At 67.2% G+C, this 422114-nt stretch carries 403 protein-coding genes, 2 tRNA genes, 1 other RNA gene, 20 pseudogenes and 2 riboswitches (1 of these 428 running past the window's edge); of the genes and pseudogenes, 255 read left to right on the top strand and 171 right to left on the bottom strand.

The window, feature by feature from the left end; translation table 11 throughout:
- Nucleotides 1-80: 80 nt before the first annotated feature.
- Genes ACFQDH_RS23590 through ACFQDH_RS23575 form a run of 4 tightly spaced genes read right to left on the bottom strand, consistent with a single transcriptional unit; the run spans nt 81 to nt 3279 of the window.
- On the bottom strand, nt 81-398 hold the full coding sequence (locus ACFQDH_RS23590; RefSeq protein ID WP_382404777.1) for a hypothetical protein: 318 nt from the start codon (nt 396-398) through the stop codon (nt 81-83).
- A 47-nt stretch (nt 399-445) separates the two neighbouring features.
- Entirely contained in the window at nt 446-2056 is a 1611-nt protein-coding gene (locus ACFQDH_RS23585) for a thioredoxin domain-containing protein (RefSeq protein ID WP_382404776.1), read from the bottom strand.
- Nucleotides 2057-2103: 47 nt separating this feature from the next.
- Nucleotides 2104-2520 (bottom strand): hypothetical protein, encoded by a 417-nt coding sequence (locus ACFQDH_RS23580; RefSeq protein WP_382397342.1) that lies wholly within the window; start codon nt 2518-2520, stop codon nt 2104-2106.
- Between the two features lie 33 nt (nt 2521-2553).
- Nucleotides 2554-3279 (bottom strand): transporter substrate-binding domain-containing protein, encoded by a 726-nt coding sequence (locus ACFQDH_RS23575; RefSeq protein WP_382397340.1) that lies wholly within the window; start codon nt 3277-3279, stop codon nt 2554-2556.
- A 108-nt stretch (nt 3280-3387) separates the two neighbouring features.
- Here ACFQDH_RS23575 and ACFQDH_RS23570 point away from each other — a divergent pair.
- Nucleotides 3388-3995 (top strand): annotated as a pseudogene (locus tag ACFQDH_RS23570) (ClpP family protease).
- 141 nt (nt 3996-4136) lie between these two features.
- Nucleotides 4137-4727 (top strand): ClpP family protease, encoded by a 591-nt coding sequence (locus tag ACFQDH_RS23565; protein ID WP_382397338.1) that lies wholly within the window; start codon nt 4137-4139, stop codon nt 4725-4727.
- A gap of 10 nt (nt 4728-4737) precedes the next feature.
- On the opposite strand, the gene ACFQDH_RS23560 is transcribed toward ACFQDH_RS23565, so the two are convergent.
- Together ACFQDH_RS23560 and ACFQDH_RS23555 are read right to left on the bottom strand one after the other, a co-directional pair.
- Nucleotides 4738-5073, bottom strand: coding sequence for a helix-turn-helix domain-containing protein (locus ACFQDH_RS23560; RefSeq protein WP_382397336.1), 336 nt, complete (start codon nt 5071-5073; stop codon nt 4738-4740).
- 63 nt (nt 5074-5136) lie between these two features.
- Nucleotides 5137-6432: an MFS transporter gene (locus ACFQDH_RS23555; protein WP_382404775.1), complete on the bottom strand. Its 1296-nt coding sequence runs from the start codon at nt 6430-6432 to the stop codon at nt 5137-5139.
- A 71-nt stretch (nt 6433-6503) separates the two neighbouring features.
- Between ACFQDH_RS23555 and ACFQDH_RS23550 the strand changes: the two genes are divergently transcribed.
- The 4 genes from ACFQDH_RS23550 to ACFQDH_RS23535 all read left to right on the top strand — a co-directional run bounded on the left by ACFQDH_RS23550 (nt 6504) and on the right by ACFQDH_RS23535 (nt 9944).
- Nucleotides 6504-7586, top strand: a complete 1083-nt coding sequence (locus ACFQDH_RS23550; RefSeq protein WP_382404774.1) for a LacI family DNA-binding transcriptional regulator — start codon at nt 6504-6506, stop codon at nt 7584-7586.
- A gap of 101 nt (nt 7587-7687) precedes the next feature.
- On the top strand, nt 7688-8143 hold the full coding sequence (locus ACFQDH_RS23545) for an HIT family protein (RefSeq protein ID WP_382397330.1): 456 nt from the start codon (nt 7688-7690) through the stop codon (nt 8141-8143).
- A gap of 1 nt (nt 8144) precedes the next feature.
- Nucleotides 8145-8223, top strand: a riboswitch (ZMP/ZTP riboswitch).
- Between the two features lie 24 nt (nt 8224-8247).
- Complete coding sequence (locus ACFQDH_RS23540; RefSeq protein WP_382397328.1) at nt 8248-9093, top strand: bifunctional 5,10-methylenetetrahydrofolate dehydrogenase/5,10-methenyltetrahydrofolate cyclohydrolase; 846 nt, start codon at nt 8248-8250, stop codon at nt 9091-9093.
- 122 nt (nt 9094-9215) lie between these two features.
- Nucleotides 9216-9944 carry a class I SAM-dependent methyltransferase gene (locus ACFQDH_RS23535; RefSeq protein ID WP_382397326.1) on the top strand — a complete coding sequence of 243 codons (729 nt, stop codon included), beginning with the start codon at nt 9216-9218 and terminating at the stop codon, nt 9942-9944.
- Nucleotides 9945-10017: 73 nt separating this feature from the next.
- Here the strand turns inward: ACFQDH_RS23535 and ACFQDH_RS23530 are convergent.
- From ACFQDH_RS23530 to ACFQDH_RS23520, 3 genes and pseudogenes are all read right to left on the bottom strand, one after another.
- A pseudogene (locus ACFQDH_RS23530) lies at nt 10018-13429 on the bottom strand (error-prone DNA polymerase).
- Nucleotides 13430-13500: 71 nt separating this feature from the next.
- Nucleotides 13501-15084, bottom strand: a complete 1584-nt coding sequence (locus ACFQDH_RS23525) for a DNA polymerase Y family protein (protein WP_382397324.1) — start codon at nt 15082-15084, stop codon at nt 13501-13503.
- Between the two features lie 64 nt (nt 15085-15148).
- Nucleotides 15149-15757 (bottom strand): hypothetical protein, encoded by a 609-nt coding sequence (locus ACFQDH_RS23520; RefSeq protein WP_382397322.1) that lies wholly within the window; start codon nt 15755-15757, stop codon nt 15149-15151.
- Nucleotides 15758-15854: 97 nt separating this feature from the next.
- On the opposite strand from ACFQDH_RS23520, the gene ACFQDH_RS23515 reads away from it, so the two are divergent.
- Nucleotides 15855-16709: an alpha/beta fold hydrolase gene (locus ACFQDH_RS23515; RefSeq protein ID WP_382397320.1), complete on the top strand. Its 855-nt coding sequence runs from the start codon at nt 15855-15857 to the stop codon at nt 16707-16709.
- Between the two features lie 27 nt (nt 16710-16736).
- Here ACFQDH_RS23515 and ACFQDH_RS23510 read toward each other — a convergent pair whose 3' ends face one another.
- Nucleotides 16737-17255, bottom strand: a complete 519-nt coding sequence (locus tag ACFQDH_RS23510; protein WP_382397318.1) for a ferritin — start codon at nt 17253-17255, stop codon at nt 16737-16739.
- 122 nt (nt 17256-17377) lie between these two features.
- Nucleotides 17378-17671 carry a GNAT family N-acetyltransferase gene (locus ACFQDH_RS23505; RefSeq protein ID WP_382397316.1) on the bottom strand — a complete coding sequence of 98 codons (294 nt, stop codon included), beginning with the start codon at nt 17669-17671 and terminating at the stop codon, nt 17378-17380.
- 112 nt (nt 17672-17783) lie between these two features.
- Here ACFQDH_RS23505 and ACFQDH_RS23500 point away from each other — a divergent pair, with 112 nt between their 5' ends.
- From ACFQDH_RS23500 to ACFQDH_RS23485, 4 genes and pseudogenes are all read left to right on the top strand, one after another.
- Complete coding sequence (locus tag ACFQDH_RS23500; protein WP_382397314.1) at nt 17784-18743, top strand: prenyltransferase/squalene oxidase repeat-containing protein; 960 nt, start codon at nt 17784-17786, stop codon at nt 18741-18743.
- Between the two features lie 118 nt (nt 18744-18861).
- Nucleotides 18862-21327 (top strand): annotated as a pseudogene (gene uvrA, locus ACFQDH_RS23495) (excinuclease ABC subunit UvrA).
- A gap of 267 nt (nt 21328-21594) precedes the next feature.
- Nucleotides 21595-23532, top strand: a complete 1938-nt coding sequence (locus tag ACFQDH_RS23490) for a C1 family peptidase (protein ID WP_382397312.1) — start codon at nt 21595-21597, stop codon at nt 23530-23532.
- A gap of 3 nt (nt 23533-23535) precedes the next feature.
- Nucleotides 23536-23868, top strand: coding sequence for a protease inhibitor I42 family protein (locus tag ACFQDH_RS23485; protein ID WP_382397310.1), 333 nt, complete (start codon nt 23536-23538; stop codon nt 23866-23868).
- A 6-nt stretch (nt 23869-23874) separates the two neighbouring features.
- On the opposite strand, the gene msrA is transcribed toward ACFQDH_RS23485, so the two are convergent.
- From msrA to ACFQDH_RS23460, 5 genes are all read right to left on the bottom strand, one after another.
- Entirely contained in the window at nt 23875-24582 is a 708-nt protein-coding gene (gene msrA / locus ACFQDH_RS23480) for a peptide-methionine (S)-S-oxide reductase MsrA (protein WP_382404773.1), read from the bottom strand.
- A 39-nt stretch (nt 24583-24621) separates the two neighbouring features.
- Nucleotides 24622-25095 (bottom strand): lamin tail domain-containing protein, encoded by a 474-nt coding sequence (locus tag ACFQDH_RS23475; RefSeq protein WP_382397306.1) that lies wholly within the window; start codon nt 25093-25095, stop codon nt 24622-24624.
- Nucleotides 25096-25176: 81 nt separating this feature from the next.
- On the bottom strand, nt 25177-26412 hold the full coding sequence (locus tag ACFQDH_RS23470; protein WP_382397304.1) for an NAD(P)/FAD-dependent oxidoreductase: 1236 nt from the start codon (nt 26410-26412) through the stop codon (nt 25177-25179).
- Nucleotides 26405-27553, bottom strand: coding sequence for a transaldolase (gene tal, locus ACFQDH_RS23465; protein WP_382404772.1), 1149 nt, complete (start codon nt 27551-27553; stop codon nt 26405-26407). The genes ACFQDH_RS23470 and tal overlap by 8 nt, the downstream gene beginning before the upstream one ends.
- Entirely contained in the window at nt 27550-28038 is a 489-nt protein-coding gene (locus ACFQDH_RS23460) for a hypothetical protein (RefSeq protein WP_382397302.1), read from the bottom strand. The genes tal and ACFQDH_RS23460 overlap by 4 nt, the downstream gene beginning before the upstream one ends.
- 195 nt (nt 28039-28233) lie before the next feature.
- Here ACFQDH_RS23460 and glyS point away from each other — a divergent pair.
- Nucleotides 28234-30734, top strand: a pseudogene (gene glyS / locus ACFQDH_RS23455) (glycine--tRNA ligase subunit beta); the annotation flags it as partial.
- Nucleotides 30735-31209: 475 nt separating this feature from the next.
- On the opposite strand, the gene ACFQDH_RS23450 reads toward glyS, so the two are convergent.
- Nucleotides 31210-32979, bottom strand: a complete 1770-nt coding sequence (locus tag ACFQDH_RS23450) for an alpha-amylase family glycosyl hydrolase (RefSeq protein WP_382397298.1) — start codon at nt 32977-32979, stop codon at nt 31210-31212.
- 42 nt (nt 32980-33021) lie between these two features.
- On the opposite strand from ACFQDH_RS23450, the gene ACFQDH_RS23445 reads away from it, so the two are divergent.
- From ACFQDH_RS23445 to ACFQDH_RS23435, 3 genes are all read left to right on the top strand, one after another.
- On the top strand, nt 33022-34197 hold the full coding sequence (locus tag ACFQDH_RS23445) for a cystathionine gamma-synthase (RefSeq protein WP_382397296.1): 1176 nt from the start codon (nt 33022-33024) through the stop codon (nt 34195-34197).
- A 235-nt stretch (nt 34198-34432) separates the two neighbouring features.
- Nucleotides 34433-35416 carry an ATP-binding cassette domain-containing protein gene (locus ACFQDH_RS23440; RefSeq protein WP_382397294.1) on the top strand — a complete coding sequence of 328 codons (984 nt, stop codon included), beginning with the start codon at nt 34433-34435 and terminating at the stop codon, nt 35414-35416.
- Nucleotides 35417-35554: 138 nt separating this feature from the next.
- Nucleotides 35555-36457, top strand: coding sequence for an ABC transporter permease (locus ACFQDH_RS23435; RefSeq protein ID WP_382397292.1), 903 nt, complete (start codon nt 35555-35557; stop codon nt 36455-36457).
- Nucleotides 36458-36538: 81 nt separating this feature from the next.
- On the opposite strand, the gene greA is transcribed toward ACFQDH_RS23435, so the two are convergent.
- Both greA and ACFQDH_RS23425 read right to left on the bottom strand, forming a co-directional pair.
- Nucleotides 36539-37030, bottom strand: coding sequence for a transcription elongation factor GreA (gene greA / locus ACFQDH_RS23430; protein ID WP_382397290.1), 492 nt, complete (start codon nt 37028-37030; stop codon nt 36539-36541).
- A 150-nt stretch (nt 37031-37180) separates the two neighbouring features.
- Nucleotides 37181-37543: a DUF4307 domain-containing protein gene (locus tag ACFQDH_RS23425; RefSeq protein WP_382404771.1), complete on the bottom strand. Its 363-nt coding sequence runs from the start codon at nt 37541-37543 to the stop codon at nt 37181-37183.
- A gap of 100 nt (nt 37544-37643) precedes the next feature.
- On the opposite strand from ACFQDH_RS23425, the gene mca reads away from it, so the two are divergent.
- Together mca and ACFQDH_RS23415 are read left to right on the top strand one after the other, a co-directional pair.
- Complete coding sequence (mca, locus tag ACFQDH_RS23420) at nt 37644-38603, top strand: mycothiol conjugate amidase Mca (RefSeq protein ID WP_382404770.1); 960 nt, start codon at nt 37644-37646, stop codon at nt 38601-38603.
- Complete coding sequence (locus tag ACFQDH_RS23415) at nt 38596-38877, top strand: hypothetical protein (RefSeq protein WP_382404769.1); 282 nt, start codon at nt 38596-38598, stop codon at nt 38875-38877. The genes mca and ACFQDH_RS23415 overlap by 8 nt, the downstream gene beginning before the upstream one ends.
- A 26-nt stretch (nt 38878-38903) precedes the next feature.
- On the opposite strand, the gene trhA is transcribed toward ACFQDH_RS23415, so the two are convergent.
- Nucleotides 38904-39605, bottom strand: a complete 702-nt coding sequence (gene trhA / locus ACFQDH_RS23410) for a PAQR family membrane homeostasis protein TrhA (RefSeq protein ID WP_382404768.1) — start codon at nt 39603-39605, stop codon at nt 38904-38906.
- Between the two features lie 118 nt (nt 39606-39723).
- Between trhA and ACFQDH_RS23405 the strand changes: the two genes are divergently transcribed.
- Complete coding sequence (locus ACFQDH_RS23405; protein WP_382404767.1) at nt 39724-40485, top strand: isoprenyl transferase; 762 nt, start codon at nt 39724-39726, stop codon at nt 40483-40485.
- A gap of 56 nt (nt 40486-40541) precedes the next feature.
- Here ACFQDH_RS23405 and ACFQDH_RS23400 read toward each other — a convergent pair whose 3' ends face one another.
- Complete coding sequence (locus ACFQDH_RS23400; RefSeq protein ID WP_382404766.1) at nt 40542-41612, bottom strand: S66 peptidase family protein; 1071 nt, start codon at nt 41610-41612, stop codon at nt 40542-40544.
- Nucleotides 41613-41953: 341 nt separating this feature from the next.
- Here ACFQDH_RS23400 and ACFQDH_RS23395 point away from each other — a divergent pair, with 341 nt between their 5' ends.
- From ACFQDH_RS23395 to ACFQDH_RS23385, 3 genes are all read left to right on the top strand, one after another.
- Nucleotides 41954-43297 carry a PhoH family protein gene (locus tag ACFQDH_RS23395; RefSeq protein ID WP_382404765.1) on the top strand — a complete coding sequence of 448 codons (1344 nt, stop codon included), beginning with the start codon at nt 41954-41956 and terminating at the stop codon, nt 43295-43297.
- Between the two features lie 256 nt (nt 43298-43553).
- Entirely contained in the window at nt 43554-44354 is an 801-nt protein-coding gene (locus tag ACFQDH_RS23390; RefSeq protein ID WP_382404764.1) for an aggregation-promoting factor C-terminal-like domain-containing protein, read from the top strand.
- Nucleotides 44355-44473: 119 nt separating this feature from the next.
- Nucleotides 44474-44860 (top strand): hypothetical protein, encoded by a 387-nt coding sequence (locus tag ACFQDH_RS23385; protein ID WP_382404763.1) that lies wholly within the window; start codon nt 44474-44476, stop codon nt 44858-44860.
- 28 nt (nt 44861-44888) lie between these two features.
- On the opposite strand, the gene coaA is transcribed toward ACFQDH_RS23385, so the two are convergent.
- Nucleotides 44889-45851: a type I pantothenate kinase gene (coaA, locus tag ACFQDH_RS23380; protein ID WP_382404762.1), complete on the bottom strand. Its 963-nt coding sequence runs from the start codon at nt 45849-45851 to the stop codon at nt 44889-44891.
- Nucleotides 45852-45956: 105 nt separating this feature from the next.
- Between coaA and glmS the strand changes: the two genes are divergently transcribed.
- The 10 genes from glmS to tsaD are packed head-to-tail and all read left to right on the top strand — an operon-like array spanning nt 45957 to nt 54607.
- Nucleotides 45957-47810, top strand: coding sequence for a glutamine--fructose-6-phosphate transaminase (isomerizing) (glmS, locus tag ACFQDH_RS23375; protein ID WP_382404761.1), 1854 nt, complete (start codon nt 45957-45959; stop codon nt 47808-47810).
- Nucleotides 47811-47812: 2 nt separating this feature from the next.
- Nucleotides 47813-48163: a holo-ACP synthase gene (locus ACFQDH_RS23370; protein WP_382404760.1), complete on the top strand. Its 351-nt coding sequence runs from the start codon at nt 47813-47815 to the stop codon at nt 48161-48163.
- Nucleotides 48164-48174: 11 nt separating this feature from the next.
- Entirely contained in the window at nt 48175-49653 is a 1479-nt protein-coding gene (locus ACFQDH_RS23365) for an NAD(P)H-hydrate epimerase (RefSeq protein ID WP_382404759.1), read from the top strand.
- Nucleotides 49654-49709: 56 nt separating this feature from the next.
- Nucleotides 49710-50873 carry an alanine racemase gene (alr, locus tag ACFQDH_RS23360; RefSeq protein WP_382404758.1) on the top strand — a complete coding sequence of 388 codons (1164 nt, stop codon included), beginning with the start codon at nt 49710-49712 and terminating at the stop codon, nt 50871-50873.
- A gap of 28 nt (nt 50874-50901) precedes the next feature.
- Nucleotides 50902-51948, top strand: a complete 1047-nt coding sequence (locus tag ACFQDH_RS23355) for an alpha/beta fold hydrolase (protein WP_382404757.1) — start codon at nt 50902-50904, stop codon at nt 51946-51948.
- A 40-nt stretch (nt 51949-51988) separates the two neighbouring features.
- Complete coding sequence (tsaE, locus tag ACFQDH_RS23350; protein WP_382404756.1) at nt 51989-52405, top strand: tRNA (adenosine(37)-N6)-threonylcarbamoyltransferase complex ATPase subunit type 1 TsaE; 417 nt, start codon at nt 51989-51991, stop codon at nt 52403-52405.
- Nucleotides 52406-52433: 28 nt separating this feature from the next.
- Entirely contained in the window at nt 52434-52823 is a 390-nt protein-coding gene (gene tsaB, locus ACFQDH_RS23345) for a tRNA (adenosine(37)-N6)-threonylcarbamoyltransferase complex dimerization subunit type 1 TsaB (protein ID WP_382404755.1), read from the top strand.
- Nucleotides 52820-53107 (top strand): hypothetical protein, encoded by a 288-nt coding sequence (locus tag ACFQDH_RS23340; RefSeq protein WP_382404754.1) that lies wholly within the window; start codon nt 52820-52822, stop codon nt 53105-53107. The genes tsaB and ACFQDH_RS23340 overlap by 4 nt, the downstream gene beginning before the upstream one ends.
- Entirely contained in the window at nt 53104-53568 is a 465-nt protein-coding gene (gene rimI, locus ACFQDH_RS23335; protein ID WP_382404753.1) for a ribosomal protein S18-alanine N-acetyltransferase, read from the top strand. Before ACFQDH_RS23340 ends, rimI begins: the two co-directional genes overlap by 4 nt.
- A complete protein-coding gene (gene tsaD / locus ACFQDH_RS23330; protein WP_382404751.1) occupies nt 53561-54607 on the top strand; it encodes a tRNA (adenosine(37)-N6)-threonylcarbamoyltransferase complex transferase subunit TsaD in 1047 nt (348 codons plus the stop codon). Before rimI ends, tsaD begins: the two co-directional genes overlap by 8 nt.
- A 139-nt stretch (nt 54608-54746) precedes the next feature.
- On the opposite strand, the gene ACFQDH_RS23325 is transcribed toward tsaD, so the two are convergent.
- Nucleotides 54747-55784 carry a glycoside hydrolase family 3 N-terminal domain-containing protein gene (locus tag ACFQDH_RS23325; protein ID WP_382404750.1) on the bottom strand — a complete coding sequence of 346 codons (1038 nt, stop codon included), beginning with the start codon at nt 55782-55784 and terminating at the stop codon, nt 54747-54749.
- A gap of 43 nt (nt 55785-55827) precedes the next feature.
- Here ACFQDH_RS23325 and ACFQDH_RS23320 point away from each other — a divergent pair, with 43 nt between their 5' ends.
- Entirely contained in the window at nt 55828-56049 is a 222-nt protein-coding gene (locus ACFQDH_RS23320) for a hypothetical protein (protein WP_382404749.1), read from the top strand.
- Between the two features lies 1 nt (nt 56050).
- Here the strand turns inward: ACFQDH_RS23320 and ACFQDH_RS23315 are convergent, their stop codons facing one another.
- On the bottom strand, nt 56051-57277 hold the full coding sequence (locus ACFQDH_RS23315) for a class I SAM-dependent methyltransferase (protein ID WP_382404748.1): 1227 nt from the start codon (nt 57275-57277) through the stop codon (nt 56051-56053).
- Nucleotides 57278-57339: 62 nt separating this feature from the next.
- On the opposite strand from ACFQDH_RS23315, the gene ACFQDH_RS23310 reads away from it, so the two are divergent.
- The 6 genes from ACFQDH_RS23310 to shbA all read left to right on the top strand — a co-directional run bounded on the left by ACFQDH_RS23310 (nt 57340) and on the right by shbA (nt 63498).
- Nucleotides 57340-58668 (top strand): TrkH family potassium uptake protein, encoded by a 1329-nt coding sequence (locus tag ACFQDH_RS23310; RefSeq protein WP_382404746.1) that lies wholly within the window; start codon nt 57340-57342, stop codon nt 58666-58668.
- Nucleotides 58658-59335 carry a potassium channel family protein gene (locus ACFQDH_RS23305; protein WP_382404745.1) on the top strand — a complete coding sequence of 226 codons (678 nt, stop codon included), beginning with the start codon at nt 58658-58660 and terminating at the stop codon, nt 59333-59335. Before ACFQDH_RS23310 ends, ACFQDH_RS23305 begins: the two co-directional genes overlap by 11 nt.
- Nucleotides 59336-59435: 100 nt before the next feature.
- Nucleotides 59436-60419: a ribose-phosphate diphosphokinase gene (locus tag ACFQDH_RS23300; protein ID WP_382404744.1), complete on the top strand. Its 984-nt coding sequence runs from the start codon at nt 59436-59438 to the stop codon at nt 60417-60419.
- Nucleotides 60420-60626: 207 nt separating this feature from the next.
- Nucleotides 60627-60923, top strand: coding sequence for a co-chaperone GroES (gene groES, locus ACFQDH_RS23295; RefSeq protein ID WP_188839111.1), 297 nt, complete (start codon nt 60627-60629; stop codon nt 60921-60923).
- A 96-nt stretch (nt 60924-61019) separates the two neighbouring features.
- Nucleotides 61020-62627 (top strand): chaperonin GroEL, encoded by a 1608-nt coding sequence (gene groL / locus ACFQDH_RS23290; protein ID WP_382404743.1) that lies wholly within the window; start codon nt 61020-61022, stop codon nt 62625-62627.
- Between the two features lie 292 nt (nt 62628-62919).
- Nucleotides 62920-63498 (top strand): RNA polymerase sigma factor ShbA, encoded by a 579-nt coding sequence (gene shbA, locus ACFQDH_RS23285; protein ID WP_382404742.1) that lies wholly within the window; start codon nt 62920-62922, stop codon nt 63496-63498.
- A 151-nt stretch (nt 63499-63649) separates the two neighbouring features.
- Here the strand turns inward: shbA and ACFQDH_RS23280 are convergent, their stop codons facing one another.
- Nucleotides 63650-63907: a hypothetical protein gene (locus ACFQDH_RS23280; protein ID WP_382404741.1), complete on the bottom strand. Its 258-nt coding sequence runs from the start codon at nt 63905-63907 to the stop codon at nt 63650-63652.
- Nucleotides 63908-64114: 207 nt separating this feature from the next.
- Nucleotides 64115-64339, bottom strand: a complete 225-nt coding sequence (locus ACFQDH_RS23275; protein ID WP_382404740.1) for a hypothetical protein — start codon at nt 64337-64339, stop codon at nt 64115-64117.
- Between the two features lie 49 nt (nt 64340-64388).
- Between ACFQDH_RS23275 and guaB the strand changes: the two genes are divergently transcribed.
- Nucleotides 64389-65936, top strand: a complete 1548-nt coding sequence (gene guaB, locus ACFQDH_RS23270; RefSeq protein ID WP_382404739.1) for an IMP dehydrogenase — start codon at nt 64389-64391, stop codon at nt 65934-65936.
- Nucleotides 65937-65954: 18 nt separating this feature from the next.
- On the opposite strand, the gene ACFQDH_RS23265 is transcribed toward guaB, so the two are convergent.
- Nucleotides 65955-67130, bottom strand: a complete 1176-nt coding sequence (locus ACFQDH_RS23265) for a N(5)-(carboxyethyl)ornithine synthase (protein WP_382404738.1) — start codon at nt 67128-67130, stop codon at nt 65955-65957.
- Between the two features lie 218 nt (nt 67131-67348).
- A complete protein-coding gene (locus ACFQDH_RS23260; protein WP_382404737.1) occupies nt 67349-68875 on the bottom strand; it encodes a fatty acyl-CoA synthetase in 1527 nt (508 codons plus the stop codon).
- Nucleotides 68876-69014: 139 nt separating this feature from the next.
- Here ACFQDH_RS23260 and ACFQDH_RS23255 point away from each other — a divergent pair, with 139 nt between their 5' ends.
- Both ACFQDH_RS23255 and ACFQDH_RS23250 read left to right on the top strand, forming a co-directional pair.
- Nucleotides 69015-70409 carry an MFS transporter gene (locus ACFQDH_RS23255; RefSeq protein ID WP_382404736.1) on the top strand — a complete coding sequence of 465 codons (1395 nt, stop codon included), beginning with the start codon at nt 69015-69017 and terminating at the stop codon, nt 70407-70409.
- A gap of 118 nt (nt 70410-70527) precedes the next feature.
- A complete protein-coding gene (locus ACFQDH_RS23250; RefSeq protein WP_382404735.1) occupies nt 70528-71649 on the top strand; it encodes a GuaB3 family IMP dehydrogenase-related protein in 1122 nt (373 codons plus the stop codon).
- On the opposite strand, the gene ACFQDH_RS23245 is transcribed toward ACFQDH_RS23250, so the two are convergent.
- A complete protein-coding gene (locus tag ACFQDH_RS23245) occupies nt 71637-73016 on the bottom strand; it encodes a GH1 family beta-glucosidase (protein ID WP_382404734.1) in 1380 nt (459 codons plus the stop codon). The two genes, ACFQDH_RS23250 and ACFQDH_RS23245, sit on opposite strands and share 13 nt — an antisense overlap.
- Nucleotides 73017-73099: 83 nt before the next feature.
- Here ACFQDH_RS23245 and ACFQDH_RS23240 point away from each other — a divergent pair, with 83 nt between their 5' ends.
- The 6 genes from ACFQDH_RS23240 (at nt 73100) to ACFQDH_RS23215 (ending at nt 80203) form a co-directional block, all read left to right on the top strand.
- Complete coding sequence (locus ACFQDH_RS23240) at nt 73100-74698, top strand: succinic semialdehyde dehydrogenase (protein ID WP_382404733.1); 1599 nt, start codon at nt 73100-73102, stop codon at nt 74696-74698.
- Nucleotides 74699-74717: 19 nt separating this feature from the next.
- Nucleotides 74718-76451 carry a GMC oxidoreductase gene (locus tag ACFQDH_RS23235; protein ID WP_382404732.1) on the top strand — a complete coding sequence of 578 codons (1734 nt, stop codon included), beginning with the start codon at nt 74718-74720 and terminating at the stop codon, nt 76449-76451.
- 32 nt (nt 76452-76483) lie between these two features.
- On the top strand, nt 76484-77281 hold the full coding sequence (locus ACFQDH_RS23230) for an SURF1 family protein (RefSeq protein ID WP_382404731.1): 798 nt from the start codon (nt 76484-76486) through the stop codon (nt 77279-77281).
- Nucleotides 77274-77654, top strand: a complete 381-nt coding sequence (locus tag ACFQDH_RS23225; protein WP_382404730.1) for a DUF3817 domain-containing protein — start codon at nt 77274-77276, stop codon at nt 77652-77654. Before ACFQDH_RS23230 ends, ACFQDH_RS23225 begins: the two co-directional genes overlap by 8 nt.
- A gap of 10 nt (nt 77655-77664) precedes the next feature.
- Nucleotides 77665-79242 carry a glutamine-hydrolyzing GMP synthase gene (gene guaA, locus ACFQDH_RS23220; RefSeq protein ID WP_382404729.1) on the top strand — a complete coding sequence of 526 codons (1578 nt, stop codon included), beginning with the start codon at nt 77665-77667 and terminating at the stop codon, nt 79240-79242.
- 91 nt (nt 79243-79333) lie between these two features.
- Nucleotides 79334-80203, top strand: coding sequence for a phosphatase PAP2 family protein (locus ACFQDH_RS23215; RefSeq protein ID WP_382404728.1), 870 nt, complete (start codon nt 79334-79336; stop codon nt 80201-80203).
- Between the two features lie 5 nt (nt 80204-80208).
- Here ACFQDH_RS23215 and ACFQDH_RS23210 read toward each other — a convergent pair whose 3' ends face one another.
- Both ACFQDH_RS23210 and ACFQDH_RS23205 read right to left on the bottom strand, forming a co-directional pair.
- Nucleotides 80209-81366, bottom strand: coding sequence for a lysylphosphatidylglycerol synthase transmembrane domain-containing protein (locus ACFQDH_RS23210; protein ID WP_382404727.1), 1158 nt, complete (start codon nt 81364-81366; stop codon nt 80209-80211).
- Entirely contained in the window at nt 81363-82166 is an 804-nt protein-coding gene (locus ACFQDH_RS23205) for a PIG-L deacetylase family protein (protein ID WP_382404726.1), read from the bottom strand. Before ACFQDH_RS23205 ends, ACFQDH_RS23210 begins: the two co-directional genes overlap by 4 nt.
- A gap of 36 nt (nt 82167-82202) precedes the next feature.
- Here ACFQDH_RS23205 and ACFQDH_RS23200 point away from each other — a divergent pair, with 36 nt between their 5' ends.
- Nucleotides 82203-82400 carry a hypothetical protein gene (locus tag ACFQDH_RS23200; RefSeq protein WP_382404952.1) on the top strand — a complete coding sequence of 66 codons (198 nt, stop codon included), beginning with the start codon at nt 82203-82205 and terminating at the stop codon, nt 82398-82400.
- A complete protein-coding gene (locus tag ACFQDH_RS23195) occupies nt 82394-83290 on the top strand; it encodes a glycosyltransferase family 4 protein (protein WP_382404936.1) in 897 nt (298 codons plus the stop codon). The genes ACFQDH_RS23200 and ACFQDH_RS23195 overlap by 7 nt, the downstream gene beginning before the upstream one ends.
- A 4-nt stretch (nt 83291-83294) precedes the next feature.
- Here ACFQDH_RS23195 and ACFQDH_RS23190 read toward each other — a convergent pair whose 3' ends face one another.
- From ACFQDH_RS23190 to ACFQDH_RS23180, 3 genes are read right to left on the bottom strand one after another with little or no spacing between them, the layout of a single operon-like run.
- Nucleotides 83295-83483: a hypothetical protein gene (locus ACFQDH_RS23190; RefSeq protein ID WP_382404725.1), complete on the bottom strand. Its 189-nt coding sequence runs from the start codon at nt 83481-83483 to the stop codon at nt 83295-83297.
- Entirely contained in the window at nt 83477-83749 is a 273-nt protein-coding gene (locus ACFQDH_RS23185; protein ID WP_382404724.1) for a hypothetical protein, read from the bottom strand. The genes ACFQDH_RS23190 and ACFQDH_RS23185 overlap by 7 nt, the downstream gene beginning before the upstream one ends.
- A complete protein-coding gene (locus tag ACFQDH_RS23180) occupies nt 83746-85104 on the bottom strand; it encodes a PspC domain-containing protein (RefSeq protein ID WP_382404723.1) in 1359 nt (452 codons plus the stop codon). Before ACFQDH_RS23180 ends, ACFQDH_RS23185 begins: the two co-directional genes overlap by 4 nt.
- Nucleotides 85105-85227: 123 nt before the next feature.
- Between ACFQDH_RS23180 and ACFQDH_RS23175 the strand changes: the two genes are divergently transcribed.
- Entirely contained in the window at nt 85228-86517 is a 1290-nt protein-coding gene (locus ACFQDH_RS23175) for an ATP-binding protein (protein WP_382404722.1), read from the top strand.
- Entirely contained in the window at nt 86514-87176 is a 663-nt protein-coding gene (locus ACFQDH_RS23170; RefSeq protein WP_382404721.1) for a LuxR C-terminal-related transcriptional regulator, read from the top strand. The genes ACFQDH_RS23175 and ACFQDH_RS23170 overlap by 4 nt, the downstream gene beginning before the upstream one ends.
- 57 nt (nt 87177-87233) lie before the next feature.
- Here the strand turns inward: ACFQDH_RS23170 and ACFQDH_RS23165 are convergent, their stop codons facing one another.
- Genes ACFQDH_RS23165 through ACFQDH_RS23160 form a run of 3 tightly spaced genes read right to left on the bottom strand, consistent with a single transcriptional unit; the run spans nt 87234 to nt 89257 of the window.
- A complete protein-coding gene (locus ACFQDH_RS23165) occupies nt 87234-87893 on the bottom strand; it encodes a DedA family protein (RefSeq protein WP_382404720.1) in 660 nt (219 codons plus the stop codon).
- 18 nt (nt 87894-87911) lie between these two features.
- Entirely contained in the window at nt 87912-88136 is a 225-nt protein-coding gene (locus ACFQDH_RS23975) for a DUF7586 domain-containing protein (RefSeq protein ID WP_465253887.1), read from the bottom strand.
- Nucleotides 88034-89257, bottom strand: coding sequence for a serine hydrolase domain-containing protein (locus tag ACFQDH_RS23160; protein WP_382404719.1), 1224 nt, complete (start codon nt 89255-89257; stop codon nt 88034-88036). The genes ACFQDH_RS23975 and ACFQDH_RS23160 overlap by 103 nt, the downstream gene beginning before the upstream one ends.
- Nucleotides 89258-89662: 405 nt before the next feature.
- Here ACFQDH_RS23160 and ACFQDH_RS23155 point away from each other — a divergent pair, with 405 nt between their 5' ends.
- Nucleotides 89663-91057, top strand: coding sequence for an HNH endonuclease signature motif containing protein (locus ACFQDH_RS23155; RefSeq protein WP_382404718.1), 1395 nt, complete (start codon nt 89663-89665; stop codon nt 91055-91057).
- Nucleotides 91058-91117: 60 nt separating this feature from the next.
- Complete coding sequence (locus tag ACFQDH_RS23150; protein ID WP_382404717.1) at nt 91118-91900, top strand: exodeoxyribonuclease III; 783 nt, start codon at nt 91118-91120, stop codon at nt 91898-91900.
- On the opposite strand, the gene ACFQDH_RS23145 is transcribed toward ACFQDH_RS23150, so the two are convergent.
- From ACFQDH_RS23145 to ACFQDH_RS23135, 3 genes are read right to left on the bottom strand one after another with little or no spacing between them, the layout of a single operon-like run.
- On the bottom strand, nt 91891-92463 hold the full coding sequence (locus ACFQDH_RS23145; RefSeq protein WP_382404716.1) for a GNAT family N-acetyltransferase: 573 nt from the start codon (nt 92461-92463) through the stop codon (nt 91891-91893). The genes ACFQDH_RS23150 and ACFQDH_RS23145 overlap by 10 nt on opposite strands.
- A gap of 42 nt (nt 92464-92505) precedes the next feature.
- On the bottom strand, nt 92506-92865 hold the full coding sequence (locus ACFQDH_RS23140) for an MmcQ/YjbR family DNA-binding protein (RefSeq protein ID WP_382404715.1): 360 nt from the start codon (nt 92863-92865) through the stop codon (nt 92506-92508).
- Between the two features lie 13 nt (nt 92866-92878).
- Nucleotides 92879-93460 carry a TetR-like C-terminal domain-containing protein gene (locus tag ACFQDH_RS23135; RefSeq protein WP_382404714.1) on the bottom strand — a complete coding sequence of 194 codons (582 nt, stop codon included), beginning with the start codon at nt 93458-93460 and terminating at the stop codon, nt 92879-92881.
- Nucleotides 93461-93552: 92 nt separating this feature from the next.
- Here ACFQDH_RS23135 and ACFQDH_RS23130 point away from each other — a divergent pair, with 92 nt between their 5' ends.
- The 3 genes from ACFQDH_RS23130 to pcrA are packed head-to-tail and all read left to right on the top strand — an operon-like array spanning nt 93553 to nt 97619.
- On the top strand, nt 93553-94794 hold the full coding sequence (locus ACFQDH_RS23130) for an MFS transporter (protein ID WP_382404713.1): 1242 nt from the start codon (nt 93553-93555) through the stop codon (nt 94792-94794).
- A 39-nt stretch (nt 94795-94833) separates the two neighbouring features.
- Nucleotides 94834-95172, top strand: a complete 339-nt coding sequence (locus ACFQDH_RS23125) for a TfoX/Sxy family protein (protein WP_382404712.1) — start codon at nt 94834-94836, stop codon at nt 95170-95172.
- 41 nt (nt 95173-95213) lie between these two features.
- A complete protein-coding gene (gene pcrA, locus ACFQDH_RS23120) occupies nt 95214-97619 on the top strand; it encodes a DNA helicase PcrA (protein ID WP_382404711.1) in 2406 nt (801 codons plus the stop codon).
- Nucleotides 97620-97647: 28 nt separating this feature from the next.
- Here the strand turns inward: pcrA and ACFQDH_RS23115 are convergent, their stop codons facing one another.
- Entirely contained in the window at nt 97648-98442 is a 795-nt protein-coding gene (locus ACFQDH_RS23115; protein ID WP_382404710.1) for a M23 family metallopeptidase, read from the bottom strand.
- A gap of 542 nt (nt 98443-98984) precedes the next feature.
- Between ACFQDH_RS23115 and sucC the strand changes: the two genes are divergently transcribed.
- From sucC to ACFQDH_RS23075, 8 genes are all read left to right on the top strand, one after another.
- A complete protein-coding gene (gene sucC, locus ACFQDH_RS23110; RefSeq protein WP_382404935.1) occupies nt 98985-100157 on the top strand; it encodes an ADP-forming succinate--CoA ligase subunit beta in 1173 nt (390 codons plus the stop codon).
- A 36-nt stretch (nt 100158-100193) separates the two neighbouring features.
- Nucleotides 100194-101078 carry a succinate--CoA ligase subunit alpha gene (gene sucD / locus ACFQDH_RS23105; protein WP_382404709.1) on the top strand — a complete coding sequence of 295 codons (885 nt, stop codon included), beginning with the start codon at nt 100194-100196 and terminating at the stop codon, nt 101076-101078.
- Between the two features lie 210 nt (nt 101079-101288).
- Nucleotides 101289-101471: a hypothetical protein gene (locus tag ACFQDH_RS23100; protein ID WP_382404708.1), complete on the top strand. Its 183-nt coding sequence runs from the start codon at nt 101289-101291 to the stop codon at nt 101469-101471.
- 57 nt (nt 101472-101528) lie between these two features.
- A complete protein-coding gene (locus ACFQDH_RS23095) occupies nt 101529-102200 on the top strand; it encodes a pilus assembly protein TadG-related protein (RefSeq protein ID WP_382404707.1) in 672 nt (223 codons plus the stop codon).
- Nucleotides 102201-102251: 51 nt separating this feature from the next.
- Nucleotides 102252-102560: a hypothetical protein gene (locus tag ACFQDH_RS23090; RefSeq protein ID WP_382404706.1), complete on the top strand. Its 309-nt coding sequence runs from the start codon at nt 102252-102254 to the stop codon at nt 102558-102560.
- On the top strand, nt 102506-103372 hold the full coding sequence (locus ACFQDH_RS23085; RefSeq protein ID WP_382404705.1) for an OmpA family protein: 867 nt from the start codon (nt 102506-102508) through the stop codon (nt 103370-103372). The genes ACFQDH_RS23090 and ACFQDH_RS23085 overlap by 55 nt, the downstream gene beginning before the upstream one ends.
- Nucleotides 103317-103937 carry a hypothetical protein gene (locus tag ACFQDH_RS23080; RefSeq protein WP_382404704.1) on the top strand — a complete coding sequence of 207 codons (621 nt, stop codon included), beginning with the start codon at nt 103317-103319 and terminating at the stop codon, nt 103935-103937. Before ACFQDH_RS23085 ends, ACFQDH_RS23080 begins: the two co-directional genes overlap by 56 nt.
- A complete protein-coding gene (locus tag ACFQDH_RS23075; protein ID WP_382404703.1) occupies nt 103934-104557 on the top strand; it encodes a hypothetical protein in 624 nt (207 codons plus the stop codon). Before ACFQDH_RS23080 ends, ACFQDH_RS23075 begins: the two co-directional genes overlap by 4 nt.
- 104 nt (nt 104558-104661) lie before the next feature.
- Here the strand turns inward: ACFQDH_RS23075 and ACFQDH_RS23070 are convergent, their stop codons facing one another.
- The 11 genes from ACFQDH_RS23070 to ACFQDH_RS23020 form a co-directional block, all read right to left on the bottom strand.
- Nucleotides 104662-104865 (bottom strand): hypothetical protein, encoded by a 204-nt coding sequence (locus ACFQDH_RS23070; protein ID WP_382404702.1) that lies wholly within the window; start codon nt 104863-104865, stop codon nt 104662-104664.
- Between the two features lie 182 nt (nt 104866-105047).
- A complete protein-coding gene (locus ACFQDH_RS23065) occupies nt 105048-105725 on the bottom strand; it encodes a response regulator (RefSeq protein ID WP_382404701.1) in 678 nt (225 codons plus the stop codon).
- Nucleotides 105726-105739: 14 nt separating this feature from the next.
- Complete coding sequence (locus ACFQDH_RS23060) at nt 105740-106906, bottom strand: sensor histidine kinase (RefSeq protein ID WP_382404700.1); 1167 nt, start codon at nt 106904-106906, stop codon at nt 105740-105742.
- On the bottom strand, nt 106899-107801 hold the full coding sequence (locus ACFQDH_RS23055) for a type II secretion system F family protein (RefSeq protein WP_382404699.1): 903 nt from the start codon (nt 107799-107801) through the stop codon (nt 106899-106901). Before ACFQDH_RS23055 ends, ACFQDH_RS23060 begins: the two co-directional genes overlap by 8 nt.
- Nucleotides 107801-108727 carry a type II secretion system F family protein gene (locus ACFQDH_RS23050; protein ID WP_382404698.1) on the bottom strand — a complete coding sequence of 309 codons (927 nt, stop codon included), beginning with the start codon at nt 108725-108727 and terminating at the stop codon, nt 107801-107803. Before ACFQDH_RS23050 ends, ACFQDH_RS23055 begins: the two co-directional genes overlap by 1 nt.
- On the bottom strand, nt 108724-109521 hold the full coding sequence (locus ACFQDH_RS23045) for a CpaF family protein (RefSeq protein WP_382404697.1): 798 nt from the start codon (nt 109519-109521) through the stop codon (nt 108724-108726). Before ACFQDH_RS23045 ends, ACFQDH_RS23050 begins: the two co-directional genes overlap by 4 nt.
- Complete coding sequence (locus ACFQDH_RS23040; protein ID WP_382404696.1) at nt 109500-110063, bottom strand: ATPase, T2SS/T4P/T4SS family; 564 nt, start codon at nt 110061-110063, stop codon at nt 109500-109502. The genes ACFQDH_RS23045 and ACFQDH_RS23040 overlap by 22 nt, the downstream gene beginning before the upstream one ends.
- Entirely contained in the window at nt 110060-110389 is a 330-nt protein-coding gene (locus ACFQDH_RS23035; protein ID WP_382404695.1) for a TadE/TadG family type IV pilus assembly protein, read from the bottom strand. The genes ACFQDH_RS23040 and ACFQDH_RS23035 overlap by 4 nt, the downstream gene beginning before the upstream one ends.
- Nucleotides 110386-111999 carry an AAA family ATPase gene (locus ACFQDH_RS23030; RefSeq protein WP_382404694.1) on the bottom strand — a complete coding sequence of 538 codons (1614 nt, stop codon included), beginning with the start codon at nt 111997-111999 and terminating at the stop codon, nt 110386-110388. Before ACFQDH_RS23030 ends, ACFQDH_RS23035 begins: the two co-directional genes overlap by 4 nt.
- Nucleotides 111996-112169: a hypothetical protein gene (locus tag ACFQDH_RS23025; RefSeq protein WP_382404693.1), complete on the bottom strand. Its 174-nt coding sequence runs from the start codon at nt 112167-112169 to the stop codon at nt 111996-111998. The genes ACFQDH_RS23030 and ACFQDH_RS23025 overlap by 4 nt, the downstream gene beginning before the upstream one ends.
- A gap of 67 nt (nt 112170-112236) precedes the next feature.
- Nucleotides 112237-112701, bottom strand: a complete 465-nt coding sequence (locus tag ACFQDH_RS23020; RefSeq protein ID WP_382404692.1) for a CpaB family protein — start codon at nt 112699-112701, stop codon at nt 112237-112239.
- A 312-nt stretch (nt 112702-113013) separates the two neighbouring features.
- On the opposite strand from ACFQDH_RS23020, the gene ACFQDH_RS23015 reads away from it, so the two are divergent.
- The 3 genes from ACFQDH_RS23015 to ACFQDH_RS23005 all read left to right on the top strand — a co-directional run bounded on the left by ACFQDH_RS23015 (nt 113014) and on the right by ACFQDH_RS23005 (nt 115476).
- Entirely contained in the window at nt 113014-113505 is a 492-nt protein-coding gene (locus ACFQDH_RS23015; RefSeq protein ID WP_382404691.1) for a hypothetical protein, read from the top strand.
- Nucleotides 113502-114869 (top strand): hypothetical protein, encoded by a 1368-nt coding sequence (locus tag ACFQDH_RS23010; protein WP_382404690.1) that lies wholly within the window; start codon nt 113502-113504, stop codon nt 114867-114869. The genes ACFQDH_RS23015 and ACFQDH_RS23010 overlap by 4 nt, the downstream gene beginning before the upstream one ends.
- Nucleotides 114870-114954: 85 nt before the next feature.
- Nucleotides 114955-115476 (top strand): hypothetical protein, encoded by a 522-nt coding sequence (locus ACFQDH_RS23005; RefSeq protein ID WP_382404689.1) that lies wholly within the window; start codon nt 114955-114957, stop codon nt 115474-115476.
- Here the strand turns inward: ACFQDH_RS23005 and ACFQDH_RS23000 are convergent.
- The 3 genes from ACFQDH_RS23000 to ACFQDH_RS22990 are packed head-to-tail and all read right to left on the bottom strand — an operon-like array spanning nt 115427 to nt 117350.
- A complete protein-coding gene (locus ACFQDH_RS23000; protein ID WP_382404688.1) occupies nt 115427-116326 on the bottom strand; it encodes a hypothetical protein in 900 nt (299 codons plus the stop codon). The genes ACFQDH_RS23005 and ACFQDH_RS23000 overlap by 50 nt on opposite strands.
- A gap of 5 nt (nt 116327-116331) precedes the next feature.
- A complete protein-coding gene (locus ACFQDH_RS22995) occupies nt 116332-116991 on the bottom strand; it encodes a prepilin peptidase (protein ID WP_382404687.1) in 660 nt (219 codons plus the stop codon).
- The gene (locus tag ACFQDH_RS22990) at nt 116988-117350 is read right to left on the bottom strand and encodes a DUF192 domain-containing protein (RefSeq protein ID WP_382404686.1); all 363 of its coding nucleotides are present in this window, start codon (nt 117348-117350) and stop codon (nt 116988-116990) included. The genes ACFQDH_RS22995 and ACFQDH_RS22990 overlap by 4 nt, the downstream gene beginning before the upstream one ends.
- A gap of 185 nt (nt 117351-117535) precedes the next feature.
- Here ACFQDH_RS22990 and ACFQDH_RS22985 point away from each other — a divergent pair, with 185 nt between their 5' ends.
- The 3 genes from ACFQDH_RS22985 (at nt 117536) to purH (ending at nt 121116) form a co-directional block, all read left to right on the top strand.
- The gene (locus tag ACFQDH_RS22985; RefSeq protein WP_382404685.1) at nt 117536-118756 is read left to right on the top strand and encodes a cell division protein PerM; all 1221 of its coding nucleotides are present in this window, start codon (nt 117536-117538) and stop codon (nt 118754-118756) included.
- 27 nt (nt 118757-118783) lie between these two features.
- Nucleotides 118784-119401: a phosphoribosylglycinamide formyltransferase gene (purN, locus tag ACFQDH_RS22980; RefSeq protein ID WP_382404684.1), complete on the top strand. Its 618-nt coding sequence runs from the start codon at nt 118784-118786 to the stop codon at nt 119399-119401.
- Nucleotides 119402-119508: 107 nt separating this feature from the next.
- A complete protein-coding gene (purH, locus tag ACFQDH_RS22975; RefSeq protein WP_382404683.1) occupies nt 119509-121116 on the top strand; it encodes a bifunctional phosphoribosylaminoimidazolecarboxamide formyltransferase/IMP cyclohydrolase in 1608 nt (535 codons plus the stop codon).
- Between the two features lie 91 nt (nt 121117-121207).
- Here the strand turns inward: purH and ACFQDH_RS22970 are convergent, their stop codons facing one another.
- Nucleotides 121208-121636: a cyclic nucleotide-binding domain-containing protein gene (locus tag ACFQDH_RS22970; protein ID WP_382404682.1), complete on the bottom strand. Its 429-nt coding sequence runs from the start codon at nt 121634-121636 to the stop codon at nt 121208-121210.
- A 140-nt stretch (nt 121637-121776) separates the two neighbouring features.
- On the opposite strand from ACFQDH_RS22970, the gene ACFQDH_RS22965 reads away from it, so the two are divergent.
- The 8 genes and pseudogenes from ACFQDH_RS22965 to ACFQDH_RS22930 all read left to right on the top strand — a co-directional run bounded on the left by ACFQDH_RS22965 (nt 121777) and on the right by ACFQDH_RS22930 (nt 132888).
- A complete protein-coding gene (locus ACFQDH_RS22965; protein ID WP_382404681.1) occupies nt 121777-122535 on the top strand; it encodes an adenylate/guanylate cyclase domain-containing protein in 759 nt (252 codons plus the stop codon).
- Nucleotides 122430-122837, top strand: a pseudogene (locus ACFQDH_RS22960) (ATP-binding protein); the annotation flags it as partial. The gene ACFQDH_RS22965 and the pseudogene ACFQDH_RS22960, both read left to right, overlap by 106 nt.
- A gap of 23 nt (nt 122838-122860) precedes the next feature.
- Nucleotides 122861-124852, top strand: a complete 1992-nt coding sequence (locus ACFQDH_RS22955) for a hypothetical protein (protein WP_382404951.1) — start codon at nt 122861-122863, stop codon at nt 124850-124852.
- Nucleotides 124853-124891: 39 nt separating this feature from the next.
- A complete protein-coding gene (locus ACFQDH_RS22950; protein WP_382404680.1) occupies nt 124892-127957 on the top strand; it encodes an adenylate/guanylate cyclase domain-containing protein in 3066 nt (1021 codons plus the stop codon).
- 108 nt (nt 127958-128065) lie between these two features.
- A complete protein-coding gene (locus tag ACFQDH_RS22945; RefSeq protein WP_382404679.1) occupies nt 128066-131176 on the top strand; it encodes an adenylate/guanylate cyclase domain-containing protein in 3111 nt (1036 codons plus the stop codon).
- 127 nt (nt 131177-131303) lie between these two features.
- Nucleotides 131304-131708, top strand: a complete 405-nt coding sequence (locus tag ACFQDH_RS22940) for a secondary thiamine-phosphate synthase enzyme YjbQ (protein WP_382404678.1) — start codon at nt 131304-131306, stop codon at nt 131706-131708.
- 47 nt (nt 131709-131755) lie between these two features.
- Entirely contained in the window at nt 131756-132616 is an 861-nt protein-coding gene (locus ACFQDH_RS22935; RefSeq protein ID WP_382404677.1) for a bifunctional methylenetetrahydrofolate dehydrogenase/methenyltetrahydrofolate cyclohydrolase, read from the top strand.
- Nucleotides 132613-132888 (top strand): DUF3017 domain-containing protein, encoded by a 276-nt coding sequence (locus tag ACFQDH_RS22930; protein ID WP_382404676.1) that lies wholly within the window; start codon nt 132613-132615, stop codon nt 132886-132888. Before ACFQDH_RS22935 ends, ACFQDH_RS22930 begins: the two co-directional genes overlap by 4 nt.
- A gap of 142 nt (nt 132889-133030) precedes the next feature.
- Here the strand turns inward: ACFQDH_RS22930 and ACFQDH_RS22925 are convergent, their stop codons facing one another.
- Both ACFQDH_RS22925 and ACFQDH_RS22920 read right to left on the bottom strand, forming a co-directional pair.
- Complete coding sequence (locus ACFQDH_RS22925) at nt 133031-133525, bottom strand: hypothetical protein (protein ID WP_382404675.1); 495 nt, start codon at nt 133523-133525, stop codon at nt 133031-133033.
- Between the two features lie 861 nt (nt 133526-134386).
- On the bottom strand, nt 134387-135373 hold the full coding sequence (locus ACFQDH_RS22920) for a malate dehydrogenase (protein ID WP_382404674.1): 987 nt from the start codon (nt 135371-135373) through the stop codon (nt 134387-134389).
- Between the two features lie 173 nt (nt 135374-135546).
- Between ACFQDH_RS22920 and ACFQDH_RS22915 the strand changes: the two genes are divergently transcribed.
- Nucleotides 135547-136764, top strand: coding sequence for an NADP-dependent isocitrate dehydrogenase (locus ACFQDH_RS22915; protein WP_382404673.1), 1218 nt, complete (start codon nt 135547-135549; stop codon nt 136762-136764).
- Nucleotides 136765-136952: 188 nt separating this feature from the next.
- Nucleotides 136953-137753 (top strand): HAD-IIA family hydrolase, encoded by an 801-nt coding sequence (locus ACFQDH_RS22910; protein ID WP_382404672.1) that lies wholly within the window; start codon nt 136953-136955, stop codon nt 137751-137753.
- A 4-nt stretch (nt 137754-137757) separates the two neighbouring features.
- Here the strand turns inward: ACFQDH_RS22910 and ACFQDH_RS22905 are convergent, their stop codons facing one another.
- Together ACFQDH_RS22905 and ACFQDH_RS22900 are read right to left on the bottom strand one after the other, a co-directional pair.
- Nucleotides 137758-138702, bottom strand: a complete 945-nt coding sequence (locus tag ACFQDH_RS22905) for a UDP-glucuronic acid decarboxylase family protein (protein WP_382404671.1) — start codon at nt 138700-138702, stop codon at nt 137758-137760.
- Between the two features lie 68 nt (nt 138703-138770).
- On the bottom strand, nt 138771-140255 hold the full coding sequence (locus ACFQDH_RS22900) for a S10 family peptidase (RefSeq protein ID WP_382404670.1): 1485 nt from the start codon (nt 140253-140255) through the stop codon (nt 138771-138773).
- A gap of 95 nt (nt 140256-140350) precedes the next feature.
- On the opposite strand from ACFQDH_RS22900, the pseudogene ACFQDH_RS22895 reads away from it, so the two are divergent.
- From ACFQDH_RS22895 to ACFQDH_RS22885, 3 genes and pseudogenes are all read left to right on the top strand, one after another.
- Nucleotides 140351-141367, top strand: a pseudogene (locus tag ACFQDH_RS22895) (peptidoglycan DD-metalloendopeptidase family protein); the annotation flags it as partial.
- A 98-nt stretch (nt 141368-141465) separates the two neighbouring features.
- Entirely contained in the window at nt 141466-141864 is a 399-nt protein-coding gene (locus ACFQDH_RS22890; RefSeq protein WP_382404668.1) for a C40 family peptidase, read from the top strand.
- Nucleotides 141865-142002: 138 nt separating this feature from the next.
- Nucleotides 142003-143085: a right-handed parallel beta-helix repeat-containing protein gene (locus ACFQDH_RS22885; protein ID WP_382404667.1), complete on the top strand. Its 1083-nt coding sequence runs from the start codon at nt 142003-142005 to the stop codon at nt 143083-143085.
- A gap of 28 nt (nt 143086-143113) precedes the next feature.
- Here the strand turns inward: ACFQDH_RS22885 and ACFQDH_RS22880 are convergent, their stop codons facing one another.
- Nucleotides 143114-143908, bottom strand: coding sequence for a DeoR/GlpR family DNA-binding transcription regulator (locus ACFQDH_RS22880; protein WP_382404666.1), 795 nt, complete (start codon nt 143906-143908; stop codon nt 143114-143116).
- 255 nt (nt 143909-144163) lie between these two features.
- Here ACFQDH_RS22880 and trpS point away from each other — a divergent pair, with 255 nt between their 5' ends.
- The 9 genes from trpS to ACFQDH_RS22835 all read left to right on the top strand — a co-directional run bounded on the left by trpS (nt 144164) and on the right by ACFQDH_RS22835 (nt 152936).
- Nucleotides 144164-145201 carry a tryptophan--tRNA ligase gene (gene trpS / locus ACFQDH_RS22875; protein ID WP_382404665.1) on the top strand — a complete coding sequence of 346 codons (1038 nt, stop codon included), beginning with the start codon at nt 144164-144166 and terminating at the stop codon, nt 145199-145201.
- The gene (locus ACFQDH_RS22870) at nt 145201-145716 is read left to right on the top strand and encodes a 2'-5' RNA ligase family protein (RefSeq protein WP_382404664.1); all 516 of its coding nucleotides are present in this window, start codon (nt 145201-145203) and stop codon (nt 145714-145716) included. Before trpS ends, ACFQDH_RS22870 begins: the two co-directional genes overlap by 1 nt.
- 101 nt (nt 145717-145817) lie before the next feature.
- Nucleotides 145818-146624, top strand: coding sequence for a hypothetical protein (locus tag ACFQDH_RS22865; RefSeq protein WP_382404663.1), 807 nt, complete (start codon nt 145818-145820; stop codon nt 146622-146624).
- Between the two features lie 25 nt (nt 146625-146649).
- A complete protein-coding gene (locus ACFQDH_RS22860; protein ID WP_382404662.1) occupies nt 146650-148167 on the top strand; it encodes a fumarate reductase/succinate dehydrogenase flavoprotein subunit in 1518 nt (505 codons plus the stop codon).
- Nucleotides 148167-148529 carry a hypothetical protein gene (locus tag ACFQDH_RS22855; RefSeq protein ID WP_382404661.1) on the top strand — a complete coding sequence of 121 codons (363 nt, stop codon included), beginning with the start codon at nt 148167-148169 and terminating at the stop codon, nt 148527-148529. The genes ACFQDH_RS22860 and ACFQDH_RS22855 overlap by 1 nt, the downstream gene beginning before the upstream one ends.
- A 46-nt stretch (nt 148530-148575) precedes the next feature.
- Nucleotides 148576-149385 carry a succinate dehydrogenase/fumarate reductase iron-sulfur subunit gene (locus ACFQDH_RS22850; protein WP_382404660.1) on the top strand — a complete coding sequence of 270 codons (810 nt, stop codon included), beginning with the start codon at nt 148576-148578 and terminating at the stop codon, nt 149383-149385.
- Between the two features lie 96 nt (nt 149386-149481).
- Nucleotides 149482-150210 (top strand): succinate dehydrogenase cytochrome b subunit, encoded by a 729-nt coding sequence (locus tag ACFQDH_RS22845; protein ID WP_382404659.1) that lies wholly within the window; start codon nt 149482-149484, stop codon nt 150208-150210.
- Between the two features lie 10 nt (nt 150211-150220).
- Entirely contained in the window at nt 150221-152200 is a 1980-nt protein-coding gene (locus ACFQDH_RS22840; RefSeq protein WP_382404658.1) for a fumarate reductase/succinate dehydrogenase flavoprotein subunit, read from the top strand.
- A gap of 1 nt (nt 152201) precedes the next feature.
- Nucleotides 152202-152936: a succinate dehydrogenase/fumarate reductase iron-sulfur subunit gene (locus ACFQDH_RS22835; RefSeq protein ID WP_382404657.1), complete on the top strand. Its 735-nt coding sequence runs from the start codon at nt 152202-152204 to the stop codon at nt 152934-152936.
- Between the two features lie 385 nt (nt 152937-153321).
- On the opposite strand, the gene ACFQDH_RS22830 is transcribed toward ACFQDH_RS22835, so the two are convergent.
- The 4 genes from ACFQDH_RS22830 to ACFQDH_RS22815 all read right to left on the bottom strand — a co-directional run bounded on the left by ACFQDH_RS22830 (nt 153322) and on the right by ACFQDH_RS22815 (nt 159393).
- The gene (locus tag ACFQDH_RS22830) at nt 153322-154143 is read right to left on the bottom strand and encodes a hypothetical protein (RefSeq protein ID WP_382404655.1); all 822 of its coding nucleotides are present in this window, start codon (nt 154141-154143) and stop codon (nt 153322-153324) included.
- 592 nt (nt 154144-154735) lie between these two features.
- Complete coding sequence (locus tag ACFQDH_RS22825; RefSeq protein WP_382404654.1) at nt 154736-157444, bottom strand: beta-N-acetylglucosaminidase domain-containing protein; 2709 nt, start codon at nt 157442-157444, stop codon at nt 154736-154738.
- 106 nt (nt 157445-157550) lie between these two features.
- The gene (locus tag ACFQDH_RS22820; protein WP_382404653.1) at nt 157551-158252 is read right to left on the bottom strand and encodes a GntR family transcriptional regulator; all 702 of its coding nucleotides are present in this window, start codon (nt 158250-158252) and stop codon (nt 157551-157553) included.
- Between the two features lie 49 nt (nt 158253-158301).
- Nucleotides 158302-159393, bottom strand: coding sequence for a glycosyltransferase family 4 protein (locus tag ACFQDH_RS22815; protein WP_382404652.1), 1092 nt, complete (start codon nt 159391-159393; stop codon nt 158302-158304).
- 96 nt (nt 159394-159489) lie between these two features.
- Here ACFQDH_RS22815 and ACFQDH_RS22810 point away from each other — a divergent pair, with 96 nt between their 5' ends.
- Together ACFQDH_RS22810 and ACFQDH_RS22805 are read left to right on the top strand one after the other, a co-directional pair.
- Nucleotides 159490-160590 (top strand): mannose-1-phosphate guanylyltransferase, encoded by a 1101-nt coding sequence (locus tag ACFQDH_RS22810; RefSeq protein ID WP_382404651.1) that lies wholly within the window; start codon nt 159490-159492, stop codon nt 160588-160590.
- 1 nt (nt 160591) lies between these two features.
- Nucleotides 160592-161641: a quinone-dependent dihydroorotate dehydrogenase gene (locus ACFQDH_RS22805; protein ID WP_382404650.1), complete on the top strand. Its 1050-nt coding sequence runs from the start codon at nt 160592-160594 to the stop codon at nt 161639-161641.
- Between the two features lie 123 nt (nt 161642-161764).
- On the opposite strand, the gene ACFQDH_RS22800 is transcribed toward ACFQDH_RS22805, so the two are convergent.
- Nucleotides 161765-162931 carry a hypothetical protein gene (locus ACFQDH_RS22800; protein WP_382404649.1) on the bottom strand — a complete coding sequence of 389 codons (1167 nt, stop codon included), beginning with the start codon at nt 162929-162931 and terminating at the stop codon, nt 161765-161767.
- Between the two features lie 96 nt (nt 162932-163027).
- Between ACFQDH_RS22800 and ACFQDH_RS22795 the strand changes: the two genes are divergently transcribed.
- The 8 genes from ACFQDH_RS22795 (at nt 163028) to ACFQDH_RS22760 (ending at nt 171188) form a co-directional block, all read left to right on the top strand.
- On the top strand, nt 163028-163483 hold the full coding sequence (locus ACFQDH_RS22795; protein ID WP_382404648.1) for a guanyl-specific ribonuclease: 456 nt from the start codon (nt 163028-163030) through the stop codon (nt 163481-163483).
- On the top strand, nt 163480-163893 hold the full coding sequence (locus ACFQDH_RS22790) for a barstar family protein (protein WP_382404647.1): 414 nt from the start codon (nt 163480-163482) through the stop codon (nt 163891-163893). Before ACFQDH_RS22795 ends, ACFQDH_RS22790 begins: the two co-directional genes overlap by 4 nt.
- On the top strand, nt 163890-165098 hold the full coding sequence (locus ACFQDH_RS22785) for an amidohydrolase (RefSeq protein ID WP_382404646.1): 1209 nt from the start codon (nt 163890-163892) through the stop codon (nt 165096-165098). Before ACFQDH_RS22790 ends, ACFQDH_RS22785 begins: the two co-directional genes overlap by 4 nt.
- 185 nt (nt 165099-165283) lie before the next feature.
- Nucleotides 165284-166405: a BMP family lipoprotein gene (locus ACFQDH_RS22780; RefSeq protein ID WP_382404645.1), complete on the top strand. Its 1122-nt coding sequence runs from the start codon at nt 165284-165286 to the stop codon at nt 166403-166405.
- Nucleotides 166406-166566: 161 nt separating this feature from the next.
- Entirely contained in the window at nt 166567-168084 is a 1518-nt protein-coding gene (locus ACFQDH_RS22775; RefSeq protein ID WP_382404644.1) for an ABC transporter ATP-binding protein, read from the top strand.
- Nucleotides 168081-169388, top strand: a complete 1308-nt coding sequence (locus ACFQDH_RS22770; RefSeq protein ID WP_382404643.1) for an ABC transporter permease — start codon at nt 168081-168083, stop codon at nt 169386-169388. Before ACFQDH_RS22775 ends, ACFQDH_RS22770 begins: the two co-directional genes overlap by 4 nt.
- Nucleotides 169385-170737, top strand: a complete 1353-nt coding sequence (locus tag ACFQDH_RS22765) for an ABC transporter permease (protein ID WP_382404642.1) — start codon at nt 169385-169387, stop codon at nt 170735-170737. Before ACFQDH_RS22770 ends, ACFQDH_RS22765 begins: the two co-directional genes overlap by 4 nt.
- A gap of 4 nt (nt 170738-170741) precedes the next feature.
- Nucleotides 170742-171188 carry a cytidine deaminase gene (locus ACFQDH_RS22760; RefSeq protein WP_382404641.1) on the top strand — a complete coding sequence of 149 codons (447 nt, stop codon included), beginning with the start codon at nt 170742-170744 and terminating at the stop codon, nt 171186-171188.
- Here the strand turns inward: ACFQDH_RS22760 and ACFQDH_RS22755 are convergent.
- Together ACFQDH_RS22755 and ACFQDH_RS22750 are read right to left on the bottom strand one after the other, a co-directional pair.
- The gene (locus tag ACFQDH_RS22755; protein WP_382404640.1) at nt 171165-171611 is read right to left on the bottom strand and encodes a hypothetical protein; all 447 of its coding nucleotides are present in this window, start codon (nt 171609-171611) and stop codon (nt 171165-171167) included. The two genes, ACFQDH_RS22760 and ACFQDH_RS22755, sit on opposite strands and share 24 nt — an antisense overlap.
- 101 nt (nt 171612-171712) lie before the next feature.
- A complete protein-coding gene (locus ACFQDH_RS22750; RefSeq protein WP_382404639.1) occupies nt 171713-172072 on the bottom strand; it encodes a hypothetical protein in 360 nt (119 codons plus the stop codon).
- A 237-nt stretch (nt 172073-172309) separates the two neighbouring features.
- Here ACFQDH_RS22750 and ACFQDH_RS22745 point away from each other — a divergent pair, with 237 nt between their 5' ends.
- The 3 genes from ACFQDH_RS22745 to ACFQDH_RS22735 are packed head-to-tail and all read left to right on the top strand — an operon-like array spanning nt 172310 to nt 175069.
- Nucleotides 172310-173593: a thymidine phosphorylase gene (locus tag ACFQDH_RS22745; RefSeq protein ID WP_382404638.1), complete on the top strand. Its 1284-nt coding sequence runs from the start codon at nt 172310-172312 to the stop codon at nt 173591-173593.
- Nucleotides 173594-173640: 47 nt separating this feature from the next.
- Nucleotides 173641-173997, top strand: coding sequence for a cupin domain-containing protein (locus ACFQDH_RS22740; protein WP_382404637.1), 357 nt, complete (start codon nt 173641-173643; stop codon nt 173995-173997).
- Nucleotides 173990-175069 carry an adenosine deaminase gene (locus ACFQDH_RS22735; protein WP_382404636.1) on the top strand — a complete coding sequence of 360 codons (1080 nt, stop codon included), beginning with the start codon at nt 173990-173992 and terminating at the stop codon, nt 175067-175069. The genes ACFQDH_RS22740 and ACFQDH_RS22735 overlap by 8 nt, the downstream gene beginning before the upstream one ends.
- Here the strand turns inward: ACFQDH_RS22735 and ACFQDH_RS22730 are convergent.
- Nucleotides 175045-175974 carry an RDD family protein gene (locus ACFQDH_RS22730; RefSeq protein WP_382404635.1) on the bottom strand — a complete coding sequence of 310 codons (930 nt, stop codon included), beginning with the start codon at nt 175972-175974 and terminating at the stop codon, nt 175045-175047. The two genes, ACFQDH_RS22735 and ACFQDH_RS22730, sit on opposite strands and share 25 nt — an antisense overlap.
- 23 nt (nt 175975-175997) lie before the next feature.
- Between ACFQDH_RS22730 and ACFQDH_RS22725 the strand changes: the two genes are divergently transcribed.
- Nucleotides 175998-176993 carry a stage II sporulation protein M gene (locus tag ACFQDH_RS22725; RefSeq protein WP_382404633.1) on the top strand — a complete coding sequence of 332 codons (996 nt, stop codon included), beginning with the start codon at nt 175998-176000 and terminating at the stop codon, nt 176991-176993.
- A 3-nt stretch (nt 176994-176996) separates the two neighbouring features.
- Here the strand turns inward: ACFQDH_RS22725 and ACFQDH_RS22720 are convergent, their stop codons facing one another.
- The 11 genes and pseudogenes from ACFQDH_RS22720 to deoC all read right to left on the bottom strand — a co-directional run bounded on the left by ACFQDH_RS22720 (nt 176997) and on the right by deoC (nt 186237).
- Nucleotides 176997-177158, bottom strand: coding sequence for a hypothetical protein (locus ACFQDH_RS22720; protein ID WP_382404632.1), 162 nt, complete (start codon nt 177156-177158; stop codon nt 176997-176999).
- Entirely contained in the window at nt 177151-177690 is a 540-nt protein-coding gene (locus ACFQDH_RS22715) for a DUF58 domain-containing protein (protein WP_382404631.1), read from the bottom strand. The genes ACFQDH_RS22720 and ACFQDH_RS22715 overlap by 8 nt, the downstream gene beginning before the upstream one ends.
- On the bottom strand, nt 177603-178289 hold the full coding sequence (locus ACFQDH_RS22710; protein WP_382404630.1) for a DUF58 domain-containing protein: 687 nt from the start codon (nt 178287-178289) through the stop codon (nt 177603-177605). The genes ACFQDH_RS22715 and ACFQDH_RS22710 overlap by 88 nt, the downstream gene beginning before the upstream one ends.
- A 10-nt stretch (nt 178290-178299) precedes the next feature.
- The gene (locus ACFQDH_RS22705) at nt 178300-179283 is read right to left on the bottom strand and encodes an AAA family ATPase (protein ID WP_382404629.1); all 984 of its coding nucleotides are present in this window, start codon (nt 179281-179283) and stop codon (nt 178300-178302) included.
- Nucleotides 179280-180386, bottom strand: coding sequence for a DUF4350 domain-containing protein (locus ACFQDH_RS22700; protein ID WP_382404628.1), 1107 nt, complete (start codon nt 180384-180386; stop codon nt 179280-179282). The genes ACFQDH_RS22705 and ACFQDH_RS22700 overlap by 4 nt, the downstream gene beginning before the upstream one ends.
- Entirely contained in the window at nt 180383-181024 is a 642-nt protein-coding gene (locus ACFQDH_RS22695; RefSeq protein ID WP_382404627.1) for a DUF4129 domain-containing protein, read from the bottom strand. The genes ACFQDH_RS22700 and ACFQDH_RS22695 overlap by 4 nt, the downstream gene beginning before the upstream one ends.
- Nucleotides 181014-182192, bottom strand: a complete 1179-nt coding sequence (locus ACFQDH_RS22690; RefSeq protein ID WP_382404626.1) for a DUF7847 domain-containing protein — start codon at nt 182190-182192, stop codon at nt 181014-181016. Before ACFQDH_RS22690 ends, ACFQDH_RS22695 begins: the two co-directional genes overlap by 11 nt.
- A gap of 117 nt (nt 182193-182309) precedes the next feature.
- On the bottom strand, nt 182310-182924 hold the full coding sequence (locus tag ACFQDH_RS22685; protein ID WP_382404625.1) for an AAA family ATPase: 615 nt from the start codon (nt 182922-182924) through the stop codon (nt 182310-182312).
- A 23-nt stretch (nt 182925-182947) separates the two neighbouring features.
- Nucleotides 182948-183832 (bottom strand): aldehyde dehydrogenase family protein, encoded by an 885-nt coding sequence (locus tag ACFQDH_RS22680; protein WP_382404624.1) that lies wholly within the window; start codon nt 183830-183832, stop codon nt 182948-182950.
- Nucleotides 183832-185279: pseudogene (locus ACFQDH_RS22675) on the bottom strand (aldehyde dehydrogenase family protein). Before ACFQDH_RS22675 ends, ACFQDH_RS22680 begins: the two are co-directional and overlap by 1 nt.
- A gap of 10 nt (nt 185280-185289) precedes the next feature.
- Nucleotides 185290-186237 carry a deoxyribose-phosphate aldolase gene (gene deoC, locus ACFQDH_RS22670; protein WP_382404934.1) on the bottom strand — a complete coding sequence of 316 codons (948 nt, stop codon included), beginning with the start codon at nt 186235-186237 and terminating at the stop codon, nt 185290-185292.
- 54 nt (nt 186238-186291) lie between these two features.
- Here deoC and ACFQDH_RS22665 point away from each other — a divergent pair, with 54 nt between their 5' ends.
- Nucleotides 186292-186945 carry a hypothetical protein gene (locus tag ACFQDH_RS22665; RefSeq protein ID WP_382404622.1) on the top strand — a complete coding sequence of 218 codons (654 nt, stop codon included), beginning with the start codon at nt 186292-186294 and terminating at the stop codon, nt 186943-186945.
- A gap of 3 nt (nt 186946-186948) precedes the next feature.
- On the opposite strand, the gene ACFQDH_RS22660 is transcribed toward ACFQDH_RS22665, so the two are convergent.
- The gene (locus ACFQDH_RS22660) at nt 186949-188583 is read right to left on the bottom strand and encodes a phospho-sugar mutase (protein WP_382404621.1); all 1635 of its coding nucleotides are present in this window, start codon (nt 188581-188583) and stop codon (nt 186949-186951) included.
- Nucleotides 188580-189431: a purine-nucleoside phosphorylase gene (locus tag ACFQDH_RS22655; protein ID WP_382404620.1), complete on the bottom strand. Its 852-nt coding sequence runs from the start codon at nt 189429-189431 to the stop codon at nt 188580-188582. Before ACFQDH_RS22655 ends, ACFQDH_RS22660 begins: the two co-directional genes overlap by 4 nt.
- A 70-nt stretch (nt 189432-189501) precedes the next feature.
- Here ACFQDH_RS22655 and ACFQDH_RS22650 point away from each other — a divergent pair, with 70 nt between their 5' ends.
- Nucleotides 189502-190917 (top strand): NAD(P)H-quinone dehydrogenase, encoded by a 1416-nt coding sequence (locus ACFQDH_RS22650; RefSeq protein WP_382404619.1) that lies wholly within the window; start codon nt 189502-189504, stop codon nt 190915-190917.
- 12 nt (nt 190918-190929) lie between these two features.
- On the opposite strand, the gene ACFQDH_RS22645 is transcribed toward ACFQDH_RS22650, so the two are convergent.
- Nucleotides 190930-191118 (bottom strand): hypothetical protein, encoded by a 189-nt coding sequence (locus tag ACFQDH_RS22645; RefSeq protein ID WP_382404618.1) that lies wholly within the window; start codon nt 191116-191118, stop codon nt 190930-190932.
- A 147-nt stretch (nt 191119-191265) separates the two neighbouring features.
- Nucleotides 191266-191445 carry a hypothetical protein gene (locus ACFQDH_RS22640; RefSeq protein ID WP_382404617.1) on the bottom strand — a complete coding sequence of 60 codons (180 nt, stop codon included), beginning with the start codon at nt 191443-191445 and terminating at the stop codon, nt 191266-191268.
- Nucleotides 191446-191572: 127 nt separating this feature from the next.
- On the opposite strand from ACFQDH_RS22640, the gene ACFQDH_RS22635 reads away from it, so the two are divergent.
- Genes ACFQDH_RS22635 through ACFQDH_RS22620 form a run of 4 tightly spaced genes read left to right on the top strand, consistent with a single transcriptional unit; the run spans nt 191573 to nt 193741 of the window.
- Nucleotides 191573-192229 (top strand): TetR/AcrR family transcriptional regulator, encoded by a 657-nt coding sequence (locus ACFQDH_RS22635; protein WP_382404616.1) that lies wholly within the window; start codon nt 191573-191575, stop codon nt 192227-192229.
- 31 nt (nt 192230-192260) lie between these two features.
- Complete coding sequence (locus ACFQDH_RS22630; RefSeq protein ID WP_382404615.1) at nt 192261-192452, top strand: hypothetical protein; 192 nt, start codon at nt 192261-192263, stop codon at nt 192450-192452.
- Complete coding sequence (locus tag ACFQDH_RS22625) at nt 192436-193122, top strand: molybdopterin-dependent oxidoreductase (protein ID WP_382404614.1); 687 nt, start codon at nt 192436-192438, stop codon at nt 193120-193122. Before ACFQDH_RS22630 ends, ACFQDH_RS22625 begins: the two co-directional genes overlap by 17 nt.
- Complete coding sequence (locus ACFQDH_RS22620) at nt 193115-193741, top strand: cytochrome b/b6 domain-containing protein (protein ID WP_382404613.1); 627 nt, start codon at nt 193115-193117, stop codon at nt 193739-193741. Before ACFQDH_RS22625 ends, ACFQDH_RS22620 begins: the two co-directional genes overlap by 8 nt.
- On the opposite strand, the pseudogene ACFQDH_RS22615 reads toward ACFQDH_RS22620, so the two are convergent.
- A pseudogene (locus ACFQDH_RS22615) lies at nt 193733-195582 on the bottom strand (acetyl/propionyl/methylcrotonyl-CoA carboxylase subunit alpha). The gene ACFQDH_RS22620 and the pseudogene ACFQDH_RS22615 overlap by 9 nt on opposite strands.
- A 101-nt stretch (nt 195583-195683) precedes the next feature.
- Between ACFQDH_RS22615 and ACFQDH_RS22610 the strand changes: the two are divergent.
- On the top strand, nt 195684-196532 hold the full coding sequence (locus ACFQDH_RS22610) for an aldo/keto reductase (RefSeq protein WP_382404612.1): 849 nt from the start codon (nt 195684-195686) through the stop codon (nt 196530-196532).
- Nucleotides 196533-196559: 27 nt separating this feature from the next.
- Nucleotides 196560-197639, top strand: coding sequence for a serine/threonine-protein kinase (locus tag ACFQDH_RS22605; RefSeq protein WP_382404611.1), 1080 nt, complete (start codon nt 196560-196562; stop codon nt 197637-197639).
- Nucleotides 197640-197785: 146 nt separating this feature from the next.
- On the opposite strand, the gene ACFQDH_RS22600 is transcribed toward ACFQDH_RS22605, so the two are convergent.
- From ACFQDH_RS22600 to ACFQDH_RS22585, 4 genes are all read right to left on the bottom strand, one after another.
- Entirely contained in the window at nt 197786-199021 is a 1236-nt protein-coding gene (locus tag ACFQDH_RS22600; protein WP_382404610.1) for a hypothetical protein, read from the bottom strand.
- Nucleotides 199022-199152: 131 nt separating this feature from the next.
- Nucleotides 199153-200643, bottom strand: coding sequence for a VWA domain-containing protein (locus ACFQDH_RS22595; RefSeq protein ID WP_382404609.1), 1491 nt, complete (start codon nt 200641-200643; stop codon nt 199153-199155).
- A complete protein-coding gene (locus ACFQDH_RS22590; protein ID WP_382404608.1) occupies nt 200627-201517 on the bottom strand; it encodes an AAA family ATPase in 891 nt (296 codons plus the stop codon). The genes ACFQDH_RS22595 and ACFQDH_RS22590 overlap by 17 nt, the downstream gene beginning before the upstream one ends.
- A gap of 33 nt (nt 201518-201550) precedes the next feature.
- Nucleotides 201551-201949, bottom strand: coding sequence for a MerR family transcriptional regulator (locus ACFQDH_RS22585; protein WP_382404607.1), 399 nt, complete (start codon nt 201947-201949; stop codon nt 201551-201553).
- Nucleotides 201950-202027: 78 nt separating this feature from the next.
- On the opposite strand from ACFQDH_RS22585, the gene ACFQDH_RS22580 reads away from it, so the two are divergent.
- The 3 genes from ACFQDH_RS22580 to ACFQDH_RS22570 all read left to right on the top strand — a co-directional run bounded on the left by ACFQDH_RS22580 (nt 202028) and on the right by ACFQDH_RS22570 (nt 206051).
- Nucleotides 202028-203209, top strand: a complete 1182-nt coding sequence (locus ACFQDH_RS22580) for an acyl-CoA dehydrogenase family protein (protein ID WP_382404606.1) — start codon at nt 202028-202030, stop codon at nt 203207-203209.
- Nucleotides 203206-204768 (top strand): acyl-CoA carboxylase subunit beta, encoded by a 1563-nt coding sequence (locus ACFQDH_RS22575; RefSeq protein WP_382404605.1) that lies wholly within the window; start codon nt 203206-203208, stop codon nt 204766-204768. The genes ACFQDH_RS22580 and ACFQDH_RS22575 overlap by 4 nt, the downstream gene beginning before the upstream one ends.
- 71 nt (nt 204769-204839) lie before the next feature.
- Nucleotides 204840-206051, top strand: a complete 1212-nt coding sequence (locus tag ACFQDH_RS22570) for a YhjD/YihY/BrkB family envelope integrity protein (RefSeq protein WP_382404603.1) — start codon at nt 204840-204842, stop codon at nt 206049-206051.
- A gap of 25 nt (nt 206052-206076) precedes the next feature.
- On the opposite strand, the gene metE is transcribed toward ACFQDH_RS22570, so the two are convergent.
- Both metE and ACFQDH_RS22560 read right to left on the bottom strand, forming a co-directional pair.
- Nucleotides 206077-208356, bottom strand: a complete 2280-nt coding sequence (gene metE / locus ACFQDH_RS22565; protein ID WP_382404602.1) for a 5-methyltetrahydropteroyltriglutamate--homocysteine S-methyltransferase — start codon at nt 208354-208356, stop codon at nt 206077-206079.
- A gap of 53 nt (nt 208357-208409) precedes the next feature.
- A riboswitch (cobalamin riboswitch) is annotated at nt 208410-208609 on the bottom strand.
- A 13-nt stretch (nt 208610-208622) separates the two neighbouring features.
- Complete coding sequence (locus ACFQDH_RS22560; protein ID WP_382404601.1) at nt 208623-209279, bottom strand: ArsR/SmtB family transcription factor; 657 nt, start codon at nt 209277-209279, stop codon at nt 208623-208625.
- Nucleotides 209280-209370: 91 nt separating this feature from the next.
- Here ACFQDH_RS22560 and ACFQDH_RS22555 point away from each other — a divergent pair, with 91 nt between their 5' ends.
- Nucleotides 209371-210630, top strand: coding sequence for an MFS transporter (locus tag ACFQDH_RS22555; protein ID WP_382404600.1), 1260 nt, complete (start codon nt 209371-209373; stop codon nt 210628-210630).
- Between the two features lie 4 nt (nt 210631-210634).
- Here the strand turns inward: ACFQDH_RS22555 and ACFQDH_RS22550 are convergent, their stop codons facing one another.
- Nucleotides 210635-211444, bottom strand: a complete 810-nt coding sequence (locus ACFQDH_RS22550; protein ID WP_382404599.1) for an MBL fold metallo-hydrolase — start codon at nt 211442-211444, stop codon at nt 210635-210637.
- A gap of 34 nt (nt 211445-211478) precedes the next feature.
- Nucleotides 211479-212753, bottom strand: a complete 1275-nt coding sequence (locus ACFQDH_RS22545; RefSeq protein ID WP_382404598.1) for an MFS transporter — start codon at nt 212751-212753, stop codon at nt 211479-211481.
- A 162-nt stretch (nt 212754-212915) separates the two neighbouring features.
- Between ACFQDH_RS22545 and ACFQDH_RS22540 the strand changes: the two genes are divergently transcribed.
- The gene (locus ACFQDH_RS22540; protein ID WP_382404597.1) at nt 212916-214190 is read left to right on the top strand and encodes an MFS transporter; all 1275 of its coding nucleotides are present in this window, start codon (nt 212916-212918) and stop codon (nt 214188-214190) included.
- A gap of 9 nt (nt 214191-214199) precedes the next feature.
- Here the strand turns inward: ACFQDH_RS22540 and ACFQDH_RS22535 are convergent, their stop codons facing one another.
- From ACFQDH_RS22535 to ACFQDH_RS22525, 3 genes and pseudogenes are all read right to left on the bottom strand, one after another.
- A complete protein-coding gene (locus tag ACFQDH_RS22535; RefSeq protein WP_382404596.1) occupies nt 214200-214829 on the bottom strand; it encodes a Maf family protein in 630 nt (209 codons plus the stop codon).
- A gap of 25 nt (nt 214830-214854) precedes the next feature.
- Entirely contained in the window at nt 214855-216741 is a 1887-nt protein-coding gene (locus ACFQDH_RS22530; RefSeq protein WP_382404595.1) for a Na+/H+ antiporter, read from the bottom strand.
- A gap of 27 nt (nt 216742-216768) precedes the next feature.
- A pseudogene (locus tag ACFQDH_RS22525) lies at nt 216769-218420 on the bottom strand (DUF885 domain-containing protein).
- A gap of 249 nt (nt 218421-218669) precedes the next feature.
- On the opposite strand from ACFQDH_RS22525, the gene ACFQDH_RS22520 reads away from it, so the two are divergent.
- Together ACFQDH_RS22520 and ACFQDH_RS22515 are read left to right on the top strand one after the other, a co-directional pair.
- Nucleotides 218670-219236: an MOSC domain-containing protein gene (locus ACFQDH_RS22520; protein WP_382404594.1), complete on the top strand. Its 567-nt coding sequence runs from the start codon at nt 218670-218672 to the stop codon at nt 219234-219236.
- Between the two features lie 59 nt (nt 219237-219295).
- Nucleotides 219296-219988 carry an HNH endonuclease family protein gene (locus tag ACFQDH_RS22515; protein WP_382404593.1) on the top strand — a complete coding sequence of 231 codons (693 nt, stop codon included), beginning with the start codon at nt 219296-219298 and terminating at the stop codon, nt 219986-219988.
- A gap of 40 nt (nt 219989-220028) precedes the next feature.
- Here ACFQDH_RS22515 and ACFQDH_RS22510 read toward each other — a convergent pair whose 3' ends face one another.
- Nucleotides 220029-220580, bottom strand: a complete 552-nt coding sequence (locus tag ACFQDH_RS22510) for a P-loop NTPase family protein (protein WP_382404592.1) — start codon at nt 220578-220580, stop codon at nt 220029-220031.
- 601 nt (nt 220581-221181) lie between these two features.
- Here ACFQDH_RS22510 and ACFQDH_RS22505 point away from each other — a divergent pair.
- Together ACFQDH_RS22505 and ACFQDH_RS22500 are read left to right on the top strand one after the other, a co-directional pair.
- Entirely contained in the window at nt 221182-221688 is a 507-nt protein-coding gene (locus tag ACFQDH_RS22505; RefSeq protein ID WP_382404591.1) for a GNAT family N-acetyltransferase, read from the top strand.
- 128 nt (nt 221689-221816) lie between these two features.
- Entirely contained in the window at nt 221817-223562 is a 1746-nt protein-coding gene (locus tag ACFQDH_RS22500; RefSeq protein WP_382404590.1) for a hypothetical protein, read from the top strand.
- Nucleotides 223563-223595: 33 nt separating this feature from the next.
- Here the strand turns inward: ACFQDH_RS22500 and ACFQDH_RS22495 are convergent, their stop codons facing one another.
- Nucleotides 223596-224345: a serine/threonine-protein kinase gene (locus ACFQDH_RS22495; protein ID WP_382404589.1), complete on the bottom strand. Its 750-nt coding sequence runs from the start codon at nt 224343-224345 to the stop codon at nt 223596-223598.
- Between the two features lie 111 nt (nt 224346-224456).
- Here ACFQDH_RS22495 and ACFQDH_RS22490 point away from each other — a divergent pair, with 111 nt between their 5' ends.
- Together ACFQDH_RS22490 and ACFQDH_RS22485 are read left to right on the top strand one after the other, a co-directional pair.
- A complete protein-coding gene (locus tag ACFQDH_RS22490; RefSeq protein ID WP_382404588.1) occupies nt 224457-225287 on the top strand; it encodes a phosphotransferase family protein in 831 nt (276 codons plus the stop codon).
- Nucleotides 225288-225341: 54 nt separating this feature from the next.
- Nucleotides 225342-225683: a hypothetical protein gene (locus tag ACFQDH_RS22485; protein ID WP_382404587.1), complete on the top strand. Its 342-nt coding sequence runs from the start codon at nt 225342-225344 to the stop codon at nt 225681-225683.
- A gap of 11 nt (nt 225684-225694) precedes the next feature.
- Here ACFQDH_RS22485 and ACFQDH_RS22480 read toward each other — a convergent pair whose 3' ends face one another.
- Nucleotides 225695-226303: a TMEM165/GDT1 family protein gene (locus tag ACFQDH_RS22480; protein WP_382404586.1), complete on the bottom strand. Its 609-nt coding sequence runs from the start codon at nt 226301-226303 to the stop codon at nt 225695-225697.
- Between the two features lie 285 nt (nt 226304-226588).
- On the opposite strand from ACFQDH_RS22480, the gene ACFQDH_RS22475 reads away from it, so the two are divergent.
- The 4 genes from ACFQDH_RS22475 to ACFQDH_RS22460 are packed head-to-tail and all read left to right on the top strand — an operon-like array spanning nt 226589 to nt 230060.
- Complete coding sequence (locus ACFQDH_RS22475) at nt 226589-227488, top strand: biotin--[acetyl-CoA-carboxylase] ligase (RefSeq protein WP_382404585.1); 900 nt, start codon at nt 226589-226591, stop codon at nt 227486-227488.
- On the top strand, nt 227485-228393 hold the full coding sequence (locus tag ACFQDH_RS22470) for an adenylate/guanylate cyclase domain-containing protein (RefSeq protein ID WP_382404584.1): 909 nt from the start codon (nt 227485-227487) through the stop codon (nt 228391-228393). Before ACFQDH_RS22475 ends, ACFQDH_RS22470 begins: the two co-directional genes overlap by 4 nt.
- Complete coding sequence (locus ACFQDH_RS22465) at nt 228390-229067, top strand: response regulator transcription factor (protein WP_382404583.1); 678 nt, start codon at nt 228390-228392, stop codon at nt 229065-229067. Before ACFQDH_RS22470 ends, ACFQDH_RS22465 begins: the two co-directional genes overlap by 4 nt.
- A 6-nt stretch (nt 229068-229073) precedes the next feature.
- On the top strand, nt 229074-230060 hold the full coding sequence (locus ACFQDH_RS22460; RefSeq protein ID WP_382404582.1) for a sensor histidine kinase: 987 nt from the start codon (nt 229074-229076) through the stop codon (nt 230058-230060).
- Nucleotides 230061-230070: 10 nt separating this feature from the next.
- Here ACFQDH_RS22460 and ACFQDH_RS22455 read toward each other — a convergent pair whose 3' ends face one another.
- Entirely contained in the window at nt 230071-230583 is a 513-nt protein-coding gene (locus ACFQDH_RS22455) for a GtrA family protein (RefSeq protein ID WP_382404581.1), read from the bottom strand.
- A gap of 61 nt (nt 230584-230644) precedes the next feature.
- Here ACFQDH_RS22455 and ACFQDH_RS22450 point away from each other — a divergent pair, with 61 nt between their 5' ends.
- Nucleotides 230645-231820, top strand: a complete 1176-nt coding sequence (locus ACFQDH_RS22450; protein WP_382404580.1) for a 5-(carboxyamino)imidazole ribonucleotide synthase — start codon at nt 230645-230647, stop codon at nt 231818-231820.
- Nucleotides 231817-232344 carry a 5-(carboxyamino)imidazole ribonucleotide mutase gene (gene purE / locus ACFQDH_RS22445; protein WP_382404579.1) on the top strand — a complete coding sequence of 176 codons (528 nt, stop codon included), beginning with the start codon at nt 231817-231819 and terminating at the stop codon, nt 232342-232344. The genes ACFQDH_RS22450 and purE overlap by 4 nt, the downstream gene beginning before the upstream one ends.
- On the opposite strand, the gene ACFQDH_RS22440 is transcribed toward purE, so the two are convergent.
- Nucleotides 232341-233522: a nucleotide sugar dehydrogenase gene (locus ACFQDH_RS22440; protein WP_382404578.1), complete on the bottom strand. Its 1182-nt coding sequence runs from the start codon at nt 233520-233522 to the stop codon at nt 232341-232343. The genes purE and ACFQDH_RS22440 overlap by 4 nt on opposite strands.
- A gap of 55 nt (nt 233523-233577) precedes the next feature.
- Between ACFQDH_RS22440 and ACFQDH_RS22435 the strand changes: the two genes are divergently transcribed.
- The 5 genes from ACFQDH_RS22435 to ACFQDH_RS22415 all read left to right on the top strand — a co-directional run bounded on the left by ACFQDH_RS22435 (nt 233578) and on the right by ACFQDH_RS22415 (nt 237019).
- Nucleotides 233578-234588, top strand: a complete 1011-nt coding sequence (locus tag ACFQDH_RS22435) for a TIGR03560 family F420-dependent LLM class oxidoreductase (RefSeq protein ID WP_382404577.1) — start codon at nt 233578-233580, stop codon at nt 234586-234588.
- A gap of 41 nt (nt 234589-234629) precedes the next feature.
- Nucleotides 234630-235793: an acyl-CoA dehydrogenase family protein gene (locus ACFQDH_RS22430; RefSeq protein ID WP_465253899.1), complete on the top strand. Its 1164-nt coding sequence runs from the start codon at nt 234630-234632 to the stop codon at nt 235791-235793.
- Nucleotides 235794-236096: 303 nt separating this feature from the next.
- Nucleotides 236097-236339 carry a DUF2695 domain-containing protein gene (locus tag ACFQDH_RS22425; RefSeq protein ID WP_382404575.1) on the top strand — a complete coding sequence of 81 codons (243 nt, stop codon included), beginning with the start codon at nt 236097-236099 and terminating at the stop codon, nt 236337-236339.
- Nucleotides 236340-236384: 45 nt separating this feature from the next.
- Nucleotides 236385-236615 carry a hypothetical protein gene (locus ACFQDH_RS22420; RefSeq protein WP_382404574.1) on the top strand — a complete coding sequence of 77 codons (231 nt, stop codon included), beginning with the start codon at nt 236385-236387 and terminating at the stop codon, nt 236613-236615.
- Nucleotides 236612-237019 (top strand): type II toxin-antitoxin system VapC family toxin, encoded by a 408-nt coding sequence (locus tag ACFQDH_RS22415; protein WP_382404573.1) that lies wholly within the window; start codon nt 236612-236614, stop codon nt 237017-237019. Before ACFQDH_RS22420 ends, ACFQDH_RS22415 begins: the two co-directional genes overlap by 4 nt.
- A gap of 25 nt (nt 237020-237044) precedes the next feature.
- Here ACFQDH_RS22415 and ACFQDH_RS22410 read toward each other — a convergent pair whose 3' ends face one another.
- Nucleotides 237045-238373: an LCP family protein gene (locus ACFQDH_RS22410; RefSeq protein WP_382404572.1), complete on the bottom strand. Its 1329-nt coding sequence runs from the start codon at nt 238371-238373 to the stop codon at nt 237045-237047.
- A gap of 49 nt (nt 238374-238422) precedes the next feature.
- Between ACFQDH_RS22410 and ACFQDH_RS22405 the strand changes: the two genes are divergently transcribed.
- Nucleotides 238423-239409, top strand: coding sequence for a glycosyltransferase family 2 protein (locus ACFQDH_RS22405; RefSeq protein WP_382404571.1), 987 nt, complete (start codon nt 238423-238425; stop codon nt 239407-239409).
- A gap of 3 nt (nt 239410-239412) precedes the next feature.
- Here the strand turns inward: ACFQDH_RS22405 and ACFQDH_RS22400 are convergent, their stop codons facing one another.
- From ACFQDH_RS22400 to ACFQDH_RS22390, 3 genes are read right to left on the bottom strand one after another with little or no spacing between them, the layout of a single operon-like run.
- A complete protein-coding gene (locus ACFQDH_RS22400; protein ID WP_382404570.1) occupies nt 239413-240039 on the bottom strand; it encodes a CoA transferase subunit B in 627 nt (208 codons plus the stop codon).
- Nucleotides 240039-240812, bottom strand: coding sequence for a CoA transferase subunit A (locus ACFQDH_RS22395; RefSeq protein ID WP_382404569.1), 774 nt, complete (start codon nt 240810-240812; stop codon nt 240039-240041). The genes ACFQDH_RS22400 and ACFQDH_RS22395 overlap by 1 nt, the downstream gene beginning before the upstream one ends.
- Before the next feature lie 10 nt (nt 240813-240822).
- On the bottom strand, nt 240823-241413 hold the full coding sequence (locus tag ACFQDH_RS22390; protein WP_382404568.1) for a TIGR03089 family protein: 591 nt from the start codon (nt 241411-241413) through the stop codon (nt 240823-240825).
- A gap of 45 nt (nt 241414-241458) precedes the next feature.
- Here ACFQDH_RS22390 and ACFQDH_RS22385 point away from each other — a divergent pair, with 45 nt between their 5' ends.
- Together ACFQDH_RS22385 and ACFQDH_RS22380 are read left to right on the top strand one after the other, a co-directional pair.
- Nucleotides 241459-242484 carry a cytidylyltransferase domain-containing protein gene (locus tag ACFQDH_RS22385; RefSeq protein WP_382404567.1) on the top strand — a complete coding sequence of 342 codons (1026 nt, stop codon included), beginning with the start codon at nt 241459-241461 and terminating at the stop codon, nt 242482-242484.
- A gap of 11 nt (nt 242485-242495) precedes the next feature.
- Complete coding sequence (locus ACFQDH_RS22380; protein WP_382404566.1) at nt 242496-242738, top strand: hypothetical protein; 243 nt, start codon at nt 242496-242498, stop codon at nt 242736-242738.
- Here ACFQDH_RS22380 and ACFQDH_RS22375 read toward each other — a convergent pair.
- Together ACFQDH_RS22375 and ACFQDH_RS22370 are read right to left on the bottom strand one after the other, a co-directional pair.
- On the bottom strand, nt 242704-243435 hold the full coding sequence (locus ACFQDH_RS22375) for a hypothetical protein (RefSeq protein WP_382404565.1): 732 nt from the start codon (nt 243433-243435) through the stop codon (nt 242704-242706). The genes ACFQDH_RS22380 and ACFQDH_RS22375 overlap by 35 nt on opposite strands.
- Nucleotides 243413-243760 carry a hypothetical protein gene (locus tag ACFQDH_RS22370; RefSeq protein ID WP_382404564.1) on the bottom strand — a complete coding sequence of 116 codons (348 nt, stop codon included), beginning with the start codon at nt 243758-243760 and terminating at the stop codon, nt 243413-243415. Before ACFQDH_RS22370 ends, ACFQDH_RS22375 begins: the two co-directional genes overlap by 23 nt.
- An 83-nt stretch (nt 243761-243843) precedes the next feature.
- On the opposite strand from ACFQDH_RS22370, the gene pseB reads away from it, so the two are divergent.
- From pseB to ACFQDH_RS22310, 12 genes and pseudogenes are all read left to right on the top strand, one after another.
- Complete coding sequence (gene pseB / locus ACFQDH_RS22365) at nt 243844-244857, top strand: UDP-N-acetylglucosamine 4,6-dehydratase (inverting) (RefSeq protein ID WP_382404563.1); 1014 nt, start codon at nt 243844-243846, stop codon at nt 244855-244857.
- A gap of 10 nt (nt 244858-244867) precedes the next feature.
- On the top strand, nt 244868-245998 hold the full coding sequence (locus ACFQDH_RS22360) for a DegT/DnrJ/EryC1/StrS family aminotransferase (protein WP_382404562.1): 1131 nt from the start codon (nt 244868-244870) through the stop codon (nt 245996-245998).
- 5 nt (nt 245999-246003) lie between these two features.
- The gene (locus ACFQDH_RS22355; RefSeq protein WP_382404561.1) at nt 246004-246933 is read left to right on the top strand and encodes a hypothetical protein; all 930 of its coding nucleotides are present in this window, start codon (nt 246004-246006) and stop codon (nt 246931-246933) included.
- Nucleotides 246881-247666: a hypothetical protein gene (locus ACFQDH_RS22350; protein ID WP_382404560.1), complete on the top strand. Its 786-nt coding sequence runs from the start codon at nt 246881-246883 to the stop codon at nt 247664-247666. Before ACFQDH_RS22355 ends, ACFQDH_RS22350 begins: the two co-directional genes overlap by 53 nt.
- Nucleotides 247667-247737: 71 nt before the next feature.
- Complete coding sequence (locus ACFQDH_RS22345) at nt 247738-248622, top strand: hypothetical protein (RefSeq protein ID WP_382404559.1); 885 nt, start codon at nt 247738-247740, stop codon at nt 248620-248622.
- Complete coding sequence (locus ACFQDH_RS22340; protein ID WP_382404558.1) at nt 248619-249695, top strand: hypothetical protein; 1077 nt, start codon at nt 248619-248621, stop codon at nt 249693-249695. Before ACFQDH_RS22345 ends, ACFQDH_RS22340 begins: the two co-directional genes overlap by 4 nt.
- Before the next feature lie 97 nt (nt 249696-249792).
- On the top strand, nt 249793-250188 hold the full coding sequence (locus ACFQDH_RS22335; protein ID WP_382404557.1) for a hypothetical protein: 396 nt from the start codon (nt 249793-249795) through the stop codon (nt 250186-250188).
- A complete protein-coding gene (locus tag ACFQDH_RS22330; RefSeq protein WP_382404933.1) occupies nt 250148-251038 on the top strand; it encodes an HNH endonuclease signature motif containing protein in 891 nt (296 codons plus the stop codon). Before ACFQDH_RS22335 ends, ACFQDH_RS22330 begins: the two co-directional genes overlap by 41 nt.
- 813 nt (nt 251039-251851) lie before the next feature.
- Nucleotides 251852-252061: pseudogene (locus tag ACFQDH_RS22325) on the top strand (FitA-like ribbon-helix-helix domain-containing protein); the annotation flags it as partial.
- Nucleotides 252062-252205, top strand: coding sequence for a hypothetical protein (locus ACFQDH_RS22320; protein WP_382404950.1), 144 nt, complete (start codon nt 252062-252064; stop codon nt 252203-252205).
- The gene (locus ACFQDH_RS22315; RefSeq protein ID WP_382404556.1) at nt 252202-252603 is read left to right on the top strand and encodes a type II toxin-antitoxin system VapC family toxin; all 402 of its coding nucleotides are present in this window, start codon (nt 252202-252204) and stop codon (nt 252601-252603) included. The genes ACFQDH_RS22320 and ACFQDH_RS22315 overlap by 4 nt, the downstream gene beginning before the upstream one ends.
- Nucleotides 252604-252720: 117 nt before the next feature.
- Complete coding sequence (locus ACFQDH_RS22310) at nt 252721-253203, top strand: P-loop nucleotide/nucleoside kinase family protein (protein ID WP_382404555.1); 483 nt, start codon at nt 252721-252723, stop codon at nt 253201-253203.
- A gap of 47 nt (nt 253204-253250) precedes the next feature.
- On the opposite strand, the gene ACFQDH_RS22305 is transcribed toward ACFQDH_RS22310, so the two are convergent.
- Entirely contained in the window at nt 253251-253514 is a 264-nt protein-coding gene (locus ACFQDH_RS22305; RefSeq protein WP_382404554.1) for a hypothetical protein, read from the bottom strand.
- A 143-nt stretch (nt 253515-253657) separates the two neighbouring features.
- Here ACFQDH_RS22305 and ACFQDH_RS22300 point away from each other — a divergent pair, with 143 nt between their 5' ends.
- Both ACFQDH_RS22300 and ACFQDH_RS22295 read left to right on the top strand, forming a co-directional pair.
- A complete protein-coding gene (locus tag ACFQDH_RS22300; protein WP_382404553.1) occupies nt 253658-253888 on the top strand; it encodes a ribbon-helix-helix domain-containing protein in 231 nt (76 codons plus the stop codon).
- Nucleotides 253836-254222 carry a type II toxin-antitoxin system PemK/MazF family toxin gene (locus tag ACFQDH_RS22295; RefSeq protein WP_382404552.1) on the top strand — a complete coding sequence of 129 codons (387 nt, stop codon included), beginning with the start codon at nt 253836-253838 and terminating at the stop codon, nt 254220-254222. The genes ACFQDH_RS22300 and ACFQDH_RS22295 overlap by 53 nt, the downstream gene beginning before the upstream one ends.
- A 370-nt stretch (nt 254223-254592) precedes the next feature.
- Here ACFQDH_RS22295 and ACFQDH_RS22290 read toward each other — a convergent pair whose 3' ends face one another.
- Genes ACFQDH_RS22290 through pseH form a run of 3 tightly spaced genes read right to left on the bottom strand, consistent with a single transcriptional unit; the run spans nt 254593 to nt 258027 of the window.
- Nucleotides 254593-256473: a hypothetical protein gene (locus ACFQDH_RS22290; protein WP_382404551.1), complete on the bottom strand. Its 1881-nt coding sequence runs from the start codon at nt 256471-256473 to the stop codon at nt 254593-254595.
- A 2-nt stretch (nt 256474-256475) separates the two neighbouring features.
- Nucleotides 256476-257534: a pseudaminic acid synthase gene (gene pseI / locus ACFQDH_RS22285; protein ID WP_382404550.1), complete on the bottom strand. Its 1059-nt coding sequence runs from the start codon at nt 257532-257534 to the stop codon at nt 256476-256478.
- Nucleotides 257527-258027 carry a UDP-4-amino-4,6-dideoxy-N-acetyl-beta-L-altrosamine N-acetyltransferase gene (gene pseH, locus ACFQDH_RS22280; protein WP_382404549.1) on the bottom strand — a complete coding sequence of 167 codons (501 nt, stop codon included), beginning with the start codon at nt 258025-258027 and terminating at the stop codon, nt 257527-257529. The genes pseI and pseH overlap by 8 nt, the downstream gene beginning before the upstream one ends.
- A 105-nt stretch (nt 258028-258132) precedes the next feature.
- Here pseH and ACFQDH_RS22275 point away from each other — a divergent pair, with 105 nt between their 5' ends.
- The 5 genes from ACFQDH_RS22275 to ACFQDH_RS22255 are packed head-to-tail and all read left to right on the top strand — an operon-like array spanning nt 258133 to nt 262101.
- On the top strand, nt 258133-258384 hold the full coding sequence (locus ACFQDH_RS22275; protein WP_382404547.1) for a phosphopantetheine-binding protein: 252 nt from the start codon (nt 258133-258135) through the stop codon (nt 258382-258384).
- A 58-nt stretch (nt 258385-258442) separates the two neighbouring features.
- Nucleotides 258443-259660, top strand: coding sequence for an AMP-binding protein (locus tag ACFQDH_RS22270; RefSeq protein ID WP_382404546.1), 1218 nt, complete (start codon nt 258443-258445; stop codon nt 259658-259660).
- Nucleotides 259653-260405 (top strand): SDR family NAD(P)-dependent oxidoreductase, encoded by a 753-nt coding sequence (locus ACFQDH_RS22265; protein ID WP_382404545.1) that lies wholly within the window; start codon nt 259653-259655, stop codon nt 260403-260405. The genes ACFQDH_RS22270 and ACFQDH_RS22265 overlap by 8 nt, the downstream gene beginning before the upstream one ends.
- Nucleotides 260406-260412: 7 nt before the next feature.
- Nucleotides 260413-260850, top strand: a complete 438-nt coding sequence (locus ACFQDH_RS22260) for a hypothetical protein (RefSeq protein WP_382404544.1) — start codon at nt 260413-260415, stop codon at nt 260848-260850.
- A gap of 51 nt (nt 260851-260901) precedes the next feature.
- Complete coding sequence (locus ACFQDH_RS22255; RefSeq protein ID WP_382404542.1) at nt 260902-262101, top strand: MFS transporter; 1200 nt, start codon at nt 260902-260904, stop codon at nt 262099-262101.
- Here the strand turns inward: ACFQDH_RS22255 and ACFQDH_RS22250 are convergent.
- A complete protein-coding gene (locus ACFQDH_RS22250; RefSeq protein WP_382404541.1) occupies nt 262002-262952 on the bottom strand; it encodes a helix-turn-helix domain-containing protein in 951 nt (316 codons plus the stop codon). The genes ACFQDH_RS22255 and ACFQDH_RS22250 overlap by 100 nt on opposite strands.
- 78 nt (nt 262953-263030) lie before the next feature.
- Between ACFQDH_RS22250 and ACFQDH_RS22245 the strand changes: the two genes are divergently transcribed.
- Genes ACFQDH_RS22245 through ACFQDH_RS22230 form a run of 4 tightly spaced genes read left to right on the top strand, consistent with a single transcriptional unit; the run spans nt 263031 to nt 266574 of the window.
- Complete coding sequence (locus ACFQDH_RS22245; RefSeq protein WP_382404540.1) at nt 263031-263930, top strand: glycosyltransferase family 2 protein; 900 nt, start codon at nt 263031-263033, stop codon at nt 263928-263930.
- Nucleotides 263931-263932: 2 nt separating this feature from the next.
- Nucleotides 263933-264883 (top strand): hypothetical protein, encoded by a 951-nt coding sequence (locus tag ACFQDH_RS22240; RefSeq protein ID WP_382404539.1) that lies wholly within the window; start codon nt 263933-263935, stop codon nt 264881-264883.
- A 9-nt stretch (nt 264884-264892) separates the two neighbouring features.
- Entirely contained in the window at nt 264893-265639 is a 747-nt protein-coding gene (locus tag ACFQDH_RS22235; protein ID WP_382404538.1) for a hypothetical protein, read from the top strand.
- Nucleotides 265636-266574: a DNA-3-methyladenine glycosylase family protein gene (locus tag ACFQDH_RS22230; protein WP_382404537.1), complete on the top strand. Its 939-nt coding sequence runs from the start codon at nt 265636-265638 to the stop codon at nt 266572-266574. Before ACFQDH_RS22235 ends, ACFQDH_RS22230 begins: the two co-directional genes overlap by 4 nt.
- A 184-nt stretch (nt 266575-266758) precedes the next feature.
- On the opposite strand, the pseudogene ACFQDH_RS22225 reads toward ACFQDH_RS22230, so the two are convergent.
- A pseudogene (locus ACFQDH_RS22225) lies at nt 266759-267259 on the bottom strand (MFS transporter); the annotation flags it as partial.
- Between the two features lie 47 nt (nt 267260-267306).
- Nucleotides 267307-268035 (bottom strand): MFS transporter, encoded by a 729-nt coding sequence (locus ACFQDH_RS22220; protein WP_382404536.1) that lies wholly within the window; start codon nt 268033-268035, stop codon nt 267307-267309.
- Between the two features lie 113 nt (nt 268036-268148).
- On the opposite strand from ACFQDH_RS22220, the gene ACFQDH_RS22215 reads away from it, so the two are divergent.
- Nucleotides 268149-268847: a TetR/AcrR family transcriptional regulator gene (locus tag ACFQDH_RS22215; protein WP_382404535.1), complete on the top strand. Its 699-nt coding sequence runs from the start codon at nt 268149-268151 to the stop codon at nt 268845-268847.
- A 5-nt stretch (nt 268848-268852) separates the two neighbouring features.
- Here ACFQDH_RS22215 and ACFQDH_RS22210 read toward each other — a convergent pair whose 3' ends face one another.
- Nucleotides 268853-269899 (bottom strand): coenzyme F420-0:L-glutamate ligase, encoded by a 1047-nt coding sequence (locus ACFQDH_RS22210; RefSeq protein WP_382404534.1) that lies wholly within the window; start codon nt 269897-269899, stop codon nt 268853-268855.
- A gap of 10 nt (nt 269900-269909) precedes the next feature.
- The gene (gene cofD / locus ACFQDH_RS22205) at nt 269910-270881 is read right to left on the bottom strand and encodes a 2-phospho-L-lactate transferase (protein WP_382404533.1); all 972 of its coding nucleotides are present in this window, start codon (nt 270879-270881) and stop codon (nt 269910-269912) included.
- A 171-nt stretch (nt 270882-271052) separates the two neighbouring features.
- Here cofD and ACFQDH_RS22200 point away from each other — a divergent pair, with 171 nt between their 5' ends.
- Genes ACFQDH_RS22200 through ACFQDH_RS22185 form a run of 4 tightly spaced genes read left to right on the top strand, consistent with a single transcriptional unit; the run spans nt 271053 to nt 275993 of the window.
- Nucleotides 271053-271334 (top strand): WhiB family transcriptional regulator, encoded by a 282-nt coding sequence (locus tag ACFQDH_RS22200; RefSeq protein WP_382404532.1) that lies wholly within the window; start codon nt 271053-271055, stop codon nt 271332-271334.
- Between the two features lie 56 nt (nt 271335-271390).
- Nucleotides 271391-273865, top strand: a complete 2475-nt coding sequence (locus ACFQDH_RS22195) for a glycosyltransferase (protein WP_382404531.1) — start codon at nt 271391-271393, stop codon at nt 273863-273865.
- Nucleotides 273850-274584 carry a hypothetical protein gene (locus ACFQDH_RS22190; RefSeq protein WP_382404530.1) on the top strand — a complete coding sequence of 245 codons (735 nt, stop codon included), beginning with the start codon at nt 273850-273852 and terminating at the stop codon, nt 274582-274584. The genes ACFQDH_RS22195 and ACFQDH_RS22190 overlap by 16 nt, the downstream gene beginning before the upstream one ends.
- Nucleotides 274581-275993, top strand: coding sequence for a DUF5719 family protein (locus ACFQDH_RS22185; RefSeq protein ID WP_382404529.1), 1413 nt, complete (start codon nt 274581-274583; stop codon nt 275991-275993). The genes ACFQDH_RS22190 and ACFQDH_RS22185 overlap by 4 nt, the downstream gene beginning before the upstream one ends.
- An 11-nt stretch (nt 275994-276004) precedes the next feature.
- On the opposite strand, the gene ACFQDH_RS22180 is transcribed toward ACFQDH_RS22185, so the two are convergent.
- Complete coding sequence (locus ACFQDH_RS22180) at nt 276005-276835, bottom strand: SDR family oxidoreductase (RefSeq protein ID WP_382404528.1); 831 nt, start codon at nt 276833-276835, stop codon at nt 276005-276007.
- A complete protein-coding gene (locus ACFQDH_RS22175; protein ID WP_382404527.1) occupies nt 276835-277221 on the bottom strand; it encodes a metallopeptidase family protein in 387 nt (128 codons plus the stop codon). The genes ACFQDH_RS22180 and ACFQDH_RS22175 overlap by 1 nt, the downstream gene beginning before the upstream one ends.
- Before the next feature lie 114 nt (nt 277222-277335).
- Here ACFQDH_RS22175 and ACFQDH_RS22170 point away from each other — a divergent pair, with 114 nt between their 5' ends.
- The 4 genes from ACFQDH_RS22170 to ACFQDH_RS22155 are packed head-to-tail and all read left to right on the top strand — an operon-like array spanning nt 277336 to nt 280532.
- Nucleotides 277336-277698: a DUF3499 domain-containing protein gene (locus tag ACFQDH_RS22170; protein WP_382404526.1), complete on the top strand. Its 363-nt coding sequence runs from the start codon at nt 277336-277338 to the stop codon at nt 277696-277698.
- A gap of 11 nt (nt 277699-277709) precedes the next feature.
- Nucleotides 277710-279134, top strand: a complete 1425-nt coding sequence (locus ACFQDH_RS22165; RefSeq protein ID WP_382404525.1) for a phosphomannomutase/phosphoglucomutase — start codon at nt 277710-277712, stop codon at nt 279132-279134.
- The gene (locus tag ACFQDH_RS22160; RefSeq protein WP_382404524.1) at nt 279131-279337 is read left to right on the top strand and encodes a Trm112 family protein; all 207 of its coding nucleotides are present in this window, start codon (nt 279131-279133) and stop codon (nt 279335-279337) included. Before ACFQDH_RS22165 ends, ACFQDH_RS22160 begins: the two co-directional genes overlap by 4 nt.
- Before the next feature lie 13 nt (nt 279338-279350).
- The gene (locus ACFQDH_RS22155; RefSeq protein WP_382404523.1) at nt 279351-280532 is read left to right on the top strand and encodes an SIS domain-containing protein; all 1182 of its coding nucleotides are present in this window, start codon (nt 279351-279353) and stop codon (nt 280530-280532) included.
- On the opposite strand, the gene ACFQDH_RS22150 is transcribed toward ACFQDH_RS22155, so the two are convergent.
- Complete coding sequence (locus ACFQDH_RS22150) at nt 280526-281734, bottom strand: MFS transporter (protein ID WP_382404522.1); 1209 nt, start codon at nt 281732-281734, stop codon at nt 280526-280528. The genes ACFQDH_RS22155 and ACFQDH_RS22150 overlap by 7 nt on opposite strands.
- A gap of 183 nt (nt 281735-281917) precedes the next feature.
- On the opposite strand from ACFQDH_RS22150, the gene ACFQDH_RS22145 reads away from it, so the two are divergent.
- Nucleotides 281918-283288, top strand: coding sequence for a mycothione reductase (locus ACFQDH_RS22145; RefSeq protein ID WP_382404521.1), 1371 nt, complete (start codon nt 281918-281920; stop codon nt 283286-283288).
- A 52-nt stretch (nt 283289-283340) separates the two neighbouring features.
- Nucleotides 283341-284267: a DUF808 domain-containing protein gene (locus tag ACFQDH_RS22140; protein ID WP_382404520.1), complete on the top strand. Its 927-nt coding sequence runs from the start codon at nt 283341-283343 to the stop codon at nt 284265-284267.
- Between the two features lie 6 nt (nt 284268-284273).
- Here the strand turns inward: ACFQDH_RS22140 and ACFQDH_RS22135 are convergent, their stop codons facing one another.
- The 5 genes from ACFQDH_RS22135 to ACFQDH_RS22115 all read right to left on the bottom strand — a co-directional run bounded on the left by ACFQDH_RS22135 (nt 284274) and on the right by ACFQDH_RS22115 (nt 288516).
- Nucleotides 284274-284702, bottom strand: coding sequence for a protein-tyrosine phosphatase family protein (locus ACFQDH_RS22135; protein WP_382404519.1), 429 nt, complete (start codon nt 284700-284702; stop codon nt 284274-284276).
- 94 nt (nt 284703-284796) lie between these two features.
- Nucleotides 284797-286032 (bottom strand): YVTN family beta-propeller repeat protein, encoded by a 1236-nt coding sequence (locus ACFQDH_RS22130; protein WP_382404518.1) that lies wholly within the window; start codon nt 286030-286032, stop codon nt 284797-284799.
- Nucleotides 286019-286888, bottom strand: coding sequence for a polysaccharide deacetylase family protein (locus ACFQDH_RS22125; protein WP_382404517.1), 870 nt, complete (start codon nt 286886-286888; stop codon nt 286019-286021). The genes ACFQDH_RS22130 and ACFQDH_RS22125 overlap by 14 nt, the downstream gene beginning before the upstream one ends.
- 159 nt (nt 286889-287047) lie before the next feature.
- On the bottom strand, nt 287048-287497 hold the full coding sequence (locus tag ACFQDH_RS22120; protein ID WP_382404516.1) for a GNAT family N-acetyltransferase: 450 nt from the start codon (nt 287495-287497) through the stop codon (nt 287048-287050).
- A complete protein-coding gene (locus ACFQDH_RS22115; RefSeq protein ID WP_382404515.1) occupies nt 287494-288516 on the bottom strand; it encodes a phosphotransferase in 1023 nt (340 codons plus the stop codon). Before ACFQDH_RS22115 ends, ACFQDH_RS22120 begins: the two co-directional genes overlap by 4 nt.
- A 241-nt stretch (nt 288517-288757) precedes the next feature.
- On the opposite strand from ACFQDH_RS22115, the gene ACFQDH_RS22110 reads away from it, so the two are divergent.
- Nucleotides 288758-289603 carry an alpha/beta hydrolase gene (locus ACFQDH_RS22110; protein ID WP_382404514.1) on the top strand — a complete coding sequence of 282 codons (846 nt, stop codon included), beginning with the start codon at nt 288758-288760 and terminating at the stop codon, nt 289601-289603.
- Here ACFQDH_RS22110 and bioD read toward each other — a convergent pair.
- From bioD to bioB, 4 genes and pseudogenes are all read right to left on the bottom strand, one after another.
- The gene (gene bioD, locus ACFQDH_RS22105) at nt 289600-290268 is read right to left on the bottom strand and encodes a dethiobiotin synthase (protein WP_382404513.1); all 669 of its coding nucleotides are present in this window, start codon (nt 290266-290268) and stop codon (nt 289600-289602) included. The genes ACFQDH_RS22110 and bioD overlap by 4 nt on opposite strands.
- On the bottom strand, nt 290265-291416 hold the full coding sequence (locus ACFQDH_RS22100) for an 8-amino-7-oxononanoate synthase (protein ID WP_382404512.1): 1152 nt from the start codon (nt 291414-291416) through the stop codon (nt 290265-290267). Before ACFQDH_RS22100 ends, bioD begins: the two co-directional genes overlap by 4 nt.
- Nucleotides 291413-292768 (bottom strand): adenosylmethionine--8-amino-7-oxononanoate transaminase, encoded by a 1356-nt coding sequence (locus tag ACFQDH_RS22095; RefSeq protein ID WP_382404932.1) that lies wholly within the window; start codon nt 292766-292768, stop codon nt 291413-291415. Before ACFQDH_RS22095 ends, ACFQDH_RS22100 begins: the two co-directional genes overlap by 4 nt.
- Before the next feature lie 106 nt (nt 292769-292874).
- Nucleotides 292875-293860: pseudogene (gene bioB, locus ACFQDH_RS22090) on the bottom strand (biotin synthase BioB); the annotation flags it as partial.
- Between bioB and ACFQDH_RS22085 the strand changes: the two are divergent.
- The 3 genes from ACFQDH_RS22085 (at nt 293853) to ahcY (ending at nt 296534) form a co-directional block, all read left to right on the top strand.
- On the top strand, nt 293853-294464 hold the full coding sequence (locus tag ACFQDH_RS22085; protein WP_382404511.1) for a TetR family transcriptional regulator: 612 nt from the start codon (nt 293853-293855) through the stop codon (nt 294462-294464). The pseudogene bioB and the gene ACFQDH_RS22085 sit on opposite strands and share 8 nt — an antisense overlap.
- Nucleotides 294454-294996 carry a DinB family protein gene (locus tag ACFQDH_RS22080; protein ID WP_382404510.1) on the top strand — a complete coding sequence of 181 codons (543 nt, stop codon included), beginning with the start codon at nt 294454-294456 and terminating at the stop codon, nt 294994-294996. Before ACFQDH_RS22085 ends, ACFQDH_RS22080 begins: the two co-directional genes overlap by 11 nt.
- A gap of 101 nt (nt 294997-295097) precedes the next feature.
- Nucleotides 295098-296534 carry an adenosylhomocysteinase gene (gene ahcY, locus ACFQDH_RS22075; protein ID WP_382404509.1) on the top strand — a complete coding sequence of 479 codons (1437 nt, stop codon included), beginning with the start codon at nt 295098-295100 and terminating at the stop codon, nt 296532-296534.
- 58 nt (nt 296535-296592) lie between these two features.
- Here ahcY and ACFQDH_RS22070 read toward each other — a convergent pair whose 3' ends face one another.
- Nucleotides 296593-297909, bottom strand: a complete 1317-nt coding sequence (locus ACFQDH_RS22070; protein ID WP_382404508.1) for an FAD-binding oxidoreductase — start codon at nt 297907-297909, stop codon at nt 296593-296595.
- Nucleotides 297910-298195: 286 nt separating this feature from the next.
- On the opposite strand from ACFQDH_RS22070, the gene ACFQDH_RS22065 reads away from it, so the two are divergent.
- Together ACFQDH_RS22065 and ACFQDH_RS22060 are read left to right on the top strand one after the other, a co-directional pair.
- Nucleotides 298196-298972, top strand: coding sequence for a sensor histidine kinase (locus ACFQDH_RS22065; protein ID WP_382404507.1), 777 nt, complete (start codon nt 298196-298198; stop codon nt 298970-298972).
- Nucleotides 298969-299628, top strand: a complete 660-nt coding sequence (locus ACFQDH_RS22060) for a response regulator (protein ID WP_382404506.1) — start codon at nt 298969-298971, stop codon at nt 299626-299628. Before ACFQDH_RS22065 ends, ACFQDH_RS22060 begins: the two co-directional genes overlap by 4 nt.
- A 3-nt stretch (nt 299629-299631) precedes the next feature.
- Here the strand turns inward: ACFQDH_RS22060 and ACFQDH_RS22055 are convergent, their stop codons facing one another.
- Nucleotides 299632-299997 carry a pyridoxamine 5'-phosphate oxidase gene (locus ACFQDH_RS22055; RefSeq protein WP_382404505.1) on the bottom strand — a complete coding sequence of 122 codons (366 nt, stop codon included), beginning with the start codon at nt 299995-299997 and terminating at the stop codon, nt 299632-299634.
- A gap of 167 nt (nt 299998-300164) precedes the next feature.
- Between ACFQDH_RS22055 and mtrA the strand changes: the two are divergent.
- The 6 genes and pseudogenes from mtrA to ACFQDH_RS22025 all read left to right on the top strand — a co-directional run bounded on the left by mtrA (nt 300165) and on the right by ACFQDH_RS22025 (nt 306705).
- Nucleotides 300165-300793, top strand: a pseudogene (mtrA, locus tag ACFQDH_RS22050) (MtrAB system response regulator MtrA).
- 79 nt (nt 300794-300872) lie between these two features.
- Nucleotides 300873-302486, top strand: coding sequence for an MtrAB system histidine kinase MtrB (mtrB, locus tag ACFQDH_RS22045; protein WP_382404504.1), 1614 nt, complete (start codon nt 300873-300875; stop codon nt 302484-302486).
- On the top strand, nt 302483-304291 hold the full coding sequence (locus tag ACFQDH_RS22040; protein ID WP_382404503.1) for an LpqB family beta-propeller domain-containing protein: 1809 nt from the start codon (nt 302483-302485) through the stop codon (nt 304289-304291). The genes mtrB and ACFQDH_RS22040 overlap by 4 nt, the downstream gene beginning before the upstream one ends.
- A 95-nt stretch (nt 304292-304386) precedes the next feature.
- Nucleotides 304387-305103: a ComF family protein gene (locus ACFQDH_RS22035; RefSeq protein WP_382404502.1), complete on the top strand. Its 717-nt coding sequence runs from the start codon at nt 304387-304389 to the stop codon at nt 305101-305103.
- A gap of 174 nt (nt 305104-305277) precedes the next feature.
- Entirely contained in the window at nt 305278-305919 is a 642-nt protein-coding gene (gene hpf, locus ACFQDH_RS22030) for a ribosome hibernation-promoting factor, HPF/YfiA family (protein ID WP_382404501.1), read from the top strand.
- 33 nt (nt 305920-305952) lie between these two features.
- The gene (locus ACFQDH_RS22025) at nt 305953-306705 is read left to right on the top strand and encodes a response regulator (protein WP_382404500.1); all 753 of its coding nucleotides are present in this window, start codon (nt 305953-305955) and stop codon (nt 306703-306705) included.
- Between the two features lie 20 nt (nt 306706-306725).
- Here ACFQDH_RS22025 and ACFQDH_RS22020 read toward each other — a convergent pair whose 3' ends face one another.
- The gene (locus tag ACFQDH_RS22020; RefSeq protein ID WP_382404498.1) at nt 306726-307880 is read right to left on the bottom strand and encodes a GNAT family N-acetyltransferase; all 1155 of its coding nucleotides are present in this window, start codon (nt 307878-307880) and stop codon (nt 306726-306728) included.
- 42 nt (nt 307881-307922) lie between these two features.
- Entirely contained in the window at nt 307923-309623 is a 1701-nt protein-coding gene (locus ACFQDH_RS22015) for a GNAT family N-acetyltransferase (protein ID WP_382404497.1), read from the bottom strand.
- Between the two features lie 124 nt (nt 309624-309747).
- Between ACFQDH_RS22015 and secA the strand changes: the two are divergent.
- Nucleotides 309748-312479, top strand: a pseudogene (secA, locus tag ACFQDH_RS22005) (preprotein translocase subunit SecA).
- Between the two features lie 3 nt (nt 312480-312482).
- Here the strand turns inward: secA and ACFQDH_RS22000 are convergent.
- Nucleotides 312483-313022, bottom strand: coding sequence for an Rv3235 family protein (locus tag ACFQDH_RS22000; RefSeq protein WP_382404494.1), 540 nt, complete (start codon nt 313020-313022; stop codon nt 312483-312485).
- On the bottom strand, nt 313019-313849 hold the full coding sequence (locus ACFQDH_RS21995) for a LysM peptidoglycan-binding domain-containing protein (RefSeq protein WP_382404493.1): 831 nt from the start codon (nt 313847-313849) through the stop codon (nt 313019-313021). The genes ACFQDH_RS22000 and ACFQDH_RS21995 overlap by 4 nt, the downstream gene beginning before the upstream one ends.
- Nucleotides 313850-314087: 238 nt before the next feature.
- Here ACFQDH_RS21995 and ACFQDH_RS21990 point away from each other — a divergent pair, with 238 nt between their 5' ends.
- Nucleotides 314088-314630: a hypothetical protein gene (locus ACFQDH_RS21990; RefSeq protein WP_382404492.1), complete on the top strand. Its 543-nt coding sequence runs from the start codon at nt 314088-314090 to the stop codon at nt 314628-314630.
- Nucleotides 314631-314643: 13 nt separating this feature from the next.
- On the opposite strand, the gene ACFQDH_RS21985 is transcribed toward ACFQDH_RS21990, so the two are convergent.
- Nucleotides 314644-314862, bottom strand: coding sequence for a helix-turn-helix domain-containing protein (locus tag ACFQDH_RS21985; RefSeq protein ID WP_382404491.1), 219 nt, complete (start codon nt 314860-314862; stop codon nt 314644-314646).
- 176 nt (nt 314863-315038) lie between these two features.
- On the opposite strand from ACFQDH_RS21985, the gene ACFQDH_RS21980 reads away from it, so the two are divergent.
- The 6 genes from ACFQDH_RS21980 (at nt 315039) to ACFQDH_RS21955 (ending at nt 326515) form a co-directional block, all read left to right on the top strand.
- Nucleotides 315039-315725 (top strand): hypothetical protein, encoded by a 687-nt coding sequence (locus tag ACFQDH_RS21980; RefSeq protein WP_382404490.1) that lies wholly within the window; start codon nt 315039-315041, stop codon nt 315723-315725.
- Nucleotides 315725-317083: an AAA family ATPase gene (locus ACFQDH_RS21975; protein ID WP_382404488.1), complete on the top strand. Its 1359-nt coding sequence runs from the start codon at nt 315725-315727 to the stop codon at nt 317081-317083. Before ACFQDH_RS21980 ends, ACFQDH_RS21975 begins: the two co-directional genes overlap by 1 nt.
- 27 nt (nt 317084-317110) lie before the next feature.
- A complete protein-coding gene (locus ACFQDH_RS21970; protein WP_382404487.1) occupies nt 317111-319066 on the top strand; it encodes a glycosyltransferase in 1956 nt (651 codons plus the stop codon).
- 12 nt (nt 319067-319078) lie between these two features.
- On the top strand, nt 319079-320503 hold the full coding sequence (locus tag ACFQDH_RS21965; RefSeq protein ID WP_382404486.1) for a WS/DGAT/MGAT family O-acyltransferase: 1425 nt from the start codon (nt 319079-319081) through the stop codon (nt 320501-320503).
- Complete coding sequence (locus tag ACFQDH_RS21960) at nt 320500-320922, top strand: DUF6912 family protein (RefSeq protein WP_382404485.1); 423 nt, start codon at nt 320500-320502, stop codon at nt 320920-320922. The genes ACFQDH_RS21965 and ACFQDH_RS21960 overlap by 4 nt, the downstream gene beginning before the upstream one ends.
- 103 nt (nt 320923-321025) lie before the next feature.
- Entirely contained in the window at nt 321026-326515 is a 5490-nt protein-coding gene (locus tag ACFQDH_RS21955) for an ATP-binding protein (protein ID WP_382404484.1), read from the top strand.
- Between the two features lies 1 nt (nt 326516).
- On the opposite strand, the gene ACFQDH_RS21950 is transcribed toward ACFQDH_RS21955, so the two are convergent.
- Together ACFQDH_RS21950 and ACFQDH_RS21945 are read right to left on the bottom strand one after the other, a co-directional pair.
- Nucleotides 326517-327011, bottom strand: a complete 495-nt coding sequence (locus ACFQDH_RS21950) for a DUF2505 domain-containing protein (protein WP_382404483.1) — start codon at nt 327009-327011, stop codon at nt 326517-326519.
- A 27-nt stretch (nt 327012-327038) separates the two neighbouring features.
- Entirely contained in the window at nt 327039-327611 is a 573-nt protein-coding gene (locus tag ACFQDH_RS21945) for a hypothetical protein (protein ID WP_382404481.1), read from the bottom strand.
- Between the two features lie 209 nt (nt 327612-327820).
- Between ACFQDH_RS21945 and ACFQDH_RS21940 the strand changes: the two genes are divergently transcribed.
- Nucleotides 327821-332638, top strand: a complete 4818-nt coding sequence (locus ACFQDH_RS21940) for an NAD-glutamate dehydrogenase (protein WP_382404480.1) — start codon at nt 327821-327823, stop codon at nt 332636-332638.
- Between the two features lie 29 nt (nt 332639-332667).
- Complete coding sequence (locus ACFQDH_RS21935; RefSeq protein ID WP_382404931.1) at nt 332668-334137, top strand: sensor histidine kinase; 1470 nt, start codon at nt 332668-332670, stop codon at nt 334135-334137.
- Between the two features lie 4 nt (nt 334138-334141).
- On the opposite strand, the gene ACFQDH_RS21930 is transcribed toward ACFQDH_RS21935, so the two are convergent.
- Nucleotides 334142-334390 carry a WhiB family transcriptional regulator gene (locus ACFQDH_RS21930; protein ID WP_123270792.1) on the bottom strand — a complete coding sequence of 83 codons (249 nt, stop codon included), beginning with the start codon at nt 334388-334390 and terminating at the stop codon, nt 334142-334144.
- 321 nt (nt 334391-334711) lie between these two features.
- Here ACFQDH_RS21930 and ACFQDH_RS21925 point away from each other — a divergent pair, with 321 nt between their 5' ends.
- On the top strand, nt 334712-335089 hold the full coding sequence (locus tag ACFQDH_RS21925; RefSeq protein ID WP_382404479.1) for a hypothetical protein: 378 nt from the start codon (nt 334712-334714) through the stop codon (nt 335087-335089).
- Nucleotides 335090-335102: 13 nt separating this feature from the next.
- Here the strand turns inward: ACFQDH_RS21925 and ACFQDH_RS21920 are convergent, their stop codons facing one another.
- The 6 genes from ACFQDH_RS21920 to ACFQDH_RS21895 all read right to left on the bottom strand — a co-directional run bounded on the left by ACFQDH_RS21920 (nt 335103) and on the right by ACFQDH_RS21895 (nt 340218).
- Nucleotides 335103-335720 (bottom strand): hypothetical protein, encoded by a 618-nt coding sequence (locus ACFQDH_RS21920; protein ID WP_382404478.1) that lies wholly within the window; start codon nt 335718-335720, stop codon nt 335103-335105.
- A gap of 145 nt (nt 335721-335865) precedes the next feature.
- The gene (locus ACFQDH_RS21915) at nt 335866-336429 is read right to left on the bottom strand and encodes a hypothetical protein (RefSeq protein ID WP_382404477.1); all 564 of its coding nucleotides are present in this window, start codon (nt 336427-336429) and stop codon (nt 335866-335868) included.
- 241 nt (nt 336430-336670) lie between these two features.
- Nucleotides 336671-337414: a hypothetical protein gene (locus ACFQDH_RS21910; RefSeq protein WP_382404476.1), complete on the bottom strand. Its 744-nt coding sequence runs from the start codon at nt 337412-337414 to the stop codon at nt 336671-336673.
- A 118-nt stretch (nt 337415-337532) separates the two neighbouring features.
- A complete protein-coding gene (locus ACFQDH_RS21905) occupies nt 337533-337817 on the bottom strand; it encodes a biotin/lipoyl-containing protein (RefSeq protein ID WP_382404475.1) in 285 nt (94 codons plus the stop codon).
- Between the two features lie 53 nt (nt 337818-337870).
- Nucleotides 337871-339424, bottom strand: a complete 1554-nt coding sequence (locus ACFQDH_RS21900) for a DHA2 family efflux MFS transporter permease subunit (protein ID WP_382404474.1) — start codon at nt 339422-339424, stop codon at nt 337871-337873.
- A gap of 161 nt (nt 339425-339585) precedes the next feature.
- On the bottom strand, nt 339586-340218 hold the full coding sequence (locus ACFQDH_RS21895; protein WP_382404473.1) for a TetR/AcrR family transcriptional regulator: 633 nt from the start codon (nt 340216-340218) through the stop codon (nt 339586-339588).
- 240 nt (nt 340219-340458) lie between these two features.
- Here ACFQDH_RS21895 and ACFQDH_RS21890 point away from each other — a divergent pair, with 240 nt between their 5' ends.
- The 7 genes and pseudogenes from ACFQDH_RS21890 (at nt 340459) to ACFQDH_RS21860 (ending at nt 349756) form a co-directional block, all read left to right on the top strand.
- The gene (locus ACFQDH_RS21890) at nt 340459-341790 is read left to right on the top strand and encodes an FAD-binding oxidoreductase (RefSeq protein ID WP_382404472.1); all 1332 of its coding nucleotides are present in this window, start codon (nt 340459-340461) and stop codon (nt 341788-341790) included.
- Nucleotides 341791-341851: 61 nt separating this feature from the next.
- Nucleotides 341852-343129: a class I SAM-dependent methyltransferase gene (locus ACFQDH_RS21885; protein WP_382404471.1), complete on the top strand. Its 1278-nt coding sequence runs from the start codon at nt 341852-341854 to the stop codon at nt 343127-343129.
- A 180-nt stretch (nt 343130-343309) separates the two neighbouring features.
- Nucleotides 343310-343676, top strand: a transfer-messenger RNA (tmRNA) gene (ssrA, locus tag ACFQDH_RS21880).
- Between the two features lie 174 nt (nt 343677-343850).
- On the top strand, nt 343851-345236 hold the full coding sequence (locus ACFQDH_RS21875) for an FAD-binding oxidoreductase (RefSeq protein ID WP_382404470.1): 1386 nt from the start codon (nt 343851-343853) through the stop codon (nt 345234-345236).
- A gap of 110 nt (nt 345237-345346) precedes the next feature.
- A pseudogene (locus tag ACFQDH_RS21870) lies at nt 345347-346872 on the top strand (Re/Si-specific NAD(P)(+) transhydrogenase subunit alpha).
- Complete coding sequence (pntB, locus tag ACFQDH_RS21865; RefSeq protein ID WP_382404469.1) at nt 346869-348293, top strand: Re/Si-specific NAD(P)(+) transhydrogenase subunit beta; 1425 nt, start codon at nt 346869-346871, stop codon at nt 348291-348293. Before ACFQDH_RS21870 ends, pntB begins: the two are co-directional and overlap by 4 nt.
- A 44-nt stretch (nt 348294-348337) precedes the next feature.
- Complete coding sequence (locus ACFQDH_RS21860; RefSeq protein ID WP_382404468.1) at nt 348338-349756, top strand: NAD-dependent malic enzyme; 1419 nt, start codon at nt 348338-348340, stop codon at nt 349754-349756.
- Nucleotides 349757-349759: 3 nt separating this feature from the next.
- Here the strand turns inward: ACFQDH_RS21860 and ACFQDH_RS21855 are convergent, their stop codons facing one another.
- Together ACFQDH_RS21855 and ACFQDH_RS21850 are read right to left on the bottom strand one after the other, a co-directional pair.
- A complete protein-coding gene (locus ACFQDH_RS21855) occupies nt 349760-350404 on the bottom strand; it encodes a TetR/AcrR family transcriptional regulator (RefSeq protein WP_382404467.1) in 645 nt (214 codons plus the stop codon).
- A gap of 17 nt (nt 350405-350421) precedes the next feature.
- A complete protein-coding gene (locus ACFQDH_RS21850) occupies nt 350422-350928 on the bottom strand; it encodes a hypothetical protein (RefSeq protein WP_382404466.1) in 507 nt (168 codons plus the stop codon).
- A 325-nt stretch (nt 350929-351253) separates the two neighbouring features.
- Between ACFQDH_RS21850 and ACFQDH_RS21845 the strand changes: the two genes are divergently transcribed.
- From ACFQDH_RS21845 to ACFQDH_RS21830, 4 genes are all read left to right on the top strand, one after another.
- Nucleotides 351254-353395, top strand: coding sequence for a DEAD/DEAH box helicase (locus ACFQDH_RS21845; RefSeq protein ID WP_382404465.1), 2142 nt, complete (start codon nt 351254-351256; stop codon nt 353393-353395).
- Between the two features lie 46 nt (nt 353396-353441).
- Nucleotides 353442-354011, top strand: a complete 570-nt coding sequence (locus ACFQDH_RS21840) for a YqgE/AlgH family protein (protein ID WP_382404464.1) — start codon at nt 353442-353444, stop codon at nt 354009-354011.
- Between the two features lie 30 nt (nt 354012-354041).
- Nucleotides 354042-354365, top strand: a complete 324-nt coding sequence (locus tag ACFQDH_RS21835; protein WP_382404463.1) for a DUF3039 domain-containing protein — start codon at nt 354042-354044, stop codon at nt 354363-354365.
- Nucleotides 354366-354491: 126 nt separating this feature from the next.
- On the top strand, nt 354492-356246 hold the full coding sequence (locus ACFQDH_RS21830) for a DEAD/DEAH box helicase (protein ID WP_382404462.1): 1755 nt from the start codon (nt 354492-354494) through the stop codon (nt 356244-356246).
- Between the two features lie 6 nt (nt 356247-356252).
- On the opposite strand, the gene ACFQDH_RS21825 is transcribed toward ACFQDH_RS21830, so the two are convergent.
- Nucleotides 356253-356735 (bottom strand): Lrp/AsnC family transcriptional regulator, encoded by a 483-nt coding sequence (locus ACFQDH_RS21825; RefSeq protein ID WP_382404461.1) that lies wholly within the window; start codon nt 356733-356735, stop codon nt 356253-356255.
- 160 nt (nt 356736-356895) lie between these two features.
- On the opposite strand from ACFQDH_RS21825, the gene ACFQDH_RS21820 reads away from it, so the two are divergent.
- Both ACFQDH_RS21820 and hppD read left to right on the top strand, forming a co-directional pair.
- A complete protein-coding gene (locus ACFQDH_RS21820) occupies nt 356896-357675 on the top strand; it encodes an isocitrate lyase/PEP mutase family protein (RefSeq protein WP_382404460.1) in 780 nt (259 codons plus the stop codon).
- A gap of 123 nt (nt 357676-357798) precedes the next feature.
- On the top strand, nt 357799-359004 hold the full coding sequence (gene hppD / locus ACFQDH_RS21815; protein WP_382404459.1) for a 4-hydroxyphenylpyruvate dioxygenase: 1206 nt from the start codon (nt 357799-357801) through the stop codon (nt 359002-359004).
- Nucleotides 359005-359168: 164 nt separating this feature from the next.
- Here hppD and ACFQDH_RS21810 read toward each other — a convergent pair whose 3' ends face one another.
- On the bottom strand, nt 359169-360512 hold the full coding sequence (locus ACFQDH_RS21810) for an HNH endonuclease (RefSeq protein ID WP_382404458.1): 1344 nt from the start codon (nt 360510-360512) through the stop codon (nt 359169-359171).
- 101 nt (nt 360513-360613) lie between these two features.
- A pseudogene (locus tag ACFQDH_RS21805) lies at nt 360614-360793 on the bottom strand (N-6 DNA methylase); the annotation flags it as partial.
- A 101-nt stretch (nt 360794-360894) separates the two neighbouring features.
- Between ACFQDH_RS21805 and ACFQDH_RS21800 the strand changes: the two are divergent.
- Nucleotides 360895-361380: pseudogene (locus ACFQDH_RS21800) on the top strand (type I restriction enzyme endonuclease domain-containing protein); the annotation flags it as partial.
- A gap of 245 nt (nt 361381-361625) precedes the next feature.
- Nucleotides 361626-364517 (top strand): hypothetical protein, encoded by a 2892-nt coding sequence (locus ACFQDH_RS21795; protein ID WP_382404457.1) that lies wholly within the window; start codon nt 361626-361628, stop codon nt 364515-364517.
- A gap of 31 nt (nt 364518-364548) precedes the next feature.
- Here ACFQDH_RS21795 and ACFQDH_RS21790 read toward each other — a convergent pair whose 3' ends face one another.
- Both ACFQDH_RS21790 and ACFQDH_RS21785 read right to left on the bottom strand, forming a co-directional pair.
- The gene (locus ACFQDH_RS21790; RefSeq protein ID WP_382404456.1) at nt 364549-364878 is read right to left on the bottom strand and encodes a hypothetical protein; all 330 of its coding nucleotides are present in this window, start codon (nt 364876-364878) and stop codon (nt 364549-364551) included.
- Between the two features lie 10 nt (nt 364879-364888).
- Complete coding sequence (locus ACFQDH_RS21785; protein WP_382404455.1) at nt 364889-365368, bottom strand: DUF2269 family protein; 480 nt, start codon at nt 365366-365368, stop codon at nt 364889-364891.
- Nucleotides 365369-365581: 213 nt separating this feature from the next.
- Here ACFQDH_RS21785 and ACFQDH_RS21780 point away from each other — a divergent pair, with 213 nt between their 5' ends.
- Together ACFQDH_RS21780 and ACFQDH_RS21775 are read left to right on the top strand one after the other, a co-directional pair.
- Complete coding sequence (locus ACFQDH_RS21780; protein WP_382404454.1) at nt 365582-367285, top strand: APC family permease; 1704 nt, start codon at nt 365582-365584, stop codon at nt 367283-367285.
- A 117-nt stretch (nt 367286-367402) separates the two neighbouring features.
- Entirely contained in the window at nt 367403-368314 is a 912-nt protein-coding gene (locus ACFQDH_RS21775; RefSeq protein WP_382404453.1) for an RDD family protein, read from the top strand.
- Here the strand turns inward: ACFQDH_RS21775 and fahA are convergent.
- Nucleotides 368311-369504, bottom strand: coding sequence for a fumarylacetoacetase (gene fahA / locus ACFQDH_RS21770; RefSeq protein WP_382404452.1), 1194 nt, complete (start codon nt 369502-369504; stop codon nt 368311-368313). The genes ACFQDH_RS21775 and fahA overlap by 4 nt on opposite strands.
- A gap of 10 nt (nt 369505-369514) precedes the next feature.
- Nucleotides 369515-370312, bottom strand: coding sequence for a hypothetical protein (locus ACFQDH_RS21765; RefSeq protein ID WP_382404451.1), 798 nt, complete (start codon nt 370310-370312; stop codon nt 369515-369517).
- Between the two features lie 72 nt (nt 370313-370384).
- Here ACFQDH_RS21765 and ACFQDH_RS21760 point away from each other — a divergent pair, with 72 nt between their 5' ends.
- Nucleotides 370385-371620 carry a homogentisate 1,2-dioxygenase gene (locus ACFQDH_RS21760; RefSeq protein ID WP_382404450.1) on the top strand — a complete coding sequence of 412 codons (1236 nt, stop codon included), beginning with the start codon at nt 370385-370387 and terminating at the stop codon, nt 371618-371620.
- A gap of 106 nt (nt 371621-371726) precedes the next feature.
- Nucleotides 371727-373559 (top strand): bifunctional metallophosphatase/5'-nucleotidase, encoded by a 1833-nt coding sequence (locus ACFQDH_RS21755; RefSeq protein ID WP_382404449.1) that lies wholly within the window; start codon nt 371727-371729, stop codon nt 373557-373559.
- Here the strand turns inward: ACFQDH_RS21755 and ACFQDH_RS21750 are convergent.
- The 6 genes and pseudogenes from ACFQDH_RS21750 to ACFQDH_RS21725 all read right to left on the bottom strand — a co-directional run bounded on the left by ACFQDH_RS21750 (nt 373549) and on the right by ACFQDH_RS21725 (nt 378916).
- On the bottom strand, nt 373549-373644 hold the full coding sequence (locus tag ACFQDH_RS21750) for a hypothetical protein (protein WP_382404930.1): 96 nt from the start codon (nt 373642-373644) through the stop codon (nt 373549-373551). The two genes, ACFQDH_RS21755 and ACFQDH_RS21750, sit on opposite strands and share 11 nt — an antisense overlap.
- Before the next feature lie 467 nt (nt 373645-374111).
- Nucleotides 374112-375161, bottom strand: a pseudogene (locus tag ACFQDH_RS21745) (UvrD-helicase domain-containing protein); the annotation flags it as partial.
- Nucleotides 375162-375894: 733 nt separating this feature from the next.
- The gene (locus tag ACFQDH_RS21740) at nt 375895-376461 is read right to left on the bottom strand and encodes an isochorismatase family protein (RefSeq protein WP_382404448.1); all 567 of its coding nucleotides are present in this window, start codon (nt 376459-376461) and stop codon (nt 375895-375897) included.
- 10 nt (nt 376462-376471) lie between these two features.
- Entirely contained in the window at nt 376472-376927 is a 456-nt protein-coding gene (locus tag ACFQDH_RS21735) for a GNAT family N-acetyltransferase (RefSeq protein ID WP_382404447.1), read from the bottom strand.
- Nucleotides 376893-377555, bottom strand: coding sequence for a GNAT family N-acetyltransferase (locus ACFQDH_RS21730; RefSeq protein WP_382404446.1), 663 nt, complete (start codon nt 377553-377555; stop codon nt 376893-376895). Before ACFQDH_RS21730 ends, ACFQDH_RS21735 begins: the two co-directional genes overlap by 35 nt.
- A complete protein-coding gene (locus tag ACFQDH_RS21725) occupies nt 377552-378916 on the bottom strand; it encodes a nicotinate phosphoribosyltransferase (protein ID WP_382404445.1) in 1365 nt (454 codons plus the stop codon). Before ACFQDH_RS21725 ends, ACFQDH_RS21730 begins: the two co-directional genes overlap by 4 nt.
- Before the next feature lie 30 nt (nt 378917-378946).
- Between ACFQDH_RS21725 and clpS the strand changes: the two genes are divergently transcribed.
- The 6 genes from clpS (at nt 378947) to ACFQDH_RS21695 (ending at nt 382523) form a co-directional block, all read left to right on the top strand.
- Nucleotides 378947-379249, top strand: coding sequence for an ATP-dependent Clp protease adapter ClpS (clpS, locus tag ACFQDH_RS21720; RefSeq protein WP_382404444.1), 303 nt, complete (start codon nt 378947-378949; stop codon nt 379247-379249).
- Nucleotides 379250-379251: 2 nt separating this feature from the next.
- Complete coding sequence (locus tag ACFQDH_RS21715) at nt 379252-379833, top strand: DUF2017 family protein (RefSeq protein WP_382404443.1); 582 nt, start codon at nt 379252-379254, stop codon at nt 379831-379833.
- Nucleotides 379834-379930: 97 nt separating this feature from the next.
- Nucleotides 379931-381457, top strand: coding sequence for a glutamate--tRNA ligase (gene gltX, locus ACFQDH_RS21710; protein WP_382404442.1), 1527 nt, complete (start codon nt 379931-379933; stop codon nt 381455-381457).
- A gap of 35 nt (nt 381458-381492) precedes the next feature.
- Entirely contained in the window at nt 381493-382254 is a 762-nt protein-coding gene (locus ACFQDH_RS21705) for an HAD family hydrolase (RefSeq protein ID WP_382404441.1), read from the top strand.
- 60 nt (nt 382255-382314) lie between these two features.
- Nucleotides 382315-382386, top strand: a tRNA-Gln gene (locus tag ACFQDH_RS21700).
- A 64-nt stretch (nt 382387-382450) separates the two neighbouring features.
- A tRNA-Glu gene (locus ACFQDH_RS21695) sits at nt 382451-382523 on the top strand.
- A 49-nt stretch (nt 382524-382572) separates the two neighbouring features.
- On the opposite strand, the gene ACFQDH_RS21690 is transcribed toward ACFQDH_RS21695, so the two are convergent.
- Nucleotides 382573-383415, bottom strand: a complete 843-nt coding sequence (locus ACFQDH_RS21690; RefSeq protein WP_382404440.1) for a LysR substrate-binding domain-containing protein — start codon at nt 383413-383415, stop codon at nt 382573-382575.
- A gap of 90 nt (nt 383416-383505) precedes the next feature.
- Between ACFQDH_RS21690 and ACFQDH_RS21685 the strand changes: the two genes are divergently transcribed.
- The 4 genes from ACFQDH_RS21685 to ACFQDH_RS21670 are packed head-to-tail and all read left to right on the top strand — an operon-like array spanning nt 383506 to nt 385735.
- Entirely contained in the window at nt 383506-384435 is a 930-nt protein-coding gene (locus tag ACFQDH_RS21685) for a DMT family transporter (protein WP_382404439.1), read from the top strand.
- Nucleotides 384432-385016 carry a histone deacetylase gene (locus ACFQDH_RS21680; protein WP_382404438.1) on the top strand — a complete coding sequence of 195 codons (585 nt, stop codon included), beginning with the start codon at nt 384432-384434 and terminating at the stop codon, nt 385014-385016. The genes ACFQDH_RS21685 and ACFQDH_RS21680 overlap by 4 nt, the downstream gene beginning before the upstream one ends.
- 9 nt (nt 385017-385025) lie before the next feature.
- Nucleotides 385026-385295 carry a hypothetical protein gene (locus tag ACFQDH_RS21675; protein WP_382404437.1) on the top strand — a complete coding sequence of 90 codons (270 nt, stop codon included), beginning with the start codon at nt 385026-385028 and terminating at the stop codon, nt 385293-385295.
- Nucleotides 385271-385735, top strand: coding sequence for a monooxygenase family protein (locus ACFQDH_RS21670; RefSeq protein ID WP_382404436.1), 465 nt, complete (start codon nt 385271-385273; stop codon nt 385733-385735). Before ACFQDH_RS21675 ends, ACFQDH_RS21670 begins: the two co-directional genes overlap by 25 nt.
- Before the next feature lie 106 nt (nt 385736-385841).
- On the opposite strand, the gene ACFQDH_RS21665 is transcribed toward ACFQDH_RS21670, so the two are convergent.
- On the bottom strand, nt 385842-386588 hold the full coding sequence (locus ACFQDH_RS21665) for an IclR family transcriptional regulator (protein ID WP_382404435.1): 747 nt from the start codon (nt 386586-386588) through the stop codon (nt 385842-385844).
- A 129-nt stretch (nt 386589-386717) separates the two neighbouring features.
- Between ACFQDH_RS21665 and leuC the strand changes: the two genes are divergently transcribed.
- From leuC to ACFQDH_RS21650, 3 genes are all read left to right on the top strand, one after another.
- Nucleotides 386718-388121: a 3-isopropylmalate dehydratase large subunit gene (gene leuC / locus ACFQDH_RS21660; protein ID WP_382404434.1), complete on the top strand. Its 1404-nt coding sequence runs from the start codon at nt 386718-386720 to the stop codon at nt 388119-388121.
- Between the two features lie 99 nt (nt 388122-388220).
- The gene (gene leuD, locus ACFQDH_RS21655; RefSeq protein WP_382404929.1) at nt 388221-388814 is read left to right on the top strand and encodes a 3-isopropylmalate dehydratase small subunit; all 594 of its coding nucleotides are present in this window, start codon (nt 388221-388223) and stop codon (nt 388812-388814) included.
- A 315-nt stretch (nt 388815-389129) separates the two neighbouring features.
- Complete coding sequence (locus ACFQDH_RS21650; protein ID WP_382404433.1) at nt 389130-389729, top strand: HU family DNA-binding protein; 600 nt, start codon at nt 389130-389132, stop codon at nt 389727-389729.
- Between the two features lie 82 nt (nt 389730-389811).
- On the opposite strand, the gene ACFQDH_RS21645 is transcribed toward ACFQDH_RS21650, so the two are convergent.
- Both ACFQDH_RS21645 and cofC read right to left on the bottom strand, forming a co-directional pair.
- Nucleotides 389812-390024, bottom strand: coding sequence for a hypothetical protein (locus ACFQDH_RS21645; RefSeq protein WP_382404432.1), 213 nt, complete (start codon nt 390022-390024; stop codon nt 389812-389814).
- Between the two features lie 48 nt (nt 390025-390072).
- Nucleotides 390073-390633 (bottom strand): 2-phospho-L-lactate guanylyltransferase, encoded by a 561-nt coding sequence (gene cofC / locus ACFQDH_RS21640; protein WP_382404928.1) that lies wholly within the window; start codon nt 390631-390633, stop codon nt 390073-390075.
- Between the two features lie 243 nt (nt 390634-390876).
- On the opposite strand from cofC, the gene ACFQDH_RS21635 reads away from it, so the two are divergent.
- Together ACFQDH_RS21635 and ACFQDH_RS21630 are read left to right on the top strand one after the other, a co-directional pair.
- Nucleotides 390877-391647 (top strand): lysophospholipid acyltransferase family protein, encoded by a 771-nt coding sequence (locus ACFQDH_RS21635; RefSeq protein WP_382404431.1) that lies wholly within the window; start codon nt 390877-390879, stop codon nt 391645-391647.
- On the top strand, nt 391644-392645 hold the full coding sequence (locus tag ACFQDH_RS21630) for an NAD(P)H-dependent glycerol-3-phosphate dehydrogenase (protein WP_382404430.1): 1002 nt from the start codon (nt 391644-391646) through the stop codon (nt 392643-392645). The genes ACFQDH_RS21635 and ACFQDH_RS21630 overlap by 4 nt, the downstream gene beginning before the upstream one ends.
- On the opposite strand, the gene ACFQDH_RS21625 is transcribed toward ACFQDH_RS21630, so the two are convergent.
- Nucleotides 392642-393709 (bottom strand): trans-sulfuration enzyme family protein, encoded by a 1068-nt coding sequence (locus tag ACFQDH_RS21625; protein WP_382404429.1) that lies wholly within the window; start codon nt 393707-393709, stop codon nt 392642-392644. The two genes, ACFQDH_RS21630 and ACFQDH_RS21625, sit on opposite strands and share 4 nt — an antisense overlap.
- A 162-nt stretch (nt 393710-393871) precedes the next feature.
- Here ACFQDH_RS21625 and ACFQDH_RS21620 point away from each other — a divergent pair, with 162 nt between their 5' ends.
- A complete protein-coding gene (locus ACFQDH_RS21620) occupies nt 393872-395014 on the top strand; it encodes a D-alanine--D-alanine ligase family protein (protein ID WP_382404428.1) in 1143 nt (380 codons plus the stop codon).
- A 6-nt stretch (nt 395015-395020) separates the two neighbouring features.
- Here the strand turns inward: ACFQDH_RS21620 and ACFQDH_RS21615 are convergent, their stop codons facing one another.
- Nucleotides 395021-395470, bottom strand: a complete 450-nt coding sequence (locus ACFQDH_RS21615; RefSeq protein WP_382404427.1) for a DUF3515 family protein — start codon at nt 395468-395470, stop codon at nt 395021-395023.
- Nucleotides 395467-395700, bottom strand: coding sequence for an Lrp/AsnC family transcriptional regulator (locus ACFQDH_RS21610; RefSeq protein ID WP_188838156.1), 234 nt, complete (start codon nt 395698-395700; stop codon nt 395467-395469). The genes ACFQDH_RS21615 and ACFQDH_RS21610 overlap by 4 nt, the downstream gene beginning before the upstream one ends.
- 123 nt (nt 395701-395823) lie before the next feature.
- Here ACFQDH_RS21610 and thiL point away from each other — a divergent pair, with 123 nt between their 5' ends.
- The 3 genes from thiL to ACFQDH_RS21595 all read left to right on the top strand — a co-directional run bounded on the left by thiL (nt 395824) and on the right by ACFQDH_RS21595 (nt 398929).
- Entirely contained in the window at nt 395824-396702 is an 879-nt protein-coding gene (gene thiL / locus ACFQDH_RS21605) for a thiamine-phosphate kinase (RefSeq protein WP_382404426.1), read from the top strand.
- Nucleotides 396703-396921: 219 nt separating this feature from the next.
- Entirely contained in the window at nt 396922-398589 is a 1668-nt protein-coding gene (locus tag ACFQDH_RS21600) for a sodium:solute symporter family protein (RefSeq protein ID WP_382404425.1), read from the top strand.
- 28 nt (nt 398590-398617) lie between these two features.
- The gene (locus ACFQDH_RS21595; RefSeq protein WP_382404424.1) at nt 398618-398929 is read left to right on the top strand and encodes a hypothetical protein; all 312 of its coding nucleotides are present in this window, start codon (nt 398618-398620) and stop codon (nt 398927-398929) included.
- A gap of 194 nt (nt 398930-399123) precedes the next feature.
- Here ACFQDH_RS21595 and rpmB read toward each other — a convergent pair whose 3' ends face one another.
- The gene (gene rpmB / locus ACFQDH_RS21590; protein WP_166118878.1) at nt 399124-399318 is read right to left on the bottom strand and encodes a 50S ribosomal protein L28; all 195 of its coding nucleotides are present in this window, start codon (nt 399316-399318) and stop codon (nt 399124-399126) included.
- A gap of 183 nt (nt 399319-399501) precedes the next feature.
- Between rpmB and ACFQDH_RS21585 the strand changes: the two genes are divergently transcribed.
- From ACFQDH_RS21585 to ACFQDH_RS21535, 11 genes and pseudogenes are all read left to right on the top strand, one after another.
- A complete protein-coding gene (locus ACFQDH_RS21585; RefSeq protein WP_382404423.1) occupies nt 399502-400254 on the top strand; it encodes a DAK2 domain-containing protein in 753 nt (250 codons plus the stop codon).
- Nucleotides 400194-401015, top strand: a complete 822-nt coding sequence (locus ACFQDH_RS21580) for a DAK2 domain-containing protein (RefSeq protein ID WP_382404422.1) — start codon at nt 400194-400196, stop codon at nt 401013-401015. The genes ACFQDH_RS21585 and ACFQDH_RS21580 overlap by 61 nt, the downstream gene beginning before the upstream one ends.
- Entirely contained in the window at nt 401016-403220 is a 2205-nt protein-coding gene (locus ACFQDH_RS21575) for an ATP-dependent DNA helicase RecG (protein WP_382404421.1), read from the top strand.
- Nucleotides 403217-403792, top strand: coding sequence for a 16S rRNA (guanine(966)-N(2))-methyltransferase RsmD (gene rsmD / locus ACFQDH_RS21570; RefSeq protein WP_382404420.1), 576 nt, complete (start codon nt 403217-403219; stop codon nt 403790-403792). The genes ACFQDH_RS21575 and rsmD overlap by 4 nt, the downstream gene beginning before the upstream one ends.
- A 31-nt stretch (nt 403793-403823) precedes the next feature.
- The gene (gene coaD / locus ACFQDH_RS21565; RefSeq protein WP_382404419.1) at nt 403824-404330 is read left to right on the top strand and encodes a pantetheine-phosphate adenylyltransferase; all 507 of its coding nucleotides are present in this window, start codon (nt 403824-403826) and stop codon (nt 404328-404330) included.
- Between the two features lie 100 nt (nt 404331-404430).
- Complete coding sequence (locus tag ACFQDH_RS21560; RefSeq protein ID WP_382404418.1) at nt 404431-405012, top strand: YceD family protein; 582 nt, start codon at nt 404431-404433, stop codon at nt 405010-405012.
- 1 nt (nt 405013) lies between these two features.
- Nucleotides 405014-405208 (top strand): 50S ribosomal protein L32, encoded by a 195-nt coding sequence (gene rpmF / locus ACFQDH_RS21555; protein ID WP_382404417.1) that lies wholly within the window; start codon nt 405014-405016, stop codon nt 405206-405208.
- Nucleotides 405209-405224: 16 nt separating this feature from the next.
- Nucleotides 405225-405986 carry a ribonuclease III gene (gene rnc, locus ACFQDH_RS21550; protein ID WP_382404415.1) on the top strand — a complete coding sequence of 254 codons (762 nt, stop codon included), beginning with the start codon at nt 405225-405227 and terminating at the stop codon, nt 405984-405986.
- On the top strand, nt 405979-406848 hold the full coding sequence (mutM, locus tag ACFQDH_RS21545; RefSeq protein ID WP_382404414.1) for a bifunctional DNA-formamidopyrimidine glycosylase/DNA-(apurinic or apyrimidinic site) lyase: 870 nt from the start codon (nt 405979-405981) through the stop codon (nt 406846-406848). The genes rnc and mutM overlap by 8 nt, the downstream gene beginning before the upstream one ends.
- 25 nt (nt 406849-406873) lie before the next feature.
- Nucleotides 406874-408786 (top strand): annotated as a pseudogene (locus tag ACFQDH_RS21540) (M3 family metallopeptidase).
- Nucleotides 408783-410240 carry a M81 family metallopeptidase gene (locus tag ACFQDH_RS21535; protein WP_382404413.1) on the top strand — a complete coding sequence of 486 codons (1458 nt, stop codon included), beginning with the start codon at nt 408783-408785 and terminating at the stop codon, nt 410238-410240. Before ACFQDH_RS21540 ends, ACFQDH_RS21535 begins: the two are co-directional and overlap by 4 nt.
- Here the strand turns inward: ACFQDH_RS21535 and ACFQDH_RS21530 are convergent.
- Nucleotides 410234-410911, bottom strand: a complete 678-nt coding sequence (locus tag ACFQDH_RS21530; RefSeq protein ID WP_382404412.1) for a copper homeostasis protein CutC — start codon at nt 410909-410911, stop codon at nt 410234-410236. The genes ACFQDH_RS21535 and ACFQDH_RS21530 overlap by 7 nt on opposite strands.
- A 55-nt stretch (nt 410912-410966) precedes the next feature.
- Between ACFQDH_RS21530 and ACFQDH_RS21525 the strand changes: the two genes are divergently transcribed.
- The 7 genes and pseudogenes from ACFQDH_RS21525 to ACFQDH_RS21495 all read left to right on the top strand — a co-directional run bounded on the left by ACFQDH_RS21525 (nt 410967) and on the right by ACFQDH_RS21495 (nt 417698).
- On the top strand, nt 410967-412424 hold the full coding sequence (locus tag ACFQDH_RS21525; protein ID WP_382404411.1) for an NAD-dependent succinate-semialdehyde dehydrogenase: 1458 nt from the start codon (nt 410967-410969) through the stop codon (nt 412422-412424).
- Nucleotides 412425-412526: 102 nt separating this feature from the next.
- Entirely contained in the window at nt 412527-412820 is a 294-nt protein-coding gene (locus ACFQDH_RS21520; protein ID WP_382404410.1) for a hypothetical protein, read from the top strand.
- Nucleotides 412817-413482: a hypothetical protein gene (locus tag ACFQDH_RS21515; RefSeq protein ID WP_382404409.1), complete on the top strand. Its 666-nt coding sequence runs from the start codon at nt 412817-412819 to the stop codon at nt 413480-413482. Before ACFQDH_RS21520 ends, ACFQDH_RS21515 begins: the two co-directional genes overlap by 4 nt.
- Nucleotides 413483-413537: 55 nt before the next feature.
- Nucleotides 413538-414296, top strand: coding sequence for a hypothetical protein (locus tag ACFQDH_RS21510; protein WP_382404408.1), 759 nt, complete (start codon nt 413538-413540; stop codon nt 414294-414296).
- A pseudogene (gene dxr, locus ACFQDH_RS21505) lies at nt 414275-415497 on the top strand (1-deoxy-D-xylulose-5-phosphate reductoisomerase). Before ACFQDH_RS21510 ends, dxr begins: the two are co-directional and overlap by 22 nt.
- 35 nt (nt 415498-415532) lie before the next feature.
- Nucleotides 415533-416864, top strand: a complete 1332-nt coding sequence (locus ACFQDH_RS21500; protein WP_382404407.1) for a M50 family metallopeptidase — start codon at nt 415533-415535, stop codon at nt 416862-416864.
- Between the two features lie 102 nt (nt 416865-416966).
- Nucleotides 416967-417698 (top strand): class I SAM-dependent DNA methyltransferase, encoded by a 732-nt coding sequence (locus tag ACFQDH_RS21495; protein ID WP_382404406.1) that lies wholly within the window; start codon nt 416967-416969, stop codon nt 417696-417698.
- Between the two features lie 42 nt (nt 417699-417740).
- Here ACFQDH_RS21495 and ACFQDH_RS21490 read toward each other — a convergent pair whose 3' ends face one another.
- Nucleotides 417741-419039 carry an HNH endonuclease signature motif containing protein gene (locus ACFQDH_RS21490; RefSeq protein ID WP_382404405.1) on the bottom strand — a complete coding sequence of 433 codons (1299 nt, stop codon included), beginning with the start codon at nt 419037-419039 and terminating at the stop codon, nt 417741-417743.
- Nucleotides 419040-419239: 200 nt separating this feature from the next.
- On the opposite strand from ACFQDH_RS21490, the gene ACFQDH_RS21485 reads away from it, so the two are divergent.
- Both ACFQDH_RS21485 and ACFQDH_RS21480 read left to right on the top strand, forming a co-directional pair.
- Nucleotides 419240-419884: a TetR/AcrR family transcriptional regulator gene (locus tag ACFQDH_RS21485; protein WP_382404404.1), complete on the top strand. Its 645-nt coding sequence runs from the start codon at nt 419240-419242 to the stop codon at nt 419882-419884.
- 73 nt (nt 419885-419957) lie between these two features.
- Nucleotides 419958-420851, top strand: coding sequence for an alpha/beta fold hydrolase (locus tag ACFQDH_RS21480; RefSeq protein ID WP_382404403.1), 894 nt, complete (start codon nt 419958-419960; stop codon nt 420849-420851).
- 1 nt (nt 420852) lies between these two features.
- Here the strand turns inward: ACFQDH_RS21480 and ACFQDH_RS21475 are convergent, their stop codons facing one another.
- Entirely contained in the window at nt 420853-421452 is a 600-nt protein-coding gene (locus tag ACFQDH_RS21475; RefSeq protein WP_382404402.1) for a TetR/AcrR family transcriptional regulator, read from the bottom strand.
- 52 nt (nt 421453-421504) lie between these two features.
- On the opposite strand from ACFQDH_RS21475, the gene ACFQDH_RS21470 reads away from it, so the two are divergent.
- Nucleotides 421505-422062, top strand: a complete 558-nt coding sequence (locus ACFQDH_RS21470) for a GNAT family N-acetyltransferase (RefSeq protein WP_382404401.1) — start codon at nt 421505-421507, stop codon at nt 422060-422062.
- 22 nt (nt 422063-422084) lie between these two features.
- Here the strand turns inward: ACFQDH_RS21470 and ACFQDH_RS21465 are convergent, their stop codons facing one another.
- Nucleotides 422085-422114: the end of a nucleobase:cation symporter-2 family protein gene (locus ACFQDH_RS21465; protein ID WP_382404400.1), read on the bottom strand. 1410 nt of this gene lie beyond the right edge of the window; 30 of the gene's 1440 nt are visible here — the last part of the coding sequence; its start codon lies beyond the right edge, outside the window — the gene reads right to left on this strand; it ends in the stop codon at nt 422085-422087.

Below are 422114 nucleotides of genomic sequence, written 5' to 3'. Positions count from 1 at the left end.
CCAGCTCGAGGCCTTGGCGAGGCTGGATCTCGGTGATGACTGGATGCGAAAGGTCCTGTGGGACAACGGTGCCCGCTTGCTCAGCGTCCACGCAACTGGTCGATGAGCTCGTCGCGATCGGTGACCGGCGCCTGGCAGACGAAGCCGTGACACACGTAGGCCGCTGAGCGGCCGCCGACCAGGGGGCGATCGGCCAGCAGGGGTGAGGTCGGGGCATCCGGCGCACCGTGGACGATCACGGCGCCCGAGGTGGGTGCGGCCCACGCAGTGCGCGTGAGACCGCGTGACGCGCGGTCCTGTCCGATGACCGCCACCTGCACCGGACCGGCCAGGACCGCTTCGGCCACGGCGAGGCCCCAACCGGCGAATCGTGGTGCCTGCGTGGCGATTTCGCCCATGGACGCAAGTGCCGCCGCTGCGCGGTCGCGGGCTGCCGGATCGCCAGTCAGCGCGCTGAGGGTGAGCAATGCGCCGGCGAGGCTCGAGGTCCCAGAAGGCTCGGCGTTGTCACCGGCACCACGCGGGGTGAAGAACAGCTTCTCTCCGCGGAAGCGGCATCGTGGAAGCCGCCGGACGGACCAGTGAAGATCTGCTGCGCGGTCGCGAGCAGTTGCTCGCCGGCGGCGAGGTAGCGCTGTTCACCGGTCGCCTGGTGCAGGACGAGCAGCGCCTCCGCGAAGTTGCCGTAATCGTCGGCGACGCCGGGGGCGCCACTGACCCGGCCGCCCAGCGAGGTGCGCCGCAGCCTGCCGTCAACGAGGTGGCGATCGAGCGCGAACTCCGCGGAAGCCATTGCGGCATCGAGCCATTCGGATTCCTGCAGGATCATTGCGGCCTCGGCGAGTGCGCTGATCGCCAGACCGTTCCAGGACGTCACGACCTTCTCGTCGCGATCCGGTTGGGGCCGTCGGGAGCGACGGTCCATGAGCTTGGTCCGGATCAATTCCCACCGCGACTGGTCGTCCGGGTCGCGCAGCAGCTGGAGGGTCGAGGTGCCGTGCTCGAAAGTTCCCTCCTCGGTCACGCCGAGCAGCTCGGCGGCCCACCGGCCGTCCTCGTCGCCGAGCGTCGCCCGCAGGTCGCTGGGTGACCAGACGTATGTCGTGCTCGATCCCCTCGGTGTCGGCGTCGAGCGCGCTGGCGAAGCCGCCGTCGGCCGTCCCGAGGTCGCGGATGATGAATTGCGCTGTCTCGGAGGCAATTCGGGCGACAAGCGGGCTTTGAGTGGCGCGCCACAGGTGCGCGTAGACACGCAACAATTGCGCGTTGTCGTAGAGCATCTTCTCGAAGTGCGGCACCGTCCAGGTCGCGTCGACGCTGTAGCGTGCGAAGCCACCGGCAAGCTGGTCGTAGATGCCGCCACGAGCCATTGCCTCGCAGCTGTGCTCGACCATGGCCAAGGCATCGCTGTCACCGGTGCGCGAGTGGTGGCGCAACAGAAACTCCAGCACCATGGACGGCGGGAACTCGGCGCGCCGCCGAAGCCGCCATACCTGGCGTCATACGACTGGCGGAGGGTGGTGACGGCGTTGGCGGTGACCTCCGCAGTGAGCGCGGTGGACGCGCCGCGGGTCGCCGCCGCTGCCAGTTGGGTCGCGACGTTCTGCCCGGAAGCCCTGACCTCGTCCGGCTGGGTCTCCCAGGCATGCTTGGCCGCCGAAAGCAGTTGCAGGAACTGTGGTTTCGGCAGATAGGTGCCGGAGAAGAAGGGCTTGCCATCCGGGGTGAGCAGGCAGGTCATCGGCCATCCGCCACTTCCCGTCATTGCAGTCGTGGCGGTCATGTAGGCGGCGTCGATGTCCGGACGTTCTTCGCGGTCCACCTTGATCGCGACGAAGGACTGATTGATCGCAGCCGCAACCTCGAGGTTCTCGAACGACTCGTGCGCCATGACGTGGCACCAGTGGCAGGCGGCATACCCGACGGACAGCAGGATCGGTCGGTTGTTGTCGGCAGCCTCCTGCAGCGCTTCGGGACTCCACTCGCGCCAGTCGACCGGGTTGTCGGCGTGCTGGCGGAGGTAGGGGCTGAGGGAGTCAGCGAGTCGGTTGGCCATGGCTCCAGCCTTTCACCCCGGGGTGGTGGTTGTGGCAGTGGCGCTGGTCAGCTGACCGTGGCGCCGGCTTGCCGGAGTCTGGCCGCCAGCGGCTCGGTGTTGAAGAGCATCGCCTGACCCGAGCCGGCGCGCGAGGGTCTCATGGGCTTCGGGGGAGTCGGCGCACCAAGCTTGTCGAGGTGTGCAATCTGTTCGTCGGTGAACTGCGGCGAGATGTCGCCGCCCCGACCGACAAGCGCGTATGTCGTGCTGCCGCAGGTGATTAGCAAGGTGCCCCACCGGCTCCTGCGCAGGCTGATCTGCGATGCGGGGATCGAGAAGACGCGACTGCTCTTGTCGGACATCGTCAGCAGTCCGTCGGCGAGCACGAGTATCACCGGGATACATTTGCGGGCGTTGAGCAGGCTCTTTCGCCAGTAGAGACCGGTTGCGAATGGCGGCTCGGCGCTCGTCGGATACGACATCCACGACACCTTATGCCCGATTCCGGGACGCCGTCACCGCACGCGGCCTGCGGCGAGCGTCTCGGATTGCCCGGAGCGGCGCAGCGCCTCCGCGACGAAGCCGCCGGCGAGGAGTTCATCGAGCAGGCCGTCGAGCCAGGTCGTGGTGGCCGGGTGAGTGCTCGGCTTGGTGGCCAGCGCCTGCCGGATCTGCATGAACGGTTCGTCGAGGATGCGTAGGCCGGGGTTGGCGTCGACGTATGCAGTGACCGGCTCACGGATCCCAGCCGCGACGTCGAGGCTCTGCTCGGCGAAAACGGTGGTCCCGTCCACGCCGCGAACGATGGTGGCGTGCTCGAGGGTGCGGGTCAGGAAGAGGTCGTATGCCGAGCCCTCCTTGACGCCGATCCGGACACCGCCGGCGTCGACATCGGCCGGTGCCCGGTGGGGTGAGGCGTCGGGCACGGCATACACGCCGTCGATGAGGACGTAGGGCTCGGTGAACGTGACCTCGCGGGCGCGGGCCGGCTCGACGGCGAGGAACGCGATCGTCGCCGGTCCGGAGACGAGCGCGTCGAAGGACTTGCGCGCCGCGTCGAAGCAGACGAAGCGCAGGTCGGTGCCCAGCCGGGTCGCGATCTCGTGTGCGATGTCGACGGTGATCCCGCCCGGTTGTTGCGGATCGCCCTGCGCAAGGACCGGGTTGCCGAGGTTGATCGCTGCGGTGAGGTGCCCCTCGGGAGCGAGGTCGGCGCGTGCCTGGTCGGTCGCTCTCGTCATACCAACGATCGTAAGGAACGCATCCTCGCGCCGGGCCAGTTGGTCGCTCTCTCTGCTGACAGCAGCGAAAGCTAGCTGTTCACAGTGTTTTTCGCTGATCCTTGCAGCATGTCCGAAGAACAGCGCAGACCACCACACCCACTCAGCCGGCAGATCGCCGAACATCTCCTCGACGAGCGCATCATCGTGCTCGACACCGAGCTGGACGACGAGATCGGCACCCGGCTCATGTCTCAGCTCTACCTGTTGTCGGCAGCCGACCCGCGCGCCGACATCAGCTTCTGGATCAACTCGCCCGGCGGTTCGGTGCCGGCAATGCTCGCGATCATGGATGTGATGCGTGCGATCCCGAACGACGTGTCGACGCTGGCGCTCGGATTGGCTTGCAGCGCAGGGCAATTCCTGCTGACAGGGAGAGAAGGGCAAGCGCTACGCGTTGCCGCACCAAGGTCCTCATGCATCAGGGCAGCGCCGGCTTCGGTGGCACCGCGGTCGACATCGAGTTGCAGGCCGACGATCTGCGCCAGACACGGGACACCGTGCTCGGCATCACCGCCGAACTCACCGGCCAACCGGTGCCGCGCGTGTTCGAGGATTCGCTGCGGGACCGCTGGTACACGGCGGAGCAAGCCGTTGCCTATGGACTCATCGACCAGGTCATCGACGACCTCAGCCGCATCAAGCCGGGCAAAAACCCTGTGGGACTTGGAGTTTGATGATCATGAGTGAGCGCAGCGAACGACCAATGGCGCAGTCGAATGACGGCACCCGACGAAGGAGGGAGGCGTCATGAGTGAGCGCAGCGAACGACCAATGGCGCAGTCGAATGATGGCACCCGACGAAGGAGGGAGGCGTCATGAGTAGTTACACGATTCCGAATGTGATTGCGTCGTCTCCGCGCGGCGACCGCGTCATGGACGTATACAGCCATCTACTCTCCGAGCGGATCGTCTACCTCGGCACCGAGATCGATGACGGAGTTTCGAACGCGCTGATCGCGCAGATCCTGCACCTGGAATCAGTGGCACCGGACCAGGAGATCAACCTCTACATCAACTCGCCCGGCGGATCCCTGACCGCCACGTTCGCCGTGTATGACGCGATGCGGTTCGTCCGGTCACCGGTCGCGACGACCTGTGTCGGGCAGGCGTGCTCGACGGCCGCGATCCTGTTGGCGGCCGGCGCTCCGGGTCGGCGGAGTGTCCTGCCGCACTCGCGGGTGTTGCTGCACCAGCCGTCCGGGAGCGGCCGTGGCGCCATACCAGACATCATCCTGGCGGCCGACGAGGTGATTCGGCTGCGTGCGGAGGCCGAGGAAGTGCTCGCGCAGCACACCGGGCAACCGCTCGACGTGTTGCGCAAGGACACCGATAGGGACCGGATCTTCGCGCCGCAGGCCGCCGTCGACTACGGGCTGGCCGACGAGGTGATGGCCTATCGGAGCTGATCCGGGTGTGTCAGGCGGCCAGCGCGACCGGGCCGCGCATGTTCGCCGGGGCGGAAGCCAGACCCAATCGGACGGACTCGCGGCGCAGCTCGCGAACGGTCAGGTCGGTGACTTCGGCGAGTGTGCAATCCAGCGCGCCGGCGATGGCCGCGACGATCTCCGAGGACGGGTCCTTGCGGCCGCGCTCGACCTCGGAGAGGTATTGCGCGGAGATCCCGGCCCGCTGCGCGGTCGTGGTGATCGTGCCGCGGCGACGCAGTCGGATCGCGCGCAACTGCGTGCCGAGAACCTCCCGCCAGAGAGGCTCGACCGTCGAACGCTGCCGGAGCTGCCGCACGTCACCCATGTGTCGACGCTAGCCCCGCCACCCGCCACTGCTCAACGGTTTCTGCTCTCAGCAGAAGGCGTCTCACTCGGGATGAGCCGGACTGTGGCAGAGCGCCGGATCGGAGGTGATTGGTGTTGACACGGCCTTCTCGGACTGCGGAATCTCCGGCTCGCGAACGGCGGGGACGAGCGCGAGTGCGACCATGGCCGCCGCACCGACAGCGAGCAGGGCGTGCAACACACCCACGTGTTCGCCGAGCAGCCCGAGCAGCGGGGGACCGGCGAGGAACGCGGTGTAGGCGACGGTGCTGATCACCGAGATGCGGGCGTGCGCGTGCTGCGGGTCGTCGGCGGCAGCGCTCATGCCGACCGGGAAGCCCAACGAGACACCGAGGCCCCAGATGACGACTCCGGCATACGCGAGTGCGGTCGGTCCGAAGACCACGACCAGGCAGCCGAGGATCGCCAGCGAGAAGCAGGCGCGCAACACCGGCACACGGCCGTAACGGTCCAGGAGCATGGTGCCGACGAGACGTCCGGCCGTCATACAGCTGAGAAAGGTTGCGAACGCTAGGATTCCGGCCCATTTCGGCACATGGTGGCCTTCAACGAAGCCGAGCGACAGCCAGTCGTTCGCGGTGCCCTCGGTGAATGCGGCGATCAGTGTCACGACCCCGATCAGCAGGACACGAGGATCGGTCCAGGCACTGCGCAACGTGGATGTCGGGCGGGCCTTCGCGTCGTCCTCGGTGGCAACTTCTCGGCCATCGGACAACGTCCCGAAGTTCTTGGCGCACCAGATGGCGACGGTGCCGATGACGGCCATGACGATGGCCAGGTGCACCCACAAAGGCACGTGTATGGCGGTCAGGCCCGCGCCGACGAGCGCCGCCACGACGGTGCCGCCACTGAACATCGCGTGGTAGCGAGGCATGATCGAGCGCTTCTGGTGACGCTCGACGACGGTGCCTTCGAGGTTCATCGCGACGTCCCAGGGGCCCATGCCCCAGCCGGCGATGAGCAGGCCGATCACGGTCACACGAGGTGTGAGGTGATGGCAACGGCAGCGAGCAAGTAACCCGCGGTGGCCGCCAGTGCGGCGACGCGCACGGTCGGCGCGGCTGCCGAATCGGCCGATCACCCAGCCGGCCAAGGGCAGCCCGCTCACACTGCCGAGCGAACCGGCGAGAAGGAGAAGGCCGAGCTGGCCGGTCGAGAAGTGAAGCAGTGTCTTGACGTCGGGCAGCCGGGCGGCGAACGAGGCGAAGGCAGCGCCATTCAGCACGAACAGGACCGCGACCGACCGCGAGACGCGGCGGGACACGGTGGGGTCCGACTGCGAATCGGGAGCGGTGTTGGGCTTGTCCACCATCACCATGGAGTTCCTTCGGAGGAGCGCTTCGGGCCGTCGAATCGATTCGATCGAATCGATTCGATAGTCTGCTCCACATGCCTGTGGGTGGTCAAGTCGAAAACGTGCCTGCTGGGCGCGTCACGCTGCGTGACGTCGCTCACCGCGCCGGCGTCGCGATGTCCACGGCGTCGCTGGTCTTCAGCGGCAACAAGCCGGTGGCCACGGACACCGCCGAGCGCGTGCGGGCAGCCGCGGCGGAACTCGGGTATGGCGGGCCGGATCCGATGGCCTCGTCATTGCGACACGGGCGCAGTGGTGTCATCGCGGCCGTCGTCGAGCGCCGCATCCTGCACGCGTTCCGTGACCCGTATGTCGTGTCGGTGCTCGACGGTCTCTCCCAGGTGGTCGGTGAGATGGGTTGCGGATTGTTGCTGCTGCCGGACACAGCCGAGGGGTATGGCGACAGCGGACCGCAGGTGTCACGGGTTGCCGCGGACGCCGCCGTGTTCATGCTTTGTGGCGATGAGAACAACGTGCTGGCAAGGGAATTCGGCGCTCGCGGGGTTCCGATCGTGGGCACCGGCGCACCCGAGGGCGCCGACGTGCAGGTGACCGCGGACGAGCGGGCTGCGTCCCGTGAGCTGGCGCAGTTGCTGCACGACCTGGGGCACCGCCGGGTCGGTCACGTGATGATGCCGCTGCAGTGGGGTGGCACGACCGGGCGGCGCACCATCGCCCAGGTCCGGGCGAGCCATTTCCCGGACACGCGGGAGAGGGCGTTCGGGGTGCGGGACGTCTTCACCGCCGCGACGCTCGTTGAGGCGGAGGAGCCCGACTTCGACTCCGGTTATGCAGCGGCGAAGCTGCTCCTGGACAGCCACCGGCCGCCGACCGCGATCATCGCGCAGAGCGACCTGCTCGCCGCCGGCGCCGTGCAGTGCGCCGTGGACCGCGGCCTGCGCGTGCCCGAGGACCTGTCGGTCACCGGGTATGACGGTGTTTCCTTGCCGTGGTTCCCGAGGACACTCACCACGATCGACCAGCATCCGATCGAGAAAGGCCGAGCCGTTGGTGAGGTGGTGCGCTGCTGGCCGGTGAAGAGGTCTCGACGTGACGGTGCCGGTGACTCTGCGTCTGGGCGACACGACCGGTCCGGTGCCGCGCCCATGACGTGCTGATCGCCGAGAGACGCACTTGATGCCGACTGACGCAGTTGCAAGTGCGTCAATCGGTATTTGCTGCGTCAGTCGGTAGGTTGACGGGCGATGGAGACTTCGACGTGGACCCACGAGCCGGTCGGCTACCGCTGCCCCTTCTGCGCGTTCCAGCGCGGCGAGGGGACGACCGCAACGCCGCGTCGGACCTGGTCGTGCAGCGCGAGTTGGTCTTCGCGCGGATCGCGCCCAAATGGTGGCCCGTGAACGACGGCGGGGCACTCGTCATACCGAATGAGCATGTGGAGAACCTCTACGAGCTGCCGACCGATGTCGGTCACGCATTGTGGGACCTGACCCGCGAGGTTGCCATCGCAATGCGGGAAACGTATGGATGTCAGGGTGTTTCGACTCGCCAGCACAACGAGCCTGCCGGTGACCAGGACGTCTGGCACCTGCACCTGCACGTGCTGCCACGGTATGACGGGGACGATCTCTACCTGCGGCATCGCGAGGCGCGCTACGTCGACGCAGCCGAGCGCGCAGATTTCGCTGCACGGTTGGGCGACGCGCTCGGCTAAACTGAAGGCACACGACTGGCGAAGGGTGGGTCACCACCGGGGAGTGTGAGTTCGTCGTATCGCCCGCCTGGGTGCGACTCCGATCGATTCAAGGAGTCCCCAAGATGTCCGTTGCACAATTGCTGGACGGCACAGCCGTCGCCCGCCGAAGCTTCGCCGAGACTGCCGAACGGGCCGCGGATTTCGCTGCGGCGCAAGGGCGTCCGGTATGCCTCGCCACTGTGCTGATCGGTGACGACCCGGCATCCCAAACCTACGTACGAATGAAGCAACGGCGTGCGGGACAGCTCGGGCTGGAGTCGCGGCGGGTCCAGCTTCCGGCGGAGACAACCACCGATACCGCCGTCGCCGCAGTGCGCGCCTTGTCCGAGGACGACACGGTCGACGGCATCCTCGTGCAGCACCCGGCGCCCGCCCAGGTCGACGAGCTTGCCGTCTTCGAGGCGATCGCGCCGGAGAAGGACGTCGACGGCGTGACGATGCACAGCTTTGCGGCAATGGGATTGTCCGCCAACGGCTTTCACTCCTGCACGCCGGAAGGAATCGTGCGGCTGCTCGACGCATACGACCTGCCGATTGCCGGCAAACGGGTGTGCGTCGTCGGGCGGAGCGCGATCCTCGGCAAGCCGGTGGGCCTGCTTCTCCTGGCTCGGGACGCGACCGTCACCTTCTGCCACTCCCGCACCACCGATCTGGCTGTGGAGGTGTCGGAGGCGGACATCGTGATCGCAGCCGTCGGTCGGCCGGAGCTGGTCCGGGGTGAGTGGGTCAAGCCGGGAGCGGTCGTCGTTGACGCCGGTTACAACCCGGGCAATGTCGGCGACGTGGAGACCGCGGCCGCGGCGGAGCGGGCGTCATACATCACACCGGTGCCCGGTGGCGTCGGTCCGATGACCATTGCGGTGTTGATGGAACAGACGGTAACTGCCGCGGAAAACCGGGTGCAGTAACCGGCGCGGTGCGCCTAGTGCGGTGCGTGCAAAGTTGCTTGACAGTCGCTTCGCGCCTGACCAGCAAATTTGCCCACATCCGTACCTGCTCTATTTCTGACTCACGGCACTAGCGTCGAGCCATGCGCCCACCCGATGCCGGCTTCGCCGACCCACGCCTGGCCGTCCTCTACGACTTCTTCGACGACGATCGCAGCGATCTCGATGTCTATGAGGCGATCGTCGATGAGTTGGGCGCCCGCAAGGTTCTGGACATCGGCTGCGGAACCGGTTCTCTCGCAGTCCGATTGGCCGCGCGAGGCATCGAGGTGGTCGGCATTGATCCGGCGGTCGCCTCGATCGAGGTCGCACGCACCAAGCCGTATGCCGACAAGGTGACCTGGATCGAGGGAGATGCGACGGCGCTGACCGGCCGCGTCGCCGACGGGGATCTTGCGGTCATGACCGGCAACGTCGCGCAGGTCTTCGTCGACGACGCGGACTGGTCGCAAACCTTGGGCGCCATACACGATGCTCTGCGGGAGGGTGGTTGGTTCGTCTTCGAGGCTCGGCGACCCGAGATGCGTGCCTGGGAGCAATGGACCACACCGCCGACCGAGGTCGCGTTGCCGGATGGTCGCCGGGGCACGGACTCGATGACAGTGACCGAGGTGGCATTGCCCCTGGTGACGTTCGAGTCGACACTTGTGCTGGCTGACGAAACGCTGAAATCAGTGTCGACACTGCGTTTTCGAGAGTATGACGAGATCGTGGCCGACCTCGAGGCGCACGGCTTCGAGGTCGTGGAGGTGCGCGATGCGCCGGACCGCCCGGACAAGGAATGGGTTTTCCTGGCGCGGACCCATCAGTGACGGTCGAATTCGCGATTGACGGTCGAATTGGACTGTCAATCGCGAATCGAACCGTCAGAGATCAGGACCTGCGTCACTGGAAGTCGCGGGACTTGGACCGCACGTGAATCGTGAGGTGCTCCAGACGATCCGCGAGCAGGTTGGTGACGCCGTCCTCGGATCGCTCGAGTATGCCGCGCACCACCATCGCCGGTGACGCGCGCGCGATGCGCCGGTAGCGGTGCCAAACACCGCGAGACACAATGACATTCAGGATCCCGGTCTCGTCCTCGACATTGACGAAGGTGATCCCGCCGGCAGTCGCCGGGCGCTGACGATGAGTGATCACGCCGCCTACCTGCACCCGTCGACCGCTCTGGAAACCCTTCAGCTGATCGATCGGCAGCACGCCACGCGCGTCCAGATCGGCCCGGACGTGCCGGATGGGGTGATCACCGGGGCTGATCCCGGTCGCCTGCAGGTCGTGCATCAGCAACTCGCCGATGGACAGCTCCGGCAACAGCGGCGGCTGGTAAGGCACCCGAACCGGCAACTGGTCGCTACGGATCGAGGCTGCCTCCGCCGAGCGCCACAGCGCATCCCGGCGCGATCCAGTCAGTGAGTCCAGTGCGCCGGACAGCGAAAGTGCCTCCATTTGCTCGGTATCCAACTCGGCGCGCCGTGCGAGGTCGGCTAGATCGGTGAACGGCCCGGACAAGTCACGGGTCTGCACGATGCGCTCGGCGGCAGCCTCGCCGAGGGCGGTGATGTCGGCCAGCCCGAGACGAACTGCGTGGTGCCAGTCGCGGCGGTGCTCCTGCCAGTCGGCGGGCGCATTGGTGTCGAAATCGCCGATCTCCTCCTGCGTGTGGTCCCGCATGCAGTCGTCGCTGCCACCACGCAGGTCCATTGCGTCGGGGAGTCCGGCTCGAGGTCGGCGTGCACGCTGGAGCGCAGCAGATGCGGGGACAGCACTTCGACACCGTGCCGCCGCGCATCGCCGGTGAGCGTCTGCGGTGAGTAGAACCCCATCGGCTGGGAACGCAGCAAACCTGCCAAAAAGGCTGCGGGATAATGCAATTTGAGCCATGAGCTGGCATAGACCAGCACCGCGAAACTGAGCGCATGCGACTCCGCGAAACCGAAATTGGCGAAGGCCTCGATCTTGTTGTAGATCTCCTGCGCGGTCTCCGGCGGTATGCCGTTGCGGGCCATTCCGTCATACAGCTTGGTGCGCAGGGAGTCGATGCGCTCGACACCACGCTTGGACCCCATGGCCCGGCGCAGCAGGTCGGCGTCGGCCGGGCTGCAATCGCCGACCGCGATCGCCATCTGCATCAACTGCTCCTGGAAGAGCGGGACGCCGAGCGTGCGTTCGAGCACCGGCTCGAGCAGCGGGTGGGAGTAGGTGATGGGCTCCTTGCCGGTGCGGCGCCGGATGTAAGGGTGCACTGCGCCGCCTTGGATCGGACCCGGGCGGATCAGGCCGATCTCGACGGCGAGGTCGTAGAACGACCGCGGTTTGAGCCGGGGAGGGTGCCCATCTGTGCGCGACTCTCGACCTGGAAGACACCGATCGAGTCGGCGCGGCACAACATGTCGTAGACGCCCGGCTCGTTGCGCGGCAACGTCTCGATGCGCCACTGCTCGCCGGTATGACGCTCGACCAGGTCGAAGGTGTGCTGCAGTGCGGCCAGCATTCCGAGGCCGAGCAGGTCGAACTTCACCAGGCCCATCCACGCGCAATCGTCCTTGTCCCATTGCAGGACAGTGCGATCCGTCATCCGGGCTCGCTCGATCGGGCACACCTCGCTGACCGGCCGGTCGGTGAGCACCATGCCGCCGGAGTGGATGCCGAGGTGCCGTGGATAGCTCAGCACCTGCTCGGCCAACTCGATGACGGGCCCCGGTATGTCGTGGTCCGCACTCGAGATCTCCGCGCCCCAGCGTTCGACCTGCCGGGACCAGGCGTCCTGCTGCCCCTGGCTGGCGCCGAGCGCCTTGGCCATGTCGCGCACGGCGTTCTTGGGGCGGTAGGTGACGACGTTGGCGACCTGTGCGGCGTTGCGGCGCCCGTAGGTCTGGTAGACGTGCTGAATCACCTCCTCGCGTCGGCCGGAGTCGAAATCGACGTCGATGTCGGGTGCTTCCTCGCGCAGCTCGGACAGGAATCGCTCGAAGGGCAGCTCGTAGAAGATGGGGTCGATCACCGTGATGCCGAGGACGTAACAGACCGCCGACGCTGCGGCCGAACCCCGGCCTTGGCACAGGATGCCGCGGCCTTTGGCGAACTGCACGATCTCGTGCACGATCAGGAAATATCCCGGGAAGTCTTTCTTCTCAATGACATTCAGCTCGCGTTCGATGCGTGCGTATGCCGCGTGGTTGTCCTTCGGATAGCGTTCCGCAGCGCCGCGCATCGTCAGCTCGCGCAACCAGCTCATCGGGGTGTGGCCGGCGGGTACCTCCTGGCGCGGCAGCCGCGGCGACGCTGCCCGCAGGCTGAACGCGAGATCGTCGGCGATCTCGACCGTTCGCTCGACGGCACCCGGGAAGCGGTGCATGCGCTGCGCCATCTCCGCCCCGCTGCGCACGTATGCCGCGCCGTGCACCGGCAGCCAACTGTCCAGCTCCTCCAGGCTACGGCGTGAGCGGACGGCGGAAAGCGCTGTGGCCAGCGGGTATTGGTCCGAGTCGGCGTAGTGCACCGCGTTGGTAGCGACGGTCAGCGCGTCTCCGGACCGGGCTACCTCGGCGAGCCGGTCGCAGGTGGTGCTGTCTGCCGGGTCGCCGTGGTCGGTCAGCTCGACGAAGACGTTGTCCTTGCCGAAAAAGTCTTGCAGAGAACGTAGTTCGGTGACTGCGGCATCATGTCCGTGTCGAGTGAGCGCGCTGGGCACGCTGCCTTTACGGCAGCCGGTCAGGATCGCCCAGTGGCCGGCCGCCTCCTCGGCCAGCGCCGGCAGGTCGTAGAGCGGCTTGCCCTTCTCAGCGGTTTCGGCGAGCTGCCCCTCGGTGACGGCCCTTGCGAGGCGACGGTAACCCTCCGCCCCGCGCGCGAGCACCAGCAGGTGATTGCCCTCGGGATCGGGTACGCCGTTCTGCGGAGCAGTCAGGCCCAGTGACAGCTCCGCCCCGAAAATTGTTTGCAATCCATAGCTTTCGGCTGCCTCGGCGAAACGCACGATGCCGTAGAGGCCGTCGTGGTCGGTGATGGCCAGGCCGTGCAGGCGCTGTCGCGCGGCTTCGGTGACCAGGTCCTCGGGTGCCGCGGCGCCGTCGAGGAAGCTGTAGTGCGAATGTGCGTGCAGTTCGGCATACGGCACGACGGGTCCCGCCGACTCACCCAGCTCGGCCGGGCGGAAGGGGTGTCGCTTGCGCGAGAAGACCGGTCCGTCACCGCCGTCGGCAGGCTGGCCACGCACGCTGCGCTCCTCGGGCCGTATGCCGTGGGAGAGCGCCTGCTCCAGCTGCGACCACGGTATGGCGGGGTTACTCCAGCCCACGGCAACTCCGCAGGAACTCTTGGTCTCGATACGGCTCCGCTAGCGCTCCGCCTACTCGACCCGCGAGGGTTTCAGTCATAGCGAGCCTCGAGGAACCAGGTCTTGCCCTCGGCGAGCACCAACCAGGCGGTGGACTGGTTGTCGATCAGCTGAAAACGGTTGAGGTGCACGCGCTTTCGCCACCAACGCTGTTGGATCGGCCACGGGCCGGCCCACTGCGCGATGCGACGGTTTCCGTCCGGCACGCGCAACCATGCAGGTTCCCCGCTGACCGTGCCGCGATCGTCGACCGTCACTGACTCTCCTGCGTCAGTGAAGACCTGCACCTGACTCGCGCTGCTGAAAACAGTGGCCGGGGCAGGGCCGGGCACGGTGCCCGGCCAGGGCTGCTCGAGACGGCGCTCGCGAGTTGTCGGCAGCGCATCGCCCCAGGGGCGAAGAACACGGCGCTCGTGCAGCAGGCGACCTCCGGTTACGGTGCTGGTGAGGACGGCCTCATGGCCCAGCCGGTGCTGCAGGGTGGTGAGAGCGTGCTCCACCTTCTCGTCGGGACGATCGCCCCACAGCCCTTGCGCATGATGCTCGGCGTTGTCGACGGACTCCGGGAGCACCTGCACCGAGAGCACCGACGCACCCAGGGAGTCGTCGTCGACAGTTGCCGCCTCGGCCGCGAGATCCTCCAACTGCCAACGGATCCGGTCCAGAACCTCGACGCTGCCGAACTGCCAGGGGTGCCGCCAGAGCCGCTCGAAGAGAGCGTCCGGCTCGAGTTGCACGGTGACCCGGATCTCGGTGCAGATCAGCGCGGAGCGCGTGAGCAGTTGCGTGAACTCGCCTGCTGCCGGCTCGCAGTGAGCGATGATCTGCTCGACCCGATCGGTGGCCGGATCGAAGGTGACGTGCATGCCCAGCTGCGGTGGCACGGTGCGTGGGGTCAGGATCGGCGCATCCTCACCGCTGGCGAGCTGATGCGCGCGCAGGCCTGCTGCACCGAATCGGGCGTGCACCTGATCGCGCGGTAGTTGCGCCAGATCGCCGAGCTTGCGAATCCCCATGCGTTGCAACAAGTTTTCCAACTTCTTGTCGCAGGCGACAGCGACCGACAGGCCGGCCAGGAAGTCGGCCGAACCACCTGCGGGGACAATGTGCAGTGGCACAACCGTGGAGCTGGTGTAGGCAGCCTGCTCGGCGGCGAAGAGGCCGTCCGCGACGGCGACGCGCAGGTCGACCGGCAGGCGCAGCTCGTGCTCGGTGAAGTCGTGCAGATGCGTGAGCAGTGCATCCGCGGCGGCGCGTTCGCTGCCGTAGAAGCGGCCGGCTCCTTGCGCGCGAACCGCGGCGATGCCCGGACGCACGACGTGCACGTCGGGGATCTTCTCCTCGACGGCGTGCAACACCGACTCGAAAGCCCTGGCCTCGGCCACCACGTCATACGGCAGCACGATCAGCTCCGGGCAGCGGTGCTGCGCCTGGCGGATGCGCAGTCCGACGGTGACGCCCTCGAGTTTCGCAGCGGCGGAGCAGGCGACGACGAAGCCGCGGTCGGTGAGAGCAATCGCCTGGTCGGCGGCGATGCCCTGGGTGAGCCGTGCTGCCAGCACCGACCAGCCCGGGCACCAGAGCAGCATCACGCGGACCGGCGAAGAGCTGATCATGGCGTCTGTTCCAGGGTCTCGATACGCGGCTCGTTCCTCACCGCTACTCGACCACCTTGGTGGCTCATGGCCGGACCGGGATCGTGAGGTCGACGTGCCGGGTGCGGTGTCGCTCGGTCACCTCGAGGCGCAGGGCGCCGCCGGAGAGGTGGCCGTGCCCGGCATACAGGCCGTCCCAGCGCATGATCCGGCCGGCGAGCATCGCAGCTGGCCGCGGCCAGGAGCCCAGGACCACCAGCGTGCTGCCGCTGGCTCGCAGACGGGCGAGCAGCCGGGACACCTCACCGGGAGAGACGTGCTCCGGGGGCGCGGCGACGACCAGCGCGGTGACTTCGACCAGCGCCGCGATCACCGAGGTCCAGTCGTCGGGAGAGACCTGAGGGACCAGCGCCAGCCGCTCGAGCCAGACCCCCCACTCGACAGCGGCTTCGATGCCCAGGTCGGGCAGTCCGACGACACCGCACCACGAGCCCGCCATCGAGGGGCCGGCGAGCAGGGCGAGAGCCGCACTCATCGAGCCGTGCAGGGTGTAGACCCCGCCGGCACGCAGCCCGCGGGGGAACAACTCGGCGAGAGCCGGGAGCACCGGGACGCTGTCTGCTGCGGGGGACGTCTCGTGACGCTGCAGCAGCTCGTGCAACTCGGCAACCCGGGTCGCGGTGGTGGTGGTCATGACATCCATGATCGAACAGGTGTTCGACAAAGTCAATCGGGTGCACGACGTCTGATGCGGTGGCCGGCGATGTCGGCCGAACCGACATAATCGCCTGGTGATCGCTTCCGCCGCCTGGCGCACCCTGGCACGTGGCCTGGTCGAGCTGGCGTATGCCGAGACCGGCGCCGGCGATCACCCGGTGATCCTGCTGCACGGCTTGGCCGGCACTGCCCAGGAGTGGTCGGCGACACTACGTGCGCTCGGTGACACCCATCGAATCGTTGCACTGGAGCAACGCGGTCACGGGCACTCGACGCGTATGCCGCAGGACGTGACCCGGGCGGCATACGTCGCCGACGTGGTGGCGCTGATCGAGCAACTCGGCGGTGGACCCGCGACCCTCGTCGGGCAGTCGATGGGCGGTCATACGGCGATGCTCGTAGCAGCCGAAAAACCGCACTTGGTAAGGCAATTGGTGATGGTCGAAGCCGGTGTCGGTGGTGGTGGTGATGCTGCCACCGCACCGGTTGAGCAATGGCTGCGCAGTTGGCCGGCGCGCTTCCCGGACCGGGATGCCTTCATTGACTTCTTCATGAGTGCCGACCGAGGAGCGGCAAGAAGCACCGGAACCGCGATGGCCGGCGAGGCGTGGGCGGACGGCCTGCAATTCGACGCGGGCGGCCTGGTCCCGTGCTGGGACGCGGACGTGCTGATCGAGGCGCTGCGTGCCGTGCACGTCTTGCCCCGGTGGCGGGCATGGGAGTCCGTGAGCGTCCCGACACATCTGGTGGTGGCCGAGCACAGCGTCATACCGACCGAGCAGGTGGAGCGGATGCGCCGCGGTGCGCACGTCGAGCGCACCGTGATCGCCGATGCCGGACATGACCTGCATCTGGACCAACCGCAGGCGTGGCGGCAGACCCTGGAGCGCGTCCTGAACGCGAGCGGGCCGGTCACCGAAGATCGGTGACCGGCCCACTCGGGGTGCGTCAGTGCGTCAGCCGGCGGTGTTCTCGGTGGTGGCCACCGGGCGCTGGGCAAGCTCGTCATCGAGGCGCAGCAGGCCGGGACCGTCGTCGTTGATCAGCTTGACGCGTCCGACGATCTCGTCGACCGACGACTCCTCTTCGACCTGCTCGCTCAGGAACCACAGCAGCAGCGGACGGGAGTCGAGATCGCCGGCCTTCTCGGTCGCGGCGTAGAGGTCACGGATCGATGCAGAGACCTTCTGCTCGTGCCCGAGCGCCGCCTCGAAGACCGCGAGCACGGTCTTGGCGTTGACCTTCGGGGCGGCGATGGCGCCGATCACCGGGTGGTTGGCGCGATCGCTGAGGTGGTCGATGAACTTGTTGGCGTGGACGATCTCCTCGTCGGCCTGGTGTCGCAACCACGCGGCGATGCCCGGCAGGTCTCGGTCCTCCATCTCGATCGCGAGCTGGCGGTAGACCATCGAGGACTCGAACTCCAGGGTGATCTGGGCGTTGAACTTCTTTTCAAGTGCGGCGCTCATCTTCATGCGACCAAGAGTAGGTGGCTACGGCGTGCGCCACCAGCAAAGTTTGCCTACCCACAGTTGGGAATGCCTCACCTCGTTGAGGATTCGTATGGCGCTCGCGCGGGGTGGCTCAGCACATGAGATCAGCTCTGCTGGACCAACGATTGATAGTCGGGGTGCCGGTCGATCCAGGCCTTGATGAATGGGCACAGCGGTATGACGGAGAGCCCGCCGCGGTCCGTTACGTCGTCGAGTGCATGGCGCGCGATCGCAGAGCCGACGCCTTTACCCTCGAACTTCGGGTCGACCTCGGTGTGCACGAAGGTGATCTGATCCGCGGCGAGCCGGTAGACCGAGAAACCTGCGAGAGCACCACCGATGCGTGCCTCGTAGCGATTCTGGTCGGGATTGTCGGCCACTGTGATGTCGTCACTCATGAGTCCATCTTGAACCTTGTCGGTGGCGGGTCCTAGCGTCAGATCCGTGTTGGGCAGTGATCTCACGTTTCTGAGCCTTGTCCAGCACGAACTTCGTTGAGAGGTGACACGGATGAGTGACGTGGAGAGTTGGCTGCTCGCGGGAGATGCGTCGGTCCGGTGGCAGGTGATGCGTGATCTGACCGACGCTTCGTCCGATGAGGTGACGGCCGAGCGCGCGAGAGTCGCCTCGTCGGGACAGGGGAAGCGACTGCTCGATCTGTATGCCGACGGGGCGTGGGCCGGTGGCGCGTGTTTCCCCGGGTCCGACTGGCGGCCACCGGACGGACCCGTGGGCGATCCCGATGGCCAACCGTGGACCGCGACGCTTCCCACCTTGCGGTTGCTGCGCGAATTCGGTGTGGATCCTCAGGATTCGCGCGTGACTGCCGCAGTCGACGGCGTTCGCACCGGTTGTCGTTGGGAGTATGACGGGTCGGCGTTCTTCGACGGTGAGGTCGAGCCGTGCATCAATGGCGGGACAGTCTCGATCGGCGCCTACTTCGGGCAGAACGTCGACCGGGTCGTGCAGCGCCTGCTCGGTGAGCAACTCGCGGACGGTGGCTGGAACTGCGAGGCGGAGAACGGCTCCACGCGGTCGTCGTTCCACACGACGATCTGTGTGCTGGAGGGCTTGCTCGACTACGAGCGCGCGGGCGGCGATCTCGAGGTGGCGGACGCGCGGCGGCGTGGTGGGGAATATCTGTTGCAGCGCAAGCTCTTTCGACGAGCGAGCACCGGCGAGGTCGCGGATGAGGATTGGCTGCAGTTCTCGTTCCCGACGCAGTGGCACTACGACGTGTTGCGCGGTCTCGACCACTTCCGCGCCATCGGTGGCCCGCCCGATCCACGACTGGCAGACGCCATCGAGCAGGTGCGCTCCAAGCGACAGACGGACGGCAGCTGGCTGCAGGAGAATACCCACCCCGGGCTGATCCACTTCGAGCTCGAGGACGGCGACGGCAAGCCGAGTCGCTGGAACACCCTTCGTGCCTTGCGGGTGTTGCGCTGGACTGACGGGGCGAGTGCCTGATTGCGGTGATCGGTGACTCGCGCCGACTTGAGCGGTCGAAAATCCGCTGACAACGGTTCCAGGAGCACCCGGAGGGGATTCCGTTGTGTTCGACGACGGCAGCAGATAAACAGGGGCAGTGACCGACGACCAACGCGACCACTTCGTCCATGTCCGGGGCGCCAGCGAGCACAACCTCAAGAACGTCGACGTGGACCTGCCTCGGGACGCGATGGTCGCCTTCACCGGCGTCTCGGGCTCCGGCAAGTCCTCCCTGGCCTTCGGCACCCTGTATGCCGAGGCGCAGCGCCGCTACTTCGAGTCGGTGGCGCCATACGCTCGCCGCCTGTTGCAGCAGGTGGGTGCTCCGCACGTGCAGGAGATCACCGGGCTGCCCCCGGCCGTGGCGCTACAGCAGCGCCGCGGTGCCGCCAGCTCGCGCTCGACGGTCGGCACGCTCACCACGTTGTCCAATCTGCTGCGGATGCTCTACTCGCGCGCCGGCACCTACCCCGAGGGCGCGTCGCGACTGGCCGCAGAGGCGTTCTCACCGAACACAGCCGCAGGAGCCTGTCCACGTTGCCACGGGCTGGGTGAGGAGCACGACGTCAGCGAGGAGCTGATGGTGCCGGACCGGTCGTTGACGATTCGGGAGGGGGCGATCGCCGCCTGGCCGGGTGCCTGGCAGGGCGCAAATCTGCGCAGCATCGTGTCGGGGCTGGGCATCGATCTGGACACCCCTGGAGCAAGTTGCGGGCGAAGGATCGTGAGTGGCTGCTCTTCACCGAGGAGCAGCCGAAGGTGATGATCGAGCCCGAGCCGGGCCGTGTCGACCACGGCTACTACGGCTTGTTCCGCAGCGCCCGCACGCACGTGCACCACGTGCTTGCGAACTCCCAGAGCCAGATGATGCGCGACAAGGTGATGCGTTTCGTCCAGAGCGTGTCCTGCCCGGAATGCGATGGCACGGGGCTGCAGGCGGACTCGCTGGCGGTCACCTTCCGCGGGCAGAACATCGGGCAGCTCAACGCGTTGTCGTTCAGCGAGCTGGTCGCGCTGCTGCGTCCGGTGGCCGAGCTCGAGGAGGCCGCGGCGGCGACGTCGTCGGCCGGCTCGGGGAGGCGACCGAGGTCGCGGTGCGCATCTGCGCCGACCTCGTCGCGCGGGTCCAGGTGTTGCTCGACCTGGGGCTGGGCTATCTCTCGCCGGGACGCAGCTCCACCACGCTCTCACCGGGAGAGGCACAGCGGTTGCGCATCGCGACCCAACTGCGCTCGGGCCTCTTCGGAGTCGTCTACGTGCTTGACGAGCCGTCCGCAGGTCTGCACCCCGCCGACGCCGAGCCGCTGCTGGACGTGCTGGACACCCTGAAGGCCTCGGGCAACTCGCTGTTCGTGGTCGAGCACGATCTCGACGTGGTGCGCCGAGCCGACTGGATCATCGACATCGGCCCGGGCGCAGGCGAGGGCGGTGGCGAGGTGCTCTACTCCGGGCCGGTCGCAGGCCTCGAGCAGGTTGCGGGGTCGGTCACCGGGGACTACATCTTCGGTCGTGCTGAACCCCTCGTCCGCCCGCAGCGCCCACCCCACGGTTGGCTGCATCTGCGCGGAGTGAACCGCCACAACCTGCAGGATCTCTCGGTCGAGATTCCGCTGTGCGTGCTGACGGCCGTGACCGGGGTCTCCGGGTCGGGCAAGTCCACGCTGGTCACGCAGGTGCTCTCCGAGCTGGTGCGCCGCCATCTCGGTCAGGCGCCCGATGACACCGAGGACAGCGACTTCGAGGTCGACGTCGACGACGCCACCGGACTCGAGTCCTTCGACCGGCTCGTGCGGGTGGACCAGCGGCCGATCGGGCGCACGCCACGTTCCAACCTGGCCACCTACACGGGGCTGTTCGATGCCGTGCGCAAGCTGTATGCCGCCACGCCGGAAGCTCGTAGCCGCGGGTATGGCGCGGGTCGCTTCTCCTTCAACGTGGCCGAGGGCCGCTGCGAGACCTGCCAGGGGGAGGGGTTCGTCTCGGTGGAGCTGCTCTTCCTGCCCGGCACCTACGCGCCCTGCCCGGCCTGCCACGGTGCGCGCTACAACGCGGAGACCCTCGAGATCGACTACCGCGGCAGGACCATCGCGGACGTGCTTTCCCTGTCCGTTGACGAGGCTGCGGAATTCCTGAGCGACGTGCCGGCTGCCGCGCGCAGCCTGACCACGTTGCGGGAGGTCGGCCTGGGCTACCTGCGGCTGGGGCAGCCGGCGACCGAGCTCAGCGGCGGAGAGGCGCAGCGGATCAAACTCGCGACCGAGCTGCAGCGAGCCCGTCGCGGGCACGCGCTCTACCTGCTCGACGAGCCCACCTCCGGGCTGCACCCCTCCGACATCGCACTGCTGGTCCGCCAGCTGCACCGGTTGGTGGATGCCGGCAACACCGTGGTGCTGGTCGAGCACGACCTCGACACGATCGCCAGCGCCGACTGGGTCATCGACCTCGGTCCAGGGGTGGTGACCAGGGTGGTCGGGTCATCGCGACCGGCACGCCCGAGACGGTTGCCCGGGCGAAAGGAAGTGCCACGGCGCCCTACCTGGCCAAGCATCTCGCGGCGGGCTGACGTCGCTGCCCGTGGTTGAGGCTCAGCTGTCCGACGCGGCCGCCGAGCAGACCGTGCTGAACGCGTACCTCGGCATCGTTCTCTTCAAACTCAGGCCAATGCGGAACTGAGTGGAGCGCGCAACGCGTATCAGGTCGCGCCATACGGCCCTCCTGTCAGTGAGAGGTCGATCCGTGGGCTCAGCCAGCAACCGGCCGGCTCTCGCGGCAGCTCGCATCCGCGCGCCGCCGATCCGCTGTTGCGACAGCCAGAATCAGGAGGCCGGCGATGGCCATTGAGCTTTCCCAGTTGCAGGCACGCGTCCGCGAGCTCGAGTTGCCGTGGACACCGGGGGTCACCGCGAACTCCGGACATTCGTTGTTGCAGGCGCAGTCCCGCCTGGGTGCGGTGCCGCCGGCAGGAGTTGCTTCGCTCGAAGAGCGGCAAGCCACCGCGGCTGCGCGGCCACGGGTCGCGGGGGCGCCGGCCGGCGTGCCGGCAACGTTCGACTGGCGGACGAGCGGTGGCAATTACGTCACCCCGATCGAGGACCAGGGCGGCTGCGGTTCATGTGTCGCGTTCGGCGCGATCGCGGCACTGGAGTCGATGGTCCGCATCCGGGCACACAACCCGGGCTTGACCGTCGATCTGTCCGAGGCGCAACTGTTCTTCTGCTACGGCCCGCAGCACGGCGCCGGAGCGTGCCCGGGCGGCGGCTGGTGGCCGGACCAGGCCTACGCCTGTATGGCGGACGGCATCGTCGACGCGACCTGCTTCCCCTACACGGCGGCCAATCAGGCGTGCAACCTCTGCCCCGATTGGCAGACGAGGCTGACGAAGTTCACGTCGAGCACCACTTGCAACTCGATCACCGCCATGAAGCAGTTCATCGCCTCCACCGGGCCGATGACCACCTGCTTCACCGTCTACGAGGACTTCTACTACCACTACGCCGGCGGGGTCTACACCTACAACGCGTCGACGAGCGGCAACGTGATCGGCGGGCACTGCGTGTGCATCGTCGGGTATGACGACGCGCATGGCTGCTGGATCGCGAAGAATTCCTGGGGGACCGGCTGGGGCGAGCAAGGCTTCTTCCGCATCGCCTATGGCAGCGCCGGGATCGATGCGGAGATGTGGGGCATCGACGGAACGATCACGTCTCCGCTGATCCCGCTCACCCAGTCCGGTAAGGCGACAACGCCGATGAGCGTCGTGGCGCGCTACCCGCAACACCTCGACGTGTTCGCAGTCGCGCCGGACGGCAAGACGGTCAGCACCTGGTGGGACGGCTCGTCCGGTTGGGGACGCTGGTTCTGGGTCGGCGGCGGAGTCGCATCGCCGGGCGGAGAAGGGTCGCCGGTGACGTCGGTGTCGCGGTTCCCAGATCACCTCGACCTGTTCACGGTCGGCACCGACAACCGGGTCTACTCGTGCTGGTGGGACGCGTCGTCCGGGTGGGCTTCCTGGTTCGTTATTCCAGGCCTCACCGCGCGACCAGGCTCGAGTGTCGAGGTGGTCAGTCGCTTCAAGGATCACCTCGATCTGTTCACCACCGACAGCTCGGGAAAGACGATGTCGACGTGGTGGGATGCCTCGTCCGGTTGGGCGAACGGCTGGTTCCAGCTCGCAGGGGGCGTCGCGGCGGCCGGTTCGCCGGTCACCGCGGTCTCCCGATTCACCAATCACCTCGACGTTTTCACCGTCGGCACCGACAACCGGGTCTATTCGTGCTGGTGGGACGCATCGTCCGGGTGGTCGAACTGGTTCGCGTTGCCGGGTGTCACCTGCGGCGCGGGCGCCCGGGTCTCGGTGGTTTCTCGGGCCACGGGGAACCTCGACCTGTTCACGACGGACACCTCGGGCCGGATCATGTCGACCTGGTGGAACGACCAGGGCGGTTGGGCGAACAGTTGGTTCCAGGTCAGCGGCGGTGTCGCCTCACCGGGCTCCGATGTCACGGTTCTCGCTCGCTACGCAACGCATCTGGACCTGTTCGTGGTCGGCACCGACAACCGCGTCTACAGCACCTGGTGGGACGGCTCGAGTGGCTGGGCGAACTGGTTCAACGTGTCCGGCGGGGTGAGCACGAGGGGTGGTCAGGTCGCGAGCATCTCGCGCACGCAGAACCACATCGACGTCTTCACCACCGGCACCGACGGCCTGGTCTACAGCACCTGGTGGGACGGGTCGAGCGGGTGGGCCGGCTGGTTCCAGGTGACCTGACCGATGGCCAGCCGCGAGGAGGGGGACGTGGACGTCCCGGAGCAACTGATCCTGCGGGTCGGGCAGTCGATGGCGCTTCGCCTGCCCGGCCTCGGGACCGCCGGTTATCGGTGGGAGTCGCTGGCCGGCTCGGATGTCGTTGAGGCACAGTGGCATCGCGGACTCGAGGGCAGTGGCGGTTCGCAAGCGGCACCGGGGGTGAGCGCACCGGAGACGGTGACGCTCACCGGCCTACGCATCGGGACGACCACGGTCGAGCTGGTGCAGGCTCGACCGTGGGAGGCGCCGGACGCTGCACTGCAGCGACGACGCATCACCGTCGTCGTGGTCGATTAGACCGCGTTACTCCTGCGCGCGCAGCACCGACTCCTGGCTGGGCAGCTGGTCCTGGCGGAGTATGCCGACAGGACAGGTCATGCCGTTCGGGCCGTGATTGCAATAGCCAGCCGGGTTCTTGTGCAGGTACTGCTGGTGGTAGTCCTCGGCGTAGAAGAACGGCCCCGCTTCGGCTGCAGGCCGGATCTCGGTGCTGATCTCACCGAAACCGTTGTCGTGCAACACTTTTTGGAACGCATCTCGCGTCGCGATCGCGGCCTGTTCCTGCTCCGGCGTCGTCCAATAAATCGCTGAGCGGTACTGGGTGCCGAGGTCGTTGCCCTGCTGATTTGCAGTGGTCGAGTCGTGGTTCTCCCAGAACGCCTTGAGCAGCAGTTCCGGCGAGGTCTTCGCCGGGTCGTAGGCGACCAGCACCGCCTCGGTGTGTCCAGTGCGCCCGGTGCAGGTCTCTTCGTAGGTCGGGTTGGGCGTGTAGCCGCCCATGTAACCGGCCGCCGTCGACACGACGCCCGGCTGCTGCCAGAAGATCCGCTCCGTGCCCCAGAAACAACCCATTGCGACATACAGCAATTGAGTGCCGTCGGGCCACGGTCCCTGCAACGGGCTGCCGAGCACTTCGTGCTTCTCGGGTATGCCGGGCAGCTGCGCCTGGCGACCGGGCAGCGCTTCGTCGGGGGACACCATGGACGTCTTACGGCCGAAGAGGAAACTCATGCTCACCACAACGAAAAGGTGAGCGGAAGCCTTCCCGGGTCAGCAGTTCTTGTAGCCGGTCTTCGCGGCAAGCTGCGCCCTGATCGGCGTGTAGGTGCAGCTGGTGATCTTCGTCGAACCCTTCATCAGGTATGCGGTATCGCCGGTGTTGTTCCACGCCATCGAGCGCAGTCCCCAGTAGAGGTTGGCGGAGGTGTTGGTGCCCCTCCCGGTGTGCACCGTGACCGTCTTGCCCGCGCCGAGACGGAAGGTCTTCGGGAAGCGGTAGACGTGGTAGTTCTTCCGGTCGTGGATCAGGTAGCCGTTCAAGCTGAGCGTCGCCCGGGTGATGTTCTTGACCTGGATGTACTCCCGGTTGAGCCGCGTCGTCGTGTACGGCGTGTCCGACCCGGGCTGGTCGGCGTAGAAGCGGGCAAATTTCAGCGTGGTGGCTGCGTGGGCCGGTGCCGCAAGGGGCACCGTCAGTCCCACGGCAACGGAAACGGCGACAACGGTGGGTGCAAGACGACGCATGAGGATCGATCTTTCGGCGAGGAGGGTTCTACGGCGCGCTCGCCGGGTAAAGAAAGAGTAAAGGAACCCGTCGGCCGATGCTCAGCGATTCGGCAGAAACGACGACAGCGGTACGTCTACATTGGCAAGTCGTGCGGGGTCGACCCGGACGCGACTTGTTAGCAGCGGCTTGATCTCGTCGATGACGTCCCAGACGTTGACGTTCATCGCTGCGGTCAGGTGGTCGTCGCCGTCCATCCAGAACGCGATGAATTCGCGCCTGGGCAGATCGCCACGCACGACGAGGCGGTCCTGCGGTGACGGGTGTCCGACGTACTCCATGCCGAGGTCGTACTGGTCGCTGAAGAAGTATGGAAGATCGGTGAATTCCGTTGTCTCACCGAGCATTGACGCAGCTACCGCGGTCGGTTGGTGCAACGCTGTCGCCCAGTGTTCGACCCGGATGCGACAGCGCAGGAACGGGTGGTCGTGTGCTGCGATGTCTCCCACCGCATAGATGTCGGGGTCGCTGGTGCGCAGCGAGGCATCGACGAGCACGCCACCGTCAACGGCCAGACCGGCGTCCTTCGCCAACTCGACGTTTGGCGCTGCGCCGACACCGATGAGCACTGCGTCGGCCGGCACGATGCTGCCGTCCGCCAGGCTCACGCCGACTGCAGCGCCGTCCTGAGTCTGTATGGCGGTGACGCTGACACCGAGCCGGAGGTCGACTCCGTGCTCCCGGTGCAGCCCGGCAAAGACCGCACCCAGCTCCGGGCCGAGCACGGCCAGGAGAGGCAGCTCGGCCGCTTCCAGCACGGTGACCTGGGTGTCGGCCGTCCGTGCAGCCGCAGCCACTTCCAAACCGATCCAGCCGCCGCCGATGATGACGAGTTGCCTTCCTGCGCCGAAGGATTCGCGGATGACGTCGGCGTCCTGCCTGGTGCGCAAGGTCAACACCCGCTGCGCGTCGGCACCCGGCAGCGGCAACAACCGCGGGGTGGACCCGGTCGCGAGCACGAGCTTGTCGTAGCCGGCGACGTCCCCGCCCTCAGTGCGCACCTCGTGCCGTGCAGGGTCGATCGCGGTGACTCGGGTGCCCAGCTGCAGGTCGATCCGCTCGTCGTCATACCAACTGCGTGGGTGCAGGACGGCTTTGTCGAACGTGCCGGCATCGCCGAGGTAGCCCTTGGACAGCGGCGGCCGTTCGTAGGGAAGCTCGGATTCGGCTGCAAACAGGGTGATTTCACCGGTGAAGCCGCGCTTGCGCAGTGCCTCGACGGTCTTGGCGCCGGCGAGTCCGCCACCGACGACGACGAACTTCTCGGGGTCAGGCATGGTCCACACGTCCTTGGTTGCGTAGGTCGGTCAGGGCGGTGTCGATCTGGCCCTGCAGCGCGCTCCATGCGTCCTGGAATTTCGCCACACCACGGGCCTCGAGAGTGGAGACGACGTCGTCGTAGTCGATGCCGATCGCGGACAGCTGCTCCAGCGTCTGCTGGGCGTCCCGGTACGTGCCGCGGATCGAGTCCTTCGGGACCCTTCCGTGGTCAGCGACCGCTTGCAACGTCGACTCGGGCATGGTGTTGACGGTGTCCGGCGCGACGAGCTCGACGACATACCTCGTGTCGTCGTATGCCGGGTCCTTGGTCGACGTGGATGCCCACAGCGGCCGTTGGGGCCGGGCGCCCGCCGCTGCGAGCGCGGCCCATCGAGCAGACTGCAGCATCTCTTCGTAGCGCTGGTAGGCGAGACGGGCGTTGGCGATCGCCGCCCGGCCGCGCAGCTCCGGTGCGCGCCCATCCCCGAGAGCGTCCAGCCGGGCGTCGATCTCGGCGTCCATCCGGGAGACGAAGAAGGACGCCACGGAGGTGATCACGTGCAGGTCGCGACCGGCTCGCTGCGCCTGCTCCATCCCGTCCAGGAATGCATCAATGACCTGCTGATAACGCTGCAGCGAGAAGATCAGCGTGATGTTGATGCTGATGCCCTCGGCCAGGCAGCGGGTGATTGCAGGCAGGCTCCGCAACGCGGCCGGGATCTTGACGAACAGGTTCGGCCGGTCCACCTGTTGCCACAACTCGCGCGCCTCCGCGATCGTCGCGTCGGTGTCGTCCGCCAGCCGCGGGTCGACTTCGATCGACACCCGCCCGTCGACCCCGTCGGTCGCGTCGAAGACAGGTCGCAACACGTCGCACGCCAACTGCACGTCGCGAGTGGTCATCGCGCGCAATGCCTGGCTCGCCGTGGCATCCGCCGTCGCGAGCTCGGCGAGCTGTTCGCCGTATGCCGCGCCGCGGCCGATGGCCGCGGCGAAGATCGACGGATTGGTGGTGACTCCGCTGACCTGCTGGTCGCGGACGAAGTCGGCGAGCCCACCCGAGGCCAGCAGGTCGCGGCTCAGGTCGTCCAGCCAGATGGACACGCCTGCCTCCGTGAGCGCGACGAGCGGCTCGGGATCGGTGTTCGGCAAGCTCATCGAACGGTCTGCCGTGTCGTCGCCGTGACCTGCGTATGACGGGCAAGCGGCCGGTCGTAGACGGACGCCAACAGAGCCAATACCAGCGCGGCGAGCAGCAGACCGAAGTCACGCAATGCGATGTCGTAGAAGCCGGAGAAGGTCAGCAGATTGATGATGATGCCGGCCAGCCAGAGCGCGACGACATAGGTGGCATACCGCGGCTTGAGCGCCACCATGATGCCCGCGAGGATCTCGATCGCGCCGACGACATACATCGCGGTCTGGGCCGAGAACGGCAGTAGGTCCACGATCCAGGAGGCCAGGTAGCCGGGCCAGTCCGGGTTGAGCACCTTCATGAACTTGTCCAGGCCCATCCACAGCGGCAGGACCACGAACCCGATCCGCAGGATCCAGAACGCGGCATACGCGGGCTCCCGACGTGCGCGGTCCAAGACTGACGATCGGACCCCTGATCTGTCGGACGGAGCGGTTGAGGTGTTCATGACGGTTCCCTTCTATCGTGCAAATGTGCTTCTTTTAGAAGACTGCTCCTGGTTCTCCCTTTTGTCAATCAAACTTGTTTATAGAAATTTGGCCGTGACGTGAGTGGATCGCCCCGCGCTCGGTAACCTGTCCCGGTGCTGACCGTGCAAGATGCCCTCATCCGCCTCCAGAAGTTCTGGACCGACCGCGGCTGCATGGTCGTGCAGCCCAACAACACCGAGGTCGGAGCGGGAACCATGAACCCCGCCACCCTGATGCGGGTGCTCGGGCCGGAGCCGTGGCGGGTCGCCTACGTCGAGCCGTCGGTTCGTCCCGACGACAGCCGGTATGGCGAGAACCCCAACCGCCTGCAGACCCACACGCAGTTCCAGGTCGTCCTCAAGCCGGAGCCGGGCAACCCGCAGGAGCTCTACCTCGAGTCGCTCGAGGCGCTCGACATCGACATCCACGCGCACGACATCCGCTTCGTCGAGGACAACTGGGCGCAGCCGGCGATCGGCGCATGGGGTCTCGGCTGGGAGGTCTGGCTGGACGGCATGGAGATCACCCAGTTCACCTACTTCCAGCAGGTGGGCGGGCAGAACCTCGACCCGATCCCCGTCGAGCTGACCTACGGCATCGAGCGCATCATGATGGCGCAGCAGGGTGTCTCGCACTTCAAGGACATGCAATACGCACCTGGCATCACGTATGGCGAGGCCTTCGGCCAGCAGGAGTACGAGATGTCGCGCTACTACCTGGACGACGCCGATGTCGCGGTCAACCAGGAGTTCTTCGACCGCTACGTGGCCGAGGCGACCCGGATGATCGAGCAGCGGCTGCCCGTCCCGGCATACAGCTATGTGCTGAAGTCGTCGCACGCGTTCAACGTGCTCGACGCGCGCGGAGCCATCTCCACCACCGAGCGGGCCAAGGCGTTCTCCACCATGCGCGGGCTGGCGCGGGACGTGTCGCAGCTGTGGGTCGAGCGCCGCAAGGAGCTGGACTTCCCGCTGCTCAAGACCGAGGCACCCAAGGTGCTGGCCGGTGCTGCCGTGCGGCATCCCGCGGACGACCCGGAGGACGTCGACCTGGCCGCGTTGCCGACCGACGACCAGACGCTGGCCGTCGAGATCGGTGTCGAGGAGTTGCCGCCGCACGTGGTCGATCAAGCCATCGATTTCGTCCGCACGTCGCTCACCGAGCGCTTCGGCGCGAGCCGGCTGACGCACGGCGCCATCGACGTCGTCGGCACCCCGCGACGCATCGTCGCGACCGTCGCCGGCCTGGCCGCGCACGAGCCCGACGCAGAGAGCTTGCGCAAGGGACCCAAGGTTGCCGCTGCGTATGACGAGAACGGCGAACCCACAAAGGCCGCACAGGGATTCGCGCGTGGACAGAAGGTCGACCCGAGCGAGTTGGTGCGTGCTGAATTCGACGGTGCCGAGCACGTCGCGGTGAAAATCACCGAACAGGGCCGCGATGTGCTGGCCGTGGCCGGCGAGATCATCGGCGGCATCGTCGACGCACTGCGCGCCGACAAGAACATGCGCTGGGACGACCCGCAACTGTCCTACAGCCGTCCGGTCCGTTGGATCGTTGCGCTGTGGGGCAACGTGGTCGTGCCGGTGCACGCGTCCGAGCTGACCTCGGGTCGCACCACCTACGTGCATCGCACCGATGCGACGCCGCTGGTCCGGGTCGATTCCGCCGACCAGTTGCGCAACGTACTGGAGACACATGGGCTGGTCATCGACCCGGCGGCGCGTCGCCAGCAGGTCATCGACCAGTCGCGTGCGCTCGCCGAATGCGTCGGCGGGACAATCGATTTCGAGGGTGAGTCGGCGCTGGTCGACGAGATCACCAACCTCGTCGAGCAGCCACACGCCATACTCGGTGGTTACAGCGAGAAGCACCTCGAGCTGCCGGAGCAGATCCTGACGACGGTGATGCGCAAGCACCAGCGCTACCTGCCGGTGCGGGATTCCAGTGGCGCATTGTTGCCCTACTTCGTCACGGTTGCCAACGGTGATTGCGACGACGAGCTGGTCAAGCTCGGCAACGAGACCGTGCTGCGGGCGCGCTACGAGGATGCGGCGTTCTTCTATGACGCGGACCTGAAGCAGCCGCTGGCCGACCTGCGGTCGGGCATCGGCAAGCTGACCTTCGAGAACCGCCTCGGCTCGGTGGCCGACCGCGCCGACCGGATCAATGACGTTGCGCGCGAAATCGCCTCACAGCTAGAGCTTTCCGCCGAAGACGAGAAGACCCTCGCCCGTGCCGGTGAGCTGGCGAAGTTCGACCTGTCGTCGCAGATGGTGATCGAGCTGTCGTCGCTGGCCGGCTTCATGGCCAGGGACTACGCGACCAAGGCGGGGAGACCCCGCAAGTCGCACAGGCCCTCTGGGAGATGGAGCTGCCCCGCTCGGCCGGCGACGCGCTGCCCGAGTCGTTGCCCGGCGCAGTGCTGGCGCTCGCCGACCGCTTCGACCTGCTCGCTGCGATGTTCGCCATCGGCGCCAAGCCATCTGGCTCGTCGGATCCCTTCGCGTTGCGTCGCGCGGCACTCGGCTTGGTCTCCATCCTGCGTGGTCACCGCGAGCTCGGTGCCATCACCGTCGACGCCGGCCTTTCGGCTGCGGCGACTCGATTGCGGCAGCAGGGCATCGAAGTTTCCGACGAATCCATCGCAGCAGCAAAGGAATTCATCGTCGGTCGCTTTGCGCAGCAGTTGCGCGACGAAGGTGTGCCGGTCGGCCTGGTTTCCGCGGTCACGCCGTTGGCCGAGGCCCCTGGTGTTGCCACGCAGGCACTCGCCGACATCGACGCAGCGCGCAAGGACGACCGCTTCGAGGCCCTGGTCGAGGCGGTGCAGCGCATCACCCGCATCGTGCCGGTCGGCACGGCTGCGTCATACGACCGGGCGCTGTTGGCCGGTGATGCCGAGAAGGCGCTCGTCACGTATGTCGATGAGCTGCCCAATCACGCGAACGACGCTCTGCGGCAATGGATCCCGGATGCGTTGCCGTTGGTTGCGCCGCTGGCGAAGTTCTTCGACGACGTCATGCTGATGGCGGACGATGAAGTGCTGCGCGCCTCCCGGCTCGGCCTGGTGCAGACGATCGTCGAGCGGGCGCCGCGCGGCATCGACTGGCGGGCGTTGAACTCCGCCCTCGGCTGAGCCCGAGCGCCTACTCGGTGCGGGCGAAGATGAGCGCGGTGTATGGCGGCAACGTCACCTGGGCGATCGCCGCACCGCCGTGATCCTGCGCGTCGGCATCACCGACCCATGTGCCGGTGAAGCTGCTGCTGTAGACCGTGGCGTCGGTGTTGAGGACAAGTTTCCAACGCCCGGCGGATGGGAACTGCACGCCGACGTTCTCGTGCGTGGCGCCACTCAGATTGACCACGACCGTGACGTCGTCACCTGGCCCGCCGTCCATCCATCGGTGGTACGCGATCACCTTGGCGGCCTCGTCGGCGTCGAGCACCGCGACGTGCTGGCCGGACAACCCGCGCGTCGTGTTGTCCGCGTTGCGGCGGAGCCGGATCAGGTCCTGGTGAAGCACCGCGATGCCGTGGAACTCGCCCAGGCCGGACCAGTCGAGAGGCACGTTGTCACGGAACCACTCGTCCTGCAGGAACTCCTGGCCCATGAAGAGCATCGGGATCCCCGGTGAAGTGAGGGTGAGCGCTGCGCCCAGAACCGATGCCTTCTGGGCTCGTGCGCTGGTGGGATCGTTCGGGTCGGCCTCCTGGGGCACGCGGGCATGTCCGTTGGCGACTTCGTCGTGGGACTCCGTGTAAATGACGCGGTCGAACGCGTCGCCATACGACCAGGTGACGGCGTCGGCGACCGACGCCATCGAGCGTGCGGCATCATCTGCGGGGATGATCGCGTCCCGTATCGGATGGACGAAGTGGTTGTCCCATTGCGAGTGGAACCCGGCACCGCCCTCCGCGATGGAGGTCACCGTCGGATCGCCGTGCAGGTCCTCCGCGATGGAGACGCAGTCGGGGAAGTCGCGGCGGATCTCGTCGTTGATCTCGCGGCACATGACGCGTCCTTCGGGGATGTTCTCCACGGTCGCGTCGACACTGCGGATGTATGGCGTCATGTCCCACCGCAAGCCGTCGGCGTGGTAGTTGGCCAGCCACATGCGCGCGTTGTCGGCGATGAACTGGCGCACCTCATGACGGCCGTAGTCCGGTCGGGTGTCGCCCCACGGTGTCGTCGACCGCCAGTCCTCGAAGAAGTAGATGCCGCCCTTGTCGTTCTCGCTCCAGCCGTCGAACTGCCACATGTCGAGGTCGGAGGGGCCGAAGTGGTTGTAGACCACGTCGATGATCACGGCGATCCCGTGCTCGTGGGCGGCCTTGACGAGTCGCTTGAGTGCGTCGGGCCCGCCATACGCTGACTCGACCGCGAACACGTGAGCGGGGTTGTACCCCCATGAATAGTCGCCTGCGAACTCCATCAGGGGCATCAGCTGAATCGCGTTGATGCCCAACGACTTCAGGTAATCGAGCTTCGTGGCAACCTCGCCGAGTCGGCCGACGCCCTGGCCGTCGGTGACGAACGATCCGACATGCGTCTCGTAGATCACGAGCTCATTCATCGGTGGGCACCGGAAGCTGTCGTCGCCCCACTCGAAGGTGCTGTCGGCATAGATGATCCCGTTGCCGACCGAGTTCGTGCACTGGCGTGCGTAGGGGTCGATCCGTTGGGACATCTTGCCGCCACTGCTGATCGCGAACTTGTACTCGTGCCCAGGTGCCGCGTCGGCGACGTCTGCACTCCAAACATCACCGTCACGGGTGAGCGGACTCGTTGCGTCGTTCCAGTCGTTGAAGTCACCGACCACGGAGACAGACTCGGCGTGCGGAGCCCACACTCCGAATCGGGTTCCTCCATCGTGCGGGTGGGCACCGAGCCCACGGAAGTCGACATCACTCGTCATGACCGTCACGATGCCAGATCGACGTGACCGTAGGGTTGGATCATGACGAATGATCAGCACGGCTTCTCCACACGCGCCATCCATGCCGGGCAAGAGCCCGATCCCCGCACCGGCGCCGTCGTTCCCGCGATTTACCAGACCTCCACCTACAAGCAGGACGGTGTCGGCGGACTGCGGGACGGCTACGAATACTCCCGTTCGGGCAACCCCACGCGCACCGCGTTGGAGGAGTGCATCGCCGCATTGGAAGGCGGGGCAAAGGGATTCGCGTTCTCGTCCGGCCTGGCCGCCGAGGACTGCGTCATGCGCGCGATCCTGCGACCGGGCGAGCACATGATCATTCCCACCGACGCGTATGGCGGCACGTTCCGTCTCGTCGACAAGGTGCAGAAGGTGTGGGGCGTCGACTACAGCCTGGCGAAGGTGTCGCAGGCGGACTCCATACGCGGTGAGATTCGTCCGGGCGTCACAAAGCTGGTCTGGCTGGAGACGCCGACCAACCCACTGCTCGGCATCGCCGACATCGCGGCGATCGCCCAGATCGCCCACGAGGCGGGCGCGCTGCTCGCGGTTGACAACACGTTCGCGTCGGCATACCTGCAGCAGCCACTCAGCCTCGGTGCGGACATCGTCATGCACTCGACGACGAAGTACTCCGGTGGGCACAGCGACGTCGTTGGTGGCGCGGTCGTGGTGGCCGAAAACATTGGTGTCAAAGAGTTCTCGGACGCTGCCGAGCGCGTCGACTTCCACCAGAACTCGATGGGTGCGATCGCCGGGCCGTTCGACTCGTGGCTCGTGCTGCGTGGCCTGAAGACGCTCGCCGTCCGCATGGAGCGACACTGCGACAACGCCGAGAAGGTCGTCGAATATTTGCGCGGCCGCAAGGACGTCACGCACATCTACTACCCGGGCCTGGACAGTCATCCGGGGCACGACATCGCGGCGAAGCAGATGCGCCGGTTCGGTGGCATGGTCAGCTTCCAGCTCGACGGCGGCGAGCAGCATGCCGTTGACGCGATCGGTCGCACCAAGATCTGGACGCTGGGCGAGTCGCTCGGTGGCGTCGAGTCGCTCATCGAGCACCCCGGTCGTATGACGCACGCCAGCGTCGCCGGCACGGAGCTCGAGGTGCCGAACGACCTCATCCGGCTGTCGGTCGGCATCGAGGACCCGGACGACCTGATCGCCGACCTCGCGCAAGCCCTCGACGGATGACCCTCATCTGATCGAGAGGACCCCTTCCTGAACGAGCGGACCCGCAATCGCCATGATTTGCGGGTCCGCTCGGTGCGTTACGGGTCCGCTCGATCAGAACGGCTATGGCGTTGACGCAACGCACAACGCGATATATCGTCGTCTCGAACTCGCGATATGTCGCGACTAAATGATCGGCCGGATGTCAGTGGTCCGTGAGACCGTTGTTTCGGGTAGTTGGGACGAGGGAGACAAGATGACCGACGCGGTCACAGCCGAGGGGCTGGTCAAGCATTACAAGGACGTGAAGGCGGTCGATGGCGTGAGCCTGCGAGTGCCTGAGGGCAGCGTGCTGGGGGTGCTCGGGCCCAATGGTGCGGGCAAGACGACGACCGTGCGGATGCTCACCACGCTGATCCGCCCAGACGCGGGCGCGGCGACGGTCGCGGGTGCCGATGTGCTGCGCGACCCGCAGGCAGTGCGGCGCCAGATCGGGGTGTCGGGCCAATACGCGGCCGTCGACGAATACCTCACCGGCCGCGAGAACCTCGAGATGATCGGGCGGCTCTACCACCTGTCGTCCAAGGACGCCAAGGCGCGCGCGGCCGAGCTGCTGCGGCAGTTCCGGCTCGACGAGGCGGCGAGCCGACCGGCCAAGACCTACTCCGGCGGCATGCGACGCCGGCTCGACCTCGCAGGTGCGTTGGTCGCCCGGCCTCCGGTGATCTTCCTCGACGAGCCGACTACCGGGCTCGACCCGCGGGGTCGCGGCGACATGTGGGACGTAATCAACACCCTCGTCGGCCAGGGCACCTCGGTTCTGCTGACCACCCAATACCTCGAGGAGGCCGACCGGCTGGCCGACAACATCGTGGTCATCGACCGCGGTCGGATCATCGCCGAAGGCACCGCCGACGAGCTCAAGGCACAGGTCGGCGGCGAGCGGCTCGAGGTCACCGTTGCCGACGGCGAGCGACTGCCCGAGGCCGGTGAGATCATGGCGACGGTCGGTGCCGGGGCGGTCGAGACCGACGCACACACCCGCAGGTTGATCGTGCCGGTCACCGGCGGCACGCAGTCACTCCTGCAAGCGGTCCGCAGCTTCGACGAGAGCTCGATCACCGTGCAGGACATCGGGATTCGTCGACCCACTCTCGATGACGCCTTCCTCAGCCTGACCGGTCACAAGGCAGAGTCCGACGAGGACGACCTCGAAGCGCTCGTGGGGAAGCCGGCATGAGCGAGCGCAGCGAGCGAGCAAACGGGCTCAAGGTGAATGCCGACACCCGAGGAACGAGGGGATCGGCATGAGCGAGCGCAGCGAGCGACCAAACGGGCTCAAGGTGAATGCCGACACCCGAGGAACGAGGGGATCGGCATGAACCCGCCGCTGGAAGCGAAGACCGCGGTGTCGGCATCGCCCGCCACGCGAGAGGAGCCGCGCACTGGCACCCTGATCGGTGATGGACTGACCGTCGCCAAGCGAAACTTGATCAAGATCCGACGGGTGCCGGACCTGCTGATCTTCACCACCTTGCAGCCGATCATGTTCGTGCTGCTCTTCGGTTACGTGTTCGGTTCGCTGGCCGGATCGGGTGCTTCGGTGCAGTCCGGCTATCGCGAGTTCATGATGGCCGGCATTTTCACCCAGACCATAATTTTTGGCGCGACCATCACCGGCTACATGATGGCCGAGGACATGCAGAAGGGCGTGATCGATCGCTTCCGGACGCTGCCGATGCACCCCAGCGCGGTCCTTTTCGGCCGGACGCTGACCGACGTGGTCAACAACATCGTCGTGCTCGTCGTCATGTCGCTGACCGGGCTGCTGATCGGCTGGCGGCTGCACAACGGACCGCTGCATGCCTTGTGGGCCTATGCGCTGATGCTGTTCTTCGCCTACGCCCTGTCGTGGGTGTTCGCTTACATCGGCATGCGGGTGCGCTCGCCGGAGGTCGTCAACAACGCGTCGTTCATGGTCATCTTCCCGGTCACGTTCATCGCCAACACCTTCGTTCCTTCGCAGAACATGCCCTCGATTCTGAAGGCCATCGCCGGCTGGAATCCCGTTTCGACGATCACCCAGTCCGCCCGCCAGAATTTCGGCAACCTCTACTCGATGCAGGCGCCGGGACAGACCCACGCAGACATCGACAAGCAGACGGCATACACCTGGGCGCTGCAGCACCCTGACCTCTACACGCTGATCTGGTCTGTCGTGCTGCTGGCGATCTTCCTGCCGTTCGCGACGGCGGCATACAAGAAGGCTGTCGCCAAGTAGCTCGGGGAGAAAAGAGGGGCTGCCCGCGAAATTGTTTCGCGGGCGGCCCCTCTCATCGTGCGAGGAGTAGAGCCAAACAGCTCAGCTGCTGTAGGGCGTTGCCTCGAGCACCTTGACACCGATCGTCTTGCCGTTGGGCGCATCGTAGGAAACGCTGTCGCCGACCTTGGCGCCGTTGATCGCGGCGCCGAGCGGGGACTTCTCGCTGTAGACGTCCAGGGCGGAGTCGCCGGCGATCTCCCGGCTGCCGAGGAGGAACTTCTCCTTGTCGCCGAACATCTCGACGGTGACGACCATGCCAGGGCTCACAGTGCCCTCGGTCGCGCTGGAGTGGCCGACGACCGCATTGCGCAGCAACTCCTCGAGCTGGCGGATGCGGGCCTCCATCTTGCCCTGCTCCTCCTTGGCGGCGTGGTAGCCGCCATTCTCCTTCAGGTCACCTTCCTGGCGAGCCTCTTCGATCTTGTCGGCGATGTCGGTGCGTCCTTCGCCGGACAGATGGTCGAGTTCGGCCTTGAGGCGGTCGTAGGCTTCCTGGGTCAGGAAGCTGGCTGAAGTCTCAGCAGTGCTCATAACGACATCTCTCCTTAGGTCGATGGACCTGTCAAACCGTTGGTCAAACAATGAGGTCCGGGGCCGCTCCGGCATGTGGCTCGGAGGCTGGTCCCAGACCTTGGGTATAGCTGTCAACCATAGCACCGCCGGTGCCGCGACCCGAATTGTTCAGCGGTACTCGCATTGGTCGACGATGCCGGTCACGGCCTTCGCAACCGTGGGGATGGTGCGCGTGTACTCCGTGGTGCGGAAATTGCTGGGGGGCAATTTCACCGTGAGCACGCCGACCCGGCCGTGGCTGATGTCCTGTGCCTCCAGCACACACGTGACCGGTTTGCCGTCCTGGTTCGTGACGTAGAACGTGACCTGCACACTGCGGTCGTTCTTGACGTCGAACGGGCCGTTCTCCCAGCTGACTCCGCGAGTCGCGGAGATGCCCCACCACACCGCGCCCGCCGTCATGATCAGCACACCGATGATGCCGATGACCCACCACTTGCGTTCCTCGGGTGCGGGTCGGGGGATCTTCATGAGGTGAGACAATAGGTTGCGAACTCGGACGATCCCCGGTCGCCCCCTCCGGCGGCTTGAGCGGATCGCCCCCTGAGCACAACTTCAAGGAGTGCAGCACGTGACTGAGGCCCTGCGCCTGATGGCAGTGCACGCCCACCCCGACGACGAATCGAGCAAGGGGTCGGCCACGATGGCCCGCTACGTCGATGAAGGTCACCCCGTCATGGTCGTCACCTGCACCGGCGGCGAACGCGGTGACATCCTCAATCCAAGACTGAAGGGCAACGCGGACATCGCGCGGGACCTGCCCGAGGTGCGGCGCGCCGAGATGGCGAAGGCACGCGAGATCCTCGGCGTCGAACAGACCTGGCTGGGTTTCGTGGATTCCGGTCTGCCAGAAGGCGATCCGCTGCCGCCGCTGCCCGAGGGTTGCTTTGCGCTGGAGCCGCCCGAGATCACCACGGAGGCGCTCGTGCGAGTGATCCGCGAGTTCCGTCCGCACGTCGTCACGACGTATGACGAGAACGGCGGCTATCCCCACCCGGACCACATCATGACCCACGACGTGACCGTCGCGGCGTTCGAAGCGGCCGCCGACCCGGAGGCGTTCCCGCACGCCGGAGCCCCGTGGCAGCCGTTGAAGCTCTACTACGACCGAGGCTTCTCCAAAGCGAAAATGGTCGCCTTCCACGAGGCGCTGTTGGAGGAGGGGCGCGAGTCGCCATACGCGGAGTGGCTGGCGCACCGCCAGGACCGTCCGGAAGGCCGCGTGAGCACCCGCGTCGAGTGCTCGAAGTACTTCCCGGTGCGCGAGCAGGCACTGCTGGCGCACGCGACCCAGATCGACCCGGACGGCACCTTCTTCGCTCTCTCACCAGCCGATCAGGGAAGGATCTGGCCGACCGAGGAATTCGACCTGGTGCGGTCCTACGTGCCGCTCACCGAGGATGAGGACGACCTGTTCGCCGGGCTGCCGGCCGACGTGGGGGCTGCCGATGCGATGGCGACCGGCGGAGTCGGCGAGCCGATCGTGGACGATGTGAAGCAGCGAGTGGCGCAGGAGGCGACCCATGGGTGACGGTGGCAACGAGAGTGTGACGATCACTGCCGGCATCTGGGGTTTCCTCGTGCTGTTCGGTCTGGCGATCGCGTGCTGGCTGCTCTTTCGGAGCATGAACAACCACCTCCGGAAGGCGCAGTGGCAGGAGGAGCACGACCACCCGGTTCGTCAACGGATCCCCGCTGCGCAACCGAAGACCGCGGCACCGACGGAGACGCCCTCAGACCCACCGACGGAGACGCAGCTGGACGCGCCGACGAAGGCGCCGGACGGGCAAGCCGAAAAGACCTGAGCCCGCTGCGTTTCCGGCCGACAGATTCAGCGGTGGTGACTGTAGATCGCGAGTGACGCCGCGATGTAATGCGAGACGAACGCAAGGATCGTCAACGAATGGAAGACCTCGTGGAAGCCGAACCACTGCGGTGACGGGTTCGGCTTCTTGATGCCGTAGACGATGGCGCCGAGGGTGTAGAGGCCACCGCCGACAGCGATGAGCGTCATCACCGCGGCGCCGCCGGCGTCCAGTAGCGGACCGAAGTAGAAGATCGCCACCCAGCCGAGTGCCACATAGATCGGCGTGTAGAGCCAGCGCGGCGCGCCGACCCAGAAGACCCGGAAGAGCACTCCGAGGATTGCCCCGCCCCACACCAGCAGTAGCAGGCTGAGTTCCTGGGAGCCACGCAACAACGTCACGGCGAACGGCGTGTAGGTGCCGGCGATGATCAGGAAGATGTTGGAGTGGTCCATCCGCTTGAGCGTCCGCTCGACCTTCGTGGACCAGGTGCCGCGGTGGTATGCCGCTGACGTCGCGAAGAGCAGCACGGCCGTGATGGCGAAGGCAGCAGCACCGAGACGTTCGCGGGTGGTGGGTGCCAGACACACCAGCACGATGCCGGCGGCAGCGGCGAGTGGCGTCATACCCGCGTGCAGCCAGCCGCGAAGCTTCGGTTTGACCGAGCGCACCAACTCGGCTGCATCCTGCTGCAGCGTGCGTGCGGCCGAAGGGCGCGACTCGATCATGAGTCAAGAGTAAGTGACTTCGATCGGGCCGAATTCCACGCTGACTGGTCGATGAGCGGTGCGCCTCGGCATACTCTGGAAGTCCGCAGGCTCGACAACAGGAAGTGGGGGACGACCGATGCGCGTCAGTGATCTGCTCTATGCCGCATATGAGCGGCACGTGCGCAGGTCTCTGCCGGAGCAGAACCTTCCTCGGCACGTCGGCGTCATGCTCGACGGCAACCGCCGCTGGGCCAAGGCGCGCGGGGCACAGACCGCTGACGGTCATCAGGCGGGTGCCGACAACATCAAGCCGTTGCTCGGCTGGTGCGAGGAAGCCGGCGTCGAGGTCGTCACCCTGTGGCTGCTGTCCACCGACAATCTGAACCGTTCACCCGTGGAGTTGAAGCCGTTGCTCGGCATCATCGAGGGTGCGGTCGAAGGCCTGGCGGCCGAGCAACGCTGGCGGTTGCACCCCGTCGGCGCGCTCGACCTGCTGCCGGATTCCACTGCTCACGTGCTCAAGGAAGCCGCCGAGTCCACGGCCGGCGTCGACGGGATGATCGTCAACATCGCCGTCGGGTATGGCGGACGGCGGGAGATCGCCGACGCGGTCCGGGCGATGCTCCAGGAGCACGCTGCTCGCGGCACGTCCATCGAGGAGTTGGCCGAGACTCTGGACGTCGAGCACATCGCGCAGCATCTCTACACCAAAGGCCAGCCCGACCCCGACCTGGTGATTCGCACGTCAGGCGAGCAGCGACTCGGCGGGTTCCTGCTCTGGCAGAGCGCGAACTCCGAGTTCTACTTCTGCGAGGCCTACTGGCCGGACTTCCGGCGCGTCGACTTCCTGCGTGCACTGCGCGCGTATGCCGTGCGCGACCGCCGGCTCGGCAAATAGCCGCTTATGCTTGTCGAGTAGGGCGAGCCGCTAGGCGAGTCCGTATCGAGACCTCGTCATCCGAAATGGGCTGTGATCGTTTGTGATTCGCCGTCGACGGTGATGCTGCCGCCATACGGCAGGAGCAGCTGTGGGCTGGTGTGCCCGAAGTCCACGTCCATTGCGACGACGAGGTCGGGGTTGTATTCAGCGACCGCGCGCAACACCACTTCACGATGCTCGGCGCGCTGCTTCGAGGCAGCGGACTCCGTGGTCGGGTGCTCGTGATCGCTGACCGGCGGTCTCCCCCACAAGAATGCGGAGGCCGACCCGAGAATGCCGCGCTCGCCGAGGTTGCGCAGTAGGCGGTGGTTCTGGTCCGGCGTGGGCATCTCCTCGTGCGGCTCGAGCAGCAGGACGGCACCCCTGTAATCATCGACAGGACGCATCCAGCGGTTCGCCGCGAGCGTCCACTCCACGATCTCCAGGCAGCCGCCCCAAGTGGGCCCGGTCACCGTGCGGCGCGGACCGCTCCAGGTCCAGGGTTCGGCCGGGAGGTTGGGTGCGCGATCGGTCAGGGCGCGCGGGTCGTCCCAGCGGATGCCGACGTCCCGGGTTCGGGCCGGTGCCACCAATCGGAAGTCGCCGCCGAAGAGCGCAGCACGTAGCGAAGCCAGGTGCTCCTCGTCCGGAACCGGCCCGAGATGCACCTGGGTCGATCCGCCATACACGCCAGCAATGCCGTGGTACCAAAGGTAATTCAGCAGGTTGGTGTTGTCGCTGTAGCCGAGGAAACGCTTCGGGTTCGCCCGTATGACGTCCGCATCCAGGTGCTTCAGTACGGTGATCTGGTCGTCGCCGCCGATGGTCGACATGATCGCGCGAATGCTGGGGTCGGCGAACGCGGCGTTCACATCCGCAGCCCGTTCGGCCGCGGAGCTGTCGCGCCGGGTCGTCGGCAACTCGACCGGCTCCACTCCGATCTCATCGCGCAACCGCCGCAACGCCTGCTCGTGTATGGCGGGGAAGTGTGCCGGCGCCGCCCAGCTCGGCGAGAGGATCGCGACCCGATCGCCGGGTTGCAGGGGAGGGGCAGCACGGGCGAGGTCATGCGCGCCATCCAATCGGTCGCGAGCCGGCAGCGGCAAATGGATTCGTGCGCTTTCGAAGCGCCGCGGAAGACGCCGCGATGTGACGTCTGGTGCTGGTGGGGTCAACGTGACCAACCGTTCGACGGGCAGCCGACCTGCCGGTGAACACTCGGTGCGCAGGTCGCGTGTCGTGCGGTGTGTCGGCTGGTGATCGAGGGAACCAGTCGTAGTGTCGATCTCGACGCACCGCGATCCCCGTGGGGCGTTCGGGAGGCCCGAGATGGAGCGATCGTTGCTCCGGACGGAGGGCCGGCACCGGTCCTTACGGGCCCGGTCCCGGCACCTGGTCCGAGAGTAAGTCACGCGGCGCGACATGCCGTGTGACGCAGGAGATCGTTATGGCAACCAGCTCCCAGCCCTCCGCTTCGACGTCCACCGCAAGCCCGCGTGCTGTCCGCACCTACGTGCTCGACACCTCCGTCCTGTTGTCCGATCCACGAGCCATGACCCGTTTCGCCGAGCACGAGGTCGTGCTGCCGGTAGTGGTCGTGACCGAGTTGGAGGCCAAGCGTCACCATCCAGAGCTGGGCTACTTCGCCCGGTCCGCGTTGCGTGCGCTCGATGATCTGAGAGCGACTCATGGCCGCCTTGATGCGCCCGTCCCGATCGGGGACGGCGGCACGTTGCGGGTGGAGCTGAACCACACCGACCCACAAGCCCTCCCGAGCGGATTTCGCTTGGGAGACAACGACACTCGCATCCTGGCAGTGGCTCGGAACTTGGCGAACGAGGGCCGGGACGTCACGGTCGTCAGCAAGGACATGCCGATGCGGGTCAAGGCGTCCGCCGTCGGCCTCAATGCGGATGAGTACCGCGCCGAACTCGCTGTGGACTCCGGCTGGACCGGGACCACCGAGCTCGATGTCCCGCCCGACCTGCTCGACACGCTGTATGACGAGGGGCGAGCCGAGATCCCGGAAGCGGCCGATCTGCCGACCAACACGGGAGTGGTGATGCTCGGGGCCGGCAGCGGCAGCAGCGCCCTCGGGCGGGTGATGGCTGACAAGTCGGTCCGGCTGGTCCGCGGCGACCGCGACGCCTTCGGCCTGCACGGTCGGTCTGCCGAGCAGCGCATCGCACTGGACCTGCTGCTCGATCCGGACGTCGGCATCGTCAGCCTCGGCGGCCGGGCGGGCACCGGGAAGTCAGCGCTCGCGCTGTGCGCAGGACTCGAGGCGGTCATGGAGCGCCGTCAGCACAGCAAGGTCATCGTCTTCCGCCCGCTGTATGCCGTCGGCGGCCAGGAACTGGGTTACCTGCCGGGCACCGAGAACGAAAAGATGGGTCCGTGGGCCCAGGCGGTCTTCGACACGCTCGGTGCGGTCGTGTCACGCGAGGTGACCGAGGAGGTCATGGACCGCGGGCTGCTCGAGGTGTTGCCGCTGACCCACATCCGCGGTCGTTCGCTGCATGACGCGTTCGTCATCGTCGACGAAGCGCAGTCGCTGGAGCGCGGCGTGCTGCTGACGGTGCTGTCCCGCATCGGTCAGAACTCCCGGATCGTGCTCACCCACGACGTGGCGCAGCGCGACAACCTCCGGGTCGGCCGGCACGACGGAGTGGCCGCGGTGATCGAGAAGCTCAAGGGTCATCCGCTCTTCGGCCACGTAACGCTGCATCGCAGTGAACGCAGTCCGATAGCGGCCCTGGTGACCGATCTGCTGGAAGGATCTGACGCCTGACCGACCCGCGGCCGCAAAATTTTCTGACACCGAATATCTCGTTTCGGTAACGCGGCGGTCGACTTTCGCGATAACGTACCTGCGACGCGCTCGACAATGCGTGATCCGCAAGGGTCCGAGAGGCGTGATTCTCCTTCAGAATCACGGCCGTGCGAGTGCGGCAGTGTGATGCGACAGAGCCAAGGGTTCTGTCGCATCGCTCTGCCGGGCTTGCAGAGCGCGTCAGTCATGTCTTCCCCCGAAAGGCTGCTGCTACATGTCTCGTCCCGTGGGACGTCACCGCGCCCGTCGCGACACTGGGATCGGCGCACTCCGCCGGCCAGCCGTTGCCGCAACCGCAGCGATCTCGACCGTTTCGGTTGCTGCCGCCGCATACTCCACCGCTGCGAGTGCCAACGCAGCCGTCGTCGGCACTGCCCAGGCCAAACTGCTGCTCACGGCCTCGACCTCGACCGCCCTGCGCGCCGCCAACTCCGGCGTGGCCGCCGACGGACAGGCTCAGCTCGTCGCGGCGCAGCAAGCAGTGAGCGCCCGCAAGTCGGCCGACGCCAAGTCGCGCTCGGCGGCAGCGGCGCGCACCGCCGCCGCGGCCAAGCTGCAGAGCGTGGCGAAGTCGAGCGTTGCGGCCGCGCGGAAGGCAGCCGACGAGAAGGCCGCCGCGAAGGCTGCTGCGGCGAAGAAGGCCGCCGAGGCCAAGCGGGCGGCAGCCGCGGGCACCTCCCGCGACAGCACCCGGCCACCGGCCGCGTCCTTCAGCGGCAGCCCGCAGGCCTACGCATCCTCGATGCTCGCGTCATACGGCTGGGACCAGGGTCAAATGGGCTGCCTGGTCAGCCTCTGGAACCGCGAGTCCGGCTGGAACGCCAGCGCCATGAACGCGTCCTCCGGCGCCTACGGGATCCCGCAGTCGCTGCCCGGTTCCAAGATGGCCAGCGCCGGTGCCGACTGGCGCACCAACCCCGCCACGCAGATCCGCTGGGGCCTGGGCTACATCAAGTCGACCTACGGTTCGCCCTGTGGCGCCTGGGGGCACTCGCAGGCCACCGGCTGGTACTAAACGGCCGGTACTGAACGCCGAAGCCGACTGCCGTCCGGGCCGCTGGCCGGTATGGTCTGCGAAACGCCGACAGGCCACTGTCGGCAACGCTTTCCGAACGACGGGCTACTTTGAGCACCATGCTCCTGCACAAGCGCTGGTTCGTGGCGACCTATTGGGTCGTCGCGGTGTTGCTGATCGCCGTCGGCGGTGCGCTCGGAGCGAAATGGGGTGACAGCCAGGCACCGACCTTCGACAACGAGAAGAAGGGGTCGGTGCCGGCGAACGGCGTCTCCCACTTGCTCTATCAACTCTTCGGTGGTGTCCTGCTGGCCCTTGTCGTGGCCGCGGTGTTCGCCGGTGTCTGGCTGCTGCTGTGGGTGCGTACCCGCCGCGCGGAGCAGGCGTTCGCGGGCGATGAGTACGACGAGGACGATGCGGACACCATGTCTGTTGACGACGTGGAGCACATGTTCGACGACGAGGCGGATGACGAGGAGTTCTCGGACCCGTCCGAGACCCGCTGACGCCTCGCGAGAGCCCGCGTGGGCTGGTTCAGATCTTGCGGAGGCGAATCCGGGTCACGTTGTGGCTCGCGTCCTTGCGCAGCACCAGCGTCGCGCGACTGCGGGTCGGCGCGACGTTCCGCTCCAGGTTCGGACCATTGGTCGTCTCCCAGATCTGCCCGGCCCGCTCGACTGCCTCTGCGTCGGTCAGCGCGGCATACCGGTGGAAGTAGGAGTTCGGGTCGGCGAATGCCGTCTGCCGCCAGCGCAGGAAGCGCTCGACATACCACTGCTTGATGTGGTCCTCGCGAGCATCGACGTAGACCGAGAAGTCGAAGAAGTCCGACACCGCCAGCGTGCCGCGCTGGTCGGTCGTCGGCGCCGAGGGCTGCAGCACGTTGAGGCCTTCGACGATGAGCACGTCGGGCTGCTGGAGGGTGATCTGCTCGCCCGGCACGATGTCGTAGCTCAAGTGCGAATAGACGGGCGCTGTCACGTGCGGTGCACCGGACTTGACCTCGGTGAGGAATCGGATCAGCTTGCGCCGGTCGTAGGACTCGGGGAAACCCTTGCGTTGCAACAAGTTTCGACGCTCGAGCTCGGCATTCGGGAAGAGGAAGCCGTCGGTGGTGACCAGGTCGACACGCGGCGCGCCGGGCCAGCGGGCGAGCAGCTCCCGCAGGATGCGGGCAGTGGTCGACTTGCCGACCGCAACCGATCCGGCGATGCCGATCACGAACGGCGTGCGGGCCGGGCGCTCGCCGAGGAAGTCGGTGGTGACCCGGTGCAGCCGACCGGTCGCGGCGACGAAGATGTTGAGCAATCGGGAGAGCGGCAGGTAGATGTCCTCCACCTCCGGCAGGTCGAGACGGTCCCCGGTGCTGCGAAGCCGCCGGACGTCCTCGCCGGTCAGGCTCATCGGATGGGAGTCGCGCAGGCCGATCCAGGCCGCTCGATCGAACTCGAGGTATGGCGACGGGACAGGCATGCGGCTGCGAGACACGCTGGCCATTGTCCACGACCAGCCGCCGCTCGCACCCGCGGTCCCGTGCCCTTTCCGGGTGGAAGCGCGGGGCGGATTCACCCGGTGCCCGGTTGATCAGGTTCAATTGCCCTCATGTGTGGAATCGTCGGGTATGTCGGCCCCCAGATGAGTGCTCGTGCCCAGGACGTAGTGATGGAGGGCCTGGCTCGGCTCGAATACCGCGGTTACGACTCGGCCGGGATCGCACTGCTCGCGGATGACGGCGTCGAGTCGCGCAAGCGCGCGGGCAAACTCGCCAACCTGATCAGCGACATCGGTCAGCACCCGCTCGCTACCTCGCGCACCGCGATCGGACACACCCGCTGGGCGACGCACGGCGGACCGACCGACGCCAACGCACACCCGCACCTGGGCGGGCCGGACGGCAAGCTGGCGCTGATCCACAACGGCATCATCGAAAACTTCCACCCGCTGCGGACCGAGCTCTTGGGAGCGGGTGTCGACTTCGCCTCCGAGACCGACACGGAGGTCGTCGCGCATCTGCTGGCCAGGGCGTATGACGGCGACCTGACCGCCGCGATGCGTGCTGTCGTGGCCCGGTTGGAGGGCGCGTTCACGCTGCTCGCCATACATGCCGACCAGCCGGGTGTTGTCGTGGGAGCACGGCGCAACAGCCCGCTCGTGGTCGGTCTCGGCGATGGCGAGAATTTCCTCGGCTCGGACGTTGCCGCGTTCATCGGCTACACCCGCGAGGCGATGGAGCTGGAGCAGGACCAGATCGTCACGATCACCCCGGAGCGCGTCGACGTCATCGGATTCGACGGCGAGGCGGCGCGGGGCAAGACCTTCCATGTCGACTGGGACGCCGAGGCCGCTGAGAAGGGCGGCTACGAGTGGTTCATGGCCAAGGAGATCCAGGAGCAGCCGCAGGCCGTCGCCGACACGCTGCTCGGTCGCACCGGCGAGTCCGGCGAGCTGGTGCTCGACGAGTTGCGCATCTCCGAGGCGCAGTTGCGAAACGTCGACCGGATCACCTTCGTCGCGTGCGGCACCGCGGCATACGCGGGCATGGTCGCGAAATATGCGATCGAACGCTGGACCCGGATCCCCGTCGAGGTCGCGCTGGCGCACGAATTCCGTTACTGCGACCCGATCGCCGACGAACGCACCTTGGTCGTGTCGATCAGCCAGTCCGGCGAGACGATGGACACGCTGATGGCCGTCAAGCACGCTCGCGATCTCGGCGCGCTCACCGTGTCGATCTGCAACACGCACGGCGCGACCATCCCGCGCGAGTCCGACGCCGTGCTCTACACCCACGCCGGTCCTGAGGTGGCGGTCGCGTCGACCAAGGGCTTCCTGGCGCAGATCACCGCGTGCTACCTGCTCGGGCTCTATCTCGCGCAGCTGCGCGGGGAGTCGTATGCCGACGACGCACGCGTCGTGCTCGGCGAGTTGCAGGAGATGCCGGACCGCATCACCGAGGTGCTCGACCGGCTGGACCGGGTCCGCGAGATCGCGCACTTCATGGCCGACACCCGGTCGGTGCTGTTCCTCGGCCGCCATGTCGGCTTCCCGATCGCGCTCGAGGGTGCGTTGAAGCTGAAGGAGCTCGCCTACATCCACGCCGAGGGCTTCGCGGCCGGCGAGCTGAAGCATGGCCCGATCGCGCTGATCGAGCCCGGTCAGCCGGTTTTCATCGTCGTGCCCGGCCCGGACACCCCGCACGGCCTGCACGGCAAGGTCGTCTCCAACATCCAGGAGATCCGTGCTCGCGGCGCACGCACCATCGTCATCGCGCAGGACGGCGACACGGCCGTCGAGCCGTTCGCCGACGAGGTGATCCGGGTGCCCCGCACGTCGCCGATGCTGCAGCCCCTGCTGACGGCGGTGCCGTTGCAGGTCTTCGCGATGGAGCTGGCCAACGCCAAGGGCCTGGATGTCGACCAGCCGCGCAACCTGGCCAAGTCCGTGACGGTCGAATAGTCATGATCGTCGGAGTCGGCATCGACGTGGTCGACGTGGAGCGGTTCATTGCCAAGCTCGACGCGACACCGCGGCTCCTGGAACGACTCTTCGCCGAGCAGGAGCGCGACCTGCCGCCGAACTCCTTGGCTGGGCGCTTCGCCGCGAAGGAGGCACTGGCCAAGGCGCTCGGTGCACCCGTCGGACTGCACTGGGTCGACGCGATCGTCGTCAAGGACGACGTGGGCAAGCCGTCCATGGAGTTGCGCGGCTCGGTTGAGGCCCGCGCGAACCAGCTCGGCATACGCTCGTTGCATCTGTCGATCTCGCACGATGCGGGCATCGCATCCGCGGTGGTCGTTGCCGAAAGCTGAGGTTCAACAACATGATTCGTGCGTATGACGTGCCGGCGGTCCGTGCCGCCGAGGATGCCATCCGGGCAACGCTGCCCGACGGTGAGCTGATGCAACGTGCCGCAACCGGGCTGGCGCAGGTCGCCGCCGCGCGGTTGTCCGAGGAGGGCACCGACCGGGTGGTCGTGCTCGTCGGTGGTGGCGACAACGGCGGCGACTCCCTGTATGCCGCAGCACAATTGGCCGCGGACGGCATCGACGTGGCCGCGGTCCTGGTCGGCTCGCGAACGCACGAACAAGCTTTGGCCGCAGCCCGTGAGGGCGGAATGGCGATCTTTGAATGGCGCTCCGGTGCAGTGCCGGTCGAGGTGCGCGAAGCGCTCGCTGGCGCGGACCTGGTGATCGACGGGATCCTCGGCATCGGTGGGCGGCCCGGCCTGCCGGAGCATCTGCGCGACCTGCCCGACCTGATCGCCGACGATGCGCTGGTGCTCGCGGTGGACCTGCCGTCCGGTCTCGACCCGGCGGGCGAGGTTCGCAGCGATGCGATCTTCGCGGACGAGACGGTGACCTTCAGTCTGGCCAAACCGGTGCATCTCATGCCTGCGACCGAGCAGGCGATCGGCCTGCTCACCGTGCTGGACATCGGCGTTCCAGAACCGGGAACAGCTGCGCTGCAACGGTTTTCGCACGCCGACGTGGCTGGCGCCTGGCCAGTGCCAGCTCCGGGGGACGACAAATACTCCCGCGGTGTGCTCGGAGTGATCACCGGCGGTGAGCACTACACCGGCGCCGCGCTGATGTCGGTCACCGCGGCGGTCACGGCCGGTGTGGGTATGGTCCGGTATGTCGGGCCAGAAGCGCCGAGCAACTTACTGCGCCAGGCGGTCCCGGAGGCAGTCTTCGGCACCGGGCGGGTCCAGGCCTGGCTGATCGGGTCCGGCATGGACCTCGACGACTCCTCCCAGGAGCAGCTGTCGGCCGCGCGTGAGGCGCTCGCCTCGGACCTGCCGATCCTCCTCGATGCCGGTGGCTTGGACCTGCTCGAGCAGCCGCGAACCGCGCCGACCCTGCTGACGCCGCACCTTGGCGAGTTGCTGCGGCTGGCAGGCCGGCTCGGCGTACGAGGTGAAGATGGTGAGCTGACCACGGACGACGTGCAGCGTGCACCGACGGTCGTCGCACGACAGGTGGCAGACCTGCTGCAGTGCACCGTTCTCGTCAAGGGTGCAGTCACCGCCGTGGTGCCGCCCACGGACAGCGGGTTGCCGGTGGTAACGCAGGCCGACGGGCCGACCTGGCTCGCGACGGCGGGCAGTGGCGACGTCCTCGGCGGTGTGTGCGGCGCGTTGCTCGCTGCCGGGCTGGACCCCCTTCATGCCGGCGCCCTCGGGGCACTGGTGCACGGAGTCGCTGGCGAGCGGGCCAACCCCGGTGGCCCGGTGCGCGCGATGGATGTCGCGCACGAGCTCGGCCGCACGGTCGCGCATCTGCTGCGCCTACCCGGCTGAGGCGACGCCGAGGTCGGTCCGACGGCGAGAGGTAGCCAGGTGCCACACTTGCCCCTGTGAATGACCAGCCGAGTGCCCTTCCTGGCGGCGTGCCCGCGCGGGTGATCGTCGACCTCGACGCGATCGCCCACAACGTCGGGGTGCTGCAGCAGCACGCCGGGGATGCGATGGTGATGGCCGTCGTCAAGGGCGACGCCTACGGACACGGCCTCGTCCCGAGCGCTCGGGCGGCCTTGCGCGGCGGCGCGCATTGGCTCGGGGTCGCGCAACTGCAGGAGGCACTCGCGCTGCGTGGCGCCGGCGTCACCGCCCCCGTCCTGAGCTGGTTGCACGCGCCCGGAATGGATTTCACCCAGGCGATCACGGCTGACATCGACCTCGGTGTGCCGGCGGTCTGGGAGATCGACGCAATCGCCGCCGCAGCACGCGAGACCGGCAAGACCGCTCGGGTCCAGCTCAAGGTTGACACCGGGCTCGCCCGCAACGGGGCGTTCGGGCCGGACTGGCCGCTGCTCGTCGACGCGGCCCGACGACACGTCGCGGACGGAACCATCGCGGTGACAGGCGTTTTCACCCACTTCGCGTTTGCCGACGCTCCGCATCACCCGTCCGTGCAAGCGCAGCAGGTGCGGTTCGCCGACGCGGTGCGCGACTGTGAGCGCGCCGGTTTCGACCTCGAGGTGCGGCACATGTCCAACTCGGCGGCGACCCTGACGACACCGCAGGCGGCCTTCGACATGGTTCGTCCGGGGCTGGCTGTCTATGGACTCTCGCCGGTCCCCGACATCGGCGGGCCGTCCCGCTTCGGGCTGGTCCCCGCGATGACCGTCACCGCGAATGTGACTGTCACCAAACGAGTTCCGATCGGTCAGGGCGTGAGCTACGGGCACACATACGTGACGCCGCGGGAGACGACGCTCATCGACGTCCCGTGCGGGTATGCCGACGGTGTGCCGCGCGCAGCCTCGTCCAAGGGTCCGGTGCAGGTGGGCGGCCGGCAGTTCACCGTCGCGGGTCGGGTCTGCATGGACCAGTTCGTCGTCGACGTCGGCGACCTGCCGGTGCAGGCCGGCGATGAGGTCGTGCTCTTCGGGAACGGCGCGAACGGCGAACCGATGGCGCAGGACTGGGCCGCGGCCACCGACACCATCAGCTACGAGATCGTCGCGCGGATGAGCTCGCGGCTGCCGCGCATCTACCTGGACTCTCGCGAGCGCTAGGCGCGGACTGATCGGGTTGGGCATCGGTGTGGCAGCAGCCGGCGTGGCGACCGCGGCCGGTGTGGGCACCGACCGTGCGCTGCGGGCACGCCGGAAGGACCGTGCGGTACTGCGCTCGGCCGATGACCCCGAGCTCGAGCAGCGCGGATCGGTGGTCGTCGCCGACGACGGTGTCCCGCTATATGTCGAGATCGACGAACCGGCCGGCAACTCGGACAACACAGACGCGAAAGCCACGACGGTGTTGCTCGTGCACGGCTATGCGCACAGCCAGGCTGTCTGGGCGCAACAGCGTCGCGACATGCACGAGGCCGGTTATCGCGTGGTGTGCGTGGATCTTCGTGGACACGGCCGGTCGGGGGAAGGCGACGATCCGTCATACACGATCGCGCAGTTGGGCCGTGACCTCGCGAGCGTTGTCGAGCAGGCGATACCGGACGGCCCGGTGGCGCTGGTCGGGCACTCGATGGGCGGTATGGCGCTCATGGCGCTGGCCGAGCAACGCCCGGAGCTGGTGCGCGACCGGGTGGTCGGCGTCGCACTGATCAGCACCAGCGCCGGCGGCCTGTCCGAGGTGAACTTCGGACTGGGCAAGCAGTTGGGTGCCGTCGTGCACCGGCTCGGGCCTGGTGCCGTCGCCCGTGCCGACCGGCAACAGAATGCGTTCAACACGGCCCGACTGCTCGGTCGGAACGTGGAATCCGCTCTGGTGCATAGGTATTCGTTCGGCGGCCCCGTGCCGAAGGACGTGATCCGGGATCTTGCCGAGATGATCTTCGGGACTCGCCTGCACGTGATCGGCGCCTACTTGCCGACCCTGATGGAGCACGATCGCAAGGCTGCGCTCTCGGCCTTCGAAGGGGTCGAGACGCTCATCATGCACGGCACCCGCGACCGGATGACGCCCATCGCGCATGGGGAAAGCATCGCCCGCTCGCTGCCGGGAGCAGAGCTCGTCGTGGTCAAGCGCGCGGGGCACGTGCTGCCGCTGGAGACACCCGAGGTGGTCAGCGCGCAGCTGCTGGCGTTCCTCGAGCGTGCTGAGCGGTCGGCGCAGGAGCAGGACACGAAGTGACTGCGCAGGTGCGACTCGAAGACGCGGAGGCCACCCAGGAGTGGGGGCACGACTCGGCAGTCTCCTACGGGCGGGCGACCTGGTCGTGCTGACCGGCGGCCTCGGTGCGGGCAAGACGACCCTGACCCAGGGAATCGGTGCCGGGCTCGGCGTCCGCGGCCCGATCACCTCACCGACGTTCGTCATCTCCCGGATCCATCCGTCTCTCGTCGACGGTCCGGCGCTCGTGCACGTCGACGCCTACCGGCTCGGCGGCTCCGCCGAGTTGGACGACCTGGACCTCGACGCCGAGATCGCCGGGTCGGTCACCGTCGTCGAGTGGGGGTCCGGGCTGGCAGACGACCTGGCTGAGTCCCGCCTGGAGCTGGTCCTCGAGCCCGACGGTGACGCCCGCGTCGTGACCTTGTTGCCCACCGGTCGGCGTTTCCACGACCTGGTGCAGCACGTCATTCGGTAGGGACCGGGGCGCGCCGTACCCTTGTCCGGTGCTACTGCTCGCTCTCGACACCGCCACTTCGGCCGTGACCGTTGCCCTCCATGACGGGGCGCAGGTGATCGCTGAGGAGTCACTGGTCGACTCGCGGCGTCACGCCGAGACCCTGACCCCGATGATCTCGTCGGTCGTCGCCGGGGCCGGCCGGTCGCCCGCCGATCTCACCGCCGTCGCGGTCGGCGTCGGCCCGGGTCCGTTCACCGGTCTGCGCGTCGGGCTGGCGACGGCAACGACGCTCGGCCTGGCGCTCGATCTCCCGGTGTATGGCGTCTGCAGCTTGGACGCGCTGGCGTATGCCGCGGCCGTTCGCGGAGCGCCGGCGGAGTTCGTGGTCGCCAGCGACGCCCGGCGCAAGAGGTCTACTGGGCCCGGTACCTCATGACCGGCGGGGTCGTCGAGCGTGTCTCGGGTATGCCGCAGGTCTGCCGCCCCGCCGATCTGCCGGACGAGGTCCGGGCCTTGCCCACTGCCGGCCGCGGTCCGCAGCTCTACCCCGAGTGCTTCCCGACGGCGTTGCAGCCGCTCGACGTGCCGGCGGGTGGGCTTGCGTCATACACCGTCCAGCAGCTGGCTGTCGGGGGCGAGCTGCTGCCCGTGCAGCCGCTCTACCTGCGCCAGCCGGATGCGAAACCGGCGACGGCTCAGAAGTCGGTACTGCCCCGATGACAGTGGCATTGCGCGAGATGGAGTGGCCGGACATCGAGCAGCTGAGCGCCCTCGACGAGCAGTTGTTCGAGCACGACGCCTGGTCGGCACGCTCCTGGTGGTCCGAGCTGGCCGGGCGCCCGCGTCGCCAGTACACGGTTGCGACCGATGTGGACCGCATCGTCGGGTATGCCGGGATCGACTGCGCCGGGAGCACTGCAGACGTCATGACCATCGCCGTCGCACCGGGCCAGCAGGGCCGTGGTCTCGGCCACACACTGCTCTACCGGCTGATGACACAGGCTCGCGAGAGCGGTGCCGAGGCGCTGTTGCTCGAGGTTCGTGCCGACAACGAGCGAGCCCGAAACCTTTATGCACGAGCAGGTTTCGAGCACATCCAGACTCGCCGCGGCTATTACCAGCCGGGCAACGTCGACGCGTACGTGATGCGCGCTCATCTCGTGGGAGAACACAATGTCTGAGCCCCTGATCCTCGGCGTCGAGAGCTCCTGCGACGAGACCGGCGTCGCCTTCGTGCGAGGCAACACCCTCTTGGCCGACGTGGTCGCCAGCAGCGTCGACCAGCACGCCCGCTTCGGGGGAGTCGTGCCGGAGGTCGCCAGCCGCGCGCACCTCGAGGCACTGCTGCCCACCATCAAGCGGTCCTGCGAAGAAGCCGGCCACAACCTGCGCGACGTCGACGCGATCGCGGTCACCTCCGGACCCGGGTTGGCCGGTGCCCTGATGGTCGGTGTCGCATCGGCGAAGGCCCTCGCGTGGGCCCTCGGCAAGCCGTTGTATGGCGTCAATCACCTCGCCGCGCACGTGTGCGCCGATGTGCTCGACCACGGGCCGCTGCCGGAACCCACTGCGGCACTGCTGGTTTCGGGTGGACACACCAACCTGCTGCTGGTCCGCGACATCGCCTCGGACATCGTCGAACTCGGCGGCACGATCGACGACGCCGCCGGTGAGGCCTTCGACAAGGTCGCTCGAGTGCTGGGACTGCCCTACCCCGGAGGACCGCACATCGAGGAGGCAGCTGCGACTGGTGACCCGGCCGCGATCCGCTTCCCGCGCGGGCTGACCTCGCGCAAGGACCTGGCGAAGCACCGGTTCGACTATTCGTTCTCCGGGCTGAAGACCGCCGTGGTGCGCTGGGTGCAGGAGCGCCAGGCGGCGGGGGAGCCGGTGCCGATCGCGGATGTTGCAGCGAGCTTCAACGAAGCGGTCGCCGACGTGCTGACCCGCAAGGCGATAGACGCCTGCGAGGAGTATGGCGTGGGAGACCTGCAGATCGGCGGAGGTGTCACGGCGAACAGCCGCTTGCGGGCCATGGCGCAGGAGCGTTGTGACGCTGCCGGGATCAGCCTGCGGGTGCCACGCGTGCGGCTGTGCACCGACAACGGCGCGATGGTCGCGGCGCTCGGATCACAGATGGTGCAGCGTGGCCTCGCGCCGAGTTCCCTTGACCTGCCGGCAGATTCGTCGATGCCGGTGAGTCAGACGAAAGCGTCCTGAATCCTGCCGCCGCACCCCTTCGTCGAGAGGCTCAGAAACGTATCGACAGGCTCACAAAAATCGGCGATATTGGGCGCTCGTTGTGAGCCTCTCGAGACCGATCTGAGCCTCTCGGCGAAATGGGGAGGTCGGTTCGGACTCAACAATGCAACAGGCCGAGGCGCTGCTTCAGGGCGAGGACCCGCTTCGTCGAGGCTTCGACCTGGCCGGCGAACTTCTTGTCCGACTTGGCGCGCGCGATGAGGGCGCCCGTCATCGTCGGTGCGTCGTCTGCGCGGCCGGTGAGCACGATGTCGCCGCCGGCAGCGACGAACCGAACCGCTCGCTGGCCGGTTGAAACACCTTGCACCGCAACGGCATTCATGTCGTCGGTGATGACGACGCCGTGCCAGCCGAGCTTGCCGCGGAGCAGATCAGTGATGATCCTGCTGGAGAATGTCGCGCGCTCGGCCGGATCGAGCTTGTCGTAACGCGCCGACGACATCATCACCGCGCCGGCGCCTGCCGTCATACCTGCGAGGAACGGCTTCAGGTAACTGTCCGTACGCGTGGTCTTGGTGTCGGTCGTCCCGGTCGTGGTCACGTCGGTGTTGCCGGTGATGCGGCCCAGGCCAGGGAAGTGCTTCACGGTCGCGCCGACGCCGGCGCTGTGCAGTCCGTGGACGATGTCGGTGACGGACGTCGCGACGGTTGCCGGGTCGTGGCCGTACTCCCGCGCGTACTTGCCGATCGGCGCGTTGCTCGCGCTCATCGACGCCGGCACCGTGTCGGCGACCGGCGCGAGATTCAGGTTGACGCCTGCGGCCTTGAGCTGCCCGCCGATGAGCTTGCCGTAAGCGATGCGTTTCGCCGCCGTCATCCGCCCCTGCTGCAACGCGGAGACGAGAGGAGTGAACCCAGGCCCCTTCAACTGCTGCACCGAGCCGCCCTCCTGGTCGGCCGCGATCAGGAGCGGAACTCCACCGGTCGCAGACGAACTGGCCTGGGACTGCAGATGTTTCGACGTGGATCGGATGCGAGAAGACCCGGTCCAGCCGCCGAGATAGATGACGTTGCCGACGTGCTGGCGCGCGATCTGGGCGTCGTCCGCCGAAGCGGCGGAGGTGCCGTCCAAGCCGATCATCAGCAGCTGGCCGACGCGTTGCGCGGGGGACAAGCGGTCGTAGACCCGTTGCACACAACTGCTCGACGGGGATGGCGCGACCGAGGTGGTGTGACTCTTGGTCGGTGTCGCCGTCGAGGAGGACGATCGCGGCGTCGTGGAGGCGGAGGTGCTGCTCGCCATACGAGAGGAAGACGGTGCAGAAGCCGGGGTCGACGACGTCGTGCTGGAGCCCTGTGTGCTCCCACCGGAGGAGCACCCGGCGAGGACGAATCCCGCGGCGGCGCAAGCGCTCACGGCGCGCACGAACGGACGTGAAGCAGGCACGGCTAGACGGTAACTCACCGAACGGGCATCAGCATGAGCACCGCTTGGGCGCCGTTCACGCGTGTCACCAGGATCGTCGCGTCGTTGTCGCCGCGCGGGCGCAACTGGCGCCGCAACTGGGCGGGGTCCACCGACGCGCCCTTCTTCTTGATCGTCAGGTGACCGATCCGATGATCACGCACCCACGACCGCAATGCCTTGATGTTGAAGGGGATCGCGTCCGTGACGGCATACTTCTTCGCCCACGGGACGATGACGTCACGCGGCGAGGTGACGATGCCGACCCCGGTGTCGAGCTCGGCTCCGTCGACCCGACGGACCAACGCTCCACTGAGACCGGCCCGGATCACGGCACGGTCGGCCTCGTAGAGATAACCGTGCAAGCGATCGAGCCGAGCCGGCTCGGGGTTGGCGCCCTCCGCGTCCCGCTCGAGCACCTCGTGCGCGAACTGGCCGCTGATGACGACGGCAGATCGTCCCGGGTCCCACGCCGCGTCGTTCCACCACAGCACGCACTCCACGACCTCGCCGTCGTATGACGTCCACTGCGCCTGCGTCCCGGGCGGGATCTGTGCGTGCGCGAAGGAGGGCGAGAGCTTCACGCCGGCCGCCGCCGCGCCGGCGCACAGCTCGCGGACGAGGTCCCAGGACGGGGCGAGCTGGTCCAGCCGGAAGGTGCGTCGAGTCCGGCCCTGTATGTCGCTGACGCCGGGAGTCCGTCGCGCCGGGTCCATCCAGACCGCGACGTCGCGCGCGCCGAGACCGGTGGGGACCGAGACGTTCTCGGCAAGGTCGTGGACGGCAGTGGCATGCGGCCACGACCGGAGATTGAAGTCCGCGACGGCGGAGGTCACTTCGTCGGCGTCCACCGCCGCGACCCGCAGGCCGACCTCGGCGAACGCGCGGGCATCGGCGCCGACCCCGCAACCCAGGTCGAAGACACGCCGCGACCCGGAGTCACTGAGCCGCCGTGCGTGCAGCCGGCCGACCTGCTGACGAGTGGCCTGCTCCAGCCCGTCGACGGTGAAGAGCATGCTCCGCGCGGCCTCGCCGAACTTGCGCTCGCCCCGCGCTCGCAGCCGCGACTGGGTCAGCGCCGCGGCGACCAGGTCGGGGTCGAAGCCTTCCGTCCGCAGTCGGTCGGCCAGGCTGAACGCCGCTGCCTCGTCATACGGGGGCAGGGACGCGAGGAGGGCGGCGCCCTCGCCGCTGAGCAGCCTGGCCAGTAGAGCGGGCGTCACGGAGCATCACCCCGACACGGCGGGGCACCCAGAACACCTTCCATACGGTTAAGTGTTGCAGCATGAGGCGAACCCGATTCGGTCCGGCGCGGACCATCGTCGTGTTCTACGCAATCACCGTCACACTCGGCACCTTGTTGCTGGCATTGCCGTTCACCACCACCGGCGACGGCCGAGCCCACTTCAGCACCGCGCTCTTCACCGCAGCCAGCGCCACCTGCATCACCGGTATGTCGCCGGTCGATGTGGCGACCTATTGGAACCCGTTCGGCCAGGCCGTGATCCTGCTCCTGGTGCAGGCCGGCGGGCTCGGGATCGTCACGCTCTCGGTCCGGCTGCTGCAGCTGGTGCATGGCCGGATGGGCATCGGGGGCACCCTCGCCGCGCAGGCCGACGCCCACACCGACACACCCGCACACGCGCGCTCGATGATCCGGGTGATCGTCCGTTTCTACCTCGCGCTCGAAGCATTTCTCGCGGTGCTGATGGCCCTCCGCCTGCATTTCGCGTATGGCGAGGGCGTTGGCCGGGCCGCGTGGGACGGCCTCTTCCACGCGGTCTCGGCGGTGAACAACGCGGGTTTCACCCTTTACTCCGACGGCGCAGCAAAGTTCGCCCACGACCCGTGGGTCCTGGCCATGTTGTGCGGTGGTGTCTTCATCGGGGGACTCGGCTACCCGGTGTGGTTCGAGCTGCAGCGCCGCAGACGGCCGCATCAGTGGACGATGCACACGCGGCTGACGGTCGGCGGATCACTCGTCTTGTTCGTGGTCGGCCTCGTCACGTTCATCGCGTTCGAATGGCGCAACCCCGGGACGCTCGCGCACCTGGATTTCACGGACAAGGTCTGGAACTCCATCGGCGGCGCAGTCTTCCCCCGCACGGCAGGGTTCGCCACGGTCGACTACACCGCGGTGCGGCCGGAGACGATGGCGGTCAACTACGTGCTGATGTTCATCGGCGGCGGCAGCGCCGGCACCTCGGGCGGCATCAAGGTGTCGACGTTCTTCCTGCTCGGAGCGGTGATCATCTCCGAGATCCGGGGCGAGCCGCAGGCTCGGGTCGGCCGTCGCGCCATACCCGTCGCGGTGCAGCGCCAGGCACTGACCGTCGCCCTGCTCGGGGTCGGCATCGTGATGATCGGCATGATCGCCATCCTGACGATCAGTGAACAGCCGATGCAGCTGGTGCTTTTCGAGACGATCTCGGCGTTCTCGACGACCGGGCTGTCCGCCAACCTGACCGGTCAGTTGCCGGAGGGAGCGCAGTTCGTGCTGATCGCGTTGATGTTCATCGGCCGAGTCGGCACGATGACTGTCGGCAGCGCATTGGCGATGCGGCGCAGTAAGCGCCGTTACCAACTACCGGAGGAGTTCCCCATTGTCGGCTAAACGACGCGGAACGCTGGACCCGCACAGCGTCCTGGTGATCGGCCTGGGCAGGTTCGGCACGGCGGTCGCGGCCACCCTCACCGAGCAGGACTGGGACGTCCAGGCGGTCGATCAATCGCTGGAACTCGTGCAGAAGTGGTCCGACCAGTTCACCCATGTCGTGCAGGCCGACAGCTCGGACGTCGAGGCACTGCGACAGATCGGCGCGGGTGACTTCGAGCGCGCCGTCGTGGCCATCGGGTCCAACCTCGAGGCGAGCATCCTCACCACGGCCAATCTCGCCGACCTCGGTGTCCCGAGCATCTGGGCGAAGGCGATGACCAAGCAGCACGCCCGCATCCTGCAACGCATCGGCGCCCATCATGTGGTGCTGCCGGAGCGGGAGATGGGCGCTCGCATCGGGCGTCTGCTGGTCGGTTCGCTCGCCGACTACTACGAGGTGGAGGACGGCTTCGGCATCGGGCGTATGTCGTGCTCCGAAAAGTTCGCCGACAAGACGCTCGCCGAGCTCAACCTGCGCGGAAAGTATGGCGTGACGGTCGTGGCGGTGAAGCATCCCGGTGGTGCCTTCGAGGACGCCCGATCGGAGACGGTCATCGGCAGAGGGGACCAACTGGTGATCACCGGCTCCACCGACCGACTCCAGCAGTTCTCCGGCCGCGCGTAGCGTCATACAGCCGACATCCGGAACGCGAGGAGTCAAGCCGCAAAAGTTCAGTAGAGTCGTTACGCAATCCGAATCCCACCGCTGGAAGGGTTTGCCGCCTGTGCGCGAGATCGTCGTTTTCTCCGGATCAGCCCACCCCGCCCTCGCCGACAGCATCTGCACGCATCTCGGGGTGCCGCGCTCGTATGTCGACATGACCCGCTTCAGCAACGACTGCCTGCAGGCGCAGTTGCTGGCCAACTGCCGCCAGCGTGACGTCTATCTCGTGCAGCCGCTGGTGCCGCCCACCCAGGATCACCTGATGGAGCTGCTGCTGATGATCGATGCGGCGCGCGGCGCGTCGGCGGAGCGCATCACCGCGGTGATTCCCTATTACGCCTACGCCCGCTCGGACAAGAAGGATGCCTCCCGGATCTCGCTCGGCGGCCGCTTGGTGGCGGACCTGCTCGCGGCAGCCGGCGTTCACCGGGTGATCACCATGGCGTTGCACGCGCCACAGGTCCACGGCTTCTTCTCCACGCCCGTCGACCACCTGACCGCGATCGGTGAGCTGGCTGAATACTTCCGCTCCCGCGACAACCTCGCCGACTCGGTGATCGTCTCGCCGGACTTCGGCAACGCCAAGACCGCACAGCAGTTCGCCCGCCTGCTCGGGTTGCCCGTCGCGGCCGGTTCCAAGAAGCGGATCTCCGACGACAAGGTCATCATCGACACCATCGTGGGTGACGTCGACGGCAAGCGCGCGATCGTGCTGGACGACGAGATCTCCACGGGGGGATCGGTCGTCGAGCTGTTGGACCGATTGGCCGAGCGCGGTTGTACGTCGGCCGACATCGCCTGCACGCACGGACTCTTCGTCGGACCCGCTGTGCAGCGGCTGTCCGGGCACCCGCTCATCCGCGAGATCGTCACCACAGACACCGTGCCGACTCCCGCGAACTGGCCCCAGTTGCAGGTACGTTCGGTCGCCGCCCTCTTCGCGGAAGCGATCGCACGCATCCACGCAGGCGAGTCGGTGAGCAGCCTCTTCGACGGTGTCGACCCCTCCCACGCGCCACCGGCGACCAAGCTGCCCTTCGGCTGACGAAATGTGTGGGCCCGGTTTTGGCACTCGAGTTGCAAGAGTGCTAACGAGCGCCTAGATTCAGTGCTGGCACTCTTCCTGGGACAGTGCCAACCGCATTTCGTGGTCGACCCCCGCGACGGCGCTCACGACATACACCGGTTGGCAGCTGACCAGGGTTCGCATTCGCGCCCGAGATTTCGGGCCTCTCAACAGGAAGGTCACACCGTGTCGGTGAACATCAAGCCGCTCGAAGACCGCATCGTCGTCAAGTCCGTCGAGGCCGAGCAGACCACCGCCTCCGGCCTGGTCATCCCGGACACCGCCAAGGAGAAGCCCCAGGAGGGCGAAGTCCTGGCGATCGGCCCCGGCCGCATCGACGACAACGGCCAGCGCGTCCCGCTCGACGTCGCAGTCGGCGACCGCGTCATCTACTCCAAGTACGGCGGCACCGAGGTGAAGTACTCCGGCGAGGAGCTGCTCATCCTCTCGGCCCGCGACGTGCTCGCAGTCGTCACCAAGTAGGACCCCCACGCAGCATGCGTATGACGTTGCCCTAGCCCGCCAGAAGGTAGGGCTGGGGCATCGTCATACGTGCGACCGACATACGAAAGGCCAACAATGGCAAAGGAACTGGAGTTCAACGACTCCGCACGCAAGGCGCTTGAGCGGGGCGTCGACGCCCTCGCCAACGCCGTCAAGGTGACGCTCGGCCCCAAGGGCCGCAACGTCGTCATCGACAAGAAGTGGGGCGCCCCGACCATCACGAACGACGGTGTCACCATCGCTCGTGAGATCGAGCTCGAGGACTCCTACGAGAACCTCGGCGCCCAGCTCGCGAAAGAGGTCGCCACCAAGACCAACGACGTTGCCGGTGACGGCACGACGACGGCGACCGTGCTGGCCCAGGCGATGGTCCACGAGGGCCTTCGCAACGTGGCCGCCGGCGCCGGGCCGGCCGCGCTCAAGCGGGGCATCGACCAGGCCGTGGACGCGATCAGCGAGCAGCTGCTCGCCGACGCCCGCGAGCTGGAGGGCAAGGAAGAGATCTCCCAGGTCGCCGCGCTGTCCGCGCAGGACCAGACGATCGGTGGCCTGATCGCCGAGGCGTTCGACAAGGTCGGCAAGGACGGCGTGATCACGGTCGAGGAGTCCTCGACCGCCGAGACCGCCCTGGAGTTCACCGAGGGTATGCAGTTCGACAAGGGCTACATCTCCCCGTACTTCGTCACCGACACCGAGCGGATGGAAGCCGTCGTCGAGGACGCCTACATCCTGATCAACCAGGGCAAGATTTCGGCCATCGCCGACGTTCTGCCGCTGCTTGAGAAGGTCGTGCAGGCCGGCAAGCCGCTGCTGATCATCGCCGAAGACATCGACGGTGAGGCGCTCTCCACCCTGGTGGTCAACAAGATCCGTGGCACGTTCAACGTCGTCGCGGTCAAGGCCCCCGGCTTCGGCGACCGCCGCAAGGCCATGCTGCAGGACATCGCGATCCTCACCGGTGGACAGGTCATCTCCGAAGAGGTCGGCCTCAAGCTCGACCAGGTCGACCTGGACATGCTGGGTCAGGCCCGCCGTGTCGTCGTCACCAAGGACACCGCGACGATCGTCGACGGTCACGGTGACGCCGAGACCGTCGGTGGACGCGTCAAGGAGCTCAAGGCCGAGATCGAGCGCACTGACTCCGACTGGGACCGCGAGAAGCTGCAGGAGCGCCTGGCCAAGCTGGCCGGTGGCGTCTGCGTCATCCAGGTCGGTGCCCACACCGAGGTGGAGCTGAAGGAGAAGAAGCACCGCATCGAGGACGCCATCTCGGCGACCCGCGCGGCCATCGAGGAGGGCATCGTCGCCGGCGGTGGCTCGGCACTGGTGCACGCGTCGGCCGCCGTCGACAAGCTGGACCTCACGGGTGACGAGGCCACTGGTGCCGCGATCATCAAGAAGGCCAGCGTCGAACCGCTGCGCTGGATCGCCGAGAACGCCGGTCTCGAGGGCTACGTCGCCGTTGCCCGCGTGCAGGACGAGCCGGTGGGCAGCGGCCTCAACGCCGCCACCGGTGAGTACGGCGACCTGATCAAGCAGGGTGTCATCGACCCGGTCAAGGTCACCCGCTCCGCGCTGCGCAACGCCGCGTCGATCGCGTCGATGGTCCTGACCACCGACACGCTCGTCGTGGACAAGAAGGAAGAAGAGGAGCCCGCGGCCGGTCACGGCCACGGTCACTGACCTCTGACCCGGTAACGGGCGTATTACCCAAGGATGCCCGGACGAAGCCTGCGCTTCGTCCGGGCATCTGTGCGTTGTGCGATCGGATCGCAGTTGTCCACAGATATCCGACCGAGTAGGCGAGATCGGTGCCGACGACCTACTCTGAAGGGAGCGCCATACAGGCGAACGCAATTCGGTAGCCGGACGTTGGGACGACGTGAGCTCGGGGACTCCACGATCTAACGCCGGCCAGGAAGACCTGGCCGGGTCGTTCGACGCTGCCCCCGTAACGTTTTCGCTCCCTGCGCCGATGTCACCGTCGGACGCGCACACCCCTTTGCGCGCCTTGGCAGCGGCCGCGCAAGAGGGAGATGTGGCCGCCACCAATGAACTCATGGCGGCCGTTCACCAGTTGGCCGTGCGCTATGCGCGCGGCAAGTTGGGACGCTTCTCGGCCGCAGCCGATGCCGCGGCGGACGCGGCGCAGGAGGTGTGCGTGGCCGTTCTGACTGCCCTGCCGCGCTACACCGACCGCGGAGCGCCTTTCGAAGCCTTCGTTTACCGCATCGCTGCCAACAAGGTCGCCGACGTGCAGCGCGGCGTGATCCGGCGGCCGACGCCGACCGACGAGCTGCCCGAGACCGTGGACGAAACACCTGGTCCGGAGGAGTGCGCTGTTGCCGATGAGCAGTCGGCGCAGGTCTGGGCGCTGCTGGACCGGTTGCCGCCGCAGCACCGCGAGATCCTCACCCTGCGAGTCGCGGTCGGCCTGTCCGCCGAAGAGACCGCCGATGCCCTGGGGACGACTGCCGGCGCCATACGCGTTGCGCAGCACCGCGCGCTGACGCGACTGCGCGGATTTCTCGGCGACAAGCGAGCTGCACTGTGACACCCAGCATCGACGACATCCGCCGCGACGACGCGCTGCTCGACGAGCTTGGCGGTCGCAAGACGCCGCAGGGCAGTGATCCGGCCACGGACGCCCTCAGGTACTGGGTGCACGAGATCGACGCGCCCGACCGCCCTGCGGTTGCGGGCCGCTACGCCCGCGCCAAGCGCACCCCGGCACGCCTCGGCGTCGTGGCAGCCATCACGGTTGCCGCCTTGTCGATCTCGGGAGTCGCCGCGGCCGTTGGCGGGGTGCCCGGCATTTCGCGGGTCGCCGCGCAGATGGGCTTCGTGCATCGCAGCGCCGACTTCGGGTCCGGTGCCGGCGGACCGGTGAGCACCGAGGCCGGCTCGGTCCCGTCGACCACGAGTTCCAACACGTTCACCAGCAGCACCACCGACCCGCTCATCTCGACCACCGGGTCGTCGTCAGCGACCAGTGGGCCGACGACAGGTGCCCCGCACCGGGTGTTACCTGGGGCGTTGGTGCCAGCGACCCACTATCGGCCGGGCCACCGTGCGACGCCGTCCTGGAAGACCGCCTCGCCGGTGAGCTCGTCGCCCTCGTCGTCGTCGCCGCGGTCGACGGTGTCGTCCACACCGACGTCGCCCTCCGGTCATTCCTCAAGTCCGACATCGTCGAGTTCGGCGTCGTCCAGCAGCCCGTCCGCTACGTCGACGAAGCAGCCGCACCCGACGCACCCGCCGAAGCCGACGTCGACCGCCAGCGGCACGGCATCACCGTCAGCATCCAGCACGACGCCGCCGACACTGTCGTCCACGTCGACTCCGCCGAGCAGCACCGAGTCGAGCACGAGCTCCATCGATAGTTCGAGCGGCACTCCCTGACCTTCTGTTCGTCCTTTCAAAGTTGCCTTCTACACTTTGGAAATGGCTTTCGAGGAGTCGCCCACGCCCGCCCAATCTTCCGATCATTCCTTCGATGTCCCGGCCAAGTTCGGCCAGCTGGGTCTCACGTATGACGACGTGCTGCTGCTGCCCGGCGAAACGGACGTCATACCCAGTGAGGTCGACACCACCAGTCGGCTGACTCGCGAGATCAGCCTGCGCGTGCCGATGGTGTCCGCGGCCATGGACACCGTCACCGAATCCCGTATGGCGATCGCGATGGCCCGCCAGGGTGGGATCGGTGTGCTGCATCGCAACCTGTCCATCGCGGACCAGGCCGAGCAGGTCGACCTGGTCAAGCGGACCCAGACCGGCATCATCTCCAACCCGGTCACCATCGGACCGGATGCGACGCTGGAAGAGCTCGACGAGACGTGCGGTCGCTACCGCGTGTCCGGCCTCCCGGTCGTCGATGTCGACGACCACCTGATCGGCATCATCACCAACCGCGACCTGCGTTTCACCCCGGTCGCCGAGTGGGCGAGCACCAAGGTGTCCGAGGTCATGACGTCTGCGCCGCTGGTCACCGGGCCGCTCGGCATCAGCCGCGACGACGCGACCGCGCTGTTGCGCCAGCACAAGCGCGAGCGGCTGCCGCTGGTCGACGACGACGGCAAGTTGGCCGGCCTGATCACCGTCAAGGACTTCGTCAAGTCAGAGCAGTTCCCCGATGCGTCATACGACGGCGACGGCCGCCTGCTGGTTGCCGCCGCGATCGGTTACTTCGGTGACGCCTGGGAGCGCGCGACGACCCTGGTCGAGGCCGGCGTCGATGTGCTTGTCCCGGACGTGGCCAACGGCCACGCGCGGCTGATGCTGGACATGATCCGCAAGCTGAAGGCGGACCCCGCGACCCGCCACGTGCAGATCCTCGGCGGCAACGTCGCGACCCGCGAGGGTGCGGCCGCGCTGGTCGATGCGGGCGTTGACGGCGTCAAGGTCGGGGTCGGTCCGGGCTCGATCTGCACGACCCGGGTCGTCGCCGGGGTCGGCGTGCCGCAGGTGACCGCGATCTACGAAGCCTCCCTCGCGTGCAAGCCGGCCGGCGTCCCGGTCATCGGTGACGGCGGTCTGCAGTTCTCCGGCGACATCGCCAAAGCCCTTGTCGCCGGCGCAGATTCGGTGATGTTCGGATCGTTGCTGGCCGGCTGCGAGGAGTCGCCCGGAGACCTGATGCTGGTCGCAGGCAAGCAGTTCAAGACCTACCGCGGCATGGGCTCGCTCGGCGCGATGGCTTCTCGCGGCAAGAAGTCGTTCTCCAAGGACCGCTACTTCCAGGCCGACGTGGCCAGCGACGACGAGATCGTGCCCGAGGGCATCGAGGGCCGGGTGCCCTACCGCGGCCCGCTCGCCACCGTCCTGCACCAGCTCATCGGCGGCCTGCACCAGTCGATGTTCTACGTCGGCGCCAGCACCATCCCGCAGCTGCAGGACCGTGGTCGCTTCGTGCGCATCACCACGGCCGGGCTGAAGGAGTCGCACCCGCACGACGTCCAGGGCATCGTCGAGGCGCCCAACTACTCGCGCTGAGCGCGAGTCACGCGACGGTCAGCTCGCCGCCACCGCAGAGGGACGGACGGCGTATGGCGGTGTCTCCGATCGACCCTGGAACTGCAGGATCGCCGGGTTCACGATCCGGCCGTCCCGGATCTCGATCGCGCGACTGATGGTCTCGTCGTCGTCCCACGCAGCTTGCCCGGCCATCACGGTGTCGAGGAAGGGCAGCAACGCCTCGCTGTTCTCCCAGGTGGCCGATTGCCAGAGGTAGGACGGGCTGTGGTCGACCGCGTAGTAGCTCACGTGGTCGCCGACGGTGAACATCGGCTCGTCGAAGCCGGTGGGCCGCGCCCAGCTGAAGCCCATCCCTTCATCGCACGAGACGTCGACGATCAACGTGCCGCGCGTGAGTTGCGGCAGGTCCTCCTCCGTCAGATAGGTGAGTGGATGGTTCGGGTCCTGCAGCGTGCAGTTGACGATGATGTCGTGGCTGGCGAGAAATGGCGCCAGCGGCTTGCGTCCGCGGTCGGTGATGACGTGGCTGAGGTATGGCGCCTTCGGGTCGTGGTCGAACTGCATGATTTTCACCGAGTGGATCGGTGAACCCACTGCTGCCACACCGCGATTGGTGAGGACGTGGACGTCGTGGACGCCGTGCGCACTGAGCGCCGTGACCGCGCCACGGGCCGTCGCGCCGAAGCCGATGACCGCCGCCGTGAGCCGGCGTCCGTAGACACCGGTCGAACCGGTCAGCGCAAGCGCGTGCAGCACCGAGCTGTAGCCCGCGAGCTCGTTGTTGCCGTGGAAGACATGCACGCCCATGTAGCCGTCGACCGTCCAGTGGTTCATGGCCTCGAAGGCGATCAGCGTCAGTCTCTTGTCGATCGCGAGCTGGGTCATCTCGGCATCCTGGACACAGTGCGGCCAACCCCACAGCACGGCGCCGTCCCGCATGGCGGCAACGTCGGCGTGCTGTGGCTTGGGCAGCAGGAGCACGTCCGAGGTGGCGATCACCTCAGCGTGCGAGGCGAAGCCGGCGACCTGGCGGGAGAGCTCCTCATCGCTGAAGCCGAACCGCTCGCCATACCCGTGCTCAAGCACCATCCGGCTGCGGATCTCGGGTGCGATCCGGTCCAAGTGGGCTGGGTGCAGGGGCAGGCGGTGTTCGTTCTCCTTGGCGGACGTGCCGACGACGCCGAGCCTGGGCGTCGCGGGAACGGTCGTCACATGTCCTTCGAGAGCTTGTTCGTGTTGGTGGTCTTGGCGCGCTTGTCGGCGCGCTTCTCCTTGATGCTCTTGGAGGCCTTCTTGGACATCGTGTGTCTCGGCGATTTATCGCTCATGGTCACTCCCATTGTCGGAAGCCTCGATGGCTCCGTCTTCCCACGGTACGCCGTGTTGAGCCCATCCCTCGCCACTCGCCGTCTGGCCGCTCCGGCCGCGGCTCAGCCGGCGGCGTCGCGCAATTCGCGTTTGAGGATCTTGCCCGAGGCGTTGCGCGGCAGGTCGTCGACGAACTCGATGCGCTTGGGCACCTTGAACGGCGCCAGGGTGCCGCGAGCGTGGTCGATGAGTTGCTGCGCGGTGACCTCGTCCTTGGTGACGATGTATGCCGTCACCATCTCGATCCACTTCTCGTCCGGCACACCGACGACCGCGACCTCGGCGACTGCGGGGTGCGTGTAGAGGGCGTCCTCGATCTCGCGGGACGCGACGAGGACACCGCCGGTGTTGATGACGTCCTTGATCCGATCGACGACGAAGACGTAGCCCTGCTCGTCGCGTCGGACCAGGTCGCCGGAATGGAACCAGCCTCTGTCGAATGCGGCGGCCGACGCGTCCGGGTTGTCCCAGTAGCCGTCGCACAGCTGCGGCGAGCGGTAAACGATCTCGCCCTGCTCGCCCGCCCGGACGTCGTTCCCGTCGCCGTCGACGACGCGTGCTTCCACGAAGAGCACCGGGCGGCCGGCGCTGTCCGGTCGGTCTGCGTGTTCGGCAGGGCCGAGAACCGTTGCCAGTGGGCCGATCTCGGACTGTCCGAAGCAGTTGTAGAAGCCCAGGCCGGGCGAGCGTTCCTGGAGTCGGCGCAGCACCGGCACCGGCATGATCGATGCGCCGTAGTAGGCACGGCGAAGATCGCCGAGGCCGAGCTCGTCGAAGTCGGGGTGGTTGGCCAGCGCCACCCACAGTGTCGGCGCCGCGAAGAACGCGCGATGTCCGTCGGAGGACAGCCGTCGCAGGATGTCGTCGGGATTCGGGTGCTCGAGGATCGTGCTGGTGCTCCCCGCCATCAGGCCGGGCATGACGAAGACGTGCAGTTGCGCCGAGTGGTAGAGCGGCATCACGTGCAGCGTCTCGTCGTCCTCGGCGAAGTCGAGTGCGTGCAGGCAACTGACGTATTCGCTCACCAGGGCGCGATGACTCATGACGGCGCCCTTCGGGGCCGAGGTCGTGCCGGACGTGTAGAGCAGTTGGACGACCGTGTCGTCGCTCGAGCCCGAAAACACTTGCGGTGTAGCGGAATCGGCGGAACCGGCAACCGCGACCTGCTGCAGCGAATCTTCGCCGCGCAGTGCGACGACGGTCTCCGGGAGGTGCTCGACGCCGGTGAGGCGGTCTCGTAGGTCCGGGTCAACCAGCAGTGCCGAGCTGCCGGATTGCGAGAGGAGATAGTCCAGTTCGCGTGCCACCAGGTTGTAGTTGATCGGCACGTGCACCAGCCCGGCGCGGGAGCACGCGAGGAACGCGGCAACGTAGATGTCGGAGTTCTTGCCGTATGCCGCAATCCGCGAGCCGGGCTCCAGGCCGAGCCCTTGCAGGTGTGCCGCCAGCGCGTCGACGGCTCGGTCGAGCTCGGCATACGACCAGCTGCGGTCCTCGAACCGCAGCGCGGTGCGGTCGCCGAAACGACTGGCAGAGCGGCGGATCACGTCGTCGACGGTGTTGCTCCGAGAGCGTGCGAGGTCGTTCATGCGATCACTTCACCACAGAATCCGCCGACTGCGGCGGGGTTTGTCGTGAGTCGCCCGGCGGACCTTCGAGGCGCTGGGCTGGATCTGATGTTTGCGAGAAGTTGTGCTCAAGCCTGCTTGAGGTCCTAGCGTTTCGGGAGTGAACAACAGCCAGTGGACGCCGATCCGTCGGATGACGTTGATCGGTGTCGTGCTGCTGGAGGTGCTGGTCGCGTTCGAGCAGATCGCGGTGGCGACGGCGATGCCGACAGCCGCGCGGGAGCTGGACGGCCTGGCGATCTACCCGGTCGTTTTCGCGGTGCCACTTGCGACGGCCGTGCTGGCCATGGTCGTCGCGGGACCGTGGGCGGATTCCGTCGGACCACGCGTGGTGATCATGACCGGTGTCACCCTCTTCGTGACCGGGCTGTTGGTTGCCGGCTCGGCACAGTCGATGACGATGTTGATCGTCGGCCGCTCCGTGCAGAGCGTCGGTGGCGGCCTCGACAGTGTGGCGCTCTACGTGCTGATCGCCATGGCCTTTCCTGAGGCGCTGCGCCCGAAGATCTTCATGAGCATCTCGGCGGCGTGGGTGGCGCCGTCGCTCTTCGGTCCGCCGCTCGCGGGTTACCTCGCCACCAACGTCTCGTGGCGTTGGGTCTTCTGGATCGGGGCCACCCTCGCCATACCCGCTCTGGCGCTGCTGCTGCCGGCGATGCAACGCCTTCCGGCCAGGGTGGGCGACCGGGAGCCTTCGTCGCGGGTACGGCGCCGGCTGTTCGCGGCGGCCGGTGCCGCGCTGGGATCCGTGGCCCTGTCGATCGCGGCGGATCGCCCGGTCGTGCCCGCAGTGGTGCTCGCGATCACCGGCGTGGTGCTGCTCGTGCGATCCGTGCCGAGGTTGGTGCCGTCCGGGACGATCCGCGGCCGGCGCGGCATGCCGGCCGTCATCGCGACGAGGGCCGTGCTCGGTGCGGCATTCCTCGGGACGGACATCTACCTGCCCCTGATGCTCACCCGCCAGCACGGCATGGGTGCCACCGAAGCCGGTCTCGTGCTGACCGTGGGTGCGCTGTCATGGAGCCTGGGGGCGTGGGTGGCCGGTCGACGGACGACATTCGAGGACCAGCGGCGTCTGGCGCGAATCGGCCTGGTGTTGCTGACGATCGGGATCGGCGTCGCGCTGTCGGCTGCCTGGCCGGCCACCCCGTCCTGGATCCTGTATGGCGCCTGGCTCATCGGTGGCGGAGGTATCGGCCTGGCCTACTCACCGCTCACCGTCCTGCTGATGGGTATGTCGACACCCGAGGAGCAGGGACGCAATGCCTCGTCGCTGCAGACGGCAGAGATGCTGGCGACCTCCGTGCTACTGGCGGTGTCGGCGATCGTCTTCGGTGGCCTGACGCCGCACTCACACGTCGCGGCCTTCGTCAGCGGACTGGTGCTGGCCGTCCTGGCCGCGTTGCTCGGCGTCGTCGTCTCGCGGCGCTTGGCGCCCCCATCGGCCGGGCAACTGGGCAAGGTGTCACCGAGTGACGCAGTTGCCGCCGAGTGACGCACTTGCAGCTGCGTCCCTCGCTGTTTGCTGCGTCACTCGGTGTTCGACCGCCCCGGGAGCGTCATACCTCCGGCCTCGCATCCGGCGGACGCCGTCCGGCCGGTAGCCTGCTCGGGTGACTGAGATCGAAATCGGCCGAGGCAAGCGGGGCCGCCGCGCATACTCCTTCGACGACATCGCCATCGTGCCGTCGCGCCGTACGCGCGACCCGCAGGACGTGTCCGTCGGCTGGCAGATCGACGCCTACCACTTCGAGCTGCCGGTGGTCGCAGCGCCGATGGACTCGGTGATGAGTCCGGCGTCCGCGATCGAGCTGGGCAAGCTCGGTGGCCTGCCGGTGCTCGACCTCGAGGGCCTGTGGACCCGCTACGAGAGTCCCGAGCCGCTGCTGCGCGAGATCGCCCAGTTGGACCCCGCGCAGGCCATCTCCCGCATGCAGGAGATCTACCGCGCACCGATCCGGCCCGACCTGATCACCTTGCGGCTGAACGAGATTCGCGAAGCCGGTGTCACCACCGCCGGTGCGCTGTCCCCGCAACGGACCCAGGAGCACTGGAAGACCGTGGTTGACGCGGGCGTCGACCTGTTCGTCATACGGGGCACGACCGTGTCGGCCGAGCACGTCAGCGGCCGCGCCGAGCCGCTGAACCTCAAGCGCTTCATCTACGAGCTCGACGTGCCGGTGATCGTCGGCGGCGTCGCCACCTACACCGCCGCACTGCACCTGATGCGCACCGGCGCCGCCGGGGTGCTCGTCGGATTCGGCGGGGGAGCGGCCCACACTACCCGCCGTGCGCTCGGCATACACGTGCCGATGGCTACTGCCGTCGCCGACGTGGCGGCGGCCCGACGGGACTACATGGACGAGACCGGCGGCCGCTACGTGCACGTCATCGCCGACGGTGGCATGGGTCTGTCCGGCGACATCATCAAGGCATTCGCGTGCGGCGCCGATGCGGTCATGCTCGGAGCATCGCTGGCTCGGTCCACCGACGCCCCGGGCGGCGGCTTCCACTGGGGGAGCGAAGCGCACCACGAGGCGCTACCCCGCGGCGAGCGCGTCGAGGTCGGCACTGCTGGCACGCTCGAGCAGATCCTGACCGGTCCCGCGCAGACCGCGGATGGCACCACCAACCTGGTCGGTGCGCTGCGGCGGGCGATGGCGACCACCGGCTACTCCGAGCTCAAGGAGTTCCAGCGCGTCGAGACGCTCGTCGCGCCCTATCAGCGTTCCTGATCGGCTCTGCCCCGCAACTGCTCCTGGAGCCAGCGGTAGGAGTCCTTCGGGGTGCGTCGTTGCGTCGCGAAGTCGACGTGCACCAGGCCGAAGCGCTCGCCGTACCCCTCGGCCCACTCGAAGTTGTCCAGGATCGACCAGACGAAGTAGCCGCGCACGTCGACGCCGGCGTCGATCGCCTGTCGCACCGCCTCCAGGTGTGCCCCGAGGTAAGCCGTGCGCTCTGCGTCGTGAACGCTGCCGTCGGCGTCGACCACATCGGGGTATGAGCAACCGTTCTCGGTGATGTAGAGCGGCGGCAGGCGCTCGCCATACCGCTGCTGGAACGTCGTCAGGATCTCCCGCAGGCCGTCCGGCACGACCGACCAGCCGAAGCCGGTCGTTGGGAAGCCCCGTGGTTGCCCGACCTGGAATGGCATGCCCTCCGGCATCGCCCCGACCTCGTCGATTGCGTTGCCGGGCAACGGGTTTCCCGGCGCAGCGACCACCGCCGGCTGGTAGTAGTTGACGCCGAAGAAGTCCAGCGGGCTGCTGATGATCTTCAGGTCTTCCTCCACCGGACCTGGCATGAAGCCGTCGAATCCGTCGGGATAGGCGCCGGTCAGGATCGGGTCGGCGAAGATCCAGTTGTAGATCGTGTCGTAGAGCGCCGCGGCCTCCCGGTCCTCCGGGGCGTCGGACGCCGGCCAGGTGGGCGCGTGATTGGAGGCGATCCCGATGTTTGTCGCACCCGCGGACCGCAACGCCTGGACCGCCAGCCCGTGGCCGAGCAGCAGGTGATGGGCGATCGGCAGTGCGTCGAAGCCGAGCTGCAGGCCGGGGGCATGGATGCCGAGCGCGTGCCCGAGGAGGGTCACGACGACTGGCTCGTTGAGCGGCATCCACCGTGTCACCCGGTCGCCGAGGCGCTCGCCGACGAGCGTCGCGTAGTCGGCGAGCCGGCCGGCGGTCTCCCGGGACTGCCAGCCGCCGGCGTCCTGTAACGCCTGCGGCAGGTCCCAGTGGAAGAGCGTCGCGGCCGGCTCGATCCCCGCGGCCAGCAACTCATCGACGAGCCGGTCGTAGAAGTCGAGCCCGACCTGGTTCGCCGGCCCCTGCCCGCTGGGCTGGATGCGCGGCCAGGCGATCGAGAAGCGGTAGGCGTCCAGCCCGAGGTCCTTCATCAACGCGACGTCATCGACATACCGATGGAAGTGGTCGCAGGCCACCGCGCCGGTCGTGCCGTCCTTGATCCGGCCGGGTTCGGCGCAGAAGGTGTCCCACACCGAGGCGCCGCGGCCGTCCTCGTCCACCGCGCCCTCGATCTGGTATGACGCGGTGGCCGCGCCGAACGTGAATCCTGCTGGGAGGTCCGGGATTTCGGGCATCTGAGAAGCCTTTCGTGCGGGCCGGCGGAATGCGATGTGTTGCCGGAAGCCAACCGTGACCGGCATCACGTTACTCTTGAGTAATGACGGATCAGCTCCAGACCACGGCGGCCACGGAACTCACCGATGAGGTCGGTCAGCGACGGCCGAGTCCGGCGCCGCACACCATCGATCCGACGCTGCCAGCCCGGCTGGCCGGACGGGTTCGCGCCGGAGGCGACGCGGCGCAGTTCGACTGCTTCACGCCGTTCACCGGCGGCGTCATCGCGACGCTGCCGGTCTCGACCGTCACCGACGTCGAGCAGGCGTATGACGCAGCGCGGGGCGCCCAAACCGGTTGGGCAGTGCGCTCCGTGGCCGACCGCGCGAAGATCCTGCTGCGCTACCACGACCTGATCCTGAAGCACCAGGACGAGCTGCTCGACCTGATCCAGCTGGAGTCCGGCAAGGCCCGCAGGCACGCGTTCGAGGAGATCCTCGATGTCGCGGGAATCTGCCGGCACTACGCGCGCAAGGCACCGGATTACCTCAAGCCGCAGAAGCATTTGGGCGCCATACCCGTGCTGACGCAGTCCACCGAGTTGCACCAGCCGCGCGGCGTGATCGGCATCGTCGGCCCGTGGAACTACCCGCTGTCGATGTCCATCACCGATGCGTTGCCCGCACTCATCGCCGGCAACGCCGTGGTGCTGCGCCCCGACGAGAAGGCATCGCTGACCGCTCTGCGAGCTGTCGAGTTGCTCGACCAGGCCGGGCTCCCGAAGGACGTCCTACAGGTCGTGCTCGGCCCGGGCCAGACCATCGGCGAAGCGGTGCTCGACCGCGCCGATTACGTCATGTACACCGGCTCGACCGCCACCGGCCGCAAGGTCGCCCAGCGTGCGGCCGCCCGCCTGGTCGGCGCCTCCCTCGAGCTGGGTGGCAAGAACGCCCTGTATGTCGCCGACGACGCCAATCTGCGCAACGCCGCCGAGAGCGCGGTGCGGTCCTGCTTCTCCTCCGCGGGGCAGCTGTGCATCTCGATCGAGCGGCTCATCCTGCACGAGCGGATCGCCGACGACTTCCTGAAGTTGTTCCTGGCGCGGGTGCGCAAGCTGACGATCGGTGCCGATCTCGGCTGGGGTGTCGACATGGGTTCGCTGATCTCCCAGGCCCAGCTGGACCGCGTCACCCAGCACGTCGAGGACGCCCGGGCCAAGGGCGCGACCGTGCTCGCCGGCGGCCACGCGCGGCCCGAGTTCGGGCCTTACTTCTACGAGCCGACCGTGCTCGAGGGCGTCACGTCCGGCATGGACTGCCGGATGGGCGAGACGTTCGGCCCGGTCGTCGCGGTCTACCGCGTCAGCGGTGACGAGGAGGCGATCGCGCTCGCGAACGACACCAACTACGGACTCAACGGCTCGGTGTGGACCAAGGACACCCGGCGCGGCCGGCGCATCGCGGAGCGGATCCGCTGCGGCACGGTCAACGTCAACGAGGGCTACATCGCCGCCTGGGGGAGCAACGGCTCACCGATGGGTGGCATGGGGAGTCCGGTCTCGGCCGCCGTCACGGCGCCGAGGGCATCCTCAAATACACCGAGTCGCAGAACATCTCGGTGCAGCGCGGCACGCCTTTCAAGATCCCGCCGGGTGTCCCGGAGAAGGTGTGGGCGCGCTCAATGTCGACCGGCATGCGGGTGATGAAGGGCTTCCGCCTGTCATGACCAACCTCCAATCTGCTTCTGAAGAAAAGGGATTCGATCACGACGTCGTGGTGATCGGCTCGGGCTTCGGTGGCGCGGTCTCCGCGCTGCGCCTCGTCGAGAAGGGCTACGACGTCCACGTCTTCGAGTCCGGTCGGCGCTTCGAGGACGACGATTTCGCCAAGACGTCCTGGAACCTGCGCAAGTACCTGTGGGCCCCGCGGCTGAAGTGCTTCGGTGTGCAGCGCTACCACCAGCTCCCGGGCGTGATGATCCTGGCCGGGGCCGGCGTGGGCGGCGGTTCGCTCAACTACGCCAACACCCTCTACAAGCCGCCGGCGGAGTTCTTCGCCGACCAGCAGTGGGGCGACATCACCGACTGGGACGCCGAGCTGACTCCGCACTACGAGGTGGCACGCCGGATGCTCGGGGTGGTCGACGAGAACCCGTGCGACGGCCCCGTCGAGCAGCTCATGAAGGACACCGCGAACTCCCTGGGCGTCGGCTCGACGTTCCGCAAGACGCCGGTCGGGGTCTTCTTCGGCGAGTCCGGCAAGCAGGTCGCGGACCCCTTCTTCGGCGGCGAGGGTCCGGAGCGCACCGGATGCACCGAGTGCGGCAACTGCATGGTGGGTTGCCGGGTCGGTGCCAAGAACACCCTGATGAAGAACTACCTCGCGCTCGCCGAGCGACGTGGTGTCACGATCGAGCCGCTGCGCACGGTTGTCGAGCTGGAGCCGGTCACGGGCGGTTTCCGCGTGACCACCGAGCGCACCGGCGCCTGGGTGGCCAAGGATCGCCGCAGCGTCACGGCCGAGCAGGTCGTCGTCGCCGCAGGCACCTGGGGCACCCAGAACCTCCTGCACCGGATGAAGGTCACCGGCCGCCTGCCGCACCTGTCCGACCACCTCGGCGAGCTCACCCGCACCAACTCCGAGGAGCTCGGCGGCGCGGCCGCTGTCACCGTGCCTGACGGCGTCGACCTGACCCGCGGTGTCGCCATCACCACCTCCTTCCACGTCGATGAGCGCACGCATGTCGAGAACGTCCGCTACGGCAAGGGCTCCAACCTGATGGGGCTGATGTCGACCTTCCTGGTCAACGGCGACAAGGGCGTCGTCGGGCGGACCGCGGAGCTGGCCGGCCAGCTCGCGAGAGGACCGCTGCGGGCCGCACGAGTGCTCGGACCGAAGTGGAGCGAGCGCACGATCATCGCGCTGGTCATGCAGAGCATCGACAACTCGATCACGGTCAAGCCGCGTCGCCGTTTCGGCCGCGTCGGACTCACGACCGAGCCGGGGTATGGCGAGCCCAACCCACGCTGGATCCCCGCCGGGCACAAGGCGATTCGCGCGATGACCGAGCAATTGAAGGAGATCGGCGACGTAGACGCCATCGCTGGCGTGTGCTGGCCGGAGTTCTTCGGTATGCCGATGACCGCGCACTTCCTCGGTGGCGTCGCGATCTCGTCCGACCAGGAACACGGCGTCATCGACCCCTACCAGCGGGTGTGGAACTACCCGGGGTTGCACGTCGTCGACGGCTCTGCGATCAGCGCGAACCTCGGCGTCAACCCGTCTTTGACGATCACCGCGCAGGCCGAGCGGGCCATCGCGATGTGGCCGGCCAAGGGAGCCGACGACGCGCGTCCGGAGCAGGGTGCGTCATACAAGCGCGTAGCGGCACCCGCCGCCCGCGTCCCGGGCGTCGATCTCGGTATGCCGCTGGTGCCTGCCGCTGCCGCGGGGTAGGTCACCTCAGGCACGCGACGTAGCATGCAAGCGTGTTTCGAGCAGTCGTCCGGCCCCGCATGCTGGGACTGTTGACGCTCGCTGTCCTGTTCGCCCTCGGCTGCGTCGTCGCCGGACTCTGGCAGTGGGGTGTCGCGCAGGATCGCGGTTCGAAATCGATGTCGGACGACAGCGCGCGACCGGTGGTCGCTCTCGATTCGGTGCTCAAGCCGCAGCAGCAGTTCCCGGACAACGGGTCGCTGCAGCCGGTGCGTTTCAAGGGTCACTACGAGCCGTCCGGACAGGTGGTCGTCAGCGGACGGCTCCTGCACGGGGTGCACGGCTACTGGGTGGTGACACCGGTTGTCGTTGACAGCACCGGGGCCCGTATCCCCGTCGTGCGCGGGTTCGTCGCCAAGCCGGCGCAAGCGACCGCGCCGAGCACGAAGCCGGTCACCGTCACCGGTGACCTGGCTCCGGGTGAGGCGCCGTCGGCGAGCAACTCCCCGGCAGGACAACTGACCACGGTCGACCTGGCGGCGCTGCTGACCAAGTGGGGCGGCAACATCTACAACGGCTTCGTCTTCGTGACCGCCGAGCAGCCACCCGTGCACACGGCCGGCGTGCAGGCGTTCCCGCCGCCACAACCCGGCAACGGCGGGCTCAGCCTGGTCAATGCCGGATATGCGCTCCAGTGGTGGAGTTTCGCGGCGTTCGCGTTCTTCATCTACTTCCGCGAGCTGCGTCGGGAAGCGCACCCCGAGCTACGCGCCGGCGAGGCGACGCCGGACAATCGTGCGGGGGACAACCCCGCCATACACAACGATGAGACCGAAGGAAGTCATGTCTGAGACGCAGGTCCTCACCACCGCGGCGGGCGAGCTGCGCCCGACCGACGACCTCGCCAAGGTCGAGACCGCGCTGAAATTCTTCCGGGTGATGGCGGTGATCGCCGGTGTCGCACTGCTGATCCTGTGCGTCGAGCTGATCCTGCACTACGGCTTCCACAACGAGGCGCTGGCGTGGTGGTCACCGATCCACGGGCTGCTCTTCATGGTGTTCATGGCGTCGGTCTTCAATCTCGGCACCAAGCTGCGCTGGACGGCCGTGCGGATGATCGGCTACATCTGCACCGCGTTCGTACCGGTGCTGTCGTTCTGGCTGGAGCGCAAGGTCAACGCCGGCGTCAGTGCGTTGGTCGAGCAGGCGGACCAGGGCCGATAGAATCGAGCGCGTGACAGCGCCGCTCACCGAAAAGCCCGTTCTCGTCGTCGACTTCGGCGCCCAATATGCGCAACTCATCGCGCGCAGGGTGCGTGAGGCGCAGCTCTACAGCGAAGTCGTGCCGCACACGATGTCGACCGAGGAGATCCTGGCCAAGAACCCTGCCGCCATCGTGCTCTCCGGCGGTCCGTCGTCGGTCTATGCCGACGGCGCTCCTTCGCTCGATGCCGCGCTGCTGGAGGCGGGTGTGCCGGTCTTCGGCATCTGCTACGGATTCCAAGCGATGGTCGGCGCACTCGGCGGGACGGTGGAACACACCGGCCTGCGTGAGTATGGCGCCACCCTGGCGCAGATCGAGGACACCACGTCCACGCTCTTCAACGGCCAGCCACCGGAGCAGTCGGTGTGGATGAGCCATGGCGACTCCGCGTCGAAGGCACCCGAGGGACTGCGCGTCACCGCAACCACACCGGGCGCCGCCGTGGCTGCGGTCGAGGACGACGAGCGCAAGCTGTATGGCGTGCAGTGGCACCCCGAGGTCATGCACTCCACCTTCGGCCAGCGCGTCCTGGAGAACTTCCTGCTGCGCGGTGCCGGACTCGAAGCCGACTGGACGCCGAAGGCGATGGTCGAGGAACTGGTGGACGGTGTCCGCGAGCACGTCGGTGACGCGCGCGCGATCTGCGCCCTGTCCGGAGGTGTTGACTCGTCGGTCGCGGGAGCGCTCGTGCAGCGTGCCATCGGCGACCAGCTGACCTGTGTGTTCGTCGACCACGGGCTGCTGCGTTCCGGTGAGGCCGAGCAGGTCAAGCAGGACTTCGTCGACGCCACCGGCGTCGACCTGGTGGTCGTCGACGCGGCCGACCAGTTCCTGAATGCTCTTGAGGGCGTTAGCGATCCGGAGCAGAAGCGCAAGATCATCGGCCGCGAATTCATCCGTGTCTTCGAGAAGGCGGCGCGCGACATCGTCACCGACCGCGGGGATGAGGAGCACCCGGTCAAGTTCCTCGTGCAGGGCACGCTCTACCCGGACGTCGTCGAGTCCGGTGGCGGCACCGGAGCGGCGAACATCAAGTCGCACCACAACGTCGGCGGCCTGCCCGACGACCTGCAATTCACTCTCGTCGAGCCGCTGCGACTGCTCTTCAAGGACGAGGTGCGCCAGGTCGGCACCGAACTCGGGGTGCCCGACGGCATCGTGCAGCGCCAGCCGTTCCCTGGCCCCGGCCTGGGCATCAGGATCGTCGGCGAGGTCACCCGCGAGCGGCTGTCGATCCTGCGCGCTGCCGACCTGATCGCCCGAGAGGAGCTGACTGCGGCCGGCCTGGACAGCGAGATCTGGCAGTGCCCGGTCGTGCTGCTCGCCGACGTCCGCTCGGTCGGCGTGCAGGGCGACGGTCGCACCTACGGTCACCCGATCGTGCTGCGCCCGGTGTCCTCCGAGGACGCGATGACCGCCGACTGGACTCGCCTGCCGTATGACGTGCTGGCGCGCATCTCGAACCGCATCACCAACGAGGTCGAGGACGTCAACCGCGTGGTCCTCGACGTGACGAGCAAGCCGCCAGGCACCATTGAGTGGGAGTAACAGCGCCGACCGAGGGGAGGACGCCACGACGCACAGCGCGCGCACAAGAGGCGCCCGGCGCTCGCACACGGTCAACGCGGAGGATGCCTCCATGACGACGGCATCGATGACTCCCGTGCGCCGGGAGCAGGAGCGGCCCTGGCAACCGGGGCCGGGCTCGGCGGCGCACAGCCGGATGCCGGTGTGGGTGCATGCGATCGTCATGGCTGCTGCCGCGATCATCGGCTTGGTAGTCGTCGTCCGCTACGCGATCCACTCGGTCAGGGGCTTCGGCTTCGACGACCGAATGATGCACTCGCTCGGAACGACCCCGGACGCGTGGTCGCGCATCCTGGACGTCCTGGGCCTGGTCACCGATGCCGGCGTCGCGCTCGCCCTGGCGGCCTGCGTCGTCGTCGCGGTCCTGCAGCGCCGTTGGGCTGTCGCGGTGGCCGCAGGGGTCCTGATCGCCGGCGCCAACATCACCACGCAAGTGCTCAAATACCAAGTGTTGCAGTCAGTTTCACCGCCCAACACGCTCCCCAGTGGTCACACCACAGTCGGACTGTCGCTGGCGCTGGCTGCCGTCGTCGTCGCATCGCACCGATGGCGCCCGCTGGTGACTGCGGGAGCAGCGACGCTCGCCGCCTTCATCGGCGCGGGCACGGTCTCCGCGCACTGGCACCGGCCGGGAGACGTGCTGGCGGCGGGGATGGTCTGCCTCGGTTGGGCGGCCGTCGCACTGGCCATCGCCGGTGGCCTGCAGCGCCGGACGCCGCGCGGTCGGCATCCCGGTCTGCTCGCCGTGTCCTCGCTGGTGGGTGTCGTGCTGGCCGGTCTGGCGGTCGTGGCGATCGGGGTGCGGCCCAGTTTCGGCATACACGACCTGCCGCTGGCGATCGTGACGCTGGGTCTGCTCGGTGCGATGTTCGCGGTCGTCGTCGGCTGGGTGTCCGTCGCCGTCGACCGAACGGTTGCCTAACGAAGCTAGCCGGACGGCTTCGCGGCCACCCCGACCTTCGGCATCGCCCACCAGGCGAGCCAACCGAGTGCGCCGATCGGGATCTCGGCGATGTGCGTGAAGATCGCGAAGAGCACGACGCCCGCGCCCGCGGCCGCCGGGTTGGCGCCCCAGAAGACCAGGATGACGACCGTGCTGGCCTCGGTGAAGCCGAGCCCGCCGGGGGTGAACGGGATGGCCGTCATCAGCCGGCTGATCGCGTATGCCGCAAAGAGGTCCGCCACAGGAAGGTCGACGTGCACCGCCGCCATCACCCGCCAGAAGAGCAAGAACCACAACGCCAGCTGGCCGATGACGCCGAACGACATCGGGAACCAGCCGTGCTTGGTGACGGTGCTGATGCGGGCCCGCTGGTCCAACAGGAGATGCTTGAGATTCAACGGTTTGCCCTTGTTGGCTCCGCGCCGCATCCGGGCCACGAATGGGCCGACACGCTCGTCGAGCTGGCCGCCCAGCCACGCCGTCCACTTGGGACGGATCAGGGCGACGACGAAGCCGATGAGCAGCAGCAGGCCGATGACACCGCCCCACCACGCGCCACGACGCACGATCGAGGGCAGCGTGTCGGTCGACTGTGAGACGGCCGCGATGCCGATCAACGGCAGGCCGACCCGGAAGAGGACGTTCCAGATGCCGCTGACGATCAGGCCGGTGGAGATGTTGCGCCGGGCGAAACCCCACGAGCGCAACATCATGTAGGTCGAGGCCATCCCGACCGCGCCTCCGCCGGGCAGGATGTTGCTGACCGCTGATCCGGAGACGTTGATGATCGACGCCTTCAGGTGGGACAGGCCGGGCAGCGCGGCGGACAACGTGAAGGTATAGACCGCCAGACCCAGCAGCATGATGCCCATGCACTCCAGCGCCGACTGCGGGCCGACCAGGTTGAGGTGATGCCCGATCTCACCCCACGTGGTCTTGGTGAACCAGGGAAGCGCACCGATCATGACGGCGGCGAGAGCGATGCCCAAGGCAGCGTTGATGACCAGGCGCGGGCTGAGTTTCGGCATTGCGGGTGACGTGCCGTCGTCATCATCGAGGGCCCGCTTGTTGGCGGCGACGATTTCCTCGAGTTGCACCGAGGGCTCTGCTGCGTCCGCAGCCGCGCGCCTCGAGCTCTTCATGCCAACCCCGCAAAGATGTCGTCATCGAGCGGGCCGGTGTGCGCTGGGTCGCGGAACCATTCCCGTCCGAAAATGACATCATAAATTGGTCGAGGTATCTGTAGAAACCCACTTAGTGTTCGGTCGGCGCCATCGTCGGCCGCTGCCTGGGACGCGTGGGCCCGCATCGCGGCCCGTTTCGCGCTGATCTGGCCGCGCACGTCGACGCGATGGGTGATCTGGGCGCGTGGCGTGAAGGCGCGTTCGTAGACCTCCACGTCGAAGTCGCTGGGCAGCCGGTGGATGCGCGAGACCAGCCGAACTGCACGGGTCAGCAGCTCGCGGGGAACCGTCGCCTCGACGACCCGTGGGGTGCCCGCCAGACGCGCGGCCTGCGCACCGACCTCGTGGACCTTGACGTGATCGCGGTGGCCGTAGCCGCCCGCTGCGTCATACGACATCAGCACGTCGGCGTTCTCCTCGCGCAGGATGCCGGCGAGCAATCCGGCGGCGCCGGTGGCGCGCACGAACCGGCGACCACCGGGCGGATCGGGCGGCACGTCACCGACCATTCCTGAGTCGGCATACCCCAGATGTATGACGCGTGCGACGCCCATGGCTGCGGCGCTGCGCTGCAGTTCCTGCAGTCGGCGGGTGCCGAGCTCGTCCTGGAAATCGCCGGACGTCAGACCTAGTGCGCCGTCGGTGGCCACCACGAGGACGACACGGTGCCCGGCAGCGGCCGCCTTGGCCAGAGTGCCGGCAGTCAGCAGCGCTTCGTCGTCGGGGTGAGCGTGAAACGCCACCAAGGTGTGGGACATCGGGTCCATCCTCGCTCATGGCACGCTAGGTGATCGATGAAGGTCGCGTTGCTGTCGGACTGCTACCCGCCGAGACTGGGTGGCATCGAGGCGCAGGTGCACGGTTTGGGCCGTGCCCTCGCCGATGCGGGGCATGCCGTCGAAGTCTTCACGATCGCCCCGGGTCCGGTGTCGCACGAGCCGGCCCCGGTGCACCGGTTGGGCTTGCGCCGGGAGTTGCCCGGGGGCTGCTGATCAACCCGGCCGCGCGTCGCGCGCTGCGAAAAGCGTTGGCGGACAGCGATTTCGACGTGGTCCACGCACATCTCGGTGTCGTGAGTCCCTTCGCGATGGACGGCGTGCAGGTCGCGCTCGATGCCTCGTTGCCGGTCGCCGCCACCTGGCACAGCGTGACCGGGCGCTCCGAGCCGGTGGTGCGGGCGCTGGGATATCCGGCGCGCTGGGCGCGCCGCGGTGTGGCGCTGTCGGCGGTGTCGGCAGTTGCCGCTGCTCCGGTCGAGCGCATTGCGAAGACGCCGGTTTCGTTGATTCCCAACGGGATCGACACTTCCTTCTGGTCGGCGGGAGAAGTTTGCCCGGCGGGTGACGGCTTGCGGGTGGTGAGTGCGATGCGACTGGCCTCGCGCAAGCGGCCGCAGCAACTGATCGAGCTGGTGGAGCGTGCTCGGGCCGTCAGCGGGCGCGACATCCGGCTGACGATCGCCGGCGACGGACCCCTGCGGCGCCGGCTCGATTCCCGATGCCCGCACTGGTGCAGATTGCCCGGCCGATTGTCGGCCGGCGCGCTGCGCGATCTCTACCGCTCGGCCGACGTGTATGCCTCGCCGGCGGTGCTGGAGGCTTTCGGCATCGCTGCCGCGGAGGCCCGGTCGTGCGGGTTGCCGCTCGTCACTCGGGCCGAGAGCGCAGTCGCGTCAATGATCGAGCACGAGCGAACCGGCCTGGTGGTGGGCGACGACGACGAGTTCGCCACGGCGTTGTCCCGGCTCGCCACGGATTCCATGCTGCGAGAACGGCTTTCGTCGGCAAGCCGCACAGACCGCATCGGATTCGGTTGGCCTGACGTGCTCGGGAAGACTCTCGCGGAGTACGACCGGGCGAGGCGACTCGCGACACAACGCTGAGCGGTCATGGCCCGGGCAGGATGCGGTCGAAGTCGCTTTCGCGGTGCGCGTGGTGCACCACGGCGCTGATCGCCGCCAGTAGCAGGAACATCACGCCCGCGCCGATCCCGACGCTGATGCCGACGATCGGCCAGTTCGGGTGGTCGTCCAGCCGCCATACGACGACGATCGCTGCGATCGCCAGGATCACCACGCCGCGTATGACGCTCGGCAGGTGCGGCCCGCGCGGCCTGATGGCCGCCGGGGAGAGGTCACCGGCGCGCCGGTGACCGGCAACTGGCCGGTGCCTTCCGTCAGGCCCGCAGGTTGCGGGGTGATCGGCCGAGTTGGTTCCGGGGCGGGATATCCGGCCACCTTGCGGTAGGTGGGAAGTTCCTCGGTGGGGTGTGCCTGTGGAGTGACGCCCCGCGTCGAGTCCTCCGCGGGATCCCGGTCCGGGCCGTACTGCTGCATGGTCATGACTGCTCCTTGATGGTGATGTTGCCGATGCCCACCCGTGCGTCCAGGTCGATGACCTTCGAGCCCGTGCCGACGGTGACCGTGCGGTGGGTGTCGACGCCGCCGTAGTTGACGAGGTGCTGACCTCCTCGGACCACTTCGATGCCGCCGATGTTGACGTAACCCTTCACTCGGACTGTCGTGTCAGCGGGCACTGTGATCGTCAGCTGCCCGACGTTGACGCGGGTGTTCAGGTGCGTGTGAGCGGCGAGCCCCGTGCCGCCGACGTCGCGCAGGTCGAGTTTCCCGTCGCCCACGCGCATCGCGAAGTTGTGCTGGGTTCCGGGCGCGACCGATGTCGGGCGCCAGCTCTGGTCTCCGATGCGGCCGGTCCACGGCATACCTGTCGGCAACGCCGCGGAGGTGAGCAGTGCCACGAGCGCGACCACCGTCGCCAGTGGGCCGAGTGCGCCGCCACGGCGCCCCGCCAGTCCCCCGATGACCAGCGCGAGCGCCGCGACGGCGGCTCCGGCGGCCAGGCCCACCTGAAGGGCACTGTCGCCGTGGGAAGTGCCGACCAGCACCAACGCCGTGAAAGCGCCTGCCAACACTGAGATTCCGATGATCGCGAAGCTGAGAGCCACCCCGAGCCGGCGGCGCTTGAGGCGCACCGGTGCCGTTGGCGCCGTGGGTGTCACCGTGGCTTGTTTCGTCAAGTCGATGCGGCCGTCGCGTGCGGCGGCACCTGCTGCGGCGGCCCGGTTGCCGATGCTCGGCTCCGGCTGCGGACCGGCCTGCGCTCGTGGCGGCATCGGCGTGTTCGACGGCGTCGCTGCGGCGTCAGTCTGCCTGTTGCGCATCGCATCGCTCAACCGGTTGCCCCAGTCGGACGTCGACTCGTCCGGGCGCCGAGCACCCGGGCCGTGACCGTTCCACGCCAGGAACGCCCAGGCGAGGAACGCCAGGCCGACCGCCTGACCGAAGACACCCCAGCCGGAGCCGATCGACCAGAACACGCCGAAACCGCCGAACGACACCGCTGCCGCGACGACGCACAGCACGATCGAGGACGCATGCCCGTGCCGGACCGCCTTCTCCACGACGATCTCGCCGGCCTCGTCGGGCAGCAGGATCCAGGCCAGGAAGTATGCCGGGATGCCGATCCCGAACAGGACGGTCGCGAGCAGGAACCCCGCTCGCACGATGAGTGGGTCGACGTTCCAGCGTCGCGCCAGGCCGGCACAGACCCCACCGAACCATTTGTCCGCGGCCCCACGCACCACGCCGAAAAGTCGCGCCGCGGCGAAGAGCCGGTCGAGCGCGTCGCCGTGCTGCACCGGTGGGGGCGGCTGGGTGGCGGAAGTCTGTTGCGTCATACCGACCACGATGGTGGCGCCGGGGCGCTCTCGCCATGAGGGTCGACCCTGACGCCCCCTGAGCGACCCCCAAAGCTGCGCCGATGGCTCGGAGCACGGCCGTTCGTGGGCCAGACTTGAGGTGTGAGCCAGACAGTCCGGACCGAGGCGGTGCCCCGCCCACCGCTGACCCGACCCCGCGAGGGCCGGTGGGTCGCGGGTGTCTGCGCGGGGGTGAGCAGCCATCTCGGCATACCGCTGATGACCCTGCGGGTGATGACGGCGGTGTCGCTGGTGTTCCTCTTCGGGGTGCCGGTCTACGCGTTCCTCTGGCTGACGATGCCCGAGTCGGACCGACCGGCGTTGCTGACACCGTTCGAGAAATCCACGACGAGTCGAATCTCCATCCGGCGGCTGCTGCTGATGGGTGTGCCCGTGTTGGTGGTCGGTGGCATGGCCGCGGTCAGCGCCTTCACGTCGATCGCGAAGCTGTCGTTCACCATCCCGCTCCTGGTCATCGGTGTCGGCCTGGTGCTGGCGTGGTCGCGGCTGGGCAGCGTCGAACGCCGGCAATGGATCAGCACCGCCGATCGCCGAGAAACCCGCATTCGCACCGTGATCGGCATCGTGCTGGCGCTGACCGGGCTGATCCTGTTGCTTTCGCAGGGTGGCGGGATAAGCCGGCTGCGGGACGTCGCAGTCGGGGTCCTGGTCGTGCTGCTCGGGGCCGGCATCCTGGGCGCGCCGTTCATCGCGCGCTTCGTCGACACCTTCCGCAAGGAGCAGACCGAGCGGATCCGGGCGACCGAGAAGGCCGACATCGCCGCGCACCTGCATGACTCGGTGCTGCAGACGCTCGCGCTGATCCAGCGCCGTTCCGACGACCCGAAGGCAGTGCAGTTGCTGGCCCGGGCCCAGGAGCGCGAGCTGCGCAGCTGGCTGTATGCCGAGCAGGCGTCGACCGGCCGCACGCTCGCGACCGCGGTGACCGACGCAGCCGGTGAGATCGAGACGTTGCACGGCATACCGATCGATCTGGTGGTGACCGGTGACCGGCCGCTCGGCGAGGCGGAGGAGGCGCTGCTTCGCGCGCTGCGCGAGGCGCTGGCGAATGCGGTGCGGCATGGTGAGCCGCCGGTGTCGGTCTACCTGGAGGTTGGTCCGACGGCCGCCGAGGCGTTCGTCCGCGACCACGGCTCGGGTTTCGACCCGGCCACCGTCTCCGAGGACCGGCTCGGTGTCCGTGAGTCGATCATCGGTCGGATGACCAGGCACGGTGGCGAGGCGCAGGTGCGTCGCCTGGAGCACGGGACCGAAGTGCGACTGCGGATGCCGCTGGAGACGCCGACGGCCGGCGCCACCGACGATCGCAACAATGGCGAAGACGACAACGGCAGAACCGATCAAACCGACAACGACAGGGAGCAGCGATGACCGCACGCGTGGTGTTGGTGGACGATCACCGGATGTTCCGGTCTGGGGTCAAGGCCGAGCTGGACGACTCGGTGACAGTGCTCGGTGAGGCACCCGATGTCGATGCCGCGATCAAGGTCATCCGCGAACAACGGCCCGACGTGGTGCTATTGGACGTGCACCTGCCCGGCGGCAACGGCAACGGCGGTTCCGACGTGGTCACCGGCTGCGCCGGCGTGCAGACCGAGGCCGGTGATCCGGTCCGCTTCCTGGCGCTGTCGGTGTCAGACGCCGCCGAGGACGTCATTGCGGTCATCCGGGCGGGTGCTCGCGGCTACGTCACCAAGACGATCAGCCCGAACGACCTCATCTCGGCGATCCACCGGGTCAAGGACGGTGATGCGGTCTTCAGTCCGCGGTTGGCCGGCTTCGTGCTCGACGCGTTCGGTGCGACCGCAGGCGAGATCGCAGAGGTCGACGAGGAGCTCGACCGGTTGTCCGCGCGCGAGCGTGAGGTGATGCGGCTGATTGCGCGCGGCTACCAATACAAGGAAGTCGCCAAGGAGCTCTTCATCTCGGTGAAAACCGTTGAGACACATGTGTCTTCGGTGCTGCGCAAGCTGCAGCTGTCGTCCCGGCACGAGCTCACCTCGTGGGCGATGCAGCGCCGCCTGCTCTGATGCGCTGATCGAGTGCCGGGGGAGCGCAGCGGAGGAGGGGTATCGAGATCTGGCGGGCTAATCGGCGGGCGTGGGTGCCGACCCTTCTGCTTCTTCGCGTTGCTGGACGAAGATCTTGACGTTGCGCTCCATTTTGCGACGCAGCACGGTTGAAGCGAGCAGTCCGAGGACGAGCGCGAGGCCGAGGGCGACATACGAGAAGTTCTTCAGGTACTGCTCGGCGGCAGTGCCGATGTAATAGACGAGGTAGGTCGTGCCGCCCGCCCAGCAGATCGCGCCAGTGGCGTTGGCGAGCAGGAACCGCGGGTAGTGCATCTTGAGCGAGCCGGAGAGCGGCCCGGCGAAGATGCGCAGCAGCGCGATGAAGCGGCCGACGAAGACTGCCGCCATACCCCATCGCTGGAAGACATGCTCGGCGTAATCGACCAGGTCGCTGCTGAAGTGGTGGGGGAAGCGGCGTTCGAGGTAGCCGAAGAGCCGCTCGCCATACCGACGACCGATGGCGTAGCCGATCGAGTCACCGATCACCGCGCCGAGGACGGCCGCGATCGCGATGCCGTGCGGGCTGATCGACACCTCGTGGCGGGAGGACAGGATCGCTGCCGCGACGAGGATCGTCTCGCCCGGGATCGGCACTCCGAGGCTCTCGATGCCGACGGCGAGGCCCGCGATGAGGTAGACCGCCATGGGCGGGATCGTCGTCAGCCAATGATCCATCGCAGTCCCTAACGTCGGTCAGCGCCAGCCTGTTCCGGCGCCGCCCGGAATGTCTCCGTCAGGATCGTACGGCGTGCGGGTGAATCGGAAGCTGCCCAGGTCGAGGTATGCCGGCGCGCCGTCTTCGTCGCGGTGCACGGTCAGGCGCTCGCCCGCGAAGTATTCGTCCTGGCCGGTCCAGGCGCCTGCGCCGTCCGGGGTGAACCGGGAGCCTCGGCCACCTTCGACCGGCGCGAGCCGCAACCGGCTTCCTCGGCGGTGAGCACATGTGGGCGTGGCCCCCAGAACCACGTGCCGACGATGTCCACGACGTCTGGTGTCGGGGACTTGGCGGTCCAGCCGGCGCCGATGTGGTGTTCGCGCAATTCGCGGACGAGACCGATGGTGTCGAGGGTGAGTCCGGCGGTGCTGTTGACCAGCTCGACGACGCCGTCGCCGGTCTCCGGGTCGATCTTCAAGCTCGACTGGTGACCGGGCATCGACCCGCCGTGTCCGATGAAACGTCGTCCGCCGGAGTTGATGATGTCGAGCCCGAAGCCGTAAGCGCGGGTGTATGCCGTGCCGGGATCGTCGTTGATCAGCGCGGGGATCTGCATCTCTCGACGCAGGTCGTCCGACAGCACCTGCTTGTTACCGCGCGCGAGGAAGACGGCGAAGGCGGCCAGGTCGTGCACCGTCGACCAAAGCTGTCCGGCGGGTGCCATGGCTTTTGTGTCGGTGTTGGGTTCGTCGTGGAGCAGGTCGGCATACGGGTGCACGGCCAGTCCGGGCGCAGCTTTGGCGGTCGGGGCGTAGGTGGTGTCGTGCAGGCCGAGCGGCTGCAGGACCTCCTCGTGCATTCGGTCCCACCAGGTGCTGTTGCGGAGGCGGGCGACCAGCTCGCCGGCAACCGCGAATCCGACGTTGCTGTAATGGAATCGGCGACCGGGTCGATGTATGGCGTGGATGCTCGACTGCAGTTCATCCCAGGTGCGTCCGTGGCTCCGCTCCCACCACGCGCCCTCGGTCTCGGCGGGCAGGCCGGCGCCGTGCGTGAGCAGCTCGCTCACCCGTACTCCCTGGAGTTTGTCGGCCAGCTCAGGAAGGTGCTTCGCGATCGGGTCGGTGAGGTCGATCAGGCCGTCGTCGACCAGGCGCAGCGTGAGCACCGCGGTGAAGGTCTTGGTGATCGATCCGATGCGGTATTGCGTTGCGGTGGTTGCCTTTTCGCCATTCGCGTGGCCGTCGATGTTGCCCGCTGCCCCGGACCAAACGACCTCACCATCGCCGATCACGGCTGCAACCGCGGAGGGTGCGCGGCTGGTGCGCTGCGCCTCGGCCAGGCGGGCGTCGAAGAGGTGTGTCAGGTGTGCGTCCAGGGCCATGGCTCGATCCAATCACGTTGGTCGAGCGCAGCGGAGGCGGAGCCAAGGTGGTTGAGTAGCGGGGGAGCGCAGCGGAGGAGTGTATCGAAACCCCGTCCCTCGATCGGTCATCTTGGTATGGCGTCGGCTAGGCCGCCGTGGGGTGGCGTCGGCTGCGCCGCCGTGCCGGTCTCACTCCGTTCGCTCCGCTAGCGCTCCGCTCTCTGCATAGGCCCGGCCCGACGACGTACCCGACGCCCAGGCGCTCACCTGATCCTGGGGTTGAGTTGCCGTCACTGCTCGTCTTGGTCGCCGCACCGTGTCCACACCCTCCTCGCGAAACTGTGGACGACCGAGGAGGATGTGGATAACATCCGGACGCGAAAACTGTTGTGCTGCAGCAGTATTCGTGGCATACTCGAACACATGGACGACACACTACGGCACGACACGAGGACACCCACGGGTGTCCTCGACGTGGCCGCGGTGCGCGCGTTCCACGACCGGCTCGACGACCTCAGCACCGACAACCCGTTGGAAGCAGTCCGGGCGCTGGCCGAGCTACAAAACGCGATTTCGGCCCGGCAAGCCCACCTGGTCGTCGCCGCCGATGAGGCCCAGCAGGCCCGCGACATCCCCCGGGGCATCACCGCCCGCGACACCACCCGGGAAGTGGGCTCACAGATCGGGTTCGCCCGCCGCTGCTCCGGGCAGCGTGGTGCGGCGTTCCTGAACCTCGCGCACACCCTGGTCGAGGACATGCCGCGCACGCTGGCCGCGTTGGCGGCCGGAGTGATCTCCGAATGGGACGCCACCCGGGTCGTGCGTGAGACCGCCGGCCTGACCCGGGACGGGCGGGCCGACGTGGATGCCGCGATCGCCGATCAACTCGGCGCTGTCGCGACCAACCGGCTGGTGACCGCCGCCAGGACGGCAGCGTGCCGGGTCGACCCGGACGCGGTCCGGGCCCGCCGGGTCAAGGCCGAAACCGAACGCAAGGTCAGCCTCCGACCCGCACCCGATGCGATGGCCTACCTGACCGCGTTCCTGCCCGTCAAAGACGCCCTGGCGTGTAAGGCGGCCCTGGACCAAGCAGCCACCGACGCTGCCAAGACCTGCGACAAGCCGCGGGGGCAGGTGATGGCCGACACCCTGGTCGAACGCGTCACCGGCCGCCGGCCCGTCACCGGCGGCACCGACCTGAGCGTGAACCTGCTCATGTCGCTGGATTCGTTGACCGGGAACAGTCCCGCGTACGTGCCCGGGTACGGGCCGGTCCCGGCGGACCTGGTCGGCGAATGGTTCACCCAGGGCGACCCGACCGGGCCGCTGATCCGGCGCCTGTTCACCCACCCCGGCACCGGGGACATCATCGGTATGGAGTCCCGGGCCCGCCGCTACCCCGGGTTGCTCGCGTTGTTGATCCTGTTACGTGATCAGGTGTGCCGCACACCCTGGTGCGGGGCACCGATCCGGCACACCGACCACATCACCCGGCACGCCGACGGTGGCCCCACGTCCGAACGCAACGGGCAAGGCCTGTGCGCCCGCTGCAACTACGTCGAAGAACACCCCGACCACACCCTGACCGGCGACGCCAGCCAAACCCGAACCACAACAGGCGGATTCACCGCCCACAGTTACCCACCCGCACCACCAGGCATGCCACCACCAACCCGGTCATACCTCGAACGCACCCTGATGGAAATCACCTGGGCGCACTCGATCGCGCCGCCCGGCCAAGACAGCGACCAGGACAACGGCGACCAAGACAACGCCGACCAAGACAACGGCGAGCGTGACAACGACCGCGACGACTGAGCGCCGCCCATTGCCGGGGCAGCACGACGCGCCGACCGGCAGGATGAGAGAGTCAGCCGCGTGCGAGTGATTTCGGCGAACGTGAACGGCATCCGAGCAACAGTGCGTCGGGGCGGGCTCGACTGGCTAGCCGCGCAGGACGCGGATGTGCTGGCACTGCAGGAAGTTCGAGCATCGGACGAGCAGTTGGCCAAGGCGCTGGAAGGCACGGTCTTCGAGTCCTGGCACGTCGCGCATGCACCGGCGGCGGCAGCGGGACGGTCTGGTGTCGCAGTGCTCAGCAAGCACCCGATCCTCGAAACCTCAGACGGACTGCCAGGATTCGACGATGAAGGCCGTTGGGTCGAGGCAGCCATCGACATCGACGGCCGGCGCACGACGGTCGTGTCGGCATACGTCCATACCGGCGAGGCGGGCACGCCGAAGCAGGACGAGAAGTTCGCCTTCCTCGAAGCAATGGGCGACCGTATGGCGCAACTGATCGACCAGGACACCGTGGTCACCGGCGACTTCAACATTTGCCACACCGCGCGAGACCTGAAGAACTGGAAGGGAAATCGCGGCAAGTCCGGATTCCTGCCCGAAGAGCAGAAGCACCTCACGTCCTGGTTCGAGGCAGGTTGGACCGACGTGGTCCGCGACCGATCTGGGGACATCGATGGTCCGTACACCTGGTGGTCCTGGCGCGGGAAGGCCTTCGACAACGACAGCGGCTGGCGGATCGACTACGTGCTGGACTCGCCATCGCTGGCCGCCCGGGTCGACGGGCACTTGGTCGGCCGGGCTGCGTCATACAGCGAGCGGTGGAGTGACCACGCGGCTGTCGTCGTGGATCACCGCTGAATCAGGTCGATCCAGTAGCGCCGCACCATGCCGTGGTCCGGCGTCTCGCGGACATCCTCGAGGTCGCCGCCCCAGTGCTCGATGGTGCAGGCGGACGGCACGTTGTCCTTTGCACAGGTGACCAGAACGCGTTGCAGGCCAAGCGATCTCGCCTGATCGAGGGCGAGTCCCAGCGCTGCGGTTGCGACGCCCTGGCGGCGAGAGGTGGGTCGGACGCCATACCCGATGTGGCCGCCGACCTGGAGCAGGAAGTCGTTCAACCGGTGACGCAGGGAGATGGAGCCGAGAATTCGTTCCGGCTCCCTGCCATCGATGATCCAGGAGAGCGTGTCGTGCACTCGGTCCGGCGGCAACTCGATCGCTTCGTCGGCATACGACACCCGCGTGGCGACCCAGGCAGCGAACGACTCTGGATCGGCCAGTTCGACGTCGGAGATCGAGTCCGTCGCGAACCCGTCCCGATGCCCTGACCCGAACTCGAAAGCGCAGTCGAGAAACGCTTGGTGCAGCCGAACAGTCGGCTGTATCAACCGGATTCGGGCATCGGCAGCCTCATTGACCATTTGTGGATCGTCACACGGCACGATCGAAATCACTACCGAATTTCAGCCGGGTCCGACCGGATGAGTGAGGTCATAGGCGCGCGAGACCTTCTTCGGCACGACCATCCGCCAGGCGTCGACGACCAGCTCGCGGGCTTCGACCGGATCCAGCGCGGCCAGCCGTGCGTGCACCCAGTTGAAGCGCATGTCCGACGGCGATGGCAGCTGAAACTTGTCCGGCTCGCTCGCGACCAGAGCCGCCCGCTCGTCCTTGGGGAAGCCGAAGCCCATCACCGCTTCGTCCAGCGAGAACGCCACAAACACGATCTGACCGACCCGGAATTTCAGCCTGCCGTGCACATAGACCTGGTACGAGCGCTCCAGCTCGCCGCCCAGGGCGAGGACGTCATCGACTACCGCCATGAGGGCAGTGGCTTCAGGGCTTCGCGCGCATCGACAGCACGTCGCTGACCAAGCGCTCGGCATACGCGGTGTCGGCCGGTATGGCGAAGACGACATGGTGATAGAGCGGCGCGATCACGTGGTCGAGTACCTGCTCGACCGACGGCGTGGACTCGTCGCGGGTGCGGGCCCGGCTGATCATCTCGGCGAGTTGCTCGCGGCGGGCCGTCCAGCACGGGCAGGCGTCCAGCAGCACGCCGTCCCGCGCGTTCACCATTGCGCGCAGGTAGCGGGTCCGGTGCGGACGCACGATGTCGTCGGTGATGACCCGCGCCCACTCGCGCAGGTCGCCCTCCAATGACCCGGTGTCGGGCAGGACCTCGTCCTCGCGGGTGAACGCCGCCACGGCAACTTCTTCGAGCAGCGCGTCGATGTCACCCCAGCGCCGGTAGACGCTCGTCGGGTTGACCTCGGCGAGCTCGGCAACCATCGGGATGGTGATCTGATCCGGCCGCATCGTCGCCATCAGCTTGCCGACCGCGGTATAGACGGCGTCCTGCACGCGGGCGCTACGGCCGCCGGGGCGGCGCTTCACGGGGGTGGACTTCGTCGGCATACCTGTCATTATTGCAGTTCGCTTGGCATTAGTGCTCCAGCGGCGTACTCTCCTCGTTAAAAGCAATGACGTTTGCAATTAATGAGGTCCGTATGTCGTTCCGCTTGTCCCAGCCCGTCGGCTTCGCCGTCGCGGGCCTCGCCATGACCGGCCTGATGGTCGGCGCCGCGGCGCCGTCCCCGCTCTACCCGGTCTATCAACAGCTCTGGGGTTTCTCGTCATTCACGCTCACGGTGATCTTCGCCGTGTATGTCGTCGCGCTGCTGGGCACCTTGCTCACGATCGGCTCGCTGGCCGACCACATCGGCCGGCGCCCGATGCTGATAGGTGGGCTGTTGCTGCTCGCCGCGGCGATGGTGATCTTCGCGCATGCGGACGGCGTCGGGGCGTTGCTCATCGCGCGCATCGTGCAAGGCGTGGCGACCGGTGCGATCACCGGCGCCGTCAGCGCGCTCATCCTCGACCTGCAACCGAGCCCGCACGTCGGATCCGTCGTGACCGGTGGTGCTCCGGGGATCGGTCTCGCGCTGGGTGCAGCGCTCGCCGGCGGTCTGGTGCAGCACGCCCCGGCTCCACGCGAGTTCGTCTTCTGGGTGTTGCTCGGCTCTTACGTCTTGCTTGCCCTCGCAGCCGTCTTCGCTCCGGAGGAGCAGCGTCGCCGGCCGGGCGCTCGCGTCATACGCACCGCCATACGGCCGAGCGTGGGGGTCGCTCCGGCGGCCAGGTCGACCTTCGTCGCCTGGGCGCCGGCACTGGCCGCAACCTGGGCGCTCGGCGGGCTCTACCTGTCGCTCGGATCGTCCGCCGTCTCGCGGCTGCTCGGCGTCACCGACCACTTTGTCGTCGGACTGGTGCTGGCAAGCTTCTTTGCGCCGGCGGGCTTGGTACTGCTGGTGATTCGCGCTGTGCCGCAACGCTTCCGACGCGCGCTCGGGCTCGCCTCGCTCGGTAGCGGGGTCGTGGTCACCATCGTCGGTGTGCTGCTCTCCTCGAGCGTGGTCTACGTCCTGGGCTCGATGGTCGCAGGCATCGGGTTCGGCGTGACGTTCCAGGCAGCGGTCGCTGCCATCGGGGCCGTCACGCCGGCGACCGGGCGTGCGCAGACCTTCGCGGCGACCTACGTCCTGGGCTACACGGCCTTCAGCATCCCGGCCGTGGTCGCCGGGCTTGCGGCGCAGGACTGGGGACTGCGTCCGACGTTGGTCGGGTATGGCGTCCTCGACGTCGCCCTCGTCCTGGCTGCGGCAGTCCTTGCCGTCCGCGCGGCCCGGCGGGCGGCAGCAGCCGTGCCGGTGTGCCCGAGCGCCCTCGTGACTGCCAGCACGAACAACTGATCAGTGCGGCTGTCGGCGCCGAGGAGCACAATCGCTTCCATGGCGTATGACGGCGAGCTCGTCGAGCGGATCCGGGCACTCCTTGTGGGGGAGTTGGACGTGACCGACAAGCGGATGTTTGGGGGAGTGGCGTTCCTGACCGGTGGGCACATGGCGGTGGCCGCTTCCCGGAACGGCGGGCTGATGGCCAGGGTCGACCCGGAAGACAGCGAGAAGTTGTTGCTGCGCGACGGTGTTTCCAAGATGGTGATGGGCGGCCGGTCGATGAACGGGTGGCTCCATGTGGAGGGCGCACAGCTTGCCGATGAGCAGCTCGCCGAGTGGGTCGACCGCGGGCTCGACTTCGCGCGCAGCCTGCCCGCGAACAGACCCGACTGACTTCGAGGGGGTCAGTGCCTCCAAGTAGGCTTGCGCCCAAGATGAGCAGCCTTTTCGACGACCTTCCCCTGCCCGGATTCCCACCTGATGCCGCGTCGGCGACGGTGCCGACGGATGTCGATGAGCGCGGAGTACCCACGTGGGCCAGCCTCGGCAAGGACGCGCCCCAGGGTGCGAAGCCGGCCGGCCGCCCGTCGACCGCTGACCCCGAGACTCTGATCGCCGGGCTCAACCCGCAGCAACGCGAGGCGGTGCTCCACGAGGGGCCGCCGCTGCTGATCGTGGCAGGTGCCGGCTCGGGCAAGACCCGGGTGCTCACCCAGCGCATCGCGCACCTCATGGGCGCGCGGCACGTGCAGCCCGGCCAGATCCTGGCGATCACCTTCACCAACAAGGCGGCCGCCGAGATGCGGGAGCGTGTCGAAGCACTGGTCGGGCCGGTCGCTCGGTCGATGTGGGTCTCGACCTTCCACTCGGCCTGCGTTCGCATCCTGCGCCGTGAGGCGAGCAAGATCGGCCTGAAGTCGACCTTCTCCATCTATGACGCCGCCGACAGCCAGCGGATGATGGCGCTTGTCATGCGTGACCTCGACCTGGACCCGAAGCGGTTCCCGCCACGGTCCTTCAGCCACCAGGTCAGCAATCTCAAGAACGAGCTGGTCGACGAGGAGACCTACGCCTCGCAGGTCGTCGACGGCACCCCGCAGGAGCGGACGCTCGCCGAGGCCTATTCGTCATACCAACGGCGCCTGCGGCAGGCCAACGCACTCGACTTCGACGACCTCATCATGACGACGGTCAACATCCTGCGGGTCTTCCCCGACGTCGCCGAGCACTACCGTCGGCGCTTCCGGCACGTGCTGGTCGACGAATATCAGGACACCAACCACGCGCAATATGCGCTGGTGAAAGAGCTTGTCGGACATCAGGTTTCGGACCCCGCGCTCGGTGAGGTGCCGCCCGCGGAGCTCTGCGTCGTCGGTGACGCGGACCAGTCGATCTATGCCTTCCGAGGCGCGACGATCCGCAACATCGTGGAGTTCGAGCAGGACTATCCGCAGGCGCACACGATCCTGCTGGAGCAGAACTACCGCTCCACCCAGAACATCCTGCAGGCCGCCAATGCGGTGATCGCCAAGAACGAAGGGCGTCGGCCGAAGAACCTCTGGTCGGAGTCCGGTGCCGGCGCACCGATCGTCGGGTATGTCGGGGACTCCGAGCACGACGAGGCTGCCTTCGTCGCTCGCACGATCGACCTGCTCGGCGACGAGCACGGCGTCAAGCCCAAGGACGTCGCGGTCTTTTACCGCACCAACGCCCAATCCCGTGCACTGGAAGAGGTTTTCGTCCGTGTCGGGCTGCCCTACAAGGTCGTCGGCGGCACCAGGTTCTACGAGCGGCGCGAGGTCAAGGACGCGCTCGCCTACCTGCGGGTGGTGTCCAATCCGCTCGACACGGTGAACCTGCGCCGCATCCTCAACGTCCCCAAGCGCGGCATCGGTGACCGTGCCGAAGCGTGCGTGTCCGCGTTGGCGGAGCGGGAGCGTATCCCCTTCGTCGCGGCACTCGGTCGGGCCGCGGACGCGCCTGGCATTGCTACGCGTTCGGTGACCTGCATCAACGGGTTCACCGCACTGCTGGAGTCGCTGCGTTCCGTGCACGAGGTCGACGGCACGGGGGTCGGAGACCTGTTGGAGGCCATCCTCGACCAGACCGGTTACCTCTCGGAGCTGCGCCGCAGTCCGGACCCGCAGGACGAGACCCGCGTCGAGAACCTCGCCGAACTCATCGCGGTAGCAAAGGAATTCGACGAAAACTACCCGGGCGGCTCACTCGAGGACTTCCTCGAGCAGGTGTCGCTGGTCGCTGACACCGACGAGATCCCGGACGAGGAGGGCGAGGACAACGGCGTCGTCACGCTGATGACCCTGCACACGGCCAAGGGGCTGGAGTTCCCGGTCGTGTTCCTGACCGGCATGGAGGACGGCACCTTCCCGCACATGCGCGCACTCGGCGACCCCAAGGAGCTCGAGGAGGAGCGACGGCTGGCGTATGTCGGCATCACCCGCGCCCGCGAGCGACTGCACCTGTCGCGAGCAGAGGTTCGCTCGGCGTGGGGCGCGCCGCAGTACAACCCGCCGTCCCGCTTCCTGGACGAGATCCCGCCCGGGCTGGTCGACTGGCAGCGCGTCACGACGACGGCAACGCGGCCGTCGTCGACGCCGGCGATCGCGCGGCTGGCAGCCAAGCCCGGTGTGCGCAGCCCCGGCAATCGTCCGGTCATCGTGCTCGACGCAGGCGACAAGGTCACGCACGACACGTTCGGCATGGGGTCCGTCATACGGGTCGAGGGCCAGGGTGATCGCTCGATGGCGCACATCGACTTCGGTGGCGACACCGGCGTCAAGCGTCTGCTGCTGCGTTACGCGCCGGTCGAAAAGCTCTGAGGGACAGGGTAGTTCGCCTTCGGCATACTCAGAAGATGCCGTGTGCCAGCAGCCACGGCGCGGGGTTGATCGGCACGCCACCCAAGTGAATCTCGAGATGCAGGTGTGGCCCGGTCGAGTGCCCGGTGTCGCCGGAGTAGCCAACGAATTGCCCGCGTGCGAGCCATTGACCTGGGCGCACGTAGATCGAGGACATATGGCCGTAGACACTTTGCACGCCGTCTCCGTAGTCGATCGTGATGTGGTTCCCGAGGCCGTCGTCCCAGCCGGTCGCCACGACCGTGCCTGCGTGCATCGCGCGCAGCGACGTTCCCCAGGCGACGGCGAAGTCGTCACCTTCGTGGTAGGTCGATCCGATACCCTCCGGTGACACGCGAGCGCCGAACCTCGACGTCAGCGGGCCTGCGCATCCGGCCACTGCGCACGTCCATGGATTCTGAGGTTTGGCAGGCGATTTCGACTTCTTCGGCATCGACTTCTTCGTCGCTTTCGCGCGTGGCCGTTTAATCGTGCGGTCCCGCGATGCGGCTCCCGGCAGTGTGCGCGCAGGGGTCACAACCGGCGCCGGCTTCGCGGCATCCGCCTTGATCGTGCTCGCGGGGTTCGTCAGGCCCTGCAGCCCTGGATCGATCGCGAGGCTCCGACTGCCGAACGGAGTCGGGGCGATGCCCGCAACAGCCGCTCCTCCGACGGTCGCAACCATTGCCACTCCGGCGGGAACTCCGACGCGGCGCAGCTGACGACCTTTGGTCGAGGTGGCGCGATGCCGTCCCTGCGGTCGCCCCGATCCAGGTCGATGACGCCCCTCGTAAATGCTGCTCATCGGCGCGGGCTCGAAAGAAGGTCTCGACCGAGGAGGGGCATCAGGACATCTTATGAGACGCGCGGGACTCGTGGGGCGTTCCCGGCCGACCCGAGCTCGCGGGGGTGGCGCCGACCACCATCGACGAACGACTCCCGCCCGGCGCCGACATGTATGTCGAACGAGGTCCGAGTGACCACCTGACTACCGCATTTGCCGAGCGGACACCCGTTCATCGGGAGGATGGGCAATTCGGACCGATTTGGGGCCGAATCGGCCGTCCTTTCGGTCATCGCCTGTCCTCTCGGCGAAGGGGGGCACGTGAGTTCAGTCACGTACTCGCCGGTAGCACCGGGGCCAACCTGCGCCTTCGGCCTTGGGGCTACTAGCATCCGAACTGGACAACGAGGTCCCGGACACGTCGCCCCGGCGAGCGCGGAGACCTCATCCCTTCAGAAATTCATCACCGAATCAATGAGGGGGCCTGCCTCGTAGTGCGACCGGCGCCATACGGCGACCGGTTGACGCGCGAGGTCGACTCCCGGGACGAGGACGGATTCCGCGTGGATCTTTTCGAATATCAGGCGCGCGACATGTTCGAGGCGCACGGCGTACCGGTGCTGGCCGGACAGACCGCAACGACTGCCGAGCAGGCCGAGAAGGCAGCTGCCGAGATCGGAGCCAAGTCCGGCGGTGTGACCGTCGTCAAGGCGCAGGTCAAGACCGGTGGCCGCGGCAAGGCCGGCGGCGTCAAGGTCGCCAAGTCGCCGGAGGAAGCGCGTGACCGCGCGGCAGAGATCCTCGGCATGGACATCAAGGGCCACACCGTCGGCACGGTGATGATCGCCCAGGGCGCGGACATCAAGGAGGAGTACTACTTCTCCGTGCTCCTCGACCGGGCCAACCGCAGCTACCTTGCGATGTGCAGCAAGGAGGGCGGCATGGAGATCGAGCAGCTCGCCGTCGAGCGCCCGGACGCGCTCGCTCGCGTGGCCGTCGACCCCAACGTCGGCATCGACGCAGCCAAGGCGAAGGAGATCGTCGAGACGGCCGGCTTCGACGCCGAGCTCGGCGCCAAGATCGCCCCGGTGCTGGAGAAGCTGTGGGACGTCTACCGCGAAGAGGACGCCACCCTGGTCGAGGTCAACCCGCTGGTGCAGATCGGTGCCGGCGACATCGTCGCCCTCGACGGCAAGGTGACCCTCGACGAGAACGCCGACTTCCGCCACCCCGACCACGAGGCGTTGGAGGACTCGGCCGCCGCCGACCCGCTGGAGGCCAAGGCCAAGGCCAAGAACCTCAACTACGTCAAGCTCGACGGTCAGGTCGGCATCATCGGCAACGGCGCGGGTCTGGTCATGTCGACGCTCGACGTCGTCGCCTACGCCGGCGAGCAGTATGGCGTGAAGCCCGCCAACTTCCTGGACATCGGCGGCGGCGCCAACGCGCAGGTCATGGCCGACGGCCTGGACGTCATCCTCGGCGACGAGCAGGTCAAGTCCGTCTTCGTCAACGTCTTCGGCGGCATCACCGCGTGTGACGACGTCGCCAACGGCATCAAGGGTGCGCTGGAGATCCTCGGTGACAACGCGACCAAGCCGCTCGTCGTCCGCCTCGACGGCAACAACGTCGAGCAGGGCCGCGCGATCCTCAACGAGCTGGCCCACCCGCTCGTGACCCAGGTCGACACGATGGACGGCGCTGCGGCACGAGCCGCTGAGCTCGCCTCCAAGTGACCGCCGACGGCATACGAAACTAAGGAATCACCAATAATGGCAATCTTTTTGGATGCTGACAGCAAGATCATCGTCCAGGGTATGACGGGCGGCATGGGCTCCAAGCACACCGCGCTGATGCTCGAGGCCGGCTCCAACATCGTCGGCGGCGTCAACGCTCGCAAGGCCGGCACCAAGGCAGAGATCGGTGGCCAGGAGCTGCCCGTCTACGGCACCGTCAAGGAGGCCATGGAGGCCACCGGCGCCAACGTGTCGGTCGCCTTCGTGCCGCCGAAGTTCGCCAAGGACGCCGCGATCGAGGCGATCGATGCCGAGATCCCGCTGCTGGTCGTCATCACCGAAGGCATCCCGGTCAAGGACTCCGCGGAGTTCTACAACTACTCGATCGGCAAGAAGACCCGGATCATCGGCCCGAACTGCCCCGGCATCATCACGCCGGGCGAGTCGCTGGCCGGTATCACCCCGCACACCATCGCGGGCAAGGGTCCGATCGGCCTGGTCTCCAAGTCGGGCACGCTGACCTACCAGATGATGTACGAGCTGCGTGACTACGGCTTCACCACCGGCATCGGCATCGGCGGTGACCCGGTCATCGGCACCACGCACATCGACGCCCTCGAGGCGTTCGAGGCCGACCCCGACACCAAGGCCATCGTGATGATCGGTGAGATCGGCGGCGACGCCGAGGAGCGCGCCGCGGCATACATCAAGGAGCACGTGACCAAGCCCGTCGTCGGGTATGTCGCGGGCTTCACGGCCCCGGAGGGCAAGACCATGGGCCACGCGGGCGCCATCGTGTCCGGCTCGTCCGGCACCGCCGCGGCGAAGAAGGAAGCGCTCGAGGCGGCCGGTGTCAAGGTCGGCAAGACGCCGTCCGAGACCGCCGAGCTGATGCGCGAGATCCTGAAGAATCTCGCCTGAGACTCCCAAACTGATTGAGTAGCGGAGGAGCGCAGCGGGGGAGCGTATCGAGATCACGAATCGGCCGTCGGAAACTTCCGGCGGTCGATTCGTTGTCTCCGCCCAGGACCGGCTGGGCCCGTGGGCCCAGTGACCAGCCGGTTCCCTTGAGTAGCCTGGTTTTTCGCAATGTGCCGTGCGACCGCAGTGGGTCCACGACAGGAGGTTCGCATGACCAGGCCAGGCAGCCCCACACCCAGTTCGCGCGGCGAGCGCGGCCAGGGCACCTTGGAGTATGTCGGCATGATCGCGCTGGCTGCCCTGCTGGTGCTGGCGATCGTTGCGGCCTTCGGTAAGGGGACGAGCCTCGCAGACGTCGTCAGCGGCGCTTTGGGCAAGATCACCGGGATCTGATCGGACGCCGCTTGCGTCCCAGTCGGGAAGAGCAGCGCCGAGAGGGAGGTATGCCGGGTGTCCAGCACGACACGACGTATTCGTCGGAAGGTTGACGATGACAGCGGCCAGGTGGCGACGGGGCTCATCATCTGCTCCGTGTTGGCCCTGATCGCGGTCACCTTCTGGGTGATGCTGCCGATCGGTTCCGCCGTCAACCAGAAGTCGGGCACGCAGAACGCCGCTGATGCTGCAGCACTGGCCGGCGCGGACAACGTCATCGACCATGTCGTCGACGACATCGCGACGTTGCCGGTCGGACCGTTCGAGCCGCATACCTTCTTCTGCGGGCTCGGTGCCACGGATGCGCGAACACTCGCACAGAACAACGGCGCTCACCTGACCAGCTACTGCTACGACTGGCAGTCGGACGAGGCGACCGTCCAGGTGGCGTCGAACCAGGCGCTGTCCGGGGGCCAGCACTCGAAGGCCAAGGCGGTGGCCAAGACGGGCGTCCCGTGGGGCGACTGTCACTTCACCGGCCTGCCGGAACCGACCCTGACCCCCACTCCTAGTCCTAGCTCGTCGAGCACCTCCCCGGCTCCGAGTCCGACGAGCAGCACGCCGAGCGAGCCCGTTCAGCTGGTGTGTGGTGGGACGACGATCGACTACGACCTGCAAGACGGGCACCTCGTCGTTCACGATCTGCAGGCGCTGCGCAATATGTTGAAGGCTCGATTGGTGGACTGACCGATGTTCCAGTGCCGAACGCAAAACCCCCGGAGAAAGGAATCATTCGACGTGCTTTCCAGTGTGCGAGTCCGAGGAGGTGCTCTTGCCGCATCCGCCGCCGTGCTCCTGTCCGGCGTTGTTGCGGCCCCGGCATCCGCTGCCGGCGCCGACGACATTCCGATCGCGGGCACCTTCGTCTACAACGGCTACAACGATCCGTCCAATGGCGACATACACGGCGCGATCAATGCCGTGGTGCGTGTGCCCGGCGGCACCGCCGTCTACTACTCGATCGGCGGAAAGGAGCCAGCCCGGGCGCGGTCATGCCGCGCATCGGTCTCGGGTCGCCATACTCGGTGGGCGCCGCTTGGGCGGTGACAGTGGTCGACACCAAGGGGCTGAAGCTCTACCTGCCGCTCGCGTCGAGCGGTGCGAAGTGCCTGTGCAGCACCCAGGCCGACATCACCGAACCCGGTGGCACCACGAAGCCGGAGGTCGGCTGGGCGGTTCTGCCGCCGCTCCCGGAAAGCCTCAAGAGCGTCACCGTGCAGTTCGGTTTCGGCAACCTGGTCGTCGACGTACCGGTCTCCGACCAGTTGCCCTCGCCGGCAACCTCGAAGTCGCCGGTCACGCTCGGCAATGGCTGGCCGCAGTTGCCGGACGCGACGACGATCAAGCAGGCGGACCCCAAGCAGTCGATCCGCCCGTTGGTGAGCAATGTGGCCGACCCCGACACCGCCACCAAGCGAAGCTCGGGCGAGACAGCCATCTCAGTCGACGCCGACGTGCTTTTCGACTACGGAAAGGCGACCCTGACCACGAAGGCGCACGGAACGCTGCAAAAGGTTGCCGCCCAGCTCTCTTCCAAGGGCAAGGGCAACGTGTCCGTCGTCGGCTACACCGACAACTCGGGCAGTGCGTCGTTCAACCAGTCGCTGTCGCAGCAGCGGGCCCAGTCGGTGCAGAAGGAGTTGCAGAAGCTGGTGCACAAGGACGGCCTGACCTTCAGCGCATCCGGTAAGGGCGAGAACGACCCGGTCGCCGACAACGCGACGAAAGAAGGTCGGCAACTCAATCGGAGGGTGACCGTCACCTTCCAGACGGGGGCGCGCAGTGATCAGCACAACCAAGTTGGTGTCGTTGTCCGCAGCGTCGTTGCTGATCGTTGCCGTCGCCGGCTGCAGCAGTGACTCGCCATCCGGCCCGAAATCGTCTGGCAGCAGCACCTCGGGCTCGGCGCCGTCGTCAGGCGGCTCGGGCACCTCGTCCACCAAGGGACCCTCGGCCGCGGACGCCGCGATCGCAAAAGTCATGGGATCGAGCAACGACCTGCCCGTGCTGGCCTCGAGCAGCGGCACGTTGAACACGAGCACCGGCTCGTCGGCGGTGGTGGCCGAAGTGCTGCAGGTGATGACGTCGGACCAAGCGACGCGGGTCACCTGGCGACTGAAGAGCGCTTCCTCGGCGACGGCAAACACCAAGTCGTTCCAATTCGCTCGCCCGCCGCTCTTCGACACCCGGCTCCTCGGGCTCGTCAACTCGCAGACGAAGACGACGCTGCACCCCTACACCTCGGTCCCAGCCGGAGGGAACGGCATGGACAACGGCTGCGCCTGCAGTAGCCTCCCCGACTCGGTCAACTCCCAGGGCACCATTTTGTATGCCGTCCTGCCGGCGTTGCCCACCGGAGCAACGACGGTGAACGTCACGCTCCCGGGGTTCAAGACAATGACCGGTGTGAAGGTGACGTCGTGAGGCGGCTGCTCGTGGCCGCGGCGGCGATGGGCGTCGTGCTGGCAGCCGCCGGTTGCGGTGGCAACTCCGCTGGCGCTGGCCCGTCTACGGCGCTGCCGCCATCCGCCACCAGCACCGGGAAACCGATCTTCCCGGCGTCGAAGGGTCCGAGCGGCGCCAGCCGGGTCACACACGGCCCGCTGTCGATCGCGATGCCGTCGACCTTCGAGCAACAGGGCGACGCGGTCCGGCAGAGCAAGTCGACCACCGTCACCTACGCCTCCACTCGTCGAGAGGGCAGCCAGCGTGTTGCGATCGGGGTGACCTGGTCGAACACCAAGGACACGAAGTCCGCCAAGCAGGAAGCGCAGGCATTCCGCGGCCAGTTGCTCGACGTCGAACACGTGAAGGACCTGCGGATGGTGAAGGTGTCTTGGCCAGGGCTGCGCGATGCCTACCAGTTCGCCTACACCGACCACAACGTGTCGCCTGGAATGCAGACGCTCGTGCTGATGGGCAGTACCGCAGACGGGCAATATGTCTCAGTCACTGCCAAAGCTCCGTCGGCCCTCGTCGAACCGCTACAGGTCACGGACATCTGCGGCTCTTTGCAAGCGGGCGCGGCGACCAGCGGTACGTAGATCGTCGCACACCCGATTGCAGTGCATTTACGAATTGCTGCCAGAGAAAGCAAAAGAAATGACCGCCCCGGTGTGGGACGGTCATTTCTTTGTAGGTGTATTCGTCAGATGCCGGTGATCTTGGTGATCGCGTCGGTCACCTTGGTTCCCAGCGAGCTGCCGTTGCCGAAGGCGGTGACGATCGCCATGACGAGCAGTGCGGCGAGGGCGATCATGCCGACATACTCCAGCGTTCCCTGGCCCTTTTCGGCGCGCTCATCGAAGGCGCGGGCGAGGCGGATGCGGGTGGAAACAAGTGCACGAGTCATTGGTCTTCTCCTTGGTTGATTCATCGGGAAGATTTATTCCCGTCCCCCTCGGGGATTTGTTTTCCTGATGAGATAAACATTAGGCGGAGCCGGTATTTATCGGCAGGGCCCGCAGGCCCAAACCCGGGCCCATCTGTGCGCCGTTTCCGACTGGGTCCGAGGGCCGTGCACGAGCCCGGTCCTCACGTAAGCCACAACGACACGGCAGCGGACCGGGTGGTCACACCGAGCTTGGCGAAGATGTGGTTGACGTGGTTCTTGACCGTCTTCTCAGCAAGGAAGAGCTTCCCGGCGATCTCACCGTTCGCCAGGCCGGCCGCGATGAGATCCATGATCTCCAGCTCGCGCCGGCTGAGGCTGTAGACGTCGTGCCGACTGGCGTCGGGCATCGGCGCCGACGAGGCCAGCGCGCTGTGGACGGCGTCGATCGCGGCTTGGGAGAGCACCGAGCCACCCTGGGCGACGGACCGGATCGCGGCGGACAGCTCCGACGGCGAGAAGGCACCGTGAACGAGGTAACCGCGTGCGCCGGCCGTCAACGCGCCGCGGATGACGTCCGGGGCGTCGGAGTAGGTGAGCATCAGCACCTTGGTGATCTCGTGGACGTCCTGGGCGACGCTGATGCCGTCCGCGAACGGCATCCGGACGTCGACCAGAGCGACATCCGGTTGCTCGCGGCGGATCAGGCTGATCGCAGCGCGCCCGTCAGCGGCTTCGCCCACCACCTCGAGGGACGTGTCGACCTCGAGCATGTTGCGCAGCCCGACCCGGATGATCTCGTTGTCGTCCACCAGCGCGATGCGCAGCCGACTCCTGCTGGTAGCGGGCTCGGGCCCCCGGACGTCCGTTGTCGTCGTCACGGCAGGTTGCTCCTTCATCTGGGCAGGGAGAGTTGAACGGTGGTGCCTCGCGGGGCACGGTGGGCGATCGACAACGAGCCATCGGCGGCGGCGGCGCGCTCGCGCATACCGAGCAATCCGAAGCGGTTTCGCTTGACGGCGGCGGCCAGACTGTCGGCGAAGCCGACCCCGTCATCGTGGATGCTGAGGGCGATGCGTTGCGCGTCGCCGGCGAACTCGATGTCCACGGTGTGCGCATCGGCGTGCCGGTGGACGTTCTCCAGGGCCTCGGCGAGAACCGCCAGGACGACCTCGCGCTCGCGGTTGCCGACGTCGGCGACACCTTCGCTGCGGGTGCGGACGGGTATGCCGGTCGTTTCGGACCACTCGTGGCAGCGCTCGGTCAGCACTTCCAGCAGCGGCCGGTCACTCTGGTGAGTCCGCAGGCCCACGAGGATCGCGCGTGCTTCTCTGGCGCCGCGCTCGGCGTGTGTGGCCAGATCGGCTGCCAGGGTGTTCGCCCGCCGCGAGTCCTGTTCGATCCAGTGTGGCAAGGACGCGGCGGACAGGGCGATGCCATGCATCGTTTTGCCCAGTGAGTCGTGCATGTCCCGGGCCAGGCGGGCGCGTTCGTCCGCGGCCACCCGCTCGCCCTGCACCCGCTGCAGCTCGACGACCATCTCAGCGAGCTGCCGGGTGCCGTAACTGATGGCGAAGCCAATGGCAGCCATCGCAAGGTAGACGAAGGGCACCCCGACAGTCGCGATGTATGGCGAGTGCTCAAGCCCCACATGCGCCTGTATGGCGCTGAGGTAACCCAACTCGAGGATGAACAGGAGCGGCACCGCGACGAACCACGGGAAGAGCGCCCCGATCAAGAGGGCGGCCGGGAAGGTCGCGAGCAGGAGCACGTTGTCCGGACCGGAGACCGAGATCATGGTGATCACCACCCCGACGTCGAGCATCGCCAGTGACGGGTGGCGTTGGAGCCAGCCGATCCCGTCGACCCGGTCGGTGAGGCCGGCGAAGGTGAGTGCGGCGAGGAGCACCGCCCATACCCAGAATCCGGCCTGTCGGCCGCCGGACACCGACGCCGCCACCGCCAGCACGAGTGCCGCGAGCCGGATGAACAGCGCGCCGCGGACCACCGTGCGAAACAGCCGATTCGACAGTGGCGCAGCCGGATTCAGGTGCTCAACCAAGGAGACCACCCAGGTCGGCGCCGGAGCCGATCACGATGCCGACGAGCACCATGATCAGGACCGCGGGTACGAGGATCAGCGACGTGATCAGGGTGATCTGCGGTGCGGCGCGAGCGGCCTTGCGACGCATTCGCTGCGCGGCCTCCCGTCGCATGTCCGACGCGATCGTGTTCAGCGTGTCCGCGAGGGGCGCGCCCAACTCTTCGGACTGCAGGAACGCCGCCACGAACTGCGTGACAGACGCTGCGGCGTTGCGGTCTTTGAGGCCGGTGAAGGCCTGTCGGATGCTCGCGCCGTTCTGCAACTGGCCGAGCACGACCTTGATCTCGTCGCCCAGCGGACCGTCGAAACGCTCGCCGACGCGGGCCAGGGCCGGCCGGAACGCCACTCCCGCCTTGACCGTGACGGCCAGGATGTCCAGGAAGTCCGGCAGGTTGTTGTCGATGGCGTCACGCCGCTTGCGGCGAGCGCCGGCCAGGCCTCCGAAGGTCATCAGCAGCGGCACGCCCAGCGGACCGACCGCAAGAAATAGGTTCCCCTGTCCGAGGAAGACGATGCTCAGCGGAAGAGCAAGGACGTACCACATGACGAGCCGGCGCAGGAACGAGTCGACCGTCATACCGTTCGGGCGACCGGCCTCGTTGATGCGGCGCTGCAGATCCGCGATTCGCTTCGGACCGAGCCCGCGCCGCACGGCCGGCACGAAACGGGACGCGAGCTTCTCCAGCGGACGTAGACCTTTGGCCTCCTCCTGTTGCGCCCCGCGCAGCAGGACCAGGTCCTCGACGGCCAGCCCGTCGACCGCGTCCGAGCGAAGCCGGCGGTAGCCGACCAGGAAGAGCACGAAGCATCCGGTGACGGCCAGTCCCGCGGCCAGCGGCATCAACGTGGTCATCACGGCTCGATCCGGGTGATCCGTCGGATGAGGAACAGGCCCAGCGCATAGAGGCCACCGGCGACCACCAGGGCGACCTGCCCGACCGGCGAGGTGGTCATCTTATCGACCGTGCCGGAGTTGATGGTGTTGAGCATGACCAGCATCAGCAGCCCCATCGCGGCGACCATGTAACCGGTCAGCGTGGCCTGGGCGAGCGTCGTGCGGATCTCGCGGCGGGTCTCCTTGCGTGCCTCGAGAGTGTCGGCGATGTCGCGCAGCGAGGTCACGAGCGAACCACCGCTGCGGGAGGAGACGAGCAGCGTGGAGACCAGCACCTGGATCTCGCGGGACGGCAACCGGTCGTGTATGCCGGTCAGACCGTTCTCCAACGAGTCACCGAACTGCATCGCCCGGGCCACGCGGGACAGCTCCTCCGACGCGGGCTCGGCAAGCTCGTCCGATGCGAGTGCCACGGCGGTGCGGATGGACAACCCGGCACCCGTGGCGTTGGCCAGCACCCGGGCAAGTTCCGGCATCTGCAGGATGAATGCCTCACGGCGTCGCTCGCGGGCCCGACGCAGGAAGACACGCAGGCCCTGCACGGCGAGCGCGAGACCGAGAATGCCGAAGGCCGGCGCGAGCAGCTTGTCCAGGATCAATGCGAAGAGGAAGGCTGCGGCCGCCGTCACCAGCACCACCTGCAGGGCCGGTCGTTTGATGCCGGCGAGCACGAGGCGTGAGGTGACCCATTGGCCGAGCCGGGTATGCCGGAAGCGGGCGTCGAGCTTGCTGAATCCGGAGGTATGACGCACGTCGTCGTCGGCGAGGATCAGCTCGTGCAAGCGCGAGCGTTCGCTGAGAACCCCTGCGATGTCACGTATTCCGGCGACGAACACCATGACGACCAGCAGGGTCGCGAGCAGCAGGAGGACGGGGCTGTTCATCGGCTCGCCTCCACCGGCATACCGTCCGGCAGGTGTTCGCCGGTCGCTTCCAGCCGGTTGCGCAGCCGTTCCGGCGCGGAGCCGACCACGAAGCCGCCGGTGGCCGGTTGCCACCGCATGAGCGAGTGGAGTCGGAAGGGCTGGTCGTACGCGGAGACGACGTAGTCGCACGACACGACGCGGCGGGTGCCGTCGGAGCCACGCTGCAGTTGGACGATGACGTCCACCGCCTGGTTGACCTGTTCGTGCAGGGCCTGGAACGGGATCTCGACGTCGCTCATCGATGCCAGCGTCTGTAGTCGGGTCAGCGCATCGCCCGCGGTGTTGGCGTGCACGGTGGTCAACGAACCCTCGTGGCCGGTGTTCATCGCCTGCAACATGTCCAGCGCCTCGCCGCCACGGCACTCGCCGACCACAATGCGGTCGGGCCGCATCCGCAGCGAGTTTCGGACCAGTTCGCGGATCGGCACGGCACCGGTGCCTTCGACGTTCGCCGGCCGGGTCTCCAGCCGGATGACGTGTTCCTGCTCGAGCGACAGCTCGGCGGCGTCCTCGATGGTGATGATGCGTTCGTGGTCGGGAATGAATGCCGACAGGGCGTTGAGCATGGTTGTTTTGCCGGACGCGGTGCCGCCGGAGACGATGATGTTGAGCCGGGCCTGGACGCACCGGCGCAGGAACTCCGCGGTGGTCGCGTCGAGGGTGCCTCGGGCGAGAAGTTCGCTCAGGCCGTATGCCTTCGGGAAGAGCCGGATCGTGACGACCGGTCCGTTCAGCGCCAACGGTGGGAGCACCACGTGAACGCGAGCGCCACGCGGCATACGAGCGTCGGGGGTAGCCGAGCGTCGACCATCGGGTTCGACTCGTCGACCCGCCGGTTGACCGTCGACACGATGCGGTCGATGGTCTGCACCAGCTGGTCCTCGCTGGAGAACGCCGACGGCAGCCGCTGCAGGGTGCCGAAGCGCTCGACATACAACTCGTGGTGGCCGTTGATCATGATCTCGCTGATCGTGTCGTCGGCGAGCAACGGTTCGAGCACACCGAGCCCGACGGCTTCGTCGACGACCCGGCGGACCAGTTGGTTGCGCTGTCGTGAGCTGAGGATGAGACCTTCGCGGGAGACGAGGTGCGCCATGACCCGCTCCAGGCGTACCCGCCGCTGGGACGCATCCATCCGGCTGAGCTCACCGAGATCGATCTCGTCCAGCAGGATCGCCTTGAACCGGCGGATCACCGCTTCGTCGGCGTCGTCAATCGACGTAGTGCTGGCGCGCAGGGCCTTCGGTGCGACACCGGGCCGCTCGTCGGATGCGGTGGAGAAGTGCCCTCTCATGGCATCACGACCGTCTTGGTGACGTCATGCAAGGGCAGCACGCTGAACCGCGGGATGTGCACGACCACGGTGGCCGCATGCCGGGGGCCGTGGACGGTGACCCGTGCCGGCTGGATCCCGGACGGGAGGGAGCGGCGGGCGGCTGCGGTCGGGTCCTCGCCCAGTGAATATGCACGGGCCGCCGCTCTGGCTGCCGACTCGGTCGCGTTCGCGGTGTATGCCGCCGCGACGAACTGCAGGATCATCGAGACGACCAGTGCGACCACCGGCAGCAGGCCGACGACCTCGATGCTGGCCACGCCACGATCCGCTCGCGCCCACCTCATGGCTCCTGCACCACCTTGCGGGTCGCGTCGATGGACCAAGGCCCGGAGAACACGCCCGGCACGAAGAGCGGCACCTTGACGTGCACGGTGACGACGCCGTCGCCCGGCGCCGTGGAGCTCGGGTCGACCGACATACCGTGCCGGAAATAAGAGGGGACCTTCTCGTAAGCGCTCGGCCCGGGGGCCTTACCGAGTGATGCCTGGCGAGCAGCGGCATCAGCTGCGTGCGAGGCGTAGATCGACGACATGCCGACCAACCCGATCTGCCACAGGAAGACGCAGATCAGCAGGATTGCCGGCAGCAGGCCGACGGTCTCGATGCTGATCTGTCCCGACTCCGAACCGGCCACCTTGCCGCCGCGCTGCCGGCGCTTGCCACGACCGCGACGGCGCTCGCTGCGACGGGTGCTGATCTCGGCCTTGATGGCTTCGGCCGCGACATCGGTCCGTGGCCGCACCGGCACGAGCTCGATCTCCTTGCCGATGGCGCGCAGCGCCTTCCACCAGGAGCTCTCCCGCAGAGTGAGTGGATCTCGTGAGTTGACCGCTGCCTCCAGCTGCTTGTGCAACGACGGCAGGGCCACCGAGATGACCGGCGCTTGTGCGAGCCGGTGGACGAGATCTGCCTGAATTGCGTTGTGCTTGCTGCTGTTGTTGACCAGAACGCGGGTTGTCTCGGCCTTGCGGACGCCGAGGCCGTCCCAAGAGTCGAGGTTGCGTCGCACACCACGAAGCGAGAGCACATCGGGTGTCGTGACGATGACGACCTCGTCCGCGAGCTCGACGGCAGCGACCTGCGTCGGCGTCACGTGGGAGCCGCCGTCGATGATGACCAGGTCGTATGCCTGACGCAGCGTCGCGATGATGATCCGCACCGATTGCGGCGTGATGAATTCGACGTCCTGCACTTGGTGCGGTGTGAGCAGCAGGTGCAGGCCGGAGTCGTGGGGGACGACGGCGTCCGCGATGGTGCGGACGTTGAGGTCGTTGGACACCCGCGCGACATCCGCGATCGAGCTGCGGTAGCGGACATCGATCAGGCTGGAGACGTCGCCCTTCTCCAGGTCGAGGTCGAGCAGTGCGACCCGGAAGTTCGGGACCTCACGCGCAACATCCAGCGCGATGTGGGTGGCGACCGTCGAGGTTCCGACCCCGCCCTTGGAGCCGGTGAAGCAGATAACCCGCGCACCGACCCCGCCGACCGGATCGTGTGGAGTTGCAACCACATCGCTCATCGCCCGGGACCATTCGGTGGCCGCGCGCACGCGCGCCTCGACCTCTTCGAAAGCCAGCGGATAAGTGAGTATGCCGCGTGCGCCGGCCTCGACCAGCGGCATGAGCGACTCCGGTGACGGGTCGCTGCACACCACGATCGTCGACATGGTGGGACGGCGTAGCGAGAGCTCGCGCACCACGTCGATGGCCGTCTGCGGTCCGGTCGCGTCGTGCAGGATCACCACGTCGGGTTCGAGGCGGATCACCGCCGAGCTGAACTCGCTGGTCGTCTCGGCGATGTAGCCGATCTCCAGGTCACCGAGTTCGTCGAGTTGAGAACGCAATTCGTAGGCAAGAGCCTGATCGGCGCAGCCGATCACCACGGTGTTGGTCACTTTGATCCCTCCGGCACTGCCTTGCCGCCGAGCTTGTTCGCGTCATACGGACCGTCACTGCTGGGGTCCTGGGTGCTGACCGGCGGCAGCTTCACGACGCGCAGGTCGGCAGCGAACGCCGAGGCGTAGGTGACGGCGAGCGAATCCTGCGCAGTCAGTGCCAGCGTCACGGCGATGTAGTTGACGGGGGCGCTGGTTCCCTTGAACTTGACGAATTCTGTTGTGTCTGCGGGGTACTCACCGCGACGACCTTGACGTTGTGCACGAGCACCCGCACTTGTTTGGACAGGCCCTCCACGTCCGAGTAGACCGCGTAGGCGTCGACGGAGTCACCGGCGCGCAGACCGCTCGCACCCCCGTCACGGCATCGACCTTGATGGTGATGAAGCGCTCGTGTTGCGTCTGGTCGGTCGGTGCGACCAGCACGTCGGGGGTCAGCGTCGACCCGGCCGACACTCGGACGGCGAGCTTGTGACCGACCACCTCAGTCGAGTCGGTGATCGCATTCGGATCGACCCATCGCTTCGGCACCTCGACGGTCTTGAGATCGCCCTGTTGGATCACCGCGAACGCCGACCGGGAGTTCTTCAGGGCCAGCACGGCCACTTTCGAACCGACCTGGGTGTTGACCTTGCTGACGTATGACGAGACCCCGGCGAAGACCGCGATGGCTCCGAGGACCGCAATGATGATCAACACCATGCCCCTGCGTTGGCGCGGGTTCATCGCTGCTGTTTCCCTTCCGACGGGTATGGCCTGCTGACCGGTTGCGGGCGGCGCTTGCTGCGCGTCGTTCCTCGAATATCGATGTGGCAGAGGACAAATCGGTTCCATCGAGCCGACCGACAGTTGAGCGCAGGGTCGCTCGGACACCCGGCCTGTCCCTACAGGGTTCGCCAAGGTGCCCGGTCGCGACAGGGACCCTGGGCCCACATCTGGTCCTACCTGGGCTGGGTCTGCTTTGAGGGTCTCGGACCCATCGGCCCCGGTCGCCCCACCGGAACCATTGCTCGAGTGGCCGGCACAGGTGATCGGCAGCAGGTGGAGGAGATGACGATGGACATTCAGGTGGGGACGGTCTGGAGAGCCGCGGTGATCACCGCAGTCGGCGGCACCGTGGCGGCAGTGTCCGGCGCGTTGATGGCCGGTGCTGAGAACGACGTGGGTCGTGGCTACGTGATGCGTGTCGTCGTGTTCTCAGTCGTGGTGCTCGCGGCCGTGGTCATCCTGGCCGGCCGCAGCGTGCGACTCGGGCAGCGCCATACCTTCGCGGGCTCGGTGATGGTCGGCTCGGCGATCGGGTTCGTGATCAATCCGGCGGCTTGGGGAGGCCACGCTTATATCGCCCAGGCGATGTTCGGCTCTGGCGTGCTCGCGGCTGTCGTCGACGTGCTCCTGTTGCTGGTCCTCGCCGGCGTGCTGACCGTCACGCTCGGCGCACGACTGGTGCGTCCGGAACACAGTCGCTCGATCCGCGAGAACAGCTATGTGGGGACGCAATCATGAAGCGCTGGAGGAGAATTCGTGGCGAGCGGGGGCAGGCAACCCTGGAAACCACGGGCATGCTCGCGCTCGCTGCTCTCCTGGTGCTGGCGCTTGTCGCCTCACTGACGACCGGTGCGCCGGCGCTCGCGAGCCAAGCTCGGGCCGCGATCTGCAAGGTCGTGACGCTGGGGCAGGGGAGCTGTCAGGCGAGCAGTCCGGCGGCGATCTCGCACCAGCCGAAGGACGCGTGTGTCGTGAGCTCGCAAGCCGCCGACGCCAAGGTCTCGGTGAGCTTCGTGGTGACCGGTAGCGAGGGCCAGAAGTACCAGGTCGAGCGGATGAGCGACGGGACCTACCGCATCACCAACGCCACCTCCGGCGGCGCCTCGATCGGGGTGGGTGTCGGCTTCGACGTGACCGGGACCTGGGACGGCAACAAGTACGGCGCGAGCGCAAGTGCCAACGCCCACGTCGGACTCGAATTCACCCAGGGCAAGGTCTACACGGCCCACTCGCGGGCTGAGCTCGAGAAGATCATGAAGGGCGTCCTGCAGAGCAGCGTCGAGGACCACATGGTCGGGCGCGGGCCGATCCGCTGGCTGACCGACAAGGCGCTGGACCTCACCGGACTCAAGAACGACCTGCCGCCGTCCAGCTCGGAATTCATCGAAGGCGGCATCGAAGGTGGTGCTGCCGCGAACGTGACGGCCGTCGCCGACGGTGCGGCTGCCAAGATCAGCGTCGCTGAAGGACTGGGCTATCAGAAGAACAACGACGGCTCGACGGTCGCCTACTACCAGGCGGAGGTGAAGGGCAGCGCGCAGGCGCAGCTGCTGTATGGCGACAACGCGCCGCAGCAGGCGAAGGCGGCTGCCGACGGGAAGACCAAGCTGCTGACCCAGGTGACGCGTGACAAGAACGGCAAGGTCACCGGCGTAACGGTCAAGACGATCATGGCGGGCACGGCGAACGCGACCGAAAACGGTTACGGCGGAGGCAAACCCGACGCGGCGGGCTACCAGGAGAACACGATCACGCTGCCGATCAAGAACCCGCAGGATGCCGCGGTCGCGAACAACTTCCTGCTGTCGCAGGGCCTCGCACTCGGTGGCTCGATGATTTATCCGCCTGCTGCGGCAGTTGCCGCGGCGGCAAGTGTTCCGGCCACGCTGGGTTTCGCCGACGCGGCAAGGGACCACGGTTACGTCACCCGGCAGAACTTCACCGAGGACAGTCACAGCTACGGTGCGGACTTCGACGCGAAGCTGCTGGCCAAGGTCGGCGGGTCGGTCGAGGTCAACACCAGCAACCTCACCTCGACAGGTGGGCAGTACTGGGACGGCACGCAATTCGCGGACTGGCCAGGTTGCGGTGGCGGCGCCTGAGCTGATCATCGCAAGGAGTGCGGCGGGTAGCTTGGACCAAGCTGCCGGCCGCACTCCGGTGCACGGGAAAAGGTGAGTGGTCGCGATGACCGGACGAGCGAGTGGGCTGCTGGGATCGCTGTGGTGGCTCTTCGCCATCGCCGCGGTCTTCTTCGTAGGGCTGTCCGGCTTCGGCGTATTGCGTTACGCCACAATCGATCCGGCATACACCGCAGTCCGTGATGTGACGTCGTTCAGCACACCGGTGACGAACGCCCGCCCGACGCTCTACCTGCTGCTCCCGGACAAGGTCGCCGACCCGCTGCCGGCGAACGAGCCGCAGTGTCGGTCCGCGGCCGGACAGCACTGGTACAGCACGGATCTGGGCGGTGTCTCGGTGAGGCGCGGAGGCACGAGCTACTCCAGCGTGCTGCAGTTGCCGAAGGGTTGGCGCACGGGTGACCGCATCACCTGCACGGGGGTGACCGGGCCGGCACTGTTGGTCGCGCAGGACAAGCAACCGGCACTGATCATGGCCGGTGTCGGTGCGGTGGCAGCGGTGCTGGCCGTAGGTTTCGCTATCGCGGGTTTCGCGGTGCGGCCACGACGCCGTCGGGTTGGGTCGTAGGACGCGGGAGTTGGAAGGCCCGGTCCACCGGCGCGACGCCGGGGACCGCGACAGACATCCAGTGGTCCAACCGCGGCGGTGTCAGATGGCAGAACGCGCACTGCCCCCAGATCGGATCACCACAGGTCGGGCACCTGCCCTCCGGCGGCGGCAACCGCAGGTGCCGGGCCTCGGGGGTGACGACATACTCCATGGCCCGATCGGTGCCCCACCGCGCAGCCATCCGATGCGATGTCCCCAGCACCTCCGGCTGTTGGGTTGCGTATGCCGTGCGCAGCGTGTTCGCGCACCGGCTGTTCGGCGCGCTGCTGGTTCGGAGCAAACGGGAAGCGTCGCCGGGCACGGGGCCGAGGCGTCGGCGGACGCCGACCGTGGGCTGGAGCGTGACGAATTGCCCGCGGGAGAACGGTATCCATGACCGGAGGTGCTGCCCGAAGGTCGGGCTGGGCGACTCGAGTTTGGCGAGGCTCTTGAGCCAGACCCCGGCATACGAACCGGCGACATGTGCGCGCACCGCCGCGATGAACTGCGCCCGTTGACCGAGCAGCGGCGCGCAGTCGCGGATCGCCGCCTGGATGCCGGTGACATGGGTCGGCAGGTTCACGACGGCGACCTGCGGGCTTTGCTCCGGCAGCAACTCGTCGAGTTGGGTGCCCCGGCCGATGCGCGGATTGCGCTCCAGCTCCGGCACGAAGATGACGGCGTTCGCCGTGACGCCGTGGCTGCGGAAGAGCTCGTTGGCCCAGGTGGGTGACGCCGGATCGGTCACGGTGACGACCGAGGCATCGCCGGTCGGACCGAAACCACCGCGCGCGATCACTCCGAGGATCGGGGCAGCATGCTGGTTCATGGCACCTATGACGCGAGAAGTGCGATCACGGTGCCACCGATCATGAATGGGCCGAAAGCGATGTAGGTGTGCCGTGTCGCTCGGCGGGCGATCAGCAGCCCGGCGGCCCACAATCCGCCGAGGATGAAGCCGATCAACGTGCCGCTCAGCACGTCGGACCAGGAGAACCAGCCGAGCAGGATGCCCAGGCCGACGGCGAGCTTGACGTCACCGAGTCCGAGGCCGGCGCCACCGCGGGAGATCAGGAGCAACATCAGGTATGCCGCGCCGAGCGCCATACCTGCCAGCACCGCCCGCAACAGGGCGAACCAGTGACCCGTCGAGACGCTCGCCACCGCGGCGATGACCGCTGCAGCAGGCGCCAGGGGAAAGGTCAGGGCGTCCGGCAGCCGATGCACGTCGAGATCGATCGCTGTCAGCGCGGTGAGCACCGGCAGGCAGGCGCAATAGGCGAAAGCGACGCCGGCGTTGTGCGACTCGGCGAGGGCACGCCCGACGAGCAGTGCGGCCAGCGGTAGAACGATGAGCAACCACGGGTGATGTCGCATCGGGGTATCGAGCTCGTCATCACGGCGATGTGCCGCCGTGCGCAGCTTGCGCCGCAGAAGTATGGCGACAGGTATCGCGATGCAACCGGCGATGACGCCGACCAGCCAGGGATTCATTCGTATTGGACGGCGAGTCGGTCACCGGGTTCCACGCCCCAGGAGGCGAGTGCCCCGGCCGCAGCCTCGACGGTCACTGCGGCGCGCAGCCGTGGCCGCGTCATACCGAGCCAGGGGCGCAGCGTGGCGACGCGCAGCACGGTGCCTTCCTTGTCGAGCACCGCCACGTCGATCGGGTAGCGCATGCCGACCATGTGCACGGACGGGCAGCGGGTCAGCCACAGTGCTCCGGCGACCTCGTCGGTGCCGAGCAGGCCCTTGCGGCGGGTCCGCGCGTTGTCGGCGACGGCGCAGGCGCCGACCGGCAGGCCGTTGCGCAGCAGTCGGTGCGGTCCGGGTCCAAATGTCCTGGTCCCCACAGGTTCCCCTCTCCCTTGCAACCAATGGGTGCTCATCGAGATTAGTCGCCACGCGGCGGAAGTGGGTGGGTCCGGGGCCCGGCCTTGGTTGTGACAGGAACCACCGTTCACGGCTGCGCCGATCTGCGGGATACCGGCGAGTCGGCACGACGCGGGCCGCCGCTGCGGCGACCATTACTAGCGACATGAGCCTCATTGATCGCGTTCGCACCAGCTTGCCGTCCTCCCTCGCCCCCTCCGACGGGCCCCGGGACTGGCGCCAGCTGTCCATCGCGGCCGGGTATGGCGCGGTCGGCGCGGTCACGCTCGGACTGCTCCTCATCGCACCGGTCATGGTCGCGTGGGCCGCCGACCCGCAGAGCACGACGTCCTGGACCGACGCGCTGAGCTTCAGCGGCGACGGCTGGGCGCTGGCGCATCGTGGGCATGTGTCCGTCGCGGTCGGTGCGGCACATTCGGTCACCTTCGCGCCGCTGGTGCTGACCGCGCTTGCCGTGGTGTTCGCCCGGATGGCGGCCAAGGCGATGCTGACCCACCTGTCCGATCGGTCGGGCGCGTGGTGGGAAGGCCCAGCGTCATACATCGTCGGGTATGTCGTGGCCGGCCTGCTCATCACCGGATTTTCGATCACCGGGCCGGCGCATCCCAACCTGCTCACGGTCTTCCCGGGTGCTCTGGTCGTCGGTTTCGCAGGGTGTCTGTGGGCGCTGCTGCGCAGTGACGAGCCGGTTGCGGCACATGCGAAGGCCTTTGTGGACCAACGGATCTCGTTGTCGACGCGCCGCGCACTGCGCCCGGCGACCGAGGGCGTGCTCGGCTACCTGGGAGTCGGCCTGGTGCTGGTGTTGCTGCTCCTGGTGACGCATGCGTCCCAGATCGGCGACCTCAACGGACAGCTACGGCCCGGGCTGCTCGGCGGCCTCGTGCTCTGGGCCGGTCAACTGGCGGCGCTGCCCAACCTGCTCGTCTGGTCGGCCGGCTGGACCACCGGGGCGTCGATGCACATCGGCGCGGTGAGCGTCGGCAGCACGTCTGTCCACGGTGGCCTGCTGCCGATGATCCCGGTGCTCGGCGCAGTGCCCGAAGCAGGTGCACTCCCGGCCGGCACGAGTCTGGCGCCGCTGGTGCCCGTGCTGCTCGGAGCGTTCGTCGGCTACCGGTCCCTTGGCAAGCTGACAACCTACGCATCGCTGAAGACCAAGGCCATCACCGCTGCACAGGCCGCCGGGATGACCGCCGCGATAGTGCTGCTGCTCAGCTGGCTGTCCACCGCCGGCGTGAGCGGTGGTTCGCTGGACTACATCGGCCCGTCGCTGCTGATCGTGCCGCTGGTCGTGGTCGAGCTGCTGCTGGGAGCGCTGCTCGCGACGCTCTTCCTGCACTGGAAGCGCGCGCTGCGCCACTGAGCCCGATGGTGCGCTAGCGTGCGGGCCGTGGTCGACACCCAGCCCGTGCCCATCGTCGTGCTCGTTTCCGGCTCCGGAACCCTGCTGCAGGCGTTGCTCGACGCCGCGCAAGACCCTGCGTACGGCGTCCGCATCGCCGCCGTCGGAGCAGATCGCCCGAACATCGAAGGTCTGGCTCGCGCCGAACGGGCCGGAGTGCCGACGTTCGTGTGCCGGGTCAAGGACCACTCCGATCGAGCCGCCTGGGACGAAGCGCTCACCGAGCAGGTGGCGACATACGCGCCAGCGATGGTGATCTCCGCCGGCTTCCTGAAGATCGTGGGGGAGCGCTTCCTGGAGTCGTTCGGCGGCCGTTACCTCAACAGCCACAACGCTCTGTTGCCGAGCTTTCCCGGCATACACGGCCCGCGTGATGCGCTGGAGTATGGCGTGAAGGTTGCAGGCGCAACGCTTTTCGTCGTCGATGCCGGCGTCGACACTGGCGCGATCGTGGCGCAGTGCGTCGTGCCGGTGCAGGACGACGACACGGTCGACGCGTTGACCGAGCGGATCAAGGAGGCCGAGCGGCCCCAACTGGTCGAGTGGGTCGGCCGTATGGCGCGGGACGGCTTCTCCATCAACGGGCGTCGCGTGCGCGTCGGCTAAACTAGCCCCACACGACTGGCGCAGGTGGGTAACCACCAGGGAGTGGAGTCGCGCGTATCGCCCGCCTGGGTCCGCGCATCTACTGATCAACCCTTGCGAGGAGAGTCATGTCCGATCAAGCAGGTCGTCGTCGCATCAAGCGCGCACTCATCTCCGTCTACGACAAAACGGGCCTGGAAGAGCTGGCCCGTGGTCTGCACGACGCAGGCGTCGAGCTCGTCTCGACCGGCGGCTCAGCGGCCCTCATCGAGAAGGCAGGCATCCCGGTGACCAAGGTCGAGGACCTCACCGGCTTCCCGGAGTGTCTCGACGGCCGGGTCAAGACGCTGCACCCGAAGGTGCACGCCGGCATTCTGGCCGACACCCGCCTGCCCGAACACCTCTCGCAACTGGACGAACTCGGCGTTGCGCCGTTCGAGCTGGTCGTCTCCAACCTCTACCCGTTCCGCGCGACCGTCGCTTCGGGCGCGACGCCGGACGAGTGCATCGAGCAGATCGACATCGGCGGGCCGTCGATGGTGCGGGCTGCCGCCAAGAACCACCCGAGCGTTGCGATCGTCACTTCCCCCGCGTCATACGCCGCGACACTCGAGGCGCTCGCCGCCGGCGGATTCACCCTGGACGAGCGAAAGCTGCTGGCAGCACAGGCTTTCCAGCACACTGCCGACTACGACAACACCGTCGCCAACTGGATGAGCAACGTGTATGTCGACACCAGCGACGGCACCGGCTTCCCCAACTGGTCCGGCGCGACCTTCGACAAGGCCCAGGACCTGCGGTATGGCGAGAACCCCCACCAGGGTGCCGCGCTCTACCGCCACTGGCGGGCAGGTGTCGCTTCGGCGGAGCAGCTCTTCGGCAAGGCGATGTCCTACAACAACTACGTCGACACGGATGCCGCCGTACGTGCGGCATACGACCACGGCGACCAGCCGACGGTCGCCGTCATCAAGCATGCGAATCCCTGTGGCATCGCAGTGGGTTCGGACATCGCCGACGCCCACCGCAAGGCGCACGCCTGCGACCCGATGTCGGCGTTCGGTGGCGTGATCGCTACCAACCGACCGGTGACCGTCGAGATGGCCGAGACGGTCAAGGACATCTTCACCGAGGTCGTCATCGCTCCCGACTTCGAGCCTGGTGTGGTCGACATTCTCAGCAAGCGCAAGGCGATTCGACTGCTCAAGCTGCCTGCCGAGGCCGCGCAGCACCGCGACCCGGTGGAGATCCGGCCGATCAGCGGCGGCATGCTGATGCAGCGCATTGACCAGGTCGACGCGGTCGTCAAGGACGAGGACGGCAACGTCACCGGCGGTGACGACTCTGCCAACTGGCGCCTGGTCTCCGGTGAAGCAGCGGACGAGGCGGCCCTCGCCGACCTGCAGTTCGCCTGGCGCGCCATCCGTGCGGTGAAGTCCAACGCGATCCTGCTCGCATCCGGCGGTGCCTCCGTCGGTGTCGGCATGGGTCAGGTCAACCGGGTCGACTCCTGCCACCTCGCGGTCAACCGGGCCGGCGAAAAGCGCGCCCGCGGATCCGTTGCCGCCTCGGACGCGTTCTTCCCGTTCCCGGACGGGCTCCAGGTGCTCATCGACGCGGGCGTGAAAGCCGTTGTCGCACCTGGCGGTTCGATGCGGGACCAGTCGGTGATCGACGCGGCGAACGAAGCCGGCATCACCATGTACTTCACCGGCACTCGGCATTTTGCTCATTGACATGGACTCGCCCGCCGAGTGACGCGCTAAACGCCGAGTGACGCACCTGCAAGTGCGTCACTCGGCGCCAAATACGTCAGTCGGCGGCTCCCTACTCCTTGTGTGTCGCGGCCTCGACCTTGCGCAGGCGGGCGACGAGCGTCTTCAGCAGGGCGGCCGCGATATCGCCGTCGCCACGGACGAGCGGCATGAAGGCCATCGGAGAGAGCGCAAACGTCTCGACACCCTCCGGGCCGGCGGTGATCGTTGCCGACCGGGCGGCGCCGTCGATCATGGACAGCTCGCCGACGTAGTCGCCGACACCGATCTGACCTCGCGCTTCGCCGTTCACGACGACGTTCGCGGAACCTTGCAGCACGACCCGCAGGCCACTGTCCTTCGCCCCTTCGGTGATCACGTTGGACCCCGGGCCGCTGCGGAAATTCGACCCGCTTTCGGCGATCTGCGCGATCGCCGCCGGGCTGAGACCGGAGAACAGGTCGATGCCCGCGAGGATCTGCTTCAACTGGGCGCTTGCCATGAATGAACCCCTTGAGAAATGAACGATGCACACCCGTGCGGTAACCGAGCCAACTTATCAGCGCAGCGCCCGCTTCGCCGGTGAGATTCGCCGACCGACACTTTCCTAAGTTCGTCGGTGCGGCGAGGTAAGTTCGCATCGTGACGACGTGTGCTCGGTGTGGTGCGGAGCTGACTGCCGGGGCGCGGTTCTGCTCGTCCTGCGGGGCTGCCGCGGGGCAGGGCGCGCTCCAGGCGCCGGTGCGCAAGCACGTGGTCATTCTGTTCTGCGACATCGTCGGCTCGACGACCCTCGGCGAGTTCGCCGATCCGGAGGCGTTGCGGGAGCGGCTGGGTCGCTACTTCCAGGCCGTCTCGAAGGTCATCTGGGAGCACGGCGGCACGGTCGAGAAGTTCATCGGCGACGCGGTCATGGCGGTCTTCGGTGTCCCGAGCTCCCGTGAGGACGACGCGATTCGGGCGGTGCGTTCAGCGAGCGCCATACACGAGGCTGTTGCGGGTTTGTCTGCCGGTGGCCACCACGAGATCGGTAAGGAACTGCACGTCCGCATCGGCGTCAACTCTGGCGAGGTCTTCGTGGCGCACCAGCCCGACGGACAGTTCTCGGTCACGGGCGACGCCGTCAACACCGCGCAGCGCTTGAGGCTGCCGCCGGCACCGACGAAACCTATGTCGGTGACACCGTCGCCGAGCTGGTCCGTGACGAGGTCGTGCTCGATGAAGTCGGCGAGATCCTGCACAAGGGCCGCACCGTGCCACAGCGGGTCTTTCAGGTCGCGTCCGACCAGAACCGCGTGCTCGCGGTCCGTGAACCCGCCTTCGTCGGCCGCGAGGTCGAGCTGGCCGACCTCGCAACGCTCGCCGACCGGTCGGCGGCCCGCAAGCAGGGCTGGCTGCTGACGTATGTCGGGGACGCCGGCATCGGCAAGTCACGACTGGTCCGGCAGTTCGCCACCGGCCGTCGCGACCGACTGCGAGTGGTGGCCGGCGGTTGCGACGCGATGAGCACCGGTGCGTTCACACCACTTGCCGGCTGGTTGAGCAACCTCGCCGACGACTGGCAGGCGTATGTCGGTGAGTTGCTCGCAGACGATGCGACGCCCGTGCTCCAAAGGCTCCGGTCAGCGGTCGGTATGTCGGACGCGCAGACCTCGACCGAGGATGTCGTCTGGGCGGTCCACGCCGTGCTCGCGGCGATGTGCGAGACCTCGCCGGTGGCGTCGGTGTGGGACGACCTGCACTGGGCAACCCCGCTCAACTGGACTTCATCGGCAAGCTCGCCGCGGCGAGTCGAGCGCTGCCGGTGCTCACGATCTGCCTGGCTCGACCGGAGCTCTTCGACGTGGACGCGGACTGGGGCGGCGGCCGCAAGGCGCGAGTCGAGGACGTCGAGCCGCTGGACTACAACGAAATGCTGGCAGTGGCCGCGGAGCGGATCGCGTTGCAGGGCGGGGACGTTGCCTTCACCGCCGAGGATCTGGTCGACCGCGCCGACGGCAACCCGCAGGTCGTGCAGCTTCTTGCGCAGTCGGCGGCCGCCGGCGGCGCACTGCCCGCGTCGGTCACCCAGCTCTACGAAGCCGCACTCGACCGGTTGAGTGCCGACGAGCGCTCCATGGTCGAGTCCGCGGCCGTCTATGGCCGCCGGTTCCCGGCTGCGCCGGTAGGTGCCGTCGCCGAGGTGTCCGATCCGCTGGCGGTGCTCGACCGGCTGCGCGAGCGCAACGTTCTGGAGGTTGCCGGCGATCGCGGCTACCGCTTCACCCAGACCGTCTTCATGCAGACCGCCTACCGCACGATGTCCAAACGCACTCGCATCACACGGCATTCGGCGCTCGCCGACTGGGTGGCCGAGCACCGCGATGCCCTGCACACCGACACCGTCGCGCTCGTTGCGTCGCATCGCAAGCGCGCCTTCGACCTCCTGGAGGAGATCGAAGGTTCACCCGCAGAGCGAACCGCACTGCGGGCCATGGCGGCAGACGCAGCGCTCGAGTCGCTGCTGGCGATGCAGCTGCGCGGTGACCCGGGCCTGCCGGACGCTGTCGAGCGGCTGCTCGACGTCGCGCCGCCAGGGGATGCCCGGCACTTCGAGGTCGCCCATGCCGGGTGGTTCCTGCGCAACAAGGTCGAACCGAAGCGGTGGATCGGCTGGTTGGACCGACTCGACATCGCGCTGGAGGCCGATCCCACCTGGCAGATCATCCGGCGTGCCCCTCGCGACCTGGCGGCCGTCCGCAGCGGCGACGTGAGTTTCGACCACGTGCGCGCCGAGGCCGTGGAGATCCTGGGTCGGCTCGACGGCACCGATGGGGTCGACCCGCTTGCGATCGACATCGTCTCGAACGTCCTCGCGCACTCGGAGGCCGACCTCGGCAACCTCGCCGCCTGCCACCGGACCTGCGTCGCCGGCATCGCCCGCGCGCAACGCGACGGCCGGACCTACAACGAGCGGATGTGGCGCAACTTCGACATACAGGCGGCGTATGCCGGGCTGACCCCGCTGGCCGAGGTCATCGCGGACGCCCGAAAGCTGCAGGACATGGTGTCCGGACAACGACAGTTGTGGCGGACCACGACCGCGGTGCTCGCCGGTGCGTTGGCGGGGGCCGGTGACTTCGATGAAGCGCGGTCGCTGTGGGAGCAGGTGGTGGCAGCTCACGCCGAAGAGCCGCCGGCGGAGCGTGCTTTCGACCTGCAGCACTATCCGCACCTCTTGCTCGCGGAGGGCCGGCCGCAGGACTCGGCGCGTTATCTGTCCGAGCGGGCCGCCGAGGTCGAGCTGCCCAGTTTCGCGGCCAGCCTCCTCGGCTCCGCGGCGCGGGATGCGATCTTCGCCGGTGACCTCGCGTTCGCCGTCGAGTGTTGTCGCAAGCTGGTGATGGTCGAGTTGCCGTCGACCATGGCGTTCCTGGAGGACGTCAACGAAGCCTTCATGGTCGCCGTGCAGTGCGCACTGCGCGGGGACCGGGTCGGGGCACTGCACCAGATCGAGCTCAGCGCCCGGGTGGACCGGCCGGAGGAGAGCCCGGTCAGTGCCGCCTACATGCATGCCATGATCGCGATCGTCGAGCAGTTGCTCGGCGACGAGGCCGCCTCGCGGGCGGCCGCCGATCGTGCCAGGGCTGCGCTGACTGCCAAGGGCGCGACCGCGCTGGTGCCGCAGGTCGACACCTGGGTCGCGAATGCCGACAAGCTGCGTGCCATCGCGGCGTGATCAGGGGAAAGGGCGTGCTCACGTGACAACGTGTGCTCGATGCGGGGCGGAGTTACCGGGGAGGCCCGCTTCTGCTTGTCGTGCGGCGCTGCGGTGGCGCAGGGAGGGTTGCAGGCGCCGGTGCGCAAGCACGTCGTGATCCTGTTCTGCGACATCGTCGGGTCGACGACCCTGGGAGAGGCGGCTGACCCGGAATCGCTGCGGGAGAGGCTTGCTCGATACTTCGAGGCGGTCTCGAAGGCGATCTGGGAGCAGGGCGGCACGGTCGAGAAGTTCATCGGTGACGCGGTCATGGCGGTCTTCGGCGTCCCGAGCACGCGCGAGGACGACGCCGCCCGAGCGGTACGGGCCGCGAGCGGCATACACGAGGCGGTTGCGGGTCTGTCGGCGCAGTTCGAGCAGGAGATCGGCGTCGGACTGCACGTCCGGATCGGCGTCAACTCCGGCGAGGTGTTCGTCACCCACCAGCCGGACGGGCAGTTCTCGGTCACCGGCGATGCGGTCAATACGGCGCAGCGCCTGGAGGCTGCTGCGGGCACCGACGAGACGTATGTCGGTGACACCGTCGCCGAGCTGGTCCGTGACGAGATCGTGCTCGATGACATGGGCGAGATCCTGCACAAGGGCAAAACCGTTCCGCAGCAGGTGTTTCGGGTCGCGACGGACCAAGGCCGGATACTTGAAGTGCGCGAACCGGAGTTCGTCGGGCGCGACGGGGAGCTCGCCGACCTGACCGCACTCGCCGACCGATCCGACCAACGCAAGGAAGGCTGGCTGCTCACGTATGTCGGCGACGCCGGCATCGGCAAGTCCCGGCTGATCCGACACTTTGTGCAAGGCCGCGGCGATCGGCTGCGGGTCGTCGTCGGTGGTTGCGATGCGATGAATTCCGGTGCGTTCGCACCTCTTTCGAGCTGGCTGGGCAGCCTCGGCAGTGACTGGGAGGCGTATGTCGAGCAGCTTCTCGGGGACGAGTCGGCCGCAGTGTTGCAGCGTCTCCGGTCCGCGGTCGGCCGTTCCGACGCGCAGACCTCGGTTGAGGACGTCGTGTGGGCGGTGCAAGAGGTACTCACCGCGATGTGTGCGGCCTCCCCGGTGGTGTCGGTGTGGGACGACCTGCACTGGGCGACCGCTGCGCAACTGGACTTCATCGGCCGAACGGCAGAGGTGAGTCGCGGACTGCCGGTGCTGACGATCTGTCTCGGCCGCCCCGAGCTCTTCGACGTCGACGCCCGTTGGGGCGGCGGTCGGAAGTCGCGCGTCGAGGACGTCGTGCCGCTCGACGAAGATGACCTGCGTGCGATCGCGGCCGAGGCGATCTCGTTGCAGAACAAGGAGATCGACGTCACTGCTGACGAACTTGTCGCGCGTGCCGACGGCAACCCGCAGGTCGTGCAGTTGCTGGCGCAGTCGGCCGCGGCGGGTGAGGGCCTGCCCGCTTCGGTGACCCAGCTCTATGAGGCGGCGCTCGACCGACTCAGCACGGACGAGCGTTCGCTGATCGAGGTCGCTGCCGTCTACGGGCGTCGCTTCCCGCTCGCGCCGGTGGCGGAGATCGCGAGCGTCGAGGACCCGGCTGCGGTCATCGGACGGCTGCGCGGCCGGAACGTGCTCGAGGTAGCCGGTGATGGTGACTATCGCTTCGCCCAGGCGGTCTTCTTGCAAACTGCATATCGCACGATGCCGAAACGTACTCGTATCACTCGGCATTCGGCCCTTGCAGACTGGATAGACGAACACCGCGTCGAAGTCACCGCTGACCCGGTTGCGCTGGTTGCGTCGCACCGGCGCCGCGCCTACGAGTTGCTGCAGGAGGTCGGTGGTCCGGCTGATGAGCGGCAGTCGTTGCAGGAGTCAGCGGCCGCATCGGCGACCGAGTTGCTGCGGGCGCAGCAACTGCGTGGTGACCCTGGCATGCGGGACACCATGGACGCGGTGCTGGACCTGCTGCAGGCCGGCGATGCGAGACACTTCGAGATCGCCTACTCCGTTGTGCTTGCCCGAAACAGTGGCGCTGCAGCGGACCGCTGGCACGGCTGGATCGACCGCATCGACGCAGCCATGGAGCACGACGAGGGCTGGCAGGTCGTGCGGTCCGCCCCGCGCAGCCTCGTCGCGATCCGCCATGGCGGACTCTCCTTGGCAGAAGCCCGGGAGGCGGCGTCGGCGATGGTGAGTCGGCTCGCGACGACACGAGAAGCCGATGGTTTCGCGATGGAACTCGCCGCGACCTACCTCTCGCAGGTTGAGGCGGATCTCGGCAACCTGCGGGTCTGCCACGAGCTTTCTGTTGAGCGCATGCGTGCGAGTGAGCTTCGGGCGCGAACGGTGCCGCAGCGGGTCTGGCTCAATTTCGACCTGCAGATCTCCTACTCGGCCAACGCACCGTTCGATGAGGTCATCAATGATGCCCGGCGGTTACAGGTCGTGGTCTCCGGACACCGTGGGCTGTGGGGCAACACCACGGCAGTGCTGGCGGTGGCGTTGGCCTGCAGTGGACAGGTGGAGGAGGGTCGACGGCAGTGGGCCTTGCACTCTCGTGCGTTCGACGGAGTGGACCGGTGGCTCAGGTCGTACGACCTGCAACACTTCCAGCTGACGCTCGGGGCCGACGGCAGCCCGTCGGCCGCTGCTGATTACGCGGCCGAACTCGCCTCGCAGGTAGCAGCGGTGGGAAATCTGAGCTTTGCAGTGTCGTTGTTCGCTTCCGCAGCCCGGTGGGCGCTGTTCGCCGGCGACCTCGTCGAGGCCCGGCAGCATGTCGACAACGCACTGGTGGTCGACCTACCCGAGACGTTCGACTGGCTCCGCGCCGACGCGCAGGCATTCACCGCGGCGGTTGGTCACGCCCTGGACGACGACCGCGCCGCCGCTTTCGAGCAGATCGAGGTCGGCTCGCGGGTGGAGCGGCCGGAAGAGGGCTTGGTCGCTGCGGGATTCATTCAGGTCATCACTGCGATCGTGGAGCACCTGCTCGGCGACGAAACGGCCTGTCGGGCAGCGGTCGAAGCGGCCAAGGACGCGTTCGACCGCAAGGGAGCGACGGCGCTGCGCGACCAAGTCGACACCTGGGTCGGCAACGCCGACAAGCTCCGTGCGGGCTGAGGTCTCGATCCGCTCCTTCGTCGCTACCCTTCGATACGCCCTCCGCAAGCTCCGGGCTATTCAGGACGACGCTCGACCCGCAGTCAGGGTCTGGAAGAATGGCGCATCGTGATCACTTGTTGGCGTTGCGGATTCGAGTCGCCGGTCGGGACGAAGTTCTGTCCCAACTGCGGCGCGGCGCTCGCACAGGGCGGTCTGCAGGCGCCGGTGCGCAAGCACGTGGTCATCCTTTTCGTCGACATCGTCGGATCCACCAGCCTGGGTGAGTCGCTCGATCCCGAGGCGTTGCGCGCCAGTCTCGCTCGCTATTTCGACGCTGTGTCCCGCGTCGTCTGGAAGTACGGCGGCACCGTCGAGAAGTTCATCGGCGACGCGGTCATGGCGGTCTTCGGCGTCCCGGCCACCCGTGAGGACGATGCGCTGCGGGCCGTGGCGGCCGCGACCGACATACATCTGGCGATGCGCGACCTGTCCAAGCGCATGCAGGCTCGTCTCGGGCAACGACTGCGGGTGCGGGTCGGCATCAATTCCGGTGAAGTCTTCGTGACACACCAGCCGGACGGGCAGTTCTCCGTGACCGGGGACGCCGTCAACGTGGCCGCTCGGTTGGAGGCCGCGGCCGGTCCCGATGAGACCTACGTCGGCGACACCGTTGCCGCATTGGTCGGCTCGGAGGTGTCCCTGGATTTCGTGGGGCCGATCACCCATCGCGGCAAGACCGAGCCGCAGGACGTCTACAAGGTGGCCGACGGCGACGGTCGGTCCGGTGAGATCCGGCGCACCCCGTTCGTCGGCCGCGAGGACGAACTGCGTGACCTCAATGGGATAGCCGGCCGGTCACAACGCCTCGGGCAAGGGTGGTTCGTCACGTATGTCGGCGAGCCCGGCATCGGCAAGAACCGCATGGTGTCTCACCTGCTCGAAGAGCGGGACGGTTTGCGGGTGCTGCGTGGGACGGCGCAACCGCTCGGCACCGACGGTAACTACGGCCCGCTCAACAAGCTGCTGTCGAGCATCGGCGAAGACTGGTCCGAGACCGTCACCAAGATGTTCGATGAGCGCACGGCGACGGCGATCATCCGGCGGCTGGAGTCCGCGACCGCTCGATCGGAAGAGAGCACCTCGACCGACGACATCGTGTGGGCGGTCCGCAAGGTGCTGTCCCGTCTCGCGCTCGGCGGACCAATCGCGGTGTGGTGGAAGGATATTCACTGGGCGAGCGAGCCGATGCTCGACCTGATCGAGCAGCTGGTCGAGCCGCTGCTGACCTATCCCGTTCTGACCATCTGCACGACGCGCCCGGAGTTGTTCGAGCGGCGGCCGATGTGGGGCGGCGGGCAACAGTCCCGTGTCGAGCCGGTCGATCCACTGAGTGCGGACGAGTTGCGCGAGATGGCCGCCGAGCGGATGCCCGAACTCGAAACAGTCGCAGCCGAGTCCGGCCGCTCGGTCGAGGTCACGCTCGATGCCCTGATCCGCCGGAGCGACGGCAACCCGCAGGTCTTCGAGGTGCTGGTCGACTCGATGTGCGACGGCGAGGAGTTGCCGGTCTCGGTGCACACCCTCTTCGAGGCGACGCTGGACCGACTCACTCCGATGGAGCGGGCGTTCTGTGAGGTCGGGTCGATCCTCGGGCGCGAGTTCTACGCCGAGGCGGTCGGGCCGGTCCGCACCGCGCATCCCGACCCGGAGGACGACGGCGACGACGTGGCGCATCGGCTGCGCCAGTTGAACATCCTGGAGCTCGGAGACCAGGACAACTCCGGTTTCACCCGCTACCAGTTCGCGCAGTCGATGCTGATGGAGACCGCCTACCGCACCCAGGCGCGTCAGGTCCGCTCGGAGCGGCACCTGCGGGCGGCTGACTGGATCGCCGCACACGCCGAGGAGTTGCAGGGCTCCCAGCGGCGCGCGATCGCCGAGCACGTCCGCCAGGCGTATGCCGAGATCTCGGTCGTGTCGTCCGACACTTCGCTCATCGAGAGCGTGCGTGACCGGGCGGCGCAGGCGTCCTTCGACGCTGCCGAGGAGCTCGACCTGCGCGGCGAGCCGGGCGCACGTGCGGCATACCTCGACCTTGTCCCGCTGTATGCCGATCGCGATCCGCGACTGCACGACGTCGCGCACCGCGCGTTCATGCGCTCGGATCACATGGACTTCCACCAGGTCGAGGAGGTCGTGCAGCTCTTCGACAAAAAGCTCGACGAAGCACCGGCGTGGCTCGTCCACCGGGAGGGGATGCTGCTGGCCGGTCGACTGCAGACCGCCGCGACCCTTCCCTTGGAAGGCATTGCCGTCGCCACCGAACTCGTCGGTGCCGCAACGGGTTTCGACATACCATCGGTCGCCCTCGATGTCGGCTGGGCACGAGTGATCGCCTACGGCCTGGCGGGTCGTATGACGGAAGGGCTCGGCGAGGTCAGCCGTCTCACGACGCTTGCCGAGCAGACCGAGGACCGTCCGGTGCGCCGACGGCTCACCGCCGCGCGGGTCGAATACGGCATGTGGAGCGACGAGTCGGTCAGCCTGGTGCTGGAGGACGTCGACCAGGCGATCGCGGCGAGCGCTGCGCAGCACGACCGCGTGCTGAGTCTGTTGCCGCTTCGGGTCTGGCTGCGCGCCATGCAGGGCGACCGGGCAGGTGCGACGGCCGACTGGGAACGGGTCGAAGAGCTGTCCAGCGGCCCGGACTATCTGGCGGGCGAGACGGATCGGTGGGCGATGGCGCTCTACAGTTTCGGCGATGCCGCAGCGGCCGCCGGCGCGTTGCAGGAGGCACTCCCCCTCGTAGCACGGATGGCGCAACTCGACAACAGCATGTGGATCGTCCGGCTGTTGCTGCGCACCGGTGACCTCGACGCCGCACTCGAGGCGTTCGACGGCGACCCGGAGGCGCCGACCCTCGAGGATGATGGCTACGCGCCCGGGCTGCGCGAGTCCGTCGCCGCCCAACTGCTGGCGGCGACCGGCAACGCTGAGCTGGCGCTGCGCCGCGTGCGCGAGGCCCGTGAGGCGACGGCCGGTATGTCGATGCCCATCACGCTCGCCGAGCAGGCCGTCGACGAGGCCGTTACGTTGTTGCTGGTCGGCGACCGGTCCGGGGCGGAGACAGCAGCCGATCGTGCACGAAAAGCCTATCAGCGCAAGGGAACTCAGATCATGGCCGATCACGTCGATGACTGGCTGGGCGCCGCCGAGAAGCTCAAGGTGGCCCAGTAGGGCAACAAGGTGGCCGAGGAGGGTGGAGGAGCGAAGCGGGGGAACCCGTCTCGAGGTCCCGACATCTAAGGTGGCCGAGGAGCGACGAAGGAGCGTCTCGAGGTCCCGACAGGAGAGAATGACCGACATGCGCACCGAGACCCGCCAATTCCACACCGGCACAACGGAAACCGTCCTCGACATCACCCGCGAGTGCGAGCAGTTCGCCGCCGGCAGGCCGGACGGTCTGTTCCATGTCTTCGTGCCACACGCGACGGCCGGGATCGCGATCATTGAGACCGGCGCAGGCAGCGACGACGACCTGCTCGCGGCCCTGCGCGACCTGTTGCCCGCCGACGACCGGTGGCAGCACGCGCACGGCAGCCGCGGTCACGGTCGGTCACACGTGATGCCGGCGCTCGTCCCGCCATACGCGACGGTGCCGGTGATCGACGGTCGCCTCGCACTCGGCACCTGGCAGAGCATCTGCCTGGTCGACCTCAACGTCGACAACCCGGACCGGCGGGTGCGGTTCAGCCTGATCCCCGGCTGAGCGGCAGCGTCCGACGCCCGCGTGTGGGCGCGTGAAAAGATGCGAGCGTGACGGCAACTCTCCTGGACGGCAAGGCCACCCTCGCGACCATCAAGAACGAGCTGCGTGCCCGCGTCGCGGCCCTCGCCGAACGCGGGGTCATCCCCGGGCTCGGCACGGTTCTCGTCGGCGACGACCCCGCCTCACAGTGGTACGTCGGCGCGAAGCACAAGGACTGCGCGAGTATCGGGATCACCTCGATCCGACGCGACCTGCCCGCGTCGGCCACCCAGGCCGAGGTCGAGGCAGTCGTCGATGAACTCAATGCCGACCCGACGTGCACCGGGTTCCTGGTGCAGCAGCCGACCGGTTTGGACGAATTCGCTTTGCTGTCAAGGGTTTCCCCGGACAAAGACGTCGATGGCCTGCACCCGGTCAACCTCGGCAAGCTGGTGCTGGGGGAGACCGGCCCGCTGCCGTGCACCCCGATCGGGGTCATCGAGTTGCTGCGCCGGTATGACGTGAACCTGAACGGCGCCGAGGTCGTCGTCGTCGGCCGCGGGCTGACCGTCGGCCGGCCGCTCGGGTTGCTGCTGACCCGCCGCAGCGAGAACTCCACGACGACGTTGTGCCACACGGGCACTCGTGACTTGGCTGCGCACACGCGCGTTGCCGACGTGATCATCGCTGCCGCCGGCGTGCCGGGGCTGATCACCGCAGACATGGTGAAGCCGGGCGCAGCTGTGCTGGACGTCGGAGTCTCCCGGGTCGACGGAAAGATCGCCGGGGACGTCGCACCCGACGTCGCGGAGGTCGCCGGCCATCTCACGCCCAACCCCGGTGGCGTCGGCCCGATGACCCGCGCGATGTTACTGACCAACGTCGTGACCGCGGCCGAGCGACAGGCGCAGCTCGCGGAGCGGGTGTGAACAAATTCCCGCTCGGACCGCTGTGGTGGTTCGTCATCCTCGGAAGTGTGCTCGGGTTGGTCGTGCTGTCTACCGGTCCGGTCCGCGGGGGCGGCTACCTCCTTGCGGCGGTGCTCGCCGTCGCCGGCTTGGCGCGGCTCATCCTGCCGGAGCGGCTGCTGGGCGCGCTCGTCATACGTTCCAGAGGTGTAGACGGCGCCGCGTTCCTGATCCTCGCGATCCTCGTCGGCGTAATCTTCAGCATCGTGAAACTCACGCCGCTCCCCGGCTGACACCTTCGCATACATAGCCGGCGACGGTCGCTGACTGGGTGAGGGGTTCGGCCCGTATCGCGTGCATAACCGGCGACGGTCGCTGGCTGAATGGGGGATTCGGCCGGCTTTGCCGACATTACCGGCGACGGTCGCTGGTTGCTCAGCCGAAGTGTCGCTGCCAGTCGTCGCGGATCCGGATTCCGGGGCCGCCGGCGGAGACGATCTTGTCGGCGATGCGAACCAGGACCCGGCGTGGTTCGACATACATGGACGTCGACGTGATGATGACGAATCTCCAGCCCATCGCTTCCAAATCTTCGCGCCGAAGGATGTCCTTCTCCCACTGGCCGACGCGCTCGATGTGGTGACGCCCGTCGAACTCCACCGCGACCTTCCACTCGGGGAATGCCAGGTCGAGCTCGCGGATCCGGCCGGTGGAACCGTCCTCGACCAGGTAGTTGATTTCCGGCTCGGGGAGGCCACCACCGTGCATGAGCAGCCGCAATCGACTTTCGTTCGGGGAGCGGACATTGGACCGGACCATCGCGGCAACCTCACGGGCATGCTGAGCTCCGTGGGCGGACTTCTCGGCGACGAACTGGCGAAGGTATGCCGGACTACACGGTGAGTTGCGGACCAACGAGTCGCCGAACACCAGAAGGTCGATGAACTCCAGCGGGCGGGCCAGATCGAGGAATGTCTGGCCCGGCGTCGTCGCGAGAACCCCTTGTACACAACGAGATCCGGGTCATGCTTGTAGAAGCGCAGGCGGATCCCGTTCGGCGTGCAGCTATGCCGGACGCGGATCCCGAAGTGCAGGTTTGAAGCTAGCGGCGTGATGCCGCCGTAAAGGCGCCCCGCGCTGTGCTCGGCAGCAAACTGTGCGCTCGGCACCGCCCGCAGACCGAATTTCAGCAGCTCGGGGTATGACGGGTTCGCACCCACCCGGACATATCCGCCGCGGAAGAGTTGGCGGTAGGCATCGCCTGAGAGGTCGCGCCTTCGGAGGCCGGCGGCATACGCCTCTTGAGCGGTGAAAAGGTCGGGCAACGACCTCGCGTTCGGCCAGTCGATCGGTTCGGCGGACGTCATACCCAACCGTCGCAGCGTTTGCGATCGATCCGCAGAAGTTATCCACAGCCGACCGGAGGTCCCGGTATCGGCTGCCCGTACGTAACCGGCGACGGTCGCTGGTTGGGCGCAGAAGCCGGCTGGTTTCGCGTACTTAACCGGCGACGGTCGCCGGTTGGGGAGCGGGAGCAGAAATCGCCCGGCCGCCCGTACATAACCGGCGACGGTCGCTGCCTGGGTGAGCGGCTGGGCTGGTTCTGCGTCTATAACCGGCGACGGTCGCTGCCTCGGTGAGCGGTTGGGCTGGTTCTGCGTCTATAACCGGCGACGGTCGCTGGCTGGGTGGGCAGGTCGCGCCCAGGCTGATGTCCTGACGTTCCCCGACGTACGAAAGCGGGCGCCGGTCCGAAGACCAGCGCCCGCTTCGTTGTCAGCGAACGGAACCTCAGATGAGGCCGAGCTCCTTGACGGTGTCGCGCTCGCCCTGCAGCTCCTTGGCCGAGGCGTCGATCTTGCCGCGCGAGAAGTCGTCGATCTCGAGGCCCTGGACGATGCTCCACTTGCCGTCGGCGACGGTCACCGGGAACGAGCTGATGATGCCCTCCGGGACGCCGTACGAGCCGTCGGACAGAACCGACATGGACACCCAGCCACCGTTGGTGCCCAGCTGCCAGTCACGGGCGTGGTCGATGGTCGCGGCCGCTGCCGAGGCCGCCGACGAGGCGCCACGTGCGTCGATGATCGCGGCGCCGCGCTTGGCGACCGTCGGGATGTAGGTGTTCTCGATCCAGTCCTGGTCGTTGATCGCCTCGGCCGCGGACTTGCCACCGACCTGTGCGTGGAACAGGTCGGGGTACTGCGTCGCGGAGTGGTTGCCCCAGATCGACATCTGAGTGATGTCAGTGGTTTTCACACCAAGCTTGGCTGCCAGCTGCGCGAGGGCCCGGTTGTGGTCCAGGCGGGTCAGCGCGGTGAAGCGCTCGTTCGGGATGTCGGGGGCGTTGCTCATGGCGATCAGCGCGTTGGTGTTGGCCGGGTTGCCAGTCACTGTCACCTTGATGTCGTCAGCGGCGACCTTGTTGAGAGCCTTGCCCTGCGGACCGAAGATGCCGCCGTTGTCCTTGAGCAAGTCACCGCGCTCCATGCCGGGGCCACGCGGCTTGGCGCCGACGAGGAGAGCGTGGTTGACACCGTCGAAGACCTTCTCGGCGTCGTCGCCGATCTGGACGCCGGCCAGCAGCGGGAAAGCGCTGTCGTCCAGCTCCATGACGACGCCCTCGAGGGCCTTGAGCGCCGGAGTGACCTCCAGCAGGCGGAGTTCGACCGGGGTGTCCGGGCCGAAGAGGTCACCTGCGGCGATGCGGAAAAGCAGGCTGTAACCGATGTTGCCGGCGGCGCCGGTGACGGCGACCTTGACGGGCGAAGCGCTCACGAGAACTCCCTATATGGGCGAGGATGATCTTTCTCGTATGACGCTAGCAGCGCCGACGACAGGCCTGGCACCGAGGTCTTGTCGTGGCCCGGCTAGCCTGGTATGGCGCGCGAGCGCCACGACCACCCGGCGCATATCAGCCGGTACCACCCAGCAAGGAGCCAGAAGCAGGCATGGAGAAGATCAAGGTCACGAACCCGATCGTCGAACTCGACGGTGACGAGATGACCCGCATCATCTGGCAGTTCATCAAGGACCGGTTGATCCACCCCTACCTCGACGTCGACCTGAAGTATTTCGACCTCGGCATTGAGAGCCGCGACGCCACCGACGACCAGATCACGATCGACGCGGCCAACGCGATCAAGGAGCACGGCGTCGGCGTCAAGTGCGCGACGATCACGCCGGACGAGGCGCGAGTCGAGGAGTTCGGCCTCAAGGAGATGTGGAAGAGCCCCAACGGCACGATCCGCAACATCCTGGGCGGCGTGATCTTCCGCGAGCCGATCATCATCTCCAATGTGCCGCGCCTGGTGCCGGGCTGGACCAAGCCGATCATCATCGGCCGCCACGCCCACGCCGACCAATACAAGGCACAGAACTTCAAGGTGCCCGGCGCCGGCAAGGTGACCATCACCTACACGCCTGCTGACGGTGGCGAGCCCGAGGTGCACGAGGTCGCCGAGTATGGCGACGACGGCGGCGTCGCGATGGGCATGTACAACTTCAACGACTCGATCAGGGACTTCGCGCGCGCATCGCTCAACTACGCGCTGCAGCGCAAGGTGCCCTGCTACCTGTCCACCAAGAACACCATCCTCAAGGCGTATGACGGCCAGTTCAAGGACATCTTCGCCAAGATCTTCGAGGACGAGTTCAAGGAGCAGTACGAAGCTGCCGGCATCACCTACGAGCACCGACTGATCGACGACATGGTCGCCGCGTCGCTGAAGTGGGAGGGCGGCTACCTCTGGGCCTGCAAGAACTACGACGGTGACGTCCAGTCCGACACTGTCGCACAGGGATTCGGCTCGCTCGGCCTGATGACCTCGGTGCTGATGACCCCGGACGGCAAGACCGTCGAGGCCGAGGCCGCGCACGGCACGGTCACCCGTCACTACCGCCAGCACCAGCAGGGCAAGGCGACGTCGACCAACCCGATCGCGTCGATCTTCGCCTGGACCCGAGGCATCGCGCACCGCGGCAAGATCGACGAGACCCCCGAGGTCACGCAGTTCGCCGAGACGCTCGAGCGTGTGTGTATCGAGACCGTCGAGGGCGGCCAGATGACCAAGGACCTCGCGATGCTGGTCGGCCCGGACCAGGCCTATCTGACCACCGAGGAGTTCCTCGCCGCGATCGACGAGAACCTCCAGAAGGCCATGGCCTGAGCTCTCTGCTACGACTCCTCGCACAACACAGCGCGCGCTGACCGAGCAAGCTCGGTCAGCGCGCGCTGTGTTGTGGTCGTCGTCTCCACGCCGTCGGCTAAGCGTCTGCTTTGGTTGGAGATGGGCTGTCGCCCGTCACATTGCGCTCTGTCTCGATCGCCGAGGCGGGCTTTCGTCATACTTGGGCCATGACCGAGAAGCGTGAGGTCCGTAGCTGGCTGACCGACATGGACGGCGTCCTGGTGCACGAGGAGCACGCCATACCGGGGGCCGCTGAGTTCCTGGCCCGGCTGCAGACGCTGGACCTGCGATTCCTGGTCCTCACCAACAACTCGATCTACACGCCGCGTGACCTGCGGGCCCGCCTCAGCGCGAGCGGCATCGACATACCCGAGACGGCGATCTGGACGTCGGCGCTCGCGACCGCGCAATTCCTGGACGACCAGCGGCCGAACGGCTCGGCATACGTTCTCGGCGAATCCGGGCTGACCACGGCGCTGCACGATATCGGCTACATCATGACTTCGCGCGACCCCGACTACGTGGTGCTGGGGGAGACACGCACCTATTCGTTCGAGGCGATCACTCGTGCGATCCGACTGGTTGCCGGTGGTGCCCGTTTCATCGCCACCAACCCCGACCCCAGCGGCCCGTCGGCGGACGGGCTGATGCCGGCCACTGGTGCGATCGCCGCACTGATCACCAAGGCCACCGGCGTCGAGCCCTATTACGTCGGTAAGCCGAACCCGCTGATGATGCGCAGCGCACTCAACCGCATCGAGGCGCACTCCGAAACCACGGTCATGATCGGCGACCGGATGGACACCGACATCGTGAGCGGCCTGGAGGCAGGTCTGCGCACGATCCTGGTGCTGACCGGGTCCACGACGCAGGAGCAGGTCGCCCGGCATCCGTTCGTGCCGACCAGGGTCGTCGAGTCCATCGCCGACGTTGTGCCGCTCGTCGACGAATTCGCCCCGCGCAGCTGAGAACTCAGGTGTCCGCAGACTCTCGGAAGTGCTCGATCGTCCGCGTGAGTCCCTCGGCCAATGCCGTTGCGGGCTCCCATCTGAGCGCTTCCTTTGCAAGAGAGATGTCCGGCCTGCGTCGGACTGGATCATCCTGCGGCAGAGGCTCGTGCACGATCGCTGAGGTGCTACCGGTGAGGTCGAGGACCAGTTCCGCGAGTTCGAGCATGGTGAACTCGCCGGTGTTGCCCAGATTGACCGGACCCGTGAATGAAGGATCGGAGTCCATGAGCGTCAGCAGGCCCCGGACCATGTCGTCGACGAAGCAGAACGAACGCGTCTGGCGGCCGTCGCCGTAGATCGTGATCGGGTCACCCCGCAGAGCGAGCATGATGAAGTTGGAGATGACGCGTCCATCATCCGGGCGCATGCGGGGGCCGTAGGTGTTGAAGAGGCGAGCGACCTTGATGGGCAGGTCGTGCTGGCGGCGGTAGTCGAAGAAGAGCGTCTCCGCGCAGCGTTTGCCTTCGTCGTAACAGGATCGGATCCCGATGGGGTTGACGTGCCCCCAATAGTCCTCCGGCTGCGGGTGGACATCAGGGTCGCCGTACACCTCGGACGTCGAGGTCAGCAGAATCTTCGCACCGGTGCGCTTGGCCAGACCGAGCATGTTGATCGACCCGTGCACGCTGGTCTTGGTGGTTTGGACCGGATCGCGTTGGTAATAGACAGGACTCGCCGGGCAGGCAAGGTGGAATATCTCGTCGACCTCGACATACAGCGGGAACGTCACGTCGTGCCGAATCAGCTCGAAGGCCGGATTGCGAAGCAGGTGATGCACGTTGGAACGCATGCCGGAATAGAAGTTGTCGGCGACGAGTACTTCGTCCCCTCGGTCGAGCAATCGTTCCACCAGATGTGAGCCTATGAACCCGGCGCCACCGGTGACCAGCACCCGTCGATCGGCCACTGCACCTCACCCTCCGTCGAATGTAATGAGTGCTGCTGAGCAGCGCACTCATCGAACCATGGAGCGGCTCAGAGTGCTGAGCCGCTCCCACTGTGCCGCCGCACGAACTCGGCCAGGTCGCCGCTCTGCTGCACGCGAGTGGGCTGGTGCACGTAGGTCATGTGCCCGGACTCGTAGAAGTGGTGCTCGAGGCGAGGGAGCAGGGCCGGTGCAAGACGCGCGACGTCGTCCATCGCACAGAAGTATGGCGTCGCACCGTCGTAGTAGCCGTAGGCGAAATGCACTGCCAGATGGGGGTTCTGGCGCATCGCCCGGGCGAGGCGATCGATCACGTAGACCGCGGAGTTCTCGAATTCCTTGAAGCTCCAGTCTCGCCCGACGTCCTCGCTGATCGCGTGGAAGACCTGCTCGCTGGTCACCCCGAGTTCGGTGCCGAGATAGTGCTGGAAAGCGGCCGAATACGGCCCGGTGATCGCGTCCATCGCTGGGTCGGCGTCCATGCTCTCGGCGATCCGGCTCGCGGCCAGGCCGATGAAGCGGGAGTCGAGACGACCCACCGTCATACCTCGCTCGCGTAGCAATTCACCGAAGAAACGCCAGTGCTCGATCCGCAGGTCCGCTCGGTCGACGTAGTCCTCGGTCAGCCCGGTCAGCGTTGCGAGTCGCGAAACTGCCTCTGCCCGTTCGGCTTCGGTGAGCCGGTTGCCACGCGAGAGCACCCATGGGTAGTCACGTGACGCGTAGTCCTCCGCCTCGTCGAGCACTTCTCGCAGTGGTCGGTCGCCGTGCTTGCCGTGGAAATGCGCTGTCGCTGCATAGAACGGCAGGTAGAGCGCGTGCGCCCGGTCGTTGCCGTGCTCGAAGTTGGCGGTGCCGAAGTCGAGCACACTGCTGATCAGCATCAGCCCGTTGAGATACATGCCGAGCTTCTCCTGCAGGTGCTGCGCCAGGGCAGCTGACCGGGTGGTGCCATAAGACTCGCCGGCGACGAACTTCGGTGAGAGCCAACGGTTTTCGCGGGTTACCCAGGTCCGGATCACCTCGCCGACCGACTCGATGTCGGCGGTGAAGCCGTGGAAGTCCTTCGGCTTCTCCCCGGACAGCACGCGGGACAAGCCGGTCGACACCGGATCGATGAACACCAAGTCACTGGTGGCAAGCAGCGTCTCGGCGTTGTCAACCACGCCATACGGCGGCGGGAGGAGGTCGCCTGCGTCGCCCATCTCCACCCGCCGCGGTCCGAGCAGGCCCATGTGCAACCACAGGCTGGAGCTGCCCGGGCCCCCGTTGAAGGCGAAGGTCACCGGCCGCTCCTGCGGATCCGCATCATCCAGCGTGTATGCCGTGATCGCGACCTCCGCCACCGCCTTACGGCCCTGCCAGACACCGTCCTTCAGTTCGTCCCTACGCAGCACGACGGTGCCGGACTCACTGGTGTAACTGATCGAACCCGACACTGTCGTCAGCGTGTGTGACCGGCGAACCAGGGTGTCGGTCGGGGTCGGCGCGGACTCCGGGGGCTCGGACGGCGGGGTGGTCGGCTCGTTGCTCACCAAGCGATGTTAGTAGGCCGTGTGCAAAGTGAGCCGGCTTTGGACAACGTCCTGTCTCTGCAAGATATAGACCGGGCGACTCGGGCGCTCATACCATGACTCACGAGGGACGGAGGCATTGGATGAGTGCTGGGGCGGTCATTTCGAAGCCGTGGTTGCGACGAATTGCAATGCCCCCTGTGGTCGCCATGATCGTCGTTCTGCCGATGACGCCGGCAGCAGCACAGACCGGGTCATCGGCCGGCAGTTGTGCTGTGGGACAGGCCGGCTGGCGTGCACCAGTCCAACAGCACTACGTCGTCACGTCGCCCTTCGGCGACCGGACCGACCCGATCTCGCACGTCTACCGCCTGCATGCCGGCGTCGACCTCGCGATGCTGCCCGGACCCGGCCCGGTGGTCGCTGCTGATGCCGGCACCGTGGTTCGATCCGGTCCCTATGGCGGCCTCGGTAACGAGGTGACCCTCGACCACGGCGGCGGTGTGCAGACGCTCTACGGTCACATGTCGCAGATCGCCCCCGGCCTCAAGCCAGGGATGCGTGTCCAGGCCGGTCAGGTGCTCGGCCAGGAGGGATCGACAGGAGCGAGCACCGGACCGCACCTGCATTTCGAAGTCCACCTGAACGGCAAGCCGATCAATCCGGTGCCGTTCATGGTCAAGCACGGCGCACCGCTCAACGGCACTGCGCCGGCACCCGGCGTCGTCGTCGGCTCTGCGCTCCCGGCTGCGGGTGCGCAGCGCAAGGACAGCGTGAACCAACACGCTCTGCCGGTGTCCAAGGATCTGATGAATCTCTATCTCACGGCAGGGCAGAGGTATGGCGTGCCCTGGGCGCTGCTCGCCGGGGTTGGCATGGAGGAGACCGCGCAGGGGCGCAACAACCACACCTCGAGTGCCGGTGCCATAGGTGTCATGCAGTTCATGCCTGGCACTTTCGCTCGCTATGGCGTGGACGGCAACGGAGACGGCCGAGTCGACATACACAACGACGCGGACAGCGTTTACTCCGCTGCCAATGCGCTGCGTGCCTGGGGCGCCGCGAATGGCGCTGCCGGTGTACGGCAGGCGTTGTACTCGTACAACCACGCAGACTGGTACGTCAATGACGTGCTCCACTATGCGGCCGCGTATGCCGGCGACTCCGGCGGGATCGGGTGCACCGACGGGTTGAAACCCGCCGCATCGCCGCAGGCCGTGGCCGCCGTGCGATGGGGGAGAAGGAGGTCGGCAACACCTACCAGTTCGGCGCCAGCGGGCCGAAGGCATGGGACAGCTCGGCGTTCACGCAGGCGGCCTATGCGCAGTCCGGCATCAGACTCCCGAGAACGGCGCAGCAGCAACGTGATTGGCTCGCGGCCGGGCACGGCACCCGGGTGGTACCTGGGCAGGAGCGACCTGGCGACCTGATCTTCGAGAACAGCTATCTCGGGCCCGACCGGGTCGGCTACGTCATCCTCGTGATCGACCCGCAGTCCCAACGCGGTGTCGCCGCACAGGATCCCACGGTCAATGTGAGCTACACGAGCTACGCGGGAGCGCAGCAGAGCAAGCACATCTTCCAGATCTGGCGCGTGAAGGCGCCCACGAAGGGGTCGGTCAACCACTGACGAAACTCGCATGCACGCCCACCACCGGAATCCAGTTGTCCGCGCGCACGACGAATCGCAATTCCAGACGCACCGTCGGGTGCGCCGGACAACAGGAAAGAAGGCAAGGAAATGCGAGTAACTTTGCATAGCAAAGCGATGGCAGCCGGTGCGGTTGCGGCATCGACTGCAATGCTCGGCATCGTGGCTGCGGGGCCGGCACACGCCACTCCGGCGTCGGGATGTACTGCAAATGTGGGTAATTCGGGCTTGAGCGCGGCTGTCGTCGCGCGTGCGGGTGAGAGGATCGCTCATCAGCGGATCAACGCCGAGAAATGTGACATCGGCATCTACATCGGCGCGAACGCTTCCCACGTGACCGTCGACGATGTGACCCTGTCCGGAGCGGGCTTCCAGGGCATCTTTGCCGAGAAGACCTCACGCGTGACGATCGAGAACTCCAGAGTCTTCGACAACGGCTGGCGCACGCTGGATCCGAGTGCGCCCGCGTTGCCACCCAAGGGCGTCCTGCACTCCTACGTCAGCCAGTCGTTCGCGATCAGTCTCTTCGGGGTCTCCGGCGCGGTCGTCAAGGGCAACCAGGTGCACGACAACGGTCGCGGCGGGATCGGGGTCATGGACAACGGCGCCAACGACCCCGGGACGATCACGCAGGACCCTAATGCCCCGTTGAGAGGCTCGACGAACGTCTCCGCCATCGGGAATCACATTTGGAGCAACGCCAACGGCTGCGCGCTGGTGGCGGCCACCCAGAACTTGGCCGGATCGCTGTCGGGTCTGAAACTGGCCGGCAACAGGATCAACGGACCCGGCTTCGATCCAGCCGACAGCGGCGGCATCGTGGTGGCGGCCGATCTGCCGAATTCCTCGGTGAGCCAGGTCAGCGTGAGCGGCAACATCATCACGCATTCCTATGAGGGCGGTGTCGTCGTCAACGCGGAGGCACCCGGGTCCTCGACCAACAACGTGAGGGTGACCGCGAACATCCTGTCGCGGAACAACTGGGGTCACGAGGAGGCACCCAACACCGCCGGTGTGGTCGTCTTCGCGGCGACGGCTCCGGGAGCGGCCAATTACGGCACCACGGTCTCCTGGAACCTGATCACCTCACAGTTCTACGGGGTGTGGGCGCAGCAGAACATGCTGAACCCCGTTCCGCCGACGGTCCACCACAACTGGATCTGGGTGACCAGAGGCGGCACTCCGGTCTCCACCAACTGAGTCGAGGGACGATCGCCGGGCGAGCGCATCAGCGCTCGACCGGCGACGCGTCGTCCCGCGATGCGATCACCAGGTTGATGTCACGCTTACTCAGCTCACGCCTGGCCTCGTCGTCCAGCTCGGCGTCGGTGACCAGGGTGTCCACCTTGTCCAGGGTCGCGATGGTCAACAGGCCGACGGTGCCCCACTTGCTGTGGTCGGCAACGACGACGACGCGCTTGGCTGTCCGGATCAAGGCCCGATTGGTCTGTGCCTCTTGCAGATTGGGCGTTGTCAATCCGGCGTCGATGTCGATGCCGTGCACGCCGAGGATGAGAGTGTCGACGTGAACGGTCGCGAGCATTTCGTTGGCTACCGGGCCGACGAGAGCGTCCGAAGGGGTACGCACACCACCGGTGAGCACCACCAGCCGGTCGTTCTCATCCGGGTCGAAGAGCAGCTCGGCGACGGGAGGGGAGTTGGTCACGACCGTGAGTCGCTTGATGCCGCGCAGCTCCTGAGCAACGGCATACGCCGTCGTGCCGGCCGAGATGGCGACCGAGGACCCGGGAGAGATCAGGCTCGCGGTGGTGCGCGCAATCTCCGACTTCTGCAGGGGATTCATCTCGGACTTCGCCGTGAAACCGGGCTCGTCCGCGCTGCGGTCGGCGCGGGTGGCGCCGCCGTGGACCTTGCGCACCACACCCTTTCGGGCCAGCGTTTCGATGTCGCGACGGATCGTCATGTCGCTGACATTCAGCTCGGCGACCAACTCTGACACCCGGATCCCACCGTGCTCATCCACGGCGCGCGCGATGAGCTCTTGGCGTTGACGGGCCAGCATCGTGATCTCCTTTCGGCGACACGGGTTCCCCCATATTTAAACACGATCAAACAACCAAGGCTCACACAATTCCGGGTGGGCGACGGGTGTTCTGTTCGCACAGGGGTGAGAGACTGGCCCGCGATCCGGTTCGAGCGAAGTTGATTTTGAACAGGCACAGCGAGCTTGGGCTGCGTTGGCATGGCGGCAGCTTGCTGACGCTCTTGCCGGCGCAGAATAAGCCTCGAGTGCAACGAAAGAGAGCACGTACCTTCCATGAGCGACACCTCGCCCAGCGGCCGTACCCCACGGATTCTGTCCGGCATGCAGCCCACGCACGACTCGCTGCATTTGGGCAATTACCTGGGCGCACAGGTCAATTGGGTGCGCATGCAGCAGGACTTCGACGCCTTCTTCTGCGTCGTCGACCAGCACGCCTTGACGGTCAACCCGGAGCCGGAGGAGTTGCGTCGACGCACCCGGGTCACGGCCGCGCAGTACCTCGCCGGCGGCATCGACCCCGACGCCTCGACCGTCTTCGTGCAGTCCCACGTTCCTGAGCACTCCCAGCTCGCCTGGGTGCTCAACTGCATCACCGGGTATGGCGAAGCAGCCCGTATGACGCAGTTCAAGGACAAGTCCGCCAAGCGCGGCTCCGACGGCACCAACGTCGGCCTCTTCACCTATCCGATGCTGATGGCCGCCGACATCCTGCTGTATGACGCCACCTCCGTCCCGGTGGGCGAGGACCAGCGCCAGCACTTGGAGCTCACCCGTGACCTGGCGCAGCGGTTCAACTCCCGCTACGGCGAGACGTTCGTGGTGCCGAACGGGCACATCCCGGAGGGCACCGCGAAGATCATGTCGCTGCAGGAGCCGACCGCGAAGATGAGCAAGTCGGCGGACAACCAGAACGGCAACCTGATGATGCTGGACGAGGTGAAGGTCAACACCAAGAAGATCAAGTCCGCGGTCACCGACACCGACAACGAGGTGCGCTACGACGTCGAAGCGAAGCCGGGCATCGCCAACCTGTTGCGGATCCACTCCGCTCTGTCCAACGACTCGATCGAAGCGCTCGTCGAACGCTATGCGGGCGAGAACAAGTACGGCGCACTCAAGACCGATGTCGCCGCGCTCGTCGCAGAGGTCCAGGCGCCGTTCAGGGCGCGCGTCGAGGAGTTGCTCGCCGACCAGGCCGAGCTGGACCGCGTCCTCGCCCGTGGTGCGGAGCGAGCTCGTTCCGTCGCCGCCCCGGTGCTCGAACGCGCCTATGCCGCAGTCGGATTCATTCCATCCGGGGTCGCTCGCTGATGAAGACGATCGGCGTTTCGATCCCGATCCCGGCCCCCTTTGCGGAGGAGTTGCAGGCTGCCCGGCTGGAGGCAGGCGATCCGTTGGCCGACGCCGTGCCACCGCATGTCACTCTGATGCCTCCGACGCCGGTCGAGCCGGACGCCGAGGACGCGCTGCAGGATCACCTCGCGAAGGTCGCCGGCTCGGTCACCCCTTTCCGTATGACGCTGCGCGGCACCGGCACCTTCCGGCCGATCTCGCCGGTCGTCTTCGTCGCCGTGGCCGAGGGCATCGCCAACTGCGAGCAACTGGAACGCGCGGTGCGCTCCGGCCCGGTGGAGCGGGTGCTCGATTTCCCGTACCACCCGCACGTCACCATCGCCCACGGCGTTTCCGACGAGGCGCTCCAGGAGGCGTTCGACGGGCTCGCGGCATACAGCTGCAGCATGCAGGTCGACTCGTTCTCCCTCTACGAGCACGGGCACGACGGGGTGTGGCGTCCCTACCGGTCCTTCGCGCTCGGCGCTGGCTGACGACCAACCGGACTGATCGGTTAAGCAACGCCGACCTCGTGTGACCCGTATGGTGACAGAGGTCACAGGGGCGCGGTCGAGCGTTCCGGAGCGGAGTGGTGATGGTCACAACGCCGACGCAGGACGGGACCGGCGTGCGCGCGGTCGGGCGGGCACGGATCGCCGCGCGCACGTTGCGCGGCGACCGGTGGTGGTTGACGCCGTTGGCCTACGGCCTGACCCTGCTCATCGTCGGCGTCTATCTCGCCTACGCGGTGTTCGTGAACAAGGACTACTACTGGAAGCCCTACATCTCACCGATGTACTCCCCGTGTCTGACGGGCAACTGCGTCGCGGACAGCGGGTGGGGTTGGTTTCCCAGCATCAACCCGGTGACGCCGGCCCTCATCATCATCATCTTCCCGGCCGGACTGCGCGCGACCTGCTACTACTACCGCAAGGCCTACTACCGCTCGTTCTTCCTGTCGCCGCCGGCCTGCGCGGTTCCCGAGGCGGCGAAGCACTATCGGGGTGAGTCCCGCTTCCCGCTGATCGTGCAGAACATCCACCGCTATTTCTTCTACATCACGCTGATCTTCAACTGCATCCTGACCTATGACGCAGTGATCGCCTTCCGGGACCACCAGGGGCACTGGGGGCACGCCGGACTGGGCACGCTGGTCATGGTGGTCAACGCGATTCTGCTGTGGGGTTACAACGCCTCTTGTCATACGTGCAGGCACGCGATCGGCGGGAGGCTGCGGCACTTCTCCAAACATCCGGTCCGCTACTGGCTGTGGAGCCGGGCGACCGCCCTGAACGCGCGGCACGGCCAGATCGCCTGGGCCTCACTGGTATTCGTGGCGATCACCGACCTGTACATCCGACTGGTCGCCGGTGGCGCCTTCAACGATCCACGGTTTTTCTAGAGATGCGATCCGAGGTCTTTTCGAGATGACAGACACCCCCGACGGGTCGACCCGCCACCCGATGACCGGCAACGAGATGTCCGGCGACGCGCCGGCCGGCATGGAGCACCACGAGTTCGACGTGCTTGTCATCGGTGCCGGCGGGTCGGGTCTTCGCGCCGCCATCGCGGCGCACGAAGCCGGCGCCCGGGTCGCTGTGGTGTGCAAGTCCTTGCTCGGCAAGGCCCACACGGTGATGGCCGAGGGCGGCATCGCGGCGTCCCTGGGCAACCTGTGGCCGGAGGACAACTGGCAGGTGCACTTCCGCGACACGATGCGCGGCGGCAAGATGCTCAATCACTGGCGGATGGCCCAGATCCACGCCCAGGAGGCACCCGAGCGGGTGCTCGAGCTGGAGGACTGGGGCGCGCTGTTCGACCGGACGCCAGAGGGTCTGATCTCGCAGCGCGACTTCGGTGGACACCGTTACGCACGGCTGGCGCACGTCGGGGACCGCACCGGTCTGGAGATGATCCGCACCCTCCAGCAGCGTGCCGTCGCCCTCGGCATCGAGGTCTTCATGGAGTGCACGGTCACCGAGCTCCTGCTCGAGGAGGGCGCGGGTGGGTCGAGGATCTCCGGTGCGTTCGGATATTGGCGGGAGACCGGTCGGTGTCTGCTTCTCGAGGCGCCGAGCGTCATACTCGCGACGGGCGGGATAGGGCGGTCCTTCAAGGTCACCACCAACTCGTGGGAGTACACCGGCGACGGGCACGCGCTGGCGCTGCGCGCCGGTGCGTCGCTGATCAACATGGAGTTCGTGCAGTTCCATCCGACGGGCATGGTGTGGCCTCCGTCGGTGAAGGGTCTGCTGGTGACCGAGTCGGTGCGCGGTGACGGGGGAGTGCTGCGCAACTCCGAGGGCAAGCGGTTCATGTTCGACTACATCACCGACTACTTCAAGGACGAGACCGCGGACACCGAGGAGGAGGCCGACCGCTGGTATGACGACAAGGTCAACAACCGGCGTCCCCCGGAGCTGCTGCCGCGTGACGAGGTGGCGCGCGCAATCAACTCGGAGGTCAAGGCTGGTCGTGGCTCTGAGCACGACGGCGTGTTCCTCGACATCGCCAGCCGGCGCACTCCCGAATACATCATGCGGCGACTGCCTTCCATGTACCACCAGTTCAAGGAACTCGCCGACGTCGACATCACCAAGCAACCTATGGAGATCGGGCCGACATGCCACTACGTCATGGGCGGGATCGAGGTCGATCCGGACACCGAGATGAGTCGTGTACCGGGCCTCTATTCGGTCGGCGAGTGCTCCGGCGGTATGCACGGGTCGAACCGTCTCGGCGGTAACTCGCTGGGTGACCTGCTGGTCTTCGGCAAGCGCGCCGGAGAGGCCGCGGCGGAGCACGCTCGTGGGCTGAGCGGCGATCGCCCGCAGGTCGACCCGGCTGCGGTGAAGTCCGCCGAGCGGCTCGCCCTGGCCCCGTTCGAGCCGGCGGGGAGCACACCGAGAACCCCTACACGCTGCAGCAGGACCTGCAGCAGGTGATGAACGACCTGGTCGGCATCATCCGCACGGCGGATGAGCTGGAGCGCTCGTTGGTGGAGATCGAGAAGCTGAAGCAGCGCGCCCGGCACCTGCTCGTGACCGGCAACCGGCAGTACAACCCCGGCTGGCACCTGGCGCTGGACCTGCGCAACATGCTGATCGTGTCCGAGTCGGTCGCGAAGGCCGCCCTGGCCCGCGAGGAGTCGCGGGGCGGGCACACCAGGGACGACTTCCCGCTGCCGGATGACGTCTGGGCCCACAAGAACCTCATCGTCACCCTCGATGCTGCCGGAACGGGGATCGAGCTGACCGAACAGCCGCTGCCCGAGATGCCCGACGAGCTCAAGAAGCTCGTCGAGTAGTGACTGTCATCCGGGTTTGCTTGAGCGGGAAAGGAGTTGGACGACTGTGGGATACAACCTGAAGATGCGCGTATGGCGCGGGGACGAGTCGGGCGGCGAGCTCGCCGACTACACCGTCGAGGTGTCGGAGGGCGAGGTCGTCCTCGACGCGATCCATCGGCTGCAGGCGACCCAGGCCGGTGACCTGGCCGTGCGGTGGAACTGCAAGGCAGGCAAGTGTGGCTCGTGCAGCGCGGAGGTCAATGGCCGTCCCCGGCTGATGTGTATGACGCGACTGTCGGACTTCGATCCCGCCGAGACGATCACCGTCACACCGATGCGGACCTTCCCCGTGATTCGCGACCTGGTCACCGACGTCTCCTACAACTTCGAGAAGGCCAAACAGGTGCCGGCGGCGGACCTCGGCCCCCGCGACGCGGACGGAAAGCGGCGGATGATGCAGGCCGATGTGCAGCGCGGTCAGGAGTTCCGCAAGTGCATCGAGTGCTTCCTGTGCCAGGACGTCTGCCACGTGGTCCGCGACCACGAGGACAACAAGCAGGCGTATGCCGGTCCCCGATTCTTCCTGCGCTACGCCGAGCTCGACATGCACCCGCTCGACATACACGACCGGCGGGCGTTTGCCCAGGAGACAGCGGGACTCGGCATGTGCAACATCACCAAGTGCTGCACCGAGGTGTGCCCGGAGGGCATTCACATCACCGACAACGCGATCATCCCGATGAAGGAGCGGGTCGCGGACCGCAAATATGATCCGCTGGTCTGGCTGGGCAACAAGATCGGCATCCGCGGGCGTGACTACGAGGGACGCACGCAGGTGGACGGGAGCGGATCGCCCGCGTCGTCGCCGGATTGATTCGAGGTCGCACGCCGACTGTGTCCGGTGTGGCGCCGGACACATTAGGTCATCCTCAGCCTCCGCGCGCCCCGAGGCAGCGGTAACCTGCCACCCGTGGCAACCAGAACCCTGTCCGCGCCCCCGTCGAAGCGCACCGGCAAGCTCGGCAGCACGATCTTCCTGAAGTCGCTGATGGCCGTCACTGGCATCCTTTTCGTGCTCTTCGTGATTGCGCACATGTACGGCAATCTCTACAAGCTGTTCGCCGGTCACACGGCGTTCAACGAATACTCCGAGCACCTGCGGACCATGTTCGAGCCGATCCTGCCAAGGCATGGCTTCCTGACCATCATGGAAGTCCTCCTCGGGATCGCCGTCGTCCTACACGTCTACAGCGCCGTCGTGCTCTGGGCCCGCGCCAAGGCAGCGCGACCGCAGCGCTATGTCGTGAAAAAGTCTGTGGCGCAGTCGTTCTCGAGCAAGTGGATGCGCTGGGGCGGTGTTTTCCTGCTGCTGTTCATCATCTGGCACCTGCTGGAGTTCACCGTCGTCAAGATCAACGTCGGCAGCGGCGGCCAGAGTGCGGCGATCACCAAGGATCCCTACGAGCTGACCGTGCACGCCTTCAACGTGTGGTGGCTGACGATCATCTACGTGCTGGCGATGATCGCCCTCGGGATGCACCTGCATCACGGCATCTGGAGCGCATCGCAGACGCTCGGCTTCACGTCGACTCCCCGTGCCCGCTCGATCGCCAAGACCGTCGGCATCGTGGTCGCCCTGATCGTCGCCGTCGGCTTCGTCATACCGCCGCTCGCCATCGCCTTCGGCGGAATCAAGTAAGGAATTGCCGATGTCTGAACTCATCGATGACCTCTACCAACTCGGCGACCAGATCGAGGACACCAAGGCCCCCGAGGCTCCCATCGAGCAGATGTGGACCAAGGCCAAGTTCGAGAACAAGCTGGTCAACCCGACCAACCGGCGCAAGCTGTCGGTGATCATCGTCGGCACCGGACTGGCCGGTGGCGCCGCCGCCGCGACACTGGGCGAGGCCGGCTACAACGTGAAGTCGTTCTGTTACCAGGACAGCCCGCGTCGGGCGCACTCGGTGGCCGCGCAGGGTGGCATCAACGCCGCGAAGAACTACAACGACGACGGCGACTCGATCTACCGTCTGTTCTACGACACCGTCAAGGGCGGCGACTACCGCTCCCGCGAGTCCAACTCCTACCGCCTCGCTGAGGTCAGCACCGACATCATTGACCAGTGCGTGTCGCAGGGCGTCCCCTTCGCCCGCGACTACGGCGGCCTGCTGGACAACCGCTCGTTCGGTGGTGTGCAGGTGGCTCGCACCTTCTACGCCCGAGGCCAAACGGGTCAGCAGTTGCTGATCGGCGCGTACCAAGCGATGGAGCGTCAGGTTGCGGCCGGCACGGTGGAGCAGTTCACGCGACACGAGATGCTGGAAGTGGTCATCGTCGACGGTAAGGCCCGAGGCATCATCGCCCGTGACATGGTCACCGGCGAGATCGAGACGCACGTCGCCGACGCCGTCGTGCTTGCCAGTGGTGGCTACGGCAACGTCTTCTACCTGTCGACCAACGCGATGGGCTGCAACGTCACCGCCAGCTGGCGGGCGCACCGCAAGGGCGCCTACTTCGCCAACCCGTGCTACACGCAGATCCACCCGACCTGCATCCCGGTCGCCGGTGACTACCAGTCGAAGCTGACGTTGATGAGCGAGTCGTTGCGCAACGACGGCCGCATCTGGGTGCCGAAGCGCGCCGAGGACTGCGAGAAGGACCCGCGCGACATACCCGAAGAGGACCGCGACTACTACCTGGAGCGCAAGTACCCAGCGTTCGGCAACCTCGTGCCGCGTGACATCGGCAGCCGGCAGGCCAAGGTCGTCTGCGACGAGGGCCGTGGCGTCGGACCGAAGGTCGGCGACTTCCGCCGCGGTGTCTACCTCGACTTCGCGAACGCGATCAATCGCTTGGGCAAGGAAGCGGTCAAGGCCAAGTACGGCAACCTCTTCGACATGTACCAGCGGATCACGGGGGAGAACCCCTATGAGGTGCCGATGCGCATCTACCCGGCGGTGCATTACACGATGGGCGGCCTGTGGGTCGACTACGACCTGGAGACCACGATTCCGGGCCTGTTCGCGGCGGGGGAGGCCAACTTCTCCGATCACGGCGCCAACCGCCTCGGTGCATCGTCGCTGATGCAGTGCCTGTCTGACGGCTACTTCGTGCTGCCGAACACCATTCGCGACTACCTGGCTCGGGGACCGTTCGAGCCCGTCGCCGAGGACGCGCCGGAGGTGCTTGAGGCCCGTAAGTCGGTTGAGGATCGGATCGAGAAGTTCCTGTCGATCAAGGGTGAGCGGACGGTCGACTCCTTCCACAAGGAGCTCGGCAACATCGTCTGGGAGTACTGCGGCATGGAGCGCAACGACGCCGGACTGCGCAAGGCGATCGACCTGATCCGCTCACTGCGCGAGGAGTTCTGGCGCAACCTGAAGGTGCCGGGTTCGGCGGCGACGCTCAACCAGTCGCTGGAGAAGGCCGGCCGGGTGGCCGACTTCTTCGAGCTCGCCGAGCTCATGTGCATCGACGCGCTGCACCGCACCGAGTCGTGCGGCTGTCACTTCCGGACCGAGTCGCAGACCGAGGATGGCGAGGCGCTGCGCGACGACGACAAGTTCGCGTATGTCGCGGCGTGGGAGTTCACCGGTGGCGACCAAGGCAGCTACAAGCCGCCCGTGTTGCACAAGGAAGACCTCGTCTACAAGAACATCGCGTTGAAGCAGCGGAGCTACAAATAATATGAATCTCACATTGAAGATCTGGCGCCAGGCCGGGCCCGACACACAGGGCGAGCTGGTGACCTACCCGGTGACCGACATCTCCGAGGACATGTCGTTCCTGGAGATGCTCGACGTGCTCAACGAGCAGCTCACCGAGTCCGGCGACGAGCCGGTGGCGTTCGACTCCGACTGTCGCGAAGGCATCTGCGGCATGTGCTCGTTGATGATCAACGGCGAGGCGCACGGCCCGGAGGTCACCACGACCTGCCAGTTGCACATGCGTACGTTCACCGACGGTGACACGATCACCATCGAACCGTGGCGCGCGCAAGCGTTCCCACTCGTGCGTGACCTGATAGTCGACCGGTCGGCATTCGATCGGATCATCCAGGCGGGTGGCTTCGTCTCGGTCAACACCGGTGCCGCCGTCGAGGCCAACAACCTGCAGGTGCAGAAGCACAAGGCCGACCGCGCGTTCGACACAGCCACCTGCATCGGCTGCGGTGCGTGTGTCGCCGCGTGCCCGAACGCCTCCGGCATGCTCTTCCTCGGCGCCAAGATCACCCACCTCGGTGAGCTGCCGCAGGGCCAGCCCGAGCGTGACTCGCGCGTGGTCAAGATGCTCAACCAGCACGACGCGGAGGACTTCGGCGGTTGCCAGAACCTCGGCGAGTGCTCGGCGGCGTGCCCCAAGGAGATCCCGCTGGATGTCATCAGCCAGCTGAACCGCGACTTCATCAAGGCCAAGCGCTGACAAGGGTTTTCGTCATACGAACGAAAGAAGACTGGCCGGGTAATTACTCGGCCAGTCTTCTTTTCGGTGCACGAGTCTCCCCAGTGTCGGGCCGTGTGCGGGTATGCCGGGCCGGGCCGTTCACGAGCTGACATTGGGGAGAGGTATGAGCGATCTCGCGCGGGTGGGCGTGCACGAGTCTCCCCAGTGTCGGGCCGTGTTGTTCACGAGCTGACACTGGGGAGAGGTATGAGCGGTCCCGCGGGTGTGGGCGTGCACGAGCTGACACTGGGGAGAGGTATGAGCGGTCCCGCGGGTGTGGGCGTGCACGAGCTGACACTGGGGAGAGCTATGACCGGTCCTGCGCGTGTGGGCGTTCACGAGTCTCCCCAGGGGAGCGAAACGTTCACGCAGATACCGCGCCGAAATCTCCGCGATCCGGAAAGTGGAGTCGCCATTCGTTGCGCAACGGCGGCACCTTGATGCCGCGCTCGGCCAAGCCGCCGGATACCCGCTGGATGGTGTTGCCGGGCGTGGTCCAGATGTCAGTGGCTACCAGGATGATGAACCGCCATCCGAGCCCTTCGAAAAATTCGCGGCGCCCAATGTCCTGGCTCCACTGCGACTTCCGTTCGATGTGCTGTCGGCCGTCATACTCGACGGCGAGCTTGATGCCCTTGTATCCCATGTCCATGCGTCGCAGCAGTACGCCTTCCTCGGTGTGGAAGCGCAGATTGACGGTCGGCTCCGGCAGGCCGGCCAGCACGATCAGCATTCGCGAGCGACTCTCTTGGGGAGAGTCGACATCGGAACGGACAAATGCGCTCGCCCGGCGAGCACGGGCGATGCCGTTCGAGTGCGCTTGTCGAGCGAACGCGGCCAATTCCGCTGGTGTGACAGAGGTTCGGCGTACCAGCGAGTCTCCGGCCACCACCAGGTCGACAAGATCCGAAGTGGCCGCGAGATCGACGAAGGTCTGCGGCGGAGCAGTGACCGTCGTCCCGCGCCGTGTCCAGAGCATCGGCCGAGTGCGGTAGCGGTGAGTGCGGATTCCGGGGAGATCGCAACGCAACCGATGGGGAACCGCCAGATGTATGTCGGGAGTGTCCGGGGCCGTGCCGCCATACCAGGTCACTGCGCTCTGATGACTCAGGCCGTAGGCACCCGGCACCATCTCGAGCGCGGCGCGTGCGCGAGTCTCGAAGTCCAAGGCGCCTTCAGACGACACGTAGCAGTCTCGGTGTAGTCGGCGAAATCCCTTGCCAGTCAATGTTCGCCGACTCAGGCCCTGCTTCCGTCCGGACGCGCTGCGGAACGGAACTCGCGGATCGAAGGTGTCGTCCATCGAGTCAGGATGACCTTCCACCGTCATACGGCGCAGAAGTTATCCACAGTCGCAGACCCGACGCGCGACATTTTCGGGCATGCATGAGTCTCCCCAGTGTCGAGCCGTGACCGGTGTTCGGACCTGCGACCGTTCACTAGCTGACACTGGGGAGGGCTGTGATCGGAATTTCGGGTTCGGACGGTGCGCGAGCTGACACTGGGGAGAGTTATGACCGGTCTCGCGCGTGTTGGTGTGCACGAGTCTCCCCAGTGTCGAGCCGTGACCGGTGTTCGGACCTGCGACCGTTCACTAGCTGACACTGGGGAGGGCTGTGATCGGAATTTCGGGCCGGACCGTTCACGAGCTGACACTGGGGAGAGCTATGACCGGCTCTTCTCCTGTATGACGAACTCCCGTATGACGAACTACCGCGCGACCAGCTCGTTGATCACCGGCGCAGCGGAGCCCGGGGTGAAGAGCATCCGCACTCCCGTCACCTGCCAGGTCGGGTCGACGTCACCTGTCGCGTATGACGAACCCCCGCCAGTGCACCGATCGTCGTCCACGTGCCGTCGTGTTGCACTTGCAGCTCACCGGCGCCGGTGCCGACGACCGAAACCTGCTGCAACGACACGGGATCGGCATACGTGCGGGCGAGGAACGAGCCCTCGACCGGCTTAGATCCCGCTTGGTATGCCGTGCCCAGGTCGGCGTCGAAGGCGTCGGCAGCGCCGCTGCCGTTCGCAGCCGGCAGGTTCGACGAGACCGGTGACGTCGCGGACACCGCGAAGTCGCGGATCTTGACCCACTTGCCACCCGGGTTGAGCGCCGTCGCACGAAGCCGGACGTAGCGCGCTTGGACGGGGGTGTCGAAGGTGTAGCGAACCACCGGTTTGGTGTCGAACTCCGCGGCCGTCGTCCAGTGTTCCCCGTCAGTCGAGTAGTCGAGTGCCGCGTGATAGATCATGTCGCCGGTCTGGCTGTCGCTGTCGGACTGCCGGACCACCACACTGCCGACCTGCTGCGTCGCGCCGAGGTCGACCTGGACGTTGCTGCCGACCGACGGCGCTGCGTTCGACCAGTAGTAGCTCGACGGGTCGTTGTCGGTCATCTTGCTGACGCCATACGAGGAGTAGGTGCCCATCGAGCTGCTCGGAGTGCTCGAATACCCCTTGGTGTCAATGGGTTTCGCACCGAGCCAACTGATGAACTCGTTGTTCGCCTTCGTCGTGAACGCCTCGAACGCGCCGTCGCCCACGGACGGCACTATCTGGTTCGGCTCGGGTTCGCCATTGGACCCCTGGTCCGGGACGGTCGGCTTCTTGGCATCGGCGACCGCGTCCTGAGCGGCGAAGTATTCGCGCGTCGCCGTCGACCCGTCTCCGGCGTCGAGAGCGGTCAGCATCGCGATCTCGTGCTGCAGCGCGGTCGCCCACTTCGCGGCCGCATTGACCCACGGCGCGGCATCACGGGCGAAGCCGGGTTGCGCCATACCGGCCAGGGTGCGGGGGAGCGCGACGATCGCGGCCAGCCGCTGGTCGAGCGCCGGGGTTGCCCCCGAACTCCCGCCCGACCGCGCCTGCCAGAACGCCGCGATGTCCTTGCTCAGCGCGGGCGCCTTCTGGGTGCTCGCCCGGTAGGGCCACTCCTGGTTGAGATCGGCGAAAGTGCGCAGCGCGGTCCGGGTCCCCTGGTCGGGGCCGGCCAGCTCGTCCAGCACCGCGGACATCGAGGCGTTGGCGTCATACTTCGGGCCGTTCCAGGTGTAGTCGCCGTAATTCGCCAGCGCCGGCATCGAGGCGTAGGGCTCGATCATCGGGTTGGACGTGATCCCATCGATGTACTTGTAGAGGTCGGGCGCCCGCCCGGTCAGCGGGTTCAGGAACAGCCGCCCGCGCTTGCCGTCGTTCACCGGGAAGTTGTCCCAGATGTAGAGGTGGTCGGTGTTGTATGACGTACTCGCGCGCTGCACCGATGCAGCGGTGATCGTGTCGGAGAAGACGCCCTCTCCGGTCCACTGGACCAGCACGTCGTCGTCCAGCCGCGTGCCGAACTCGGCCTTGTAGGGATCCGGACCGGAGCCGTTGTAATTGGTCGGAACGGTCTGCAACGGCGCCAGCCCGTTGGGCTTGATGTAGTCCTGGTTGATCCGATTGAGGTAGTCAGCCTGCGCATCGGCCAGCCAGTGCCAATCGCCGTTGTCGGGATACTTCGCCTTGTCCGCCGCACAATGGAACGACAGCGGGATGTCGTCCAGGGCGATGTAGAACGAACGCACCCCGAGACTGCGCAACTGGTCGAACTTCGCCTCGGTCGCCTTCAGATCGGCATCGGAGGAGTAGCAGATGTCGTTGCCCGGCGACAGCGCGAAGGTGAAGTCGACGTGAATGTCGTTCGCCGTCTTGACCAGCTCCTTCATCCGGTCCAGGGCCGCACCGCTGTATGGCGTGCGCCATTTCGCGCGCAGCAGTTGGTCGTCCTTCGGCGTGTAGATGTAGGTGTTCATCTTGTGCTCGCCGTAGAACGCCATCTGGTCGAGGCGGGCCTGATGAGACCACGGGATGCCGTAGAACCCCTCGATCGCACCGCGGATCGACATCAGCGGCCAGTCGCGGATGCTGACGCCGGGCACCACCTTGTGGGTGATCAGTTGCCGCAGTGTCTGCGCTGCGTAATAGGTCCCGCGCTGGTCGACACCGTTGAGCGCGACGGTCGGGTAGCCGTCATACCGGCCGCTGGCCAGGACGTAGCCGTCGGCCTTCAGCCCGGTGGCGTTCTTGGCGCCGAGGCCGTCGACGGCATCGTCGATGGCGGGGTTGTTCGCGACGGTGCCGAGATAGATCCGCTTCCCGCCGCCGGTGGCCGTCCTGCTGACGACCGGATTGCCGCCGGCCGCCGTGACGATGCGGCTGACGAGTGCGACGGTCGATGCGTCCGGGTTGTCGCCGGTCACGATGAGGACCTTGCCGCTGAGCGGCACCTGGTCGCCCGACGCGTGCATCTCCTGTGGCGCTGGAAAGACCGTGGGCAGGGTGGAAGTGGTTGTCGTTGAACCAGTTTCGCCGCTCGCACGAGCCGGCGCGACGCTCGCACCGGTGAGCCCGAAGGCGATAGCGACGACGGTGCCGAGCACCGTCGCACTGCGGGCGGAGGTATGACGCTTGACGAGTTGACGGGTGTTGCGGGGCGTGAGTGTGGTCACCGTGAAGTTCCTTCCTCAGGCAGGTCCAGGGGAGAGGTCTAGACCAATTTGACTCCACTGACGCTAGCGAACTTCGCCGCCCGATGGTGGCCTGCGCGCCGCCTGTTCATGGAGCGAGCGGGAACCACAGCTCGCACCGGTCGGCCGGCAGGACCGCCTCGGCATACTCCACCGGCTGGGCGGCCAGACGTGCGCGACGGGTGAGCCGGAAGACCGGCCTGGTCGCCGGAAGCTGCAGCGCGCGGGCCTCCTCGGCATCGGGCAGGTCCGCTCGCACCGATTCCTCGCCGCCGTCCGGTTGCCGCCCGTCACGGGCCAGATGGTCGTAGAGACTGCCGGTGAGGTGGCGCGCCTCCTCGAGCGTGAGCAGGTCCGCGCGCAGCCAGGTGCGCTCCAGAGCCAGCGGCACACCGTCACCGCGGCGGAGCCGACGTACGCAGATCGCGCCGTTGCCCGGACCGAGGAAATCGCGTACGGCAGTGGGAGGTTCGGGGTCGGTGCCCGCATCCAAGATCTCAGTTTCCGGGTGCAGGTGATGCGCACGCAACGCGGCGGCGAAGGAACCGAGTTGGACCCGCAGCGACACCGGTTGCGGTGCTCGGACGGAACCCGATCCGTGCACGGTGCGGACCAGGCCGGCGTTGACGAGTTCGGCGAGCGCCCGGCGGATCGTCATACGCGCGACTGCCCACTGCTGCGCCAGCTCGCGCTCCGACGGCAGCGCCGCGCCCGGCTCCAGCTGCTCGACCTGCACCCGCAGGGCAGCACTGATCCGTGCATATTTGGAACCGTCCGGCTGCTCGCTCACCGGGTCATGATGGCCCATTGCGCCATACAGCGGCGTAGGCGCGCGTCGGTCAGGCGACTCGGCGCAGGTATGACGGAGCGCTGACCTGCCGGTAGATGCCGACCAGCTCGTCAACGGCGGCCGGCCAGTTGCGGTGCTCGATGTTGGTCCGGGCGCGATGACCCATCCGCTCCCGCATGGCCGGGTCGGCGACCAGCCCGCCAACGGTCTCGCGCAGCACACCACAGCGGTCCGGGTCGAACAGGAGGCCGGTGACACCCGGCCGGACGATGTCCAGCGGCCCGCCGGCTGCCGGAGCGACCACCGGCAGGCTCGAGGCCATCGCCTCCTGCACGGTCTGGCCGAAGGTGGCGTGGCGGCCGGGGTGGACGAAGAGGTCGAAAGCCGCGTAGGTCCCGGCCAGCTCCATCCCCTGGCGGTGGCCAAGGAACGACGCCCGGGGGATCAGCTGCTCCAGTCGGTCTCGCTCGCGTCCGCCGCCGACGATCGCCAGTGAGACGCCCGGCAGGTCGGCGAGCTCGGCCAGCCGGTGCAATTCCTTCTCCGGCGCGAGTCGGCCGACATACCCGACGATCGTCTCGCCGTTCGGTGCCAGGCATTTGCGCAGCTCGCGCGTGAGTTCACCCGCGCGGCGGTCCGGGTGGAAGACCGCCGTGTCGACGCCGCGGGCCCAGCGGCCGATCCGGGGGACGTCGCTGTCAGCGAGCAGCTGCATTGCGGCCGTGCTCGGCGCCAGCGTCATACCTGCGACCGACAGGGCGCGGTGCAGCGACTTGGAGGAAGGGTGGGCCAGCCGGCCGGGCAGGTCGGTCTGGAAGACCGCGACACTCGGGATGCCCAGGTGGTCGGCGGCGGTCAGGCCGCGGGTGCCGAGGCCGAGCAGGGAGGCGACGTGCACGACGTCGGGCGCGAATTCGGTCAGCTGACGCTCCAGCTCGGCGGTCCGCCCGCGTAGCCGCAGGCCGCCGACGCCGCGCACCGTCCGCACCGGAAAGCCGCGGTATGACGAAGGGGCGGGACCGGGGCACAACACGATTGCCTGGTGGCCGGTCGCGGCGAGCCTGTCGAGCACCTGGCACACGCTGGTCGTCACTCCGGTGAACGTCGGAATGAAGGAATCGGTGACGATTGCTATTCGCACGTTGCACAGATTGCGCGCCGAAGGTGTCCAGCAGGTGAATGACGAGGGCCCGATCCCGTGAGGGACCGGTGAAGAGCGTGCACTAGCTTGTTGCTCATGTCGACCGAGCAGACCGGACCCATCAAGGGCTTCTGGACCGTTATCCCCGCGGGCGGTTCGGGCACTCGGCTGTGGCCGCTCTCGCGTTCGGGCTCACCGAAGTTCCTGCACGATCTCACCGGTTCGGGATGGTCGCTGTTGCAAGGCACGGTCGACCGACTGGCGCCGCTGTCGGAGGATCGGCTGCTGATCGCGACCGGTCTGCGGCACGCCCCCGAGGTTCGCCAGCAGCTGCCCGATCTGGGCATCGACTCACTGCTGGTCGAGCCGTCGCCGCGGGAGTCGATGCCGGCCATCGGTCTGGCCGCGGCGATCCTTGAGCAGCGAGATCCCGACGCGATCATCGGGTCCTTCGCCGCCGACCACGTCATCCGTGATGTGGAGTCCTTTCGCGTCAGCGTGCGTGAGGCCATCGCGGTTGCCCGGACCGGCCGGCTGGTGACGATCGGCATCGAACCAAAAGGTCCGGCAACGGGATTCGGCTATATCAAGCTCGGCAAGCCGCTCGACGTCGAAGGCGCGCCGAGTGCGCACGGGGTCGACTCCTTCGTCGAGAAGCCGGATGTCGAGACCGCCCGCTCCTATCTCGCCAGCGGCGAATACCGTTGGAACGCAGGCATGTTCGTCTTCAGGGCGAGCATGCTGCTCGACATGCTCGACCACTACCAGCCCGGACTGGCCAGCGACCTGCGCTCCATCGCCGACAACCCGTTGCGATTGACGGAGCTGTGGCCGCGACTGACCGAGATCGCGATCGACAAGGCACTCGCCGAGCCGGCTGCGGCCGATGGACGAGTCGCAGTGATACCAGGGCATTTCGACTGGGACGACGTCGGTGACTTCGACTCGCTCGGGTCGCTGCTCAGCGAATCCCTCGACGGTGTCAAGGTTCTCGGCAATGTGGACGATGTCGTGGCCGAGGACACCACGGGCGTCATCGCGCCGCGCTCCGGCCGGGTGGTCGTCACTCTCGGCGTCAAGGACATCATCGTTGTCGACACCCCCGATGCCCTCCTCGTCACCACCCGGGAGCGGGCGCAGGACGTCAAGAGCGTCGTGCAGCGGCTGAAGTCCGGCGGCCGCGGCGAACTCGTCTGAGATGGGCCTGCCGACCTGGGCGCTCCGCACCGGCTACCGCAACGCTGTCCGGCCCGTGCTCTTCCGTGTCGGCGGTGGTGACGCCGAAGCCGCCCACCACCTCACCTTGCGTCGTATGGCGCAGGTAGGTGAGCACCCTTCCGCCATACGAGCATTGGCGCTGGGTATGCCGCAACCCTCGTCGCCGATCGAGGTGGCCGGCGTGCGATTCCCTGGGCGTGTTGGCCTCGCCGCGGGTGTCGACAAGGACGGTGTCGGCGTAAAGGTTTGGAAACACTTGGGATTCGGTCACGTCGAGCTCGGCACGGTGACCGCGCAGGCACAGCCGGGCAACCCGCAACCGCGGCTCTTCCGGCTGCGTGGCAGTGACGCGATCATCAATCGAATGGGCTTCAACAACAACGGTGCCCAGGCGCTTGCGGACCGACTCGCGGAGGTGGGCCCGATCGGCATACCCATTGGCGTGAGCATCGGCAAGACCAAGGTCACGCCGGTCGAGGACGCCATCGGCGACTACCTGACCAGCCTCGCGGCACTCGAGGAGCACGCCGACTACTTCGCGATCAACGTCTCCAGTCCGAACACGCCGGGACTGCGGTCGCTGCAGGACAAGGAACCACTCGCCGAGCTGCTGGCGGAGCTCGTGACGGCGACCGCCAAACGATCGCGCACCCCGATCTTCGTCAAGATCGCCCCGGACCTGACCGACAGCGCGATCGACGACGTGCTCGAGGTCGCCCTACGCGCCGACGCCAGCGGCGTGATCGCGACCAACACCACGCTCTCGCGGGACGGCCTGGCCGAAGCCGACTTGCCGCTCGCGGACGAAGCGGGCGGACTCAGCGGTGCCCCACTGACCCGCCGTGCCCGGTATGTCGTGCAGCGGATCGCGTCGCGTTCGTCGCTACCCGTCATCGGGGTCGGGGGAGTGATGAACGCCGACGACGGTCGTGCGCTGATCGATGCCGGCGCGTCCCTCGTGCAGATCTACAGCGGCTTCATCTACCGCGGCCCGGCGCTCGTCGCCGAGCTCAACCGCGCCCTCTCCTGACGCCAGCACGCAGCGCGCGCAATCCCCTTTTACACGCCCGACCGACCCCACCACTTCTGATTGACCGGCATACCTCCGCATTGACCGGCATGCCGAAATGGTCGATTTCCGTATGCCGGTCGATCACCTGGTATGCCGCTCAATCACGGAGAGGTGTCGGGACTTGCGAGGCAGCGGTCCCTCGGGGATCGGCCACCCGCCGTCCGGCACCGGGCGAACCCCAAGGTCTGCCATCACCTGCACGAACTGATACGCGTTCAGCGCCTCGCCCCAGTCCCAGTGGCCGACCTTCCGGACGTCTGGGTGTCGGAGCAGGCGGTCGTCGCGACGCTTGGCTCGCCATACGGCCTCTTCTGCCTCGTCACCTCTGAGTCCGTCAGCGACGCGGAACTTCAGACGGCCGTCGGCCTCGCCGATGATGCCGAGCTCCGGCCAAAAGAAGTCGACCCGCCCGATGAAACCCGAGGCGTCGTAGAACTTGACCTGCAACTCCGGCATCGGCAACCCGAGCTGGAACATCCGGACCCGGCTCAGCGACTCCAACGGCGACTCGGAGCGGGCATCGGCGAGCAGGAGCGTCAGCTCCGCCATTCGGCAACCGCGTGCACGTCGTGGTAGCTCGCGCACCTGGGCGAGCACCTCGGGCTGCTCGAGCAGGGTGAGTCGAAGTGCCTCGTCACACATCGCGATCGCAGACTCGAGGCTTGCATAACGGGCCCGATCAATGACCGTGCGGTCCAGGTCGGTCACCCGCAGCCCACCGATGTCCACTACTTTCGGCGCGAACGCGGTCCGTCGTCGCCTGGCCTGTGGCGACCGGCCGGTGCCGCGGGGCGGCCTTGCGAACTCGACGAGCTCGTTCTGCTGACCGATCGCCGCCAGTCGCCAGACCGCCCTCGCGGTGTCGTGAGCGTAGATGCGCGGTTCCTGGGCGACTGCCTCCATGGCAAGAGCCGTCAGGATGAGCCGCTCCTCGTGCTCCAGTGCGCTGGGATCGCAGGTCACAAAAGACCCCTGTCGCAGCCGATTCCAGGGCAGGTCGGCATCGTCGGATGCGTCGATCAGTCGGAGTCGTCCGATCGGGGCGGAGACCAGTTGCCCACGCAGCCGTTGGACGTTCGCTGCGCAGAGCTCGACGTGCTCGAGGCGGGCCGCTGCGACGTCGTCGGAGTTGTCTGGGAGGGGTTCGGCATTGCTGACGGTACGACGGTCATCTCGGAAGCCTGCCGGATCGGCGGCTCGGGCCTCGAGAGTTATCCACAGCCGCGATTGACCGGCATACCGACGCACTGACGGGCATGCCGAACCGGCCCATTTTCATATGCCGGTCAATACGGAGGTATGCCGGTCAATCAACGGGGGCCGGTTCGCCGGTAGCCTGGCCGAATGCTGCATCGGGTCAAGCGAATTCGGGAACTCTTCATACCCGGTGTCTTCGGTCTGCTCGCGCTCATCGCGCTGGTGTGTGTGCTGGCGAGTTGCCAGAGCAGTTCGGGCGGGGCCGCCGCCGGTGGCTCGCCCGCAGCGACGGGCGGCACCGCGCAGGACAGCAACCGCAACGACGGTATGTCGACCGTGGCCGTCGCACAGCTACCCGACCAGGCACGTACGACGTTGGCGCTGATCAAGTCCCATGGACCGTTCCCCTACCACCAGGACGGCGTGGTGTTCCAGAACCGCGAGCGCCTCCTGCCGCGCGAATCCTCCGGCTACTACCACGAATACACGGTCAAGACCCCTGGCTCAGGGGACCGCGGCGCGCGCCGGATCATCAAGGGCCGCGACGGCACGCTCTACTACACGTCCGATCACTACGACAGTTTCAAGAGGATCGTGCAATGACCACTGCTACCGACCTCATCGCGCAGGGCGCCTCCGGACTGCACCCGACCGTCGACATCGCCGGAGCGCGGATAGCCGCCCGCGAAAAGGGCTGGCGCACCGTCGAACTCGACACATCTTCGGGCACCGACAAGGCGCACTTCCTCGATGTATGCCGCAAGGCGTTCGACCTGCCGGACTGGTTCGGCAACAACTGGGACGCACTCGCCGACAGCCTCACCGACGTCGACGACACCCCGGGCACCCTCGTGCTGTGGCACGCAGCCGGCACGCTCGAGGCACCGGTGCGCGAGACGGCGGCCGAGATCTTCGCCGAGAGGGCGGACCAGGCCACGAGCCGCGGACTGGCCGCTTTCCTGGTGCTGGTCGGAGACGACGTGAACCCCAGACGTACGATGAACGACTTGTGAGTGACCTTGCCTCTTCGTACACGACTGTGGACCCCGCTGCGGCCGCCGTCGCCGAGATCGAGCGGCTGCTCCCGCAGCTGATCGCTTGGCGCCGCGACCTACACGCGCACCCCGAGGTCGCACACCGTGAAATGCGCACGACAACGTTCCTGCGCGAGACTCTTACCGCTGCGGGTGTCGAGGTCACCGCGCTTCCGGGCACCGGCCTGATCGCCGACCTCGGTGCAGCCGACCCGACCCGCCGTGTCGCCCTGCGCGCTGACCTCGACGCGCTCCCGGTGCCCGAACGCAGCGGCCTGCCCTTCGGGTCCACGGTCGACGGCGTGTGCCACGCATGCGGACACGACGTACACACGACCGTCGTGCTCGGTGTTGCCTTGGCACTGAAGACGATTGAGCCGACGCTCATCGATCGTGGCCTGGCGATCCGCTGCATCTTCCAGCCGGCTGAAGAAGTGATGCCCGGCGGCGCGCACGAGGTGCTCGACGCCGGAGCGATGGACAACGTGGACCGGGCACTTGCGGTGCACTGCGACCCCAGCATCGACGTGGGCACCGTCGGCCTGACCGTCGGTCCGATCACCGCCGCGTGCGATCAGGTCGAGGTCACCCTGACCGGGCCGGGCGGCCACACTTCCCGGCCGCACCTGTCCGCCGATCTCACGTTCGCGCTCGGCAAGGTCCTCACCGAGGTGCCCGCCGTGCTGAGCCGTCGCCTCGACCCCAGGTCGGGTGTGGCGCTTGTCTGGGGCCAGGTCGCCGCTGGCAACGCCGCAAACGTCATACCCGCCACCGGCCGCGTCGTCGGCACCCTGCGGATGCTGGACGCCGACGAATGGAAGCGCGTCGACGGCCTCGTGGCGCAGGTGGTCCAGGAGGTCGTCGCGCCATACAAGGTGGCGGCGCAGGTCGCGCACATCCGCGGTGTGCCGCCCGTTGTCAACGACGCCGCAGCGATCGCTGCCCTCGCGTCCGCCGCGAGCGCGACCGAAGGTGAGCGCAGCGTCGTCCCGACCCGTCAATCGCTCGGCGGCGAGGACTTCTCGTGGCTCCTGCAGACGACGCCCGGCGCGCTGGCCCGGCTCGGGACGCGGGCACCCGGCGGCCCGACCTATGAGCTGCATCAGGGCGACCTGGTCATCGACGAGACCGCGATCGGAGTCGGCACTCGCGTACTGGCCGTAGCAGCACTCAGCGAGGTATGACGCCGCGGGCGCATAACAGTTCGGTCGCAGAACCGTGATCTGTGGTTCCGGTCACCATTGGCCCGCTAGGCTGCCGACTTGCCCCACTGGGGGTGACTGAACCTTGGGGGATCCGTCCACACCCTTCGGCGTCCGCAACAGCGGAGCCACCTTCAGTAGAAGTTGCACCATGAAAAGGAGACACCGTGCGTTCGGTGATGAAGATTGCGGCCGTCTCGGCCGTTGCCGCGATGGCCCTGGCCGGCTGTGGCAGTAAACCTGCAAGCAACAACTCCGCCAGCGGCGGCGCCACGGGGTCGACACCGGCCACTGGCGCCAGCACTGCCGCAGCCTCCGGAAAGAAGCTCAGCGCCTGCATGGTGCTGGACACCGGTGGTGTGGACGACAAGTCGTTCAACGAGAACTCGTGGGCGGGTATGCAGGCCGCGGCCAAGGCCAACCCCAACATCAAGGTCAAGTACGTCCCGTCCAACTCCGGGAGCGACTACACGCCGAACCTCACCAAGTACGCCCAGGGCGGGTGTGACTCGGTGATCGCCGTCGGTGGCCTCATGGGTGACGCGCTGAAGAAGGTGTCCAAGCAGTTCCCGAAGGTCCACTTCGCCGAGATCGACAACGGCAACCAGAGTGCTGCCAACATCTACGGCATCGAGTACAACACCGCACAGGCCGGCTTCCTCGCCGGCTACCTCTCGGCGGGTATGACGAAGACCGGCACCGTCGGCACCTGGGGTGGCCTCGCCATCCCGCCGGTGACGATCTACATGGACGGCTACTGGGAGGGCGTCCAGTACTACAACACGACCAAGAAGAAGTCGGTCAAGGTCCTCGGCTGGAACGAGAAGAACCAGAAGGGCGGCACCTTCTCCGGCTCGTTCACCGACCAGAACAAGGGCAAGTCGATCACCCAGGCGATGGTCAGCCAGGGCGCCGACATCGTCTTCCCGGTGGCGGGTGCCTCTGGCCTCGGGGCCGGCGCGGCCGCGCAGGCGTCCGGCGGCAAGCTCAACCTGATCTGGGTTGACACCGACGGCTGCCAGAGCGCCGCCAACTACTGCAAGTACTTCATCACCAGCGCCACCAAGAACCTCGCCGGTGGTGTCGAGTCGTACTTGAAGCAGGCGGCGGACGGGACCTTCCCGACCGGCAACTACATCGGTGACTTGAAGAACAGCGGCACCGGCATCGCGCCGTTCCACCAGTTCGACTCCAAGGTGCCGGCCGCGCTGAAGACGGAGCTCGCACAGGTCAAGGCGGACATCATTTCCGGCAAGATCAAGATCACCTCGCCGGCCCAGCCGAAGTAAGAAGCACAGTCACTGGGGTTAATCCAGGTCTCACTGGGTTTATTCAGTCCGTGGGTGGTTCGGCAACTATGCTGCCGACCACCCACGGTTGTCTGTTGGGGTATGGCGGGGAAGTGGTGCGATCCACCGCGCCCTGCCACTGAAGTCGACAAGGAGCACGAGTGAAACTCGAACTGCGCGGCATCACCAAGAAGTTCGGGTCGTTCACGGCGAACGATCACATCGACCTGGTGGTCGAGCCCGGGCAGATCCACGCCCTGCTGGGTGAGAACGGCGCCGGCAAGTCGACGCTGATGAACGTGCTCTACGGCCTTTACGAGCCCACCGGCGGCGAGATCCTCGTCGACGGTGAGCCACAGAAGTTCAGCGGTCCTGGCGATGCGATGCGCGCCGGGATCGGCATGGTCCACCAGCACTTCATGCTCGTGCCGGTGTTGAGCGTCGCCGAGAACGTCATGCTGGGCGACGAATACACCCGGTCCGCAGGCATGTTGGACCAGAAGAAGGCCCGTGAGGTCGTCAGGAACCTCTCGAAGAACTACCACCTCGAGGTCAACCCGGACGTCCTGGTCGAGGACCTCCCGGTCGGCATCCAGCAACGTGTCGAGATCCTCAAGGCACTCGCACGCGAGGCCAAGGTGCTGATCCTGGATGAGCCGACCGCCGTGCTGACGCCCCAGGAGACCGACCACCTGATGGACGTCATGCGCTCCCTGAAGGAGAACGGCACCTCGATCGTCTTCATCAGCCACAAGCTGCGCGAGGTCCGCGCGATCGCCGACACGATCACCGTCATACGCCGTGGCAAGGTCGTTGGCCAGGCGGAGCCGAGCGCCAGCCCCTCCGAGCTCGCCGCGATGATGGTCGGCCGCCCGGTGCAACTGAACGTCGACAAGGACCCCGCCCAGGAGGGCGACGTCATCCTCGACATCGAGGGCTTGAGCGTGACCGGACCGACCGGCCAGGTGCTGGTCGACGACGTGTCCCTGGAGGTGCGTGGCGGCGAGATCTACGCCATCGCGGGCGTGCAGGGCAACGGCCAGTCCGAGCTCACCGAAGCCATCGTCGGGCTCATCGATCCGACCGCCGGTCGCATCCGGCTGGAAGGCGCCGACGTCACCGACGAGTCCACCGACAAGATCCTCGGCCGGGGCGTCGGTTACGTCCCCGAGGACCGCATGCACGACGGTCTGGTCGGCAGCTTCAGCATCGCCGAGAACCTCGTGCTGGACACGTATGACGAAGCACCCTTCGGCAACTCCGTGTCGCTGAACCTCGCCGCGATCTCGCGCAACGCGCGCGAGCGGGTCGACGAGTTCGACGTGCGTACCCAGAGCGCGGAGGCCTCCGCCTCGACCCTGTCCGGCGGCAACCAGCAGAAGGTCGTGCTGGCCCGCGAGCTGAGCCGCCCGCTGCGACTGCTGGTCGTCTCCCAGCCGACCCGTGGCGTCGACGTCGGGTCACAGGAATTCGTGCACAAGCGCATCGTCGCCGAGCGTGACCGCGGCACCGCGGTGTTGCTGGTCAGCACCGAGCTTGACGAGGTCATCAGCCTCGCCGACCGGGTGGGCGTCATGTATGCCGGAAAGATCATCGGCGAGTTGCCGCCGACAGCGACAGCGGAGGAGTTCGGCCTGTTGATGGCCGGCCAGACCTCGGACACCAAGGAGTCAGCATGAGCGAGCCCGGGGAAGGTCCCGACCTCGGCAAGCCGGACCGGAGCGAGGAGGTCGCGGAGCAGTCGGCAGCCGACGGCGACACCCTGCTCGCGACGACCGAGTCCGGCGACGACGACAAGACCCACGAGACGATCTCGCAGATCCTGCGCAGCGACCACCCCGCGGTGGTCACGCTGCTCGCCGTGATCTGCGCGATGATCGTCGGCGCGGTCCTCATCGTCGCGTCGGACGAAGCCACCCGTAACACCGCGAAGTACTTCACCGCGGCTCCGGGCGACACGATCAGCGCCGCCTGGAGTGCGGTCAAGAACGCTTACGTCGCGCTCTTCCAGGGCGCCATCTACAACCCGAGCGGCGGCCAGCTCCTCTCGCCGATCTCCGAGACGCTGGTCTACGCGACCCCGCTGATCCTGGCCGGACTCTCGGTCACGCTGGCATTCCGCGCGGGGCTCTTCAACATCGGTGCGCAGGGCCAGATCCTGATGTCCGCAGCGCTGGCCGGCTACATCGGCTTCGCCTGGCACCTGCCGGCCGGTCTGCACATCGTGGTGGCGATCATCGGCGGCATCGTGGGTGGTGCGATCTGGGCGGCGCTGGCCGGTCTGCTGAAGGCCAAGACCGGCGCGCACGAGGTGATCACCACGATCATGCTCAACTACATCGCGGTCTTCTTCATCAACTGGTTGCTCACCGAGTCGTGGTTCCAGGCCCCGCCATACCAACAGGCAGTGTCGCGAACGGTCGACGGCAACACACAGTTCTGGCACCTGTTCGGTTCCGACCTGCGCGTCAACTTCTCCTTCATCCTGGCGATCGTCGCGACCGCGTTCGTGTGGTGGTTGCTGAAGTACGGCACGTTCGGGTTCCGGATCCGCGCGGTCGGCGCCAACCAGGATGCTGCGCGCACGGCCGGCATGAGCATCGCGGTGACCTACATCGGTGTCATGGTGATCGTCGGCGCCCTGTGTGGCCTGGCCGGCGCCTCGCAAGTCCTGGGTGACGCGAACAACTACCAGATCACCGCCAGCGTCGACGGCGGCGTCGGTTTCACCGCGATCACCGTCGCGCTGCTGGGCCGTGGCACGGCATGGGGCACGTTCGCCGCGGGTCTGTTGTTCGGTGCGCTGACTGCGGGCAGTGGTCAGTTGCAGGCGTCCACACCGACTCCACCGGATCTTGTGCAGGTTCTACAGGCCCTCGTGGTGATCTTCATCGCGGCGCCCGGCCTGATCCGATTGATCTTCCGCCTGCGGCACAGCAAGTCGTCCGGATCTGCGGTTCTGGCGAAGGGATGGAACGGATGAGCCCCGAGCTGAACAACGACTCCAAGAGCGTCGTGGACTCGGCGGTCGAGACCCTCGAGGTCGCACCGGGCAAAGTCGTCGAGCAACACGTTGTCGAGCTGAAACAGACGACCTCTCGTCGGGTCGGCACGGGTACGGCGATCGTCGTGATCGGCCTGATCGTCGCGGTGGTGCTGGGTCTGTCAGCAGGCTCACACTCGGCGAAGTTCGACCTCAACGGCTCCAACCCCGGCATCTCGGTGCCGACGTTCTCGCTGCCGAGTGCCGCCCTGATCATCGCCTGCGGCGTCGTGATCATCCTGCTGGGAGTGGCGCAGATCCTGCGTGGTTTCAGCAAGCGCGCTCTGCGTTGGGTCGGCATCGGTGCCGGCGTGCTCTTCCTGGTCGCCTTCCTCATCTGGGCGGGCAGCGAAGGCAAGCAGGCGGTGCAGGTCGGATCGCTGCTGCAGCAGACACTCTTCCTGGCCACCCCGCTGATCCTCGGCTCGATGGCCGGCGTGATGTGCGAGAAGACCGGCGTCATCAACGTCGCCATCGAGGGGCAGATGCTCTTCGGCGCGTTCGCCGGCGCGTTGTTCGGCACGATCGCCGGCAGCTATTTCGGGCTCATCGCCGCAGTCGTCATCGGTTGTCTCGCGGGCGCCCTGCTCGCGGTCTTCGCGATCAAGTTCACCGTCAACCAGGTGATCCTCGGTGTCGTGATCAACGCGTTCGCCCTGGGCCTCACCGGCTACTTGTATGACGCCGTCATGGCCAACAACGGCAACGGCACCAACCAGCCGAGCGTCTTCTCCCCGATCAAGATCCCGGGTCTGGGTGACCTGCCGGTAGTGGGGTCGCTGCTGTTCAACCAGACGATCATCACCTATCTGATGTACGTCATCGTGGTCGTCATCGACGTCATGCTGCTGCGCTCCCGATGGGGCCTGCGCACCCGCGCCGTCGGCGAGCACCCGAAGGCGGCCGACACTGTCGGCATCAACGTGCTGCGGTTGCGCTACAAGAACGTCATCATCGGTGGCGGCATCGCCGGCCTGGCGGGTGCTGCGCTGACGATCGGGTCGGTCGGGCAGTTCAACAAGAACATGACCTCCGGTCAGGGCTTCATCGCACTGGCAGCACTGATCTTCGGCCGGTGGACACCGCGCGGTGCGCTCGGAGCGTCGCTGTTCTTCGGCTTCGCCAGCGCGCTGCAGGTGGCTCTGTCACTGCTGGCCACCCCGGTGAAGATCGACTCCAACCTGCTGCAGATGCTGCCCTACCTGGCGACGATCTTCGCGGTCGCCGGGCTGGTCGGCCGGGTGCGTGCACCTGCTGCCGACGGCGAGCCCTACGTCAAGGGCGAATAACCCTATGCCGGAAGTGAATTGGGACGCCCTCACCGCAGAAGCGGTGGAGGCGTCCCGGCACGCCTACGTGCCCTACAGCAAGTTCCCGGTCGGCGTGGCCGGCCTGGTCGATGACGGCCGGACCGTGTCCGGCTGCAACGTCGAGAACGCCGCGTATGGCGTCACCCTGTGCGCGGAGTGCGGCATGGTCAGCGAGCTGGTGCGCAGCGGGGGAGGCCGGCTCGTCGCGGTCTCCTGCGTCAACGGGCTCGGTGAGTCACTGATGCCGTGCGGCCGGTGCCGCCAGTTGCTCTGGGAGCACGGCGGGGCCGACTGTCGACTGCTGACGCCGCAGGGCGTCCAGACGATGGACCAGGTGCTGCCGCAGGCCTTCGGACTCGCGGACCTGCAGCATGTGGCAGACGCTCCGAAGGGATCTGCCGGCGGCTCAGCCGACGCTGCTGGGCAGTGAACCACCGCTGCCACCGGCCAGACAGGTCGTGGTGACCTTCGTCAGCTTGCCGGTGTCGAGCGGGTTGAGTTCCTTGACCTTGCCGCTCTTCAGTGCTCGCAGGGTGGCGTCCGAGAATTGTGAATAGCCTTTGTCGGCAACGCAATTCGTCACGTCGTTGACGAGCGATCGCGGGACGCCTTTGCCGACGAAGTAGTTCGTCATACCCGCTGCGACTTGTGCCTTGCTGGGCTTACCGCTCTCGTCGGATGAACCGCCTCCGGTGCTGGCCCCACCAGTTGAGGTCGGAGCACTGCTAGACGCGGCCGACGGCGTCGCCGTGCTCCCTTTGTCCGACGTGCTCGAGCTGCAAGCGGCCAGGCTCAACGGCAGGGTGAGCAGGAGCGCCGCGGTGGCAGCCTGCTTGGCGGGAAGCGAACGCATGGTGTCCTCTCCGGAGGGTCAGCTGTCCAGGGTGGGACGCAGCAACGCCCCGGCCGGTTTCACGCCGGCCGGGGCGTTGTTCTGTAGTTCAGGAAGCTTGGTCAGCCGACGTTCTTGAAGTCGTTGGCAAGCTTGGTCTGGCAGCTCGTGCTGGCACTGGTCAGTTTGTCCTTGTCGGAAGACTTGATCTTCGTCTTCTCGTTCGCGTTGCCGTCCTTGAACTTGTTCAAGGTGTCGCTGCTCAGGTCGTTGTAGGTCTTGTCGAAGACGCAGTCGGCCATCTTCGTGTAGAGCGAGTCCGGGATCTTCGCGCTCTCGGCGCCGCCGCTCTTCTTGACGGACTTGATGTAGCCGGCCTTGACGTCGGCCTTGCTCGGCTTGCTGCCGCCGCCGCAAGCGCCCAGCGCCATCGGCAGGCTGATCACCAGGGCAACGGCCGCGGTGCGGGAAATGAGCTTCATGGGATTCCTCCGTGTGGCGTATCTGTGGGGTGTGAAGTCGTTGGTTTCCGGAGCATGGACGCATCGGAACCGGTGACGGTTCCCGGACCTCCCCAGTCCGGGCCGGACACTACTGTGCCCTATTCGTGGCCGGTTTCGGGCATTGAGCGGTGCCTGGCAGGATCGTGGTATGAGCGAGCGAAGCGAGCGACGAGTGTGGTTGGTCAATGAGGCGGCCCGACGAAGGAGGGTCACCTCATGAGCGAGAACTTTGATGCCGTCGACGTGATTGCGGCCAAGCGGGACAAGCTGCCGTTGCGCAAGGAGCAGATCGACTGGGTCATCGACGCCTACACCCGCGGTGTCGTCGCGGACGAGCAGATGTCGGCCCTGGCCATGGCGATCTTCCTCAACGGCATGAGCCGTGAGGAGATCAAGCACTGGACTGCCGCGATGATCGCCTCGGGGAAGCGGATGGACTTCGGCTCCCTCTCGCGCCCGACATCCGACAAGCACTCGACCGGCGGAGTCGGCGACAAGATCACCCTGCCGCTGGCACCGCTGGTCGCCGTGTATGGCGTGGCCGTGCCGCAGCTCTCCGGTCGCGGGCTCGGTCACACCGGCGGCACTCTGGACAAGCTGGAGTCGATCCCTGGGTGGCAGGCGTCGCTGTCGAACGACGCGATGCTGCGGCAGCTGGACGAGATCGGTGCCGTCATCTGTGCGGCCGGTGCCGGGCTCGCACCCGCGGACAAGAAGCTCTATGCGTTGCGCGACGTAACGAGCACCGTCGAGGCGATCCCGCTCATCGCCAGCTCGATCATGAGCAAGAAGATTGCCGAAGGCACCGGGTCGCTGGTGCTCGACGTGAAGGTCGGCAGCGGCGCGTTCATGAAGACCGTCGAGCAGGCGCGGGAGCTCGCCCGCACCATGGTCGACCTCGGCACGGACGCGGGCGTCAAGACGGTCGCCTTGCTGACCGACATGTCGACACCGCTGGGGCTGACCGCCGGCAACGCGCTGGAGGTGCAGGAGTCCGTCGACGTGCTCGCCGGCGGTGGACCGGCCGATGTCGTGGAGCTGACCGTGGCGCTCGCGCGCGAAATGCTCACAGCCGCAGGCAAATCCGACGTCGACCCAGCAGAGGCGCTGCGCAACGGCCGAGCGATGGATGTATGGCGCAAGATGATCTCCGCCCAGGGTGGCGACCCGAGCGCAACGCTCCCGGTCGCGACCGACACCGAGGTCATCACGGCCGACAACAGCGGGGTGTTGCAGCGCCTCGACGCGCTCGCGGTCGGCGTCGCGGCGTGGCGGTTGGGTGCCGGCCGGGCCCGCAAGGAGGACCCGGTGCAGGCCGGGGCCGGTGTCGTCATACACGCCAAGCCCGGGGACCGCGTCACCGCCGGGCAGCCGCTGCTCACCCTGCACACCGACACACCCGACCGGTTCGCTCGCGCGGCGGAGGCGCTGCAGGGCGCGTGGTCGATCGGTGAATCCGCGCAGGACACAACACCTTTGATCATCGACCGCATCGCGTGATCGGCCGGCGGCACACAGGGTCATGGGGCACTCACTAGAGTGTCGGAATGGTAGATCGTTATACAGAACCGGTGCGGATCCCGGTGCCGGGCGGAAAGATCATCGACGAGCACATCGGTGCTGCGAGCACCGGTGAACGGCAGGTGAGCATCGCTCACATGCAGGCTCCCGCCGACTGGTCCGAGCCTTTTCAGACACCTGCGTTCGACGAGTTCACCGTCGTGCTGCGCGGGGCCGTGATCGTGGAGCACGGCGACGGCGAGAGCACGACCGTCAATGCCGGCGAGTCACTGAAAACCACTGCGGGAGAACGCATCCGATACTCCACCGGACCGGACGGCGCCGACTACATCGCGGTCTGCCTGCCCGCGTTCAGCCCCGACACGGTGCACCGCGATGAGTGACCACATCCGCCCCGAGATCAAGGCACTGCCCAAGGTGCTGCTGCACGACCACCTCGACGGTGGGCTGCGCCCGGCGACGATCGTGGAGCTCGCGCAGCAGAGCGGGTATGACGCACTGCCCGCGTCCGACGCCGAGTCGCTCGGCAGCTGGTTCCGCGACGCTGCCGACTCCGGCTCGCTCGAGCGCTATTTGGAGACGTTCGAGCATTCGGTCGCAGTGATGCAGACTCCCGAGCAGCTGCGGCGGGTGGCGTCGGAGTGTGCGCAGGACCTGGCCGAGGACGGCGTCGTTTACGCGGAGGTGCGCTACGCACCCGAGCAGCACCTCGAAGGCGGGCTGACCCTCGAAGAGGTCGTCGAGGCGGTCAACGCCGGTTTCCGCGAGGGTGAGCAGGCCAGCGGCGGGCGGATCGTCGTACGTGCGTTGTTGACGGCCATGCGGCATGCGGCGAAGTCGACCGAGATCGCTCAGCTCGCGGTCCGCTACCGGGACGAAGGTGTCGCGGGCTTCGACATCGCCGGCGCGGAGGCCGGCTTCCCGCCCACGCGACATCTGGACGCGTTCGAGTACCTGCAGCGGGAGAGCGCCCACTTCACCATCCATGCCGGTGAGGCGTTCGGGTTGCCGAGCATCTGGGAGGCCATCCAGTGGTGCGGCGCCGAGCGGCTGGGTCACGGTGTGCGGATCGTGGACGACATAGCGGACTTCGGGCGGCCGGGCGAGAAGCTGGGCCTCCTTGCGGCATACGTGCGTGATCGCCGGATCCCGTTGGAGATGTGTCCGTCGTCCAATCTGCAGACGGGAGCGGCTGATTCGATAGCCGAGCACCCGATCACGCGGTTGAAGGACCTGCGCTTCCGGGTCACGGTCAACACCGACAACCGGCTGATGAGCGGCACCTCGATGTCGCGCGAAATGCAGCTGCTGGTCGACGAGGCCGGCTGGACCGTGGACGACTTGCGGTGGGTGACGATCAACGCGATGAAGTCGGCGTTCCTGCCGTTCGACGAGCGGCTGGCGATCATCGAAGACGTCGTGAAGCCCGGTTATGACGATTCAGCCTCTGCGTGATTTCTGGTCTTCGATCGGGGCCCCCGCGAAGTATCGGAGCGACGAAGGAGTGGAGAACTTCGTGGGGTAAAGGGGTCCGGAGGGAGGAGGCGTGAGCGGTTCGCCTGCTCGCGTGCCAGCCGTCGGGCTTCGCGGTCACTGCGTGCGGTGAGCACCGCCGACAGCACGTCCTCCGGATGCGTCCGCGAGGGCGGCGGTGGAGAGACGAGCGGCATGACCTGCTGCATCAGGTTGGCGGTGAGCGCGCTTCGTGCCGCCGGGGTCAGGGTGGCGCGACGGATCAGGAACTGCCGGATCGCCAGCGCCAGCCCGTCCGGCAACGGCGCGAGGTCGGCACCGACCGCCCAGGCCCGCAGGTATGGCGGTGGCGGTGGCGGCGGGCTGAGCTTCAGTCCGGTCTGCTCGCGGACGACATACGTGCCGGCGGCGAAGTCGCCCAGCCGCTTGCCGCGCGCGTTGGAGACCGACGCGATGACCGCGGGCACTGCGACCAGCAGCGGCAGCTCGATGACGCCGACGAGGCCGCGCACGAAGGCGTGCCGGAAGACGATCGGTCCGCCGTCGTCGCGCACCACGCGCAGTTTGACGATCAGCTTGCCGAGCGAGCGGCCGCGGCTCAGCGTTTCGACGGTCACCGGCACGACCAGGAAGCAGACGATCGTGCTGAGCAGCATGAGCGTGCTGAATGTGGCATCGCTGCTGCCCGCCGACCCGAACGACACGACGAACACCAGCCCGATCAGCGCGACGATGTAGACGACCCAGTCGATCAGCGCGGCGACCATCCTGGTCGGCAGTGGCGCCGACGGGACATCGATGAGCACGGCCTCGCCGGTGATCATCAGGTCGCTGTCCGCACCGCGCAGGCGCCGCGCGGGCTGCGTGGTGACGGAGTCCGCGGGCATGTCCTCAGCTTATAGTCGCTGGCGTGGACCTCGATGCGTTCGTCACCGCGCACTACCCGGAGTGGGAGCAGCTGCGTGCGCTGAGCGGGCGGCGGACGCTGACTGGCGCCGAAGCCGACGAACTGCTCGACCTCTACCAGCGCGCGGCGACCCATCTGTCGCTCATCCGCTCTGCAGCTCCGGACCCGACCGTCGTGCAATACCTGTCGACAGTGCTGGCCAGAGCGCGCACGGCGTCGCTGCGGCGCCGCACGATGACCTGGTCGCGGTTGGCGGACTTCGTGATCCGGGACATTCCCGCCGTGCTCTACCGCACCCGGTGGTGGTGGATCGGCACTGCGCTGGCCAATGTCGTCGCCGCCGTAGTGCTCGGCGTCTGGGTGGCACGCAATCCGGACGTGCAGGCGTCGTTCATCTCGCCCCAGGCGGCCCAGCAGCTGGTCAACCACGACTTCCGCAGCTACTACTCCGAGTACGGCGGCGCCGACTTCGCGACCCGGGTGTGGACCAACAACGTGTGGGTCGCGGCCATGTGTATCGCCCTGGGTGTGCTCGGTTTCCCGATCATCTGGATGTTGTGGAACAACGTGTACAACGTCGGCGTGCAGGGCGGCATCATGGTCGCCTACGGCCACGGTGGCGACTTCTTCGGTCTGATCCTGCCGCACGGAATCCTCGAGCTGACAGCGGTTTTCGTCGCTGCCGGATGCGGCCTGCGCCTCTTCTGGTCCTGGGTAGAACCGGGCGCGCGCAGTCGCGCTGATGCGATGGCACACGAGGGGCGCTCGATCGTCGTGGTCGCGATCGGCTTGGTCGGCGTGCTGCTGGTCAGCGGCGCGATCGAGGCCTTCGTGACGCCGTCGCCGCTGCCGACCTGGGCACGGATCGGGATCGGCGTGCTGGCCGAAATCGCTTTCCTGGCCTACGTGTTCGTGCTCGGTCGCCGGGCCGTCGCCGAGGGCTTCACCGGCGACGTCGCCGAGCTGGACCAGAGCGCCGTGCGCCCGGTCAGCGTCTGACCGCTACAGGAGACCGCGGCTCTTGAGGAGGAGGTAGTGGTCCACGAGCGCCAGTGGGAGGGTGTCCGGTTCCTCGTCGAGCACGGTGACACCGAGCCGTTCCAGCGCGATGCGGGTGTCGTTCCGCAGTAGCTCGGTGCGTTCGGCTGCGCTGGCGTCATACACCTGCTCGGGGAGTCGCGTTCGGTCGCCATGGCCCGTATGCCGGGGTCGGCGACCGAGGCGACGATGACGCGGTGCTGGACGGCGACCCTCGCGAGGACGGGCAGTAACCCTTCTTGGATCGCGGCGGGTTCCAGGGGGTGACCAGGACCAGCAGCGAGCGCTGCTTGGGCAGGGCTCCGTCTGCGCCGAGCAGAGTGCGCCAATTCGCTTCCACCAGAGCGGGTTCGAGCGGTGCCATGGCGTTGATGACGGTGTGCATCAGCTCGGCGCGATCGCTGATCCCGGCGACCTGGGAGCGGATCGTGCGGTCACCGGCCAGGAGACCGACGCGGTCGCCCGCGCGAGAAGCGAGTGCGGTCAGCAGCAGCGTGGCGTCCATGCCGGCATCCAGCCGGGTGCTGTCGTCGATGCGGCCGGCTGAGGTGCGGGACGTGTCGAGCACGATCACGACCCGACGATCGCGTTCGGGTTGCCAGGTGCGCACGACCGGGTGCTGGCGGCGTGCGGTCGCGCGCCAGTCGATGCTGCGCACGTCGTCCCCGTCGACGTAGTCACGGAGGAGTCGAACTCGGTGCCCTGGCCGCGGATGCGAACCGCAGAACGTCCGTCGATCTGCCGCAGTCGCTCCAGCCTGCTGGGCAGGTGCCGGCGGGACGGGAAGGCCGGCAACGCACGGATGGCTCCAGGAACTTCGACCGAGCGCTGCCGCAGTGCCAGACCGAGCGGTCCGGCAGTGCGCGTCGTCAACCGGTCCGCGCGCCGGTCGCCGCGCCGGGTCGGCGTCAGCTCGACGACCAATCGGGTCTGCTCGCCCGCACCGAGACGCAACGGTGCACGTTCACCTCGCGCGCCGGCCGACGGCTGCCAGGCATCCCGGACCGCGCCGCGCAGCGTGCGCGACCCGGTGTTGCGCAGCGTCAGCGTGCTCGTCGCCGTCTCGCCCAGCCGGACGGAGCGGATCGGAAGCCGTTGCGCGGCAAGCGAAGTCGTCGAAGGTGCCAGCCAGAGGTCGACGCCGACCAGAGCGGCCACCACGAGCAGCCACCAGAAGACCGTCGAGAGGCCAGGGTGCACGAACACGACGACGATGCCCAGGGCTGCGAGCAGCGCCGTGCGGCCGGTGAGAGTCATCGGTGATCCTTCACCGCGGGACCGGGACCGCGCCGATCACTGAGTCCAGCACCGCAGCGGTGCCGACGCCCTCCAGCTCGGCTTCCGGTCGCAGCTGGAGACGGTGCCCGAGCGTCGCACGGGTCATCGCTTTCACGTCATCCGGCGTCACGAAGTCGCGACCGCTCAGCCACGCCCACGCGCGGCTCGTGGCGAGCAGGGCGGTTGCGGCGCGAGGGCTCGCGCCCAGTGAGAGCGACGGCGCAGATCGCGTGCCACGCACCAGATCCACGATGTATGACGCAACGTCGGCGCCGACCTGGACCCGTCGCACGGCTGCGGCCCCGGCGGCGAGGTCGTCGGGGCCGGCGACCGGCCGGATGCCGGCGGTGGCCAGGTCCCGCGGGTCGAAGTCGGCCGCGTGCCGGCGTAGCACCTCGAGCTCGGCGTCCCGGTCGGGCAACGGCATGCTGACCTTCATCAGGAAGCGGTCCAGCTGCGCCTCGGGCAGGGGATAGGTGCCTTCGTACTCGACAGGGTTCTGGGTGGCCGCCACCATGAACGGCATCGGCAACGGGCGCGCCTCGCCGTCGACTGACACCTGACGTTCCTCCATCGCCTCGAGCAGGGCTGATTGCGTCTTCGGAGGAGTGCGGTTGATCTCGTCGGCGAGCAGCAGGTTGGTGAAAACCGGCCCGGGCCGGAAGGTGAATTCCGAGGTGCGCGAGTCGAACACGAGCGATCCGGTGATGTCACCGGGCATCAGGTCCGGCGTGAACTGCACCCGTTTGGTCTCGATGGCCAGCGCGGCAGCCAGGGACCGCACGAGCAAAGTCTTGGCGACACCCGGCACGCCTTCGAGCAGCACGTGACCGCGCGAGAGCAGCGCGATCACCAGCGCGGTCACGGCGGCATCCTGACCCACCACCGCCTTGGCGACCTCGCCGCGCACCGCAGTCAGGGCCGTCCTGGCGCGCTGTGCCGCAGCCGCGTCGTCCGGGGTTGGCGATGTCATCGTCGTACCTGCCTTTCCAGCTGTTGCAAGTGTTGTGCGAGCACGGTCATGGCTTGGTCATCGGGTGGGTCGGCTCCGTAGAGCAGCTCGGCCACCTGCTGCGGGTCGTGCTGGGCCGCGCGGGCGGTGCGGTCGACGAGAGTCTCCGGCCGACCGTTCGGCGCGAGGCCGAGGTAGCGCGCGAGCCGGGTGCGGGTCGCGAGCCGCAACACCGCCGAGGCGCGCGCGTCGTCGTGCGCCTTGCGGTAGAGCTGACCGCGGCTGCGGGTCGTCTCGCCGGCGGGCACCACCACCGGCAGCGGCTCGGGCACCAGTGCGCCGAAACGCCTTCCGCGCCATACCATCACGAGGAGTATGACGGCGCCGGCGAGCCAGATCGCCGGGTGGAACCAGCCCGGCCATTTCGGGCCCTGCGCGGCGTCGCTGTCACCCGTGGCCAAAGTCGGCGCGAACCACACGAGATGGTTGGTCGAGCCGAGCGTGCGGAGGATGATGGCGGCGTTGTCGGCATTGACCACCGTCTTGTTGGCGAGTATGGCGTGACTGCCGAGCAGCACGATCTCCGGTGCGTGCCCCTGCGCTGGGAGAACAGCGACCGCGCCCTCGCCGCCTTCGCCGAAGCAGGTCTGGCCGGTGCCGTCGAGGCGGTAGGTGATGTCCGCGTAACTCAACTTCAGGCCGTCCAGCCACGGGACGGTGCAGCGCGAAAGCGGCTGGGACTCCAGTGGATCGACGTTCGGGACAGGTAGCTCGAGTGCCTTGATCGTCGTCGGGTCGGCATCGACGATCACCACGCGCCGGGCACCCGCAGCCATCGCCATGGTCCGCTGCAAGGTGCTCTGGGCGAGCAGTTGCGGACGCGTGAGCACGAGGGTGGCGCCACGCACATCGCCGATGCTGAACTCGCTGACCCGGTGCGCGATCTGCACATCGACGCCGTGCTGTCCGAGCACCTGCGCGACGGCGCGGCTCCCGTCGGGTCCGGCGGACGCGGGGTCGAGCGGCTCGCTGGAGGTGCGCGGGGCCAGCAGGACCGCACCGATCAACACGGCGAGCAGGCACACCACAATGGCCGTGACGGTCGCCCGGCCGCGGGTGATCACGCGGTCACCTGCTGGGCTGCGGGATGCCTGGGCCGGATGTTCTCCAGCTCGCGGTCGAGTGCCTCGATCCGGGCGACGTCCTCTGCGGATGCATCGGCGCCGCCATACCGCACCTGATCGAAAAACATTGCGGTCGAACGGATTGCGGCGGCCTGTGCCGGGAAGTACGGCGCGAGCTCGGCCCCGACCTCGTGTGCAGTGCGGCCGGGTTGCGGCAGCAGCAGGGACCGCTCCTCGGCGCGCCGGGCGAGCGCCCGGAAGTAGTCAACGAAGGCCACCGAGTGGGCGCCCTTGGCGGCGGACCGGCCGGCCCGATCGCGGAGTTGCTCGGCAGTCAGGTCGACGTCGGTCAGGACGCCTTCGTCAGAAGGTTCCCGTGTGCGAGCGGAGCCGCCGCGAAGGCGGGACAGCGCGAACACCACGATGCCGACTATCACGACGAGCAGCGGAATCAGCACGTAGAGGGGCAGCGCGCCCCCGACTCCCTGCAGCAGGTCGTTCAGGCGGTCCGTCGCCCAGTCCCAGAGTCGCTGCAGCCAGCTGCGCTGGTCGGCGTATGCCGGCTTGGCCAGCTCGCGTTGCAACCAGGCGTGCGCGGTGCCGCCACTCGGGTCCAACGGCGCGCCGTCAGCGCGCACCGCCACCGTCCTTGGCGCTGTCCCTGGCCGCAGCCTCCATCAGCGTGACGTCCAGCGCCTCCTTGCGGATCCGCTGGTCGAGGTAGAGCAGGGCGGTGACGCCGGCCGTGAACGGAGTGGTCAGTGCGCTGACGATCACCGAGACGAGCTGAAGCGCAACCGCTCCGGTGACGCTGAGGCCGCCGTCACCGGAGCCTGCGACCGCAATGAGCGCAGCCGGGAACGACACGACCTGACTGATCACGTAGATGATCAGCTGCGCCAGCAGCGTGATGCCGAAGATGCGCCACCACTGCTGGCGGCTGAGGTGCCACGAGCGGACGATGGACTTGATCGGGCCGACCCGTTCCAGGACGAGGGCCGGAGCTGCCAACGAGATCTTGGTGGACAACCAGATCACGCAGACGGTCAACCCGACACCGAGCAGGATCGCGGCTATCACTGCGCCGACGGTGCCCGTCGTCGCCGCCAGGAGTGCGACGATGCCGACTGCGATTGCGCCGGCCACGGCGATCGTAGCAATGATCATCAGAGTCAGGCCGATGAGCGGCAGCAGCCGCCCTCGAACCTTGTGCCACGTCTGGCCGATCGAGATGCGCCGCCCGAGCACCGCCTCGGCGACGACAACCGTGAGCATTCCGGCCAGCAGGACACCGGCGAACCAGGAAAAGACCGAACTGACAATCAGCCCCAACTGCCCACCGAGGTTGGTCGTGGTGCCGTTGCTGTCGGTGACGGTGAGGTCGGCGTTGGAGAATGCGATCGTCACGAGCACCGAGGGCACGGCCACGATGAGGGCCATCAGCGCCGACAGGCCGATGATCGCGCCGGGGTTGCCGCGGATCGTGCCGAAGGTGCCGCCGAAGATGTCGCCGAGGTTCAACGGACGCAGCGGTATGACGCCCGGCTTGGGCGCGAGCTGGAACATCGGTCGGCCGTACGAGCCCTGCGGACCCGCGCCGTACTGCGGCTGCTGCCCGTACTGCGGGGGCGGCGGCGGACCGTATTGCCCGTATTGCGGCTGGGGCGGCGGTGCGTACTGGCCGTATTGCGGCGGCTGCCCGCCATACTGCCCGTATTGCGGTTGTTGTTGTGGCCCACCCTGACCGGCCTGCGGCGGCCGCGATCCGTTGTCGCTGCCGGGCGAGTCACCCCGGGGCTCGTCCATCCGTTGCTCATAGGGCGACAGTAGATGATCCCCTCTGATCGAGCGGCACAGAACCGCATTGAGCGGCGTACCGATTCGCCCGGAATCCGTATGCCGGTCAATGCGCGGGTATGCCACTCAATCGGGAGAGACGCGGAGACGGCGGGCGAGGTCTTTCGGCCGGATCGGCTTCGCGCCGAGCCGTAGCTGCTCCCGGACGATCTGTGGTTCGGCCCTGGCCAGCCGTAGGCCACGGCGCACCAGCACCAGCGGCGGCTTGCGCCGCTCAGACAGGTCACGCACCAGTCGCCGCGCGAAAGTCACCCACCGGTTGTGGTGCACGCAGTAGGCGCCGGCGAGCAGCCCGCGCTCGCGCAACGGTCCGATCACGTATGGCGCGAAGATCCCCTCCGCGATGACGGTGTCGGCGCCGCCGAGCCGCACCTGCTGGGTGCCAGTGGCCGCCGACGCGGAGATGTCGTAAACGGGAGCGACGAGTTCGCCTGTCCGGCAAAGCAATTCGAGTGCGTCGACCGCGTCGTCACATCGCCACGACCGCACGTCGTCCCAGTCGGCGAGGTCGCTCGACAGCATCGGCAGCGTCGGATCGCCGGCGTCCTTGTAGAAGTCATCGAGTCGCACGATCGGCCAGCCGTGTTCGCGGGACAGGTGCGCGGCCCAGCGGGATTTGCCGGAACCGCTGGGCCCGCCGATGACCAGAACACGGGCGCGCGGGGGTGAGGTGTCGTTCACGGTGATTGGTTCGAGAGCGCGCTCTACATGCCCTTGGGATGCCACACGGTCTTGGTCTCCAGGAATGCCGTCATCCGGGACAGGTCGGGTTCGTCCTGCCAGTCCGGCTCGACAGCCTCCGCGCCCTCACCTGCGGGTCGGACGACCCGCTTGACCGTGTCTGCGGCGGAGGCTTCGAGCTCGCCCCAGGCCAACTCGGTCGCGCCGGCCAGGTCGATGGCGTTGACGTCGGCGTGCGAGGCGAGCCAGGGGGCCAGCTCGGCGGTGCGCCCGGTGACGATGTTGACGACCCCACCAGGCACATCCGAGGTGGCCAGCACCTCGCCGAGCGAGATGGCCGGCAACGGGCGTTCCTCGCTCGTGACGACCACCACGGTGTTGCCGGAGACGATTGCGGGTGCGATAACCGACACCAGCCCGAGCAGCGAACTCGCCTGCGGCGCAAGGATGCCCACCACTCCGGTCGGCTCCGGCGCGGAGATGTCGAAGTACGGGCCGGCGACCGGGTTGAGGTTGCCCAGCACCTGCGGCAACTTGTCGGGCCACCCGGCATACCAGACCCACCGGTCGATGGCGGCGTCGACGATCTTGGTCGCCTGCAGCTTGGTTACGCCTTCGCTCGCGGAGACTTCGGCGATGAACTGCTCGCGGCGTCCCTCGAGGATCTCGCCGACGCGGTAGAGCACCTGCCCGCGGTTGTATGCGGTCGCGCCCGACCAGCCCTTGAACGCGCCACGCGCGGCGACGACCGCGTCGCGGATGTCCTTGCGTGAGCCGTGTGCGGCGTTGGCCAGGAACTTGGGGGAGCGGCCGGATGAGACGACCTCGTAGGACCTGCCGGACTCCGAGCGGGGGAACTTTCCGCCGATGTAGAGCTTGTAGGTCTTGCGCACCTCGAGGCGTGCCATCAGTGCGTTCCTTCCGTGTCCAGGTAAGCGGCGAGACCCTGGCGGCCACCCTCGCGGCCGTAGCCGCTCTCCTTGTAGCCGCCGAACGGTGACGTCGGGTCGAAGCGGTTGAACGTGTTGGCCCAGACCACTCCGGCGCGCAGCCGGTCGGCGATCGCCAGGATGCGCGAGCCCTTGTCGGTCCAGATGCCGGCGGACAGTCCGTATGGCGTGTTGTTGGCCTTCGCGACCGCCTCGTCCGGCGTGCGGAAGGTCAGCACCGACAGCACCGGGCCGAAGATCTCCTCCTGCGCGATGCGGTGCGACTGCGAGACGCCGGTGAAAACCGTTGGGGGAACCAGTATCCGCGTTCGGGAAGCTCGCACTTCGGGCTCCAGCGCGTTGCCCTCGGCTTCGCCGATGTCCACGAGCGCGTTGATCCGGGCCAACTGTGCGGCGGAGTTGATGGCGCCGACGTCGGTGTTCTTGTCCATCGGGTCGCCGACACGAAGCGTCTGCAATCGGCGCTGCAGTCGGTGTATGACGTCGTCGGCGACCGACTCCTGCACCAGCAGCCGGCTACCGGCGCAGCACACGTGACCCTGGTTGAAGAAGATGCCGTTGACGATGCCCTCGACCGCCTGGTCGATGGGTGCGTCGTCGAAGACGATGTTGGCCGCCTTGCCCCCAGCTCCAGGCTGAGGCGCTTGCGGGTGCCTGCGATCGTCCGGGCGATCGACTTGCCGACGCCGGTCGAGCCGGTGAAGGCGATCTTGTCGATGTCGGGGTGTTCGACCAGCGCCTGGCCGGTGGCCCCCGCACCGGTGACGATGTTGACGACGCCGGGCGGCAGCTCGGCCTGGCGGCATACATCGGCGAACAGCAGCGCGGTCAGCGGCGTGGTCTCGGCGGGCTTGAGCACGACGGTGTTGCCGGTGGCCAGTGCCGGTGCGATCTTCCAGGAGAGCATCAGCAGCGGGAAGTTCCAGGGGATCACCTGGCCGACGACGCCCAGCGGTCGCGGGTTGGTCCCGAGCCCCGCGTAGTCCAGCTTGTCCGCCCAGCCGGCGTGGTAGAAGAAATGCGCGGCAGCGGTCGGGATGTCGACGTCGCGTGATTCCTTGATCGGCTTGCCGTTGTCGAGCGTCTCCAGCACCGCGAACTCGCGGGCTCGCTCGGCCATGATCCGGGCGATGCGGAAGAGGTACTTGCCCCGCTCGGCGCCGGACAGCCGGCTCCAGGTGCGGTCGTAGGCGCGACGGGCGGCACGCACGGCCCTGTCGACGTCGGCGGCGCTCGCCTCCGAGACGTCCGCGAGCTTCTCCTCGGTGGCCGGGTTGATCGTCTTGAACGACTTGCCGTCGGCCGGGTCGACGAATTCGCCGCCGATGAACAGCCCGTATGACGAGGCGATGTCGACGACGGAACGCGACTCGGGTGCCGGCGCGTATTCGAATTTCGTTGTCATCTCTGGTCTTTCAGTCAATCGTCACGTAGTCGGCGCCGGAGTAGGCCCCGGTGCGAAGCTTCTGGCGCTGCAGCAACAGGTCGGTCAGCAGGCTGGACGCACCGAAGCGGAACCACTCCGGCGACAACCAGTCGTCTCCGGCGATCTCGCTGACCATGACGAGGTAGCGCAGCGCGTCCTTGCTGGTGCGTATGCCGCCGGCCGGCTTGACGCCGACCATCTCGCCGGTGAGCTCGCGCCAGTCGCGGACTGCCTCGAGCATCAGCAGCGTGACCGGCATGGTCGCAGCCGGCTGGATCTTGCCGGTGGAGGTCTTGATGAAGTCGGCCCCGGCCAGCATCGCCAGCCAGGACGCACGCCGCACGTTGTCGTATGTCGCCAGCTCTCCGGTCTCCAGGATGACCTTCAGGTGCGCGTCGGCGGCGTCGCCGGGACGGGCGCACGCCTCCTTGACGGCGGCGATCTGGTCGAACACCAGCCGGTAGTCGCCGGCGAGGAACGCGCCGCGGTCGATGACCATGTCGATCTCGTCGGCACCGGCCTTGACAGCGTCCTTGGTGTCAGCGAGCTTGACCGCGAGGCTGGCGCGACCGGACGGGAAGGCCGTTGCGACGGCGGCCACGTGGATGCCGCTGGTCCCCAGCGCTTCCTTGGCGATGCCGACCAGGTCGCCATACACACAGACGGCCGCGACCTGCGGGGTGTCGAGGTTCGACGGGTCGGGCAGCTGCGCCTTCGCGCAGAGGCTGCGCACCTTGCCAGGCGTGTCGGCGCCCTCGAGAGTGGTCAGGTCGATCATGCCGATCGCGGTGTCGATCGCCCACGCCTTGCTGGTGGTTTTGATCGAGCGGGTGGCCAGCGCAGCGGCTCGCGCCTCGATGCCGACCTGGTCGACACCGGGCAGACCGTGCAGCCAGGTACGCAAGGCTTTGTTGGTCAAAGAGGCGACGCCGAGCATGTCCCGGGCCCGCGAGGTTGCAGATGATGGGCTCACCGGTGCAGCGTACCTGTCATGCCCTTCAATCTTCCCGCTCGCGGCAACTCCGCGGCCGGTCCCAGTCGCACCTTCCGGCAACCCGCGATGCTCGTGCCCGGGATCGTTCTCACCGTGGCCTGTGTGGCCTTCATCGTGCTGATCCCGTTCGGCTCCAAGCACCTCATCAACCTGCTCTGGCCGCTGGCCGGCCTACTCGTGGTGTGGGTGATCTTCCTGCGCCCGTGCGTCACGATGACCCAGGCCGGTGTGGTGCTGCGCAACATCGTGCGGGACGTCCGGTGCGGCTGGCCGTCGATCGACCTGGTCGAACAGCGTTGGAACCTCAAGGTTTACGACGCACGGGGCAAGGGTGCCGGCTCCTGGGCGATCACCGCCCAACGGCCGCGTCGCGCCGGCCGCCGAGGTAGCGGAATGGGCTCGCTGTTCGGTGGTGGTATCGGGTCTCGGCGCATTGAACCGGAGGACGCCATAGAGATCATGGAGGCCCGCCCGGGATCTGCCGCAGGAGTCGCTGAGCAGATCCGGGCCGGCCAGGCTGATTACGCCAGCGCTGTCCAGCGGGACCCGTCCGTGCAGGCGAAGGAGGAGTTCGTCATCGTTCCGGCCTGGCCGGCGATCGGGGCGCTCGTCCTCGCCATCATCTTCGTCGTGTTGGCAGTCATCGCCTGAGTCTCAACCGGCGGCGGTGAGCCGTTCGAACTCATTGCGTACGTCGGCGAGCTTTCGGCCGGCGACGGCCGGGTCGGCGTCGATCGTCTCCAGGTAGATCTTCAGCTTCGGCTCGGTGCCGCTGGGTCGCACGATCACCCTGGTGTCGTCCGCCAGGAAGTAACGCAAGCCTTCGGTCGGCGGCAGCCCACCCGCGCCGAGCGCGAGATCGTCGATCTTCGAAACCTGCTGCCCGGCAACAACTTCCGGCGGTTCTGCGCGTAGTCGCGCCATGATCTGGTCGATGATCGCGAGGTCGGAAACACGGACCGCGAAACTGTCCGTCGCATGCGTGCCGTGTATGGCGGCGAGGTCGGCCAGCACCCCGTCGAGCGACGTTCCTTCGGCCTTGCACTGCGCGGCGAATTCGGCGATCAGCAGCGCCGCACTGATGCCGTCCTTGTCGCGGACCGCCGCCGGATCGACGCAATATCCGAGGGCCTCCTCGTAGCCGAACGCGAGGGACGGAACCCGGCTGATCCACTTGAACCCGGTCAGCGTCTCAGCGTGCGGCACACCCGCCTGCTTCGCCATGGCTGCCAGCAGTCGCGACGAGACGATCGAGTTGGCGAAGACGGCATTCGATGCGACGCCACGTTGCAGCAGGTAGGCGCCGAGGAGCGCACCGACCTCGTCCCCGCGCAGCATCGCCCAGCCACCGGCACGGGGCACGGCAACAGCGCACCGGTCGGCGTCGGGGTCGTTCGCGATCACCAACTCGGCGCCCGTCTCGGCCGCGAGCTCCAGCGCGTGGTCGATCGCACCCGGCTCCTCGGGGTTCGGGAAGGCAACGGTCGGGAACGCCGGGTCGGGCTCGGCCTGGTCGGCGACGGAGGACGGCGCTGAGAAGCCGGCGCGATCGAAAGCCGCTCGGAACACTGCAGATCCGACGCCATGCAGTGCTGTGTGCACGATCTTGATGTCGCGCGGACCATCCGGGCGTACGACCTGGGTGACGGACTCCAGGTAGTCGTCCACCACGTCGTCGGAGAGCGTCTGCCAGCCGTCGTCGGCCAGCGGCACTTCGGCCGCGCGGGGGAATCGGCTGATCGCGTCGGCTATCTCGGAATCCGCCGGCGCGACGATTTGACTGCCATCGCCTAGGTAGACCTTGTAGCCGTTGTCCTGGGGCGGGTTGTGACTCGCCGTCACCATGACTCCGGCGTCGGCGCCGAGGTGGCGGATCATGAAGGCCAGCACCGGGGTCGGCAACGGGTGCGGCAGGACCATCGCCCGGCCGCCCGCACCGACGAAGACGGCGGCGGTGTCTCGGGCGAAGACGTCGGAGTTGTGCCGGGCGTCATACCCGATGACGACCGTGACGTCGCGCTTGCCGAGCTTTTCCTGCAGGTATGACGCAAGTCCCGCCGCTGCCCGGATGACGACCACGCGGTTCATCCGCGCCGGCCCAGCGCCCAGCGCGCCGCGCAAGCCGGCGGTGCCGAACTCGAGCAGCCCGGAGAACCGGTCCTGCAAATCCTCGAGCGCGCCTGCATCTCCGGATTCGGCTGCGGCGACTACGGATTCGAGATCCGCGCGCGTTCGCGAATCCGGATCGTCGGCGATCCAAGCGCGTGCCTCGGCCACGAGGTCGGTCATGACCGAGGGCCTTCCGCAGCGATCCGTGCGACGACGTCGGCGAGCAGCTTCCCGCACCGCTCGGCGGCGGCCTGGCCGGCCTCGAGCACCTCTTGGTGCGACAACGGCTGGTCGCTGATCCCAGCCGCGAGATTCGTCACCAGGCTGACGCCGAGGATGTCCAGGCCGGCCTGACGCGCGGCGATCGCCTCGAGCGCCGTCGACATACCGACCAGGTCGGCACCCAGGACGCCGGCCATCTTCACCTCGGCAGGTGTTTCGTACTGGGGGCCGCGGAACTGCGCGTAGACGCCTTCGTCCAGTGACGGGTCGACCGAGTGGGCGATCTCCCGCAGGCGCGGCGTGTAGAGGTCGGTCACGTCGATGAAGTTCGCGCCTTCGACGGGCGAGTGGGCGGTGAGGTTGATCTGATCGCGGATCAGCACCGGTGTGCCGGGACCCCACGAGCGGTTGAGCCCTCCGCAGCCGTTGGTCAGCACGATCGTGTGGCAGCCCGCGGCGGCCGCAGTACGCACCCCGTGAACCACGGAGCGCACGCCCTTGCCCTCGTAGAAGTGGGTGCGGGTGCCGAAGACCAACGCACGGGATCCGGTGTCGCCGATGGCGATCGAGCGCATCGCGCTGGAGTGCCCCGCGACGGCGGCCGCGGCGAACCCGGGCACGTCGGCGTTGTCGATGGTCGCGAGCGTCTCGCCGATCCGGTCGGCGGCCCCGCCCCACCCGGAGCCGAGGACGAGTGCGATGTCGTGCCGGGGCGCGCCGGTGCGGTCGGCGATGGTCGCGGCCGCGGCTCGGGCGACCTCGAAGGGATCGGTAGCCGGGTCGGTCAGCGGGTTCGAAGCAGTCACGCGCGCCAGCGTATGACGTGTCGGGCGCTCACACAGCGCACCCGTGTGTTTTCGGTTACCGCCGACAGACATGGAAAGATGCCCTCTTGTGATTCAAAAACAGGTCGTGATCATCGGCGGCGGACCCGGCGGCTACGAGTCCGCGCTGGTCGCGGCGCAGCTCGGCGCCCAGGTCACGGTCATCGAGGAGACCGGCCTCGGCGGAGCAGCGGTGCTGACCGACTGCGTGCCGAGCAAGACCCTCATCGCGACCTCCGACTTCATGTCCCGTTTCGCCGCAGCAGGTCGGCTCGGCGTCGGCTTCGAAGGCACCGCGGAGGACCAGCACGCCGAAGCACACGCGAAGCAGATCAACGAGCGGATCGTCGACCTGGCCAAGGCGCAGAGCCGCGACATCCGGGCGCAACTGGAGAGCGTCGGAGTCCGCATCAAGAACGGTCGGGGACGTATCGCCGGACCGGGTCGGGTCAGCGCCGAGCTGACCGACGGCGGCACCGAGGAATTGACCGCCGACGTCATCCTGCTGGCCGTCGGCTGCACCCCACGTGTCATGGACACCGCCATACCCGACGGCGAGCGGATCCTGACCTGGCAACAGATCTACGACCTGACCGAGTTGCCCGAGAAGCTGATCGTCGTGGGCTCCGGTGTCACCGGCGCCGAGCTCGCGCATGCCTACCTGGGTCTCGGCTGCGACGTGACGCTCGTGTCGTCACGCGACCGCGTGCTGCCCGGCGAGGACGCCGACGCCGCAACCGTCATCGAGAACGTCTTCCGCCGGCGCGGCATGAAGGTGCTCAATCGCTCGCGTATGGCGGCAGCGCGCCGTGACGGCGACGAGGTTGTCGTCACCCTGGAGGACGGCCGCGAAGTGCGCGGCTCGCACGTGCTGCTGGCCGTCGGCTCGGTCCCGCTGACCGGCGACATCGGACTGGACAAGGTGGGCGTCGAGGTCACCAAATCCGGTCACATCACCGTCGACCGGGTGTCCCGCACCTCGGCGCAGGGCGTGTATGCCGCGGGGGACTGCACCGGTGTCCTGCCGCTGGCGTCCGTTGCGGCGATGCAGGGCCGGATCGCCATGGCCCACTCGCTCGGCGATGCGGTCGCACCGCTCAACCTGCGCGGTGTCTGCGCCAACATCTTCACCGACCCGGAGATCGCGACCGTCGGTTACTCGCAGGCCGATGTGGAAGAGGGCCGGATCGAGGCACGCATCGTGACGCTGCCGCTGTCGACCAACCCGCGGGCCAAGATGCGCAACATCACCGACGGCTTCGTCAAGCTCTTCGTCCGCCCGGGTAGCACCACGATCATCGGCGGGGTTGTCGTGGCGCCGCAGGCATCGGAACTGATCTACCCGATCGGTCTCGCGGTCCAGAACCGCCTCACCGTCGACCAGGTCGCCAGCACGTTCTCGGTCTACCCGTCGATGACCGGATCCATCGCGGAGGCGGCCCGGCGGCTGCACGAAGCCGACATCTGAGCCGCCTCCGAATCAGCGGCGCTCGTCGTCCCGGTCCTTCGGGTCGCGAGGCGCATACGGATCGACCTGGTGCGGCAGGAGGCCGGCCTTCTCCCAGCGGCGGTACCGCTGCTCGCGCAGCTTGGGGCGTAGCGTGCGCAGCCCGACGATCACGCCGATGACGACGATGGTCAGAATGATGAATTTCACGAGCGCTGTCACGGCGCGGGGTCCGTTCTGCCGGTGGACAACTGTCGGGACACCAATCTACGTGGCACCCGCCGGCAGCAGGAAGCGGCGCCGTCTCGGAAGGGGAATCGAGGCGGCGCCGCTTTCGTGGTGCTCCGCGCGACCGTGCGCGCGGGTTCGTCAATGGCTGAGTGCCAACTGCGAGTAGTAGCGAGCGAACGGCTCGTGGCGCGCGATGCGCTGCTTGCGGTTACGGGCGAAGAAGCCCGTGAGTTCTACGGCGGCGAAGCCGACGAGCAGGGCGAGCGCGATCGCGTTGATGACCACGAAGCCGATGAAGAAGGCGTTGATGTTGATCATTGCGAACTCCTGGTGTCTTGTTAACTACGTTTGTAGTGACCACAACACTACGCCTGTAGAAGACGATTGCAAATCGGCGCAACGTGGTCTTGCTCACGTCGGTGTCGACGACGTGAGAAAGTGAAGGGTGTCCGCCCGTAGACGAGTCGCCCGCAAGCGCTCCCATCAGACGCCCGAAGGCACTGCCGCACGCCAGGAGTTGTTGCTGCGCAGCGCAATCGCCGTGGTCGGTCGATCGGGGATGCGCGGGCTGACCCACCGGGCGGTCGACCGTGAAGCGGGTATGCCGGAGGGCACCTGCTCGGTCTACTACCGGACCCGGCTTGCCCTGCTCACGGCACTCAGTGGCTTCGTCGCCGCTGCCCTGCACGCCGACGTCCGCTCGCTCGGGGCGTCGCTGCCGAGTCCGACCGGCGACGACGGTATCGATCTGGCGATCGACGCGACGATCCAGATGTTGATGCGGTGGTCGGAGAGTCCGGACCTGATCGTCACGATGTCCGAGCTGTCGCTCGAGGCCGGCCGGACGCCGTCATTGAGCGAGCCGATCGTGGCGTGGCGGACGAATCTGACCGACATCGTCGAGAACATCGTCTGCCGCACCGAGAAGTCGGCCGCACGGCTGCGAGCGGAGGCCATTGTCGCGAGCCTGGACGGCGTCGTGCTCAACGGACTGCTCGCCACCTCGGCGGCTGAGCGACCTGCTTACTTGCGTTCGATGGTCACCCTGGTCCTGCGTGCGATCGGCGACGCCGACCTGGAGGACTACGGCCTCAGCCACTGATACGACACCCGTTCCGTGGTGCAATGGATTCATGGCCAAGCCGCTGTGGGTTGTCGTCGGAGTGGTCCTCGTCCTGATCGGACTGCTCTGGACGCTGCAGGGCGCTGGCGTCATCGGTGGCAGCTCCATGAGTGGGACCACAACATGGGCGATCATCGGACCCATCGTCCTGGTCGTCGGAGCCCTCGTCGGCTGGTCTGGTCTTCGTGGCCGCAAGCGATGACGGTGCGCCGGTCGGCCGCCGCGTTGTACTCGGCCTCCTCGGACTCGGCGCAATCGGGGTCATCGCCGGAAGCAGGATTCAGACCGAGCTGAGCAGGTTGCTGGCCCCGGTCCAGTTGCGAGACCCGACCGGCCTCAGTGCGCTGATCCCGCTCGGCGACACCTGGCGCTACTACTCGGTCAGCGGCACGGTCGCCCGACGTGGCACCCGGTTCTACACCCTCAAGGTCTCAGGGCTGGTCGAAAACACCGCGACATACTCCTACGCCGACCTTCAGGCGCTGCCCCAGACCTCCTTCACCGACACGTTCCACTGCGTGACCGGCTGGCAGGTTCCCGACGTGCCGTGGAGCGGGGTCCGGGTGGCAGACCTGCTCGAGCGGGCTGCCCCTACCGACGCCGCGGTCGGTGTGCGCTACCACTCGTTCGACGGCGTCTACTCCGTCAACATGACACTGGAGCAGGCCCGTGCCGACGACGCCATCGTGGTGCTGACGATGTACGGCAAGCCGGTCACTCATGATCACGGCGGACCGGTGCGAATCTACGCGGGTTCGATGTACGGCTACAAGGGAACCAAGTGGCTCTCGGAGATCGAGGTCACGCCGGACAATCGGCCGGGTTACTGGGAGGACCGCGGCTACCCGCTGAACGGGATCATCGATGAGTGACGACCTCGAGCTCGAGCGGTTCGCGCTCGCCGAGCGGCTGGTGCACAAGGTCTTCGCGGTTCTGGTGGGCGTGTGCATCGTGACCGGGGCGATCCTCTACAACGGCCCGATCATGATGGCGGTCGGTCACCGCCATCTGGTCGAGATGGTCCACGTCTGGTGCGGTCTCGCGTTGCCCGTGCCACTGCTGCTCGGGGCAGCGTCGAAGATGTACCGGTCCGACGTGCGGCAGCTGAACCGCTTCACGCCCGCAGACCGGCGCTGGTTGGGCAGCCGCACGCGTCGAGACGGCACCATCCCGGTCGGCAAGTTCAACGCCGGCCAGAAGATCAACGCGTGGCTGGTGGCCGGCGCGACCGGCGTACTGCTGGGCACTGGTGCCCTCATGTACTGGACAGGACTTGTTCGGCTGTCCTGGCGCTCCGGCGCGACCTTCGTCCACGACTGGTTCGCCCTGGGCCTCGGGCTGCTCGTCATCGGCCACATTGCGTACGCCCTCCGGGATCCGCAAGCCCGCCGAGGGATGCGCACCGGCCGGGTTCCGCGGCGTTGGGCTCGGGACGAGCACGGCGCCTGGGTCGACGAGCTCGACGAGCTCAACGAGGACAGTTCACGCTGATGTAATCGTCGCGAGCACCGCACCGGCGGGGACCATCTCGCCGACCGCGGAGTTGATCGAGGACACGGTGCCGGCCCGGTGTGCGGTGATCGGCTGCTCCATCTTCATCGCCTCGAGCACGGCGACGGTGTCACCGACCTCGACCTGATCTCCTTCGGCGACAACGATTTTCACGATGGTGCCCTGCATCGGCGCGGTGACCGCGTCACCGGAGACGGTCGCGGCGCCCGAGCCGGCGCGTGACCGTTTCGGTGCCCGCCGGCGGGCGGCAGGCGAAGCTGCGCCGCCACCACCGAGTTGCAGGTCGCCCGGCAGCGTGAGCTGGTGGCGGCGACCGTCGATCTCGACGACGAACGATTGTCGGGGCGTCGGTTCCTCGTTGTCCTGACCGGTGGCGGGGGTGGCGTCGTACGGCTCGATCTGGTTGTCGAACTCGGTCTCGATCCACGTGGTGTGTATGGCGAAAGGCGTCTCGTCGTCCGTCGCGAAAGCCGGGTCCGCGACGACCGCGCGGTGGAAGGGGAGCACCGTCGGCATACCCTCGACGACCATCTCGGCGAGGGCGCGGCGCGAGCGTTCCAGCGCCTCCCTGCGGGTCCGTCCGGTCACAATCAGCTTGGCGAGCATCGAGTCGAACGCGCCGCCGATGACGTCGCCGGACACGACCCCGGAGTCGACGCGCACGCCGGGTCCGCTTGGTGCTGTGAAGGTTTCGACCGTGCCGGGTGCCGGCAGGAAGCCGCGCCCGGCGTCTTCGCCGTTGATCCGGAACTCGATGGAGTGCGCGTGCGGGGTGGGGTCGGCATACCCGAGCTCTTCGCCGGCGGCGATGCGGAACTGCTCACGCACCAGGTCGATGCCGGTGACCTCCTCGGAGACCGGATGCTCGACCTGCAGGCGGGTGTTGACCTCCAGGAAGCTGATGGTGCCGTCCTGGGCGACGAGGAACTCACACGTCCCCGCCCCGACATAACCGGCCGCTGTCAGGATCGCCTTGGACGCGCGGACCAGCTCGTCATGCTGCCCGTCCGAGAGGTATGGCGCGGGCGCCTCCTCCACCAACTTCTGGTTGCGGCGCTGCAAGGAGCAGTCACGGGTGGAGACCACGACCACGTTGCCGAAAGCGTCTGCGAGGCACTGGGTTTCGACGTGTCGCGGCTTGTCCAGGAAGCGCTCGACGAAGCATTCGCCGCGACCGAACGCGGTGACGGCCTCACGCACGGCGGAGTCGAAGAGCTCGGGGATCTCCTCGATGGTGCGGGCGACCTTCAGGCCGCGGCCGCCGCCGCCATACGCAGCCTTGATCGCCACCGGGAGGCCGTGTTCCTTCGCGAAGGCGACGACCTCGTCGGCGCCGCCGACCGGGTCCTTGGTGCCAGGGACCAGCGGTGCTCCGGCGGCCGTCGCGATGTGCCGGGCCTTGACCTTGTCGCCGAGACTGTCGATCGCAGCCGGGGAGGGCCGATCCAGGTGAGTCCCGCATCAAGGACGGACTGTGCGAATTCGGCGTTCTCGGAAAGGAATCCGTAGCCGGGGTGGACCGCGTCCGCGCCGGAGCGTTGCGCGATCTCGAGCAGCTTGTCACCCATCAAGTAGGAGTCGCCGGGCGTCGAACCGTCCAACGAGTAGGCCTCGTCGGCGACGCGCACGTGCAGGGCGTCCCGGTCCGGCTCGGCATACACGGCGACCGAACCGAGCCCGGCGTCAGTGCAGGCGCGTGCGACTCGCACGGCGATCTCACCTCGGTTGGCGATCAGAACCTTCCCGAACGGGGTCCCCGCGAAGTATTCGGAGGAGCGCAGCGGGGGAGAAACTTCGTGGGGTGGCTGCAGTTGCGGCATGCGGCTGACCTTATCGGCGCGTGACGGGCGTCACGTGTTCGGGTCGTGAGACGGTGATTGCGCCCCGGCATACACGAGGGGCGAGTGGTGTTGGCCCCAGCATGAGCGATCAGGACAACAACCTCGTGCCCACCATCGCCCTCCGCGGGCGAAGCGGAGAGGTGCCCATCCCGCAACTCGGGTTCGGCGTGTGGCAGGTGCCCGATCGCGAGGTCGGAGCGGCGGTGACCGCCGCCCTGGAAACCGGATACCGACACATCGATACCGCCCGCCTCTACGGCAACGAGGCGGGTGTCGGCGAGGCACTCGGCCGCTCGGAGCTGTCCGCCGATGAGGTGTTCCTGACCACCAAGGTGTGGAACGACGACCACGGGTATGACGAGACGCTTCGTGCGTTCGATGCCTCGGAGAAGCGACTGGGACGGTCCGTCGACCTCTATCTCGTGCACTGGCCGGCCCCGAAGCAGGACAAGTACGTCGACACCTTCCGGGCGCTGTTGAAGCTGCGCGACGACGGTCGGATCCGGGCGGCCGGCGTCTGCAACTTCGGCATCGACCAGCTGCAGCGGGTCCGCGACGAGCTCGGCGAGTTCCCGGCGATCAACCAGATCGAGCTGCACCCATACCTGCAGCAGGAGAAGCTGCGCGTGTTCCACGCCGCGAACAGCATCGTGACCGAGGCCTGGAGCCCGCTGGCGTCGGGCGGCGACGTGTTGACCGATCCGGTGATTGGGCAGATCGCGCAGCGGATCGGCAAGTCGCCAGCTCAGGTGATCCTGCGGTGGCACCTGCAGATCGGCAACGTGGTCATCCCGAAGTCGGTCACCCCGTCTCGCATCGCCGAGAACTTCGACGTCTTCGGTTTCGAGCTGACCGAGGACGACCTCGCGACGATCGCGACTCTCAACCGCGATCTGCGCACCGGCCCCGACCCCGCGAACCTCGGCTGACGGGAGTTTCTGGCATCCTGCTGACTCGTGGGAGAGGTATTCGCAGGCCGCTATGAGCTGATCGACATCATCGGCGAGGGCGGTATGGGCTCGGTCTGGCAGGTTCACGACCGCAAGCACGACCGCACGCTCGCCGCGAAGGTGCTGCGGCAGTCCGACGCGGGCGCCCTGCTGCGCTTCATGCGCGAGCAGAGCACCCGCATTCATCACCCCAACGTGGTGACCCCGATCGGCTGGGCGGGCGAGGACGATCGGGTGCTGTTCACCATGCCGCTGGTCGACGGCGGCGCGGTCAGCGACCTGCTGCGCGACCACCGCAGGCTGCCGCCCCGGTATGTCGCCGAGCTGCTGCGCCAACTGTTGCGAGCCCTGGAGGCCGTGCACGGCGCAGGCGTCATACATCGTGACGTGAAGCCGGCGAACCTGTTGCTCGCCGCAACGGGTGCCGGGCGGCCACACCTGATGCTTACCGACTTCGGCATCGCGGTGCCCACGGATTCACCTCGTATGACGACAACGTCGGTCGTCCTCGGCACCCGCGGTTACCTGGCGCCCGAGCAACTGGCCGGCGCCGACCCGGCACCCGGTTTCGATCTGTATGCCGCGGGCATCGTCGCCTTCCAGTTACTCACCGCGCACCGGCCCGACGAGATCCGGCGCAGCCGCGACCAGGTGCCGCCGCGACCGGACGGCATCCCGGACATGCTGTGGCGGGTCGTGACCGACCTGGCCGACCCGGACCCGAAGGGGCGCCCGCCGTCGGCCGGCGCGGCAGCTGATGCACTGGAGACGCCCGACCTGTCGTGGGTGGACCAGCAGGAGATCGTCGTCCCGGTGCGGATTGCGACAGGCCAGGTCGAAGCGTTCACCGCCCCCGCGGCAACCCACGTGCCCGACGCCGCGACCCGGCAATTGCACCAGCATGCGCAGGAGGCCACCCGCACCCAGGGCGCACCGAGTGCTGCCCCGAACCGCGCGGTCCCGCCGTCAGGCTCGTCCACCAAGTCGTTGACCGGCCGGAAGGTCGGACTGGTGCTGGTGCCCGTGGTCGCGATCGCCGCGCTGCTCGGCATCTGGTTGCCGAGCTCCTCGGACAAGGGGGCCTGACCCCGGGTGAAGCCGCTGCCGGCGGAACCTGCCAGTGGCAGGACGCCGGCACCTTCGAGAACGACGCGAGTGGCACCCAGACCCTGAAGTGTGTCGCCGACGGCGCCACCTACAAGTGGCAGAAGCCGTAGTTCCCGCCAGGCTGGTCAGGCGCGGCGTCGCAGCAACAGGGCGATGACGCCCGCCGCGAGAGCGATGACGAGCGCCGAACCCGCGACTCGCAGCATCGTGGTGCTGCCCGAGCCCGAGTCGCTGCTGCCGCCCTGGCTGAGCTCGGTGGCAGGTGGCGCTGCGGCAGCCTGTCCGTCGGCGGCGACATAGCTCGGGCCGGCGGTGGGGGAGCCGCTGACCGCGAGGTTCAGTCGGGCGGGCAGCTTCTTCGTGGTGAGCTTCTCGCCCTTGTCGGACGCGCCGAGCTGCACCACGACGTAGTACCAGCCGGCGACGGTGGTCCACTGCGCCTCGCTGGTCCCGACGTCACCCGCGGTGTCGTAGCTGACGTTGCGATTGGCCGCATTGACCGGCGCCGTGTAGGTGCCCGCGGTCTGCTCGGTCGACTCGTTCTTGAAGAGCAACTGTGAGCCGCTGCCGCCACCCACCGGAGCCCACTGCGGGCTGAAGGCAGCGACCGTTAGCTCGAGCGATTCGTCCGGCGCGAAATTGCTGCCGTTGCGCGGTGCGTCGACCGAAGCCGCGAGCCGCTGCCCCCAGCCGACACGGATCCGGGCGACGGCGAGCTTGCCCGGCGTCAGGTCGACCGGATAGCTGCCCGGCGGCAGGCTGGTGGCGGCGAACAGCTGGTCGCTGAGCGTGCGGGCATCGCCGCTCTTGCTCGGAGCCTTGATCTCGTTCTGCTGGCTCTTGGGCGCGGGGGACCCGAGGTTCTCGATCTTCGGCTCGACCGTGACGGCAAATTGCAAGGGTCCGCTCGCTGTGGCGGAGGATGAAGAGGAGGAGGCCTTGATCTGCAGGATCAGGTCGGTGGCGGTCTTGCAGTCGTCGGACTGATAGGACTGGCGCTTGCCTTCTGCGCCGTCGACATACACGAAGGTGTAGCCGGTGTCGCTGTTGCTCAGGCTGACGCCGCTGTCGGAGCACGTGGTGTTGCCGTCGGAGGTGGTGATGTCCGCGTCCACGGAACCGAAGATCGCCACCGTCACCGCTGCGTCCTTGCGGCGTTTGATCGCGGCGTAGCGCTCGGTGCTACCGCTCGGTGCGGTGGTCTGGTAGACGCCCGGGTGCAAGTCAGGTGCGTCACCGCGCGCGGTGCTGAACCGCACCTCGGACGGTGCGCCGGCCGCGTCGGTGGCGGCATACGCGGGCGCAGTTGCGCTCAGGAGTATGGCTGCGCCCAGGGCAGCAGCGGTCACTCGAAAAGGCATGGTGGCTTGTTCTGCATTGGCGATGCGAGTCGCAAGCTCCCTGCAACGCCAACGCATCCCAAGCCTCCTGTGCTTGTTCAGAATGAGAGTCATGGTGGCAGCCAGTATGCCGAAGCGGGTCAGCCGCGCCCTCAAGTAGGCATCGTGTCGGCGACGAAGTCGCGCAACTGGTCCAGGTTCCGGCATTCGTGCATGGGCACCGCTTCTCGATAGCTCCGCACGGCCGAGTCCCCTTGACCCCACAGCGATCTCGGCTCCGGGTTGAGCCAGGCGATGTGCCGCGCACGGTCACGCACCCGCTCGAGATCGGCGACGTTCGGGTCGCCGTAGTTGTTGCGGGCGTCGCCCAAAACCAGCACCGTCGATCGTTTGGTGATGGCGTCGAGATGGCCGCGGGCGAAGGTGCGCAGCGCCCAGCCGTAGCTGGAGTTGGTGCCGCGGCCGATCAGCTCCGGCGTGCTCAGCGCCCAACTGGTCAGCGACGTGCCCGGCGGCAACTCGTGCACGACGTCGGTGATCTCGGCGGTGCTGCTGACGAAGCCGAAGACCCGCACGCGGCGGAAGTGCTGGTGCAACGCCTGCATCAGCAGCATGGTGAACGTCGAGAAGCCGCCCACCGAGCCGGACAGGTCGGCCAACAGCACGAGGTCGGGGCGGTGCGGCGCTCGGTTGCGGTATGCCGGTTTGATCGGCACACCGCCGGTGGACATGGAGGCGCGCAAGGTGCGGCGCACGTCGATGCTGCCGCGTCCGGCGCGCTCGCGGGCGGTCATCCGGGCCGCGAGTTTGCGTGCCAGTGGGTCGATCTCGTGGCGCAGCTGCTCGAGTTGGCGCTCGCCGGAGCTGACGAAATCGCGCTGTCGGAGCGTGGCCGGCACCGCCAGTTGGGCCAGCCGGTCGCGGTCGCGCAGTTCGGCGTTGCGCCTGCGGGTCTCGGTGCCGACCCGGCCGCGGAAGTCCTCGACCCTGCGGCGTAGCTCGTCGCGGTCGACGCGGTCGGTGAGTTGCTCCGGGCGGGTCGGCGGCCGGTCCCACGGGTTGACCGCCCAGGAGGTGTCGACGCCCGCGGAGGCCGCTGGCGTCATACCGGAGCCGGGGCCCTGGGCGTCGCCCTCGCCGCCGGAGCCCTCTTGGGTCGCGCGCAGTTGCTGGTGGGCCGCCGAGATCGCGCGCTGCGGCGCGAGCGCCTCGAGGGTGCGTGCCGAGCTCCAGCCGCGGTCGGGCTCTGTCTCATCGATGGCGCCGAGCAGCTCGACCGCAGCGGCGGCCAGCCGGTCCAGCTCGGCTTCGTCGCCGGTGGCCAGCGCCCGGGCGAGTTGCTCGCGCAGCTCGGCCTCGTCCGCCGGAGTGCCGGTGGTTGTCCGCGCGCCGGTCGCCGCGGGGAAGTAGATGTCGAAGAGCTGGTCGAAGGTGACGCGATCCTCGTGTCGCCGGACCATCGCGGCCGCCATACCCGCGCGTAACCGGGTGCGGTCGTCGAAGCCGAGCGCCGTGGCGACGCGTGCCGCGTCGGTCACTTCGCTGGGTCCGATGCGTATGCCGTGCCCGCGCATCGCCGCGCCGAGTCGGATGAATCGGCTTGCAACGGGGGCAGACTCGTCCCGCTCAGCCGGCGAGATCACGATCGAGTTCGAGCTTCTTGTGGGCGAGCTCGATGTCGCTGTTGTGCTTCAGGATCACGCCGAGCGTGCGGCGGACGGTGGCCGGGTCGAGCTCGGTCGCTCCCAAACTGAGCAGGGTGCCCGCCCAGTCGACGGTCTCGGCGACCGACGGCGCCTTGCGCAGTTCGAGCGCGCGCAACGCGCCGACGACCCGCACCACGGAGGCTGCGAGTGCGTCGGGCAACTCGGGCACGTGGGACTGGACGATGCGCTGCTCGAGTTCGGCGGAGGGGTAGTCGATGTGCAGGAAGAGGCAACGGCGACGCAGTGCCTCGGACAGCTCGCGGGTCGCGTTGGAGGTGAGCACGACCAGTGGCCGATGGTTGGCTCGCAAGGTGCCCAGCTCGGGGATGGTCACCTGGAACTCCGAAAGCAGCTCCAGTAGTAGGCCTTCCATCTCCTCGTCGGCCTTGTCGACCTCGTCGATCAGCAGGACGACAGGCTGCTCGCTGCGTACGGCGGTCAGCAGTGGGCGGGGGAGCAGGAACTCCTCGCCGAAGATGTCGGTCCGCAGCTCGTCCCACTCAGATCCCTGCTCGGCGGTGATCCGTAGCAGCTGCTTGGCGTGGTTCCACTCGTAGAGCGCACGGGCCTCATCGACGCCTTCGTAGCACTGCAACCGAACCAGGCGCTGGTCGAGAGCCTGCGACAACGCCGCGGCCAACGCAGTCTTGCCGACGCCCGCCGGGCCTTCCACCAGGATCGGTCGGCCGAGGGCAGCGGCGAGATAGACGGTGGTCGAAATCTCTTCGGACGCAAGGTATCCCGCGTCCTGAAGAGCCTGCGACACCTCGTCGACGGACTCGAACGGTGCGGGGACCGAGCTGCTACTCACAGGTAACACGCTACGGCAGTGGTTGGGCTGGGACTACCGGTGCCGCAGCGCTCGCAAATCACTTCGGCAGCGCGCCTCGACCTCACGCAGGTCCCGCAGGGTCTGCTCGATGTCGGCACGGCGTTGCTCGAGGTCGTCCCGTCGGGCGGCGATCTGATCGAGCAGGTAGGTGAGCTGGCCCGCTTCGCCCGGCGTCTGGTCGTACATGTCGATGATCGTGCGAATCTCCTCCAACGGGAAGCCGATTCGCTTGCCACGAAGGATGAGGGCCAGCCGTGTGCGGTCGCGACGATGGAAGACCCGCACGGTGCCGCGCCGCTCAGGGGAGATGAGCCCAAGTTCCTCGTAATGGCGGATGGTCCGATGAGTGAGGTCGTACTCGTCGGCGAGGTCGGCGATCGTCCACGTCTGTCCGTCATCCGAGGTTGTCATGCTCGGCAGCATGCTTTACGTTGACGTTAACGTCAAGCATGCGGACTTGGCGGCCCCGACGAGAAGGACAGGCAGCGCATGTTCGAGTTGAGCCAGGAACACGAAGAGTTCCGGCAGTTGGTGCGTGACTTCGCCGAGCACGAGGTCGCTCCGCATGTCGCGCAGTGGGACGTGGACCACCACTTCCCGACCGACCTGGTGCCCAAGATGGGCGAGCTGGGGCTCTTCGGTCTGGTGGTGCCGGAGGAGTACGGCGGCGCCGGCCTCGACGAAGGTGGTTTCACCTACCTCTGCCTGGCGATCGAGGAGCTCGGCCGGGTCGACCAGTCGATCGGCATCACCCTGTCGGCCGGCATGGGCCTGGGCATCAACCCGATCCTGACCTACGGCTCCGACGAGCAGAAGCAGCGCTTCCTGCCGGACCTGGTCGCCGGCCGTGCGCTGGCCGGTTTCGGCCTGACCGAGCCGGACGCCGGTTCGGACGCGGGTGCGACCCGCACCAAGGCCTCCTTGGCTGACGGGCACTGGACGATCAACGGCTCGAAGGCATTCATCACCAACTCCGGCACTGACATCACCTCGGTCGTGACGGTGACCGCACGCACCGGCACCGACGACAAAGGCCGTCCCGAGATCAGCGCCATCATGGTCCCGTCCGGAACGCCCGGTTTCACGGCGGAGCCGGCATACAACAAGCTCGGCTGGAACATCTCCGACACTCACGGTTTGACGTTCGCCAATTGCGTTGTGCCGGAAGGCAATCTGCTGGGGGAGCGCGGCCAGGGCTACCGGCAGTTCCTCAAGACACTCGACGACGGCCGCATCGCGATCTCCGCGCTCGCGGTCGGCCTGTCGCAGGCGTGCTTGGAGGCTGCGACCGAATACGCCAAGACCCGAACGGCTTTCGGTAAGCCGATCGCGGTCAACCAGGGTGTGTCCTTCCAGTTGTCCGACCTCGCCGTGATGGTCGAGGCGTCCCGGCTGCTCACTTACAAGGCAGCCTGGCTCAAGGACGAGCTGGAGGTCGGCCGCCGGTCGGTCGCCGAGGTCAAGCAGGCCGCCTCGATCGCAAAGTTGTATTCCACCGAGTCCGCTGTCACCGCGACTCGCATCGCGACGCAGATCTTCGGTGGCAACGGATTCATGGAGGAGTACCCCGTCGCGCGGTTCTACCGCGACGCGAAGATCCTGGAGATCGGCGAAGGCACCTCCGAAGTCCAGCGCATGCTGATCGCCCGCGGCCTAGGCTTGCCGGCGTGACGACAAACGCTGAGGTGAATGGCGACCCGCGGGTCGCGGATGTCCGTGAACGGCTGGCCGCGGCACACGAGGCGTCGCAGACGTTGTCGGACAAGGCCCGCGCCAAGCTGGACTCGCAGAACAAGCTGTACGTCCGCGATCGCATCGCGCTGCTCTTCGACGAGGGGTCGTTCATCGAGGACGGGCGTTACGCGAACGCGACGGCGGGCAACCTGCCGGCCGACGGCGTCGTCACGGGTCGTGGCACGGTCGACGGCCGACCGGCGATCGTCGTCGCCAACGACCCGACCGTGAAGGCGGGCTCCTGGGGCGCACGCACCGTCGAGAAGATCGTGCGCGCAACCGAATCCGCACTCCGTGAGGAACTGCCGATCTTCTGGTTCGTCGACTCCGCCGGTGCCCGCATCACCGACCAGGTGCAGCTCTTCCCCGGGCGCCGTGGCGCGGGGCGGATCTTCCACAACCAGGTGGCTCTGTCCGGCCGCGTGCCGCAGATCTGCTGTCTCTTCGGCCCGTCCGCGGCCGGCGGCGCCTACATCCCGAGCTTCACCGACGTGATCATCATGGTCGAGGGCAACGCGTCCATGTACCTCGGCAGCCCGCGTATGGCGGAAATGGTTGTGGGAGAAAAGGTTTCGCTCGAAGAGATGGGCGGTGCCCGCATGCACTGCACCGTCTCCGGCGTCGGCGATCTGCTCGCAGAGGACGACCCCGAAGCGATCGAGCTGGCCAAGCTGTTCTTCTCCTACCTGCCGTCGACCTGGCGGGAAGAACCTCCGTCATACATTGCCGAGGAGCCGGAGGTCGCGCTCACCGACACGACGGTGCCGGAGATCGAGAGCCAGCCGTTCGACATACACGAAGTGATCGACGGGCTGGTCGACGACGACTCCTTCTTCGAGGTCAAGCCGCTCTTCGCGCCCGAGCTGGTCATCGGTTTCGGCCGAATGGACGGCAGGACAGTCGGTTTCGTCGCCAACAACTCGGCGGCCAAGGGTGGCGTGCTCTTCACCGACAGCGCGGACAAGGCGACCCGGTTCATCTGGATGTGTGACGCCTACTCGATCCCGCTGATCTACCTGGCCGACGTGCCGGGCTTCATGATCGGCTCGGAGGTCGAGCGCGGCGGCATCATCCGGCACGGCGCGAAGATGGTCTCGGCGGTGTCCGAAGCGACCGTGCCGCAGTTCTGCGTCGTGGTCCGCAAGGCGTATGGCGCCGGGCTCTACGCGATGTGCGGTCCTGGCTTCGGCCCGGACGCGACGATCGCGCTGCCGACCGCGCGGATCGCCGTGATGGGTCCGGAGGCCGCGGTCAACGCGGTCTATGCCGGCAAGATCGAAGCGATCGAGGACGACGTCGAGCGTGCACAGTTCGTGCAGGCCCGCCGCGAGGAGTACCTCGAGGACGTCGACCTGGAGCGGCTCGCGTCCGACCTGGTGATCGACACCGTCGTCGAGGCGTCGGACCTGCGCGCCGACCTGTTGCATCGGCTCGCGTATGCCGTCCGGCGCGACCGCAGCTTCACCGAGCGCCGGCGCGCCATACCGCCGGTGTGAGTCTCCCACGAAGCCGCGCCACACACCCGCAGGATTCCGCTGATTCCATGGCATGCGGATACCGTGGAGGGGTGTCAGCACACACGGCGGTGGATCGGGCGCAGCGGAGGTTTTCGCCGCTGGGCTATCCCATTGCAGTTGTCTACAAGTTCTTCGATGACATGGGCAGCTACCTCGGGGCGTTGCTGGCGTTCTACGCGTTCGTGTCGCTCTTCCCGCTGCTGATCCTCGCCACGACGATCCTCGGTATCGTTTTGAACGGCGATCCAGGCCTGCAGCAGGATCTGCTCAAGTCGGCGCTCGGTGAGTTTCCAATCATCAGCGACCAGATCACCAAGCCGACGGCGCTGTCCGGCAGTTGGGTCTCGATCACGACCAGCACGCTGGTCGCCCTCTACGGTGCCCTTGGCGCAGCGCAGGCGTTCCAGTACATCGCCAACAGCGTGTGGCAGGTGCCGCGCAACTCGCGGCCCAACCCCTTTACCGCCCGCGGAAAGTCGATCGGCCTGATCGCACTGCTCGGCACGGCGTTGCTCGCCACCATCGGCCTCACCCAGGTCGTGCCGCGGCTGGTGCATCTGGAGGGTCTCGCCTCGTTCGGCATCCAGGTGGGCACCGTGGGCATCGATGTGGTCGCAATCATGGTCGCCTACCACGTGGGCACCAGTAGGTCGCTGTCCTGGCGCGACATCTGGCCGGGGGCGGTCTTCGCCTCCATCATGTGGCAGTTGCTCCAGCGCTTCGGTGGCATCTACGTCCAGCACATCATCAAGCGAAACAGTGCTATCGACCCGACGCTGGCGCTAGTTGTCGGCTTGATGCTCTTCCTGTTCATCGCGGGCATCATCATCGTCATCAGCATGGAGCTCAACGCGGTCTGGACCCTGCGACTGTGGCCGCGGGCATTGCTCACGCCGTTCACCGACAACGTGCAACTCACCGACGCTGACGTGCGCGCGTACAGCGGGTTGGCGCGGGCCACTCGGCTCAAGGGTTTCCAGCAGATCGACATCGGCTTCGACAAGCCTCCAGAACCGCAGGAGAAGTCCGGAGTAAAGGACCGGCCCGAGCACGAAGAGGTGCCACTCCCGCTCGACTTCGGCGACGGCGAGGCTGCCGCCACCGAGCCGGTGCCCACCAGGGCAGCGCGGGCACCGCACGAGGCACACCGGTTGCCGAGTCCGCAGCCGAGCACCGGTCCGGAGCACGACGAGCGCACCATCCCCTCGTCTCTCGCCGCTCAGAACCTGAGGACGAGGACGAGGAGGACACCGCGCCGGTGATCCGCGGACCCTGGTCCGCGGAGCGTTAGATCGACGCGCGGACCGCGGCCGCAGCGGAGACGAGATTCGCCAGGGCAGGCCGGACCTCGTCCGGACGCCTTGTTTTCAGACCGCAGTCCGGGTTGACCCACACCTGGCCGGCCGCGAGCGCACCCACCGCCTTCTCCAGCAGCGTGCGCACCTCGTCAGTGGACGGGACCCGCGGCGAGTGGATGTCGTAGACACCCGGACCGACGCCCTTGGCGTAGCCGGACTTCTGAAGTTCGTCCGCGAGCGACATACCCGACCGGGCGGCTTCGAGGCTGATCACATCGGCATCCAGGTCGTCGATCGCGGTGAAGATGTCACCGAAATCCGCGTAGCACATGTGCGTGTGCACCTGGGTGACGTCCGCGACGGAACTCGTTGCCAGCCGGAAGGATTCGGTTGCCCACTCCAGGTATGCCGGGCGGTCGGTGGTCCGCAGCGGCAGCGTCTCGCGCAGGGCCGGCTCATCAACCTGGATGACGCGGCAACCGGCCGCCTCCAGATCGCGGACCTCATCGCGCAGCGCGAGTGCGACCTGCCGGGCCGTGTCACCGATGGGCTGGTCGTCGCGCACGAAGGACCAGGCGAGCATGGTGACCGGCCCGGTCAGCATGCCCTTGACCGGTCGCTTCGTCAGCGATTGCGCGTACTGCCACCAGCGGACGGTCATCGGCTCGGGACGGGAGACGTCACCGAAGATGATCGGCGGCCGAACGCAGCGGGTGCCGTAGGACTGCACCCAACCGTGTGTGGTCGACAGGTAGCCGTCGAGCTGTTCGGCGAAGTACTGCACCATGTCGTTGCGTTCCGGCTCACCGTGCACCAGCACGTCCAGGCCGAGCTCTTCCTGCAGGGAGATCACCGTGGCGATCTCGTCGCGCATCGCCGATTCGTATGTCGCCCGGTCGATTTCGCCGCGACGCAGTGATGCGCGTGCCTTGCGCACGGAGTCGGTCTGCGGGAACGACCCGATGGTCGTCGTCGGTAGCAGTGGCAGGCCGAGCGACTCCTGCTGTTGCGGGTATCGCTGGTCGAACGCCGCGACACGATGTGTGTCGGCGTCCCGCACCGCGGCCACGCGTGCGCGCACGGCATCGTCGTGTGTGCGCGCCGATGCCTGTCGGGACGCGACCGCTCGACGGGACGCGTCCAGTGCGGGAGTCGCTGCAGTTTCGTCGTCGAGTGCCGTTGCCAGCGTGCGGATTTCGAGCACCTTCTCGCGCGCGAAGGCCAGCCAGCTTCGGACCTCCTCGTCGATCGCGGTCTCCTTCGACGCATCGAGCGGCACGTGCAGCAGCGAGCAGGAGCTGCCGACGACGAGGTCGTCGACGCGGCCGGCCAGCCGGCGCACGATCGCCAGTCGGTCGTCGAGATCGGCGGCCCAGACGTTGCGGCCGTCGATGACACCTGCGATCAGCCGCTTTTCGCGCAGACCGTGCTCCAGGATCTCGGTGACGTTCGCCGGGACGGTGCAGTCGATCGCCAGGCCGTCGACGGGTGCCTCGGCGAACACCTCGAACGCGTCCTGCAATGCGGCGAAATAGCTGGCAATCAACAGTTTCGGGCGTTTCGTTGCGGAGCCAAGTCGATCGAGTGCGTGACGAGCCGCGTCGAGCACAGCGACCGGCTGGTCCAGGACGAGCGCCGGCTCGTCAATCTGCACCCACTGCGCGCCGGCGTCGTGCAGGGTGCTGAGGATGTCGACATACACGTCCAGCAGGGGGTCAAGAAGCGACAACGGGTCGAACCCCGCTGGTGCGTCCACAGCCGGCTTCGACAGCAGCAGAAAGGTGAGCGGTCCGACGAGCACCGGACGCGCGGTGTGGCCGGCGTCGGTCGCCTGGGTGAAGAGCTCGACCTGGCGGGCGGCGTTCGCGGTGAACGTCGTCGCGGGGGCGAGCTCCGGCACCAGGTAGTGGTAGTTGGTGTCGAACCACTTGGTCATCTCCAGCGGCGCAACCTTGTCGTTCCCGCGGGCCATCGCGAAGTAGACGTCCAGGTCGTTGTCGGCCGCGGCCCGAAAGCGCTGCGGCACGGCGCCGACCATCCATGCCGTGTCGAGCACGTGGTCGTAGTAGGAGAAGTCGCCGGTCGGGATCTCGTCGATCCCGTTGTCCGACAGTTGTTTCCACGCATCGGCGCGTAGGCCGGCAGCGATGTCGTGGAGTTCGTCGGCGGGGACGCGGCCCGCCCAATAGGCCTCGATGGCCCGTTTGAGCTCTCGCTTCGGCCCCTGTCGTGGCCAGCCGAGAACAGTGGCAGTGGTGCTGTTGGTCATTCCAAACTCCTTCGCGACCCGCCCGAGAGGTCACCGAATCGGCCGAACCCGGGTCCGGGCTCGGGCGACTGGCAGGTCTTCGGACTCGTGAGCGTGCCGAAACAAGGCGCCTACTGTCCATCGCTTCCCGGCCAAGTTGGCCAGTGCGTATGACGGAGGTCGTTCTCACATACCGCTGCGGGGCAGTCCCGGAGTCACACCGGATTCCCTCTTACGACGCGGCATCCGGATCACCGGTATGACGCGAACCTGTCGCGTTCCTCAGCCTACTGACTCTTGCCGGAGCGCTCGTCACCCGTTCGGTCCGCGGCCTCCTCGGTCTCCAGTACTTGACCCAGCGGAGCGCCGTTGCTGACCCCGAAATAGGTATGCCGGGTCTCGCCGTCAGCCGAGTTGCTGACCTCTCGCGATCGTTGCATCCAGCGCGACGTCACCTCCCACTGGTCGTCGAGGAAGGCGTCCAATTCGGAGCGACTCAGGTGCAGCACGAAGTTGTTGAACCAGGTCTTTGGCCCCTCGGTGGACTCGTCGAGGTGTCGGAAGGAGAGCGCTGTGAGCGCATGTGCGGTGCTCTCGGTGACCTGTTTGAAGGCCCCGACTGCAGCCGGACCACCGGGCATCGCTTCCAAGTCGTGGAAGTCCACGATGAGACCCTCGTCGGTTGTTGCTCGCCACCATCGTTCGCGGCCGTCGGTGCCGTGCTCGGGGTCATCTTCGACGAGGCCATAGCGCGCCAGCTGCCGGAGGTGAAAGCTGACCGAATTCGCCGGTTCCGCAACGGCGTTCGCTAGATCCACGGCGCGAGACGGGCCGCGTGCTGTCAGCTCGCCGAAGAGGCGCATGCGCAGTGGATGCGACAGAGCCTTGAGCTCGCGGGGGTCGACGATACGCCGCGGCTCGGACCGGTCCTGTGATCTGCTCACGGGACCACTGTGCCGTGGCTTGGTCCTCTTCGCAAATAATAATGCGCAAATATAGTTGCGTAATGCCTGGAGCCGGCGCACGATGGTCGTCATGACACAGGTGGGGGACGAAGCGCTCGACACGAAACGACCTGCGCTCTGGCGCAACCGGGACTTCGAGTTGCTGATGGTTGGCAACACCTTGAACGGCATCGGGTCGCGGATGAGTGGACTGGCCTTTCCGCTGCTTGCGCTCTGGATGACCGACAACGCGGCGATCGCGGGGCTCGTCGGGGGAGCCGTGGTCGCCGGGATGGTGATCGCCGGAATCCCGGCCGGCACGTTCGTCGACAGGTGGAACCGTCGCAGTGCGATGGTGTGGTCAGCCCTCGTCGCGGCAGCGTCATACGCGACGGTCGTGCTGGCGTATGCCGCCGACCTGCTCACGATCGCACAGCTGGTGGTCGCGGGGTTCGTGGTCGGTGCTGCCGAGGCGGTCTTCTCGCCGGCCGACACGCTGGCGACGAAAGCCGTTGTGCCGCCTGAGGAACTGAGCACCGCGATGTCGGTGATGCAAGGCCGGCAGGGTGTCACCGGTCTGGTTGGTCCACCACTCGGCGGCGTGCTCTTCGCGGTGTCTCGCTCGCTGCCGGTGCTCGCCGATGTGGTCTCTTATCTCGTCGCTGTGGTGGCGGCGCTACTCGTACGCACACCGCTGCCGGCACCACCACCGGACGGCGGGGAGCACGAACCACCCTTGCAGGCCATGCGATTCGGTCTGAAGTTCGTGTGGCGCCACGACGTGTTGCGGCCGGTGATCGTCATCGCGACCCTGCTCAACTTCGCGGTCAACGGCTTCATGCTCGTCTTGATCGTCGTGCTGCGCGACCGGCACGTCGAGCCGGCCGGCATCGGGCTGGCCGAAACCGCGATCGCGGTAGCGACGATCGCGGGCGCGGTTGTGGCCGGGGCGATCCTGAAGAAAGTTCCTGCCGGACAGGTGCTCATCGTCGGCTCGGTCGTGCTCGGCGCGAGTCTCATCGCGTGCGCCTTCGTGCACAGCTATCCGCTGGTGCTACTGCTGCTCGTCGCCGGATTCCTGCTGACGCCCGCCCTCAACGCCGGCTTCATGACCTACGTCATGCTCATCACCCCGGAGGCCATGCAGGGGCGGGTGCAGAGCGCGCTGATGACCTGCGTGATGGGTATGTCGCCGCTCGCTCCGGCGATTGGTGGCTTGCTGGTGGAGTGGTGGGGCGGCGAAGCCGCTCTCGCGGCACTCGGCGGACTCGCGTTCATCGTCGCGTCGCTGGTGGTCCTGGCGGGACCGCTGCGCCGAATGCCGTTGCTGGCCGACGTTGCAGCGGTATGAGCGCTCAGGTCAGGTGGTCGAAGTCGCCACGCACCCAGGCCGCGTGCCGCTGCGCGGACCGCTGCACAGCGGCGGCGGCGTCGGTCGGGACCGCCAGACCGAAGTTGTTCCAGATCTCTTCGAAGGCAAGCGGTTTCACCCTCTCGGCGATACGCAGAACCACGTTGCCGGACAACGGGATCCGGTTGGGATAGGAGCGCATGAAGCTGACCGTCACGTGGTCCGGGTTGGACATGATCGTGTCCCCGCTGAGCAGCGTGCCGCGGCCGTCAGCGCCGTGCTGCCAGTGCGCGACCGCGCTGCCGGGGAAGTGGCCACCGATCTGGTGCAGCGTGAGTCCGTCGCTCAACTTCAACTCGTCGTCCCATTCGGTGACCGCTGGTCCGCGGCGCCCGAGCCATTCGGTGTCTGCGGCATTGACGTAGACCGGTGCGTCGTCGAACGCGGCTGACCACTCGAGCTGGACACCGAACATGTGCGGATGGCTGGCCGCGATCCACCGGATGCCACCGCGCTCAGTGACGGCCGCGATCGCCTCATCATCGATGAAACCCGGTGGGTCCCAAAGGAGATTGCCTTCCGTCGTCTGCACCAGCAGTGCGGTCTGTCCGATGCCGACGTCGGTCCGCAGGCCGGTCAGTGCCGGCCGCAGATCGAGGACCTCGACCCGCTGACCGTCCGCGGCCAGCTGTTTGACACTAATCCACTTCTGACCGGTGGCCGGCACGTACTGCCGTTCGTCCACACAGATCGGGCAGTCGCGGTCGGCGGCGGTGTCGTCATACTCCACGGCGCAGGTGGCACAAGTGATCATGGGGACCATCCTGGGACCTCAAGCACGCTTCAGGTCAACTGATCTGCTCCGCCACAACGCTGCTGTCGCGCGTGCCGAACTGAATTCCCTTCCGCTCCTTGCCGATCAGCGTGAAGATGATGACCGCTATGAAGACCGGGACGATGGTTACCGACAGCGCGAACGGATAGCCGTGCGATGACGCGAGTGCCTCCTGGATCGGCAGGTTGAACGCCGCCAGACAGTTGCCGAGTTGGTAGGTCACTCCGGGATAGAAACCGCGAATCTCGTCCGGCGACAGCTCCGTCAGGTGAGCGGGTATGACGCCCCATGCGCCCTGCACCATCACCTGCATGAGGAACGACCCGAGGATGATCATCCCGATCGACGTGGAGTAGGCGAAGAGCGGCACGATCGGCAGGCCCAGCACCGCGCACAGCACGATCAGCGTCTTGCGCCCGTAGCGCTCGGACAGCGCCCCGGCGACCGCGCCGCCGATGATGGCGCCGATGTTGTAGACCACCGCGATCCAGGTGGCCGTCGACTTGGCAAGGCCGAGACCACCGTCGACCGACTCCTTCAAGAAGGTCGGGTAGACGTCCTGGGTGCCGTGACTCATCCAGTTGAACGCGGTCATCAGCAGCACCAGGAAGATGAAACGCTTCCAGATCGTCGGGTTCTTGATGATGTCCGACACCCCAGTCGTGGTCGACTTGAAGCGCTGTCGACTCTCCCGCCATACCTCCGACTCCTCGACCCGCGAGCGGATGATCAGCGAGACGATCGCCGGGATGATCGACAACGCGAACATCCACCGCCAGGACAGCCCCCACCAGGTGTTCAGCAGCAGGAACGCCAGCGACGCCATCAGGTAGCCCATCGAGTAGCCGCCCTGCAGGATGCCGGAGAAGAACCCGCGTCGCTTCGCCGGGATCTTCTCCATCGCCAGGGCTGCGCCGAGCCCCCACTCGCCGCCCATCCCGATGCCGTAGAGCATGCGCAGGATGATCAGCACCCAGAAGTTGGGGGCGAACGCGCACAGGAAGCCGACGACCGAGTAGAACGCGACGTCGACCATCAACGGGATGCGGCGCCCCGCGCGGTCGGCCCATAGGCCGAAGATGAACGCCCCGACCGGACGCATCACCAGGGTCATCGTGGTGATCAGGGACATCTCGGTCAGCGACTTGCCGAAGTCCTTGGCGATCTGCGCGTAGATCAGCACGACCAGGAAGTAGTCGAACGCATCCATGGCCCAGCCGAGGTAGGCCGCGGCGAACGAGTTCCGTTGGTCCGGGGTAAGTTTCTCCGGGCGGGAAATGGTCGACATACGGCTCCTTCGGTTCAGGCGTGATCCATAGCTGTCCGAAGAACGAAATTAGACCGCTGCACCCGCCGACGGGGCGTTGGACGCGAGGGACTTCTGCTCCTGACTAAACCCTTACCTTTCGCTGGCCCAACCACGTGTTCCGGGATGGCAGGGTGGTGAAACGTGACAGTGCACGAGAGGGGGCGCGCGACGGTGGGGACCGACGACGCGGGGCGATTACCGCTGCACCATAATCGCGACTACGCGTACCTCATTGCCGGTGGTGCCGTTTCCAGCCTCGGCAGCCGCATGAGCAGCCTGGCTTTTCCCCTCATCACGCTGGCTTCGACAGGCAGCCCGTTCGCGGTGGGTCTCGTCGCCGGTGCGACGACGATGGCGCTTGTCCTCGTCGGCCTGCCGGCCGGTGCGCTCGTCGACCGCTGGGACCGCCGCCGGACGATGATCTCGGCGGCCGCGTTGGGCGGCACGGCATACCTCTCGGTCGCGATCGCCGCCTTCGCCGACCACATCACGGTGCCGCACCTGATGCTCGCGGCTGCATGCGGCGGCGTGGCGAACAGCTTCTACAACCCCGCCGAGCAGGTCGCCGTGCGTCACGTGGTGCGCAAGCGCGACATACCGCGGGCGGCCGTCAACAACCAGGTGCGGTCGGCGACCACCGGTCTGGCCGGCCCGCCCATCGGCGGCCTCCTCTTCGGCATCGCCCGCGGCCTGCCGATGGTGGCGGATGCCATCACTTATCTCGTGGCGATCGTGTGCGCCTCCCGGGTCCGCACTCCGTTGCCGGGCGTCGCGGTCAAGGACCGCGAGGCGCTGCTGCCGGCGATCCGCACCGGCCTGCAGTTCCTCTTCGGGCACCAGTTGCTGCGAACGATGACTCTGCTATCGACGGTGCTCAATTTCGCCGGCACCGGCCTGGTCGTCTCGGTGACCATCACCATGCAGCAGCGCGGCACCGCGCCGGGCTGGATCGGTGCGGTGTCCAGCGCGATGGCGGTCTCGATGCTGCTGGCCTCGCTGCTGGCCGGGCGGATCCTGGCGCATGTCAGCGTCGGCCTGCTGATGTTCCTGACGCCTGTCGTCGGCGCGATCGCTTTCGCTGGTATGGCGTTCGTGCACGCGCCGATCCTGCTCATGGTGCTGATGGCCTGTGCGACGTTCCTGCTCGCACCGTGCGATGCCGCGGTGATCGCGGTGCTGACGGCGTGGACCCCGCCCGACCGTCTCGGCCGGGTGATGAGCGCAGACAACGTCCTGTCCCTCGTGCTGACCGCGCTGGCGCCGGCGACCATGGGTTTCCTGATCGGTGCCGTGGGCGGCGAAGAGGCGATGGTCACCTTCGCGGTGCTGCTCGTGCTGTCCGGCCTGCTCGTGCTGGCGTTCCCCCGACTGATGCGTATGCCGGCCGTCGTCGACCCGGCCGAGCAGGCTGCCTGAACCGCGTCCTCAGTCGCGCAGCTGATCGAAGGTCACGCCGACCTCGCCGAGCATGTCGCGCAGCACCGGCAGGCTCAGCCCGACCACGTTGTGATGGTCGCCCTCGATGCGCCGCACGTAGGGTCCGCCGAGCCCGTCGATCGTGAAGGCTCCGGCGACCTTCAGCGGTTCGCCGGTGGCGACATACGCCTCGATCTCGGCGTCGGTCAGGTCTGCGAAATGCACCACGGTCGAGGCCACGACCCCGAACGTCGCGCCGGTGGACTCGTCGCGGGCGTCGACCAGCCAGTGCCCGGTGTGCAGCGTGCCGCAGTTGCCGCGCATCCGCTGCCAGCGGGCGACCGCTTCTGACGCGTCGGCCGGCTTGCCGAAGGTGTCGCCGTCGAACTCCAGCACCGAGTCGCAGCCGAGCACCAGCGCGTCGGCATCTGTCCCGGCGGCCACCGCCTCACACTTGGCGCGCGCGAGCAGGAGCGCGACGTCGTCGGTGCGCAGGGGAGCACCCAGGCCGGCCTCGGCACGGTCGACGGCGGCGGATTCGTCCACGTCGGAGACGATCACTTCGGGCTCGACACCTGCCGAACGCAAGGTCGCGAGGCGGGCAGGGGACGCGGAGGCGAGGATGAGTTCGGCGGTCACGACGGGCAAGCTTAAGGGGTGCGCATCATCCCAACATGTTGTCCTCGAAGCACCAGCGCCAGCCCTCGCCGGGTTCGAAGGAACGCATCACCGGGTGACGGGTCTCCGCGTGGTGCTTGCTGCCGTGCTTGCCGACGGAGGAGTCGCAACAACCGACGTGCCCGCACGTGAGGCAGAGCCGCAGGTGGACCCAGACCGTGCCGTCCGCCATACATTCTTCGCAGCCTTCGGGGGTGTTCGGGTCGACTGCGAGCGGTGCTTCGGCGAGGTGCTCGCACCCGAACTGTCGCTCCTCGGGGGTGAGGAGCATGCGCTCGGTCAGGCTGCGGTCGAACTCGTGCACGCGGGCGATCATCGACTCCTCCAGATCGAGTGAGCCCATCACGGCCTGCAGCACTTCGTGGTCCATCACGCCCTTGTCGCGCAGCTTGAGGACCTTGTCCCGCTCCGCGTCCAGCATGGCCGAGCGCAACCGCCGGTAGGCGTCCGATGGCGTCTCGCTGCTGTTGTCGCTGTGGCCCAGACGTTCCCAGGCGAGGTTGGCCCGGCGCGCGCCCTGATGACGCAAGGTGGTGATCACCTGCTCCGGTACCTCGAAATCGGTGTCGTCCAGCTCTTCTTCCAACCGCCGGTTGCCGGCGTTGACCGCGGCCTGGGTGAGTTGCGCTGTCTGGAGCGCATCCTCGCGCGGGTCGGGGCCGTGCAGGTCGAGCCTGCGGGAGACGAACCCGAGGGTGAAGCCCTGGATGATCAGCGTTCCCAGGGTCACGAAGAGCGCGATGAAGACCATCGCCTCGCGATGGGGAGCGTCGTGCGGTAGCAGGAACGCGGCTGCGAGCGTGACCACTCCGCGCATGCCTGCCCAGGACGCGATCGCGGTCTCCCGCCCGCTCATCGTGGTGCTGGACCAGCCGACCTTCCGGCTGATGAACTCCGAGCCCAGCAACCAGACCGGACGCAGCACCATGACGGTCAGCAGGATGAGCGCGGCGATCGCGAAGGTGCGAAGCAGGCCGCTGTCCGAACGGCGGACCCCGTCGACGATCGTCCTGGTCTGCAGGCCGATCAGCAGGAAGACCATGTTCTCCAGCAGGAAGGTCAACGACGCCCAGTTGATCCGCTCGGACACTCGTGACTGCGCGGTCTGGATCGTGGGTGCTGCGTGCCCGGTGGCGACGCCGCAGACTACGGCGGCGATGACGCCGGACGCGTGCAGCTCTTCGGCCGGCAGGTAGGCGATCCACGGGCTGAGGAAGCTGAGCGCGACGATGGTGACGGTGTCGGTCACGTGACGCCATACCCATGCCACGAGCAGGTAGGCGATGAAACCGAACGCCGCGCCACCGATCGAGGCCCACAGGAAGTCACGCCCGGCGGTGAAGACGGTTGCCGCGCCGGCGCCGCCGGCGATCAGCCCCTTGGCGGTGTTGACCGTCACGAGTGCCGTCGCGTCGTTGAAGAGCGACTCACCCTCCAGGACGGATACGACTCTTCGCGGTAGGCCGATCCGCCGAGCCACGGCGGTGGCTGCGACCGCGTCGGGTGGTGCGACAACGGCGCCCAACGCAACCGCAGCCGCAAAGGGTATGCCGAGCAGCTTCCACACGACCAGCGCGACACCGAATGCCGTGAAAAGCACTAGCAGCACTGACATTTGCAGGATCTGCCGGCGTTCCCTCCTCAGGTCGACGAGCGAGGAGTTGGACGCAGCCGCGAACAGCAGTGGCGGGAGGAACCCGAGCAGGATGATCTCGGGGTCTACCTCGAACGGGTAGGGCATGAACGGCAGGAACGACGTAGCCGCTCCGACGCCGGTCAGGACCAGCGGAGCTGAAAGATGCACCCAGCGCGCGACGGTCGCGAGGACGACGACCGCCGCGGTCAGCAGGAAGATCGGTAATGCGACGTGCACCGGGTCATCCTTGCAGGGTCGCGCCGGTCACAGCGTGCGCAGCACCGCACCTCTCAGCGTGTCCAGGCCGACCGAGCCGATGTCGAGCGCACGGCGGTGGAACGCCTTGAGGTCGAAGTCGGCACCCTCCTGGGCACGTGCCTCCTCGCGCAACTGCATCCAGATCCGCTCGCCGATCTTGTATGACGGAGCCTGGCCCGGCCAGCCGAGGTAGCGGTCCAGCTCGAAGCGCAGGAACCCTTCGGGCATGTCGCAGTGCGCGTTGAGGAACTGCCAGCACTTGTCGTAGGTCCACTCGCCGCCGCCGACCTCTGCCGGCGCCTCGAACCCACAGTGGACGCCGATGTCGAGCACGACCCGCGCGGCGCGCAGCGACTGCCCGTCGAGCATGCCGAGCTTGTTGCCCGGGTCCTGCAGGAACCCCAGCTCGTCCATCAGCCGCTCGGCATACAGGGCCCAGCCCTCGCCGTGCCCGGAGCACCACACGCCGAGCCGGCGCCAGGTGTTGAGCAGGCCGGACCGGAAGATCGTCTGGCCGTTCTGCAGGTGATGCCCGGGCACGCCCTCGTGGTAGACGGTGGTGAGCTCACGCCAGGTGCTGAACTCCTCGACCCCCTTGGGCACCGACCACCACATCCGGCCCGGGCGAGAGAAGTCCTCGCTCGGTGAGGTGTAGTAGATGCCGCCGGATTGCGTTGGTGCGATGCAACATTCGATGGTTCGGGCCGGCTCGGGGATGTCGAAGTGAGTGCCGCCGAGTTTGTCGATCGCCTCGTCGGCCTTGCCCTGCATCCAGCGCTGCAGAGCGTCGGTGCCGTGGAGCGTGTAGTCGGGGTCGGTATCGAGGAGGCCATCGCCTCCTCGACCGAAGCGCCCGGCTTGATCTGCTCGGCGACCTGCCGCATCTGCGCGGTGATGCGCGCCAGCTCCTCCTGGCCCCAGGCGTAGGTCTCCTCCAGATCGACCGTGGAACCGAGGAAGTAGCGAGAGTGCAGCCCGTAGGCGTCGCGGCCGCAGGAGTCGGACTCGGGTGCGAGCGGCAGGATTTCCTCGGTCAGTCGATCGCCGGCCTTCGCGTAGGCCTGTGCGGCGACGTCGATGTCGTCCGCGATCTCCGGGCGCTGTCGCTTCAGCTCGGCGAAGTAGCCGTCGGCTGCCGTGTGGTCCTTGGTCTGCTGGATGCAGGCCGTCACCTGGCGGACCGGGCTGACGATGCCCTGGCCGGCGGCCACGTGCAGGGACTCGAACCACTGGTCGAGCGCCTTCGGAATGGCGCGCATCCGCCGGCCGATCGTCGCGATCTGCTCGGGTGTGTCGGTCGGCATCAGATCGAACGTGTCGCGGACGTCTTGCAGGGGAGAGGCGATGACGTTGAGTGCGGAGTGTTCGAGGAGTGCGTCATACCGCTCGATGTCGAGGCCGAGGCGCTCGCGCATCGCGTCGATGGTGACCTTGTCGACGTCGTCCTGTGCGGTGACGCCGTCGAGAGCGGCGAGAGTTTCGCGCAGCAGGGCGTTGCGTTCGGCGAGGCCGGCGGGGGAGAAATCGTCGAGTTCGTCCTGCCGGGTGGTCGAGCCGATGTAGGTGCCCCACATCGGGGAGAGTTCGATCGACTTCTCGTGGAAGTTCTCGGCGATCGAGTCAACGGCGGTCGGGGTGCGTGCGAGGTCGTCAGTCACAGCCTGCACGCTAGTCGGCGGGAAACGGCGTTGCACCAGGTTTGCGCGGGCAGCGACAATGGCGCGGTGATTTCCGACGGAGGCAGGGGAGGCCCGCAGCACGAAAGCGGGTTGAGTAGCGGAGGAGCGCAGCGGGGGAGCGTATCGAAACCATCGAGCGGTGCTGAGAGTCAAGTCCTGTCGACGAATGTCGGTCGATCAGAATCGAATTCGGCGAAGACAACGCCGACCGGAATCCACAAACGCAGTGTGCCGGAGATCAGCGTGCGGGCGCCTGGCCCGAAACATGGTGGTCTCGGCAGCGGCGTCCTGAGCGATTTCATCGGTGACCGGGAGCACCACGGCGGCGACGACCAGGCGGTGTATGCCGTGGCGCGAGAAGAACTGGACTGGTGGGGCGCCGAACTCGGTCGGCAACTCGACGACGGCATGTTCGGGGAGAACCTGACGACCGTCGGTCTCGACGTGGATCACGCAGTCATCGGCACGCGTTGGGAGGTCGGTGGGGCAGTGCTGGAGGTCAGTGGACCGCGAATCCCCTGCGGAACGTTCCGGATGCACATGGCGGAGCGCGGTTGGCTGAAAAAGTATGTCGCGCATGGGCTTTCCGGGGCATACCTGCGGGTGGTCACTCCTGGCGTCATACGAGCGGGTGACGGGGTGCACGTGCTGGACGAGCCGACGCATGGCGTCGACGTGCCGACGGCGTTCCGGGCGTTCTACGACGACCTGGACGCGATGCGCGCCGTGGTTGAGGCCCATGTGTTGAACGAGCAGGAGCACGAGTGGATGGCGAAGAAAATCGCCGTCTCTTGACCGAGGTCTGACCTGCGCTTCACTCGCGCATGACGTTGTCCGGCGTAGCGTCGAGATCCATGAAATGTCGCTTCCTTGTTGCAGTTTCAGCCGGTTCGGTCGCGTTCGGTATGGCGGCGACGGCACCCGCGCAGGCGTCAGAGGTCGGGACGGTGTCAGCCACGGTGGCCGCCGCGCAGCTGAAGTTGGGGCTGACCGGGACCTCCGCGGACGCCAAAGCCGACCTGCCCACGTTGACCGTCAAGGCGAAGGGCTCGATGGACGGTTACAGCCGGGACCTCTTCCCGCACTGGCGGGACGCGTCGACCTGGGGGTGGCCCGAGGCGCCGAACAACTCGTGCAACGCGCGCAATGCCGCGCTCTACCGCGACGGCGAGAACGTCACGATGTCCTCGACCTGCACCAGTCTGCAGGGAACCTGGATCGACCCGTATGGCGCCAAGAAGTATGACGCCGCATCCGACATCGACATCGATCACGTGGTGCCGTTGGGTGACGCGTACGCAACCGGCGCCGCGGCGTGGGACACCACGAAACGCACGCAGTACGCGAACGACCCGCTCGTGCTGGTGTCCGCCGACGACTCGCTGAATCAGTCGAAGGGAGACGACGATCCGGCGCAATGGAAGCCGCCGAACACGGCGTCGTACTGCCTCTACGCAACGCGCTGGGTGCTGATCAAGGACAAGTACGGCTTGTGGGTCACCAGCCCCGAGAAGACCGCGTTGAACAGCATGCTGTCGACCTGCTGAGAGTGAGCGGGCGTCGGCGGCCCGCGAAACCCCAGTGAGGTCAGTTGATTACGTCGAGTCGAGCCATGACCTTCTTCAACTCTCGTGGTGTGCTGATGAGCAGGACCGACGGACCGTGGGGAGCTGCAGCCCACGTGCGCATTCGTTGCCGTTTGCGTGCGTAGCTCTCGAAGTGCCACCGAATGATGGAGTCGCGCGCGTACAAGGAGCGCCACGACTGGGTGTTGCCGTTGCAGATTGGCTCCTTGTCGATGGCGCGGGCCAGGGTTCGCCGCACCAGTCGCTGCAGCGAGAACCATCTGGGGTAGTCGAGCGCGACGATCAGTTGAGCCCTGGGAAGCACCAGGTCGAGCCACGATCCGTAGGCGGTGTCCAGGACCCATTGGTCGCCGGCGACCACCTGGGCGAAGATGTCGCGTTGGTGGTCATCCGGCAACGGCACCCAGCCGGGCTGCCAGGTCAGCTCATCCGCGAGAGTCAGAGGTAGGCCGGTCCGGTCGGCGATCTGCTTGGCCGCCGTGCTTTTACCGCTGCCCGTCACGCCGTAGACGAGGATGCGCCGCGCTGCTGCGGGATCCGTCGCGATCGGCACCAGACCAACCTACGAGATCGCGGTCTCCCGCATTCGCTCACTCGCGGCGTAGGAGGCAAGTTGTTCGGCACCGCCAGGTGGCGAGCGTCGCGTCATACAACGCAGTCTGGCGAAGATCTTTAGGCTGACACATGCCGTATGTCGTTCAGATCGAGTCTTCGTTCCGCGCGCGACAAGGGCTAGCTTCACCGACCCGATCGGATGCGGGCCTGCTGTCGCTGGATGACGCCGGAGGGCGATCCTTCGTGCTCCGTGTCGGACTGGAGTTTGCCGGTGAGGCTGTCGACAACAGAGCGGGTCGAGCGCTGGACGGCGACATCGTTTCCCTCCTTGTGGGGAGAACTACCAATAGCCTCTCGGCAGAACCGTGGACGACACTGTTTGAGTTTCGTACATCCCTGGAACGGGTATCCCGTCACGTCTACGACACACTCGCGGTCAGTCTGCAGTCGCTGTAGTACGTCGAGATCGGTGACGGCGCAGCAGGTCTCACGGTGCGCTATCAGCCGTGACCGACACCCGTTCGCGCAAGGAGGACGCCAGCGCCGCAGGGACGAAATATTGGCCTGAAAGCGCGGCGGCGGTCTGTCACAGTTCGAGGGTGACTCACGAGATCCGACCCTTTGAGCAAGCGGACGTCACCCGGCTGTACGAGAGCTTCGGGCAGCATGGGTGGCACAAGCCCTTCCGGACGTTCGCTGGATATCTCGCCGATCAGCAGCACGGTGCGCGAGCTTGCTTCGTCGCTGAGGTCGGCGGTGCGATCGCCGGCTATTGCACCTTGTTGTGGGAGTCGCCTTACGTGCCCTTCCAGACGGCGGGCATACCCGAGATCGCGGATCTGAACGTGCTGCCGCCCTGTCGTCAACGCGGGGTCGGGACCGCGCTGCTCGATGCCGCCGAGCACGCCGCCGGTGAGCGCAGTCCAGTTGTCGGGCTGGGCGTGGGCTTGTATGCCGACTACGGAGCCGCCCAGCGACTGTATGTGCGCCGTGGCTATCTGCCCGACGGCCGCGGAGTCATGTATGAGTACCGCGCCGTCGCGCCCGGTCGGTCCATCCCGATCGACGATGACGCCACGCTCATGATGACGCTCGCCTTGAGGTAGCTGACCGTCGCCGATCTGCTCGGAAACTGGTGTGGCTGTTGTGGTTTCGGCGGATGGGGTTGTCGGTGGTCGGGTTTAGACTCGAACACAGATGGCAACCAGTGATGGACGGGCAGGGGTGGTCGGTGATGGTGTTCCAGGAGGGTGGTCCGGTGGTGGACCTGTCTGGTGTGCCGGCCCCGGTGGCCGACGCGCTGGCCATCTTGGTCGCCGAGGCTTGCCAGCATGGCGGTGGCGGTGCGCTGATTCGGGTGGAGCGGGTGTCGCGGGAGCACCTGGGTGACGTGGTGCAGGCGGCGGAGGTGGTGAAGGGGTTCGCCGAGGCAGCATTGTTGGATGCGACGTCGGCGTTGGTGGAGGACGTGGCGGTGGATCATGGTGTGCCGGTTGATGATCCGCGGTTCGCGCAGAAGGTGGCGGTGCACCGTAAGGGTGCGTGTCGGGCGGTGGTGCATGAGGTGCAGTTGTTGACGGGGTCGACGTTGACGGCGGCCCGGGACCGGGTCCGGTTCGCGACCGCGTTGCCGGCGCGGGTTGGTGCCGCGCATGGGTTGCTGCGGGCTGGTGGCTGTAGTTGGGAGCGGGCTCGGATTGCGTATGCCGAGACGGCGCACCTGGATCCGGTGTTGGCGGGGCAGCTGATTGACCGGTTGCTGGCACCACCGGAACGCACTGTCGCCGAGGACGGGTCGGGGTCGGTGCCGTTGTCGCATAGTGGGTTCCGGGCGCGGGTTCGCCGCCAGTTGGCGTTGGTGGAGGGTGCGGCGGCGGATCGCAAGCGTCGGCACGCGGATGCGATGGGGCGCCGGGATGCGTGCACGTTCCCCGGCCGGGACGGGACCGCGACCTTTCAGGCCACGGGAGATGCGGCGCGGGTGTTCGCGGCGCAGCAGCGCCTGACGGAGATGGCGAAGGCGGCCCGGGCGGGCGGTGATCCGCGGACGGTGGCGCAGTTGCGTGCCGATATCGCCGTCGATCTGCTGATCGGTGGCACGATCGCCGGTCATGGCGTGCTGGGGGATGCGCCGGCGGGTCGGTTGCAGGTGATTGTGCACTTGGCGTCGATCCTGCCGGAGGATTTGGTGGCCGAGTACACCGCGGGCAGCCGTTCGCCGGCAGCCGCGGCTGGCACGGCCTCTGGTGCGGCGTTCGGTGTCGGGGAGGTGCCGGGGCTTGGGTTCTTGTCGCCGGAGCAGGTCCGGGAGGTCGCCGTGCGGGCGGGGTCGACGTGGGCGAGGTTGGTGACGGACCCGGTGACCGGTGAGGTGATGGATGCCGCTAAGACGTATCGGGTGCCGGCGGGGATGGGCCGGTTGGTCAAGGGCCGTGATCACCGGTGTCGGGCGCCGGGGGACTGCGGGGTGTCCGCGGCGGACTGCGACGTGGATCATGACACCGAGTACCGGGCGGGTGCGACCGAGCCTGCAGAGGGTGGGACGCATCCGGAGAATCTGCATCTGATGCATCGGGGGCATCACAATGCGAAGACGTGCCGGTTCTGGTCCAGTGAGCAACACGGCGATGGGTCGATCAGTTGGGCGACGCTGACCAGACGGTTGCGGACGAGCGTGTTCGATCATCACCGGCCAGGTGATCAGTGTCCGCCAGTGCCCAGCCGGGTGGAGCAGCAGCTCGGGATCCGGTTGGCGCTGTGTCGCGAGCACGACGTGATCCCGAACGTGTTCACCGACCTGGAGGACCTGCACCTGTTGGCCGACCACGATGACGACCGCGACCGCGACGAGGGCCGGGAACATGGCGAGGGCCGAGATTGCGACGACCAGGGATGTCGTCAGCCTCGGGGGCGGATGCAGTTCTACCGACCGTCACGCGACATCCGCATCCAGTTACCCGAGCCACCGCCACCCTTCTGACCTGACGGTCGTGGTGTGCGCGGGGCGCGAGCGCTACAGGATCAGTCCGCTAGCGGCTCGCCAGGCGCGGTGAAAATCAGCCAACGACGCCGGCCGCTTCGACGGATCCTCACTCGTCGCCGCACGCACGACGTCGCGCGACGGATGATCCGGGTTGCGCTCGAGCAGCAGGATTTCGATCATCCGGCCAAGGTTGAAAACCGTTGTGCGGCAGTCGATCACGGCACCCTTGGTCGACTCTTCGGGCGCCATGAAACGAGTGGAACCGGGTAGTCGGCCAACATGGTTCACATACGAGCCGCGGTGGTAGCACTCGAAATCCATCACCTTGATCGCCCGCGTTGCGAAGTCGTACATGAGACAACCGTCATACAGATCGCCGGCGATCCAGCCTTCCTCGCCGAGTCGGACGTGTAGCTCGATGATGGCGTCGAGTGCCGCCACGATCTCGTTGGTCGGCAGCGACTTGAACCGGCTGAACGCGTGCTCGGGGTCGTCGCGCAGCTCGGCGGGCGCGCGCACCAGCTCGCCGTCGAACCACGCGGACACCGTGACTACGCCCTCCTCGGTCTCGATGATGCGATCCAGCGGGATGAGCGCTGGATGTTCGACGGCCGAGGACACTTCGGCAGCGAGCTCGAGTGCCCGCGAGCGTTCCTCACGTGTCGTGCCGCCGGCACTGGGCGCTTCAGCTCCGGGAGTCTTGACGAACCAACGCCGCCCGGAGAGGTCGCGGACGCCGTACGAGATGTGACCGGAGTCCTGCGTTCGTGAGTCGAACACTGCGAACACCTCGCCGAGGCCAGTCACCAGATCGCGGAGGGACTGGTCGGTTCGTTCTCTCTCGAAAGGTACCAGCACATCATCGACCATTCACCGTGACATGCTCGCCGGGTGAACGCGTTGGATCGGGCAGCGGTCGTCGCAGCCGGCGCACGGGTCCTGGGACGACCGCTGCACCTGGTGCGTGAACTGACGGGCGGCCAGCACGCGATCACCCTGCTGACAACCGATGGCGCGGAATCGTTTGTCGTGCGGGCGTTTCCGCGTGAGTCGCCGGCGGTGGCACAGGAGATCGACGTCCTGGACCGTCTCGGACCCTTCGGTGCGATGGCTCCCCGCCTCGTCGCAGACGGCGAGGAGTCCGGCCACCCCGTCATCGTGACCACGGCGCTCGACGGCGACCATCCGGGCCCCGGACTCTCACCGCACACGATCGCCGAAGAGATGGCAATCGCCCTGGCGGCGATCCACCGTCTCGACGGATCCGGCCTCCGCACAGAACCACAGGAGCCACCGTGGCGTCCGGGCGGCTTGTCGGCTCGCGCGCACGAGGAATGGGGACGCCTCGATCTGAGCACGCGAGTCCTCACGCACTTCGACTTCTGGTGCGGCAACGCCCTCTGGAAGGACGACCGGCTGGTCGGCGTGGTCGACTGGAACGGCGCCCGATCGGCACCGCGCGGCGTCGATGTTGCCTGGTGCCGCCAGGACCTGGTGCTCCTCGGGTCGGTGGATGCGGCCGATGTCTTCCGGCAGAGCTACGAGGAACGCGCCGGGCAAGCCGTCCCCGACATACATGCGTGGGACATCCTGGCCGCCGAGCACGCCGACCCACACGTGGAGTCGTGGGATGTGAACTATCGCGGCATCGGCAGGAGCGACATCACCGCGGGCGTGTTGCGTCACCGACTCGACCTCTGGATCGACGAACTCCTTCGCTGACCCGCGCAACTGGCAGAGTGGCATCACAGGACGCACACTTCGAAGGGGACAACCATGGCGATGGCCGACACGATCATCAAGAAAGCGCAGCCGCACCTGGCGGCGGGTGAAGTGGTGCACGGTGCCTTTGCCGGCCAGCAGACGATTCGCAACAGGCTCGGCGAAGGTGCCTACCGGGTCGTCGTCGCAACAGACCAGCGGTTCTTGGTCTTTCAGTCGGGGTCCTTCACGCAGACCTCGATCAAGCGGTTGATCGAGGAGCCACCGCGCCAGCAGGTCCTGGGTGAGCCGACCGGGCTGTTCTGCGACATCACGGTCGGCGGCGAGACGATGAAGGTGAACCGTCGCTACCTCGGCCAGATCCGCGCGATCGACGCGGCGCTCAGCCAGTCCTAGGACGCCGCCGCTCAGCCGCGGACGGCCGAGATCGCGCTCAGGACACCGAGCACCACCATCACGACGGCCGCCACACGGGTGATCCAAGTGATCGGCAGCACCCGTAGCAGCGTCTTTCCCCCGAGTATGGCGAGCAGCGCGACGGTCCACAGGCCGAGCGTGACTCCGACGCCGACCGACAGCGGATCGTGATATTTCGCAGCAAGATTCGCCGTGAGGATTTGCGTCAGGTCGCCCCACTCAGCGACGAAGATCACGCCATACCCGAGCGACGCGACCTTGAAGAAGCCGGCGCCGTCGGCCCCTTTGCCGGCGACCTCGGCCTGACCTTCGGCCTCGACGTCGTCCTGGTGCGCACCCTCCCGCCAGATGAGCCACGCGCCGAGCAGGAAGAGTGCCGCGATCAGCGCCTCCAGCAGACGTCCGGGCAGCAGGTGGAGCAGCTGACCCGCGCTGACCGCGATCACCACGTGGGTGAGGAACGCGGCAGCGATGCCACTGAACACCCACGGCCACGGGAAACGGGTGCCGAGCACGAGCGCCGCGACGGCGCTCTTGTCCGGGAGCTCGGCCACGAAGGCGAGCGCGAAGACGGTGACGATGATTCCGAGGTCGAGCACGAAGGTCCTTGGCTTCGGGCCGGAACGCCGTGCCAGGCAAACAAAAGGACGAGCACGTCGAACCGGCAGCGGGTTGCTGTCATGGTTCGAACGTCTCGTCCAGTCACCTGTGCGGCGACCCCGAACACCGGGCGGCGAACCGCCAGTATGTCGACATCCGGTCGAGGGACTACTCCCGTTCGCCGATAAGGGTAACGACGATTTCGCGGCAATGCACAATCGAGCGAGCCGGATGCAGGTGCGTGCCGACACAGCGCGCGAACGGCGGCGACTAACCTTGGTGACGTGAGCCACTTCCTGGATCGGTCCGAGATCAACGATCGGCTCCGTGACAGTCCCTGGCACGACGTCGACGTGAGCCCCCAGGTGGCGTCCACCAACGACGAGCTGATGCGCGACCCGCAGCCGTGGCGTGCCCTGGTCACTGACAACCAGGTCGCCGGGCGCGGACGCCTCGACCGTTCCTGGGAAGCGCCCGCCGGGACCTCGATCGCCCTGTCGGCCACCATGCCGCTGCCGCGGGACGCAACCCGGTGGGGCTGGGTGCCGCTGCTCGTCGGCCTCGCGGTGCGCCGGGCGGTCCGCGACCTCACCGGTGCGTCGGTCGGCCTCAAGTGGCCCAACGACGTGCTCGTCCGCGCCGACGCGCGCGCGCCGTGGGCCAAACTCGCCGGCATCCTGTGTCAGGCCAGCGGCGGCGCCGACCCGAGCGTGGTCGTCGGCATCGGCATCAACGTGCATCAGAACACCGAGGACCTGCCGGTCGACACGGCGACCTCCCTGCACCTGGCCGGGTATGACGTCCGCTGCGAGGACTTGATCGTGGCCGTGCTGCGCGCGCTCGCGCAGATCCAACAGGAATGGGACGGCATCACGGAGGACGACGCCTACCGGGCGGCCTGCGTCACCGTCGGCCAGCAGGTGCGCGTCGAACTGTCCGGCGACGAGTCCGTCACCGGTGCCGCCCTGGACATCGACGAAATGGGCCGGTTGGTGATCGACACGCCGGAGGGCCCGGTGCCACATGCGGTGGGTGACGTCATACACATCCGACCGGGGAGCGCCGCCTGCCGCCCGAACCCGACCCGCACGACCGCGCCGCGTTCGTCGACGCACTCGAGGAGCGACTACTCGGCGCGCCGCGTTCGATGCGGCGCGTGGACATCGCGCGGCGAGCCGGCATGACTGGGGAAGAGACCGGCCGGCTGTGGCGAGCGCTCGGCTTCGCCAGCGCGCGCGACGAGGACATGGTCTTCACCGAGACCGACCTGGAGGCTGTGCGTGCGGTCGCGCGGACCGTGCGCGACGGGGAGTTGGACGAGGCCACGGTGCTCGGTCTGGCCCGCGCTGTCGGTCGCTCGACCGACCGGCTGGCGATGTGGTCACTGCAGGTCATCACCGACATGGTCACCGGCGACGACGGCATCGGAGTAGACAGCCGGGTCGCGCGGCTCGCCGCGGAGCGCGCCGTCGAGGTCTGTGACGAACTCACCCCGCTGATCACCTATGTATGGCGGCGAAATCTCGCCGTCGCGATCTCTCGGATGATCGCCGACTCCGAGCCGGAGTCGCACATCGGCGTGCGCCGGACCATCGGCTTCGCCGATCTGGTCAACTTCACCCAGCTGACCCGGCAACTGGGGGAGCGCGAGCTCGCAGCGCTGGTGCAACGTTTCGAATCCTTGGCGTCCGACGTTGTCGCTCTGCACGGTGGTGCGGTCGTCAAGACGGTCGGTGACGAGATCCTCTTCTCGCACACGACCGTCGAGGGTGCGGTCGCAATCGCCTTCGACCTCATCGACCAGGCCGCCGCCGATGACCTGATTCCGCGGATGCGGGTGGGCATCGCGACGGGTCGGGTGCTGGCGCGGCTGGGGGACGTCTACGGCAACACCGTCAACCGCGCGAGCCGGTTGTCCGGTGCGGCCGAGCCAGGCACGGTGCTCGCCGATTCCGACGTGGCCGCCGCTCTCGCGGGGCATGCGGACGTGCGGGCGGTCGCCAGGGAGGCGATTCACTTGCCCGGAATCGGACAAATCACCTCGTGGGTCCTATCCAGGCGTCATGGAGAACTACTATCGCCACCATGACCCGTGTCTTATTGGCCGAGGACGATCCCGCGATTTCCGAACCGCTCGCTCGTGCGCTGCGGCGGGAGGGCTACACCGTCGACGTCCGGGAAGACGGCTTGGCTGCGCTGGATGGCGCCCAGAGCGGCCCCGACCTGGTCATCCTCGACCTGGGGCTACCCTCCATCGACGGCCTCGAAGTATGCCGTCGGCTGCGCAATTCGGGCAGCTCGGTGCCGGTGCTCATCCTGACCGCACGCGCCGACGAGGTCGACACCGTCGTCGGCCTCGACGCCGGCGCCGACGACTACGTCACCAAACCCTTCCGGTTGGCCGAGCTGCTGGCGCGAGCCCGGGCGCTTTTGCGCCGTACACCGCCGGACGAAGCCGAGGCCGCACCGCTGGTGCGACTGGATGCCGAGGCCCGTCGCGCGTTCGTCGGCGACAACGAGTTGCAGCTCACCGCAAAGGAATTCGAGCTCCTGCGAGTCCTGGTGCGTGAGCAGGGCAAGGTCGTCTCCCGCGAGCAGCTGATGCACGAGATCTGGGAGACCGCCTGGCTCGGCTCGACCAAGACCCTCGACATGCATGTATCGGTGCTGCGTCGCAAGCTCGGCGACGACGCCACCCGGCCACGATTCATCACCACGGTGCGGGGCGTGGGTTTCCGCTTCGAGCCCGCCGGCGGAAACTGACCGACCTTGCGCGCCAGACTCCTGCGGGCCGGTCCGCGGATCGCCGCGCCCGCTGTCTTCTTGGTCCTGATTCCGGCGCTGGTGCTGGTGTCCGCCTGGTGGGAGCGCGCCGTCCTGTTGGTGGCGGCCGCGCTCGGTGCGGGGTGGTCGTGGTGGTTGACGACCCGCGAAGCCGAGGAGACCGCCGGCCCGGTCGAGGAGTTGACTCGGCGCGCCGAGCGTGCCGAGGACGGCCCGGTGATCTTCGAGCCGCTGCGCAGTGGCATTGACGAGATCGACCGCATCTCACAGGTTTTCGAAGGCCGCGCGGCCGAGCTGACGGCGACGCTGGCCGCCGAGCGAGAGTTCGCGTCGGATGCCAGCCATCAGCTGCGCACGCCGCTGACCGCGCTGCTGATGCGCCTGGACGAGATCTCGATCAGTGACGATATCGAGCAGATCCACGAGGAAGCGACCGTTGGCATCGCTCAGGTCGAGCGCCTCACCACCGTGGTCGACAAGCTGTTGCAGCGAGCCCGGGAGACGCCGTCCGGTCCGTTGCCGACGATCTCGCTGGACTCGGTGATTGCCGAACTGCAGCGCGAATGGCAGCCGGCTTTTGCCGATGCCCGGCGCAGCGTCAAGGTCAGCGGGGAACGCGGGCTGCAGGTCGTCGCGAGCCGCAGTGGCCTCTCCCAGATCCTGGCCACCCTCCTGGAGAACACCCTGCAGCACGGCACCGGCACCGTGGAGGTGATGGCCCGGCGCAACGGCCCCTCGGTCGTTGTCGAGGTCAGTGATCAGGGGGCCGGAGTCGACCCGGCGATCGCGCCGCACATCTTCAAGCGTCGAGTGACCACCGGCGGCACCGGGCTGGGGTTGGCGCTGGCGCGTGACTTGGCCGGGGCCAACGGCGGGCGGCTGGAGTTGCGCAGCGCGCAGCCGGCGGTGTTCGCGTTGTTCTTGTCAGAGGGCGAGGCCGCGCCGTCCGCCCTGCGACGGCACCACGACTGATGCCCACAGGTCAGGCCCGGGTGTCGCTCTGGCGCGTGTCCTCGCGCTGCAGCGGCTCGGCCAGCGCCTGACCGACGGGCTCCTCGGCGATCGGTTCGTTGCGGAAGACCAGCTGCTTGTAGGCCCAGAAACGGATGATGGTGCCCAGGCCGATGCCGAACATCGCGTTGAAGTTCAGCCAGAACTTGCCGTGCAGGCCCAGTGTGTAGTGGGCGAACGCGACCCAGAGGACCGATACGGCCAGGGCGATGCCGTTGACGACGAAGAAGAGCACCACTTCGTGGTGCACCGGGCGATTGCGGCGGTGCCGGAAGGTCCAGTACCGGTTGCCGACCCAGGCGAAGAGGGTGGCGACACTGCCGCTGACGATCTTGGCGGCGGTGACCTTCGTGGGCATCGGGCCGTCGATCAGCACGTTGTAGAGCCCGAGGTCAATGATGATGTTGACGACACCGATCACCCCGAACTTGGCGAGCTCACGCCACAGCGAACGCACGAAGTCGACAATTCTGTCCCCGATCACGCTTTTCAGCCTACGGGTCGCGTGCTGAATGGCGGCTGAGAGGCCTCGCTAGGGTGTGGAGGTGACTTCCCCTCAGCGTGCTCCGGGTGGCTTCCCGGTGGTCGGCATCATCGGCGGCGGTCAGCTCGCCCGGATGTGCCAGCCGCCGGCGATCAACCTCTCGCTCACCCTCAGTGTCCTGTCCGAGGCGCCCGACGCCGCCGCTGCCCTGGTCGTGCCGTCTGCGCCGGTCGGGTCGCATCTGGACGTCGAGGAGGTGCTCGCGTTCGCCCGCGACTGCGACGTCGTCACCTTCGACCACGAGCACGTCCCGGACGAGGTGCTGCAGGCTCTGGTCGACGCTGGCATCCCGGTGCACCCCAAGCCGGAGGCGTTGCTGTTCGCCCAGGACAAGCTCGCGATGCGGGGGCGGCTGACCGCGTTGGGCGTTCCCTGCCCGGCCTGGGCGAGGGTCCAGGACGAGGGGGAGCTGGCCGCGTTCGGCGACTTGCACGGCTGGCCGGTCATCCTCAAGACACCACGTGGTGGGTATGACGGCAAGGGCGTGCGCGTGATCGGTGCGGCGTCGGAGGCCGCCGATTGGTTCGCCCACGGGGACGCTCTGCTCGCCGAGGAGCGGGTGCCGTTCAGTCGCGAGCTGGCGGTCCTGGTGGCGCGCAGTCCCTCGAGTCAGGCAGCGGTGTGGCCGATCGTGCAGACCGTGCAGACAAACGGCATCTGTACCGAGGTGTTGGCGCCCGCACCAGAGCTTGATCCATCCCTGGCAGCTGCCGCTTCGCAGGCCGCGCTGCAGCTCGCAGGAGCGTTGGACATCACCGGGGTGTTCGCGGTGGAGATCTTCGAGATCCCCGGTGAGGGTGGGGGCTCCCCGTCATACGTTGTCAACGAGCTGGCGATGCGCCCGCACAACAGCGGTCACTGGACCATGGACGGCTCGGTGACCTCGCAGTTCGAGCAGCATCTGCGCGCGGTGCTCGACCTGCCGCTCGGGGCTGTCACGCCGCGTGCGCCGTGGACGGTGATGGGCAACGTGCTCGGCGGCGACTACGACGAGCTCTACCCGACCTACAAACACCTGCTCGCTCGTGACCCTGGCCTGAAGGTGCACCTCTACGGCAAGGGCGTGCGTCCCGGCCGCAAGATCGGCCACGTCAATGTGTATGGCGACGACCTCGACGCGCTGCGCGAGCGCGCGAGGCACGCCGCCGACTACTTCGAAGGAACGGTCACCGAATGAGTGAATCCTCTTCTGCCGCAACGGTCGGCATCGTGATGGGCAGCAACTCCGACTGGCCGGTGATGCGCGCGGCCGCCGAGGCGCTCGACGAGTTCGGCATCACCTACGAGGCCGACGTCGTCTCCGCGCACCGGATGCCCACCGAGATGATCGCGTATGGCGAGCAAGCCGCGGCCCGCGGCATACGGGTGATCATTGCCGGTGCCGGGGGAGCGGCCCACCTGCCGGGCATGCTCGCGTCGGTCACCACGCTGCCGGTCATCGGGGTGCCGGTGCCGCTGAAGTACCTGGACGGCATGGACTCACTGATGTCGATCGTCCAGATGCCGGCCGGTGTCCCGGTCGCAACGGTCTCGATCGGCGGCGCCCGCAACGCCGGCCTGCTGGCTGCACGCATCCTGGCTTCGGCGCCCGACGCTGAGGGAGAACGGTTGCGCGCGGCGATGGCCGACTTCCAGGTCGAGCTGCGCGATCAGGCGCACGCCAAGGGTGCAGCGCTGCGCGCCGAGGTGGCCGGGGACTAACTGTCAGAGCCGAAAAGGTCTCGGGTGTATACCTTTTCGGCGACGTCAGCCAGGTCTTCGGTGCGGCGGTTGGCGACGATCAGGTCGGCGTCGCGCTTGAGCTCGTTGAGGTCGTGGGTGACGCGGGAGCCGAAGAACTCCTCGGCGTCGAGTTCGGGTTCGTAGACCAGCACCTCGACACCTTTGGCCTTGATGCGCTTCATGATGCCCTGCACGCTGCTGGCCCGGAAGTTGTCGGAGCCGGACTTCATGATCAGCCGGTGGATGCCCACCACCTTGGGCTGGTGCGCCAGGATGTCGGCTGCGACGAAATCCTTGCGCGTCGTGTTGGCCGACACGATCGCGCTGATCAGGGTCTGCGGCACTTCCTCGTAGTTGGCCAGCAGCTGCTTGGTGTCCTTGGGTAGGCAGTAGCCGCCATACCCGAATGAGGGGTTGTTGTAATGCTTTCCGATCCGCGGGTCGAGGCTGACGCCCTCGATGATCTGCTTGGTGTTGAGCCCGTGGCGGGAGGCGAAGGTGTCCAACTCGTTGAAGTAGGCCACCCGCATCGCGAGGTAGGTGTTGGCGAAGAGCTTGATCGCCTCGGCCTCGGTCGACTCGGTCAGCAATACCGGTATGTCGGTGTCCTCCGCCGCCGCGACGAGCAGGTCGGCAAACCGCTGCGCACGGTCGCTCACCTCGCCGACGACGATGCGCGAGGGGTGCAGGTTGTCGAGGAGCGCCATGCCCTCACGCAGGAATTCCGGTGAGAACACGACGTTTTCGGTGCCCAGGCGTTTGCGGACGTCGGCAGTGAAGCCGACCGGGACGGTCGACTTCACAATCATCGTCGCCGCCGGGTTGAGCGCCGCGACGTCCGAGATCACCCCTTCGACCGTGGAGGTGTCGAAGTAGTTGGTCTCCGGGTCGTAGTTCGTCGGCGTGGCGATGACGACGAAATCTGCCTCGTCATACGCCTCGCGCTTGTCGAGGGTGAAGCGCAGCGACAGGTCCGCCGTTGCGAGGTGGCCCTCGATCTCGGCGTCGGTGATCGGGCTGCGACCCTGCTGCAGCAGAGCGATCCGGTCTGCGTCGATGTCGAAGGCGACGACGTCTGCGACGGATCCGAAGAGAACGGCCATGGACAGCCCGACATAACCGGTCCCGACCACGGCGACCTTGGTGCGATGCGACATGCGGCATACGCTACCGGCTGACTGGAACTGACCGCTGCTGAGAGGTTGCTACCGCATGAAGTTCGGACTGTTCATCCCACAGGGCTGGCGCTACGACCTGGTCGGCATCGAGCCGGCGAAGCACTGGCAGGTCATGAGTGATCTCGTCCGGTATGCCGACCAGACACCCTCGTGGGAGTCGGTCTGGGTCTACGACCACTTCCACACGACACCGGAGCCGTCGCACGAGGCGACGCACGAGGCCTGGTCGCTGATGGCCGGATTCGCCGGGATCACCTCGCGGGTGCGACTCGGCCAGATGTGCACTTGCATGAGCTACCGCGAGCCCACCTACCTGGCCAAGGTCGCCGCGACCATCGACCACATCAGCGGTGGCCGGATCGAGATGGGCATCGGCGGTGGCTGGTACGAGCACGAGTGGCGTGCCTATGGTTACGGATTCCCTTCTGCCGGTGAGCGATTGGGCCGGCTGCGCGAAGGTGTCGAGATCTTCCAGCAGATGTGGTCGACCGGCTCGGCGACGCTGGACGGGAAGTACTACCAGGCCGACGGGGCGCTGTGTTTCCCGCAACCGCTGCAGACCACGAGTGCCGCCAACCGCATCCCGATCTGGGTGGCCGGCGGCGGACCGAAGGTCACCCTCAAGATCGCCGCGCAGTATGCCGACTACACCAACTACTTCGGCGACCCCGAGGAGTTCGCCGCCAAGACCGAGATCCTGCGCGGACATTGCCGCGACATCGGTCGCGACTTCGACGAGATCACGCTGACCGGCAACACCAACGTCATCATCGCCGACAACGCCGCCGAGCTCGACGAGAAGCTGGGCGCCGTGTCGGCGCGCATGATTCAGGGCGGTATGTCGCCGGACCGCGCTACCGCGCATGTCGAGCGGTCCCTACGTGACCAGCCGACTGTCGGGACGGCCGAACAGGTCGTGGAGGCCCTGCGCGCGATGCGTGACGCCGGGCTCGGTTATGCGATCGCGTACTTCCCGGACGCGGCATACGACCGCACGACGATCGAGCGTTTCGAGCGTGAGATCATGCCCGAGATCGACCGGTGAGCCAGCCAAACTGATGACTAGGATCTGCAATCGTGAGCAATTTGAAGGACGACATCTACCCGCTCTTTAGCGTCTCCGAGGACCACGAAGCGCTGCGCGAAGCCGTGCGCGCCGTGGCCGAGGACAAGATCGCCCCGCACGCCGCAGAGGTGGACGAGAAGAGCGAGTTCCCGCGCGCCGCACTGGAAGCGCTGGTCGCATCGGACTTCCACGCGCCGCACATCGCCGAGCAGTATGACGGTGTCGGCGCGGACGCGCTCGCGACCTGCATCGTGATCGAAGAGGTCGCCCGGGTGTGCGCGTCCTCGTCGCTGATCCCGGCCGTGAACAAGCTCGGCTCGATGCCGGTGATCCTCGCCGCGAACGACGAGATCAAGCAGAAGTACCTGCCGCCGGTGGCACGCGGCGAGGCGATGTTCTCCTACGGCCTGTCCGAGCGCGAGGCGGGTTCGGACACCGCGTCGATGCGGTGCAAAGCGACCGCAGACGGCGACGACTACGTGCTCAACGGGCAGAAGTCCTGGATCACCAACGCCGGTGAGTCGGAGTTCTACACCGTCCTCGCGGTCACCGACCCCGACGGCGAACGCGGCCGCAACATCAGCGCATTCGTGGTCGAGAAGTCCGACGAGGGCTTCGGCTTCGGCGAGAAGGAGCGCAAGCTCGGCATCAAGGGCTCGCCGACCCGTGAGCTGCACTTCGACAACTGCCGCATCCCGGGCGACCGGATGATCGGCGACCCGGGCGAGGGCCTGAAGATCGCGTTGCGCACGCTCGACCACACCCGCGTCACGATCGGCGCGCAGGCCGTCGGCATCGCGCAGGGTGCACTGGACTACGCCCTGGGTTACGTCAAGGAGCGCAAGCAGTTCGGCAAGGCGATCGCGGAGTTCCAGGGCCTGCAGTTCATGATCGCCGACATGGCGATCAAGCTCGAGGCCGCGCGCCAGATGGTTTACGTCGCGGCCGCCAAGTCCGAGCGCGGCGACGCCGACCTGCCGTTCTTCGGCGCCGCTGCCAAGTGCTTCGCCTCCGACGTCGCCATGGAGGTCACCACCGACGCCGTGCAACTGCTCGGCGGTGCCGGCTACGTGGTCGACCACCCCGTGGAGCGGATGATGCGCGACGCCAAGATCACCCAGATCTACGAAGGCACCAACCAGATCCAGCGGATGGTTGCCGCGCGCCAGCTGCTCAAGAAGTAGAGCGGGCGGCCACTCGTCGTTTCCTGATTGACCGACCGGCACACTTCTGCATCGAGCGGCGTACGGAAACGGACAGTCTTCTTACGCCGCTCAATGCGTTCGTATGCCGCTCGATCCGGTGATGACCGCCGCCCGTTTCGAGCGGCCGAGGCAGTCGGACGGGCTTGTCGGTGCTCAGCGCGATGCTCTTCCCATCACCACGGATGAGGGGGCGGTCGACGATGACTGCGGAGGAAGTGATCGACGAGGCCGAGGTCTTCGTGCGCGGTCGGGCTGATGCCCTGCTGGCGATACTGCCGGGGAGTGCGCTTTCGCGATCGACGTGCACCACGCGCCACGGCGTTGCTCGACCGGCTCGGCAGGGTTGGTGCGTTCTGCGACTGCGAGCTCTTTCTCAACGGCTACACGGTGATCGACGAGCTGATGGTGCGCGGACCCGATGGCGAGTGGGATGCGCCGGCAGATCCGCCGGATTGCCGCCACGTGCGTCGCGGCAGTATTCGTCCGTGTGCGACGTGGCAGCGGATACGGCGGGGCACCTGGTGATGCATGGTTCATGCAGACTGCATGAACCAAGATATGATGATGACCATGGCCGGTGAAGTGATCCAGGTGAGAGACGTTCCGACCGAGGATGTCCAAGAGTTGCGTGCGCGCTCTGCGGCTCGCGGTGTCTCGTTGTCGCAGTACCTTCGCGAGCTCATTCACGACGAGACATCACGACCGGCGATGACCGACGTGCTGGAGCGCATCGCGTCCCGGCAGCCGGTCGAGGCGAGTGTGGACGACATTCGGTCGTTCATCACCGAAGGTCGCCAGTGACCGTCGTCGACGCGTCGATAGTGGTGCGCTTGCTGCTGGCCCTGCCCGAGGACGCTTCGCTGCGCGAACGTATTGGGCGCGAGCGCCTGTTGCATGCTCCCGCACTGATCGACGCCGAGGTGACCTCGGCGATTCGCGGCCTCGTCCTGTCGTCGAAACCCGGCACCTCGATCACTCCACAACGCGCCGCGGAGATGGTGTTGGACTTCGCCGACCTGCCCGTCGTACGTCACCCGATGTTGCCCATTCAGCCCAGGGCCCTGGCGTTGCGACACAACTTCACCGCGTATGACGCGTTCTACGTCGGTCTCGCCGAGGCGCTGGACATGAACCTGCTCACCGCCGACCGAAAGTTCGCGGGCGCGCCAGCAGCGCACCACGCGCAGGTCGAGACTTGGCGCTGATCCCGACCCTGATCTCGGGCCGAGGTCAGGACCCGGTCGCGGGCGCGGTGACCGCCCGGTCGTTGTTGAGATCGTTGAAGAGCTTGATCGCCCGCGCCTTGTCCCACAGCACCGTCGACTGCCCGGCAACGAAGTAGTTGGGGTTGGCGACCGGGACCTGGACAGAGATACCGCCGTTGCTGACGCCCTTGAGCGTCCACATGATCTTCAGCGCCTGGATCGGCGACATGCCCTTGTTGACGGCGACGCCCTTGGCGCCGGCCGAACCGACGCTCTTGAGCTTCCACGGCAACAGCAGGTTGGTGGGGCTGGCGATCTTCTTCATCAGCGCGGCAAGGAACTCGCGTTGGTGCTCCGCTCGCGCCAGGTCACCGGTGGCGAAAGCGTGCCGGGATCGTACATAGCCCAGGGCGTTCTTGCCGTTGAGCGTCTGGCAGCCCTTCTTGAGGTTGATGTGAGCATCCTTGTCATCGACGTTCTGCTTGAGGCACATCCGGACGCCGCCGACCGAGTCGACGACACCGGCGAATCCGCCGAAGCCGATCTCCATGTACCTGTCGATGCGCAGACCGGATGCCTGCTCGATCGTCTGGATCATCAGCTTCGGTCCGCCGATGGTGAACGCCGAGTTGATCTTTCCCTGCCCGTGCCCGGGGATGCTCACCCACGAGTCGCGCTGGAAGCTGACCAAGGTCGGCTTCCCGCTGTCGGGCATGTGCAACACCATGATCGAGTCGGTGCGCGCGGTGCCACCGCCGACGCTGCTGCCTCCCGTGCCGAGCGCGCGCCCTTGCGCGCTCGTCAGGCCGGCGCGAGAGTCGGACCCGACCAGCAGAACGTTGGTGCCCTTGCCGCCCGCCGGGCGGTTGCCGCTGGGGAACGCGTCGACCTTGGTGACCTTGCCCCACGCCGACAGGCCGGCCCACACGAGCAGCCCGACCCAGAGGGCGAAGATCACCACGACGACAAGCAGCACGCGCGGCCACTTGCGCTTACGGCGCTGCGGCGCCGCAGCGGGGTATGCCGGGCGCGGCCCTCCCGGTCGTCGGGGGCCACCGGGGCCACCGGGACCGGACTGTCGCGGACCACTCGGATCTTGCGGTGCGCCGCCGTGGTCCTGGGGATGGTTGCGCGGCCCGGCCGGCATCATCCGAGTCGAGTCGCCGCCGGATGGTGCGGAAGCCGGAGCACTGCGAGGCGCGGTGCTGCGGCCGCCGGGCTGCTGCGCGGGGCGCCCACGGTCCGGGCGGACCGGGATCTCCTGGGGCTCCTGCGCGGGTCGGCGACCCGAGCCACGAGGAGCACCGGCGCCCTTGCGGGTGTCGATGGTGATCGGATCTTCGTCGTCTGGCACCGCACGAGGGTAACGCGATGACATGGGTGTGCCGTGTAATCTGCGACGCGTGCCAACACCCGAATCGCAAGTGACCGACGGCGTTTCGGTGATCATGCCGATCCTCAACGAGGAGCGGCACCTGGCCGAGTCCGTGACCGCCATACTGCGGCAGGAGCTGGCTGCACCGGTCGAGGTGATCCTCGCGCTCGGCCCCTCCACGGACGGCACGGACGCGGTTGCGAGCGGTCTGCACGCCACTGACGATCGTGTGAAACTTGTCACGAATCCCACCGGCCGCACGCCAGATGCGCTGAATGCCGCCATCGCTGTGGCGTCATACGATGTCATCGCGCGGGTGGACGGCCACGGAATCTTGTCCGACGGCTACCTCGCCACCGCGGTGCGTGTGCTGGAGGAGACCGGCGCGGCCAACGTCGGCGGGATCATGGACGCCGAGGGCACCACGGAATTCGAGCGAGCCGTCGCGGTGGCGATGAAGTCGAAACTCGGCGTCGGCGGGGTGAAGTTCAAGCTCGGTGGTAAGCCCGGCCCGGCCGCGACCGTCTATCTCGGCGTCTTCCGGCGCTCCTGGTTGCAGCGCATTGGCGGGTATGACGCACGGTTCACCCGCGCCCAGGACTGGGAGATGAATTTCCGGCTGCGCGCTGCCGGCGGCATCGTGTGGTTCACCCCGGAGCTGAAGGTGACCTACCGGCCGCGTGGGTCGTTCCGCGCCCTGGCGCGGCAGTACAAGCAGTACGGCCAGTGGCGCCGCGTCGTCGCCAAGCAACACAAGGGCTCGATCAACGCCCGCTACCTCGCGCCGCCCGCAGCACTCGCAGCGATCGCGGTCGGAGCCGTCGGTGGTTTCTGCTGGCGTCCGCTCTGGCTGATCCCCGCAGGGTATGTCGGGGCGGTGACCGTTGGCGGCGTTGCGATCTCGGCCGGCTCTCCGCAGGCGGTCCGGCGGCTGGTGCCGCCGGTGCTCGCCACGATGCACCTGGCGTGGGGCTACGGCTTCCTGACCAGCCGCATCCGGCTCTCCGACGACTGAGCCTCAGGCCAGTGGCGCACCCGTCGCCTCACGCACTTCGTCCTCGGTGACGCCCGGCGCTGTCTCGACGAGCTTGAGCCCGTCCGGCGTGATGTCGATGACGGCGAGGTCGGTGATGATGCGCTGGACGACCTTTTGGCCGGTCAGCGGCAGGGTGCACTCCGGCACGATCTTCGGTGAGCCGTCCTTCGCGACGTGCTCCATCAGCACGATGACCTTGCGGGCGCCGTGGACCAGGTCCATCGCGCCACCCATGCCCTTGATCATCTTGCCCGGGATCGTCCAGTTCGCGATGTCGCCGGCGACCGACACCTGCATGGCACCGAGGATGGCGGCGTCGATCTTGCCGCCGCGGATCATCCCGAAGCTGGTGGCCGAGTCGAAGATGGAGGCACCCCTGCGCAGGGTGACGGTCTCCTTGCCGGCGTTGATCAGGTCGGCGTCGACCTTGTCCGCGTCGGGGTAGGCGCCGACGCCGAGCAGGCCGTTCTCGGACTGCAGCACCAGCTCGACGTCGTCGGGCACGTAGTTGGGCACCAGGGTGGGCAGGCCGATGCCGAGGTTGACGTAGTCGCCGTCGGACAACTCCTGGGCCGCACGGGCCGCCATGTCATTGCGGGACAGCGCCATCAGTTGCCGCCTTTCGTGGTGGTCTTCTCGATGCGCTTGTCGGTCGCCTGCTCCGGGGTCAGTTGCACGACGCGGTGCACATAGATGCCGGGCAGGTGAACGTCGTCGGGGTTGATCTCGCCGGGATCGACCAGCTCCTCCACCTCGGCGATGGTGACCTTGGCGGACATCGCACACAGCGGGTTGAAGTTGCGGGCGCTCTGGTTGAAGACGAGGTTGCCGTGCCGGTCGCCCTTTGCCGCACGCACCAGGCCGTAATCGGCGACGATTGCTTCCTCCAGCACGTAGGGCTTGGTCGTGCCACCGAAGTCGAAGTCGCGGGTCTCCTTGGTGGGGGAGGCCAGCGCCACCGAGCCGTCCTCGGCATACCGCCACGGCATACCGCCCTCGGCGATCTGGGTGCCTACTCCGGTCGCGGTGTAGAACGCCGCGATCCCGGCGCCGCCGGCGCGCAGTTTCTCCGCCAGCGTGCCCTGTGGGGTGAGTTCGACCTCGAGTTCGCCCTCGAGGTACTGCCGCGCGAACTCCTTGTTCTCGCCGACGTATGACGCGATGATCCGCCGGATCCGCTTGTCACGCAGCAGGATTCCGAGCCCCCAGTCGTCGACGCCACAGTTGTTGGAGATGACCTCCAAGTTCGTCGCAGACGTCTGATGGAGCGCTTGGATCAGCACGCTGGGAATGCCACACAGGCCGAAACCGCCCACGGCAAGAGATGCCCCGGATGGTATGTCGGCCACGGCCGTTGCCGCCGAAGAGACCACTTTGTCCATGTGACGGACATTACAAGACGACGTCGACACGCTCCGACGCGCTCCGTGCGGAGCGGGCATGCTCGTCCCCGCCTCGCACGACCAGCACTGAACAACCGCGGCCGATCAGTGCGGCTGCCAATGCCGGCACTGCGTCCATGTCGGTGTTGCTCACGAACACTCGGCTGCCGGCCGCGACGTCGTCGAGGGTCGGTCCGTCGCATGGCACGGAACCCACCGGCGCCGGCATCGTGTCCGCCATGGCCTGCAGCGGGCTGGCTGCCAGGGCGGCCGCGGATTCGAGCAGGTCGGCGGCGGTGTCGGGCGTCATACTCACGCACGCGTCCGCGTCGGTGTCCGCGGTGACGGTCAGCCCGCGGGTCCAGGCTGCGAGCGACCAGTAGATCGTGCGCCAGTGATCGGCCGGCATGTCCAGCCGCACCGTCTCGCCCGGCGCGAGCCCCATCTCGGATTCGAGCCAATTCGCTGCCTTGGCAACCCAATTCGCGAGCGTTTTGCCCGACAGATCGATGCGTTCGCCACGGCTGTCGTCATACCAGGTCAGCCGCGGGCGGGAGAGGTCGCCGGCGAGGAGCGCGGCGCGCAGATCATCAGAATTCACCTGATGGAGCCTAGACGCGTCATGTCCGGGCCTTACCCTCCGCGTATGAGAGTCCGTGTTGTGCTCCAGTCGCGCCTGTCGTCGTCCCGGTTGCCGGGCAAGGCGCTGCTTACCCTCGCCGGCCGGCCGCTGGTCGTGCTGGCTGCACAACGGGCGGCGAACACCGGTCTGGACGTGGTCGTCGCGACCAGCGTCGAACCGGAGGACGACGCGCTCGCCGGCGCCCTCGAGGCGGCCGGCATTGCGGTCTTTCGCGGCGATCTGCACAACACCTTGGACCGATTCGTCGGTGCCACAGCGGACCTTGCCGACGACGACCTGGTGGTCCGGCTGACCGGCGACAACGTCGGGCCGGACGGCACATACGTCGAGGAGCTCATCCGCCGCATGCGTGACGCCGGCCAGGACTACGTCCGGGTGACGACCGAGACGATCTACGGCATGGGCGCCGAGGTGTTCACCGCGCGACTGCTGCGGGAGGCGAACAGGTCGGCACAAACGGCATACGACAGGGAGCACGTGACGCCGTGGATCAGGCGGCATACCGACGACTTCACGTGGGTGCCACCGGCTGAGGGCGCTGCGGGCCGCGTGCGGTGCACCGTCGACACCTTGCTGGATTTCTCCATCGCGGTTCGCGCGATGGACGCCGTGCCGGACCTGCTGAGTGCGACGTGGCGTGAACTGCTGGACGCCTGGGTCGTCGCCGGCGGGGCGGTGGCCGAGCCGCTGCCGTGGATCAGCTCCGGCCGCTTCGGCGTCATGGACCCGGCAACCGCTTCGCAGGTCCTGGAGCAGGCTGCCTTGGCCGGGGCCACCCACGTCCGGGTGACCGATCCGGAGAGCGCGACCCGCCTCGGCCGGGCGCTCCGGCACGGCTTGAGCGAGCGTGTGGGCGTCATCGCGGAGCTGACCCCGGGCTGCCGGACGGTGCGGATGCGACCGTCTGGGAAACCGTTGCCAGACTGGGCAGTTCAGCGGTCGAGGTCATCGTCGCCCACTCGCCCGTGGACCTCGCCGAGTCGCGCGAGTCGCTCCTGCGGCATCAGAAGGAGGGTCGCGTCCGATTGATCGGTTGCGGCGTGTTGGACGAGTCTGAACTTGCCGAGGCGCTGAGTGATCCGAGCGTCGGATACCTGGAGTTGCCCTGGGAACTGCGCGACTCGTCCCTGTCCGCCGTCAGCGACAGGCTGGTCGCCATACGGTGTCCGGACGAGTCCGCGGCACTGGACGTGCTGCGCCGACCCGGCGTGACGCATGTGGTTCTCGGCGCGGAGTCCGCGAACCAGGTCAGCGCACAGGCCGCTGCGCTGCGAGCCGGCTGACGAATGCGTCGGCGACGCGGCCGCGGCCCTCGCCGTCGATGAGCCGCTGCCCGCGAGCCGCCAGTTCCGTTGCCCGGTGGGGGTTTTCGATCAGGTCTCGGAGCGTCGCCGTTGTGTGGGAGGTGTCCAGATTCGGTAATTCCCCGAGCCCGGTGGCGACGTCAGTCGCCAGCAGCGCGCGGTAGCCGAGTCGTTGGTTGTCGACCGCGCAGACGACCGCGGTCGGCACCCCGACCGCGAGGAGTTCCCACACGGTGGTGCCGGACGCACTGATCGTCAGATCGTTGGCCGCGGCCAGCGCAGTCAACTCCCGCTGCGGGGGTATGACGCGCAGCCGCTGTCGCGACGACAACGTCAGCGCGGCGAGCCGATCCGTCATGCGGGGGTCCGACGCCACCACCGAGACGTCGAGCTCGGCGCCGGTGGCGAGCAACGCCGGGATCACCAGCGGCGCAACCCCGGCCGGGTCGGTCCCGCCGAATACCGCTAGCACTGAACGGATTTCACCGGAGGAGCTGATCGGCCCGGGCGCGCGACGATGGAGGCGGACGGAATCGCGCAGCAGGGTGTAGTCGGCTCCGGTGAGGCACTCCGAACCGGTCGGGCCGCCCTGGTGCGGCTGCGCTCCGAGGTTCTGGTCGACATACAGGTCGGCGACCTGGCCGGCGCCGAAATCACCATCGACCAGGGCGAGCACGACGTGCCCGGCAGCACGTAGCGCAACGCCGAGCGAGGAGGAGGTGGTAACCGTCGAGGACTATCCCGCCGAAACCTGCTTCCGCGGCAGTACGTACCTGTTCGGTCACGCCCTCGGCAGCCGGCAGCGTGCTGAACCCGACGCTGTCGACCAGCTCGGAGAGCCACCCGATGCCCTCGACGCTGCCCCAGAGGACCACCTCGAAACCGCGGGCACGTAGCTCCTCGCCGAGGGCAACACACCGCACGACGTGGCCGACGCCGATCGACGGGCTGGCATCACACCTGAAAGCAATACGTTGGGGAAAGGTTTCCGTAAATGTCATCGGGATGATGGTAGCCACGTCCGTTTCGATGGGTATCGTCCCCGCTGCACGAGTCGGAAATTTCGCTGATTGGGAGTTAGTACGTGACGGATTTGCAGGGTTCTTCGGTCCTGGTAACCGGTGGCACAGGCTCTTTCGGAAAGGCATTCATCACCCGCCTCCTGGAGGACCAGAACCCCCATCGTGTCATCGTCTACTCGCGCGACGAACTGAAGCAGTGGGAAGTTCGCCAGATGTTCAACGACGACCCGCGGCTGCGCTGGTTCATCGGCGATGTGCGCGACCTGCCGCGGTTGCGGCGGGCGATGCACGGTGTCGACTACGTGGTCCACGCGGCCGCACTGAAGCAGGTCGACACAGGTGAATACAACCCGTTCGAGTTCGTGAAGACAAATGTTCTGGGTTCGCAGAATGTGGTGGAGGCGGCCATCGATGCGGGCGTGAAGAAAGTCGTCGCGCTGTCAACGGACAAAGCTTCAAGTCCGATCAATCTTTATGGGTCCACCAAGTTAACGGCGGACAAACTTTTCATCCTCGGCAACCACTACGCGGCGGCATACCCGACCCGATTCTCCGTCGTCCGGTACGGCAATGTCACTGGCTCGCGCGGGTCTATCGTGCCGAAGTTCCGGGCGCTGCACGAGGCCGGCGAGTCGCTGCCCATCACGGACATGCGCTGCACCCGGTTCCTGATCACGCTTCCGGACGCCGTTCAGATGGTCCTGGACACCTTCGCGATGATGCAGGGCGGTGAGCTCGTCGTGCCTCACATCGCCTCGCACAAAGTGACTGACCTGGCCCAGGCGATCGCTCCCGGTGCGCGGATGCACGACATCGGGCTGCGCCCCGGCGAGAAGCTGCACGAGGAGATGATCAGTCCCGAGGAGGGCCGCCGTGCGGTCATCGTGCAGGACGGCAAGTACTTCGTGCTCGAGCCCGAGTTGGCCAGCTGGGGCTACCAGAAGATCGAGGGCGCTCAGCCGGTGCCCGCGGGGTTCCACTGCTCGTCGGACAAGAACGACCTCTGGTATGACGCCGCGGACATTGCCCGGGTGCTCGAGCTCGGTCACCTCGGCTTGACCCCTGTCGCGCGCTAGGCGTCGGCCGATGCTTCCGTACGGCCGACAGTCGATCGACGAGTCCGACATCGAGGCCGTCGCCGCCGTCCTGCGCGGCGACTGGCTGACGACCGGCCCCGCGGTGGACGCGTTCGAGAAGGACATCGCGGCGATCGCCGGTCTCGAGACCCCGGCCGTCAGCGTCACGTCGGGCACCGCTGCGCTGCACACGGCGTATGCCGGGCTCGGTGTCGGCACCGGTGACGAGGTGATCACCACCCCGTTGACCTTCTTCGCGACCGCGACGACCGCGATCTGGCAAGGGGCTCGGATCGTCTTCGCGGACGTGTGCGAGGACACCGGCAACCTCGACCCGGTCGCGGTGAAGGACGCCATGACGCCACAGACAGCGGTGGTGGCAGGGGTGGACTTCGCCGGACACCCGATCGACGCGACGGGTCTGGCCGAGGTTGCTCACTCCGGCGGCGCCCTGCTGCTGGAGGACGCGGCACATTCGATCGCCGGCTCACTCGACGGCAAACCGGTCGGGTCGCTGGCCGACGTCACGACCTTCAGCTTCTTCCCGACCAAGAACCTCACGACCGCCGAAGGCGGGGCACTCGTCTCGTCATACGACGAAATCCTCAGCAGGGCAAGGGATTTCAAGGGAATCGGTTACGCCCGGGATCCCGCGAAGCTGCGCTCCGAGCCCGACGGTCCGTGGTATTACGAGGTGCAGTCGCTCGGCCTGAACTACCGGCTACCGGACGTGCTTGCGGCGCTCGGCTCAAACCAGCTGCGCCGGCTGGCACTCTTCAAGGCACGGCGCCGGGCGATCCATCACCGGTACAACCTGGGCCTGCGCGGAATCGACTCGTTGCGCCTGCCCGCCACCCGCGACGGCGCGGACCCGATGTGGCACCTCTACCCGTTGCGGATCGTCGACGGCCGGCGGCGCGAGCTGTTCGAGCACCTCCGCTCGAACGGCATCGGGGTGCAGGTCAACTACCTCCCGGTGCACCGCCAGCCGCTCTTCGCCGAACTCGGTTGGAAACAGGGGCAGTTCCCCGTAGCGGAGACCTACTCGGCACAAGAGATAAGCCTGCCGATGTTTCCGACCCTGACCGATGCCGACGTCGACCGCGTGATCGAGCTCGTCCGCGACTTCGTCGGGGCCTGAGCCGGATGCATCACGCCAATCATTTCTACGGGCATGCCCACGTGCTTGCCCGGTATGCCGGGCTGGCCGAGGTGCCCCGGATCTGGGGCTACCTGCAGCACGGCTGGAACAGCCACGACGGGTTCGCCGTCGGCACCCAGTTCGCACCCGGTTTCCCTCGATTCGTCTGGTCGCACGACGTGGCGCGCCGTGGGTGGTCGATCGGCCTGCGCCGGTATGTCGTGGTCGGGTCCCCGTGGGCCTATTTGCTGCGGCTGCAACCCGATTCGGTCCCGGCCGAGCGGACCGGCACCATCGTCTACCCGTTCCACGGGTGGGAGCAGCAGCTGATCGTCGGCAGCCATGACCGTTACGTGCACGAGCTGCGTGAGGTCGAGGGCGACGTGCCGATCACGGTCTGTCTCTACTGGAATGAGTTCCAGGACAAGGCAGTTCGCCGCATCTACGAACGCGCGGGCTTCCGCGTCATCTCGCACGGCTACCGGGGGCACATGTGGCGCGGCACCGACGTGGATTTCCTCGACAAGCAGCTGGCCGAGCTGCGCCGGCATCGCCGGGTCGTGAGCAACCGGCTGGGCAGCGCACTCCTGTATGGCGCGAGCGTCGGCGCACAGATCGGCATTTACGGCGACCCGATGATCCTGGAGAACGAACGCGCAGTGCTCGGCGGGCGGGCGAAGCAGTTACGCCTCTATCCGGAGCTGCACCAGCCGTTCGTGCCGGACGACTACGCCCGGCAGTTGGCCGACGAACAACTCGGCCAGCACGAACTGCTCAGCCAGTACGAACTTCGTGAGGCGCTGGGTTGGCGAAACGCCGACCTCGCGACCCGCGCGGCAGCGCCCGTCACCGACGCGGCGTCGATGAGTGAAAGTGGTGAGGATGACAGTGAGCAACTCGATCGGATTCCGACCGACGACGGACACCCGCTTTGACAAGCGGCGGCAGGCGCCCAACCCACAGCAGCTCGGAGCGTCGTTCGACCGCTTCTGCGAAGTGGCGCAGCAGTTCTGGCTGACCAACACGCTGCCTTCCGGGGACGGGACGATTCTGGTCGAGTTGATGACCGAGGACATCCGCGTCGGCATCCGAAGCCTGACCATTGCCAACGCTATTCGCCGGGTCACCCCCGCGCGGGTGGTCATCGTGCTGGGCGCCGACTCGGACTGGCTGAGCTTCCAGTGGACCTACTACGACAAGGAACTGCTGACCAAGCTCGCTCATGCGTATGGCGCCGACGACGTCATCGACATACATGAGATCGTCGACGAACGGGTCCGGGGCGTGCGTCGCGACTTCGAAGTCGCCGGCACCGTCATACCTGGCGACGTGCGGTCCGGCATCGACCCTGAGACGCTGGAGTCGGTCGTCGAGGCCACGACCGCGCGGGTGGCGCGGGTGCCTCGGCTGACGGATGCAGAGGCCGAAAAGGCCGCCGAGGTGCGCCGCCGGAGTGTCGAGTTCTCCGACGTCTACGACGGGCTGCTGCAGCACCTGAACCCGGTGGCCGTGGTCACCAGCCACGTCGACTACAACCACTGGGGTCTCGCCGTGGAGTCGGCGATGCGCATGGAGGTGCCGGTCATCCACGTGCAGACCACCGGCGGGCTGAAGGCCTACATGCTCGGCCCCGAGCGCCGGAGCGAGGAACCTTCCGGGAGCACCTGACCCGCGAGATCGGGCAGTTCTTCGAGGACAACCTGTGGTCAAACCGCGAATTGCTCCGGCGCAGTGCGGAATTGACGGCTTGGCGGGCCAAGAGCAACCTGGGTCGGCCGTCCTGGTGGCGCGGCGGTGGCGTGGTCAGCTCGCTCGAACTCACCAACCCGGTCGAGCGCCAGGACCTGCGCAAGCATGCGATGCAACGGCTGGGCTTCGACGAGAGCAAGCCGGTCGTGGTGGTCTTCAACCATGCGGTCTCCGACGCGCTCGGCACCAACCGGGAGATCTTCGACGACCTGGCCGACTGGTTCGAGAAGACGGCAGAGCGAGCAGCACAGGACACCCGGGTCAACTGGCTCTTCCAGGACCACCCGGCGCAGTTCCTGTATGACGTGACGGGCTTCTTCGACACTGTTAAGGCGCGTTGGGCCGACTATCCGCACCTGCAGTTCCGGCGCAGCTTCGACCTCAGCAAGAACATCATCTGGAGCCTGGTCGACCTCGGGCTGACAGTGCGCGGCAGCGTGAGTGCCGAGCTGCCCGTGTATGGCGTGCCGGCGCTCCAGGCGGGCTGGTCCGAGTGGAGCCAGTGCGGTTTCAGCATGGTGGCGCAGGACCGCGAGGACTACTGGCGGTTGCTGGACGACTCCATCGAGAAGTTGCTTGCCGGCTCTTCGCCGATCACCCAGGAGCAGGTCGAGCGGGCCCGACTGTGGCAATGGTTCTATCGCGGCGGCGGTGACGTCGCCTCGATGCTCGTGCAGCACTGGGACATGGGCCAGAACGACAGCTTGATCCGCGCGCTGACCGTCGCGATGCGGCATGTGGAGAGCGACGGCGAGGCGGCGCTGCAGGCGACACAACGGATGTGGACACGGAAGGAGCCGATCTTGACCAGGTTCGATTTCACCGACGGTGCCGAGCGGTTGGCGATGCAGCTCGGGGCGGTGACGGTCAAGTGACCCAAGAGGTGCATCGCGCGCACGCGGAGTCGCCGTTGTCGTTCGTCACGATCTTCGATCAGCCGGTCCCGCTGTTGCCGGTGCCCACCGTGCTGACCGCCGGGCAGCGGCCCGAGTTGCAGGTCGTCGACCGGTTCACGAGGGGCGTGGCGATCGTGGGACGTTTCGCGTTGTCGCCGTCCCTCATCGGGGCGAAGGTCGATGTCGACCCGACCCGGCCGCTCCGGGTCCGGGTGCGGTTGTCGATCGACAAGATGTCCGAGGAATGGTGGCACAAGCGTCCACCGGAGCACGTGACCCGCGAGGACACCGCGACCGGACGGCTGCTGGTGTTGCGCAGTCAGGGTGAGACCCGGGCCGTCTGCTATCTGGCACCCGCGAATGACACCCACGGCGCTCCGGCGACCGGCACGGTCGAGTTCGACCTGCCGGCCGGCTCGGTCACCAAGGAGGGGTTGCTGATCCTGGAGGCGGTGGACGCGCCGACGCTGCCCGACTGGGCGGAGTCGCGGATCATGTCCTACGGCCAGGTAGGCGTCCGCATCGACCAGCTCGACTTGCTCGTTTCGGGTGGCGGCGCTGCGCCGGTGACGCCGTTCGTCGGTCGGCAGCGCGACGGCTTCGCCGCACAATTGGTCACCACCTGGCCGCAGCCGGACGGATCGATCGCCCCCGTGCACGTGCGGGTACGGCGGCAGCACTACCGAGCGGCCGGACTCGCCCGACGCGCGGTCAACAAGGCGATCCGGGAATCGCGCCGGCGGCTGCACTCGAACGAGCCGACCGTCGAAATGCACGACGTGCTGCGGCGCTGGCTGGACGCCGGACTGGTCAACGTCGAGGGTGCGGGTCTGGAGACCGGCTCGCCGGTGCCGGGTCGTCTGGTGGCCCGGTCCGGGTCGAACGACGCGGCGCACGCGCACGCCGACCTGCACATCGAGCAGGACGCGGTGCGTGAGCCAGTGCTCCTTCGGATCGTCACCGACGCAACCGGGGTGAACGTCCCGGCCGAGCTCGGAACGATGCAGCTGATCTGGGACACCCCTGTCGGCCGACCGTCCTGCCCGGGGTAGGCCGGGATTGATGGCCCTTCCATATACGGTTAACCGAAATATGTTCGATGAAATGCTAGCCATTGACATCGGTTCCGGGTAGGGTCGGTCGTCGCAAGTGGGCACGATCGTGGCCGCGGACGCGGTGGACCGGGGCGCGGTCACGAGGTCGGATGCGGCCACCACCGGGCAGTGGATCACCGGTCGGCTGAGTGGCGGGACTCGGCTGGAACCCAAGACGATCCAGGCGATGGCGTCAGTGGCCGACGCGTGCCAGCACCGGAAGAACACGGTCATCACGCAGGCACTCATCAAGGGGTCGTGCTCGGTGGAGTCGGCACGGACCGCGTTGACCCAGGCGGACAAGGTCGGACCGGTCATCCCGACCGCCGAACGCGGCGACGTGTTGGGTTGGTTCCTGCAGATCGACCCCGCGCTCGGGTGCGACGGGTTGACGATGCTGACCCCGGCGGATCATCGCAAAGTTCGCCCCCGACGAACTGTCCAAGGATGACGAGAAACTCGAAGGCACCGAATCGTTGTCCTGGTCGACCACTGCCACGGGGATGACCCGACTGGTCGCGGAGTTATCGCCGGCGAACGCGGCGATCCTCAAAGAAGCGATCAACGCCAAATCCGCACCACGACCCGCGAAACCCACTGACCCGACGGGCAATACGGACGCACCTGACGAAAGTGCCGCCGCAAAAGGTGGCCGAGGAGCGAGCGGTGCCCGGGCAGCCGCCGGTGACGGCGTGCAAGCCGGCGCGGCGACGGTGTTGTTGACCATGGGGTTGCAAGAGCTACTCAAGGGCCACGGTGCGACCACGAGCACCGGTGACGTGCTCGATGCGGGTGCTGCCCGCCGGTTCGCGTGCACCGCAGACCTCATCCCCGTCGTGCTCGGCGGACCCAGTCAACCCTTGGACGTCGGCCGGCGAGAACGCCTGGCAACCAAGGCAATCCGGGTCGCAGTCATCCTGCGGGATGGCGGATGTTCGTTCCCCGGCTGTGACCGGCCGCCGGGCTTCTGCGAAATCCACCACGTCACACCGTGGTGGACCGGCGGCGAAACCTCCCTGTCCAACTCGACCCTGTTGTGCGGCCGACATCATCAGGGCGTGCACCGCCAGGGCTACACCGCCGACATACAACCCGACCGCGTGATCTGGGACCTGACACCCGGCCGGATGCCCGGCCACCAACCACAGCAGCCTGAGCTTCATAAAGAGAACGATTCCGATGTGGACGAATCCGTCCGCTTCATCGATCTCCCTGCCTCGCTGCACGATCGGTCTGCGGGCGTCTGCGGCACGTCCAACGGGCGCAATCCGACTCAGCGCGCAGAAAATGGAATTGGGTGAATCTCGTTGTGCAAGTGACGAATTCATCGATTCAGTGGGGCGTTGCCAACGAATGACGGAAAGTCGCAGTCGGAAATCGTCGAGACTCGTGAGACCCGCCCGTGAGGGCCGGTGGGTTGGTGTTAGCAGCCGGCGGCCCGGGAGGCGACGTATCCTTCCGAGCCGGTTTTGTACAGCCTGTGATTGCATGGGATGGCGCCCTTGGCTACCACGCCAAAGCTCTTGACGGCTCCTCGGTATTCGGTTCCGTGTCCGGGGGCGCGGGAGCAGGTCAGTTGGTACCAATTGCCACGCACGTCGCGGTGACCCTGGTAGATGACCCACTTGGTGGTCTTACTACGTGTGGGCAACGTGACCGACTCAGTGACGCTGCCGGTGGTGGTATGCGACACGCTCGCGGTGATGCTGCCGCTGACTTTGGCGCCCAGATCGATGAACTTCCAGTGGATGCCGCCGCTGGCTTCGACGGCGCCGGTCGCTGAGGCTGGTCCTGTTTCTCGACCTCAACGGCGTCGCGTGGAGCCCCGATCCACCAGACGTAGACGATGCCGAGCAAGCCGTGCTCGCGATCGCTGCGCACGAGGTTGATGAGGCATGGGCCGCGGACTGGCTGAGCATGCACGCAAACTTCCCCGAACACCCGACATCCCAAAATCATTGACGATCGGCGACTCCCCGCTGTCCGGTCACCGATCGTCTTGCGGACACCGGTCCCATCGTGGGCGTGCCGTATAGGACACCCCTGCGGGACGTCGACCGCTACGCCCACGGCCGGGCGAAGACCGTCGCTTCCGTCACCGATGATCGTTCCGTATGCGGAACGTCTATTGGGCCGCGAGGTATGGCACGGGACGGGACTTGACCGAGCGCGCCCACTCGCAGAGCGATCCATGCATGGAAGGAGTTGCGCTTAAGCGCTACTATAGCGCTATGGCCACTATTCAAGTACGCGAGATCCCCGAGAGCGCCTATGAGGTCATTCGAAAGCGGGCTCGGGCCTCAGGCCGTTCGATCCAGTCGTACATGCGCGACGTGGTCGTGGACCTGGCCAGCCGTCCCACGACCGAGGAGACCCTGGCCGCGATGGAGTCCGTGCGAGCGGACAGTGATACCCCCGGCGCCACCCACGAGTCCATCCTGGCCGACTTGGCCGCGGACCGACGGTGAGTGATGACTATGTGCTCGACGCCTCGGCATTGGCGTTGGCGTTGATCGGCAAGAGCGAAGCCGCAGACACCCTCCGGCAGCGGCTGCCACAGATGCGCCGGCACGCCCCCCACCTCATCGATGCCGAGGTGGGCAACGTGCTTCGACGACATGAACGCAGCGGTCATATCAGCGGCGCCGAGGCGCAATCCGCACTGCGTGCTGGTTCGGTGCTCATCGAGCATCGCTATCCGCACGCAGGGCCACTGGCGGAGTTGGCGTGGAACTGGCGAGCAAACATCGGTTTCTACGATGCGCTCTATATGGCCCTTGCCGTGCGGCTTGGCGTTCCTCTGCTCACTGCGGACGCCAGGCTCAGCAGAGCGCCCACTCTTCGCTGCCGGATCGAGGTCGTCTAAGAGAACGCGCCGTTGCGGATCGGCTATCGAGATGGCCGGACCTGGGTGAGCCGGTCGGGAGAGTTGGGCGTGCTGTCCCGCACGATGCCAGGGTGTGGCTTCTTCTAGCCTGGGCCCATGCCAATCGGTCGCATCCATCTGCTGTACGGGCTCGCCGGGTCAGGCAAGACGACCGTTGCCCGCTCGTTGAGTGCGGGCGGTCAAGGCGTGCGGTTCACGCTCGACGGGTGGATGCTTCGCCTCTACCCCGATCTGGACTTCGAATCTCGTGCATACGGTGTCAGGGCCGACGAGGTACGCGATCTGATTTGGTCCGTCGCCGAGCAAGTCGTGCTGACCGGTTCCGACGTCGTGCTCGATTGGAACAGTTGGTCCGCCGGGCGGCGTCGCTGGGCCGTGAATCACGCGGCCGCATTGGGTGCCCCTGTCATCCTGCACAAGCTGAGCGCAAACGTCGACACCGCGTCCCAGCAGGCGCGAGAACGCACTGGGCGCGGGGACCGGTACGCGCATCCCGTGACTCGCGCCGGCAATCACCACCTCGCCGCACTCATGGAAGAACCCATAAGCGACGAAGGAATCGAGATCCGCGAACACTGAGCCTCAAGTTCACCAAGGTGCCAATCGAACATCGGCACATTCGGAACCTAAGACTCGGGTGGGTGCTCGCGTCGGGCTCGGCTGGCACCGATTGCGATGTTGTTGGCTGCCTCACCACTGATAGCGCCGACGTCACCGAAGTAGTGCGCGAACACGTCGTGCACGCGTCGCGCGTCTACTGGAAATCGTTGCTCGACGAGGACTGTCACCTCGGGGTCGTACTCATCGACTGGAGCGCCGGCACCGAGCAAACCAACGGGATCTTCGCCATTCACGACAGCGCGGACGGCCAAGAAGTACGCAGACGGCATCGACGCAGGATCGCTCATATGGACCGGTTCTGCCAACAACGTCAGATTGCTCGGCTCCGTTTCGATCAACGATCGGTATATGGGGCTTGCGCACTGGCCAGTCTGACTGTCCATTGGCGGTGCTACTCAGGTAGCATCAGAGTATGAAACTCAGTGTGAGCCTGCCGGAAGAGGACGTGGCCGTCCTCGACGAGTTCGCGCGTGCGGCGGGACTTAGGTCCAGGTCAGCCGCCCTGCACCGTGCGGTCACCATGTTGCGCCTGCCCCAGCTAGAGCAGGACTACCAGGCCGCGTGGGACGAGTGGGCCGCCTCGGGCGAGCATGAGGCGTGGGATACGACCTCGGCCGACGGGCTCGCCGATGCTGCGCGGTGAAATCCGCTTGGTCGACCTCGACCCTGCCCGAGGCAGCGAAGCCAACAAGCGAAGACCGGCAGTGATCGTGAGCAATGATCGCGCCAACCTGGTAGTGGCGCGCCTCGGCCGGGGTGTGGTCACGGTCGTACCCGTGACCAGCAACACCGACAGGGTCTACCCATTCCAGACTCTGCTGCCCGCGACCGCCACTGGCTTGCGGCAGGATGCCAAAGCCCAGGCCGAGCAGGTCCGCTCGATCGCCGCCGAGCGATTGGGCCCCGTTCTGGGGCGGGTGCCGGCAGAGGTGATGGCGGCACTTGACGACGCACTGCGAATTCACCTGCAGCTGTAGGAAGACGTTCGCCGCAGAGCGATCGCTCTGCGGTCAGCCGACGTGCTGTGCGAGTCGGCGCGCTCGGTCAAGTCTCGTCCCGTGCCCTACGTCGCGGCCCAATAGACGTTCCACAAACGGTGACGACCCACGTCGGGACATGATCCCGCGGCGGCATGGCGATGCCCGCCCCGTGGACCCCGTCCCGTGGGCATCCCGGGACGCGGGCCTGATACGGCACGCGAGGACGGCACCTCGGGCACTCCCCGCCGGCTACTTTGCCGCTTGAGCATCCGGGACGCAGCGCGAGAGACGCTTACTGAAATCCGAGCGGCGGCATGTCATCCGTACCTGCTCCATGCCGTACCTGCTCCATGCCGGACTGAGTGCGCTAGCGATCCAGCAGCTTGCGCAGCGCCCGCTCGGCACGCGGCGCGAAGTCCGGCGGCAGCATCGACAGGGCACCCTTGCGTCCGGCGCGCACCACGGCCTGGCCGGCACCGCGGCCGGGAGCGGTGACCTTGCGGCCCGCCCGGTAGCTGAGGGACCCGCGCACCGAGGTCAGCTCGCGCTCCAGAGCCGCCACCCGACGGTCCCGATCGCGCAACGACGACTCGAGCCACTCGACCTGCTCGCCGCGCTCGTGCAACTCCTGGGACATCCGGCCGGTGACCGCAAGGCTCTCGCGATATCCGCGAGATGGGCCGGGCGTTGCGGTGAACTGCGAGGCACCAGCAGCCAGATTCGTTGCGTACGAATGACTTTCGTCGCTCGGGCTCAGTCGTTGCAGGACTGCGTTGGTCTCGGCCTCACGCACCGCGATGCCGTCGATGACCCACTGGTCGACGGGCAGGTCCGCCATGGCGGCGAGCGTCCGGGTCAGGTCGTCCGGGCTGATGTCCGGACGCCAGCGGTGCTCGGCGCCGCTGCGCAGTAGGTGGCGCGCGAAGACCCGCAGACCACGGACCACGGCAAGTCGCGGGTCGAGCGACTCCGACCATGACCAGCTCGGGTCGAGCAGTGTCAGCGAACCGTCGGGGCCGACCAGCAGGTTGTCGGGCGTCGCGAAGAACCGCTTGGCCGGGTCGAAGAACCCGGGGTCGAGCAGCCAGTCGGCATACCTGCACACGTTGTCATGCAAGTCGTGCATGTCACCGCGTGCCGCCGCCTGCCGGAGCCTCTCCTGGAGCGAGTCGCCGTCGTCCCCGAAACCGGCGGCACCCAGTTGATCGATGTCGCGACGCAGCCGCCGCTCCGCGAGAGGGTGCTCGCCCTGCGATCCGACCGCGTCCCGCAGCCATCCGTCCCCGGTGCGATCGAGGGTCAGCACGGCCGCCCACTCGGGTGCCGCGACGTCGTCTCCGAGGATGACGTCGGGGAGCTTTCCGTGCTCGGTGTCGTCCTGGTCGGCGTGACCGGTGACGAGCAGCCACGCGGGTGCGACCTGGGGCAGCAGCCCCGCCGCGACAACCTTGCGGGCGACGGCATACGGGTCGGCCAGGGCCGGTGTGCGGCTGTGATGAGTCGCTTCCAGGTGCTGCAGCAGGGCAGTCAATGTCCGGCGCACGGCGGGAGAGTCGACCGAGTCGGCTGCGACGCCGTCCCCGACGAGCAGGACCGGCGCCTGCGAGGTCGTGTATGCCGAGTACGCGCGGCGCACCCGCAGTCTCGCGGCGGTCAACAGCGCCGGGATCTCGTGCCGGTATGGCGAGCGCTGCGCGAAGTCCGGCGCACCCCGGAACCACTGCGCGTCGTCGTCGAACTTCGCGCGCAGCTCCAGGCGGAGCAGCTCGTCGAGTCCCAGCGTGTTGTCGATCGACAGCACGGCAACCCCGTCCGGGGCGAGCACGGTCTCGACCAGTCGCAGCAAGTCGGCATGGGATGCGCTCGGCGAGTCGGGGGTCGCCAGCGTGGTGGGGCCGTCCAGGCAGACGACCACGTCGTAGGTGCGATCGGTCGGGAAGCGGTCGAAACCCCCACAGAACACTCGCAGTTCGTCGCGTTCACGAGCAAGGCTCGACAGTTTCCGGGCGTCGGGCAGTCCGCGGACCAGGACACCGACCTCCGGCGTGGGAATCGCATCGAGCTGCTGGGCGGCCCGTGGCCCGAGCAGCAGCACGGTTCGGGGCCGCCTGCTCGTGATCAGCCTGCTCACCAGGTAGGACGTGGCGCTCGACGGCTCGGTGCGCTCCAGATCCGACCACTGCAACTGATCTCCGCCGAGCAGCAGAGCGCCGGACGGTGGGTCGATCTGCAAACCGGTTTCCAGCATCCTCAGACCAGGTCCCACGTCAGTGCGGTGCCCCGAGCGACGTCGGTTGCGAAGGTGCGTCCCTCGACCACGTCGAAGAGCTCGGGAGCCAAGCCGTGCGCCGGCCGGATGGACCGCACGTTGTCGGCGGTGACAGTGTCTCCGGCGCGCACGTCCTGGACGACATACAACGAGCGGCGGAAGCGCAGACCCTCGCGTTCGCCAGTCGTGGCACCGATTCTCGGCTGGCCGAGACACTGCCAGGCGACCTCGGATTCGCGTGCGAGAGAGGCGAGTTCGGCGGGTTCGAGGGAGAAGGACGAGTCCACGCCGCCACCTTCGCGGGCGAGTGTCACGTGCTTCTCGACGACCACTGCGCCGAGCGCGACAGCCGCCAGCGGGGCGCCGATGCCGGGTGTGTGATCGGACAGCCCGATGTGCGTGCCGAAGGCCTCCCGCAGCACCGGTATGCCGCGCAGGTTGGACTCCTCCGGGTTGGCCGGGTAGTCGGCGGTGCAGGAGAGCACAACGATCTGGTCGTTGCCGGTCTCACGCGCGGCGGCCACCGCTGCGTCGATCTCGCTGATCGACGCCATACCGGTCGAGATGATCATCGGCTTGCCCTTGCTCGCGGCCAGCCGGACCAGCGGCAGGTCGACGATCTCCGAGGAGGCGATCTTGTATGCCGGGGTGTCCAGCGACTCCAGCAGGTCGATGGCCGTCGGGTCGAAGGGCGACGAAAAGCATGCCAGGCCAAGGGAGTTCGCGAGCTCGAAGATCGGTGCGTGCCACTCCCAGGGCGTGTGCGCCTCCTGATAGAGGTCCCACAGGGTGCGGCCGCCCCACAGCTCGTGTCCGTCCGACAGCCGGAAGTCCGGCGCGTCCGAGTCGATGGTGATCGTCTCGGGCTTGTAGGTCTGCAGCTTGACCGCCTGCGCACCCGAATCGGCAACCATCCGAACGATATCCAACGCCTTGTCGAGCGAGCCGTCGTGGTTTCCCGAGACCTCGGCGATGATGAACGGCCGGTGTCCCGGACCGATCGTGTGCTTGCCGATCGTGATGTCGAGCGGATCAGTCATTGGGCTGCCTCCTGCGGCGAATCGTGTGCACCGTGACGGGCTTTCCGTCGACGATGCGCTCCTGGGTGTCGATCTCCTCGAAACCGTTGCGCGTGTTCATCGACCGCACGGCCTCGTTGGCGTCGAGGACCTCGCCATACAGCTCCTGCAGACCCAGCTCGCCGAACGCGAGGCGGACGGCTTCGCGCTGGATCTTGATCCACGCCGGCAGCAGTTGGCCACGGTCCTGCAGACCGTCGTTGTCGAGGTAGTAACCCCACATCGCGGTGTGCTGTTTCTCATCGATGTCGAAGAAGGTCACCACACCTGCGGGAACATCGGCGAACTCGAAGATGAACACTCGGCGAATTGCACTGCCGGCCAACGATTTCCAGTAGTTTGCGTGTTCTTCAGCGGTGATGATGTTCTGTGTCAAGGAGACCGCGCGGACCTGCGGATGGTTCCGCCAGACCCGCACGTTCTCCTTGTCGGCGTCAGTGGCAGGGCGAAGCATCGAGCGTTTCTCTCCATCGTCGTCGGACCGAATGATCGGCTGCCTGGAACGTATGCCGTCCAGGCGACCGCAATGACAACAACTGGTGAACACCGAGGAGGCCCGATGTCCGGTCTGAGCCGAGATCACGTGCGATCGATGATGGGTGAAGTTCTGGCCGCACAAGGCAAGGAGCTGCCGGCCGACGACAGCACCCGGTTGGACGGGATCGGTTTCCGGTCGCTCGACTTCTCCGAGCTCGCGTTGCGCGTCGAGGACGAGCTGGACACGGAGCTGAATTTCGATGCGCCTGAGCTGCGTTCGGTCGAGACCGTCAGCGACGTGCTGGACTTCATCGACCAGCTTCAGGCGGCATGAAGTCACCCCACGAAGTTCTCCCCCGCTTCGCTCCGCCGATACTTCGCGAGGACCCCGAATGAGCGCACTCGCCGGCGCCGGGAACCGGATAGTCACCACCGGGTATGACGGCACCTGGGCCGACCTGCCGGCGTGGCCTGAGCTGCCCCGTGCCTCCGCAGTGCTCGCCGCCGACAACACCGCGGCCGTGCGGGCTGTCTGGCAGCACGCGACCGACGGAGACCGGGAGACCCTGATCACGTCCGAGCGGCGGGTCGACCCGACCCAAGCGGCACAGTTCCGGGCCGGCGGCCTCGCGACCGTGACCGAAGACCGCACGTCCGGTGCCGACCCGGACCATGACGCCGCGGTCGGCCGCTTGTGGCTGTTGACCAGCGGCTCGACCGGTCGGCCGAAACAGGTTGTCCACACACTGGATTCGCTCACGACCGTCGGCGGTGACCAGCCGCGGCGCACCTGGCTGTGCCCCTACGCCACCGGCGCCTACGCGTGGTGGCAGATCGTCTCGCTGTCACTCGCGGTTCCGGGACAGGACGTCGTCTTCGTCGAACCCGACCAGATCGACAGCTGGCCCCAGCTCGCCCTGGAGCACGGCGTGACCGCCGCCTCCGGGACGCCGACCTTCTGGCGGCAGGCGATCTGGCGCTCCGGTGACACCGTTGCCCGATTGCCGTTGGAGCAAGTCACGCTGGGCGGAGAGCCGGTCGACCAAGGCATCCTCGATCGGCTGCGCGAGGTCTTCCCTGACGCACGCATCTCCTGGATCTACGCATCCTCCGAGGCGGGCGCCGCGATCGCGGTCCACGACGGCTTGGCGGGTTTCCCCAGCGCGTGGCTCGATCGGGAGACCTCGGATCGGCCCTGGCTGAGCGTCGAGAACGACGAGCTGGTCATCGCCTCATCACACGCGGCGCGCGGGATGCCTGCCGCCATACACACGGGGGATCGGGTGGAGGTGACCGGCGACCGCGTCGCCATCGTCGGGCGGATCGCGTCCGACGAGATCAACGTCGGCGGTTCGAAGGCGTCCAGTTCGTCGGTCCGTCGCCGGTTGCTCGACCACCCCGAGGTCGTCTGGGCCGCCGTACGAGGTCGCAAGGCGCCCCTCGTCGGGCAGATGGTCGTGGCCGACGTCGTGCTGAGCGATGGGGCGCGTGCATCGACCGGTGACCTGACGGCCTGGTGTGCCCAGCAACTGCCCGACTACTCCGTGCCGCGCCGGCTGCGCGTCCTGCCCGAGATCCCGATCAAGGAGAGCCTGAAGAGCGATGTCTGACCCGACCCAGCAACCGATCCCCGCGGCATCGTGCGTGCTGATCACCGGAGGCACCAAGGGCCTCGGCCTCGAGCTGGTCAAGGACACCCTGGCGCACGGCGCGAAGGTCGCGACGTTCTCCCGGAAGCTGACCCCGGAGATCGAGCAGTTGCAACAGGAGTATGGCGCCAGGCTCTTCGCCGCACCGGTCGACCTCAACGACCAGGAGGGCGTGCAGCAGTTCCTGAAGGACGCAAAGAACGCCGTCGGGCCGATCGACTCTTTGGTGAACAACGCTGCCATGGGCCAGGATTCGATGCATCTGCACACTTCGCCCGAGCGCATCGCGCAGATCGTGCAGACCAACCTGACAGCGCCGCTGGTGCTGACCCGTGCCTTCCTCCGGCATGCGATGGCCACCACCGGTCGGGGTCGCATCGTGATGGTCACCTCGGTCTGCGCCCAGCGCGGCTACTCAGGTCTGGTGACGTATGCCGCGACCAAGGGCGGCCTCGACGCAGCGATGCGAACCCTCGCGCGTGAGATGCACGGCCGCTTCCTGGTCAACTCCGTCGCGCCCGGGTTCTTCGCCTCCGACATGTCGTCGGTGCTCGGCACCGAGCAACTGTCGACCATCGCCCGGCGCACTGCGTCCGGCCGCATGGTCACGCCGGCGAACATCGCGCCCGTCGTGCGGTCGTTGCTCTTCGACGACACCAACCTCAACGGCCAGGTAATCACCATCGACGGCGGCAGCTCGATCTGAGGCAGGTATGACGACCTCACCCGACACGGAGCTGCTCGCTCGGTATGCCGTGCCGGAGCACCTCGAGCTCGGGCCCAGCGAGCAACTGCGCGAGCGCGGCACCGGAGTGCGTTCGCATCTCGCGGACGGCAGGGGAGTGGCCTGGCTCGTGCCCGATGCCCTCGTCGGCCGGGCCGCGATCGACGCGGAGCTGGCGACGCAACGAGTCCCCGGCAAAGTGGCCAAGCGCGCCCGCAGCACCGATCCGGCAGTCGTATGGCCACGCTGGACCCAGTGCGAGGTGACCGCGAAACTGCTTGACCTACCTGTGCTTTCGTGGCTTGAGTGGCCCGGACTGATCGTCCCCGGCGAGTTCGCGCGGCAGGTCCGTTTCGAACAGGTTCGCCTCGATGACGTGCTGGTCTGCTGCGGGCTACGGAAAGGTGCGCGGCCGCACGATCAATGACTCCGGTCACCGGATCCACGCCGGGAACGGGACCGGATGGATGCTTGGTGGGTGACTTGCTCCGAACAGACCAGTTCCGTCGCGGTCGACACTGCTGACCATAAGCAGCCGCCGGCCACCGGTGGCCGTGCTGTGGTGATTGCGCTCGTCCTGGCGACGGGCACTGCCGTGCTGGTGGGTGCGGAGTTCGTCCCGGCCGGGGTGCTGCCGTTGCTCGCGGGCGATCTGCACGTCACGGAAGGGCGAGCAGGGCTGGCCGTCGCGGCGACCGCGCTGGCCGGTGCGATCACGGCGCCGACGATCTCGTCGGTGCTGCCGCGAGCCGACCGTCGCCGGGTGTTGCTCGGGTTGCTGGCACTCGCGTTCGTCTCGAACGTGCTGGTGGCGCTCGCCCCGACGCTGCCGTTGCTCCTGGCAGGGCGGGTCCTGCTGGGCGTAGCGATCGCCGGCTACTGGTCCTTCACCTTCGGTGTAGGCGTGGCGATCACCGGACGACCGGCACTGATCTCGACGGCGATGTCGCTGGGGACGAGCGTCGCGACCATCGTCGGTGTGCCCCTGGCCTCGGTGCTCGGCGACAGCATCGGCTGGCGCGGGGTGTTCGTCATACTCATCGCGGCCACTGCTGCCTCGTGGCTGGCCGTGGCGCGGCTGCTGCCACCGGTGCCGGCTCATCCTGGAGCCGGATCGGTGATGATGCGCCAGGCCTTGGGCAACCGTCGGCTGATGGCCGGGGTGGCGATGATCGCCCTGGCGGCGTTCGGCAACTTTGCTGCCTATCCCTACATCCGAGTGGCGCTGCAGGCGGTGACGCCCTCACTGGTGACGGTGCTGTTGGTGGCCTGGGGCATCGGTGGATTGGCCGGCAACCTGGCCGGCGGCTGGCTGTCGAGCAGGCTGCGGCTGGGTGTGGCGTTGGCGCCGGCGATCCTGCTGGTCGGGCTGGCGTTGATGGCGCTGCATCCGTCCACGGTCGTGGTCGCGCTGGCCGTCGTCGCGTGGGGCACCGGATTCAACATGGTGCCGGTGACGACCCAGCTGTGGGTGTCCCGCGTCGAGCCGAAGAGAGTTGAGTCGGCCGTGTCACTGCAGGTCACGGCGTTCCAGGCGGCGATCACCCTCGGCGCGGTCGTCGGCGGGCTGGTCGTCGATCACCGAGACGTCTGGACCGCCATGGCGGTGGGAGCGGTCGCGACCGCGCTGGCTGCCGTGGGGTTCGCCGTCATCAGGCTGGTGCCGCGCGCCGACTGACGCCAGCGGCCGGGGGTGAGGCCGGTCTCCGCACGAAAAGCACGGACGAAGGCCTCGGCCGAGCCGTAGCCCGAGCGCTGCGCGATGGTCGCCATCGCGGCATCGGATCCGGTCAGCTCGTTCATCGCGTGGCGCATCCGCAACCGGCGTAACAATTGCATCGGTGCCAGCCCGGTGGCCTGCCGGAAACGTTGGACCAACGTCGTCGTCCCGACATGGGACAAAGCAGCGAGTTCGGCGAGCGTCCAGGCGCGGATCGGGTTGTCGGCCATGGCGATTGCGGCGGCGCGCACGACCGGATCGGCGGACGATCGGGGCAGCCGCTCATCGGTGTTGCGCTCCTGCTCGGACAACATGGCCGAGCCCAGCAGTTCGCCATACGCAGCAGTGACGCCGGGGCGTTCGACCTTCATCTCGCCGCGCACGGGGCAGGCGGCCAGCAGCGCGACGATGCCGCTCTGCCGCTCCGCGAACCCTCGCGCGACCATCAGCCGCGGGGCCTGCGGGCGCTGGGATCGCAGATCGGCCACCGACAGGCGGCTGTCGACGGTGGCGCGCACCGGATGCAACAAGGCGTGATGCACGTATGCCGCATCGCCCGTGCGCAGAACGATCGCGTCGTGTCCGCCCAGAGTGACCGAACCCGCGCACACGAGCAACCACAGCGACGATCGACTCGGCTCCAACGTCGCACCCATCGGCAGATCGGTGGACCAGGAGCGGTCGATCCGCCAGGGCGGGGCAGCGTCCATGTCGGGTGCAAGCCACGTGGGCGGCGATGCATTCCCGGCGCGGGTTGGGATGCGCCTGCCACCCGGCGCACCAGCAGGGTTGTCGAGATGTTCAGGCACGCTCCGCACTCCGTTCAAGAGCGACTCGTAGCGTGCGTCCCGCGGGGTCGTGCAGGGAGATGGCAAGGGAGTCATTGGGTGGAAGGCACTGTCGGCACGCCGGATTCGTCCTCGGCGTTGCCCACTGTTGGTGTCGCGATGTTGCACATGGGGGACCGTCCGGCCGAGTTGCGTCACGCACTGGCGACCCTTCGAGCACAAGAAGGTGTTGTGCTCGATGTCGTAGTTGTGGGCAACGGCTGGCGCCCGGAAGGCCTGCCGGACTGGGTGCGCAGCGTGCACCTACCTGAGAACGTCGGCATTCCGGAGGGCCGGAACGTCGCTGCGCGCGAAGCCCGCGGCGAGTTCATCTATTTCTACGACGACGACGCGGCGCTCCCGACCGTCGATGTGATCGCCGAACTCGCGGCGAAACTCCGCGCCGACGACCGGATCGCGGTCGTCCAGCCGCGCGGCGTCGACCCCGACGGTAAGCCGTCACCGCGTCGATGGGTTCCGCGCTTCCAGGTACGCAACGGCGGCCGGCCCGGCCCGGTGGCGTGGTTCTGGGAAGCGGCAGTTCTGGTGCGCCGCAAGGCATTTGACCAGGTCGGTGGCTGGCCCGGCCACTTCTTCTTCGGTCACGAGGGCGTCGATCTCGCGTGGCGGCTGGCCGACGTGGGCTGGCGCATCGAGTACGCGCCGTCGATCGTCATACATCACCCGGCGACGCCGGCGGCACGTCACGAGGTCTACTTCCACACGAACGCTCGCAACCGGGTCTGGGTCGCCAAGCGCAACCTTCCGGCGCCGTTGGTGCCGGTCTACCTCACCGTGTGGACCGGCGTGACCGTGGTCCGGGTGCACGACCATCGGGCGCTGCGCACCTGGATCGGGGGATTCGTGGAAGGCGTCCGCACCGACGCCGGTGTCCGGCAACCGATGGCCTGGCGGACGGTGTGTCGGCTGGCCCGCGTCGGCCGGCCACCGGTGGTGTGACCTTGGAAGCAGTCATCAGCGGTGTGCGCAGTCGCACGCATCTGGTTCACCTCGCGGCATACCTTCGCGGCGCAGAAGGCCCGCTGCGCGTGACCTACCTCGAGGGCGGCCGGTTCCTGGGCAAGGCGCACGTCGGCACGGACGACATACGCAGATTCCTCGCGCTGCCGACGGGTGCGCAGTTGCGGATCGTCGACTCTGTCGGAGCGCTCGCGGAGTTGCCCGACGAGCCGCTGACCTATCTGTCGGTCGGTGCGCCGGGCATCCGGGCCTGGCTCACGATGCGCCGTGCCGCACCGAGACGTCCGATCCGCACCGTCGTCACCGACGAGGGCCTCGGGACGTATGGCGACTGGCGCACCAGACGTGCGGCCTGGCGCCGGCAGGGCATCAAGGAGCCGTGGACGACCACGCGAGCGCTGGCCGTCGAAGGTGCCGTCCGCGGGCTGACCAGCACCCGATTCGCAATGTATGACGCACGCCGCGAATTCGCCCTGGAGCCGCGCATCAGAGCCGAGTTCGGCGCCCATGTCGGTCATCGACGACCTGACCCGAGCGACGATCGGGTGATCTTCCTGAGCTCGCCATGGGTCGAGATCGGCGCGCTCGACGAGACGGCCCACCTGCGTCACGTCGAGCGGATCGCGGTGGACACCCGCCGGCGGGGCAAGCGCCTGGTGGTGTGCCCGCACCCGGCGGAGGACCGCGGCAGATACCGCGATTTCGAGACACTGGACGGCGACCTACCGGCCGAGTTGAACCCGGAAGTCGTCGGCGCGTCGGGTGCGATCGGGGGCACGAGCACCGCGCTGCTCAACCTCGCTGCCCTGCACGGGATGGCGACGACACGGGTGGTGACACCGGGAATGGAGCATCTCGAAACGGCACTCGGCACAGTGCAACGCGGGTTGCTGAGCCATTATCTGCCCTCGCCTGTCACCGTCTCCGGTTAGAGTCGAAGGGTGAAGGTCCACTCCTCAGCGGCTCGTCTCTCCGGTTCTCCAGCAGTTCAGCGTGTGGTCGGTCGTGCCCGGCAGGCGGCCAAGGACACCGCGGCCAAGCTGCCGCGCCCCGTCGAGCAGAAGGTCTCGCTGCGGGCCGCCGACTTCAACGGAGTGCGCAGCACCGGGCTGTTGCTCGACGGTGACGAGGCGCGGCTGGCCCGCAAAGCCGCGCGCCGCCTCGGGCTCGCGCGCACGCTCGACGACACCAGTGCCTGGGCGGCCTTCGGTGCCCTGGCCGCGCTGTTGCGCGTCGTCGACGACGGTCGCCGGCACTCGGTGATCGTCGACACCGCCGGCACCCGGTCGGTCTTCTCCCGGTGGGCGACCAAGATCGGTTTCGCACCGCTCGCCGTCGATGTGATGCGACCCGATGTGGTGGGCACCGACATCGACGCGGGCTCGGTCGATCTGGTCGTCCGGCTGCACCCGCACTCCAGCGACCCGGCCACCGTCGACGAGGACCTCGCCCGTGGCACGGCGGCCCTACGTCGTGGCGGGCTGATCATGATCTCGTTGCGGCTGGGTCCCCGCGAGGCCGGCGGCATCGCGGTCGCCGACGTGCGCTCGCTGGTGGCTCGCGCCGACGAGCAGGGCCTGTCCCTGGTCGGCGACCTGGCTCTCGAGGAGGGCCGGCAGGCCAACACCGTTGCGGCCGCTGAGAACGGCAACTTCGGGCTGGCGCTGCTCACCTTCCGGCGGCGGTGACCACACCGCCCACGGCAACGGCCGACTTCGCGCCCGGGCGGCAAGTCCCGTTCGGCGCGATCCTGGCCACCTATCGCCACGGATCGGGTGACCCGAGCTTCCACACCGCTCCCGGAGTTGTATGGCGAACCGCCCGCACTCCTGGCGGTCCGGGAACGCTGCGGCTCCATCAGGAGCCGGCGCAGCAGGGCGACCGGATCGTCGCTCAGGCGTGGGGACCCGGCTCGCAGTGGTTGCTGTCCGGCTTGCCCGACCTGCTCGGTGCGGCGGACGACCCCGGTGATTTTCGGGTGCACGATGACACGCTCCGTCAGGTCGCCAAGGAGCAACAGCACTGGCGGGTCGCGCGGTCACGACTGGTCATCGACAGCCTGATCCCCGCGATCATCGAGCAGCGCGTCACCGGCAAGCAGGCGTTCGGCGCCTACCGGCAACTCGTCCGTCGGTATGGCGAACCGGCCCCCGGCCCGGCCGAGGTGATCGCGTCAATGCGGTTGATGGTTGCCCCGGACATCGCGGCGTGGCGGCGCATCCCGTCCTGGGAGTGGCTGCGCGCCGGGGTCGACGGGCGCCGGGCCGACACCGTGCAACGGGTGCTGCAAGTCGCACCACGACTTGAGGAGTGCAGCATGTTGCCTCGCGAAAAGGCCTGGCAGCGCTTGCGATCCGTGCCGGGTGTCGGGGTGTGGACTGCGGCGGAGACGATGCAGCGTGCTGCCGGAGATGCCGATGCGGTCAGCTACGGCGACTATCATGTGGCCAAGGACATTGGTCACGCGCTGACCGGTGCGGCTGTCGATGACGTAGGTCTGGAGCAGCTGCTGCGCCCGTATGCCGGGCACCGCTATCGCGTCCAATACCTGGTGATGGCAGGGCGATTGGGCGCTCCCCGGCATGGAGCGCGGCTCGCCATACCCACGCACTTGCCGCAGTGACGACCAGGAGCACGACTCCCGCGACTGCGGCCAGGTGCATACCGTGGACGAAGGAGCCACGGGCGATCGCCAGCACCTGATCGCCCATCGTGCGTGGAAGACCACCCGCGAAGCCGGCCGCCTCAGCCAGCGAGCTGCCTGCCGGTCCCTTCGTGAGCGATGGCGGTAGCTCGGCTTGCGCACGGGCCCGGTAACCGGCGGCGCCGATGCTGCCGAGGACCGCGATCCCGAGTGCGCCACCCAGCTCACTCGCCGCCTCGGAGACCGACGCCCCGACGCCTGCCTGCCCCGCGTCGACAGTCGCGAGGACCAACTCGCTGGCGAGCGTCATGGTGACGACCAGACCCGCGGCGAGCACGCCACCCCCGACGAGCGCGGTCAACAGCGACGACGTCCCGATGGTCAGCAGGATGCCGAAGCCGCACGCGGCGAGCAGGAGCCCCAGCGCGGCGGCGACCGGCTTGCCGAGCCGCACACCGAGGGGCGCCGCGAACGGTGCGACTGCTGCCACGCCGACCGTTGGCACGATGCTCCACAGGGCCGCCGTCAGAGGTCCGTTGCCGAGCACGAGCTGCAGGTATGCCGTCAGCAGCACCGCGTTGCCGACGAGCGCGAAGGTGCAGACCATGTTCCCGGCCAGCGCGGCGCAGTAGCTGCGGTTGCGCAACAGGGCCGGTGGCAGCATCGCGTGCTCGTGGTGGAACTGCCGGTGCGCGAACACCGCGAGGAGCACTACACCGACGACGATGCAGGCGGGCCAGCGCACATCGAAACCGTCTGCTGCCCACAGCTTGATGCCGAAGATCGTCGGCAGCACACCGGCGAGGAGAGGACCGCGCTGGGCACGTCCAGCTTCGCGGGACGCTGGTCTCCGCGGGGGAGCAGCACCGGTCCGAGGACGAGGAGCAGGGCCATCGCGGGCAGGTTGATCAGGAAGACCGAACCCCACCAGAAGTGTTGCAGCAGAAGGCCGCTCAACACCGGGCCGAGCCCGACGCCACCAGTCATGATGCCGGTCCAGGCACCGATCGCCTGACCGCGCTGCCGCTCGTCGGGGAACAGCGAGCGCAGCATGGACAACGTCGACGGCATGAGCGTCGCGCCCGCGATCCCGAGGATGCCGCGGGCGGCGATCAGCTGGTTCGCGCTGCCGGCGAAGGCAGCCAGCAAGGACGTCGCCGAGAAGCACACGGCGCCGATCAGGAGCAGCCGTCGGGGACCGACCCGGTCGGCGACCGCGCCCATTGTGATGAGGACGCCGGCAAGCACGAAGCCGTAGATGTCGAAGATCCACAGCTGCTGGGTGGGTGAGGCGTGCAGGTCACGGCTGATCCCAGGTGCGGCGAAGTAGAGCACTGACACGTCCATCGAGACGAGCAGGAGGGGAAGGGCCAGCACCGCAAACGCCAGCCACTCCTTGCGCCCCGGCTGTCGTGTCGCGGCCGGAAGTGTTGTCTGCATGGTTCGCTCCTCATTAAATGCGTACGACACATACTGTGTATTACAGACACAGAATGTAAACCATCACTGTGTACGATGTAAAGAGTTGTTTCTCGAGCGCATCGGAGTCGGGTATGGACGAGCCAGAGCTGAGCCGCGGAGTGCGGGCGCTGTGGGGTGCGGTCGACAAGCCGCGGCGCGGACCGAAGCCCAGCGTGACGATCCACGAGATCGCATCCACTGCAATGGAACTCGCGGACGAAGGTGGACTTGACGCAGTCACGATGGCGGCCGTTGCCGGAAAGCTGAAGCTCACGACGATGGCGCTCTATCGCCATGTTGACTCCCATCGCGACCTGGTCGCTGTCGCCGGGGACACGGCACTCGGGCGGCCGCCGACACGATCTACCCGGGCCGGCTGGCGTCGGCAGGTAGGCGATTGGGCCCGAGCCGAGTTCAAACAACTGCGTGCCCACCCGTGGGTGTTGGAGATCAACTTCGAGGGGCCACCGGCCGGCCCCAACTCCATCGCCTGGATGGACAGCGGGATGCAGGTGATCGGGAGTACGGGCCTCGGCCCGCAACCGGCTGCGTCGGCGTTGCTCGTGGTCGACGGCTTCGTTCGCAGCATGGTCACGCAGGCGCAGCAGTACGGTGACGGCAGCGGCTGGGCGCGCGCATTGAGCACAGTGGTCACCGCCGACGAATACCCTGCAGTGTCAACGGCTCTCGCGGCCGGCGTGTTCGAGGATGACGAACCGTTCCCGAGTGATCAGGACGTCAGGTTCGGTCTCGGGCTCATCCTCGACGGCATCGAGAAGCTGGTCGGCTGAGCCCGTCAGTCCTGCGGTTCCGCGACCTCGATCCTCACCGCGTCCGCAGCGTCGCGACGCGCCGAGCAGCTGAGCCGCTCACCCGCCAACGCAACTTCCAGCCGCGCCCAAAACCGGCCGAGCGCAACGAGATCCGTGCTCCGCAGGCGTATGGCGCCAGCGCCGTGGACCACCTCGGCCAGGTCGACCTGGACAGGATTGCCACCGTCGGCGAGGGCGACCCGCACAGCACGCGCAACGCGGTCCGGCAAGGTCTCGTCGAGGACGGACTCGATGCCCACCTCGGCGGCCAGGGGAGTGCCAGGTGCCACGCCGAGCGCGGCCCGGACGGCTTCGGCGCGACCCAGTCCGAACCAGTCGGTCGGTCCGGTGCGAACGAGACCAGCTGCTCCGGGGCCGTCCTCGACGTCGACGAATGCATCCAGGCCGGAGAGCACGGCGACCGGCACGCGGTCGACCTTGCCCTTCGCCAGATCGGCCGCGGACGCCACTTCGTCGGCGATGTTGCGGATGGTGACGGCCAGGTCACGCCCCGCGGTGTCCGCCCGCCCGCGGAGGTCGTCGATGGGGCGCAGCCCGGCCGCACCGAGGGCGAAGTCGGTCAGTCCGCCGCGCCACGCACGCCCAGACGTGTCGGACAGGACAACCGCGAAATCCGTTGTCCGGCATAGCGATCGGGCCAGGTCGCCGCGCAATCGGCGGGCGACCGAGTCGGCATCGTCGGGCAGGAGCAGCAGCCGCTCGTCATCGGAGTTGGAGGCGTCGATCCCGGCTCCGGCCATCACCGGTCCGGCGGTCGCGTGGACGACTCGGGTGATGCTGTCGGCGGTCGCGCGCTCCGCGACGACCGAATGCGACTGCTGCAGAACAAGATCGGCACGGTCGACGCCGGTGGCGGCATACAGGCCGAGCCACTTGGAGACGATCTTGCTGGTGACGACGACGATGTCGCCAGGGGCAAGGACCGGTCGCAGTTGATCCGCGAGCACTGTCGGCAGATCGATCTCCGGTGTCACCTCGACGTCGAAACCGACGGGGCGGATCGTGATCATCGGGTCATGATCATCGACGCAGCGAAAGGCCGAGTTCGATTGCCTCCGAAGCCATTTCGGCCGTGGCGTCGATGTCGGTCATCAGCAATGGGATCGCCCGGATGGCCGGCTCGGTGCCGGTCATCGATGCCTCGTCGGCCTTGTCGACCAGCCATCCGTCGAGGAAGTCGGCATACAGGCCGGCGACGCCGTCGGGGGTGACGGGAACACCTATGGCGGACAGGCACGCGTCCGCGTGACCACGCACGGGGGCGCCGCCGACGAGCGGGCTGACGCCGACGACCGGAGCCGTGGTGCCGCGCATCGCATCGCGCACGCCCGGCACCGAGAGGATGATGCCGATCGAGACGACCGGGTTGCTCGGCGGCAGCAGCACCAGGTCGGCGGTGCGGATCGCGTCGAGCACGCCCGGTGCGGCGGCGGCCTGATTGAGGCCCGCAACCACGAACCGCTTGGCAGGCAACTGTGCCTGGTGCTGCACCCACCACTGCTGGAAGTGGATCGCGCGCTCGGAGCCGTCCTCGTCCTCGATCACGACATGCGTCTCGACGGGAGTGTCGGTCATCGGCAGCAGGGTCACGCCCTGCTCCGGCAGCTTCCAGCGCTGCGCCAGGCGTTCGACGACGGCACTGAGCGTCATACCTTGGCCGAGCCACTGGCTGCGGGCGATGTGCGTGCCGAAGTCGCGATCGCCGAGACCGAACCACTGTGGCTGTGCTCCGTATGCCGCGAGCTCGCCCTGCACGGCGAAGGTCTCGTCGGCGCGGCCCCAGCCCTGGGACTCGTGCACGCCGCCGCCCAGTGTGTAGAGGAGCGTGTCGAGGTCCGGGCACACCCGCAGGCCGAAGAGTGTGATGTCGTCGCCGGTGTTCCCGATGACGGTCACGGAGTGCGGGCCGTCGGACCGGCCGGACAGGTGGTGCAGGAGGCCGCGCAGGAATCGGGCTCCGCCGACACCTCCAGCGAGAGCGGTGATGCGCATTGACCAATGGTCGCACGCTCGGCTCGGGCTGACGCGGCCGCCCGAGCGACGAAAAGCGTTGCCGCTGCGGAAGTCTGCGAACGATAGTTAGCACACTTGCGGGCTTGACGTATCGGAATGACACGCGTGTAATTAGCTCCGTCAGGTTGTACCGACAACGGAGGAGGAGCCGTGCAGGAGTTCACAGTTTTGACCCTCTTGCACGAGGGGCTCGAGCAAGAAGAAGAAGAGACGGCGCTTTCGTGGCAGGAACGTGCGCTGTGCGCACAGACCGACCCCGAAGCGTTCTTCCCTGAAAAGGGCGGGTCCACTCGTGAGGCCAAGAAGGTCTGCATCGGGTGCGACGTCAAGTCCGAGTGCCTCGAATACGCCCTCGCACACGACGAACGCTTCGGAATCTGGGGCGGTTTGTCCGAGCGAGAGCGTCGCAAGCTGAAGAAGCGGGCAGTCTGACCACAGCACAAGCCCAGCCCACCCGGCACGCAGCCGAGCTGATCAGCGCCGGGCCCTTGGCGACCGACGATGACCCCGTTGAGCTTGCTGTCACCGCGCTGCTCGTGGTGCAGCACAGTGATCACCCACGACTCGTCGAGACGCTGCAGGCACTGGTCGCCTCCTCCCGCCTGCCGGATCGGCTGATCGTCATCGACGCGACCCAGGGGCGTGACCTGCCTGGGATGCTCGCGGAGAACCCCGCGATCGGCGACGCCGGCTGGGCGCTTTCCGTGGTGACCGTTCCTGCGGGCACCCCGTTCGCCGAGATCGTGGACACCGCAGTCACCGCGCTGCCCGACCCGGGTGAGGACGCCGTGGTCGCCCTGCGCCCGCGTCGTCGCGCCCGTAAACGACCGGTTCGCCCCCGCGATCGCGACGAGTGGCTCTGGCTGCTGCACGAGGACACCGCCCCCGATCCTGAGGCGCTTGCCGAGCTCAGCACCGTCGTCGCCGGCAGCGACCGCATCGGCATCGCCGGCTGCAAGGTGCTCGACAGCGACGACCCGACCCGGCTGGTCAATGTCGGCATCGACCTGACCCGCACCGGTCGGCACGTCGGTTCGCGCATGCAGGGTGAGCCGGACCAGGGTCAGCACGACGATCGCCGCGACGTGCTCGGCGTCAGCAGTGCCGGCATGCTGATCCGCCGCGACGTCTACCTCAGCCTCGGTGGATTCGACCCCGCCTTCGATGGCGACGGTGACGGGCTCGACGTCTCCTGGCGCGCCCACCTCGTCGGCCGCCAGGTCATCGTCGTCCCCAGCGCCCGAGCCCACCAGGACCTGGTCGGCAAGGACAGTGACGTCGATCGCCCGGCTCCGCGCAGCCCTCGCACCCTGCGCAGCCACCGTCAGGTCGCGCTCGCTCGTTGTTCGCTGCTCGGCCTGCCGTTCATGGCCCTGTGGGTCTTCCTCAGCAGCGCCTTCCTCGGCGTGCTGATGCTGTTGCTCAAGCGTCCCCGGCGCTCGCTGGCCGAGTTCGCGCAAGCGACAGCGCCGTTCGGTCTCATCCGGATCGTCGGCGCCCGGTGGCGGTTCATCGGCCGGGCCAGCACCAGGCGCCGCAACCTGAGCACCATCTTCGTGCCGTGGCGCGGCGCCATGGAGCACGCTGTCGCAACGATCGGCGACGCGATCACGCCCGAGGCGACCCGTCGCGACATACCCGCCACCGAGCCCGTCGAGACCGGGCCGGTCTCCCGCGACGCCGAGTCGATGCCCGCGCCCATCGCCGGCCGCACCGGCGTGCTGCGCAACCCCGGCCTGTGGGTCGTGCTCGTGCTGCTGGTCGCCGCCGGGGTCTGCTGGCGTGACCTCATCACCGGTGGAGCGATCCGCGGCACCGGCAACGGGCTGACCGGCGGTGCGCTGCAACCGTTCACCACCGATGCCTCTGGCGTATGGCGGATGTGGCGTGACGCCTGGACCGGTCCGGGCCTTGGTGAGGCGGGATCCGCTACGCCATACCTCGTAGTGCTGGCCCCGCTGGCCTGGGCCGCGCAGCAGATCCCCGGCGTCCACGGTGCCGCCTCCGCCGCTGCCGTCGTCACCTGGCTGCTGGTGCTGGCCATGCCGCTGTCCGGGCTGGTCGCCTATCGGGCCGGCCGTATCGCCACCCACGCGCGCTGGCCGCGCGCAGCCGCGGCACTCGCGTGGGCGACGTTGCCCACGCTCACCACCGCGGTCGCTGCCGGTCGGCTGGGACCCGTGGTGGCGCACATTCTCTTTCCCTTCGCGCTGGCCGGTGCGTTCGAGATCGGTCGCCGACGGGCCAGTGTCCCGGTCACCTGCGGCACCGTGCTGGTCGCCGCGGTCATCGGCTCGTTCGCCCCGGCGTTGCTGATCGTGATCTCGCTGGTGGCCCTGGGCGTTGTCGTCATCGGTCCCGGCTGGGCGCGGCTGCGCGGCCTGGCCGTCGCGGTGCTGCCGTGGGTCGTGCTCGGCTGGTGGACCCGGGCGCTGTTCGGTGACTGGCGAGCGGTGCTGGCCGGTCCGGGCGGTCTCGACACCCTGCACACGACTCCGGCGTGGCACCTACTGCTCCTGCACCCCGCCGGTCCCGGTTCCTACACCGTCTGGGCGAGCGTCCCGGTGCTCGTGCTCGGAGTCGCCGGCCTGGTTCGGTCCGGCTTCGGCAAGGCATCGACCGGGCTCGCGCTGGTCGGGCTGCTCGGCCTGGCTGCCGGCCTGGCCGCCGGACACCTACACCTCGTGCAGTGGTCCGACGGTGTGCGCACGCCCTGGGCGGGTCTCGGGCTCGACGTCTTCGCCGCAGCACTGATCGCGGCTGGACTGGTCGGATTGCGTGGCCTGCTCGCCGAGCGCTCCGCGCGCGCTCCCCAACTCGCGCACCGGCTGGCGGTGGGCGTCACGGCCGCCGCGTGCGTCGTCTTCGCGGGCATCGCCGGCCTCGCCGCATGGCAGGGCCAGCCCACGGCGTCCCTGCGGCCCACCCCTCGGGGATTCCGAGCGTCGTGTCCGCGCAGCTGACCGGTCCGAGCGCCGTTCGACTGCTGAGACTGACCATCTCGGACTCCGGGACAATCACCTACCAGTTGACCGGTCGCGAGACCGGCCTTCCGGCGACCGGGCTGCGGCAGCCCGTGCCGAGCGGAGGCACCCAAACCGCCCAGGCTGCGACCGCATTGCTGCAACCCGATCAAGCCGACGCGGCCACCGGACAATTTCGGGCGCTCGCCGTCGGATTCGTCATCGTCGACGGACCCGGTTCTCGCTCGGCGATCACCGACCGGTTGCAGAGCGTGGCCGGGCTGACCCAGATCTCCCGTGCATCCCGCGCAGCGGTATGGCGCGTCGACCCAGCGATCGCCGACGGCGGCGCCGTGGTGGTGGCCAGCAGCCGAGTTTGGCTGGAGCAGAACGGCCAAGCGATCGACGCCGTGCCGTCGACGGTCGCGCATGCCCGGTCACGCACCAGCATCCCGGCAGGTCCTGCCGGCCGCGACCTGGTCATTGCCGAGGGCGTCGGTTGGCGCAACCACGGCACCGTCACGATCGACGGGCATCGGGTGCAGCCGGTCGTGACCGACGGCAGGCTCTCCTATCCGATGCCTGCTTCCGGTGGGCGCCTGTCGATCGATCCCGGCATACAACACTCAGCCGTCACGCTTGGTCAGGGGATCTTCACCGGACTGTTGCTGTTCCTGGCAATTCCGTTCGGCAACCGTCGTTCACGGAGGACGCTGTGAAGGTCTTCGGAGTCGTTCGCGCGACAGTCGCGGTTGCTGCCGGTACCGGTCTCGTATGGGGAGCGACCCAGGTGACCGACACCGCTGATGCGAGTCGACCTGCCGACGTGCGGCAGGTCGCGGCAGACACCACATCCAGCGCCCTGAGCGACGTTTCGCTGTCGTGCACCGGAGCCGAGTCGGCCGGGCAGGTGCAGGTCGCGTCCGCCCCCACCGGTTGGCTGGTCTCGCCGGCGTCCGGTGGGTCGGTCACTCTGACGGGCAAGGACACCCAGCAGCTTCACCTGGCACGAGGCGCAGCCACTGACGCCGCATTGCCGGCCGGGGTCGCGAGCACAGTCGTCGGCAAGGGCGGACTGGCCACCGGGCTCGTCGCCACGCAGACCCAAGTCGACCACAGCGTGACGGCGCGAGGGCTTGCCGTCGCTCCGTGCGGCTCGCCCGTCCAGGACGGTTGGTACTTCGGAGGCGGCGACGCCAAAGGGCGGGTCGCCCGCCTCGTTCTGGTCAACACCGGAGCCACCGCGACGACCGTCAACGCAACCGTGGTCGGCACCGGCGGGGTCGATGCGGCCGCGACGGTCACGGGCACGGTCCTCGCACCGGGCGAGCGCAAGACCCTGGTGCTGGGCGACTTCGGCTCGTCGCTGGCGTCCGCCGCCATACATCTCACCGCAACTGGCGCAGGCGTGTCGGCATCATTGACCGACTCCTGGCTGGACGGTGAGACGCCGGTCGGTGAAGACACGACCAGCTCGCCCGTCATACCGGCGAAAGAGCTTGACATTCCTGGGGTCTCGGCGACCAGTGCAGCTCCCGAGGTTCGGGTAGCAGTGCCCGGCAAGGCTGAGGGGATCGTTCGGGTGCGTGCCATCAGCCCCTCCGGCGAGGTTGCGTTCGACAAGGTCTCGACGATCCCTGCCGGGACGTCGGGAGCCGTGCCACTGACCGGCCTCCCGACCGGCAGCTATGACGTGCAGGTCACCGGCGACGTCCCGGTCGCCGCTGCGGCGATGAGTCGCACCGCGAGCTCCGGCACGACCGACCTGGCGTGGTCACCGGCCGTGGCAGCCGCCAATGGTCCTGCAGGCATTGCGGTGCCGGTCGGCATACCGGGCAGCTCGACGGCGCTCATGCTGACCGCGCCGACGCGGACCAAGGCCGACGTCGTGACGGTGACAGCGTCCGGCACCGACACCAAAACTGTTGAGGTTCCTGCAGATCGGCCGATTGTGGTCGGCGTCGAGGGTGCTGTGGCGGTGTGGGTGCGACCCGCGCGAGGCGGTCAGGTGCACGCCACCCTGACGATCGGTGGGCGGCGCGACAACGCAGCCCTACTCGCCACGGTGCCGTTGCAACAGACGCCGCTCAGCCAGTCCACGAAGCGACTGGTGGCCGCGCGCGGCTGACCAGTCGGGTCTCACGACTGCTGTTCGGACAACCACTGCGCATACGTCGCGCCGCCCCGAACCGCGTTCGGACCCGGCAGGTTCGAACCCTCGGCGAACCGGCGCATCGTGCCGCCCACCGCAGGCAGCCGCACCTGACGCGGTGCACGGCGCCCTTCGACGTGCGCGGTCAGGACGGCCAGCTCACGAGCGGTCAGGATCTCCGGCCCGGCGTACTCCGCGGTTGCGACCGAAGGTGTCTCGTCGAGTGCGTGATCGACCAATTGCGTTGCCAGCCAATGGGATTCGATCGGCGCGAAGCGGAGCCGACGCATGCCGACCCCGAACCCTGCGAGCTGGCCACCCACCAGGCGACGCACCAACTCGTGCAGCTGGGTGGCGCGCACGATGACGTGTGGGCGACCGGAGCTGGTGACCGCGGTCTCGGCGGCAGCCTTGGCACGGTAATAGGGGAGTGGGTTATCCCAACAGCCGACGATCGACACGTGGATCAGCCGGGCATCGGGATTGTGCGCGGCCAGCGCCTCACACAGGCGTGCCGTGCCGTCGATGTCGACGTCCTGGCTGTGCGCGGCGTTGCTCGCGCAATGGATCACCGACTGGACTCCGGCGACCGCTTCGACGAGTCCGGAGCCAGTCGCGAGGTCACCCTCGATCTCCTGGGCACCGGTCGTCGCGTGGCCCGGCATACGCGTCAAAACCTTTGCGGGGACACCGGATCGGAGCAACTCCAGCACGGCGCGCGAACCGATGGTGCCGGTGCCGCCGGTGACCAGGACCGGCTGGCGAGCGATCCCCGGCAGCCCGGGGATCAGCGGTGGTGGGTCGGTGGCCCGTGACATCAGTCCTCCAGGTCGTCGGGATGTATGCCGATCACGTGCGCGACCTGCTCGGCAAGGACTTCCCACACCAGGTCGGTGAGGTCGGCGTCCTCCGCGGCGCGTGACTCGATCGGTCGGCGGTAGAGCACCACGCGGGCAGCACGGCCGCGCTGGGCCGGGTGTGCCCGCCCGAGGGCGAGATCGGCCTCCCACGGTGGGGGATCGGTCGACGGCACGTCCTCCACCGCGAATTCGATGCCGTCCAGGCTGCGCTTCAGCCGTCCCTCGAGACTCTCCACGCCATCCAGCACCAGCTCGTCGAACTGTGCCGATCTACTGCGCATGGCAGGCACCGGTGGCCAGGCCAGGGGGCCGCGAAAACCGCGACCGTGCCGATCGACGCTCATAGTGATGACTCTAACGGTGCCAACCAGATTCGAGATGCCAACCGGATTCGATCCGCTGTCTCGACGGCGTGCCGACCTGCCACCGAAGCGCCCGGTGTCCTAGAGTCGAGCATCGTGACTGGTCCGAGAGTGAAGCGCCTGTGTTCCCGCACCGCCTGCAAGTCCGGTGCGGTCGCGACCCTCACCTACGTCTACGCCGATCAAACTGCTGTGCTCGGGCCGCTCGCGACCTATGCCGAGCCGCACACCTACGACCTGTGTGCCGATCACACGACGCGGCTGACCGCGCCGCGCGGCTGGGACGTCGTGCGCCTGGCGATCGACCTGTCGGAGCCCGAACCCACTCCCGATGACCTGCTCGCGCTGGCCGATGCGGTACGCGCTGCGGCGGCACCGCCACCGGCGCCCGACGTGCCGCCGACCGAGGCCGGGCGACCGGTGCTGACCGTGCTGCGGGGCCTGGACTCGTCCCGGTAGGCTCGTCCCTTGTGACATCGCCTCGACTCGCCGACTTCTGCAAGGCGTATGACGTTCGCGGCCTCGTGCCCGACCAATTGAACGATGACGTGGCTTTTGCGATCGGTGCGGCCGTCGCCCAAGTGGTCGCGGTCCCGGACGGTGCGACTGCGATCGTGATCGGCCACGACATGCGCCCGAGCTCACCGAGCCTTGCCGATGCGTTTGCCCGTGGAGCGGCGTCCGTCGGCGTCGACGTGGTGCAGATCGGGTTGTGCTCGACCGACGGTCTCTACTACGCCAGTGGTGCGCTCGACCTGCCAGGCGCGATGTTCACGGCGAGCCACAACCCCGCGCAATACAACGGCATCAAGCTGTGCCGCTCGGGCGCTCGGCCGGTCAGCCGAGAGACCGGCCTCACCCAGATCACCGAGATCGCACAGGCCCGCTTGGACGACCCGGCCGGCGCGCCGCCGGCAGCGGATGTCGTCGGTGAGATCACTCACCGAGACGTGCTGGGCGACTACGCGAAATTCTTGCGCGGACTCGTGGACCTGTCCGGCAGCCGGTCACTCAAGGTAGTCGTCGACGCCGGCAACGGCATGGGCGGACACACCGCCCCGGCGGTGCTCGACACCGGGGCAGGTTTGCCCCAGCTGCCTCTTGAAGTCGTGCCGCTCTATTTCGAGTTGGACGGGACGTTCCCGAACCACGAGGCCAATCCACTGGAACCGGAGAACCTGCGGGACCTACAGCGCGCTGTCGTCGAGCACGGAGCCGACGTGGGGCTCGCCTTCGACGGAGACGCCGACCGGTGTTTCGTGGTCGACGAGCGCGGTGAGCCGGTCAGTCCCTCTGCGGTCACCGCTTTGGTCGCGACCCGGGAGATCGCGAAAGCCGGTGCCGGCGTCCCGGTCGTCTACAACCTGATCTCGTCCCGCGCGGTCCCCGAGATCATCGCCGAGCAGGGTGGCCAGCCGGTCCGCACTCGCGTCGGTCACTCGTTCATCAAGGCCGAAATGGCCTCACACCAGGCGATATTCGGTGGCGAGCACTCCGCGCACTACTACTTCCGGGACTTCTGGTTCGCCGACACCGGGATGCTCGCCGCAATGCACGTGCTGGCTGCCCTCGGCGAGGGGGACCGGCCGCTGTCGGAGTTGGTTGCGTCATACAGCCGGTATGTCGCCTCGGGCGAGATCAACTCGCGGGTGGCCGATGGGGCAGCAGCGACCGAGCGTGTAAGCGAATGGGCGCGACAGCAGGGCGAGATCGAGTCCGACACCCTCGACGGCCTGACGATCGCGCACGTCGGTGAGCCGATGTGGTGGCTGAATGTCCGAGCGAGCAACACCGAGCCACTGTTGCGTCTCAACGTCGAAGCCGCCGACCGTGCGACGATGGAGACCGTGCGCGACGGCGCCCTGCAGCAGATCCGTGAGGAGATTCAGGCATGAGCATGACTATTGACCCGTGGCTACGCGAGATCCTGCGCTGCCCCGTCGGGCTGCACGAGCTGGTCGACGCCACCGGCCCGGACGGGTCGCCTGAGTTGCAGTGTGCCGCCGACTGCGGCGCACCCGGGCAGCGGCGCGGTTATCGCATCGACGGCGGCGTGCCGGTGCTGCTGGCCGACGAGTCCCGAGTCTTCACAGTCTGATTCGTCGTCGACGATGCCTTCTCTGGATGAAGCAGTACTCGACGATCCCGACGAGCTCGCTCGCCGGGACTCCCGAGAGACACTGCGTGCGCTCGCAACCGCCGGAGCGCAGGTCCGCGAGGCGGTGACGCTGTCGACCGAGGGCGGCATCGACCGGGTTGCCTACGGTGAACGGCCGCGGTCGGTCGTGGTGGCCGCACTCGGTGGCAGTGCTGTTGTTGCCGATGTGCTCGAGATGCTCGCTGAGCCGTCGTCGCCGGTGCCGGTCACGGTTCGTCGCAACCTGCCGCTGCCCGGTTGGGTGGGCTCGCTCGACCTGGTGATCGCGGTGTCGTTGTCCGGACGAGCGGAGGGGCCCGTCGCGGTCGCCCGGGAGGCGGCCCGTCGCGGTGCCGCGCTGCTCACCGTCGGGGCCGAGGACTCACCACTGGCGGAGGTCAGTCATCGCGCCCGCGGCGTCCACATCGGTGTCGGACACGGCCGGACATCGTCGCGAACCTCGTTGTGGTCGTTGCTGACTCCGGTTTTGATGGCGGGCGACGGTCTCGGCCTGATCGACGTCCCGCAGTCGGTCCTTCCCGACGTCGCGTCCCGGCTCGACGAGCAGGCTGAGGCCTGCCGGCCGTCCTCCGAATCGTTCGTGAACCCCGCCAAGCTGATCGCGGTGCAACTCGCCGAGACGGTGCCCGTCGTGCTCGGTGACGGGCCGCTGGCCGGTGTTGCGGCGCGACGTGCTGCGACGATGCTGGCGCAGACCGCACGCATTCCCGCGACGTGGGGAGAGCTGCCGGATGCGGCATCGCAGGTCGTCGCCTGCTTCGACGGACCGTTCACCGCCGGCGGCGGGTCGGGTGCCACCGGCGCGCGCCAGGCCGACATCTTCGCCGACCCGTTCCTGGATGCGCCCGCACAGCCGAAGCTCGGCCTGATGATGTTGCGCGATGCGCCCCTTCAGCCGCCGACACCGGAGAGCGATGCAGCCCGTTCGCTCACCGAGGCGGTGCTCGGCACCGCTCGTGGTGCCGGCGCGCGAGTCATCGAATCCACCGCTACCGCAGGGCATCCCGTCGCCCGTCTGGCGGAGCTGATGGCACTGACCGATTTCGCGTCGACCTACCTCGCCCTCGGTTTCGGCGTCGATCCGGCAGTGTCGCCGCACGTCGCCGACCTGCGCGACCGCACGTCCGATCAGTAGTCCGCGGTTGCCGCTGCCGGACGTCGTCGGATCAGCACGAGGTCGGCGGTGGCCACGGCCAGCAGCACCACGGCGGTGATGGCGAAGACGGGTCGCAGGCCCAGATGGGCTCCGACATACCCGCCCATCAGCGGTCCGGTGACCTGACCGACGTATTGCGCAGAGACCGAGAGCCCCAGAACCCGGCCGACCACGTTGTCCGGGACGCGGTGCCGGATTGCCGCGATGATCGCCGGCATTAGCCCGCCGAGGGCGGCGCCCATCAACAGGCGCAACACCGCGAGCACCACGACGTTCGGTGCGGCGGCCTGCGCCAGGAGCGCAAGGCCGGCGGCGGCGAGCGACCCGACGATAACGGGCAGATGTCCGATCCGGTCGGCGAGGCGACCCAACCGGGGAGCGCACGCGATGCTGCCAGCAGCGCCGAGCGCCATGATGATGCCCGCGGCGAACGAGGCGTGCTCGGTGTCGGACAGTTCGCCGACGAAGAGCGTGATGGTCGGCTCCACCGACATCGTCGCGAACAGCAGCAGGCTCGAGGTGACCAGCAGCATGAGGATCGTCCCGCGGTGCGGCAGCTGCGACCACGCGACCCGATTGTGCTGGTGCTGCGGGGATTTCGGTGTGTGATCCTCGTGCAGCAGCGTCGCGGTCGCTATGAACGCCAGGAAGATCAGGACGCCGGCCAGCAGGAACGTGGTGCGTACGCCGATGAGCGCCGGCGCGAAGCCACCGAAGAGCGGTCCGACGATGTTGCCCGCCATCACCCCGCCGGACAGCACCCCGAGCGCCCACGCACTGCGTTCCTTCGGCGTCTGCGCCGCAACCAGGATCGTCGAGCCCGAGGCGTAACCGCCGAGCAGGCCGGTCAGCAGACGCAGTCCGACGAGTTGCCAGACGTCCTGCGCCAGGCCGATGCAGGACATCACGATCGCCATACCGAGGCTGGCGCGGATGAGCATCGACTTGCGACCGAAGCGGTCACCGAGCGCTCCCCACAGCGGTGCGGCGAGCGCCGCGGTGAAGAACGTTGCGCCATACGCGATGCCCGACCAGCGCAGCACCGAGCCTTGGCCGTGGACCCCGAGTTGCTCCACGAAGATCGGCAGGTAGGGGATGAGCATGGTCATCGCCACGATCGTCGTGAACGAACCACCCACGCAGACAACGAGATTGCGTCGCCAGTAGGTGCTCTCCGTCATGCCGCAAGGATCCTCCGTGTTGTCCAATATGTGAACATCCATCTCGCCATACGAGTCGAGCGGGTCGAGCGCCGTCCTGAGTAGCCGTGAGGAACGAGCGGCGTATCGAAGGGTGCCGGGGGAGCGCAGCGGAGGAGGTGTATCGGGACCAGGGCTGTTTTCGGCGCGGCATACGCTTTGTTCGTGACGCATTTCGACTTGGCCATCATTGGCACCGGCTCCGGCAACTCGCTCGTGACGCCCGACTTCGACGACAAGCGCGTGGCGGTGATCGAGGAGGGGCTGTTCGGCGGGACGTGTCTCAACGTGGGGTGCATCCCCACCAAGATGTTCGTGTATGCCGCGGAGGTCGCGGACACGATCCGCGGGTCCGGTCGGTATGGCGTGGACGCGACCCTGGACGGCGTGCGGTGGCGCGACATACGGGACCGTGTGTTCGGGCGGATCGACCCGATCGAGGCGGGTGGCCGCGAATACCGCGAGAACGGCGCGAATACGACGGCATACGAGGGACATGCGGAGTTCGTCGGGCCGCGCGAGCTGCGTGTGCAGGTCGGCGACCGGGTCGAGGAGGTGACGGCTGACCAGGTGGTGATCGCGGCCGGAGCGCATTCGGTGGTGCCCGAGGTGATTTCGGAGTCTGGTGTGCCGTTCCACACCAGCGACACGGTCATGCGCATCGATGAACTTCCTTCATCGATGGTCATTCTCGGCGGGGGCTTCATCGCCTCGGAGTTCGCGCACGTCTTCAGCGCGCTCGGTGTCGAGGTGCGCATCGTGACACGCGGTCCGGCGATGCTGCGGGCCGAGGACGCGGAGATCAGCAAGGAGTTCACGTCGCTGGCGGGGCGGCAATGGGACGTGCACCTGAACGCCAAGGTCATCGGCGCCAAGGGCGCCGCGAACGAAGTCGTGCTGGAACTCGACTCGGGGGAGCTGGTCAGCGGTGAGTTGTTGCTCGTCGCCACCGGGCGCCAGCCGAACACTGCACGACTCGGTCTTGAAAAGGCTGGTGTGGCAACGCATTCCGACGGTCGGGTGAAGGTGGACGAGTTCGGCCGAACGAACGTCGAGGGCGTGTGGTCGCTCGGTGATGTGAGTTCGCCATACCAGCTGAAGCACGTGGCGAACCACGAGGCGCGGGTCGTGGCACACAACCTGACTCACGCCGACGACCTGCAGGCGTTCGACCACCGGTTCGTGCCGTCCGCGGTGTTCACCCACCCGCAGATCGCGTCGGTCGGTATGACGGAGGCGGATGCTCGCGAAGCCGGCGTCGACGTCACCGTCAAAGTCCAGAAGTATGGCGACACGGCATACGGCTGGGCGATGGAGGACACGACCAGCATCTTCAAGGTGATCGCCGACCGGCATACGAAGCTGATCGTCGGCGCGCACGTGATGGGGCCGATGGCCAGCACGCTGATCCAGCCGGTGATCCAGGCAATGAGCTTCGGCCAGACGGCACCCGACGTCGCGCGAGGGCAGTACTGGATCCACCCGGCACTGGCCGAGGTCGTCGAAAATGCGCTGCTGGGGCTCGAATTCGACTGACGAGGCCGTCGCGGTGACCGGTTACTGGGCGTTTCCTGCATAAACTTCGCCCATGGCAGGTGGACTGGTAGCGCTGCTCGACGACGTCGCGGCACTGGCAAAACTCGCAGCGGCATCGCTGGACGACGTCGGCGCGGCGACCGGCAAGGCGAGTGCGAAGGCCGTCGGTGTCGTCGTCGACGACACAGCCGTCACCCCGCGGTATGTCGAGGGCTTGTCGGCCAACCGCGAGTTGCCGATCATCAAGAAGATCGCGATCGGCTCACTGCGCAACAAGCTGCTGATCATTCTGCCAATCGCGTTGATTCTCAGTCAGTTTGCCGAGTGGGCGCTGACGCCGATCCTGATGCTCGGCGGCACGTATCTGTCGTTCGAAGGTGCGGAGAAGGTGTGGGAGGCGCTCACCGGGCACCACGAGGAAGCCGAGGACGGCCCCAAGGACGAGAAGAAGGTCGTCTCCGGCGCAATCCGCACAGACCTGATCCTGTCCGCGGAGATCATGGTGATCGCGTTGAACGAGGTCGATCACGAGCCATTCCTCCTGCGGGCGGCGATCCTGATCGTCGTCGCGCTGCTGATCACCGCGCTGGTGTATGGCGTCGTGGCGCTCATCGTGAAAATGGACGACATCGGACTCGCCCTGGCCGACGGCGCGACCGGTGTGCGGGAGCGGATCGGCCGCGGGCTGGTCACCGGTATGCCGAAGGTCATGGCGGTGCTGTCGACCGTGGGCATCGTGGCGATGATGTGGGTGGGCGGGCACATCCTGCTGGTCGGCTTCGACGAGATCGGCTGGCATGCGCCATACAGCCTGGTGCACCATATGGAGCACGCCGTGCACGACGCCACAGGTGCGGTCGGGTCGGTGCTGGGCTGGCTGGTCAACACCTTCTGCGCAGCGGTATTCGGTGCGATCGTTGGAGCGATCGTGGTGGCGGTCCTGCACGTCATACCCGGTAAGGCGAAGCCGTCGGAATGAGCCGGCTCAGCGCGCGAAGTCGCTGACGAAGTCGACCTGCTCAGCAGTTTCGATCGCGCGACCGTCGTATTCGGCGCGGACCAGGTCGACCGCCGCGCCGGGCGTCAGCCCGTCGAGTACGGCGAGGCAGGCCAGCGCGGTGCCCGTGCGGCCGAGGCCGCCCAGGCAGGCGATCTCGACGCGTTCGTATGTCGCCCGCTGCCACGCGGCCGTGAGTTCCTCTCTTGCGGCCGCTGGGTCGACGGGCAGCCCGAAGTCGGTCCATTCGACCCAGGTGTGGTCCCACGGCACGCCACGCACTTCGTCGGCGAGCAGGTAGAGACCGAAGTCGGGATCGGGTGACAGCTCCGGGTGTGCGGCCAGCCCTCGGCCGCGGATCAAACGACCCGACGGCAACGCGATGACCCGATCATCGCGGGTGCTCCACTGACTCACGAGTGCGGTGCGTTCAAAGTTGCTTGACAGCCGCTTCGCGCCCGACCAGTAACTTTGCCCACGTCCGTACCTGTTCTATTTCTCACTACCGGCACTAGCGCATGTTGCCGGTGTGGCCGAGAGAGAAGCGCCCGGGCTGTGGCCAGACGAGCAGACCGTGTGGTCCGGGGTCGACCGCAATACGGTGGATCAGCTTGCCGGTGCGCGTGTCGAAGACGTAGACCACGGAGTTGTATCGCCCCGACAGCCACAGCTGGCTACCGTCCGCGGAAAGCCCGCCCATGTCGGGTGACCCACCGCCCGGAATCCGCCATTTGGCAATGGGATTCAACGTCCGAGCGTCGAGCACGCTGATCGAGCCTTCGTCCCGGTTGCTGACGAAAATCCGTTTGCCGTCGCGTGAGGGGTAGATGCCGTGTGCGCCCTTTCCGGTCGGGATGAAGCGTTGCTCGGCGAAGGTGCGCGCGTCGAAGACCCAGACGCCGTTGCGCAGCATGTCGGCGACGAGGTAGTGCCTGCCGTCAGGGGCCAGCCGCACGTCCTGTGGCATCGAGGAAGCGCCCTTGTTCAGGCTCGCGGCCGGCCCACCCATGCTCTTGGCCATCTTGGGGTCCGTCGCCCCGGGAGTGTGAATTGCATTGAGGTCAATGACCTTCTTGATTTTGGTCGCATCGCTGTTGATCACCAGGAGCTTCCCGCTGAACTCGCACGACGCCACGAAGGTCGTGAGATCGGCGGTGAAATCGGCGTGGTTGACGCCGTTACACGGCACGTGCAGAGTGCGCTGGAGCGCCATGGTGTGGGGGTTCCGCACATCAATGCGGTTCAGTGCTTCGGCCATGACGAGGGCATGTTTGCCGCCGGGCGTGAAGTACAGGTTGTAGGGGAAGGCAACCGGGATCGCCCGGCCGGGCTTGCCGGTGACCGGGTTGATCGGGGTGAGGCGATTTCCTGCGTCGCTGTTGACCCACAGGGTCCGCTCGTCATAACCCGGAACGACATGTTCGGGGGATGCGGCCACGTCATACGTGGCGATGATCTTGAACGTGTGCGGATCGATCACCTGCACTCGCCCGGACAGTTGCTCCGGGACGTAGACGAGATCTCGTGCCCGCCGAGCGACCGCGCTGATGTCGGCCGTGCCGTTCGTGTGGGCGTAGACCGGCAGCCCGTCGGGGGCGAGCCCGAACGCGGGCGGTGTGCTCTTGCGCGGGGCTGCCGCCGGTGCAGCTGTCGCGCTGGAGGTGTGCGCGGGCGTGCTCGTCGTGCTGCATGCCGCGAGGGTCGTCGTCGCTACGGCGGCGAGGACGACGCGACTAGTGCGTGACAACAACGGGATCTGCTGACACAGCGAGCAGGCCGGTGACGGTGCGCGGTCGAAATCCCTTGGCGGTCAACGAGTCCAAGAGCGTCGGGAGGGCGTCGAGCGTCCCCTGGTGCCCGAAGTGCAGACTGATGATCGAACCTCCGCGGACGGTCGAGAGCACGTTGCGGACGACGGCATCGGCGCCCGGGTCGGTGTAGTCGAGTGAGTCGACGTCATACGAGATGCAGCGATGGTAACCCGCTGCCCGCGCCGCGGCGCGGATTGTCGGTGTGCTCGTCGGCGTGCCGGACGGCCGGAACAACGGCCCGGCTGTATGTCGAACCGCAGCGACCGCGGCGGCACCCCGAGAAACCTCCGTGTCAGCCTGGGCGGCGGTCAGGGTGCGCATCGGCTGATGGCTCCAGGTGTGGTTGCCGAGGTCATGCCCGTCAGTAAGGATCCGTTGCAGGAGATCGTGATTGGCTGCGGCCCACGTGCCGACCGCGAAAACTGTCACCGGTGTCCGTCGTGCTTTCAGCAGGTCGAGGAACTGCCTGACCAGCCCGGCGGGACCGGCGCCGTGGAAGGTGAGCGCGATGTCCCTGCTGGTCCGCGGACCGGCTTCGATGTCAGGCCCGTCCGACGTGAGAATGGACGGCTTCGAGGCGGCAGGTGAACTCTGCGGCGACGGCGGGGCTGCCTTGTTCGATGCGCTGGTGCTGGCCGTCTGATTCGTCGCACTGCTCGTTCCGGAAGTGCTGCAGGCGGTCAGCCCAGCGGCGATTGCGGCAGCGCCGGTGACGACGGCAGTTCTCCGACCGACCAGTCGCTCACCGTCCGGTGGCGGGTCTTCGGCAGGGCGGTTCAGCGATCGTTGCATGAGCAATGAATATCGGATGTGCATGAGTGTTTGCCAAAAGTCTCCTGAGTGGTCCAGGGGAGTCACGTGTGCTGCGGCAATGAGATTCAGGGATAGGAGGGTGTCGGGGCTGAATCGTCGGCTCGCATCCGATTACGGGCTGTTCGACGAAGGTATCGGTCACAGCTGCAGCCGGTAGACGTTGGTGTCGCGCTGCTCGAAGCCGGCACGCTGGTAGAGCCGATTCGCTGCATCCCGGCTGGGTCGTGAGGTGAGATCGAGGGTGCGTGCCCCGAGCTCGCGAGCCCGATCGGCTGCCGCTTCGACGAGCGCCATACCCGCACCCGACCCGCGTGCGGCGGACGAGACCACGACATCCTCAACCCACGCCCGGATGCCGGTAGGGATCGGGAAGGTCGCCAACGTCAGCATTCCGACGACGTCCTCGTCTCGAGAGGCGATGAATAGGTCGATGGCGTCGTGAGCCACCAGGGTCTCGAGTGCGGCATACCGGAGCGAAGGCGCAGAAGAAGAGAGCTCAGCGACCAATTGGATTGCGGCAGAGTGCAGCTCGGGCGTTACCTCACGAACGAGGACGACATCGACACCGCGTGGGGAGCTGAGATTCACGGACCAAACTTATGGGACCGGAGCGATTCGTGAGGCTTTGTTGACGGTCGTGGCAAGTCTGCCGCAGTCGCGACGCGCTCAGGTAAGCGGCGTAAGTCGGCATCCACCTGTTGACGCGCCTCGGCGACCCGGTGGTCCTCGGCCGACAGCAGTCCCGCGGCGACGCGGAGACAGCGATCGAGCCAGTCGAGACCGATCCGCAAGTCGTGTGCGAGCAGGGTGGCGCCCGGCTCGAACGCGTCGCCGCCTTCGCGGAAATACGCGGACAGGAAGACGTCGACGATCGCCGGGCTTGTCCAGCTCGCCAAAGACATCGCCGTGCGCATCGCTTCTTCCGCGGGCAACCACGGCGCCGCAACGTCCCAATCCACCAACCAAACGGTGCCGTCTGTGAGCAGGAGGTTCTTCTGGTCGATGTCACCGTGCGACATGACCCTGCGCCCGTCGGGGCGCCGGACGAACCACTCCCGAATGGTCGCGACCTCGGGCACGATCCGCTCCGCGTCCTGCGCGTATGGCGAACCGACCCGCTGCAGCTCCGTGACGAGCTCGGGCCAAGCGTCACAGGTCTCGGTGGTTGGTGTCGGGAAGACGTCCTGACGCGTCGGCGCGACGTGAAGGGCATGCATGATCGCCAAGTCGCGTGCGACGGCACGGGCAATGTCCTTCGAGACAGGCCCGTCGGGGCACGGGCGGGAAGTGTCGATCCATTCGTGTGCTCGGAAGGTCCGCCCGTCGAGGTCAACCAGCGCATCGCCGGCACTGGTCGGTAACGGTCTCGGCGAGTGCACACCGGCATCGACGGCGCGCAGCTCGAAGCGGCTCGCCTCCGCGAGCCACTCGCGCCAAAGCGGGTCACCCCACGGATTGAGCAGCTCCTTGATGGCGTAGTGCCCTCGGGTCGTTCGAACCGACCACACCTGGTTGGACCACGCCCGTCCCACCTCGTCGACGGCGACCACGTCTGTGGGCAGCCCGAACTCGGCAAGCAACCTGGCTGCCGCGCGACCCGGGTCCATGTGCTCCTTTCTACTGCGGTCGGGTGCGCTCCGGTGGCGTCTCGTCGACATCGGTCCACACCTCGGTGAGCTCGGCGATCAGGCCGTCGCGCTCGGTGATGAAGCTTGCGACTTCGTACTGCGCGGGCATCGATCCGATCGGTCAACTGTCGCAGGAGCTCTTCCGCGGTGGCCATGCTGCGACGTTAACCGGCACCACCGACACCGGGCGGGCGATCCGCGACGTCGTAGCCTCGGTGTCATGGCGAGTCGTCTTCCGTCCGTGCCGTTACCGATCGATCAGTCCGACGTCGTGTACGAGCATGGCCCGGACTCGATCCGTCGAGACGAAGTGTCCCGAGGAGTCACAGCCGACTTCACGATCAATGACAGCGAGATATACCCAGGCACCGAGCGCACTGTGTGGGTGCACCGGCCGGCCGGGAGCGGCGGCGCAGCTCTGCCGGTGATGTTTTTCCAGGACGGCTGGTGGTATCTCGATCCGGAGGACGACGTGCGCGGCGGGATCGTGCTGGACAACCTGATCCACGACGGCGCCATACCGCCGATGATCGGGGTCTTCGTCGACCCCGGCGTGTTTCCGGGAGTCGACGATCCCAGGAAACGTAAGAACCGGAACCTCGAGTACGACGCCTTCGACGACAGGTTCGCCGAGTTCCTCCTTCACGACGTCCTTCCGCGCGTCGACGAGATCGCGCCGACGATCGATGACCCCGAGTCGCGTGGCCTGTGCGGTGGTAGCAGCGGCGGCAACGGTGGCATCACCGCGGCCTGGCACCGACCCGACGCGTTCCGGAAGGTCATCGCCTTGGTGTCCAGCTTCGCGCAGATCCCAGGGGGCAACCCCTACCCGCGACTGCTCGCGACCACACCACGCAAGCCGCTGCGGATCTTCCTGCAGGAGAGTCATCGTGACCTCGGCTGGGATGAACCGGAGGACAACTGGTTCGCCGAAAACCTCCGCACCGCAGCGGCACTCGCGGAGGCGGCATACGACTTCCGGCTCGTCCTCGGCGAGGGCGGGCACACAGGAAACCACGGGGGCGTCCTCCTGCCCGATGCGCTGCGATGGCTCTGGCGCGACTAGCGGGGGAGTTGCGTCAACCACCCTGGTGCGCGCGCCACGAAGGCAGCACGCGAGAGCTGGCCAGCACCCGCGGGTATGGCGCCCAGCATCGGGACCTCACCTGCTTTGAGGGTTTCCCGGTTGCTCACCTCGACCGTTGACGGATCCGACGGCCACGACCCGACCACCACGCCGAGCGGCTGAATTCCCCTGGCCTGCAACGCTTCGAGGGTGAGTGCCGTGTGGTTCAGCGTGCCGAGCGCTGACCGCACCACCACGACTACCGACGCCTGGACCGCGCGTGCGAGGTCCGCGATCGTCTCGCCGCACTCGGTCAACTCCACCAAGAGTCCGCCGGCGCCCTCGACCAGTACCACGTCGCACGATCGCTCCAGCCGAGTGACCCGCTCGACGTGCTCATCGAGCCGGGGGAGCGTGGCCGACTCGAGAGCACCGGCCGGCCGCGGCGCCATGGGTGCAACCAACCGCACCCCGTCCTCACCCAATACGCCGGTCAATCGCTCGACCTCCGCGACGTCTCCCGGTTCGTCCCCGCTCACGCCCGTCTGTGTCGGTTTGTAGACCATCACGCGCCGGCCGGCAGCCGTCAGCGCTGCCGCAATCGCAGCAGTGGCAATGGTTTTGCCTACGTCGGTATCGGTGCCGGTGACCACCAACACGGTCATCGCAGCGACATTTCCGCGCTGCGATCCACCACGCTGCGAACCAGACCGGCCGCCTTCGCAACGTGCTCGAGCGGCAGGTCGGCGCGTGCAGTGACCCGCAGGCGTGACACGCCGTCCGGCACACTCGGCGGCCGGAAGCAGCCCACCAACACTCCCGCTGCCCGCAGTTCCTCGCGCGCCGCGACAGCCTCCAACGGCCCTTGCATCGGCACCGATTGCACCGCACCGGCCGCAGCGGTGATCCCGCACTCCCGCGCGATCACCGCGGCCCGCTCGTGCACGGCGGCCGCGAGCTCTGGTTCCCGGGCGACGATCCGAGCGGCTTCGGTCGCCGCACCCGCAGCGGCAGGGGCCAAGCCGGTGTCGAAGATGAACGTCCGTGCCGAGTTGACGAGGTGATCCCGCATCGGCGGGGCGGAGAGCACCGTACCCCCTTGCGCGCCAAGTGATTTGGAGAGCGTGGCAGTCACGACCAGGTCGGGTGCTCCCGCAAGCCCGAGTGCGTGGACCAGACCCCCGCCCTCGCCGGCGACACCGATCCCATGCGCCTCATCGACGAGCAGCAACGCATCGTGAGCGCGGCACACGGCACACAACTCGGCGAGGGGAGCGGCGTCCCCGAGAACGGAGTAGATCGACTCCACCGCGACCAGCACGCGCACCCCGTCGAGTCGACGCAGTCGCGCATCGAGATCAGCCGGGTCGTTGTGCGCGAAGACGTCGTATGGCGACCGCGACATGCGGGCCGCATCATGCAGCGAGGCATGCGCGTGCGCATCGAGCAGGATGTGCGCGCCACGCCCGGCCAGCGCGGTTACGGCGCCGAGGTTGGCTGTGTAACCGCTCGAAAAGGCAAGCGCAGCAGGCCAACCGGTGAGGTCGGAGAGCGACTCCTCGAGATCGCGGTGCACCGGAAGCGTGCCCGTCACGAGCCGCGAAGCACCCGCACCCGCGCCATACCGCTCCGCTGCGGCGACCGCAGCCGCAACCACTCGCGGATCACGGGAGAGGCCGAGGTAGTCGTTGGACGCCAGGTCGATCATCGTGTCGTCCCGGAGCACCGGGTCGGTGCGCTCGACACCGCGTTCGCGTCGCAATGCCGCGCGCTCGGCGAGCCACTGGTCCCAGCTCATCGGAGTGGTCTTCATCCGTGCACCTCCCGCACCGCCGCGATCATCCCCGCACAGATGGTCGCGACATCCTCGTCGGTGCAGACGTACGGCGGCATCGTATAGACCAGATCGCGAAACGGCCTCACCCACACGCCATTCCGGACTGCAGCGGCTGTCACCGCAGGTACATCGACCGGCCCATCGAGTTGTATGACGCCAACGGCGCCAACCACCCGCACGTCTCGCACCGACGCGAGATCGAGCGCGGGCGAGAGCCCGGTCCGCAGCGACGACTGGACCCGAGCCACGTTGCCGGACCAGGTGTCCTGCAGCAGATCGAGCGACGCCGACGCCACCGCGCAGGCCAGCGGGTTCGCCATGAAGGTCGGCCCGTGCAGCAGCGCGCCGAAGTCCGACTCGGTGATCGCCGCGCCCACGCGAGACGTCATCAGCACAGCGGCAAGCGATAGATATCCGCCGGTCAATGCCTTCCCGACACACATGACGTCGGGTGCCACATCGGCCCACTCGCAGGCGAAAAGCCTTCCGGTGCGCCCGAATCCGGTCGCAATCTCATCGGCAATCAGCAGCAGTCCGTGCTCGTCCGCCACTTCGCGCATCACTCGCACACATCGTGGGTCGTAAGGCCGCATCCCACCGGCGCCCTGCAGCACTGGCTCGACCACGACCGCGGCGAGCTCGCTCGCGTGCGCTGCTGCCAGGTCACGGAAGTCTCGCGACCACTGGGCGAGTTCGGCCTCATCGGTCACCCACTCGTCTCGGTCACCGTGAGCCTCGAGCCGGGCCAATGGCGGGCGCGGCGCAAAGACGTGCGAGGCAAGAACCCCTGGAAAGGCCGAGTGCATCCCGTCGACCGGGTCGCAGACACTCATCGCAGCGAACGTGTCGCCGTGGTAACCGCCGCGAATCGTCAGAAACCGTTGTCGCTCAGAGGAACCCGTCGCTGTTTGGTACTGCAGCGCAAGCTTCAGCGCGACCTCGACCGACACCGAGCCGGAGTCGGCGAAGAATACGTGCGCCATCGGGCCGGGCGCCATCGCGACCAGTCGCTCCGCAAGCCCCACCGCCGGCTCGTGGGTCAGCCCGCCGAACATCACATGACTGAAGTCGTCGAGCTGGCGATGTGCTGCCGCGTCGAGAGTGGGGTGCCGGTAGCCGTGCACCGCGCACCACCAGGACGCCATCGCGTCGACGACTTCGGCCGTCGAACCATCGGGACAAGTCAGCGACAGTCGGACCCCGGAGGCACCCGAAACGGCATACGGGACAGGCCCGTTCAGCGGCGCATACGGATGCCAGACCAGCCCTCTGTCGCGCGCGGCGACATCCCCGCCGCGGCGGGTGGCGAGTGTGGCCGCCTCACGCATTTGGCTGGAGCTCGGTGCCTGCGCCGCGGCGGCGTAGCGCAGGATCGTGCGAAACGGCTTGGTCTCGATACGCGGCTCGTTCCTCACCGCCACTCGACCCGCAAGAGGCCCCCAGCACCACGAAGCCGTTGTCCTTGATCATTGCCAGGTCGTCCTCGGCAGCCTGCCCTTCGGAGGTGAGGTAATCGCCCAGGAAGATCGAGTTGGCCAAGTGCAGCGCCTGCGCCTGCAGCGAGCGCAGGTGCATCTCGCGGCCCCCGCGATGCGAATCTCCTTGTCCGGACACACAAGACGAGCCATCGCCAGGATCTTCAGGCAACGCAGCGGCGTCAGTTCCCAGGTGTCCTCGAACGGGGTGCCGTCGAATGGCATCAGGAAGTTCACCGGGATCGAGTCGGATCCGATGTCCCGCAGTGCGAAGAGCGCCTCGACCAGTTGCTCGTCGCTCTCGCCGAGCCCCGCGATCAGCCCGGAGCAGGGGGAGAGGCCGGCTGATTTGGCCCGCTCCACGGTGGCGACCCGGTCGGCATACGAGTGGGTGGTGACGATCGTTTCGTGGTGGGACTCGGCAGTGTTGATGTTGTGGTTGTAAGCATCGACACCGGCGGACCGCAGCCTCTCCGCCTGGCCGTCCTTCAACAGGCCCAGGCAGGCACACACCTCGACATCGGGGTGTTCGCCCTTCAACGCGGTCACCATGTCCGACACCCGGTCGACGTCGCGATTGGTCGGACCGCGGCCGCTGCTGACCATGCAGATGCGGGTCGCACCGCCGCGCAAACCTGCTGACGCCTGCTCGATCGCCTCGTCGGTCTTGAGCCACTTGTACTTCAGGATGTCGGCGTCCGAACCGAGCGCCTGCGAGCAGTAATGGCAGTCCTCGGGGCACAGCCCGGACTTCAGGTTGACCAGGTAGTTGACCTTGACCGTGTTGTCGAAGTGAGCGCGCCGCAACCGGGAGATCGAGGCGGTCAGTGCCAGCACCTCGTCGTCCGGTGCGCGCAACACCGCCAGTGCATCGTCGGCTGTTGCCTGCTCACCTGTCAGGATCTGAGTGACGCGGTCGTCGAGGGACGAAGTATTCTTGAACACCGTTCAAGTATGCCGGGGCGAGCGCCACGCGCAACTGGAGGAGATAGCCATTCCGTTGAACCATGAAGATGTCATCGACGCCGCCGTCGAAGTGCTGCGCAAGCACGGCCTGGCCGACCTCACCATGCGTCGCCTCGCACGCGAACTCGACGTGCAACCGGGTGCCCTCTACTGGCACGTGGACAACAAGCAGACACTCCTGGTGCGGGTCGCCGAGCGGATGCTGGCCGAGGTCACCATGGCATCCGGCAGCGAACCGGTCGCCGGCATCAGGCAACTGGCCAGGGGCATCCGAGCCGAGGTCCTGCCGGTGCCAGACGGCTCCGACGTGGTGGCGCTGGGCTACGCGCTCGACCCCACCGCCGTGTCGGCCTTCGTCCGGCTGCGCCACCTCGTCGGTGAGTTGTGCGGATCCACGGCTGCCACCACGGCGGCGACGGACCTCATCGTGCACCACGTGCTCGGGGCGGTCGGAGTCGAGCAGAACAGGCGCGCAGCCGACCTGCCGACCAGGGGAGCCACCGCCGCCTTCGAGCGCGGCCTCGACCTCGCCCTGTCGTCGATCGCACCCACCACCGAACGAAGGACCGCCCATGGCAGCTGACGAGATCGTCCCGGACGGCAAGGACTGGACCTGGGTCGTCGAACGCCCTTGCCCCGATTGCCAATTCGAGGCCGGAGCGGTGACCGGGGACATGCTCGGTGCCCGGATCCTGCGAGCGGTCGAGCCGTGGCCGGAGGTTCTGCACCGACCCGACGCCCGCGAGCGCAAGAGTCCAGGTGTCTGGTCCGACCTGGAGTATGGCGCCCACGTGCGTGACGTCTGTCAGGTGTTTGACGGCCGCCTGCGGCTGATGCTCGATCAGGACGACCCGCCCTTCGAGAACTGGGACCAGGACGCGGCCGCGGTCGCCGGAAAGTATGCCGAGCAGTCCCCGCTCGTCGTCGCGGCACAGATCGGCCCGAACGCCGATGCGCTCGCGACCCGCTTCGACACGGTTCCGGACGAGTCGTGGGCTCGCACCGGGCGCCGGTCGAACGGCTCCACCTTCACCGTCCTCACCCTGGGGCAGTACTGCCTGCACGACCTCGTCCATCACCTGCACGACGTGGGCGGGCAGGCGTCGGACGGGTAGACTGCCGACGCTGGCGTGGGTGATGACCCTTGTTGTTTGCAGCCCAGAGGGGCGCGCCGGCTCGGACAATTGACAGCAACGATTAAGGGGAACGGACACCCATGTCCTTCGACTTCAAGGTCAAAGATCTGAGCCTGCACGAGGCAGGACGTCACCAACTTCGCCTGGCCGAGCACGAGATGCCCGGCCTCATGGCACTGCGCAACGAATACGCCGGTATGGCTCCGTTGAAGGGTGCCAAGATCACCGGGTCCCTGCACATGACCGTGCAGACCGCCGTACTCATCGAGACCCTCACCGCGCTCGGTGCGCAGGTGCGTTGGTGCTCGTGCAACATCTTCTCCACCCAGGACGAGGCGGCCGCTGCGGTCGTCGTCGGCCCCGACGGGACCCCCGAGGACCCCAAGGGCGTGCCGGTGTTCGCCTGGAAGGGCGAGACGCTCGAGGAGTACTGGGACTGCACCGATCTCGCGCTCAGCTGGCCCGAGGGCGACGGCCCCAACATGATCCTGGACGACGGTGGCGACGCCACGATGCTCGTCCACAACGGCAAGTCGTGGGAGGCCGCAGGCCAGGTGCCGCCCACGACCGACGAGGACCCCGAGGAGTTCCAGGTCTTCAAGGCGCTGGTGCGCCGCACGCTCACCGAGGACGCGCAGAAGTGGACCAAGGTCGCGGCCCAGGTCAAGGGCGTCACCGAGGAGACCACCACCGGCGTCCACCGGCTCTACGAGCTGGCCAAGACCGGCGACCTGCTCTTCCCGGCGATCAACGTCAACGACGCGGTCACCAAGAGCAAGTTCGACAACAAGTACGGCTGCCGCCACTCCGTCCTCGACGGTCTCAACCGCGCCACCGACGTACTCATCGGCGGCAAGGTCGCCGTCGTCTGCGGGTATGGCGACGTCGGCAAGGGCTGCGCGTCGGCGCTCGCAGGGCAGGGCGCTCGGGTGATCATCACCGAGATCGACCCGATCTGTGCGCTGCAGGCCGCGATGGAGGGCTTCCAGGTCGCGCGCCTGGAGGACGTCGTCGGCGAGGCGGACATCTTCGTCACCACGACCGGCAACTTCAACATCATCACCGCCGCGCACATGCAGCAGATGAAGAACAAGGCGATCGTGTCCAATATCGGACACTTCGACAACGAGCTCGACATGGCCGGCCTGGCCAAGATCGACGGCGTCGTCAAGACCGAGATCAAGCCGCAGGTCCACGAGTGGGCTTTCCCGAACGGCAACTCGATCATCGTGCTGTCCGAGGGCCGGCTGATGAACCTCGGCAACGCCACTGGCCACCCGAGCTTCGTCATGTCCAACTCGTTCGCCAACCAGACCATCGCCCAGATCGAGCTGTTCACCAAGCCGGGCGAGTATGACAAGCAGGTCTACGTGCTGCCCAAGCACCTCGACGAGAAGGTCGCCCGCCTGCACCTCGGCGCGCTCGGCGCACAGCTGACCGAGCTGACCAAGGAGCAGGCCGAGTACATCGGTGTCGACGTTGCCGGCCCCTACAAGCCGGATCACTACCGCTACTGAGACGAAGCCGAGGCCCGCGCCGACGAACGAGTTCGTCCGGCGCGGGCCTCAGTCGTGCTCACGGCGCCACGTTGTGGTTGCGCGCGAACACGTTGTCCGGGTCGTACTCCCGCTTGACCGCAACCAGCCGGGCGTATGTCGCCGGCGGGTATGCCGCAGCCAGGTCTGCAGGCGTCGCACTGCTCTGGAAGTTGAGGTAGACACCCGAACCGTGCGCGGCGACGTCGCCCCACGCTGTCAGCACTGCTTCCTCCTGACTTGCCCGGTCCGGCTGCGGCACCATCGGCATACCCAGGATCATCGCCTCGGCGTCGCGGTGCGCGAATGCTGTTGCGTCACAGGGGACTTCGCCATACGCGCCACCCAGCGAGCGCAACGTGACCGCGACCGACGGGGACGATCGACGGAAGCGGTGCAAGGCGTCGAGCGTGGCCGCGTCGAGCTCACGCACCAGCGTGTTCCGGCCGACCATTCGCAGCCCCGGAGGCGGGGCGGCGCCGGGCTCGAGGAGGTCGCCATACGCACGCTCCTTGATGGTCGCGCGGATGACCGACCCGATCCCGAGGAACGGCTCGATGGCACGATCCGCGGCGTCCGCGTCGCAGTCCGCCACATAGACCCGCACCATCGCGGTGGGTTCGCCGCTGCCAACCGCCGGCAGCAACGTGACCGCGCTGGTGACTTTCGTGGGGGCCTCCCGCATCACGTCCCGCCATCCGGCCAGCAGGTCGATCTCCTCGGACGGCTGGTAGGCGATCTCACCGAATTGCACGGTAGCCACCTCTGCAGCCATGAAGTCGAAATCGACCACCACGCCGAAGTTTCCTCCACCGCCCCGCAGTGCCCAAAACAGCTCGGGATGTTGGGCTTCCGAGGTGGCAACCATGGTCCCGTCCGCGAGCACCACCCGGGCCGCGACCAGATTGTCGATCGCCAGGCCATGCTTGCGCAGCAGCCAGCCGAACCCACCGCCCAGGGTGAGTCCGCCGACACCGACACCTGCGGTGTCGCCGGACGAGATCGCCCAGCCGAGTGGCCGCAGCGCCTCGTCGACCTGACCCCACCTCGCACCGCCACCGATGCGGACCAGCCGACGTTCCACGTCGAGCACGTCCACGTGATCGAGTCGCGCCAGGTCGAGCACGACACCGCCGTCAGACGTTCCGTGCCCGAGCAACCCGTGACCCCCGGACCGCACCGCGATCTCCAGACCGCTGCGCCGCGCATGCAGGACAGCGTCAGCCACCTCGCCGCGGGTCGACGGTCGTATGACGATCGCCGGGCGACCCTTCGCGAAAAGCACCTGCGCCGCGTCGTCATACCCGACATCACCGGGCACCAATGAGTCGGGCAGCGTCGTCAGGTTGGCCACCATGACTTCTCCTTCATCCGAAAACCGTTGCAGCACAATGCTGTCGATAGATCGATGGCGGCGCGTCACCCTCAGGGAGTGACTTCGTGGTGCGGTGGTCGGGGGATGAAACAGCCACCGGTACTGCGTGCGGAGTAGTCGATTGATACTTCCGTCGGCGGACGCGCAGACTTTCGAACCCTCCTAAGCTCGTGGACATGGAAGTTTCTTCTGAACAAGCACAGCGAGCTTGGGCTGCGTTGGCATGGCGGCAGCTTGCTGACGCTCTTGCCGGCGCAGAATAAGCCTCATGGAAAAAGCACGCGCGGTCAGTGCGGCTGCGGGAGTCGGCTGGATGTTGTTCGGCGCGGTCGGGATCGTCGCCGCCGTGCAGTGGAACGCCAGGCTGCGCGAGGCGGAGCAACGAGCCGAGGCCGCTGAACGGTCACGCGAGGAGGAGGCGCTTCGCCGGACCGCCGAGGAGCGACTGCGCATCGCCCGCGAGTTGCACGACTCACTCACCCACAGCATCTCGGTGATCAAGGTCCAGGCCGGCGTCGCCACACACCTGGCCCGCAAGCAGGGCGAGGAACCGTCGGACGCGCTGCTCGCCATACAGGAGGCGAGTGGGGACGCGGCGCGTGAGCTGCGTGCGACGCTCGACGTGCTGCGCCGGGAGGACGTCGAAACGCCGGATGGCCTTGCGGTTGAACAGCTTCCGGCCCTGGTGCAGCGGACCTGCGACGCCGGGCTGCGCACGACACTCCGGATCAGTGGCGCCGTTCGCCGGCTGCCCGCCGACGTCGACGAGGTCGCCTACCGCGTCGTACAGGAGGCGCTGACCAACGCCGTGCGGCACGCCGGCAAAGCCTCGGTCACCGTCGAGATCGTGTATGACGAGAGGGCCGTCACAGTCCGGGTCGACGACGACGGCACCGCATCGCCGAAGCCGGCGGCGGTGCCGGGCTACGGACTGGTCGGCATGCGCGAACGGGTCACTGCTCTCGGCGGCAAGTTGCGCGCCGAGCCGCGGGCGACCCGCGGGTTCAGCGTGCTCGCCGAGCTCCCGGTCGGCGCCGCGTCGTGATCCGGGTGCTGCTCGTCGACGACCAGGCGTTGATCCGCAGCGGCATACGCGCGCTGCTGGATGCCGAGGACGACATCGTCGTCGTAGCGGAAGGCACTGACGGCCTTGAGGCAGTGACGCTGGCGCGCGAGCACCGCCCCGACATCGTGCTGATGGATGTGCAGATGCCGCACCTGGACGGCATCGAGGCCACCCGGCGGATCACCGGCGACCCGCACCTGTCGGAGGTGTTGGTCGTCATGCTCACGAACTACGGCATCGACGAATACGTCTTCAACGCGTTACGGGCCGGCGCGTGCGGTTTCGTCATGAAGGACACCGAACCGGCCGACCTGCTGCAGGCGTTGCGGGTGGCGATGCGAGGGGACGCGTTGTTGTCGCCGGCCGTCACCCGGCGCCTGATCAGCGAGTTCGTGGCCCGTCCCGAGGCGCCCGTGGATGTGGCTGCGGCCGGAGACCTGACCAAGCGCGAACGCGAGGTCGTGGCGTTGGTGGCGACGGGGCTGAGCAACGACGAGATCGCCGCGCACATGGTGATCAGCCCGATGACGGCCAAGACCCACGTCAGTAGGGCAATGATCAAGGTCGGAGCACGCGACCGTGCCGGACACGTGGTCTTCGCATTCCGGTCCGGCCTGGCGGCCGCGACCAACTGAGCCTCAGATGCGCCGGCAGTCGTCGGTGCAGTCCTCAGCGGTCGGTCCACCGTCCGCGTGCGCGATCGGACGGTGCAGCACCGCCGCGGTCGGAGACACGTGCAGGACATCACCGGTGTCCTCGGCGGAGCCGTCCACGATCAGTGAGTAGCCGCGCGGCTCGAGCGGTGGGAAGAGCAGCGTCACCACCGGATTCGCTGCGACATTGGCGGCGGTACGCCTGCTCCAGGTCAGCTGGAAGACGCCGTCCACGAGGACCGGATCGACCGCGACAGCCCGCACCCGAGCATCGGTCGTGGTCAACACGTAGGCGCTGCCGTAACCGGCAACAGTTTCGGCGAGGGACTCGAGATCGACCGTTGTGCTCATACACCTCACCGTACTGTGGTCGCGGCGGTGCGGCCCGAGGTTCCCCTGACGACATACGCTGGGTGTCATGCCGCCGACAACGGGGGTGCGGCTCGCTCGTGAAAGGACCCATACACGTGACCAACGGACGCGTTCTGGTCGTCGACGACGACCCATCGCTGGCCGAGATGCTCGGCATCATCCTGCAGGGGAGGGCCTGGAGGTGACCTTCTGCGCCACGGGAGACCATGCGCTGCAAGCGTTTCGCGACGCCAAGCCGGATGTCGTTCTCCTCGACGTGATGCTGCCCGGCATCGACGGTGTCGAGGTGTGCCGTCAGATCCGCGCAGAGGCCACCACCCCGATCGTCATGCTGACCGCGCGCACCGACACCGTCGACGTCGTGCTGGGGTTGGAGTCAGGGGCCGACGACTACGTCACCAAGCCGTTCAAGCCGCAAGAGCTCGTCGCGCGGGTGCGCGCCCGCCTGCGTCGCGGTGACGACGTCGAGTCCGAGGCGCTGACTCTCGGGGACCTCACCATCGATGTGTCCGGACACGTCGTCCAACGGGCCGGCATACCGATCCTGCTCACCCCGCTGGAGTTCGACCTGCTGGTCGCGCTCGCCCGCAAGCCGTGGCAGGTCTTTTCGCGCGAGACGCTGCTGGAGCAGGTCTGGGGCTACCGGCACGCCGGTGACACCCGGCTGGTCAACGTCCACGTGCAGCGACTGCGCTCGAAGGTCGAGAAGGACCCGGAGAACCCCGAGATCGTGCTCACCGTGCGCGGAGTCGGTTACAAAGCCGGACCGGCCTGACGGAGCCCGCGTTGATCGAGCAGGTCTGGCGCCGCATCGAACGTCTCGCCGTTCGGTGTAGCGCCGCGATCGCCAGGCTGTGGCGGCGATCGCTACATTTTCGGGTCGTCACCATCACGGTGTTCCTCGGCCTCTTCGTCGCGCTCGGCCTCGGCACCTACATGTACCAGCGCATCGCCAGCGGGCTGTCGTCCCGAGCGACGAGCATCGCCGAGCGCGAGGCCCTCAATCAGCGCAACGACGCACAGAGTCAGTTCAACAACGCCCCCGCACCGACATTCAGTCGCTGCGTGCGATCGCCCAGCAACTCGCCTCGAGCGTCGGCACCAACGTCGGAGATCAGAACGTCCGCCTCGTCATCGTGCGTGCCCAGGGCAACACCTTCCCGCCACTGGGCACCATCTCCACCCAGCAAGGGGACGAGAAGCTCGTCCCCTCCTCGGTGCGGACCGCCGTCCAGAAGGACCCGACGCACGCGCAGTTGCAGATCAGCTCCATGGAGGTCGACGGTAAGAGGGTCCCGTCGGTGGTGGTCGGGGCCCGCATCGCCATACCCAATGCCGGCAACTACGACTTCTTCCTGATCGCACCGATGACCGCCGAGTCGCAGATGCTCGGCATCGTGCGCACGACGTTCCTACTCGGCGGGCTGGCGCTGACGCTGCTGCTCGCAGGGATCGCCTACCTGGTCACCCGCATGGTGGTCAGCCCGGTCCGCGACGCCGCGCATGTCTCCGAGCGGCTGACCGCCGGTGCCCTCAACGAGCGCATGCAGGTCAGCGGTGAGGACGACCTCGCCCGCCTGGCGACGTCGTTCAACGCGATGGCAGACAGCCTGCAACGCCAGATCCGGCAGCTGGAGGACCTGTCCAAACTGCAGCAGCGCTTCTCCTCGGACGTCTCGCACGAGTTGCGCACCCCACTGACCACCATCCGTATGGCGGTCGACATGATCCACGCCAGCAGGTCCGACTTCACCGCGCCGGTCGCACGCTCGGCGGAGTTGCTCAGTCGCGAGCTGGATCGCTTCGAGTCGCTGCTGACCGACCTGCTCGAGATCAGCCGTTTCGACGCCGGCGCGACCGGTGCCGGCACGGAGCAGGTCGACTTGCGCGACATCGTCGGCCGGGTCGTGGACGGCTGCGAACGGCTCGCGGAGGCCCAGGGCGTCAAGCTGCGGGTGCATTCCCGGCGGGCCGCGCTGGCCCCGATGGACGCCCGTCGGATCGAGCGCGTTGTACGCAACCTGGTGACCAACGCCATCGAGCACGCCGAGCGCAAACCGGTCGACATCACGGTGGGCGCGAACCCGACGGCTGTCGCGGTTGCGGTGCGTGACTACGGCGTCGGGCTGCGACCGGGCGACGCCGAGCTGGTCTTCAATCGCTTCTGGCGCGCGGACCCGGCGCGGGCCCGCACCACCGGTGGTACCGGCCTCGGCCTGTCGATCGCCCTGGAAGACGCACGGTTGCACGACGGCTGGCTGCAGGCCTGGGGTGAGGTCGGCAACGGGTCATGCTTCCGGCTCACCTTGCCGGTGCGTGCCGGCCAGCCGATCGGGCGCTCGCCGGTCACCCTCGCCCCGGACGACTCCAGCGTCGGCCTGGCGATGCCGAGCGGCAACAGCCTGACGATCGGCACTCCCGTGGCCGGCGCGGCGCGGCCGGGTGACGGGTCACGAGGCAGCCGATGACCCGCCGGTCAGCACTGCTCGGCCTCGTCCTGCTCGTCATACTCGCGATGGCCGGCTGCAGCGGGCTACCGACCACGAGCAGCGTGCAGGCCGGTGCGGCGATCGACAACCACGCGGCACCCACCGTCGGCAACATCGAGTACCCCGGGCCGGCCGCCGGTGCGAGCCAGAAAGACATCGTTGGCGGCTTCCTCGACGCAACGGCGGGCACCAACCAGAATTACGAACGAGCACGTGAATACCTCACCGAGGCCGCCGACCATTCGTGGGCGCCGCGCACCGTTGCCGTCACCTCCGGCAGCCGTGACCTGATGGCCAGCGGCACCAACTCCATCACAGCGACCGCCGAGAGCAGTGCTGCCCTCGACGCGCAGGCACACCTCACTGAAGAGCCCGACGGCGCGACGACGACGGCCAATTTCGGGCTGAGCAAGGTCAAGGGCGAATGGCGGATCTCCAAACTCCCGGCCGACTTCGGGCTGTGGATGAATGTCGACCAGTTCAAGCGGATCTATCAGCCGCAGGAGGTCTACTACGCCGCGGCCACGGGCCACACGCTGGTGCCCGACACGCAGTGGTACACCCAGACCGGTCTGGTCAGCTCGCTGGCTGCCGCGGTGGTCCGTGGGGCTCCGTCCTGGATGCAGGGTATGACGTTCGCGGCGCTGCCCAAGGGCAGCGAGCTCACCGGATCCTCGGTGTCGATCGACAACGACGGGGTCGCCTCGGTCAATGTGAGCGAAGAGGTGTTGTCGGCGACCCCCAACCAGCGGACCGCGCTGTGGGCCAGCATGCTGGCAACCCTCGGTCAGGTGAGCGAAGTCCGGCGAGTGGTGGTGCTGGTGGGCGGCGCCCGCCTGCAGACCCCGAACCTGCCGAACAATCCGAGCACGCCCTCGGACGTCGGCTACACCGCGGTCAGTGGAAACCCGGCTCAGCTGGTCGGGCGGACCAGCCAGACCCAGTTGCAGTGGATGGACACCGGTGACTCCGGCGTCGACCTGCGCGACAAGAACCACACCAAGGATCTCCCGGCGCTGCCGGTCATCAATCACAACTGGTACCGCCTCGCGGTCTCCGGAGACGGCAAGCAGGTAGCGGCCATCGACGGCGCGAACCAGGTGCTCGGACGGTGGGTCGACGGCCACCTGAGCCGCATCGCCGGCTTCGGCACCGACCTGGTCGCGCCGAGTTTCAGCACCACTCGCGCTGCGTCCGGTGACGCCGTCAACGAACTCTGGGTCGCCGGTCGGTCGACGTCCAAGGACGGCGGCGGGAAGTCGGCGTACGGCACCTTGTGGGTCGTTGACGCGGAGCTTCCGGTCGCCGACGCGCAGCCGCAACCGGTGGACGCGTCCTGGCTGCGTGACAAGCGGATCACCGCCATACGGCTGTCGCCGGACGGTGAACGCATCGCTGTCGCGGTGAGCGGTGCTGGTGGTTCGGCACAGGTCTATGTCGCCGGTGTCGTGCGCGGCAAGAAGGGTCATGCCCAGTCGTTGACCAATCCGCTTCGGGTGGCGCCGAGCGTCACCAATGTCAGCGACGTGGGCTGGATCGACTACGTGACGCTGGCGGTGCTGTGTCAGGACCACAACACCGGCATCGTGCAGCCGGTCAGCGTTCCGATCGGTGGCCTGAGCAGCGGCCTCGGCGAAACCCCGGGCGGCACACATCTGGTGGCCACCGGCGCCGGCGCCAGCTCTTTGTATGTCGAGACGGATGCCGACACGGTGCTCACCCGGGTCGGTGCCAGCTGGCAGAAGGTTCCGGGGGTCATCGCCATGATCGCCTCCGGCACCTGACCGGGTAGTCCTCCACACCCTGCAGGGGCGGTGCTGGTCGTCCACGGGCCGGCCCGGTCGGTATGGCGGGGGCGAACCAGGACTTGGATCCTGTCGTGGTGCCTCTCGCCGCGCTCCAGGAGATCTGTGACCTCGCGCTTCCGCGTGCCTGCGCCGGATGCGGCGAGCAACGCGTCGCATTCTGCGAGCACTGCCGCGCCGAGTTGGACGACGCGCTCGAGGCGGAGCCTTTCGAGGCGACACCGACACCATGCCCGCCCGGATTTCCGATCACCTGGTCGCAGGCGCCGTATGACGGATCGATCGCCGAGTTGCTGCGCGCCTTCAAGGATTCCGGCCGCGGCGACGCCGGACCGCACCTTGCGCGGTTGTTACGGTCGGCGCTGGCTGCGCTCGTGGAGGACGAGGACACCTGTCGGCAGGAGCTGCGCAGAGGGCAACAACTTCTCGTGGTGCCGATGCCGAGTCGGTCCACCTCCACCCGCGCACGCGGTCGGGAGCCGACGGTCGAGCTGGCGCGGCGTGCCGTCGGCCGAACGCGTCAGCTGACGCTGCGGCGGATCCTGCGCGTGGCTCGGACCGGGCGTGACCAGGCCGGGCTGAGCGCACAGGAGCGTTCGGTCAACGTGCGCGGTGCGATGCGGCTGTCCGCCTCCGGGCGCGCGATCGTCCCCGGTCGGGTCTGCGTGGTGATCGACGACATCGTGACCACAGGCTCATCCCTGGTCGAAGCCCGCGAGACGTTGCTCGCAGCAGGAGCGGTCGAGGTGGTCGCAGCGACCGTCGCGGCGACGCAACGCCGGAGCGTCTGAGGCACACCCGTTTACGTCCGGCGGTGTGTGGTCTACCGTCGGTGCATGGAGCGCATCATGCGATCAACACACCGCGTCATGATGCTCTGTCCGCCCTCCTGGAGGAGGTGTTCGAGCGGCCGATAAGGGATGCCGACCCGCCTCACCGACTGCAGTCGAGACCAGGAGAGCACCATGGAGATCACCGTTACCGGACGTCATGTCACGGTCCCTGAGCGTTTTCGTCGGCACATCGAAGAGAAGCTGAGCAAAGTGCCTCAGCTCGACCCCCGGGTCAGTCGCTGCGATGTGGTCGTCACGCACGAGGCCAATCCACGGCAGGCCAAGGAAGCGGAACGCATAGAGATCACCTGCCACGCGAAGAGGTCGGTGATCCGCGCGGAAGCCAGCGCGGACGACCTGTATGGCGCGCTCGACGTCGCGATGACCCGACTCGGTGAGCGGCTGCGTCGCACGAGCGACAAGCGCCGCGTGCACCGTGGCAGAAAGCAACCCACCTCGGTTCACGACGCGACGTCGACACTGAATTTCCCGCCGTCGTCCGAGGACGCGGACAGCAACCCACTGCCCGCAGATGTCGCGAAGGTCGGCGGTGACGAGGACTGCCCGATCCACATTCGCGAGAAGGTCCACACCAGCACCCCGATGGGCGTCGACCAGGCGCTCAACGAGATGGAGTTGGTAGGACACGACTTCTACCTCTACCAGGACGCCGAGACCGGCAGAGCGTGCGTGGTCTATCGTCGGCGTGGCTGGTCCTACGGCGTCATCGAGCTCGACATCGTCGAGGAGTCGCCCGCAGCGAACACAGCATGAACGAACACACGACCAAAGGCATGACAAGGACACGTGACTGAGATTTCGCGTACGAGCGGCGGGGCCGGTGCAGCACCGGCCCCGCTTGCTGCGCGCTCCGAGAAGGTCCGGGTGCTGCTGGTCGAGGACTACCAGATCTACCGGCACGGGTTGCGGATGATCCTCGATCTGGAGGACGACATCGAGGTCGTCGGTGAGACCGGCAGCGCGAGCGAGGCGCTGGAGATGGCGGTGGCTGCTGCGCCGGACGTCGTCGTCCTGGACATCTTCCTGCCCGACGGCAACGGGCTGCGGGTGTGCCGACAGATAACCTCACAACTTCCGGAGACCAAGGTGCTCATGCTGACCGCCTCCGACGAGCACTCCGACCTGGTCGAGGCGGTGAAGTCCGGGGCGATCGGCTACCTGCTCAAGGACATCGCGCCTGATGAGCTGCCGACGTCGATCCGTTCCGTCGCGGGCGGGCAGGCGCTGGTGTCACCGGAACTCGGCTCGACACTCATGTCGGAGTATTCGTCGGTGGTGCGTGGCGCACCCGCGCGCGACGAAGACGAGCCGGCCAGTGAGCTCACCGATCGCGAGCTGGAAGTCCTCGGACTGGTCGCCCGTGGCTGGTCGAACCGCAAAATCGGCGAAGAGCTCTTCATCGCCGAGAACACCGTCAAGAACCACGTGCGCAACATCCTCGACAAGCTGAAACTGCGCAGCCGGATGCAGGCCGCCCTGTATGCCGTCCGCGGCGGACTGATCGACGACCACGACGAGCGGCTGGACGACGTCGACTGACCAACCGCGACCAACAGCGGCTACTCGGTGACCAAGAGCTCGAAGTAGGCGCCGTCGGTGATCCTGCCGTCGGCGGCGGTGTAGGCCTGACGGTCCTGGCCCCACTGCCGGAAGCCCGCACCGCGTAGGAGCGACCGGGACGCGTGATTGTCCAGGTCGGTCTCGGCATACAGCCTCGTCAGTCCGAGACCGCCGGCATCCACAGGCGAGAACGCGTGTGCCACAACGGTTTTCAAGGCAACGGCGACGAGTCCGCGGCCGCGTGCCGCAGGCAGCAACCAGTAGCCCACCTCGCCAGAGGTCGCTGTGCGGTCGCCGATGTTGAAGACCACGACGCTGCCGAGCGGCGCGTCGGTGCTCGCGTCGGCGATGCACCACGGGACGACGTGGCCCTCGTCGACGAATCGTCGTTGGCGCCCGACCCAGCCGGCGAAGGATGTCTTGGTGACCTGCGCGGCGAGCGGGAGATACCGCTTGGCGAGCTCGTCCGCTTCGTCCGGCAGGTGCGCGGCGTCGTCGTCGCGCCACGGCCGCAGGCGTATGCCGTCGAGCTCGATCGTCGGTATGACGTTCGGCGAAACCCGCTGTGCGTCAACGTCATCCGCGGCGAGCAGCTCCCAGTTGAGTGCGTCGCTCGGCTCGCGGTCGTCGTGCGCGAGGACCGATCGTTCGATGCCCCACATTCGGAAACCAGCGCGACGCAGGACCCGGGCCGATGCGAAGTTGGCGATGTCGGTGCCGGCCTGCAGCCGATGCAGGCCGAGGCCGCCCGACGCCCGCGCTGTGAAGGCGTGCCGCCGCACGAGTTCGACGGCGTCGTACATGATGCCGCGACCTCGAGCCTGCGGGTAGAGCCAGTAGCCGAGTTCGCCGTTGCCGCGGGTGAAGTCGATGTCGAGGTGGCGAATCTGTATGTAGCCGAGCGGCTCGTCGGTCGTCTCGTCGGCGATGCACCAGAAGACGCACTGGCCTCGCGCCATCCGCTCACGTCGCTGCAGCAGCCACTCGGCATAGTCCGCCGGACCGGGCTGCATATCCGTCACGATCAGTCGGCTCGCCTCGTCCGGCTCCTGAACGACATCGTCGTCCCGCCACGGCCGAAGCCGGATGCCATGCCCTTGCAACACCGTTGGTTGAAGCGCGCCGGGTGTCACTTCGTCGGGACCGGAGACCATGGCAGCAGCCAATCATGCGTCGCAGGTAGCTGCCACGGGTTTTCAGGCCGGGTCTCCCGGCTGCCGGGTGTGCTCCACCGAGAGCAGCTCGAAGTAGGCGGTGTCGGTGACCGTGCCGTCCAACGCGGTGAACGAATCGTGGTCCTGTCCGTACTGCCGAAAGCCGGCCGATGCGAGCGTCAGCATCGAGGAGTGGTTGCCGTCCACCGTGGCGGCGTCGAGTCGCTGCAGGTTGAGGCCGCCCGACGAAAAAGCATGCTCTACAACGGCTTTCAGTGCTTCGCCGGCCAGTCCTCGGCCACGTGCGTCGTCATAGAGCCAGTAGCCGATGGTGCCGCTGCGCAACGAAGAGCCCAGCCCACGTATCCCGATCGAACCGAGCGGCCTCGCGTTCTCGGCGTCGGCGATGCACCACTCGATCGCCGTTCCTTTCAGGCCGTCCAGCCGTTCCCCGGCCAGCCAGCGGTCGTATGACGCGGCGGGTGGCCGGGGCTCGATGCCCATCGCTGCGGCTGCTTGTGCATCCGGTGCCGGCTCCTCGTCCGGGGCGTCGTGCTCGGACCATGCCCGCAGCAGCAGTCGCGCGGTCCGCAGTGGCGGCACCGGGATCGCGGTCCTGCGCTGTGAGTCCCGGTCATCGGTCGCCAGCAACTCGAACTCGGTCTCGTCGCTCACGCTCCCGTCGTCGTATGCCGGCTGGCCCGACGTCGTCCCGATGGCCCGGAAGCCACCGGCGCGCAGCACGCGCTGAGAGGTGAGGTTCTCCACGTCGACATTGGCGCCGATCCGGCGCAGGCCGAGTCCGCCATCGCTCGGCGGTGAAAACGCATGCGGCACAAGCAGATCCAGCGCCGTGGCAATATGCCCGTGGCCCCGAGCGGACGGCTGTAGCCAGTAGGCGAGCCTCGCGCTGCCGCGCAGCATCGGCAGGTTCATCCGGAAGAGCTGGATGCCGCCGAGTGCCCGGTCGGTGGTGGCGTCGGCGACGCACCACACGACGGCCTCGCCATCCGCCATACGCTCGCGACGTCCGAGCAGCCATTCGTCGAAGTCCTCGGACGCGGGCGCCGATCCGAGCATGAAACGGCTTAAAGGTTCATCCAATGCTTCGTCAGGTGCGTCGGTGTCGCGCCACGGGCGGAGCCGAATCCCGTTGCCCTCCAGTAAAGTTGGCTCCCGCCACGGCAGCTGCGGGCTGCGTGGCGCGTCCGCGTGAAGGTGCCCGAACCAGGTGCCCACGACTGTGCCGTCGGGTCCCGCATGGGTCGCCGGCCAGGTGCCGTCGTGGATGAAACCCACCGACCACGCCACCCGTCGCGAGGCCCAGTTGCCCTGGGCGGCCCGCCATACAACAGTCCGCAGGCCGAGGTCTTCGAAGGCGTGCGTCACCAGCAGCCGGGCAGCGGCGGTCGTCACGCCACGACCACGGACGTCGGGGTGCACGCCGTACCCGATCTCCGTGGTGCCGCTTGCGCGCGGGTGCAGGTTGATCGACCCGGCCCAGCGCCCGTCCACCTCGATCGCCCAGCCGCCGTGCTGAGTCCCGGACTCCCAGGTTGTGCGGACCTTGTCGAGGAACTCCCGCGCCTGCTCCATGCCGTATGGCGAGGGGAGCGGCACACCCGCACGAGTGCGCGGATCGTTGGCGAATTCCACGATGCGCGGCAGGTCCGACTCGCGGTGCGCGCGCAGGACGACCGCACCATCGGTGAGTTCCGGGACGACATCGGGGAAGACCGGCATGCCCGGCAGCAAATCACACGAGGCTCGGCCGGGAACCCAGCACCCGGTCCCGACCATTAGCATGGGTGAGTCTGTCTACAAGTCGTGACGGCCGGACCGGTCGTCCAACTACTTCGGAGTATCTGTGCCCAAGGTTGTCGAGAAGGTCCTGCGTGCCGGCGAGGGCCGCACCCTCAAGAAGCTGCAGGCGTATGCCGCGCAGGTCAATCTGCTCGAGGAGGACTTCGCCGGACTGACCGACGCGGAGCTGCGCGAGGAGACCGAGAAGTTCAAGAAGCGCGTCGCCGACGGCGAGTCGCTGGACGACCTGCTGCCGGAGGCGTTCGCCGCCGTGCGCGAGGCCAGCAAGCGGACCCTGGGCAAGCGTCACTTCGACGTACAGCTGGCCGGCGGGGCCGCGCTGCACCTGGGCAACGTCGCCGAGATGCGCACCGGTGAGGGCAAGACGCTCGTGGCGACCCTGCCGTCATACCTCAATGCCTTGTCGGGTGAGGGTGTCCACGTCATCACCACCAACGACTACCTCGCCGAGACCCAGGCCGAGCAGATGGGCCGCGTGCACCGTGCGCTGGGCCTGGAGACCGGTTGCATTCTGTCGTCCATGACGCCCGACGAGCGGCGGGTCGAATACGCCAAGGACATCACCTACGGCACCAACAACGAGTTCGGCTTCGACTACCTGCGCGACAACATGGCGTGGTCCGACGCCGAGCTGGTGCAGCGCGGTCACCACTACGCCGTGGTCGACGAGGTCGACTCGATCCTGATCGACGAGGCGCGCACGCCGCTGATCATCAGTGGTCCGGCCGACGAAGCGACCCGCTGGTATGTCGAGTTCGCCAAGATCGTCCAGCACTTGAAGCGCTCGCCGAAGAAGGAGAACTCCTTCCCGGTGACGGCGACTACGAGGTCGACGAGAAGAAGAAGACCGTCGGTCTGTTGGAGTCCGGCATCGAGATCGTCGAGGACCTGCTGGGCATCGACAACCTCTACGAGGCCGCCAACACCCCGCTGATCGGTTACCTGAACAACGCGATCAAGGCCAAGGAGCTGTTCAAGAACGACAAGGACTACGTCGTCATGAACGGCGAGATCCTGATCGTGGACGAGCACACCGGCCGGATGCTCGCCGGACGCCGCTACAACGAGGGCATGCACCAGGCGATCGAGGCCAAGGAAGGCGTCGAGATCCAGAACGAGAACCAAACTCTCGCGACGGTGACCCTGCAGAACTACTTCCGCATGTACAAGAAGCTTTCTGGTATGACGGGCACCGCCCAGACCGAGGCTGCCGAGCTCTACCAGATCTACAAGCTCGGTGTCGTGACGATCCCGACGAACATGCCAATGATCCGCAAGGACCAGCCGGACCTGATCTACCGGACCGAGAAGGCGAAGTTCAAGGCGGTCGTCGACGACATCGTCGACCGGCACAAGGAGGGCCAGCCGGTCCTGGTAGGCACGACCAGCGTCGAGAAGAGCGAATACCTCTCCGAGCAGTTGCGTCGCAAGGGCGTGCCGCACGAGGTGCTCAACGCCAAGCACAACGAGAGTGAAGCGGCGATCGTCGCCCAGGCCGGCCGCAAGGGCGCGGTCACGGTCTCGACCAACATGGCCGGCCGTGGCACCGACATCATGCTCGGCGGCAACCCGGAGTTCATCGCCATGTCGGCGCTGAAGCGCAAGGGCCTGTCGCCGGAAGAAACCCCCGACGAATACGAGGACGCCTGGGACGAGGCGCTGGCGAAGGCCGAGAAGGCCGTCGAGAAGCAGCACGAGGAGGTCGTCGAGCTCGGCGGGCTCTACGTCCTGGGCACCGAGCGGCACGAGTCGCGCCGCATCGACAACCAGCTGCGTGGTCGCGCCGGTCGGCAGGGTGACCCGGGCGAGAGCCGCTTCTACCTGTCCCTGCAGGACGACCTGATGCGGTTGTTCAACGCGGCGATGGTCGATCGGTTCATGCAGACCGCCAAGATCGAGGACGAGGTCCCGATCGAGTCCAAGATGGTCAGCCGCTCGATCCAGAGCGCGCAGAGCCAGGTCGAGGCCCAGAACTTCGAGATCCGCAAGAACGTCCTGAAGTACGACGACGTGCTCAACCGGCAGCGCGAGGTCATCTACTCAGAGCGCCGCAAGGTGCTGGAGGGCGCCGACCTCGAGACCCAGGTACGCCACTTCATCAACGACACGGTCGACGCGTATGTCGACGGCGCCACCGCCGAAGGCTTCTCCGACGACTGGGATCTCGACAAGCTGTGGGAGGCGTTGCGCGAGCTCTACCCGGTGTCGCTCACCGAGACCGAGATCGAGGAAGAGGTCGGCGGTCGCGCCGGACTGCAGGCCGACCTTCTCGCCGAGGAGCTGCGCTCGGACGCCCAGCACGCGTATGACGCCCGCGAGGAGGAGCTCGGCGACCGCGTCAGCCGCGAGGTCGAGCGCCGCGTCGTGCTGACCGTGCTGGACCGCAAGTGGCGCGAGCACCTCTACGAGATGGACTACCTCAAGGAAGGTATCCACCTGCGGCAGTACGCCCAGCGTGATCCGCTGGTCGAATACCAGCGGGAGGGTTTCGCGCTCTTCGGCGCCATGAACGACGCCATCAAGGAGGAGTCGGTCCAGCACCTGTTCCACGTGCAGGTCGACCCCGAGGAGATCACCGCATCGTTGCCGGCGCCGAAAGAGAAGATGGTTTTCTCGGCGCCCGGTGAGGACGGCAGCGCCACCGCACACGAGGTTGACGACGACGGTCGCGTGGTCGGTGAGGACGACTCCGCCCTGCCGCGTGCGCAGCGTCGGGCCAAGAAGAAGGCGCAGAAGAAGGAAGCCGGCAAGGCGAAGGCCAAGTCCAAGAGCTGACCGTCAGCCCAGCTCCATCGCGGTCACTATCCAGCGACCGTCGACACCGACCATGCGCAGGGCCATCGCCCGAACGCGGCCGTCGTGCTGCACGACGACGCTGGCCTCGACGACGCCGTCATCGGGCTCACACAGGTGCACGCGGCGCACCAGCGACCGGTGCAGCGGCCGTGCGCCACGTCGCTTGGCGATCACCGATCGGGCGTTGACGCGCTCGGCGACGAGGGGGCTCACCCACCGGGCGATCTGGTTGGTGGAGCGCACCCCCGTCATACATTCCAGGAGCGCGCCGGCCATCCGCTGCAGCCAGGCGCGTGGCTCGGGGAGCAGATGTGTCTGCGTCGCCTGGGGGCCGAACTGCGGATCGACATCTCCGGTGTTGAGCACCACCCGCAGCGCCGGCTGCGAGTAGCCGCGACGCCGGTCGCGGGAAGCGGCCACGACGTCGTCGTAGAGCACGTCGACGGCGGATTCGTCGAGGGCCGGCGGCTGCCAGCCCGAAGCGGGGGACAGATGCAGGGGCTGTGCAGTCGCGGTGCTCATCGGTTGCTTCCTTCGAGTGCGTGGTCCGGTGTCAGCAGCCGGGTGCCGACGGCAAGTAGGTCTGGGTCGTTGCCGATGACGTCGCGGTTGGCGGCATACCAGTGCGGCCACTCGGCGGCGATCGCCTGCGCGTCGGCGTGCGGCCCGAGATGTGCTGCCGCGATCGACCAGAGCGTGTCGCCGCGGTGGACGACCACCTCGCCGGAGTCGTCGGCCACCGGCTTGCCGGTCACCAGCGGAGCGCAGTCGCGAGCGACCTGGTCGGTGCGCGTCGGCTTGTCGGGCACCCAGCCGGGTGTCGGTGCATTGTCGTCGCCGCACGAATCTTTTGTAGCAGCAACGGGTTTCGTGTCCTGATCGGCGGCCGTGCCAACGCCGGACGCCATAGCCGACGTCGTCGCCACCACGCTGGTCGAAACCGCTGAGGGCGTAGCGGCAAAGGCCTGCGCCGCAGTGGACAAGCTGGACAGCGCCGTCACTGCTAGCAGGATCGCGGCCAGCCGCCCGATCATTCCGCCGGCGCGACGGTCGCCTCGGGTGCTGCCGTCGTCACCGCCACTGCCGCCCGATGATGCGCCCAGCAGGGTCGCGGTGGCCAGCACGACCAGCAGCGCCGCCCAGAGGAGAGCGAGCACCAGGGCCGCCCAGAACAGCACCGGGAGTGCATCAGGGGTGTGCACCGTGCTGCGGCGCTCAAGACGGTGCAACTCGCCGAGCATGCCGCCCCAGGCGGCGTATGCCGCAACAAGGATGACCAGTGCCGCGGTCGCCCCCAGTCCGGTGGCTCGTGCGCGGTGCCATCCGCCGGTGATCCCTGTGTCGTGCATGTCCGCCCCTCTCCGAGTGCGGTGCGTGCAAAGTTGCCTTACAGCCGTGGCGCGCCTGACCAGCAACTTTGCCCACATCCGTAACTGCTCCATATCTGACTCACTGCACTAGCGCCAGTGCTGCGATGCATCATCAGTAATTAAAAGGTATAAAACAACATCAACTGACAACAAATGCACTTAAGCACATCTATCTGCAGTTGTCCACGGCGACCGCGCGGCCCGCTACGGTTGCGGCGTGCGTTGGCAGGACCTGTTCGCGGATCTGGAGGCCCAACTGCTCGCCGATCAGCGGCGGGAGTTGCAGGCCGAGGTCGCCGACCGCACCCGGCGTGAGCAGGCGGAAGTGACGATGCTGGACCGCGCGGCACGGTCGGTCGGAAGCGTGATCACGGTCATGACCGGTGCCGGTTCGGTGCGCGGCACGCTGGACGACCTCGGCAAGGACTGGCTGCTGGTGCAGGAGCACGGCCGACACGCGGCACTGGTGCCGATGGCGGCAGTGACCGCGCTGGTCGGGCTGGCAACTCGCAGCGACGATGACCGGGGGATGGGACGTCGGTTCGGCGTCGGTGTGGCGCTACGCGCGATCGCGCGGGACCGCGCAGCCGTCGCGATCCATGACATCGCAGGTGGACTTGCCACCGGAACGATCGACAAGGTCGGAGCCGATCACGTTGATCTGGCCGAGCATCCGGCCGATGCGGTGCGCCGAGCGACGGCGCTCACCGGGCATCGGGTAGTGCCGTTCGCTGCCATCGGAATCGTGCGCCGTGCCTGACACGCCGATGGTGTCAGCCCTCGTCGTCGCCGAAATCGCCGGCAGCAACTCGCGACTGGGCGTCGGCATACTGCCGCTGGATGTAGGACTCCAGCTCGGTCAGCTCGATACGCCATGACTTGCCGACCTTGATCGCGGGCAGCTCCCCGGTGGTCACCAGCCCGTAGGCCTGACGCGAGGAGATGCTCAGCGTCTCGGCGACGTCGGCGATGGAGACGAATCGCGCTGGCACGGCGGTGCCCTCCTTGGATGTCGCAACTGGCAGTGGCCCCATTGTGACGTATTTGCCGCCGGCGTTCGCAGACTGCCTGTGGACAAACGCCCCCGTGGGAGCCTGGAAGTCTTTACAGTCTTGGGTGTCGTGGACGGGTCGTCTTCGGCCAGGATGAGGCTCAAGGGGAGAACCACGTGGAGACACGACGTCATACCGCAGCAGACGAGCTGCCCAAGCCGGCGGCGCATCGGCTGCAGCGACCGTCCTGGCGCGACAGCAGGCTGGTGGCCGGAGTGCTGCTGGTGCTGGTCGCGACGATCGGTGGCGCCGTGGCCATGCGGCATTACGACAACTCGGTCGAGGTCTTGCAAGCGTCGCACTCGCTGGTGCCGGGGCAAAAGGTCGGCTCCTCGGACGTCCACGTGGTCAAGGTCCGCATCGACAAGGCCGGTGGCACCTACCTGAGTGCCAACGACCCGCTGCCCAAGGGTGAGGTGCTGCGCGAGGTGCGCGCCGGCGAGCTGGTTCCGCGTTCCGCGGTCGGCACCAGCACCGAGGTGACGGTCAAGGCGGTCGCTCTCCCGGTCGAGACGTCCCAATCGGCCAACCTCGTCAAGGGCTCGGTCGTGGACGTCTGGGTGTCCAAGAAGGACCAGAGCAAGGTCGGTCAGGAGTCGTATGCCGCTCCGTTCCGCATCATCGGCCGCGCAGTGGTGGCCCGCGTGCCCAGCACCGGCGGAGGCTTCTCGGTGGCGTCGGACAGCGGCGCCGTGCACGTACTCGTCCCGGATGACAAGGTCGCCCAAGTGCTGGAGGCGGTCAACCAGGGCGCGAAGGTCGACCTGGTGCCGGCCGCCGGGTCACCGCTGAAGGGCAACTGATGGCGATCGCAGCCGTTACCGCCATCAGTGCGGCACACGAAGCGACGGTTGCTGCGGCTTTGGGCCAGGCACCCGGCGTGCGCCTCGTGCGACGATGCGCTGACGTTGCCGACCTGCTGGCGATCTGCACCGCGGGGCGTGCCGACGTCGCGTTGGTCTCGGCGGACTTCAACGGTCTTGACGGCAGTGCGATCGGCCCACTACGCGAGGCCGGGGTCGGCATCGTCGGAGTGCACCAGCCGGGCGTCGAGGAGCAGCAACGCGTGCTCCAGCAGTGGGGCGTGCGCACGCAACTCCCGATCGGTGCCGCGCCGGCGGAGTTCGCGCAAGCCGTGCAGGGCGTCGCCGAAGGTGCCACTTCCAAGGCGACAGCCCCGGACGCGTCCGACGACCCGACGGTGTCGCTGGAGGCTGAGCTGGCGGCGTTGTCCGACGGGAGCGCGCCATACGTGCCGGTCAATCCGTGGCTGGAGCAGTCGGCGGCCCTGCCCATGCCGCCCGCGCCGGCCAGCCCGGAGCAGACGGCGAAGATCGTCACCGTGTGGGGACCGCCCGGAGCTCCGGGCCGGACCGTCCTCGCCGTCAACCTCGCCGCGGAGGCGGCGCGCCTGGGTGTGCCGACCGTGCTGGTCGACGCCGATACGTATGCCGCCTCAGTGGCCCAGCACCTCGCGCTGCTCGACGAGGCGCCAGGCGTCGCCGCGGCGACGCGTCTCGCCGACTCCGGTCACCTGGACGTGCGATCGCTGGCCGCAGTCGCACCGGAGGTGACCACCGGGCTGCGCGTGCTGACCGGCCTGCCGCGTGCAGATCGCTGGCCGGAGGTCCGCGACGATGCACTCGAGGCCGTTCTGGAGCAGTGCCGCCAGCTCGGGCGGCTGATCGTCGTCGACGTGGCGGCACCGCTGGAGCAGGACGAGGAGCTGAGCTACGACACCGCCGCTCCACGCCGCAACGCGGCGACGCTCGCCGCGCTCGACGCGGCCGACACAGTCATCGCGATCGGTTCAGCCGATCCGGTCGGGCTGCAACGCTTAGTCCGTGGCCTGGACGAACTGCGCGCGGTGATCTCGGAGCCGCCGAAGGTGGTGGCCAATCGGGTTCGCTCCTCCGCGGTCGGCTCCTCTCCGGAACAACGCGTCGGTGAGGCGCTGCAGCGATTCGCCGGGGTCGCATCGCCCGCACTCATTCCCGATGACCGGGACGCGTTCGACGGTGCACTGCTGGCGGGCCGGGTGCTGGCCGAGCACGCTCCGGGGTCCGCCGCCCGTAAAGTGATAGCGGCACTTGCGGCCGATCTGACCGGAGTGGCCGCAACCAGCCGTCGCAGCTGGTTCACGAGTCGCGCTCGGAGCTGAGCGGGAAATGGATCGAGGGGAGCATCTGTGACAGCAACAAAGGTGAGCATCGTCGTCCCGACCTATTCCCCGGGACAGGGGCTCGATCGGGTCGTTGCCTCATTGGACGGACAGACCATGTCCGCCGATGAGTTCGAGGTGATCTTCGTCGATGACGGGTCACCGGACGACACCCACGACCGACTGCTCACGCTGGCAACTTCGCATCCGAACTACGTGGTGCGGCGCATCGAGAACTCCGGGTGGCCGAGCCGTCCGCGCAACATCGGGCTCGACCTCGCCCAGGGCGACTACGTCCTGTTCATGGACCACGACGACTACCTCTACCCCGATGCGCTGCGCTCCGCTCATGCCTTCGCCGTGGAGCAGCGGGCCGATGTCCTCAGCGCCAAGGAGACCCGCACCTCCGACTGGTTCGCCTACGAAGGCGTTTTCTTGGCAGACATTCCAGGTGATGCGCCGAAGAAGCCGGCCGTCTGGGGCCCCTGGACGACGCACAAGTTGTTCCGGCGCGAGTTTCTCCTCGAGCACGGCATCCGGTTCCAGGAGGGCCGGCGTGCGTTGTTCGAGGACGTCCTCGTCGGGATCTCGGCATACGTCCACTCCGACCGGCTTGCCGTGCTCGCCTCGGAGCCCTTTTACCAGTGGGTTCATTCACCGGGTGCCAACTACTCGGGAACGTACGGACGTGATGTCGGCGAATATCTCAGGTCCATAGGCAGGATCATGGACCATGCCGAGATCGAGGCAGCGGGGACGCCGTTCGCGGGCTGGGTGCGGGGTTATCAGTACCGGCTGCGCATCCTCGGCCAGCTGCTGGGACCGGGCATGCTGTCGCGGACGCAAGAAGAGCGGGTGCAGCTGGTTGCGGATGTCGCCGCGTTCATCGACGAGTACACCCCGCCGGAGCTCGACAGTGGGCTCAACGAGGTTCTCGCAGCCCGCGCCAACCTCGTTCGCCGTCGCGACGTCGAGGGCCTCGTGGCCCTCGCTCAAGCAGACAGGGGGATCAAACCCGTCCCTGTCGCGACCGGCGTCGAGTGGGACAAGGACGGCTCGTTGTCCGTCGAGGTCGAGGTCCGGTGGCAGGACCACAGCGGCGGACCGCTCCGGCTCCGGCGCGATGGTGACCGCCTCTTGCGCACCTTCCCGGCCGGGGCGCCATCGCTTCCCGACGACCTCATCGACGTCACTGACATCGTGCCGCGAGCGACGGCTCACCTCACGGTAGCCGATCGTGACAAGACCGGATGGCCGACGATCTCGGCACCCTCGGAGACGACCTTGGAGGACGCCGAGGAAGGCCAGGTCACGCCGGTGACACGCTTCACCGCCGTCATCAATCGCGGCGGATCGGAGTTGGGCCGTCCCCTCGGTCCCGGCCCGTGGAACATCGCATGTCGTGCCTCTCTGGGCGGTTACGGCGGTCATCGAGAAGTCGAGTTCGGCGAGGTCGCTCAGGTCCGCGGCCAGGGGACGACGGTGTGCACCGTCCATGCGACGGCAAAGGGTCACCTCGTGATGGCCCTCGACGGCTTCGCCGCCTCGGTCCTGTCTGCCGGCGAGGTCGAGCCGAAGGGCGCAGTCTTGATCGGGGAACGCGACGCCGCCGTGCTTCGCGTCCCTGTCACCGGGGCCGGATTCGGTGGCTCCGCAGCACTTGCTGCTACCGCGTTCTTCCGGACGCGTGACGGTGGCGGGCCTGGCGTGCGCCGCGACGGTCGGCTGATGGTTGCCGATGGTCAGGCGTACCTCGAACTCCCGACGAAACTGCCGCGTGGACGTTACGCGGTTCGCGTTCAGGTGCGCGGCCGTCAGGAGGTCGTCGACGTCGGCGTCGACGTGATCGTGCACCGGCTGGACAGGGTCTCGCTCGCGCGGTCATCGGCCGAGTCCGCATCCCGATCTCCGCTCCGCAAGGCGATCGCCCCTGTCGCAGCGAAACTCACCGGTGTGGTCGCGGTCGGCCGACGCAGATCGTGAAAACATGTTGCCGTGGCTGACCGACTGAGCGCTCTGGACGCGTCATTCTTCTATCTGCAGGACCGCTCGACCCCCATGCACGTCGGCTCGGTGATGATCTTCGAGCCGCCCGAAGGCGGATTCGAATACGAAGACCTGGTCAGCCTGGTGAGCAACCGCATCGCGTTCGTCCCGCGCTACCGGCAGAAGGTGCGCCACGTGCCGGGGCGCCTGCTGCCACCGGTGTGGACCGACGACGAGCATTTCGACGTCAGCTACCACGTACGCCGCTCCGGACTGCCCAAGCCGGGCACTGCCGCCCAGTTGGAGGAGTTCGTCGGCCGGATCCAGGCCCGGTCACTGGATCCGCACCGGCCGCTGTGGGAGCTCTACCTCGTCGAAGGACTGGAGGGCGGTCGGTTCGCAATCGTCACCAAGACCCACATCGCGCTGGTCGACGGGATCCACGCGATCGACATCGGGCAGATCATCGTCGACCAGGAGGCGACCCGCGAGCAGCCGATCCCGCAGGCCTGGCGCGCGTCCCGAACTCCGAGCGGCCTCGACCTGCTGCTTGGTGCCGTCGGTGACGTGGCCCGCAATCCGCTCAGCGTCGCGCACCTGGCCACCAGCGGTGTCCGAGGCGCTACGGCCGGCGCACAGCGCCTCGTCCGGCAGGGCGGAGCCGGGGCCGCTTCGGCGGCCGGCGTCCTTGCGCGGGTCGCCACCCGGCCGGCCCCGGACAGTCCGCTGAACCGCTCGATCAGCGTGCATCGGCGGTTCCAGATGGTCTCCACCCAATTGGCCGACTACCGGCGGATCCGTGCCCAGAGCGCGGAAACCGTGACGGTCCACGACGTCGTGCTCGCCACCATCACCGGTGCATTGCGCGGCTGGTTGCTCGCCCGCGGCGAGGTCGTCCCAGGGGGCGAGCGTGTTCGCGCACTGGTTCCGTTCAGCGTGCAGCCCGAGGACACCGACACCCACCTGGCGGAGGAGGTGTCACCGATGTTCGTCGACCTGCCGGTCGGCGAGGCGCGGCCGAAGATGCGGCTGCACCAGATCGCCTACGCGACCAGCCAGCACCTCGACGGCGGCCGCTCGGCCATCGATGCTGCCTCGATCGCCGAACTCGCCGGGTTCGCACCTCCGACGCTGCACTCGTTGGGTGCTCGGCTGGGCAGCGCGATGTCGCGCCGCTTGTTCAACCTGGTGGTCACGAACGTGCCCGGGCCGCAACGCACGCTGTATGCCGGGGACGCACCGATGATCGAGAGCTACCCCGTGATCCCGCTGCCGAAGGGCCAGACGCTGTCGATCGGCCTCACGTCATACAAGGGCCGAGTGGACTTCGGCCTGACCGCCGACCGTGAAGCGATGTCCGACCTGGACCTGTTCGGCCAGTGCCTCGTCGATGCGCTCGCCGAACTACTGGACGAAACGGAGGACCCGGCATGACGAACCTCACCAGGACCTACCTGCCCCTGACGGCAGACGAACTGCGCACCTTGGACGAGACAGGCGCGCTGCCCGGGGGCGCTCGTCAAGCGTTCGCCGTGACCGACCGGCTGCGCGTCGCGCTGCCGGCTGAGGACGACGAGGGGCTGGAATACCTCGCGACACAGGACGCCGCGACCGACGCGGCCGCACGAGACCTACGGGTCATCGCCGCTGTGGACGTCGACGACGACGACGTCTCCGAGCGGCCGGAGGCGGACGCTGCGTCAGCAGTTCGGATCACCGGCGCACCACCACGACGCCGGATCGCCAGCTTCCATGTGCTCGACCCGGCCGGTAAGCGCGACGTCGACGTCGACCTCGAGCTGTCCTGGTATGACGCCACCGAGTTGTCGTTGGTGCGCGAAGCACTGGCCTGAGCGGTCCGCCGCGGCCAGCAAGAAAACTTTCGTCGGCATGGAGACTGTGGAGTAACCGATGGGAAGTGGCAGAGTCTCCTCTGTGCATTCCGTCCCTCGAAAAATGACCCGCATCGCTATCGTCAACCGTGGAGAAGCGGCGATGCGACTGATCCACGCCGTTCGCGATGTCAACGCCCGGCGCGCCCTCGACGGCGCAGCCGACCCGTTGCACACGATCGCGCTCTACACCGACGTCGACAGCGGTGCCGCGTTCGTTCGTGAGGCGGATGAGGCCCACTCCATCGGCGCAGCAGCCGACCGGCCCTACCTCGACCTCGCGGTGCTCGAGGCGGCACTGGTCGACACCGGTGCCGACGCATGCTGGGTGGGCTGGGGATTCGTCGCAGAGGACCCGGCATTCGCGCAGTTGTGCGATCGGCTCGGCGTCACGTTCATCGGCCCGTCGGCGGAGGCGATGCGCCGGCTCGGCGACAAGATCGGTTCGAAACTGATCGCCGAGGAGGTGGGCGTCCCGGTTGCACCGTGGAGCCGCGGGGGAGTGGACACCCTGCAGGACGCACTCGAGGCCGCCGACCGGATCGGCTACCCGTTGATGCTCAAGGCGACGGCCGGCGGTGGCGGTCGCGGCATCCGCAAGGTCACCGGTCGCGCGGAGCTGGAGGACGCCTACCAGCGCACCCGTGACGAGGCCGAGCGGGCCTTCGGCAGCGGGGTCGTCTTCCTGGAGAAGCTCGTCACCGGGGCGCGCCACGTCGAGGTGCAGGTGATCGCCGACGGTCAGGGCACCGCCTGGGCCGTTGGTGTGCGCGACTGCTCCGTCCAACGACGCAACCAGAAGATCATCGAGGAGTCCGCCTCGCCGTTGCTGGACGAGCAGCAGATCGACGAACTCAAAGGCGCGGCAGAGCGATTGGCGCTCGCGGTCGACTACTCAGGCGCCGGCACGGTGGAGTTCCTCTATCACTCGCAGGACCGCACTTTCGCGTTCCTGGAGGTCAATACTCGCCTGCAGGTCGAGCACCCGATCACCGAGACGGTGACGGGTCTGGACCTGGTCGCCCTCCAATTGCAGATCGCAGCCGGGCAGCCGCTCACCGGCGTCCGGCCCGTCGAGCGCGGCCATGCGGTCGAGGCTCGCCTCAACGCCGAGGACCCGGACCGCGACTTCGCGCCGGCGCCCGGTCGCATCACCCGGTTGGAGTTGCCGGCCGGCCCGGGCATCCGGGTCGACACCGGTGTCAACGAGGGCGACACCATCCCCGCCGACTTCGACTCGATGATCGCCAAGATCATCGCGCACGGCTCCACCCGGGACGAGGCGCTCGCCCGGCTGCGGCGCGCCCTGGAGGAGACCACGGTCATCATTCGGGGCGGTGTCACCAACAAGAGCTTCGTGCTGGAGTTGCTCGGTCAGCCCGAGATCACCCGCGGCAAACCTGAATGGGCAGATACCGGCTGGATCGACCGGATGCGTGCGGCAGGTCGACTGGCGGACCACCCCCATGCCGGCATAGCGCTCGTCGCTGCCGCGATCGAGGGGTATGCCGAGCGGGAGGGCGCCGAGATCGCCGGGTTCCTCGACACGGCATACGGCGGCCGTCCGCAGTTGCACCACGACCCGGCCGGGACGACCGAGCTGAAGCTGCGCGGTGAGACGTTCGCTGTGGCCGTGCGTCGGGTCGGCCCGACCGACTACACCGTCGGCGTCACGAGCGGCACGACGACTCACACAGTCGCGGCCTCGATGGAGCGACTGGACGAGGTGCACAGCCGGCTGGTCGTTGACGGTGAGGCATTCCGGGTCGTCAGTGCGGCGCACGGGCCGACGCTGCTGATCGAGGTCGCGGGGGTCACACATCGGGTGAGCCGCGACGAGGGTGGTGTCATGCGGGCACCCGCGCCGGCACTGGTGGTCGCGACCCCGGTTGCGGTCGGTGACGAGGTCACCGCCGGCGAGCCGGTGCTGGTGCTGGAGTCGATGAAGATGGAGACAGTGCTGCCGGCACCCTTCAGCGGCCGTGTCCGTGAGCTGCTGGTGCGAGCCGGCACGCAGGTCGAAACCGGTTCTCCGCTGGTCCGATTGGAGCCCACTGGGGACGACGACGAGGACGAGCAGGAAGTCTCCGGCTCCGACCTCGGGCTGCCGACCGACGAGCGGGTGCGCACTCGCGAGGAGCGCGATGCGGCTGCGATGGCCACCTTGCGCTCCGCGCTGATGGGGTATGACGTCAGCCCCGACGACCGGCTGAGCACGCTGCACGCCTACCTCGACGAGCGCGACACCACGGCAGCACCCAGCGCCGACGAGTTGGCGTTGCTGGACATGTTCGCCGACTTCGCCGAGCTGAGCCGTAACCGTCCGGCTCGGGACGAGTCGCATTCCGAGCTGCGTGTGCACAGCACTCGCGAGCACTTCCAGACCTACCTGCGCACGCTGGATCTCGAACGCGGCGACCTGCCGCAGTCCTTCCGGGACCGACTGCTGCGAGTGCTGCGGCACTACGGCATCACCGAGCTGGATCGCACTCCGGCGCTCGAGGAAGCTCTCTTCCGGATCTTCCTGGCACAGCAGGAAGTCGGCGATGTCGAGATAGCCGTCCAGCTGTTGCGCAGCTGGTTGTCGGTGCCGGCGCCGAGCGACACCAGCAGCGCCCGAGCCCTGCTGGAGCGCGTGGTCCGCGCGACGCAGCGACGTTTCTCGGTCGTCGGTGACCTGACCCGGTCGGTTCGCTTCCGCTGGTTCGACCAGCCGATCGTCGACGTCGAGCGGTCCAGCATTCTGGGCGGGGTGGCCGACGAAGTGGTCGCACTGACCGACCCCGATGCGCCCGACCGGGATGCCCGGATCGCCGCGCTGACCGCCATACCCGAGCAGCTGGTCGGATTCCTGCGCGATCGGCTGTATGCCGAGCCGAGCACCATCGACAGCGACTACGAGCCACTGCTGGAGGTGCTGATCCGGCGTCACTACCTTGAATACGCGCTGCACGACCTGCAGGCCGCACACGTCGCTGGCCGCCCCACTGCCCGGGCCGAATACGTCTCCGAGACGCATGGGCCGACCAGGGTCATGACGACGGTCGGAGACATCGAACAGCTGCGCGACGCGTCGCTGCGCGAGGCGATCAACGACCAGCTGGCCACCGATCACGACAACGTGGTGGAGATCTATCTGCGGTGGGCCGACCTGCCCGAGCAGTCCGAGCACGTCCGCGACGTACTGCTCGACCTGTTGTCGCAGCAGTCGCTCGCGCAGACGCCGCGGCGCGTTTCGTTCGCGGTCTGTCCGGCCGCTCCGCGCGCCGTCGACTACTTCACCTTCCGGCCGTCGGCCGACGGCAACGGCTGGGTCGAGGACGACCTGGTCCGGGGGATGCACCCGATGGTCGGCCGGCGCCTGAACCTCTGGCGGTTGCGGGAGTTCGACGTGACGCGGCTGGAGGCGCCGGAGGACGTGCTGTTGCTCGACTGTGTCGCGCGCAGCAACCCTGCCGATCGCCGATTGGTCGCGCTCGCGCAGGTGCGGCAGCTGGCGGTCGTGCGGGACGACGACGGCGTGGTCGTGGCACTGCCGCATGCCGAGCGTGCGGTCGAGAACTGCCTGGAGGCGATCCGCAGGGTTCGTGCCTCGCACGGTGGCGGGAAGTCGCCGCTGGACGTCAACCACGTCTGGGTCACGGTCTGGCCGCCGGTCGAGGCCGACATCGAGCACTTGGCCGCCCTGCAGTCGAAGATCACCCCGCTCACCGAGGGCGCAGGCATCGAAGAAGTGCTTGCACAGGGGCGGGTCGAGGGTGACGACGGCTCGCCGAGCACGATCGCGATCCGCTTCCACGCCACTCCCGGAGCAGGTGTCTCCGCGGACGTCATCGAGCCGCCCACCACCCCGTTGGCGCCGCTGGACGACTATGCCGCCAAGGTGCTGCGTGCTCGCCGTCGCGGGATGGTCTACCCCTACGAGCTCGAGCCGACGCTCGCCGGGTCCGGGTCGTTCGTCGAGTACGACTACGACGACAACGGCACGCTGGCGCCGGTCGATCGGCCCCGCGGCCAGAACACCGCCGGGATCATCGTCGGTGTCGTCAGCACGCCGACCGAGCTCTACCCCGAGGGCGTCACCCGAGTGGTGTTGGCCGGTGACCCGATCAAGTCGCTCGGAGCGTTGTCGGAGGCCGAGTGCAGCCGGGTGGTGTCGGCGATCGACCTCGCCGAGCGGATGAGCGTTCCCGTGGAGTGGTTCGCGGTGTCCGCCGGTGCCCGGGTCTCGATGACCAGCGGCACCGAGAACATGGACTGGGTCGCGGTCGCGCTGAAACGGATCGTGGAGTTCACCCAGGACGGCGGCGAGATCAACATCGTCGTCGCGGGCATCAACGTCGGTGCGCAGCCCTATTGGAACGCCGAAGCGACGATGCTGATGCACACCAAGGGAATCCTGATCATGACGCCGGACAGCGCGATGGTGCTGACCGGCAAGCAGACCCTCGACTTCGCCGGCAGTGTGTCGGCCGAGGACAACCACGGCATCGGCGGTTACGACCGGGTGATGGGCCCCAACGGCCAGGCTCAGTACTGGGTGCCCGACCTTGCAGGTGCGCTCATGGTGCTGATGCAGCATTACGACCACACCTACGTCGTGCCCGGCGAGCCCGGGCCGCGGCGTGCGTCGACGGCTGATCCCGTCGACCGCGACATCTCCGACAGCCCGCACGACGGTGACTTCGGATGCGTCGGTGACATCTTCTCCAAGGAGCTCAACCCGGACCGCAAGCGCGCGTTCGACATACGCAGCGTGATGCGTGCGGTGGCCGACCAGGATCACCCGATGCTCGAGCGCTGGGCGAGTATGGCGGACGCAGAGACCGCTGTCACGGTCGACACCCGCATTGGCGGCTACCCCGTCTCCTTGATCGGGATCGAGTCCAAACCCGTTGCACGGCAAGGGTTCCCGCCCACCGATGGTCCGGACACCTACACGGCCGGCACGCTGTTCCCGCGATCGTCCAAGAAGGTTGCACGGGCGATCAACGCCGCGTCGGGCAACCGTCCGATCGTGGTGCTGGCCAACCTGTCCGGGTTCGACGGGTCACCGGAGTCGATGCGCAACCTGCAGCTGGAATATGGCGCCGAGATCGGTCGGGCGATCGTCAACTTCCGCGGCCCGATCGTCTTCTGCGTGATCTCCCGCTATCACGGTGGCGCCTTCGTCGTGTTCTCCAAGCGGCTCAACCCGCAGATGACCGTGCTGGCCATCGACGGGTCCTTCGCGTCGGTTCTTGGTGGTGCGCCCGCGGCTGCGGTCGTCTTCGCCTCGGAAGTGGCCAAGCGGGCGGCAGCGGACCCGGCACTCGCCGAGTTGCAGCAACGATTCGACAGCACCGACGTGACCGAACGTGCAGGACTGCGAGTCGAACTCGACGAGCTGCAGGCCAATCTCCGTGCGGCCAAGATCGCCGAAGTGGCCGCAGAATTCGACAGCGTGCACAGCATTCATCGCGCCGTCGAGGTCGGCTCGGTCGACGAAGTCATCGCCGCCTCGGAGTTGCGCCCGAAGATCGTCGCAGCGTTGGGGCGCGGCCTGAAGCAGTGAGTCAGCGGCGGGCCAAGTACTCCCGGCCGGTCTGTGCCTCGATCTGCACACCGCCGGAAAACGCTGGGGCGGAGGCAGTTTCGACCTTCTTGCCGACCAGCGGGATCCGTGCGCGCAGCTCGCCCAGGACGTGCATCTTCGTGGTGTCACCCTGGGGTGTCAGCTGGATCTGGCCGGCGAAGTTGACGGGCAGGCCGCCGAGTGAGACGTCGATGTCTGCGGTTCGTGAGCCGTCCTCACCGGGCTGGCCCCAGCGCTGAATCTCGATGATCTTCAGCGTCTTTCCGACGATGCGGGCCACGTTCTCCGGCAGGCCCTCGGTGGCCATCTCGCGATGGGTCTCGATCACCTGCACCGCCGCGTCGTCCTTGATCGAGACCGACTGACTCAGGGCGCCCGTCGCGCTGCACTTGGCCTGCTGGAACGCCGGATCGAGCAGCATCTCGAACACCTGATCGGCCGGGGCGTCGTAGGTCCACGTCTCCTCGATTTTCATAGGCGCAGCGTAATAGGAACTCGCCCGTCACTCGCGCAGCGTGGTCGCTGCTGCGAGACGCGCCGCGTGTTCCGCCCGCACGACCCGTCCGAGGATCTGGTCGGCGCCGCCAACAGCCCCGTCGGCGAGTCGACGGGACTCGGCGCGCAGCGTGTCCGCAAGCTCCCGCAGTGCACTCGACAGGCGGGTGAGCGCAGCGGCGATCTCGTTGCCCTGCAGGCTGATCGACTCATCGGGACAACTTGTCGCGACACGAGTCACGGAGTGGGCGATGCGGTGCAACTCGCTGGCGGCGGCCTCGAGACTTGCGGGATCGGCAGGGATGCTGCCGGCATACACGCGGTCGGCCAACCGCCGGCTCGCGTGCGCGGGACCGTCGGCCGGCGGCTCCACCAGGACCGGATCGGGCAGACCGTCGGACGGCGCTTCCCGATGTTGTATGTCGGCCAGCGCGTCGTGCCACCGCAGCAGCGCCTCAGCGGACCGCTCGACCGCCTCGGCGATGGCGTCAGCTGTTTCGAACTCGGCCGGATCGGTCTGGATACTCAGCAACCGCGGCACCAGCAATGCCACGCCTCGGGTCCGGTCGCTGGTCTGCATCCTCGGCAGACTAACGCCGCGCGAGCCGTTCTGCGAAAGACCGCCCACAGGCTGGCTCCGACCCCGTGTCCCGGGTGTGTTCTTCGCCACGCTCGGGTCTACTGTGAGCCGTGTGGGGCGACAACGACGTCGTCCCCGAAACGTCGCGACGAGGGCCGAAGAACATCTATGTCCGTGGACAGTAATTCCCGTTCAGAAATCTTGCGTGAATGCGCTTCGGAGCAGCAGGGGAGACCCCGCCGTGGCTGCTCGAGCGCTATTACCGCCACGTAGCCGACGAGGACATCGTCGGCTACGGCCCGGATCGGTTGCTCGGGACGCTGCAGTCCCACCAGCAGCTCGCCGCCGACCGCGCCCCGGGCACCACGAAGGTGCGCATGTCGCATCCGACCGTCGAGACCGACGGGTGGTCCTGCCCCTTCGCGATCATGCAGATCGTCACCGACGACATGCCGTTCCTGGTCGACTCGGTGATCGCCGAGCTGTCCCGCCACGACCGCAGCGTCCACGCGCTGATCCACCCGCAGTTGTGGGTGCAGCGTGATGCCGCCGGCCACCTGCAGCAGATCTACGACGCCGACTCGATGCCCGAGACGGGTGCCGACGCGCTCGCTCCGGTGAGTGAATCGTGGATGCACGTCGAGATCGACCTCGGCGCAGACGACGACGCCGACCGTCAGCTCGTCGCCGACGTCCAGCGGGTGCTCGGGGACGTACGCGTCGCCGTCGACGACTGGGACAAGATGCACGCGGAGTGCGAGAAGGTCATCGCGGACCTCGACGGCTCCCGCCCGGAACCCGTCCCGGCCCGGGCCGTGGAGCAGGCGCAGGGCTTCCTGCGCTGGCTGGCCGACAACCACTTCACCTTCCTCGGCTACCGCGAATACACCCTCGACACCGTCGACGGTGAGGACGTGCTGCGGACCGCACCCGGCTCGGGTCTCGGCATCCTGCGCTTCGACAAGCCGTCGTCGCAGTCGTTCGGCCGGCTCAGCCCCCGCGGCCGGGCCATCGCCCGCACACCGCAGTTGCTGACCATCACCAAAGCCAACTCGCGGGCGACCGTCCACCGGCCCTCGTTCCTGGACTACATCGGCATCCGCACGTTCGACTCGCAGGGCAACGTGATCGGTGAGAAGCGGTTCCTCGGTCTGTTCACCTCGAGTGCCTACACCGAGTCGGTCCGCCGCGTCCCCGTCGTGCGCGAGCGGGTCGCCAAAGTCCTTGCCCGGACAGGGTTTACGCCGGACAGCCACTCGGGCAAGGACCTGCTCGAGGTGCTGGAGACCTACCCGCGCGACGAGCTCTTCCAGACTTCCAGCAAGGAGCTCTACGAGATCTCGACGACCGTGCTGCGGCTGCAGGAGCGTCGCCAGTCGCAGATGTTCCGCCGGGTGGACGAGTTCGGCCGGTTCGTCTCGGTGCTGGTCTACCTGCCGCGCGACCGCTACAACACCGGCGTCCGGCTGCGCATCGAACGCGTCCTGCGCGATGCGTATGACGCCGAGGCCGTCGACTACACCACGCGCATCGCCGACTCGCCGCTTGCCCGGATCCACTTCGTGGTCCGCCTGCGCCCCGGAGCCGAGGTACCCGAGGTCGACGAGGACAAGATGCACGAGCAGTTGCTGGAGAGCAGCCGCACCTGGGGTGAGCGCTTGGGCGCGGTCGCCCACCAGGAAGACGGCGAAGACGCCGCTGCGCGCGTGATGAGCCTCTACTCCCGAGCGTTCCCCGAGGCCTACAAGGAGGACTTCACCCCTCGTCAGGGCGTCGCCGACCTGCGCCGCATCGAGGCGCTGACGTCCGACGACGACACGCTGCTGACGCTCTACCGCGACCCGAATGCGGACCCTCGTGAGCGCCGGTTCAAGCTCTTCCGCCGCAACCCGGTCGTGCTGACCGATGTGCTGCCGGTCTTCACCAACCTCGGTGTCAAGGTGACCGACGAGCGTCCCTACTCGATGAAGCGGGCCGACGGCGTCGTCGTGCACGTCTACGACTTCGGCCTGCGCGCCGAAGGCGAGGCCGACTGGGGCACCGATGACGCGTCGACCGCGGAGGTCCGCGACCGCTTCCAGACCGCCTTCAGCGACGCCTGGGAGGGCCACGCGGAGAGCGATGGCCTCGGTGCGCTCGTGCTGCACGCCGGACTCACCTCGCGCCAGGTGATGGTGCTGCGTGCGATCAGCAAATACCTGCGGCAGATCGGTTTCACCTTCAGCCAGAGCTACGTCGAGCAGGCACTACGGGCCAATGCCGACCTCGCACGCGACCTGACCGATCTGTTCGCGGCACGGTTCGACCCGCAGCGGCCGGACGCGGCACGTGACGACGCCGAGGCGCAGATCGTGCAGCGCGTCGAGTCCGCGCTCGACGAGGTCAGCAGCCTCGACCATGACCGGATCATCCGCACCATGATGGGTGTCATCCATGCGACGCTGCGCACCAACGCCTACCAGCGAGACGAGCACGGCCTGCCCAGTCCGGTGCTGAGCATGAAGATCGATTGCGCGTCGGTCCCCGGGCTGCCCAGCCCGAAGCCGAAGTTCGAGATCTGGGTCTATGGCCCTCGCGTCGAAGGCGTGCACCTGCGCTTCGGCATGGTCGCCCGAGGCGGCCTGCGGTGGAGCGACCGCCCGGAGGACTTCCGCACCGAGATCCTCGGCCTGGTCAAGGCCCAGATGGTCAAGAACGCCGTCATCGTGCCCACCGGGTCCAAGGGCGGGTTCGTCGCCAAGCGGCTGCCGGATCCCAGCGACCGGGAGGCCTGGCTGGCGGAAGGCATTGCGTCATACAAGCTGTTCATCTCGGGGTTGCTGGACGTGACCGACAACCTCGTGTCGGGTGACGTGGTCCCACCGAAGGATGTCGTGCGCCACGACGCCGACGACACCTACCTGGTGGTCGCGGCCGACAAGGGCACCGCGAGCTTCAGCGACATCGCCAACGGCGTCGCGCAGTCCTACGGCTACTGGCTGGACGACGCGTTCGCCTCCGGTGGTTCGGCCGGCTACGACCACAAGGCGATGGGCATCACCGCCCGCGGGGCGTGGGAGTCGGTCAAGCGACACTTCCGCGAGATGGGCACCGACACCCAGACGCAGGAGTTCACGGTCGTCGGCGTCGGCGACATGAGCGGTGACGTCTTCGGCAACGGCATGCTGCTGTCCGAGCACATCCGGCTGATCGCCGCGTTCGACCACCGGCACATCTTCCTGGACCCCGAGCCGGCCGCCGCGAGCTCGTATGCCGAGCGTCGTCGGCTCTTCGAGCTGCCGCGATCGTCGTGGGGTGACTACGACACCTCGCTGATCTCGCAGGGCGGCGGAGTCTACCCGCGCAGCGCGAAGTCGATCCCGATCACCCCGCAGGTGCGCAGCGCCCTGGGGCTGGCCGACGACGTCACCAAGCTGGCGCCCAACGAGCTGATGCGTGCGGTGCTGTTGGCGCCGGTCGACCTGTTCTGGAACGGCGGCATCGGCACCTACATCAAGGCGTCCACCGAGACGGCTGCCGACATCGGCGATCGCGCCAACGACCAGATCCGGGTCAGTGGCAACGAGATGCGGGTCAAGGTGATCGGCGAGGGCGGCAACCTCGGTGCCAGCCAGCTCGGCCGGATCGAGGCCGCCCTGCACGGGGTGCGCGTCAACACCGACGCGATCGACAACTCCGCCGGGGTCGACACCTCCGACCACGAGGTCAACATCAAGATCCTGGTCACCGACCTGATGCGCAACGGCCGCTTCGACCTGGAGCAGCGCAACACGCTGCTGCACTCGATGACCGACGAGATCGCGGTGCAGGTGTTGCGGGACAACTACGAGCAGAACGTCCTGCTGGGCAACGCTCGCGCTCAGAAACACGCGATGCTGCCGGTGCACCAGCGCCTCATCCATTGGCTGGAAGACCGCGGGGAGCTGAACCGCGAGCTGGAATTCCTGCCCAGTGATGCGCAGATCGCGACGCGTTCCAGCTCCGAGGACGGCCTGACCTCACCGGAGTTCTCGGTCCTGGTCGCCTACTCGAAGCTGGCGCTGAAGACCGACCTGGCGCACTCCGAGCTGACGGCCGACCCGTGGTTCGAGGAGCGGCTGGCGGCATACTTCCCGAAGCCCATCCGCGACCAGTACACCGCGGAGTTGGCAGGACACCCGCTGCGCCGCGAGATCGTCATCAACCAGGTCGTCAACTCGATGATCAACCGGGGCGGCATCACGTTCGCCTTCCGGGTGGCCGAGGAGACCGGCGCCGGGCCTGAGCAGATTTCGCGTGCCTTCGTGATCGCCCGTGAGGTCTTCGGGCTGACCGAGTTCGTGACCCAGGTGGAGGCGCTGGACAACAACGTCCCGACCGATGCCCAGACCACGCTCTACCTCGAGTTCCGCCGCCTGTTGGACCGGGCGACCCGCTGGCTGGTGCACAGCCGGCCGGCCCGGCTCGACCTCGCGGGCGAGATCGAGCGCTTCGGACCGGTCATGCGCGAGCTGACCCCGAAGCTGCCGGAGATGCTGCAGGGCTCGGAGCACGAGCGCTGGCGGCAACGCCGTGAGGAGATGAGCGAGGGCGGCGTGCCTGCGCAGCTTGCCGGCTGGGCCGCCGCGTTGCTGGACTCCTACTCACTGCTGGACATCACCGAGCAGGCGATCAGCACCGACACTCCGGTCGCCGACGTCGCAGCCGTCTACTTCATGCTGTCCGAGCGGCTGGGCATCGACCGCATCCTGCAGGCCGTCTCGCGGTTGCCGCGCGACGACCGCTGGGACGCACTGGCGCGTGGTGCCGTCCGTGACGACCTGTATACCGTGCTCGACTCGTTCACGGCAGCGGTCATCGCGGACACTCCGGCCACTGAGTCCGCGGACCAGCGGCTGACCCGCTGGGCCGACGAGAACTCCGAGTCGATCAACCGTGCGCAGCAGGCGCTAGTCGGTGTCGCGGAGCTCGACGAGGCAGGGCTGGCGCCGTTGTCGGTGGCGCTGCGCACGCTGCGTTCGGTGGTCCGGTCCGGCTCGGCCAGGTAGACCCACATTAGGCTCAGCACGTGCCCTCGATGAACGACGTGCTGAGCGAGCACACCGACCTGGATCAGTCCGCCTGGGACTGGCTGCACCTGCTGGTCAGTGACTGGCAGTTGCTCGCCGACCTGTCCTTCGCGGACCTGATCCTGTGGGTGCCGACCCGAGACCGCAGTTGGGTCGCCGCAGCACATGTCCGCCCCACCACAGGCGTCGGTGTGTTCGTCAACGACGTCGTGGGCAGCCGCATCGACCACACCCGTCAGCGAACCGTCGCCCAGGCGTATGCCGGTCCGCAGATCATCCGGTCCCACTCCACGATGTGGCGCGATGACGTGCCGGTCCGCGAGGAGGCCATCCCGGTCGTCCAACGCCGCACGGCAGTCGCTGTGCTGACGCGTCATACCAACCTGGCCTCGATGCGCACGCCGAGCAGGCTGGAGGTCACGTACCTGGCCACCGCCGACGCGCTGTCCCGGATGATCGCCGCGGGCGAGTTCCCCAACGCCGCGGCCTCGTCGGCGACCAGGCGGGGCGCGCCGCGGGTGGGCGACGGAGTGCTGCGCCTGGATGCCGAGGGCAACGTCACCTACGCCAGCCCGAATGCCGTTTCGGCGCTGCACCGGCTCGGGCACGACGAGCAGTTGGTCGGTGTCCGACTGGCGTCGGCTCTCGGGCAAGTCCTGCCCGAGCGTGGGCCGGTCGATGAAGAGCTGATGATGGTGCTGACCGGCCGCGTGCCGTGGAGCACCGAGATCGAGTCGCGCAGTGCCTACGTCAGCGCCCGGTCGATCCCGTTGTCCGAGGGCGGGCACCGTACCGGTGCGGTCTTGCTGGTCCGTGACGTGAGTGAAGTACGTCGCCGAGAGCGCGAGCTGCTCAGCAAGGACGCGACGATCCGGGAGATCCATCACCGGGTGAAGAACAACCTGCAGACCGTCGCCGCGGTGCTCCGCCTGCAGGCCCGCCGGCTCGAGGACCCCGAGGCGCGTGCCGCACTCGCCGGAGCGGTGCGGCGCGTCGGCACCATCGCGACCGTGCACGAGACACTCAGCGGCGGCTGGGACGACACGACGCCGTTCGACGAGATCGCGACCGGAGCGCTGCGATCAGCGGTCGAGATCAGCAACCGGTCGCAGGAGCGGGTGAGCGCCACGCTGACCGGCACGTTCGGCTCGCTGCACGCCGAGGACGCGACGGCGGTCGCGATGATCGTCGCCGAACTGGTGCAGAACGCCATCGAGCACGGCTTCGCCACGCACGGGGGACAGGTGAGGCTGGATGCCGAGCGCACGACCAGCGCGGATGGCGAGGACGTGCTGCAGGTGACCGTCTCCGACGACGGCGCCGGTCTGCCCGACGGCTTCGACCCGTCACGGTCCGGGCTCGGCATCCAGATCGTCCGGTCGTTCGTGCAAGACCTGCGCGGGGAGATCAGCTGGTCACGAGTGGAACCGCACGGGACGCAGGTTCGGTTCGCGGCGCGGTTGCGGGACGAGAGTTAGTGCTTCATCCGGCTCGGCGGGCGCGGGCGTTGCGACGCTTCAGGGCGCGGCGCTCGTCCTCGGACAAGCCACCCCAGACGCCGGCGTCCTGGCCGGACTCGAGCGCCCACTTCAGGCAGGTGTCGATGACCTCGCAGCGACGGCACACCTGTTTGGCGTCCTCGATCTGCTGCAAGGCGGGTCCCGTGTTGCCGATGGGGAAGAACAGCTCCGGGTCCTCGTCCAGGCATGCAGCGCGATCGCGCCAATCCATGTGGTTCCGCTCCTTGTTCCAGCCGCACGTGCCGGATGCCCATGCGTCAATGATTCGATCAGGGTGTTGAGTGTTCGGTGGTTCGCGACCGGGGGTCACCCGTGTGCGAACGCTCGATGACGGATCCTGACCCTGCCGGTGTTTACGATGCGGCAACGCCTGTGCGCCATACGTTGTTCCCAACTTTCACAGATACGAACAACTTTCCACAAGCGCTTTGACCAAGAATTTCCCTTTCGAAGGTGAGTTCTCGGTCACACCGGTGCCGAACCGGAGGGGTCGGCGGTGCCGCGTGGTGACGGGCGTCATACCGTGCATGCCGTGACGATGCCCCGCCCCACCTGGCGAATCCCCGCTGTGCTGCTTGCCGTGCAAACCCTGGTGCTGGTGGTGCTCGCCGTCGTGTTGCTGGTCGAGTCAGTCGCCGGCGCCACCGACAGCGGTGCCCGCGCGGCGACGGAGGGTGCGACGGTCCTCGTGCTCGCTGCCTGCTGTGGGCTGCTGGCCTGGGGCTTCTGGCGCGAGCGCAGCCTCGCGCGCACCCCGTCGCTGCTCTGGAACGTACTGGCGGTGATCGTCGGGTTCACCGTCGCGACCTCCGGTGCCCCCGTCATCGGGGTGCTGGTGATCGTGGCCGGCGTGCTGACGTTCGTCGCGACGCTGCGCGTGCCGACCTACGACCTGGACGACGGCGAGTAGCAGCGCCTTCGGCTCACATCCGGGCGGCGAGCAACTGCAGGATCAGCGGCATGACCTGCTGCTGCATCACCTGGCCGGAGTCGAAGCCGTCCACGTCGAGCGAGTAGAAGCCGTCGAAGGTGAGTTTCAGTTGCATCGCGGTACGACCGTTGCCGACTACCGTGCTGTAGGTCGGTGATCCGCCGTCGCCGGGCTCGATGCTCAGCCGCTGGGTCCTGAAGGACCCGTCCTTGTAGTAGGTATGTGCCGACTGCGGCTTGCCTCCGGCGTCGGTATAGACCGTCCGATCGCTGGACCGCTTGCTGTCGTACGCCGTCAGCACCGAGTCCTCGGTGCCCACCGACGTGATGCTCAGGGTGATGGTGTTCTGGGTGTGGCTGTCGGAGTTGGAGTCGCCCTTCAGGGACGGGGTGATGACCAACTTGGTCGGGCCGTCCGGAGTGAAGCCGATCTTGGTGGCATCGGGGAAGATGCCGATCAGTTCTTTGATTGACAGCAGCCGCCCCGCGACCGGCCAGTCCGACTGCGCGACGCCGCCGTCGGTGATCGGTGGGTCGTAGACGGGGAGCTTGGTGTCGAAGGCGAGCTTGCGGCCGTCCTTGTTGGCGACGACGACACCGGGGAGTCCCACTGACCGGGCTTGTCGGTCTTGTACGGCTCGTGCGGCTTCGGCCCGTCCGTGGTGCTCGTCGCTGACGAGGCGCCACTGCCGCTGCCACCGCACCCGGTGAGCACGGACACGGCGACGACGCCGGCGGTCAGGAGGGCGAGGCGTTTCATGCGGTTGCCTTTGCGGTGGTGGTGAGCTTGGCCCCCAGCAACTGGACCAGGGAGGGCACGACGGCCGTGCGATAGGCGCGTCGGGACTTCAGGTAGTCGGAGTTCAGGGTGGTGAAACCGATGCCGCTGAACCAGATCTCGCCGGCGACGTCACCGTGCTGCACCAGCACCTTGGTCGTGGTGCCGTCGGTGTATGCCGCCGACGTGCCGAACGACTTGTTGGGGTAAAAGGTATAGAGCCCAGGGCGTTTCGCCGATCGGGCGCGCGCCTGTGCGAGGTCCTTGGTCCACTGCTTGCCGACCTGTTGCGGCAGTCCGAAGCCGCGGATGTTGACCATCAGCTTGCTGCGGTCGTCGTTGGACTCGCCCGAGATCTGCAGGTTCAAAGTGCAGGTGGTGGGCTTCGTGGTCGACCCGCCGCCCGGCAGGTCGCCGGTGTGGCACGCCGCAGCAGTGACACCGGTCAGACCCCGCATGACCTGCTGCAGCTCGGCCCGAGTGAAGAGGTCGGTCGCCGACGGCCAGGTGTCGTCCATCGGCTTCTTGCCAGTCGGGTCCACCCGCACGTTGAAGTGCCCGGACGGAGTGATCGCTTTCGCCTCGGGCGGCGTTGCCCCCTCCGGCGCCGCCGGGGACTGTATGGCGTCACGGACGGCTTGGGTTTGGTCGAGGGCGACGACGCGCGCGATGTGCTTGCGCTGGGCTTGGCGGGGCTGGTGTTCCCCGCGGCATACGCCGTGTATGCCGGGACGGTCACCGCGACGGCGACGGCCAGCCCTGTGGCGAGGGCAGTTGGTTTCTTCATGCGTACTTTCTCGGCATCCGGTCGGCAAGATCCTTGGCGAGCACCGGGAAGACCCCGGTGAGCATGGTGTTGCGGGAGTCGTTCAGCGAATTGAAACCGTTGAAGGTCAAGTTGATCCACGCCGCCAGGTTGCCGTCCGACACCAGCACCGAAGACAGGTTGTTGTCGAGGTAGTAGCTGCCCTTGGCGCTGAACGAGCCGCTGGTGAAGAAGCGCTCACCGGACTTGCGGGACGAGAAGTCCGTGTTGCGCTCGGAGGTCCACGGCTCGCTGACCTTCTCGTCGGCGCCGATGGTGACGATCGAGACGACGATCTCATTGGTGTAGCCGCCGCCACCCTTGAGCGCCACCGACCAGGTGCAGGAGGCGTTCTTGTCCGTGGACGAGGGACCGTTGACACCCTTGACGCACTTGCCGAGCGTGACCGAGGTCGCTTCGGGGATCGCGCCCCTGAGTTGCTCGGAGGTGAGCACGCTGTCGGCGCTCGGCCACTGCGACGACGGGACGTTGGGGTCGTCCGCCTTGGCCAGGGTGAACGACCACGGGGCGCCGCCGGAGACGACCTTGCGGCCAGAACTCGCCGCGGGCAGCTTCGCTGCGATCAGGCCATCCTGGGTGGAGCCCTCGGTCCACGGTGGGGCCGATTTCGTGCCGCTGCTCCCGCCGCCGCCGCACCCGGCCAGTAGACCCACTGCGACAACCACGGAGGTTCCGACGTACGCCGCGCGTGCCCTGGCCATGAAATGCACTCCCCTTTTGGTCGGCTCAGTGGATCGGCTGTCGATCACCTCACGGTGACGCTCATTATGACCCGAGCGGCCGCCGATGGGTTCCAACACCCGTGAGCTACACCGGAGATCAGCTGATCTCCAGCAGTACGTCGCCACCCTCGACGAGCGACTGGTCGGGTATGGCGAGCCGGCGCACCGTCCCGGCCAACGGAGTGGTCAGGGCGGCCTCGAGCTTCATGGCCTCGAGGACCGCGACCACGTCGCCGGTCGCCACCTGGTCGCCGACCGCGACTGCGAAGGTCACGGCCCCGCCGAAGGGCGCGGTGATGCCACCGAGGGTGGTGGTGTCGGGCCGACCGCTGATGCGTGCGACGGCCAGCGGCCGAGGGACGGCATGCAACGAACGGGCCATGGCCCGACCTTGGGGTCGGGCCATGGCCCGTTCGAGAACTTGCTCGTCCAGGATCAGCCGACGTGAACGGCGGCCTCCTCGGTGGCGAGCTGGGTGTGCTTGATGTTCAGCAGGGTGATGACCAGCACGGTGCCGATCAGCAGCATCCCCGCGGCGAACCAGAAGGCGTGGGTCGACCCGTAGGTCTGCGCCTGCAGCGCCGCTTGGTGCGTTGCGTCAGCGATCTGACCCTTCGTCGGGGTCTGACCGGCGGCCGTGGCCTTCTCCATCGCTGCCTGACCGGCCGCGGCCAGGTCATTGCCCTTCTGCGTCGCGTAGTGCGTGAACACTGTTGTCAACGCTGCAATTCCGACAGCTCCTCCGATTTGCTGTGCGGTATTGAGCGCCGACGCGGCGGCACCCGAGTCGTCCTTGCTGACCCCGGCGGTGGCGGTCAGGGTCAGCGGAATGAACAGGAACCCCATGCCGAAGCCCATGACCGTGACCCACGGCAGAAGGTGCGATGCGTAGCCACTGCTCGTCGACAACTGGGTGAATCCCCACATTGCGGCGGTCGTCATGACTCCACCGAAGCCGGCCAGCCAGCGGGGGTCGACCCGCCCGGCCAGGTTCGACGCGATGCCCGCGGCTGCCACGATCCCGACGCTGAACGGCAGGAACGAGAACCCGGACTTGACCGGCGAGTAGCCCAGCACCTGCTGGACGAACAGGCCGAGGAAGAAGAACATCGAGAACATCCCGGCACCGATCAGCAGCATCGAGAAGAGCGACACTGCGCGGGTGCGGTCGGTGAGGATGCGCATCGGCAGCAGCGGGTGCTTCACCCGACTCTCCACGAGAACGAAGATCGCGAGGACGACCAACCCGCCGATCAGCGGGAAGAGGGTCTCGAAATCTCCCCACGAGGAGCCCTGCTGGCCGGCGTGGGACAGGCCGTAGACGATGCCGAGGAGACCCACGGTGCCGGTCACGGCGCCCCAGACGTCGAGCGTCCCATCACTGCCCTCGGACTCGATCAGCACCCGCGGTGCGAGAGCTGCGACGGCGAGACCGATCGGGACGTTGATGAAGAACGTCCAGCGCCAGTCTGCTTCGGTGAGCAGCCCACCGAGGATGAGACCGACCGCTGCGCCCGCACCGGACATTGCCGCGTAGACGGCCATGGCCCGGTTGCGCTCCTTCCCCGCGGGGAAAGTGGTGTTGATCAGGGCGAGTGCGGCAGGTGACGCCAGCGCTGCGCCGGCGCCTTGCAGGGCGCGAGCGGCCAGGAGGAGCGGCCCGGTCGGTGCGATACCGCCGATCAGTGAGGCGATCGCGAAGACCGTCACACCCAGGATGAACATGCGGCGGCGGCCGAAGAGATCGCCCAGGCGTCCGCCGAGCAGCAACAGGCTGCCGAAGGACAAAGCGTATGCCGTGACGACCCACTGCACGCTCGACTGCGTGAAGTTCAGGTCGGTCAAGATGTGCGGTGTGGCGATGTTCACGATCGTGCCGTCCAGCACGATCATCAACTGCGCCATGGCGATGACGATGAGCGCCACGGTGAGGTTTGTCTTCCTCGGTGTGGCCTTCTCCTCGGACACCACGTCGACGATTGCGGTCATCGGGTGTTCCTTCCACTGATTGGTGCCCGACGGTGATTAGGCACAGGGGTATTCGGCCGGCGACCGAGCACGGTCGTCGGATGGTATGAGGGCAGATGGTGCCGTTCCGCCGCGCTGCGACGGGTGAGTGACTACCTGAAAAGGAAAGCGGGTCTAGCGGACTACTGCTGTCCGCTGTCCCTCACGCTGGCCCGGCAAGCGGGGAGCATGACCTGCTCGATGGTTGAAGTGATGAAGGGTTCGTCCGGACATTCGCCCGTGGTCATCACCCGATAGGCGATGGCCGACGGCAGGATGCCGGCAAGTTGGTCGACGTCGGCATGGGCGCCGACCTCGCCTCGCTGCTGTGCGCGAAGGACGACCTCACGCAGCTGCGCCATACGCGGCTTCATGAAGCGTTCGTTGAAAACCGAAGTCAGCTCGGCGTCGCGATGGATCGCAGAGACGACGGCGCCGAAGAGCAGCGTCGACTTCTCGTTGAATTCCTGGTCGTCGCAGAAATGGAAGGTGAGGTCGCCGACCAGGCTGCCGGTGTCGGGCAGGCCGTGCGGGTCCTCGCCGCCCTGTGCCTTGAGATGCTCCAGCGCACTGACCACCAGATCGGCCTTGGTCGGCCATTTCCGGTAGAGAGTCGCCTTGCTGGCGCGCACCTTCGCGGCCACTGCGTCGAAGGTCATCCGGTCGTAGCCGACCTCGATGAGCGTCGCGATGACGCCCTCCAGGATCTCCGCCTCGCGGTCACCTTCGACACGTGGCTTGCTGCCGACTTCGGTGGTGGTCGCTGAGACGTTCATCGCGGTAGGTCCTTCCTTGGGGAGTAGGTCATCGAGTACCAGTCTTCCTGATCTTCGATGAAACGAAACTGTTTCGTTCCATGTCAAGGTAAACCCCTCCACTCGTGGATGCAAGTCATCTGTGGCGATATGGCTGTGATGTGGGTCGCATCGGTTGTCTATGGAGGGCTGGGGGTCCGTCGGCCGCGGCGAGGAGTAGGTTGCTGGACGCAACCTGACAGCGCGGTCTTGGAGGAAGTAGTGGCGCGTGCACGCGGCGAGATCGTCGGCTGGGCAAAGCACCGAACGGCGGTCGAAGACCTGCAACGTCAGTTGGCAGCGATGCCTGCGGCCGCGCCCGTTCGGCTGGCCAAGAAGACGTCGAACCTCTTCCGCCCTCGTGAGGCGAATCCTGTTCCAGGACTTGATGTTTCGCGCTTGAACGGCGTCGTTGAGGTGGATCCTCGCGCAGGTACGGCGGACGTGCAGGGTATGACGACCTACGAGGACCTGGTCGATGCGACGTTGCGTTACGGACTGATGCCGTATGTCGTGCCGCAGCTGCGCACGATCACGCTCGGCGGCGCGGTCACCGGTCTCGGGATCGAGTCGTCGTCATTCCGCAACGGACTGCCGCACGAGTCGGTACTCGAGATGGATGTGCTGACCGGTGCCGGCGAGATCGTCACGGCCACCGATGACAACGAGCATGCCGATCTCTTCCGGTCGTTCCCCAATTCCTACGGCTCGCTCGGCTACTCGGTGCGGCTGAAGATCAGGCTGGAGCGGGTGGCGCCATACGTCCATCTACGGCACGTGCGCTTCGACGCGATCAGCGAGCTGATCGACACGCTCCGGCAGATCCTGAAGGAACGCAGCTACAACGGCGAGGACGTGGAATTCGTTGACGGAGTAGTGTTTTCGCGCGCCGAGTCCTACCTCGTGCTGGGAAGCTGGGCAAGTTCTGCGCCATACACCTCCGACTACACGGGCCAGCAGATCTTCTACCGCTCCATCCAGCAACGCGGCGAGGACTATCTGAGTGCGTTGGACTACTTGTGGCGGTGGGACACCGACTGGTTCTGGTGCAACCGTGCGCTCGGACTGCAGAACCCGAAGCTCCGCCGGCTGGTGCCGCGGCGTTATCTGCGCAGCGACGTCTACAGCAAGGTCATCCGCTGGGAGAACAACCACGGCTACTTCGCCAAGCTGGACGCCAAGAAGGGCAAGCTGCCACGGGAGCGCGTGGTGCAGGACGTCGAGGTCTCTCTCGACCGCACCGAAGAGTTCCTCGACTGGTTCCTCGACAACGTTCCGATCGAGCCGATCTGGTTGTGCCCGTTGGCTGTTCGCGATCACGAGCACGGGAACCAACCGTGGCCGCTCTATCCGCTGAAGCGGGGGAGCAGTACGTCAACGTCGGCTTCTGGTCGACCGTCGAGATCGCTCCGGGGCGGGCGGACGGTGACGTCAACAAGGACATCGAGCGCGTCATCCACGAGATGGGTGGTCACAAGTCGCTCTACAGCGATGTCTATTACGACGAAGAGACCTTCTGGAATCTTTACGGTGGAGAGACACTCAAGGCAGTGAAGAGCAAGTACGACCCGGACGGGCGGCTGCCCGACCTCTACACGAAGGCGGTGAAGCGGCGGTGACTCTTGGCATCGGCGAAATTTCCGACCGGATCTTCGGCACCGATGTGCCATTCGCGGTCAGGGCCTACGACGGCTCCCGCGGCGGAAATCCGGACGCAGTGGTGACGATCGACATCTCCAACGAGAGGGCACTGCGCTATCTCGTCACGGCTCCCGGCGAGCTGGGGCTGGCCCGCGCCTACATCATGGGTGACCTGCTGGTCGAAGGCATCGACCCGGGCGATCCCTATGAATTCCTCTCGCTCTTCCTGGATGGCTTCGCGGTCAAGAGGCCGTCGGCCGCTGAGTTGGTCGACATCACCCGATCGTTGGGATTGAAGAGTTTTCGGATGCCGGCCCTGCCGTCGCAAGAAGCGGTGCCGCAGTGGCGGCGCACGGTGGAGGGTTTGCGTCACTCCCGCAAGCGGGACGCAGAAGCGATCCACCACCACTACGACGTCAGTAACGAGTTCTACGAGTTGGTGCTCGGCCCGACGATGGCCTACACCTGCGCGTGCTACCCGGACGCAGGAGCGACCTTGGAGCAGGCGCAGGAGCACAAGTTCGACCTGGTCTGCAAGAAGCTCGGCCTGCGGCCGGGCATGCGGCTGCTCGACATCGGCTGTGGCTGGGGCGGCATGGTCAAGCACGCGGTCACGAACTACGGCGTGACGGCGCTCGGTGTGACGCTTTCCGCCGAGCAGGCGTCCTGGGCGCAGCAGAGCCTCAAGGTGCACGGTCTCGATGACCGCGCCGAGGTGCGGCACGGCGACTACCGCGACATCACCGAGACGGGCTTCGACGCCGTTAGCTCGATCGGGCTCACCGAGCACATCGGCGTCAAGAACTACCCCAGCTACTTCAAGTTCAACTATGACAAGCTCAAGGTCGGTGGTCGGATGCTCAACCACAGCATCACCCGGCCCGACAACAAGGCGCCGGCGCTGACCCGCGGCGGCTTCATCAACCGGTACGTCTTCCCCGATGGCGAGATCACGGGCGTCGGCACCATCATCTCGGCGATGGAGGACGAGGGTTTCGAGGTCCGGCACAGCGAGGACCTGCGCGAGCACTACGCCCGCACGACCCGCGAGTGGTGCAAGAACCTCTCCGCGAACTGGGACGAGTGCGTGCGCGACGCCGGTGCGCAGACCTCCCGGGTGTGGGGCCTCTACCTGGCCGGATCGTCCATCGGCTTCGAGCGCAACCACATCCAGCTGCATCAGGCGCTCGGCGAAAAGATCGCGCCCGACGGGAAGGCGGCATACCCGCTGCGCCCCGACTTCGGCGTCTGAGCCACGGGGAATCGGTTCGCGTTCGCCGGCGTTGGACCCTATGCTTCGACGCACAACTGAACAGTGGTGATGGTTCGCGCTGCAGACCCTCGGGCTGCAGTCATGACGATGTGCCGACGATGCGTCGGACGACCGAGGAACGAGGTCGGACGACGAGGAGGAGGCGCATCAAAATCAAATGGGGGTGATCGGTTTCGACGCTGATCGCCGTCGTAGGGGAAGCGGGCCGAGGATGCACGGTTATCTCGTTAACGCTCCGTGCAAAACCAATAGGTGCCGACTCAAATCGCACCGACTTCGCCCTCGCTGCCTAAGCGAGCCTGAAGTCCGTCAGCCTGGGCTAGTTCTCGACCCAGTGTCTGGCGTCAGCTAGAGGACTTGCTGTGTCGTCACGTCGAGGGGCGGCACGGGACTCTTTCTCGACTGGGCCTGTCAGGGAACGTGTGCGCGCGAGCCCTGGGGCCGAGAAAATCCTCAGCGCACTGCGCCCGGAGAAGCCTTATCTCGCCGCCAGCGGACGCGGGTTCGATTCCCGCCACCTCCACAAGAGCCATCATCACCTCGGAAACGCCGCGGCCCGTTCGTTCGGGTCGCGGCGTTTCTTTGTCGTGGGCCCGCTTGGCCAGGAGTCGCTGCAATTAACCGACCCAACCCCGCCACTCAGCACTACGTTCGCGAGACCGGTCCGGTCAGATATACGCATCGCGAAGGGTCCACAGCAATGACGAACGTCCCTCTCGTGCCTGCAACTCCGGCGGAATCGCTCCGACGGTCGGTCTCCGGCCGGGTGCTCGAGTCCGGAGACCCCGGGTGGGCCGACGCGACGTCCGGCTTCAATCTCGCAGTCACCCACCGCCCTGACGTGGTCGTCGCCGCCGCGTGCACCGAGGACGTCGTCCAGGCGGTCCGGTTCGCCGGGGACCAGGGTCTGCCGATCGGTGTGCAGGCGACCGGTCACGGCGCCACGGTCCCGGTCGAGGGTGGTGTGCTGATCGACACCAGCTCGATGAACGCACTGCACGTCGACCCGGAGCGCCGCACAGCTCGAGTGGCTGCGGGCGTCCGTTGGCAGCCGGTGATCGACGCCGCCGCGCCATACGGGCTCGCGCCGTTGAACGGATCGTCCGTGACGGTCGGCGTGGTCGGTTACACGCTCGGTGGCGGGCTCGGCCCGATGGCCCGCACCTTCGGATTCGCGGCCGATCACGTGCGACGGCTGCAGTTGGTCACGGCCGACGGAGCAGTGCACGAGGTCACTGCCGACTCGGAGCCCGAGCTCTTCTGGGGTCTGCGTGGGGGCAAGTGCCAGCTCGGCATCGTGACCGAGCTCGACTTCGACCTGATGCCGGTGGCGCATTACTACGGCGGAGGATTGTTCTTCGACGGTCAGCACGCGCCGGCTGTGCTGCACGCCTGGCGCGAGTGGGTCAGTCAGCTCCCCGACCGGGCGAACAGCTCGATCGCCCTACTACGGCTACCGGATCTTCCCGACGTCCCGCAGCCATTGCGCGGACGGCTGACCGTGCATGTTCGGTATTTGTATGTCGGTGGGTCCGACCAGGGCGAACGGGAGCTCGCGCCGATCCGTGCGATCGCACCCGCGCTCATCGACACCGTTGCGGTCACGCCATACTCGGCGATCGCGTCGGTGCACTGCGATCCGGCTGATCCGCTTCCGGCATGGGACACGAGCTGCCTGCTGACGGACCTGCCGGCGGTGGCCGTCGACGCGTTGCTCGCGGCGGCCGGACCCGGCGTCGAGGTGCCGTTGATCGTCGCCGAGATCAGGCCGTTGAGTGGCGCAGTAGCCGGAACACAAGGATCTGACAACGCCGTCGGTGGCCGGGGTGCCGCCTTCAACGCGTACGTCGTTGGTGCACTGCCACCCCCACTCATCGAAGCCACACCGGCGGCTGGCCGTGCCGTCATCGACGCGCTCGCTCCCTGGGCCACCGGGGGCACCTTGATCAACTTCCACGGCTGCGATACGAGTCGTCCCATCGACGCCTGGTCGGCTGAGACTCGCGACCGTCTCGACGCACTGCACGAGCGCCACGATCCGCACGGCGGCTTCCGCTTCGCACAGCCCCACAGCCGCCTTCGATGACGGCGGTGCGGGGCAGAAGTTTCCGGAGCCTTGCGGGGAGTCGGTGACTTCTTCGGCCCGCAGGTCGGTTGTGGACCCTACGATGTCGACAACCGAGCGAGAGGATCCCCATGCGGGTCGGAGTCGTCAGGGAAGCCGCGACGGAGGAGACCCGAGTCGCCGCGACCCCAGCCACCGTCCGTGAGCTGCGCAAGCTCGGGTATGACGTGCTGGTCGAGCCGGGTGCGGGGAGCAGTCCAGCTTCGCCGACGAGGCGTACGCCGAAGCCGGTGCCGAGCTCGGCGACGCGTTGACGGCGGACATCGTCCTCGGAGTCAACGCGCTCGCGGCAGATCAACTCGACCAGCTGCACGCAGGTGCGACCGTCGTCGGCATACTCGCTCCGCGCCTGCACCCCGGGTTGGTCGAAGACCTGGCGCAGCGACCGATCACCGCTATGTCGCTCGACGCCGCACCGCGGATCTCGCGGGCCCAGTCGCTGGACGTGTTGTCGTCGATGGCGAACATCGCCGGCTACCGCGCGGTGGTGGAGGCCGCGCACGCGTTCGGGCGGTTCTTCACCGGGCAGGTGACGGCCGCCGGCAAGGTGCCCCCGGCGAAAGTGTTGGTGTGTGGCGCCGGTGTCGCCGGGCTGGCTGCGATCGGTACGGCGGTCTCGCTGGGCGCGATCGTGCGGGCCACCGACCCTCGCCCCGAGGTTGCCGACCAGGTGAGATCCCTTGGTGGCGAATACCTTTCGATCGAAGATCCAGATGCCGAAGTGTCTGCCACGGGCTACGCCAAGGAGATGGGTGAGGACTACAAAGCACGCGAGGTGCAGCTCTATGCGGACCAGGCGCGCGACGTCGACATCATCGTGACGACCGCCCTGATCCCGGGCCGGCCGGCGCCGCGCCTCATCACCGCTGACATGGTGGCGACGATGCGGTCCGGGAGTGTCCTGGTCGACATGGCCGCCGCCAACGGAGGCAACGTCGAGGGTTCCGTGGCCGGCGAAAAGATCGTCACGGACGGCGGCGTGACGATCATCGGCTACACCGATCTCGCCGGCCGACTGCCCGCCCAGGCATCCCAGCTCTACGGCACCAACCTGGTCAACCTGCTGAAGCTGCTCACACCCGGCAAGGACGGCGTCCTGGTCATCGATGAGGACGACGTCGTGCAGCGCTCGATCCTGGTGGTGCGCGACGGGCAGCTGCGCTGGCCCCCACCACCCGTGCAGGTGTCGGTGGCGCCGGCAGCGGGCGGCGATGAGAAGCGGCCCGAGCCGAAGCCGGAGAAACAGCCGCTGACGCCGGGCCGGCGGCTGGCCGGAGTCCTCGTGGTCGCGGGCGTGCTCTTCGTCCTGCTGGCGATCTCGCCGGCAGCACTCACGGTGCATCTGACGGTCTTCGCGCTGGCAATCGTCATCGGCTACTACGTGATTCGCAATGTGCACCACGCGCTGCACACGCCGCTGATGTCGGTCACCAACGCCATCTCCGGCATCATCGTCGTCGGCGCATTGCTGCAGATCGGCCAGCACGACACCGCCATCACAATCGTCTCGTTCGCGGCGATCCTGCTCGCGTCGATCAACGTCTTCGGCGGTTTCGCGGTCACCCGCCGCATGCTCGGAATGTTCACGCGCTCATGATCACAGTCGCTTCCGCCGCTTCTGCGGCATACATCGTCGCCGCCCTGCTCTTCATCCTTGCCCTTGACGGATTGTCGAGACACGAGACAGCCAAGGTCGGCAACACCTTCGGCATCGCTGGTATGACGCTGGCGCTCGCAGCCACCATCGCGCTCGCGATCGACCGGGACATCGAGGGATCCGGGCTCGGCCTGCTGGTCGTGGCCATGATCATCGGTGCCGCGATCGGCCTGTGGCGAGCGCGCGTCGTCGAGATGACCGGGATGCCGGAGCTGATCGCTGCGCTGCATTCCTTCGTCGGGCTCGCCGCTGTCCTGGTCGGCTGGAACGGCTATCTGGAGGTGGAGAACGACCCGCACGGCGCCGAGGCTGCGCACCTGAATGCCTTGAGCACCTTGGGGATTCACCACGCCGAGGTGTTCATCGGCGTCTTCGTCGGAGCGGTCACCTTCACCGGGTCGATCATCGCGTTCCTGAAGCTGTCGGCTCGGATGAAGTCCAAGCCACTGGTCCTGCCGGGCAAGAACCTGCTCAACCTCGGCACCCTGGTCGTGTTCGTCGGGCTGACGGTGTGGTTCGTCATACAACCCCAGCTGTGGCTGCTGGTCGTGGTGACGCTGCTGGCGCTCGCGCTCGGCCTGCACCTGGTCGCGTCGATCGGCGGCGGCGACATGCCGGTCGTGGTGTCGATGCTCAACAGTTACTCCGGCTGGGCGGCCGCCGCCTCTGGCTTCCTGCTCGAGAACGACCTGCTGATCGTCACCGGCGCGCTGGTCGGATCCTCGGGCGCCTACCTGTCCTACATCATGTGCCAGGCGATGAACCGCTCCTTCCTGTCGGTCATCGCCGGCGGATTCGGCATCGAGGCCGGTCCGTCGGCCGGCGGTGATCTCGGCAGCCATCGGGAGACGAGTGTCGCCGAGGTCGCGGAGCTGCTGTCCGCGGCGAGTTCGGTCGTCATCGCGCCCGGTTACGGAATGGCGGTCGCGCAAGCCCAGTATGGCGTCGCCGACCTGACGAAAGTCTTGCGCGACAAGGGAATCCAGGTGCGGTTCGCCATACATCCGGTCGCAGGGCGACTGCCCGGGCACATGAACGTGCTGCTCGCCGAGGCCAAGGTGCCCTACGACATCGTGCTCGAAATGGACGAGGTCAACGACGACTTCGCCGCCACCGACGTCGTGCTGGTGATCGGCGCGAACGACACGGTGAACCCGGCCGCCGCGGAGGACCCGAGCTCACCGATCGCCGGTATGCCGGTGCTGCGCGTGTGGGAGGCCACGGACGTCGTCGTCCTGAAGCGGTCAATGGCCTCGGGGTATGCCGGAGTGCCCAACCCGCTCTTCCATCGCGACAACACCGGGATGCTCTTCGGCGACGCGAAGGATCAGGTGACGGCGATCATCGCCGGCCTGCGCTGACCCCCGGTGGCGCGCGAACCCGCGGACCCACAACAATGGCGGTCATGACCGCGCTGCCTTCCGTGTCCAATTCGATCACCGCCCGCATCGAACTCCCCGGGCGGGCGACCGCCGTCAGCGAGTTGACCGGCGCCGTCGAGCGCAACGGCGGGCTGGTGACAGCGCTCGACATCACCCACTCGGACAACGCTCGAATGACGATCGACGTCACGGCAGCGGCGCGCGACGCGGACCACGCAGCCGAGTTGGTGGCCGCGATGCGCGCGGTCGAGGGCGTCGAGATCCACAAGGTCAGTGACCGCACCTTCCTGGCGCACCTCGGCGGCAAGCTGAGCATCGAGTCGAAGGTCCCCATCCGCAACCGTGACGACCTGTCCATGGTCTACACCCCGGGTGTCGCACGCGTTTGCCTCGACATCGCCGAAAACCCTGACGACGCAAGGCGTTTGACGATCAAGCGCAACACCGTCGCGGTAGTCACGGACGGCACAGCGGTGCTCGGTCTGGGCGACATCGGCCCACTCGCTGCGCTGCCTGTCATGGAGGGCAAGGCGGCGCTGTTCAAGCGCTTCGCCGGCATCGACGCGTTCCCGCTGTGCCTGGACACCAAGGACACCGAGGAGATCATCCGGACGGTCAAGGCGGTCGCGCCGGTCTTCGCCGGCATCAACCTCGAGGACATCTCGGCGCCGCGCTGCTTCGAGATCGAGCGCCGCTTGCGCGATGAACTCGACATCCCGGTCTTCCACGACGACCAGCACGGCACCGCGATCGTGGTCCTCGCGGCGCTCCGCAACGCGCTGCGGGTGGTGGGCAAGGAGTTGTCAGAGGTCCGCATCGTCCAGTCCGGTGCCGGTGCCGCAGGCACGGCGATCGCGTTGCTCCTCTCGGCCGCCGGCGCGACGGACATCGTGCTGTCCGACATCAACGGTGTGGTCGAGCCGGAGCGCGACGACATCAAGTCCGCCCCGGACAGTGCGCTGGCAAAGCTCGCCGCGACGACGAACCCCGGTCGCGTCACCGGCACTTTGAAGGACGCGGTGCGCGGCGCCGACGTCTTCATCGGGGTCTCGGCACCCAACCTCCTGAACGGCGATGACATCGCCGGTATGGCGGACGACGCGATCGTCTTCGCGCTCGCCAACCCGGACCCCGAGGTCGACCCGACGGCAGCGGCCGAGCACGCGACCGTGGTCGCCACCGGGCGCAGCGACTTCGCCAATCAGATCAACAACGTGCTGATCTTCCCGGGTGTCTTCCGTGGTCTGCTCGATGCGGCAGCCAGCCGCGTCACGACGCACGTGATGCTGGCTGCTGCCGAGGCGCTCGCGGATGTCGTGAAGCCGGAGGAACTCAACCCGGCATACATCGTCCCGAGCGTTTTCCATCCGGACGTCTCCAAGGTCGTCGCGCGCGCGGTTGCCGACGCGGTCCGCGCCGATGAGGGCGACGAACACGCATAAGCCTCAGGTCTTGCGCTGAGCGCGCCGTGACCCCGACTTCAGTCGTGCGCTCACGGCGCGTCGGGCGACCGGTCCGAGATCGTCGATCGCGTCGCTGACCTGCGCGAGTTGAGTGAGCGCGTCCAAGGCAGCGGTGCCTCCTTCAGGGTCGACCCCGTCATACAGTTCGAGGCCGATGAAGCTCGCGCACACGATGCGGGACAGGCCACGGGCGTCGGAGACGTCGGCGAGCAGGCTGCCGCGCAGGACCCGGTCGATCACTGTCTCGATCTCGTCGACCCACCGGGTCATTCCATAACGTGCCGGGGCGGCGAGCTTCGGGTCGTGCTGACCGCCGGCCATCAGCTGCGCCATGAGGGCGACGTTGCCGGAAGCCTGCTCGGCGGCGTGCAATTCTCGCCCGGTCCGTAATAGGGCAGACAGCGACTCCACCTCGGCGAAGGCCGCGCGGTAATGATCTGCGCTCGCGTCCACTGCGTGTCGGGCAGCGGTGTCGATCAGGCCGGTGAGGGTGCCGAAGTGATAGAAGACAAGCGCCTGATTGACGTCGGCGCGCGCGGCGACGACGCGCGCCGAGACGCCCGTGATGCCGTCGGTGCGCAGGACGTCGATCGTCGCGTCGATCAGCTTGGTCTTGGTGTCCGGCATGATGCCGCAACCGTAAGTCATGCCGGCCGTGGAAGCCGCCGGTTCGTGCGTCGGTGGCCGACGATCAGGATCGCGACTGCCGCCGACACGACCACGATCCCGACCGTGATGAACGGCAGAGCAGACAACCAGTGGAAGTGGGTGCTGCCGTCTCCGGCGACTGGGGGAGTGGCGTCAGTGCACTGTCCCGAGGGGTCGCACGTGGCCGAACTCTGACACATGGTCACTCCGCCGGAAGACGCGCAGTGGTCGCCTTCGGCATCGGACATGAACGTCGTCCAACTGCCGAGGTAGCCGATCACCAATGCCGGCAGCAGGAGTAGTCCAGCCATGGTGTGTGTCCGCCCTGGCCGTCGGAACGTGCGCCACGCGCTCAGGCCGAGGAGTGCCCATGCGACGGGTGCGACCAAAATCCCGATCGTCAACAGGCCGGAGATTTCCACGGCCGAGGCAAGACCGGCAGCACTCCAGAGGATGAACAGTCCGATGTCCGGGAGCCAACCACTCGTGTTGGTCGATCTCATGGACTCCACCCTTCCTGCCGAGTTGAGCAAGCGCTCAACAAGAGGATACGACAGAATTGAGCGTTCGCTCAAGAGCGAAATGCGACGGATATCACGTGCGTGTGGGCGTTCTCGTTTTGGTCGAGGGCGACACCCTCCGCTAACGTTGCCTTTGTTAATTACGCGGTCTTGCGTTCATTGCTGACTTTCCTTTTGTGAGCGCCGAGATCATCCGGCGCCGAGGACCCTCGAGCAGCGACATCCGCCACCGATGCGGATCATCCGTCGTGCCCGAGCCTCGCGAGGTGCGCTCAGCAGCACCAGAAGAACTCAGAGGAAATAACGCATGCCCAACAAGAAATCCATGGACGGCAAAAAGGCACGCTGGACGCGCGCCCAGAAGCTCGAGGTCAAGCGCTCCGACGTGCGCAAGCAGCGCGGCGAGTTCGCCGGGAGCGACCGCGGACCCCGCAAGGAACACAGTGAGTCTGCCGGCCGTCCCGAGCGCGGAGCTCGCCGTGAAGGCGACCGCGGACCGCGCCGTTTCGAGGACCGTCCGCAGCGTCGCTCCGACGAGCGCCGCGACGGCGACAACGGTGGTTACGGCCGTCGCGACGACCGTGGCGGCTACCAGGGTCGTGACGACCGCCGTGGTGGTTACCAGGGCCGCGATGACCGTTCTGCTTCGGGCCAGCGTGATGACCGCCGTGGTGGTTACCAGGGTCGCGATGACCGTTCTGCTTCGGGCCAGCGTGATGACCGTCGTGGTGGTTACCAGGGTCGTGACGACCGTTCCGGTCCGAGCCAGCGTGACGACCGTCGTGGTGGATACCAGGGCCGTGATGACCGTCGCGGTGGTTACCAGGGCCGCGACGACCGATCGGGTCCGGGCCAGCGCGATGACCGTAAGTCGTATGGCGACCGCGACAACCGTCGTCCGTCATACCGTGACAACCGCCGTGATGACCGACAGGGCTCGGTCCGCGACAGCCGCCATGAGGATCGCCCGCAGCGTCGCGAGTTCGACCGCCCTCGCCGCGATGACCGCGCCGTCGAGTCGCGCCCCGTCGAGGCCCGCCCCGCGGTGAAGTGCGAAGAGCACCCTGTCGAGCCGATCTCGTTGGAGGGCAATGGTTTCGCAGCCCTTGGCATCCCCGACTCCCTGGTTGAGCGACTTGCTCGCGACAGCATCACCGCACCGTTCCCGATCCAGGTCGCGACGATTCCCGACGCACTCGCCGGCCGCGATGTGCTCGGCCGTGGGCGGACCGGATCCGGAAAGACATTGGCCTTCGGCCTGCCGACCCTGACCCGGCTCGCAGCCGGTGGCAAGGCGCGTTCGGGCCAGCCTCGGGCAGTCGTGCTGGTGCCGACGCGTGAGTTGGCGATGCAGGTCAGCGACGCGTTGCAGCCGCTCGTCCACGTGATCGGCCTGCGCCACAAGCTGGTCGCCGGTGGAATGCCCTATGAGCCGCAGTTGTCAGCTCTTGAGCGCGGCGTCGACCTTTTGATCGCCACGCCGGGCCGCTTGATCGACCTGATGGAGCGCGGCGCCGCCGACCTCAGCCGGGTCGAGATCGCCATTCTCGACGAGGCCGACCACATGGCCGAGATGGGCTTCCTGGAGGCGATCGAGCAGATCCTCGACCAGGTCCCGGCCGGCGGCCAGCGGCTGCTGTTCTCCGCGACGCTGGATCGTGGCATCGACACCGTTGTCGAGCGCTACCTCACCGACCCGGTGGAGCACGCCACGGACGACGGCACTTCGTCGATCGCGGGCATGGACCACCACGCGCTGCTGATCGAGCCGCGTCACAAGAAGTTGGTGACGGCGGAGGTCGCCAACCGGGCCGGACGCACGGTCGTGTTCGTCCGGACCAAGCTCGGTGCCGACCGAGTGGCCGGGGAACTGCGTGAACAAGGTGTCCTGGCGGCATCCCTGCACGGCGGCTTGAACCAGAGCCAGCGCAACCGCGTGCTGTCCGCGTTCAAGGAGGGCAAGGTTCCGGTGCTCGTCGCGACCGACGTCGCGGCCCGCGGGATCCACGTGGACGACGTCGGTGTCGTCCTGCAGGTCGACCCGCCGGCGGACCACAAGGACTACCAGCACCGCGCTGGACGCACCGCGCGTGCCGGCGAGAAGGGCACCGTCGTGACCCTGGCGTTGCCGCACCAGCGGCGCACGATGCAGCGGCTGCTCGACGCCGCCGGCGTCGACGTCGAGGTGCAGAACGCACGACCCGGCGACGACGTGATTCGTGCCGCCGGTGGCAGCACGCCGGAGGGCGCGCCGATCTCCGAGGCCGAGTTGCAGCGTTTGATCAGTCCGCCCCGCTCGTCCCGCGGTGGACGTTCGTATGGCGACCGCGCCGGCCGTGGCGGACACAGCCGCTACGGCGGTGGTGACCGTGGTGGTTACCGCGGCGGTCGTGATGGCAACCGTGGTGGCGGCCGGGACCGCTTCCAGCGCGGCGGTTCGGGGCGCTGACCCCAGGCACAACCATTCCAGCGGGTCGGTCACTCATAATGGTTGAGTGACCGACCTGACCGGACGACTCCTCGTCGCAGTCCCGCAGGAGCAGTCCGACCTCGGCGAGGGTGACGTCTTCACCCGCAGCGTCGTGCTGGTGCTTCATCACGACGAGGAGGGCGCGCACGGGTTGATCCTCAATCGCCCGCTCAGCGCCGAGGTGGACACCGTGCTACCCGGCTGGCAGGAGCACGTGTCCTCGCCTGACTGTGTCTTCCAAGGTGGTCCCGTGTCGCTCGACACGGCACTCGCGCTGGCGTCGTCAGAAGGTAACGAAGACGAATCCCTCGGCATACGAAGCCTTTTCGACGGGATGTGTCTCGTTGATCTGGACGCGCCACCGCCGATCATCGCCCCTGTCGTCGACAGCCTACGGATCTACGCCGGGTATGCCGGATGGGGCGAGGGGCAGCTCGAGGGTGAGATCGACGTGGGCATGTGGTTCGTGGTCGACGCACAGCCTGGTGACGCCTTCAGTCCGGACCCGGACGGGTTGTGGGCGCGAATCCTGAAACGGCAACGCAGCTCCGTCTCGTTCGCCGCCACCTTCCCCGCGGACCCGGACCTCAACTGAGGCCTCCTTCCGGCGAACTACAATTAGCGAATGAGCCCTCTCGACGAACCGGATCGCCTGTCCTCTCCGGAGAGCGCACCGAGCCTTCCCCGCACCTCGACGGCAACTCTGGAGCGCGAGCGCACCGATGCCCAGGAAGAGTTGCAGGAGCCGGGCGACCACGAGCGCTTCGCGCACTACGTGCGCAAGGAGAAGATCATGGAGAGCGCGCTGTCCGGGGATCCCGTGACGGCGCTCTGCGGCAAGGTCTGGGTGCCGGGCCGTGACCCCGAGAAGTTCCCGGTCTGCCCGACTTGCAAGGAAATTTTCGAAGGCATCCGCCCCCCGCAGGACGGTGGCGACGACAAGGGCTGAGGCCGCAGCCCCGCGTCACGGGAGTGACGGTGGTGGAGGTTAGCCTTAGCCATCTATGAGCGAGCGGAGCGAGGGACCAAAGGGGCTCAGGGCGAATAGCGGGACACGAGGAACGAGGGGACCGCTATGAGTACCTCCGCCGCCTCGCACCTGTCACCGGCGTTCCCAGGTAAGGCGGCGTGGGGGACCGCAGGCAAACTGCGGGCCTGGCAGGCCGCTGCCGTCGAGCAGTACCTGACCGAAGATCCGCGCGACTTCCTTGCAGTGGCAACGCCCGGAGCCGGTAAGACGACCTATGCGTTGCGTCTGGCGACGGAGTTGCTGCAACGGGGGATCATCGAGCAGATCACGATCGTCGCGCCGACCGAGCACCTGAAGACCCAATGGGCCGATGCGGCCGCCCGGGTCGGCATACACATCGACCCGCGCTTCACCAACGCGCAGGAGCAGCACGCGTCCGACTTCGACGGTGTCGCGGTGACCTACGCAGGGGTCGCGAGTCGTCCGGCGTTGCACCACAAGCGCACGCTCGCCAAGCGCACTCTGGTCATCCTCGACGAGGTCCACCATGGCGGTGATGCGAAGTCGTGGGGTGATGCGATGCGGGAGGCATTCGAGCCGGCGACGCGTCGAATCTGCTTGACTGGCACGCCGTTTCGGTCAGACACCGCACCGATCCCGTTCGTGCGCTACGAGGAGGGGCCGGACGGCATACGTCGGTCGGCCAGCGACTTCACCTACGGTTACGCCGATGCCCTGCGCGACGGGGTGGTCCGTCCGGTCCTCTTCATGGCGTATGGCGGCGCGATGCGCTGGCGCACGTCCGCGGGGGATGAGATCTCCGCGCGATTGGGGGAGCCGCTCACCAAAGATGCGACCGCTGCGGCCTGGCGCACGGCGCTGGACCCGATGGGTGCCTGGATCCCGGCAGTGCTGCGTGCGGCCGACAAACGGCTGACCGAGGTGCGTCGCCATGTGCCCGACGCCGGGGGTCTGGTGATCGCCTCGAACCAGACGGCGGCTCGTGCGTATGCTCGGATCCTGAACGAACTCACCGGTGTTCGTCCCACTGTGGTGCTGTCCGACGACAGTGGCGCCTCGTCACGGATCGAGGAGTTCGCGTCGTCAGAGGACCGCTGGATGGTGGCCGTCCGGATGGTGTCCGAGGGTGTCGACGTGCCGCGCCTGGCGGTCGGGGTCTTCGCGACGTCGACGTCGACGCCGCTCTATTTCGCGCAGGCCGTCGGGCGCTTCGTGCGAGCGCGTCGGCGCGGTGAGACGGCGACGGTGTTCCTGCCCACGGTGCCGGCCATCATGGAGCTGGCAGCCACGATGGAGAAGGAACGTAACCACGCGCTGGATCGCCCTGAGAAGGCTGAGGATTCGATCTGGGACGAGGAAGAAGGCCTGCTCGAGGAGGCCAACCGTGAGGAGAAGGCGCTCGGCGAGCAGGAGGGCAAGTTCGAGGCACTGGAGTCCGAGGCCGAGTTCGACCATGTGCTCTTCGACGCCCAGCAGTTCGGCCTCGGAGCGGTCGCCGGCAGCGACGAGGAAGACGAATATCTCGGACTGCCAGGACTTTTGGAGCCGGATCAGGTCACCAACCTGCTGCGCCAGCGACAGGACAAGCAGTTGCGCACCGGTCGCCGTAAGCCGAAGGACGACCAGCCGATGGCGGCGCACCGTGCCCTGGCGGCACAGCGCAAGGAGCTCAACGCGCTCGTCGCGGCATACTCCACCAAGTCCGGCAAGCCGCACGCCCATGTGCACCACGAGCTGCGGGTGAAGTGTGGCGGCCCGGCGCTGGACCGGGCCTCCACGGACGAAGTCACCGAGCGAATCACCATGATTCGCAACTGGTTCGTCGGTCGGAAGCGCTGACGCAGCTCAGCCGCGACTCGCGCGGGAGGCTTCCTCGGCCAACGGCAGGGTGCGATGGGCGACCAGCTCGGCGAGGGCGATCGTGGTGGAGGCATGCACGACGAGGCCGGTTTCGACGATCTGGTCGATGACCCGCTGCAGGTCGGCGTTGTGCTGGGCGACCACGCGCGCGAGCAGATCGCCGCCACCGGTGATCGTGTGCACCTCCAGCACTTCGGGTATGCCGCGCAGGTGATCCACCACCGCCTGGCGACCCTTGCGCTGCTGGATTTGCAGTGTGCAGAAGGCCATCACGGGATAACCCAGTGCGGTCGCCGAGAGCGTCGGCGCGAGCGAGGCGATCACCCCGCGCTCGATGAGACGGTCGAGGCGGGCCTGTACGGTGCCGCGGGCGACGCCGAGGTCCCGGGACGCACCGAGCACGCCGATCTGCGGCTGCTCGGTGAGCAGGGTGATCAGTCGGGCATCGAGGTCGTCGATCTTCGGCATGCGTCGAACGTAGCGAAGGGCGTCGTGGTGATGCGAGTCGCGCGGCGGAGACCGTCGCTGCATTGCGATGCCGATGGCACCGACCAATTCGGCAGCCGCGCGGTGTCCAACTCTGTGTAGAGGAACCGCGGTACGCGGATCCACGGATCAGGAGGACATGATGGATGCGAACCAAGCCGCTCGAATCGCGAAGAATGCCACCGCTGCTGAGCTTCGAGGCAGGCACGTACCGGGACGACCGCTCGTCATACCCAATTCCTGGGATGCAGCGTCGGCCGCGGCGATCGAGCGTGCGGGGTCGTTCGCTGCGGTGGCGACGAGCAGCAACGCCGTCGCCGCTGTGCTGGGTTGGGAGGACGGTGAAGTGGTTCCGGTCGACGCAATGCTCGCGGCGGCCAGCAGAATCGTGGGCGCCGTGAGCCTTCCGGTCACCGTCGACTTCGAGCGCGGCTACCGGTTGGTGCCGCAGACCCTGGTGGAGCGATTTGCGGTCACCGGCGCAGTCGGTCTCAATCTGGAGGATTCCGATCCTGGCACCGGGGTGATGATCGACGTTGAGGAGCAGGTGGCCTTCCTGCGAGCAGTGCGCGCGGCCGCCGAGGCGGCACACTTGGACTTGGTGATCAATGCGCGCACCGACTCCTTCCTGCGCAAGGCCGGGACACCCGACGAGCAGCTGAAGGCATCGATCGACCGCGGCAATCGCTATCTGGAAGCCGGAGCCGACTGCGTATATCCGTTGGGCGCGAGTGGCGCATTCACGCTCGGTGCGTTGACCGATGGCGTCGACGGGCCCGTCAATGTCGCTCGTGGAGTCGGGGGACCGCCGCTGAAGGAACTCGCCGAGCTCGGCGTGGCCAGAGTGACGTTCGGAGCCGGGCTGCAGCGTCAGCTGTACTCGACTTTCGAGTCGGAGCTGCTACCGCAACTGATGTCATGAGTTCGTACCGCTTCGTGAGCACTATGTACAACTCTCGCCGTGGTATGGCGCGCAGATTGTGCATCGTGATCAGCGTGTAGTGGTCCGATTGCGAAGTCGTGTGACGGCGCCCACAGTGGTCCCATGACAACGACTGTGAACCTCACGCCGGATGAACTCGCTGCGGGTCAGGACCTGGAGCAGCTGAAGCAGTTGGTCGGTCTGGTCGATTACGACGCCGACAAGGACCCGTTCCCGGTGACGGGCTGGGACGCGATCGTTTTCGTGTCCGGCAACGCCACGCAGTCGGCGATGTACTACCAGAGCGCTTGGGGCATGGAGCTGGTCGCGTACAGCGGCCCCGAGACCGGCAACCGTGACCACAAGTCGTTCGTGCTCAAGAGCGGCTCGATCCGTTTCGTGATCAACGGCGCCGTCGACCCGGACAGCCCGCTGGTCGAGCACCACCGCAAGCACGGCGACGGTGTCGTCGACATCGCTCTCGAGGTCCCGGACGTCGACAAGTGCATAGCGCAGGCCCGGTCGGCCGGCGCCAAGGTCGTCCGTGAGCCGGAGGACGTCACAGACGAGCACGGTACCGTCCGGATCGCCGCAATCGGCACGTATGGCGAGACCGTCCACACCTTGATCGATCGGTCGAAGTATGACGGCCCCTACCTGCCGGGGTATGTCGCGCAGTCCTCGACGATTGAGCGTCGCGAGGGCCAGCCGAAGCGGCTCTTCCAGGCCCTGGACCACGTCGTCGGCAACGTCGAGCTCGGCCACATGGATGAGTGGGTCGAGTTCTACAACCGGGTCATGGGCTTCGTGAACATGGCCGAGTTCATCGGCGATGACATCGCCACCGACTACTCGGCGCTGATGAGCAAGGTCGTCGCGAACGGCAACCACCGGGTCAAGTTCCCGCTCAACGAGCCGGCCATCGCCAAGAAGAAGTCGCAGATCGATGAGTACCTCGAGTTCTACCGTGGCGCCGGCGCCCAGCACCTTGCGGTCGCCACTGGCGACATCATCAAGTCGGTGGATGCGTTGCGCGCCAACGGTGTTGAGTTCCTGAACACCCCCGACAGCTACTACGAGGACGAGGAACTGCGCGCCCGCATCGGCGAGGTTCGCGTCCCGGTCGAGGAGCTGCAGAAGCGCGGCATCCTGGTCGACCGCGACGAGGACGGTTATCTGTTGCAGATCTTCACCAAGCCGCTGGGTGACCGCCCGACGGTCTTCTTCGAGCTGATCGAGCGGCACGGCTCGCTCGGCTTCGGCAAGGGCAACTTCAAGGCACTCTTCGAGGCGATCGAGCGCGAGCAGGACAAGCGCGGAAACCTCTGAGAAGACTTCGGATCGCGTCGGAAGCCGATCGCCCCCAGGAAGCTTCCGGCACGGTTCGCAAGAACATCGGCCACGATCGCATTCAGCGGTCGTGGCCGATGTCTGTTTGCGTGCCGTGGTCCGTCGTCGGACGCGTGAGTTGTCGTCGAAGCTCTGGCGGCGGGTCAGCTCGCGGCGATCGGCGGCTCGTTCGCGAGCTGGCTGAATTCGATGTTCATCAGGGTGCGTGAGATGGGTGATCTGGTGGGTGGTGGGTGTCCTGGTGGTGCGGGTGGTGCGGGTGGTCGACTGCTGGCGGTGAGTCCGCCGGTCAGGGTGTAGGTTTCGCCGGCGTCGCCGCCGACGAGGTGGTCGGGGTGTTCTTTGACGTAGTTGCAGCGTTCGCACAGTCCTTGGCCGTTGCGTTCACTGGTCGCCCCGCCGTTGGCGTGGGGCACGATGTGGTCGGTGTGTGCGATGGGGGCATCACAGTACGGGGTGCGGCAGGTCCGGTCCCGTAACCGGATGAAATCGGCCAGCAGTCCGGTGTGACACCGGGAGGCCGATTCCATGCCGATCAGGTCGCCGGTGCCGGGGTAGGCGAACAGTCGCCGCATTGCGGCTGTTTTCTCGGGGTGGTCGGTGATCCATTCGCGGGCCAGGTCGGCCGGGATCGGCCCGTACCCGGGCACCTCGGCGGGGGTGTCACCGGTCAACGAGTCCAGCGGCAGGATCAGGTTGATGTTCACGCCCGTCCCGTCGCTGGTGGTGCGGCCGGTGACGCGTTCGACGAGGGTGTCGGCCATGACCTGCCCGCGGGGGTGTTCAGGTGTGGCGGTCGCGTCGGCGGCGGTCTTGAGGGCTGCGTAGCAGGCGACACCGTCTTTGACCGGCAGGAGTGCGGTCAGCCAGGTCATGCAGTCCGGTGCGGGTCGCAGACTGACCCGGCGTTCGGACTCTGCCTTCGCGCGGCGGGCGGTGGCCGCGGCCGGGTCGGCCCGGTACGCGGCGGCGTGGGCGGCGGCGATCAGTCGCCGGTGGGACACGGCCCCCAGGTCGCCGGCGATCGCAGCATCCACCCGGCCCCGGTCGTCTCGGGTCAGGTAGGAGGTGGCGGCGACCAGGTCGGTGGCGTCGCGTTCGGTGATCACCCCGGCCGTCAACGCCGCGAAGGTGCAGGGCATTTCTTCGACGACGGCGTGTGCCAGGCCCAGCAGCCGGGACCCCAGGTGCGGGGCGGACCGGCGGGCCAGCGCGATGTCGGAGCCGACTTTGCGGGCGGTGGTGGCCCGGTTGATCCCGCGCGGCAGGTCCCGGCGTCGTTGTTGGTGGTGGGCTTGGACGGTTAGGCGGGCTTGGCGGGCGGTGATGGCGTTCTTGGCTTCCTCCAACGCCCGCGCCTCGGCCAGCAGGTCTTCCAGGGTGTCGGCGGCGACTGGTTCGTCGAGCCGGTCGTGGAAGGCACGCACCGACGACGCATTGAACGCGCACCCAGCGCGTTCAATCGTATCGGTTCTTGTGTCGTCCATGTGTTCGAGTATACCCGAATTCCAAGCAACTGCAACACTTTTCGGCGATGAACGTTATCCACATCCCCCTCGCGGTTGGTGGGGATGTGGATAGCTCACAGTTCCTTGCCATGCGACTCCAGGAACTTCTCGGCCTGCACGAACATGCCATCGGACCCGCAGCACGGGTCGTAGACCCGGCGGTGGTCCGGCTCCAGCACCTCGACCAGCACCCGCACCACCGACGCGGGCGTGTAGAACTCGCCGCCTCGTTTGCTCTCGGCCTGCGCGAACTTCTCCAGGAGGACTCCAGATCGGTGCGGATCTGCGCGCGTCGCTCGTCCAACGCGTCGGACACGTACTTCAAGAAGATCAGCCCGAGGATCACGTCCTTGTTTTGAAGGAAGCTGAGCGCGCCACCAGTAACAACCTGGTGCGTCAGCAGCAGTTCTCCGAGCGGCTCACGACGCTGATGACGAAGTACACCAATCAACAGCTGACCTCTGCCGAGGTGATCGCGGCGCTCATCGAGATGGCGAAGGAGGTCAGCGCCGAGGGCGATCGGGGCAAGCACTTCCACCCGCCGCTGGACGACAAGGAGCTGGCGTTCTACGACGTCGTCTCGACCAACGAGTCCGCCATGGATGTCATGGGCGGCGACATACTCGCTCAGATCGCCCGTGACCTGGTTGCCGTGATGCGGCGTGACACCCGCACCGACTGGACAGTGCGCGACGACGTCAAGGCCAAGCTGCGCTCGTCGATCAAACGGCTGCCGGTCAAGAGCGGCTATCCGCCGGACAAGCAGCCCGGTGCGATCAAGCTGGTCATCGACCAGATGGAGGCCATGGCGCCGACGTTCGCGGAGGAGCGAAAGCAGTCCGCGTGAGGGAGGCGGCGCGGCTTCGTAGGCTCACCGGTTCCGCGCGGTCAGCTTTGCCCGAATGCGCGCGAAGTGGTCATCGAGGTCAACCAACTCCGCGCCACTGCTGGTGTAGGTGGGGCACTGGGCCGACCTTCATTGCCCGCTCCCCTTGTCCAACTGACGGACGCGATGCGTTCGGCTAGCATTCACGGGCCGCTCCCGTCACAGCGGCTGCGGGAGACCGTGTCCATCCCAGCAGGAGTGAGCCGATGCGTCGCGCGTTCTTGTCATTGTTGAGCTTGATGATTGCACTGGCGGTGGTGCCGGGCACGTTTCTGTTCTCGACACCGACGGCCCACGCGGCCACCGTCACCGGTGCATATGTGCCGCTCACCCCAGCTCGCCTGCTCGACACCCGGACAGGCACCACGCCGGCCGCAGGATCCGTCACCAACGTGACCATCACCGGCCGTGCGGGTGTGCCCGGCGGGGCAACCGCGGTCGTGCTGAACGTGACGGCGGTCGGTCCCAGCGCACCGGGATTCCTGACCGTCTTCCCGAAAGGATCCGCTCGTCCGACTGCGTCCAATCTCAATTTCACTGCTTTGCAGACCGTGCCTAACCAGGTCGTCGCGACCGTTGGGTCTTCGGGCGCAGTGAGCATCTACGCCTCGAGCCGGGCCAACATTGTCGTCGACGTCGCCGGCTACTTCCCGACGAGTGCGTCATACCGTGGGCTGAAGTCGTTCCGAGCACTCGACACCCGCACGACTGTGCGCCCGGGTGCAGCATCAGCGACGACGGTCCCGATCGCGGGGCGAGGCGGTGTTCCGACCAATGGGGTCGCGGCCGTCGTTCTCAATCTCGCGGCGGTCAACCCGTCGTCTGATGGCTACCTGACGGCATACCCGAGCGGGTCCGCGCGACCGACCGCCTCCAACATCAACTACCAGCCGAAGGAGAACCTGGCCGGACTTGTGGTGACTCCTCTCGGCGTAGGTGGGTCGGTCGACATCTACTCCCTGCGTGCCAGCGACCTGATCGTCGACGTCCTCGGCTGGATCCCGAGCGGCACGTCATACGTGCCGGTTCCGGCGCACCGTGCGCTCGACACACGCTCCAACGTCGCGGTCGCGGCCGGAACGAGCGTCAAGGTCCCGGTGCTCGGCCGGGCCGGCGTCCCCATGTCGGGCGTCACAGCCGTCGAGCTCGACGTCACCGCGGTCCGGCCGACACGCGCCGGCTATCTGACCACCTACCCGACCGGGCCGCGGCCGACCGCCTCGAACGTCAACTTCGTCACGTCACGCACGATCGCCAACTCGGTGACGGCGAAGGTCGGCAGCGACGGATACGTCAACGTCTATGCCTCCGCGACCACGCATGTCGTCGTTGACGTCGTGGGCTACACCGCGAAGGGCGGCTCCGCCGTCTGGGGAGCGCCGCAACAGATCCTTCAGAACGGCGCCCACCTGACCGGTGTCTCGTGCACCAGCGCAGCATTCTGCGCCGCCGTAGATCAGAACGGCACCCTGACGGCGATGACCACGACTGGGGGATGGCAAAACGCCATCGTGGACCCGTGGGTCAACTGGACCGGGGTGTCCTGCGCGAACGACGCGACATGTGTTGCCGTCGGCACCCGGCCGATCGCGCCGTCCCGCACCGAAGCCGTGGCGACCACTTACGACGCCAGCGGCTGGAGTCGCCCGACCGCCGTACTCCCTCACGGCACGCTCGACGCCATCTCGTGTCCCACGCCCACCTTTTGTATGGCGGTCGGCCGCGACTCGAGCAGTCGAGGCGTCACCGTGCAGTTCGACGGCTCGATCTGGTCCGCACCGACCACGACCGGACCGGCCGCGCTCACGGCGGTGTCCTGCCCCACGGACGCGTTCTGTGCGACCGGGGCCAGCGATGGCGCAGTGTCGACCGGAGCACCAGGCAGCTGGACCACGAAACCGGTAATCGGCGGTGCGGTTCTCAGCGTCTCCTGCGTCAGCGAGTCGTTCTGCATGGCCACCGGTGACCGCGAAGCGACCTTCGATGGAACCACCTGGACCTACCTGCCGTGGTCGAAGCTCTTCCACTCGCGCGCGTCGTGTGCGACGGCCACACGGTGCACGGTCGTCGGCGATTTCGGTGGCACCAACCTCTATCTGAACGGTGGTTTCGGGAGTCCGAGCTACTTGTCCGGCGACGATACGGATGCCGAGATGACCGCGGTCTCCTGTCCGACAACGGACTTCTGCGCGATCGCCGACAACAACAGGTCGGGCAGCGTCGTGTGGCGTTGGGATCAGCCGACCGGCACCCTCGGGAAGGTGGTCATCACGACCGGTGAGGGCAACCTGCGCTCGGTGAGCTGTCCGACCGCCACGTTCTGCGCGGTGGCGAACAGCTCCGGGTACGTGCTGACCGGCACCTCCACCGGCACGTGGAGTGTGCCAGTCAACCTTGGGCGTGACGATCTCCGCCTCTCCTGCCCGAGCGACACCTTCTGCGCCGCTGCCGGCCGCACATATGCCTCGATGCTGATGTTCTCCGGCGGCTCGTGGGCGCCGATGCCAGCGACGCATCTCACCAAGGACGTGTCGTGCACCTCGCCCAGTTTCTGTGCTGCCATCGGGTCGGCAGGGGTGTCACGTTTTGACGGCACGCAATGGGGAGTGCAGACTCGCCTGCCCAACGGCCAGTCCGGATCGAAGGTCTCATGCGTCAGCCCCACTTACTGCGTCGCTGTCCTCGTCGCCACGAACGGCGCCTCATCGTCCCTGACTTGGAACGGCACGACCTGGAACGGCTTGAGTTGGTCCGGGCCGACGCCCATCACGACCTCAACCATCAGCGCACTCTCGTGCGCCGCGGAAGCGGCCTGCATCGCAACCGACCAGGAAGGGAACGCCTATCGGCTGACGTCGATGGGCTGGAGCGGGCCTACCGCCGTTTCCTCAGCGGGCCTCTCCGGGGTCGCCTGCCCGAGTACGACTTGGTGCATGGCGGTTGACCGCACGGGCGGCACCTTCGTCTGGGATGGCACGACCTGGTCGGTTCGCGGCGTCGTGCCTGGCGATGACACCCGGCTCAGTGCCGTGTCGTGCCCTGCGGTCAACCATTGCACGGCCGTTGGGCCGAGTGCTCTGCTGCGAACCTTCGGCTGAGGACTTCCTGTAGGTGTTGCCGTGGGGCAGATCAGGCCGGTCGAGGCCTTGCCCTGCCGGCCATCTTCCGCTGCAACTCCCACGCTTCCCGCAACGCCGACTGTATGGCGCCGCTGTCGCCATACAGCATGGCCTGCACCTTCATGTGTGCCTCGTATGCCGGCGGTATGCCGAACGTGTCCGGGTGCTCCGTCACGAGCCGTTCGCGCACGTCGAACGCACAGCGGATCATCAACTCATCGTGTGCGACCAGTCTGGCGACGATGCGATTGGCGACATACCAAGCAGGCACTGCCCGGGTGCCCTTCTGCCTGCACCCGGGGAGCGTTGCGAGGAAGGCTGCGACCTCATCCGGCGTCACGTCGGCCGCGTCAGCTGCCGGGCCGGTAGACCATCAGGACGACGATCACCGCGAAGATGATGCCGACCACGCCACCCGAGGCGGCGACCCGTGCGGTCTGCGCTTTGAGGTTGGTCTCGATACTCGACCCGCCAGTCTCGCTACTCGACCCGCCAGTTCGGACCGTGTCGGCGGCGCGTTCGAGGGTCGGCACGATCACGACGAACGTCACCGCTACAGCGACGACCCACAACAGGACCGAGAGCCAGATCCAGGTGTCGCCGAAGGACCCCAGCTCCTTGCCGCGCCGCTTCTGCGACATCAGACCGAAGCCGAAGATGACGACCAGCACCGACGCAATCGAGTAGATCTTCGCCATACGTGCCGACGCCGTAAGTGCCGATGCGTCCGCCTGTCGCAGGCCGCGCGAGGCGGTGGTGACCGCGTGCACGAGCGGACCGATCGCGAAGATCGCGGTCAGGAGGTGGAGGAGCAACAACAGCTTCAGCATGAGCGTGAGCCTACTCGGCGGTCACTAACGTGTCGGGACACGACAGGTTGCAATTTGGTGCAGCTTCGGTGTGCCGCTTGACCATTCAGCACTTTTCGGGTCTAGCGTGCTAACGCTCACGGAGTGTGTCACAGTTCACAGGTTGTGGTCCTCGGCGGAGCATGACATGAAATTCGAACCGTGCATGGCAGCCGAAAGGGATGATGCACAACTATGAGCGTCGATACCAACAAGGTAGACACAGTCTCCGGGGATGATCCACACCTGAAGAAGGAGTTCGGGACGATCGGACTCCTCTTCACCGCGATCGGCTCGATCATCGGGTCGGGATGGCTGTTCAGTTCGCTGCACGCCTCCGGCCTCGCGGGACCGGCCTCGATCCTGTCGTGGGTCGTCGGCACGATCATGTTCCTGTTCATCGGCTTGGCTTACGCCGAGCTGGGCGTGATGATGCCGCGAAGTGGTGGCGTCGCGCGTTACCCGCACTACGCATGGGGCTCGTTCGCCAGCTATTCGTTCGGCTGGGTCACCTGGCTGGCGTGTGCGTCGGTCGCCGCGGTGGAGGTCTCCGCCGTGTTGACCTATGCGTCGTCATACATCCACTGGCTGGAGAACCCGAACGGGACGCTCAAGCCGGCCGGTCTGGTCGTCGCGATCCTGATGCTCGGCCTGTTCGTGCTGATCAACTTCCTGGGCGTCAAGTGGTTCGCCCGGATCAACAATGTGCTGGTCTGGTGGAAGCTGGGCATGATCGTCCTGGTGATCGTCGCCTTGATGATCGCCTCGTTCCACGGTGGCAACTTCACGATCGACGCCAAGGGTGGCGGCGGGTTCGCGCCCAAGGGCATCAAGGGCGCCATGGAAGCTATCCCGGCAGCGGGCATCGCGTTCTCGTTCCTGGGCTGGCGCCAGGGCATCGAGCTTGCCGGTGAGACCGACAACCCGAAGAAGAACGTCCCGCTGACCCTGATCGGTTCGATCCTGATCTGCGGTGTCCTCTACATCCTGTTGCAGGTTGCCTTCATCGCGGCGCTGGACCCGTCAGCCCTGGCCCACGACGGCTGGGCGAACGTCGGCAACGCGATCAGCCTCGGCAGCACTGCCGGTAACTTCAGTCCACTCGCCGCCCTCGCGACGTTCGTGGGCCTGGGCTGGCTGGCCGGCCTGCTCTACGCGGACGCGTTCATCAGCCCCGGAGACACCGGCCTGATCTACACCAGCGTCACCGCTCGTATGTCCTACGCCATGGGCCGCAACCGCAACGCCCCAGCCGGGCTGGCCAAGGTCAACGACAACGGTGTGCCGTGGGTGAGCCTGATCCTGGCGTGGATCGCCGGCGCGATCTTCTTCCTGCCCTTCCCGAGCTGGCAGCAACTGGTCTCGATCGTCACCTCGCTGACCGTGCTCTCCTTCGGCAGCGGTGCGATCGCGCTGTTGACCTTCCGCAAGCAACTGCCGGACATGGAGCGTCCGTACAAGAGCAGGTTCCCGTGGGTCGTCGCCCCGCTCGCGCTGCTGGCCACCAACCTGATCATGTACTGGGCCGGTTGGGACCAGGTGTGGAAGATGATGGCAGCTGTCGCCATCGGGTACATCTTCCTCGGTATCTTCCAGGGCATGGACAAGGGCCGCGCGCCCAAGCTGGAGTTCAAAAACGGCTGGTGGGTGCTGGTGTGGTTCGCCGGGATCCTGCTGGTCAGCTACCTGGGCAGCTATTCCGGCGCTGATCACAAGCAAGCCGGCCAGGCAAACGTCTACGGCTTCAATGGCGGCATTGTTGCCAACATCATCCTGACGGCCGTTGTTCTTGGAGTGGCTTGGTATTGCCAGCTGCCTCCGGACCGCGTTGAGGAGATCCTCAACGAGACCGAAGAGATTATCGAAGAGGACGAGGCGAAGCTCGCCCCTGAGGTCTGAGTCGACGTCGTTCAGGACGCGCCCCCTTCCCCGAGCACGGGGGAGGGGGCGCGTCGTCGTCCGCGGTGGCGCGCCTCCCGCACGACGGCGCCAGGGGAAATGAGAGGATGAGGCATCATGAGCGAACGCGCGTCGGGTTGGTATGACGACCCCCAGGACCCGGATCTGCTTCGCTACTGGGACGGGATCCTGTGGAGCGGTCGCACGATGCCGAAGGTCAAGCCCGATCTCGACCAGTCCCGCATCGGCGACGCGCGTCGCCAGTACGAAGAAGAGCAGGAGCGCAAGCGGGCGGCCGAGGAGGCGCAGTCAGCCGGCTACGGCCAGCGACCTCAGTTGCGCCCCTACCAGCAGACCCAGCAGCAGACACGTTCGCAGCAGCACCCGGGCGGCCAGCAGTCGCCATACGCGCACCAACGGTCCTACGCGCCGCGCCAGGTCAAGACGACGCCGGATGGCGAGCCGACCGCGTCGTGGTGGCGCCGGTTGTTCGCCTACATCTTCGACAACATTCTGTTGTCGGCAGTCGCCTTCGCCGCATCTTGGTCGTGGTTACAGCCGTGGCTGGACACTTTCGGCGGCTACTGGAGAGACATCTGGAACGCGGCGGAAAATCAGCAGGCTCAGCCGCCGGTGCCAAGCGCCTTGTATGACGTGCCGTGGCAGTTCCCGCTGATCGCGTTGCTGCTCTACCTGGTCTACGAGATCACGCTGATCGCGTGGCGCGGGCAGACGCTAGGGCACCTGATCTTCGGCGTGCGAGTGCGAGGCGCAGCGTCGACCGCGCGGCCCGACCTGCGCGCCGTCGTGATCCGCTCGGTCGTCAAGGGCGTCAGCGACATCACCGCATTGGTGCCGTTCGTGGCGTCACTCGGGTCGGTCTTCAGCCTGGTCGACGGACTGGTGCCGCTCGGCGACCGCAGCGCGCAGTCACTGCACGACAAGGCCGCCAAGACGTATGTCGTGAACGCGCGGCCGCCCAAGACACCTCAGGGCGGCCAGCTGCCACCGCCAAACGTCGGGCGCTAGCTTTCGCGCGCGGGCTGAATCGTGCCGGTGACTTCGCCGAGCGCCATACGCCCGCCACCGGGAGCCGGGGCAGTCGCGGTGATCGTCACCGTGTCGCCGTCCTCCAGGAAGCTGCGCTTCGTCCCGTCAGGCAGCTCAAGCGGCTCCTTGCCGCTCCACGACAGCTCGAGCAGGCTGCCGCGCTGATCGCGTTCGTCACCGGACACCGTGCCAGAGGCGAAGAGATCACCATCGCGCAGGCTCGCACCGTTGACCGTCAGGTGCGCAAGCATCTGCGCCGGGCTCCAATACATCGTCTTGTATGGCGGAGTCGACACGACGGTGTCGTTGAGTCGCACCTCGAGCTGCAGGTCCAAACCGAAGAGGCCGTCACCTCGCAGGTAGTCCAGTGGCTGCGGATCTTGTGTCGGCAGAGCGATTTTCGCCGACTCGAGAGCTTCCATCGGCGTGATCCACGGGCTGAGGGTCGAGGCGAACGACTTGCCCAGGAACGGGCCGAGCGGGACGTACTCCCAAGCCTGTATGTCGCGCGCGGACCAGTCGTTGAAGAGCGCGACCCCGAAGAGGTGATCGCCGGCCTCGTCGACGGAGACCCGGGTGCCGACCTCGGTCTCGCCACCGACGATGAAACCGACCTCGGCCTCGATGTCGAGGCGGACACTCGGACCGAAGACTGGCTCCGGGTCGTCCTTGCCCTTGCGCTGTCCGACCGGCCGCACGATGTCGGTGCCGGAGACCACGACCGTGCCGGCGCGGCCGTGATAGCCGATCGGCAGGTGCTTCCAGTTGGGTGTGAGAGCCGCGCCATCAGGTCGAAAGATCGACCCGACGTTGGTGGCGTGCTGCTCGCTGGCATAGAAGTCGACGTAGTCGGCAATCTGCACCGGCAGGTGCAGTGTCACTTCGGAGAGCGGCTTGGTCGCGGCAGCGACCAACTCCTTGCGCTTGTCGTCCCGCAGGATCGCCTGCAGCCAGGCGCGTGCCGCCGACCAGGACGAACGCCCTTGGGAGATAAAGGGATTGAGTGAGCTGTGGCCGAAAGTCCTGGCCCACTTGCGCATGTTGTCGGAGTTCGCCAGGGTAGCCAGCTCGATGACGTCATCGCCCAGGCGCGTAACCACCTGAGCACCGCCATCGGGTGTGTCGGCGACGCCATACGGGAGGTTCTCGATGCCCCAAAGGTTGTTCATGTCGGTCCTCTCAGATCAGGCCGAGTGCAGCCAGGTCGCGGATCGGGTCCAGTACGTCGCAGCAACCGAAGCTGGTGAAGACGTTGCGCGCGGTGACGGCGTCAGCCTCGGACAGGGCTCGGATCGCGCTGCCAGTCGAATCCTTGTCGCGATTGGTCAACGACGCGGCGACGTCGCCACCGAGGAGCGCTGCGTGGACGGCAAGCAACACGCCCAGGAAACCGAACTGGTCCTCGTCGTCGGTGGTGTGCGCGATGGCACGGTGCAGACCGCCGGTCAGTTTGAAGGCGACTCCCTGTTCCACGCATTCGGTGATGAATGCCGCGGTGTCGGCGACCGACGGGACGGAATTGGTCGGTGTCGAACCGGTGCGCAGCTTGGCGACGACCTGTCCTTCCTGGGCCGCGATGCCTGGCAACAGAGCCCGTCCGGCGGCGCCGGTAGGGACTTCGACGGCGACCGGCACCGCCAGGTCGAGAACTGCCTCCCAGCCGTCGACTGCCGCGACCTCGACACCGGAGAGCGCGTGACCGCTGGCGTCGGCGACGTTCTCCGCGCCGGTGATCACCTCGGCGATCGGAGTCTCCTTGCGGCCGATGACAGTGATCACCAGACCGCTGTGATCCTCGAGAGCTTCCTCGACCAACTGCGGTGGCAACAGCAGCGGCCCGACGAAGTCGGATGCCGGGGTACCGCGACGTGCGGAGCGTCGGTCGATAGCCTCGGAGAGCGAGAAGTTTCCCGGTGGGAAGACGGCCGCGTCGTCGACCAACTGAGTGAACAGCGTTCGGGTGGGCAGACTGGGCATGGTGCCACCGTAGCCAGCGACCCGGCCGCGCTCGCGATGGGCCACAGCCGAACATGAGGAGCGAGGAGAACAATGGCGTTCTACCGATCGATGGGACAGCTGCCACGACAGCGGCACACCGCACTGCGGAGGCCGGACGGCGGCGTCTACTACGAGGAGCTGATGGGGGAGGAGGGATTCTCCAGCGACTCCTCGCTGCTCTACCACCGTGGCCTGCCGTCGGCGATCTCCGACGCGAAACCTTGGGACTTCGCCTGGTCGCTCGAGACACAGCCCAACCACCCACTGTTGCCGCGTCACTTGAAGCTGCACGACCTCTTCGACGACAGCAGCTCCGGAGTCGACGCCGTCACCGGACGGCGCTTAGTGCTTGGCAACGGCGACGTCCGCATCTCGTATGTCGTGGCCGACCAACCGAGCCCCTGGTATCGCAACGGCATCGGCGATGAGTGCGTGTATGTCGAGCGCGGCGCCGCCCGCGCGGAGACCGTCTTCGGCGCATTCGACGTCGCCGAGGGGGACTACCTGATCGTGCCGCGTGCGACCACCCACCGGTGGCTTCCGGTCGCCGCCGGCGACGAAGGTTTCACCGAGGCGTTCCGGGCCTATGCGATCGAGGGCAACTCGCACATCGCGCCGCCGAAGCGCTACCTTTCGCGTTACGGCCAGTTACTGGAGCACGCGCCATACTGCGAACGTGACCTGCGGGGACCGGCCGGCCCGCTGCTCGCCGAGGACATCGGCGCCGAATCGTCAGCTCCCACAGAGGTTTACGTGAAGCATCGGGGGACCGGTGGGCAGATCGTCGGCACGATCTACACCTACCCCTACCACCCGCTCGACGTCGTCGGCTGGGACGGCTGCCTCTACCCGTACGCATTCAACGTCGCCGACTTCATGCCGATCACCGGCAAGGTGCACCAGCCGCCGCCCGTGCACCAGGTCTTCGAAGGCACCAACTTCGTGGTGTGCAACTTCGTGCCGCGCAAGGTCGACTACCACGAGGCGTCGATCCCGGTGCCCTACTACCACTCCAACGTCGACAGCGACGAGATCATGTTCTACGTCGACGGTGACTACGAAGCGCGTAAAGGTTCTGGCATCGGCAAGGGCTCGATCTCGCTGCATCCCGGCGGCCACGCGCACGGCCCGCAACCGGGCGCCTACGAGAACTCGATCGGGGTGCACGAGTTCGACGAGCTCGCGGTCATGGTCGACACCTTCCGCCCGATGGAGCTGGGCGAGGCCGGCAGCGCCACCGACGACGGCAAGTATGCCTGGAGCTGGGTCGGCGGCAAGGGCGACTGAGCTAAAGCCCACAATCCACCCCCGGAGGGCCCGCGAGCCGGTAGCGTCGATCAGCTCCGTGCGAACACCCCACCGCACGGCTCCGTCACATCCCCTAGGAGCGTTCATGCACCCTGTCGTCAAAAACACCACCAGTCGCCGCCAGTTGCTGGCAATGACCATGGTGGGAGGCGCCGGTGTCGTCGGCGTCGCCAAGGCGCCCTCCGCCCAGGCCGCCCCGAACAACGCGCACGACCTGCGCCTCACCGTGCTGGGGACCACGGACCTGCACGGTCACGTCTACAACTGGGACTACTTCAGCGACAAGGAGTACGACGACGCCAAGCACAACGACGTCGGTGCGGCCAAGTGCGCGACGCTCATCTACGCGGTTCGCGAGGAGCGCGGTGCGGACAGCTGCATCACGCTCGATGCCGGGGACACGATCCAGGGCACGCCGCTGGCCTACTACTTCGCCAAGATCACGCCGATCAGCAAGACCGTCACCCACCCGATGGCGTTGGCCATGAACAAGATCGGGTATGACGCCGCCTGCCTGGGCAACCACGAGTTCAACTACGGCATGGACATCCTGCGGACGTTCCAGAGCCAGCTGCACCACCCGCTGCTGGGCGCGAACGCGCTGGACTGGAACACCGGCAAGGCGGCCTTTCCGTCATACACGATGAAGCGTGTGCACGTGCCGGGTCACAAGCCGGTCACCGTCGGCATCGTCGGTCTGGTGACGCCCGGCGTCGCGATCTGGGACAAGGCCAATGTGGCCGACAAGATCAAGTTCAACGGCATCGTCGAACAGGCCAAGATCGTCGTGCCCGAGGTGAAGCGTCAGGGCGCGGACGTCATCGTCATTTCGTGTCACTCAGGGGCGGACACGTCCTCGTCGTACGGCGATGCGTTGCCGTGGCCGGAGAACGCGAGCACCCTTCTGGCGCAACAGGTCCCGGACATCGATGCGATCCTGGTCGGCCACGCGCACGTGGAGATCCCGCAGCGTTTCGTGACCAACGAGCAGACCGGAAAACAGGTGCTGCTCTCCGAGCCGCTCTGCTTCGGGGAGCGCGTGACGGTGATGGACCTGAACCTGCGCAAGACCCGCGGTCAGTGGGAGGTCGTCAGCTCGGCGTCGACATTGCTGAACTCCAACACCGCTCCCGAGGACCCGGCCATCGCGGCGCTGCTGCGATCGGATCACGAGAAGGTGCGCACCTATGTCAACGGTGTGATCGGCAGCTGTCTGGCGGACATGAGCGGCGCCCGCGCGGTCGTCGAGGACTCCGCGGCGGTGGACCTCATCAATATCGTGCAGTCGGAGGCCGTCAAGGCTGCGCTGGTCGGCACCGCGGACGAGAACACCCCGGTGCTGTCGATCGCGGCGCCCTTCAGTCGCACCGCGATCATCCCCAAGGGAGACGTCACGGTCCGCGACGTGGCCGGCCTGTACATCTACGACAACACGCTGCTCGGCATCAAGTTCACCGGTGCGCAGGTGAAGGCGTATCTCGCGACGTCGGCGACCTACTTCAAGCAGGTGTCGGGCGCCGGGCCGTTCACGATCGACCAGCTGACCAACGCGGTGACCCCGACCGCGCCGAACGGCACGCCGGACTACAACTACGACGTGATGGGCGGGCTCGACGCACGGCTGACCTACGACATCGACGTCACGGTCGCTCCGGGCAACCGGATCAAGAACCTGGCGTATGACGGTAAAGCCGTCGCGGACACCGACAGCTTTGTCATCGCGATCAACAACTACCGGCAGTCCGGCGGTGGCGGCTTCCCTGGCGTCACTACCGCGCCGGTCGTCTACAACGAGCAGCGCGAGATTCGCCAGATGATCATCGACTGGGTGACCGCCAACAAGGTGATCGATCCTTCGACGTTCCACACGATCGACTGGCAGCTGGTCTCGGGCGGAACGCCGATCGTCATCTCGTAGTCGGCAGGACGACCTGGCCCAGCTCCTGCGTGCAGCGAGTCAGGGCGACATACAGGCCGTTCCAGCCGCGAGGTTCAGTGGTGATGCCGTCCGGGTCGACGACCAGGGCGGCATCCCACTCCAGCCCTTGGCCTCGGTGGCCTGCAGGACCACGGCATCGGGAATCCGCTCTCGCAGCTCTATGACGCGCGTCGCAGGCGCCACGACACCGACGCTGCCGCCCGGCCAGCGGGCAGCCATCGCAGCAACCGAATCCCGCACGGTGTCAACGAGTTCGGCATCGGTCACCTCGACCGTCCACGGCTCGAACCCCGAGTCGCGGACGGCACGTGGCGGTTCGTTCTGGCTGCCGGCCCGGGCCAGCACGGGGCCGGTGAGGGCCATGACCTCCCGCGGTGTCCGGTAACAGATGGTGAGGTCGCTGCGCCGCCAACGCTCGCCGAACACCGGGTCGATCGCGGCCTTCCAGGAAGTATGGCGATGAGGCGCCTCGGTCTGATCGATGTCACCGACGGCGGTGATCGACCTGCTCGGGACCCGGCGGCGCACCATCTCCCACTGCATCGCCGACAACTCCTGCGCTTCGTCGACGACTACGTGGCCGTAGGCCCAATCACGCCTGTTCGCAGCGCGATCCGCGAGGAACTCGCCCTGCTCGGTCGAGGTCTCCACCGAGCCGAGCAATTCGGCGACCGCGTCGAGAAGCGCGATGTCGCTCGCTCCGAGTTGCGGGGGAGCACTGACGACGACAGCACGCTCGCCCTCGCTCAGTCCTCCGGCGAACTGCTGCAAGAAGCCGTCGTCGCCGAGTAGCTCGCGCAAGACTCGGCGAGCGTCCCGTATCGGCCAGAATCCGTCCAGCACGCCGGCGACGTTGCGATCCTTGGCGATTCGGTTGTGCTGCCGGTCGACGTCCTCGTCGCTGAGCGTGCCGTCGACGTCGGTGCCGGTCACGCCGATCGTGACCCCGCGGTCGTCCTTGCGCGCCTGGCTCGCATCGACCTTGGCAAGAATCTCTTCGAAGCCGGCTTCCATTCCGGCCAGCAATGCCTCGTGCCGGGCGACCGCGGAGTCCGTCAGGAGGTCGTGGACGTGCTCGATGAACCACTGGCGCGCGGCGTGCAGGTCGCGTCCGGCCAGGGCACTCTCCAGGGCCCGCCGAACCCGTGCAGCGGTCAACGTATGGCCCTCGCCGTCCAGCACGAAGGCCAGCCCGGCCGGTGTGGGCGCGAGGGATCGGACGTATGCCGCGAGAGCGGGCTGCCAGAGGGCACGCCCCTTGATCTCCGCGACCTCTCGCGATTCGTCGTACTCGACCGAGAAGCCGGGCAGCAGGGTTTCGCAGGTCGCCGGCACGACGGCGGTCTCTCCGAGCGCGGGCAACACTTGCGCGATGTAGTCCAGGAAACGTCGGGACGGTCCCAGGACCAGCACACCCTGGCCGGCCAGCTCCGGATGGCTGAAGAGCAGATAAGCGACGCGGTGCAGCGCGACCACGGTCTTGCCGGTGCCCGGGCCGCCCTGCACGACGAGCGGGCCATGGCTGCTGGCGCGGACGATGGCGTCCTGCTCCCGCTGCAGCGTGGCGACAGCCGTGCCCATCCGGCCGGTGCGGCGAGTCGACAGGGCCGACAACAGGGCGCCCTCGCCCACGAGGTCGCCGGATTCGACTGTGCCGTCGAGCGGTTCGTCGTCGACGCCGACGACCACCCGGCCATCCATGTGGATGTGCCGTCGGCGTTGCTGGCCCTGTGGATCCAGTGGCGTCGCGGTGTAGAACGCTCGCGCGGCCGGTGCCCGCCAGTCGAGCACCAAGGGCTCGGAGTCATCGTCCGCGCGGGGCAGTCCGACGCGACCCAGGTGCCGGGTGGATCCGTCGATCGCGTCGAGTCGCCCGAACACCAGGCCGCTCGCGGCGTGCTGCAGATCGGTGCGACGACGCCGCAGGCTGGAGACCCGAGCGGCTTCGACGGAGTCCCGCGGCGCGGTCTCGAGGTCGCGGTCCACGTCAGCGAGCAACTCGTCCCTGCGCACATATGCCAGGTCGACAGTCTCCTGTTCCTGGGCCAACGCTTCGGTCTGATGGGTTGTCGTTTCGGGCACAGGACTCCCTCGGTGCGTGTACGGCGACCTTGTCTCAACTACCGATGATGAGCGGATGTTCCCGTGCTCGCAGCTTTGACGCACGTCGCGAATCGTGGCCTTCCCCTTTGCCGAGAGGACACGCGTTGTACCGAGAGGACAGGCGTTTGGGCGGATTTCCCCGTCCTTTTACCCGGAATCGGCTGTCCTCTCGACAATCGGGTGTCCTCTCGGCAAAAGGGGTGCGCGGGGATCAGTGGACGACGGTGATTCCGGCAGCTCGAAAGTCGTCCAGTGCCCGCGAGGTGGAGTCCGGCGCGACACCCGCGGTGAGTTCGGTCAGGACGCGAGTGGCGAAGCCCGCGGTCACTGCGTCCAGGGCTGTCGCACGGACGCAGTAATCGGTCGCAATGCCGGCCACGTCGACTTCGTCGATGCCGTGGCCGTGCAACCACTCGGTCAGGCCGGCACCTTCCTCGGTCGCTCCCTCGAAACCGCTGTATGCCGCCTCATACTGGCCCTTGCGAAAGATCGCAGCAGCCTGCGCGATGACCGGCTGCACTTCGGAGCGGAAGTCCGCGCCGGGGGTGCCGACTTCGCAATGAACCGGCCAACTGTGCACGAAGTCAGGCGTTTTCGACCAGTGGTCGCCGGGATCGATGTGCCAGTCTGCAGTGGCCACGATCTCGTCGTAGGCGGCTCGGTGCTCATCGACATACGAGGCGATGCGTTCAGCGACGGCGATGCCGCCCTCGACCGCAAGCGACCCGCCCTCACAGAAGTCGTTCTGGACATCCACCAGCACCAGCGCGCGACCCATGTGGTGCAGCCTACGACCTGCCGGCAAGCGGCAGCCGCACTCCCATCACCTGCCGGTCACTGTCCAGCATCCCGAGCGTCCGCCAGCCGCGTGAGCGATACAAGCGCACTGCGGGATCACTTCCGTCGCTGGTGGTCCCGAGCAGCGCCTTCCCGGTGAGTCCGTCGAGCAATTCATCGTGCAACCGCCCGCCGAGGCCGTCGCCTCGACTCGTGGGTTCGACAGCGAGCTCGACGAATTCGAAGTGGTCACCGATCCATTCGGCGGCGATGCCGGGAATCGTCTCGGCGACCAGGTCCGGCCAGAACTGCCCGCGCTCGCCGCGATACCCCCAGGCGAATCCCAGCAGCCGGTCGCCGTCGAGTGCCAGAGTCAGCCGGAACCCATCCCGTGCGCGATGCCGGTCGTACATCTGCTCGCGCCAGGCGAGCTCATCCGGGAAATCGCCGAAAACCTTGTTGTACAAGGCGAATACGGGTTCGGCATACGATCCGGCGGCGTGGCCGTCGACGGTCTCGATACGGCGCTCGGGTCTCGATACACCTCCCCCGCTTCGCTCCTCCGGCACTCGACCAGCTTTTGGAGTCAGGGGAGGGGAGGTAGGCGCCCATGACTTGGCGGTTGTCCTCCAGGTGTCCCAGCGTGCTCCAGCCGCGTGATTTGTAGAGACGCAACGCCGGATCCTCAGGCGCCAGAGTGGTGCCGAGCAGCGCACGACCGGTGAGTCCGTCAAGCAGCGCATCGTGCAATCCGCCACCGATGCCCTGGCGGCGCGCATCGGGATCGACTGCGAGCTCGACGAGTTCGAAGTGATCGCGGACCCACTCGGCGGGTAGCTCGGGCAGGGTCCGGGCGACCAGGTCGGGCCAGTGCTGGCCGCGCTCGCCGCGGTAACCCCAGGCGAAGCCGAGCACCTGATCGCCGTCGAGCGCGAGCACCAAGCGGTAGCCGTCGAGCTTCCGGTCGCGGTCGAAAAGCTGCTCACGCCAGTCCGCCTTGTCCGGGAACCTGCCGAACACCGCGTCATACAAAGCAAATATGCGATCGGCGTATGGCGCGGCGGCTTCGCCGTCCAGCAGCTCGAAGCTGGTCATTGCGTCTTCTCCTTCTCGTCGCGCTGGTACAGCGTCGGAATGACCGGCTCGCCCCGTGACATCTGCCGGGCGGTCGGTGGTAGCTCTCCCCGCGAGGTGCGGTGATGCTCGCGAGCATCGTCCAGCGTGCCGTGGAAGACTCGCTCGCCGCCTTCGACCAGCGGCACCAGGAGCGAGCGGTCGTCGCCGTCATCCACGGGTGGGATTCCGATGCCGATGACCTCGGCCTCGGCGATGCCTTGCGGGTTCCGGCGGCGCAACGCGAACTTGCGTCCGCCGATCGAAGTCTTGTCCTTGCTCTTCTTCGCCACGCCCTCGAGCTCGCCGGCGGAGTTCTCACGGGCGACCAGCTTGTAGACCAAACCCGCTGTGGGAGCACCGGATCCAGTGACCAACTGGGTGCCGACGCCATAGCCGTCGACCGGGCCGGCCTGCAGCGCGGCGATGGCGAACTCGTCGAGGTCGGACGTCACGACGATCTTGGTCTTCGTCGCACCGAGTGAGTCGAGTTGCTCGCGGACCTCACGCGCCTGCTGCAAGAGGTCGCCGGAGTCGAGGCGGACGCCGCCCAACTCCGGGCCGGCGATCTCGACGGCCAGCTTGACGGCGTTCGGCACGTCGTAGGTGTCGACCAGCAGCGTTGTGCCCGGACCGAACGTGTCGACCTGGGATTGGAACGCGGCACGCTCGTCGTCGTGCAGCAGGGTGAAGGCGTGAGCTGCCGTGCCGGTCGTGGGCACGCCGTGGCGCCGGCCGGCCTCGAGGTTGGACGTGGTGGTGAAACCCGCGATGTATGCCGCGCGGGCGGCGGCCACCGCAGCCTCCTCGTGGGTGCGACGTGAACCCATCTCGATGCAGGGACGGTCCTCGGCGGCGGCCGTCATACGGCTGGCGGCCGACGCGATCGCACTGTCGTGGTTGAGGATCGACAGCACGAGCGTCTCCAGCACGACCGCCTCGGCGAAGCTCGCCTCGACGACCAGCATCGGGGAGCCGGGGAAGTAGATCTCGCCCTCGGCGTAGCCCCAGACGTCGCCGGTGAAGCGGTATGACGACAGCCACTCCAGGGTCTGCTCGTCGACAACGTGGTGCTCGCGCAGGGCAGACAGCTCGGCATCGCCGAACCGGAATTCGTCCAAGGCATCGAGCAGTCGGCCCGTGCCGGCGACCACGCCATACCGTCGACCGTCGGGCAACCGGCGGCCGAACGCCTCGAAGACAGTGCGGCGACCCGCGGTGCCGTCACGCAATGCCGCGCTCAGCATTGTCAGCTCGTAGTGGTCGGTAAGCAGCGCGGTGGACGCGCCCACAGGTGTGGTCACGCGCGTCACTCTAACGTCGAGACAGGGCAGTGTCGTCATACACGGTCTGTCATGCCTATCGTTGAGAGCGTGTCTGTAGCACCCCCGGAGCATGCCTCACCTGACGTCGACCTCGACGCCGAGGTGACTGAGCAGACCGACCGGCCCTGGGTGACCCTGGTGTGGAACGACCCGGTCAACCTGATGTCGTACGTCTCCTGGGTGTTCCAGAACTATTTCGGCTACTCGTCGGCGAAGGCCGAGAAGCTGATGATGTCGGTCCACCGGGATGGCAAGGCAGTGGTGTCGAGCGGCCCGCGTGAGCGGATGGAGACCGACACCGAGGCGATGCAGGGCTACGGTCTGTGGGCGACCTTCGAGAAGGACGCCTAGAGATGGCAACTGCGTTCAAGCGCAAGGGTTCTCGTGTCACTGCGCGACTGGACGCCAACGAGCGGGCGATCGTTCGCGAGCTGCTGGACCAGACGCGCGACCTGCTGATGCCGAGCGGTGGGCTGTCCGGTGACCCGGTCGAGGACCTGTTCTCCGGGCTGGGCAAAGGACCCGATGCCGAAGAGCTCGCTCATCGGGATCCGGCGCTGGCCAGGCTGTTGCCGGACGGCCATCGTGGCGATCAGGAGATGGCCGCCGAGTTCCGTGCACTCACCGAGCACAGCCTGCGGCACCGCAAGGTCGCCAACCTGGCAACCGCGATCGCCGCGCTGGACCAACCGGCCACGCGGGACAAGCTCGACCTCGATCTGGGCCAGGCACAGGCCCTGCTGATCGGTCTCGCCGACGTGCGGCTGGCGTTGGGGGAGCGGTTGCGCCTGCGCACCGACGAGGACAGCGAGCAACTGCAGCGTGATCTTGCAGCTGCGGCCGAGGATGCTTCCGACGACCCGCGACTGATCATCGGCCTCTACTACGACTTCCTCACCTGGATGCAGGAGTCGCTGGCGGGTGCTCTTCTCTGAGTGAGATTGCGGTGGGAAGAGAGTCGGGGTCCCCGCGAAGTATCCGGAGGAGCGGAGCGGGGAGGAACCCCGTGGGGTGGCTACGATCGGGAGCATCATGAGCGATACCTCCGATTCCGCCAAGAAGCCCCGCCTGCGCGTCGCGCCGTCACCGACGGGTGACCCGCACGTCGGCACGGCATACGTCTCGATCTTCGATCTCGCGTTCGCGCGGCAGCAGGGTGGCAGCTTCATCCTGCGCATCGAGGACACCGACCGCGCGCGGTTCCAGGAGGACAGCGAGCAGCAGCTCTACGACACGCTGCATTGGCTCGGTCTCGGCTGGGATGAAGGCCCGGACAAGGGCGGCCCGTTCGCGCCATACAAGCAATCCGAGCGGCTGGACACCTATAAGCCGTATGTCGAGCAGCTCATCGCCGACGGACACGCCTACTACTGCTGGTGTTCCAGCGAGCGGCTGACCGAGATGCGTGAGGTGCAGCAGAAGACGAAGCAGCCGACCGGTTACGACCGCACCTGTCTGGGCAAGACCAAGGAGGAGCGGGCCAAGCTGCCCGGCTTCAACGAGACGCCGGTCGTGCGGATGCTCATCCCGGACGACGCGCCGCTGCAGTTCGACGACCTGATCATGGGCCAGACGAAGGCGCCACGACCGGATGACCAGGTGATCCTGAAGGCCGACGGCTTCCCGACCTACCACCTGGCGGTCGTCGTCGACGACCACCTGATGGAGATCACCCATGTGGTGCGCGGGCAGGAGTGGATCTCCTCGACGCCCAAGCACATCCTGCTCTACCAGTGGCTGGGCTGGGAGGCGCCGCAGTTCGCGCACATCCCGCTGCTGCGCGACGAGAAGCGGGCCAAGATCTCCAAGCGCAAGAGTCCGTGGGCCAAGCTCACGTGGTTCCAGGAGCAGGGTTACCTGCCCGAGGCGCTGGTGAACTTCCTTGCGCTGCAAGGGCATCCGCCGATCATCGAGGAGGATGGCGCGGAGCGGGAGACGTTCACCTTCGAGGAGTTCAGCAAGAATTTCGCGTGGCGCAAGATCAACCCGGCCGGTGCGGTTTTCAACCTCGACAAGCTGAATTGGCTGAACGGGCACTACCTGCGCGAGTTGTCCGAGCAGGACCTGGCGCAGCGGTTGCTGCCGTTCCTGCAGCGTGACGGCGCTCTGCCGCAGCCGGCGTCGCTGCCGCAGCTGGGTCGCCTGAACGCGTTGGTGCCGCTCATCCAGACCCGCATCAACCTGTTGTCGGAGGCGGCTGCGCTCGTCGCGCCGTTCTACGTGGCGGACGACGAGCTGGAGATCGCCGAGGACGCTCGCAAGCAGCTCAAGGACACGGCGCCGCAGGTGCTCGATGCGGCCATCGCCGCGTTGGAGCCGATCAGCGGCGCCATCGGCAACCCCGACGGCAGCGGACTCGAGTGGACCGCTGCGCGCCTCGAGGAGGCGCTGCGCACCGCGCTCGTCGACGGCCTGGGCATCAAGCCGCGGCTGGCGTTCGGGCCGATCCGGACGGCGATCTCCGGGCAGCGGATCTCACCGCCGCTCTTCGAGTCGATGGAGATCCTCGGCAAGGACTCGACACTGCGTCGCCTCGCAGCGCTGCGGGCGACTGTCTGAGCGCACTTGCGCGGGAATCACGGAAAGCGTTGCAAATGAAGACTGCTCACCTACCGGTGACAGCGGTTCTGCTCGATGTGGATGACACGCTGGTCGACACAACCGCCGCCATGAAGGCCGCCGGCGCGGTGGGTATGGCGGCAGTCTGGCCCGAGCAGCGCCCGCAGTGGCATGCGCGGGCAGCGGCACGTTTTCGAAGTGACCCGGGTGGCTTCTTCCGCCGGTATATCTCCGGTGAGCTCGAGTTCGAGACGATGCGGGCTCACCGCCTGGCAGAGGTCGGCGCCGCCTACGGCCTGGTTGTGCCGTCCGGTGCATTCGAGAGTTTCGAGGCTGCCTTCCGGCCCGAGTTCGTGGCCCGACAGCATCGTTTCGACGACGTGCTGCCGTTCCTGCGGGAGTGCGGGGCCGCGGGCCTGGCGGTCGGTGCGTTGACCAACTCCTCCGCGGCCGCGACCTTGCCCAAGCTGGAGGTAACCGGCCTGCGGGACGCCTTCGGTGCGCTCGTCACCCGGGACACGCTCGGCTTCGGCAAGCCCGATGCCAGGGTCTTCCGAGAGGCGTGCGATCGACTGGGCAGTGAGCCGACCGGCACGGCATACATCGGCGACGAGTGGGAGGCGGACGTGCTCGGTGCAAGGGGTGCCGGACTGCTCCCGATCTGGATCCAGCGGGGCGATGAAACACGACCCACGACACCGGACGAGGTGCCGTTCATCACCTCGCTCGCCCAGATCTCGCCGCTCACCGCAGGACTCGACATCCTCGATTTGGGCGGGACGCCTTTGACCGGGTAAGGTTTCGCCTCGGTTCACCTCATCGGATGGCGTACTGCCAACGGTGGAGTGATACCCCCTTGGGGTATGGTGTAATTGGCAGCACGACTGATTCTGGTTCAGTTAGTCTAGGTTCGAGTCCTTGTACCCCAGCTATCGGCGAAGTTTCGCCGATTCGGTGGAACGGCACCCTTGCCGGTAAAGTTCTGCCAGCCGCGGCCCCATCGTATAGCGGCCTAGTACGTCGCCCTCTCACGGCGGTAACGCGGGTTCGAATCCCGCTGGGGTCACGTATCACGAAGCGCCCGAGTCCCAACGGACTCGGGCGCTTTCGTCATATCAGCCCTGCATGGCGCGGCGCACGGCCTTCGTGACAGCTCGAACCGCGGATGCCGGGGTGGCGGAGGCTGCGCGCACCGACATACGCACCTGCGACGGCTGGGGGAGCTCTGTGCGCTCGACGAGTCCCTCGGGGGCTCGGCCGATGTGGGGGAGCAGGATGACGCCGAGGCCGGCGCGAGCGGCGGAATAGCCGCCGGACAGATTGGACACTTCGGCGACAAGTTCGTGATCGATCCCCGCTTCGAGCAGGGTGTCGAAGGTCGGCCGCCGCAGCATGCACGGCTGGTCGAACGCGATCACAGGTAGCGGCCCGTCTGCCGGTGCCCGGAAGTCCTGTGCGGCGAACCAACACAGCCGCAGGCGGCTGCGTTCGGCAGCGGTCGGACTCTCGAGCTCGGCGAGCACGATCAGATCAGCGACGCCGTCCTGGAGCGCTCGCTCGACGTGCGCGGTGCGATCGAGCCGGAAGCGGAAACTGGTGTCGGGGAGCGCTTGGCGCAGGGCGCTCGAGATCTCCGGTAGCAGCATCTCGGCGGCGTGTTCGGAGGCCCCGATGGTGAGGGTGCGCGAGTCCGGGCTCTCGAAGAGTCGCACGGCGTCGTCGTGTGCGGCCAGGATCTGTCGCGCGCTGCGGAGCAGCTGATCGCCGTCGGGGGTGAAGCGGGTCTGCCGCCCGCTGCGCTCGACCAATTGCCGGCCGGTCGCCTGCTCGAGCTTGCGAACGTGTTGGCTGACGGCAGATTGGGTCAGGTGCAAGGTCACGGCCGCGCGATGGAAGCCACCCGCGCCGGCGACCGCGACGAGTGAGCGCAGCGGCGTGATGTCGAGGGTTGCGGACATGCTGCAACCTTAACTGATTACCAAATACGATTGATAATGATCACTGATCATTGTTGGACAGGGCGTGCGTTGCAGGCCGACGATTAGTTCGTGAAACTTCCGCTGCGACTCTCACTCGTTGTCGTCTTCCTCTACGCCCTCGGTTACCCGATCGGCGCGCTCGCCGTGGAGGCGATGTCACCGGGCCTGGTGCTGATCATCCGCTTCACGGTCTCGGCGCCGATCTTGTTGCTGCTTGCCGCGCAGCGCGGAGTGCCGTGGCCGCGCGGGGCGCAATTGGGCCATGTGGTCGTCGTCGGGGTGCTCATCCAGGCCGTGCAGTTCATCGGGTGCTACGAAGCGCTCAGCCTGGGTATGTCTCCGGTGCTGGTCGCATTGATCATCTCGATGAATCCCGTTGTCACTGCTGCATTCGCGAAACCGATGCTGGGCGAACGGCTGAGCCGGCGGCGGGTGCTCGCGCTCATCCTCGCCGTGGCCGCCGTCCTCGTTGCGTTCGCCGGTCGGTTGGGATCGGCCGGGTCCCCCGGCGTGGGCGTCGTAGGCGTCTTGGTCGCGTTGATCGGACTGTCCCTCGGCGGTGTCTACCAGCAGCGCTACGTGCGTGGGGTCGATCCGATCATGGGCACCGGGATCGGGCTACTCGCGTCGGTGCCTGCGGCGGTGGTGTTCGCATTGACCCAGCCGCTGCACGTCGACCGCCCGACGCAGGCCGTCTGGTCGATGGTGGCGATGATCGTCTTCAGCTCGCTGCTCGGGATGAGTTTCTACCTCGCCGCGCTGCGTCGTGGCGGCGCCGGCCAGGTGGCGATGCTCTTCGCCGTCATACCGTCGGTGTCAGCTGTGCTCAGCTGGGTGCTGGTCGGTGACCGCCCGGACGCCGGTGTGCTGGGTGGTCTCGTGCTGGGCGCAGTTGCCTGCCTGCTCGGCCGGTCCGCGCCCGCGAGAACCGCGCGGCCGACAGTCCGGGCCTGCCCCGCTCCGAGGGAGTCCGTACGCCGAGCGATGATCGAGAGATGACCGCGCACGTCTGGTATGCCGCCTACGGATCCAACCTCTCGCCGCAGCGCTTCGACTGTTATGTCAGCGGCGGGCGGCCAGAGGGGGCGCGGCGAACCTATACCGGGTGTCGTGACACGTCGAGGCCCAGTGGTTGTCGGCCGATTCGCCTGCCTGGACTTGTCTTCTTCGGCGCGGAATCGACCGCCTGGGGTGGTGGCATGGCGTTCTACGACCCGGACGGTGAAGGCCCGTCGCTGGCCACCGCCTATCGCCTGACCGCCGAGCAGTTCGCCGACGTGTGGTTCCAGGAGCGCCGCCTGCCCGTCGGCGGCGCGCTGCCACTGCCCGAGGCGCTCGCAGCCGGAGAATGGGTTGGCGGAGGCGGCCTCTACGACCGGGTCCTGGTCGACGGCGCGATCGAGGAAGAACCCGTGCTGACCATCACCTTCCCGGCCACCCTGCAGGTCCAGCAGCAGCCACCGTCGCCGGCGTATGCCGCGACGATCGAACGCGGGTTGATCGCGACTCACGGACTGAGTCGTGCGGAGGCGGCGGCATACATCGCTGGACTCATCAGCGGCCGGACCTCATGTCGGTAGTCTCCTCGCGTGTGGAAATGGATTGTGCTGCTGCTTGTCGTGGTTGCCGTCGTGGCCTATCTGACGCGGGCGCGGCGAGGCGGTCGCGCCGAGGTGACCGCCGAACAGCTCGAGGAGTTGGACCTCCGGCTGTCCCATGAAGCGCGAGTTGCGATCGGCGCGGCTATCGCGAGAGGCAGGAAAGTTCTTGCGATCAAGCTCTACCGAGAAAACACCGGAGCGGACCTCGCGACGAGCAAGGCCGCTATCGACAAGTGGTACAAGGGGATTCACGGTTAGTGCCGCGTCCGGGTGAACCCGACGAGCGGCTGCCCTTAGTGGTCGGATGCCGCGCTGAGACCCTGCTGCGCGAGTCTGCGGAGTGTCAGGATCATCGGGTCGGTCAGGACGGTCCCCACCGCGACCTGGCGCAGCGCCTCGCCGGGGTCGTCCGGCACCGTCTCGAGGTCAATCCGGGCGAGTTGGTCGGCAACGTCGGCGTAACGGTCGAGCACCGCCGCTACAACTGCGTCGGGCCACGCGGCCCGGTCTGCGTGCAGTATTGGCGCAGCACTGAGGATCTCTACGGGTACGCGAACAACCGCAACCGTGAGCACCGGCCAGCGTGGCTGGACCTCTATCGCCGAGCCAACGAGCGCCGGGGCGGTGACGGCATCGGAATCTGGCACGAGACGTATGCCGTGCCCGCGGGCGGGCACGGCATACGGGAATGTCACTGACTGGGGCCCGGCCAAGGCGACCGGGTCGATCCCGCTCATCCGTCGAGGGCGCACCGCCCGCGAGCGGCTGGCGTTGTCGGCCGAGCCCCTCGCGGGCTGAGAGCGGTCAGGCGGACTCGCCGCGGCGCTGAGTGGCTGCGTGAGCGCGGGCCAGCACCTCGGTGAGTTTGTTCGCGCCGGCGACGACAGTGCCGGCGTGCATCCGGCCCGGCTGGCGAGAGACGCGCTCGATCGGCCCGGAGATCGAAACAGCAGCGATGACACGACCCGACGGGCCACGCACGGGTGCCGAGACGGACGCAACTCCCTGCTCGCGCTCGCTGACGCTCTGGGCCCAGCCGCGACGCCGGACGGCCGACAGCATGGTGGCGGTGAACTTGGCGCCGTGCAGGCCGCGGTGCAAGCGATCCGGCTCTTCCCACGCCATCAGGATCTGCGCTGCCGATCCGGCCTGCATGGTCAGGGTCGCTCCCACCGGGATCGAGTCACGCAGCCCCATCGGCCGGTCCGCTGCCGCGACGCAGATGCGCTGGTCGCCCTGCCGGCGGTAGAGCTGGGCGCTCTCGCCGCAGTGATCGCGCAGTGCTCCGAGCACGGGACCGGCGGCCGCCAGCAGCCGGTCCTCGCCGGCTGCGGAGGCGAGTTCGCTGAGCCTCGGGCCGAGGATGAAACGGCCCTGCATGTCGCGTGCGACCAGTCGGTGATGCTCGAGTGCGACAGCCAGGCGATGCGCCGTGGGGCGCGCGAGTCCGGTGTGTGCGACCAGTTGGGCGAGGGTTGACGGGCCGGCTTCCAGGGCAGAAAGCACCACGGCGGCCTTGTCCAGAACGCCGACACCGCTAGAGTTGTCCATGCACTGATACTGACGTCTCAGTCCGCGAGACGCAAGTCCTTGTGGCGAGTTTCACGGTCAGGCTCGGTCGATAACAGGTATTCCGGGGCGGATACGCGCCCGGGTCAGGCTCGACGAAGGAGGGTCGACGTGGGAAACACGTTGGCAGAGAAGGTTTGGGAACAACACGTCGTGCGCCAGGCCGACGGCGAGCCGGATCTGCTCTACATCGACCTGCACCTCGTGCACGAGGTGACCAGTCCGCAGGCGTTCGAGGGCCTTCGGCTGACGAACCGAAAGGTGCGCCGGCCCGACCTGACGGTGGCGACCGAGGATCACAACGTCCCCACGACACCCGGCCCGATCACGGACCCGGTGAGTCGCACCCAGGTTGAGACGTTGCGCACCAACTGCAAAGAGTTCGGCGTCAAGCTGTTCCCGATGGGTGACGCCGAGCAGGGCATCGTGCACATCATCGGTCCGCAGTTGGGCCTCACCCAGCCGGGTATGACGATCGTGTGTGGAGACAGCCATACGTCGACGCATGGCGCGTTCGGCGCGCTCTCGTTCGGCATCGGCACCAGCGAGGTGGAGCACGTGCTCGCCACCCAGACGCTGCCGCTCAACCCCTTCAAGACGATGGCGATCAACATCGAGGGCACGCTGCCTGAGGGCGTCACGTCCAAGGACATCATCCTGGCGGTCATCGCCAAGATCGGCACCGGCGGCGGCCAGGGTTACGTGCTCGAGTACCGCGGTTCAGCCGTGCGCGACATGTCGATGGAAGCCCGGATGACCATGTGTAACATGTCGATCGAGGCCGGAGCCCGCGCCGGAATGGTGGCGCCGGACGAGACCACGTTCGCCTACCTGAAGGGCCGCGATCACGCTCCGGCTGGTGCAGATTGGGACGCGGCGGTTCAGTCCTGGTTGGGTCTGGTCAGTGACGACGACGCTTCCTTCGACGCCGAGATCGACATCGACGCGAGTGCGCTGACGCCATTCGTCACGTGGGGCACCAACCCGGGACAGGGCCTGCCGCTGTCGGCCGAGGTGCCCGACCCGGAGAGCTTCTTGGGGGAGAACGAAAAGGCGGCAGCGCAGCGCGCCATCGAATACATGGGATTGACCCCAGGTATGCCGCTGCGCGAAATTGCAGTGGACACAGTGTTTCTCGGCTCGTGCACCAACGGTCGGATCGAGGATCTGCGTGCTGCCGCCGAGGTGATCAAGGGGCACAAGGTCGCTGACAACGTCCGAATGCTGGTGGTGCCGGGCTCGGCGAAGGTGCGCCTTCAGGCGGAGGGTGAGGGCCTCGACAAGGTCTTCTCCGAAGCAGGTGCCGAGTGGCGGCTGGCCGGCTGCTCGATGTGCTTGGGGATGAACCCCGACCAGCTGGCCGTGGGGGAGCGCAGCGCCTCCACCTCCAACCGCAACTTCGAAGGTCGGCAGGGCAAGGGCGGTCGGACGCATCTGGTCAGTCCGCTCGTCGCTGCCGCGACGGCGATCCGGGGGACGTTGTCGAGCCCGTCCGACCTGACCTCCGGCAACTGAGCTGACAACGAGGAGAAGCTCATGAGCGCCGACCGAGGCGAGCACACGAGTGAGGAACGAACGAGGCGCGGAGCCGAGGAAGAAGGAGCGACAGGAAGCATGGAGAAGTTCACCCAGCACACCGGCGTCGGAGTTCCGTTGCGGCGCAGCAACGTCGACACCGACCAGATCATCCCGGCCGTCTATCTGAAGCGTGTCAGCCGAACAGGTTTCGAGGACGGCTTGTTCGCCGCCTGGCGCAATGACGAGACGTTTGTGCTGAACAACCCTGATTTCAGACGAGGTTCGGTGCTCGTCGCCGGTCAGGACTTCGGCACCGGCTCGTCGCGTGAGCACGCAGTCTGGGCGTTGATGGACTTTGGCTTCCGCGTCGTGCTGTCCTCGCGCTTCGCCGATATCTTCCGCGGCAACGCCGGTAAGGCCGGACTCCTGGCAGCCCAATTGCGCCAGGAGGACATCGAATTGCTGTGGAAGCTGTTGGAGAACGAGCCGGGCACTCAGGTGACCGTCGACCTCGAGCAGCGGACTGTCACGGCGGGTGAACACGTCTTCGCTTTCGAGGTCGACGACTACATCCGCTGGCGGCTACTCGAGGGCCTGGACGACATCAGTCTGACCCTGCGACACGCGGATCAGATCACAAATTTCGAATCGGCTCGACCGAGCTGGAAACCGTCGATGCAGCCGGCCTGACCAAGGCCTGTTCACGCCACTTCGCGCGGGTGCCCCTTAGGGGCGCTCGCGCGAATTTCGTTGTCATTAAAAGAAATTGAGATATCGGCACGGTGTATGACGGCACAGCCCCACGGCATACAGCAGGGGTTCGCATGGCTTGTGCCCAGTGCCCCGGACCGCCCAAAGCTGTTGTGCCCTAGGCAAATAGAGCGGCGTTGCAGGTTGCCGACTTGACGTGGTGGGCATACCGTCTGTCTCAATCGAGCGTCAGCTTGAGGAACTGCAATAGGACGCCCGGTCGAACGCCGGCACCACCCAAAGGGGATACAACCCATGAACAAGGCAGAGCTCATCCAGAGCCTCGAAACCCGTCTCGGCAGTAAGAAGGCCGCCAGCGACGCTCTGGAGGCTGTGGTGGATTCCATCATCCGCGAGGTCGCCAAGGGCAACAAGGTCGGTATTACCGGCTTCGGCACCTTCGAGAAGATCTCCCGGGCGGCCCGCACCGGACGCAACCCGCGTACCGGTACGACCGTGCGTATCAAGAAGACCGCAGTGCCGAAGTTCAAGCCCGGCACCGCATTCAAGGCTGTCGTCGCGAACCCGCGCTCGTTGCCCAAGAGTGGCAACGCGGGCGGCCGGGCCTCGACCGGCGTCGCAGCGGCCGCACCGGCCACGAAGACGGCGGCGAAGAAGTCGACCGCCAAGAAGACCGCGGCCAAGAAGGCGACTGCGACGAAGAAGACGACCGCGAAGGCGACTCCGGCCAAGGCTGCAGCGAAGAAGACCACTGCCAAGAAGGCCACTCCGGCCAAGGCAGCCGCGAAGAAGACGACCGCGAAGGCGACTCCGGCCAAGGCGGCCGCGAAGAAGACCACTGCCAAGAAGGCCACGGCGAAGAAGGGCACCGCCAAGCGCGCTTCGCGTCGCTGAGGCAACACGAAACTCGCACGCTCCGACGGCCGTCTCGTGACTCACGAGGCGGCCGTCGGTCTGGTCTGGGCGGGTGCTTCGGTCAGCGGATTCGTTGACCCGGGCCGATGCCCTCGATCCACAGTCGGGTGACGCCCTCGCCGCCGACCTCGATGCTGACCCGCTGGCCCAACCGCAGGTGCCGCAGATGGGACTTGGCGAACGTCGCGTGATCGACGGTCAGTAACCGGCCGTTGTCGGTCAGGACCGTGCCGGAGCCGGTGTCGTTGTCGAAGGTGTGGATCGTTGCCTGCATGCCGGCCAGCCTACGGGTGGCCGGTTCGGCAATGCGCTTGGTGCGCGGTCAGCCGTCGGAGTCCAGGAGCCGTCGGGTCCAGGGTCCGACACCGAGCTGCCGAACCAGGCTGAGCGATGCGTCGTTGTCGACGTCGGTCCGTAGGCGGGGCAGGTCGAGGTCGAGGGTCGTCGCCGAACGCGCATGCCGCGCAGCCGAACCCGTGCCGAAGCGCGGGACCAGACGTGCGGCGTCGTGATGGGTCAACAGCACGGTGCCGCTGCCTTCGTGGTCGGGGACGACTGCTGCCTCCGCTGCGGCACAGGCCGCGAGCCCGCTGGCCAGCTCGGCGGCGGTCAACGCCGGCAGATCGCCGAGCAGGACAGCAGTTGGAGTGTGGGGTGCACCGGTGCTGACGGCTGAGATGCCCGCTGCGACAGCAGCGTTGAGACCGCGGCCGGGGTCATCCACCAGCACTGCGCCGGACCCGCGTAGCTGCAAGCGGATCTCGGGATCAGCGGTAACCACGAACACCTGGCGAGCCGGCACGACGTTCAGAACCGTGTCCAGAGTGTCCAGGGCGATGGCAAGAGCAAGGTCCCGCCGGTGCACACCTGCAGGCGGGCGCAGCCGAGACTTCCCCTCGCACTGTGTTTCACCGGAACGATCACGTGCCAGGTCGAGGTGACTGCTGAGTCCACGTGGATGATGTTCTCAGACCGACCGGGACACCTGTCGCGGCGGTTCACTTACGCCGCGACGGCGCGGTGGGGTTGGATACTGAGAACGGCAGGTATCGTCGCGCCGTATGCGCGGTGCCAGTGCCGCCGTGCGGACTGAGGTTAGGAGCCAGCACTCGTGTCGCGTCCCTCGATGACCGAGAACATCGAACCGATGTACTCCAAGGTGATCTCGACGCTCTATCCGGTGTTGCAGCGGATCACCTTCCGTGACTGGACAGGCATGGAACACATTCCGCGCGAAGGCGGATTCGTCGCCGCCTCCAACCACATCTCGAATATGGATCACTTCCCGCTGGCCCACTACCTGGTGGATGCCGGCCGAGCTCCGCACTACCTGGCCAAGGCTTCACTTTTCAAGCCACCGGTGATCCGGCAGATCCTTTACGGCACCGGCCAGATCCCGGTCTACCGAGGGACCTCCCGGGCTACCTCGGCGTTGTCAGCAGCGACCGAAGCCCTCGAGCGCGGCGCCTGCGTGTGCGTCTACCCGGAGGGCACGATCACTCGCGAACCCGACTTCTGGCCGATGGTCGGAAAGTCTGGGGCTGCGCGGCTGGCCTTGGAGAGCGGAGTCCCGCTGATCCCACTCGCCATCTGGGGCACCCAAGAGATGATGTGGCCCTACCGAGACAAACTGCCGAAGCTGTTGCCCCGCAAGCTGATCCACGTTGCGGCCGGACCGGCGATCGACTTGAGCGACCTGCGCGACGGGCCGGTCAACGCCCAGAAGCTGCGCACGGCGAGTGTGCGCCTGATGGACGAAATCACCCGGCTGCTGGAGGACATACGGCACGAGAAGGCACCTGACACACGATTCGACCCGCGCACACAACACGCGGCGCGCGGAGGTGACGGACCGTCGGGCAGCGTCGGCCCGTCGGAGACGAAGGGCGACCGATGACTCACGTAGCGGTACTCGGCGGAGGTAACTGGGGCACGGCATACGCAGCGATCATGGCGGACGCCGGATGCACGGTCCGGTTGTGGGCGCGCCGCCAGGAGGTGGCCGACGAGATCAACAGCACGCACCTCAACTCCGGCTATCTCGCCGACCGTGTGCTGCCCGAGACGATCACCGCCACCAGTTCGTATGCCGATGCACTGGACGGCGCCGAGATCGTCGTCCTCGCCGTTCCGTCACAGACGTTGCGCAGCAACCTCGCCGACTGGCGGGACCTGCTGCCCAAGGACGCGCCGATCGTGTCCCTGATGAAGGGCATCGAGCTCGGCACCGGTGAACGCATGAGCCAGGTCATCGCCGAGGCCGGCGGGGTCGAACAGGATCGCATCGTCGTCGTGTCGGGTCCCAACCTGGCACCGGAGATCGCGGCGCGTCAGCCGGCCGCGGCCGTCGTCGCGGCAGTGAGCGCGCGGGCGCGGGCCAAAGTGGCCGAGGCGAGCGCGACGGCATACTTCCGGCCCTACCTCGGCACCGATGTCGTCGGCACCGAGATCGCCGGAGCGACCAAGAACGTCATCGCGCTCGCAGTCGGTATGGCGTCCGGTATGGGTATGGGGGACAACACGATGGCCAGCCTGTTGACGCGGGGCCTGGCCGAAACCGCCCGGCTCGGAGCGGCATTGGGTGCCGACCCGCAGACCTTCCTCGGCCTCGCCGGTGTCGGTGACCTCGTCGCCACGTGTGCGTCGCCGCTGTCGCGCAACCGCACCTTCGGCTACCGACTCGGCTCGGGGATGTCACTCGAAGAAGTCATCGCGAGCACCAAGCAGACCGCCGAAGGCGTGAAGTCGTGTGAGTCGATCCTGCAGCTCGCTCGCGGTGTCGACGTCGACGTGCCGATCGTCGAGAACGTCGCAGCAGTTGTGCACGACGGTCGTGCACCACAGGACGTCACCGACGCCCTGATGTCACGCGCTCGCAAGCACGAGACGAGTTAGTGGGATCGCAGCGCCGCATCCAGGTCGCGCCACAGGTCTTCGACGTCCTCGACGCCAACGGACAGTCGTAGCAACTCTTCTGGGACGCTCTGCGGCTCTGCGGCGTGCCGGCGACGGCGCTCCAGGGAGGACTCGACACCGCCGAGACTCGTCGCGGGCAGCCACAACCGGACTGTTTGCTCGACCGCTTCGGCGGCGCTGCGACCGCCGACGAGTTCGATGCACACGATGGCTCCGAAACCGGGATAACGGACCTGTGCAACCGCCGGGTGGCCGGCGAGCCGCTCTGCCAGTCGCTCGGCGTTGGCGCACGAGCGCTCCAGTCGCAGGTGCAGGGTGCGCATGCCGCGCAGTGCCAGCCACGCCTCGTGCGGGCCGGGTATGGCGCCGTGCAGCGTTCGGTGCGAGTGCAGTCGGTCGTGCAGTGTGCCGGACGACGTCACGAGCGCGCCGAGCACGACGTCTGAGTGGCCAGCCAGGAACTTGGTCACCGAGTGCACGACGACGTCCGCGCCGAGCTGCAGTGGGCGAGCCAGCAACGGTGTGTTGAACGTGTTGTCGACGACGGAGACCACGCTGAGTTCGCGGGCGGCCGAGAGGATCGCCGGCAGGTCGGCGACTTCGAGCATCGGGTTGGTCGGCGACTCCAGCCAGACCAGGTCGGCGCCCTCCAGCGCAGCGATCACCGCGGCCGTGTCGGTCGGGTCGATCCGCCGGGGCACCACTCGCCCGGACTGCGCCAACTGGTCGACCAGCGAGCTGCTGCCGTTGTAGACGTGCTCCGGAAGCACGACCGTGCCGCCCTGCGGTGTCAGCTCCAGGCAGGCGCTGACCGCCGCCATACCGCTGCTGAACGTGAGTGCGGCGCCACCCTCCAAATCACCGAGGACTTGCTCCAACGCCTCCCAGGTGCGGTTGGTGAAGCGGCCGTATGCCGGGCCGTCGCCGGCGACGTAGGTGGAGCTGAGCTCGATGCCGGGGCCGGCCGGCGCTCCGGGTGTGCGGGCCGGACGTCCGAGTCCGACCAGTCGGGTGGCGGGGGCGTAGCTGGGCTCTTCAGGCATGGGCACACCCTGAAGTCTATTGCCGAACAAGCACAGCGAGCTCGGGCTGCGCTGGCATGGCGGCAGCTTGCTGACGCTCTTGCCGGCGCTGAACGAGCCTCTGGCACGCCGGGCCGTCGCGCAACGCAGCCGTCCACGCACCACGGGTTAGGCTCACGGGTGATGAGCACGAGCAACCCGGCCACAGAAGCCGACGAAACCAGCCGAAAGCCCGTCGTCGCAATCGTTTTCGGCGGCCGGTCCAGTGAGCATGCTGTGTCGTGCTCGACGGCCGCGAGCGTGCTGCGCGCGATCGACCGCGACCGTTTCGACGTCGTGCCGATCGGCATCGCACAAGACGGCCGATGGGTGCTCGTCGCCGACGACCCGGAGCCGTTGCAGCTCACGGCCGACCACACGCCGAGCGTGCAGGGTGACACGACCGCACTGCTGTCGGCCGACCCGGGTGCGCGAGAGGTGATGGTCTTCGCTCCGAACGAACCGCCCCGCAGGCTGACCACGGTCGACGTGGTGCTGCCGTTGCTGCACGGGCCGTTCGGCGAGGACGGCACCTTGCAGGGGCTGCTCGAGCTGGCCGACACCCGTTACGTCGGCTCCGGTGTCGCGGCTTCCGCGGTGATGATGGACAAGGCCCTGATGAAGGTCGTCTTCTCCGCTGCTGGACTGCCGGTCGGACCGCACGTGGTGATCGCCGACAAGGAATGGCGTCGCGACAAGGCCGCGTGCCTGGACAGCGCGGCCAGTCTTGGGATGCCGGTGTTCGTGAAGCCGGCGCGTGCCGGGTCGAGTGTTGGGGTCGTCAAGGTCGACCAGCCCGCCGACCTGGAGCAGGCGATCGAGACCGCGCGTGAATCGGACCCGAAGGTCCTGGTGGAGGCCGCGATCGCCGGCCGCGAGGTCGAGTGCGGTGTGCTCGAAGGGCACGGCTCCGATCCGGCGCGAGCGAGCAAGATAGGTGAGATCACCGTGACGGGGGACCGCCATACGTTCTATGACTTCGAGGCGAAATACCTCGACAGTGACGCACAGCTGACCTGCCCGGCCGACCTGCCGGGCGAAGTCGCCGAGGAGATCCGGCGGCTGTCGGTGAAGGCGTTCGAGGCTGCCGGCTGTGAGGGCCTGTCGCGCGTCGACTGGTTCTACGAGGCCGGAACAGGCCTGATGCTGAACGAGATCAACACCATGCCGGGCTTCACGCCGTCATCGATGTTCCCGCGCGTGTGGGCCGAGTCCGGGCTGGACTACCCGTCGCTGATCACCGAACTCATCGAGCTCGCCCTGGAGCGCCGCACCGGCCTTCGGTGATGGCGGTCAACTGCAGCGGTGCGTGCCCTGCGGGATCTGCTGCACCGCCTTGGTGAAGGCACCCAGCGGCGGCAGCTCGTTGTACTTCGTCGGCACGAGAACCTCGATCGCCGGGGAGCGGCCGTAGGTGATGTAGCTGCCGCCGTCGGAGAGCTTGCTGCCGACCCAGTCGATACCGTCCACCGAGACACAACCGCTGGCCGTCGGCCCGGGTGACTCAACGCCGCAACGCACGATGATCGCCGGGTCACCCCAGGCGTGCACGGTCGGCGATTTCGTGGTGACCTTGCGTGACTTCTGCCCGGAGACGGTGTTGGGCCAATGCTGAGCAGCCTTGGCACACAACGGATTTGAGGCCTGGTCGGCGGGGGAGGCCTTGACCGTGTTGTCGCCGCAGGCGGCGAGAGTGACCGTGAGCGCCAGCGCGCATGCGGCAGCCGGGAAGACGCTCCTCAAGGGTGAACGACGGTGCAGGTGAGCGTGCGCATGATGCCCGGGGCCTCCTGGATCTTCGCGACCACCAGCGAGCCCAGCTTGTCGAGAGTCTCGGCCTCGGCGCGGGCGATCACGTCATACGGCCCGGTGACGTCCTCAGAGGACAGCACACCGGGGATCTCGCGCACCGCGGCGGCGACAGCAGTCGCCTGGCCGAGGTCTGCCTGGATGAGGATGTAGGCCTGAACCATTGCGTAGTCTCCCGAGTGTCTTGCGAAGCCCCGCGGGACGGGGTGGCGGCACGACGGCCGTGCCCGCCGAAACGCTACCGTGCGTTGAGGCTTAGGCGGTGACGAAGGGTGAATTGAGCAGGTATGACGCACTCCGAGGACACGCGCACGTTGGCCGATGTCGACGAACAGGAACTCCTGGACACGGTGCTGCCGAGGTTCGCGACCAGCGACGACGTGCTCATCGGGCCCGGCGACGACACGGCCCTGCTGCAGGTGCGTTCGGGCGCGGTGCTCGCGACCACAGACACGATGGTGCTCGGCAGGGACTGGCTCGATGAGTGGTCCGACGGTGCGGATGTCGGGCACAAGCTCGTGGTCCAGAACGTCGCGGACATCGCGGCGATGGGTGGCCGGTGCACCGGTCTTCTCGTCACGCTGGTCGCCGATGAACGGACGCGACTGCAATGGGTTGCCGACTTCACAACGGGTGTCGCCGACGCGGCGCGGGATGCCGGGACGGTGGTGGTCGGTGGCGACCTCTCCTCGGCACCAGCCGGCACCAGGACGGTCAGCATCACCGCGTTCGGCGAGCTCGACGGAGTCACCGCCGTGCTGCGGTCCGGCGCACGGCCCGGTGACGTGTTGGCCGTCCACGGAACCTTGGGGCGAGCGGCGGCGGGGCTGCTTCTCCTGCAGAGTGGGACCCCGGACAGGGACACGGATCTCGTTCTGGCGCAACGTCGCCCGAGCACGGCATCCGAACAAGGCCCGGTCGCCGCTCGCGCCGGAGCCACCTCGATGCTCGACATCTCCGACGGTTTGCTGCGGGACGGCGGACGAATCGCCCGCGCGAGCGGGGTGCGGCTCGACGTCGACCCGGCGGCGCTCGCGGGCGACATACAGGCACTGACCGGCGCAGTCGGAGCGGCCGACGCCGAGGCGTGTGTGTTGGCCGGGGAGAGGAACACAGCCTGCTGGCCACCTTCCCGACTGGCGTGGTGCCGTCGGGTTGGCGGGTGATAGGCGCCGTTGCAGCCGGATCCGGCATCACCGTCGGCGGCAAGGAGCGCTCTCAGGTGGGGTGGGATCATTTCGGTTCGGCAAAGACCGACTGAAACGCTCAACACCGGACGTTGGAATCTGTTACCTGCGAGGTAATGTCTGCGCAGTCGCGCAACTTCGCTGCGTCCCATCGAGTCGTTCGGTGGCCACACAGAAAGCCGCAGGTAACTCATGCACATGGATTCGTCCACGTTGAGACTCGATGCGGGGCCGGTCGACTACATCCTCATCGCGCTCTACTTCGTCTTCGTCATCGGAATCGGCCTCGTTGCGCGCCGCCAGGTGTCCAGCAGCGTCGACTTCTTCCTCTCCGGTCGATCGCTTCCGGCGTGGATCACGGGTCTGGCGTTCATCTCCGCGAACCTCGGCGCCACCGAGATCATGGGTATGTCGGCCAGTGGTGCACAGATCGGCATGGCGACCTTCCACTACTACTGGATCGGCGCGATCCCGGCGATGCTCTTCCTCGCTGTGGTGATGATGCCGTTCTACTACGGCTCCGGTGTGCGCAGCGTGCCGGAATTCATGCGACGGCGCTTCGGGCCGGAGGCCCACCTCGTCAACGCGATCAGCTTCGCGGTGGCCCAGGTGCTGATCGCCGGCATCAACCTCTACCTGCTGGCGACCATCGTCAACACGCTCTTCGGCTGGAACATCTGGATCTCCACGATCATCGCGGCGATCATCGTTCTCTCGTACATCACGCTCGGTGGACTGTCCGCAGCGATCTACAACGAGGTGCTGCAGTTCTTCGTGATCGTCGCGGCGTTGCTGCCGCTGACGCTGATCGCGATGCACAAGATCGGCGGCTGGGGTGGCCTGAAGGACAAGTTGCACGCCCAGAACTTCGCCCACGATCCGATGCAGTCCTGGCCCGGTCAAGGGCTGACCGGCTTCGGTAGCGCGACGTTGTCGGTGATCGGCATCGTCTTCGGTCTGGGCTTCGTGCTGTCCTTCGGTTACTGGACCACGAACTTCGTCGAGGTCCAGCGCGCGATGGTCAGCAAGGACATGAACTCGGCGCGGCGGGCGCCGATCATCGGCACCTTCCCGAAGATGTTCATCCCGTTCATCATCATCATTCCGGGTATGGCGGCAGCTGGTCTGGGCGCGTTCTCCGGATCGGGCAAGCACGACTACAACAACGCGTTGCTCTTCCTGATGCGTGACCTGCTACCCAACGGTCTGCTCGGCGTCGCGATCGCGGGCATGCTCGCCGCGTTCATGGCCGGTATGGCGGCCAACATCTCGGCGTTCAACACCGTCATGTCCTATGACATCTGGCAGACGTATGTCGTCAAGGACCGCGACGACAAGTACTACCTGGACTTCGGGCGCATCGCGACCGTCGCGGCGACCGTGATCGCCATCGGTACGTCAGCGTTCGCCAGTCAGTACAACAACGTCATGGGCTATCTGCAGACGCTCTTCGGCTTCTTCAACGCACCGTTGTTCGCGACCTTCATCCTCGGCATGTTCTGGAAGAAGATGAGTCCGGCCGCCGGCTGGACGGGTCTGGTCGCAGGAACGCTCGGAGCAGTGGTGGTCGGCGTCGCGTCCCAGGACGCGCTCGGCGGGCTGTCCCAGGGCTGGATCGGATTGTCGGGACAGGGCGCGAGCTTCGTCTGTGCCGGCGCCGCGTTCGTGGTCGACATACTCGTGAGTGTGATCGTCACCGGATTCACCGCCCCGAAACCGGAGTCGGAGTTGCGCGGCCTGGTCAAGTCGCTGACACCCAAGGAGGACCACGCCGAGGCAGCCGTCGCCCACTGGTGGTTGTCGCCGGTGAAGCTGGCGAGTGTCTCACTCGTGATGGTCATTGCCCTCAACGTGATCTTCCACTGACCGGTCCCATCGAAAGGAGCTGAAAATCATGACTGCTGAAACAACAACTCCGCGCAAGCACAGCGCCGGCTTGTTCGACGTACGCAACATCATTGCCGCCTTGATGGGCATCTACGGCGTGGTGCTGTTCATCATGGGCCTGGTCAACTTCACCGAGGAGGACAAGCGCAGGGCCGACGACATCAACCTCAACCTCTGGTGTGGCCTGGGCATGTTCATCTTCGCCGTCTGTATGGCGCTGTGGTGCTACCTGCGGCCGATCGTGGTCGACGAGGTCGAACTCGAGCGCGACAAGGCTGCCGCCGAGATGTCGAACCCGAACCGACCGAAGGACGACTGACCCGCCCGACCTGCGCCGACAGGTTCCGGCCTCTCGCTGACCGAGAGGAGTACCGGCAGACCGAGGGGAGTACGGATTCCACTGGAATCCGTACTCCTCTCGGTCGTTCGCTGCTCCTCTCGGTCAGGGGCAGGCGCGGCATACGAAAACGGGCCGTCCCAATGGGACGGCCCGCTTTTGACGTAAGACGCTGACTAGCGCTTGACTTTGCCGGCCTTGAGGCAGGAAGTGCAAACGTTGAGACGCTTCGGGGTCACACCGGCCTCGCCCACGAGCGCCTTGACGCGCTGGATGTTGGGGTTCCAACGACGCTTGGTGCGGCGGTGCGAGTGCGAGATGTTGTGACCGAAGCCTGGTCCCTTGCCGCAGACGTCGCAGGTGGCAGCCACGGTGAATCTCCTTGGATAATGGTTGAAAAACGATCCGGCCCGTAGGCATGCCACGAAAGGCAGGTCGCAAACGGGAACCGCACAAGAGTAGCCGAGGCAGTGCCCGGTCTCCAAAACGGGTCACCCGCCTATGACTAGGCTCGGGGAACCCAGTCCCTCAACCGGAAAGGTCCCCAGCGTCTCATGCCGCTCGCCCACCTCGATCTGGCAGCGCTGCGCCGATGGGTCATCACGGCACGTGCCGACCTGGCGGCATACGCGGATGCCCTGAACGACCTGAACGTCTTCCCGGTGCCCGACGGTGACACCGGCAGCAACCTGCTGATGACGATGAGCGATGCGGTCGACGAGCTGGACCGGCGGGCGCCGGAAACCATCGTCATCGCGACCGCTGCGATGGCCGCGGCGACATTGACGGCAGCGCGCGGCAACTCGGGCGTCATTCTGAGCCAGCTGTCGCGCGGCGTGAGTGAAGTCGTCGAGGCGGCCGGGGGCCAGCAGATCGGCGGGCACCAGCTGGCGCTGGCGCTCACGCGCGCCGCACAGTTGGCCCACGACGGAGTGTCTGCGCCTGTGCCGGGCACGATCCTGACGGTTGCGGAGGCTGCCGGTTCGGCGGCGACCGATGCCGACTCGGTCACCGCCGACCTTGTTGGAGTCGTGGATGCTGCCGTGAAAGGCGCCGGCGACGCGCTGCTGCGGACCCGGATCGACAATCCGGTCCTGTGCCGTGCGGGCGTCGTGGACGCGGGCGGCGCCGGCTACCTGCTGGTGCTGGAGGCGCTGCAACGCGTGATCCACGGTGACGGCGGGCTGGCCACGACCGGGGAGAACAGCCGGACTGGCTGCGGATCAGCAAGGACAGCGCAGGTTCGGTGGATCTGCCGGCTGACTGCGGTGATCACGCACCGCTTGACGGCCCGTCATACGAGGTGATGTTCCTGCTGGACGACACCACGAGTGATGCTGTCGGCGTGCTGAAGTCGACGCTGCACGATCTCGGCGACTCGCTCGTCGTGGCCGGCGGGCCGGATCGCTACTCCGTGCATGTGCACGTCGATGACGTGGCGGCAGCGGTCAACGCAGCAGTCGGCTCGGGGCATGCGCACCGATTCCGGATCACTCGGTTCGCTGATCAACGGTCCATGGAGCCACCCGAATTCGCCGTCCTGGCGCTTGCGAACGGCCAGGGCGTGGCGCATCAGCTGCAACGCGCCGGCATCACCACCGTGACCGACTGGAGGGACGAGGCAGCACTGTGTGCGCGGCTCGGTCGGTCCGGCACGTTGTTCCTGTGTGCCGCACCGGATGCGTATGACGCCGCGCGGGCGCTCGGCCCCGATCACCACGTCGTCGTGGTCGGCCGCGATTCGGCACAGGCGATCGCGGCCGCTGCGGTGCTGGACCCCGCCGCCGGATTCGATCAACTCTGCGCGACCGCGCGTGAGGCAGCAGGCGACGTCGCCAGCAGCAGGGTTGTCGGTGACCCGGGGGATGATGCACTCATGGGCCAGATTCGAGACTTGATCGGGGTCGGCGGCGATGCCGAGCTGGTGACGTTGGTGACCGGTGAAGGCCTCGCTGCCGCGCGGATCGATGGGTTGCTGAGTGCCGTTCGCCACGAGCGGCCTTCGCTGGAGGTGACGCACGTCGCCGGTGGTGTCGGCGAGCCGCTGCTCACCATCGGGGTCGAGTAGGTGGCGATCACCCGCAGCAGCTCGTTGAAGCCGGTCGTCGGCAAGGCCGCCACGAAGCTGGAGAAGGCCCGCGGGCTGCGGACCGTCGGCGACCTGCTCGACTTCCTTCCGCGCCGCTACCTCGATGCCAGCAAGAGCGGCCGGCTCTCCGACTTCCAGCCGGGTCACGATGCCGTGCTCGTGGCGACGATCGTGTCTGCGCAGACCCGCCCGATGCGCGGCCGTAAGGGCAAAATGCTGACCGCAGTGCTGCAGGACGAGGACGGACAGCAGGCGTCCCTGGTGTTCTTCAGCGCCTGGGGCCACGAGGAGCGGCTGGTGTCCGGCGCGCACGGGGTCTTCCGGGGCAAGATGCAGACCTACGGCCACACCCTGCAACTGGCGCATCCCGAATACACGCTCTTCTCGGGTGGGGAGACCGACCCGGTCTATCGCGGCGGACTGATCCCGCTCTATCCCGCGGTCAAGGGCGTCACGGACATGCAGTTGACCCAGACGATGCGGCTGGTGCTGGATCAGGTCGACTTGGACGACCCTGTGCCGCAAGAAGTTCGGCGCGAGCGCAAGCTGCTGGACCTGCAGACGGCATACCAACACGTGCACCTGCCGGTGCAGGACGCCGACTGGGGGCGCGGCAAGCGCCGGCTGCGGTATGACGAAGCGCTGGTCGTGCAGACCGTGCTCGCCCAGCGGCGGGCGCAGGCTCGCCAGGAAGAGGCCACCCCTCGAAACGCCGTCTCCGGTGGACTGTTGGAGGCATTCGACGCCCGACTGCCTTTCGAGCTGACCGCAGGCCAGCAGGAGGTCGGGGCACAGATCGCCCACGACATGGCACGGGGGCACCCGATGCACCGCCTCTTGCAGGGCGAGGTCGGCTCCGGCAAGACGATCGTCGCGCTGCGGGCGATGCTGGCGGCGATCGATGCGGGTGGCCAGGCGGCGCTGCTCGCACCGACGGAGGTCCTTGCTCAGCAGCACGAGCGGTCCATCAGTGCCATGCTCGGCGAGCTCGCCCAGGCAGGCATGCTCGGCGGTGCCGACAATGCCACCAGGGTCGCGCTGCTGACCGGGTCCATGTCCAAATCGCAGCGGGAAAGGGTTCTGCTCGACATCGCGACCGGTCCGGTCGGCATCGTGATCGGCACGCACGCGCTCATCCAGGAGCACGTGATGTTCGCCGACCTCGGCTTGGTGGTCGTCGACGAGCAGCACCGATTCGGCGTCGAACAGCGGGATGCGTTGCGTGCCAAGGGCGTTCGGCCGCCGCATGTTCTAGTGATGACGGCGACGCCGATCCCGCGGACCGTGGCGATGACGGTCTTCGGCGACATGGACACCTCGGTGCTGCGAGAGCTGCCGCGCGGGCGGCAACCGATCGCCAGCCACGTCGTGCCCGGCAACCGGGAGTCCTGGATGACCCGGACGTGGCAGCGGGTGGCCGAGGAAGTGCGCTCCGGTCATCAGGCCTATGTCGTGTGCCCACGCATCGGCGACCCGATGGATGCATCGTTGGAGGTCGCGTTCGAGGGTGAGCCGCCCGCGGATTTTGAGGCCTACGACGAGGGCGAGGAGCCGGCAGCGCAGCGTGAGCTGACCGGTGTCCACCAGCAGCTCGAGCGGCTACGAAGCGAGCAGTCGCTGCACGGCTTGCGGATCGAGATGCTGCACGGCCGGATGTCCGCGGAGGACAAGGATGCCGTCATGAAGTCGTTCGGCGCGGGAGACATAGACGTGCTGGTCTCGACCACCGTGATCGAGGTCGGTGTTGACGTGCCCAACGCCACCGTGATGGTCGTGATGGACGCCGACCGCTTCGGTATCTCGCAGTTGCACCAGCTGCGCGGCCGTGTCGGGCGTGGCGGAGCAGCCGGCCTTTGCCTGCTGGTGACCGAGACCGAGAACCCGGAGACTGTCGAGCGACTGGAGGCGGTGGCTGCCACAGCCGATGGTTTTCGGCTCGCCGATCTCGACCTGTCGTTGCGTCGCGAGGGTGATGTGCTCGGTGCCGCGCAGAGCGGCACCCGCAGCGGGCTGCGGCTGCTGCGGCTCAGCCATCCCTCGGACGTCGAGCTCATCGACTTCGCCCGCGAGGACGCCACGGCCATCATCGACGCCGATCCGGAGCTGGCCGATCATCCGCGACTGGCGCAGCTGGTCGCCGACCGGCTCAGCGACGAACAAGCGGCCTTCCTGGAGCGCGGGTGACACGCATCATCTCCGGGCTGGCCGGCGGCCGGCGGCTCGTAACCCCACCGGGTTCCGGCACCCGGCCCACGTCGGACCGGGTCCGCGAGGCAGTTTTCGGGCGGTTGGAACACCTCGACGCGATCACCGGCAGCCATGTCGTCGACCTCTACGCCGGCTCCGGTGCCCTCGGGCTGGAGGCCGTGTCGCGTGGGGCCGTCTCGGCGCTACTGGTCGAGTCGGATCGCAAGGCAGCAGCGACGATCGACAAGAACGTGCGGCACCTCGGTCTCGCCGGTGTGCAGGTGCGCGCCGGCACGGTCGAGGCCGTGGTGAGTGCCCCGCTGTCGCCGCTCGCGGATCTGGTGTTTCTCGACCCGCCATACGCAGTGGGGGACGAGGCGCTGGCGGGCGTGCTCGCGGGTTTGGTCGAGCACGGCTCATTGGCGGTCGATGCGCTCCTGGTCGTGGAGCGCTCGAGCAGGTCCGCCGAGCCGATGTGGCCGGCCGGCGTCGAGTTGATCGGTCCACGTCGCTACGGCGAGACCACCTGCTGGTTCGCGGAGTACGTCCCGGAGGGCGACACCGCGTAGGACGACCGCCGCTGGCCTACAGTTTCGTTCTATGAGTGGCAATCCCCGGCGGTGTGTCTGTCCTGGCTCCTACGACCCGATCACCAACGGCCATCTGGACGTGATCGCCCGCGCCAGCGCGCTGTATGACGAGGTCGTGGTCGCCATACTGCACAACACCGCCAAGCAGGGCACCTTCAGTCCGCAGGAGCGGATCGACCTCATCGAGGCGGCGACCGCGGATCTACCGAACGTGCGTGTGCTCGCCTTCGGCGACCAGCTGATCGTCGACGTATGCCGCGAGCTCGACGCCGCCGTGCTGGTGAAAGGGATCCGTGGACTGACCGACTACGAGTACGAGCTCCCGATGGCACTGATGAACCGCGAGATGACCGGGCTCGAAACCCTGCTGTTGCCGGGCGATCCGGCATACACGCACTACTCGAGCTCGCTGATCCGGCTCATCGCGCAACGCGGCGCCGACGTCAGAGCGATGGTGCCGAAGCCTGTTCTCCAGCCGCTGCTGGACAAGCTTTCCGGAGAGTTCCGCGCGCGGTGACGGCGCCGGTTTGGGAGACGGGCGCCTTACCCGGTAACCTTGCTCTTCGGTCTCGTCGTACCCGCGTGAGACCGTGCCATGTCTCCTGCGAAACACTGTGATGCATACCGATACGCGACGCCCACTGGCCCTTGATACCAAGGAGCTTCCGAGGCGACCCGGCGGGATGCTCGAAGGTGAAGTGCAGGTGGCGGCACCTGAACACTTCGGCACCGATGTGATCAGCGTGCCGGAAGGTCAACTGATGACCTTGCGGTTGCGCCTGGAGTCGGTGATGGAAGGCATTCTGGTGACCGGCACGGTGCGCGCCACGGCGACCGGTGCTTGCGTGCGGTGCCTGGAGCCCGTCGATCTACCGATCGAGGTCCCGTTTCAGGAGCTGTTCGCTTACGCCGATCGGGCCGCCCATCACCACCAGGTGGAGGACGGCGACGAGGAAGACGTGCACGAGCTGGATGGCGATCTCGCCGACCTGGAGCCCGTGCTGCGGGATGCGGTGGTGCCTGCACTGCCGTTCCAGCCGGTATGCCGGGAAGACTGCCCGGGCCTGTGTTCCGAATGTGGAGCATTGCTCGCGGACGACCCGACGCACCACCACGAAGTGATTGACCCCCGGTGGTCGGCGCTGGCCCAACTTGCCAGCGACGACAACAACACCGACTACGACGAGAAGAGGAATTGACGTGGCTGTCCCGAAGCGCAAGATGTCGCGCTCGAACACCCGGTCCCGCCGCGCGCAGTGGAAGGCGACGCCGGTTGCGCTGTCGACCTGCCCGCAGTGCAACGCGCCCAAGCAGTCGCACATCGCGTGCCCAGCGTGCGGTACCTACAAGGACCGTCACTACAGCGCCGCGGAGCGCACCGAGCACCAGGCCTGACGGTCTCTTCGACGACGTGAGCCCCAGCAAGCGGCAGCGTCCCGAACACGCACAGCGGCCCGTCGCCGACCTTGCCCGGATCCTCGAAGAGCGATCCGGGCAGGTTGTCGATGAGTCGCTGCTCTCGCGTGCTCTGACACATCGGTCGTTCGCCTACGAGAACGGCAGCATCCCGCACAACGAGCGCCAGGAGTTCCTCGGCGATGCGGTGCTGGGCGTGGTCGTGACCGATCACCTCTACCACGAGCACCCCGACCTGCCCGAAGGTCAGCTGGCGAAATTCCGTGCGGCCGTTGTCAATTCGCTTGCGCTCGCCAAAGTGGCGCGGGAGCTGGAGCTGGGCGATTTCCTCAAGCTGGGCCGTGGCGAGACGACCACCGGTGGTCGCGACAAGGACTCGATCCTGGCCGACACGATGGAAGCGGTCATCGGGACCGTCTACCTGTGCAGCGGCATCCCCGGCGCGACGGCGTTGATCCACAGCTTGATGGACACCCTCATCGAGCAGTCGGCAACCCTCGGTGCGGGCCTGGACTGGAAGACTTCGCTCCAGGAGATCTCGTCCGCACTCGGACTCGGTGTCCCGTTCTACCGCGTGGCAGAGGACGGCCCCGACCATGACAAGACGTTCACCGCGGCAGTGCTGATCTCCGACGAGAAGCTCGGTCAAGGGGTTGGCCGCAACAAGAAGTCCGCCGAACAGCAGGCTGCCGAGATCGCCTGGAAGTCGCTGAAGGCTCGAGCCGATGCCGCGGAGGAATCCGCCGGAAGTGCCTGAGCTCCCCGAGGTCGAGGTCGTCCGGCGTGGCGTCGCCGCGCACGTGGTCGGCCGATCCCTGAAGGACGTACAGATCCTCGGACACCGTGTCGCGCGGCGACACGTTCCCGGACCGATCGACCTGGCCGATCGGCTGCGCGGACGCTCGGTCACCAGTGCCCGGCGCCGCGGGAAGTATCTGTGGCTGGAGCTGGACGGTGCGGTCGAGGCCCTCGTCATACACCTCGGGATGAGTGGGCAACTACTCATCGAAGCTCCCGACTCGCCTCGGGAGAAGCACGCTCACGCCGTGTTCGACCTGTCCGACGGGCGCCAATTGCGTTTCGTGGACCAGCGCACTTTTGGTGGGCTGCAACTCGTCGCGTTGGTGCCTGATCCGTTCGGCCCCGGATCAGTGCCGGACATCATCGGCCACATCGCGCCGGACCCGCTCGAGGCTGCCTTCGACCAGCAGGCAGTCAACCGGGCGATGCGGCGCCGACAGACCCAATTGAAGCGGGCGCTGTTGGATCAGTCGCTGGTCTCGGGTATCGGGAACATCTACGCGGACGAGGCCCTGTGGCGGGCGCGGCTGCACGGTGAGCGACCGACCGAGCGGCTGACCGCTGCAGCGGTGCGCGGGGTGCTCGATCATGCTGCCGAGGTGATGACCGAGGCCCTTGGCCATGGCGGCACGAGCTTCGACAGCCTGTATGTCAACGTCAATGGTGCCGGTGGCTACTTCGAGCGGTCGCTGAATGCCTATGGGCGGCAAGGCGAACCGTGTCGCCGGTGCGGCACCTTGATGGTGCGCGAGTCATTCATGAATCGCTCGTCCTTCAGCTGCCCTCGGTGTCAGCGCAGGCCGCGCGTCACCGCCTGACGACCGGCCCGGTTAGGTTGCTGGCATGACTGCTCTGCAACCACAGACCCTGCCGACCGCCGACGCTGCGCTCGAGTGGGTCGAGCGGACCTGCGACGGGGGCCTCGACCGGGCGCGCTCGCTCGTCACCTCCTTCAAGACCACGACTCCCTCCGACACTCTGGACGCGCTGCGCGCGTGGAACGACATCCATGTCGCGCTCGCCGACGCCGCAGGGGTCGCCGGGGTGTATGCCGAAGCCGATCCGACTGGAGCGGTCCGGGACGCGGCGGAGAAGGCCATGCAGCGGTTGGATGCCTACTCCACCGAGCTCGGTATGGACCCGGAGCTGTTCGGCATCCTGTCATCGCTTGACGCGACCGGGCTCGATGACGTGACTCAGCGCTTCCTGGAGCACACGCTGCGTGACTTCCGCCGCAGCGGTGTCGACCAGGACGAGCAGACCCGAGCCCGGTTGAGCGAGCTCGCCGAGCTGGAGTTGAAGGCCAGCCAGGAGCACAGCAAGAACATTCGCGAGGGCGTGCGAACGATCGCCGTACCGCCGGAAGCACTCGCCGGTATGCCGCAGGACTGGCTGGAGTCGCACCCGGCCGGCGATGACGGTCTGGTCACCGTGACGACGGACTACCCGGATGCGATTCCGCTGATCACCTTCTGCAAGGACGCCGCCACCCGTATGGCGATGACCCTCGAGCGCCTCAACGTCGCCTGGCCGGCCAACGACGCCGTGCTGCAGCGGCTGCTCGAGTTGCGCGCAGAGCACGCGAAGCTGCTCGGTTACGAGACCTGGGCGGATTTCGATGCCGAGGTGAAGATGATCGGAAGCGCCTCTGCCATCGGCGAATTCATCGAGAAAATCACTCAGGCGGCCGCCGAGAGTGCGCAACGCGACAAGTCGGTCCTGCTGCAACGCTTGCAGCAGGATGTGCCGGAAGCCACGGACATCTCATCACCTGACCTGTCCTTCTACTCGGAGTTGGTGCGCAAGGAGCAATACGCCGTCGACGCACAGCAGGTCCGCACCTACTTCTCGTTCGAGAAGGTCCGGCAGGGTCTGCTGGACGTGACCGGGCGGCTCTTCGGGATCTCGTTCGAGTCGGTCGACGCGGTCACCTGGGACCCGGAGGTGGCGTCATACGACGTGCTGCGGGAGGGGAGCGGATCGGCCGGATCTACCTCGACCTGCATCCGCGGGACGGGAAGTACAAGCACGCGGCGCAGTTCGACCTGCGCGGCGGGCTGCGTGGCCGACAGTTGCCGGAGGGTGTGCTGCTGTGCAACTTCGGTCGCGGGCTGATGGAGCACGACGAGGTCGTGACGCTCTTCCACGAGTTCGGGCACCTCATCCATCACGTGCTCGGCGGTGACCAGGAGTGGATCAGCTTTGCGGGGGTCGCGACCGAATGGGATTTCGTGGAGGCGCCCAGCCAGATGCTCGAAGAGTGGGCCTGGGACGCCGATGTCCTGGCGACTTTCGCGACCAACGAGGCAGGAGAGACGATTCCGGCCGATCTGGTGGCCAAGATGCGTCGTGCGGACGACTTCGGCAAGGGCTTCCAGGCGCGGACCCAGATGTTCTACGCGGCACTCTCGCTGAACCTGCACCTGCGCCGGTATGACGACCTGACCGCCGTGGTGCGTGACCTGCAGGCGCAGTACTCGGTCTTCCCGTATGTGCCGGACACTCACTTCCACGCCGCGTTCGGCCACCTGGACGGCTACAGCTCGGGCTACTACACCTACATGTGGTCGCTGGTGATCGCGAAGGACATGTTCAGCGCGTTCGACACCGCTGACCTCTACAACGCCGAGGTGGCTGGACGTTATCGCGACAAGGTCCTGGTGCCGGGCGGCAGCAAGGACGCTGCTGACCTGGTCGCCGACTTCCTCGGGCGCTCTTACACATTCGACGCCTACGCGGCGTGGCTTGCTGAGTGAGCGGGTCGCGTCCGCGGGCGATCATCGTCGGCATCGGCACCGAGTGCTCTTCGTTCGCGCCGCACCGAACAGCGATGGCGGACTTCGGTGTTCGCGTCGGCGACCGGGTGCTGGACCGCTTTCCGGCCGTCCAAGCGGGCCGCTTCGGCGAGGTGGACTTCGTGCCTGGGCCGGTTTCGCGAGCGTTGCCGGGAGGCCCGGTCCTGCGTGCGGTGTATGACGCCCTGCTGCACGACGTGCTGGCCGCCGTGCGGCACGGGGCGCCCTGGGACGGTGTGCTGCTCGACATCCACGGAGCAATGTTGGTCGACGGTCTCGACGACGCCGAGGCCGATCTGGCGGAGCAGGTGCGGGACGCCGCCGGTGGAGCGGATGTCGTACTGGCGGCCGCCATGGACCTGCACGGTCAGGTGTCGCGCGACTTCGCGCAGTTGGTGGACCTGCCGACCTGCTACCGGACCGCGCCGCATGTGGACGAGTCGGACACGCGGGACCGCGCCGCTGGGCTTTTGGCCCGCGCCCTGACATCGGGTGTGAGCCCGGCACGTGCGTGGTGCCGGATCCCGGTCGCCCTGCCGGGGGAGAAGACATCGACGCGGGTCGAGCCGGCGGCGTCCCTCTACCGGTCGCTGGCCAATCCTCCCGACGGCGTGTGGGAGGCGGCCTTGTGGGTCGGCTACGCCTGGGCGGACGAACCTCGAACGTCGGCTGCCGTCGTGGTGGTCGGGGAGGACCTTGGCGCCATACAGCGTGAATGTGCGCGGTTGGCAGAGGAATTCGTCGCTGCGCGTGATGCTTTCACGTTTTGCGGTCCGACGGGAAGCTTGTCCTGGGCGTTGGATGAGGCGGCTGCGGCGACCGACGGGACCTTCTTCGTCAGTGACACCGGAGACAACCCGACGGCAGGCGGATCCGGTGATGTGGCAACGACTTTGGACACACTGCTCGCGGACAGGCGAGTCACCGACGGGGCAGGTGACGCGATCTGGACCGCCCTCGTCGACCCCGACGGCGTGCGGGCGGCGCAGCGGGTCGGTGTCGGCGGCGACTTCGATGAGCGGGTGGGAGGCTGCTTCGGCTGGCCGGCGCGTGTGGGACTGCGTGGCGTCGTTCGGCGGCTGGTCAGTGATGGATCCGGCGATGTTGCGCTCATCGCGGTCGGGCGCTTGCAGGTGTTGCTGACGACACGGCGGACTCCGTTCCACACCGTCGCGGACTATGCCCGGATCGGCGTCGACGTCACGCGAACCAAGTTGGTGATCAACAAGATCGGGTATCTCGAGCCGGAGTTGGACGCGGTGAGCAGCGGCTGGGCAATGGCGCTGACTGAAGGCCCGGTCGACCAGCGGATCGATCACCTGCACTTCGAGCGCCTCCAGCACCCACTGCACCCTTTCGATGCAATCGACGACAGTTGGCGGGCCGAGGTCGAGGTGTTCGGCTTCGCTCAGTGACCGTGCACCAGGTCAGCAGCGGCACGGACGAGACCGGCTTGGACGGGCCGATCCCACCTGCCGTCGGCACGCACGACTCGACCCAGATGGATGCCTCGCGCACCCGCGGCAAGCAGCGTCGGGAGATTGTCGGCCGTCACGCCACCACCGACCAGGAGCGCGGCGGCGAGCTCCGAATCTCGCAGCATCGCCGTGAGGCGCGGCAGCCCGGCACCGACGCCTGCGGGGTCACCGGCGGTCAGCACGTAGTCGCATCCCGGCAGGAACAGCGCAGCGGTTACGCCGGCCGGCAGATCCGGCGCATCGTCGATGGCGCGGTGAAATGTCCAGTGCCGGCCGGCCATGGCAGCGATCACCGGGTCGAGGCCGAGCGACGGGACCCCGGCGACATCTACTGCACCGCAGACGAAACTCGCTGCCATCGGTAATGATTCGATATCTGCGCACAGCAGATCGACGGTCTCCTCGGTCAGGTGGTGAGACTCGGTGCGGCGGATCATGACCCGAACCGGAAGCTTGGTCGACTCGAGGACGGCTCGGACCACGTCAGGTTCGGGCGTCATACCACCCTGCTCTGGATCCGTGATCAGCTCAAGCCGATCGGCGCCACCATCGGTCGCCGCGCGCGCATCCTCCGCACTGGTGACGATCACTTCGAGTGTCCGATTCATGCGCATCATTCTGGGCCCCCTGCGTGGGTGGGTCGACGGGTGGCACGCTAGCTCCATGACAAAGACGTCTTCGGTTGTTGAGCAGGTCAAGAAGCAGTTGTTCATCGGCGGCAGCTGGCGGGACGCCGAGGGTGGTGCCACGCTCGAAGTGGACAATCCGGCAACCGGCGCGGAGCTGGCGCGTGTTGCCGACGGGTCTGTCGCGGACGGGGCGGCAGCACTTGCCGCGGCGACAGAGGCGCAGGCGGAGTGGGCACGTTCAGCACCACGGGACCGTAGCGAAATCCTGCGCGCGGCATACGAACTCATCGTGGAACGCACCGACGTGTTCGCCGAGCTGATGACGCTCGAGATGGGCAAGCCCCTTGCCGAGTCGCGTGGCGAGGTGGCCTACGGCTCGGAGTTCTTCCGGTGGTTCGCCGAGGAAGCGGTCCGCGTGTCCGGTCGCTACTCGGTCGCTCCGAATGGCGCGACCCGGCTGATGACGATGAAGCAGCCGGTAGGTCCGACCCTGATGATCACGCCGTGGAACTTCCCGCTGGCGATGGGCACCCGCAAGATCGGGCCGGCGATCGCCGCTGGGTGCACGATGGTCGTCAAGCCTGCGGCCGAGACGCCGCTGTCGATGCTCTACCTCGCGCAGGTCATGGAAGAGGTCGGCCTGCCCGCCGGCGTGCTGAACGTGATCACCACCAGCAAGAGCGGCGAGGTCATGGAGCCACTGATCCGCGATCCGCGCTCGCGCAAGCTGACCTTCACCGGCTCGACCCCGGTCGGCCGCAAGCTCATCGAGCAGTCCGCGCAGCAGGTGTTGCGGGTGTCGATGGAGCTCGGGGGCAATGCGCCGTTCATCGTCTTCGACGACGCCGACATCGACGCGGCGGTCAATGGCGCGATGCTCGCCAAGATGCGCAACATCGGTGAGGCATGCACGGCTGCCAACCGCTTCTTCGTGCACGCGGACGTCGCGGCCGAATTCAGTGAGAAGTTCGCCGCGCGGATGGCGTCTTTGACCGTCGGTGACGGAATGGCCGAAGGCGTCGATGTCGGACCACTGATCAACGCCAAGGCGATCGAGAAGGTGACGGGTCTCGTCGCCGACGCGACCGGTCGCGGTGCGCAGATCGTCACTGGCGGCGGCAAGCGTGAAGGCGCCGGCTTCTTCTTCACGCCGACGGTGATCACTGGTCTGCCGGGCGATGCGGCGATGGCGCGCGAGGAGATTTTCGGGCCGGTGGCCGCCATACAGACGTTCACCGACGAGTCCGACGTCATTCGACGCGCGAACGACACCGAGTTCGGACTGGTCGGCTACTTCTTCACCCGCGACTATGCCCGGGTGCTGCGCGTGAGCGAGGCGCTGGAGTACGGCATGGTCGGGGTCAACCAAGGCGTGGTGTCCAACCCTGCAGCACCGTTCGGTGGAGTCAAGGCCAGTGGCTTCGGTCGCGAAGGCGGCTTCGAAGGTATCGAGGAATACCTCGAGACGAAGTACGTCGGACTCGCGCTCTGAAGTCTCCGAGATGCTCCAGTCACTGCGGCGCTGTGGATAACTTCTGCGGCTGATCGTCGCCGGCTCCTAGTCTCGCTCTGAGGACGAGGAAGGGAGTCGGCGATGGGGCAGTCCACGGTCGATCCGGGCTCGCTGGAGTCGGCAGCTGCGCTGCTTCGCGGCGCCCATGATGACGGCCTGACGATGCTCGCACGAGCGATCACCGACGATGTGCGGCACGGCGTCAGCGGAGCCGAAAGCAATGATGCGTCAGGTGTATTGGGTCCGCCGCTGACACAGGTCACCGAGTTCGTGCGGGAGCAGACCGAGGCGATCTCCGGGCACCTCGACACGGCGGCAGGCGCGTACCGGCGGACGGACTGGCTGGTTCGCGTCGTGTTCGCGGAGCGGTCATGAAATCGCTGGGCGGTGATGCTGCAGTGTTGTTGCGCGCCGGGCGACGGTGCGGTGCGCTGGCTCTCGAGCTTTATCGGCTCGAGAAAGCGCTGGGTGGGGCGGCCGACAGCACCATGGCGCGCTGGTCGGGGACGGCCGCGGCGTCCTTCGGCGCGATGGCCCACGCGCATCGCGGCACGGTGCGGGGAGCGCGAATCGCAGTGGAGCGGCTGGGCGTGCTCACGAGCAGATTTGCCCACGAGCTAAGTGATGCCCAGGTGCGGGTGCAGCGTCTGCCCGAAAACGCGTCCATGGAGCGAAAGGCCATCGAGGAGCGGATCAATCTGCTGCGACGGCGTTTCCATCAGCAATCGATGCAGGTCGAGTCAGAGCTGAGGCAACTGCTCCTGCGCCGGCCGATTGATCCGCCCCGGTGGACCGGGCCGGTGCGCCGGCCTGGCGGCTGGGTCCGGGGTCAGCCGATCATGCCGCCTCGGTGGACTGGGCCGGTGCGCCCGCCCGGCGGCCAGGTTCGAGGTCAGCCGATCCGGCCGCCGCGATGGACCGGACCGATACGCCCGCCGGCGGACTGGACGCCGCCACCGACCTCGGTGCGGCTGTTGCCGGCACCCTCGAACAGAGACCGGGTGCAGCGCAGCTTCCGTGGACACCGCCGTGGTTGAACGGTTCTGGTCGGAGTCCGGCCAGAACGCTGGTCCAGCCGGTCGGAGTGGGGGCATGAGGCGGCTCGCGCCGCTCCTGGTGCGGTTCACGGACGAGGAATTGATGTTGTTCAGCGCTGACCATCCGGTGGTCGATGCGCCATACCTGAGTGGGCTCGACGAGACGCAGCGTGAGCTGGCGGCGCAGATCGCCTATCGGTCGTTGTGCGCCCACGGCGCGGTTGCGGTCGACGGCGGGAAGGGCATGGAGCTGCCGGAATCCGTCGTGACGATGCTGCAGGTGCGGGCCTCCGCGACGTCCGCCCTGCTGATCAGCAAGGCGACCGCCGAAGTCGGCGTGTTGCGCTATCACCATCTCGGCAGGGACGTCGTGGTGATCGAGGACGTGACCGACGACGGCATCCACGAGTTCCGGTTGATCGAGCCCGAGAAGTTGCCCGATGAGGTCGACGCCTTCTGCACGGTCCAGGGAGCGGCGGACGGACAGGGCGAGCCGGTCACGCTGACAGTGGAGGCCTTCGCGGCCGGCGACCTGGCTCGGGAGCTGTGGGGTGAGGGCGTGGCGCAGTTCGATGCAACCGTATGGCGAGCTGCACCCGATCCTGCTCGTGGACAGGTCCTCCTCGGCGTTCTCCTGGGCACCGACGGCAGCTGGTCCAGCCGTCGGTTGCTGGTTCCAAACGAGGGCGGCGACAGTCTCATCGAGATGCAGCCGGCTCGGGCCGCCGAGGTGGGGGACTTCATCCTGGGAGAGTTGCTCGGTGCAGAGGGAGGCGACGTCACCTCGGACACATGGCATTTAATGAGAGCGTGACCGAGAATTCTGCAGCTTCTCCCGCCCAGCGTTCCGTAGCGATCCTGGGGTCAACGGGGTCGATCGGCACGCAGGCGATGGATATCGTGGCCCGAAACCCTGAGCGCTTCCGGGTGACCGCGTTGAGCGCAGGTGGCGGCCAGCCCAAGCTCATCGCGCAGCAGGCGGTGCTGGCACGTGTCGAGTTCGTGGGGCTCGCGGTCGGGGACGAGGCAGGGTTCCGCGAGATCCTGCACGACGAAGCACGGGCTGCAGGTGTGACGGGCTACCAGCCCGAGATCGTCGTTGGTCCCGACGCTTCGGAACATGTTGCCCGATGCGGCGCCGACGTGGTCCTCAACGGCATCACGGGGTCGATCGGACTGCGACCGACGCTCGCCGCCCTGGAAGTCGGCTCGACACTCGCGCTGGCCAACAAGGAGTCCTTGATAGTCGGCGGTCCGATCGTGAAACGGGCGGCCGGGCCCGGCCAGATCGTGCCAGTGGACAGCGAACACTCGGCCATCGCGCAGAGCCTGCGTGCGGGCAGCGATCGGGAAGTGCAGCGATTGGTGATCACCGCGAGCGGTGGACCCTTCCGTGGGATGCCGTTCGACGAGTTGAAGAAAGCCTCACCAGAGCAAGCACTGGCGCACCCGAACTTCGCCATGGGCAAGGTCATCACCACCAACTCGGCGACGCTGGTCAACAAGGGTCTCGAGGTCATCGAGGCGCACCTGCTCTTCGACGTGCCGTTCGAGCGCATCGACGTCGTCGTACATCCACAGCAGTTCATCCACTCAATGGTTGAATTCGTCGATGGGGCCGTAGTCGCCCAGATCGGGTTACCGACGATGCTGGTGCCGATCGCTCTCGGACTCGGGTGGCCGGACCGGGTTCCGGACGCGGAGACACCGATCGACTGGACGAAGGCGGCGGACTGGCGCTTCGAGCCGCTGAACGACGGGGCTTTTCCGGCCGTGCAGCTGGCGCGTCAGGTCGGTATGGCCGGCGCGACATACCCAGCGGTCTACAACGCCGCCAACGAGGAGTGCGTGGCGGCGTTCCACGACCGCCGGATCCATTTCACGGACATAATCGAGACGGTGCAACAGGTCGTCGACGAGCACACGCCGTCCCGGGGGAGCTCACTGTCGAGGATGTTCTTGCGGCAGAGACCTGGGCACGGGCACATGCACAGGCGATCCTCGATCGGCGCTGAGCGCGTTTGCAGCTGCTCATGAGACGCTGGTGGGCGTGTTGTTCCTGCTCGGTGTGATCATTCTGCTGCTCGGCGTCGGTGTCTCCATCGCCCTGCACGAGATCGGTCACCTCACTCCCGCGAAACTCTTCGGTGTCAAGGTCACCCAGTACATGGTGGGCTTCGGTCCGACGATCTGGTCACGCCCCCGCGGCGAGACGGAGTATGGCGTCAAGGCCATCCCTCTCGGCGGTTATATCCGGATGATTGGGATGTTTCCTCCGCGCCCCGGGGAGAAGGAGGGAATGATCCGCTCGTCGTCGACCGGTCGCTTCAGCCAGCTGGCCGACCAGATGCGCGAGGACGCCTACGAGCACATCGCACCGCGCGACTCCGACCGGGTGTTCTACAAGCTGCCGACCTGGAAGAAGGTCGTCATCATGTTCGGCGGCCCCTTCATGAACCTGATTATCGCGTTGGTCCTGCTGATCATCATCGCCAGTGGGATCGGTCTACCGGTGCAGCAGACGGCAAAGATTGCCGCGGTGCAGTCGTGCTCGCCGACCACCGCGGGGAAGGCAGTGTCCGATTGCGACGCAGCAGGACGCACCGCCGCGGCGGCTGCCGGCGTGCAGTCCGGTGACCAGATCGTGTCGATCAACGGTACCAAGATCACGTCGACGACGGATTTCACCAACATCGTGAGATCCCACCCGGGCAAGCAGATCCCGCTGGTGGTCCAGCGTGATGGAAGGCAGGTCACCCTGCAGGTGAAGCCCAAGTTGCAGCGCATGCCCAAGCAGGACAGCAACGGCACACAGGTCGTCAACTGGAAGGGCGAGGTCGAGTACCAGGACGTCGGGATCATCGGCGCATCGATCGGCGGCACGTACCGCGACGAGCGGCAGTCGCTTCCCGCCGCTATCGGCACGTTCGGCAATGCTCTCGAGCGAACCTCATCGGTCTTCGTGAAGATCCCGCAGAAGATGGTCGGCGTGTGGAACGCCGCATTCAGCGGCGGCACCCGCGACCAGTACAGCCCCCAGTCGGTAGTCGGAGTCGGCCGAACCGCCGGGGACGTGGCCGAGTCGACGCACGCCAGCGTGCGGGACAAGATCGTCGTGCTGCTGATGATCCTCGCGTCATTGAACATGGCGCTGTTCGTCTTCAATATGGTGCCGCTGTTGCCGCTCGACGGTGGCCACATCGCAGGGGCGTTGTGGGAGGCGGTCAAACGCCGGATCGCGCGCGCCCGCGGGATCACCGGCCCGGTCTATGTCGATGTCGCGAAAGCGCTGCCGCTCGCGTATGGCGTGTCGATCGTCCTACTGGTGATGTTCGCCTTGTTGGCGTATGCCGACATCGTCAATCCGGTGAAATTCGGCTGAGCCCTGTTGCTTGCGGACCGGATCGGTCCGCCTGCCGCGGCACGGTCCCTCGCCGTCAAAATCGTTGGCGGCCAGGCCGGCCGCTCGGGCAGGCTGATGATCATGTCGAGTAGCGATCTGTGGGATGCCGAGACGGCCGAGCGGTATGACGACGAGTCATCGTTCATGTTCTCGCCGGAGGTGCTGGCGCCAGTTGTCGACTTCCTCGCCGGGCTGGCCATCGGAGGCCCAGCGCTGGAGTTCGCGATCGGCACGGGCCGCGTGGCGATTCCGTTGATAGAGAAGGGAATCCGGGTCAGCGGCATCGAGCTGTCGCAGCCGATGGTAGATCAGTTGCACGCCAAGGCACCCGATGTGCCCGTGACTGTCGGCGATATGGCGACGACAACGGTGGAAGGCGAGTTCTCGCTGGTCTTTTTGGTCTGGAACGGCCTGGGCAACGTGCGCACCCAGGCCGAACAGGTCGAGGTCTTTCGAAATGCTGCGCGGCATCTGGCGCCGGGTGGGCGGTTCGTGATCGAGCTGTGGATCCCTGGAATCCGCCGGATGCCGCCCGGTCAGACGGCGGCTCCGTTCCACGTCGGCAAGCGCCATCTGGGCTTCGACACCTACGACCTGGCGACCCAGCAGGGCACTTCGCACCACTACACGCGTGAGACGGGTGGGGCAGTGCGATATGGCGCCAGTAATTTCCGCTACGTCTGGCCCGCCGAGTGCGACCTGATGGCACAGCTCGCTGGTATGACGCTCGAACGGCGTATGGCGGACTGGAACGGCAGCGAATTTACCGGCGAGAGCGAGTCACACGTCTCGGTATGGCGCAAGAGCGACTGAGCGCAGCGGATCGATGGTCGAGCTGGCTCGGGCAGGACGAACTCACGCGGCGTCGCTGGAACGGCCCGCCGTCATACGCACGGCAGTGAGGTCCCATTCGACACAAGTGGCAGTGACCACGGCGATGTATCCGGATCGGTGCACCTTCTGGTGATGCGTCGTGCAGAGCATCGCGGAGTTCAGCAGGCTGGTGACTCCGCCGGCCGCCCAGGGCACGACGTGATGCACTTCGCAGAATTGGGGCGGTCGGTCGCAGCCGGGAAAGGTACATCCGCGGTCCCGCAACGTCACAGCAGTCCGAAGCCCTTTGGGGACAAGCCTTTTGGTGCGCCCGACGTCAAGCGGCTCACTGTCCGTGCCGAGAACCGCTGGCACGATGTCCGCGTCGCACGCGAGTCGTCGGGCGGCCCCGGGATCGAGGACGTCGCCCGTGCATGTCGTAGCGAAGCCGACGCCGGTCATCAGGGTGTTCAGTGGCATCGTCACCGTCACCCGCGCCGCGGATCCGATCCCGGCAGCTTCTGAGTCGGTCATCCGGGCACCGGCACTCACCAGGGCGACCAGGGCATCGACCCGCCGCTTCCCGGGAGTCCGCTCGTCGCGGCTGCCGGGGTCCGTGGCTTCGGTGGTGGACGCGCCATGTTGCGCATTTGGTCCTGTCCGCGGTGCCGATAGGGCCATAACGGCTTCCTTGACGATCGCGGCATTGACCGGAGCCAGCTCCGCCGTCAAACGGGTCATGCCCGTCTCGGTGGTCCACCACGACATCGACTCTGTGCGCTCAAGCGTGGAGTCGGACTTGTCGAGCTCATCAGGGGCGTACCTCGCGAAGATCTGTCGCGTCAGGACCCTGCGTCCGCGAGCTCCGGATGCCGGGTCGAGATCGAGAAACCAGCCGAGGACCTTGTCGCGATCGACCTCGGGGACTATCGGCTCGACCTTCGCAGACTCTTGTAGCGCGGTCTTGGCCACCGATGGCGTGCAGGAACCGCTGTGGAGTGCATCCGTGACCGCGCGGGCCTTCTCGCCCTGACAGGCATCGGCGACGTAGGCGATGGTGTGCGCGTCGCGGACGTCCAAGGGCACGGCCGCGATGGTCGCGCAGTTGGCCACCCATTGTGTGGTGGAAGCAGCGTCCGATGTGCCCACGTCGCCGCGCTGGCGCGCGAGCCGCGCAACCAGGGTTGCCACTTGGTCGCTGCGGCTTCGCAGTTGCAAGAGGGTGACCATGATGTCGGCCAGCTCCTGCGGACTGAAGTCGTCGAGGGCATCGGGAAGATCGTCCAGCATCGTCACGGCGGCACGCAGCTGCGTGAGTGGCTCGCACTCGTCAAAGCCCATGTCTCGCACCGCCGCTCGCCACTGGTTGATCCGACATTGATTGTCTACCGGCGGGCCACATCGTCGGTCATCCACCACGAAGCGTTCGGTGGACGAAGCGCGTGTGCCACCGGGGATGTGAATATCCCGGCCAACCCACGACAACAACGGCTCGACCACAGAGTTGCACGAGCCGTCGATCCATCGCTACGATACGGAACGTGCCGTTTCGAAATGACAAGGAGTCACCCTCTCCTGGCCGCCCTCGCGATGCCGTACGCGAAGCCGAGATCCTGCACACAGTGCTGACCCTGCTCGCCGAGGTCGGGTATGACGCCCTGACGTTCGAAGGCATCGCCCGTCGAGCCGGCGCCTCCAAGGCGACGCTCTACCGCCGCTGGGACAACAAGCGCGACATGGTGGTCGCCGCGATCAAGGCAGGACCTTCCTCCGCCACACCGACCGCTGGCATCGACACGGGATCGCTGCGCGGAGATCTGCTGGCCCTTTGCGAGCGTCTCGACGCGACCTTGCGGGCGTCCGACGGATCGATGAGTCTCATGCTGTTGCAGGCCGGCTTGGAAGATCCCGAGCTCTGCCGGCACATCGAAGACGCAGCCGGTCCGACCGGCGCCAAACTCCCGAAAACTGTTCTGGATGCGGCAATTTCGCGCGGTGAACTCCCGAAGGGAACTCGCCCCTTCACCTATGAGGAGGTCGCCGGTTCCGTCTTGCTCCTGCGCCGCCTGAACGGCCTGGCGTCCGGTCCCGACTACCTCGCTCGACTTGTCGACGACGTGCTCATCCCGTCGCTGCGAGCCAGCGCCGCCGACACGTCGGAGCCGCCCCGCGCAATCTTCGCCTGACGGGCGCGCATCGCCGCCGGGTCGCGCAAGCGGCCGTCATACCCACACACACCGAACATCGGAAGGCTTCCCCATGAGCTCGCAACCCACCATCGAGGGCTTCGACTATCGCCGAATCCCCGCGGACAGCAACGTGATTCTCAATGTCGCCGTCGGCGGCAGGGGAAGGCCGATCGTGCTGTTGCACGGCTTCCCGCAGACCCATCTGATGTGGCGACACGTCGCGACGGGCCTCGCCGAGGACCACCTGGTGATCGTCCCCGACCTGCGTGGGTATGGCGCCAGCGACAAGCCGGAGGAAGCGGACGACTCGACATACTCCAAACGGACCATGGCACGTGACATCGTCGCAGTGGCAAGGGAACTCGGCGCCGAACAGTTCGCGCTCATCGGGCATGACCGCGGCGCGCTGGTCGGCATGCGTGCCGCGCTAGACCACCCGGACGTCGTGACACACCTGGGCATCCTGGACGTCCTGCCGACGCTGGACACCTGGGACGTGCTGCACGGCGTCGACGCGAAGGTTGCTTGGCATCTCTATCTCATGGCGCAGCCGAAAGGCTTGCCGGAGAGGATGATTGAGGCCGTTGCTGCTGATTTCTTCGGGTCGTTCCTCGACGCTTGGGACCCCAGCGGCTCGACGTTCCCCCCGACGGTCCGCAAGCACTACGTCGACAGCTCTGTGGCAGCAGTGCCGTCGATCGTCGCCGACTACCGCGCGACCGCCGGGATTGACCTGGAGATGGATCGCGCTGACCGGGCAGCCGGAGCGCGACTGGCGATACCGGTCGGTGTCCTGTCGCAGGACTGGGGCTCCCAACTCGGCTTCAGCGCCCTGGACCTGTGGAAGCAGTGGGCGCTCGAGGCGACATACGAGCCCATCGACGCCGGCCACTTCATGGCCGAGGAGAAGCCGGACGAGGTAACGGGCTTCATCCGGGGCATATTGCGGCGAACGGACCACTGAGTCAACGGGACAGGTGCGTCGGTCTGAGCCGCGCCAGGTAGTCCTCCAGCAACGAAACCTGTTGCACCGCAGAATAGTTCGCCGGGTCGAGGACTGCCTGGACGATCAGGCCGAGTGCGAAGGAGTGCAGTTCGGTTGCCATCAGCCGCGCATCGCCGGCGCACAGAGCGGCGCACTTCTGTGCCGCCTGGACGAGCGCAGTGAGCCGCTCGACACCATCCGCGTAGCGACGGGCGTGATCCCGCTGGAACTGCGGATCGGCGAGGGCGTGGTCCCACGACGAGATCCAGACGCGGTTGGCGGTCGTCGACTCGGCATCCAGCGGCAGCATGTCCATGACCGCGGACCGAAGCGCGGGAAGTCCGTCGGCCGCCGTCCGGGGTTGCCTGGTCCTCGACCGACTCTCGAGCAGATCAAGGGCGTAACCGACGATCTCCCGCTTCGACCCGAAGTAGTGCGTCACGACGCCGGTGGTCGCCTGCATTTGGCGAGCGATCGCCCTGATGGTGAGCCCGTTGAACCCGTCGGTGGCAAGCACCTGCCAGACGGCCTCGGCGACGTCGCCACGACGGTCCTCGTGATTTCCCTTTGGCCTGCCCATGCACCGGATGCTAGTTTGCGCAACAAACGTTGTGCAAACGATCGGAGCAACCGTGTTCACCCACCACCTCGCCGACGGAGTCCGCCTGCGCACCCTCGAGCCTTGGCACGCCGACGAATTCGCCGCCCATCTGGATCGGGCGCGCGAACACATCCGGCCGTGGGTCGGACCGTCGTTCGTCACGGATACCGTCGACACAGCGCGCGCCACGCTTGTTCGGTATGCCGAGGCGACCGCACGGGATCAGGCTCGCCTCGTCGGCATCTGGGTCGACGAGACTCTCGTCGGCGGTCTGATGTTCGTGGACTTCGACGCCGCCGGTGGCACGGCCGAACTCGGCTGTTGGCTGGAGCCGGCAGGGGAGGGGCACGGGCTGATCACCAACGCCGGGCTGTTCCTGCTGGACTGGACATTCGAAGAGCGGAAGCTGCATCGCGTGGAGTGGCGCTGTCGCCACGACAACGCACGCAGCGCGGCCGTTGCCCAACGGCTCGGTATGACGCACGAGGCGACGCTGCGGCAGGCGTGGCTGAACCGCGGCATACATCACGACAAGCAGGTCTGGGCGATACTGGCCGATGAGTATCGCGCCGCGCGTGCGTCAAGTTGACGGGTTCCGTTTACTGGCAGCCCTATTCGGCTCTCGTCGGTGAGCTGCGCTC

The sequence above is a fragment of the Flexivirga alba genome, from assembly GCF_042661025.1.
GTDB lineage: Bacteria > Actinomycetota > Actinomycetes > Actinomycetales > Dermatophilaceae > Flexivirga > Flexivirga alba.
This window is presented reverse-complemented; position numbering and strand designations above follow the sequence as displayed.

What these genes read in the sequence shown, in the direction of transcription:
- ACFQDH_RS22485 (WP_382404587.1), top strand. Translation starts at nt 225,342, where the DNA reads ATGGCGATGGCCGACACGATCATCAAGAAAGCGCAGCCGCACCTGGCG.
- ACFQDH_RS22125 (WP_382404517.1), bottom strand. Translation starts at nt 286,888, where the DNA reads ATGCAACGATCGCTGAACCGCCCTGCCGAAGACCCGCCACCGGACGGT.
- ACFQDH_RS21650 (WP_382404433.1), top strand. Translation starts at nt 389,130, where the DNA reads ATGAACAAGGCAGAGCTCATCCAGAGCCTCGAAACCCGTCTCGGCAGT.
- coaA (WP_382404762.1), bottom strand. Translation starts at nt 45,851, where the DNA reads ATGGCCAGCGTGTCTCGCAGCCGCATGCCTGTCCCGTCGCCATACCTC.
- ACFQDH_RS23240 (WP_382404733.1), top strand. Translation starts at nt 73,100, where the DNA reads ATGACGGATCAGCTCCAGACCACGGCGGCCACGGAACTCACCGATGAG.
- cofD (WP_382404533.1), bottom strand. Translation starts at nt 270,881, where the DNA reads ATGCGCATCACCGCTCTCGCTGGAGGTGTCGGCGGAGCCCGATTCCTG.
- ACFQDH_RS22095 (WP_382404932.1), bottom strand. Translation starts at nt 292,768, where the DNA reads ATGCGTGAGGCGGCCACACTCGCCACCCGCCGCGGCGGGGATGTCGCC.
- ACFQDH_RS21810 (WP_382404458.1), bottom strand. Translation starts at nt 360,512, where the DNA reads ATGGACGACACAAGAACCGATACGATTGAACGCGCTGGGTGCGCGTTC.
- ACFQDH_RS23585 (WP_382404776.1), bottom strand. Translation starts at nt 2,056, where the DNA reads ATGGCCAACCGACTCGCTGACTCCCTCAGCCCCTACCTCCGCCAGCAC.
- bioD (WP_382404513.1), bottom strand. Translation starts at nt 290,268, where the DNA reads ATGACCGTGTTGGTGGTCACCGGCACCGATACCGACGTAGGCAAAACC.
- ACFQDH_RS23475 (WP_382397306.1), bottom strand. Translation starts at nt 25,095, where the DNA reads ATGCGTCGTCTTGCACCCACCGTTGTCGCCGTTTCCGTTGCCGTGGGA.
- ACFQDH_RS23370 (WP_382404760.1), top strand. Translation starts at nt 47,813, where the DNA reads ATGATCGTCGGAGTCGGCATCGACGTGGTCGACGTGGAGCGGTTCATT.
- ACFQDH_RS23520 (WP_382397322.1), bottom strand. Translation starts at nt 15,757, where the DNA reads ATGACCACCACCACCGCGACCCGGGTTGCCGAGTTGCACGAGCTGCTG.
- ACFQDH_RS22665 (WP_382404622.1), top strand. Translation starts at nt 186,292, where the DNA reads ATGCCCTTCAATCTTCCCGCTCGCGGCAACTCCGCGGCCGGTCCCAGT.
- ACFQDH_RS21510 (WP_382404408.1), top strand. Translation starts at nt 413,538, where the DNA reads ATGAGGCGGCTCGCGCCGCTCCTGGTGCGGTTCACGGACGAGGAATTG.
- ACFQDH_RS22630 (WP_382404615.1), top strand. Translation starts at nt 192,261, where the DNA reads ATGGCCAAGCCGCTGTGGGTTGTCGTCGGAGTGGTCCTCGTCCTGATC.
- ACFQDH_RS22175 (WP_382404527.1), bottom strand. Translation starts at nt 277,221, where the DNA reads ATGAGCGTCGATCGGCACGGTCGCGGTTTTCGCGGCCCCCTGGCCTGG.
- ACFQDH_RS22985 (WP_382404685.1), top strand. Translation starts at nt 117,536, where the DNA reads ATGAGCCTCATTGATCGCGTTCGCACCAGCTTGCCGTCCTCCCTCGCC.
- ACFQDH_RS22270 (WP_382404546.1), top strand. Translation starts at nt 258,443, where the DNA reads ATGAGCGCACTCGCCGGCGCCGGGAACCGGATAGTCACCACCGGGTAT.
- ACFQDH_RS23505 (WP_382397316.1), bottom strand. Translation starts at nt 17,671, where the DNA reads ATGAGTGACGACATCACAGTGGCCGACAATCCCGACCAGAATCGCTAC.
- ACFQDH_RS23235 (WP_382404732.1), top strand. Translation starts at nt 74,718, where the DNA reads ATGACCAACCTCCAATCTGCTTCTGAAGAAAAGGGATTCGATCACGAC.
- ACFQDH_RS23340 (WP_382404754.1), top strand. Translation starts at nt 52,820, where the DNA reads ATGACCGGCGGGGTCGTCGAGCGTGTCTCGGGTATGCCGCAGGTCTGC.
- ACFQDH_RS22620 (WP_382404613.1), top strand. Translation starts at nt 193,115, where the DNA reads ATGAGTGACGACCTCGAGCTCGAGCGGTTCGCGCTCGCCGAGCGGCTG.
- ACFQDH_RS23165 (WP_382404720.1), bottom strand. Translation starts at nt 87,893, where the DNA reads ATGGATCATTGGCTGACGACGATCCCGCCCATGGCGGTCTACCTCATC.
- ACFQDH_RS23405 (WP_382404767.1), top strand. Translation starts at nt 39,724, where the DNA reads ATGCGCGTCAGTGATCTGCTCTATGCCGCATATGAGCGGCACGTGCGC.
- ACFQDH_RS22835 (WP_382404657.1), top strand. Translation starts at nt 152,202, where the DNA reads ATGAATCTCACATTGAAGATCTGGCGCCAGGCCGGGCCCGACACACAG.
- ACFQDH_RS22215 (WP_382404535.1), top strand. Translation starts at nt 268,149, where the DNA reads ATGGACGAGCCAGAGCTGAGCCGCGGAGTGCGGGCGCTGTGGGGTGCG.
- ACFQDH_RS22055 (WP_382404505.1), bottom strand. Translation starts at nt 299,997, where the DNA reads ATGAGCACAACGGTCGATCTCGAGTCCCTCGCCGAAACTGTTGCCGGT.
- ACFQDH_RS22705 (WP_382404629.1), bottom strand. Translation starts at nt 179,283, where the DNA reads ATGACATCGCCAACCCCGGACGACGCGGCTGCGGCACAGCGCGCCAGG.
- ACFQDH_RS22730 (WP_382404635.1), bottom strand. Translation starts at nt 175,974, where the DNA reads ATGCCCGCGGACTCCGTCACCACGCAGCCCGCGCGGCGCCTGCGCGGT.
- ACFQDH_RS23215 (WP_382404728.1), top strand. Translation starts at nt 79,334, where the DNA reads ATGACGACGGCATCGATGACTCCCGTGCGCCGGGAGCAGGAGCGGCCC.
- ACFQDH_RS23225 (WP_382404730.1), top strand. Translation starts at nt 77,274, where the DNA reads ATGTCTGAGACGCAGGTCCTCACCACCGCGGCGGGCGAGCTGCGCCCG.
- ACFQDH_RS22610 (WP_382404612.1), top strand. Translation starts at nt 195,684, where the DNA reads ATGAGCGATCAGGACAACAACCTCGTGCCCACCATCGCCCTCCGCGGG.
- ACFQDH_RS23385 (WP_382404763.1), top strand. Translation starts at nt 44,474, where the DNA reads ATGCTCCTGCACAAGCGCTGGTTCGTGGCGACCTATTGGGTCGTCGCG.
- ACFQDH_RS21905 (WP_382404475.1), bottom strand. Translation starts at nt 337,817, where the DNA reads ATGGCCCGTTCGTTGCATGCCGTCCCTCGGCCGCTGGCCGTCGCACGC.
- ACFQDH_RS22585 (WP_382404607.1), bottom strand. Translation starts at nt 201,949, where the DNA reads ATGACAACCTCGGATGACGGACAGACGTGGACGATCGCCGACCTCGCC.
- ACFQDH_RS21525 (WP_382404411.1), top strand. Translation starts at nt 410,967, where the DNA reads ATGACAAAGACGTCTTCGGTTGTTGAGCAGGTCAAGAAGCAGTTGTTC.
- ACFQDH_RS22160 (WP_382404524.1), top strand. Translation starts at nt 279,131, where the DNA reads ATGAGCATGACTATTGACCCGTGGCTACGCGAGATCCTGCGCTGCCCC.
- ACFQDH_RS23020 (WP_382404692.1), bottom strand. Translation starts at nt 112,701, where the DNA reads ATGGTGTTGATCATCATTGCGGTCCTCGGAGCCATCGCGGTCTTCGCC.
- ACFQDH_RS21995 (WP_382404493.1), bottom strand. Translation starts at nt 313,849, where the DNA reads ATGCACGACACAGGGATCACCGGCGGATGGCACCGCGCACGAGCCACC.
- ACFQDH_RS22795 (WP_382404648.1), top strand. Translation starts at nt 163,028, where the DNA reads ATGCTGCATCGGGTCAAGCGAATTCGGGAACTCTTCATACCCGGTGTC.
- ACFQDH_RS23100 (WP_382404708.1), top strand. Translation starts at nt 101,289, where the DNA reads ATGACCAGGCCAGGCAGCCCCACACCCAGTTCGCGCGGCGAGCGCGGC.
- rimI (WP_382404753.1), top strand. Translation starts at nt 53,104, where the DNA reads ATGACAGTGGCATTGCGCGAGATGGAGTGGCCGGACATCGAGCAGCTG.
- ACFQDH_RS21520 (WP_382404410.1), top strand. Translation starts at nt 412,527, where the DNA reads ATGGGGCAGTCCACGGTCGATCCGGGCTCGCTGGAGTCGGCAGCTGCG.
- ACFQDH_RS23490 (WP_382397312.1), top strand. Translation starts at nt 21,595, where the DNA reads ATGGCCATTGAGCTTTCCCAGTTGCAGGCACGCGTCCGCGAGCTCGAG.
- ACFQDH_RS21825 (WP_382404461.1), bottom strand. Translation starts at nt 356,735, where the DNA reads ATGCCGAAGATCGACGACCTCGATGCCCGACTGATCACCCTGCTCACC.
- ACFQDH_RS21690 (WP_382404440.1), bottom strand. Translation starts at nt 383,415, where the DNA reads ATGTCCGCAACCCTCGACATCACGCCGCTGCGCTCACTCGTCGCGGTC.
- ACFQDH_RS22840 (WP_382404658.1), top strand. Translation starts at nt 150,221, where the DNA reads ATGTCTGAACTCATCGATGACCTCTACCAACTCGGCGACCAGATCGAG.
- ACFQDH_RS22910 (WP_382404672.1), top strand. Translation starts at nt 136,953, where the DNA reads ATGACCGAGAAGCGTGAGGTCCGTAGCTGGCTGACCGACATGGACGGC.
- ACFQDH_RS22295 (WP_382404552.1), top strand. Translation starts at nt 253,836, where the DNA reads ATGAGGCGTGGGATACGACCTCGGCCGACGGGCTCGCCGATGCTGCGC.
- ACFQDH_RS23280 (WP_382404741.1), bottom strand. Translation starts at nt 63,907, where the DNA reads ATGAGCGGGTCGGTGGTGCTGCTGGTGAACGTGTTGGAACTCGTGGTC.
- sucD (WP_382404709.1), top strand. Translation starts at nt 100,194, where the DNA reads ATGGCAATCTTTTTGGATGCTGACAGCAAGATCATCGTCCAGGGTATG.
- ACFQDH_RS23180 (WP_382404723.1), bottom strand. Translation starts at nt 85,104, where the DNA reads ATGACGCAACAGACTTCCGCCACCCAGCCGCCCCCACCGGTGCAGCAC.
- ACFQDH_RS21910 (WP_382404476.1), bottom strand. Translation starts at nt 337,414, where the DNA reads ATGGCCAGGGCACGCGCGGCGTACGTCGGAACCTCCGTGGTTGTCGCA.
- ACFQDH_RS22690 (WP_382404626.1), bottom strand. Translation starts at nt 182,192, where the DNA reads ATGGACGAGCCCCGGGGTGACTCGCCCGGCAGCGACAACGGATCGCGG.
- ACFQDH_RS22000 (WP_382404494.1), bottom strand. Translation starts at nt 313,022, where the DNA reads ATGAGCACCGCGACTGCACAGCCCCTGCATCTGTCCCCCGCTTCGGGC.
- ACFQDH_RS22950 (WP_382404680.1), top strand. Translation starts at nt 124,892, where the DNA reads ATGCGGGGCGGAGTTACCGGGGAGGCCCGCTTCTGCTTGTCGTGCGGC.
- ACFQDH_RS22300 (WP_382404553.1), top strand. Translation starts at nt 253,658, where the DNA reads ATGAAACTCAGTGTGAGCCTGCCGGAAGAGGACGTGGCCGTCCTCGAC.
- ACFQDH_RS23500 (WP_382397314.1), top strand. Translation starts at nt 17,784, where the DNA reads ATGAGTGACGTGGAGAGTTGGCTGCTCGCGGGAGATGCGTCGGTCCGG.
- ACFQDH_RS23140 (WP_382404715.1), bottom strand. Translation starts at nt 92,865, where the DNA reads ATGGCGGTAGTCGATGACGTCCTCGCCCTGGGCGGCGAGCTGGAGCGC.
- ACFQDH_RS22600 (WP_382404610.1), bottom strand. Translation starts at nt 199,021, where the DNA reads ATGCCTTTTCGAGTGACCGCTGCTGCCCTGGGCGCAGCCATACTCCTG.
- ACFQDH_RS22805 (WP_382404650.1), top strand. Translation starts at nt 160,592, where the DNA reads ATGGGCCTGCCGACCTGGGCGCTCCGCACCGGCTACCGCAACGCTGTC.
- ACFQDH_RS22710 (WP_382404630.1), bottom strand. Translation starts at nt 178,289, where the DNA reads ATGACTCTCACCGGCCGCACGGCGCTGCTCGCAGCCCTGGGCATCGTC.
- ACFQDH_RS22400 (WP_382404570.1), bottom strand. Translation starts at nt 240,039, where the DNA reads ATGGCGCTGTCCCGCAATGACATGGCGGCCCGTGCGGCCCAGGAGTTG.
- ACFQDH_RS23555 (WP_382404775.1), bottom strand. Translation starts at nt 6,432, where the DNA reads ATGGTGATGGTGGACAAGCCCAACACCGCTCCCGATTCGCAGTCGGAC.
- ACFQDH_RS23185 (WP_382404724.1), bottom strand. Translation starts at nt 83,749, where the DNA reads ATGACCATGCAGCAGTACGGCCCGGACCGGGATCCCGCGGAGGACTCG.
- ACFQDH_RS21835 (WP_382404463.1), top strand. Translation starts at nt 354,042, where the DNA reads ATGAGCCCTCTCGACGAACCGGATCGCCTGTCCTCTCCGGAGAGCGCA.
- ACFQDH_RS21955 (WP_382404484.1), top strand. Translation starts at nt 321,026, where the DNA reads ATGACCCGCATCGCTATCGTCAACCGTGGAGAAGCGGCGATGCGACTG.
- ACFQDH_RS21490 (WP_382404405.1), bottom strand. Translation starts at nt 419,039, where the DNA reads ATGGGCTTTGACGAGTGCGAGCCACTCACGCAGCTGCGTGCCGCCGTG.
- ACFQDH_RS21820 (WP_382404460.1), top strand. Translation starts at nt 356,896, where the DNA reads ATGGATGCGAACCAAGCCGCTCGAATCGCGAAGAATGCCACCGCTGCT.
- ACFQDH_RS22470 (WP_382404584.1), top strand. Translation starts at nt 227,485, where the DNA reads ATGACTGGGGAAGAGACCGGCCGGCTGTGGCGAGCGCTCGGCTTCGCC.
- ACFQDH_RS23535 (WP_382397326.1), top strand. Translation starts at nt 9,216, where the DNA reads ATGCGCCCACCCGATGCCGGCTTCGCCGACCCACGCCTGGCCGTCCTC.
- pseI (WP_382404550.1), bottom strand. Translation starts at nt 257,534, where the DNA reads ATGACTGATCCGCTCGACATCACGATCGGCAAGCACACGATCGGTCCG.
- ACFQDH_RS23010 (WP_382404690.1), top strand. Translation starts at nt 113,502, where the DNA reads ATGAAGCGCTGGAGGAGAATTCGTGGCGAGCGGGGGCAGGCAACCCTG.
- ACFQDH_RS23035 (WP_382404695.1), bottom strand. Translation starts at nt 110,389, where the DNA reads ATGAGGTGGGCGCGAGCGGATCGTGGCGTGGCCAGCATCGAGGTCGTC.
- ACFQDH_RS21560 (WP_382404418.1), top strand. Translation starts at nt 404,431, where the DNA reads ATGCATACCGATACGCGACGCCCACTGGCCCTTGATACCAAGGAGCTT.
- ACFQDH_RS22155 (WP_382404523.1), top strand. Translation starts at nt 279,351, where the DNA reads ATGCCTTCTCTGGATGAAGCAGTACTCGACGATCCCGACGAGCTCGCT.
- ACFQDH_RS21740 (WP_382404448.1), bottom strand. Translation starts at nt 376,461, where the DNA reads ATGGGTCGCGCGCTGGTGCTGGTGGATGTCCAGAACGACTTCTGTGAG.
- ACFQDH_RS21765 (WP_382404451.1), bottom strand. Translation starts at nt 370,312, where the DNA reads ATGCCCAGTCTGCCCACCCGAACGCTGTTCACTCAGTTGGTCGACGAC.
- pseH (WP_382404549.1), bottom strand. Translation starts at nt 258,027, where the DNA reads ATGCTTCGCCCTGCCACTGACGCCGACAAGGAGAACGTGCGGGTCTGG.
- ACFQDH_RS21620 (WP_382404428.1), top strand. Translation starts at nt 393,872, where the DNA reads ATGAGCACGAGCAACCCGGCCACAGAAGCCGACGAAACCAGCCGAAAG.
- ACFQDH_RS21875 (WP_382404470.1), top strand. Translation starts at nt 343,851, where the DNA reads ATGACGAACGTCCCTCTCGTGCCTGCAACTCCGGCGGAATCGCTCCGA.
- ACFQDH_RS23245 (WP_382404734.1), bottom strand. Translation starts at nt 73,016, where the DNA reads ATGCCCGAAATCCCGGACCTCCCAGCAGGATTCACGTTCGGCGCGGCC.
- ACFQDH_RS22260 (WP_382404544.1), top strand. Translation starts at nt 260,413, where the DNA reads ATGACGACCTCACCCGACACGGAGCTGCTCGCTCGGTATGCCGTGCCG.
- ACFQDH_RS23040 (WP_382404696.1), bottom strand. Translation starts at nt 110,063, where the DNA reads ATGAGAGGGCACTTCTCCACCGCATCCGACGAGCGGCCCGGTGTCGCA.
- ACFQDH_RS21940 (WP_382404480.1), top strand. Translation starts at nt 327,821, where the DNA reads ATGCGCTTCGGAGCAGCAGGGGAGACCCCGCCGTGGCTGCTCGAGCGC.
- ACFQDH_RS23450 (WP_382397298.1), bottom strand. Translation starts at nt 32,979, where the DNA reads ATGACGAGTGATGTCGACTTCCGTGGGCTCGGTGCCCACCCGCACGAT.
- ACFQDH_RS22115 (WP_382404515.1), bottom strand. Translation starts at nt 288,516, where the DNA reads ATGGACCCGGGTCGCGCGGCAGCCAGGTTGCTTGCCGAGTTCGGGCTG.
- ACFQDH_RS22555 (WP_382404600.1), top strand. Translation starts at nt 209,371, where the DNA reads ATGACACAGGTGGGGGACGAAGCGCTCGACACGAAACGACCTGCGCTC.
- ACFQDH_RS23440 (WP_382397294.1), top strand. Translation starts at nt 34,433, where the DNA reads ATGACCGACGCGGTCACAGCCGAGGGGCTGGTCAAGCATTACAAGGAC.
- guaB (WP_382404739.1), top strand. Translation starts at nt 64,389, where the DNA reads ATGGCTTTCGAGGAGTCGCCCACGCCCGCCCAATCTTCCGATCATTCC.
- ACFQDH_RS22070 (WP_382404508.1), bottom strand. Translation starts at nt 297,909, where the DNA reads ATGGTGGCCAACCTGACGACGCTGCCCGACTCATTGGTGCCCGGTGAT.
- coaD (WP_382404419.1), top strand. Translation starts at nt 403,824, where the DNA reads ATGAGTGGCAATCCCCGGCGGTGTGTCTGTCCTGGCTCCTACGACCCG.
- ACFQDH_RS22310 (WP_382404555.1), top strand. Translation starts at nt 252,721, where the DNA reads ATGCCAATCGGTCGCATCCATCTGCTGTACGGGCTCGCCGGGTCAGGC.
- ACFQDH_RS22220 (WP_382404536.1), bottom strand. Translation starts at nt 268,035, where the DNA reads ATGCAGACAACACTTCCGGCCGCGACACGACAGCCGGGGCGCAAGGAG.
- ACFQDH_RS23590 (WP_382404777.1), bottom strand. Translation starts at nt 398, where the DNA reads ATGGGCGAAATCGCCACGCAGGCACCACGATTCGCCGGTTGGGGCCTC.
- ACFQDH_RS23390 (WP_382404764.1), top strand. Translation starts at nt 43,554, where the DNA reads ATGTCTCGTCCCGTGGGACGTCACCGCGCCCGTCGCGACACTGGGATC.
- ACFQDH_RS23055 (WP_382404699.1), bottom strand. Translation starts at nt 107,801, where the DNA reads ATGACCACGTTGATGCCGCTGGCCGCGGGACTGGCCGTCACCGGATGC.
- ACFQDH_RS22680 (WP_382404624.1), bottom strand. Translation starts at nt 183,832, where the DNA reads ATGGCACGCCTCGAGGTGCGCAAGACCTACAAGCTCTACATCGGCGGA.
- deoC (WP_382404934.1), bottom strand. Translation starts at nt 186,237, where the DNA reads ATGCTCGGCGTCGCCTCTTTGACCAACAAAGCCTTGCGTACCTGGCTG.
- ACFQDH_RS22435 (WP_382404577.1), top strand. Translation starts at nt 233,578, where the DNA reads ATGAAGTTCGGACTGTTCATCCCACAGGGCTGGCGCTACGACCTGGTC.
- ACFQDH_RS22385 (WP_382404567.1), top strand. Translation starts at nt 241,459, where the DNA reads ATGAGAGTCCGTGTTGTGCTCCAGTCGCGCCTGTCGTCGTCCCGGTTG.
- pntB (WP_382404469.1), top strand. Translation starts at nt 346,869, where the DNA reads ATGATCACAGTCGCTTCCGCCGCTTCTGCGGCATACATCGTCGCCGCC.
- ACFQDH_RS21610 (WP_188838156.1), bottom strand. Translation starts at nt 395,700, where the DNA reads ATGGTTCAGGCCTACATCCTCATCCAGGCAGACCTCGGCCAGGCGACT.
- ACFQDH_RS22275 (WP_382404547.1), top strand. Translation starts at nt 258,133, where the DNA reads ATGTCCGGTCTGAGCCGAGATCACGTGCGATCGATGATGGGTGAAGTT.
- ACFQDH_RS21635 (WP_382404431.1), top strand. Translation starts at nt 390,877, where the DNA reads ATGACCGAGAACATCGAACCGATGTACTCCAAGGTGATCTCGACGCTC.
- ACFQDH_RS21585 (WP_382404423.1), top strand. Translation starts at nt 399,502, where the DNA reads ATGCCGCTCGCCCACCTCGATCTGGCAGCGCTGCGCCGATGGGTCATC.
- ACFQDH_RS21775 (WP_382404453.1), top strand. Translation starts at nt 367,403, where the DNA reads ATGAGCGAACGCGCGTCGGGTTGGTATGACGACCCCCAGGACCCGGAT.
- ACFQDH_RS22860 (WP_382404662.1), top strand. Translation starts at nt 146,650, where the DNA reads ATGACAGACACCCCCGACGGGTCGACCCGCCACCCGATGACCGGCAAC.
- ACFQDH_RS21475 (WP_382404402.1), bottom strand. Translation starts at nt 421,452, where the DNA reads ATGGGCAGGCCAAAGGGAAATCACGAGGACCGTCGTGGCGACGTCGCC.
- metE (WP_382404602.1), bottom strand. Translation starts at nt 208,356, where the DNA reads ATGACCAACAGCACCACTGCCACTGTTCTCGGCTGGCCACGACAGGGG.
- leuD (WP_382404929.1), top strand. Translation starts at nt 388,221, where the DNA reads ATGGAGAAGTTCACCCAGCACACCGGCGTCGGAGTTCCGTTGCGGCGC.
- ACFQDH_RS22995 (WP_382404687.1), bottom strand. Translation starts at nt 116,991, where the DNA reads ATGAATCCCTGGCTGGTCGGCGTCATCGCCGGTTGCATCGCGATACCT.
- ACFQDH_RS21645 (WP_382404432.1), bottom strand. Translation starts at nt 390,024, where the DNA reads ATGCAGGCAACGATCCACACCTTCGACAACGACACCGGCTCCGGCACG.
- ACFQDH_RS22065 (WP_382404507.1), top strand. Translation starts at nt 298,196, where the DNA reads ATGGAAAAAGCACGCGCGGTCAGTGCGGCTGCGGGAGTCGGCTGGATG.
- ACFQDH_RS22440 (WP_382404578.1), bottom strand. Translation starts at nt 233,522, where the DNA reads ATGTCGCATCGCACCAAGGTCGCCGTGGTCGGGACCGGTTATGTCGGG.
- ACFQDH_RS23470 (WP_382397304.1), bottom strand. Translation starts at nt 26,412, where the DNA reads ATGCCTGACCCCGAGAAGTTCGTCGTCGTCGGTGGCGGACTCGCCGGC.
- ACFQDH_RS22015 (WP_382404497.1), bottom strand. Translation starts at nt 309,623, where the DNA reads ATGCCGGTCTTCCCCGATGTCGTCCCGGAACTCACCGATGGTGCGGTC.
- ACFQDH_RS22740 (WP_382404637.1), top strand. Translation starts at nt 173,641, where the DNA reads ATGGTAGATCGTTATACAGAACCGGTGCGGATCCCGGTGCCGGGCGGA.
- ACFQDH_RS22265 (WP_382404545.1), top strand. Translation starts at nt 259,653, where the DNA reads ATGTCTGACCCGACCCAGCAACCGATCCCCGCGGCATCGTGCGTGCTG.
- ACFQDH_RS22810 (WP_382404651.1), top strand. Translation starts at nt 159,490, where the DNA reads ATGTCGACCGAGCAGACCGGACCCATCAAGGGCTTCTGGACCGTTATC.
- ACFQDH_RS23580 (WP_382397342.1), bottom strand. Translation starts at nt 2,520, where the DNA reads ATGTCGTATCCGACGAGCGCCGAGCCGCCATTCGCAACCGGTCTCTAC.
- ACFQDH_RS22885 (WP_382404667.1), top strand. Translation starts at nt 142,003, where the DNA reads ATGGCAGCCGGTGCGGTTGCGGCATCGACTGCAATGCTCGGCATCGTG.
- ACFQDH_RS22660 (WP_382404621.1), bottom strand. Translation starts at nt 188,583, where the DNA reads ATGACCGACCTCGTGGCCGAGGCACGCGCTTGGATCGCCGACGATCCG.
- ACFQDH_RS22515 (WP_382404593.1), top strand. Translation starts at nt 219,296, where the DNA reads ATGAAATGTCGCTTCCTTGTTGCAGTTTCAGCCGGTTCGGTCGCGTTC.
- ACFQDH_RS23395 (WP_382404765.1), top strand. Translation starts at nt 41,954, where the DNA reads ATGGCAACCAGCTCCCAGCCCTCCGCTTCGACGTCCACCGCAAGCCCG.
- ACFQDH_RS22290 (WP_382404551.1), bottom strand. Translation starts at nt 256,473, where the DNA reads ATGCTGGAAACCGGTTTGCAGATCGACCCACCGTCCGGCGCTCTGCTG.
- ACFQDH_RS23125 (WP_382404712.1), top strand. Translation starts at nt 94,834, where the DNA reads ATGGCGTATGACGGCGAGCTCGTCGAGCGGATCCGGGCACTCCTTGTG.
- ACFQDH_RS23135 (WP_382404714.1), bottom strand. Translation starts at nt 93,460, where the DNA reads ATGCCGACGAAGTCCACCCCCGTGAAGCGCCGCCCCGGCGGCCGTAGC.
- ACFQDH_RS22110 (WP_382404514.1), top strand. Translation starts at nt 288,758, where the DNA reads ATGGCGAGTCGTCTTCCGTCCGTGCCGTTACCGATCGATCAGTCCGAC.
- ACFQDH_RS23200 (WP_382404952.1), top strand. Translation starts at nt 82,203, where the DNA reads ATGAAGGTCGCGTTGCTGTCGGACTGCTACCCGCCGAGACTGGGTGGC.
- ACFQDH_RS22915 (WP_382404673.1), top strand. Translation starts at nt 135,547, where the DNA reads ATGGAGAAGATCAAGGTCACGAACCCGATCGTCGAACTCGACGGTGAC.
- ACFQDH_RS21730 (WP_382404446.1), bottom strand. Translation starts at nt 377,555, where the DNA reads ATGACCAGCTTCGAGCTGCTGGACGGCGAAGCCGCCGCGCCATACGCC.
- ACFQDH_RS21850 (WP_382404466.1), bottom strand. Translation starts at nt 350,928, where the DNA reads ATGAGATCGACCAACACGAGTGGTTGGCTCCCGGACATCGGACTGTTC.
- ACFQDH_RS22890 (WP_382404668.1), top strand. Translation starts at nt 141,466, where the DNA reads ATGGGGGAGAAGGAGGTCGGCAACACCTACCAGTTCGGCGCCAGCGGG.
- ACFQDH_RS22745 (WP_382404638.1), top strand. Translation starts at nt 172,310, where the DNA reads ATGAGCGAGAACTTTGATGCCGTCGACGTGATTGCGGCCAAGCGGGAC.
- ACFQDH_RS23130 (WP_382404713.1), top strand. Translation starts at nt 93,553, where the DNA reads ATGTCGTTCCGCTTGTCCCAGCCCGTCGGCTTCGCCGTCGCGGGCCTC.
- ACFQDH_RS22735 (WP_382404636.1), top strand. Translation starts at nt 173,990, where the DNA reads ATGAGTGACCACATCCGCCCCGAGATCAAGGCACTGCCCAAGGTGCTG.
- ACFQDH_RS22040 (WP_382404503.1), top strand. Translation starts at nt 302,483, where the DNA reads ATGACCCGCCGGTCAGCACTGCTCGGCCTCGTCCTGCTCGTCATACTC.
- ACFQDH_RS21595 (WP_382404424.1), top strand. Translation starts at nt 398,618, where the DNA reads ATGACTGCTGAAACAACAACTCCGCGCAAGCACAGCGCCGGCTTGTTC.
- fahA (WP_382404452.1), bottom strand. Translation starts at nt 369,504, where the DNA reads ATGAACAACCTTTGGGGCATCGAGAACCTCCCGTATGGCGTCGCCGAC.
- ACFQDH_RS23415 (WP_382404769.1), top strand. Translation starts at nt 38,596, where the DNA reads ATGGGTGACGGTGGCAACGAGAGTGTGACGATCACTGCCGGCATCTGG.
- ACFQDH_RS22870 (WP_382404664.1), top strand. Translation starts at nt 145,201, where the DNA reads ATGAAGACGATCGGCGTTTCGATCCCGATCCCGGCCCCCTTTGCGGAG.
- ACFQDH_RS21930 (WP_123270792.1), bottom strand. Translation starts at nt 334,390, where the DNA reads ATGGATTGGCGCGATCGCGCTGCATGCCTGGACGAGGACCCGGAGCTG.
- ACFQDH_RS21935 (WP_382404931.1), top strand. Translation starts at nt 332,668, where the DNA reads ATGAACGACGTGCTGAGCGAGCACACCGACCTGGATCAGTCCGCCTGG.
- ACFQDH_RS22865 (WP_382404663.1), top strand. Translation starts at nt 145,818, where the DNA reads ATGGTCACAACGCCGACGCAGGACGGGACCGGCGTGCGCGCGGTCGGG.
- ACFQDH_RS21755 (WP_382404449.1), top strand. Translation starts at nt 371,727, where the DNA reads ATGCACCCTGTCGTCAAAAACACCACCAGTCGCCGCCAGTTGCTGGCA.
- ACFQDH_RS23155 (WP_382404718.1), top strand. Translation starts at nt 89,663, where the DNA reads ATGGACGACACACTACGGCACGACACGAGGACACCCACGGGTGTCCTC.
- ACFQDH_RS23070 (WP_382404702.1), bottom strand. Translation starts at nt 104,865, where the DNA reads ATGACTCGTGCACTTGTTTCCACCCGCATCCGCCTCGCCCGCGCCTTC.
- ACFQDH_RS23260 (WP_382404737.1), bottom strand. Translation starts at nt 68,875, where the DNA reads ATGAACGACCTCGCACGCTCTCGGAGCAACACCGTCGACGACGTGATC.
- hpf (WP_382404501.1), top strand. Translation starts at nt 305,278, where the DNA reads ATGGAGATCACCGTTACCGGACGTCATGTCACGGTCCCTGAGCGTTTT.
- ACFQDH_RS22940 (WP_382404678.1), top strand. Translation starts at nt 131,304, where the DNA reads ATGCGCACCGAGACCCGCCAATTCCACACCGGCACAACGGAAACCGTC.
- ACFQDH_RS22210 (WP_382404534.1), bottom strand. Translation starts at nt 269,899, where the DNA reads ATGATCACGATCCGCCCCGTCGGTTTCGACGTCGAGGTGACACCGGAG.
- glmS (WP_382404761.1), top strand. Translation starts at nt 45,957, where the DNA reads ATGTGTGGAATCGTCGGGTATGTCGGCCCCCAGATGAGTGCTCGTGCC.
- ACFQDH_RS23115 (WP_382404710.1), bottom strand. Translation starts at nt 98,442, where the DNA reads ATGAGCAGCATTTACGAGGGGCGTCATCGACCTGGATCGGGGCGACCG.
- ACFQDH_RS21515 (WP_382404409.1), top strand. Translation starts at nt 412,817, where the DNA reads ATGAAATCGCTGGGCGGTGATGCTGCAGTGTTGTTGCGCGCCGGGCGA.
- ACFQDH_RS22305 (WP_382404554.1), bottom strand. Translation starts at nt 253,514, where the DNA reads ATGCCGTCTGCGTACTTCTTGGCCGTCCGCGCTGTCGTGAATGGCGAA.
- ACFQDH_RS22640 (WP_382404617.1), bottom strand. Translation starts at nt 191,445, where the DNA reads ATGATCAACATCAACGCCTTCTTCATCGGCTTCGTGGTCATCAACGCG.
- ACFQDH_RS22360 (WP_382404562.1), top strand. Translation starts at nt 244,868, where the DNA reads ATGCTTCCGTACGGCCGACAGTCGATCGACGAGTCCGACATCGAGGCC.
- tsaD (WP_382404751.1), top strand. Translation starts at nt 53,561, where the DNA reads ATGTCTGAGCCCCTGATCCTCGGCGTCGAGAGCTCCTGCGACGAGACC.
- ACFQDH_RS23485 (WP_382397310.1), top strand. Translation starts at nt 23,536, where the DNA reads ATGGCCAGCCGCGAGGAGGGGGACGTGGACGTCCCGGAGCAACTGATC.
- hppD (WP_382404459.1), top strand. Translation starts at nt 357,799, where the DNA reads ATGACAACGACTGTGAACCTCACGCCGGATGAACTCGCTGCGGGTCAG.
- ACFQDH_RS22550 (WP_382404599.1), bottom strand. Translation starts at nt 211,444, where the DNA reads ATGATCACTTGTGCCACCTGCGCCGTGGAGTATGACGACACCGCCGCC.
- ACFQDH_RS23445 (WP_382397296.1), top strand. Translation starts at nt 33,022, where the DNA reads ATGACGAATGATCAGCACGGCTTCTCCACACGCGCCATCCATGCCGGG.
- ACFQDH_RS22320 (WP_382404950.1), top strand. Translation starts at nt 252,062, where the DNA reads ATGCGCGACGTGGTCGTGGACCTGGCCAGCCGTCCCACGACCGAGGAG.
- purE (WP_382404579.1), top strand. Translation starts at nt 231,817, where the DNA reads ATGAGTGAATCCTCTTCTGCCGCAACGGTCGGCATCGTGATGGGCAGC.
- purH (WP_382404683.1), top strand. Translation starts at nt 119,509, where the DNA reads ATGTCCGATCAAGCAGGTCGTCGTCGCATCAAGCGCGCACTCATCTCC.
- ACFQDH_RS21945 (WP_382404481.1), bottom strand. Translation starts at nt 327,611, where the DNA reads ATGCAGACCAGCGACCGGACCCGAGGCGTGGCATTGCTGGTGCCGCGG.
- ACFQDH_RS21855 (WP_382404467.1), bottom strand. Translation starts at nt 350,404, where the DNA reads ATGCCGGACACCAAGACCAAGCTGATCGACGCGACGATCGACGTCCTG.
- ACFQDH_RS23435 (WP_382397292.1), top strand. Translation starts at nt 35,555, where the DNA reads ATGAACCCGCCGCTGGAAGCGAAGACCGCGGTGTCGGCATCGCCCGCC.
- ACFQDH_RS23525 (WP_382397324.1), bottom strand. Translation starts at nt 15,084, where the DNA reads ATGATCAGCTCTTCGCCGGTCCGCGTGATGCTGCTCTGGTGCCCGGGC.
- ACFQDH_RS21705 (WP_382404441.1), top strand. Translation starts at nt 381,493, where the DNA reads ATGAAGACTGCTCACCTACCGGTGACAGCGGTTCTGCTCGATGTGGAT.
- ACFQDH_RS23170 (WP_382404721.1), top strand. Translation starts at nt 86,514, where the DNA reads ATGACCGCACGCGTGGTGTTGGTGGACGATCACCGGATGTTCCGGTCT.
- ACFQDH_RS21715 (WP_382404443.1), top strand. Translation starts at nt 379,252, where the DNA reads ATGGCAACTGCGTTCAAGCGCAAGGGTTCTCGTGTCACTGCGCGACTG.
- ACFQDH_RS23425 (WP_382404771.1), bottom strand. Translation starts at nt 37,543, where the DNA reads ATGAAGATCCCCCGACCCGCACCCGAGGAACGCAAGTGGTGGGTCATC.
- ACFQDH_RS22080 (WP_382404510.1), top strand. Translation starts at nt 294,454, where the DNA reads ATGGCAGCTGACGAGATCGTCCCGGACGGCAAGGACTGGACCTGGGTC.
- ACFQDH_RS23000 (WP_382404688.1), bottom strand. Translation starts at nt 116,326, where the DNA reads ATGAACCAGCATGCTGCCCCGATCCTCGGAGTGATCGCGCGCGGTGGT.
- ACFQDH_RS21795 (WP_382404457.1), top strand. Translation starts at nt 361,626, where the DNA reads ATGCGTCGCGCGTTCTTGTCATTGTTGAGCTTGATGATTGCACTGGCG.
- ACFQDH_RS21895 (WP_382404473.1), bottom strand. Translation starts at nt 340,218, where the DNA reads ATGAACGTCTCAGCGACCACCACCGAAGTCGGCAGCAAGCCACGTGTC.
- ACFQDH_RS23050 (WP_382404698.1), bottom strand. Translation starts at nt 108,727, where the DNA reads ATGAACAGCCCCGTCCTCCTGCTGCTCGCGACCCTGCTGGTCGTCATG.
- ACFQDH_RS21785 (WP_382404455.1), bottom strand. Translation starts at nt 365,368, where the DNA reads ATGCTGAAGCTGTTGTTGCTCCTCCACCTCCTGACCGCGATCTTCGCG.
- ACFQDH_RS21845 (WP_382404465.1), top strand. Translation starts at nt 351,254, where the DNA reads ATGCCCAACAAGAAATCCATGGACGGCAAAAAGGCACGCTGGACGCGC.
- ACFQDH_RS21665 (WP_382404435.1), bottom strand. Translation starts at nt 386,588, where the DNA reads ATGGACAACTCTAGCGGTGTCGGCGTTCTGGACAAGGCCGCCGTGGTG.
- ACFQDH_RS23145 (WP_382404716.1), bottom strand. Translation starts at nt 92,463, where the DNA reads ATGGTCAATGAGGCTGCCGATGCCCGAATCCGGTTGATACAGCCGACT.
- ACFQDH_RS23460 (WP_382397302.1), bottom strand. Translation starts at nt 28,038, where the DNA reads ATGAACACCTCAACCGCTCCGTCCGACAGATCAGGGGTCCGATCGTCA.
- ACFQDH_RS23510 (WP_382397318.1), bottom strand. Translation starts at nt 17,255, where the DNA reads ATGAAGATGAGCGCCGCACTTGAAAAGAAGTTCAACGCCCAGATCACC.
- ACFQDH_RS23160 (WP_382404719.1), bottom strand. Translation starts at nt 89,257, where the DNA reads ATGGCCCTGGACGCACACCTGACACACCTCTTCGACGCCCGCCTGGCC.
- ACFQDH_RS21725 (WP_382404445.1), bottom strand. Translation starts at nt 378,916, where the DNA reads ATGACGACACTGCCCTGTCTCGACGTTAGAGTGACGCGCGTGACCACA.
- ACFQDH_RS22100 (WP_382404512.1), bottom strand. Translation starts at nt 291,416, where the DNA reads ATGAAGACCACTCCGATGAGCTGGGACCAGTGGCTCGCCGAGCGCGCG.
- ACFQDH_RS22755 (WP_382404640.1), bottom strand. Translation starts at nt 171,611, where the DNA reads ATGCGTTCGCTTCCCGCCAAGCAGGCTGCCACCGCGGCGCTCCTGCTC.
- ACFQDH_RS23005 (WP_382404689.1), top strand. Translation starts at nt 114,955, where the DNA reads ATGACCGGACGAGCGAGTGGGCTGCTGGGATCGCTGTGGTGGCTCTTC.
- ACFQDH_RS23085 (WP_382404705.1), top strand. Translation starts at nt 102,506, where the DNA reads ATGCCGCGCATCGGTCTCGGGTCGCCATACTCGGTGGGCGCCGCTTGG.
- thiL (WP_382404426.1), top strand. Translation starts at nt 395,824, where the DNA reads ATGACGCACTCCGAGGACACGCGCACGTTGGCCGATGTCGACGAACAG.
- ACFQDH_RS22650 (WP_382404619.1), top strand. Translation starts at nt 189,502, where the DNA reads ATGGAAAGATGCCCTCTTGTGATTCAAAAACAGGTCGTGATCATCGGC.
- ACFQDH_RS22765 (WP_382404642.1), top strand. Translation starts at nt 169,385, where the DNA reads ATGAGCCCCGAGCTGAACAACGACTCCAAGAGCGTCGTGGACTCGGCG.
- ACFQDH_RS22395 (WP_382404569.1), bottom strand. Translation starts at nt 240,812, where the DNA reads ATGGACAAAGTGGTCTCTTCGGCGGCAACGGCCGTGGCCGACATACCA.
- ACFQDH_RS23560 (WP_382397336.1), bottom strand. Translation starts at nt 5,073, where the DNA reads ATGGGTGACGTGCGGCAGCTCCGGCAGCGTTCGACGGTCGAGCCTCTC.
- ACFQDH_RS22880 (WP_382404666.1), bottom strand. Translation starts at nt 143,908, where the DNA reads ATGCTGGCCCGTCAACGCCAAGAGCTCATCGCGCGCGCCGTGGATGAG.
- ACFQDH_RS22355 (WP_382404561.1), top strand. Translation starts at nt 246,004, where the DNA reads ATGCATCACGCCAATCATTTCTACGGGCATGCCCACGTGCTTGCCCGG.
- ACFQDH_RS21860 (WP_382404468.1), top strand. Translation starts at nt 348,338, where the DNA reads ATGACCGCGCTGCCTTCCGTGTCCAATTCGATCACCGCCCGCATCGAA.
- ACFQDH_RS21600 (WP_382404425.1), top strand. Translation starts at nt 396,922, where the DNA reads ATGGATTCGTCCACGTTGAGACTCGATGCGGGGCCGGTCGACTACATC.
- ACFQDH_RS21630 (WP_382404430.1), top strand. Translation starts at nt 391,644, where the DNA reads ATGACTCACGTAGCGGTACTCGGCGGAGGTAACTGGGGCACGGCATAC.
- tal (WP_382404772.1), bottom strand. Translation starts at nt 27,553, where the DNA reads ATGAGCTTGCCGAACACCGATCCCGAGCCGCTCGTCGCGCTCACGGAG.
- trpS (WP_382404665.1), top strand. Translation starts at nt 144,164, where the DNA reads ATGAGCGACACCTCGCCCAGCGGCCGTACCCCACGGATTCTGTCCGGC.
- ACFQDH_RS22750 (WP_382404639.1), bottom strand. Translation starts at nt 172,072, where the DNA reads ATGAAGCTCATTTCCCGCACCGCGGCCGTTGCCCTGGTGATCAGCCTG.
- ACFQDH_RS22465 (WP_382404583.1), top strand. Translation starts at nt 228,390, where the DNA reads ATGACCCGTGTCTTATTGGCCGAGGACGATCCCGCGATTTCCGAACCG.
- ACFQDH_RS21780 (WP_382404454.1), top strand. Translation starts at nt 365,582, where the DNA reads ATGAGCGTCGATACCAACAAGGTAGACACAGTCTCCGGGGATGATCCA.
- ACFQDH_RS21900 (WP_382404474.1), bottom strand. Translation starts at nt 339,424, where the DNA reads ATGACCGCAATCGTCGACGTGGTGTCCGAGGAGAAGGCCACACCGAGG.
- ACFQDH_RS22545 (WP_382404598.1), bottom strand. Translation starts at nt 212,753, where the DNA reads ATGTCGACCATTTCCCGCCCGGAGAAACTTACCCCGGACCAACGGAAC.
- ACFQDH_RS22970 (WP_382404682.1), bottom strand. Translation starts at nt 121,636, where the DNA reads ATGGCAAGCGCCCAGTTGAAGCAGATCCTCGCGGGCATCGACCTGTTC.
- ACFQDH_RS22500 (WP_382404590.1), top strand. Translation starts at nt 221,817, where the DNA reads ATGGTGTTCCAGGAGGGTGGTCCGGTGGTGGACCTGTCTGGTGTGCCG.
- ACFQDH_RS21625 (WP_382404429.1), bottom strand. Translation starts at nt 393,709, where the DNA reads ATGCCTGAAGAGCCCAGCTACGCCCCCGCCACCCGACTGGTCGGACTC.
- ACFQDH_RS23210 (WP_382404727.1), bottom strand. Translation starts at nt 81,366, where the DNA reads ATGAAGAGCTCGAGGCGCGCGGCTGCGGACGCAGCAGAGCCCTCGGTG.
- ahcY (WP_382404509.1), top strand. Translation starts at nt 295,098, where the DNA reads ATGTCCTTCGACTTCAAGGTCAAAGATCTGAGCCTGCACGAGGCAGGA.
- ACFQDH_RS23550 (WP_382404774.1), top strand. Translation starts at nt 6,504, where the DNA reads ATGCCTGTGGGTGGTCAAGTCGAAAACGTGCCTGCTGGGCGCGTCACG.
- ACFQDH_RS23310 (WP_382404746.1), top strand. Translation starts at nt 57,340, where the DNA reads ATGAGGCGAACCCGATTCGGTCCGGCGCGGACCATCGTCGTGTTCTAC.
- ACFQDH_RS21480 (WP_382404403.1), top strand. Translation starts at nt 419,958, where the DNA reads ATGAGCTCGCAACCCACCATCGAGGGCTTCGACTATCGCCGAATCCCC.
- ACFQDH_RS23205 (WP_382404726.1), bottom strand. Translation starts at nt 82,166, where the DNA reads ATGTCCCACACCTTGGTGGCGTTTCACGCTCACCCCGACGACGAAGCG.
- groL (WP_382404743.1), top strand. Translation starts at nt 61,020, where the DNA reads ATGGCAAAGGAACTGGAGTTCAACGACTCCGCACGCAAGGCGCTTGAG.
- ACFQDH_RS22770 (WP_382404643.1), top strand. Translation starts at nt 168,081, where the DNA reads ATGAGCGAGCCCGGGGAAGGTCCCGACCTCGGCAAGCCGGACCGGAGC.
- ACFQDH_RS22790 (WP_382404647.1), top strand. Translation starts at nt 163,480, where the DNA reads ATGACCACTGCTACCGACCTCATCGCGCAGGGCGCCTCCGGACTGCAC.
- ACFQDH_RS22420 (WP_382404574.1), top strand. Translation starts at nt 236,385, where the DNA reads ATGGCCGGTGAAGTGATCCAGGTGAGAGACGTTCCGACCGAGGATGTC.
- greA (WP_382397290.1), bottom strand. Translation starts at nt 37,030, where the DNA reads ATGAGCACTGCTGAGACTTCAGCCAGCTTCCTGACCCAGGAAGCCTAC.
- ACFQDH_RS22350 (WP_382404560.1), top strand. Translation starts at nt 246,881, where the DNA reads ATGACAGTGAGCAACTCGATCGGATTCCGACCGACGACGGACACCCGC.
- ACFQDH_RS21975 (WP_382404488.1), top strand. Translation starts at nt 315,725, where the DNA reads ATGGCGATCGCAGCCGTTACCGCCATCAGTGCGGCACACGAAGCGACG.
- ACFQDH_RS21530 (WP_382404412.1), bottom strand. Translation starts at nt 410,911, where the DNA reads ATGAATCGGACACTCGAAGTGATCGTCACCAGTGCGGAGGATGCGCGC.
- ACFQDH_RS23540 (WP_382397328.1), top strand. Translation starts at nt 8,248, where the DNA reads ATGTCCGTTGCACAATTGCTGGACGGCACAGCCGTCGCCCGCCGAAGC.
- ACFQDH_RS23575 (WP_382397340.1), bottom strand. Translation starts at nt 3,279, where the DNA reads ATGACGAGAGCGACCGACCAGGCACGCGCCGACCTCGCTCCCGAGGGG.
- ACFQDH_RS22180 (WP_382404528.1), bottom strand. Translation starts at nt 276,835, where the DNA reads ATGTCACGGGCCACCGACCCACCACCGCTGATCCCCGGGCTGCCGGGG.
- pcrA (WP_382404711.1), top strand. Translation starts at nt 95,214, where the DNA reads ATGAGCAGCCTTTTCGACGACCTTCCCCTGCCCGGATTCCCACCTGAT.
- ACFQDH_RS22760 (WP_382404641.1), top strand. Translation starts at nt 170,742, where the DNA reads ATGCCGGAAGTGAATTGGGACGCCCTCACCGCAGAAGCGGTGGAGGCG.
- gltX (WP_382404442.1), top strand. Translation starts at nt 379,931, where the DNA reads ATGAGCGATACCTCCGATTCCGCCAAGAAGCCCCGCCTGCGCGTCGCG.
- msrA (WP_382404773.1), bottom strand. Translation starts at nt 24,582, where the DNA reads ATGAGTTTCCTCTTCGGCCGTAAGACGTCCATGGTGTCCCCCGACGAA.
- ACFQDH_RS21680 (WP_382404438.1), top strand. Translation starts at nt 384,432, where the DNA reads ATGACCGCGCACGTCTGGTATGCCGCCTACGGATCCAACCTCTCGCCG.
- ACFQDH_RS21760 (WP_382404450.1), top strand. Translation starts at nt 370,385, where the DNA reads ATGGCGTTCTACCGATCGATGGGACAGCTGCCACGACAGCGGCACACC.
- trhA (WP_382404768.1), bottom strand. Translation starts at nt 39,605, where the DNA reads ATGATCGAGTCGCGCCCTTCGGCCGCACGCACGCTGCAGCAGGATGCA.
- ACFQDH_RS21830 (WP_382404462.1), top strand. Translation starts at nt 354,492, where the DNA reads ATGAGTACCTCCGCCGCCTCGCACCTGTCACCGGCGTTCCCAGGTAAG.
- ACFQDH_RS22020 (WP_382404498.1), bottom strand. Translation starts at nt 307,880, where the DNA reads ATGGTCTCCGGTCCCGACGAAGTGACACCCGGCGCGCTTCAACCAACG.
- ACFQDH_RS22370 (WP_382404564.1), bottom strand. Translation starts at nt 243,760, where the DNA reads ATGACATTTACGGAAACCTTTCCCCAACGTATTGCTTTCAGGTGTGAT.
- ACFQDH_RS21960 (WP_382404485.1), top strand. Translation starts at nt 320,500, where the DNA reads ATGACGAACCTCACCAGGACCTACCTGCCCCTGACGGCAGACGAACTG.
- ACFQDH_RS22140 (WP_382404520.1), top strand. Translation starts at nt 283,341, where the DNA reads ATGGCAGGTGGACTGGTAGCGCTGCTCGACGACGTCGCGGCACTGGCA.
- ACFQDH_RS23565 (WP_382397338.1), top strand. Translation starts at nt 4,137, where the DNA reads ATGAGTAGTTACACGATTCCGAATGTGATTGCGTCGTCTCCGCGCGGC.
- ACFQDH_RS23365 (WP_382404759.1), top strand. Translation starts at nt 48,175, where the DNA reads ATGATTCGTGCGTATGACGTGCCGGCGGTCCGTGCCGCCGAGGATGCC.
- ACFQDH_RS21950 (WP_382404483.1), bottom strand. Translation starts at nt 327,011, where the DNA reads ATGAAAATCGAGGAGACGTGGACCTACGACGCCCCGGCCGATCAGGTG.
- ACFQDH_RS22580 (WP_382404606.1), top strand. Translation starts at nt 202,028, where the DNA reads ATGTTCGAGTTGAGCCAGGAACACGAAGAGTTCCGGCAGTTGGTGCGT.
- ACFQDH_RS21495 (WP_382404406.1), top strand. Translation starts at nt 416,967, where the DNA reads ATGTCGAGTAGCGATCTGTGGGATGCCGAGACGGCCGAGCGGTATGAC.
- ACFQDH_RS22855 (WP_382404661.1), top strand. Translation starts at nt 148,167, where the DNA reads ATGAACGACCTGGTCGGCATCATCCGCACGGCGGATGAGCTGGAGCGC.
- shbA (WP_382404742.1), top strand. Translation starts at nt 62,920, where the DNA reads ATGTCACCGTCGGACGCGCACACCCCTTTGCGCGCCTTGGCAGCGGCC.
- ACFQDH_RS22150 (WP_382404522.1), bottom strand. Translation starts at nt 281,734, where the DNA reads ATGACGGAGAGCACCTACTGGCGACGCAATCTCGTTGTCTGCGTGGGT.